393 protein-coding genes, 11 tRNA genes, 1 other RNA gene and 1 riboswitch (1 of these 406 only partly in view) are annotated in these 461,373 nt (G+C 71.8%); of the genes, 223 read left to right on the forward strand and 182 right to left on the reverse strand.

The window, feature by feature from the left end:
* Window positions 1-96: 96 nt before the first annotated feature.
* The 3 genes from DN051_RS23710 to DN051_RS23720 form a co-directional block, all read right to left on the reverse strand.
* Complete coding sequence (locus DN051_RS23710; protein ID WP_053761640.1) at window positions 97-1,014, reverse strand: carbohydrate ABC transporter permease; 918 nt, start codon at window positions 1,012-1,014, stop codon at window positions 97-99.
* Window positions 1,011-2,294: a carbohydrate ABC transporter permease gene (locus tag DN051_RS23715; RefSeq protein ID WP_053761641.1), complete on the reverse strand. Its 1,284-nt coding sequence runs from the start codon at window positions 2,292-2,294 to the stop codon at window positions 1,011-1,013. Before DN051_RS23715 ends, DN051_RS23710 begins: the two co-directional genes overlap by 4 nt.
* Before the next feature lie 81 nt (window positions 2,295-2,375).
* Window positions 2,376-3,761: an ABC transporter substrate-binding protein gene (locus DN051_RS23720; RefSeq protein WP_053761642.1), complete on the reverse strand. Its 1,386-nt coding sequence runs from the start codon at window positions 3,759-3,761 to the stop codon at window positions 2,376-2,378.
* Window positions 3,762-4,235: 474 nt separating this feature from the next.
* Between DN051_RS23720 and DN051_RS45850 the strand changes: the two genes are divergently transcribed.
* Both DN051_RS45850 and DN051_RS45855 read left to right on the forward strand, forming a co-directional pair.
* Window positions 4,236-4,643, forward strand: a complete 408-nt coding sequence (locus tag DN051_RS45850; RefSeq protein WP_246040655.1) for a helix-turn-helix domain-containing protein — start codon at window positions 4,236-4,238, stop codon at window positions 4,641-4,643.
* On the forward strand, window positions 4,640-5,323 hold the full coding sequence (locus DN051_RS45855; protein ID WP_199314655.1) for an IS630 family transposase: 684 nt from the start codon (window positions 4,640-4,642) through the stop codon (window positions 5,321-5,323). Before DN051_RS45850 ends, DN051_RS45855 begins: the two co-directional genes overlap by 4 nt.
* A 179-nt stretch (window positions 5,324-5,502) precedes the next feature.
* Here the strand turns inward: DN051_RS45855 and DN051_RS23730 are convergent, their stop codons facing one another.
* A complete protein-coding gene (locus DN051_RS23730; RefSeq protein WP_053761643.1) occupies window positions 5,503-8,979 on the reverse strand; it encodes an FHA domain-containing protein in 3,477 nt (1,158 codons plus the stop codon).
* Window positions 8,980-9,398: 419 nt separating this feature from the next.
* On the opposite strand from DN051_RS23730, the gene DN051_RS23735 reads away from it, so the two are divergent.
* The 4 genes from DN051_RS23735 to DN051_RS23750 all read left to right on the forward strand — a co-directional run bounded on the left by DN051_RS23735 (window position 9,399) and on the right by DN051_RS23750 (window position 14,567).
* Window positions 9,399-11,123, forward strand: coding sequence for a serine/threonine-protein kinase (locus DN051_RS23735; protein WP_112439458.1), 1,725 nt, complete (start codon window positions 9,399-9,401; stop codon window positions 11,121-11,123).
* A gap of 74 nt (window positions 11,124-11,197) precedes the next feature.
* Window positions 11,198-12,439 carry a serine/threonine-protein kinase gene (locus DN051_RS23740; RefSeq protein ID WP_053761645.1) on the forward strand — a complete coding sequence of 414 codons (1,242 nt, stop codon included), beginning with the start codon at window positions 11,198-11,200 and terminating at the stop codon, window positions 12,437-12,439.
* Between the two features lie 105 nt (window positions 12,440-12,544).
* Window positions 12,545-13,651, forward strand: a complete 1,107-nt coding sequence (gene prfB, locus DN051_RS23745) for a peptide chain release factor 2 (protein ID WP_053761646.1) — start codon at window positions 12,545-12,547, stop codon at window positions 13,649-13,651.
* Window positions 13,652-13,970: 319 nt separating this feature from the next.
* Window positions 13,971-14,567 (forward strand): LPXTG cell wall anchor domain-containing protein, encoded by a 597-nt coding sequence (locus tag DN051_RS23750; RefSeq protein WP_053761647.1) that lies wholly within the window; start codon window positions 13,971-13,973, stop codon window positions 14,565-14,567.
* A gap of 131 nt (window positions 14,568-14,698) precedes the next feature.
* Here DN051_RS23750 and DN051_RS23755 read toward each other — a convergent pair whose 3' ends face one another.
* Entirely contained in the window at window positions 14,699-14,890 is a 192-nt protein-coding gene (locus DN051_RS23755) for a hypothetical protein (RefSeq protein ID WP_053761648.1), read from the reverse strand.
* Window positions 14,891-15,126: 236 nt separating this feature from the next.
* Between DN051_RS23755 and ftsE the strand changes: the two genes are divergently transcribed.
* From ftsE to ssrA, 5 genes are all read left to right on the forward strand, one after another.
* Window positions 15,127-15,816, forward strand: a complete 690-nt coding sequence (gene ftsE, locus DN051_RS23760) for a cell division ATP-binding protein FtsE (RefSeq protein ID WP_053761649.1) — start codon at window positions 15,127-15,129, stop codon at window positions 15,814-15,816.
* Between the two features lie 39 nt (window positions 15,817-15,855).
* Window positions 15,856-16,773, forward strand: coding sequence for a permease-like cell division protein FtsX (ftsX, locus tag DN051_RS23765; protein WP_112439459.1), 918 nt, complete (start codon window positions 15,856-15,858; stop codon window positions 16,771-16,773).
* Between the two features lie 67 nt (window positions 16,774-16,840).
* Entirely contained in the window at window positions 16,841-18,004 is a 1,164-nt protein-coding gene (locus DN051_RS23770) for a S41 family peptidase (RefSeq protein WP_199314657.1), read from the forward strand.
* Window positions 18,005-18,066: 62 nt separating this feature from the next.
* Window positions 18,067-18,546, forward strand: coding sequence for an SsrA-binding protein SmpB (gene smpB, locus DN051_RS23775; protein ID WP_053761652.1), 480 nt, complete (start codon window positions 18,067-18,069; stop codon window positions 18,544-18,546).
* A gap of 98 nt (window positions 18,547-18,644) precedes the next feature.
* Window positions 18,645-19,013: a transfer-messenger RNA gene (ssrA, locus tag DN051_RS23780) on the forward strand.
* A 112-nt stretch (window positions 19,014-19,125) separates the two neighbouring features.
* On the opposite strand, the gene DN051_RS23785 is transcribed toward ssrA, so the two are convergent.
* The 3 genes from DN051_RS23785 to DN051_RS23795 form a co-directional block, all read right to left on the reverse strand.
* A complete protein-coding gene (locus DN051_RS23785; protein WP_112439460.1) occupies window positions 19,126-20,199 on the reverse strand; it encodes a hypothetical protein in 1,074 nt (357 codons plus the stop codon).
* A 128-nt stretch (window positions 20,200-20,327) separates the two neighbouring features.
* Entirely contained in the window at window positions 20,328-20,819 is a 492-nt protein-coding gene (locus tag DN051_RS23790) for a hypothetical protein (RefSeq protein ID WP_053761654.1), read from the reverse strand.
* A gap of 127 nt (window positions 20,820-20,946) precedes the next feature.
* Window positions 20,947-21,459, reverse strand: a complete 513-nt coding sequence (locus DN051_RS23795; protein WP_112439461.1) for a RipA family octameric membrane protein — start codon at window positions 21,457-21,459, stop codon at window positions 20,947-20,949.
* A gap of 188 nt (window positions 21,460-21,647) precedes the next feature.
* Here DN051_RS23795 and DN051_RS23800 point away from each other — a divergent pair, with 188 nt between their 5' ends.
* The gene (locus tag DN051_RS23800) at window positions 21,648-22,628 is read left to right on the forward strand and encodes an extracellular catalytic domain type 1 short-chain-length polyhydroxyalkanoate depolymerase (protein ID WP_053761666.1); all 981 of its coding nucleotides are present in this window, start codon (window positions 21,648-21,650) and stop codon (window positions 22,626-22,628) included.
* Between the two features lie 157 nt (window positions 22,629-22,785).
* Here DN051_RS23800 and DN051_RS23810 read toward each other — a convergent pair whose 3' ends face one another.
* Window positions 22,786-24,081, reverse strand: a complete 1,296-nt coding sequence (locus DN051_RS23810; protein ID WP_112439463.1) for an MFS transporter — start codon at window positions 24,079-24,081, stop codon at window positions 22,786-22,788.
* Between the two features lie 83 nt (window positions 24,082-24,164).
* Here DN051_RS23810 and DN051_RS23815 point away from each other — a divergent pair, with 83 nt between their 5' ends.
* The 19 genes from DN051_RS23815 (at window position 24,165) to DN051_RS23905 (ending at window position 46,323) form a co-directional block, all read left to right on the forward strand.
* A complete protein-coding gene (locus tag DN051_RS23815; protein ID WP_112439464.1) occupies window positions 24,165-25,136 on the forward strand; it encodes a LysR family transcriptional regulator in 972 nt (323 codons plus the stop codon).
* 666 nt (window positions 25,137-25,802) lie between these two features.
* Window positions 25,803-26,549 (forward strand): hypothetical protein, encoded by a 747-nt coding sequence (locus DN051_RS23820; RefSeq protein ID WP_199314659.1) that lies wholly within the window; start codon window positions 25,803-25,805, stop codon window positions 26,547-26,549.
* A 26-nt stretch (window positions 26,550-26,575) separates the two neighbouring features.
* The gene (locus tag DN051_RS23825) at window positions 26,576-28,777 is read left to right on the forward strand and encodes a bifunctional polysaccharide deacetylase/glycosyltransferase family 2 protein (protein WP_112439465.1); all 2,202 of its coding nucleotides are present in this window, start codon (window positions 26,576-26,578) and stop codon (window positions 28,775-28,777) included.
* The gene (locus DN051_RS23830) at window positions 28,774-30,117 is read left to right on the forward strand and encodes an acyltransferase family protein (RefSeq protein ID WP_246040656.1); all 1,344 of its coding nucleotides are present in this window, start codon (window positions 28,774-28,776) and stop codon (window positions 30,115-30,117) included. The genes DN051_RS23825 and DN051_RS23830 overlap by 4 nt, the downstream gene beginning before the upstream one ends.
* A gap of 186 nt (window positions 30,118-30,303) precedes the next feature.
* On the forward strand, window positions 30,304-30,957 hold the full coding sequence (locus DN051_RS23835) for a hypothetical protein (protein ID WP_053761660.1): 654 nt from the start codon (window positions 30,304-30,306) through the stop codon (window positions 30,955-30,957).
* Window positions 30,945-31,994, forward strand: coding sequence for a hypothetical protein (locus DN051_RS23840; RefSeq protein ID WP_079001474.1), 1,050 nt, complete (start codon window positions 30,945-30,947; stop codon window positions 31,992-31,994). The genes DN051_RS23835 and DN051_RS23840 overlap by 13 nt, the downstream gene beginning before the upstream one ends.
* Window positions 31,995-32,109: 115 nt before the next feature.
* On the forward strand, window positions 32,110-32,436 hold the full coding sequence (locus tag DN051_RS23845) for a hypothetical protein (protein WP_234388967.1): 327 nt from the start codon (window positions 32,110-32,112) through the stop codon (window positions 32,434-32,436).
* Window positions 32,433-33,728 carry a putative T7SS-secreted protein gene (locus DN051_RS23850; protein WP_053761661.1) on the forward strand — a complete coding sequence of 432 codons (1,296 nt, stop codon included), beginning with the start codon at window positions 32,433-32,435 and terminating at the stop codon, window positions 33,726-33,728. The genes DN051_RS23845 and DN051_RS23850 overlap by 4 nt, the downstream gene beginning before the upstream one ends.
* 92 nt (window positions 33,729-33,820) lie before the next feature.
* On the forward strand, window positions 33,821-34,420 hold the full coding sequence (locus tag DN051_RS23855) for a hypothetical protein (RefSeq protein WP_053761662.1): 600 nt from the start codon (window positions 33,821-33,823) through the stop codon (window positions 34,418-34,420).
* A gap of 15 nt (window positions 34,421-34,435) precedes the next feature.
* A complete protein-coding gene (locus DN051_RS23860) occupies window positions 34,436-35,176 on the forward strand; it encodes a hypothetical protein (protein WP_199314661.1) in 741 nt (246 codons plus the stop codon).
* Window positions 35,177-35,246: 70 nt separating this feature from the next.
* Window positions 35,247-36,200, forward strand: coding sequence for a hypothetical protein (locus DN051_RS23865; protein ID WP_112439466.1), 954 nt, complete (start codon window positions 35,247-35,249; stop codon window positions 36,198-36,200).
* Between the two features lie 170 nt (window positions 36,201-36,370).
* Window positions 36,371-37,756, forward strand: coding sequence for a nitrate/nitrite transporter (locus tag DN051_RS23870; RefSeq protein WP_053761549.1), 1,386 nt, complete (start codon window positions 36,371-36,373; stop codon window positions 37,754-37,756).
* A 100-nt stretch (window positions 37,757-37,856) separates the two neighbouring features.
* Window positions 37,857-39,053 (forward strand): uroporphyrinogen-III synthase, encoded by a 1,197-nt coding sequence (locus DN051_RS23875; protein WP_053761550.1) that lies wholly within the window; start codon window positions 37,857-37,859, stop codon window positions 39,051-39,053.
* 135 nt (window positions 39,054-39,188) lie between these two features.
* On the forward strand, window positions 39,189-39,785 hold the full coding sequence (locus DN051_RS23880; RefSeq protein ID WP_112439467.1) for a CGNR zinc finger domain-containing protein: 597 nt from the start codon (window positions 39,189-39,191) through the stop codon (window positions 39,783-39,785).
* Between the two features lie 328 nt (window positions 39,786-40,113).
* On the forward strand, window positions 40,114-40,635 hold the full coding sequence (locus DN051_RS23885) for a sigma-70 family RNA polymerase sigma factor (protein WP_010039908.1): 522 nt from the start codon (window positions 40,114-40,116) through the stop codon (window positions 40,633-40,635).
* A 50-nt stretch (window positions 40,636-40,685) separates the two neighbouring features.
* Window positions 40,686-41,450 (forward strand): anti-sigma factor family protein, encoded by a 765-nt coding sequence (locus tag DN051_RS23890; protein ID WP_053761608.1) that lies wholly within the window; start codon window positions 40,686-40,688, stop codon window positions 41,448-41,450.
* A gap of 115 nt (window positions 41,451-41,565) precedes the next feature.
* Window positions 41,566-43,863: a HelD family protein gene (locus DN051_RS23895; protein ID WP_053761552.1), complete on the forward strand. Its 2,298-nt coding sequence runs from the start codon at window positions 41,566-41,568 to the stop codon at window positions 43,861-43,863.
* Between the two features lie 365 nt (window positions 43,864-44,228).
* On the forward strand, window positions 44,229-45,656 hold the full coding sequence (locus DN051_RS23900; RefSeq protein ID WP_112439468.1) for an NAD-dependent malic enzyme: 1,428 nt from the start codon (window positions 44,229-44,231) through the stop codon (window positions 45,654-45,656).
* A gap of 385 nt (window positions 45,657-46,041) precedes the next feature.
* The gene (locus DN051_RS23905) at window positions 46,042-46,323 is read left to right on the forward strand and encodes an HU family DNA-binding protein (RefSeq protein ID WP_004000874.1); all 282 of its coding nucleotides are present in this window, start codon (window positions 46,042-46,044) and stop codon (window positions 46,321-46,323) included.
* Window positions 46,324-46,763: 440 nt separating this feature from the next.
* Here the strand turns inward: DN051_RS23905 and murA are convergent, their stop codons facing one another.
* A complete protein-coding gene (gene murA / locus DN051_RS23910; RefSeq protein WP_053761554.1) occupies window positions 46,764-48,104 on the reverse strand; it encodes a UDP-N-acetylglucosamine 1-carboxyvinyltransferase in 1,341 nt (446 codons plus the stop codon).
* A 251-nt stretch (window positions 48,105-48,355) separates the two neighbouring features.
* Here murA and DN051_RS23915 point away from each other — a divergent pair, with 251 nt between their 5' ends.
* From DN051_RS23915 to DN051_RS23960, 10 genes are all read left to right on the forward strand, one after another.
* Complete coding sequence (locus DN051_RS23915) at window positions 48,356-48,928, forward strand: YqgE/AlgH family protein (protein ID WP_053761555.1); 573 nt, start codon at window positions 48,356-48,358, stop codon at window positions 48,926-48,928.
* A gap of 29 nt (window positions 48,929-48,957) precedes the next feature.
* Window positions 48,958-49,251 (forward strand): DUF3039 domain-containing protein, encoded by a 294-nt coding sequence (locus DN051_RS23920; protein WP_053761556.1) that lies wholly within the window; start codon window positions 48,958-48,960, stop codon window positions 49,249-49,251.
* A gap of 233 nt (window positions 49,252-49,484) precedes the next feature.
* Window positions 49,485-50,777 (forward strand): extracellular solute-binding protein, encoded by a 1,293-nt coding sequence (locus DN051_RS23925; protein ID WP_112439469.1) that lies wholly within the window; start codon window positions 49,485-49,487, stop codon window positions 50,775-50,777.
* Between the two features lie 4 nt (window positions 50,778-50,781).
* Window positions 50,782-51,735 (forward strand): carbohydrate ABC transporter permease, encoded by a 954-nt coding sequence (locus DN051_RS23930; RefSeq protein ID WP_112439470.1) that lies wholly within the window; start codon window positions 50,782-50,784, stop codon window positions 51,733-51,735.
* Between the two features lie 5 nt (window positions 51,736-51,740).
* The gene (locus DN051_RS23935; protein WP_053761609.1) at window positions 51,741-52,601 is read left to right on the forward strand and encodes a carbohydrate ABC transporter permease; all 861 of its coding nucleotides are present in this window, start codon (window positions 51,741-51,743) and stop codon (window positions 52,599-52,601) included.
* A gap of 1 nt (window position 52,602) precedes the next feature.
* Entirely contained in the window at window positions 52,603-54,252 is a 1,650-nt protein-coding gene (locus DN051_RS23940; protein ID WP_112439471.1) for a beta-N-acetylhexosaminidase, read from the forward strand.
* Between the two features lie 224 nt (window positions 54,253-54,476).
* Complete coding sequence (locus DN051_RS23945) at window positions 54,477-55,370, forward strand: FAD binding domain-containing protein (protein ID WP_112439472.1); 894 nt, start codon at window positions 54,477-54,479, stop codon at window positions 55,368-55,370.
* Window positions 55,367-57,019, forward strand: coding sequence for a 2Fe-2S iron-sulfur cluster-binding protein (locus tag DN051_RS23950; protein WP_053761561.1), 1,653 nt, complete (start codon window positions 55,367-55,369; stop codon window positions 57,017-57,019). Before DN051_RS23945 ends, DN051_RS23950 begins: the two co-directional genes overlap by 4 nt.
* The gene (locus DN051_RS23955) at window positions 57,016-59,325 is read left to right on the forward strand and encodes a xanthine dehydrogenase family protein molybdopterin-binding subunit (RefSeq protein WP_112439473.1); all 2,310 of its coding nucleotides are present in this window, start codon (window positions 57,016-57,018) and stop codon (window positions 59,323-59,325) included. The genes DN051_RS23950 and DN051_RS23955 overlap by 4 nt, the downstream gene beginning before the upstream one ends.
* Before the next feature lie 361 nt (window positions 59,326-59,686).
* On the forward strand, window positions 59,687-60,862 hold the full coding sequence (locus DN051_RS23960; protein ID WP_053761563.1) for an SUKH-4 family immunity protein: 1,176 nt from the start codon (window positions 59,687-59,689) through the stop codon (window positions 60,860-60,862).
* A gap of 56 nt (window positions 60,863-60,918) precedes the next feature.
* On the opposite strand, the gene DN051_RS23965 is transcribed toward DN051_RS23960, so the two are convergent.
* Window positions 60,919-60,993: transfer RNA gene (locus DN051_RS23965), tRNA-Cys, on the reverse strand.
* Between the two features lie 183 nt (window positions 60,994-61,176).
* Here DN051_RS23965 and DN051_RS23970 point away from each other — a divergent pair.
* The 4 genes from DN051_RS23970 to DN051_RS23985 all read left to right on the forward strand — a co-directional run bounded on the left by DN051_RS23970 (window position 61,177) and on the right by DN051_RS23985 (window position 66,877).
* Complete coding sequence (locus DN051_RS23970) at window positions 61,177-62,622, forward strand: MFS transporter (protein ID WP_112439474.1); 1,446 nt, start codon at window positions 61,177-61,179, stop codon at window positions 62,620-62,622.
* A 413-nt stretch (window positions 62,623-63,035) separates the two neighbouring features.
* Window positions 63,036-64,820 carry a DEAD/DEAH box helicase gene (locus DN051_RS23975; protein WP_112439475.1) on the forward strand — a complete coding sequence of 595 codons (1,785 nt, stop codon included), beginning with the start codon at window positions 63,036-63,038 and terminating at the stop codon, window positions 64,818-64,820.
* Window positions 64,821-65,384: 564 nt separating this feature from the next.
* The gene (locus DN051_RS23980) at window positions 65,385-66,026 is read left to right on the forward strand and encodes an IclR family transcriptional regulator (RefSeq protein WP_053761566.1); all 642 of its coding nucleotides are present in this window, start codon (window positions 65,385-65,387) and stop codon (window positions 66,024-66,026) included.
* Between the two features lie 59 nt (window positions 66,027-66,085).
* Complete coding sequence (locus tag DN051_RS23985) at window positions 66,086-66,877, forward strand: S16 family serine protease (protein ID WP_053761567.1); 792 nt, start codon at window positions 66,086-66,088, stop codon at window positions 66,875-66,877.
* A 14-nt stretch (window positions 66,878-66,891) separates the two neighbouring features.
* Here the strand turns inward: DN051_RS23985 and DN051_RS45860 are convergent, their stop codons facing one another.
* From DN051_RS45860 to DN051_RS24030, 9 genes are all read right to left on the reverse strand, one after another.
* Window positions 66,892-67,575, reverse strand: a complete 684-nt coding sequence (locus DN051_RS45860) for an IS630 family transposase (RefSeq protein WP_199314655.1) — start codon at window positions 67,573-67,575, stop codon at window positions 66,892-66,894.
* Window positions 67,572-67,979 (reverse strand): helix-turn-helix domain-containing protein, encoded by a 408-nt coding sequence (locus DN051_RS45865; RefSeq protein WP_246040655.1) that lies wholly within the window; start codon window positions 67,977-67,979, stop codon window positions 67,572-67,574. Before DN051_RS45865 ends, DN051_RS45860 begins: the two co-directional genes overlap by 4 nt.
* A gap of 460 nt (window positions 67,980-68,439) precedes the next feature.
* Window positions 68,440-68,634 (reverse strand): hypothetical protein, encoded by a 195-nt coding sequence (locus DN051_RS24000; protein ID WP_053761568.1) that lies wholly within the window; start codon window positions 68,632-68,634, stop codon window positions 68,440-68,442.
* A gap of 13 nt (window positions 68,635-68,647) precedes the next feature.
* Window positions 68,648-69,229 carry an ArsR/SmtB family transcription factor gene (locus DN051_RS24005; protein ID WP_053761569.1) on the reverse strand — a complete coding sequence of 194 codons (582 nt, stop codon included), beginning with the start codon at window positions 69,227-69,229 and terminating at the stop codon, window positions 68,648-68,650.
* A 65-nt stretch (window positions 69,230-69,294) separates the two neighbouring features.
* Window positions 69,295-70,257 (reverse strand): glycine betaine ABC transporter substrate-binding protein, encoded by a 963-nt coding sequence (locus DN051_RS24010; protein ID WP_053761570.1) that lies wholly within the window; start codon window positions 70,255-70,257, stop codon window positions 69,295-69,297.
* On the reverse strand, window positions 70,254-71,114 hold the full coding sequence (locus tag DN051_RS24015) for an ABC transporter permease (RefSeq protein ID WP_053761571.1): 861 nt from the start codon (window positions 71,112-71,114) through the stop codon (window positions 70,254-70,256). The genes DN051_RS24010 and DN051_RS24015 overlap by 4 nt, the downstream gene beginning before the upstream one ends.
* Window positions 71,111-72,349, reverse strand: coding sequence for a betaine/proline/choline family ABC transporter ATP-binding protein (locus tag DN051_RS24020; RefSeq protein WP_053761572.1), 1,239 nt, complete (start codon window positions 72,347-72,349; stop codon window positions 71,111-71,113). The genes DN051_RS24015 and DN051_RS24020 overlap by 4 nt, the downstream gene beginning before the upstream one ends.
* Window positions 72,342-72,989 (reverse strand): ABC transporter permease, encoded by a 648-nt coding sequence (locus tag DN051_RS24025; RefSeq protein WP_112439477.1) that lies wholly within the window; start codon window positions 72,987-72,989, stop codon window positions 72,342-72,344. Before DN051_RS24025 ends, DN051_RS24020 begins: the two co-directional genes overlap by 8 nt.
* Before the next feature lie 23 nt (window positions 72,990-73,012).
* On the reverse strand, window positions 73,013-73,501 hold the full coding sequence (locus DN051_RS24030) for an Lrp/AsnC family transcriptional regulator (RefSeq protein ID WP_053761574.1): 489 nt from the start codon (window positions 73,499-73,501) through the stop codon (window positions 73,013-73,015).
* A 123-nt stretch (window positions 73,502-73,624) separates the two neighbouring features.
* Between DN051_RS24030 and hppD the strand changes: the two genes are divergently transcribed.
* On the forward strand, window positions 73,625-74,770 hold the full coding sequence (gene hppD / locus DN051_RS24035; RefSeq protein WP_053761575.1) for a 4-hydroxyphenylpyruvate dioxygenase: 1,146 nt from the start codon (window positions 73,625-73,627) through the stop codon (window positions 74,768-74,770).
* A 95-nt stretch (window positions 74,771-74,865) separates the two neighbouring features.
* Here the strand turns inward: hppD and DN051_RS24040 are convergent, their stop codons facing one another.
* Window positions 74,866-76,335, reverse strand: coding sequence for a tetratricopeptide repeat protein (locus tag DN051_RS24040; RefSeq protein WP_425471670.1), 1,470 nt, complete (start codon window positions 76,333-76,335; stop codon window positions 74,866-74,868).
* Window positions 76,336-76,427: 92 nt separating this feature from the next.
* On the opposite strand from DN051_RS24040, the gene DN051_RS24045 reads away from it, so the two are divergent.
* The gene (locus DN051_RS24045) at window positions 76,428-77,834 is read left to right on the forward strand and encodes an FAD-binding oxidoreductase (RefSeq protein WP_112439478.1); all 1,407 of its coding nucleotides are present in this window, start codon (window positions 76,428-76,430) and stop codon (window positions 77,832-77,834) included.
* A 10-nt stretch (window positions 77,835-77,844) separates the two neighbouring features.
* Here the strand turns inward: DN051_RS24045 and DN051_RS24050 are convergent, their stop codons facing one another.
* Window positions 77,845-78,255 carry an SsgA family sporulation/cell division regulator gene (locus tag DN051_RS24050; RefSeq protein ID WP_112439479.1) on the reverse strand — a complete coding sequence of 137 codons (411 nt, stop codon included), beginning with the start codon at window positions 78,253-78,255 and terminating at the stop codon, window positions 77,845-77,847.
* Window positions 78,256-78,484: 229 nt separating this feature from the next.
* Here DN051_RS24050 and DN051_RS24055 point away from each other — a divergent pair, with 229 nt between their 5' ends.
* Together DN051_RS24055 and DN051_RS24060 are read left to right on the forward strand one after the other, a co-directional pair.
* A complete protein-coding gene (locus DN051_RS24055) occupies window positions 78,485-80,017 on the forward strand; it encodes an RDD family protein (RefSeq protein ID WP_053761578.1) in 1,533 nt (510 codons plus the stop codon).
* 107 nt (window positions 80,018-80,124) lie between these two features.
* On the forward strand, window positions 80,125-80,805 hold the full coding sequence (locus tag DN051_RS24060) for an RDD family protein (RefSeq protein WP_053761579.1): 681 nt from the start codon (window positions 80,125-80,127) through the stop codon (window positions 80,803-80,805).
* Window positions 80,806-80,912: 107 nt separating this feature from the next.
* Here DN051_RS24060 and DN051_RS24065 read toward each other — a convergent pair whose 3' ends face one another.
* Window positions 80,913-81,185 carry a hypothetical protein gene (locus DN051_RS24065; protein WP_053761580.1) on the reverse strand — a complete coding sequence of 91 codons (273 nt, stop codon included), beginning with the start codon at window positions 81,183-81,185 and terminating at the stop codon, window positions 80,913-80,915.
* 391 nt (window positions 81,186-81,576) lie between these two features.
* Here DN051_RS24065 and DN051_RS24070 point away from each other — a divergent pair, with 391 nt between their 5' ends.
* Window positions 81,577-83,928, forward strand: a complete 2,352-nt coding sequence (locus tag DN051_RS24070; protein WP_053761581.1) for an immune inhibitor A domain-containing protein — start codon at window positions 81,577-81,579, stop codon at window positions 83,926-83,928.
* Window positions 83,929-84,050: 122 nt separating this feature from the next.
* Window positions 84,051-84,380 (forward strand): hypothetical protein, encoded by a 330-nt coding sequence (locus DN051_RS24075; protein WP_053761582.1) that lies wholly within the window; start codon window positions 84,051-84,053, stop codon window positions 84,378-84,380.
* Between the two features lie 48 nt (window positions 84,381-84,428).
* On the opposite strand, the gene DN051_RS24080 is transcribed toward DN051_RS24075, so the two are convergent.
* Window positions 84,429-85,016: a nicotinamidase gene (locus DN051_RS24080; protein WP_053761583.1), complete on the reverse strand. Its 588-nt coding sequence runs from the start codon at window positions 85,014-85,016 to the stop codon at window positions 84,429-84,431.
* 171 nt (window positions 85,017-85,187) lie between these two features.
* Window positions 85,188-86,531, reverse strand: a complete 1,344-nt coding sequence (locus DN051_RS24085; RefSeq protein WP_112439480.1) for a nicotinate phosphoribosyltransferase — start codon at window positions 86,529-86,531, stop codon at window positions 85,188-85,190.
* 109 nt (window positions 86,532-86,640) lie between these two features.
* Here DN051_RS24085 and clpS point away from each other — a divergent pair, with 109 nt between their 5' ends.
* From clpS to DN051_RS24120, 7 genes are all read left to right on the forward strand, one after another.
* Window positions 86,641-86,958, forward strand: coding sequence for an ATP-dependent Clp protease adapter ClpS (clpS, locus tag DN051_RS24090; RefSeq protein ID WP_053761585.1), 318 nt, complete (start codon window positions 86,641-86,643; stop codon window positions 86,956-86,958).
* Window positions 86,959-86,969: 11 nt separating this feature from the next.
* Entirely contained in the window at window positions 86,970-87,566 is a 597-nt protein-coding gene (locus DN051_RS24095) for a DUF2017 domain-containing protein (RefSeq protein ID WP_112439481.1), read from the forward strand.
* Between the two features lie 320 nt (window positions 87,567-87,886).
* Window positions 87,887-89,338, forward strand: coding sequence for an amino acid permease (locus DN051_RS24100; protein ID WP_053761587.1), 1,452 nt, complete (start codon window positions 87,887-87,889; stop codon window positions 89,336-89,338).
* 182 nt (window positions 89,339-89,520) lie between these two features.
* Window positions 89,521-89,943 (forward strand): M67 family metallopeptidase, encoded by a 423-nt coding sequence (locus DN051_RS24105; protein WP_112439482.1) that lies wholly within the window; start codon window positions 89,521-89,523, stop codon window positions 89,941-89,943.
* A 93-nt stretch (window positions 89,944-90,036) separates the two neighbouring features.
* Entirely contained in the window at window positions 90,037-90,132 is a 96-nt protein-coding gene (locus tag DN051_RS47560; RefSeq protein WP_324612360.1) for a putative leader peptide, read from the forward strand.
* A 113-nt stretch (window positions 90,133-90,245) separates the two neighbouring features.
* The gene (locus DN051_RS24115; protein ID WP_112439483.1) at window positions 90,246-90,533 is read left to right on the forward strand and encodes a MoaD/ThiS family protein; all 288 of its coding nucleotides are present in this window, start codon (window positions 90,246-90,248) and stop codon (window positions 90,531-90,533) included.
* Between the two features lie 15 nt (window positions 90,534-90,548).
* Window positions 90,549-91,499 carry a PLP-dependent cysteine synthase family protein gene (locus DN051_RS24120; protein ID WP_053761590.1) on the forward strand — a complete coding sequence of 317 codons (951 nt, stop codon included), beginning with the start codon at window positions 90,549-90,551 and terminating at the stop codon, window positions 91,497-91,499.
* Between the two features lie 4 nt (window positions 91,500-91,503).
* Here DN051_RS24120 and DN051_RS24125 read toward each other — a convergent pair whose 3' ends face one another.
* Window positions 91,504-91,962 carry a type II toxin-antitoxin system PemK/MazF family toxin gene (locus DN051_RS24125; protein ID WP_053761591.1) on the reverse strand — a complete coding sequence of 153 codons (459 nt, stop codon included), beginning with the start codon at window positions 91,960-91,962 and terminating at the stop codon, window positions 91,504-91,506.
* A gap of 203 nt (window positions 91,963-92,165) precedes the next feature.
* Here DN051_RS24125 and DN051_RS24130 point away from each other — a divergent pair, with 203 nt between their 5' ends.
* Window positions 92,166-92,918 carry an MBL fold metallo-hydrolase gene (locus DN051_RS24130; RefSeq protein ID WP_112439484.1) on the forward strand — a complete coding sequence of 251 codons (753 nt, stop codon included), beginning with the start codon at window positions 92,166-92,168 and terminating at the stop codon, window positions 92,916-92,918.
* A gap of 94 nt (window positions 92,919-93,012) precedes the next feature.
* Here the strand turns inward: DN051_RS24130 and DN051_RS24135 are convergent, their stop codons facing one another.
* Both DN051_RS24135 and DN051_RS24140 read right to left on the reverse strand, forming a co-directional pair.
* Window positions 93,013-94,260, reverse strand: a complete 1,248-nt coding sequence (locus tag DN051_RS24135; protein ID WP_112439485.1) for a PTS transporter subunit EIIC — start codon at window positions 94,258-94,260, stop codon at window positions 93,013-93,015.
* Between the two features lie 95 nt (window positions 94,261-94,355).
* Window positions 94,356-95,645, reverse strand: coding sequence for a PTS transporter subunit EIIC (locus tag DN051_RS24140; protein ID WP_053761594.1), 1,290 nt, complete (start codon window positions 95,643-95,645; stop codon window positions 94,356-94,358).
* 175 nt (window positions 95,646-95,820) lie between these two features.
* Between DN051_RS24140 and DN051_RS24145 the strand changes: the two genes are divergently transcribed.
* From DN051_RS24145 to rdgB, 4 genes are all read left to right on the forward strand, one after another.
* Window positions 95,821-96,054, forward strand: coding sequence for a PTS sugar transporter subunit IIB (locus DN051_RS24145; RefSeq protein ID WP_053761595.1), 234 nt, complete (start codon window positions 95,821-95,823; stop codon window positions 96,052-96,054).
* A 74-nt stretch (window positions 96,055-96,128) separates the two neighbouring features.
* Window positions 96,129-96,866 carry a ribonuclease PH gene (rph, locus tag DN051_RS24150; RefSeq protein ID WP_112439486.1) on the forward strand — a complete coding sequence of 246 codons (738 nt, stop codon included), beginning with the start codon at window positions 96,129-96,131 and terminating at the stop codon, window positions 96,864-96,866.
* Between the two features lie 141 nt (window positions 96,867-97,007).
* Window positions 97,008-97,409 carry a hypothetical protein gene (locus DN051_RS24155; RefSeq protein WP_112439487.1) on the forward strand — a complete coding sequence of 134 codons (402 nt, stop codon included), beginning with the start codon at window positions 97,008-97,010 and terminating at the stop codon, window positions 97,407-97,409.
* Between the two features lie 34 nt (window positions 97,410-97,443).
* On the forward strand, window positions 97,444-98,046 hold the full coding sequence (rdgB, locus tag DN051_RS24160; RefSeq protein ID WP_053761598.1) for an RdgB/HAM1 family non-canonical purine NTP pyrophosphatase: 603 nt from the start codon (window positions 97,444-97,446) through the stop codon (window positions 98,044-98,046).
* A gap of 13 nt (window positions 98,047-98,059) precedes the next feature.
* On the opposite strand, the gene DN051_RS24165 is transcribed toward rdgB, so the two are convergent.
* Together DN051_RS24165 and bcp are read right to left on the reverse strand one after the other, a co-directional pair.
* Window positions 98,060-98,146, reverse strand: a tRNA-Leu gene (locus DN051_RS24165).
* A 38-nt stretch (window positions 98,147-98,184) separates the two neighbouring features.
* Complete coding sequence (bcp, locus tag DN051_RS24170; RefSeq protein ID WP_053761599.1) at window positions 98,185-98,652, reverse strand: thioredoxin-dependent thiol peroxidase; 468 nt, start codon at window positions 98,650-98,652, stop codon at window positions 98,185-98,187.
* A 94-nt stretch (window positions 98,653-98,746) separates the two neighbouring features.
* Here bcp and DN051_RS24175 point away from each other — a divergent pair, with 94 nt between their 5' ends.
* From DN051_RS24175 to sugE, 3 genes are all read left to right on the forward strand, one after another.
* On the forward strand, window positions 98,747-99,076 hold the full coding sequence (locus DN051_RS24175) for a DUF3618 domain-containing protein (RefSeq protein WP_053761600.1): 330 nt from the start codon (window positions 98,747-98,749) through the stop codon (window positions 99,074-99,076).
* 44 nt (window positions 99,077-99,120) lie between these two features.
* On the forward strand, window positions 99,121-99,477 hold the full coding sequence (locus DN051_RS24180; protein WP_112439488.1) for a GroES family chaperonin: 357 nt from the start codon (window positions 99,121-99,123) through the stop codon (window positions 99,475-99,477).
* Between the two features lie 77 nt (window positions 99,478-99,554).
* A riboswitch (guanidine-III (ykkC-III) riboswitch) is annotated at window positions 99,555-99,616 on the forward strand.
* Between the two features lie 31 nt (window positions 99,617-99,647).
* A complete protein-coding gene (sugE, locus tag DN051_RS24185; RefSeq protein WP_053761602.1) occupies window positions 99,648-99,968 on the forward strand; it encodes a quaternary ammonium compound efflux SMR transporter SugE in 321 nt (106 codons plus the stop codon).
* 10 nt (window positions 99,969-99,978) lie between these two features.
* On the opposite strand, the gene DN051_RS24190 is transcribed toward sugE, so the two are convergent.
* Window positions 99,979-102,369 (reverse strand): transglycosylase domain-containing protein, encoded by a 2,391-nt coding sequence (locus tag DN051_RS24190; RefSeq protein WP_053761611.1) that lies wholly within the window; start codon window positions 102,367-102,369, stop codon window positions 99,979-99,981.
* Window positions 102,370-102,599: 230 nt separating this feature from the next.
* Here DN051_RS24190 and DN051_RS24195 point away from each other — a divergent pair, with 230 nt between their 5' ends.
* Genes DN051_RS24195 through DN051_RS24210 form a run of 4 tightly spaced genes read left to right on the forward strand, consistent with a single transcriptional unit; the run spans window position 102,600 to window position 106,074 of the window.
* A complete protein-coding gene (locus DN051_RS24195) occupies window positions 102,600-103,400 on the forward strand; it encodes an ABC transporter permease (protein WP_053761603.1) in 801 nt (266 codons plus the stop codon).
* A gap of 22 nt (window positions 103,401-103,422) precedes the next feature.
* A complete protein-coding gene (locus DN051_RS24200) occupies window positions 103,423-104,223 on the forward strand; it encodes an ABC transporter permease (RefSeq protein ID WP_079001459.1) in 801 nt (266 codons plus the stop codon).
* Window positions 104,224-104,226: 3 nt separating this feature from the next.
* Window positions 104,227-105,225 carry an ABC transporter ATP-binding protein gene (locus DN051_RS24205; protein ID WP_112439489.1) on the forward strand — a complete coding sequence of 333 codons (999 nt, stop codon included), beginning with the start codon at window positions 104,227-104,229 and terminating at the stop codon, window positions 105,223-105,225.
* 33 nt (window positions 105,226-105,258) lie between these two features.
* Window positions 105,259-106,074: a DUF1707 SHOCT-like domain-containing protein gene (locus tag DN051_RS24210; RefSeq protein WP_053761613.1), complete on the forward strand. Its 816-nt coding sequence runs from the start codon at window positions 105,259-105,261 to the stop codon at window positions 106,072-106,074.
* 108 nt (window positions 106,075-106,182) lie between these two features.
* Here DN051_RS24210 and DN051_RS24215 read toward each other — a convergent pair whose 3' ends face one another.
* Entirely contained in the window at window positions 106,183-107,517 is a 1,335-nt protein-coding gene (locus DN051_RS24215; RefSeq protein ID WP_112439490.1) for an SGNH/GDSL hydrolase family protein, read from the reverse strand.
* Between the two features lie 225 nt (window positions 107,518-107,742).
* Between DN051_RS24215 and DN051_RS24220 the strand changes: the two genes are divergently transcribed.
* The gene (locus DN051_RS24220) at window positions 107,743-109,134 is read left to right on the forward strand and encodes a DUF445 domain-containing protein (protein ID WP_112442402.1); all 1,392 of its coding nucleotides are present in this window, start codon (window positions 107,743-107,745) and stop codon (window positions 109,132-109,134) included.
* A 64-nt stretch (window positions 109,135-109,198) separates the two neighbouring features.
* Window positions 109,199-110,695, forward strand: coding sequence for an MFS transporter (locus DN051_RS24225; protein ID WP_199314663.1), 1,497 nt, complete (start codon window positions 109,199-109,201; stop codon window positions 110,693-110,695).
* A gap of 227 nt (window positions 110,696-110,922) precedes the next feature.
* Here DN051_RS24225 and DN051_RS24230 read toward each other — a convergent pair whose 3' ends face one another.
* From DN051_RS24230 to DN051_RS24240, 3 genes are all read right to left on the reverse strand, one after another.
* The gene (locus DN051_RS24230) at window positions 110,923-111,225 is read right to left on the reverse strand and encodes a hypothetical protein (protein WP_053762976.1); all 303 of its coding nucleotides are present in this window, start codon (window positions 111,223-111,225) and stop codon (window positions 110,923-110,925) included.
* 180 nt (window positions 111,226-111,405) lie between these two features.
* Window positions 111,406-111,606, reverse strand: coding sequence for a DUF397 domain-containing protein (locus DN051_RS24235; protein WP_112439491.1), 201 nt, complete (start codon window positions 111,604-111,606; stop codon window positions 111,406-111,408).
* 2 nt (window positions 111,607-111,608) lie between these two features.
* Complete coding sequence (locus tag DN051_RS24240) at window positions 111,609-112,454, reverse strand: helix-turn-helix domain-containing protein (protein ID WP_112439492.1); 846 nt, start codon at window positions 112,452-112,454, stop codon at window positions 111,609-111,611.
* Between the two features lie 216 nt (window positions 112,455-112,670).
* Between DN051_RS24240 and DN051_RS24245 the strand changes: the two genes are divergently transcribed.
* The gene (locus tag DN051_RS24245; protein WP_112442406.1) at window positions 112,671-113,306 is read left to right on the forward strand and encodes an ATP-binding protein; all 636 of its coding nucleotides are present in this window, start codon (window positions 112,671-112,673) and stop codon (window positions 113,304-113,306) included.
* Here DN051_RS24245 and DN051_RS24250 read toward each other — a convergent pair.
* Window positions 113,300-114,037, reverse strand: a complete 738-nt coding sequence (locus tag DN051_RS24250) for an HNH endonuclease (RefSeq protein ID WP_112439493.1) — start codon at window positions 114,035-114,037, stop codon at window positions 113,300-113,302. The two genes, DN051_RS24245 and DN051_RS24250, sit on opposite strands and share 7 nt — an antisense overlap.
* Before the next feature lie 159 nt (window positions 114,038-114,196).
* On the opposite strand from DN051_RS24250, the gene DN051_RS24255 reads away from it, so the two are divergent.
* Window positions 114,197-115,270 (forward strand): DNA cytosine methyltransferase, encoded by a 1,074-nt coding sequence (locus DN051_RS24255; RefSeq protein WP_112439494.1) that lies wholly within the window; start codon window positions 114,197-114,199, stop codon window positions 115,268-115,270.
* Here the strand turns inward: DN051_RS24255 and DN051_RS24260 are convergent.
* From DN051_RS24260 to DN051_RS24270, 3 genes are all read right to left on the reverse strand, one after another.
* A complete protein-coding gene (locus tag DN051_RS24260) occupies window positions 115,267-115,653 on the reverse strand; it encodes a very short patch repair endonuclease (RefSeq protein ID WP_246041124.1) in 387 nt (128 codons plus the stop codon). The two genes, DN051_RS24255 and DN051_RS24260, sit on opposite strands and share 4 nt — an antisense overlap.
* Window positions 115,654-115,761: 108 nt before the next feature.
* Window positions 115,762-116,706, reverse strand: a complete 945-nt coding sequence (locus DN051_RS24265; protein WP_112439496.1) for a NaeI family type II restriction endonuclease — start codon at window positions 116,704-116,706, stop codon at window positions 115,762-115,764.
* Window positions 116,707-117,049: 343 nt separating this feature from the next.
* The gene (locus tag DN051_RS24270; protein WP_112439497.1) at window positions 117,050-118,066 is read right to left on the reverse strand and encodes an SEC-C domain-containing protein; all 1,017 of its coding nucleotides are present in this window, start codon (window positions 118,064-118,066) and stop codon (window positions 117,050-117,052) included.
* A gap of 165 nt (window positions 118,067-118,231) precedes the next feature.
* Between DN051_RS24270 and DN051_RS24275 the strand changes: the two genes are divergently transcribed.
* Together DN051_RS24275 and DN051_RS24280 are read left to right on the forward strand one after the other, a co-directional pair.
* A complete protein-coding gene (locus DN051_RS24275) occupies window positions 118,232-118,645 on the forward strand; it encodes a VOC family protein (protein ID WP_234389064.1) in 414 nt (137 codons plus the stop codon).
* A gap of 167 nt (window positions 118,646-118,812) precedes the next feature.
* Complete coding sequence (locus tag DN051_RS24280; protein ID WP_053762980.1) at window positions 118,813-119,619, forward strand: class E sortase; 807 nt, start codon at window positions 118,813-118,815, stop codon at window positions 119,617-119,619.
* Between the two features lie 19 nt (window positions 119,620-119,638).
* Here DN051_RS24280 and DN051_RS24285 read toward each other — a convergent pair whose 3' ends face one another.
* Window positions 119,639-121,036, reverse strand: coding sequence for an MFS transporter (locus DN051_RS24285; RefSeq protein WP_053762981.1), 1,398 nt, complete (start codon window positions 121,034-121,036; stop codon window positions 119,639-119,641).
* 69 nt (window positions 121,037-121,105) lie between these two features.
* On the opposite strand from DN051_RS24285, the gene DN051_RS24290 reads away from it, so the two are divergent.
* From DN051_RS24290 to DN051_RS24305, 4 genes are all read left to right on the forward strand, one after another.
* Window positions 121,106-121,633: a winged helix-turn-helix transcriptional regulator gene (locus DN051_RS24290; RefSeq protein ID WP_112439498.1), complete on the forward strand. Its 528-nt coding sequence runs from the start codon at window positions 121,106-121,108 to the stop codon at window positions 121,631-121,633.
* Between the two features lie 138 nt (window positions 121,634-121,771).
* A complete protein-coding gene (locus tag DN051_RS24295) occupies window positions 121,772-122,080 on the forward strand; it encodes a DUF6412 domain-containing protein (RefSeq protein WP_107094115.1) in 309 nt (102 codons plus the stop codon).
* 100 nt (window positions 122,081-122,180) lie between these two features.
* Window positions 122,181-122,891 carry a YidC/Oxa1 family membrane protein insertase gene (locus DN051_RS24300; RefSeq protein WP_053762984.1) on the forward strand — a complete coding sequence of 237 codons (711 nt, stop codon included), beginning with the start codon at window positions 122,181-122,183 and terminating at the stop codon, window positions 122,889-122,891.
* 182 nt (window positions 122,892-123,073) lie between these two features.
* Window positions 123,074-123,931: a fumarylacetoacetate hydrolase family protein gene (locus tag DN051_RS24305; RefSeq protein WP_112442408.1), complete on the forward strand. Its 858-nt coding sequence runs from the start codon at window positions 123,074-123,076 to the stop codon at window positions 123,929-123,931.
* 1,671 nt (window positions 123,932-125,602) lie between these two features.
* Here the strand turns inward: DN051_RS24305 and DN051_RS24315 are convergent.
* The 3 genes from DN051_RS24315 to DN051_RS24325 all read right to left on the reverse strand — a co-directional run bounded on the left by DN051_RS24315 (window position 125,603) and on the right by DN051_RS24325 (window position 128,168).
* Window positions 125,603-126,475, reverse strand: coding sequence for an LLM class F420-dependent oxidoreductase (locus DN051_RS24315; RefSeq protein WP_053762987.1), 873 nt, complete (start codon window positions 126,473-126,475; stop codon window positions 125,603-125,605).
* 92 nt (window positions 126,476-126,567) lie between these two features.
* Window positions 126,568-127,083 (reverse strand): heme-degrading domain-containing protein, encoded by a 516-nt coding sequence (locus DN051_RS24320; RefSeq protein WP_112439500.1) that lies wholly within the window; start codon window positions 127,081-127,083, stop codon window positions 126,568-126,570.
* Window positions 127,080-128,168, reverse strand: a complete 1,089-nt coding sequence (locus tag DN051_RS24325) for a Gfo/Idh/MocA family protein (protein ID WP_199314665.1) — start codon at window positions 128,166-128,168, stop codon at window positions 127,080-127,082. Before DN051_RS24325 ends, DN051_RS24320 begins: the two co-directional genes overlap by 4 nt.
* 56 nt (window positions 128,169-128,224) lie before the next feature.
* On the opposite strand from DN051_RS24325, the gene DN051_RS24330 reads away from it, so the two are divergent.
* The 6 genes from DN051_RS24330 to DN051_RS24355 all read left to right on the forward strand — a co-directional run bounded on the left by DN051_RS24330 (window position 128,225) and on the right by DN051_RS24355 (window position 133,128).
* The gene (locus tag DN051_RS24330) at window positions 128,225-129,325 is read left to right on the forward strand and encodes an ROK family transcriptional regulator (RefSeq protein WP_112439502.1); all 1,101 of its coding nucleotides are present in this window, start codon (window positions 128,225-128,227) and stop codon (window positions 129,323-129,325) included.
* Between the two features lie 370 nt (window positions 129,326-129,695).
* The gene (locus tag DN051_RS24335; protein WP_112442410.1) at window positions 129,696-130,544 is read left to right on the forward strand and encodes a hypothetical protein; all 849 of its coding nucleotides are present in this window, start codon (window positions 129,696-129,698) and stop codon (window positions 130,542-130,544) included.
* 159 nt (window positions 130,545-130,703) lie between these two features.
* Window positions 130,704-130,907 carry a hypothetical protein gene (locus DN051_RS24340; protein WP_053762991.1) on the forward strand — a complete coding sequence of 68 codons (204 nt, stop codon included), beginning with the start codon at window positions 130,704-130,706 and terminating at the stop codon, window positions 130,905-130,907.
* Window positions 130,908-131,034: 127 nt separating this feature from the next.
* The gene (locus DN051_RS24345; protein ID WP_053762992.1) at window positions 131,035-131,814 is read left to right on the forward strand and encodes an HAD-IIA family hydrolase; all 780 of its coding nucleotides are present in this window, start codon (window positions 131,035-131,037) and stop codon (window positions 131,812-131,814) included.
* Between the two features lie 103 nt (window positions 131,815-131,917).
* Window positions 131,918-132,457, forward strand: a complete 540-nt coding sequence (locus DN051_RS24350; protein ID WP_053762993.1) for a hypothetical protein — start codon at window positions 131,918-131,920, stop codon at window positions 132,455-132,457.
* 5 nt (window positions 132,458-132,462) lie between these two features.
* Window positions 132,463-133,128 (forward strand): class F sortase, encoded by a 666-nt coding sequence (locus DN051_RS24355; RefSeq protein ID WP_053762994.1) that lies wholly within the window; start codon window positions 132,463-132,465, stop codon window positions 133,126-133,128.
* Window positions 133,129-133,335: 207 nt separating this feature from the next.
* Here DN051_RS24355 and DN051_RS24360 read toward each other — a convergent pair whose 3' ends face one another.
* The gene (locus tag DN051_RS24360; protein WP_053762995.1) at window positions 133,336-134,067 is read right to left on the reverse strand and encodes an ANTAR domain-containing protein; all 732 of its coding nucleotides are present in this window, start codon (window positions 134,065-134,067) and stop codon (window positions 133,336-133,338) included.
* A 217-nt stretch (window positions 134,068-134,284) separates the two neighbouring features.
* On the opposite strand from DN051_RS24360, the gene DN051_RS24365 reads away from it, so the two are divergent.
* Window positions 134,285-135,310 carry a glycoside hydrolase family 6 protein gene (locus tag DN051_RS24365; protein WP_053762996.1) on the forward strand — a complete coding sequence of 342 codons (1,026 nt, stop codon included), beginning with the start codon at window positions 134,285-134,287 and terminating at the stop codon, window positions 135,308-135,310.
* A gap of 81 nt (window positions 135,311-135,391) precedes the next feature.
* Here the strand turns inward: DN051_RS24365 and glxA are convergent, their stop codons facing one another.
* The 4 genes from glxA to DN051_RS24385 form a co-directional block, all read right to left on the reverse strand.
* Entirely contained in the window at window positions 135,392-137,329 is a 1,938-nt protein-coding gene (gene glxA, locus DN051_RS24370) for a radical copper oxidase GlxA (RefSeq protein ID WP_112439503.1), read from the reverse strand.
* Window positions 137,326-139,302, reverse strand: coding sequence for a glycosyltransferase family 2 protein (locus DN051_RS24375; protein WP_053762998.1), 1,977 nt, complete (start codon window positions 139,300-139,302; stop codon window positions 137,326-137,328). The genes glxA and DN051_RS24375 overlap by 4 nt, the downstream gene beginning before the upstream one ends.
* A 315-nt stretch (window positions 139,303-139,617) precedes the next feature.
* Entirely contained in the window at window positions 139,618-140,331 is a 714-nt protein-coding gene (locus DN051_RS24380; protein ID WP_053762999.1) for a FadR/GntR family transcriptional regulator, read from the reverse strand.
* Between the two features lie 86 nt (window positions 140,332-140,417).
* Window positions 140,418-140,491 (reverse strand) — tRNA-Lys (locus DN051_RS24385).
* A gap of 185 nt (window positions 140,492-140,676) precedes the next feature.
* Here DN051_RS24385 and DN051_RS24390 point away from each other — a divergent pair.
* The 4 genes from DN051_RS24390 (at window position 140,677) to DN051_RS24405 (ending at window position 145,804) form a co-directional block, all read left to right on the forward strand.
* Window positions 140,677-142,071, forward strand: coding sequence for a peptidoglycan-binding protein (locus DN051_RS24390; RefSeq protein WP_053763000.1), 1,395 nt, complete (start codon window positions 140,677-140,679; stop codon window positions 142,069-142,071).
* A gap of 43 nt (window positions 142,072-142,114) precedes the next feature.
* Window positions 142,115-143,236, forward strand: a complete 1,122-nt coding sequence (locus tag DN051_RS24395) for an SPFH domain-containing protein (RefSeq protein WP_053763001.1) — start codon at window positions 142,115-142,117, stop codon at window positions 143,234-143,236.
* Between the two features lie 136 nt (window positions 143,237-143,372).
* Window positions 143,373-143,978, forward strand: coding sequence for a lytic polysaccharide monooxygenase auxiliary activity family 9 protein (locus DN051_RS24400; RefSeq protein ID WP_053763002.1), 606 nt, complete (start codon window positions 143,373-143,375; stop codon window positions 143,976-143,978).
* A gap of 128 nt (window positions 143,979-144,106) precedes the next feature.
* Window positions 144,107-145,804, forward strand: a complete 1,698-nt coding sequence (locus DN051_RS24405) for a long-chain-fatty-acid--CoA ligase (protein WP_112439504.1) — start codon at window positions 144,107-144,109, stop codon at window positions 145,802-145,804.
* Here DN051_RS24405 and DN051_RS24410 read toward each other — a convergent pair.
* From DN051_RS24410 to ehuB, 6 genes are all read right to left on the reverse strand, one after another.
* Window positions 145,770-145,843 (reverse strand) — tRNA-Lys (locus tag DN051_RS24410). The genes DN051_RS24405 and DN051_RS24410 overlap by 35 nt on opposite strands.
* Before the next feature lie 154 nt (window positions 145,844-145,997).
* The gene (locus DN051_RS24415; protein ID WP_053763003.1) at window positions 145,998-146,750 is read right to left on the reverse strand and encodes an IclR family transcriptional regulator; all 753 of its coding nucleotides are present in this window, start codon (window positions 146,748-146,750) and stop codon (window positions 145,998-146,000) included.
* Between the two features lie 251 nt (window positions 146,751-147,001).
* A complete protein-coding gene (ehuA, locus tag DN051_RS24420) occupies window positions 147,002-147,829 on the reverse strand; it encodes an ectoine/hydroxyectoine ABC transporter ATP-binding protein EhuA (protein WP_053763004.1) in 828 nt (275 codons plus the stop codon).
* The gene (ehuD, locus tag DN051_RS24425) at window positions 147,819-148,463 is read right to left on the reverse strand and encodes an ectoine/hydroxyectoine ABC transporter permease subunit EhuD (RefSeq protein WP_053763005.1); all 645 of its coding nucleotides are present in this window, start codon (window positions 148,461-148,463) and stop codon (window positions 147,819-147,821) included. The genes ehuA and ehuD overlap by 11 nt, the downstream gene beginning before the upstream one ends.
* A complete protein-coding gene (gene ehuC / locus DN051_RS24430) occupies window positions 148,460-149,191 on the reverse strand; it encodes an ectoine/hydroxyectoine ABC transporter permease subunit EhuC (RefSeq protein ID WP_053763006.1) in 732 nt (243 codons plus the stop codon). The genes ehuD and ehuC overlap by 4 nt, the downstream gene beginning before the upstream one ends.
* A 16-nt stretch (window positions 149,192-149,207) precedes the next feature.
* Window positions 149,208-150,110: an ectoine/hydroxyectoine ABC transporter substrate-binding protein EhuB gene (gene ehuB / locus DN051_RS24435; protein WP_053763007.1), complete on the reverse strand. Its 903-nt coding sequence runs from the start codon at window positions 150,108-150,110 to the stop codon at window positions 149,208-149,210.
* Window positions 150,111-150,290: 180 nt separating this feature from the next.
* Between ehuB and DN051_RS24440 the strand changes: the two genes are divergently transcribed.
* On the forward strand, window positions 150,291-150,785 hold the full coding sequence (locus DN051_RS24440; RefSeq protein WP_053763008.1) for a DUF3830 family protein: 495 nt from the start codon (window positions 150,291-150,293) through the stop codon (window positions 150,783-150,785).
* On the opposite strand, the gene DN051_RS24445 is transcribed toward DN051_RS24440, so the two are convergent.
* The gene (locus tag DN051_RS24445; protein ID WP_112439505.1) at window positions 150,766-152,187 is read right to left on the reverse strand and encodes an amidase; all 1,422 of its coding nucleotides are present in this window, start codon (window positions 152,185-152,187) and stop codon (window positions 150,766-150,768) included. The genes DN051_RS24440 and DN051_RS24445 overlap by 20 nt on opposite strands.
* 17 nt (window positions 152,188-152,204) lie before the next feature.
* Window positions 152,205-153,176, reverse strand: coding sequence for a D-2-hydroxyacid dehydrogenase (locus tag DN051_RS24450; RefSeq protein ID WP_112439506.1), 972 nt, complete (start codon window positions 153,174-153,176; stop codon window positions 152,205-152,207).
* Window positions 153,177-153,316: 140 nt separating this feature from the next.
* Here DN051_RS24450 and DN051_RS24455 point away from each other — a divergent pair, with 140 nt between their 5' ends.
* The 3 genes from DN051_RS24455 to DN051_RS24465 all read left to right on the forward strand — a co-directional run bounded on the left by DN051_RS24455 (window position 153,317) and on the right by DN051_RS24465 (window position 156,056).
* Entirely contained in the window at window positions 153,317-154,138 is an 822-nt protein-coding gene (locus DN051_RS24455; RefSeq protein WP_112439507.1) for a maleate cis-trans isomerase family protein, read from the forward strand.
* On the forward strand, window positions 154,135-154,866 hold the full coding sequence (locus DN051_RS24460) for a maleate cis-trans isomerase family protein (RefSeq protein ID WP_053763012.1): 732 nt from the start codon (window positions 154,135-154,137) through the stop codon (window positions 154,864-154,866). Before DN051_RS24455 ends, DN051_RS24460 begins: the two co-directional genes overlap by 4 nt.
* Window positions 154,867-154,931: 65 nt before the next feature.
* Window positions 154,932-156,056, forward strand: coding sequence for an LLM class flavin-dependent oxidoreductase (locus DN051_RS24465; RefSeq protein ID WP_053763013.1), 1,125 nt, complete (start codon window positions 154,932-154,934; stop codon window positions 156,054-156,056).
* Here DN051_RS24465 and DN051_RS24470 read toward each other — a convergent pair.
* Window positions 156,035-157,888: a putative bifunctional diguanylate cyclase/phosphodiesterase gene (locus DN051_RS24470; RefSeq protein ID WP_112439508.1), complete on the reverse strand. Its 1,854-nt coding sequence runs from the start codon at window positions 157,886-157,888 to the stop codon at window positions 156,035-156,037. The two genes, DN051_RS24465 and DN051_RS24470, sit on opposite strands and share 22 nt — an antisense overlap.
* A 352-nt stretch (window positions 157,889-158,240) precedes the next feature.
* On the opposite strand from DN051_RS24470, the gene DN051_RS24475 reads away from it, so the two are divergent.
* On the forward strand, window positions 158,241-159,503 hold the full coding sequence (locus DN051_RS24475) for a M6 family metalloprotease domain-containing protein (protein WP_162624980.1): 1,263 nt from the start codon (window positions 158,241-158,243) through the stop codon (window positions 159,501-159,503).
* 56 nt (window positions 159,504-159,559) lie between these two features.
* On the opposite strand, the gene DN051_RS24480 is transcribed toward DN051_RS24475, so the two are convergent.
* From DN051_RS24480 to DN051_RS24510, 7 genes are all read right to left on the reverse strand, one after another.
* Window positions 159,560-159,633 (reverse strand) — tRNA-Lys (locus DN051_RS24480).
* A complete protein-coding gene (locus tag DN051_RS24485; RefSeq protein WP_112439509.1) occupies window positions 159,624-160,274 on the reverse strand; it encodes a bifunctional DNA primase/polymerase in 651 nt (216 codons plus the stop codon). Before DN051_RS24485 ends, DN051_RS24480 begins: the two co-directional genes overlap by 10 nt.
* A 126-nt stretch (window positions 160,275-160,400) precedes the next feature.
* Complete coding sequence (locus DN051_RS24490; RefSeq protein ID WP_053763017.1) at window positions 160,401-160,763, reverse strand: hypothetical protein; 363 nt, start codon at window positions 160,761-160,763, stop codon at window positions 160,401-160,403.
* A 106-nt stretch (window positions 160,764-160,869) separates the two neighbouring features.
* Complete coding sequence (locus DN051_RS24495) at window positions 160,870-162,210, reverse strand: AAA family ATPase (RefSeq protein WP_053763018.1); 1,341 nt, start codon at window positions 162,208-162,210, stop codon at window positions 160,870-160,872.
* Entirely contained in the window at window positions 162,207-163,871 is a 1,665-nt protein-coding gene (locus tag DN051_RS24500; protein WP_112439510.1) for a hypothetical protein, read from the reverse strand. The genes DN051_RS24495 and DN051_RS24500 overlap by 4 nt, the downstream gene beginning before the upstream one ends.
* On the reverse strand, window positions 163,862-165,046 hold the full coding sequence (locus DN051_RS24505) for a hypothetical protein (protein ID WP_246041126.1): 1,185 nt from the start codon (window positions 165,044-165,046) through the stop codon (window positions 163,862-163,864). Before DN051_RS24505 ends, DN051_RS24500 begins: the two co-directional genes overlap by 10 nt.
* Window positions 164,997-166,133, reverse strand: a complete 1,137-nt coding sequence (locus DN051_RS24510) for a phosphatase PAP2 family protein (protein WP_112439511.1) — start codon at window positions 166,131-166,133, stop codon at window positions 164,997-164,999. The genes DN051_RS24505 and DN051_RS24510 overlap by 50 nt, the downstream gene beginning before the upstream one ends.
* Before the next feature lie 203 nt (window positions 166,134-166,336).
* On the opposite strand from DN051_RS24510, the gene DN051_RS24515 reads away from it, so the two are divergent.
* Window positions 166,337-166,933, forward strand: a complete 597-nt coding sequence (locus DN051_RS24515; RefSeq protein ID WP_053763022.1) for a histidine phosphatase family protein — start codon at window positions 166,337-166,339, stop codon at window positions 166,931-166,933.
* 25 nt (window positions 166,934-166,958) lie between these two features.
* On the opposite strand, the gene DN051_RS24520 is transcribed toward DN051_RS24515, so the two are convergent.
* Complete coding sequence (locus DN051_RS24520) at window positions 166,959-168,398, reverse strand: NsdA family TPR-like regulatory protein (RefSeq protein WP_053763023.1); 1,440 nt, start codon at window positions 168,396-168,398, stop codon at window positions 166,959-166,961.
* Between the two features lie 297 nt (window positions 168,399-168,695).
* Between DN051_RS24520 and DN051_RS24525 the strand changes: the two genes are divergently transcribed.
* Window positions 168,696-169,094 (forward strand): hypothetical protein, encoded by a 399-nt coding sequence (locus tag DN051_RS24525; RefSeq protein ID WP_053763163.1) that lies wholly within the window; start codon window positions 168,696-168,698, stop codon window positions 169,092-169,094.
* Between the two features lie 382 nt (window positions 169,095-169,476).
* Complete coding sequence (locus DN051_RS24530; protein ID WP_112439512.1) at window positions 169,477-170,346, forward strand: spermidine synthase; 870 nt, start codon at window positions 169,477-169,479, stop codon at window positions 170,344-170,346.
* 16 nt (window positions 170,347-170,362) lie between these two features.
* On the opposite strand, the gene DN051_RS24535 is transcribed toward DN051_RS24530, so the two are convergent.
* Complete coding sequence (locus tag DN051_RS24535) at window positions 170,363-170,881, reverse strand: hypothetical protein (RefSeq protein WP_112439513.1); 519 nt, start codon at window positions 170,879-170,881, stop codon at window positions 170,363-170,365.
* Window positions 170,882-171,042: 161 nt separating this feature from the next.
* Between DN051_RS24535 and DN051_RS24540 the strand changes: the two genes are divergently transcribed.
* Both DN051_RS24540 and DN051_RS24545 read left to right on the forward strand, forming a co-directional pair.
* Window positions 171,043-171,747 carry a response regulator transcription factor gene (locus DN051_RS24540; protein ID WP_053763026.1) on the forward strand — a complete coding sequence of 235 codons (705 nt, stop codon included), beginning with the start codon at window positions 171,043-171,045 and terminating at the stop codon, window positions 171,745-171,747.
* Window positions 171,744-173,153 carry a sensor histidine kinase gene (locus tag DN051_RS24545; RefSeq protein ID WP_053763027.1) on the forward strand — a complete coding sequence of 470 codons (1,410 nt, stop codon included), beginning with the start codon at window positions 171,744-171,746 and terminating at the stop codon, window positions 173,151-173,153. The genes DN051_RS24540 and DN051_RS24545 overlap by 4 nt, the downstream gene beginning before the upstream one ends.
* Window positions 173,154-173,303: 150 nt before the next feature.
* Here the strand turns inward: DN051_RS24545 and DN051_RS24550 are convergent, their stop codons facing one another.
* The 4 genes from DN051_RS24550 to DN051_RS24565 all read right to left on the reverse strand — a co-directional run bounded on the left by DN051_RS24550 (window position 173,304) and on the right by DN051_RS24565 (window position 178,220).
* Window positions 173,304-174,749 carry a GH1 family beta-glucosidase gene (locus DN051_RS24550; protein ID WP_112439514.1) on the reverse strand — a complete coding sequence of 482 codons (1,446 nt, stop codon included), beginning with the start codon at window positions 174,747-174,749 and terminating at the stop codon, window positions 173,304-173,306.
* A gap of 238 nt (window positions 174,750-174,987) precedes the next feature.
* The gene (locus tag DN051_RS24555) at window positions 174,988-175,884 is read right to left on the reverse strand and encodes a carbohydrate ABC transporter permease (RefSeq protein WP_112439515.1); all 897 of its coding nucleotides are present in this window, start codon (window positions 175,882-175,884) and stop codon (window positions 174,988-174,990) included.
* Between the two features lie 12 nt (window positions 175,885-175,896).
* The gene (locus tag DN051_RS24560; protein ID WP_053763030.1) at window positions 175,897-176,913 is read right to left on the reverse strand and encodes a carbohydrate ABC transporter permease; all 1,017 of its coding nucleotides are present in this window, start codon (window positions 176,911-176,913) and stop codon (window positions 175,897-175,899) included.
* 5 nt (window positions 176,914-176,918) lie between these two features.
* Window positions 176,919-178,220 (reverse strand): ABC transporter substrate-binding protein, encoded by a 1,302-nt coding sequence (locus DN051_RS24565; RefSeq protein WP_112439516.1) that lies wholly within the window; start codon window positions 178,218-178,220, stop codon window positions 176,919-176,921.
* Between the two features lie 395 nt (window positions 178,221-178,615).
* Here DN051_RS24565 and DN051_RS24570 point away from each other — a divergent pair, with 395 nt between their 5' ends.
* Together DN051_RS24570 and DN051_RS24575 are read left to right on the forward strand one after the other, a co-directional pair.
* Window positions 178,616-179,671: a LacI family DNA-binding transcriptional regulator gene (locus DN051_RS24570; RefSeq protein ID WP_053763032.1), complete on the forward strand. Its 1,056-nt coding sequence runs from the start codon at window positions 178,616-178,618 to the stop codon at window positions 179,669-179,671.
* 126 nt (window positions 179,672-179,797) lie between these two features.
* The gene (locus DN051_RS24575; RefSeq protein ID WP_053763033.1) at window positions 179,798-180,097 is read left to right on the forward strand and encodes a hypothetical protein; all 300 of its coding nucleotides are present in this window, start codon (window positions 179,798-179,800) and stop codon (window positions 180,095-180,097) included.
* A 33-nt stretch (window positions 180,098-180,130) separates the two neighbouring features.
* On the opposite strand, the gene DN051_RS24580 is transcribed toward DN051_RS24575, so the two are convergent.
* The 4 genes from DN051_RS24580 to DN051_RS24595 form a co-directional block, all read right to left on the reverse strand.
* Window positions 180,131-180,203, reverse strand: a tRNA-His gene (locus tag DN051_RS24580).
* 116 nt (window positions 180,204-180,319) lie between these two features.
* Window positions 180,320-180,922, reverse strand: coding sequence for an oligoribonuclease (gene orn, locus DN051_RS24585; RefSeq protein WP_053763034.1), 603 nt, complete (start codon window positions 180,920-180,922; stop codon window positions 180,320-180,322).
* Window positions 180,923-181,093: 171 nt separating this feature from the next.
* Window positions 181,094-182,341 carry a GlxA family transcriptional regulator gene (locus DN051_RS24590; RefSeq protein ID WP_053763035.1) on the reverse strand — a complete coding sequence of 416 codons (1,248 nt, stop codon included), beginning with the start codon at window positions 182,339-182,341 and terminating at the stop codon, window positions 181,094-181,096.
* 377 nt (window positions 182,342-182,718) lie between these two features.
* Entirely contained in the window at window positions 182,719-183,054 is a 336-nt protein-coding gene (locus tag DN051_RS24595; RefSeq protein WP_112439517.1) for a hypothetical protein, read from the reverse strand.
* 314 nt (window positions 183,055-183,368) lie between these two features.
* Here DN051_RS24595 and DN051_RS24600 point away from each other — a divergent pair, with 314 nt between their 5' ends.
* Together DN051_RS24600 and DN051_RS24605 are read left to right on the forward strand one after the other, a co-directional pair.
* Window positions 183,369-183,896 carry a universal stress protein gene (locus tag DN051_RS24600; protein WP_053763037.1) on the forward strand — a complete coding sequence of 176 codons (528 nt, stop codon included), beginning with the start codon at window positions 183,369-183,371 and terminating at the stop codon, window positions 183,894-183,896.
* A 150-nt stretch (window positions 183,897-184,046) separates the two neighbouring features.
* Window positions 184,047-184,613, forward strand: coding sequence for a GPR1/FUN34/YaaH family transporter (locus DN051_RS24605; protein ID WP_053763038.1), 567 nt, complete (start codon window positions 184,047-184,049; stop codon window positions 184,611-184,613).
* 176 nt (window positions 184,614-184,789) lie between these two features.
* Here DN051_RS24605 and glmS read toward each other — a convergent pair whose 3' ends face one another.
* From glmS to DN051_RS24620, 3 genes are all read right to left on the reverse strand, one after another.
* A complete protein-coding gene (glmS, locus tag DN051_RS24610; RefSeq protein WP_053763039.1) occupies window positions 184,790-186,607 on the reverse strand; it encodes a glutamine--fructose-6-phosphate transaminase (isomerizing) in 1,818 nt (605 codons plus the stop codon).
* Window positions 186,608-186,637: 30 nt separating this feature from the next.
* Window positions 186,638-186,895 (reverse strand): hypothetical protein, encoded by a 258-nt coding sequence (locus DN051_RS24615; protein ID WP_053763040.1) that lies wholly within the window; start codon window positions 186,893-186,895, stop codon window positions 186,638-186,640.
* A 166-nt stretch (window positions 186,896-187,061) separates the two neighbouring features.
* Window positions 187,062-187,931 carry a DUF4429 domain-containing protein gene (locus tag DN051_RS24620; RefSeq protein WP_053763041.1) on the reverse strand — a complete coding sequence of 290 codons (870 nt, stop codon included), beginning with the start codon at window positions 187,929-187,931 and terminating at the stop codon, window positions 187,062-187,064.
* A gap of 71 nt (window positions 187,932-188,002) precedes the next feature.
* Here DN051_RS24620 and DN051_RS24625 point away from each other — a divergent pair, with 71 nt between their 5' ends.
* Window positions 188,003-189,589: a beta-N-acetylhexosaminidase gene (locus tag DN051_RS24625; protein WP_053763042.1), complete on the forward strand. Its 1,587-nt coding sequence runs from the start codon at window positions 188,003-188,005 to the stop codon at window positions 189,587-189,589.
* Between the two features lie 56 nt (window positions 189,590-189,645).
* On the opposite strand, the gene DN051_RS24630 is transcribed toward DN051_RS24625, so the two are convergent.
* The 13 genes from DN051_RS24630 to DN051_RS24690 form a co-directional block, all read right to left on the reverse strand.
* Window positions 189,646-191,415 carry an IucA/IucC family protein gene (locus DN051_RS24630; protein WP_112439518.1) on the reverse strand — a complete coding sequence of 590 codons (1,770 nt, stop codon included), beginning with the start codon at window positions 191,413-191,415 and terminating at the stop codon, window positions 189,646-189,648.
* Window positions 191,412-191,963 (reverse strand): GNAT family N-acetyltransferase, encoded by a 552-nt coding sequence (locus tag DN051_RS24635; protein ID WP_112439519.1) that lies wholly within the window; start codon window positions 191,961-191,963, stop codon window positions 191,412-191,414. Before DN051_RS24635 ends, DN051_RS24630 begins: the two co-directional genes overlap by 4 nt.
* The gene (locus tag DN051_RS24640; RefSeq protein ID WP_420709236.1) at window positions 191,960-193,264 is read right to left on the reverse strand and encodes a lysine N(6)-hydroxylase/L-ornithine N(5)-oxygenase family protein; all 1,305 of its coding nucleotides are present in this window, start codon (window positions 193,262-193,264) and stop codon (window positions 191,960-191,962) included. Before DN051_RS24640 ends, DN051_RS24635 begins: the two co-directional genes overlap by 4 nt.
* Window positions 193,221-194,663, reverse strand: a complete 1,443-nt coding sequence (gene desA, locus DN051_RS24645; protein ID WP_112439520.1) for a lysine decarboxylase DesA — start codon at window positions 194,661-194,663, stop codon at window positions 193,221-193,223. Before desA ends, DN051_RS24640 begins: the two co-directional genes overlap by 44 nt.
* 161 nt (window positions 194,664-194,824) lie before the next feature.
* Window positions 194,825-195,682, reverse strand: a complete 858-nt coding sequence (locus tag DN051_RS24650) for a siderophore-interacting protein (RefSeq protein WP_053763047.1) — start codon at window positions 195,680-195,682, stop codon at window positions 194,825-194,827.
* A gap of 28 nt (window positions 195,683-195,710) precedes the next feature.
* The gene (locus DN051_RS24655) at window positions 195,711-196,760 is read right to left on the reverse strand and encodes an ABC transporter substrate-binding protein (protein WP_112439521.1); all 1,050 of its coding nucleotides are present in this window, start codon (window positions 196,758-196,760) and stop codon (window positions 195,711-195,713) included.
* A gap of 247 nt (window positions 196,761-197,007) precedes the next feature.
* Complete coding sequence (locus tag DN051_RS24660) at window positions 197,008-197,697, reverse strand: hypothetical protein (RefSeq protein WP_053763049.1); 690 nt, start codon at window positions 197,695-197,697, stop codon at window positions 197,008-197,010.
* A gap of 28 nt (window positions 197,698-197,725) precedes the next feature.
* Complete coding sequence (locus DN051_RS24665; RefSeq protein WP_112439522.1) at window positions 197,726-198,079, reverse strand: hypothetical protein; 354 nt, start codon at window positions 198,077-198,079, stop codon at window positions 197,726-197,728.
* 7 nt (window positions 198,080-198,086) lie between these two features.
* Window positions 198,087-200,288: a glycoside hydrolase domain-containing protein gene (locus DN051_RS24670; protein WP_053763051.1), complete on the reverse strand. Its 2,202-nt coding sequence runs from the start codon at window positions 200,286-200,288 to the stop codon at window positions 198,087-198,089.
* A 598-nt stretch (window positions 200,289-200,886) separates the two neighbouring features.
* On the reverse strand, window positions 200,887-202,047 hold the full coding sequence (locus DN051_RS24675; protein ID WP_053763052.1) for an acyl-CoA dehydrogenase family protein: 1,161 nt from the start codon (window positions 202,045-202,047) through the stop codon (window positions 200,887-200,889).
* A gap of 6 nt (window positions 202,048-202,053) precedes the next feature.
* A complete protein-coding gene (locus DN051_RS24680; protein WP_053763053.1) occupies window positions 202,054-203,001 on the reverse strand; it encodes a hydroxymethylglutaryl-CoA lyase in 948 nt (315 codons plus the stop codon).
* Complete coding sequence (locus DN051_RS24685) at window positions 202,998-205,013, reverse strand: acetyl/propionyl/methylcrotonyl-CoA carboxylase subunit alpha (RefSeq protein ID WP_053763054.1); 2,016 nt, start codon at window positions 205,011-205,013, stop codon at window positions 202,998-203,000. The genes DN051_RS24680 and DN051_RS24685 overlap by 4 nt, the downstream gene beginning before the upstream one ends.
* A 14-nt stretch (window positions 205,014-205,027) precedes the next feature.
* The gene (locus DN051_RS24690) at window positions 205,028-206,644 is read right to left on the reverse strand and encodes a carboxyl transferase domain-containing protein (RefSeq protein WP_112439523.1); all 1,617 of its coding nucleotides are present in this window, start codon (window positions 206,642-206,644) and stop codon (window positions 205,028-205,030) included.
* An 85-nt stretch (window positions 206,645-206,729) separates the two neighbouring features.
* Here DN051_RS24690 and DN051_RS24695 point away from each other — a divergent pair, with 85 nt between their 5' ends.
* From DN051_RS24695 to DN051_RS24705, 3 genes are all read left to right on the forward strand, one after another.
* Window positions 206,730-207,320, forward strand: coding sequence for an SACE_7040 family transcriptional regulator (locus DN051_RS24695; RefSeq protein WP_053763056.1), 591 nt, complete (start codon window positions 206,730-206,732; stop codon window positions 207,318-207,320).
* A gap of 112 nt (window positions 207,321-207,432) precedes the next feature.
* Window positions 207,433-208,590, forward strand: a complete 1,158-nt coding sequence (locus tag DN051_RS24700) for an acyl-CoA dehydrogenase family protein (protein ID WP_053763057.1) — start codon at window positions 207,433-207,435, stop codon at window positions 208,588-208,590.
* Between the two features lie 35 nt (window positions 208,591-208,625).
* Window positions 208,626-209,498, forward strand: coding sequence for an acyl-CoA thioesterase (locus tag DN051_RS24705; RefSeq protein ID WP_053763058.1), 873 nt, complete (start codon window positions 208,626-208,628; stop codon window positions 209,496-209,498).
* A gap of 49 nt (window positions 209,499-209,547) precedes the next feature.
* Here the strand turns inward: DN051_RS24705 and DN051_RS24710 are convergent, their stop codons facing one another.
* Both DN051_RS24710 and DN051_RS24715 read right to left on the reverse strand, forming a co-directional pair.
* On the reverse strand, window positions 209,548-210,336 hold the full coding sequence (locus tag DN051_RS24710; protein ID WP_112442414.1) for a phosphatase: 789 nt from the start codon (window positions 210,334-210,336) through the stop codon (window positions 209,548-209,550).
* A gap of 66 nt (window positions 210,337-210,402) precedes the next feature.
* On the reverse strand, window positions 210,403-211,962 hold the full coding sequence (locus DN051_RS24715) for a PucR family transcriptional regulator (protein WP_199314669.1): 1,560 nt from the start codon (window positions 211,960-211,962) through the stop codon (window positions 210,403-210,405).
* A gap of 189 nt (window positions 211,963-212,151) precedes the next feature.
* Here DN051_RS24715 and DN051_RS24720 point away from each other — a divergent pair, with 189 nt between their 5' ends.
* The 3 genes from DN051_RS24720 to DN051_RS24730 all read left to right on the forward strand — a co-directional run bounded on the left by DN051_RS24720 (window position 212,152) and on the right by DN051_RS24730 (window position 216,325).
* Window positions 212,152-213,612 (forward strand): sodium:solute symporter family protein, encoded by a 1,461-nt coding sequence (locus DN051_RS24720; RefSeq protein WP_112439524.1) that lies wholly within the window; start codon window positions 212,152-212,154, stop codon window positions 213,610-213,612.
* A 62-nt stretch (window positions 213,613-213,674) separates the two neighbouring features.
* Window positions 213,675-214,643, forward strand: a complete 969-nt coding sequence (gene speB, locus DN051_RS24725; RefSeq protein ID WP_053763060.1) for an agmatinase — start codon at window positions 213,675-213,677, stop codon at window positions 214,641-214,643.
* Window positions 214,640-216,325: a thiamine pyrophosphate-binding protein gene (locus DN051_RS24730; protein WP_112439525.1), complete on the forward strand. Its 1,686-nt coding sequence runs from the start codon at window positions 214,640-214,642 to the stop codon at window positions 216,323-216,325. Before speB ends, DN051_RS24730 begins: the two co-directional genes overlap by 4 nt.
* Window positions 216,326-216,338: 13 nt before the next feature.
* Here DN051_RS24730 and DN051_RS24735 read toward each other — a convergent pair whose 3' ends face one another.
* Window positions 216,339-216,695: a peptidase inhibitor family I36 protein gene (locus tag DN051_RS24735; protein ID WP_112442418.1), complete on the reverse strand. Its 357-nt coding sequence runs from the start codon at window positions 216,693-216,695 to the stop codon at window positions 216,339-216,341.
* 292 nt (window positions 216,696-216,987) lie between these two features.
* On the opposite strand from DN051_RS24735, the gene DN051_RS24740 reads away from it, so the two are divergent.
* The 3 genes from DN051_RS24740 to DN051_RS24750 all read left to right on the forward strand — a co-directional run bounded on the left by DN051_RS24740 (window position 216,988) and on the right by DN051_RS24750 (window position 222,715).
* Entirely contained in the window at window positions 216,988-220,719 is a 3,732-nt protein-coding gene (locus DN051_RS24740; RefSeq protein WP_246040657.1) for an ABC transporter ATP-binding protein, read from the forward strand.
* 79 nt (window positions 220,720-220,798) lie between these two features.
* The gene (locus tag DN051_RS24745; protein WP_053763063.1) at window positions 220,799-221,191 is read left to right on the forward strand and encodes a hypothetical protein; all 393 of its coding nucleotides are present in this window, start codon (window positions 220,799-220,801) and stop codon (window positions 221,189-221,191) included.
* Between the two features lie 96 nt (window positions 221,192-221,287).
* Window positions 221,288-222,715 carry a S28 family serine protease gene (locus DN051_RS24750; RefSeq protein ID WP_112439527.1) on the forward strand — a complete coding sequence of 476 codons (1,428 nt, stop codon included), beginning with the start codon at window positions 221,288-221,290 and terminating at the stop codon, window positions 222,713-222,715.
* Between the two features lie 20 nt (window positions 222,716-222,735).
* On the opposite strand, the gene DN051_RS24755 is transcribed toward DN051_RS24750, so the two are convergent.
* From DN051_RS24755 to DN051_RS24765, 3 genes are all read right to left on the reverse strand, one after another.
* Window positions 222,736-223,371 carry a hypothetical protein gene (locus tag DN051_RS24755; protein ID WP_053763065.1) on the reverse strand — a complete coding sequence of 212 codons (636 nt, stop codon included), beginning with the start codon at window positions 223,369-223,371 and terminating at the stop codon, window positions 222,736-222,738.
* 125 nt (window positions 223,372-223,496) lie between these two features.
* Complete coding sequence (locus tag DN051_RS24760; protein ID WP_112439528.1) at window positions 223,497-225,320, reverse strand: glycoside hydrolase family 3 protein; 1,824 nt, start codon at window positions 225,318-225,320, stop codon at window positions 223,497-223,499.
* A 285-nt stretch (window positions 225,321-225,605) separates the two neighbouring features.
* Complete coding sequence (locus DN051_RS24765; RefSeq protein WP_112439529.1) at window positions 225,606-226,547, reverse strand: LysR family transcriptional regulator; 942 nt, start codon at window positions 226,545-226,547, stop codon at window positions 225,606-225,608.
* Window positions 226,548-226,636: 89 nt separating this feature from the next.
* Here DN051_RS24765 and DN051_RS24770 point away from each other — a divergent pair, with 89 nt between their 5' ends.
* The gene (locus tag DN051_RS24770) at window positions 226,637-227,563 is read left to right on the forward strand and encodes an EamA family transporter (RefSeq protein WP_112442420.1); all 927 of its coding nucleotides are present in this window, start codon (window positions 226,637-226,639) and stop codon (window positions 227,561-227,563) included.
* On the opposite strand, the gene DN051_RS24775 is transcribed toward DN051_RS24770, so the two are convergent.
* The 4 genes from DN051_RS24775 to DN051_RS24790 form a co-directional block, all read right to left on the reverse strand.
* Window positions 227,547-228,347 (reverse strand): sugar phosphate isomerase/epimerase family protein, encoded by an 801-nt coding sequence (locus DN051_RS24775; RefSeq protein WP_112439530.1) that lies wholly within the window; start codon window positions 228,345-228,347, stop codon window positions 227,547-227,549. The two genes, DN051_RS24770 and DN051_RS24775, sit on opposite strands and share 17 nt — an antisense overlap.
* A 57-nt stretch (window positions 228,348-228,404) precedes the next feature.
* Window positions 228,405-229,337 (reverse strand): bifunctional helix-turn-helix transcriptional regulator/GNAT family N-acetyltransferase, encoded by a 933-nt coding sequence (locus tag DN051_RS24780; RefSeq protein ID WP_112439531.1) that lies wholly within the window; start codon window positions 229,335-229,337, stop codon window positions 228,405-228,407.
* A gap of 88 nt (window positions 229,338-229,425) precedes the next feature.
* The gene (locus DN051_RS24785; RefSeq protein WP_112439532.1) at window positions 229,426-230,022 is read right to left on the reverse strand and encodes a dihydrofolate reductase family protein; all 597 of its coding nucleotides are present in this window, start codon (window positions 230,020-230,022) and stop codon (window positions 229,426-229,428) included.
* 122 nt (window positions 230,023-230,144) lie between these two features.
* Window positions 230,145-231,191, reverse strand: coding sequence for a LacI family DNA-binding transcriptional regulator (locus DN051_RS24790; RefSeq protein ID WP_053763168.1), 1,047 nt, complete (start codon window positions 231,189-231,191; stop codon window positions 230,145-230,147).
* Window positions 231,192-231,471: 280 nt separating this feature from the next.
* On the opposite strand from DN051_RS24790, the gene DN051_RS24795 reads away from it, so the two are divergent.
* From DN051_RS24795 to DN051_RS24805, 3 genes are read left to right on the forward strand one after another with little or no spacing between them, the layout of a single operon-like run.
* Window positions 231,472-232,623 (forward strand): Gfo/Idh/MocA family protein, encoded by a 1,152-nt coding sequence (locus tag DN051_RS24795; RefSeq protein WP_112439533.1) that lies wholly within the window; start codon window positions 231,472-231,474, stop codon window positions 232,621-232,623.
* The gene (locus DN051_RS24800; RefSeq protein WP_112439534.1) at window positions 232,620-233,771 is read left to right on the forward strand and encodes a dihydrodipicolinate synthase family protein; all 1,152 of its coding nucleotides are present in this window, start codon (window positions 232,620-232,622) and stop codon (window positions 233,769-233,771) included. Before DN051_RS24795 ends, DN051_RS24800 begins: the two co-directional genes overlap by 4 nt.
* 32 nt (window positions 233,772-233,803) lie before the next feature.
* Window positions 233,804-234,604, forward strand: coding sequence for a sugar phosphate isomerase/epimerase family protein (locus DN051_RS24805; RefSeq protein WP_053763169.1), 801 nt, complete (start codon window positions 233,804-233,806; stop codon window positions 234,602-234,604).
* Between the two features lie 528 nt (window positions 234,605-235,132).
* Here DN051_RS24805 and rbsD read toward each other — a convergent pair.
* The 6 genes from rbsD to DN051_RS46600 all read right to left on the reverse strand — a co-directional run bounded on the left by rbsD (window position 235,133) and on the right by DN051_RS46600 (window position 242,182).
* Complete coding sequence (gene rbsD / locus DN051_RS24810) at window positions 235,133-235,522, reverse strand: D-ribose pyranase (RefSeq protein ID WP_112439535.1); 390 nt, start codon at window positions 235,520-235,522, stop codon at window positions 235,133-235,135.
* The gene (gene rbsK, locus DN051_RS24815; RefSeq protein ID WP_112439536.1) at window positions 235,519-236,481 is read right to left on the reverse strand and encodes a ribokinase; all 963 of its coding nucleotides are present in this window, start codon (window positions 236,479-236,481) and stop codon (window positions 235,519-235,521) included. The genes rbsD and rbsK overlap by 4 nt, the downstream gene beginning before the upstream one ends.
* Before the next feature lie 83 nt (window positions 236,482-236,564).
* Entirely contained in the window at window positions 236,565-238,511 is a 1,947-nt protein-coding gene (locus DN051_RS24820) for an ABC transporter permease/substrate-binding protein (RefSeq protein ID WP_053763075.1), read from the reverse strand.
* Window positions 238,501-240,021 carry a sugar ABC transporter ATP-binding protein gene (locus tag DN051_RS24825; RefSeq protein WP_112439537.1) on the reverse strand — a complete coding sequence of 507 codons (1,521 nt, stop codon included), beginning with the start codon at window positions 240,019-240,021 and terminating at the stop codon, window positions 238,501-238,503. Before DN051_RS24825 ends, DN051_RS24820 begins: the two co-directional genes overlap by 11 nt.
* The gene (locus tag DN051_RS24830) at window positions 240,018-241,073 is read right to left on the reverse strand and encodes a LacI family DNA-binding transcriptional regulator (protein ID WP_053763077.1); all 1,056 of its coding nucleotides are present in this window, start codon (window positions 241,071-241,073) and stop codon (window positions 240,018-240,020) included. Before DN051_RS24830 ends, DN051_RS24825 begins: the two co-directional genes overlap by 4 nt.
* A 569-nt stretch (window positions 241,074-241,642) precedes the next feature.
* Complete coding sequence (locus DN051_RS46600) at window positions 241,643-242,182, reverse strand: helix-hairpin-helix domain-containing protein (protein ID WP_053763078.1); 540 nt, start codon at window positions 242,180-242,182, stop codon at window positions 241,643-241,645.
* 84 nt (window positions 242,183-242,266) lie between these two features.
* Between DN051_RS46600 and recD2 the strand changes: the two genes are divergently transcribed.
* Window positions 242,267-244,528, forward strand: coding sequence for an SF1B family DNA helicase RecD2 (gene recD2, locus DN051_RS24840; protein ID WP_112439538.1), 2,262 nt, complete (start codon window positions 242,267-242,269; stop codon window positions 244,526-244,528).
* 196 nt (window positions 244,529-244,724) lie between these two features.
* Window positions 244,725-246,014 carry a citrate synthase gene (locus DN051_RS24845; protein ID WP_053763080.1) on the forward strand — a complete coding sequence of 430 codons (1,290 nt, stop codon included), beginning with the start codon at window positions 244,725-244,727 and terminating at the stop codon, window positions 246,012-246,014.
* An 877-nt stretch (window positions 246,015-246,891) separates the two neighbouring features.
* Here DN051_RS24845 and DN051_RS24855 read toward each other — a convergent pair.
* Entirely contained in the window at window positions 246,892-247,131 is a 240-nt protein-coding gene (locus tag DN051_RS24855) for a heavy-metal-associated domain-containing protein (RefSeq protein ID WP_053763081.1), read from the reverse strand.
* 186 nt (window positions 247,132-247,317) lie between these two features.
* Complete coding sequence (locus tag DN051_RS24860; protein ID WP_246040658.1) at window positions 247,318-247,971, reverse strand: TetR/AcrR family transcriptional regulator; 654 nt, start codon at window positions 247,969-247,971, stop codon at window positions 247,318-247,320.
* A gap of 163 nt (window positions 247,972-248,134) precedes the next feature.
* On the opposite strand from DN051_RS24860, the gene DN051_RS24865 reads away from it, so the two are divergent.
* Together DN051_RS24865 and DN051_RS24870 are read left to right on the forward strand one after the other, a co-directional pair.
* On the forward strand, window positions 248,135-250,372 hold the full coding sequence (locus DN051_RS24865) for an MMPL family transporter (protein ID WP_112439540.1): 2,238 nt from the start codon (window positions 248,135-248,137) through the stop codon (window positions 250,370-250,372).
* A gap of 136 nt (window positions 250,373-250,508) precedes the next feature.
* Window positions 250,509-251,552 (forward strand): zinc-dependent alcohol dehydrogenase family protein, encoded by a 1,044-nt coding sequence (locus DN051_RS24870; RefSeq protein WP_112439541.1) that lies wholly within the window; start codon window positions 250,509-250,511, stop codon window positions 251,550-251,552.
* Here the strand turns inward: DN051_RS24870 and DN051_RS24875 are convergent.
* Both DN051_RS24875 and DN051_RS24880 read right to left on the reverse strand, forming a co-directional pair.
* Window positions 251,533-252,114, reverse strand: coding sequence for a GNAT family N-acetyltransferase (locus tag DN051_RS24875; protein ID WP_112439542.1), 582 nt, complete (start codon window positions 252,112-252,114; stop codon window positions 251,533-251,535). The genes DN051_RS24870 and DN051_RS24875 overlap by 20 nt on opposite strands.
* 50 nt (window positions 252,115-252,164) lie before the next feature.
* Window positions 252,165-252,365: a helix-turn-helix transcriptional regulator gene (locus tag DN051_RS24880; RefSeq protein ID WP_053763086.1), complete on the reverse strand. Its 201-nt coding sequence runs from the start codon at window positions 252,363-252,365 to the stop codon at window positions 252,165-252,167.
* A 411-nt stretch (window positions 252,366-252,776) separates the two neighbouring features.
* On the opposite strand from DN051_RS24880, the gene iolC reads away from it, so the two are divergent.
* From iolC to mmsA, 5 genes are read left to right on the forward strand one after another with little or no spacing between them, the layout of a single operon-like run.
* Window positions 252,777-253,778, forward strand: coding sequence for a 5-dehydro-2-deoxygluconokinase (iolC, locus tag DN051_RS24885; protein WP_053763087.1), 1,002 nt, complete (start codon window positions 252,777-252,779; stop codon window positions 253,776-253,778).
* A complete protein-coding gene (locus DN051_RS24890) occupies window positions 253,775-254,665 on the forward strand; it encodes a Cgl0159 family (beta/alpha)8-fold protein (RefSeq protein ID WP_112439543.1) in 891 nt (296 codons plus the stop codon). The genes iolC and DN051_RS24890 overlap by 4 nt, the downstream gene beginning before the upstream one ends.
* 7 nt (window positions 254,666-254,672) lie before the next feature.
* Window positions 254,673-255,494, forward strand: coding sequence for a 5-deoxy-glucuronate isomerase (gene iolB / locus DN051_RS24895; RefSeq protein WP_053763089.1), 822 nt, complete (start codon window positions 254,673-254,675; stop codon window positions 255,492-255,494).
* Window positions 255,491-257,377 carry a 3D-(3,5/4)-trihydroxycyclohexane-1,2-dione acylhydrolase (decyclizing) gene (iolD, locus tag DN051_RS24900; RefSeq protein ID WP_053763090.1) on the forward strand — a complete coding sequence of 629 codons (1,887 nt, stop codon included), beginning with the start codon at window positions 255,491-255,493 and terminating at the stop codon, window positions 257,375-257,377. Before iolB ends, iolD begins: the two co-directional genes overlap by 4 nt.
* 14 nt (window positions 257,378-257,391) lie before the next feature.
* Entirely contained in the window at window positions 257,392-258,894 is a 1,503-nt protein-coding gene (gene mmsA, locus DN051_RS24905; RefSeq protein WP_053763091.1) for a CoA-acylating methylmalonate-semialdehyde dehydrogenase, read from the forward strand.
* Window positions 258,895-259,054: 160 nt separating this feature from the next.
* On the opposite strand, the gene DN051_RS24910 is transcribed toward mmsA, so the two are convergent.
* Entirely contained in the window at window positions 259,055-260,440 is a 1,386-nt protein-coding gene (locus DN051_RS24910; protein ID WP_112439544.1) for a condensation domain-containing protein, read from the reverse strand.
* Between the two features lie 255 nt (window positions 260,441-260,695).
* Between DN051_RS24910 and DN051_RS24915 the strand changes: the two genes are divergently transcribed.
* The 3 genes from DN051_RS24915 to DN051_RS24925 all read left to right on the forward strand — a co-directional run bounded on the left by DN051_RS24915 (window position 260,696) and on the right by DN051_RS24925 (window position 265,543).
* Window positions 260,696-263,347: a CocE/NonD family hydrolase gene (locus tag DN051_RS24915; RefSeq protein WP_112439545.1), complete on the forward strand. Its 2,652-nt coding sequence runs from the start codon at window positions 260,696-260,698 to the stop codon at window positions 263,345-263,347.
* Entirely contained in the window at window positions 263,344-264,222 is an 879-nt protein-coding gene (locus DN051_RS24920) for an ABC transporter permease (RefSeq protein WP_112439546.1), read from the forward strand. Before DN051_RS24915 ends, DN051_RS24920 begins: the two co-directional genes overlap by 4 nt.
* Before the next feature lie 538 nt (window positions 264,223-264,760).
* Window positions 264,761-265,543 carry a chaplin gene (locus tag DN051_RS24925; protein ID WP_246040659.1) on the forward strand — a complete coding sequence of 261 codons (783 nt, stop codon included), beginning with the start codon at window positions 264,761-264,763 and terminating at the stop codon, window positions 265,541-265,543.
* 143 nt (window positions 265,544-265,686) lie between these two features.
* Here the strand turns inward: DN051_RS24925 and DN051_RS24930 are convergent, their stop codons facing one another.
* Both DN051_RS24930 and DN051_RS24935 read right to left on the reverse strand, forming a co-directional pair.
* Complete coding sequence (locus DN051_RS24930) at window positions 265,687-266,952, reverse strand: NAD(P)-binding domain-containing protein (RefSeq protein WP_112442423.1); 1,266 nt, start codon at window positions 266,950-266,952, stop codon at window positions 265,687-265,689.
* A gap of 2 nt (window positions 266,953-266,954) precedes the next feature.
* The gene (locus DN051_RS24935; protein ID WP_112439548.1) at window positions 266,955-268,208 is read right to left on the reverse strand and encodes a carboxylate--amine ligase; all 1,254 of its coding nucleotides are present in this window, start codon (window positions 268,206-268,208) and stop codon (window positions 266,955-266,957) included.
* Window positions 268,209-268,375: 167 nt separating this feature from the next.
* Here DN051_RS24935 and DN051_RS24940 point away from each other — a divergent pair, with 167 nt between their 5' ends.
* Window positions 268,376-269,569, forward strand: coding sequence for a glycoside hydrolase family 26 protein (locus DN051_RS24940; protein ID WP_053763097.1), 1,194 nt, complete (start codon window positions 268,376-268,378; stop codon window positions 269,567-269,569).
* A gap of 74 nt (window positions 269,570-269,643) precedes the next feature.
* Here the strand turns inward: DN051_RS24940 and DN051_RS24945 are convergent, their stop codons facing one another.
* Genes DN051_RS24945 through DN051_RS24980 form a run of 8 tightly spaced genes read right to left on the reverse strand, consistent with a single transcriptional unit; the run spans window position 269,644 to window position 279,088 of the window.
* On the reverse strand, window positions 269,644-270,300 hold the full coding sequence (locus DN051_RS24945; RefSeq protein ID WP_053763098.1) for a YveK family protein: 657 nt from the start codon (window positions 270,298-270,300) through the stop codon (window positions 269,644-269,646).
* A complete protein-coding gene (locus DN051_RS24950; RefSeq protein WP_053763099.1) occupies window positions 270,297-271,448 on the reverse strand; it encodes a glycosyltransferase in 1,152 nt (383 codons plus the stop codon). The genes DN051_RS24945 and DN051_RS24950 overlap by 4 nt, the downstream gene beginning before the upstream one ends.
* A 1-nt stretch (window position 271,449) precedes the next feature.
* Window positions 271,450-272,214 (reverse strand): polysaccharide deacetylase family protein, encoded by a 765-nt coding sequence (locus DN051_RS24955; RefSeq protein WP_053763100.1) that lies wholly within the window; start codon window positions 272,212-272,214, stop codon window positions 271,450-271,452.
* Window positions 272,198-273,892, reverse strand: coding sequence for a lipid II flippase MurJ (locus tag DN051_RS24960; RefSeq protein ID WP_053763101.1), 1,695 nt, complete (start codon window positions 273,890-273,892; stop codon window positions 272,198-272,200). The genes DN051_RS24955 and DN051_RS24960 overlap by 17 nt, the downstream gene beginning before the upstream one ends.
* Window positions 273,889-275,229 (reverse strand): O-antigen ligase family protein, encoded by a 1,341-nt coding sequence (locus DN051_RS24965; protein ID WP_053763102.1) that lies wholly within the window; start codon window positions 275,227-275,229, stop codon window positions 273,889-273,891. The genes DN051_RS24960 and DN051_RS24965 overlap by 4 nt, the downstream gene beginning before the upstream one ends.
* Before the next feature lie 6 nt (window positions 275,230-275,235).
* Window positions 275,236-276,663, reverse strand: a complete 1,428-nt coding sequence (locus tag DN051_RS24970; protein ID WP_053763103.1) for an exopolysaccharide biosynthesis polyprenyl glycosylphosphotransferase — start codon at window positions 276,661-276,663, stop codon at window positions 275,236-275,238.
* Window positions 276,660-278,003 (reverse strand): glycosyltransferase, encoded by a 1,344-nt coding sequence (locus tag DN051_RS24975; protein WP_053763104.1) that lies wholly within the window; start codon window positions 278,001-278,003, stop codon window positions 276,660-276,662. Before DN051_RS24975 ends, DN051_RS24970 begins: the two co-directional genes overlap by 4 nt.
* The gene (locus tag DN051_RS24980; protein ID WP_053763105.1) at window positions 278,000-279,088 is read right to left on the reverse strand and encodes a hypothetical protein; all 1,089 of its coding nucleotides are present in this window, start codon (window positions 279,086-279,088) and stop codon (window positions 278,000-278,002) included. Before DN051_RS24980 ends, DN051_RS24975 begins: the two co-directional genes overlap by 4 nt.
* A gap of 463 nt (window positions 279,089-279,551) precedes the next feature.
* Here DN051_RS24980 and DN051_RS24985 point away from each other — a divergent pair, with 463 nt between their 5' ends.
* The 4 genes from DN051_RS24985 to DN051_RS25000 all read left to right on the forward strand — a co-directional run bounded on the left by DN051_RS24985 (window position 279,552) and on the right by DN051_RS25000 (window position 282,388).
* The gene (locus DN051_RS24985; RefSeq protein WP_112439549.1) at window positions 279,552-280,250 is read left to right on the forward strand and encodes a hypothetical protein; all 699 of its coding nucleotides are present in this window, start codon (window positions 279,552-279,554) and stop codon (window positions 280,248-280,250) included.
* A 259-nt stretch (window positions 280,251-280,509) separates the two neighbouring features.
* Entirely contained in the window at window positions 280,510-280,776 is a 267-nt protein-coding gene (locus DN051_RS24990; RefSeq protein ID WP_053763107.1) for a hypothetical protein, read from the forward strand.
* Window positions 280,777-281,034: 258 nt separating this feature from the next.
* Window positions 281,035-281,538 (forward strand): tyrosinase family oxidase copper chaperone, encoded by a 504-nt coding sequence (locus DN051_RS24995; RefSeq protein ID WP_053763108.1) that lies wholly within the window; start codon window positions 281,035-281,037, stop codon window positions 281,536-281,538.
* A complete protein-coding gene (locus DN051_RS25000) occupies window positions 281,522-282,388 on the forward strand; it encodes a tyrosinase family protein (RefSeq protein WP_053763109.1) in 867 nt (288 codons plus the stop codon). The genes DN051_RS24995 and DN051_RS25000 overlap by 17 nt, the downstream gene beginning before the upstream one ends.
* A gap of 105 nt (window positions 282,389-282,493) precedes the next feature.
* On the opposite strand, the gene DN051_RS25005 is transcribed toward DN051_RS25000, so the two are convergent.
* Window positions 282,494-282,736 (reverse strand): chaplin, encoded by a 243-nt coding sequence (locus tag DN051_RS25005; protein ID WP_053763110.1) that lies wholly within the window; start codon window positions 282,734-282,736, stop codon window positions 282,494-282,496.
* 344 nt (window positions 282,737-283,080) lie between these two features.
* Here DN051_RS25005 and DN051_RS25010 point away from each other — a divergent pair, with 344 nt between their 5' ends.
* The 4 genes from DN051_RS25010 (at window position 283,081) to DN051_RS25025 (ending at window position 284,755) form a co-directional block, all read left to right on the forward strand.
* A complete protein-coding gene (locus DN051_RS25010) occupies window positions 283,081-283,350 on the forward strand; it encodes a hypothetical protein (RefSeq protein ID WP_053763111.1) in 270 nt (89 codons plus the stop codon).
* A gap of 143 nt (window positions 283,351-283,493) precedes the next feature.
* Window positions 283,494-283,772, forward strand: a complete 279-nt coding sequence (locus DN051_RS25015; protein WP_053763112.1) for a hypothetical protein — start codon at window positions 283,494-283,496, stop codon at window positions 283,770-283,772.
* A 287-nt stretch (window positions 283,773-284,059) separates the two neighbouring features.
* The gene (locus DN051_RS25020; protein ID WP_053763113.1) at window positions 284,060-284,329 is read left to right on the forward strand and encodes a hypothetical protein; all 270 of its coding nucleotides are present in this window, start codon (window positions 284,060-284,062) and stop codon (window positions 284,327-284,329) included.
* 147 nt (window positions 284,330-284,476) lie between these two features.
* The gene (locus tag DN051_RS25025) at window positions 284,477-284,755 is read left to right on the forward strand and encodes a hypothetical protein (protein WP_053763114.1); all 279 of its coding nucleotides are present in this window, start codon (window positions 284,477-284,479) and stop codon (window positions 284,753-284,755) included.
* 789 nt (window positions 284,756-285,544) lie between these two features.
* On the opposite strand, the gene DN051_RS25030 is transcribed toward DN051_RS25025, so the two are convergent.
* A tRNA-Arg gene (locus tag DN051_RS25030) sits at window positions 285,545-285,620 on the reverse strand.
* Window positions 285,621-285,942: 322 nt separating this feature from the next.
* On the opposite strand from DN051_RS25030, the gene DN051_RS25035 reads away from it, so the two are divergent.
* The 4 genes from DN051_RS25035 to DN051_RS25050 all read left to right on the forward strand — a co-directional run bounded on the left by DN051_RS25035 (window position 285,943) and on the right by DN051_RS25050 (window position 292,770).
* Window positions 285,943-287,550: a dynamin family protein gene (locus DN051_RS25035; protein ID WP_053763115.1), complete on the forward strand. Its 1,608-nt coding sequence runs from the start codon at window positions 285,943-285,945 to the stop codon at window positions 287,548-287,550.
* Window positions 287,551-288,417: 867 nt separating this feature from the next.
* Window positions 288,418-290,232 (forward strand): YfjP family GTPase, encoded by a 1,815-nt coding sequence (locus tag DN051_RS25040; protein WP_107094121.1) that lies wholly within the window; start codon window positions 288,418-288,420, stop codon window positions 290,230-290,232.
* A gap of 319 nt (window positions 290,233-290,551) precedes the next feature.
* Entirely contained in the window at window positions 290,552-291,037 is a 486-nt protein-coding gene (locus tag DN051_RS25045; protein ID WP_112442425.1) for a single-stranded DNA-binding protein, read from the forward strand.
* A gap of 323 nt (window positions 291,038-291,360) precedes the next feature.
* On the forward strand, window positions 291,361-292,770 hold the full coding sequence (locus DN051_RS25050) for a Cys-Gln thioester bond-forming surface protein (RefSeq protein ID WP_053763116.1): 1,410 nt from the start codon (window positions 291,361-291,363) through the stop codon (window positions 292,768-292,770).
* A gap of 176 nt (window positions 292,771-292,946) precedes the next feature.
* Here the strand turns inward: DN051_RS25050 and DN051_RS25055 are convergent, their stop codons facing one another.
* Window positions 292,947-293,489 (reverse strand): DUF4262 domain-containing protein, encoded by a 543-nt coding sequence (locus DN051_RS25055; RefSeq protein ID WP_112439550.1) that lies wholly within the window; start codon window positions 293,487-293,489, stop codon window positions 292,947-292,949.
* Between the two features lie 234 nt (window positions 293,490-293,723).
* On the opposite strand from DN051_RS25055, the gene ettA reads away from it, so the two are divergent.
* The 3 genes from ettA to DN051_RS25070 are packed head-to-tail and all read left to right on the forward strand — an operon-like array spanning window position 293,724 to window position 296,481.
* Window positions 293,724-295,388 carry an energy-dependent translational throttle protein EttA gene (ettA, locus tag DN051_RS25060; RefSeq protein WP_053763118.1) on the forward strand — a complete coding sequence of 555 codons (1,665 nt, stop codon included), beginning with the start codon at window positions 293,724-293,726 and terminating at the stop codon, window positions 295,386-295,388.
* A 2-nt stretch (window positions 295,389-295,390) separates the two neighbouring features.
* Window positions 295,391-295,807 (forward strand): acyl-CoA thioesterase, encoded by a 417-nt coding sequence (locus DN051_RS25065; protein ID WP_112439551.1) that lies wholly within the window; start codon window positions 295,391-295,393, stop codon window positions 295,805-295,807.
* Complete coding sequence (locus tag DN051_RS25070; protein WP_053763120.1) at window positions 295,804-296,481, forward strand: DUF8185 domain-containing protein; 678 nt, start codon at window positions 295,804-295,806, stop codon at window positions 296,479-296,481. Before DN051_RS25065 ends, DN051_RS25070 begins: the two co-directional genes overlap by 4 nt.
* Before the next feature lie 170 nt (window positions 296,482-296,651).
* Here DN051_RS25070 and DN051_RS25075 read toward each other — a convergent pair whose 3' ends face one another.
* The 4 genes from DN051_RS25075 to DN051_RS25090 all read right to left on the reverse strand — a co-directional run bounded on the left by DN051_RS25075 (window position 296,652) and on the right by DN051_RS25090 (window position 304,343).
* Complete coding sequence (locus tag DN051_RS25075) at window positions 296,652-297,614, reverse strand: ABC transporter ATP-binding protein (RefSeq protein WP_053763121.1); 963 nt, start codon at window positions 297,612-297,614, stop codon at window positions 296,652-296,654.
* Window positions 297,615-297,651: 37 nt separating this feature from the next.
* Window positions 297,652-300,384, reverse strand: a complete 2,733-nt coding sequence (locus DN051_RS25080; protein ID WP_112439552.1) for an FtsX-like permease family protein — start codon at window positions 300,382-300,384, stop codon at window positions 297,652-297,654.
* A gap of 2 nt (window positions 300,385-300,386) precedes the next feature.
* Window positions 300,387-303,782 carry an FtsX-like permease family protein gene (locus tag DN051_RS25085; protein WP_112439553.1) on the reverse strand — a complete coding sequence of 1,132 codons (3,396 nt, stop codon included), beginning with the start codon at window positions 303,780-303,782 and terminating at the stop codon, window positions 300,387-300,389.
* Window positions 303,783-303,929: 147 nt separating this feature from the next.
* Entirely contained in the window at window positions 303,930-304,343 is a 414-nt protein-coding gene (locus DN051_RS25090) for a globin (protein WP_053763124.1), read from the reverse strand.
* 118 nt (window positions 304,344-304,461) lie between these two features.
* On the opposite strand from DN051_RS25090, the gene DN051_RS25095 reads away from it, so the two are divergent.
* Window positions 304,462-305,445 (forward strand): methyltransferase domain-containing protein, encoded by a 984-nt coding sequence (locus DN051_RS25095; RefSeq protein ID WP_053763125.1) that lies wholly within the window; start codon window positions 304,462-304,464, stop codon window positions 305,443-305,445.
* A gap of 9 nt (window positions 305,446-305,454) precedes the next feature.
* Here the strand turns inward: DN051_RS25095 and DN051_RS25100 are convergent, their stop codons facing one another.
* From DN051_RS25100 to DN051_RS25165, 14 genes are all read right to left on the reverse strand, one after another.
* Complete coding sequence (locus tag DN051_RS25100; protein WP_053763126.1) at window positions 305,455-306,645, reverse strand: FHA domain-containing protein; 1,191 nt, start codon at window positions 306,643-306,645, stop codon at window positions 305,455-305,457.
* Window positions 306,646-306,749: 104 nt separating this feature from the next.
* Window positions 306,750-308,099, reverse strand: a complete 1,350-nt coding sequence (locus tag DN051_RS25105; protein ID WP_053763127.1) for a vWA domain-containing protein — start codon at window positions 308,097-308,099, stop codon at window positions 306,750-306,752.
* A 100-nt stretch (window positions 308,100-308,199) separates the two neighbouring features.
* Window positions 308,200-309,522: a PP2C family protein-serine/threonine phosphatase gene (locus tag DN051_RS25110; protein ID WP_053763128.1), complete on the reverse strand. Its 1,323-nt coding sequence runs from the start codon at window positions 309,520-309,522 to the stop codon at window positions 308,200-308,202.
* A 3-nt stretch (window positions 309,523-309,525) separates the two neighbouring features.
* Complete coding sequence (locus DN051_RS25115) at window positions 309,526-312,102, reverse strand: serine/threonine-protein kinase (RefSeq protein ID WP_112439554.1); 2,577 nt, start codon at window positions 312,100-312,102, stop codon at window positions 309,526-309,528.
* The gene (locus DN051_RS25120) at window positions 312,099-313,457 is read right to left on the reverse strand and encodes a hypothetical protein (protein WP_053763130.1); all 1,359 of its coding nucleotides are present in this window, start codon (window positions 313,455-313,457) and stop codon (window positions 312,099-312,101) included. The genes DN051_RS25115 and DN051_RS25120 overlap by 4 nt, the downstream gene beginning before the upstream one ends.
* A gap of 79 nt (window positions 313,458-313,536) precedes the next feature.
* A complete protein-coding gene (locus tag DN051_RS25125) occupies window positions 313,537-314,553 on the reverse strand; it encodes a glutamate ABC transporter substrate-binding protein (RefSeq protein ID WP_112442427.1) in 1,017 nt (338 codons plus the stop codon).
* 14 nt (window positions 314,554-314,567) lie between these two features.
* The gene (locus DN051_RS25130; protein WP_053763132.1) at window positions 314,568-316,076 is read right to left on the reverse strand and encodes a hypothetical protein; all 1,509 of its coding nucleotides are present in this window, start codon (window positions 316,074-316,076) and stop codon (window positions 314,568-314,570) included.
* Between the two features lie 223 nt (window positions 316,077-316,299).
* Complete coding sequence (locus DN051_RS25135; RefSeq protein ID WP_053763133.1) at window positions 316,300-317,271, reverse strand: N-acetylglucosamine kinase; 972 nt, start codon at window positions 317,269-317,271, stop codon at window positions 316,300-316,302.
* Window positions 317,262-318,530, reverse strand: coding sequence for a 6-phospho-beta-glucosidase (locus tag DN051_RS25140; protein WP_112439555.1), 1,269 nt, complete (start codon window positions 318,528-318,530; stop codon window positions 317,262-317,264). The genes DN051_RS25135 and DN051_RS25140 overlap by 10 nt, the downstream gene beginning before the upstream one ends.
* 8 nt (window positions 318,531-318,538) lie before the next feature.
* Window positions 318,539-319,420, reverse strand: coding sequence for a carbohydrate ABC transporter permease (locus tag DN051_RS25145; RefSeq protein ID WP_053763135.1), 882 nt, complete (start codon window positions 319,418-319,420; stop codon window positions 318,539-318,541).
* Complete coding sequence (locus DN051_RS25150) at window positions 319,417-320,361, reverse strand: carbohydrate ABC transporter permease (RefSeq protein WP_053763136.1); 945 nt, start codon at window positions 320,359-320,361, stop codon at window positions 319,417-319,419. The genes DN051_RS25145 and DN051_RS25150 overlap by 4 nt, the downstream gene beginning before the upstream one ends.
* A gap of 10 nt (window positions 320,362-320,371) precedes the next feature.
* Window positions 320,372-321,709 carry an ABC transporter substrate-binding protein gene (locus DN051_RS25155; RefSeq protein ID WP_112439556.1) on the reverse strand — a complete coding sequence of 446 codons (1,338 nt, stop codon included), beginning with the start codon at window positions 321,707-321,709 and terminating at the stop codon, window positions 320,372-320,374.
* 137 nt (window positions 321,710-321,846) lie between these two features.
* Window positions 321,847-323,058, reverse strand: coding sequence for an ROK family transcriptional regulator (locus DN051_RS25160; RefSeq protein WP_053763138.1), 1,212 nt, complete (start codon window positions 323,056-323,058; stop codon window positions 321,847-321,849).
* Between the two features lie 190 nt (window positions 323,059-323,248).
* Window positions 323,249-324,340: a mechanosensitive ion channel family protein gene (locus DN051_RS25165; RefSeq protein WP_053763172.1), complete on the reverse strand. Its 1,092-nt coding sequence runs from the start codon at window positions 324,338-324,340 to the stop codon at window positions 323,249-323,251.
* Window positions 324,341-324,699: 359 nt separating this feature from the next.
* On the opposite strand from DN051_RS25165, the gene DN051_RS25170 reads away from it, so the two are divergent.
* A complete protein-coding gene (locus tag DN051_RS25170) occupies window positions 324,700-325,236 on the forward strand; it encodes an HNH endonuclease (protein ID WP_053763139.1) in 537 nt (178 codons plus the stop codon).
* 221 nt (window positions 325,237-325,457) lie between these two features.
* Here the strand turns inward: DN051_RS25170 and DN051_RS25175 are convergent, their stop codons facing one another.
* The 3 genes from DN051_RS25175 to DN051_RS25185 are packed head-to-tail and all read right to left on the reverse strand — an operon-like array spanning window position 325,458 to window position 328,023.
* Window positions 325,458-326,810: an FtsX-like permease family protein gene (locus tag DN051_RS25175; protein ID WP_112439557.1), complete on the reverse strand. Its 1,353-nt coding sequence runs from the start codon at window positions 326,808-326,810 to the stop codon at window positions 325,458-325,460.
* Complete coding sequence (locus DN051_RS25180; protein WP_112439558.1) at window positions 326,807-327,493, reverse strand: ABC transporter ATP-binding protein; 687 nt, start codon at window positions 327,491-327,493, stop codon at window positions 326,807-326,809. Before DN051_RS25180 ends, DN051_RS25175 begins: the two co-directional genes overlap by 4 nt.
* Window positions 327,490-328,023, reverse strand: a complete 534-nt coding sequence (locus tag DN051_RS25185) for a PadR family transcriptional regulator (RefSeq protein WP_053763142.1) — start codon at window positions 328,021-328,023, stop codon at window positions 327,490-327,492. The genes DN051_RS25180 and DN051_RS25185 overlap by 4 nt, the downstream gene beginning before the upstream one ends.
* 306 nt (window positions 328,024-328,329) lie before the next feature.
* Between DN051_RS25185 and DN051_RS25190 the strand changes: the two genes are divergently transcribed.
* The 3 genes from DN051_RS25190 to DN051_RS25200 all read left to right on the forward strand — a co-directional run bounded on the left by DN051_RS25190 (window position 328,330) and on the right by DN051_RS25200 (window position 331,010).
* A complete protein-coding gene (locus DN051_RS25190; protein WP_107094117.1) occupies window positions 328,330-328,587 on the forward strand; it encodes a hypothetical protein in 258 nt (85 codons plus the stop codon).
* On the forward strand, window positions 328,588-330,675 hold the full coding sequence (gene malQ, locus DN051_RS25195) for a 4-alpha-glucanotransferase (protein ID WP_053763143.1): 2,088 nt from the start codon (window positions 328,588-328,590) through the stop codon (window positions 330,673-330,675).
* Between the two features lie 71 nt (window positions 330,676-330,746).
* Window positions 330,747-331,010 (forward strand): hypothetical protein, encoded by a 264-nt coding sequence (locus tag DN051_RS25200; protein WP_053763144.1) that lies wholly within the window; start codon window positions 330,747-330,749, stop codon window positions 331,008-331,010.
* A gap of 204 nt (window positions 331,011-331,214) precedes the next feature.
* On the opposite strand, the gene pepN (DN051_RS25205) is transcribed toward DN051_RS25200, so the two are convergent.
* Entirely contained in the window at window positions 331,215-333,788 is a 2,574-nt protein-coding gene (gene pepN / locus DN051_RS25205) for an aminopeptidase N (protein WP_053763145.1), read from the reverse strand.
* A gap of 112 nt (window positions 333,789-333,900) precedes the next feature.
* Here pepN (DN051_RS25205) and DN051_RS25210 point away from each other — a divergent pair, with 112 nt between their 5' ends.
* Window positions 333,901-334,380: a DUF1203 domain-containing protein gene (locus DN051_RS25210; protein WP_112442429.1), complete on the forward strand. Its 480-nt coding sequence runs from the start codon at window positions 333,901-333,903 to the stop codon at window positions 334,378-334,380.
* A 22-nt stretch (window positions 334,381-334,402) separates the two neighbouring features.
* On the opposite strand, the gene DN051_RS25215 is transcribed toward DN051_RS25210, so the two are convergent.
* Window positions 334,403-335,419, reverse strand: coding sequence for an aspartate-semialdehyde dehydrogenase (locus DN051_RS25215; RefSeq protein WP_112439559.1), 1,017 nt, complete (start codon window positions 335,417-335,419; stop codon window positions 334,403-334,405).
* A gap of 401 nt (window positions 335,420-335,820) precedes the next feature.
* Here DN051_RS25215 and DN051_RS25220 point away from each other — a divergent pair, with 401 nt between their 5' ends.
* Together DN051_RS25220 and DN051_RS25225 are read left to right on the forward strand one after the other, a co-directional pair.
* Complete coding sequence (locus tag DN051_RS25220; protein WP_425471674.1) at window positions 335,821-336,378, forward strand: RNA polymerase sigma factor; 558 nt, start codon at window positions 335,821-335,823, stop codon at window positions 336,376-336,378.
* A 1-nt stretch (window position 336,379) separates the two neighbouring features.
* Window positions 336,380-337,249, forward strand: a complete 870-nt coding sequence (locus DN051_RS25225; RefSeq protein WP_112439561.1) for a hypothetical protein — start codon at window positions 336,380-336,382, stop codon at window positions 337,247-337,249.
* Between the two features lie 51 nt (window positions 337,250-337,300).
* Here the strand turns inward: DN051_RS25225 and DN051_RS25230 are convergent, their stop codons facing one another.
* Window positions 337,301-340,603, reverse strand: coding sequence for a S8 family serine peptidase (locus DN051_RS25230; RefSeq protein ID WP_112439562.1), 3,303 nt, complete (start codon window positions 340,601-340,603; stop codon window positions 337,301-337,303).
* A 213-nt stretch (window positions 340,604-340,816) separates the two neighbouring features.
* Here DN051_RS25230 and DN051_RS25235 point away from each other — a divergent pair, with 213 nt between their 5' ends.
* The 3 genes from DN051_RS25235 to DN051_RS25245 all read left to right on the forward strand — a co-directional run bounded on the left by DN051_RS25235 (window position 340,817) and on the right by DN051_RS25245 (window position 344,624).
* Window positions 340,817-341,272, forward strand: coding sequence for an NUDIX hydrolase (locus DN051_RS25235; protein ID WP_234389065.1), 456 nt, complete (start codon window positions 340,817-340,819; stop codon window positions 341,270-341,272).
* A gap of 317 nt (window positions 341,273-341,589) precedes the next feature.
* The gene (locus DN051_RS25240; protein WP_053763151.1) at window positions 341,590-343,350 is read left to right on the forward strand and encodes a TIGR03767 family metallophosphoesterase; all 1,761 of its coding nucleotides are present in this window, start codon (window positions 341,590-341,592) and stop codon (window positions 343,348-343,350) included.
* Between the two features lie 140 nt (window positions 343,351-343,490).
* Window positions 343,491-344,624, forward strand: a complete 1,134-nt coding sequence (locus tag DN051_RS25245) for a serine hydrolase domain-containing protein (protein ID WP_107094118.1) — start codon at window positions 343,491-343,493, stop codon at window positions 344,622-344,624.
* 95 nt (window positions 344,625-344,719) lie between these two features.
* On the opposite strand, the gene DN051_RS25250 is transcribed toward DN051_RS25245, so the two are convergent.
* Both DN051_RS25250 and pepN (DN051_RS25255) read right to left on the reverse strand, forming a co-directional pair.
* Entirely contained in the window at window positions 344,720-345,766 is a 1,047-nt protein-coding gene (locus DN051_RS25250; protein ID WP_053763152.1) for a hypothetical protein, read from the reverse strand.
* A gap of 266 nt (window positions 345,767-346,032) precedes the next feature.
* Window positions 346,033-348,621, reverse strand: a complete 2,589-nt coding sequence (pepN, locus tag DN051_RS25255; RefSeq protein ID WP_112439563.1) for an aminopeptidase N — start codon at window positions 348,619-348,621, stop codon at window positions 346,033-346,035.
* A 172-nt stretch (window positions 348,622-348,793) separates the two neighbouring features.
* Here pepN (DN051_RS25255) and DN051_RS25260 point away from each other — a divergent pair, with 172 nt between their 5' ends.
* Entirely contained in the window at window positions 348,794-349,456 is a 663-nt protein-coding gene (locus DN051_RS25260) for a DsbA family protein (RefSeq protein ID WP_053763154.1), read from the forward strand.
* A gap of 3 nt (window positions 349,457-349,459) precedes the next feature.
* On the opposite strand, the gene DN051_RS25265 is transcribed toward DN051_RS25260, so the two are convergent.
* The 3 genes from DN051_RS25265 to DN051_RS25275 form a co-directional block, all read right to left on the reverse strand.
* Window positions 349,460-349,699 (reverse strand): hypothetical protein, encoded by a 240-nt coding sequence (locus DN051_RS25265; RefSeq protein WP_159054268.1) that lies wholly within the window; start codon window positions 349,697-349,699, stop codon window positions 349,460-349,462.
* Between the two features lie 188 nt (window positions 349,700-349,887).
* A complete protein-coding gene (locus DN051_RS25270) occupies window positions 349,888-350,529 on the reverse strand; it encodes a superoxide dismutase (protein WP_053763156.1) in 642 nt (213 codons plus the stop codon).
* Window positions 350,530-350,634: 105 nt separating this feature from the next.
* Entirely contained in the window at window positions 350,635-352,011 is a 1,377-nt protein-coding gene (locus DN051_RS25275) for an amino acid permease (protein WP_053763157.1), read from the reverse strand.
* A gap of 368 nt (window positions 352,012-352,379) precedes the next feature.
* Here DN051_RS25275 and DN051_RS25280 point away from each other — a divergent pair, with 368 nt between their 5' ends.
* Complete coding sequence (locus tag DN051_RS25280) at window positions 352,380-352,964, forward strand: biotin transporter BioY (RefSeq protein ID WP_053763158.1); 585 nt, start codon at window positions 352,380-352,382, stop codon at window positions 352,962-352,964.
* 147 nt (window positions 352,965-353,111) lie between these two features.
* Here the strand turns inward: DN051_RS25280 and DN051_RS25285 are convergent, their stop codons facing one another.
* Window positions 353,112-353,834, reverse strand: a complete 723-nt coding sequence (locus tag DN051_RS25285; RefSeq protein WP_053763159.1) for an LPXTG cell wall anchor domain-containing protein — start codon at window positions 353,832-353,834, stop codon at window positions 353,112-353,114.
* 221 nt (window positions 353,835-354,055) lie between these two features.
* Between DN051_RS25285 and DN051_RS25290 the strand changes: the two genes are divergently transcribed.
* On the forward strand, window positions 354,056-356,203 hold the full coding sequence (locus DN051_RS25290) for a serine/threonine-protein kinase (protein WP_246041130.1): 2,148 nt from the start codon (window positions 354,056-354,058) through the stop codon (window positions 356,201-356,203).
* Between the two features lie 59 nt (window positions 356,204-356,262).
* Here the strand turns inward: DN051_RS25290 and DN051_RS25295 are convergent, their stop codons facing one another.
* Complete coding sequence (locus tag DN051_RS25295; RefSeq protein WP_112439564.1) at window positions 356,263-357,720, reverse strand: amino acid permease; 1,458 nt, start codon at window positions 357,718-357,720, stop codon at window positions 356,263-356,265.
* Between the two features lie 219 nt (window positions 357,721-357,939).
* On the opposite strand from DN051_RS25295, the gene DN051_RS25300 reads away from it, so the two are divergent.
* Both DN051_RS25300 and DN051_RS25305 read left to right on the forward strand, forming a co-directional pair.
* On the forward strand, window positions 357,940-358,425 hold the full coding sequence (locus DN051_RS25300) for a ribose-5-phosphate isomerase (protein ID WP_112442433.1): 486 nt from the start codon (window positions 357,940-357,942) through the stop codon (window positions 358,423-358,425).
* A 155-nt stretch (window positions 358,426-358,580) separates the two neighbouring features.
* Entirely contained in the window at window positions 358,581-359,426 is an 846-nt protein-coding gene (locus DN051_RS25305) for an Fpg/Nei family DNA glycosylase (RefSeq protein WP_112439565.1), read from the forward strand.
* A 96-nt stretch (window positions 359,427-359,522) separates the two neighbouring features.
* Here DN051_RS25305 and DN051_RS25310 read toward each other — a convergent pair whose 3' ends face one another.
* Window positions 359,523-360,776 carry a GNAT family N-acetyltransferase gene (locus tag DN051_RS25310; RefSeq protein WP_053761116.1) on the reverse strand — a complete coding sequence of 418 codons (1,254 nt, stop codon included), beginning with the start codon at window positions 360,774-360,776 and terminating at the stop codon, window positions 359,523-359,525.
* Between the two features lie 163 nt (window positions 360,777-360,939).
* Here DN051_RS25310 and DN051_RS25315 point away from each other — a divergent pair, with 163 nt between their 5' ends.
* Together DN051_RS25315 and DN051_RS25320 are read left to right on the forward strand one after the other, a co-directional pair.
* The gene (locus tag DN051_RS25315) at window positions 360,940-362,118 is read left to right on the forward strand and encodes a PP2C family protein-serine/threonine phosphatase (protein WP_053761115.1); all 1,179 of its coding nucleotides are present in this window, start codon (window positions 360,940-360,942) and stop codon (window positions 362,116-362,118) included.
* 12 nt (window positions 362,119-362,130) lie between these two features.
* Window positions 362,131-362,601 carry an HD domain-containing protein gene (locus tag DN051_RS25320; RefSeq protein WP_053761114.1) on the forward strand — a complete coding sequence of 157 codons (471 nt, stop codon included), beginning with the start codon at window positions 362,131-362,133 and terminating at the stop codon, window positions 362,599-362,601.
* Here DN051_RS25320 and DN051_RS25325 read toward each other — a convergent pair.
* Window positions 362,598-363,710 (reverse strand): acyltransferase family protein, encoded by a 1,113-nt coding sequence (locus tag DN051_RS25325; protein ID WP_112439566.1) that lies wholly within the window; start codon window positions 363,708-363,710, stop codon window positions 362,598-362,600. The two genes, DN051_RS25320 and DN051_RS25325, sit on opposite strands and share 4 nt — an antisense overlap.
* A gap of 387 nt (window positions 363,711-364,097) precedes the next feature.
* On the opposite strand from DN051_RS25325, the gene DN051_RS25330 reads away from it, so the two are divergent.
* Entirely contained in the window at window positions 364,098-364,292 is a 195-nt protein-coding gene (locus DN051_RS25330; RefSeq protein WP_053761112.1) for a hypothetical protein, read from the forward strand.
* Between the two features lie 281 nt (window positions 364,293-364,573).
* On the opposite strand, the gene DN051_RS25335 is transcribed toward DN051_RS25330, so the two are convergent.
* Window positions 364,574-364,647, reverse strand: a tRNA-Gly gene (locus tag DN051_RS25335).
* 165 nt (window positions 364,648-364,812) lie between these two features.
* Here DN051_RS25335 and DN051_RS25340 point away from each other — a divergent pair.
* The 5 genes from DN051_RS25340 to clpX all read left to right on the forward strand — a co-directional run bounded on the left by DN051_RS25340 (window position 364,813) and on the right by clpX (window position 369,667).
* Window positions 364,813-364,889 (forward strand) — tRNA-Pro (locus tag DN051_RS25340).
* A 170-nt stretch (window positions 364,890-365,059) separates the two neighbouring features.
* Window positions 365,060-366,448: a trigger factor gene (tig, locus tag DN051_RS25345; RefSeq protein WP_053761099.1), complete on the forward strand. Its 1,389-nt coding sequence runs from the start codon at window positions 365,060-365,062 to the stop codon at window positions 366,446-366,448.
* A 386-nt stretch (window positions 366,449-366,834) separates the two neighbouring features.
* Window positions 366,835-367,446, forward strand: a complete 612-nt coding sequence (locus tag DN051_RS25350) for an ATP-dependent Clp protease proteolytic subunit (RefSeq protein ID WP_053761124.1) — start codon at window positions 366,835-366,837, stop codon at window positions 367,444-367,446.
* A gap of 75 nt (window positions 367,447-367,521) precedes the next feature.
* Window positions 367,522-368,202 (forward strand): ATP-dependent Clp protease proteolytic subunit, encoded by a 681-nt coding sequence (locus DN051_RS25355; RefSeq protein WP_053761098.1) that lies wholly within the window; start codon window positions 367,522-367,524, stop codon window positions 368,200-368,202.
* 178 nt (window positions 368,203-368,380) lie between these two features.
* Complete coding sequence (gene clpX / locus DN051_RS25360) at window positions 368,381-369,667, forward strand: ATP-dependent Clp protease ATP-binding subunit ClpX (RefSeq protein ID WP_053761097.1); 1,287 nt, start codon at window positions 368,381-368,383, stop codon at window positions 369,665-369,667.
* Between the two features lie 130 nt (window positions 369,668-369,797).
* On the opposite strand, the gene DN051_RS25365 is transcribed toward clpX, so the two are convergent.
* Window positions 369,798-370,748: a hypothetical protein gene (locus DN051_RS25365; RefSeq protein WP_053761096.1), complete on the reverse strand. Its 951-nt coding sequence runs from the start codon at window positions 370,746-370,748 to the stop codon at window positions 369,798-369,800.
* Window positions 370,749-370,884: 136 nt separating this feature from the next.
* On the opposite strand from DN051_RS25365, the gene DN051_RS25370 reads away from it, so the two are divergent.
* From DN051_RS25370 to DN051_RS25420, 11 genes are all read left to right on the forward strand, one after another.
* Complete coding sequence (locus tag DN051_RS25370; protein WP_112439567.1) at window positions 370,885-373,536, forward strand: valine--tRNA ligase; 2,652 nt, start codon at window positions 370,885-370,887, stop codon at window positions 373,534-373,536.
* Window positions 373,537-373,715: 179 nt separating this feature from the next.
* Window positions 373,716-375,239 carry a bifunctional tetrahydrofolate synthase/dihydrofolate synthase gene (gene folC, locus DN051_RS25375; protein ID WP_112439568.1) on the forward strand — a complete coding sequence of 508 codons (1,524 nt, stop codon included), beginning with the start codon at window positions 373,716-373,718 and terminating at the stop codon, window positions 375,237-375,239.
* Between the two features lie 5 nt (window positions 375,240-375,244).
* Window positions 375,245-375,598, forward strand: a complete 354-nt coding sequence (locus DN051_RS25380; protein WP_053761093.1) for a DUF4233 domain-containing protein — start codon at window positions 375,245-375,247, stop codon at window positions 375,596-375,598.
* A 69-nt stretch (window positions 375,599-375,667) separates the two neighbouring features.
* A complete protein-coding gene (gene ndk / locus DN051_RS25385) occupies window positions 375,668-376,081 on the forward strand; it encodes a nucleoside-diphosphate kinase (protein ID WP_053761092.1) in 414 nt (137 codons plus the stop codon).
* Between the two features lie 310 nt (window positions 376,082-376,391).
* On the forward strand, window positions 376,392-377,411 hold the full coding sequence (locus DN051_RS25390; RefSeq protein WP_004001297.1) for a rod shape-determining protein: 1,020 nt from the start codon (window positions 376,392-376,394) through the stop codon (window positions 377,409-377,411).
* 164 nt (window positions 377,412-377,575) lie between these two features.
* Entirely contained in the window at window positions 377,576-378,538 is a 963-nt protein-coding gene (gene mreC / locus DN051_RS25395; protein ID WP_053761091.1) for a rod shape-determining protein MreC, read from the forward strand.
* Window positions 378,539-378,552: 14 nt separating this feature from the next.
* Window positions 378,553-379,230: a rod shape-determining protein MreD gene (gene mreD / locus DN051_RS25400; protein WP_053761090.1), complete on the forward strand. Its 678-nt coding sequence runs from the start codon at window positions 378,553-378,555 to the stop codon at window positions 379,228-379,230.
* 139 nt (window positions 379,231-379,369) lie between these two features.
* Window positions 379,370-381,619: a penicillin-binding protein 2 gene (gene mrdA, locus DN051_RS25405; RefSeq protein WP_053761089.1), complete on the forward strand. Its 2,250-nt coding sequence runs from the start codon at window positions 379,370-379,372 to the stop codon at window positions 381,617-381,619.
* Window positions 381,616-382,815, forward strand: a complete 1,200-nt coding sequence (gene rodA / locus DN051_RS25410; protein ID WP_053761088.1) for a rod shape-determining protein RodA — start codon at window positions 381,616-381,618, stop codon at window positions 382,813-382,815. Before mrdA ends, rodA begins: the two co-directional genes overlap by 4 nt.
* Window positions 382,816-382,881: 66 nt before the next feature.
* Window positions 382,882-384,384 (forward strand): CYTH and CHAD domain-containing protein, encoded by a 1,503-nt coding sequence (locus tag DN051_RS25415; RefSeq protein ID WP_112439569.1) that lies wholly within the window; start codon window positions 382,882-382,884, stop codon window positions 384,382-384,384.
* A 71-nt stretch (window positions 384,385-384,455) separates the two neighbouring features.
* The gene (locus tag DN051_RS25420) at window positions 384,456-386,405 is read left to right on the forward strand and encodes a TIGR03960 family B12-binding radical SAM protein (RefSeq protein WP_112439570.1); all 1,950 of its coding nucleotides are present in this window, start codon (window positions 384,456-384,458) and stop codon (window positions 386,403-386,405) included.
* A gap of 212 nt (window positions 386,406-386,617) precedes the next feature.
* On the opposite strand, the gene DN051_RS25425 is transcribed toward DN051_RS25420, so the two are convergent.
* The 12 genes from DN051_RS25425 to DN051_RS25480 form a co-directional block, all read right to left on the reverse strand.
* Window positions 386,618-387,661: a hypothetical protein gene (locus DN051_RS25425; protein WP_112439571.1), complete on the reverse strand. Its 1,044-nt coding sequence runs from the start codon at window positions 387,659-387,661 to the stop codon at window positions 386,618-386,620.
* Window positions 387,662-387,889: 228 nt separating this feature from the next.
* Entirely contained in the window at window positions 387,890-388,273 is a 384-nt protein-coding gene (locus DN051_RS25430; RefSeq protein ID WP_053761084.1) for a hypothetical protein, read from the reverse strand.
* Between the two features lie 425 nt (window positions 388,274-388,698).
* A complete protein-coding gene (locus DN051_RS25435) occupies window positions 388,699-389,109 on the reverse strand; it encodes a gas vesicle protein K (RefSeq protein ID WP_053761083.1) in 411 nt (136 codons plus the stop codon).
* Entirely contained in the window at window positions 389,093-389,335 is a 243-nt protein-coding gene (locus DN051_RS25440; protein WP_234388918.1) for a gas vesicle protein, read from the reverse strand. The genes DN051_RS25435 and DN051_RS25440 overlap by 17 nt, the downstream gene beginning before the upstream one ends.
* Window positions 389,332-390,138: a GvpL/GvpF family gas vesicle protein gene (locus tag DN051_RS25445; protein ID WP_112439572.1), complete on the reverse strand. Its 807-nt coding sequence runs from the start codon at window positions 390,136-390,138 to the stop codon at window positions 389,332-389,334. Before DN051_RS25445 ends, DN051_RS25440 begins: the two co-directional genes overlap by 4 nt.
* Before the next feature lie 4 nt (window positions 390,139-390,142).
* Window positions 390,143-390,703, reverse strand: a complete 561-nt coding sequence (locus DN051_RS25450) for a gas vesicle protein (RefSeq protein WP_112439573.1) — start codon at window positions 390,701-390,703, stop codon at window positions 390,143-390,145.
* A 43-nt stretch (window positions 390,704-390,746) separates the two neighbouring features.
* Entirely contained in the window at window positions 390,747-391,856 is a 1,110-nt protein-coding gene (locus DN051_RS25455; RefSeq protein ID WP_112439574.1) for an SRPBCC family protein, read from the reverse strand.
* Window positions 391,849-392,400, reverse strand: coding sequence for an ABC transporter substrate-binding protein (locus DN051_RS45155; RefSeq protein WP_162624982.1), 552 nt, complete (start codon window positions 392,398-392,400; stop codon window positions 391,849-391,851). The genes DN051_RS25455 and DN051_RS45155 overlap by 8 nt, the downstream gene beginning before the upstream one ends.
* Window positions 392,401-392,431: 31 nt before the next feature.
* Window positions 392,432-392,695, reverse strand: coding sequence for a gas vesicle protein GvpG (locus tag DN051_RS25465; RefSeq protein ID WP_053761079.1), 264 nt, complete (start codon window positions 392,693-392,695; stop codon window positions 392,432-392,434).
* A gap of 93 nt (window positions 392,696-392,788) precedes the next feature.
* Window positions 392,789-393,499 (reverse strand): GvpL/GvpF family gas vesicle protein, encoded by a 711-nt coding sequence (locus DN051_RS25470; RefSeq protein WP_112439576.1) that lies wholly within the window; start codon window positions 393,497-393,499, stop codon window positions 392,789-392,791.
* A gap of 3 nt (window positions 393,500-393,502) precedes the next feature.
* A complete protein-coding gene (locus DN051_RS25475; RefSeq protein WP_053761077.1) occupies window positions 393,503-394,003 on the reverse strand; it encodes a gas vesicle structural protein GvpA in 501 nt (166 codons plus the stop codon).
* Window positions 394,004-394,037: 34 nt separating this feature from the next.
* On the reverse strand, window positions 394,038-394,319 hold the full coding sequence (locus DN051_RS25480; RefSeq protein WP_053761076.1) for a gas vesicle protein GvpO: 282 nt from the start codon (window positions 394,317-394,319) through the stop codon (window positions 394,038-394,040).
* 130 nt (window positions 394,320-394,449) lie between these two features.
* On the opposite strand from DN051_RS25480, the gene DN051_RS25485 reads away from it, so the two are divergent.
* From DN051_RS25485 to DN051_RS25540, 11 genes are all read left to right on the forward strand, one after another.
* On the forward strand, window positions 394,450-395,607 hold the full coding sequence (locus DN051_RS25485; RefSeq protein WP_112439577.1) for a hypothetical protein: 1,158 nt from the start codon (window positions 394,450-394,452) through the stop codon (window positions 395,605-395,607).
* 48 nt (window positions 395,608-395,655) lie between these two features.
* Window positions 395,656-396,447: a TIGR03936 family radical SAM-associated protein gene (locus DN051_RS25490; protein ID WP_112439578.1), complete on the forward strand. Its 792-nt coding sequence runs from the start codon at window positions 395,656-395,658 to the stop codon at window positions 396,445-396,447.
* A 265-nt stretch (window positions 396,448-396,712) separates the two neighbouring features.
* Entirely contained in the window at window positions 396,713-400,801 is a 4,089-nt protein-coding gene (locus DN051_RS25495; RefSeq protein WP_112439579.1) for an Rne/Rng family ribonuclease, read from the forward strand.
* Between the two features lie 228 nt (window positions 400,802-401,029).
* Entirely contained in the window at window positions 401,030-401,350 is a 321-nt protein-coding gene (gene rplU / locus DN051_RS25500) for a 50S ribosomal protein L21 (RefSeq protein WP_004931419.1), read from the forward strand.
* Between the two features lie 14 nt (window positions 401,351-401,364).
* Window positions 401,365-401,619: a 50S ribosomal protein L27 gene (rpmA, locus tag DN051_RS25505; protein WP_053761072.1), complete on the forward strand. Its 255-nt coding sequence runs from the start codon at window positions 401,365-401,367 to the stop codon at window positions 401,617-401,619.
* Window positions 401,620-401,748: 129 nt separating this feature from the next.
* On the forward strand, window positions 401,749-403,185 hold the full coding sequence (obgE, locus tag DN051_RS25510; protein ID WP_053761071.1) for a GTPase ObgE: 1,437 nt from the start codon (window positions 401,749-401,751) through the stop codon (window positions 403,183-403,185).
* 141 nt (window positions 403,186-403,326) lie between these two features.
* Window positions 403,327-404,820, forward strand: a complete 1,494-nt coding sequence (locus DN051_RS25515; RefSeq protein ID WP_246040660.1) for an FG-GAP-like repeat-containing protein — start codon at window positions 403,327-403,329, stop codon at window positions 404,818-404,820.
* 168 nt (window positions 404,821-404,988) lie between these two features.
* The gene (locus DN051_RS25520; RefSeq protein ID WP_053761070.1) at window positions 404,989-406,548 is read left to right on the forward strand and encodes an alkaline phosphatase D family protein; all 1,560 of its coding nucleotides are present in this window, start codon (window positions 404,989-404,991) and stop codon (window positions 406,546-406,548) included.
* Window positions 406,549-407,113: 565 nt separating this feature from the next.
* A complete protein-coding gene (locus DN051_RS25530) occupies window positions 407,114-408,610 on the forward strand; it encodes a bifunctional cytidylyltransferase/SDR family oxidoreductase (RefSeq protein ID WP_053761069.1) in 1,497 nt (498 codons plus the stop codon).
* Window positions 408,611-408,767: 157 nt separating this feature from the next.
* A complete protein-coding gene (locus tag DN051_RS25535; protein WP_234388916.1) occupies window positions 408,768-410,843 on the forward strand; it encodes a CDP-glycerol glycerophosphotransferase family protein in 2,076 nt (691 codons plus the stop codon).
* Between the two features lie 209 nt (window positions 410,844-411,052).
* Window positions 411,053-412,261, forward strand: coding sequence for a glycosyltransferase family 2 protein (locus DN051_RS25540; RefSeq protein WP_053761067.1), 1,209 nt, complete (start codon window positions 411,053-411,055; stop codon window positions 412,259-412,261).
* 155 nt (window positions 412,262-412,416) lie between these two features.
* On the opposite strand, the gene DN051_RS25545 is transcribed toward DN051_RS25540, so the two are convergent.
* Window positions 412,417-413,814: a polysaccharide pyruvyl transferase family protein gene (locus DN051_RS25545; protein ID WP_053761066.1), complete on the reverse strand. Its 1,398-nt coding sequence runs from the start codon at window positions 413,812-413,814 to the stop codon at window positions 412,417-412,419.
* A 226-nt stretch (window positions 413,815-414,040) separates the two neighbouring features.
* Here DN051_RS25545 and proB point away from each other — a divergent pair, with 226 nt between their 5' ends.
* The 3 genes from proB to DN051_RS25560 all read left to right on the forward strand — a co-directional run bounded on the left by proB (window position 414,041) and on the right by DN051_RS25560 (window position 417,219).
* The gene (gene proB / locus DN051_RS25550; protein WP_053761065.1) at window positions 414,041-415,219 is read left to right on the forward strand and encodes a glutamate 5-kinase; all 1,179 of its coding nucleotides are present in this window, start codon (window positions 414,041-414,043) and stop codon (window positions 415,217-415,219) included.
* 159 nt (window positions 415,220-415,378) lie between these two features.
* A complete protein-coding gene (locus tag DN051_RS25555; protein WP_053761064.1) occupies window positions 415,379-415,861 on the forward strand; it encodes a hypothetical protein in 483 nt (160 codons plus the stop codon).
* 71 nt (window positions 415,862-415,932) lie between these two features.
* Window positions 415,933-417,219 (forward strand): glutamate-5-semialdehyde dehydrogenase, encoded by a 1,287-nt coding sequence (locus DN051_RS25560; protein ID WP_053761063.1) that lies wholly within the window; start codon window positions 415,933-415,935, stop codon window positions 417,217-417,219.
* Window positions 417,220-417,279: 60 nt separating this feature from the next.
* Here DN051_RS25560 and DN051_RS25565 read toward each other — a convergent pair whose 3' ends face one another.
* Window positions 417,280-418,860 carry an IS1182 family transposase gene (locus DN051_RS25565; protein WP_112438225.1) on the reverse strand — a complete coding sequence of 527 codons (1,581 nt, stop codon included), beginning with the start codon at window positions 418,858-418,860 and terminating at the stop codon, window positions 417,280-417,282.
* A 281-nt stretch (window positions 418,861-419,141) separates the two neighbouring features.
* On the opposite strand from DN051_RS25565, the gene DN051_RS25570 reads away from it, so the two are divergent.
* A complete protein-coding gene (locus DN051_RS25570; RefSeq protein WP_484419731.1) occupies window positions 419,142-419,714 on the forward strand; it encodes an SCO2584 family spore wall biosynthesis protein in 573 nt (190 codons plus the stop codon).
* A gap of 78 nt (window positions 419,715-419,792) precedes the next feature.
* Window positions 419,793-420,863, forward strand: a complete 1,071-nt coding sequence (locus DN051_RS25575) for an SCO2583 family membrane protein (RefSeq protein WP_053761061.1) — start codon at window positions 419,793-419,795, stop codon at window positions 420,861-420,863.
* Window positions 420,864-420,942: 79 nt separating this feature from the next.
* On the opposite strand, the gene DN051_RS25580 is transcribed toward DN051_RS25575, so the two are convergent.
* Window positions 420,943-422,076: a M48 family metallopeptidase gene (locus DN051_RS25580; RefSeq protein ID WP_112439580.1), complete on the reverse strand. Its 1,134-nt coding sequence runs from the start codon at window positions 422,074-422,076 to the stop codon at window positions 420,943-420,945.
* Window positions 422,077-422,212: 136 nt separating this feature from the next.
* Between DN051_RS25580 and DN051_RS45875 the strand changes: the two genes are divergently transcribed.
* From DN051_RS45875 to DN051_RS25620, 9 genes are all read left to right on the forward strand, one after another.
* Entirely contained in the window at window positions 422,213-422,374 is a 162-nt protein-coding gene (locus DN051_RS45875; RefSeq protein ID WP_199314672.1) for a hypothetical protein, read from the forward strand.
* Window positions 422,375-422,484: 110 nt separating this feature from the next.
* On the forward strand, window positions 422,485-422,649 hold the full coding sequence (locus DN051_RS45880; RefSeq protein WP_199314673.1) for a hypothetical protein: 165 nt from the start codon (window positions 422,485-422,487) through the stop codon (window positions 422,647-422,649).
* 32 nt (window positions 422,650-422,681) lie between these two features.
* Complete coding sequence (nadD, locus tag DN051_RS25590) at window positions 422,682-423,314, forward strand: nicotinate-nucleotide adenylyltransferase (RefSeq protein ID WP_053761058.1); 633 nt, start codon at window positions 422,682-422,684, stop codon at window positions 423,312-423,314.
* Window positions 423,315-423,330: 16 nt separating this feature from the next.
* On the forward strand, window positions 423,331-425,004 hold the full coding sequence (locus tag DN051_RS25595; protein WP_112439582.1) for an LCP family protein: 1,674 nt from the start codon (window positions 423,331-423,333) through the stop codon (window positions 425,002-425,004).
* Between the two features lie 120 nt (window positions 425,005-425,124).
* Window positions 425,125-425,571 (forward strand): ribosome silencing factor, encoded by a 447-nt coding sequence (gene rsfS / locus DN051_RS25600; RefSeq protein ID WP_053761056.1) that lies wholly within the window; start codon window positions 425,125-425,127, stop codon window positions 425,569-425,571.
* Complete coding sequence (locus tag DN051_RS25605) at window positions 425,568-426,239, forward strand: histidine phosphatase family protein (protein WP_053761122.1); 672 nt, start codon at window positions 425,568-425,570, stop codon at window positions 426,237-426,239. The genes rsfS and DN051_RS25605 overlap by 4 nt, the downstream gene beginning before the upstream one ends.
* 118 nt (window positions 426,240-426,357) lie before the next feature.
* Window positions 426,358-426,430, forward strand: a tRNA-Ala gene (locus DN051_RS25610).
* A 205-nt stretch (window positions 426,431-426,635) separates the two neighbouring features.
* On the forward strand, window positions 426,636-426,812 hold the full coding sequence (locus tag DN051_RS25615) for a hypothetical protein (protein ID WP_107094021.1): 177 nt from the start codon (window positions 426,636-426,638) through the stop codon (window positions 426,810-426,812).
* A gap of 3 nt (window positions 426,813-426,815) precedes the next feature.
* Window positions 426,816-427,049, forward strand: a complete 234-nt coding sequence (locus DN051_RS25620; protein WP_003976229.1) for a hypothetical protein — start codon at window positions 426,816-426,818, stop codon at window positions 427,047-427,049.
* On the opposite strand, the gene DN051_RS25625 is transcribed toward DN051_RS25620, so the two are convergent.
* Window positions 427,018-428,238 (reverse strand): glycosyltransferase 87 family protein, encoded by a 1,221-nt coding sequence (locus DN051_RS25625; RefSeq protein WP_420709200.1) that lies wholly within the window; start codon window positions 428,236-428,238, stop codon window positions 427,018-427,020. The two genes, DN051_RS25620 and DN051_RS25625, sit on opposite strands and share 32 nt — an antisense overlap.
* A 112-nt stretch (window positions 428,239-428,350) precedes the next feature.
* On the opposite strand from DN051_RS25625, the gene DN051_RS25630 reads away from it, so the two are divergent.
* Window positions 428,351-428,423 (forward strand) — tRNA-Ala (locus tag DN051_RS25630).
* A 161-nt stretch (window positions 428,424-428,584) separates the two neighbouring features.
* On the opposite strand, the gene DN051_RS25635 is transcribed toward DN051_RS25630, so the two are convergent.
* Window positions 428,585-430,195 carry an NADH-quinone oxidoreductase subunit NuoF family protein gene (locus DN051_RS25635; RefSeq protein ID WP_162624983.1) on the reverse strand — a complete coding sequence of 537 codons (1,611 nt, stop codon included), beginning with the start codon at window positions 430,193-430,195 and terminating at the stop codon, window positions 428,585-428,587.
* Window positions 430,192-431,415, reverse strand: coding sequence for a ferric reductase-like transmembrane domain-containing protein (locus DN051_RS25640; RefSeq protein ID WP_053761053.1), 1,224 nt, complete (start codon window positions 431,413-431,415; stop codon window positions 430,192-430,194). Before DN051_RS25640 ends, DN051_RS25635 begins: the two co-directional genes overlap by 4 nt.
* Before the next feature lie 517 nt (window positions 431,416-431,932).
* On the opposite strand from DN051_RS25640, the gene leuS reads away from it, so the two are divergent.
* From leuS to holA, 8 genes are all read left to right on the forward strand, one after another.
* The gene (leuS, locus tag DN051_RS25650; protein ID WP_112439583.1) at window positions 431,933-434,815 is read left to right on the forward strand and encodes a leucine--tRNA ligase; all 2,883 of its coding nucleotides are present in this window, start codon (window positions 431,933-431,935) and stop codon (window positions 434,813-434,815) included.
* Window positions 434,816-435,005: 190 nt separating this feature from the next.
* Complete coding sequence (locus DN051_RS25655; RefSeq protein WP_079001348.1) at window positions 435,006-435,746, forward strand: hypothetical protein; 741 nt, start codon at window positions 435,006-435,008, stop codon at window positions 435,744-435,746.
* Window positions 435,747-435,803: 57 nt separating this feature from the next.
* On the forward strand, window positions 435,804-436,649 hold the full coding sequence (locus DN051_RS25660) for a DegV family protein (RefSeq protein WP_053761050.1): 846 nt from the start codon (window positions 435,804-435,806) through the stop codon (window positions 436,647-436,649).
* A gap of 348 nt (window positions 436,650-436,997) precedes the next feature.
* Window positions 436,998-438,110, forward strand: a complete 1,113-nt coding sequence (locus tag DN051_RS46610; protein ID WP_425471676.1) for a ComEA family DNA-binding protein — start codon at window positions 436,998-437,000, stop codon at window positions 438,108-438,110.
* A 62-nt stretch (window positions 438,111-438,172) separates the two neighbouring features.
* Window positions 438,173-440,875, forward strand: coding sequence for a ComEC/Rec2 family competence protein (locus DN051_RS25670; RefSeq protein ID WP_425471789.1), 2,703 nt, complete (start codon window positions 438,173-438,175; stop codon window positions 440,873-440,875).
* Window positions 440,876-440,879: 4 nt separating this feature from the next.
* Window positions 440,880-441,728: an arylamine N-acetyltransferase family protein gene (locus DN051_RS25675; protein ID WP_053761047.1), complete on the forward strand. Its 849-nt coding sequence runs from the start codon at window positions 440,880-440,882 to the stop codon at window positions 441,726-441,728.
* A gap of 137 nt (window positions 441,729-441,865) precedes the next feature.
* On the forward strand, window positions 441,866-442,120 hold the full coding sequence (locus DN051_RS25680; RefSeq protein WP_199314674.1) for a hypothetical protein: 255 nt from the start codon (window positions 441,866-441,868) through the stop codon (window positions 442,118-442,120).
* Window positions 442,121-442,174: 54 nt separating this feature from the next.
* On the forward strand, window positions 442,175-443,164 hold the full coding sequence (gene holA, locus DN051_RS25685) for a DNA polymerase III subunit delta (RefSeq protein WP_199314675.1): 990 nt from the start codon (window positions 442,175-442,177) through the stop codon (window positions 443,162-443,164).
* Between the two features lie 677 nt (window positions 443,165-443,841).
* On the opposite strand, the gene rpsT is transcribed toward holA, so the two are convergent.
* Window positions 443,842-444,108: a 30S ribosomal protein S20 gene (gene rpsT / locus DN051_RS25690; protein ID WP_019074070.1), complete on the reverse strand. Its 267-nt coding sequence runs from the start codon at window positions 444,106-444,108 to the stop codon at window positions 443,842-443,844.
* A gap of 221 nt (window positions 444,109-444,329) precedes the next feature.
* On the opposite strand from rpsT, the gene lepA reads away from it, so the two are divergent.
* Together lepA and DN051_RS25705 are read left to right on the forward strand one after the other, a co-directional pair.
* Entirely contained in the window at window positions 444,330-446,198 is a 1,869-nt protein-coding gene (lepA, locus tag DN051_RS25700) for a translation elongation factor 4 (protein ID WP_053758190.1), read from the forward strand.
* Window positions 446,199-446,511: 313 nt separating this feature from the next.
* Window positions 446,512-448,386: an AMP-dependent synthetase/ligase gene (locus DN051_RS25705; RefSeq protein ID WP_053758191.1), complete on the forward strand. Its 1,875-nt coding sequence runs from the start codon at window positions 446,512-446,514 to the stop codon at window positions 448,384-448,386.
* Window positions 448,387-448,390: 4 nt separating this feature from the next.
* Here DN051_RS25705 and DN051_RS25710 read toward each other — a convergent pair whose 3' ends face one another.
* Together DN051_RS25710 and DN051_RS25715 are read right to left on the reverse strand one after the other, a co-directional pair.
* A complete protein-coding gene (locus tag DN051_RS25710; RefSeq protein ID WP_112439586.1) occupies window positions 448,391-448,966 on the reverse strand; it encodes a response regulator in 576 nt (191 codons plus the stop codon).
* A complete protein-coding gene (locus tag DN051_RS25715) occupies window positions 448,963-453,069 on the reverse strand; it encodes a HAMP domain-containing protein (protein ID WP_425471677.1) in 4,107 nt (1,368 codons plus the stop codon). Before DN051_RS25715 ends, DN051_RS25710 begins: the two co-directional genes overlap by 4 nt.
* 102 nt (window positions 453,070-453,171) lie before the next feature.
* Between DN051_RS25715 and DN051_RS25720 the strand changes: the two genes are divergently transcribed.
* The gene (locus DN051_RS25720) at window positions 453,172-455,193 is read left to right on the forward strand and encodes an ATP-binding SpoIIE family protein phosphatase (RefSeq protein ID WP_112439588.1); all 2,022 of its coding nucleotides are present in this window, start codon (window positions 453,172-453,174) and stop codon (window positions 455,191-455,193) included.
* A 31-nt stretch (window positions 455,194-455,224) separates the two neighbouring features.
* Window positions 455,225-456,457: a radical SAM family heme chaperone HemW gene (gene hemW, locus DN051_RS25725; protein ID WP_112439589.1), complete on the forward strand. Its 1,233-nt coding sequence runs from the start codon at window positions 455,225-455,227 to the stop codon at window positions 456,455-456,457.
* A 157-nt stretch (window positions 456,458-456,614) separates the two neighbouring features.
* Here the strand turns inward: hemW and DN051_RS25730 are convergent, their stop codons facing one another.
* Together DN051_RS25730 and DN051_RS25735 are read right to left on the reverse strand one after the other, a co-directional pair.
* Window positions 456,615-457,424, reverse strand: coding sequence for a DUF3097 domain-containing protein (locus DN051_RS25730; RefSeq protein ID WP_112439590.1), 810 nt, complete (start codon window positions 457,422-457,424; stop codon window positions 456,615-456,617).
* A gap of 34 nt (window positions 457,425-457,458) precedes the next feature.
* The gene (locus tag DN051_RS25735; RefSeq protein WP_053758196.1) at window positions 457,459-458,187 is read right to left on the reverse strand and encodes an MBL fold metallo-hydrolase; all 729 of its coding nucleotides are present in this window, start codon (window positions 458,185-458,187) and stop codon (window positions 457,459-457,461) included.
* 158 nt (window positions 458,188-458,345) lie between these two features.
* On the opposite strand from DN051_RS25735, the gene hrcA reads away from it, so the two are divergent.
* The 3 genes from hrcA to DN051_RS25750 all read left to right on the forward strand — a co-directional run.
* Complete coding sequence (gene hrcA, locus DN051_RS25740) at window positions 458,346-459,362, forward strand: heat-inducible transcriptional repressor HrcA (RefSeq protein WP_053758197.1); 1,017 nt, start codon at window positions 458,346-458,348, stop codon at window positions 459,360-459,362.
* On the forward strand, window positions 459,363-460,499 hold the full coding sequence (dnaJ, locus tag DN051_RS25745; protein WP_053758198.1) for a molecular chaperone DnaJ: 1,137 nt from the start codon (window positions 459,363-459,365) through the stop codon (window positions 460,497-460,499).
* A 188-nt stretch (window positions 460,500-460,687) separates the two neighbouring features.
* Window positions 460,688-461,373, forward strand: partial view of a nitronate monooxygenase gene (locus DN051_RS25750; protein ID WP_112439591.1) — the 5' portion only. The gene runs 433 nt beyond the window's last position; only the first 686 of its 1,119 coding nucleotides appear in the window; the start codon lies at window positions 460,688-460,690; its stop codon lies beyond the right edge, outside the window.

Consider the following 461,373-nt stretch of genomic DNA (forward strand, 5'->3'; position numbering starts at 1 on the left):
TGACTTGGTTACGGTGTGTACGGCATGTGGGGGATCGGCCCGGCACATGCGAAGGGGCGGGCCCGCCGGCCCGCCCCAACGCCGATTCCTCGGCGGCTACTTCACCGCACCCGCCATCACGCCGGAGACGAACTGCCGCTGGAAGGCGAAGAACACGGCCAGCGGGATCACCATGGAGATGAACGCGCCGGGCGCCAGGACGTCGATGTTGTTGCCGAACTGCCGTACCTGCGTCTGGAGCGCCACCGTGATCGGCTGGCTGCCGGAGTCGGTGAACACCAGCGCGACCAGCATGTCGTTCCACACCCAGAGGAACTGGAAGATGCCCAGGCTGGCGATCGCGGGCCCGCCCAGTGGCATCACCACCCGGGCGAACAGCCGCAGTTCGCCGGCGCCGTCCAGCCGGGCGGCCTCCAGCAGTTCCCGCGGGATCTCCGCGAAGAAGTTCCGCAGCAGGAACACCGCGAACGGCAGACCGAATCCGACGTGGAACAGGATCACGCCGAGCATCGAGCCGAACAGCCCGACGGCGCCGAAGAGTTCGGCGATCGGGATCAGCGCCACCTGCACGGGCACCACCAGCAGCCCGACCACGGCGAGGAACCACCAGTCGCGGCCGGGGAACTCCATCCACGCGAACGCGTAGCCCGCGAGCGAGCCGATGACCACGACCAGTACGGTCGCCGGGACCGTGATCAGCGCCGTGTTCACCAGGGAGTCGGTGATGTCGCCGTTCTGGAGCAGCTTGTCGTAGCTCTCGAAGGTGAGCTGGGCGGGCTCGGTGAACACCGTCCACCAGCCGCTCTCGTTCATGTCCGCCGGGGTGCGCAGCGAGGACAGCAGCAGCCCGATGGTCGGCACGAGCCAGAACAGGCCGACGACGATCAGGAACACGCGCACCAGCCCGCCGCTGACCCGCTCGGCGAGGCGCGCGCCGAGGGACTGTTTCGCCCTGCCGGACACCGGGGCCGCCCCGGCCGGTGCCGTGGTCGTCTTGACGGACTCCGTGGTCATCGCCGCGCCTCCCGCCTGAGCCTGCGGATGTTGAACCACATCACCGGGATCACCAGCAGCAGCAGGAACACCGCGATCGCGCTGGCGACGCCCGGCTGGTCCTCGGAGAAGCCCTTGCGGTACAGCTCCAGGGCGAGCACGTTCGCGTCGTCCTGGGAGGAGCCCGGGGCGATGATGAAGACCAGGTCGAAGACCTTCAGGACGTTGATCATCAGGGTCACGGCGACCACGGCCAGGACCGGCGCCAGCAGCGGGACCGTGACCCTGCGGAACACCTGCCACTCGTTGGCGCCGTCGACCCGCGCGGCCTCCAGCAGTTCGCGCGGCATCCCGGCCAGCCCGGCGGCGATCAGCACCATCGCGAAGCCGGCCCACATCCAGATGTACGAACCGATCACAGCGGGCGTGACCAGGGACGGGCCCAGCCAGTCCAGGCCGTTGTACGGCTGCTTGAAGTTGTCCCCGGGCAGGCGCAGCAGGGCTCCGTCCGCGGCGGCCGGGAGAGTGAAGGTCCCGTCGTCGGCGGCGGTGGCCGAGGCGACGACCCGGCCGTCCTTGACCGCCTCGATCCGCATACCGGGATAGCCCAGCTCGGACGCGTCCGGAGCGCCCAGGGTGCCGACGCCCTTGCCGCGCGTGAAGTCCTGCCAGGTCGTGCCGGTGACCTTGCCCGGGTCGGCCTGCGCCGTCCCGGCCCGCGCCGCGCTGTCGGGCATCACGTCGGGGGCCACACCCACCAGGGGGAGCGCGACCGGCTCTCCCAGACGGACCGGCTCCTTGGTGACGAAGGCGCCGCCGCCGGCCGGTTCCAGCGGCGACTGGCGGCCGGGGTGCGCCTTCGGGAACGCCGACGCCTCGGCGAACGTGTCGTGCACCCCCACCCACACCGCGTTGGCGATGCCCTTGTCCGGATCCTGGTCGTACACCAGCCGGAAGATGATGCCAGCCGCGAGCATGGAGATCGCCATCGGCATGAAGACGACCAGTTTGAACGCCGTGCCCCAGCGCACCCGTTCGGTCAGTACCGCGAAGATCAGTCCGAGCGCGGTCGCGACCGTCGGCGCGAACACCACCCAGATGATGTTGTTCTTCAGCGCGGCGCGGATGCCGTCGTCGGTGAACAGCGCCTGGTAGTTGTCGAATCCGGCGAAGCCGTCACCGGACTGGTCGTAGAAGCTGCGGATGACCGAGTACCCGATCGGGTAGACCACGAGCGCGCCGAGCAGCACCAGGGCGGGCAGCAGGAACAGGGCCGCCACGGTCCGGCGGGTGCCGGTCACGCTCTTGCGATTCCCGGGAGCGGCAGGGGGTACCGGAGCCTTCGCCGGCACCCCTGCCGGTGATTCGGACGCCATCGTCGGCTAGTTCCCGTAGGCCGCGGCCGCGTCGGCCTCCAGCTGTTCCTGCGTTCCCTCGATGTCCTCGGGGTTCTTCAGGAAGTCCTGGAGTGCCTTCCACTCGCCCTTGCCGGGGGTGCCGCCGAAGGCCTGCGGGGCCTGGTCGGACATGTCGAAGCGGAAGTCGTCGCCGGCCGCGACCAGCGACTTGGCCATCGCCCGCTGGACCTCGTTCGGATACGCCGACGCGTCCACGTTCTTGTTCGGCGACAGGTATCCGCCGAGCTTCGCCTGGATCGCCGCCGCGTCCGGGGAGGCCAGGAAGGTGGCCAGCGCCTGCGCCGCCTCGGAGTCCTCCAGGATGACGGCGGCGTCACCGCCGGAGACCACCGGCGCGGTGTCGCCGACCGCCGGGAACGCGAACACCTTGGCGTCCGTGCCCACCTCCGCGTCCGTCTCCGCGATGTTGACCTGCACGAAGTCGCCCTCGTAGACCATGCCGGCCTTCGGCTGGTCGCCGCCCGTGAAGGTCTGCGTCACCGAGGCCGGGAACTCCGTCTGGAGGGCGCCCGACGCGCCGCCCGCGATGTAGTCCTTCTTGCCCCAGATCTCCGCGAGCGTGGTCAGCGCCTCCGTGACGGAGGGATCCGTCCACTTGATCTCGTGCTTGGCGAGCTGGTCGTACTTCTCCGGGCCCGCCTGCGAGAGGTAGACGTTCTCGAACCAGTCGGTCAGCGTCCAGCCGTCCGCGCCGCCGATCGAGAACGGGGTGACACCGGAGTCGTAGACGGTCTGCGCGGTGCCGAGCAGGTCGTCCCAGGTCTTGGGCTCCTCGGCGCCCGCGTTCTCGAAGACCTGTGCGTTGTACCAGATCAGCGACTTGTTGGCGGCCTTGTAGTAGACGCCGTACTGCTTGCCGTCGACCGTGCCGAGGTCCTGCCAGCCCTGGGAGTAGTTCTTGGTCAGCTGCTCCTGGACCTCGGCTCCGAGCGGCTTGGCCCAGCCCTTGTCGACGGCCTGCTGGATGGCGCCGACCTGGGGGAGCATCGCGATGTCCGGCGGCGCGCCGCCCGCGATCTTCGAGCCGAGGAAGTTGATGATCGGGTCCTGTGCGGGGACGAAGGTGACCTTGGCGCCCGTGCGCTTCTCGAACTCGGCCAGGACCTTCTTGAAGTTGGCCTGCTCCGGGCCGGTCCAGACGGCGGCGACCTCCAGGGTCTCGCCGTCCAGTTCGGGGAGGGTGACGGTCTCGGCGGTCTCGTTCCCGCCGCCGCCTTCGTTTCCGCCGCTGTCGTCGTCGCCTCCGCAGGCGGTGAGCGAGAAGGCGAGCGCTCCCGCGAGTGCCGCGGCGGCGGCCCGAGCGGCCCTGCGTGTCGATGTCCGGCTGGTGGTGTGACTCCTGCTGTGCATGACGGCCCCGTTCTTCGTTCCTCGTCGAACGTGCTGGCGCTGTCCCGTGGGCTCCGGTCTACGCCGGGTGGGTGGGGTCGGCAAGAGCGCGTACGGTGTCAAGAGGGTGATCGTGACCGCGTCGTGACTAGGAGTCGGCCGCGCGAGCGCCTCGGCGCCGGGCGGACCGCCCGGAGACGCGCACACGGTCGCCCGCGGATGCGCCGGTGGCGCACACGAATTCCGCCTCCCGGCTTCCCGCCGCGCCAGGCGCGGACGCAACACCGCCCGAGGCGACCGGCTGTCGGGCGCCGGGCGTCACCTCGGGCGGGCGGCACTAGTAGACTGTCGCGACTAAGTGTCGTTGTGGCGTACGGAGTTGGGGTCGGGCAGGCTTCGCTTGATGCTTCCGTTCGGCCGGGCAGGGGTGCCGTGTCCTCGCAGAAGAAGTATCCGGTTGTCTTGAGTGCCGAAGACCGTCGGGCGTTGGAGCGTGTGACGACGACGGGGGTCCGCAGCGCGTCGATGATCAGGCGGGCGCGGGTGCTGCTCGCGTTGGACACCTCGGCCGGTGAGGTCGCTCCGCGGGCGGTGATCGCGGAGCGGGTCGGGGTCTCGTGCGATTCGGTCCGCCTGATCTCGAAGCGGTACGCGGAGACCGGGGGCGATGTGTGGGCCACGGTCGGCCGGAAGGAACGCGCACTGCCGCCGGTGCCCTCCTCGGTGACCGGCGAGGTCGAGGCAAGGCTGATTGCGCTGGCCTGCTCGAAGCCGCCCGAAGGACACGCCCGCTGGTCGCTGCGCCTGCTGGAGAAGCACGTCGCGCTGGCTGAGGACATCCCGGATCTGGACCACTCCACGATCGGGCGGGTCTTAAAAAAACGGAACTGCGCCCTCACGTGAAGAAGTGCTGGACCATCCCGCCGGCCGCGAACGCGGCCTTCGCCGCGGCGATGGAGGACGTCCTGGCGGTCTACCGCCGACCCTTCGACCCGGCGCGCCCCGTGGTGTGCATGGACGAGAAGCCGTACCAGCTGCTCGGCCACGTCCGCGATCCGCTTCCCGCGAGGCCGGGCCGTGACCGGCGCGAGGACAACGAGTACGTCCGCTCGGGGACCTGCTCGATCTTCTGCTGGGTCGAGCCGCTGCGCGGATGGCGGCGCGTGGACGCGCAGTCCCGCCGGACCAGGGTCGACTGGGCGCACCAGGTCGAACACCTGCTGACCGTGGACTATCCCGACGCCGCCACGGTCGTGCTGGTGATGGACAACCTCAACACCCACACCACCGCCTCGCTCTACGAGGCGTTCGACCCGGCAAAGGCCTTCGCGCTGGCCCAGCGCCTGGAGATCCACCACACCCCCAAACACGGGTCCTGGCTCAACATCGCCGAGATCGAGCTTTCCGCGCTCACCCGCCAGTGCCTGGACCGCCGCATCAACGACCTCACCGTGCTCAACACCGAACTCGCCGCCTGGCAGCAGCACACCAACAGCAACCAGCGCCAAGTCGACTGGCACTTCACCACCGACGACGCACGCGTGAAACTACGCCACCTCTACCCAACCACACAGCGAAATTAAGCCGCGACAGTCCACTAGTGCCGTGGCAGGCAACGTTCGCCCCGTCGCGACGCCCGGCACGTACTCTCGCCGCACCGGCCGAGAGTCCAAGTACGTCCAGTACGAGGACTTTTGGCCGGCACACCGAGAGCACGCACCGGACGCCGCTCCTTGACGGGCGAACGTTGCCTGCCACGGCACTAGAGGAGTGACGGCACCTCGGGTGCGCAGACTTCGCGTGCCGCCCGCTCCAGCGCGCTCGCCAGCAGCGCCAGGTCCGTCGGCCCGTTCCCCAACTCCCGTACCGGACGGCGGGTCGGAGGGTCGCCCATCCGGTGCCACTCCAGGGGGACGACCGTCGGCCGCAGTGTCGCGGTGCGCGGGATGCGCCCCGTGACCCGGCCGCCCTGGAAGGGCGTGGCCCGGCCGTCGGCCCGGGTGAGCCGCCCGCGGCCCGGCGCCGGTTCGTCCGGACCCGGGGCGGGCGCGTCGAGGATCACGCGGAGGGCGGAGAGGCGCGCCGGCTCCGTCTCGGCCGTACGGCCTCCCGGGCCCGCCGCGGTCACCAGGTGCACGCCGAGCCGCTCGCCCTCGCGGGCCACGGCCTCCAGCGCGCGCACCACGGAACCGGCCGCGGGCCGGCCCGGCGCGCCCAGCGGTGGCGACACCAACGCGTCCAGGTCGTCGACCACCACCACGAGCCGGGGCAGCGGCGGCGCCGCCTCGGTGGGCCGGGGCTCCGCCGGCCGCAGCCGCAGGGTGGTGCTGGGCGGGGTGTCCAGGTCCCCGGCACCGGCCGGGCTCGCCGAGCGCTGGGCGACCATCCGGCCCGACACCTCGCGGCCGGTGTGCCAGTCGGCGAAGTCCGACCGGCCGAGCAACTCCGCGCGCCGCTTCAGTTCGGCGGTCAGGGACTGGGCGAACTCCCGCATTCGCACGGGGTCGTTGGCGAGGAGGTAGGTGGTGACGTGCGGGATGTCCAGGCAGACGCGCAGGCCGTCGCCCTGCCCGCGGCCCGCGCTGATGCCGTCGCGGCCGTCCATCAGGACCACGCTCAGCCGGTCCGGCCGCTCGGCCGCGGCGAGCGAGGCGACTACGGCCCGCAGCAGTTCCGTACGCCCGCTGCCGGGCGGTCCCTCGACCAGCAGATGCGGGCCGTCCGCGACGAGGTCCACCCCGACCGGGCCGCGCGGCCCCGCCCCGAGCACGGCGCACGCCCGGCCGCCGAGCGCCTCGGTGTCGTCCGCCGCGTCCGCCCAGCGGGCCATCAGCGACGCCGGGGTGGCGCGGGCCAGCCCCAACTCGTCCAGCAGCCGGGCCGCCTGCGGCAGCGGCGCCGACACGCGTGCGTGCCGCTCGCCGGAGGCGTCCGTCCGCAGCGGTGCGAGCGCCCGCGCGAACCGCTCGGCCCACGCGGGGGAGACGGCGTCCACGGAGGCCACGGTGCCGTGTCCGACCGGTCCCGGTCCCTCGCCGTGCGAGGTCCCCGCCCGGGCGACCCGCAGCAGCCGCAAGGCCGTCGCCACGTCCCCGCTCAGCAGCGCCACGGCCCCGCACTCCCGGAACGCGGGCGCCACCGCGCAGGCCGCTTCGTACGTGTCGGTCACCGGTGACGCGGGTGAGGCCGGTTCCGTCTCGGCCAGGCACACCACATGGATCCCGGCCCGCGGGCCCTCCACGACCAGCCGCGCGACCGCGTCCCGCAGTCCTGCGCCGCCCGGGTCGCCGTCCACCACGAGCACGGTGTACGGGCCGGGGAAGCCGCCGGACCGTTCGTCCCGCGCGCCGTCCTCCACGGCCGCCCACGAAGGGCGGGCGGGATCGGTGCCGCCGGTCCGTGCGGCGTCGGCCCCCTCGGCGCCGCGGCCCTGCGGACGGGTGTCCGCCGGGTGCGCGGAGCCGTGGGCCGGGGCGCCGCCCGACCGGTCGGCGAGGTGGTCCTCCAGACGGCGCAGGAGTTCGTCGGTGCGGGCCGCGGCCTGTTCGCGGTCGTGGGCCAGCAGCAGACGGCAGTCCTGGCCGTGCGCCGGGCGGACATGGGGAAGCCAGCCCAGCCAGGACCACTCCGCGGTGCGATCCTCCAGTGAGCGCGAGCGGTCCGTGCTGATCAGCACGATCTCCAGCGAGTCGGGTGAGTGCAGCGCGGCGAGCTGGGCCAGCACCGCGCGCGCCAGCCCCGCCAGCCGCGGGCGCGGCCCGGCCAGGCCCAGGGACCCGGCCTCCCGGAGGTCGGCGGTGACCGGCACCGCGGGCAGCAGTCCGGAGCCGTCGGGCGCCGTCCGGTCGGCGGTGCCGAGCCGCACGGCGAGTGCTTCCGGATGGCCCGGCCCGCGTTCCCACAGCCGCGGCCCCGGCCCCAGGGCCGTCAGCAGCAGCGTCGCCGGGTCGGGCCAGGTCTCGGGTGCCGCCGGCCGGGCGCTGGGCCCGCCCGCGCCACCCGCCGGTACCGGGGCGAAATTCCCGCGCCCCGACGGCCCCTGCTCGGCGCGCCCGCCGGTCAGCCGCCGCGCCCAGGCGGTGAGACCACGCTTGCGCACGCCCTGCGGTACGTCGACGCCCCGCAGCGGGGTGCCCTCGCGGCGGCCCTCGTCCGGCGGCTCGGCGTCGAGGTGCCCCGGTCCGGGGTGCCCCACATGGGTGTCGCCGGAGGGGCCGTTGCCCGGGTGGGGGCGTGCCCGCGGCCGGGGCGCCGGATCCTGCTCGATCCGCGGCGCACCGGCCTGCTCCGGTACGAGGGGGGTCTCCGCGGGACTGTGCTCCCTGCCGCCGGGCGCAGCCGAGGAGTCGGGGAGCGGACGGCCGTCCGGAGCGGGGGTCGACGGGTCGGTCGCGCGTCCGCCGGGCGCGCCCGGCGCGTACCGGTCGGCGGGCACGGCGCCGCCCGGCGGCTCCGTCCGGCCCGCGGTCGCGGGCCCGCCCGCGTCCGGCGCCCCCGGGTCCGCCGAACCGTACGCGTGCCGGGTCCCGTCCGAGGGGACGTCCGCGCGCGTGTGGGTCTCGTCCGGCGTGGGGGACACGCGTGCGTGCCCCTCGCCGTCCGGTGTCGTCCGTATCCGCGCGCCCGGTCCCCCGGCCGGGGCCAGCCGCAGGGTCGACTCGCCGATCCGCAGCAGGACGCCCGGGGTGAAGCGGACGTCGCGGGTGCCGACGCGGGCGCCGTCCAGTGTGGTGCCGTTGGTGGAGCCGAGGTCGGCGACCGTGACGCGGCCGTCGGCGTCGAGCGTGACCGCGCAGTGCAGCCGGGAGACGTCGGGGTCGTCGAGCGGCACGTCGGCGTCGGCGGAGCGGCCGACGCGGACCTGTCCGCCGTGCAGCAGGTGCACGCCGCCGGCGTCGGGGCCGGCGATCACGTCGAGGCGGGCCGGGGCGCCGTCCGTCTCCGGATGCGGTTCGGGTTCGGCCGGGGCGCCCAGGCAGAGCACGGCGCCGTCGAGCAGCGGGGGCTCGCCCAGGGTGCAGCGCTGGGGGTCGAGGCGCTCCGCGCCCGCGTACAGCACGACGGTCGGCGCGATGGCGCCGCCGTCTCCGGAGACCGCCGAGGCCAGCGCCGAGGCGACCGCCGACAGGGCCGTGCCGGCGGGGGCCGTGACCAGCACGTCGCGGCTCACGGCCCGGCCGCGTGCCTCCGCGGGCGTCGGCGGGCCGATCGGGTCTACGACGGTCAGCCGGATCTGCATCGCCGTCAGCGGTCCCTTCTGCGCGGGCGCCCGCGGACGGAGCCGAGGCCGCCCCGCGGTCCCCCACCGCGGACTTCCCCCACCACCACACGAGCACGTCGGCCAGTACTGGAGGCATCCTCGCACCTGCCGACGACAATGCGCCCGCCACCGGTCAGCAAATGATCTTGATTGGTCGGCTCTGCCCGCAAAAGTGCCTGACCAGTGTCCCGTGCGTGATCGATTGTGCCCCTCTTGAGATCAGTCACGTCCTGGTCCGGCAACCAACGGGACCGAGTCGAGCGTCTTTCCTTCGAACATGTACGGGAACCCGTCCGTGGGCCGCATGCGCGGACGACCACCCGGTACCCCGCGATGCGGCACTACAGTGGTCCGGAAACACGCAAGCAAGCAGCAGCAAGCAGCAGGGAGCGCATGACGTGCGGCCGGTAGGCAGCAAGTACCTGCTCGAGGAGCCGCTCGGACGCGGCGCCACGGGCACCGTCTGGCGAGCCCGCCAGCGGGAGACCGCGGGCGCCGAGGCAGCTGTGCCCGGACAGCCCGGCGAGACCGTCGCGATCAAGGTCCTCAAGGAGGAGCTGGCCGGCGACCCCGACATCGTGATGCGGTTCCTGCGCGAGCGGTCCGTGCTGCTGCGGCTCACGCACCCGAACATCGTGCGGGTCCGCGACCTGGTCGTCGAGGGCGATCTGCTCGCCCTCGTCATGGACCTCGTCGACGGCCCCGACCTGCATCGCTATCTGCGGGAGAACGGCCCCCTCACGCCCGTCGCCGCGGCGCTGCTCACCGCGCAGATCGCCGACGCGCTGGCCGCCAGCCACGCCGACGGCGTGGTCCACCGCGACCTGAAGCCGGCGAACGTCCTGCTCATGCAGGACGGCGGCCAGATGCATCCGATGCTGACCGACTTCGGCATCGCCCGGCTGGCGGATTCGCCCGGCCTCACCCGCACCCAGGAGTTCGTCGGCACGCCCGCGTACGTGGCGCCGGAGTCCGCCGAGGGCCGCCCGCAGACCTCCGCCGTCGACATCTACGGCGCCGGCATCCTGCTGTACGAGCTGGTCACCGGCCGTCCGCCGTTCTCCGGCGGTTCCGCCCTGGAGGTGCTGCACCAGCATCTGAGCGCCGAGCCGCGCCGCCCCTCCACCGTTCCCGAACCGCTGTGGACGGTCATGGAGCGCTGCCTGAGCAAGAGCCCCGAGCGGCGGCCCAGCGCAGTGAACCTCGCGCGCGCCCTGCGGGTCGTCGCCGAGGGCGTCGGCGTGCACGCCAACTCCGCGCAGATCGCCGCGGCCGAGAGCGTCGCCGCCCTCCTCGCGCCCGACCCGGCCCCCGCGCCCGTGCCCGGCACACCCGGTGCGGCCGACCCGACCCAGGTGCTCCCGCACGGATCGGCGTCGTACGACCCGAACGGCGCGACGAGCGTGCTGCCGCACACCGCGGGCCCCGCGGGTGCCGCCGACCCCACCGCCGTCCTGCCGAACACCGGCGCCGCCGACCCGACCGCCGTGATGCCGCCGGTGCCCCCGCACCAGCCGGGCGGCCAGCCCGACCAGCCGCACCCCTGGCAGTCGCAGCTGCGCGCGGCCCGCGACCGCAACGAGCAGACGCAGGTGCAGTACCTCGACCCCGGCGAGGACCCGCTGCGCCGCCGTCCGCAGCGGCAGGCCGCCCGCTCCCAGCAACAGCAACAGCAACAGCAGCCGCCGCGCCCGCCGCAGCGCTCGCAGCAGCGCCAGCCGCAGGGCCCGCCGCCCGGGTACGGCCACCCGCAGCAGCACCAGCCCCAGCAGTACGCCCCGCCGCCGCAGCACCACCAGCCCCAGCGGTACGCGCCCGCGCCCACGCCCGAGCCCCAGCGGCCGGCGCGTGAGCCGCGGCAGCCGAGGCAGCGCAGCGCCAACCCGATGCGGATCCCCGGGCTGGGCTGTCTGAAGGGGTGCCTGTTCACGATCGTCATCCTGTTCGTCGCGGGATGGCTGATCTGGGAACTGAGCCCGCTCCAGGGCTGGATCGGCACGGGCAAGGGCTACTGGGAGCAGCTGACGGACTGGTTCACCACGGTCACGGGCTGGATCGGCGACCTGGGCGGGGAGTCCACCGCGGACAACGGGCCTGGGGATTTGTCGACACCCAGTGGGTGATTTCCGCCTCCGCGGTGAAGGTTGGCTCTCCGGACGCGTAGTTTTGGCGACAACACGCGTCGGTAGGAGCAGTCTTGGCACGGAAGATCGGCAGCCGGTACACCGCGAACCAGATCCTCGGACGGGGCAGCGCCGGCACGGTGTGGCTGGGTGAGGGGCCCGACGGGCCCGTCGCCATCAAGTTGCTGCGCGAGGATCTCTCCTCCGATCAGGAGCTCGTCGGGCGCTTCGTGCAGGAGCGCACGGCGCTGCTCGGCCTGGAGCACCCCAACGTCGTCTCCGTCCGCGACCTGGTCGTGGACGGCAACGACCTCGCACTCGTGATGGACCTGGTCAGGGGCACGGACCTGCGCACCCGGCTGGAGCGCGAGCGGCGCCTGGCGCCGGAGGCGGCGGTCGCGATCGTGGCCGACGTGGCGGAGGGCCTGGCAGCGGCGCACGCGGCGGGCGTCGTGCACCGGGACGTGAAGCCGGAGAACATCCTGCTGGACATGCAGGGACCGCTCGGGCCCGGCGGCTCGCACCGCGCGCTGCTGACGGACTTCGGGGTCGCGAAGCTGATCGATTCGCCGCGGCGCACCCGAGCCACGAAGATCATCGGCACCCCGGACTACCTGGCCCCGGAGATCGTGGAGGGCCTGCCGCCGCGGGCCGCGGTGGACATCTACGCGCTGGCGACCGTCCTGTACGAGCTGCTCGCGGGTTTCACGCCGTTCGGCGGCGGACACCCGGGCGCGGTGCTGCGCCGGCATGTGACGGAGACGGTCGTCCCCCTCCCCGGCATCCCCGACGAGTTGTGGCAGCTGATCGTGCAGTGCCTGGCGAAGGGGCCGGCGTCCCGGCTGCGCGCCTCGGAGCTGGCCGCCCGGCTGCGGGAGCAGCTGCCGGAGCTCGCGGGCATGCCGCCGCTGGACGTGGACGAGCCCGACGCGGAGGCGCCGGACGAGATGTCCGAGGCGGCGTCCGGGGCGGCGCAGCCCGAGACGCCCGTCCGGGCCCGGCGCGGCGCGGTCCCCCTGGTGCCCGGCGCGAAGCCCGACTCCAACCGCGACACGCACACCTCGATGCGGGTCCCGGCGCCGGACGAGCTGGCCGGCGGCGCCCGGGGCACGGCCCGGGCGCCCAGGGCCGCGGGAGCCCCCCGCCCCGGCTCCGCCCGGCACCGGGCGACCGCGCGGCGCCGCAGGGTCGCCCTGGGCGCGGCGGCGGTGGCGCTCGTGGCGGCGGCGGGCATCGGCACCTGGGCGGCCACTTCCGGCGACGGGGCGGGCGCCGAGCCCCCGGACAGCGGGAACTCGGCCCCCTCGGCACCGTGACCCCGGCGACCGCCGCGCGATGACGATCACCGGCCCCGCGCCGGCGCCCCGGCACCGCGTACGCACCCGGCGCTGGTCGCCCGGCGGAGCCGTTACGCTGGGAGCGTGGCAGTTGTCGATGTATCCGAAGAGCTCAAGTCCCTCTCCTCGACCATGGAGTCGATCGAGGCCGTTCTGGACCTGGACAGGTTGAGGGCGGAGATCGCCGTGCTCGAGGAGCAGGCGGCAGCGCCGTCCCTGTGGGACAACCCGGACGAGGCGCAGAAGATCACCAGCAAGCTGTCCCACCTCCAGGCCGAGGTCAGGAAGACGGAGGCGCTGCGCGGGCGGATCGACGACCTCTCCGTGCTGTTCGAGATGGCCGAGGAGGAGGACGACCCGGACACCCGCGCCGAGGCGGAGTCCGAGCTGGCCGCCGTCCGCAAGGCCCTCGACGAGATGGAGGTGCGGACGCTCCTCAGCGGCGAGTACGACTCCCGGGAAGCGCTCGTGAACATCCGCGCCGAGGCGGGCGGCGTGGACGCCGCCGACTTCGCCGAGCGGCTCCAGCGGATGTATCTGCGCTGGGCCGAGCAGCGCGGCTACAAGACCGAGGTGTACGAGACCTCGTACGCGGAGGAGGCGGGCATCAAGTCCACCACCTTCGCCGTGAAGGTGCCGTACGCCTACGGCACCCTCTCCGTCGAGCAGGGCACCCACCGTCTGGTGCGCATCTCGCCCTTCGACAACCAGGGCCGCCGGCAGACGTCCTTCGCCGGTGTCGAGGTGCTCCCCGTCGTCGAGCAGTCCGACCACGTCGACATCGACGAGTCCGAGCTGCGCATCGACGTCTACCGGTCCTCCGGCCCCGGCGGCCAGGGCGTCAACACCACCGACTCCGCGGTGCGCATCACGCACCTGCCGACCGGCATCGTCGTCTCCTGCCAGAACGAGCGCTCGCAGATCCAGAACAAGGCCACGGCGATGAACGTCCTCCAGGCCAAGCTGCTGGAGCGGCGCCGCCAGGAGGAGCAGGCCAAGATGGACGCCCTCAAGGGCGACGGCGGCAACTCCTGGGGCAACCAGATGCGTTCGTACGTGCTGCACCCGTACCAGATGGTCAAGGACCTGCGCACGGAGTTCGAAGTCGGCAACCCCGAGGCCGTGTTCAACGGTGAGATCGACGGCTTCCTGGAGGCCGGGATTCGCTGGCGCAAGCAGCAGGAGAAGTAGCCGGGCAGCGCGGCGACGCGCATACGGCACCGGATCGACCGGGCAACTGCCGCCCTCGGGGCGGCAGTTGCCTTTTGCGTACCTGGATGTCTGGGTTTTACATCACACTCACAGGCTTCGGCCACCGGCAAAGAGCGCGTACCCGGACATCGCGCCCGCAACGGCCTTGACGTTGCTTTGAAAAATGGGAAGGGTGAAGCGTGGCATGCGTATCTCTGGGGCGCATGTGAACCGGGGGGTTTGAAACAGAGCCGTCCCCGTTGATCACGGCCCCCGAGCGCCGCCTCACTGACGATGAGCTACTGGGGGTAGCAACCACATGACCAAGAAGACGCGGATCCGGATCGCGCGCATCGCGGCCGGTGCCGTGATCGCCGCCGGTGCCTCGCTGACGGCCGCGGGCGCGGCCTCCGCCGCCGAGTCCGAGGACTGCCTGCTCGGCGTTCTGTGCGCCGACGAGTCGCCCAGCCCTTCGCCCGACCCCACCGATGACCCGACGGTCATCCCGACCGACCCCGAGGAGCCCACGGAGGAGCCGACCGAGCCCACCGAGGAGCCCACCGAGCCCACGGAGGAGCCGACCGAGCCCACCGAGGAGCCCACGGACGACCCGACCTCCGACCCGACCGACGACCCCGGCAACGGCGGTGAGAACGGCAACGGCGGTGGCAACGGTGGCGGCAACAACACCGACCCCGACGGCGGCTCCGGTGAGTCCGCCCAGAACGAGGGCACCTCGGCCCTCACCGACACCGGCTCGGACACCACCGCCCAGGGCGGTGGCGACGAGCTCGCCGAGACCGGTGCCACGCAGACCACCTTCCTGGTGATCGGTGCCGCCACGATGATCGCCGGCGGTATCGGCTTCCGTGTCCTGCCGCGCCTCGCGGGCGGTCGCGGGGGTGCGGCCGCCTGACGCTCGCCGTCGGTGGCCGCCGCCGTACGGAGCGTACGCACGGCGAAGGGCCCGGAGCGCTTGCTCCGGGCCCTTCGGCCTGTTCGTCCTGAGTGACTGTGCGTGTTCGCCCGACCGGGCCGGCCGAGGGATCAGGCGGTCTGGTGCGCCAGCAGCGCCACCGCCGCGATCAGCACCGCGAGCAGTGCGATCAGCGTCATCGGGTTCAGCGCGGCAAGCGGGTTCTCCTGCTGGAGCCGCTCGCGGTTGGCCCGGCACACCGGGCAGCGCCCCTCGCTCACGGGCGCGGCACAGTTCGCGCACACCAGCCGGTCGTACGTCATGCGCTCGCCCTCCTGGCACCGGTACACATTCATCCCTACAACGCCTGCGGGAACGCGAACGTTCCCCCTCCACTGTGCCAGGTTCCTCCGCAAAGGGCGCGGGCGCCGGAGGAGCGGCGGTCGCAGGGTGCGGACAAAACGCACAACCAGCGCGCAACCCGAACCGGTGCCTGCGCCGGGCCGCCCGCTTCGCGTATGGTCACGCACATCTACCCCCGGCGACGCGTGGTGCATCCGTGATCCGATTCGACAATGTCTCCAAGGTCTACCCCAAGCAGACCCGCCCCGCCCTCAGGGACGTCTCCCTGGAAGTGGAGAAGGGCGAGTTCGTGTTCCTCGTGGGATCCTCCGGCTCCGGAAAGTCGACCTTCCTGCGGCTGGTGCTCCGCGAGGAGCGGTGCAGCCACGGCCAGGTGCACGTTCTGGGCAAGGACCTCGCGCGCCTCTCCAACTGGAAGGTGCCGCAGATGCGACGCCAGTTGGGGACGGTGTTCCAGGACTTCCGGCTGCTGCCGAACAAGACGGTCGGCGAGAACGTCGCGTTCGCGCAGGAGGTCATCGGCAAGTCGCGCGGCGAGATCCGCAAGTCCGTTCCGCAGGTGCTCGACCTGGTCGGGCTCGGCGGGAAGGAGGACCGGATGCCGGGCGAGCTGTCCGGTGGTGAGCAGCAGCGCGTGGCCATCGCGCGGGCCTTCGTCAACCGGCCCAAGCTGCTGATCGCCGACGAGCCCACCGGCAACCTCGACCCGCAGACCTCCGTCGGCATCATGAAGCTGCTCGACCGGATCAACCGGACGGGCACCACCGTGGTGATGGCGACGCACGACCAGAACATCGTGGACCAGATGCGCAAGCGCGTCATCGAGCTGGAGAAGGGCCGCCTCGTGCGCGACCAGGCCCGCGGCGTCTACGGCTACCAGCACTGACCAGCAGCGAGATCCACGGAAAGGCTTGAAGCAGACGCCATGCGCGCCCAGTTCGTTCTGTCGGAGATCGGTGTCGGTCTCCGCCGCAATCTGACGATGACCTTCGCCGTCATCGTCTCGGTCGCCCTGTCCCTGGCCCTGTTCGGCGGCTCGCTGCTGATGAGCGACCAGGTGAACACGATGAAGGGCTACTGGTACGACAAGGTCAACGTCTCGATCTTCCTCTGCAACAAGAGCGACGCCGAGTCCGACCCCAACTGCGCCAAGGGCGCGGTCACCAAGGAGCAGAAGGACCAGATCCTCACCGACCTCCAGAAGATGTCGGTGGTCGACAACGTGACGACCGAGTCGCAGGACCAGGCGTACAAGCACTACAAGGAGCAGTTCGGCGACTCCCCGCTGGCCAGCTCCCTCACGCCCGACCAGATGCAGGAGTCGTACCGGATCAAGCTCAAGGACCCGGAGAAGTACCAGGTCATGGCGACCGCCTTCAACGGGCGGGACGGCGTCCAGTCGGTCCAGGACCAGAAGGGCATCCTGGACAACCTCTTCGGACTGCTGAACGGCATGAACTGGGCGGCGCGCGCGATCATGGCGCTGATGCTGGTGGTCGCCCTGATGCTGATCGTCAACACGGTGCGCGTGTCGGCGTTCAGCCGCCGGCGGGAGACCGGGATCATGCGCCTGGTCGGCGCCTCCGGCTTCTACATCCAGGCCCCGTTCATCATGGAGGCCGCGGTCGCCGGACTCATCGGCGGTGGTGTCGCCTGCGCGTTCCTGGTGATCGCGCGGTACTTCATCATCGATCACGGTCTGGCGCTGTCCGAGAAGCTGAACCTGATCAACTTCATCGGCTGGGACGCCGTTCTGACGAAGCTCCCGCTGATCCTCGCGACCAGCCTGCTGATGCCCGCGTTGGCCGCGTTCTTCGCGCTGCGCAAGTACCTGAAGGTGTGACGCATGCCAAGAGGGCCGTACGGTCAACCGCCCGTACGGCCCTCGGCGTTGTCCTAGACTCACCGGCATGTCAGGCCCCGACCCGTTCTGTCAGCCCCGCCGCGTCCGCCGCGGGGCCGCCCTGACATTGGTGTTCGCCGGCGTGCTCGCGGCCGGTGCCGCGACCGGATCCCTGCCGACGTCGGACCGCGGGCCCGAGCCGGGCGCCACCCGTACCGCCGCCTCCGCCGCCCGCCCCGACGAGGTCGCGGCGGCCGCCGCCGAGGCCGCGGCCGAGGGAAAGTCGCCCATGGAGGCGGCCGAGCGCGCGGTCAGCCGCAGCGGGGACCGCTGGGACGCCGTCTACTCCGAGGGCGAGTACGAGGAGTTCGAGGAGTCGCTCGACGGCGAGTACACCGGCGTCGGCCTGTCGGCCAGGCGCGGGAGGGACGGCCGTATCCAGGTGGCCGAGGTGGCCCCCGGCTCGCCCGCCGCCGCGGCCGGGATCCGCGCGGGCGACCGGCTGCGCAGCGTCGACGGCGAGCGGACCGACGGGCGCCCGGTCACCGAGGTCGTCTCCGTACTGCGCGGCGACGCCACGGACGCGGCGGCCGGCTCCACCGTCCGTCTCGGCCTGGAACGCGGCACACGCGCGTGGACCCGGACCCTGCTCCGGGCGCGCATCGCCACCGACTCCGTGTCGGTCCGGAGGCTCTCCGCGGGTGTCACCGCCATCAAGATCGCCGCTTTCACCAAGGGCACCGGCGACACCGTCCGCACCGCGGTACGGCGGGCCCCGGCGGCCGCCGGGATCATCCTCGACCTGCGCGGCAACTCCGGCGGCCTGGTCACCGAGGCCGTCACCGCCGCCTCCGCCTTCCTCGACGGCGGCCTCGTCGCCACCTACGACATCGACGGCGAGCAGCGGGCCCTGCACGCCGAGGCCGCGGGCGACACCACCCGACCCCTGGTCGCGCTCGTCGACGGCGGCACGATGAGCGCGGCCGAGCTGCTCACCGGCGCCCTTCAGGACCGCGGCCGCGCGGTCGTCGTGGGCTCCCGCACCTTCGGCAAGGGCTCGGTCCAGATGCCGAGCCGGCTGCCCGACGGATCCGTGGCCGAGCTGACCGTCGGGCACTACCGCACCCCCGCCGGGCGCAGCGTCGACGGCCGTGGCATCACCCCCGACCTGGAGGCCGACCGCAACGCGCTGCGGCGGGCGGAGTCCGTCCTGGCCGGCCTCGGGCAGTAGCCCGCGCGTGCGGTAATCGACTTCCCCCGCACCCCCTCCGTAGTGCGAAAATGGTCGGCACTATGGCTAAGGAAAAAGGGCGCAAACTGATCGCGCAGAACAAGAAGGCCCGGCACGACTACCTCATCCTCGACACCTACGAGGCCGGACTCGTCCTCACCGGGACCGAGGTGAAGTCGCTGCGCCAGGGCCGCGCCTCCCTGGTCGACGGCTTCGTTCACCTGGACGCGCACGAGGCGTGGCTGCACAACGTGCACGTGCCGGAGTACAGCCAGGGCACCTGGACCAACCACAGCGCCCGGCGCAAGCGGAAGCTGCTGCTGCACCGCGCGGAGATCGACAAGCTGGAGTCGAAGTCGGGGGAGACGGGGCACACCATCGTGCCGCTCGCCCTCTACTTCAAGGACGGCCGCGCCAAGGTGGAGATCGCGCTGGCCAAGGGCAAGAAGGAGTACGACAAGCGGCAGACGCTCCGGGAGAAGCAGGACCGGCGCGAGGCCGACCGGGCCATGTCGGCGGTACGGCGGCGGCAGCGGGCGTGACCCCGGGGCCACCGGGAATACGCTGGCACGTGGCCCCGTTGCTCACGTACGATGGGTCCTGCACCCCACAGCGGGTGCGGGTTTTGAAAAATCAACATGGGGATGATCGGTTTCGACAGCGGATGTCGAAGCAGGGGAAGCGTGTCGAGGAAGCGGCCATGATCTCGTAAACCACAGGCCGAAAAAAATAATCGCCGAAACCAAGCGCGATTCCTTCGCCCTCGCTGCCTAAGTAGCGACTTGCGAAGTGTCAGCCCGGGGCTGTTCCCGACCCGGATCCTGGCATCAGCTAGGGGACTAAACCTTGATCCCGGTCACGGGGTGAAGAGGGAAACCAAACAGTGACTGGGCCCGTCGGAGACTTGTTCGCGTGATCTCCGGGGCCAAGAAAAGCGCAGCGGACTGCACACGGAGAAGCCCTGATTCCGCACCGTTGGACGCGGGTTCGATTCCCGCCATCTCCACGATCGGGAGGTCCCCGGACCTCCTCACCCATGTGGGCGAAGGCCCCGCCACTTCGGTGGCGGGGCCTTTGTCATGGGGCGTCATGAGGCGTCACAGGGGGACACCGGGCCGCCGTCAGGAACGGTCGGGCAGCGCCGCCAGCCGTTCCATCACGGGCCCGAGCATGCGCCTGACCAGACGGCCCGGCGTCACGACGCTCGGAAGGCGCAGCGACGTCGGATCGAACCGTATGAAGGAAGCGTCCCAGCGCGGCGAGAAGACGATCAGACCCTTCAGCGCGAAGTCCCAGCGCAGCCGCTTCCGGCCGCCGTTCAGCCACACCTCCCAGCGGGGCCGCACGGGCCTGGCCGGCGAAGGGAAGTCCGGCAGCTCGGGCAGCGGCGGCCAGTGACCGGTGTCCGGTGCCCCCGGCTCGCTCCGGGACCGCCGCGCGTATTCCTCCTTGACGGCCGCCCGGAAGCGGTCGTAGGCGGCGGGATCGCAGTAGGTCAGCAACACCAGTCGTTCGGGCGGCAGCAGGCGCACCGCCTCGGTGAACTCCCACACCGTCCCTGGGCCCGGCCCCGCTGACAGCAGCACCACGTACGCCCCGCCGATCAGTCCGCTCACGGTGTCCTTCCAGTCGTCGAGCGGCAGGTAGGCGCGTTCCGCGCCGGGCAGCGGAAGCGGCTCTCCCGGCATGCCGATCGCGATGACCCGGCCCAGCTTCCGGAATCGCCGGACCAGGGCCTCCTCGTGCGTCAGCCCCGAGACCAGGAAGAAGTACTCGTTGCCTCCGCCGCCCGTCACGTCGTCGGGCAGCCGGGCCATGTCCTCGTCCTGGGAGAACGGCCGCAGGTACAGCACGTACCGGGTGCCCGTCAGTTGACCGAAGCCCTCGACGAGGTCCGCGGTGTCCCGCTTGCCGCGCACCACGAGCCCGCGGCCCGCCCCGAAGACGAAGGCCGCCGCGTACAGCAGGGCGAAGCTGCCCAGCAGCGCCAGCCACCACCAGGGCTGGGTGAGCCCGTCCGGCAGCCGGTCGGCGTTGAACACGGCCCGGAAGATCACGAGGGCCGCCACGCCCAGCGCCGACCCCAGCAGCCGCAGGGCCCAGCCGGTGACGAGCAGTGTCCGTCCTCTGGTCCGGCTCTGCGCACCACGCGGGGACAGCTCCCGGTCCCTCAAGAAGTACGGATTCCCGTTCATTCCGGTGCCCCCCGAGGTCTCGCCCGCTGCGCTGTGCGGTCCGAGAGTAGGAGGTCACCGTCCGCCGTGGGCGCGCTCCCGGGACTCTCCTCATTTCCTCCCGGAGAAGCCCTTCGGCGGACGCAGGATCAGGCGCCGGACCTGGACGCACCCGGAGGCCATACGACATCGACGGTCAGGCCGGCCGTACGGGCCGTGGCCACGGTGTCCGCCGTGCCGCCCCCGCGACCGGTGGGCGCACTGCCGTCCCACACGGCCAGCAGCCGGTCCGCGCCCTCGATCAGCCGGAGGTTGGCCTCCTCGTACGCCTCGCGTCCCGCGTGTTCGTACGGCATGACCACCACCTCGTCCGCGGCCTCCCGCAGGGTGTCGAAACGGATGAGGTCCTCGGGGCGGACCACCGCTTCCCGGTAGTCCGCGGAGGGGATGATCGCCGACAGGCGGCCGCCGAGCGACAGGACCACCTCGGCGAAGAGGGTGTCGGCTCCGCGGGCCAGGCACGTGCGGCCCACGAGCGAGTCGTCGCGCAGGTCGGCCAACAGCTCACGCAGGGCCGTGCGCACGGGCTCGGCGGCCTCGGCTGCCAGGTCCATATGACCGGTGACGGCGACCGTGACCACGCTCATTCCCCTCTTCGGCCTCGGGCGTTGTGCCCGTCACTGTAACCGGTGACATGAGCGGGCCGACCGGCCGGTACGGGGCGACGGCGCAGGGCGCAGCCGTGGTCCTCACACTGGTCGGGTCCTCTCAGAGCGCCGTACCGAAGAAGCCCAGCACATAGGCTCCGCCGAACAGGAGCGGGATCCAGCGCTCGACCCGGTTCAGGGGCAGATAGACCCGCCAGTCACGGCCCTCGCCGAGCGCGTGCCACTCGGCGGCCACGAAGGTGCGGGCCGGCAACCGCCTCTCCAGCGCTCCGATCACCGCGAACTTCCCCTTGTCCAGCTGGTGGTAGGAGCGGACGGTGAACCACCAGGTGGCGCACATGCCCAGCAGGACCAGCAGCGCCGCGAGGCCCAGGACGAGGGGCACGCTGCCCCGTGGCCGCTGCGAGAACCAGGCGCCGAGGAAGGCGAGCAGAGCGGTGTGCAGCGTCAGGAAGAAGGTGTTGGCGAGATTGCGCCGGGCGCTGACCCGGTCGGCCATCTCCACGCACAGCTTGTACTGCTCGAAGACCGCGGCGTGATAGGCGGCAGCGGGGTCCCGGTATCCGTCGGCGCCGATGTCCTCGTTCCACAACGCATCGTCGATCTCGGCCATGCGGCAGCCCCCTGTGGTTCTCGCCGTCGTCGGACCTTCCGAGAACATACGCGCGTCGGCGACCGCGGGAGCCCCGGAAGGCTCTTGTGGTCATGGTGCGCCGCATGGTGAGCACCCATGAACGGAGTTCGGGAAGTGGGTTGCGGCTCTATGTCGACGGTTGGTTCACGGTTCTACGGTCCGTCCTCATGACACAGACCGGATCCGTACGTCGCATCACTGTCCTGGCGGCTTTCCTGGTCGCCCTGGTCGCTTCCCTGCTCACCCCGGGCAGAGCCGCTGCCGCTTCCCTTCAGGAGGTCACCGGGTTCGGGACCAATCCCGGGGCGCTGAAGATGTTCCGGTACGTGCCCGACGGGCTTCCCGCCGGGCGGCCCGTGGTCGTGGTGCTGCACGGGTGCACGCAGAACGCCGCGGGGTACGGCGGCGGCAGCGGCTGGCTCCAGCTCGCCGACCGGTGGGGTTTCTCCGTGGTGCTGCCGCAGCAGCAGAGCGCCAACAACGCCACCTCCTGCTTCAACTGGTTCCAGAGCGGCGACACCGCGCGCGGCCAGGGCGAGGCCGCGTCGATCGCGCAGATGACCGACCGGCAGCTCGCCGACGTCTCGGGCGATCCCGCGCGGGTGTACGTGACGGGGTTGTCCGCGGGCGGCGCGATGACCGCCGTGATGATGGCGGCGTACCCGGAGCGGTTCGCCGCCGGCGGGGTGGTCGCCGGGCTGCCCTACGGGTGCGCGCAGGCCGCCGGGTCGCCGTACGTGTGCATGTACGTCGGTGCCACGCAGAGTCCGCAGCAGTGGGGCGACCGGGTGCGCGCCGCACGGCCCGGGTACGCCGGTCCCTGGCCGACCCTCGCCGTCGTCCACGGCACGGCCGACTACACGGTCCGGCCCGTCAACATGACCGATCTGACCGAGCAGTGGACCGATGTGCACGGCGCCGACGGGACGGCCGATGTCAGCGACACGGTCGCCGGCCACCCGCACCAGGTCTTCCGGGATCCGGCCGGGCGCGCGGTGGTGGAGACGTACAGCGTGACGGGGATGGGGCACGGGCAGCCCGTCGATCCCGGCAGCGGGGCCGAACAGTGCGGCACGGCGGGTGCCTACGCCCTCGACGTGAACCTGTGCGCCGCGTACCGGCTCGGGCGGGGGTGGGGTCTCGGCTGAGCCGGTGGCCGGTGGCCGGTGGCCGGTGGCTGGTGGCTGGTGGCCGGTGGCCGGTGGCCGGTGGTCGGTGAGCGTGGGGTGGTGGGTGGTGGTCGTGCCTCTCGGGCGTCGGCGCCGCGTCCGCCTTCCGGCCATCACGCCGTCGTCCCGGCGGCGGTCAGCGGGGCGCTCGGGAGCCCGCGACGCGCCTCGTGCGGTCGAACGGGGCCAGGGTGATCGCCAGGGCCAGCACGGCGGCCGTGACCGGTACCGCGTATCCCGTCGTCGCCGAGACGCGCTCCACCGCCCAGCCGCCGACGGCGCTGCCGCACGCGATGCCGCCGAGCAGGGCGGTCACGGCGAGGGTCATCCCCTCGTTGAGGCGGTCGGCGGAGGTGCGCTGCTGGAGCAGCGTCATGGCGGTGACCATCGTCGGGGCCGTCGCCATGCCGGCGAGCAGCAGGGCGGCGCCCAGGGCGAGCAGCGAGGGTGTCAGGTGCGCGGCCAGCAGGGGCAGGGCCATGAGGACCGCCATCGCGGCCACGCACCACGGCAGCAGACGCCGGGCCGGGACCACCGGCCGCAGCGTGCCGAACAGCAGCCCCGCCGCGCCCGACCCCGCCGCCTGGAGGCCGAGCAGGACGCCCGCCGCCGTACGGCTGCCGTGCGCGTCCGCGAAGGCGATCGTGACGACCTCCATCGAGCCGAACACCGCCCCGGTGGCCAGGAAGGCGGTGAGCAGCCGGGGTATGCCGGGGGCGCGCAGCGGTGAGGGAGCGCGCCGGCGCGGTGCGACCGGCGGCTCCGTGGCGCGCTGGGCGGTGAACAGCAGCATGCCGGTCAGCAGCAGCACCGCGCCGACCAGCGTGCCCGCCTCCGGGAAGAATGTCCCGCACAGGACGGCCGCGAGGACCGGGCCCAGCATGAAGCACAGTTCGTCCGCGGCCTGTTCGAAGGAGTTCGCGGTGTGCAGGGCCGCGGGGTCGCCGCGCAGCAGATGCGCCCAGCGGGCGCGCGACATGCCGCCGGTGTTGGGCGTCGTCGCGGTGGCCGCGTACGCGGCGAACAGCGCCCAGTCGGGGGCGCCGTGGCGCACGCACAGCAGCAGCGCCACGCTGCCGAGCACCGCGAACAGCGCGGCGGGCAGGGCGATCCGGGCCTGGCCGTGCCGGTCGACCAGGCGGGCGATCCACGGGGCGACCACCGCGGTCGCCGCGAGCCCGGTCGCGGTGACGGCACCGGCCAGGGCGTATGAGTCGCGCGTGCCGGCGATCATCACGACCGCGCTCACGCTGAACATGCCCATCGGCAGCCGGGCGACGAGGTTCCCGGCGGTGAAGGCCCGGGTGCCGCGGATCGAGAACAGACGGCCGTACGGGCCGGGCGGGCGGCGGCGGCCCGCACGGGGCGAGAAGTCGGCGGCGACCAGGGTGTCGGCGGTGACCGTGCACAGGGGCTGCGGGGTGTCCGGCATGGATCAACGGTCGCCCGGCGGTGATCACCGGGTCCAACACCTGCTCCGTGCCGATTCACGCGTCCGCGTTGTAAATTCCCGGCATGTCCACCCCGCCTCACCTCGACCCCCGCCTGCTGCGCGCCTTCGTCACCGTCGCCGAGGAACTGCACTTCACCCGCGCGGCGGTCCGCCTCTACGTGGCCCAGCAGGCGCTCAGCAGGGACGTACGGCGGCTGGAGCGGGAGTTGGGCGCCGACCTGTTCGTACGGACCACCCGGCAGGTGACGCTGACGGCGGACGGCGTCCGGCTGCTGCCGTACGCGCGGCGCGTGCTGGACGCGCAGGAGGAACTCCTCGCCGCGTTCGGGCAGGCCCGTCCCCTGCTGGTCGACCTGAACTCCCCGGGCCTCGGAACCCCGCGCCGGGTACTGCACCGGGCCCGTGAACTCGCCCCGCAGCACGAACTGATGGCCCGCTACGAGAGCGGGCTGACCGGCGCCGCGGCGGAACTCCTGGCGGGTCGGCTCGACGCGTCGTTCGGACGGTTCGCCGGACTGGATCCCGCACTGCGGTCGGGGCTGGAGCAGCAGATCGTCCGCTACGAGCCCATGGCGGTCGTCCTGCCGCAGGCGCACCGGCTCGCGGCCCTGGAGGCGGTGCCGCTCGACGCGCTGGCGGGGGAGACCGTGTACGCGGGGGCAGGGAATCCGCGGACGCCGGAGTGGACCGACCTGGCGCGCCGGCTGTTCGCGGGGCGCGGCATCGAGGTCGCTGCGCCCGCTCCACTGGCCGTGGGGGACGAGGAGTTCGAGCGGATCATGGCGCGGACGGGGTGCCCGGTGCTCGCCGTGGTCGACTTCCCGGACATGCCGCGCTCGGTACGGCGGCCCCTGGTCGACCCGGTTCCGCTGTCCCCCGTGTCGCTGGTGTGGCGAAAGGGCCTGGCGCACCCGGCGTTGGCGGCGCTGCGGCGGGCCGCGGCCGGGCTCGCCGCGGAGGAGGGGTGGCTGCGGCGGCCCGCCGGCGGCTGGCTTCCGGCGCTGGACACGAACCTGCCGAGTGTCCATATCTGACACACCTCCCACACGGGAAGAGCACGTGCGCTACATTCGTGGCCCGAGTGCGGTGTGACAAAAGGGGCGCTCGAACCAGGTGGGGGCTTGGTTCGGTCGACGAGTCTCGGGGTCGTAGGCGCACCTTTGAACTGTCCCGTGGGGGGATGTAAGCACGTGAGCAAGTGGCGAGAAGACGCCCGACCGGAAACCGACTGGCCCGAGGCCGCCTCCGCGACGGGGGAAGTGCCGGGGCTGGGAAGCCGGGTCGGCAGAACCCAGTCGTTCCCGGAGACCGGCACGTCGATACGTGAGCGGGCGTCCGAGGCGGGGGCTTCCCCGAGCGACCGCCGGGAGCCCCGGTCGGGGGCTTCCATATCCGAGCGGGCGTCCGAGGCCGGGGCCTTCCTGAGAGACCGCCGGGCTTCCGGAGCCGGGGCGTCCGTACCCGAGCGTGCGTCCGAGGCCGGATCGCCCCTCAGTGACCACCGGGCTTCCGAAGCCCGGGCGTTCGTCCGTGAGCGTCCGTCCGAGGCCAGGGCCTCCCTGTGGGACCGCGGGGAATCCGAGACCGGGGCGCCCCGGCGTGACCGTGCCACCGAGACCGGGGCCTCGCCGCGTGACCGTGCCTCCGAGGCCGGCGCTTCCCCGACCGAGCGCGGACCCGAATCCGGAGTCTCCCCGGCCGTGGTCCGCGATCCGTGGGAGGCGTCCGCCGGCGATCGCCTGCACGACCCCCACGAGGTCACCGTGCAACTGGACGCCATAGGGCACCGGTTGGGGGACCCCGGCGGCGGGGGGCGGGAGACCGCCGACGGCCGGCCGGACGGCGCGCAGGACGGCTCCGACGGACCGGTGTTCGTGGACGAGTCGGGCCGCCGCAGCCGTACGTTCCGGCGGCTCGGCGTGGCCGCGGGCCTCGCCTGCGCGGTCTACGCCGTCGTGATCCTCGCCACGCTCCTGTCCGGCAACTCCAACGCTCCCTGGCTGCCCGTACCGGACCAGAAGGGCGACGCGCCGGCGAGCAAGGTCGACAGCCCCGCCCTGCCCGCGCAGTCCGCGCCGCCCTCGGCGAACGGCACCGGCAGTCCCGGCGACGGCCCGACCGACGCCGCCGGGACCACACCGGAGCCGAGCTCCGAGGCGGACGACCCCGGCGCCTCCGGCACCCCGGACGCCGCGGCCACCTCCTCGGACCCGGAGCCCACCGCCACCCGTACCACCACCCGCCCGCGCGACGAGACGAACGTCCCCAAGCCGCCCGTCCCGTCCGTGCCGCCGGTCACCACCTCGCCCGACCCGAGCCCCACCGGGGGCCCCTCCGCCGATCCGTCCCCGTCCGAGGGCGGCGACGGCGGCACCGGCTCCGACACGGTGGCGGACGGCCCGAACGAACCGGGCCCCGCGACCACTGTCACCGCTGTCTCCCTGTAATCCCGGAGTACGGAGTACCACCTCTGATGGCATCCCGCCCCAGCCGTCACGGGGGCGGCACGACCGGGAGCCGCTCGGCCGCCCGGCGTCGCCGACTGCCCCTGCGCCACCTGCTTCCCCTGCTCGCCCTCGCCGCCCTGATGGCGATGCTGATGCTGCGCGGCTACGTGAACAGCGAGATCCTCGCCGATCACCGTGTCCGCCCGCCGGCCGCCACCGACCGCGTGCCCGAGGAGATCCTGCGCGGCGGCCCCGTCATCGACACCCGCAGCGGGCGCACCACCACCCTGCGCGTGCCCGACCACCGCCTCGTCCTCACCTTCGACGACGGCCCCGACCCCGTCTGGACCCCCAAGGTCCTCGACGTGCTCCGGCAGCACGACGCGCACGCCGTCTTCTTCGTCACCGGCACCATGGCCTCGCGCCACCCCGACCTCGTCGCCCGCATGGTGCGCGAGGGCCACGAGGTCGGCCTGCACACGTTCAACCACCCCGACCTGTCGTACCAGTCGAAACAGCGCATCGACTGGGAGCTGTCCCAGAACCAGCTCGCGATATCCGGCGCGGCCGGCATCCGCACCTCCCTGTTCCGGCCGCCGTACTCCTCCTTCTCCGCCGCCATGGACAACGAGTCCTGGCCGGTGACCGAGTACATCGGCCGGCGCGGCTACATCACCGTCGTCAACGACGCCGACAGCGAGGACTGGCGCAGGCCCGGCACCGCCGAGATCATCCGCCGCGCCACTCCGGCCGACGGCAAGGGCGCGATCGTGCTGATGCACGACTCCGGCGGCGACCGCAGCCAGACCGTGGCGGCACTGGACCGGTTCCTGCCGGACATGAAGGCCCGCGGGTACGAGTTCGACAACCTCACCGAGGCCCTCGACGCCCCCAGCGCCCACACCCCGGTCACCGGACTCGACCTGTGGAAGGGCAAGGCCTGGGTCCTCCTGGTCCAGGCCTCGGCCGGGATCACGGACGGACTCGTGATCGGCCTGGCGGTGATCGGGACCCTGGTCATCGCCCGCTTCGTCCTGATGCTCCTCCTGTCCGCCCTGCACGCGCGCCGGGTGCGCCGCCCCGGCTTCCGCTGGGGACCGCCGGTCACCGAACCCGTGTCGGTGCTGGTACCGGCGTACAACGAGGCCAAGTGCATCGAGAACACCGTCCGTTCCCTGACGGCGAGCGAGCATCCGATCGAGGTGATCGTCGTCGACGACGGCTCCTCCGACGGCACGGCCCGCATCGTCGAGGCGATGGGCCTGCCCGGCGTGCGGGTCGTCCGCCAGCTCAACGCGGGCAAACCGGCCGCGCTCAACCGCGGACTGGCCAACGCCCGGCACGACATCGTCGTGATGATGGACGGCGACACCGTCTTCGAACCCTCCACCGTCCGCGAACTCGTCCAGCCCTTCGGCGACCCGCGCGTCGGCGCGGTCGCGGGCAACGCGAAGGTCGGCAACCGGGACTCGCTGATCGGCGCCTGGCAGCACATCGAGTACGTGATGGGCTTCAACCTGGACCGCCGCATGTACGACGTCCTGCGCTGCATGCCGACGATCCCGGGCGCCGTCGGGGCGTTCCGCCGCTCGGCGCTGGAGCGGGTCGGCGGGATGAGCGACGACACCCTCGCCGAGGACACCGACATCACCATGGCGCTGCACCGCGACGGCTGGCGGGTCGTCTACGCGGAGAACGCCCGCGCCTGGACCGAGGCCCCGGAGTCCGTCCAGCAGCTGTGGTCCCAGCGCTACCGCTGGTCGTACGGCACCATGCAGGCGATGTGGAAGCACCGTCGCGCCCTGCTCGACCGGGGTCCCTCGGGCCGCTTCGGCCGCGTCGGCCTGCCGCTGGTGTCGCTGTTCATGGTCCTCGCGCCGCTGCTGGCCCCGCTGATCGACGTGTTCCTGCTGTACGGCCTGATCTTCGGCCCGACCGGCAAGACGATCGGCGCCTGGCTGGGCGTTCTCGCCATCCAGCTGTTCTGCGCGGCCTACGCCTTCCGGCTGGACCGCGAACGCATGACGCACCTGATCACCCTGCCGCTCCAGCAGCTCCTCTACCGGCAGCTGATGTACGTCGTCCTGCTCCAGTCCTGGATCACCGCCCTCACCGGCGGCCGCCTGCGCTGGCAGAAGCTGCGGCGGACCGGTGTGGTCGGTGCGCCGGTCGGCGCGGAACCGAGCCCGCGCGCGGCACGGAACGAGGAGCGGAGGCCGGTGGGATGAGCCGCACACACCACTCGGGCACCGGGCCGACGTCGTCGTCGTACGGCATTCCGCAGCAACGGGTGACCGACGCGACGGCTGATACGGCGCCGGACATGACTGCCGGTGCGACGGCCGGGGCGGGCACGGGGGCCGATGCGACGGCCGGGGCGGGCGCGGAGTCGGCCTCGGCGTCCTCCGGGGCACGGCCGGCCGCCGCGGCCCGGGGCCGGGACCGCTACCTGGACCTCCTGCGCTCGATCGCCCTCGTCCGCGTCATCGCCTACCACCTGTTCGGCTGGGCGTGGCTGACGGTGCTGTTCCCCTCGATGGGGGTGATGTTCGCGCTGGCGGGTTCGCTGATGGCGCGATCCCTGAAGCGTCCGGCACCGGGCGTCGTCAGGGACAGACTGCGCAGACTGCTCCCGCCGATGTGGGCGTTCGGCGCTGTGGCGCTCGGCATGCTGTTCGCGGCCGGCTGGCGCCCGGACAGCGTCCTCGGACTGATCCACTACGTCGTCCCGATCGGCGCCCCGCCGTTCCCGTGGACCATCGGCTCCGAGTCCGGCCTGCTGGACAAGACCTGGGCCGTGCAGGCGGTGGGCCCGTTGTGGTACCTGCGCGCCTACCTGTGGTTCGTCGTCGCCTCCCCCCTGCTGCTGTGGGCGTTCCGCCGGGCCCCCTGGCCGACGCTCCTCGCCCCGCTCGGCCTGACGGCGGTCGTCGGCACCGGCCTGGTCACCATCCCCGGCGAAACCGGCAACGCCGTGACGGACTTCGCGGTCTACGGCGGCTGCTGGGTGCTGGGCTTCGCCCATCACGAGGGCCTGCTGCGACGGATCCCCCGCTACGTCGCCGTCTCCTGCGCCGCCTTCCTGATGGCGTTCGGCCTGTGGTGGGCCTCGGGCCATCTGGGCCCGGACGGCTGGGACCTGAACGACATCCCCCTGGCCCAGGCGACCTGGTCGTTCGGCTTCGTGGTGATCCTGCTCCAGTACTCGCCGTCGTGGCCCGAACTGCCGCGCCGACTGGCGAAGTGGGACCGGCTGGTGACGCTGTCCAACAACCGCGCGGTCACGATCTACCTCTGGCACAACCTGCTGATCATGGCCACGGTCCCGCTCCTCGACCCGCTCTACAGCCTCCCGTTCCTCCAGAGCGACGGCGCGGTGTCGTTCCTGGACTCGACGTACATGTTCTGGATGTTCTGCCTGGTCTGGCCCCTGCTCGCCCTGACGATCCTGGCAACCGGCTGGATCGAGGACTTCGCGGCCCGGCGGCGGCCCCGGCTGTGGCCGGACGGGGGAGGGAAAGGCCGCGGTCGGCGCGGGGGGAAGCGCGGGGCGCGGCGGGGGAGATGAGAGGGCGCGGCGACGGGATTGTGCGGCGGACGTGCGCAACCCGTGCGCTTCTCATGGCGGTTGGCGAATTCCGGGGGTCCGAGGAGTGGTCGGTCGGCCGGACCGGCTGACTCCGGTGGTGCCCCGTGCGGAAACCGCACTAACGTGGCGCTGCCCTTCAGACCACACCCCGCCCAGGAGCCCCGCGTGACTCGCCGCCCCCGCCTCACCCTCACCGCAGCAGCACTCGTCGCCGCCGTCCTCCTCACGGGGTGCGGCGGCGACGACGGCCACGCGAAGGCGAACGACGAGATCGCGGGGGCGGACAAGGGGACGGAGTCGTCCCCACCACCGAGCACACCGGCCGGGCCGGAGACGGACCGGCCGGAGATCAAGCTGCCGGCGGACCTCACGTACACGTTCGAGTGGCCCAAGACCGGCGACGAGAACAAGGACGCCGTTCTGGCGGACAGCGAGCAGTCCATCAAGGCTGTTGACCTCGCGATCGTCAACCAGGACCCGCTCGACAAGGCCTTCCTCTACTACTACGAGGGTGAAGCGGCCGCGGGCACCGAGAAGTTCGTGCGGAACTACGTGGACCACAAGGCCTCCGTCACCGGCGCCTATCGCTTCTACGATCCCCAGGTGACCGTCGACAAGGACGGAACGGCCTCCTTCAGCTACTGCGAGGACCAGGGCAAGGCGTACGTCCGGTATCTGGAGACCGACAAGGTCAAGAAGACCGAGGTCACCGCGAAGAGTTACGTGAGCTACCACACGTCGCTGAAGAAGAACAGCAAGGGCGTCTGGGTCATCCAGAAGATGGTTTCGCAGAGTGGGAGCGCCGAGTGCCAGCCCTGACCCGCAAGCTGAAGATGATCCCCGCGCTCGTGACGGTGGGGACCCTGGTGCCGCTGCTCGCCTTCCCGGGTGCGGCCCACGCCGACGACACGATAGGTGGGAACACCCAGAACCCGGCTGAACAAGGCCCGAAGGGCGAAACCGACGGCGACGGCACCATCTCCGCGACCGCCGGCGGCGTCGTCTTCGACCGTTCCAAGAACGGGAGCGGCAACGCCGCCGGTCCCGTCGCCTCCGCCACCCCCTGGACCCCGCCGGCCTGCTGGTACGCGCCGAAGTACACCCCCGCACAGCTGGAGGCCCACCTCGAACCGATCTGGGCGGCCGAGTCCACGGGCTACGAGTGGGAGTCGGAGCAGCGCAAGAGATACGTCGAGGGCGAGCCGTACACGGACTTCAACAAGGACAAGGCCGGCGAGGGTTACTGGTGGGACTCGTACGTCAACGAGACCTACCCGCCCGGCTGGGACGACTGCGACGAGGACACCTTCTGGGTGGACCAGGGCGACCCCCCGCCCGCTGACATCGAGAACGCCGTCACCCCCGAGATCCTCGCCCAGCTCGCCTACGCCGAGATCCGCGTCCCCGGCACCGAGGTCACCCTGGCCCCGGAAGCCACCACCAAGGTCAACCTCCCCACCTGGGCCTGGCTGGACGCCGCGGAGTTCAAGCCGGTCTCGGTCACCGCGTCCGTCCCGGTACTCGGCATCCAGGCGACCACCACGGCCGAGCCGGTCTCCCTCAAGATCGAACCCGGCACCGGGGACGCGCAGACGTACCCCGCGTCCGGTGTCTGCCGGATCGAGGACGGCCGTATCGGCGAGCCGTACGCCAAGGGCAAGGCGAAGGAAACACCGCCCTGCGGCGTGAAGTACCTCCGCTCGTCCGGCGACGACTCCTACCGGCTCACCGCCACCATCACCTGGGAGATCTCCTGGACCGGCACGGGTGTTGACGATCCGCAGGATTTGCCGGATGGCGAATTCGGTGCGGGTCAGGACGTCGTCGTTCAGGAAATCCAGGCCGTCAACCGCTGACCCAGGATCCGTTTCCGGCCATTCGCCGACCGCCCCCGCGGGGCGCGGTTGGCGAATGGCCGGCGGTTGTGGTTAATGTCCTTCGTCCCTCTCTGATTATCCAACTGACGGGGCGGTGGACGAGGTGGCGGACCGGCTGGCAGTCGACGGCGATGAACTCGCGCGCTTCATGAGAATGCTCAACAAGTCGACGAACTCGCTCGACGGCGTGCGCAAGGCGTTGTCGGACGCGACGGTCACCGGGCTCGGCACCGACGACCTCGACGCCGCGTGCGAGGACTTCCAGGAGGACTGGAAGTACGGCTCCGAGGAAATCGGCAAACAGACGGAGGACCTCGCCGAGATCATCGGCAAGAGCAAGGACAGCTACCACGAGGTGGACGTCGCCCTGGAGCGGGCGGCTCGGCAGTCCCGGAAGAGCAGGGGCGGAGACGGGAAGTGAGCCTCACCCCGGGCGTGGAGCCCTCCCCCTACGCCGATTCCCAGGCCCGGCGCAACGGCCCCCTTCCCCAGGGCCTGAAGTCCTCCCCGCACATCCCCAACCCCGGCTACCCCCACCTGGGCTTCAACCCCGTCCCGGGCGACACGGAGACGGTGCGGACGCTCCACAAGAAGCTGTCCGGCTGCGCGAAGGTCCTCTCGGACACGCACGGCCTGGTCACCAAGCTCCTGGACGGCAGCTACTGGAAGGGTGACGCCGCCGTCGCCTTCCGCGAGCAGTTGGACGACGGTCCGCTGCCGACGAACCTCAAGAACGCGGCGCACTCCCTCCGCAAGGCGGCCAAGCAGCTGAACCACTGGGAGGGCGAACTCGACGAGTTCCAGCGCCGGGCGAAGAAGCTGGAGGAGGAGGCCAGGGACGCGCAGGACGCGGTGGACCGGGCCGAGGGCCGCGCGAGCAAGCCGGACGACGCGGACGCGGCTGAGGCGGTCGAAGAGGCCGAGGCCGAACTGGAGCGGATCCGCGGCAGGGCGAGGCGACTCGCGGAGGAACACGAGGGCCGGGCCAGGCACCGCGCCGCGAAGATCCGCGACGCGACGGAGAAGCTGGCCCCGCAGGAGCCTGGCTGGTTCGACGAGGCGCTGGACTGGCTGTGGGAGAACCTGCCGGACATCCTCAGCTTCGTGGCCGGGGTCATCGCCGTCGTGGCGATCGTGTTCGCCGGGCCGTTGGGTGTGGCGATGGTGGCGGGCCTGATGCTGGTGGCTTCGGCGGTGAGCGCGACGGCGCTGACGCTGCGGCTGAGCGACGGGGAGACATGGGCGTCGCTGATGGACGGGTTCTCGAAGGGGGAGTTCGATGCGGACTTCTGGAGCAACCTCGTCTCAGTGGGCGCCGACACGATGGGGGCGCTTCCCGGTCTGGGAGCAGTCGCGGGCGGGGCCAAGGGGCTGACGACTGCGATTCGGACCGGGAGTGAGGCCACGACGCTCGGGCAGAAGTTCGCCACTTTCGGCACCCAGACCATGGAAAGCATGCAGGGCATTGCGCGGCTGGACAACCCGATGATCGTCCGGGCCGTACGAGGTCTCGGCAATCCTGAGGCAGCGGCCAGGACCGTCGCGGCGACCTCGGGCATGGTGGGCGTCGGCACCGGCGGTTTCGGCCTCTACAACAAGGTGACCGACGCGGATGACAGCAAGTACAAGGACGGTACCGTTGCCGGGATCGACGGCACGCGACTGGTCATCGACAGCGGCGGAATCCTCAATCTTGTCCGCCATGTTTTCTGACCGCGCTCGTCTGAAGAGGTAGATCGGTGAATCCCGCTGACTGTGCGACCGCATGGGAGCACCCCCCCACTCGCCGGGCCTGGGCAGGTCACATGGCCATGAACGTGCTTGGCCTCATTGGCTGGATCGTCGGATGGTGGGCTTTGCTCTACGTCCTGATCGTGTTCCTTTCCCCGGGTTTCACTTTCCTGTTCGTGTTGCCGCTGGGCTATTGCGCCTACCGCTTCGTCGCACAGCTGGGATACTTCTTCCCGGCGATTCGAATGCGCCGGATTCTGCGCACGTATCCCTGGCGGATTGTGGAGCAGGTCCCGCACGGTCTGACGGAGCACCCCGACGTCCCTGGAAAGAAGAACGGCTGGTTCGAGTTCGCCAACCCTGCCCGCTCCGAACAACGGATCCCGCTTGTCTTCCCGACCCATTTCCGGACGGAGTGGTGGCACCGCCGGATGGCACCGCGAGCGGGGGCCCGGTTGAAACAGGAGATTGAGACCGTCTGGTTCGCAGGCGACCCGCGTCTCGTCGGGCTCATCGCGGCGCCGGCACGAAGCGGTTCTGGGCCACGTCGCCTCCACGTTCTCGAGCAATGGATGCCGGCAGGGAACGGTCGGATCCTCACGGACTGGGGCGTCACTCCGGATGACATCGAGCGCGGTCGACGCGTGGGCGTCTCGCCGGCTCCGGCTCCGTGAGTGGGAGAAAAGCCTGTGACTGCCCCCACCTTCATCCTCGACCCCTCCGTCAACGATCCCCACGCCGAGCTCTGGTTCGCTGAACCCGGGGGGTTCGTTCCCTTACCCCTCGACGCGTTGCTCCCGGAGCCCGGCTCCCCGGCTGCCGAGCGGCTGCGGCGCGCTGCCGCACCCTTCCTGGACGCGGCGCCCGACGAGGCGGCCCGGCAGCAGTTCATCGCGCAGTTCGCCTCGGGGCAGCGGATGCTGAGCGCGTTGCGTGAGGTGGGCACCGTGCACTGTTCCATCGGGCTGCACCGCGACGACGTCGGCGAACCGCGCGACGCCGGCCGCAACCGCCCCCTGCTCTCCCTGTTCACCCTCTCCTGGCGGGACGCCGCCGTCGCCCCGCGCGGTGTCACCGCCGCTCGCGCGGTCACCGGTGCAGAGGGCCACACTCACGTCGAGTACCGCGAACTTCCCTGTGGCCCCGCCACGTTCAGCGAGACGGTACGCACCCCGGCCCCGGCCGGCGGACTCCCACCGCTCCCCCTCCTCCAGGTCCACGCCCGTCTGCCCCACCCCGACTGCCGGCGCCTGGCCGTCCTCACCCTCAGCACCACGGCCGTGGCTCGGCGCGCGGAGTACCGCGCGGTGCTCCGCCGGATCGCGGAGACGGTCAGCTTCGAGAACCCCGGTGTGGACCCGCCCGGCACCGAGGCCTCCCAGGACCCCCGCCCGCCCGCCTCACCCCCCGCGCCCCCCTCACTCTCGTGATCCCGTGTGCCACACTGCCCCGCGTCGCGGATGTGAACGCGGCGGACCGGCGTCGGGGGAGTGGTTGGGGATGAGCAAGCGGCAGGTACAGAAGATGCTGGGCCTGATGGCGAGCGGTGGGCCCGTGGAGCTCACCAGCCCCATGGCCTCCGTGCGGAAACTCGCCCGGCTCGCCTTCGTCGCCCAGCAGTTCGGCTACGAGTACGCCGACGCCCGGCAGGCCGGCTCCCGCAACAACGCGCTGGTCATGCTGATCGTGCCCGACCCCAGCCCGTACGCCCGGACCCGGGCCGCGCAGAACTGGGCGCAGTACTCGAACGCCGGCGACGGCGTCTCGCTGCCGCCGCTCGTGCCGGACGCCCTCGAGTTGCTGAAGGCGCGGATCAACTTCGACCTCACCGGAAAGCACTCCGAGAAGCAGCGGGCGGCGTACGGCGGGCTGGCCGCCACCGTCGGGTGCCTGGTCCTCGGGGTGAGGCTCGGCGGCGACGACGACACCTTCGTGTTGGCCGGTGTCCTGTGGGGCGTCGCCATGGTGCTCCTCGCGCTCATGGTCGTCCTGGGCCGCAGGCGCAACGCCAAGCTCGCGGCCCGGTTGCAGGCCGCCGGGTTCGCGCCGGTCACCGACGGGTCCGGGCGGCTGCGGTACCTGCCGCCGGGAACGCAGCTTCCGGGGCAGGCCGATCCGTTCGGGCAGGCGGGTCCGTACGGCAACCATGCCGCGGGCCCGTACGGCGCCCCCGTGCCGCCGGCCACCCACGGTGTCCACCTCCCGGGCCCCTACGCCCCCGGCGCGTACACCAACCAGCCCCGACCTCCCGCCCACCCCCACCCCCACCCGCACGCTCCCCAGCCCCAGCAGGCTCCTCAGGTACCCCACCCGCCTCAGACCCCCCACCCGCACGCTCCCCAGCCCCAGCAGGCTCCCCAGCCCCAGCAGGCTCCTCAGGCACCTCACCCGCCTCAGACCCCCCACCCCCAAGCACCCCAGCAAAACCCCCATTGGCACCCTCCCCGGCCCTGACGCGCGCCGGGGCGCGGAGCCCGGACCTCTCACCCCGGCCCCGTCCGGGGTGAGAGCAAAGTTCCTTCGCGGTCACCCGGTGCCACAGGGCGGAAACGCGTCCTCCCTACCTTCGGGACTCAGCCACTCAGCGCAGTACCACCTGAGCCCCTGAGCCCCGTGGAGGCGTCATGACAGCCCCGAGCACAGCCCACACACGCCCGAGCAGGGGCGGCCGCTGGATCCAGCGCTGGGACCCGGAGGACGAGGCGTTCTGGGAGGAGACGGGGGAGCGGGTCGCCCGGCGGAACCTCCTCTTCTCCGTGCTCTCCGAGCACATCGGGTTCTCGGTCTGGACCATGTGGTCGGTGATGGTGCTGTTCATGGGCCCGGAATACGGCCTCACCCCGGCCGACAAGTTCTTCATCGTGTCGATGGCGACCCTGGTCGGCGCGGCCGTGCGGGTGCCTTACACCTTCGCCGTCGCGGTCTTCGGCGGCCGGAACTGGACGATCGTGTCCGCCTGCCTGCTGCTGCTCCCGACGGTCGCCGCGTTCGGCGTGATGGAGCCCGGGACTTCCTTCACCGCGTTCCTGCTGTGCGCGATGCTCGCCGGTATCGGCGGCGGCAACTTCGCCTCCTCCATGACCAACATCAACGCCTTCTTCCCGCTCAGGAAGAAGGGGTGGGCGCTCGGCCTCAACGCCGGCGGCGGGAACATCGGGGTGCCGGTCGTCCAGCTCGTCGGCCTGGCGGTCATCGGGGCCGGCGGCGGTCCGCGGGTGCTGCTCGGGATCTATGTGCCGCTCATCGTCGTCGCCGCGGTCCTCGCCGCGCGGTACATGGACAACCTCGCCTCCGTGAAGAACGACACCGGCGCCGCCAGGGAGGCCGTGAAGGACCCGCACACCTGGATCATGTCCTTCCTCTACATCGGCACGTTCGGCTCGTTCATCGGCTACAGCTTCGCGTTCGGGCTGGTGCTCCAGACCCAGTTCGGCCGTACGCCGCTGCAGGCCGCGTACGTCACTTTCGTGGGGCCGCTGCTGGGTTCCCTGATCCGGCCTGTGGGCGGTTCGCTCGCCGACCGGTTCGGCGGGGCGCGGATCACGCTGTGGAACTACGTGGGCATGGCGGCCGCCACCGGTGTCGTCGTCATCGCGTCGATGCGGGAGTCGCTGCCGCTGTTCACGGCCGCCTTCATCGTGCTGTTCGTGCTGAGCGGCCTCGGCAACGGGTCGACGTACAAGATGATCCCGGGCATCTTCCAGAACAAGGCGGTCGCCCTGGGGCTCACCGGGGAGGAGGCGGCGGCCCGCGGCCGGCGGCTGTCGGGGGCGTCGATGGGGCTGATCGGCGCGGTGGGCGCGCTCGGCGGGCTCGGCATCAACCTCGCCTTCCGGCAGTCCTTCCTGAGCGTGGGCTCCGGCACCGCCGCCTTCGTCGCCTTCCTGGCCTTCTACGGTCTGTGCTTCGCGCTCACCTGGGCCGTATACCTTCGCCGCCCGGCGGGCCCGGCAGCCGTCGCCCGGACCGCCACCGAGGCGAAGCCGCGGCTCAGCTATGCCGAGGTGTGACGTAACACCGGTGACATCGAGCCGAACCGAGCCTGTCACGCGGCGTTGACAGGCTCGATCGGCACGCAGGTGCGACGACTCGAGTGCGGAACGAGAGTTTATGTACGAGCAACAGAACGGACCGGATCTGCCGGCGCAGCAGACGGCGGGCCCGGCGGGACGGCGGCCCGAGCACGGGCCGCTCGCCGGGTTCACCGTGGGGGTGACGGCCGCCCGCCGGGCCGACGAGCTGGGCGCCCTGCTGCAACGGCGCGGCGCCGCCGTTCTGCACGCCCCGGCCCTGCGCATCGTGCCGCTCGCCGACGACAGCGAACTGCTCGCCGCCACCAAGGAGCTGATCGACCGGGTGCCGGACGTGGTGGTCGCCACCACCGCGATCGGCTTCCGGGGCTGGATCGAGGCCGCCGACGGGTGGGGGGTAGGGGACGCGCTCGTGGAGCGGCTGCGCGGGGTGGAGCTGCTCGCCCGCGGACCCAAGGTGAAGGGCGCCATCCGGGCCGCCGGACTGACCGAGGAGTGGTCCCCGTCCTCCGAGTCCATGGCGGAGGTGCTGGACCGGCTGCTGGACGAAGGGGTCGAGGGACGGCGGGTCGCCGTGCAACTGCACGGTGAGCCGCTGCCCGGGTTCGTGGAGTCGCTGCGCGCGGGCGGCGCCGAGGTCGTAGGTGTGCCGGTCTACCGCTGGATGCCGCCGGAGGACCTCTCGCCCGTCGACCGGCTGCTGGACGTCGCCGTCGCGCGCGGGGTGGACGCGCTCACCTTCACCAGCGCTCCGGCCGCCGCGTCCCTGCTGTCGCGGGCGGAGGAGCGGGGGCTGCTGTCCGAGCTGCTCGGCGCGCTGCACCACGATGTGCTGCCGGCCTGCGTCGGGCCGGTCACGGCGCTGCCGTTGCAGGCTCTCGGCGTCGACACCGTGCAGCCCGAACGCTTCCGGCTCGGACCGCTCGTGCAGTTGCTGTGCCAGGAGCTGCCGGGGCGGGCGCGGTCGCTGCCGATCGCCGGGCACCGGGTGGAGATCCGCGGGCACGCGGTGCTGGTGGACGGCGAGCTCCGGCCCGTACCGCCCGCCGGTATGTCGCTGCTGCGGGCGCTGTCCCGGCGGCCCGGCTGGGTGGTGGCCCGCGCCGAGCTGCTGCGGGCGCTGCCGGGCGCCGGGCGGGACGAGCACGCGGTGGAGACGGCGATGGCCCGGCTGCGTACGGCACTCGGGGCGCCGAAGCTGATCCAGACCGTCGTCAAGCGTGGCTACCGGCTCGCCCTGGACCCGGCCGCCGACACGAAGTACGCCGACATCTGAGGGCCGCGGGAGGTCCGTCGTCCCGGAGCGGGCGGTGGGAGGGGTTCCGGTCGCCGGAGCGGGCAGGCACTGTGAGAGGGAACGGTTCCTCGGTACGTCAGCCCCTCGCGGAAGACCCTAGGCGGTGACGCGCGCATGGCACTGGGTACGGCCCCGGCCCCGTACGAGCTGCGGTTCGACGCCGGACGGATCTGTCTGGATCTGCTGGCGACCACCCATCCGGTCGAACGGCTCGACACCGTCGCGGTGCTGCGCGCCTGGATCACCGGTTCGGGTCTTGTCCCACCCGGCACTCCGCTCGCGCACGCGGACGGCTCCTGGCTGGTCGCCGTCCGGGAACTGCGGGCCCACGTGGACGAGTTGGTGCGCGGCGCGTCGGCGCCGGCGCCCCGGCCGTACGACCGGGCGCTCGCCGGTGTGAACGAGTTGGCCCGCACCGCGCCGCCGGCGCCCCGTGCCCTGCGCGGTGAGGGCGGCGTGCTCGTACGGGAGTTGGCCGGGCCGCCGGAGTGCGCGGCGCTGCTCGGCGCGATCGCCCGGGACGTGGTGGAACTGCTCACCGATCCCGTCGCGCGGGCGGGCCTGCGGCAGTGCGCGGGTGACAACTGCCCCATCGTCTATCTGGACACCTCCCGCGGCCGTCGGCGCCGCTGGTGTTCGAGTGAGGTGTGCGGGAACCGCGAGCGGGTGGCCCGGCACCGGCGTCGGGCCGCGGCCCTCGCGCGCGGCTGACGGTCCCTTATGTGCGGTCTGTACTGAGGCGGTTGGGACTTTTCCGAAGTGATTTCGGCAACACCGCGTTTAGCGCCGCGTCCGCCGTCCCCGGGCGGCGGCGCCGACGTTGTGGTGGAAATGTGAAGGCCGGACGGGGGGAATGTGCGGTCATGTCCCGCTCGTCACGTCACCGGAGGGAGAACTGTGACGTCGCGTTGAACAGACCCGGGCCCTCGTCCGTACCCGGTGGTGAGCGACCGACTGGGGGATCCCCCGGACACCGGAGGTGGGCGTGCGCAAGGATGCGGCCGTGGCCAATGAACGTGGAGCGAGGGCCCGACATCGCATGTCCCAGCCCTCGGAGCCTGACGAGGAGCTGATGCGTGCGCTGTATCGAGAGCACGCCGGACCGTTGCTCGCATATGTGCTGCGCCTGGTCGCGGGAGACCGGCAGCGCGCCGAGGACGTCGTCCAGGAGACGCTCATCCGTGCCTGGAAGAACGCCGGTCAGCTCAACCGAGCGACCGGATCGGTACGCCCCTGGCTGGTGACGGTCGCACGGCGCATCGTCATCGACGGCCACCGCAGCCGGCAGGCCCGGCCGCAGGAGGTCGACCCGTCGCCGCTGGAGGTCATCCCCGCGGAGGACGAGATCGACAAGGCGCTGTGGCTGATGACGCTGTCGGACGCACTCGACGACCTGACCCCTGCGCACCGGGAGGTGCTCGTCGAGACGTACTTCAAGGGGCGTACCGTCAATGAGGCGGCAGAGACGCTGGGCATACCCAGTGGCACCGTGCGTTCACGCGTGTTCTACGCCCTGCGTTCGATGAAGCTGGCTCTGGAGGAGCGGGGGGTGACGGCGTGATGAACACCTACGGGGGATTCGGAGCAGGGGGTCCGGGTATGTCTGGCTCCATGCAGGGATCAACGGGCCCGAACGAACACGAGACCGTCGGCGCCTACGCCCTCGGCATCCTCGACGACGCCGAAGCAACCGCTTTCGAGGTCCACCTCGCCACCTGCGAATGGTGCGCCCAGCAGCTCGACGAGCTCGCCGGGATGGAGCCCATGCTGGCCGCCCTCGCCGACCTGCCGGGCACCGGCTCGCCGGTCGTCGGGGAGTCCCTGTCCGCGAAGCCCAGCCCGCGGCTGGTGGAGCGGCTGGTCGACGAGGTCGCCGAGCGCCGCGCCCAGAAGCGCCGCCGCAGCATGTACATGATCGCGGCCTCGGCCGCGCTGATCGTCGGCGGCCCGCTGGTCTCGGTGGCGGCCACCGGAGGCGAGGACCCCGCGGGCAACGTCCCGCTCAAGGCGTCCAGCCCCGCCCAGAGCGCGTTCGCGGGCATGCCCGACCGGGTCAGCGCCACCGACGCCAAGACCGAGGTCAGCGCCACCGTGGCCCTCCAGGAGAAGGCCTGGGGCACCGACGCGGTCCTGGAGCTGAAGAACGTCAAGGGCCCCGAGAAGTGCTCCCTGATCGCCGTGGGCAAGAACGGCGAGCGGGAGACGATCAGCAACTGGTCCGTCCCGAACTGGGGCTACGGCCTCCCGGACGCGACCACGGAGCAGGCCAAGAACCCGCTCTACATCCAGGGCGGCGCCGCCTTCGCCCCCAACGAGATCGACCACTTCGAGGTCATGACCTTCGACGGAGACCTCCTGGTCGAGGTCGACGCGTAAGCCGTACGGCGGGTCCCGGGACGTCGGGAACGACGGTCCCGGGGCCGACGCGTAGCCTTCGAGGCCCCCCTTCGCGTACGGTGGACGGCTGCCCAGCACGTCAGAAGGGGGCCCGGTGGCCGCTCAGGCTCAACAGGAAACCGCGCCAGGCTCGGCTCAGGACTCCGCACGCGACCGAGAGGTCGGCGTCGAACAGGAGCACCTGGACCGGGTGTACCGCCGCCTGGAGGAGAAGATCCACGAGGCGGAGTTCCTCATGCACGACGCCGCCCAGCGCGGACAGGTCGGCACGCCCGGAGCGCTCGCGGAGCGCGACGCGCAGGTCTTCCGCGCGGGTGTCCACCTGAACCGGCTGAACAACGAGTTCGAGGACTTTCTGTTCGGCCGTATCGACCTGCTGCTCGGCAAGGACGGCAAGAAGGGCCCGGACGGCGCGTACACCGCGGTCGAGCCCGCCGAGGGCGCGGTCCGCGACGACGGCACGGCCGACATCGCCGAGACCCTGCACATCGGCCGTATCGGCGTCCTGGACCAGGACTACGCCCCGCTCGTCATCGACTGGCGGGCCCCCGCCGCGGCCCCCTTCTACCGCTCCACCCCGGTCGACCCCGGCCGGGTCGTGCGCCGCCGGGTCATCCGCTCCAAGGGCCGCCGGGTGCTCGGCGTCGAGGACGATCTGATGCGCCCCGAGCTGACGGCGTTCCTCGACGGCGCCGAGCTGCCCGTGATCGGCGACGGAGCCCTGATGGCCGCGCTCGGGCAGGCCCGCGGCCACACCATGCGCGACATCGTCGCCTCCATCCAGGCCGAGCAGGACCTGGTCATCCGCGCGCCCGCCGCCTCCGTGACCTACGTCGAGGGCGGCCCCGGCACCGGCAAGACGGCGGTCGCGCTGCACCGGGCGGCGTACCTCCTCTACCAGGACCGGCGGCGCTACGCGGGCGGCATCCTGATCGTCTCGCCCACCCCGCTGCTGGTGGCGTACACCGAGGGCGTGCTGCCCTCGCTGGGCGAGGAGGGCCAGGTCGCCATCCGCGCCATCGGCTCGCTCGTCGACGGCGTCGAGGCCACCCTCTACGACTCCCCGTCCGTGGCCCGCGCCAAGGGCTCGTACCGCATGCTCAAGGTGGTGCGGAAGGCCGCGCGCGGGGCGCTGGAAGGGTCCGACGCGCCGCAGCGGCTGCGGGTCGTGGCCTTCGGCCGGCGGCTCGAACTGGAGGCCGCCGACCTGGAGCGGATCCGGCGCAACGCGCTCGGCGGCACCGCCCCCGTCAACCTGCTGCGTCCGCGCGCCCGCAAGCTGCTCCTGGACGCCCTGTGGGACCTCTCCGGCGCGGCCGGCCGGCACTCCGACCCGGAGCTGGCCGCGGAGCTGCGCTCGTCCTTCGACGAGGACGTGGCCTCGGAGGACTCGTTCATCGCGTTCCTCGACGCGTGGTGGCCGGAGCTGACCCCGCGGGCCGTGCTGGACGCCATGGCCGACGAGCGGCGGCTGGGCCGCTGGGCCCGGCGGATCCTGAACCCCGGAGAGGTGCGCCGGGTGGCCCGCTCGCTGCGGCGGGACGGCCACTCCGTGCACGACATCGCCCTGCTCGACGAGCTCCAGTCCGTCCTCGGCACCCCGGCCCGCCCCCGCAAGCGGCGCGAGCTCGATCCGCTGGACCAGCTCACCGGTCTTGAGGAGCTGATGCCGGTGCGCGAGGAGTCGCAGCGCGAGCGGGCCGAACGGCTCGCGCAGGAGCGCACCGAGTACGCGCACGTCATCGTGGACGAGGCCCAGGACCTCACGCCCATGCAGTGGCGCATGGTCGGCCGCCGCGGCCGGCACGCCACCTGGACGGTCGTCGGCGACCCGGCCCAGTCGTCCTGGTCCGACCCGGACGAGGCGGGCGCGGCCCGGGACGAGGCCCTCGGCACCCGCCCCCGCCGTCGCTTCCGCCTCACGGTCAACTACCGCAACCCGGCCGAGATCGCCGAACTCGCGTCGAAGGTGCTGGCCCTCGCCATGCCCGGCACCGAGTCCCCCTCGGCGGTGCGCTCCACCGGCGTCGAGCCGCGCTTCACCGTCGTACGGGAGTCCCTGGCGCGGACCGTGCGGGAGGAGGCGGCCCGGCTGCTCGACCGGGTCGACGGCACGGTCGGCGTGGTGGTCGCGATGAACCGGCGCGAGGAGGCACGCCGCTGGCTCGCCGGTCTGGGCGACCGGGTGGTGGCGCTGGGCAGCCTGGAGGCGAAGGGCCTGGAGTACGACGCCACGGTGGTCGTCTCGCCGGCGGAGATCGCCGACGAGTCGCCGGCCGGACTGCGGGTGCTGTACGTCGCGCTGACCCGCGCCACCCAGCAGCTGACGGTCGTCTCGGACACGCGGGACGAGCCGGACGAGGCCGGGGTGCCGGACCTGCTCAGGGACTGATCCGAATCGCCGGGGGCGGAACTCCCGGGACGGGAATGGCAGTCCGGGATCGTTTGTTAGATTGGGTGTGGCACCGGCCCGATCCAAGCCCCCGGGCCCAACCTTCGTCGCTACGAGCGACCACTTGCCGCGAGGCGAGCATGGCGGGTCGGTGTCACTGAGCAGGAAGAGGCCCACGTCACGACCGTGACGTGGGTCTCTTTTCATGCCCGAGCAATTCTCGTATCGTGGAATTAGCTTTCCGAAGCCCGCGAGCCCTGTGTGAACAAAACGTCCGCAACCCAGGGCGGCTACCACGTACTCAGGGGTAGGTGCGACGATCGGACGGCAACGCAGCGACTCGGTGAAAGCAGAGGAAGTCCGCCATGGCAACGGCGCCCAGCGTCTCCTACTCCATGACCGTCCGGCTGGAGGTGCCCGCGAGCGGAACCGCCGTCTCGCAGCTCACCACCGCCGTGGAGTCCTCCGGAGGCTCGGTGACCGGCCTCGACGTCACGGCGTCCGGGCACGAGAAGCTCCGTATCGACGTCACCATCGCGGCGACCTCCACCGGGCACGCCGACGAGATCGTCGAGAAGCTGCGCGGCATCGAGGGCGTCACCCTCGGCAAGGTCTCCGACCGTACGTTCCTGATGCACCTCGGCGGCAAGATCGAGATGCAGTCCAAGCACCCCATCCGCAACCGTGACGACCTCTCCATGGTCTACACGCCGGGTGTGGCCCGCGTCTGCATGGCGATCGCCGAGAACCCCGAGGACGCCCGCCGCCTGACCATCAAGCGCAACTCGGTTGCGGTCGTGACCGACGGCTCCGCCGTACTGGGCCTCGGCAACATCGGGCCCAAGGCCGCGCTGCCCGTCATGGAGGGCAAGGCGGCCCTCTTCAAGCGGTTCGCCGGCATCGACGCCTGGCCGATCTGCCTGGACACCCAGGACACCGACGCCATCGTCGAGATCGTCAAGGCGATCGCCCCCGGCTTCGCCGGCATCAATCTGGAGGACATCTCCGCACCCCGCTGCTTCGAGATCGAGGCCCGGCTGCGCGAGGCGCTCGACATCCCCGTCTTCCACGACGACCAGCACGGCACCGCGATCGTCGTACTGGCCGCGCTGACCAACGCACTTCGCGTGGTGGGCAAGGCGGTTGGCGAAGTGCGGGTCGTGATGTCCGGCGCCGGAGCGGCTGGTACGGCGATCCTCAAGCTGCTGCTCGCCGCGGGCGTGAAGCACGCCGTCGTGGCCGACATCCACGGTGTCGTGCACGCCGACCGCGAGGACCTGGTGGACGCCGCGCCCGACTCGCCGCTGCGCTGGATCGCCGACAACACCAACCCCGACGGCATCACCGGCACCCTCAAGGACGCCGTGCGCGGCTCCGACGTCTTCATCGGCGTGTCGGCCCCCAACGTGCTCGACGGCGACGACGTGGCCGCGATGGCCGAGGACGCGATCGTGTTCGCGCTCGCGAATCCCGACCCCGAGGTGGACCCCGCAATCGCCCGCCAGACGGCGGCAGTTGTGGCCACCGGCCGCTCCGACTTCCCCAACCAGATCAACAATGTGCTGGTCTTCCCGGGTGTCTTCCGCGGCCTGCTGGACGCCCAGTCCCGTACGGTCAACACGGAGATGATGCTCGCCGCCGCGAAGGCGCTGGCGGACGTCGTGTCCGAGGACGAGCTGAACCCGAACTACATCGTTCCGAGCGTCTTCAACGACAGGGTCGCCGGAGCGGTCGCGGGAGCGGTGCGGGACGCGGCGAAGGCCGCGGGTGCGTCGGCGACGGCCACGGCGTAGCGTCGTCGGAGGCCACGGTGTGACCGGGCCGGGCGGTCCGGCCCGGTTCGGCCCATGCTGTGCGATGGCTGTGAGGCTTGCCACGACGCGTCTGGAAACCGGCGCGTCGTGGAACCGCGGTCACCGGGACGCCATCTATGGTTGGCGGTCGGTCAGTGGCGCTTTTCGTGTGACTCCCCCGGGTGTTCTCACGACTCCTGCGGGTGCCGGATTGGCTTTCCCGCCGCAGGTGGGGGCAGGATGCGTCCCTGGGCGCGAGCGTCTGACGACGGACCCGGGTCCGCGGTCCGTCCGAGGACCCTGGCAGCATCGGCTTCGCTGTGCCCGATATGCGGCTCTGCCGCGTGGCACGCCCCAATGGCAAGATGAACACGGGAGTAACAACATGAACCGCAGTGAGCTGGTGGCCGCGCTGGCCGACCGCGCCGAGGTGACCCGCAAGGACGCCGACGCCGTTCTGGCGGCGTTCGCCGAGGTCGTTGGCGACATCGTCTCCAAGGGCGACGAGAAGGTCACCATCCCCGGCTTCCTGACCTTCGAGCGCACCCACCGTGCCGCTCGCACCGCGCGCAACCCGCAGACCGGTGACCCGATCCAGATCCCGGCCGGCTACAGCGTGAAGGTCTCCGCGGGCTCCAAGCTCAAGGAAGCCGCCAAGGGCAAGTGACCTTGACGTCCGTGCGCCGCGGGACGGCGTGCGGCCCGCAGTAACGCCCATGGGGCGGCCACCCGGCATCGGGCGGCCGCCCCATCGTCGTCCCCACCGTCAACCGGGCGTACGCCGCGACCCAGGGACCGTCAACCGGGCGTAGGCCCCGACCCCGGGTCGGTCAACCGGGCGTAGGCCCCGATACGGGGGATCGTCAGCGGGGCGCCCGCCCCGAGACCGGGAGCGTCAACCGGGCGCCCGCCCCGGAACGGGCATCGTCGACGAGAGCCCGCCCCGGGACCGTGAACCGGGCCTCCGGCCCGTCCGTCAACCCAGCGCCTTGCCCGGCAGTTCCACCTTCGCGCCGAGTTCCACGAGCTTCTCCATGCCGTGTCCGTCCGGGGGACGACCCCCGGACCCCCGGCCGCGAGGGCGTGGCGGCGCGCGGCGCCAGGAACCTAGCCCAGCGCCTTGCCCGGCAGCTCCACCTTCGCGCCCAGTTCCACGAGCTTCTCCATGAAGTTCTCGTAGCCCCGGTTGATCAGGTCGATGCCGTGGACGCGGGACGTGCCCTGGGCGGCGAGGGCGGCGATGAGGTACGAGAAGCCGCCGCGCAGGTCGGGGATGACCAGGTCGGCGCCCTGGAGGCGGGTGGGGCCGCTCACCACCGCCGAGTGGAGGAAGTTGCGCTGGCCGAAGCGGCAGTTCGAGCCGCCGAGGCACTCGCGGTAGAGCTGGATGTGGGCGCCCATCTGGTTGAGCGCGGAGGTGAAGCCGAGGCGGGACTCGTAGACCGTCTCGTGGATGATCGACAGGCCCGTGGCCTGGGTCAGGGCGACGACCAGCGGCTGCTGCCAGTCCGTCTGGAAACCGGGGTGCACGTCCGTTTCGAGCGCGATGGACTTCAACTGCCCGCCGGGGTGCCAGAAGCGGATGCCCTCGTCGTCGATCTCGAAGGCGCCGCCCACCTTCCGGTAGGTGTTGAGGAACGTCATCATCGACCGCTGCTGCGCGCCGCGGACGTAGATGTTGCCCTCGGTCGCCAGCGCCGCGGACGCCCAGGAGGCGGCTTCCAGGCGGTCGGGGAGCGCGCGGTGGGTGTAGCCGCCGAGCTGGTCCACACCGGTGATGCGGATCGTCCGGTCGGTGTCCATCGCGATGATGGCGCCCATCTTCTGCAGGACGCAGATCAGGTCCTCGATCTCCGGCTCCACGGCCGCGTTCGAGAGTTCCGTGACGCCCTCCGCGAGGACGGCGGTCAGCAGCACCTGCTCGGTCGTGCCGACGGACGGGTACGGCAGCCGGATCTTCGTACCGCGCAGCCGCTGCGGCGCCTCCAGGTACTGCCCGTCCGCCCGCTTCTCGATCCGCGCGCCGAACTGCCGCAGCACGTCGAAGTGGAAGTCGATGGGCCGGCCGCCGATGTCGCAGCCGCCGAGGCCCGGGATGAACGCGTGCCCGAGGCGGTGCAGCAGCGGACCGCAGAAGAGGATCGGGATGCGCGACGAGCCGGCGTGGGCATCGATGTCAGCGACGTTGGCGCTCTCCACCCGGGTCGGGTCGAGCACCAACTCACCCGGCTCCTCACCCGGACGCACCGACACACCGTGCAACTGGAGCAGACCGCGGACCACCCGGACGTCACGGATGTCCGGGACGTTGCGCAGTCGGCTCGGCGCACTGCCCAGCAGGGCGGCGACCATGGCCTTCGGTACGAGGTTCTTCGCACCACGGACACGGATCTCGCCCTCCAGCGGGGTTCCGCCGTGGACAAGCAGGACATCGTCGTTGACGGTCATGTATCTCGCGTTCCGATGAGTTGGGCAGGGGCCGGAGAGACAGAGTAATCGCCGCCGACCCCCCTCCCGTAAGCCCGAGGACCGCCCAGCTCTGTCATAGCTGTGTCACAACACGAACCGTTCCCAAACGGGCACATGGGGTCACTGGCACGGCCGTGCGCCGGGGTCGCTCCCGTCCGCCCCGGGCTGCGTTCACTCCAGGGGTCCCGTTGGCCCCCCACGGGGGGCCAAGATGCGGGATCATGTCTGGCATGACCGAGGTGTCCTCGCTCACAGGGCGGCTGCTCGTGGCCACGCCCGCCCTGGCCGACCCGAACTTCGACCGGGCGGTCGTGCTCCTTCTCGACCACGACGAGGAGGGCTCGCTCGGTGTCGTCCTCAACCGTCCGACGCCCGTCGGTGTGGGCGACATCCTGGAGGACTGGGCGCAGCTGACCGGCGAACCCGGCGTGGTCTTCCAGGGCGGACCGGTCTCCCTGGACTCCGCCCTCGGTGTGGCCGTCGTCCCCGGCGGCTCGGGCGGCGACGCCGCGCCGCTCGGCTGGCGGCGGGTGCACGGCGCGATCGGCCTGGTCGACCTGGAGGCCCCGCCGGAACTGATGGCCGCGGTCCTGGGCTCGTTGAGAATCTTCGCCGGATACGCGGGCTGGGGCCCCGGCCAGCTGGAGGACGAACTGGTCGAGGGCGCCTGGTACGTGGTCGAGTCCGAGCCCGGCGACGTCTCCTCCCCGTCCCCCGAACGGCTCTGGCGCGAGGTGCTGCGCCGCCAGCGCAACGAGCTGGCGATGGTGGCGACGTACCCCGACGACCCGTCGCTCAACTGATGGGTGTGGGCTTCAGTACCCTTGGCCCTATGAGCACTCTCGAGCCCGAGCGCGGGACTGGTACGGGGACACTCGTAGAGCCCACGCCGCAGACTTCCCACGGCGACGGTGACCACGAGCGCTTCGCCCATTACGTCCAGAAGGACAAGATCATGGCGAGCGCCCTGGACGGTACGCCCGTCGTGGCGCTGTGCGGCAAGGTCTGGGTGCCGGGCCGCGACCCGAAGAAGTACCCCGTGTGCCCCATGTGCAAGGAGATCTACGAATCCATGGGCGCCGGCGGTGGCGACGACAAGGGCAAGGGCAAGGGCGGCGACAAGTAGTCGTGCGGTCGGGTGGGGTCCCGACCGGCTTGTTCATCCGTGAAGGCCCCCGGGAAGCGCTTCGGTGCATCCCGGGGGTCTTCATGTCGTTTTGCCGTTGCACGGAATGCTTCAGCCGGTCACAGAGTGGTTGAGACCTCTTGTAAGTCCGTTCACACAGTCCCTAGCCTCCGCAGTGTTGTGCACAGCGAAACCGTCATTGCGCATGTTGCAACGCCCTTCGGAGGCATTCCATGAAGCTGCCCGTCCGGCTGGTCGCCCTCGCGGCCGTCCTCGCCACTGCCGCCTGTGCCCCGCAGACGTCCGGCGATTCCTCCTCCGGCAAGGACGAGAAGACCGGAACGCTGCGCGTGTGGCTGTTCCAGGAGGTCAACAACAAGCCCAAGGAGAAGGTCGTCGACTCCGTCGTCGCCGGCTTCGAGAAGGCGCACGAGGGTACCGAGGTCGACGTCGAGTACATCCCCGTCGAGACCCGCGCCCAGCGGATCAAGGCCGCGTTCAACGACCCGGCGAGCGCACCCGACGTCATCGAGTACGGCAACACCGACACCGCCGGCTATGTGAAGGACGGCGGCCTGGAGGACGTCACCAAGGACTTCACCGACTGGAGCGAGGCCAAGGACACCGACCCCACGGCCCGCCAGTCGGTGACGGTCGACGGGAAGATCTACGGCGCCCCGTACTTCGTCGGCGTCCGCGCCCTCTACTACCGCACGGACGTCTTCGAGGACCTCGGCCTCGAAGTGCCGAAGACGCAGCACGAGTTGATCGAGACGGCACGGGAGATCCGCGCCGCCGAGCCCGACCTGTACGGCCTCGCGGTCGGCGGCGCCTACACCTACGGCGCCATGCCCTTCATCTGGGCGGCCGGCGGTGAACTCGCCACCGGCAAGGGCGGCTCCTACGCGTCCGCGATCGACAGCCCCGCCGCCCGCAAGGGCATCGAGGCGTACACCTCCCTCTTCGGCGACGACAACTGCCCGGCCGCCAAGTGCGCCGGCATGGGCGGCAACGACACGGTGACCGCGTTCGCCTCGGGCAAGGCGGCCATGGCGATCGGCGGCGACTTCAGCCACCAGGCCGTGGAGGCCGGCACGGTCAAGGGCAAGTACGCGGTCGTGCCGCTGCCCGGCACGGAGCCCGGGTCGATCGCCCCGGCCTTCGCGGGCGGCAACAACATCGGCGTCCTCAAGAGCACCTCGCACCGCACCCTCGCCGTCGACCTGATGAAGCGGCTCGCGTCGAAGCGGACGCAGGGCGAGCTGTTCGACGCGATGGGCTTCCTGCCGACCTTCACGGACGCGCGGGACGAGGCCGCGGACCGCGAACCGTTCGTGAAGCCGTTCGTCGAGACCCTCGCCGCCGAGACCAGGTTCGTACCGGCCTCGCCCGCCTGGGCGCAGATCGACTCCTCGCTGGTGCTGCCGACCATGTTCCAGGAGGTCGTCAGCGGCAAGCAGGACGTGGCGGCGGCGGCCGAGGACGCGGCGCGCAAGATGGACGACGCGTTCGCCTCCGCGGGCTGAGCCGATGGCCGTACAGGAGACCGCCGTCGCACGGGTCGCGGCCGCCGGGGCCGCGACACCGCGCACACCGGGGCGGGGGCGGCGCGGCGACCGCTGGACCCCCTGGCTCTACCTCGCACCCGCGCTCGTCGTCCTCGGCGGGCTGCTCGTCTACCCGATCTACCAGCTCGGCCTGATCTCCTTCCTGGAGTACACCCAGGCGCAGGTCAGCGGCGGCGAACCGACGTCGTTCCGGGGCTTCGGCAACTACACGGAGCTCCTCGGCGACGGCCGGTTCTGGCAGGTGCTGCTCGCGACGGTGCTCTTCGCGGCGGCCTGCGTGGTCTCCACACTCGTGGTGGGCTGCGCCCTCGCGGTGCTGCTCACCCGGGTGCGGGCCCTGCCGCGGCTCGCGCTGATGATGGCCGCGCTGGGCGCCTGGGCGACACCGGCCGTCACCGGCTCCACGGTCTGGCTGCTGCTGTTCGACCCGGACTTCGGCCCGGTCAACCGGGTACTCGGCCTCGGCGACCACTCCTGGACCTACGGCCGGCTCAGCGCCTTCTTCCTGGTGCTGCTCGAAGTGGTCTGGTGCTCCTTCCCGTTCGTGATGGTCACGGTCTACGCCGGGATCCGGGCCGTGCCGTCCGAGGTGCTGGAGGCCGCCTCCCTGGACGGCGCCTCGCAGTGGCGGATCTGGCACTCGGTGCTCGCGCCGATGCTCCGCCCGATCCTGGTGATCGTCACCATCCAGTCGGTGATCTGGGACTTCAAGGTGTTCACCCAGATCTACGTCATGACGGGCGGCGGCGGCATCGCCGGGCAGAACCTCGTCCTGAACGTCTACGCCTACCAGGAGGCGTTCGCCTCCTCGCAGTACAGCCTCGGCTCCGCGATCGGGGTCGTGATGCTGCTGATCCTGCTCGCGGTGACGCTGGTGTACCTGAGGCTGCTGCGGCGGCAGGGGGAGGAACTGTGACCGCGGTGAATCTTGTGCGCCGGAATCGGCCGCGCGGTCTCGTCCGGCGGCCCTGGCGGCTGGCGGCCGAGGTGTCGGCCCTGCTGATCGCGGCGGTGGTCGCCTTCCCGCTCTACTGGATGGTGCTGAGCGCCTTCAAACCCGCCGGGGAGATCGAGTCCACGCGGCCCCGGCCGTGGACGCTCGCCCCGTCCCTGGATTCCTTCCGGCGCGTCTTCGGGCAACAGGAATTCGGCCGCTACTTCGTCAACAGCCTGGTCGTCGCATGCACCGTCGTGATCGTCTCGGCACTCATCGCGTTTCTCGCCGCGACCGCCGTCACACGATTCCGCTTCCGCTTCCGGACCACCCTGTTGATCATGTTCCTGGTGGCCCAGATGGTGCCGGTGGAGGCCCTGACGATCCCCTTGTTCTTCCTGATGCGGGACTTCGGCCAGCTGAACACACTGGGTTCGCTGATCCTGCCGCACATCGCCTTCTCGCTGCCCTTCGCGATCTGGATGCTGCGGGGGTTCGTGAAAGCCGTGCCGGAGTCCCTGGAGGAAGCCGCGTACATCGACGGGGCGAGCCGTGCGCGATTCCTCTGGCAGATCCTTTTCCCGCTGGTCTTCCCCGGCCTCGTGGCCACCAGCGTGTTCTCCTTCATCTCCGCCTGGAACGACTTCCTGTTCGCCAAGTCCTTCATCATCAGCGACACTTCCCAGTCGACACTGCCGATGGCCCTGCTGGTCTTCTACAAACCGGACGAGCCGGACTGGGGCGGCGTCATGGCGGCGTCCACGGTGATGACGATTCCGGTGCTCATCTTCTTCGTGCTCGTTCAGCGCCGGCTCGTGTCGGGGCTGGGCGGAGCGGTAAAGGACTGACGTGACTGCACAGACGGATCTGATTCCGGCACCGCGCTCCGTCGCGGACCCCGAGGGCGGCGCGGTCCGCATCGGCCCGGGGACCACCCTGTGGGCGGCCCCCGGCACCGGCACCACCGAGCGCTGGCTGCGCTCCACCCTCGGCCCCGCCCTCGGCCTGCCGCTCCCGCCCGGGCCGCAGGACGGCCCGGACCGCCTGCGGCTGCAGCTGGACGGCACGCTGGCGCCCGAGGCGTACCGGCTCACCGCCGCCATCGGCCGGGGCGTCGAGATCCGGGGCGGCAGTGCGGCGGGCGTGTTCCTCGGCGCGCAGACACTGCGTCAACTGCTCGGCCCGGACTCCTTCCGCCGCGCTCCCGTACGTCCCGGGGCCGGCCTCGAAATCCCGTCGCGGATCATCGAGGACGCGCCCCGATTCCGCTGGCGCGGGCTCATGCTCGACGTCGCCCGGCACTTCATGCCCAAGGACGGAGTGCTGCGCTACCTCGACCTGATGGCGGCGCACAAACTCAACGTCCTCCACTTGCATCTGACGGACGACCAAGGGTGGCGCATCGAGATCAAACGCCATCCGCGGCTGACCGAGGTCGGCTCCTGGCGGGCGCGCTCGAAATTCGGCCACCGTGCCTCGCCCCTGTGGGAGGAGAAGCCGCACGGTGGCCACTACACGCAGGACGACATCAGGGAGATCGTCGCCTACGCGGCCGAGCGGCATATCAGCGTCGTGCCGGAAATCGACGTGCCGGGCCACTCGCAGGCCGCCGTCGCCGCGTATCCGGAACTCGGCAACACCGACGTCGTCGACACCGCAGCGCTCACCGTCTGGGACAACTGGGGGATCTCCCCGAACGTACTCGCCCCGACCGACAACACCCTCCGCTTCTACGAGGGCGTGTTCGAGGAGCTCCTCGAACTCTTTCCCGCGGATGCCGCTCAGTTCTCGGCGTTCGTCCACATCGGTGGCGACGAATGCCCGAAGGGGCAGTGGCGCGAGTCACCCACCGCGCAGTCCCGGATCAAGGAACTCGGACTCGCGGACGAGGACGAGTTGCAGTCCTGGTTCATCGGCCACTTCGACCGGTGGCTCGCCGCGCGCGGGCGCCGGCTGATCGGCTGGGACGAGATCCTGGAGGGCGGTCTCGCACGGGGCGCGGCCGTGTCCTCGTGGCGCGGGTACGAGGGCGGAATCGCCGCGGCGCGGGCCGGCCACGACGTCGTCATGTGCCCCGAGCAGCAGGTCTACCTCGACCACCGGCAGGACGCCGGATCGGACGAACCGGTACCGATCGGCTATGTCAGGACCTTGGAGGATGTCTACCGGTTCGAACCTGTTCCGCCGGAGCTCACCGGTGAGCGGGCGCGGCATGTGCTGGGCACGCAGGCCAACCTCTGGTCCGAGGTGATGGAGGATCAGGGCCGCGTCGACTACCAGGCGTTTCCCCGGCTCGCGGCCCTCGCCGAGGTGGCCTGGAGCGCCCTGCCCGCCCCCGCGGAACGGGACTTCGGGGACTTCGAACGGCGGATGGAGGCGCACTACCGGAGACTTGACGCCCTCGGAGTGGCCTACCGTCCGCCCGCCGGACCGCGGCCCTGGCAGCGGCGTCCCGGCGTGCTCGGCCGGCCGATCGACGGCCCGCCTCCGAACAAGTGATGGAAAAAACATACAAGGGTCACCGAAGAGTGGAAAATCCAGCGCTTCGGCGATGAGCGGCCAAATCGGGCCATCTCCCCAATGAGGTGGGCGAATGCCTCCTAGCGGACCCCCGCGTTCGGGTCCTGCGAAGATGTGCCAGAGTTGCCACGTCCGCCCTGTCAGCACGTACCGTACGGCAGCACAGGCGGGACCAGGTGGGGCAGCGGGAAGGGGCAGCCGGTTTGACCACGCACGCACCGCAGGCGGCGCAGGCCGTCACGCTGCCCGCCACACTGGACGAGGCGGTGGCAGCGCTCACCGCCATGCCCGCCGCCGTACCCGTGGCCGGCGGCACCGATCTGATGACCTCCGTCAACTCCGGACAGCTACGGCCCGCCGGACTGGTCGGCCTCGGCCGGATCAGCGAGATCCGCGGCTGGCAGTACCAGGACGGCCACGCCCTGCTCGGCGCGGGTCTCACGCACGCGCGCATGGGGCGCCCCGACTTCGCCGCGCTGATCCCGGCGCTCGCCGCCGCCGCGCGCGCCGCGGGTCCGCCGCACATCCGCAACGCGGGCACCCTCGGCGGCAACATCGCCACCGCCGCCCCGACCGGTGACGCCCTGCCGGTGCTGGCCGCCCTGGAGGCGACGCTGATCGTCGCCGGCGCGGACGGGGCCCGCCGGGAGCTGCCGGTGTCGCATCTGCTGGCGGGCATGGAGCTGCTGCGCCCCGGCGAGCTCATCGGCTTCGTGCGCGTACCGCTGCTGCACGCGCCGCAGGTGTTCCTGAAGGCCACCGGCCGCACCGGCCCCGGGCGGGCGGTCGCCTCCGTCGCGCTCGTCCTCGACCCCGCGCGCCGCGGAGTCAGGTGCGCGGTCGGCGCCATAGCGCCGATGCCGCTCAGGCCGCTGGACGCCGAGCAGTGGGTCGCGCAGCTCATCGACTGGGACAACAGCCGCACGATCGTGCCCGAGGCGCTGCACGCCTTCGGCGAGTACGTGGCCGCCGCCTGCATCCCCGACCCGGCCCCGGCGGAGGACGGCTCCGCACCATCGCTTCCGCCCGCCGTACTGCACCTGCGGCGCACCGTCGCCGCGCTGGCCCGACGAGCACTGGGGAGGGCGCTGTCGTGACCGACGACCGGCACGAAGGGGGCGCGCCCCAGGGCGGCGGCCGCTGGGACCCGCTGCCCCAGGGCGACTACGACGACGGCGCCACGGCCTTCGTGAAACTCCCCGAGGGCGGCATCGACGCGCTGCTGGCCGCCGCCGAGAGCCCGCTGGCCGCGCCCGGTCACGGCTATGTGCCGCCGCAGATAACGGTCACGTCCGCCACCACCGCCGGTACCGACCCCGCGGCCACCGGCAGCTGGGCGATCCCGGCCGGGGGCGTGCAGTGGCCCGACCCGAACGCGGTGCCGCAGGAGACCGGGCAGGACGGGTTCGGGTACGAGCCCGGAGCCACGGGGCAGTGGACGTACGAGGACGCCAACCGCGAGGCCGGCCAGGACGCCGACTACCCGGGGGTGCCCGCCGCGCCCGGCCACGACGTGACCGGGCAGTGGTCGATCCCCGTCGCGGGCGGCGACCTTCCGGACGAATCGGGCGAGTTCACCACATCGGCCCTCGTGGAGCAGTGGGGCGGCACACCGCCGGCCACGCTGCCGGGCGGCGCCGCCGCACCGTGGGCGAACGAGACGGTGGGGCAGCCGTGGGGGCCGCACAGGCCGGACGGCGGAGCGGCCGGCGGCGCCGAACACGCGCACGGCGAGCCGGGGTCCGGCGCCGCGCGGCCGCCCGCGCCGGACCGGGCCGGTCGACCCGCTTCCGCGCACCCCGCGACCGACTCGGCCGAGCCGCCCGCCCGCACCGCGCAACAGGCCGGTCCCGCACTGCCGTACACGGACGCCGTGCAGCACGCGCACGCGGCCGGCGAGACGGGCGAGGACACCCCGGGTGCCCATGGGGCCGCCGAGGCCGCTGAGAGCCCCGCTGAGCCCCCGGCGCAGTCCGCCGCGACGGACGGCGCGCCGAACGGCCCCGAGGCCGCCGACGGGCCCGCGACGGGCCCCGATGGGACCCCGGACGCGCAGGACTCCCCGGACAGCCGGGACGAACCGGCCGCGACCGCCGCGCACGAGGACCACCCGCTCGCCTCGTACGTGCTGCGCGTCAACGGCGCGGACCGGCCCGTCACCGAGGCGTGGATCGGCGAGTCGCTGCTCTACGTGCTGCGCGAGCGGCTCGGTCTCGCGGGCGCCAAGGACGGCTGCTCGCAGGGCGAGTGCGGGGCCTGCAACGTCCAGGTCGACGGGCGGCTCGTCGCGTCCTGCCTGGTGCCCGCGGTCACCACCGCCGGCAGCGAGGTGCGCACCGTGGAGGGCCTGGCCGTCGACGGACAGCCCTCCGACGTCCAGCGCGCGCTCGCCAAGTGCGGTGCCGTGCAGTGCGGCTTCTGCGTACCGGGCATGGCGATGACGCTGCACGACCTCCTGGAGGGCAACCCGGCACCGACGGAGCTGGAGACCCGCCAGGCGCTGTGCGGCAATCTCTGCCGCTGCTCCGGCTACCGGGCCGTCGTCGACGCCGTCATGGACGTCGTCGCCGAACGCGAGGCGCACTCCGCGGCCGACGCCGCCGAGCACGACGCCGACGAGGCGCGGATCCCCCATCAGGCGGGCCCCGGCGCCGGCGGCGTCAACCCGTCGGCGTTCGATTCCCCCGGGACCCCCGGACCGCATGACCAGCCGTACGGACAGGGACAGGACGGAGGCCAGGCGTGAGCAACGAAGCCGCCACCGCGACCACTGCCGCGGAGGCCGCACCCGCCCCCGAGCCGATCCCGCACGGCCTCGGCGCCTCCCTGCCCGCCGCCGACGCACGCGCGAAGACCGAGGGCACCTTCCCGTACGCGGCCGACCTGTGGGCCGAGGGCCTGCTGTGGGCGGCCGTCCTGCGCTCACCGCACCCGCACGCACGCATCGTGTCCATCGACACCTCCCACGCGCGCGAGATGCCGGGTGTACGCGCCGTCGTCACGCACGAGGACGTGCCCGGCGTCACGCTGCACGGCCGCGGCACGGCCGACCGCCCGGTGTTCGCCTCCGAGGTCGTGCGCCACCACGGCGAGCCCATCGCCGCCGTCGCCGCCGACCACCCGGACACCGCGCGGATGGCCGCGGCCGCCGTCATCGTCGAGTACGAGGTGCTCGACCCGGTCACCGACCCCGAGCAGGCCTTCGAGGCCGAGCCGTTGCACCCCGACGGCAACCTGATCCGGCACATCCCGCTGCGCCACGGCGACCCGGACGTGAACGGCGAGGTCGTCGTGGAGGGCCTGTACCGGATAGGGCGCCAGGACCCGGCACCCATCGGCGCCGAGGCGGGCCTGGCCGTACCGCGCCCCGACGGCGGCGTGGAGCTGTACCTGGCCTCCACGGACCCGCACACCGACCGGGACGCCGCCGCCGCCTGCTACGGGCTGGATCCGGAGCGCGTGAAGATCGTCGTCACCGGCGTGCCCGGTGCCACGGCCGACCGCGAGGACCAGGGCTTCCAGCTGCCGCTCGGCCTGCTGGCGCTGCGGACCGGCTGCCCGGTGAAGCTCACCGCGACGCGCGAGGAGTCCTTCCTCGGCCACGCGCACCGGCATCCCACCCTGCTGCGGTACCGCCACCACGCGGACGCCGACGGCAAGCTGGTGAAGGTCGAGGCGCAGATCCTGCTGGACGCGGGCGCGTACGCGGACACGTCGTCGGACGCGCTGGCCGCCGCGGTGGCCTTCGCCTGCGGGCCGTACATCGTCCCGAACGCCTTCATCGAGGGCTGGGCCGTGCGCACCAACAACCCGCCCTCCGGCCATGTGCGCGGCGAGGGCGCGATGCAGGTCGCGGCCGCCTACGAGGCCCAGATGGACAAGCTGGCCAAGAAGCTCGGCGTCGACCCCGCGGAGCTGCGCCTGCGCAACGTGATGGCGACGGGCGACGTCCTGCCGACCGGCCAGACGGTGACCTGCCCGGCGCCGGTCGCCGAACTCCTCCAGGCCGTACGGGACTTCCCGCTTCCCCCGCTGCCCAAGGACACCCCCGAGGACGAGTGGCTGCTGCCCGGCGGCCCGGAGGGCGCGGGCGAACCCGGCGCCGTGCGCCGGGGCGTCGGCTACGGCCTCGGCATGGTGCACATGCTCGGCGCGGAGGGCGCCGACGAGGTCTCGACGGCCACGGTGAAGGTCCAGGACGGCGTCGCGACGGTGCTGTGCGCGGCCGTCGAGTCGGGCCAGGGCTTCACCACGCTCGCCCGGCAGATCGTGCAGGAGACCCTGGGCATCGACGAGGTGCACGTCGCGCCCGTCGACACCGACCAGCCCCCGGCCGGCGCCGGCTGCCGCGGCCGGCACACGTGGGTGTCGGGCGGAGCGGTGGAACGCGCGGCCAAGATGGTCCGCACGCAGCTCCTCCAGCCGCTGGCGCACAAGTTCGGCATGTCCACTGAGCTGCTCCAGATCACCGACGGCAAGATCACGTCGTACGACGGCGTGCTGTCGACCACCGTCACCGAGGCGATGGACGGCAAGGAACTGTGGGCCACCGCGCAGTGCCGCCCGCACCCGACCGAGCCGCTCGACGCGACCGGCCAGGGCGACGCCTTCGTCGGACTCGCCTTCTGCGCGATCCGCGCGGTGGTGGACGTCGACATCGAACTCGGTTCGGTACGGGTGGTGGAGCTGGCGGTCGCCCAGGACGTGGGCCGGGTGCTCAACCCCGCCCAGCTGGCCGCCCGCATCGAGGCGGGCGTCACCCAGGGCGTCGGCATCGCGCTCACCGAGAACCTGCGCACCCCGCGCGGAGCGATCCGGCACCCCGACCTCACCGGCTACGCCCTGCCCACCGCCCTGGACGCGCCCGACATCCGCATCGTCAAGCTCGTCGAGGAACGCGACGTCGTCGCGCCGTTCGGCGCCAAGGCGGTCAGCGCGGTGCCGGTCGTGACGTCCCCGGCGGCCATCGCGTCGGCGGTGCGCGCGGCGACCGGCCGCCCCGTGAACCGACTGCCCATCCGCCCGCAGGCCGCGGTGGTGACGGGGCAGTAGGTCCCGGGTCGTGGGGCTTGCCGACGCCGCGGTGGGTGCCGGCGCCCGCGCGGCGGTCGGTCGCGGGCGCGGGCGGCTCGCCGATGCGCGGAGATTGCCGAGGCCTGCGGTCGGCGGCCTGTGGTCGGTGGGGCGTCGGGCCTCGTTGTCGGGGGCGTGCGAACCATCTGATGGCCGCCGCGGGGAGCGGTCGGCCGCCGGGACGGATTCCCGCGCTGATTCCCGGTAGGGCGCTGTTCGTTCACTGTTTCCGCAGGTCGGAGGGATTGTCAGTGGTGGCGCGTAGTGTGCTGGGCAGTGTGGAGGGCCGCTCGCCGCACCGGTGACGGGCGGGCGCCGGACAACCATGCGCGGGGGAGCCATGAGCACGACCGATGCCGCTGCCGCGGTGATCACCCTGACCGAGGAGGAACTCGATCCGTACGTCACGCACGCGCCCACGCGCCGCTGGCTGACGGGTCCCGGACTGCCGGGCGACAGCACCCTGCTGACGTTCGAGGCACTGCGCGGCGACGGGCTGCGCACGGTGGCGGACTCGACGGGCGACCCCGACCGCCTCGCGGCCCGCCTGCGGGAGCAGTTGGTGATAGGCGGACTCCTGGCCCCCGACGGCCTGGAGGGCGAGTCCGTCCTGCTCGACGGCGCGACCGGCGAGGTCACGACGACGTACTTCCTCCACGACCGCCCCGATCTCATGGACAGCCGCCCGCTGGCGCCGTCGCTGCGCACACTGGTGCGCTTCGCGTCGGCGACGGAGGAACTGGCCGACGTGCGCGGCCAGTTCGCCTCCTACGCCGGGCGCCACGGACCGAAGGCGGTGGCCGAGGCGACCCGGCAGCTGCTCGCGATCTTCGAGGAGGACGCCGGCGCGGACGGCGAGGTGCCCCCGTTCTGGCGGATGGCCGCGCTGATCCGCCCCCTCGCCCTGGTGGCCGGTCCGGGCACGGTGTCCGGTCTCACGCTCGACCTCCCGGCCCGACTGCTGGACCAGGAGTTCGGCCCGGGCCGGGTCGCCCGCTTCGAGGACGTCGACTTCCCCGCGGCGCTCACCCATGAGCCGACCCGCCGCTTCCTGCGCGAGACGGGCCTGCCCGAGGACGGCTTCCTGTTCCACCTGAACACGGAGGTCCCGCTGCCGACCCTGACCGAGTACCACGCGGACGAGCGCCCCGATGACCCGGCCGCCGCGCTCCCCGTCCGCGCCGACCACCTGATCCGCCTGGGGTACCTGGTCGAGGACAACAGCCTGGTCGTCGACGGAGCGACCGGCGAGGTGCTGAACTGGAGCGAGCGCGACGCGCGCCTGCACCCCCTCAACACCGATGTCTCCACGCTGGCCTTCACCCTCTGGCTGCTGCACCGGGAGAAGGCGCTCGACCGGGAGTCGGGCCACGCGCTGACGACGGACGCCTACGACCAGCTGGCCGCCACCATGATCGACGTCCTGAGAACCGTCGACCCGACGGCCACGACGACCAGCACGCCCTGGCACTACTGGACGGAGGTGTTCCAGGACGAGGCGGGCGGCGTGCTCTGAGGCACCGGGGGAGCCCCGGGACGATCCGGGGGCACCCCGCGGCGTACGGGGAGCTGTGGAGGCCGTGGCGGGATTCGAACCCACGTAACTCGCTTTGCAGGCGAGCCCCTGAACCACTCGGGCACACGGCCGTGTGATTCGAAGGTAGGGAGGGGCCGGGCGGGACTCAAGGGAACCGGGGGTGCCGCAACGCGACTGCCACACGGCGTTCATGAAGCGGGGCGCCCGGGGCTTCGGGACTACGACCATGGGCCGAGACGAGCACCGCCTCCCGACAGGGGCCATATCGGTTTGTGCCCCTTACGCTGGCGTGCATGGCTGCCCTGGAACCCCGCGACACCGAGGTCGCAGACGCCCCGACCGTGCCGACGGAGTCCGAGGGCGACAGTGTGCTGGGCCGGTCGTACCGGGCGCTCAGCGTCGGGATCGTCTCCGTCGTTCTGCTGATCGCCTTCGAGGCGACGGCGGTCGGGACGGCGATGCCGGTGGCGGCGCGGGAACTGGACGGGGTGTCGCTGTACGCGTTCGCGTTCTCCGGATACTTCACGACCAGCCTGTTCGGGATGGTGCTCGCCGGGCAGTGGTCCGACCGGCGCGGTCCGCTCGGCGCGCTGACCACCGGTATCTCCGCCTTCGGCCTGGGGCTGCTGCTGTCGGGCACCGCGAGCGCGATGTGGCCGTTCATCCTCGGGCGGGCGGTGCAGGGCTTCGGCGGCGGTCTGGTGATCGTCGCGCTGTACGTCGTCGTGGGCCGGGCCTATCCGGAGCGGCTGCGACCGGCGATCATGGCCGCGTTCGCGGCGAGCTGGGTCGTCCCCTCCGTGGTGGGGCCGCTGGCCGCCGGTGCGGTGACCGAGCAACTCGGCTGGCGCTGGGTGTTCGTGGGGATCCCGCTGCTCGTCCTGCTGCCGATGGCGCTGGCGCTGCCGCAGATACGCCGGCGCGCGTCCGGCCCGGTGACGCTGCGCAAGGGCGGGAGCTCCGTCGACCGGCGGCGGATCCGGCTCGCCCTCGGCATCTCCGTCGGCGCGGGCCTGCTCCAGTACGCCGCCCAGGACCTGCGCTGGATCTCCCTGCTGCCGGGTGCCGCGGGCGCCGCGCTGATCGTCCCGGCGGTGCTCGGGCTGCTGCCCCGCGGCACGTACCGGGCGGCGCGCGGGCTGCCGTCCGTGGTGCTGCTGCGCGGTGTCTCCGCGGGGTCCTTCATCGCCGCGGAGTCCTTCGTGCCGCTGATGCTGGTCACCCAGCGGGGGCTGTCGCCGACACTGGCCGGGTTCTCGCTGGCGGCGGGCGGGGCGACCTGGGCGCTGGGTTCGTGGGTGCAGTCCCGGCCGCGGGCGGAGCCGTACCGGGAGCGGTTGATGACGTTCGGGATGGTGCTGGTGGCCGCGGCCATCGCCGCCGCGCCGAGCGTGCTGATCGACTCCGTGCCGGTGTGGACCGTCGCCCTCGCCTGGGGCTTCGGCTGCTTCGGAATGGGTCTGGTGATCTCCTCCACCAGCGTGCTGCTGCTCCATCTCTCCGCTCCCGAGGAGGCCGGTACCAACTCCGCCGCCCTCCAGATCTCCGACGGTCTGTCCAACGTCTTGCTCCTTGCCGCGGGCGGCGCGGCCTTCGCCGCGCTGGGCGGCGGCGCCGTGACCCACGGCGCGGCCCAGGCCTCGGGGTCACACCCGGCCGCGTTCGCCGCCGTGTTCCTGCCGATGGCGGGCGTGGCGCTGTTCGGCGCGTGGGTGACGACACGGCTGAGGACTGCGTGAGCCGCGCGGTCGCGGCAGGCGCGGGCCGCGTGGTCGCGGGCCGCCTGAACCCCGTGGTCGCGGGTGGCATGAGCCTCGGCGTCGCGGCGGGGTGAGCGGCGCCGGTTCGGCCCGGCCGGTTCGGCCCGGCCGGTTCCGCCGGCCCCCGGTCCCGGGCTGCTCCGTGTCGGCGGGCGGGGAGTGGCGGGTGGTGCCGGGGTGTCGTTCGGGGGTGGCGTGGGTGATGGTGTGACCTCAGTCCCATCGCCGGGTGATGCGGCGGCGTCCGCGCTCGGGCGCGGTCGGGCCGCCGGTAGGGTGGCCCGGTTGTCATACGTAGCCGAGCCGCCCGACCCACCCCCCCGGAGACCGTGACTACCGCCCGACCGTCGTCCGCCATCCCCCGCAACGGAGGGCCCTCCGGGTCCGCTTCCATGACTGCTGCCACCTCCCATCACCTCTCGCCCGCCTTCCCCGGCCGCGCCCCGTGGGGCACCGCCAGCAAGCTGCGCGCCTGGCAGCAGGGAGCGATGGAGAAGTACGTCCAGGAACAGCCGCGCGACTTCCTCGCGGTCGCCACACCGGGCGCCGGCAAGACGACCTTCGCGCTGACACTGGCGTCCTGGCTGCTGCACCACCACGTGGTGCAGCAGGTGACCGTGGTCGCGCCCACCGAGCACCTGAAGAAGCAGTGGGCGGAGGCCGCCGCGCGCATAGGCATCAAACTCGACCCGGAGTACAGCGCCGGGCCGCTCGGCAAGGAGTACCACGGCGTCGCGGTCACCTACGCGGGCGTCGGTGTCCGGCCCATGCTGCACCGCAACCGGGTCGAGCAGCGCAAGACCCTGGTCATCCTGGACGAGATCCATCACGCCGGTGACAGCAAGTCCTGGGGCGAGGCGTGTCTCGAGGCCTTCGAGCCCGCCACCCGGCGGCTGACGCTGACCGGTACGCCCTTCCGGTCCGACACCAATCCCATCCCCTTCGTCACGTACGAGGAGGGCAACGACGGGATCCGCCGCTCGTCCGCCGACTACACGTACGGGTACGGATCGGCCCTCGCCGACGGGGTCGTGCGGCCCGTCATCTTCCTCTCCTACAGCGGCAACATGCGCTGGCGCACCAAGGCCGGGGACGAGATCGAGGCCCGGCTCGGCGAGCCCATGACCAAGGACGCGATCAGTCAGGCCTGGCGTACCGCGCTCGACGCGCGGGGCGACTGGATGCCGGCCGTGCTGCGCGCCGCCGACCAGCGGCTCACCGAGGTCAGGAAGGCCATCCCGGACGCGGGCGCGCTCGTCATCGCCTCCGACCAGGACTCGGCGCGCTCCTACGCCAAACTCATCCGGGACATCACCGGCCACAAGGCGACCCTCGTACTGTCCGACGACGGCGGCGCGTCCGACCGCATCGACGAGTTCAGCCACAGCACCGACCGCTGGATGGTGGCGGTGCGGATGGTGTCCGAGGGGGTCGACGTGCCGCGGCTCGCGGTCGGGGTGTACGCGACGACCATCTCGACGCCGCTGTTCTTCGCCCAGGCCGTCGGGCGTTTCGTGCGGTCCCGGCGGCGCGGCGAGACGGCCTCCGTGTTCCTGCCCACCGTGCCCGACCTGCTCTCCTTCGCCAACGAGATGGAGCGCGAGCGCGACCACGTCCTCGACAAGCCGAAGAAGGACGGCGAGGAGGACCCGTACGCCGAGGAGGACAAGCTCCTCCAGGACGCCGAGAAGCAGCAGGACGAGGACACCGGCGAGCAGGACATGCTCCCGTTCGAGGCGCTGGAGTCGGACGCCGTCTTCGACCGGGTCATGTACAACGGCGCCGAGTTCGGTATGCAGGCCCACCCGGGCAGCGAGGAGGAGCAGGACTACCTCGGCATCCCCGGGCTGTTGGAGCCCGAGCAGGTCCAGATGCTCCTCCAGAAGCGGCAGGCCCGGCAGATCGCGCACAGCCGCAAGAAACCGGACGCCGAGGCCGACCTGCTCGAACTGCCCGCCGAGCGGCGCCCGGTGGTCTCGCACAAGGAGATGATGGAGCTGCGCAAGCAGCTCAACACCATGGTCGGCGCCTACGTTCACCAGAGCGGCAAACCGCACGGTGTCATCCACACCGAGCTGCGCCGGGTGTGCGGCGGCCCGCCCAGCGCGGAGGCCACGGCGGGGCAGTTGCGGCAGCGGATCGCCAAGGTGCAGGAGTGGGCCACCCGGATGCGGTGACCGGCGGCCCGGCACATGTGCCGCTCGTCCCCGCCGGACCGCACGCGCCGCTCGTCCCCGCCGGACCGCACGCGCCGCTCGTCCCCGCCGGACCGCACGCGCCGCTCGTCCCGCGGCCGCACACGTGCCGCTCGCCCGTCGGCACACGCGCGCTCCCGTCCTGTCGGCACACGCGCGTTACCGCCCCGCTCGCCCGCCGGCACACACGTATCGCTAGCCGCGCACGCCGCGTACGCCGAGAAGACGGCGTGCGCGGCGAGTGTGTGGCGGCGCACTCCACGTGACGCGCCCCCTTCCGTAACAGGACAAACAGGAGTGACGTGGATGTGTCACTGCCCGGATTCTGGACGGAGCCTTCCGCTCAGCGAACTCCCTTCGCTAATGTCCCGCTACGCACACGCCCCGTGGCAGCGCCGCCGCGGAGCGCAGCCGTGAAGCGACTGGGTCCGGACCACCGGCCGGGCCGCCGGCCGATCGGCAGCCTCTGAAGCGCGTCGTTGACGGGACCCGGCGACGAATCCGCCTGCGAGAGCTGCCGACCTCACCGCCAAAGGAGTGGGCGTCGTGACCGCGGAGACCTCTCAGACGCTCGACCGGGGACTGCGTGTCCTCAAACTGCTGGCCGACACCGACCACGGACTGACCGTCACCGAACTGTCCAGCAAGCTGGGGGTGAACCGGACCGTGGTGTACCGGCTGCTCGCCACGCTGGAGCAGCACGCGCTCGTCCGGCGGGACCTCGGCGGACGCGCCCGCGTCGGGCTGGGCGTGCTGGGGCTCGGGCGCCAGGTGCATCCGCTGGTGCGGGAGGCGGCGCTGCCGGCGCTGCGCTCACTGGCCGAGGACATCGGGGCGACGGCGCATCTGACACTGGTGGACGGGGCGGAGGCGCTGGCCGTCGCCGTCGTCGAACCGACCTGGACGGACTACCACGTGGCCTACCGGGCGGGCTTCCGGCATCCGCTGGACCGCGGGGCCGCCGGCAAGGCGATCCTCGCGGCGCGGCAGCGGCCGCCCGGGGACCCCGGTTACGCCCTCACGCAGGGCGAACTGGAGGCGGGGGCCTGCGGTGCCGCCGCTCCGCTGGTCGGGGTGACGGGGGTCGAGGGCAGCGTCGGGGTCGTCATGCTGGCGGACGCGGTGCCGGAGCGGGTGGGGCCGCGGGTGGTGGACGCCGCCCGGGAGGTCGCGGAGGCGCTGCGCTGAGGCGGGCCCCGGTCCGGCCGGCGGGTGGCGCGAAGGGGACGGCGCGTTAGATTGACCTCGTGCTCTCTCGTCTCACACGCCCCCAGGCCCTCGCCGTCTGCGCCCTGCCCGTCGTGGGTGTGGTGGCCGCGGCCGTGTTCGCGCCGCTGCCGTTCACGGTGGCGCAGCCCGGGTTGACGGCGAACGTGCTCGGCGACGACCGGGGCACGCCGGTGATCACGATTTCCGGGGCGCCGACCCGGGAGACGACCGGGCAGTTGCGGATGACCACGATCGAGGCGACCAGCCCGGACGCGCGCGTCTCGCTCGGCCAGGTGATCGACGGCTGGTGGCGCACCGACCAGGCGGTCATGCCGCGCGACGCGGTCTATCCGAGCGGCGGCGACGTCAAGGAGATCGAGCGCTACAACGAGGCCCAGATGCGTCAGTCCCAGGACGCCGCCACCCGGGCGGCGCTGTCCTACCTGGACATCGAGAAGCGGGACGTCGACGTCAAGCTGGAGCTCGCCGACGTCGGCGGCCCGAGCGCCGGACTGCTGTTCTCCCTGGGCATCGTCGACAAGCTGGACGGCGACGGCAGCGGCGGCGACCTCACGGGCGGCCGCACCATCGCCGGTACGGGGACGATCAACGCGGACGGCCGGGTCGGCGCGGTGGGCGGCGTCGCCCTGAAGACCCAGGCCGCGCACCGGGACGGCGCGACGGTGTTCCTGGTGCCGAAGGCGGAGTGCTCCGACGCCGAGTCCGAGCTGCCGAAGGGGCTGCGGCTGATCCCGGTGACCACACTGGAGGGCGCGGTGAACTCCCTGGTGGCACTGGAGAAGGGCCGCGGCTCGGTACCGAGCTGCTAGTGGACTGTCGCGGCTTAATTTCGCTGTGTGGTTGGGTAGAGGTGGCGTAGTTTCACGCGTGCGTCGTCGGTGGTGAAGTGCCAGTCGACTTGGCGCTGGTTGCTGTTGGTGTGCTGCTGCCAGGCGGCGAGTTCGGTGTTGAGCACGGTGAGGTCGTTGATGCGGCGGTCCAGGCACTGGCGGGTGAGCGCGGAAAGCTCGATCTCGGCGATGTTGAGCCAGGACCCGTGTTTGGGGGTGTGGTGGATCTCCAGGCGCTGGGCCAGCGCGAAGGCCTTTGCCGGGTCGAACGCCTCGTAGAGCGAGGCGGTGGTGTGGGTGTTGAGGTTGTCCATCACCAGCACGACCGTGGCGGCGTCGGGATAGTCCACGGTCAGCAGGTGTTCGACCTGGTGCGCCCAGTCGACCCTGGTCCGGCGGGACTGCGCGTCCACGCGCCGCCATCCGCGCAGCGGCTCGACCCAGCAGAAGATCGAGCAGGTCCCCGAGCGGACGTACTCGTTGTCCTCGCGCCGGTCACGGCCCGGCCTCGCGGGAAGCGGATCGCGGACGTGGCCGAGCAGCTGGTACGGCTTCTCGTCCATGCACACCACGGGGCGCGCCGGGTCGAAGGGTCGGCGGTAGACCGCCAGGACGTCCTCCATCGCCGCGGCGAAGGCCGCGTTCGCGGCCGGCGGGATGGTCCAGCACTTCTTCACGTGAGGGCGCAGTTCCGTTTTTTTAAGACCCGCCCGATCGTGGAGTGGTCCAGATCCGGGATGTCCTCAGCCAGCGCGACGTGCTTCTCCAGCAGGCGCAGCGACCAGCGGGCGTGTCCTTCGGGCGGCTTCGAGCAGGCCAGCGCAATCAGCCTTGCCTCGACCTCGCCGGTCACCGAGGAGGGCACCGGCGGCAGTGCGCGTTCCTTCCGGCCGACCGTGGCCCACACATCGCCCCCGGTCTCCGCGTACCGCTTCGAGATCAGGCGGACCGAATCGCACGAGACCCCGACCCGCTCCGCGATCACCGCCCGCGGAGCGACCTCACCGGCCGAGGTGTCCAACGCGAGCAGCACCCGCGCCCGCCTGATCATCGACGCGCTGCGGACCCCCGTCGTCGTCACACGCTCCAACGCCCGACGGTCTTCGGCACTCAAGACAACCGGATACTTCTTCTGCGAGGACACGGCACCCCTGCCCGGCCGAACGGAAGCATCAAGCGAAGCCTGCCCGACCCCAACTCCGTACGCCACAACGACACTTAGTCGCGACAGTCTACTAGTGCCGCGGCAGGCAACGTTCGCCCCGTCGCGACGCCCGGCATGCTCCCCCACTGCCTGCAAGGCGTGGGAGGTGCCCCCACTCGCCGCACCGGCCGAAAGCCCGAGTACGTCCAGTACGAGGACTTCCGGCCGGCACGCCGAGAGCACGCACCGGACGCCGCTCCTTGACGGGCAAACGTTGCCTGCCGCGGCGCTAGTGCCCTGCGGCACCGGAGCCCGGCGGCCCGGGAACGTGCCCGGGCGGCACCTCGGACGTACGGCGGCCAGTCCCGCGGCACCGCAGAAGTGAAGCGGACAGGCCCTAGAGCCCCGGATGGGCGAGTACGGGCCGCGGCGGGGTGGCGAGGCGCAGGCCCACCTCCACCAGGGTCCAGCCGAGGCGGGTGCGCAGTTCGCCGGGACGTGCGGCCTGCTGTGCGAGCCGGTGCGCGTCGGCCTCGGCCCGCAGGTCGGTGGCGTGGGCGCGGTGCAGCGCGAGCAGGGTCTCGGGGTGCATCGGTGGCTGCCTCTCAGTCCGTGACGATGGGGAAGGCGTGCGTGTGGACGCGGACCGTCTCCGCGGTGGGGTCGTCCCGCACGGGCAGGTCGCGGTAGCTCTCGACGAGCGCGTGCATCTTCTCGATGAGTTCGTGGGTCAGCTCCGGCGTCAGCCGCAGCGTCATGCTGCTCATGTCCGTACCGGGGCCCCATGCCGCGGGCCAGTCGTCGCGGGTGCCGAGCCAGGTCGACACCTCTCGCGCGTGGGCGGTCGCGACCTCGTGCAGATACAGGTCGGCGGCGCCGCGTACGGCCGGGTTCGTGTCCTCCAGCAGGGCGTCGTCGAAGTGCAGCCCCTTGACCGCGGCCTTCCACCACCGCTCCCGGCCCTTGCCGCGCTCCCGGTCCTCCTCGACGAAGCCGTGGGCCGCGAGCTGCCGCAGGTGGTAGCTGGTGGAGCCGCTGGACTCGCCGAGTCTGTCCGCGAGCCCGGACGCGGTGGCCGGGCCGCCCAGCCGCAGCGCGTCGAGCAACTGCATGCGCAGGGGATGGGCCAGCCCGCGCAGGGAGCGGGCGTTGAGTTGGTGGACCTGGAGGTCCTGGGGTTCGGGCATGAGTACAAAGGTATGGTTGCAAAGAGTCTTTTGCAAGGGGTTCTTTGCATCCAACTTCCGGTATCTCAGCCCTCTTTGACGAAGCCCTCCTCCACCAGCCAGTCAAGTGCCACCTGGTGCGGGTCCTCGCCGTCCACGTCCACCTTCGCGTTGAGCGTCTGCGCCACCGAGTTGTTCAGCTTCGCGGTGATGGGATCGAGGATCCCGGTGATCGCCGGCCACTCCTCGAGGGTCTTGGTGTTGATCACGGGCGCCGCGTTGTAGTTGGGGAAGAACTTCCGGTCGTCCTCCATCACCACCAGGTTCATGGACTTGATGCGCCCGTCGGTGGTGAACACCTCGCCGTAGGTGCAACTGCCCTTCGCCACCTGCGTGTAGATGATCCCGGTGTCCATCTGGGTGACGTTGCGTTCGGGCAGGTCCATCCCGTACGTCTTCTCCATCCCCGGCAGCCCGTCCGCCCGGTTGGCGAACTCGCCCTCCACGCAGAGCGTCACGGCCGCCGGGTCGGACTTGGACAGCGCGGCCACCTCGGACAGGGTGCGGGTGCCGTACTTCTTGAAGTTCGCCTGGTTCATCGCCAGGGCGTAGGTGTTGTTCAGGGTCGACGGCGGCAGCCAGGTCAGACCGTTCGCCAGGTCCGCGTCGTGCACCGCCTGCCACTGCTGCTGCGGGTCGGGGATGGGCTTGCTGTGTCCCAGGTAGGTGATCCAGGCGGTGCCGGTGTACTCGAAGCCGCCGTCCGCCTCCCCGCTCTTGACGGCCTCGCGCGAGCCCACGGAGCCCTGGATGCCGGTGCGGTCCAGGACGTGCGCACCGGCCGCCTCGAACGCGATGCCCATGATCGCGCCGAGGATGAGCTGCTCGGTGAACTCCTTGGACGTGACGGTCAGATCGGCGCCCTTGAGCGGCTCGCCCCGGCCGATCGAGCCCGGCCGCACGTCGTCGACCATCGGGGAGCCGCTGGTCAGACCGCAGCCGGTGGCGACGGCCAGCATCCCGGCCAGCAGCGGGCACCGGCGCCTCATGTCCCCACCTCCAGCCCGCGCGGGCGCAGCAGCAGCTCCGCCAGCGAGGCCAGCCAGTCCACCAGCAGCGCCAGGGCGACGGTCAGGATCGCGCCGAGCACCAGGACCGGCATCCGCTGGCTGGTGATGCCGGTGGTGATCAGCACACCCAGTCCGCCGCCCCCGCCGAAGGTCGCCAGGGTCGCCGTACCGACGTTCAGGACCAGTGCGGTGCGGACGCCGGCCAGGATCAGCGGGACGGCGAGCGGCAGCTCGATCCGGTTCAGTACGCCCATCGGGGACATGCCGATGCCGCGGGCGGCCTCCAGCAGCGTCGGGTCGTTGGCCTTCAGCCCGGCGATGGTGTTCGCCAGCACCGGCAGCACGGCGTAGGTGATCATGCCGATCAGGGCCGCCCTGCGGCCGATGCCCAGCCAGATGACCAGCAGCGCCAGCAGGCCGATCGCGGGTGTCGCCTGGCCCATGTTGGCGATCGTCATGGCCAGCGGGGTCGCCCTGCGGAACATCCGGCGGGTGAGCAGGATGCCCAGCGGGATCGCGATGATCAGCACGAAGAACGTGGAGATCGCCGTCAGCTGGATGTGCTGCCACAGTGCCTCGGAGACCCGGCCGTCGGACAGGGCGTTCTCGGAGATGGTGTCCAGGTCGGCCTGCGCGTACCACAGCCAGGTCCCGAGCAGCAGCGCCACCAGGAACGACGGCAGCACGGTCAGTTTCCGCCAGCCGATCCGGCGGGCCGCCGGAGCCGGGGGAGCGGGCGGCTCCTGGTCGCCGGGGGCCTCGCCCTCGTCCCGGAAGGCGAGCCCCTTGACGTCGTGCTCGCCCGGGGGCCGCCCCTGCTCCGAAGAGGTGGTCACGCCTTCGCCCCCTCCGCGCCGCCCTCCTGGTCCGCGTGGGTCTGCCCGGCCCTCGACTCCTCCAGTTCGTGCTGGTGCTCCAGCGCCTCCAGCCGGTCGGCCTCCAGCAGTTCGTGCACGGAGTTCATCAGCGTCTCCATGTCGACGACACCGGTGTACTCACCGCGCCGCCCGGTCACCGCGACCCGCCCGGTGTTGTCGATGAGCACCGCCTCCAGCGCGTCCCGCAGGGTGGCGTCGCGGGTCACCGTGTCGTGCACGAGCGTGCCCGCCCGCGCCAGGGAGCCCTTGGCCCGCATCAGGTCGCCGCGGCGCAGCCACTTGTACGGGCGGCCCCGCCGGTCGAGCAGCAGGATCTCGTTGGTGCCGCTGGAGCGGAGCCGGTTGAAGAAGGTCTGGAGCGGGTCGTCGACGCCGACCGTCGGATACTCGGTGATCTCCACGTCCCGTACGCGGGTCAGGTTCAGCCGCTTCAGCGCCGCGCCGGCGCCGACGAAGCCGGAGACGAAGTCGTCCGCCGGGTTGGTGAGGATCGCCTCGGGGGTGTCGAACTGCGCGATCCGCGAACGCTCGCGCAGCACCGCGATCCGGTCGCCCAGCTTGATCGCCTCGTCGAAGTCGTGCGTGACGAAGACGATCGTCTTGTGCAGTTCGTGCTGGAGCCGGATCAGCTCGTCCTGGAGGTGGTCCCGGGTGATCGGGTCCACCGCGCCGAACGGCTCGTCCATCAGCAGGACCGGCGGGTCGGCGGCCAGCGCCCGGGCCACGCCGACGCGCTGCTGCTGGCCGCCGGAGAGCTGGCGCGGATAGCGGCCGTGGAACTCGCCGGGGTCCAGCCCGACCAGGTCGAGCATCTCCTCGACCCGCTCGCGGATCCGCGCCTTGGCCCAGCCGAGCATCCTCGGGACGAGCGCGATGTTCTGCGCCACCGTCATGTGCGGGAAGAGACCGGACGCCTGGATGGCGTAGCCGACGCTGCGGCGCAGCCGGACCGGGTCGATGTCGGTCACGTCCTCGCCGCCGATCCGGATGCGCCCGCCGGTCGGCTCGATCAACCTGTTGATCATCTTGAGGGTCGTCGACTTGCCGCATCCGGACGGGCCGACGAAGACGACCGTCTCGCCGGCCTTGATGTGCATGTTGACGCTGTCGACGGCCGGGGCCGCGCTGTTCGGGTACCGCTTGGTGAGGCTCTCCAGCTCGATCGTGGCCCCGGTGGCGGACGTCTCAGGCACGGATCCCCCTCGGGATGGTCAGCCGTCCGACGAGGACGAGTGCGGCGTCGAACAGCAGCGCCAGGATGATGATCGCGACCGTGCCCGCGAGCACCTGGTTGAGCGCGTTCTTGCTGCCCAGGGAGGCGAGTCCGCGGAAGATCAGATTGCCGAGGCCGGGGCCGGAGGCGTAGGCGGCGATGGCCGCGATGCCCATCAGCATCTGGGTCGCGACCCGGATGCCGGTCAGGATCGGCGGCCAGGCCAGCGGCAGCTCGACCCGGGCCAGCCGCATCGGCCGGGACATTCCGATGCCGGTGGCCGCGTCCACCAGGGCGGGTTCCACCCCGCGCAGCCCCACGATCGAGTTCCGCACGATCGGCAGCAGTCCGTACAGGGTCAGAGCGACCACCGTCGGCGCCACGCCGAGCCCGACGATCGGGATCAGCAGACCGATCATCGCGAGCGACGGGATGGTCAGGATGGTGGAGGTGGTCATGGTGGCGAGGTTGCCCGCCCACTCGGAGCGGTAGGTGACGACACCGATCAGCACACCCAGCGCGGTCGCGACCACCATGCACTGGAAGACGGCGCTGGCGTGCTGGTAGGCATCGGTGAGCAGTTGCTCACGACTGCTGACGAGGTACTGCCAGAAGCTCACCCGACATCACCCCTCGGCCTCGGTCACTCCCGTCGGTCGCCGGTCCCCGGTCCTGCCGCCTGCTCGACCAGCGGGATGATCCGCAGCGGCACGGGGTTCTCCATCACGATCGCCGTGGCGGCCCGGACGATGCCATCAAAACCGACGACCCGGTCGATCACACGTTGAAGATCGGCATTGGAGCGGGCCACCAGCCGGCACAGCATGTCGCCGCTGCCGGTGGTGGTGTGCAGCTCCAGCACCTCGGGGACGGTCGCCAAATGGGCCCGTACATCGGGTCCTTGGCCCTGCCGGATCTGCAGTGTGGCGAACGCGGTGACTGGATATCCCAGGGCCGCCGGGTCCACCTGCGGGCCGAACCCGCGGATGACTCCGTTCGACTGAAGCCGGTCCAGCCGGGCCTGTACGGTGCCCCGCGCGACGCCCAGCCGCCGCGACATCTCCAGGACGCCGATCCGTGGTTCGCGGGCCAGCAGCACGATGATGCGGCCGTCCAGATGATCGATCGCCATGGCGGGCCTCCCGGCTGGTCATCCTGTACACAACGCTCGCCCTCTCGGGCATTCCACTGGTCACATTGTCCAGCGAATACGCAAACTATTGCGCACCTTGCGGCACCGGGAGACGCTGCGGCCATGACGCAGACCACAGACCACGCTCCCGACACCGCACGGCAGGCCGACCCCTTCCCGGTCAAGGGGATGGACGCGGTCGTGTTCGCCGTGGGCAACGCCAAGCAGGCGGCGCACTACTACTCCACCGCCTTCGGCATGCGGCTGGTCGCGTACTCCGGACCGGAGAACGGCAGCCGTGAGACCGCCGCCTACGTCCTGGAGAACGGCTCCGCCCGCTTCGTCTTCACCTCGGTGATCAAGCCCGCCACCGACTGGGGCCACTTCCTCGCCGAGCATGTGGCCGAGCACGGCGACGGCGTCGTCGACCTCGCGATCGAGGTGCCCGACGCGCGCGCCGCCCACGCGTACGCCGTCGAGCAGGGCGCCCGCTCGGTCGCCGAGCCGTACGAGATGAAGGACGAGCACGGCACCGTGGTGCTGGCCGCGATCGCCACCTACGGCAAGACCCGCCACACCCTGGTCGAGCGCTCCGGCTACGACGGCCCCTACCTGCCCGGCTTCGTCGCCGCCTCGCCGATCGTCGAACCGCCCGCCCAGCGCACCTTCCAGGCCATCGACCACTGCGTCGGCAACGTCGAGCTCGGCCGGATGAACGAGTGGGTCGGCTTCTACAACAAGGTCATGGGCTTCACGAACATGAAGGAGTTCGTGGGCGACGACATCGCGACCGAGTACAGCGCGCTGATGTCCAAGGTGGTGGCCGACGGCACGCTGAAGGTCAAGTTCCCGATCAACGAGCCCGCCGTCGCCAAGAAGAAGTCGCAGATCGACGAGTACCTGGAGTTCTACGGCGGCGCGGGCGTGCAGCACATCGCGCTCAACACCAACGACATCGTCCGCACGGTCCGCACCATGCGGGCGGCCGGCGTGCAGTTCCTGGACACCCCCGACTCGTACTACGACACGCTGGGGGAGTGGGTGGGCGAGACCCGCGTGCCCGTGGACACCCTGCGCGAGCTGAAGATCCTCGCGGACCGCGACGAGGACGGCTACCTGCTGCAGATCTTCACCAAGCCGGTCCAGGACCGCCCGACCGTCTTCTTCGAGATCATCGAGCGCCATGGCTCGATGGGCTTCGGCAAGGGCAACTTCAAGGCCCTGTTCGAGGCGATCGAGCGGGAACAGGAACGCCGCGGCAACCTCTAGAACGCCCGGAACCCCCGGCGGGACGCCCGCCGGGGGTTCCCCGCACCCGCCGCGACGCCGTCAGGCCGTCGCGGCGGGCGCGCGCCGTGCCCGGCTCATCCCCATTCCGCGCCCTCCGGCACGCCTTCCTCCGGCGGCTCCCCCAGGTCCCGCAACGCGTCCTCGGCCGCCGGCGCGTGCAGCGGGGAGAACTGCGGATTGATCCGCAGCGCCTCCTGGAGATGCCGGCGGGCCGGCCCGTGCCGCTCCAGCGCCAGCTCGATCATCCCCAGGTGGTAGGCGTACGACGCGCTGCGCACACCGCCGCCGTGGTCCTTGTCCGTCGCCCGCTTCGCGAACTCCAGCGCCTCCTCGTACTCACCCGTCCGGTACAGCGCCCACCCCAGCGCGTCGGCCACCGCGATCCCCGGCTGGTGCCCCCACTCGGCCCGCAGCCGCTCGACGGCAGCCTCCGGGTCCCCGTGGTCGGCCTCGAACCGCCCGAGCAGCAGCGACTCGTCGACCCCGCCCTCCGTGGCGCTGTCCACCTGCGTCCGCAGCAGGTCGTACTGCACCCCCGCGGCCTGCTCCAGCCCCAGCGACTCGTACAGCTCGCCCAACTCCAGGGCGAACTGCGGCGACGGCTGCTTGTCGAGCGCCGTCCGGTACGCGTCCAGCGCCTCCGTGGTGCGCCCCAGCGCCGCCAGCGTCCGGCCCTGCCCGGCCTGCGCGGCCCGCAGATCGGGATCGAGCCGCAGTGCCCGGTCGAAGTAGCGCAGCGCCACCCGGAGGTCCCCGCGTTCCCAGGCGAGCTGCCCCGACCGCTCCAGCCATCCCGCCCGCTCGGCGGGCGTACGGGCGGCGGCCGCCGCGTCCGACAGGCTGGCCGCCGCGTCCTCGCGCCAGCCGCGGTCCCAGTACACGGCGGCGGCGCGGGCCATGACCGCCGGACCGGAGTGCAGCTTCTGGAGCTTCTCCAGCGTCAGTCGTGACGCCTTGTAGTCGCCGACGCCGGTGTACGCGTCGATCAGCAGCGGATACGTCGTCCACCGCCCGGCGTCCACCTTCAGCGCGGCCTCGGCCCACGTGCGCGCCGCGGGGAAGTCGCGGCGCGCGCTCGCCAGCGCCGCCATCCCGCTCAACGCGTCGAGGTTCCCGTTCGGCCGCACCTTCAGCGATGTGCGCAGCGCGTGCTCGGCCTTCGGGTAGTACGCGGTGTCGGCGGTCCGCCGCCCCTGCTCCACGTACGCCGAGCCCAGCACCGCCCACGACCCGGCGTCCTGGGGCCGGGCCCGCACCCGTGCCGTGCGGTCGCCGATCAGCGCCACCAGATCGGGCAGCGCGGCCGGCACACCGTGGGTGACCGTGGTCAGGGCCGGTGCCTGCGGGCGCGGCCCGGGGCGGGGGCGGACCTCCGGCCGCTCGGGAGGCAGCAGCATCAGCGCCGCGCCGACGGCCAGGCATCCCGCGAGCGCGCCGAGCACGACGCCCGCGACGAGCCGGGAACGCCGCCGCGGGGTACGTCCTCCGTCCTCGTTCCCGTCCTTGTCCCGCTCCTGGCTCTCCTCGGTCATGACGGTCTTCATGCCGGACACTGTGCGTCAGCGCGAGGACCACATCCCGGCACGTGAAGGGTGCCGCCGACGGGGTTCACACCGATGGCCCCGGGTGACACGCTGTGATCATGAGCCGTATCCAAGCCCCTCCCGACGAAGCGCAGGGCAACCTCACGGACCGGCTGCTCGCGGGCCTGCCGGCCGAGGCCGTCCTGACCGACCCCGACGTCACCGCCTCCTACGCCAACGACATGGCGAGCTTCTGCCCGGCCGGCGTACCGGCCGTGGTCGTGCTGCCGCGCACCGTGGAACAGGTCCAGCACGTCATGCGCACCGCCTCCGAGCTGCGCGTACCGGTCGTCCCGCAGGGCGCGCGCACCGGCCTGTCGGGCGGGGCCAACGCCTCCGACGGCTGCGTCGTGCTGTCCCTGACCAAGATGGACCGGATCCTGGAGATCAACCCGGTCGACCGCATCGCCGTCGTCGAACCGGGCGTCGTCAACGCCGTCCTGTCCCGCGCGGTCGGCGAGCACGGCCTGTACTACCCTCCCGACCCCTCCAGTTGGGAGATGTGCACCATCGGAGGGAACATCGGCACCGCCTCCGGCGGGCTGTGCTGCGTGAAGTACGGGGTGACCGCCGAGTACGTGCTCGGCCTCGATGTCGTGCTGGCCGACGGCCGGCTGATGTCCACCGGCCGGCGCACCGCCAAGGGTGTCGCCGGCTACGACCTCACCCGGCTGTTCGTGGGCTCCGAGGGCTCGCTCGGCATCGTCGTACGGGCGATCCTCGCCCTCAAGCCGCGGCCGCCGCAGCAACTGGTGCTGGCCGCCGAGTTCGCCTCCGGGGCCGCGGCCTGCGACGCGGTCTGCCGGATCATGGCCGGCGGGCACGTGCCGTCCCTCCTCGAACTGATGGACCGCACCACCGTCCGGGCGGTCAACGACATGGCGCACATGGGGCTGCCGGAGAGCACCGAGGCGCTGCTCCTCGCCGCCTTCGACACCCCGGACCCGGCCGCCGACCTCGCCGCCCTCGGCGAGCTGTGCGAGGCCGCCGGCGCGACCCAGGTCGTGCCGGCCGACGACGCGGCCGAGTCGGAACTCCTCCTCAAGGCGCGGCGGTTGTCGCTCACCGCGCTGGAGGCCGTCAAGGGCACCACGATGATCGACGACGTGTGCGTGCCCCGCTCCCGGCTCGGCGAACTCCTCGAAGGCGTCGAGCGCATCGCCGACAAGCACGGCCTCACCATCGGCGTGGTCGCCCACGCGGGCGACGGCAACACGCACCCGACGGTCTGCTTCGACGCCCAGGACCCCGACGAGTCCCGGCGCGCCCGCGAGTCCTTCGACGAGATCATGGCCCTCGGCCTGGAACTCGGCGGCACCATCACCGGCGAGCACGGTGTGGGTGTGCTGAAGAAGGAATGGCTGGCGCGCGAGATCGGCCCGGTCGGCGTGGAGATGCAGCGGGCGGTCAAGCAGGTCTTCGACCCGCTCGGCATCCTCAACCCGGGCAAGCTGTTCTGACGCCCGCCCCTCACTGGGCGAGCAGCTCGGCCAGACCGTCGTCCAAACCGAGCTGCTCGCCCTCGCTCCCCGGGGGCACCGCCCGCAGCGTGCGCTCCAGCCAGGCCGACAACTGCGCCGCGGGGACCTGGAGCAGGGCCTCCCCGTCGGGTGAGCTCAGCGCCATCAGCACGACGCTGCGCCCGTGCGTCTTCGTCGGCCACACCCGCACGTCCCCGTGGCCGCACGGCCGGAACACCCCCTCCACCAGCAGCTCGCGGGCGAACGTCCACCGGACGGGGTGCTCGGAGTTGATGTGGAAGGTGATGTGCACGGCGTACGGGTCGGCGCTCCGGTAGCCGAGCCGGGCCGGGACCGGGATGCTCCGCTCGGGCGACAGGACGAGCCTGATCTCCAGCTCCCGCTCTACCACGGTGTCCATGGCGTTCTTCCTCTCTGCACGGGCCGGTACGGACCCGGTGGGCGGGCCCGTACGAGTGGAGAGCGGGCGTGGCAGGAAGCATTACGCGGGTTCCCCGGACTTCTTTCGCGGAGATAGCACAACCGTGCTCGAAAGGGGTGGGTCCCGCGGGACGGGCGGTGCGGGCCCAGCGGGTCTGATAGATGTGGAGGCCCCCATCACACCCCCGAGCAGATACGGGACGACGGACATGAGCGCCCCAACCCCGGCACCCGGCGACGACAGGCCCCGCGAGGGCTATTACCCGGACCCCTCCATTCCCGGATATGTCCGGTACTGGAACGGCGCCGCCTGGGTACCGGGCACCAGCCGGCCGGCCCCGGCCGCCGGAGAATCGCTCGCACCGCCGCCCGGTGTGCGCCCCGCGCCGCCGGCCGTCGAGGAGACCGGGCCGCACTTCTTCGACGAGGACCCCGAACCGCGGCCCCGGGCCGCCCCCGCCGACGCCCAGCACGGCAGCCGGCCCGAGCCCGCCTCCGCGTGGGGCGCCGACCGCGCCCGCCAGTCCGGCTTCGGCGGCGAGCAGGACCAGCGCGTGTCCTGGGGCGCTCCGCAGGGCGCCGACCCGCGCGTGGCCGCGGAGGCCCCGGCGCCGCCGGAGGGCCGTTCCGCCCGTACGGACGGCACGGCGACGATCCCGCCCGCCGCCCCGGACGCCGACGCGGGCCCCGGCGCCGCCGCCCCCGACGGCACCTTCGTCTTCCGCCGCCCGGCCCCCAGGTCCCCGGGCCAGGACGCCGGTGCGGGCGCGGCGCGCGGCACCGCCGAGGACGAGGGCACCATGACCTTCCGCGCGCTCACCCCGCGCACACCTCAGCAGGGCGGCGCGCGTCCCGGGACCCCGGGCACGCAGGAGCCGGCGGCGTCCGCCGGGGCCCCGGCCGGCTCGGGAGGCCCCGGATTCGGCGCCGGCAAGGCGGCCGCGGCCCGCGCGGCGGCGGCCCAGGCCGCCCCGGTGGCACAGGCGGCGCAGCCCGGGGGCCAGGCGGCCACCGCGGCCCCGCAGTCCGCGCCCGCCGGTCCGGTCCACCAGCCCGCACCGCAGTGGACCGCGCCTCCCGGCGTGCCCCAGCAGGCCCCCGACCCGGCCGGCGGCACCCCGGTGACCCGCGGTCCCGGCGGCGGGCAGTCGTCCTGGGCGCAGCAGGTCCACCGGCTGGCCGGCCCCGACGACCCGCCGGTCACGCCGTGGAAGCCGCCGAAGGACGACCCGTTCCAGGCCGCCGCCCGGCGACAGGCGGCGGCGCGGCCCGCGGCGCTCGGCAAGCGCCTGGCCGCCCGGCTGGTCGACACCGTGGTCGTCGGCGCCGTCACCGCGCTCGCCGCCGTACCGCTCGGGACGAAGGCCCTGGACCATGTCCAGGCGAAGATCGAGGAGGCCGAGCTCTCCGGCCGCACGGTCACCGTCTGGCTGCTCGACGGCACGACCTCGGTGTATCTGGGCGTCATCCTCGCCGTCCTGCTGCTGTCCGGTGTGCTGTACGAGGCGCTGCCGACGGCCAAGTGGGGCCGCACCGCGGGCAAGCGGCTGTTCGGCCTGGAGGTACGGGACATCGAGGGGCACGAGCCCCCGTCCTTCGGTGCGGCCGTACGCCGCTGGCTCGTCTTCAGCGTTCCCGGTCTGCTCTGCGTCGGAGTCGTCGGTGTGCTGTGGTGCCTGTTCGACAAGCCGTGGCGGCAGTGCTGGCACGACAAGGCCGCACACACGTTCGTCGCGGGCTGACGGTCGATCAGGGTGCCGCCCCGGCAGTTGCGCTGACCTGGTAGTTCCGTACCCCGGACGGCGGCTCGCCGGATGCGCGCGGGGAGTGTTCGGGTTCCACTCGGGCCATGAGCACCGAACCGCCCCCCGGTTCCGGCGGGCAGCCGCCGGAGGACGACCCGTTCAAGAAGCAGCCCCCGCCCGGCGAGGGGGCCGGCTCGCCGTACGACTCGCCCCCGGGCGGTCAGCAACCTCCGCCCGGCGGGCAGCCCCCGTACGGCGGCGGCCAGCCGCCCCCCTACGGAGGCGGCCCCTACGGCGGTGACCCGTACGGGGGAGGCCCCGCCGATCCGCTGGCCGGCATGCCCCCGCTCGCCGACAGCGGCAAGCGCACCCTGGCCCGCATCATCGACATGATCCTGGTCGGCGTCGTCGTCTGGCTGCTCACCCTGGCCTTCAACGTGGACGAGTACGCGGTGGGCGCCGAGGAGATGGAGGTCGGCAGGTCCCTGGGCCAGTCGGTGATCGCCGCCGTCCTCTTCATCGCGTACGACACCTTCATGATCGGCAAGTGGGGTCAGACGCTGGGCAAGAAGTGGCTCGGCATGCGGGTGGCCAACCTCGAGAACGGCGCCACGCCGTCGGTGCAGACCTCGCTGATCCGCGCGGCGGTGCTGTGGATCCCGTTCGCGTTCTGCTGCGCCTGTGTGTGGACGGTGATCTGCGGCGGCTGGAGCTTCTTCGACAAGCCCTACAAGCAGGGCCTGCACGACAAGGCGGCCAAGACGGTGGTGGTCAGCGCCACCTGACGGGCCGGCCGCGGCCGGCCCGGACGACGCCGAGCGGGTCTGCCGCCACCTCGGGTGCGCGGCAGGCCCGCTCGGCGTCTGCGCTGTGTCCGGCCGGTCCCGCCGGGTCAGGAGGCCGTCGCCTCCCGCACCGGTTCGGGCGCGGTGGCCGGGAGCGGGGTCGCCACGCGGTCGGCCGGGGCGGAGCGCCGTACGACGGTCGGCGTGCGCCTCGGCATGGGTACCGTCATGGCGACGAGCAGCCCGAGGGCGAGCGCCGTGACGGCGATGACCGCGATCCCCGCGCCCGACGTCGTCTGTGACAGCAGCAGCATGGCGAACGTGGATGCGATCACGGTCAGTGAACCGTAGGCGAGCTGTGCGGCAGTCGGACGAGGCATGGCAATCGAGTCCTCGAAGATGGGGGTGGTCTCTCCCCGTGTGTCTCTCGCTCCGGGGAGGGTGCGAACAGAATCTATTCGCGTGCATGCCCGACGGGAACGAACAGTAAGCGTGACCTGACCAACAGTGCCGATGCACGGGGGGCGCATCGATTCATGCGGTCCGACGGGCGGACGGTCGCGCGCGCCCGGTGGGCGATCCGCGTCGTTCGCTGAGCGACGCTCCGTCTCCGCATAGTGCACTTGTCCTGCTCAAGTCAAGGTCTGTCTTTTCTCCCGAACCTCTAGTCAAATGTCGTCACTTGACTACACGCGTCGATCACGTGTGTGCGGAAACCAGCACGGCTTCTGACCCCCCATCCGCGCACACGGACGCTGGGGAGGAACTCAAGTGACCAGCAGACCCTGGACGTTCAGAGCCGCGGCCGCGGCCGTCGCACTCGCCGCGGCCACCGCCACGCTCTCCGCCGCCGGCGTTGCGCAGGCGGACGTACCGCTCCGACCGGAGGCCGTGGACCGCCACGACCCGCAGTCGGCGAAGGACAATCACGCGCACGACCTCGAAGGCCCGCTGAGCAGGACCCAGGATGCCCAGCGTGAGGAGGCCCTGGAGCAGGTCATATCCGGCCAGGCCTCGGTCAAGAACCGCGAGGGCTCCAAGGTCGTCCAGCTCAAGAGCAAGAAGGGCGACTCCAAGTACGTCGAGCTCGGCCGGGAGAAGACCGACAAGATCTTCACCATCCTGGTCGAGTTCGGCGACAAGACCGACCCCCGTTACGGCGGGACCGCGGGTCCGCTGCACAACCAGATCGCCAAGCCGGACCGCAAGAAGGACAACTCCACCGCCTGGCAGGCCGACTACGACCAGCAGCACTTCGAGGACCTGTACTTCGGTTCCGGCAAGGGCGTCGACTCGGTCAAGACGTACTACGAGAAGCAGTCCTCCGGCCGCTACTCGGTCGAGGGCGAGGTCTCCGACTGGGTCAAGGTCCCCTACAACGAGGCCCGGTACGGCAACAACGCCTGCGGTGACACCAACTGCCCGAGCGTGTGGAACGTCGTCAGCGACGGTCTGAACGCCTGGGTCGCCCAGCAGAAGGCGGCCGGCCGCACCGACGCCCAGATCAAGGCGGACGCCGCCCGGTTCGACGAGTGGGACCGCTACGACTTCGACGGCGACGGCGACTTCAACGAGCCCGACGGCTACATCGACCACTTCCAGGTCGTGCACGCCGGCGAGGACGAGTCCGCGGGCGGCGGAGCGCAGGGCACCGACGCGATCTGGGCCCACCGCTGGTACGCCTTCGGCAGCGACGCCGGCGCCACCGGCCCCGACCAGAACAAGCTCGGCGGCGCGCAGATCGGCTCCACCGGCATCTGGGTCGGCGACTACACGGTCCAGCCGGAGAACGGCGGACTCGGCGTCTACGCCCACGAGTACGGCCACGACCTCGGTCTGCCGGACCACTACGACACCAACGGCGGCGAGAACTCCACCGGCTTCTGGACGCTGATGTCGTCCGGTTCGTGGCTCGGCACCGGCAAGAACGAGATCGGCAACCTCCCCGGCGACATGACCGCCTGGGACAAGCTCCAGCTCGGGTGGCTGAACTACGACACCGCCAAGGCGGGCGTCAATTCCTGGCACAAGCTGGGTGTGTCCGAGTACAACACCAAGCACAAGCAGGCGCTGGTCGTCACGCTCCCGAAGAAGGCCGTCACCACCGAGATCATCACCCCCGCCGAGGGCCAGACCCAGTGGTGGAGCGGCAGCGGTGACAACCTCAGGAACACGCTGACGCGCTCGGTCGACCTGACCGGCAAGTCGTCCGCCGACCTGACCTTCGACGGCTGGTACGACATCGAGGCCAACTACGACTACCTCTACACCGAGGTGTCCACCGACGGCGGCGCCAACTGGACCGCCCTCGACGGCACCGTGGACGGCCAGGCCATCCCGCGCGACGGCAGCGACAAGCCCGCCCTGCACGGCACGATCGAGGGCTACCAGAAGCTCGCGTACTCGCTCGACGCCTACGCCGGCCAGAAGATCGGCCTGCGCTTCCGCTACCAGACCGACGGCGGCGTGGCCCAGAAGGGCTTCACGGCCGACGCCATCACGGTCACCGCGGACGGCGCCACCGTCTTCGCCGACAACGCCGAGAGCGCGGACGCCGCTTGGACCGCCACCGGCTTCTCCCGCGTCGGCGCGTCCTTCACCAAGGACTACGCGCAGTACTACATCGCCGAGAACCGGCAGTACGTGTCGTACGACGAGACCCTGAAGTCCGGCCCGTACAACTTCGGTTTCACGCAGCGCCCGGACTGGGTGGAGCACTACGCGTACCAGAACGGCCTGCTGATCTGGAAGTGGGACACCTCGCAGGCGGACAACAACACCAGCGAGCACCCGGGCACCGGTCTGGTCCTGCCGATCGACTCGCACCCGACCGCGCTGAAGTGGGCCGACGGCACGCTGATGCGCAACCGGATCCAGAGCTACGACGCCCCGTTCAGCACGTTCCGGACGGACGGCATGACGCTGCACAAGGCGGACGTGGCGAAGTACATCCCGGGCTCGAAGGGTGTCTCGGTCTTCAACGACCGCACGAACACCTACTACGACGAGTCGAACCCGACCGGCGGTGTCAAGATCACTGACACCAACACGAAGATCAAGATTGTCGAGGAGGCCAAGAACGGCTCGACGATCGAGCTGGAGGTCGGCCCCGCGGGTAGGTAATCCGCATCTTCGCAGGTCAAAGCATGATCGGCGGTGACCCCCTGGCGGGTCACCGCCGATCCGTGTTTAGGTGCGTCCTGTGGTTCTCTTATTGACACCGGCTGACACGGGGGTGTGACCGCATGGCCGCAGGAGGTTTCTGCAAGCTGCCGAACGGCACGGTGGTGGTGGCGCTGAATCTGCCCAGCCCCGCCGCCGACGGGCCCGCCGGAGTGCGTGTCCTCGTCCACGCCCAGAACCGGGCGCGGGCGCTGACCAGGCTGCGTAATCTCGGCCTGCGCGCGGTCTACCTGAGGGGCAACGCCGCCCCGCCCTCGCCGGACGAGATCACGGCGGTCCTGCACCACCCCGACGGCCTGATATGGCGCACGGCTCCGGACAGCGACGTCTGGCCCATGGAGCTGTGGCACCCCATCAAGGCCCTGCTCAGACGCCCGGCCGCGCCGGCCTAGACCGGCCGGCCCGATTCGCCGGCCGTGCGGCGGCCGGCCGTCCGACGGCTACTGCACGACGGGCTTGCCCGACAGCTCCACGCCCGCCGCCCGCAGCTCCTCCAGCGCCCGCTCGGTGGTCTCCTGGGACACCCCGGCGGTGAGGTCGAGCAGCACCTGCGTACGGAAGCCCTCGCGTGCGGCGTCCAGCGCGGTGGCCCGTACGCAGTGGTCGGTCGCGATGCCGACCACGTCGACCTCGTCGATCTCCCGCGCCCTGAGCCAGTCGGCCAGCGTGACACCGTTCTCCTCGGCGCCCTCGAAGCCGCTGTAGGCCGCCGAGTACGCCCCCTTGTCGAAGACGGCGTCCACCGATCCGGAGGCGACGGCCGGGGCGAAGTTCGGGTGGAAGCCGACCCCCTCCGTGCCGGCGACGCAGTGCGCGGGCCAGGAGCGGACGAAGTCGGGGTTGTCGGCGAAGTGGCCGCCGGGTGCGATGTGCAGGTCGCGGGTGGCCACGACGTGCCGGTACCCGGCGGGGGCCTGCCCGATCAGCTCGGTGATCGCGGCGGCCACGTCGGCGCCTCCGGCCACCGGGAGGCTGCCTCCCTCGCAGAAGTCGTTCTGCACGTCTACGACGATCAAGGCGCGGCGCATGGTCGGTGTCCTTCGGCTGTGGGGTCTTCGGGTCGGTGCCGAGGAGCGCGGCCGCCCGGGCGTTGTCGAAACCTGAACCTCCGAGCCTAGAGACTTCGGAGGCCGTGCGGGAGGGGGCACGGACCGGCGCGCGCCGCGCGCCCCACCCACCGCCCTTCTGAGCGGCCGGCGCTAGTCGTCTTCGTCGATCACGTACTCGGTCGGAAGCACCGGTTCCCCCCGGGACAGCTGTGTCGCCGAGAGCGGCAGGGCGGCGCGGGCCGCGATGTGCCGGTCGCGGGCGGCGTCCAGCGGTTCCCGGGCGACCACCTCGCCGCCCTTGACCAGCTCGACCAGCAGCTGCCGGTCGACGAGCCCGGCCGGTACCGGCCCGGTGCCGACCACCTCCGCCTCCGTCTCGCCCCGCTCGTCCGGCCGGCGCGCGGCCCACTTGCGGCCCCCGATGGAGGTCTTGCCCCCGGTGGATCGTTTCGCCACCGCCACCAGCGGCGCCGACGGGTCGGTGGACTCGGCACGGGCGACCAGCTTGTAGACCATGGAGCAGGTCGGGTGCCCGGAGCCGGTGACGAGCTGGGTGCCGACGCCGTACGCGTCCACGGGCGCCGCCGCCAGCGAGGCGATGGCGTATTCGTCCAGGTCCGAGGTGACGATGATCCTCGTGCCGGTGGCCCCCAGTTCGTCCAGCTGCTGCCGCACCCGGTGCGCGACCAGCAGCAGATCGCCGGAGTCGATCCGTACCGCGCCCAGCTCGGGCCCGGCGACCTCCACGGCGGCCCGGACCGCCTCGGCGACGTCGTAGGTGTCCACCAGCAGGGTGGTGCCCCGGCCCATCGACTCGACCTGGGCCCGGAAGGCGTCCCGCTCGCGGTCGTGCAGCAGGGTGAAGGCGTGCGCGGACGTGCCGACCGTGGGGATGCCGTAGCGGAAGCCGGCGGCCAGGTCGGAGGTGGAGGTGAAGCCGCCGATGTAGGCGGCGCGCGAGGCGGCGACGGCGGCCAGCTCGTGGGTGCGGCGCGCGCCCATCTCGATCAGCGGCCGGCCGCCCGCCGCCGAGGACATCCGGGAGGCCGCCGCGGCGATGGCGGAGTCGTGGTTGAGGATGGAAAGGATCACCGTCTCCAGCAGCACGCACTCGGCGAAGCTGCCCTCCACCCGCATCACCGGCGAGCCCGGGAAGTACACCTCGCCCTCCGGGTAGCCCCAGATGTCGCCGCGGAAGCGGTACTCGGCGAGCCACCGCAGGGTCTCCTCGCCGACGATGTCCCGCTCGCGCAGGAAGTCGAGGACGTCCGGGTCGAAACGGAAGTTCTCCACCGCGTCCAGGACCCGGCCGGTGCCGGCCAGCACGCCGTACCGGCGCCCCTCGGGCAGCCGCCGGGTGAAGACCTCGAAGACGCTGCGCCGCTCGGCGGTGCCGGCCCGCAGGGCGGCCTGGAGCATCGTCAGCTCGTACTGGTCCGTGAAAAGCGCCGTCGATGGCACGTCCACCGGCAGCCCAAGGTCCGCTGTGTTCATGGCAACCAAGGGTACCCCCATTTCGTCAGTCTGACGATTTAGGTACCGGGGCGGCGCGACCCGGTCCGCGCCCGGCCCGTTTGTGCTTCCGACCCCCCGAGGTGGCAGCATGGGTCGTGTGACGTCAGCCGCTCCCATCGAGATCGAACGCACCGAGTCGGCGGAGGAGGTCTCTGCCGTTCCCGAGCCGGACGTCCCGTGGGTGACGATCGTCCACAACGACCCGGTCAACCTCATGAGCTATGTGACGTACGTCTTCCAGACGTACTTCGGCTACTCCAAGGACAAGGCCACCAAGCTCATGCTCGACGTCCACCACAAGGGCCGGGCGGTCGTCTCCAGCGGCAGTCGCGAGGAGATGGAACGCGACGTGCAGGCCATGCACGGCTACGGTCTGTGGGCCACCCTCCAGCAGGACCGGAAGTAGCGATCGCCTCCATGTCAGGACACTTCGAACCGCTCCCCGGCGGCGGCGCCGCCGTCGCCCTCGACGACGTCGAGATCTCCATCATCCGGTCGCTGGCCGTGCAGCTGCTGGAGCTGATCGGCCCCGGCCCCGGCGAGGAGGCGGGCGGCGACCCGCTCGCCGAGCTGTTCGCCGAGGGGCCCAGCGAGCCCCCGTCCGACCCGGTGCTCAAGCGGCTCTTCCCGGACGCCTACAGCGACCCCGAGCAGCCCGGCCAGGACGAGGAGCGCAAGGCCCACTCCGCCGAGTTCCGCCGCTTCACCGAGAACGATCTGCGCGCCGGCAAGCGGGAGAACGCCCTCGCGGTGGTCCGCTCGCTGGACGAGCTGCCCGCCGCCGGCGACGGCGGCAAAGTGGTGCTGGAGCTGACCGTCCAGCAGTCCCAGCAGTGGCTCGGCGCCCTCAACGACCTCCGCCTGGCCATCGGCTCCCGGCTGGAGATCACCGACGAGGACGACACCGAGCTGCTGTACCGGCTGGCCGACGAGGACCCGCGCAAGCCGATGGTGATGGCCTATCTGTGGCTCGGCGGGCTCCAGGAGACATTGGTCTCCACTCTTTTGCCCTGATATGCCCGGACGAGTGTTCGCTCAGCGGACGCTCAAATCCGAATAACGATCGCATCAAGGGTGCGGTCGTTTTTGCGGCCATTGGGTGCCTTTTGTCCGCTTCTTCCTGTGCGGTGCGCCACAGGGCGTTCCGGCGATCAATGTTGCGGCCGTGATAAATCTTCACGACCGCCCGGCGAACACCACCCTTGTCTCGTCGGGTGCGCCACCGAGCCGGCGGATCGCCGGCCAGGCAGAGCTCCACCTATCCGGGGGGATCGGAACCCGATCCGAGGCCATGTCACTGGCTCGGATCGGATATGGAGAAAGGCGCACCACACATGACCTCAGCGCGGGTCGACAAGCAGTACGACGGCAATGAGGCCGTGGGCGGCGACGCCCCCGAGGAGGGGTACGAGCGCGGGCTCGGCAGCCGCCAGGTCCAGATGATCGCGATCGGCGGCGCCATCGGCGTCGGTCTGTTCCTGGGTGCCGGGGCGAACATCGCCAAGGCCGGACCCAGCCTCATCCTCATGTACGCCCTCGCGGGCGTGATCATCTTCTTCATCATGCGGGCGCTCGGTGAGCTCCTGCTGTACCGCCCCGTCTCGGGTTCGTTCGCGGAGTACTCCCGTGAGTTCCTCGGACCGTTCTTCGGCTACTTCACCGGCTGGACCTACTGGCTGATGTGGGTGGTCACCGGCATGGCCGAGCTGACGGCCGCCGCGATCTACGTCAACTACTGGTTCCCGTCCATCCCGCAATGGGTGACGGCACTGGTCTTCCTGGTGATCCTGTTCGGCGTCAACCTGATCTCCGTCAAGCTCTTCGGCGAGCTGGAGTTCTGGTTCTCGATGGTCAAGGTCACCGCCCTGATCGGCATGATCGTGATCGGCCTGGGTGTGCTCACCTTCGGCTTCAGCAGCGCCGGTGACACGGCCGCGGTCTCCAACCTCTGGGCCTTCGACGGCTTCTTCCCCAAGGGCATCGGCTCGTCCCTGATGACCCTGCAGGGCGTCATGTTCGCCTACCTCGCCGTCGAGCTGGTCGGTGTCACGGCCGGCGAGTCCGAGGACCCGGAGAAGACCCTCCCCAAGGCGATCAACACGCTGCCCTGGCGCATCGCCCTGTTCTACGTCGGTGCCCTCACCGTCATCCTGTGCGTCGTGAAGTGGACCGAGTTCGCGCCGGGCGTCAGCCCGTTCGTCGAGGCCTTCGCGCAGATCGGCATCCCGGCGGGCGCCGCCATCGTCAACTTCGTCGTGCTCACCGCCGCGCTGTCCTCCTGCAACTCCGGCATGTACTCGACGGGCCGCATGCTGCGGAACCTGGCCGAGAGCGGCGAGGCCCCCAAGGCGTTCAAGAAGCTGTCGTCCACCAAGACGCCCGCCTTCGGCATCCTCGTCTCCGTGCTCTTCATGGGCATCGGCGTGATCCTGAACTACGTCGTCCCGGAGAAGGCCTTCGGCTACGTCACCTCCATCGCCACCGCCGCCGGCATCTGGACCTGGCTGATGATCCTGATCAGCCACGTCCTGTACCGCCGCGCGGTCGACGCGGGCCGTCTGCCCGCCTCGTCCTTCCCGGCGCCGGGCGGTGCGAAGTGCTCGTACATCGCCATCGCGTTCCTGCTGTTCGTGACCGGCATCATCGCCTACGACGCCGACGCCCGCGTCTGCCTGTACGTGATGGCCGGCTGGGCCGCCGCCCTGGGCATCGGGTGGAGGGTCCTGAAGTCCCGCAACCCGCAGATCGCCGAGCGCGGCACCTCGCAGTTCCAGAAGGTCGGCTGACCGACGCCCGGGACGTCCCGCGGCGGGGAGCGCCTCCGGCGCCCCCGCCGTCGACGCCCGGGACGTCCCGCGGCGGGGAGCGCCTCCGGCGCCCCCGCCGTCGCCGCTCAGGACGTCCGGCATATGGGCCGTCCCGTACCACCCATCGGTACGGGACGGCCCTTCTGCTTATCCTTGCCCGCATGCTGACCCTCACCCAGGCGCTCCACGACCGGATCGTCGCCCACGCGCGCGCGGACCATCCCGACGAGGCGTGCGGCGTGGTCGCGGGCCCGGCCGGTTCGGACCGCCCCGAACGCTTCATCCCCATGCTGAACGCGGCCCGCTCGCCCACCTTCTACGAGTTCGACTCCGGCGATCTCCTCAAGCTCTACCGCGAGATGGACGACCGCGACGAGGAGCCGGTGATCATCTACCACTCCCACACGGCCACCGAGGCCTACCCGTCGCGCACCGACATCTCCTACGCGAACGAGCCCGGCGCGCACTACGTCCTGGTCTCCACCGCGGACGCCGACGACGCCGGCGATTTCCAGTTCCGCTCGTTCCGCATCGTCGACGGCGAGGTGACCGAGGAGGAGGTCAAGGTCGTGGAGGCCTACTGACCACGGCCCCGTGATCCCGGGATTCGGTCAGAATTCATCCGGTATGTGAGATCACATTCCAGAACCCGGACCAGGAATCGATACGATGAGCCCATGGTTTCCCACGACGTGAGCGAGAAGACGCCGGGCACGCTGCTCGTGGCGCGGCTGCACGTCGACCTGTGCAGGCTCGCCAGCGCCATCTGTTGACGCACCCTGCCGCCGTACGGCCGTGAGCGGCGGCGATCCACCACGCACGACCTGCTGCAGCCGCGCCGCCGCGCGCCCACCGATCCGACCACTCCCGACAGGAGCCCTGAGCCATGGCCATCGAGGTCCGCATCCCGACCATCCTCCGCCAGTACACCGACGGCCAGAAGGCGGTGGAGGGCAGTGGTGAGACCGTTGCCGAGCTGTTCGCCGACCTGGAGACCCGGTACGCCGGCATCCGCGCCCGCCTCGTCGACGCGGCCGACGGCGACCAGCTGCGCCGCTTCGTCAACGTCTACCTGAACGACGAGGACGTCCGTTTCCTCGACGGCATCAACACCAAGCTCGCCGACGGCGACAACGTCACCATCCTGCCGGCCGTGGCCGGCGGCATGGCCTGAAGGCCCTGACCCCCGATGCGTTACGACTCCCCGCTGGCCGCGGTGGGCAACACCCCGCTGGTGCGCCTGCCGCGGCTCTCGCCCTCCGCGGACGTCCGGATCTGGGCCAAGCTGGAGGACCGCAACCCGACCGGCTCGGTCAAGGACCGTCCCGCCCTGCACATGATCGAGCAGGCGGAGAAGGACGGCCGGCTGACCCCGGGCTGCACGATCCTGGAGCCGACCTCCGGCAACACCGGCATCTCGCTCGCGATGGCGGCCAAGCTCAAGGGCTACCGCATGGTGTGCGTGATGCCCGAGAACACCTCGCAGGAGCGCCGGGACCTGCTCGGCATGTGGGGCGCCGAGATCATCTCCTCCCCGGCGGCGGGCGGCTCCAACACCGCCGTGCGCGTCGCGAAGGAGCTGGCGGCCCAGCACCCGGACTGGGTGATGCTCTACCAGTACGGCAACCCGGACAACGCGGGCGCCCACTACGCGACCACCGGCCCGGAGATCCTCGCCGACCTCCCGTCCGTCACGCACTTCGTCGCCGGTCTCGGCACCACCGGCACCCTGATGGGCGTCGGCCGCTACCTGCGCGAGCACAAGCCGGACGTCCGGATCGTCGCCGCCGAGCCGCGCTACGACGACCTGGTCTACGGACTGCGCAACCTCGACGAGGGCTTCGTCCCTGAGCTGTACGACGCCTCCGTCCTGACCAGCCGCTTCTCGGTCGGCTCGGCCGACGCGGTCACCCGCACCAGGGAACTCCTCCAGCAGGAGGGCATCTTCGCGGGCGTCTCCACCGGCGCGGCCCTGCACGCCGCGATCGGTGTCGGGAAGAAGGCCGTCAAGGCCGGGGAGAGCGCCGACATCGTGTTCGTCGTGGCGGACGGCGGCTGGAAGTACCTCTCGACCGGCGTCTACACCGCGGCCACCACCGAAGAGGCCATCGAGACGCTGCACGGTCAGCTCTGGGCCTGACCCCTCACGTGGCGAGGTGACGGACCTGGTCCCACAGGGCCGGGTCCACCACCCCCACCCGGCGCCGGAAGTCCCACACCGCGACCTCACGCAGCTCGTCGGTCTCCAGGAAACTCGCCCGCCCCTGGGTGTCGCCGACCGACCCGGGCGGCAGCGGGATCACCCCGGCCCGCTCGTCGTGGTACTTGCTGGTGATCCCCGCGACCGTGGCCCGCCGCCCGTGCACCGCCAGCACCAGACACGGCCGGTCCTTCGTGCCCGCGTCACCGTCCTGCCGGTCGCCGCCGGGCACGTTCGCCCACCAGATCTCCGCGGCCCGCGGCCGTACGGCGGGCTCCTGCGCGCGTCCCGGCGGGCGGTTCCGGCCGTGCTGCGGGCGCTGCCGCCCCCAGCCGTCGACGAGCGTGGCGACGAGCACGAGCAGCACCAGTGCCGCGAGCGCCAACCACCAGGACGTGTCCATACCCTGACGTTACCGGCGCACGCTCCAGGCCGCGCCCTCTCCCGCGCCCCGTGCGCCCGGCGTCCAGCCGAACCGGTGACAGCACAGGTGAGTTCGCCCACAACAGCCCTTGGTGGAGGAGCGACCGTGGGTTTTGCGCCTTACGCTCGACGCACCGCACGACCCTCGTACTCTCCACATCCGCCAGCGGAGGTTTCTGCTTCATGAAGCTCACCGTCGTCGGCTGCTCGGGGTCGTTCCCGTCCGCGGAATCGGCCTGCTCGAGCTACCTCGTAGAGGCCGACGGCTTCCGGCTGCTACTCGACATGGGCAACGGCGCCCTCGGCGAGTTGCAGCGCCACTGCGGTCTCTACGACCTCGACGCGATCTTCCTCAGCCATCTGCACGCCGACCACTGCATCGACATGCTCGCCTACTTCGTGGCGCGCTACTACCGGCACGACGGCGGCCGCTGCGCGCCCCTCCCGGTCTACGGCCCCGAGGGCACCGAGCACCGTCTGACCACAGCGTACGCCGACACCCCCTCGGCCTCCTCGATGAGCGAGGTCTTCGATTTCCACACGGTCAAGCCGTCCACCCTCGAGATCGGCCCCTTCACGGTGCACACCGAACGGGTGGCGCATCCCGTGGAGGCGTACGGCATCCGGGTCGAGCACGGCGGCCGGACCCTGACGTACTCCGGGGACACCGGGGTCAGCGCCGCGCTGGACGAACTCGCCCGGGACGCCGATCTGTTCCTGTGCGAGGCCGCCTTCACCCACGGCAAGGAGAACATCCCCGACCTGCACCTCAACGGCCGCGAGGCGGGTGAGACGGCCGCGCGGGCGGGAGCCCGCCGCCTGCTCCTGACCCACATCCCCCCGTGGACCGACCCGCAGGTCAACCTCGCCGACGCCCGCTCGGTCTTCGACGGGGCGGTGGAGCTGGCGGTGCCCCGCAAGACGTACGAGATCTAGGGCCGCACCCCCGTCCTCGTACGCCACCGACACGGGAAGGCCCCCGGAGCCGACGGGCTCCGGGGGCCTTCCGTTGTCACCTGCGCCGCAGGACTCACGCCTTGGTGAGGTCCTCCAGCTCCTCCTCGGGCTCGCGGCCCGGGGTGGGGAGGTTCCACTTGGTGATGGCGAAGCGGAACAGCACGTAGTAGATGACCGCGAACACCAGGCCGATCGGGATGATCAGCCAGGGCTTGGTGGAGAGGTTCCAGTTCAGCGCGTAGTCGATGAAGCCCGCGGAGAAGGTGAAGCCCGCGTGGACGCCCAGCGCCCAGGTGATCGCCATGGACAGGGCGGTCAGGATCGCGTGGATCACGTACAGCATCGGGGCGATGAACATGAACGCGAATTCGATCGGCTCGGTCACACCGGTCACGAAGGAGGTCAGCGCCAGCGAGATCATCATGCCCATCACGGCCTTGCGGCGCTCGGGGCGGGCGGCGTGCGCGATGGCGATCGCGGCGGCGGGGAGGCCGAACATCATGATCGGGAAGAAGCCCGACATGAACTGGCCGGCGTCCGGGTCACCGGCGAAGAAGCGGTTCAGGTCGCCGTGCACGACCTCGCCCGCGGCGTTGGTGAAGTCGCCGATCTGGAACCAGGAGACGGTGTTCACGAACTGGTGCATGCCGATCGGGATCAGCGCGCGGTTGATCAGGCCGAACAGGCCGGCACCGAAGGCGCCGAGACCGGTGATCCACTCACCGACGTTGGAGATGCCGTCACCGATCGGCTCCCAGACCAGACCGAAGAAGACGCCCATGAGGGTGCCGACGAAGGCCATGATGATCGGCACCAGACGGCGGCCGTTGAAGAAGCCGAGCCAGTCCACCAGCTTCGTGCGGTGGTAGCGCTGCCACAGCACGGCGGCCAGCAGACCCATCAGGATGCCGCCGAGGACACCGGGGTTGTTGTACGTCGCGGCGATGTCCGCGCCGTTTTGGACCTTGGCCTCGGTGACCGGGAACGCCTTGAGCACATTGCTGTAGACCAGGAAGCCGACCAGGGCGGCCAGGGCGGTGGAACCGTCCGACTTCTTGGCGAAGCCGATCGCGACACCGATGCAGAACAGCATCGGCAGGTTGTCGAAGATCGCGCCACCGGCCGTGGCGAAGACCGCCGTGACCTTGTCGGGCAGGTTCAGCTTGTCCTGGACGTCCTGCTGTCCGAGACGGAGCAGGATGCCTGCCGCCGGCAGGACGGCGATCGGGAGCTGAAGGCTGCGGCCGATCTTCTGCAGGCCCTGGAACAGGCCTGATCCCCGCTTCTTTGCGGGGGCCGCCGACGTGGTGGCGGTGCTCATACTTCCTCCATCGGAGTGGTGGTCTACACCACGCCAGTGGTGTAGACCTGTTTTAGCACGATGAAGGGCGCATAAGGAACCCTCGTTTCCGGGGCTCAAACCCTCGTCACGTCGTCCACTTCCTCCTCGGCTTCGCGACCCGGTGTCCTCAGGTCGAACTTGGTGATCGCGAACCGGAAGACCGCGTAATAGACGACGGCGAAGGCCAGTCCGATCGGGATGATCGCCCACGGTTTCGTGGCCAGGTTCCAGTTGATGACGTAGTCGATCAGGCCGGCGGAGAAGCTGAACCCGTCGTGCACGCCGAGCGCCCAGGTCACCGCCATCGACACTCCGGTCAGCACGGCGTGGATCACGTAGAGGGCCGGCGCGACGAAGAGGAACGAGTACTCGAGCGGCTCGGTGATGCCGGTGACGAACGACGTCAGCGCCACCGACAGCATCAGGCCCCCTACCTCCTTGCGACGGCTCGGCCGCGCGCAGTGCGTGATGGCGAGCGCCGCGGCGGGCAGCGCGAACATCATGATCGGGAAGAAGCCCGAGGTGAACTGGCCGGCGTCCGGATCCCCGGCCAGGAACATGTTGATGTCGCCGTGCACCACCGTGCCGTCCGGCCTGGTGTAGGTGCCGAACTGGAACCAGATGGGCACGTTCAGGAACTGGTGCAGGCCCACCACCAGCAGCGCCCGGTTCGCGATCCCGAAGACACCCGCGCCCCACGCGCCGAGGTCGCTCATCCAGTCGCTGAAGCTCTCCAGCGCGCCACCGATCGGCGGCCAGATCCACAGGCACAGCGCGGCGAAGACGATCGCCACGAACGCCATGATGATCGGCACCAGCCGGCGTCCGTTGAAGAAGCCGAGCCAGTCCACCAGCCGCGTGCGGTGGAAGCGCTGCCAGAAGTACGCGGTGAGCAGGCCCATCACGATCCCGCCGAACACCCCCGGGTTCTGGTAGGTGAAGGCCGTCACCGTCCCGTCGGTCACCTGGCAGCCGACCATCGGCACCGCCGTGGAACCCTCGGGGCAGTCCTGCGGGAACTGGCGCAGCACATTGAAGTAGACGAGGAAGCCCGCCACGGCCGCCAGCGCCGTCGACCCGTCCGACTTCTTCGCCATGCCGATCGCGACACCCACGCAGAACAGCAGCGGCAGTCCCAGCGAGCCGTCGAGCAGGGCCCCGCCCGCTCCGACCATGACCCGCGAGACGTCGGTCCAGCCGAGCCCCTGGTCCCCGAACACGTCCGGCTGCCCCAGCCGGTTGAGGATGCCCGCGGCCGGCAGCACCGCGATCGGGAGCTGAAGGCTGCGGCCCATCTTCTGGAGGGCCTGGAACAATCCGTTCCAGCGTGCGCGGGCGGGGCTGACGGCGCTGTCGGCAGTCATCGGACTCCTCCCGGGAGGACCGGGGTTTGGCGACCGCACCCCAGCTGGTGTAGACCAGTTGAGGAAGGTCCCGCTGTCGTGACGCCATCATTCGGTACGTCCGGCATGACCGCTCGCGAAGCTGGGCCAACTGTGGGTTACTGCGTCAAAGCGGTTCGGATCAGGGAGAAGGAACATGGCCAGCAAGGCTGAGAAGATCGTCGCCGGGCTCGGTGGAATCGACAACATCGAAGAGGTCGAGGGCTGCATCACCCGCCTCCGCGTCGAGGTGTCCGACGCCTCGCTGGTCGACGACGCCGCGCTCAAGGGCGCCGGCGCCCACGGTGTCGTGAAGATGGGCACCGCCATCCAGGTCGTCATCGGCACCGACGCCGACCCGCTCGCGGCCGACATCGAAGACATGATGTGAGACCGAGTTCACCGGCAGGGGCCCCTTCAGCCACCCGAAGGGGCCCCTGCCGCGTGTGCGGCTAGGCTCACCACATGTCTCGAATCGACGGCCGCACCCCCGAACAGCTCCGCCCGGTCACCATCGAACGCGGCTGGAGCAAGCACGCCGAGGGCTCCGTCCTCATCTCCTTCGGCGACACCAAGGTCTTCTGCACCGCCTCCGTCACCGAGGGCGTCCCGCGCTGGCGCAAGGGCAGCGGCGAGGGCTGGGTCACCGCCGAGTACTCCATGCTGCCCCGCTCCACCAACACCCGCGGCGACCGCGAATCGGTCAAGGGCAGGATCGGCGGCCGGACCCACGAGATCTCCCGCCTCATCGGCCGCTCGCTGCGCGCCGTCATCGACTACAAGGCGCTCGGCGAGAACACCATCGTGCTGGACTGCGACGTCCTCCAGGCCGACGGCGGCACCCGCACCGCCGCCATCACCGGCGCGTACGTCGCCCTCGCCGACGCCGTGTCCTGGGCCCGGACCAAGAAGCTGATCAAGGCCGGCCGGCAGCCCCTGACGGGCACCGTCAGCGCGGTCTCGGTCGGCATCGTCGGCCAGGTCCCCCTCCTCGACCTCTGCTACGAGGAGGACGTGCGTGCCGAGACCGACATGAACGTGGTGTGCACCGGCGACGGCCGCTTCGTCGAGGTCCAGGGAACGGCTGAGGCCGAGCCCTTCGCCCGCGAGGAGCTCAACGCCCTCCTCGACCTGGCCGTCGCGGGCTGCGGCGAACTGTCCGCCCTGCAGCGCGCCGCGCTGGAATCAGCCGCCGACAGGTAAAGAAAACCCCAAAACCGGTGGTCGGAGCGGGCAACCGCGCCGACCATCATCGCGTCTGAACAGATACGGGCGCACGGCTCGACACCGTGCGCCCGGCCAGTCACCGGGCCCGCCGGGCCTGATCCGAGGGAGGGACGTTCCATGGCCGCGAGCCGCCGCCGACGCCGTACCGCTGCCGTCGCCGCCACAGTGGCGGCGATCGCGCTGACCGCCGGGCTGACGACCGGCTGCGCCGCCGTCGACAAGGCACTCGACTGTGTGCAGACCGCCGACGCCATCGCGGACAGCGTCACCGACCTCCAGCAGGCCGTGGAGAACGCCGCGAACGACCCGACCCAGCTCGCCGAGTCCCTCGACTCCATCGAGCAGAACCTCGGCGAGATCGGCGACAAGACCGACAACGCCGACGTCGACAAGGCGGTCGGCGACCTCGAGAAGGCCGTCACCAACGTCCGCACGGCCATCGAGAACGGCGACGAGACCCCCGACATCAGCCCCGTCACCGACGCGGCCGGCGAGCTGACAAAGGTCTGCACGCCGTAGGGAACCGCGCCGCGGGGCCGGGATACTGGTCGCCATGACCCGCCTGATCCTCGCCACCCGCAACGCCGGAAAGATCACCGAACTGAAGGCGATCCTCGCCGACGCAGGTCTCCCGCACGACCTCGTCGGCGCGGACGCCTACCCCGACATCCCCGACGTCAAGGAGACCGGCGTCACCTTCGCCGAGAACGCGCTGCTGAAGGCCCACGCCCTCGCCCGCGCCACCGGTCTGCCCGCCGTCGCCGACGACTCGGGCCTGTGCGTCGACGTGCTGAACGGCGCACCCGGCATCTTCTCCGCCCGCTGGTCCGGCCGGCACGGCGACGACCGGGCCAACCTCGACCTGCTGCTGGCCCAGCTCACGGACATCTCCGACGAGCACCGGCAGGCGCACTTCGCGTGCGCGGCGGCGCTGGCGCTGCCCGACGGCACGGAACGCGTCGTCGAGGGGCAGCTGCGAGGGGTGCTGCGCCACGCCCCCGCGGGCACGGGCGGCTTCGGCTACGACCCGATCCTCCAGCCGGAGGGCGAGACGCGCACCTGCGCGGAGCTGACCCCCGCCGAGAAGAACGCGATCAGCCACCGGGGCGAGGCGTTCCGGGCGCTGGTGCCGGTGGTGCGGGAACTGCTCGGCTGACCGAGGGAGTTGCTGGTGCGGCCGGAGGGACTCGAACCCTCACGGGAGTTACCCCACTGGGACCTAAACCCAGCGTGACTGCCAATTCCACCACGGCCGCCCGGTCATGCCCGGCCATGCTACTGGCCGGGCATGCGCTCAGATGCCCAGATCCTTGATGATCTTGGCCACGTGGCCGGTCGCCCGCACGTTGTACAACGCGCGCTCGACCTTGCCCTCCTCGTCGACGATCACCGTGGAGCGGATGACGCCGAGGTAGGTCTTGCCGTAGTTCTTCTTCTCGCCGAAGGCGCCGTACGCCTCGATGACCGACTTCTCCGGGTCCGCGGCCAGCGTGACCCGGAGGTTCTCCTTCTCGCGGAACTTCGCGAGCTTCTCGGGGGCGTCCGGCGAGATGCCGATGACGTCGTAGCCCGCGGTGGCGAGGACGTCGAGGTTGTCGGTGAAGTCGCAGGCCTGCTTGGTGCAGCCGGCGGTCAGCGCGGCCGGGTAGAAGTAGACGATGACCTTGCGGCCCTTGTGGTCCGACAGGGAGACCTCGTTGCCGTCGGCGTCCGGGAGGGTGAAGGCGGGGGCGGTGTCCCCGGGCTGGAGTCGCTCACTCATCGATCCAGGGTAACCGGGGGTCCTGACAGTGCGGTCGGTCCATGAGCTGACAGACTGTCCGAAACAGGTATCAGCAGACTTCGGAGGCCGTACGGTGGCGGACACGTCGGACACCAGGACACCGGCGCAGATCGAGGCGGACATCAAGCGCCGCCGCGCACTGCTGGCCGAGACGCTCGACGAGATCGGGATGCGGGTGCATCCGAGGACCATCGTCGGGGACGCCAAGGCCAAGGTCGTGTCGAACGTCGATCACACCCTCGGGCGGGCGTACGTCCAGGTCAATCGGGTGGTGACCGATGTCGGGGCACGCTTCCTCGGCGACCGGGGCGCGGCGCGGATGGATCGCGTGCTGCCCGTCGCGCTGGTCGCCGTGGGCGTCGCCGGACTGCTCGTGCTGAGCACGCGGCGGCGCAAGGGCTGACCCGTGCGCGGACGGACGAGTCGAAGGCAGGTAGGTTCAAAGGCGTGAGCGCCAAGAGAAACGACCAGAACACCCATCCCGACAAGCTGCCCATCCGGATGCTGCACGACCGTGTGCTCGTGCGGCAGGACGCCAGTGAGGGCGAGCGGCGCTCGGGCGGTGGCATCCTCATCCCCGCCACGGCGGCCGTGGGCCGTCGGCTGGCCTGGGCGGAGGTCGTGGCGGTCGGGCAGAACGTGCGTACCGTCGAGCCCGGCGACCGGGTCCTGTACGACCCGGAGGACCGCGCCGAGGTGGAGGTGCGCGGAGTCGCGTACGTCCTGATGCGCGAGCGCGACCTGCACGCGGTGGCCGCGGATCGTTTCGAGGGGTCCGAGGACTCCACGGGGCTCTATCTCTAGAGACGGGGCTCTGCCCGAGGACCGGGTGTGCGGGAGGCCGGTGACCATCGTCACCGGCCTCTTCTCGTGCCCGCTTGCTAGATTTGAAGGAACCCCGACGAGACGCGCCGTACCGGGTCGAAGGCAAAGACGACGCACCCCGACCGTTCTGTCTCTCGGAGGTGCCTGTCATGGCCTGGGTTCTGCTGATCGTCGCCGGTCTCCTGGAAGTGGGCTGGGCGATCGGGATGAAGTACACCGACGGCTTCACCCGGCTCGTTCCCAGTGTGCTCACCGGCGCCGGCATCGTCGCCAGCATGCTGCTGCTGTCGTACGCGGCGAAGTCCCTGCCCATCGGTACCGCCTACGGCGTCTGGGTGGGGATCGGGGCCGCCGGGTCGGCGGTGCTCGGCATGGTGGTGCTGGGGGAGCCGGCGACCGCCGCCCGGATCTTCTTCGTCTGTCTGCTGCTCGTGGCCGTCGTGGGGCTGAAGGCGACCTCGGGTCACTGACCCGGGCGGGTCACAGTCTGATCGTGTACTGCGGGACCGGGCCCGTCGTGCCCGTGCTCGCACCGCTGCCGGTGGTGCCTCCGGCCGGTCCGCCGGTGGAGCCGCCGCCGGTGGTCGGGTCGCCCGTCCCCCCGCCGTCGGTGCCGCCGCCGGTGGTCGGATCCCCCGTGCCCCCGCCGTCCGCGGCGCCGCCATCGGTCGCGCCACCGTCCGTGGTGCCGCCGTCCGTGGTCCCGGTGGAATCGCCGCCGGTGGTGGTCCCGCCGTCCGTCTGGCCGCCCTGCGTGCCGCCCTGGTCCGCGCCCCCGTTCTCCTGACCGCCGGTGCCCGGAGTGGTCTCGTCCGAGGGCTTGTCCGACGGGTCGCCGGTCGTCGGCGGGACCTCGGGCAGGTCCCACTCCTCGGCGCCCTCCTGGAGCCGGAGGCTGAAGTCGGAGGCCGGGGTGCCCTTGAGAGCGTCCTTGGTGAACTGGGCCCAGATCTCGGCGGGCGGGCCGCCGCCGTTGACGCGCTCCAGGCCGATCGCCCCGTAGAGCGACTTGTGGGCCGCCGTCACCGGGTCCTGGCCCATGACGGCGACGACGGTGGCGAGATCGGGGGTGTAGCCCGCGAACCAGGCCGCCGTGTCCTCCTCCGCGGTGCCGGTCTTGCCGGCCGCGGGCCGTCCGGCGGCCTGCGCCGCGGTGGCGGTGCCGTTCTCGACGACGCTGCGCAGGATCGACGTCGTCGTGTCGGCGGCCTCACGGCTGACGGCCTGGCGGGTCCGGCGCTCGGGCAGCTCGACCACCTCGCTGCCGCCCTTGGTGATCTTGTCGATCATGGTGTACGTGCCGTGCTCGCCGTGGTTGGCGAGCGTCGCGTACGCCTCGGCCATGTCGAGGACGCTGGCCGTGGCCACCCCGAGGGCGACCGACGGGTACGGATTGAGCTCCGGGGTCGCGGACGGCAGGCCCAGGTCGATCGCGGTCTGCTCCACCTTGTCGGGACCGACGTCCACGGCCATCTGCGCGTACACCGAGTTCACGGACTTGTCGGTGGCCTGGCGGACGGTCACGTCGCCGTAGGAGACCTGGTCCTCGTTCTCCGGGGCGTAGGCGCTGTTCCAGCCCTCGACCGGGCGCTTGTTGGTGCCGTCGTAGCGGGTGTTGGGGGTGATGCGGTTGCCGTTGCGGGTGGTGGACTCGTTCTGCACGGCCGCGGTGAAGACGAACGGCTTGAAGGTGGAGCCGACCTGGAAGTCCCGGCGGGTGGCGCCGTTGGTGTACTGCTTCACGTAGTCGACCCCGCCGTACATGGCGACGACCCTGCCGGTCCCGGGATCGACGGCGGCGCCGCCCGCGCGGACGTAGTTGTCGACCTTGTTGTTCTTCTTGTCCAGCTTGGACATCAGCCGGTCGTCCACGGCCTTGACGAAGGCGTCCTGCTTGGGCTTCTCGATCGTGGTGGTGATGCGGTAGCCGCCCGCTTCGAGTTCGTCGGAGCTGATGATCCGGTTCTCGACGAGGTACTGCTCGACGGCCTCCACGAGGTAGCCGCGCTGCCCGGACATGCCGGTGGGCACGGTGGCCTCCTTCGGCATCGGGAACTTCAGGCCGGTCCGCTCCGAAGCGCTCAGCCAGCCCTTCTTCACCATGCCGTCGAGGACGTACCTCCACCGGGCCTCGGCCGCGGGCCGGTTCTCCGGGTGGGCGACGACGTCGTACTCGCTGGGCGCGTTGAGCAGCGCGGCGAGGTAGGCGCCCTTGGCGGGGTCCAGGTCGGCCGCGTCCGTACCGTAGTAGGCGTGGGCGGCGGCCTGCATGCCGTAGGCGTTGCGGCCGAAGTAGCTGGTGTTGAGGTAGCCCTCCAGGATCTCGTCCTTGGTCTTCTCCTGGTCCAGCTTGATCGAGATGAAGAACTCCTTCGCCTTGCGGGTCAGGGTCTGCTCCTGCGCCAGGTAGTAGTTCTTCACGTACTGCTGGGTGATCGTGGACCCGGACTGCTTGCCCTTGCCGGTGACCGTGTTCCAGCCGGCCCGCACCATCGCCTTCGGGTCGATGGCGGACTCGGTGTAGAAGTCGCGGTCCTCGGCGGCCAGCACCGCGTGCTGGGCGTCCTTGGAGATCTGGCCGAGGGAGACGTTCTCCCGGTTGACCTCGCCGTCCCGGGCGATCTGCGAGCCGTCGGCGTAGAGGTAGACGTTGCTCTGCTTGGTCGCCAGCGCGTTCGCCGCCGGGATCTTGACCGTGGAGTAGCCGAGGTAGAACAGGCCGATCAGCAGCAGCACGCCGAGGACGAAGCCGCCCAGCAGCATGCGCCAGGTCGGGATGATCCTGCGCCAGCCGGTGCGCCGTGGGCGCTCCGGTTGCCCTTCGTCGGGCAGGCCCTGATCCGGCTGCTGCGGCTGCGGCTCGTCACTCATCTCGTGCACGGACTCCTGTTGTGTCGTCGTACGCTCCCGTACGACTTTCTCCTCATACGTACCCGTACGTCCACGTACGGCTTCTGCGCCCCTCGTTGAAGACTCTCGCACCGAGCGTTCCGTTCCCGGATTGCGGCGCGTGTCCGGTACGGAAATTGCGTGGCAGGCCCGCACGGCGGAGCACTAGGCTCCTGCGCTTCGGTGCCGGGCGGCCTGGGAAGGTGATTTGCGTGGGTACGGGACGGTTGTACGTGGCCGTCGCGGTGGGAGGTTTCCGACGGTACGCGACGTACCGGGTGGCCACGGCGGCCGGGGTGTTCACCAACACCGTCTTCGGCCTGATCCTCGTCTACACCTACATCGCCCTGTGGGAGGAGAGACCGCACCTCGGCGGGTACGACCAGGCGCAGGCCGTCACCTATGTGTGGCTCGGGCAGGCGCTGTTGTCGACGCTCTCGATCGGGGGCGGTGGTTTCGAGGACGAGTTGATGGAACGCATCCGTACGGGTGATGTCGCCGTCGACCTGTACCGGCCGGCCGACCTGCAGCTGTGGTGGCTCGCCGCGGACTTGGGCCGGGCCCTGTTCCAACTGCTGGGGCGGGGGGTGCTGCCCTTCGCGTTCGGCGCGGTGTTCTTCGAGGTCGCGCTGCCCTCGGACCCGGTGACCTGGGCCGCCTGCCTGTTCGCCGTGCTGCTCGGGATGGTGGTCAGCTTCGGCCTCCGGTACCTGGTGGCGCTGAGCGCGTTCTGGCTGATGGACGGCGCCGGGGTGTCGCAGATGGCGTGGCTCGCCGCGTTCTTCTGCTCCGGCATGCTGCTCCCGCTGAACGTCTTCCCCGGCCTGCTCGGCGAGGTCGTACGGGCCCTGCCGTGGTCGTCGCTGCTCCAGGCACCGGCGGACGTGCTGCTCGGGCAGGCCGACCCGCTGGGCACCTTCGCCTTCCAGGCGGCCTGGGCGGTGGCACTGCTCGCGGCGGGGCGGCTGGTGCAGTCCGCGGCGACCCGGAGGGTGGTGGTCCAGGGTGGATGACGTCCGGCGAACGAACCGGGTCATGGACGGGCTGCGGGCCTACCGGATGATCACCGCGATGTGGATCCGGTCCACGATGGCCTACCGCGCCTCCTTCGTGATGACCACGATCGGCAACTTCGCCGCCACCGCGCTGGACTTCGTCGCGATCCTGCTGATGTTCTCCCGCGTGGACGCCCTCGGCGGCTACACGCTGCCCCAGATCGCCTTCCTGTACGGCGTGTCCGGCGTGGCCTTCGGACTGGCCGACCTGGCCATCGGGTCGATGGACCGGCTCGGGCGCCGGGTGCGGGACGGCACGCTGGACACACTGCTGGTGCGGCCGGCGCCGGTGCTCGCCCAGGTGGCCGCCGACCGCTTCGGGCTGCGCCGCCTCGGCCGGGTCGTCCAGGGGGCGCTGGTGCTCGGCTGGGCGCTGCTGACCGTCGACATCGACTGGACACCGCTGAAGGTCCTGCTGATGCCGATGATGCTGCTCAGCGGCGCGGTGATCTTCTGCGCGGTGTTCGTCGGCGGCGCGGCCTTCCAGTTCGTGGCGCAGGACGCCTCCGAGGTGCAGAACGCGTTCACCTACGGCGGCACGACGCTGCTGCAGTACCCGCCCACCGTCTTCGGCCGGGAACTGGTGCGCGGGGTGACCTTCGTACTGCCGCTGGCCTTCGTCAACTGGGTGCCGGCCAGCCATGTGCTGGGGCAGCCGTATCCGCTGGACCTGCCGGAATGGGCGGCGTTCGCACCGCCGCTGGTCGCCGTGGCGTGCTGTGCGCTCGCGGGGCTGGCCTGGCGGGCAGGTCTCAGGACGTACCGGAGCACAGGGAGTTAGACGATGACGGACGGCTTCATCGAACTCGACCGGGTCGAGAAGGTCTTCGACGTGCGCAGGAAGACCGGTTTCCTCAAACGGGAGCGGCGGCAGGTGCGCGCGGTCGACTCGCTCTCCTTCACCGTGGCGCGCGGCGAGATGGTCGGCTACATCGGCCCCAACGGCGCCGGCAAGTCGACCACGATCAAGATGCTGACCGGCATCCTGACCCCCAGCGGCGGCCGGCTGCGGGTGGCCGGCATCGACCCCTCCCGCGAGCGCACCCGGCTGGCGCACCGGATCGGGGTGGTGTTCGGGCAGCGGACGACGCTGTGGTGGGACCTCCCGCTGATCGACTCGTACCGGCTGATGCACCGCATGTACCGCATCCCGGACGACCGCTACCGGGCGAACCTCGACCGGTGCGTGGAACTGCTGGAGCTGGGCCCCCTGTTGGACGTGCCCGTGCGGCAGCTCTCCCTCGGCCAGCGGATGCGCGGCGACATCGCGGCGGCGCTGCTGCACGACCCCGAGGTGCTCTACCTCGACGAGCCGACCATCGGCCTGGACGTCATCTCCAAGGCGAAGGTCCGCGAGTTCCTGCGCGAGCTGAACGCCGAGCGCGGCACGACCGTGCTGCTGACCACGCACGACCTCCAGGACATCGAGCAGCTCTGCTCCCGGGTGATGGTCATCGACCACGGCCGCCTGATGTACGACGGTCCGCTGGCCGGTCTGCACGAGGCGGGGGAGAGCGAGCGGACCCTGGTGGTGGACCTGGAACGCGAAGTGCCGCCCATCGAGGTGCCGGCGCCCGCCCGGGTCGTCCGGGTGGAGGGGCCGCGGCAGTGGCTTGCCTTCCCGGCCTCGCAGTCCGCGGCGCCGCTGGTCGCGCGGATCGCGGCGGACCACCCGCTGGTCGACCTGTCGGTGCGGGAGCCGGACATCGAGGCCGTGATCGCCCGCATGCTGCGTTCCAGGGAAGACACCCCCAAACCCCCCACGGAGCCGGCTGCCGCGTAGTTTCGGCGGCCGGGAAATCGTAGGCTGATGTGCATGACCGACGAAGCGCCTGAGTTGCGCGCCTCCGACGCCGACCGTGAGCGGGTCGCCGAGGTCCTGCGGGACGCCCTCGCGGAGGGCAGGCTGGACATGGCGGAGTTCGAGGAACGGCTCGACGCGACCTACCAGGCCCGGACCTACGGCGAGCTGGCACCGATCACCCGGGACCTGCCGGTCGCGGGGCAACCCGCCGTCCCGCCGGTCTCCTTGACCAAGGCGCCCGCCGAGAGCGGGAGTTGGCCGGCCCGGGTGGTCGGCGGCGAGGGGTCCTCCAGCTGGGGCGTAGCCGTGATGTCGGGGTTCCAGCGCAAGGGCCGCTGGACCGTGCCGCGGCGGTTCAACTGCGTCGCCTTCTGGGGCGGCGGCGAAATCGACCTGCGCGAGGCGAACTTCGCCGAGCACGAGGTCGTGATCAACTGCGTCACGATCATGGGCGGGGTGAGCGTCGTCGTGCCGCCCGGCGTCGAGGTCGTGGTGCGCGGCGTCGGCGTCATGGGCGGCTTCGACCACCGTGAGGAGGGTGTGCCGGGTGAGCCGGGCGCCCCGCGGGTGATCGTCACCGGCTTCGCCTTCTGGGGCGGGGTCGGCGTGGAGCGCAAGATCACCCGGGCCGAGCGGCGGCGCCTGAAGGAGGAACGGCGGCAGAGCAAGCTGGAGCGCAAGGCCGCGATGCGCGAGCTCCACTCCAGCTCCCAGGAGGACGTCGAGGACGCCCACCGCAGGATGCTGGACGGGCACCGGGACCTGATGCACGACTGGCACGAGGAGCGGCGGGACCGCCGGGAGGAACGGCGCGGGGGAGCGGACTAGGCAGGGGAGCGGACCAGCGGTCCAGCGGAACAGCGGTCCACGGCGCGGCATCGCACCGCCCCGTCGATCGCGCCGCACGGCAGCTCGGCGCCGTGCCGCGCTGTCGCCCTACAGCTTCGCCGGGGCCGACCCCGTCAGGTCCTTCAGGTCGAACTGCTCCGCCATGCGCGCGTACCCCAGGTCGTTGGGGTGCAGATGGTCGCCCGAGTCGTAGGTGGCGCGGAACCCCCGCGGGTCGTACGGATCGCGCAGCGCCTCGTCGAAGTCGACGACCGCGTCGAAGACCCGGCCCGAGCGGATCTCGGCATTGACCTCCTGCCGTACCGCCTCCCGCACGTCGGTGTAGCCGCGGTGCCCCCGGAACGGCATCAGCGTCGCGCCGACCACCTTGATGCCGCGCGCGTGCGCCTGGCGGACCAGGGTGCGCAGCCCGTCGAGGATCTGGTCGGGGTCGGTGACGGGCGGGTTGCGCAGGATGTCGTTGACGCCGAGGCCGATCACGACGACCTTGACGTTGGGCCGGCCGAGGACGTCGCGGGAGAAGCGGTCCAGGCCGCTCGGGTTGTCCGCGGGGCGGCCGTTCCCGCCGGTCAGGATGCGGTTGCCGCCGATGCCCTGGTTGGCGATGCCGTAGCGGGGGAGCTCCTGTCCGGCGTCGGCCGCCCGGCGCAGCCGCTGCGACAGGACGTCGGGCCAGCGCCGGTTGGCGCCCACGGTCGAGGAGTGGCCGTCGGTCAGGGAGTCGCCGAGCGCGACCAGCGTGCCGTGGGACTCCTTGCTGAGCACGTCCAGCGCGGTCAGATAGCGCCAGGCCTCGACCTGCTCGGTGAACGCGGCTCCGGTGACGCTGCCGGCGTGGTCGCCCAGCGCGGCGTAGGAGATCTGGCGGGCGTTCGCGTGCACGGTGACCGGCCCCGGCTCGGCGGGGGAGTACGTGGTGACCAGGACGTCCGTGTCCGGCGGGACGGCGATGCGCACGGGGTCGCTCATCACCTGCTCGCCGGCCGGGACCAGGACGGTGGTGGCGCCGTTGAACGTCAGCCGCCGCATCGTCTCCGCGGCGGCCCATGCGCTGTCGTCCCCGGCGGCGAGGGCGATCGTGGCGTGGGTGACGGGCAGCGGCTGCCGGCCGTAGAGATTGGACAGGGTGATCCGGGCACTCGTACCGCCGACGCTGGTGTGCACGACGTTGCGCACCGAGCGGTCGGTGAGTGCCGCCGTCTCGGTGCCGGGCTCCGCCGCGGCCGGCGACGCCGACCAGGAACCGACCCAGGTGCCGGTGGACGCCGGGGCGGCGGAGTTGTGCGGCGGTCGCGGGTCGGCGACCGTGCGCCGGGCGGTGCCGTCGTCCGCCGCCACGGAGGCGTACAGAGCGGTCGACAGGCCCACGATCAGCGCGACGATCGCGGCGAGCAAGGCATAACCGTGATGACGCCTGGTCATGCGGTGCGTTTCTCCTCGGGCGAAATGGAGCCCGAGGCTCCGAAGTTGATCACCCCATGATGCGACACGGGGCAGGGGGAAGTTGACCAGGTCCCCCCATTGGGTGAGGAGAGTTCACCTGTGAGCTTTCCCCGGCAGGAAGGACGCGGGGAACTCTTCTTTCGTTCCAGTAGTCGGTCAGGAAGGGACAATGTTGCTGTGGGGGATCGGGAACGGGTGGAGCGGATGGACGGTACGAAACCGGAAGAACCGGCCCCTTCAGGGGTGGCCGCGGACGATCGCCCGGTGGCGCCCGGCGCCGCAGGGCCCCAGATCGGCGGCCCTGGCGGCGCCCCCTCGTCGGCGGTCCGGGCGATGACCACGTTCAGCGCCGCCGACGAGGAGAAGCAGCGCGGCGTACGCCGGATGAAACTGACCGCGACCGGACTGCTGCTGTTCGTGGCACTGGTGTACGTCCTGGCCAAATGGGCCACGCACGAGGGCGCGGGCGCCTGGGCGGGCTATGTGGCCGCCGCCGCCGAGGCCGGCATGGTCGGCGCGCTCGCCGACTGGTTCGCCGTCACCGCCCTGTTCCGCCACCCCCTCGGCCTGCCCATCCCGCACACCGCGATCATCCCCACCAAGAAGGACCAGCTGGGTGTCTCGCTGGGCGAATTCGTCGGCGAGAACTTCCTCTCCGAGGACGTCGTGCGTCGGCGGCTGCGCTCCGTCGGCATCGGCAGCCGGCTCGGCGCCTGGCTCGCCGAGCCGCAGAACGCCGACCGGGTCACCGCCGAACTGGCCACCGCCCTGCGCGGCGCCCTGACCGTGCTGCGCGACTCGGACGTCCAGGCGGTCGTCGGCGAGGCGATCACCCGGCGGGCGAACGCCCAGGAGATCGGGCCCGGCATCGGCAAGATGCTGGAGAAGATCGTCGGCGACGGCGGTCACAGGCGGGTGGTGGACCTCGTCGTCGCCCGTGCGCACGACTGGCTGGTGCTCCACGACGAGCAGGTCATGGACGCCGTCCAGGGCGGTGCCCCCGGCTGGACCCCGCGGTTCGTCGACAAGAAGGTCGGCGAGCGGGTCTACAAGGAGCTGCTGCGCTTCGTCACCGAGATGCGCGACATGCCCACCCACCCGGCCCGCGGCGCCCTCGACCGGTTCCTCACCGACTTCGCCACCGACCTCCAGTCCGACACGGACACCCGCGCGCGCGTGGAGCGGCTCAAGGGCGAGGTGCTGGGCCGCGGCGAGGTGCAGGACCTGATCGCCTCGGCCTGGACGGCCGTACGATCCATGATCGTCGCGGCGGCCGAGGACGAGCGCAGCGAACTGCGGCTGCGGGTGCGCGCCTCCCTGCTGTCGCTGGGCGCCCGGATGGCCACCGAACCCAAGATCCAGGGCAAGGTCGACAGCTGGGTCGAGGGCGCCGCGGTGCACGTGGTGACGACCTACCGCAAGGAGATCACCTCCCTGATCACGGACACCGTCGCGAGCTGGGACCCCGAGCACACCACCAAGAAGATCGAGGCCAACATCGGCCGTGACCTGCAGTTCATCCGGATCAACGGCACCGTCGTGGGCTCGCTGGCCGGTCTGCTGATCTACACCGTGTCGCACGCGCTGGGGGCGTGAACGGCCTGATCGAGGGCACTCGGGCGACCGTCCTGCGAGGTTTCCCCGCGAAGAGGAGCCGCCGGTGTCCAGTGCCCAGCCCGCCCCGTCCGGCCGTACCGTGACCACCGCCCTGCCCGCCCGCCTGGACCGTCTGCCCTGGTCACGCTGGCACTGGATGATCGTCATCGGTCTGGGCACCGTCTGGATCCTCGACGGCCTGGAGGTCACGGTCGTCGGCAACATCGCCGGCCGGCTGTCCGAGCCGGGCAGCGGACTGCCGATCACGTCCGCGCAGGTCACCGGTACCGCCGCGGCGCTGTACGTGGCCGGTGCCTGCTCCGGCGCGCTGTTCTGGGGCCGTCTGACCGACCTCTTCGGGCGCAAGAAGCTGTTCATGGTGACCCTCGCCGTCTACCTCGGGGCCACCGCGCTGACCGCCGTCTCCTTCGAGACCTGGTGGTTCTTCCTGTTCCGGTTCCTCACCGGCTTCGGCATCGGCGGCGAGTACGCGGCGATCAACTCCGCGATCGACGAGCTGATCCCCTCGCAGTACCGCGGCCGCGTCGACCTGATCATCAACGGCAGCTTCTGGCTGGGCGCGATCGGCGGTTCACTGCTGTCGATCGTCGCGCTGGACACGGACCTGTTCCCGGCGGACGTCGGCTGGCGCCTGACCTTCGCGCTCGGCGTCGTCCTCGGCCTGGTCATCCTCCTCGTACGCCGCCATGTCCCCGAGAGCCCGCGCTGGCTGCTGATCCACGGCCGGGAGGAGGACGCGGAACGGGTGGTCAGCGCCGTCGAACGGGAGGTCGAGGAGGAAACCGGCCGAGCGCTGCCGCCGCCCGCCCGCGAGATCACCATCCACCAGCGCCGCAGCGTCGGCTTCGGGGAGATCGCCCGCACCGTGTTCGCCACCTACCGCAAACGCTCGGTGCTCGGCTTCTCCCTCTTCATCGGCCAGGCCTTCCTCTACAACGCGATCACCTTCGGCTTCGGCGCCATCCTGACCACGTTCTTCGACGTGCCGTCCGGCAGTACCGGGTACTACTTCGCCGTCATCGCGGCCGGCAACTTCCTCGGCCCGCTGCTGCTCGGCAGGCTTTTCGACACCGTCGGCCGGCGCGTGATGATCTCCTCGACCTATCTGCTCTCCGGCCTGCTGCTGTTCGGCACCGCATGGCTGTTCGACCGCGGCTCGCTGACCGCGACGACCATGACGGCCTGCTGGTGCGTCGTGCTCTTCTTCGCCTCGGCCGGCGCCTCCAGCGCGTATCTGACCGTCTCCGAGATCTTCCCGATGGAGACCCGGGCGATGTCCATCGCCTTCTTCTACGCCATCGGCACCGCCGCCGGCGGCATCAGCGGACCGCTGATCTTCGCCGACCTCACCAGCACGGGCGAGGTCGCGGACACGGTCGTCGCCTTCCAGATCGGCGCGGCGCTGATGTGCGCGGCGGGCCTGGTCGCGGCATTCCTCGCGGTACGAGCGGAACGCCGCTCCCTGGAGGACATCGCACCACCGCTGACGACGAAGGGGGCGGGGGCGGGGTCGGGAGCGGGGGTTGGGTCGGGGACGTAGGGGGTGACGGGAGCCGGTCGGTCGGGGGGCCTGCGGTCGGCCTGGGGCTGGGCCTGGGCCTGGGCTTGTCGGGGTCCGGGTGGGCCGGCCGGGCTGTGTGGCAGTTCGGGGCTGCCGGTCGGGAGGTGGCGCGGCTCGGTGCCGGTGGCCGGTGGCCGGTGGCCGGGATCTGCCGCTCGGGCTGTCCCAGGGCTGTAGTCCGCCGGTCGGACCGCCCGGCGGTTGGTTCAGGCCTGTCGGTCCGCCACGGCCCAGGACGCGAGGGCAACGGCGCCGGCGACGCCGAACACGGCGGGCCAGGCGCCCACCTTCTTCGCGAGCGGGTGGGACCCGGCGAAGGCGGCGACGTACGCGGCCGTCAACGCCCCCGCGGCCTTTCCGCCGGCCCGCTCCTGCCACTGCGCGGCGGCCACGGCCCCCGCGACGGCCAGCACGACCCCACCGAGCGGCCGCTTCCTGGTCCAGCGGGCGACGCCGTACCCGCCGACAAGCCCACCGGCAGCGACGAGCGAACTGGGAACCTTGGGCATGGGGTGCCTCCTGCGTGCAAAGGGGTGCTGGATCCGAGGCTAACGCGCGCACGGCTGGGTCCTCGTCGGAACCCTGGCTCCTCCTCGTCCCACCTGGCGACAGTGCTGAACGCCCTGACGGTTGCCCGAAGAATCAGCCAGGCAGGATGACCAGTAGTCGGCCGGGCGCCGTCTTGCGAGTCACCGAAGCGCGGTAGCCACGAATCTGGACCAGGCTCCGGCCGACACAGCGACCTGGGGACCTTTGGGCACCTTGGAATCGCGTATCAGCACCCCTTTTGGCACAAACGCGGCCTCAACGCACTCAGTGGTGTTGCCGCCGCTGTACGAAGACTTGAACCAGATGCCTTCGGAGGCGGCAGGCTGACGATCGACGGGCATTTTCACAGCTCCTTGCGGACGCGATGGATCATGGCGGACGAAGCTTCCATGTCCAACGCTTGTGCGCGCAGGTACTCGAACGCAAGTCTGTATCGGTCCAGTTCCTCCTCCTTCTCCAGGAAGAGGGAGCCGGCGTGGAAGTCCACGTATACGACGTCGAGGCTTGGTTCCGGTCCGCCAACGATGACGAAGCTTCCGAGCGCAGCAGCGTGGGCTCCCTTGGAGAAGGGCAGTATCTGAAGCGTGATGTGGCTGGATTCGGTTGCCACGAGGAGCCGGTCAAGCTGCTCCTTCATGATCCCGGGTGAACCGACCACGCGACGGATAACTGACTCGTCGAGGATCGCCCAGAGATGAGGCGGGTTGGGGCGAGCCAGGATCTCCTGACGCTTCATACGGATGTCGACGAGCCGCTCAATCGCCTCCGCCTCCAGAGGAACTTCGTTGGCCTTCTGCAGTGCTGTGCTGTAGGCGCGCGTCTGGAGAAGACCGGGGACATAGACACAGGAGAAGTGACTCTCCCGTACCGCGTCGTCCTCAAGCGTGAGCAGGAGATTCATGCTCTCAGGGATGGAGTCCGCGAAGGAGCTCCACCATCCTTGCTGCTTGGCCTCCTTGGCCAGGCGCACAACCGCTGTCCGCTCGGCGTCGGTTGCCCCGTACTCACGGCACAGCGCATCGATGACGATCCACTTGACCGGCCCCGACTGCGTTTCGTACCTGCTGATCGTCGCCTTCGATACCCCGACCAGCCTCCCAGCCTCCTCAAGAGTCAGGGCTTTGCGGGCTCGCAACTTGCGCATCATCGCGCCCAGTTGCCGACGCCGTGTGGTGGTCCGTTCGGGCATGTGACTCCTTCGCGGTGGCCGGGCGGAGGCCCGGAGAACCTCCACAGGCTAGGCAGCCAACGGGTGGCCCGACCATCAGATTCACTCGATGGATTCTCGTGAGAAGTTACACAGTAAGACTTCTCTGTGCGATGCTCGTCTCGCAGACAGCTACGCAGCGCAGTCGTGAGATCACGGACGGCGCAGGGATGCGTGGCGAGGGAGGGAGAGATGGTTATGCACGGACACGAGGTCAGCGAACTGCCGCTCCGCTACGTCCTGCCGTTCTATGCGGTGCCAGCCGAGGTACGTCTACTCCGCCGAGCTGCCTTACGGCAGATGCGCGACTGGGGAGTGCTGGCAGCCGTAGATGACGCGGAGCTCATCGTCACGGAATTGGCGACGAACGTCATGAAGCACGTCGGCGAGGGTGCTTCAGCGACCTTGGTCCTTGAGCGGAGAGGCGACCGGCTCCGAGTCGAAGTCCACGACATGAGCAAGGCAATGCCATCCCCCGGGCCAATGGCCTGTGGCGATGAATGCGGGCGTGGTCTTCATTTGGTGGCGGCACTGGCGGCCGACTGGGGCACGGCGCTAACTGCGACGGGCAAGTCAGTTTGGTGCGAAATCCCTGCTGGTGCGGGACGGGGACGCCTGGGCTTTGAGCGAGCTGCAGCGGCTCTTGACAGCTATCAGAGTGTCGGCAGCAGTGCGGCTCCCGGGGGACCAGCGCCCGATGCGGGGCGCGAGCAGTCGGTGGTTGAGCTGATTGCAGACCTTCTGTACTGGAGCGCTGCACGTGGCGACGAACCAGGCGAGATCCTCGATCGCGCGCAGACGCGTTACGAAGCCGAAGCGGGGGCGGCTCAGTGAGCGGACTTCCGTATCAGCTCCCGAAGAGAGCTGGGTGTGCGCCAGGATTCTCCGGGACGGTTCCTGTGACACATTCGGTGGCAGTTGGCGCACAGGCACGCGAGATCGTCAAGTTTGGTCTCCCGGGTCCCGGAGACGTGCAGGGGAGTGACATGGTGGACTTCGATGTAGCCGTCGCCCAGGTCACCGTAGGTGCGGGCGAAATCGAAGTCGCAGACTTCACAGCGGAGCTGTCGCCCGAGTCGCCTGGCCTGTTGGACCTTCATCGCGCGGAGCTTCGGGTCTCGCTCGCGAGCGAGGGCGCGGCGCACGAGGAGCCGGCCCTCGATGGCTGTGGTGCCAGTCTCGTCGAGTTCGTCAGGCTGCGGTGCAACGCGCTGGAGCTCCCCAGAACCGATGCCTTCCTCGATGGCATGCGCGGCCTGGAGCATCTCGGCTTCCCGCTGGGTGAACGCCGCGATCATGAGCAACGTGGGCTTGCCACACCGAGTGGCTTTCCCTGTGTACAGCCCATGGTTCGTCATGAAGTCCGTGGTCTTACGGCTCACACTGTCCGGAGAGCGGAAGCCCGGCAGGGCGCGTGCGTCCGCGTCGTGGATGGGCAGGGAACGAAGCAGCTCCGAGAGCTCTTGGACCTCCCGGGCGCCGGTCCGCAGCTCGCGCCAGGCGTTCTTCACGACGAGCGCGCCGGCCAGCACCAGCTCGTCCTCGGTCCACGCAGGTATCCGCACAGGCAATATCGTATGAGTGTTCGGCACGCTCGGGGGGTGTGTTCGGTGAAGTACGGGACGTGCTGCACACTTAGGGGTCTCGTTGTCAGTGGGGTCTGTCACCCTCAGTGATGGTGGAACGCATGATGTGTCTGCCGCTGCACGGCTGTAAGGAGGGGCATGACCCGCACGAACAGGCTCAAATACACCTCTGTGGAGATCTGCGCCGGAGCCGGCGGACAGGCCGTGGGCCTGCATAACGCCGGCTTCAAGCACACGGCGCTGATCGAGATCGACAAGGACGCATGCCAGACCCTCAGGACGAACATCGCACGGAACAGCGAGTGGGATGGCTGCAAAGTCATCGAAGCTGATCTGAAGGACTTCGAGGCGGAGGAGTTGGGGCTGAAGCCAGGAGATCTTGATCTTCTGGCGGGTGGCGTGCCCTGCCCTCCGTTTTCGGCAGCCGGAAAACAGCTAGGAGCTGACGACGAGCGCGATCTTTTCCCAACCATGCTCAGCCTCGTGGATGACCTGGAACCCAAGGCCGTCATGATCGAGAACGTGCGTGGTCTGCTCGACCCGAAGTTTGCCGAGTACAGGCAGAGCATTGTGAAAAGGCTCGAAGCCATGGAGTACGAGGTGTGCTATTGGGATCTTCTTGAAGCCAAGAACTACGGGGTTCCGCAACTGAGGCCCAGGGCCATCCTGGTGGCGATGAAGCCGCGGTACGCCAAGCACTTCCAGCACGCCAAGCCAGAGGAACGCGAGCTTGTGAGCGTGGGGCAGGCGCTTCACGACTCCATGCGCGCACGTTATGACGCCGTTGCAGGTGATCACAGGGCCGAGCTGGCTTTCAAGCGATGGTATGAGAAGGCCCTGGAGGGCGTGGCACCCACGGTCGTCGGCGGTTCCAAGAAGCATGGTGGCGCCGACCTCGGTCCCACCAGGGCGAAGCGTGCGTGGGCAGATCTTGGGGTATGCGGGCTCGGGGTGGCGAACGAGCCGCACGAAATGAAGGACGCGGAGCGTGACCTTTTTGCTTCCGCCGGTCCCAAACTCACTGTGACGCAAGCTGCCCTCGTACAGGGGTTCCCCGAGGACTGGAAGTTCCACGGACGCAAGACGGCTGCATATCGCCAAGTTGGGAATGCGTTTCCGCCCCCGGTTGCCCAGGCGGTCGGGGAACAGATCTATGCCGCTCTCGAGGCTGCTGCTGAGACAGAACAGTCCACAGGGGCAGCGCTCCCTTAACCCTGCGCCTTTCTAAGACGGCTCACGGTCGCTGCAATCTTGACGGCGCAGGCGTTGGCTGGGTCGTGCTCCCAGAAGCGGAGCACGGTCCAGCCTGCCGCTCGGAGCTGTTCATTGGTGTCTCGGTCTCGGGCCATATTGCGAGCGACTTTGTCGGACCAGTAGCCCGGGTTCGTACGTGGTGGGACGTAGTGCTCGGGGCAGCCGTGCCAGTAGCAGCCGTCGATGAACACGGCTAGTTTTGTAGAGCGGAAGACGATGTCGGCGGTTCGGCGAAGATCTGGCAGTGGTTTCGCGGCGACGCGGTAGCGCAAGCCCTGAGCGTGCAGCAAGCTGCGGATCTGCCGCTCCGGCTTGGTGTCGCGGCTGCGTATAGCCTGCATGTTGCGGCGTCGTGCTGCAGAAGACGCCCAGGATCCTTCGGGGGCGATCCACGCGTTTCCGGCGGTACTGTCAGTCTCTTTCTGCATTCCTATCTCCGTCCGGACGTCTCAGTCCGCTACCTCGGCATATTTCTTCGTCTCTGGCAGCAAGGGAGCCCGCTCTTCCGGATCATCGGGACCAGCCTCAACCCACCGTCTGCCTTCCAGTACGACACCGGGCTGACCATCGTGGTGCGCTTTGGCCTCGACAACTCGAATGCTAACGTTCTCGCCCTCCTGAGGAACAGGGAGCCCGAGCTGGGCAGCGACAGCCTGGTGATTAGGGTAGTCGCCACAAATCAAGATCCCTTCGGCGCGCAGTTTTTCACGGGCACCGCCGTTGTAACGTACGCGTTTCATATAGTCCTTCTGCTGCGCGACAGTTCGCACTACAGTACGGCTTATGCGGCGCTTTTGTGCGCGGCGGAACAGTTCGTTGACTCTCGCCTGCCCGGGACTTCGTTTCGAGTTGGAACCGGCTACGAAGATCGCTGCTCGGATTTCCGGGCTGATATGTAGAAGAAGATTTTCCTCTAGGGCCTCCTTGTGCCAGAGCCAGCTGACAAGCGAATGATGCGCCTTAGTCAGTTGGAACTTTCCGTCACGGTTTCCCTTCTTTGTGACATTTCCGCTTGTGGTGAGTTTCTCACGGTTGGCACGCAACAGGCCGGCGCTCCACAGGCTCTGGTGATCGTCGGCCCAGACCACGAGGCAAATTTCATCCAAAGCCTCCGGTGGGATCATCCACCCGTACAGCTTCTGTGAGAACTTACAGTCGACCTCAATGCCCTGGATCAGGTAATCCATGTCAGTGCCACTAGCGAATCCGAATTCGCGCAGAAGATTAATTTCTACCAGCGTGCCTGCGTGTGTCTTTTCTGTCTTGTGCAATTCATGCCAGTCGTACCGCCCTGTGTGCTCACCGTCGAGGAGCTGGTCGATGGTCTGCCGCAAAATGCGAGCGAAGCGCTCGCCCTTTGGGTCGAGACTCAGCAAGTGCTCGCGCACGAGCATCAATTCAGGGTCATCATGTCCACTTGGTGTGGGGGCGAAATGTTCGAACAGCGTCACGAGAAGGCTCCGGGTGGCAGGGGCAGTTTCGAATCGCGGCAGACGGTGTGAGCAGAGGCGTTGAAGGATCTCGTTCTTCTGGCCCATGGGCCCTGCGGCCGCCCTTGACCCGGACTCGTCCAACATGGAGAAGAGGAGGGTCCGGGAGGGCGGGTACGGAGGGTGTTGGGCGCCAGCGGCGAATGCCGAGCCTGTGGTGAGACAGGCCCGTCCCGGTGTACGTCGGGTGAGTTCAGCGCCAAGCGTCCGATGGGCCGAGTCAGAGAGCAGGGGTGTCCTGGCGACGTCAGTCCGCCGACCCGTGACACTCCCCATAGACCGCCCCCGACCCGCACCAACACCCCGCCCCCGTCTGCGGGGGCCAAGCTGTGGCCCTGCCGCGGGCTGCCAGCGTCGTCGCGTACTGGGGGAGCAGTGTCGCGTCGTTCGGGGAGGAGCCCTCCGAGGCGGCGAACGCCTCGTACGAAGGGACCGTGCCCGTCACGATGCCCAGGTTCGGCGTGCCGGACGCCGACAGTTCCCGCAAGGACGCCTCTATCGTCGCGAGGTGTTCCTCGTGGGTCGGGTACTCCGCGTCCAGGGACGGGTACGCGGACAGCAGTTCCGTCAGTTCGCCCGCCGGCCAGTGCAGCACCGCCACCGGGAAGGGGCGGGACAACGCCTCGCGGTACGCGCCCAGTTCCGCGCGCAGGCGGGAGATCTCGGCCTCCAGTTCCGCCGGGTTGTCGGAGCCCAGGGACCAGACCCGCTTCGGGTCGTGGAGCTCGTCCAGGGACACCGGCATCGAGTGCAGCGTGTCGGCCAGGGTGTCCCACTCGTCGTGGGCGACGCCCAGCATGCGCCGTACCCGGTGGCGGCCGAAGAGGAGCGGGTGCGTGGCGCGCGGGGGCTCCGCGCCGTCCGTCAGGAGCAGCCGCGCGCCCTCCGTGAACGTCTCCTGCGCCGCTTCCAACTCGTCGTGGGACTCCAGGGCTTCGGCGATGATCACCCAGGGGGCGGGGTCCCGCGGAGCCGACATCCGGACTCCCTCGATGATCGCCCGTGCCTCCGCCTCGTGGCCGTACTCCCACAGGTTCGAGGCCTTCAGGGCTCGGATCAGCTGCGGGTTCTCCAGGCCGTCCGCGGAGGACAGCAGGTGGTCGTAGAGCGCGGACGCGGCGGGGCGGTCGTCGGCCAGTTCCAAATGGGCCGCGGCTCGCAGCAGGAGGGCCTCGGCATCCTCCGGGTACAGGGCGGCGGTTCGCTCCAGGCGGGCCGCTTCGGCGTGGTGGTCGACGTTCTCGGCAGGCGTGTCGGGGCGCATGGGGGACACCGTACTGCCGAGAGGTGACAAAGGGGCGACAAGTGTCCGGGCCGCCCGGGAGGTGGGTGCCGCCGGGCTGCGGCACAGTGAGGAGACGGGCCGGGAGACGGGCCGGGAGACGGGCCGGGAGACGGCGAAGAGACGGGTGAAGAGATGCGCGAGGACATGGGTGATCTTCTCGGGCGGGCCCGCGTCGCGACCCGGCTGCCGGCCGGTGATCTGGCGCGGGCCCGGCGCTTCTACTCGGAGATGCTCGGGCTGGAGCCCGTCGACGAGCGGCCGGGCGGGCTGCTGTACCGGTGCGGGGGAGTCGAGTTCGTCCTGTTCCGGTCCGCCGGGGCCTCCCCCGGGACGTTCACGCAGATGGCCTGGCAGGTCGACGACATCGAGACCGTCGTGTCGGTGCTGGAGCGGCGGGGCGTGGTCTTCGAGGACGTCGACCTGCCCGGGATGCGGACGCGGCACGGTATCGCCGAGATCGAGGGCAACTACCCGAGCAAGGGCGCACGCGGTGAGCGCGGCGCCTGGTTCCGGGACAGCGAGGGGAACCTGCTCGGCGTCGGGCAGCCCGTCGTCTGAGGCGCGGACCGGTCGGTTCCGGCCGCGCCGAAGTCGGGAGCGGGTCCCCTACGCCGTACCGGGGTGGTGAGCGGGCTCTCCGGGGCAGTCACGCGTACGCCCCGGGGCTGGTGAGTTGAGGGTCCGGCGCTTATCGTGCGGGCGGCACCGGCCGAGGAGGCGTCCGTATGCGGCTTCACGTCGTGCACCACGGCACACGGCGCAGGCGCGCTCTGCGGCGGCGCGTGCTGTGGACCGGTGGTGAGGTCCTGCTCAGCGTCGGCGTCGTGCTCCTGCTGCTCGTCGCGCACCAGCTGTGGTGGACCAACCGGCAGGCCAGACAGGGCGCCGAGCGGGAGGTCCAGGCACTGGAGCGGCAGTGGGACGGCGGGGGCGGCCACGCGGGTACGGACCAGCCACCCGCCGCGTCGCCCGTTTCCCCGGCCACGTCCACCCCTTCCACGCCCTCTCCAGCCTCCTCCGCCGAGGGCCGGTCCGCCGGCGGTGGCCGCTCGTCGGCCGGTGGCGACGGACGCCCGCGCTGGTCCCGGGCCTACGCCATCCTCACCGTCCCGCGCCTCGACCTCCGCGTCCCCGTCGCCGAGGGCGTCAGCAAGCCCGACGTCCTGAACAAGGGGTACGTCGGCCACTATCCCGGCACACAGCAGCCCGGCCAGGCCGGGAACTTTGCGCTGGCCGGGCACCGCAACGCCCACGGCGAACCCTTCCGGTACATCAACCGGCTGCGGCCCAGGGACGTCATCGAGGTCGAGACGAGAAGCGCGGTGTACACCTACGCCGTGGACTCCACCCTGCCGCAGACCTCCGCCCGCGACTCGGGCGTCATCGGGCGGGTTCCCCGGTCGGGCGTCAGGCCCGGTCACGGCTACACCGACCCCGGATACTTCATCACCCTCACCACCTGCACCCCCGAGTACACCTCCCGCTACCGCCTGGTGGTGTGGGGCAAGCTCCTCTCCATGCGGCCGCGCTAGAGGCTCGGTCCGCACCGCGTCACGCGCGCTCCCGCAGCACCAGCACGCTCACCGCCGCCAGCAGCGCCAGCCCGGCCGACACCAGGATCGCGATGTTCGCGCCGTGTGCGAGGCCGCCGTTCGACGAGGTCACGAGGGCGATGGTCAGGGCCACGCCCGCGCAGGAGCCGATGTAGCGGAACGTCTGCTGCGCGCCGGAGCCCATCGCGGCCCGGGCGGCGGGCACCGACTCCACCGCGAGCAGCGGCAGCGCCGCGTTGAGCAGACCGCTGCCGACGCCGGCGATCACGAAGCCCGGCAGCAGCCGTACCCAGGATCCGGAGCCGACGGCGCCCAGCAGCGTCAGCGTTCCGGCCGCGTGCAGGACGAAGCCGATCGCGAGCTGGGCGCGCGGCGGTACCCGCCCGGCCAGTCGGCGGGCCTGGAGCGCCACGGCGAACGACAGCCCGGACCACAGCAGGAACAGCAGCGCCGTGGCCATCGGGGAGAGTCCGAGGGACCGCTGGAGCAGTGCCGGCAGGAAGCTGAACAGGCCGATGACCGCGAGGCCGGTGAACAGCCCGCCGGAGGAGGAGGCCAGGAAGCGCGGGCGGCGCAGCAGAGCGAGGTCGATCATCGGGGTCCGTACCCGCCGCTCGACCGCGACGAAGAGGCCGAGCAGGGCCACGGCCGCCAGCAGCAGCAGTCCCACAGGTGCCCGCAGCCAGCCGTCCCGGCCCAGCGTCAGTGCCGCCACCAGGGCGATCAGGGCCAGGCCGAAGGTGAGGGCGCCGCCGAGGTCCGGTCGGCCGCCGCGCGGGGCGCGGCTCTCGGTCAGCATCCGCGCGGACAGGGCGGCCACGACCAGGGCGGCGCCGCCCAGCACCGCGAACGCCGTGCGCCAGCCCGGCAGGGCGCCCGCGACGACCGGGCCGATCGCGATGCCGCCGCTCACGAACGCGCCCCACACACCGGTCGCGTGCAGACGGCCGCGCGCTGTCGGGAACGCGTGGACGATGAGGCCCAGGCTGCTGGCGAGGAGGGCCGCGCTGGCCGCGCCCTGGGCGACCCGGGCCAGGGTGAACGGCCAGGTCGAGGTGGCGAGGGCGCCGAGCGCGGTGGTGATGCCGAGGGCGAGCGTGCCGGCGACGAAGATCCGGCGGCGGCCGTAGTCGTCGGCGAGGCTGCCGGCCACCAGGAGGAGGGCGGCGAGGCCCAGCGGGGTGCCGTTCAGGAGCCAGGCCTGGGCGGAGAGCGGGGTGTGCAGCGAGGCGGCCACTTCGGGGAGCGTCACCAGCGGCGCGGTGTAGGTCATCAGGGCGACGGCGGTGGCGGCGCTGGTCAGGGCGAGGGTGGCGCGGGGGTGGGTGCGCTCCGTCGCGGGCGCCGCGGTGCGGGGGCCGGTCGCGGTGAGAGTTCGTTCATTGAACCTAGGCATGTGTCGTACCGTAGCATCCTGAGTTCATTCATTGAACCAAGACCTCGCAAACTGGCTAAGGTGGGCGTCATGGCACTGGGCAAGGACTACGCGACGCAGGAATGCTCGATCGCCCGCGCGCTGGAGATCGTCGGGGAGCGGTGGACGCTGCTCGTCATCCGCGACGCGCTGTACGGCGTACGGCGCTACAACGACTTCCTCGTCCACCTCGGCATCCCGCGTGCCGTCCTCGCGGCCCGCCTCCAGACGCTCACCGCGGAGGGGATCCTGGAGAAGCGCCGGTACCAGCAGTCGCCGCCGCGCGACGAGTACGTCGTCACGGACCGCGGCGTCGCCCTGTGGCCCACCCTGCGGTCGCTCGGGCTGTGGGGCCGCGAGCACTACGGCGAGCCCGCGCTGCGGATCTTCCGGCACGCGGACTGCGGCACCGAGATCGGTCGGTACGGCGAGTGCCCCGCCTGCGGAACCTTCGTGGCCCTCGGAGACGTCCTCATGGTGCCGGGCCCCGGCGCCGACCGGAACCCGGCCGACCCGGTCAGCCGCGCGCTGCTGAAGCCGAAGCGGATGCTGGAGCCGATCGAGATGGACGCGGCGTAGCGGCGCAACGGCTTGCGGGCGGCGGGGACGGAGGTCCGGTACGGCTCCGAAGCCCCGGTCGACCCGTACCATCCGTACAAGCGAAGGGCCGTACGGCCCGTACAACCGAGTGGCCGTACGAGAGGAGGAGCAGCCGTGATGCGCAGCTGGGCGAATCAGCGTCCCGTCGCCGCGCTGCTGCCGCTTCTCCTCCAGCTCGCGCTGCTGGACACCGGCAGCCTCTCCGCCACCGTGGCGCTCGCCGCGACCGCCGCGGCCGGGTCGGCGCTCGCCGTGTGCGCGCTCGTCTCCGCGCGCTGCGCGCCCACCGTGCCGCCGACCCGTGTGCGCACGGCCATCCGTGACCGGGACCGGCGTACGGCCTTCCTGCCGCAACGCGACCCCGACGCCAGAGGGCGAACCCGCCCCAGGGCGCCCGGGCACGCCCTCCCGACGACCGTCGCGTAGGGCACGGCTCTCTCACCGGACGACGACGTGACCCCGCGCGGGTCGTCATGCCGATCTCCCCATCGATCGCACGACGAGACCCACGACGGAGGGCTCACCCATGTCCGTTTTCGCCAACCTGGTCGAGCAGCTCGCCGAGCTGCTGGAACCGGTCTTCCACGCCTCCGCGGCCGCCGCCGCCATCGTCCTGTTCACCGCGCTCGTACGGCTGCTGGTGCATCCGCTGTCCAGGGCGGCGGCACGGGGGCAGAAGGCGCGTACCGAGCTGCAGCCGAAGATCGCCGAACTGCGGAAGAAGCACGGCAGGAACCCCGAGCGGCTTCAGCAGGCCGTACTGGAACTGCACACGAAGGAGAAGGTGTCACCGCTGGCCGGGTGCCTGCCCGGCCTGCTCCAGCTGCCCGCGTTCTTCGTGCTCTACCACGTGTTCTCGAACCGGACGATCGGCGGCGAGGAGAACTCGCTGCTCGGCCACCGGCTGCTGGACGCTCCCCTCGGGCACCGCTGGGTGGACGCCCTGGACGACGGCGGGGTGTTCGGTGCGGCGGGGCTGGTGTACGTCGGGCTGTTCGCTGTCGTCATCGCCGTGGCCACGTTCAACTACCGCCGCAGCAAGCGGATGACCGCCGCCCAGGCACTGCCGGCGGGCGGCGGTGAGCAGGTGCCCGGGATCGGGGCGGTGGTGAAGGTCATGCCGTTCATCTCGTTCTTCACCGTGGTGACCGTGGCGGTGGTGCCGCTGGCGGCCGCGCTGTACGTGGTGACCAGCACGACGTGGAGCGCGGTCGAGCGGGCCGTCCTCTACCGGTGAGCGCCGGCGGTCCGTCCTGAGGCCCGGGGACCTGCGGCCCGCTCGCGGTCCAGTACGTGAACGGGGTATTGCGGACTGCACCACGACCTTGGAGGATCGACCAGTCCTCCGAGGGCCGGCGGCCCGCCGCACCCGGGCCGTGTGCTTCGGAGGGCGGCCCACGATCGAGGGAGATTGTGATCATGAAGCTGCTGCGAGTCGGGACGGCCGGGGCGGAGCGGCCGGCGCTGCTCGACACCGAGGGCGTGCTGCGGGATCTTTCGGTTCTCGTGCCGGACATCGACGGCGCACTGCTCGCCGACGCCCCCGCGCTCGACCGGATCCGGGCTGCCGCCGAGGCCGGGGAGCTGCCCGCGCTGGACGCGGAGGGGCAGCGCGTCGGGCCCCCGCTGGGACGGATCGGCAAGATCGTGTGCATCGGGCTCAACTACCACGACCACGCGCGCGAGACCGGGGCCGAGCCGCCCGCCGAGCCGGTGATCTTCTTCAAGGCGGCGGACACCGTGGTCGGCCCGAACGACACCGTGCTGGTGCCGCGCGGGTCCACCAAGACCGACTGGGAGGTGGAGCTCGCGGTCGTCATCGGCCGTACGGCGCGCTATCTGGAGTCGGCCGAGGAGGGGCTCGCGCACGTCGCCGGGTACGCGGTGGCCCATGACGTCTCGGAGCGGGAGTTCCAGATCGAGCGGGGCGGCACCTGGGACAAGGGCAAGAACTGCGAGACGTTCAACCCGCTGGGTCCGTGGCTCGTGACGGCGGACGAGGTGCCGGACCCGCAGCGGCTCGCGCTGCGGCTGTGGGTCAACGGCGAGCTCAAGCAGGACGGGACGACCGCCGAGCAGATCTTTCCCGTGGGCGAAGTGGTGCGCTACGTCAGCCAGTTCATGACGCTGTACCCGGGCGACGTGATCAACACGGGTACGCCGGCGGGTGTCGCGCTGGGGAAGCCGGAGCCGAAGCCCTATCTGCGGGCCGGGGACGTGGTGGAGCTGGAGGTCGAGGGGCTCGGGCGGCAGCGGCAGGAGTTCAAGGACGCCTGAGACGGATGCGGCCGGGTCTTGCCGGCCGGGTCCTGCCGGTCAGGTCTCCGGGAGGCGGTCGACGACCTGTACCGGCGGGGGATTCGCCGGAGTGGGCACCTGGACGAGGAAGGGCACGAACGCGATCTGCCCGTCCCTGTGCACGGGGCGCTGCGAAACGCGGTAACAGACGATCCGGTTCGGGTCGTCCGTTGTCGCGTAGCACTTGAGGTTCTGCGGCGGCGCGGCCCGGGAATCGATGCGAGAATGCGCCGCCGTGGTGCCGGAATCAGTCCGCGATGCGCTCTGCCCGGCGAATCCGGCCGCCCCGCCGACGGCCAGGCAGCAGCATATTGTTATTTCGGCTCGGACCATTCGCAAGGTGATTCCCCCTTATGCGATTCCGGCCCTCGGATTCGAATCGAGCCGGTCAACTTTCTGAGGGTTTCCATGATTTGGGGGACTAAACTTCAAGCGTGAACGAAGGCATGATACGGAGTCGCGGTGGTGCGGCGACCCCAGATGCGTCAACAGAGTGACGGAGTTAGCGTGTTGCGGGTCCGGGTTTGTACGTCTCCAGTGCCGAATTGAGGCATGCAAGGCAGAGGAGAATTCCGTGACCAGCAAGCGCGCATTGAGCGCCGCAGCGGTGATGGCCCTGGTCGGAGGAGCGATCGGGGTCAGCGTGGAATCGGCCGCGGCCGCACCGAACCAGTCGTGTCGGGTGACGGGCAGCACGCTTACGGGCGAGCGTTTCGACTCAAATCGAACGTTCAACGTCTTGCCCGGCGGAGAGAGGATAACCACGTCCTCCGAGGGCCGTATCGGCCCGCTCACCGTTTCGGGCTCGGCGCCGTTCCGTGTCGGCTCCGTGCTGTGCGCCGGGGCGTCCGGTGGCGTGACGGCGACCAGTACGGCCAGTGCCGTGGCAGTGGCAACTAGCACGGCGAGAGCGGCGATTGCCAAAGGCGCGACCGCGTCGCAGGCGAGGGCGCAGGCATTCGCGGCGGTGCAAGCCGAGGGTAAGCGTCTCGGTCTGTCGCCGACGGCGATAACGCAGATCATCAATCAGACGACGAACAATGTGAATCAGGTGATCAATACCGGGATCATTTCCGGCGCGATCATCCGACAGGAAGCGGGTCAGACTCCTGGTCAAGCCCCCGGTCAGGCTCCTGGTCAGGCACCCGGGCAGGCTCCTGGACAAGCCCCTGGGCAGGCTCCCGGTCAGGCTCCTGGACAAGCCCCTGGGCAGGCCCCTGGGCAAGCCCCCGGTGAGGCTCCTGGGCAGGCACCCGGGCAGGCTCCTGGACAAGCCCCTGGGCAAGCCCCCGGTGAGGCTCCTGGGCAAGCCCCTGGGCAGGCCCCTGGTGAGGCCCCCGGTCAGGCCCCTGGTGAGGCTCCCGGTCAGGCCCCTGGTGAGGCTCCTGGGCAAGCCCCTGGTGAGGCCCCCGGTCAGGCTCCCGGTGAGGCTCCTGGGCAAGCCCCCGGTCAGGCTCCCCCTCAGATGGTGGAGGAGGCCCCGGCCGAGGCTCCCGCTGAGGTCGCAGAAGAAGTGCCCGATCTTGAGCTGGTCGCCCCTATGGAGGAGCAGGCCGAGTAGTCCGCCCCTTTCCCGCCCCGGCCCGCCGACCGTCACGGTCGGCGGGCCGAGGTACGAGGCGGGCGAACTGCACCAGGTCGGCGAGCGAACTACAGCAGGGTCGCCAGCCTGCGCCATTCCTCCCGCGGCAGCGTGTCCTGCGGCGCGTCCGTCACCACCTGGAGCGCCACATGGTCCGCGCCCGCCTGGCGGAAGGAGGCGATGCGTTCCTGGACGCGGGAGTCGTCGCCCCAGGCGAACACCGCGTCGATCAGGCGGTCGCTGCCGCCGTTCGCGATGTCGGCCTCCGTGAAGCCGTGGCGCAGGAAGTTGTTCGTGTAGTTCGGCAGCGTGAGATACATGGCCAGGTACGCGCGTGCCGTGGCGCGGGCGCGGGTGGGGTCCGTCTCCAGGACGACCTTCAGTTCGGGCGCGAGCAGCGGGGCGTCGCCCAGGATCTCGCGGGCCTGCGCCGTGTGCTCCGCCGTGACGAGGTACGGGATCGCGCCGGCCGCCCGGTCACGGGCCAGTTCCAGGGTCTTCGGGCCGAGGGCCGCCAGCACCCGGCGCCCCGCCGGCACCCCCGCGGTGTCCAGGGCGTCGAGATAGGCGACCAGTGCCGAGTAAGGCCGCCGGTACTGCTCCGTGAGCCTGGCGTGGCTGACGCCGAGGCCCAGCAGGAAGCGGCCGGGGTGGGCGGAGTCCAGCTCGGCGAAGGCCGCCGCGCTGTCCGCGGCCTCCAGCTGCCAGATGCTCTGGATGCTGGTCCCCACCGTGATCGTCGACGTCGCCCCGATCAGCGGGGCCGCGTTGCCGGCGGTGCTGTTGCCGCCCAGCCACAGGGCGCCGTAACCGAGTTCCTCCAGTTCGGCGGCGGCCTCGGCGCGTTCTCCCCGCCGGGCCGGGTCCTCCGAGCGCAGGCCGCCGCTCCAGATGCCGTACCGGCCGACCTGCTGCTTCACCGTGTCTGCGCGTTCGTTCATCGGGGGCGGTCCCTCCGGCTGTGACGGCTGTTACACCACTGCCAACCGGAGGGACCCGCCCGGTAATCCCGCCGCTGCGGTGCCGGATCCGGTCAGCCCTGGTCGGCCAGGTAGTGCTCCAGGGCCTCCACCACGAGCAGGTGGTCCTGGAGCTGCGGCAGACCGGACACCGTGATCGTGCCGATGACGCCGGCGCCCTCCACGATGACGGGGAACGAGCCGCCGTGCGCGGCGTACCGGTCCGGGTCCAGGCGCGAGGACTCCTCGAACGTGGTGCCCTTGGCGCGCAGGCGGGCGCCGACGAGGTAGGAGGCGGAGCCGTAGCGCTCCACGACGCGGCGCTTGCGGTCGATCCAGGCGTCGTTGTCCGGGGTGGAGCCGGGCAGGGCCGCGTGGAACAGCTGCTGGCCGGCCCGGCGGATGTCGATGGCGACCGGGGCCTGCCGCTCCCGGGCCAGCTCCACCAGCAGCGACCCGAGTGCCCAGGCGTCGTCGTGGCCGAACCGGCGGAAGACCAGCCGGCGCTCCTGCGCCTCCAGCTCCGCCACGCCGGGCGCCGGCTCCGGGGCGTCCTTCGGGCTCGTCGTGTTCTCGTGCGTGTGGGTCACAGGGTCACCGTCACTCCGTCGCGGGCCGAACGCCGGGCCGCTTCCAGTACGTCGAGGGCGGCGGCCGCCTCCAGGGCGGACACCGGGTTGGTGGCGCCGTCCCGCAGGGCGGCGGCCACGGCCGCGTAGTAGGCGGGGTAGTCGCCCGGCAGGGACGGCACGGGACGGCCGCCACCGGTCTCCGGGGACTCGCCGGCGCCGACCCGGCCCCACAGCGACTCGGGCTCCTCGCCCCAGCCGGAGCCGGGGAGCTGCCCGTCCTTCAGGGCCGCTTCCTGGGGGTCCAGGCCGTACTTCACGTAGCCGGCGCGTGAGCCCAGGACCCGGAAGCGGGGGCCGAGTTGGGCGGTGGTCGCGGACACGTAGAGGTGGGAGCGGACGCCGCTGGTGTGCGTGATCGCGATGAACGTGTCGTCGTCCGTCTCGGCGTCCGCGCGGCGGATGTCCGACTCGGCGTACACCGAGGCCGCGGGGCCGAAGAGGACCAGCGCCTGGTCGACGACATGGCTGCCGAGGTCGTACAGCAGGCCTCCGACCTCCGCCGGGTCGCCGGACTCGCGCCAGCCGCCCTTGAGCTGCGGCCGCCACCGCTCGAAGCGCGACTCGAAGCGCCACACGTCGCCCAGCTCGCCGTCGGCGATCAGCTTGCGCAGGGTCAGGAAGTCGTTGTCCCAGCGGCGGTTCTGGAAGACGGACAGGAGCAGTCCGCGCTCCTCGGCCAGGGCCGCCAGCTCGCGCGCCTCGGCGGCCGTGCCGGCGATCGGCTTGTCGACGACGACCGGGAGGCCCGCCTTCAGCGCCGTGCCGGCGAGCGGGACGTGCGTCCTGTTCGGGGAGGCGATGACGATCAGGTCCAGCTCGTCGGCGCGGTCGAACAGCTCCTCGGCCGTCCCGGCGAGGCGTACGTCCGGGTGGTCGGCGCGGGCCTGCTGCTGCCGCTCGGGGTTCGAGGTGACCACCGTGTCGAGGGCGAGGCCCTCGGTGGCGGCGATCAGGGGGGCGTGGAACACGGAGCCCGCGAGGCCGTAGCCGATGAGGCCCACACGGAGGGGAGAACCGGGGGGCATACCAGTCGTACCAGTCATGCCTCCCACTTTGGCAACGCTGTTGCCAAAGTGCAAGCGGCAGTGAGAATGGAAGGGTGAACAGCGGGAGCCGGGAAGCGGCGGCGGGAGCGAATCAACTGGCGTTGCGCAGCCACAACACGGCACTGGTGCTCGACCTGCTGCGCAGAGCCGGTTCGGTGGGCATCAGCCGGCTGGAGCTCGCCGAGCGGACCGGCCTCACCCCGCAGGCCGTCAGCAAGATCACCGCACGGCTGCGGGCCGACGGGCTGGCGACGGAGGCCGGCCGGCGGGTGTCGACCGGCGGCAAGCCGCGTACGGTGCTGCGGCTGGTGCCGGAGGCCGGGCACGCGGTGGGGGTGCATCTGGACCGCGACGAGCTGCGGGCGGTGCTGGTGGACCTGGCGGGCACCGTCGTGAGGGAGCGCACCGCCCCGCTCGACCTGGGGGCGGGCGCGAAGGCCGTGCTCGCCCAGGTGGTCGGCGAGGTGACCGGTCTGCTGGCGCAGCGGCCGCCGCGGACGGTCCTCGGGGTCGGCGTCGCGCTGCCGGGCCCGCTCGACCACGCCCACGGCGTGCTGCAACGGGTCACCGGGTTCCCCGAGTGGGACGGGTTCCCGCTGCGGGACGAGCTGGCGGCGCGGCTCGGGCTGCCGGTCGTCGTCGACAAGGACACCAACGCCGCCGCGCTGGGGCTCGCCGTCGGCGGTGAGGGCGGGTCGTTCGCGTATCTGCACTTCGCCGCGGGGCTCGGCGGCGGACTGGTGATCGCGGATGCCGTCCACCGGGGCGCCCGCACGGGTGCGGGCGAGTTCGGGCACCAGGTCGTCCAGCTGGACGGGCCGCCGTGCGGCTGCGGCAACCGCGGCTGTCTGGAGGCGCTGTGCCTGGCCGCCGTGGCGCGGGGCGACATCGACGAGGCGGCACGGGTGCTGGGCACCGGGACCGGCAATCTGGTCGCGCTGCTCGACATCGACCTGATCCTGCTGGGCGGCCGGGTCGTCGCCGCCGAGCCGGAGCGGTTCGTGCGGGGGGTGGCCGCCGTGCTCGACGAGCGGGCCCGGCGCACGGGCGAGGACCCGGTGCCGGTACGGCTCGCACCCGGCGGGGTGCGCGGCGTCGCCGAGGGCGCCGCGCAACTGCTCCTGGGACCGCTGTTCGGACGGGCGGACGCGTAGGGGGCGGGAGCGGGGGCCGGTGCGGGCGCGGCCGGGCGAGCGCGCGGCCCGGCTGCGGCGACCCCGGTGCCGGAGCGGCTGGACGCCGGTCCGACCGCATGTACCGGTCCGACCGCATGTACCGGTCCGACCGCATGTACCGGTCCGGCCGCACGTACCGGTCCGACGGTGCGTGACTGTCCGTGCGCGCCCGTCCGACCGCGCGCGTCCTCCGACCGTACGAGCTGCCGTCCTCGCGTGGGGCACGTCTGCCCTGCGACGGTCCGGGTCTACGCCGCTTCGTCGCTGATTCCGCTGAACGAGCGGAGTTCCTAGCCCGTACGGAGCGCTGGCGCACGGCGGTGAGCCGTACTCGGCATGTCATGTGTTCATGCGACCGTGCACGCCCGCGTCCCTCTGCCTGGCGGCCTCAGCCGCCCTGCTGTCGGCGGCCGGTCCGGCGTACTCCGGACCGGCCGCGGACTGCGCGCCCTCCGCCGGCAGCGAATTCCCGATCACCACCCGCATCCACAGCGCCCCCGGCACCTACGACGCCGGCGGCGGCTACGGCACCTGGTCCATCGACCTCACCAACACCACCGCCCGCTCCTGCGCCGGCATCCATCCGGTCGTCGTCCTGGTCGACGAGCGCCGGGCACTGGCGCCGACGCAGCCGAAGCTGGAGTTCTACGAGGGTGCGCACCCGCACCCGGTCCGGTTCGAGCGCACCGACGAGGACGAGCTGGTCGGCGTCTTCGACGACGGCTTCCCGGGGTTCACCGTGGCCCCCGGGCGCACCCTCACCGTGCGGGTGCGGCTGGCGCTGACCTCCGACGCCGTACCGAACGAGATCACCGCGAACGCCGCCGTCGTCCAGCGCCGCGACAGCGACGGCGACTGGGTCGGCCAGTCGAACGACTACCGCTTCCGGGTCGAGGCCGCCCCGGACCCCGACCCCGGCACGGCGGCGCCACGCGAGACCGAGGCGCCGCCCGGCACCCCCACGTCCCCCGGCACCGACACGGCGCCCGACATCGGTACGACCCCGCACCCGAGCACCGCCCCGCCGCACCTCACCACCCCGAGCCCGGCGGTCACGCCCGCCCCGGACGGCCGGCAGTCGCTCGCCGAGGAACTCGCCGGTACCGGCCGGACCAGCCCGCACCTCGCGCTCACCGCCGTCGCCGCCCTGCTCGTCGCCTGCGGCGGCGCCCTCGTGTTCGTCGGGAGGCGCCGCTGAGGCCGCGCCGCGCATCTGCGAGGCGGTCGAGGCGCGGCTCGACCGCCTCGTCGAAGAGCTGGACGAGGGCGGAGCACTGCCCACCGAACGCGATCGGTCCGAGCGCTACGAGGTCGCCCGCGAGACCGGTCCGACCCGCCGCGAGCGCGTCCGGCACCCATGAGCGTGTGCTGTTGCCGACGCGGCGAACGAGTCGGCTCGGAGAGCACCGGGTGCCGCGCCCCGGACACCGACTTCGTCCGCGACCCCTCCTTCTGCACCCGGCTCCACCGGCCGGGCATCGGCTTCGGCGACGTCGACGAACACATCGAGACGGTGCTCGCCCCCGCCGTGAGGTGCCGGCAGGCGGCCACGGGCGGCTGACCGCGCACCTTCCGGTGATCGGCCGGGTCAGGATCAGCCGGCCCTGACTACTCTGGGGGCGTCGGTACGCCGTGGTTCCGGCGCCCCCGTCCGTCGCCGTACTTACGCCAGGAAGTGATCGACGCACATGTCAGACCGCAGGCCCATCGAGTCATGGCTCACCGACATGGACGGTGTCCTGATCCACGAGGGTGTACCGATCCCCGGCGCAGAAGCCTTCATCAAGAAGCTGCGCGAGTCCGGCAAGCCGTTCCTGGTCCTGACCAACAACTCGATCTACACCCCGCGCGACCTGCACGCCCGGCTGCGCCGCATGGGCCTGGAGGTGCCGGTCGAGTCGATCTGGACCTCGGCCCTGGCCACCGCCCAGTTCCTCGACGACCAGCGGCCCGGCGGCTCGGCCTACGTCATCGGCGAGGCGGGCCTGACCACCGCGCTGCACGACATCGGCTACATCCTCACCGACCACGAACCGGACTACGTCGTCCTCGGCGAGACCCGTACCTACTCCTTCGAGGCCATGACCAAGGCCGTCCGGCTCATCCTCGGCGGCGCCCGCTTCATCTGCACCAACCCCGACGAGACCGGCCCCTCCACCGAGGGCCCGCTCCCCGCGACCGGCGCGGTCGCCGCGCTGATCACGCAGGCGACCGGCCGCAAGCCGTACTTCGCGGGCAAGCCGAACCCGCTGATGATGCGCACCGGGCTCAACGCGATCGGCGCGCACTCCGAGACCAGCGCCATGATCGGCGACCGGATGGACACCGATGTGCTCGCGGGCATGGAGGCCGGGATGCGCACCTTCCTGGTGCTCACCGGCCTGACCCGGCAGGGGCAGATCGAGGACTTCCCGTACCGGCCGTCGGAGGTCGTCGACTCCATCGCGGATCTCGTGGACCGCGTCTAAACCGCCCCGGCGGCAGGAGTCACCCTTACGGAGCAGTCCCGGCCCCGCTGAGGATGCGGGGCCGGGCCGTTCGGGGGAGCCTCCAGATATCTGGAGGTTCACGATGGGTTCACTGCGACGCACTCTCTGTACCGGCGTCCTGGCAGCTTTCACCGCATTCGCCCCGACGGCCGCCTGGCCGGTCGGCGACGGCGTCACGGTCACCCCCTCGTCCCCGGCCCCCGGCGGCGACCTCGCACTGCGGGTGACCGGCTGCGCCGGGAGAACCGGCACCGCGGCCTCGAAGGCGTTCGTCGCCGACGCGGAGCTGACCGGCACCGGCGGCACCCTGGCCGGGCGGGCCCGGGTCCGCTCGATGGTCGGGCCCGGCCGGTACGAGGTCCGGGTCACGTGCGCGGGCAGCCCCGCCGGATCGTTGCGGACGCAGGTCACGGTGGGCGCGGCCACGGCCCCGCCGAAAACCCCCGCGACGCCGGTCGCCCCCGTCAGCGCCGGCGGCGGCGGAAGCATGCGGCTGTCGTCCGCGGACGCCCGCGCGACCGGGCCCGACACGGTGCACGCGGTGATCGGTCTGCTCCTGGCGAGCGCGGCGGCGGTGGTCGTGGTGGTGCGCGGCACCCGCCGCGGCCGCCGGACGGGCTGAGCGCCATGTCCGACCGGGAACGCTCCTTGAGGACCGGACGGCTCGTCACGGGCGTGGCGTGGGCGGTGCTGCTGCTCGGGCTGTGGATGTGGGGCCGCGAGGTGACCGACGTACGGCACGGGATATCCGCGCCCACCACCGGCGACATGGCGGCGGTCGGCCGGCCGCCCACCGCGCAGCTGCCGCCCGCCGCCGCACCCCTGACCGGGGCGCTGCCGCAGCGCCTCGACATCCCCGGCCTCGGTGTGCAGGCGCCCGTCGTGGCCCGCGGCCTCGACGCGCAGGGCGCGATAGAGGCGCCACCGTACGACCAGCCCGGCGTCGTCGGCTGGTACGCGGCCGGGACGAAACCCGGCGCGGCCGGCACCGCGCTGATGGTGGGCCACGTCGACACCGCGACCCGCGCCGCCGTCTTCTACCGGATCAGCGCGCTGCGGCCCGGCGAGACCGTCCGGGTGGTCCGCGACGACGGCCGGATCGCCGAGTTCACCGTCGAGGACGTCCAGGTCCTCTCCCGCGACCGCTTCAACGCCCAGCAGGCCTACGGCGCAAGGGAGTCGGGGCGCGCCGAACTCCGGCTGATCACCTGCGGCGGCACCTTCGACCGGACCAGCGGCAACTACACCGCCAACGTGGTCGTGTCGGCGTACCTCACCGGCACCGGGCCATGAGGCCGCTCTGCGCCCCGGGCACCTGGCCCGGCCGACGGCCCGCTCCCCCCGGGGCCGCCGGCCGGGCTGGTCCTCGACCGCGCCTGCTCGGGCTGCGGGAGTAACCCGGCGGTCCGGCGCGGGAGGCTGGGCAAGCCAACGGCAGGTGGTCCGGCCGGGGACTGGGGCCGTCTCGGTCCGACTCTAGAACGAGCGGGGGCCCGGAGCCTAGAGGTCCACGGCACGCTCCACGACCGCCCGCGCCACCCGGTCCAGCGGCAGCCGGTGCCGCCGGGCGTACTGCCGCAGCGCCGCGAACGCCGCGTCGACATCGGTGTTCCAGCGTTCGGCGAGCATCCCCTTGGCCTGCTCGATACGGACCCGGCTCGACAGCGCCTCCTGCAACTGGCCCGCCCGGGTGCGGCACCGCGCGTACCGGTCGTGGTTGCCCAGCCCCAGCGCCGTGCCGTCCGCGAGCACCTGGGCCACCCGTACGTCCGGCACGGCGTCCGGGCGCGGGTGTCCGGCCGGTCCGCTCCTGAACACGGCGAGCGCGCCGAGGGTTCGCCCGTGTCCGCGCAGCGGCACCGCGAACGCCGAGCCGACACCGTGCCGCAGCGCCCGTTCGGTGAACTCCGGCCAGCGGCCGGCCGCGTGGGCCGCGCCGACCGACACCGGCGCGAGAGCTTGCCCCGACGCGTAGCAGTCCCAGCAGGGACCGCCGTCGGCCTGCGCGCGCAGGAGGTCGAGCGCCGGCTCCTGCTCGGGACCGCTCCCGGTCAGGGTCACCGCGCGGCCGTCGTCGATCACCATGACCCCGGCGGCCCGCGCGGCCAGCAGTTCCACGCAGTGGTCCGCCAGTCGGCGCAGCTGCCGGCCGGTGTCGAAGTCGTCGGCCAGGGTGTCCGAGGCCTCCACCAGTGCGGCAGCCAGCCGGAGTTCCCGGGGCGTCCGATGCATGTCTGTGCCCTCCCCTTGTCCGTCTTCTCCCTCGCCTCTGCTTTTTCCTTTCTCCTTCCCCTCCCGCGCGTCCCGCGCCCCCCTTCCGGCCCGGTACGTGCCCGCCCGTCCCGACGGCCTGTAACAGCTCACGGACAAGGCCGCGGGCGACCTCGTGAGCGCCTGGGACGTATGTCAGGATTGAGACTCGGACCGGGGCACCCGAGGGGGGAGCTGGATGTACGGCAGCAGGGGGGCGGCCGGAGTGCGGGCGACCGCGGTGGCGCTGGGGGCGGCGTTGCTCATCGCGGGATGCTCCTCCGACGACGGCGACGGGGACGGCGGTGACGACGGCGCGAGCGCCGGAATAACCCAGCAGCCCAAGGACGCCGCACCGTTCTGGGTCAACCCGGACGGCACGGCGGCCCAGCAGGTCGCCGGTTACGAGAAGGACGGCAAGAAGACGGAGGCGGACACGATCCGGCGGATCGCCCAGCAGCCGACCGGTGAGTGGATCAGCCCGGACAACGCCGAAGAGCAGGCGCGGGGCTTCACCGAGGCCGCGGCCGAGGCCGACCGCACGGCGCTGCTCGTCCTCTACAACATCCCGCACCGCGACTGCGGCCAGTACTCGGGCGGCGGTGCCGCCGACGGCAACGCCTACCGGGCCTGGATCGACTCCGTCGCGCAGGGCATCGGGGACCGCCCCGCCACCGTCGTCCTCGAACCCGACGCCGTGCTGCACCTGGTGGACGGCTGCACCCCGGGCGAGTTCCACGAGGAGCGGTACGACCTGCTCAACTACGCCGTCGACAAGCTGAAGGCGCAGGCCGGGACCAAGGTCTACCTGGACGCCGGCAACGCGGGCTGGGGCGACCCCGACCAGATATTCGAACCGCTGCAACGGGCCGGCATCGACCGGGCCGACGGCTTCTCCGTCAACGTCTCCAACTTCTACTCCACCGAGGACTCGATCAACTACGGCAAGGAGCTCTCCGCGAAGGTGGGCGGCAAGCACTTCGTCGTCGACACCAGCCGCAACGGCAACGGCCCCTACACCGAGGGCGACCCCGGCGAGCGCTGGTGCAATCCGCCCGGCCGGGCCCTCGGCGAGAGCCCCACGACGAAGACCGCGGACCCCCTCGTCGACGCCTATCTCTGGGTCAAGCGGCCCGGTGAGTCCGACGGCGAGTGCAAGGGCGGCCCCAAGGCGGGCCAGTGGTGGGCCGATTACGCGCTGAAGCTCGCCGGGGCGGCCGGCTGACACCGGCCGCCGTCCGCTGCGCCGACGACGAACGGGGCGCCCTCCGCGAGGGAGGGCGCCCCGTTCGTCCGTCCGGGTCCGTCACGGCACGCGGACCCACTGCGCCTCGGAGGGCGTGCCCTGGTCGTCGTCGACGAACAGCATGTACCACCCCGACTGCACCAGGCTCCGGTTCTCCGGCACCGTCACCGTGATCTTGTTGCCGGACGTCTTGTAGTCCAGCGCGATGGACCGCTGGTCGACGTCGGTGACATGGGTCGACGCGCTCGGCCGGATCAGCCGCACCTTCTTGATCGACGACGCGTGCTGCGAGGTGAACGTCCCCGACTCCCCGCGCTCGATGGTCTGCGGACCCCCGGACAGCGAGGGCCGCGAGTCGCGGAACAGGTACGGCGGGCTGTAGATCTCGATCCGCTGCTCGAACTCGCCGGGCTTGGTGTTCGCCTTGTCGCTGAACAGCGAGTCGGAACCGAAGAACATCACCCGGCCGTCGGGCAGCAGCAGCGACCCGGAGTGGTAGTTGCGGCCCACCAGCGGGTCGGCGACGCTCTTGAACTCGTTGGCCTCCGGGTCGTACAGCCGTGCCTCGAGGATGTTGGAGTCGCCGCGCCCGCGGTAGTCCTGCGAGCCGCCCGCGACCAGGACGCTGTCGTCCGGCAGCACCGAGGCCTGCGGATAGCGGGTGCCCTTCGCCATCGACGGCCCGTCCACGAACCGCGGGTCGTCGTCCTTCAGGTCGATGATCCGGGTCTTCTCACTCGCCAGTTGCGACTCGCCGACGCCGCCGCCGCCGATCACCATGTACCGCTCGTCCTGCGCGGGCGGCAGCAGCACGGTGTTCGCCGTCTCCAGCATGTTGGCGTCGCTCAGGCCGGGCAGCTTGGTGAACTTGTTGGTGTCCACGTCCCAGACGCCCGGGTCCCGGCCGACGTTGTCGGGCCCGTAGCCGGCGTTCGCCCCCGAGTAGAAGATCTTGCCGTTCTGCATCAGGAACAGCGCCGGGTACGTCGGGAACTGGCGGACCTTCTCGGTGTAGGTCCACTTCTTGGTCTTCGGGTCGTAGATCTCGTTCTTGCCCGGCACCAGCTGGCCGATGTCGTCGAGACCGGAGACGCTGAGGATCTTCCCGTCGCTCAGCGTGGTGAGCGTCGGGTACCAGCGGGCCTCCTTCATCGGGTCGACCTTGATGTACTTCTCGGCGACGACGTCGAACTCGAAGGTGTCGCGGATCCCCTGGAAGTCCTTCTTGTCCAGGGCGAGCTTCTGCGCGATGCCGTAGGTGTTGCGCGCGTCGTTCCCGCTCAGACCCTCGACGGTGTAGTTGTCCTGGGTGCCGGTCTCGTAGCGCGCGCCCTCCTTGGCGGCCTCGACGTAGATCCGGCCGACCCCGGGGTCGTTGCGCAGGAAGCGGCCGGTCTCCGGGTCGAAGACCTTCTTCGCGCGCGGCACCAGCACCGGGTCCTTGGAGACGAACGTCTTGCCGTTCTCCTTGCCGGTGAAATCGGTGCCCGCCGGCAGGGTGATCGGCTTGTCCGGGTTCTCGTTGTAGACGATCATCAGGCCGCCGGCCTTCTTCACGTCGCCCTGGAGCTTCTCGTACCGCTTGGTGCCGCCGGCGATCAGCAGGTTGCCGTTGGCGAGCTGGGTGTGGCCGGTGCAGAACAGATCGCTGGGCGTCGGCACCTTTTTGATCGTGTTCTTGACCGGGTCCCAGATCCGGGTGTCGAACTTCTTCGCGTCGAAGTTCTCCTGGTTGTTGCCCGACCCGGCCACCAGCAGGATCTTGCCGGTGCGCAGCAGCGCCGCGTGGATGGTGTTCTGCCGGTACTCCTCCGGGAAATCGATGATCTTCCAGTGGCCGTTGTCCGCTTTGTACTCGGGCCTGTTGATTTGGTACTGGTGGTACTTCTCGGTCCCGAAGCGGTACAGCCACGGCCCGTTCATCCCGGCCAGCGCGAGTACCACCGCCGTGCCTATCGCTAGTCGACGGGCGCGGCGGCGGCCTGCACGGTCGTTCATTCCTTACGTCCCCCAAGTCCACCAAGGGCGATCTGCATGGTCTGGTCGTTGCCCCCGCCGGAGGCGGCCCAGCTGGGCCGCTGCTGGGGGGCGTGCGGCGCGTACTGCGTCGGCACTCCGTGCGCGGGCGTCGGCGCCGGAGCCGCGTCCTGCGGTTCCGGCGCGGCCGGGGCGGGTCGCTTCTTCTCCTGCCGCAGCTGCCAGCGCCAGACGAAGATCGGCGTGGCGGTGATCAGCAGCGCGAAGCACGCCCAGATGATCATCGCGGGGTGGGAGTGTCCGAAGACGAAGCCGGCGGCGATGGACGCACCGAAGATCAGGATGAAGTACCAGTGGTAGCGGAAGGTCGCGAACCACCGGTCCGGGCTCGCCGAGTCCCCCTTGGGCGTGACCACGAACTTGCTCTTGCGGCGCAGCGCGGAGTCCACCAGCGCCTTCGCGTACAGCGGCGCGGACAGCGCGGACATCACCATGCCGGCGACACCGCCGGAGCCCTCCGGTTCGTGCGGGGAGACGTTGTGCCGGCGGTTCCAGATGTACAGGCCGATCTGGAGCGCCGAGGCGTTGCCGTAGAGCATCAGCCACACGGTCGGGTCGATGTTCACACCCGAGGCGCCCAGACCCAGGAACAGCGCGCAGCTCAGGGCGGCGAGGATCCAGTTGAGGGCCGACATCGGGTAGAAGATGATCATCATCGTGTAGTTGAAGAGCTTGCTCGGCGGCAGCGAGTACCAGCCCTTCCAGTACTGCTTGAGGATCGTCTCGTACGTGCCGCGCGACCAGCGCATCTGCTGGGTGAAGAAGTCCGTCCAGGCGCTCGGGCCCTCACCGACGGCGAGCACGTCCGGCGTGTAGACCGAGCGCCACTTGCGGCCGGTGGCCGGGTTCTTGTGGCGGTGGATCTCGAAGCCGGTCGCCATGTCCTCGGTGATCGAGTCGTACAGGCCGCCGATCTGCTGGAGCGCCTTGATCCGCACCGCGTTGGAGGTGCCGACGAACATCGGCGCGCCGTAGGCGTTCCCGGCCCGCTGGATCAGCGCGTGGAAGAGGAACTGCTGCGACTCGGCGGCCTTGGTGACGAACGTGTCGTAGTTGCCGTAGACCTGCGGGCCGATGACGAAGCCGACGTCCGGGTCGCGGAAGAAGCCGAGCATCCGCTCCAGGTAGTTCGGCAGCGGGACGTGGTCGGTGTCGACGGACGCGAAGAAGTCGTAGTCGCCGCCGTGCGCGTCCAGCCAGGCGTTGTAGTTGCCGTGCTTGGTCTTGGCGCGGTGCGGGCCCTTGGACTGGTTCCACTTCGCCACGCCCTTGCGGGAGAAGTGGTGCACGCCGAGCCGTGCGCACACCTGCTTGACCTCGGGGTCGTCGCCCTCGTCGAGCAGCCAGACGTGCAGCAGACCCCGGTGGCGCAGCTTGACCGCCGCCTCCAGGGTCTTCGTCACCATCTCCAGCGGCTCCTTGCCGGGCACGAAGGAGGTGAGGAAGGCGACTCTCGTACCGCTCTCGGGCACCACCGGGATCGGGTCGCGGGCGACCAGTGTGGCGTGCGCGTTGGACAGCACGTTCATGCAGCGGAAGAACTCGATCAGACCGATCGAGACCAGCATCACGATGTCGAGCGCCGGCAGGAAGTCGTAGGCCGGGTAGTCGCGTTCCGTCCAGTGCTCCGGCTGGAGCAGCCAGGCCAGCAGCACCAGCGAGAGCAGCGGTGCCGCGGCCAGCATCAGCGCGACACGTATACGGTGCGGCTCCTGCGAGATGAGCGTGCGGTACTGCACCTTGTACGGCTTGCCGGGATCCGGCTGGGTGAGGGGGCCGGCCAGCCGGCTGTAGTGCTCGTAGTCGTACCTCGGCAGGGTCTTTTTGATCCGGCGGAAGGTCCCCGTGTTGCCGGACCGGTGCGAAGGCACTCTGAGCTGGGTGGTCTGTGACGGGTCGAAGTTCTGCCGGGCGCCCGTCGGCGTCGACGTCATGAGTCATCCCCCCACACGCGGGTCAGCCGCGTGTCTGTCGGTTCCTGCGCCCGCTCGGGTCCCCCTCGACCTTCACAGGCGTACCAGTGGTGCGCCGCAGTCACCACGTCATCCACACTCTATAGACATGGAACTGCGACGTTCCGGTTGCATGATGCCCCCCTCGGCATCGCTTCATGAACGGGGCCCCTCTCCCCGCAACACCGGCAACCGGTTTCCGTGCCCCCCAATTGGCGCGTATCCGCAGCCTCGTGAAAAACCAGGGTTCTACGCCGTTCAGCATGATCGCAAGATGCGATACACGGTATTTACCGGTTAAACGCGCTCATTGGGATGCAAGTTGGCGTCTGCCGGTGCGCTTGAGGCCAGTCGGGCACGAACGTTGCCGAAGTGGTCTCTTATGGCCTCCTCCGCTCGCACCGAGTCACCGGACCGCACCGCGTCCAGGATCTCCCGGTGCTGCCGGCAGGTCACCCGAGGGTCCTGCGGCACCTCCACGAGATCTCTGCTCACCTGGTGGAAGGCGTCCCAGAACGCCTCCAGCACCTCGGACAGCAGCACGTTGTCCAGCCCTCGGTAGAGGGTGGCGTGAAAGGCCCGGTCGGTCTCGGCGAGGCCGGCTCCGTGCGCGGCCCGCTGATCCATACGGTCCACGAGGGCGTCCAGTTCAACGAGGTCCGCCTGCGGCAGCCGTCCGGCCAGCCGGGAGACCAGTCCGGCCTCCATCGCCTCGCGCAGTTCCAGCAGCTGGAGCAGGGAGTCCTCCCCGCGGTGGTGCCCGGCGACCGTGCGGAAGGCCAGGCCCTCGATCATCGGGGCGAACGACATCCGGCCCACATAGGTGCCGAAGCCGTGCCGTATCTCCACGATCCCCATCGCCTGGAGCCCCTTCAGCGCCTCCCGCACGGAGTTCCGGCTCGCGCCGAGGAACTCCATCAGCTCCGGCTCGGTCGGCAGCGGGGACCCGGAGGTCAGCCGGCGGTCGACGATGAGCTTCTTGATCCGCTCCTGGAGGTCACGCGCTGCCATGGCCAGAGGGTAACCGGCCAACGGGGGGAGGTCCCCCTTCCGGCCATGCGAAAGGCCCCCCGCTGCTGCGAGGGGCCTTCCGGTCGTGCGCCGCCAGGGACTCGAACCCCGGACCCGCTGATTAAGAGTCAGCTGCTCTAACCAACTGAGCTAGCGGCGCGTGCTGACGGCGTTAACTCTACATGACCTGGAAGGGTGCTCCGGACCCGTGGCCGGGCGGCCGCCCCGACCCCTGGGTGGCCGTACATCATTCGGACCGTCAACATGCGCGCCCGAGGCACAGTTGTGAAACTGATCAACGTGTACAGGCCTGGACATTTCCATCCGAAGTGTGAGGGGAATCGCATGAAGACTCCGGTGTTCGAGGAATTCGAGCCGGCCGATGACTGCGACTGCCCCGGTTGCGCCCCGCGGCGCCCCGCACTCGCCGTGCCCTCCTCGTTCCGGGACCCCGCGCGGTCGGCGCCCGGCCGGCCCGTGGGGTGCCGACCGGGCGCGACCCGGGTGCTGGCCGTCGCCGCCCTCGCCTCGGCGGCGCTCGCCGCGGGCCACGCGACTCCGGTCGCAGCGGTCCCGCACGCCCCCCACGCTCCTCATCGGCCCGGCGTTCCCGCAGGTGACGAGCCCGACACCCCGCAGGGCGGCACGGCTCCGCTGCACGGTCCCGGGGGGACACCGGCCAAGCCGGCGGGTGCCGCCCCGTTCCCCGCGATCACCCGCGCGGAAATCATCAACCGGGCCAAGAAGTGGGTCGCGGACCGGGTGCCGTACAGCATGACCGACTACTGGAGCGACGGTTACCGGCAGGACTGCTCGGGCTTCGTCTCGATGGCCTGGAAGCTGCCGGCCAACGAATGGACCGGCACCCTCCACCTGTACGGGGTGCGCATCACCAAGGACGAGCTCCAGCCCGGCGACATGCTGCTGTTCCACAACCCGGCCAATCCGCAGAACGGGTCGCACGTCGTGATCTTCGGCGGCTGGACGGACCAGACCCGGACGCACTACACGGCCTACGAGTCCATCCGCCCGCGCGCCCGCAAGCAGACCACCCCCTACGCCTACTCCAAGAACTCCGACCGCTACGTGCCCTACCGCTACCGGGGCGTCGTGTCGGACCCGGGCACGGTGCAGCAGGTCGGCACGCAGCCGGGGCAGGAGGAGGAGCAGGGGGACGTGACGGCGTACCCCGGAACGAAGTACTTCGGCCCCGGGGCCGTCAACGAGCACGTCACCCAGCTCGGCCGCATGCTGATCGGGCGCGGCGCCGGCCGCTTCTACCCCGAGGGTCCCGGCCCGCTCTGGACGGACGCGGACCGTATGGCGACCCAGGCCTTCCAGGTGGCCCAGGGCTGGAAGGACAAGGAGGCGGACGGGCTGCCGGGCGAGCGGACCTGGGACCTGCTGGTCACGGGCAAGGGCAAGGACATCCCGCCCGAGCCGCCCGCCCGGTCCCCCGCCACCGCCCCGCCCGCGGCGCTCGCCCCGCCCGCGGCGAGGGTCCCCGCCTACCCCGGCCGCGGCATGTTCCGGCCCGGGGCGAGCAACGAGCATGTCCTGCGGCTCGGGCAGCAGCTCGTGCGGAAGGGGTTCGGCGGGCACTACGCCACGGGGCCGGGGACGCGCTGGGGCGACGCGGACCGGCGGAGCGTCGAGGCCTTCCAGCGCGCCCAGGGCTGGCGGGGCGGGGCGGCGAACGGCCACCCGGGGCCGGAGACCTGGCGGCGGCTCTTTTCCTGATCACCTGTTCTGAACGCATCTGGCGCGGAGGCTGGAGGCACGCATGACCACGACCACTCCCCAGACGCCCGAGTCCGGCGGAGCCGACGGCGGCCCGGCCCGGCCGGCCCGGCTCATCCACAACGAGGTCACCACCGAGATCCCGGTCCATCTGCTGTTCCGCGACGACCCCGACCCGGTCGACGTGCCGATCAGGCCCGCCGTGGTCAACCGCCGCCAGGGCACGGGGGAGCAGCCCCGGCTGCGCCGTCCGGCCGCCCCGCGGACCCGGCCCGTCGCCCGGGTCGATCCCGACCTGGTGGAACGGCCCGCGCGGGTGCTGCCCGGGGCGGTCGGGGTGCTCGCCGGTGTCGCCGGGGCGGTCGGGTGCGCGGTGACCTCGTGGTGGTCGAGCGGGCTGCCGCCGCAGGTGGTGCAGACGCTGGGGCTGCCGGCGTCCGCGGGGGGCGCGGCGGGTCCGGCGCAGTGGGCGGCGTACGCCGGGGCCGGGGCGCTCGGGCTGCTCGGGTTCGGCGGACTGGCCCGGGGCCGCACGGGGCGGGCCTGGGTGCTCGATCTGTTCGGCCGCTACCGGGGGACCGTGCGGCGCACCGGGCTGATGTGGGTCAACCCGCTGCTGCTGCGCCGCCGGGTCGACGTGCGGCTGCGGCACTGGCGCAGTGAACCGGTGCCCGCCGCGGACCGGGGCGGGATGGCGCTGCGGGTGGTGGTCCTGGTGGTGTGGCGGGTGCGGGACACCGCGCGGGCCGTGCTGACGGTGGAGGACCACGAGAGATATCTGCGCGAGTGCGTGGAGGCGGGGCTCCTGCGGGTGCCGGTGGAGATGCCGGGCGGCACCCGGGCCGGGGTGGAGGCCGCAGCGGAGGCGCTGACCCGGCTGGTGGCGGCGGACGCCGCGCCGGTCGGCCTGGAGGTCTTCTCGGTGCAGCCGGTGCGGATCGAGTACGCCCCCGAGCTGGCCGACGCGATGCACCGGCGCAGGATCGCGGCGCTGGACGCGCAGCACCGGGCGAGCGTGCTGACGTCGGTGGTCGACTCGGTGGAGGACACGGTGTCGCGGCTGACCATGCGAGGTCTGGTGGACCTGGACGCGCACGAGCGCAAGGTGCTGGTCAAGGATCTGACGGTGGCGTTCTGCGCGGGGCGCGGGGAGCGGGAGCCGTGACCGCCCGGCGGAGGTTCTGACGGGTCGTCGAACATGTTCCGCGATTGGTATGGACATGTTCAACCGATGCTCATAATCTGAGGCTTGGTCTAGACCTGCTCACAGAACTTCCCCCACGTTCTCCAGGAGCGGCAGCATGCGCACAAGGACCAAGATGTACGCCGCCGCGGTGGGACTGGCGACCACCGGAGCTCTGGTGCTCTCCTCCGGCGGTGCCACCGGCCACGGCTACACCGACCTCCCCATCAGCAGGCAGAAGCTCTGCCAGAACGGCTCCGTCACCAACTGCGGCGAGATCCAATGGGAGCCGCAGAGCGTCGAGGGCCCCAAGGGCTTCCCGTCCTCGGGTCCGGCCGACGGCCGGATCTGCTCCGGCAACAACACCCGGTTCGCCCAGCTCGACAGCCCGCGCACACCGTCGAACGGGACCTGGCCGACCACCCGGGTGACCGGCGGCCAGAGCTACACGTTCCGCTGGCAGTTCACCGCGATGCACGCCACGACCGACTTCAAGTACTACGTCACCAAGGCGGGCTGGAACCAGAACCACAACCTGGCCCGGTCCGACCTCAACCTCACCCCGTTCCTCACGGTCCCGTACAACGGTCAGCGACCGCCGTCCACCCTCTCCCACAGCGGCACCCTGCCGTCCGGGCTGAGCGGGCGGCACGTGATCGTCGCGGTTTGGACGATCGCCGACACCCCGAACGCGTTCTACGCCTGTTCGGACGTCACCTTCTGATCCCTTCCCGGACGCGATCCGGGTGCGCCGGCACCGCGAGCTGCGGTTCCGGCGCACCCGGAGAGTCCGGGCGATCGGACTGCCCTCACCCTCCACATCTGACGACATGTCAGTTACCGTGCGGCCGCATGGAGACCGTGGCGGAACTGGTCGGGCGGCAGTGGGGCGACGACCGCCCCGGGCTGTGGTTCGAGGAGCGGACGCTCACCCGGCACGAGGTGGCCGCGGGAGCCGCGGCACGGGCGGCGCTTCTGGCCGACCTGCTGCCCCGCCACGCCCACCCGCACGTCGGGGTGCTGCTCGACAACACCCCGGAGTACCCGCTGTGGCTCGGCGCCGCGGCGTTGGCCGGCGCGGCCGTCGCCGGCATCAATCCGACCCGGCGCGGTCCGGAGCTCGCCCGCGACATCCTGCACACCGAGTGCCGGATCGTCGTCACCGAACGGGCCCACCTGCCCCTTCTCGACGGTCTGGAACTGCCCGGGGTGCGCCTGCTGGTCACCGACACCGAGCCCTACGAGCGGCTGCTCGCCCCGTACGCCGACGCGTGTCCGGACCCGACCCGGGCCACCCCCCGCGACCGGCTGCTGCTCTACTTCACCTCGGGCTCCACCGGTGCCCCCAAGGCCGCGATCTGCACCCAGGGCCGGCTGGCCGCCGCCGGGCGTTCCCTCGCCGCGCAGTTCGCGCTCGGCCCGGACGACGTGCACTACATCTGCATGCCGATGTTCCACGGCAACGCGGTGATCGCCGACTGGGCGCCGGCACTGGCCGCCGGGGCGGGCGTCGCGCTGCGGCGGCGGTTCTCAGCGTCGGGCTTCCTGCCGGACGTACGCCGGTACGGGGCGACGTACTTCACCTATGTGGGGCGGGCCGTCCAGTACGTCCTGGCCACCGAGCCGCGCCCCGACGACCGGGACAACCCGCTGCGCGTCGGGTTCGGCACGGAGGCGGGCGCGGTGGACGCGGCGGCGTTCGAGCGGCGCTTCGGGGTACGGCTGGTGGAGGGGTACGGATCGTCGGAGGGCGGCGCGGCGGTGCAGTGGGCGCCGGGCACCCCCGCGGGGGCGGTCGGCCGCGCGGGCCCCGGGCTCGCGGTGCTCGATCCGGACACCCGCGAGGAGTGCCCGCCGGCCGCGTTCGACGAGGCCGGCCGGCTGGTCAACGGGGACCGGGCCATCGGCGAGCTGGTCAACCGGGGGCCGAACCCCTTCGAGGGCTACTGGCGCAACCCCCGGGCGGAGGCGGAACGGCGCCGCGGGGGCTGGTACTGGACCGGCGACCTCTTCTACCGGGACGCCGAGGGGTTCCTGTACTTCGCGGGCCGCGCCGACGACCGGCTGCGCGTCGACAGCGAGAACCTCGCCGCCGCGGTGATCGAGAACATCCTCGCCCGGTACGAGGGCGCCTCGGCCGTCGCCGTGTACGCGGTGCCGGACCCCGTCGCCGGGGACCAGGTGATGGCGACGCTCGCCGGGGACTTCGACCCGCGCGGATTCGCCGAGTTCCTCGCGGCCCAGCCGGATCTGGGGACGAAGATGGCGCCGCGGTTCGTGCGGGTCGCCGAGCGGATGCCGGTCACCGCCACGAACAAGATCCATCGTGCCGGGCTGCGCGCGGAAGGCTTTCGGTGCGCCGATCCGGTGTGGTGGAGGTCACCGGGTTCGTCCGAACCGTACCGGCGGTTGACCGCGGCGGACACGGTGGCGCTGGAGGCGCGGTACCGGGCGCGGGGGCGGGAGCACCTCATACGGAAGGAGCCCCCCGCTTCCACGGAGGGCTCCTCGAACGTGCGCCGCCAGGGACTCGAACCCCGGACCCGCTGATTAAGAGTCAGCTGCTCTAACCAACTGAGCTAGCGGCGCATGACTCCCGCCGTCCGCTGTCCGCGGTCGGCGACGAAGAAAATAATACCCGGTCCGAAAGGGTGCTCCGGACCGGCACGGACACCGCTCCTCGACGCCGGAGGGCACGCACCGGACACCGCTCCTCGCCGGGCGAGCGCTGTCCGCCGCGGGACTAGATCGCCAGCGAGATCAGCACCGGGGTCGCGTTGCGGTTGAGCGTGTCCGCGGCCTGGCGCAGCCGGTGGGTCTGCTCGACGGGCAGGGACAGGGCCAGGCAGCCCACGGCGGAGCCGGCCGTGATCGGGACGGCCGCGCAGACCGTGCCGACCGCGTACTCCTGGAGGTCGAGGACCGGAGCCGTGGGCGGCTGGGCCTCCAGCCGGGACAGCAGCAGCCGGTCGCTGGTGATCGTCCGGGAGGTGAGGCGGGCCATCTTGTGCCGGGCGAGGTGGTCGCGGCGTCCGTTGTGGTCGAGCTGGCCGAGCAGGCTCTTGCCGACCGCCGTGGCGTGGGCGGAGTAGCGGAAGTCGACCCACTCGTTGACCGCGGGGGTGGTGGGCCCGTCCGCGTACTGGGTGACCCTGACCTCGCCGTCGAGGTACCGGCTGATGTAGACGGCGGCGCCGACGGAGTCGCGCAGCCGGCCGAGGGCGCGCTGGAGCTGGTCGCGCAGGGCCTCCTCGCGGTGGTGCGCGGAGCCGAGACGGGCGAGCGCGGCTCCCGCGACGTACGCCCCCTCGGCGATCTGCTCGACGTATCCCTCCCGGCGCAGCATGCGCAGCAGTGACGGCAGCCGGTCCGGGCCGACGCCGGTGTGCCGGGCGAGCTCGGCGTCGGTGACACCGGTGGTCTGCCGCGCCACCGTCTCCAGGACGCGCAGCGCGTCCTGGGCCGAGTGGTAGGGCGCGGTCGGTTCGAGCTTCACGACAGCTCACCTCGCTGTGTCATGTCGGGTGCTCGGACGTGCCTTGCCTGCCGGGGGTCCGGGGGCTGTCCCCCGGGATGACACAGCAGCGCCACGGTGTTTCTCCCTGCGCTTGCTCTCTGGACGGTGGATCCGGTCGGCGGAACCACTCAACGATAGCCGCCAAGAGGCCGGGAGTGACCGGCAGTTGACGAGATTGCGACCCTCCCAACAGGGGCGTAAACATCTGGCATATGCCACGGGCATTGTTGTCAGAGCACCGCTCCGAGGAATTCCCTGGTCCGCTCGTGCTCCGGGTCGCCGAACAGCTTCTCCGGACTGCCGGACTCGATCACCCGGCCCGAGTCGAACATCATGACCCGGTCCGAGATGTCCCGGGCGAAGTTCATCTCGTGGGTCACGCAGAGCAGGGTGATGTCCGTGGTGCGGGCGATGTCCCTGAGCACGTCGAGGACCCCGGCCACCAGCTCCGGGTCCAGTGCCGAGGTGACCTCGTCCAGCAGCAGGATCTCCGGCCGCATCGCCAGCGCGCGGGCGATCGCCACCCGCTGCTGCTGGCCCCCGGACAGCCGGGTCGGATGCGCGTCGGCCTTCTCCCGCAGACCGACCAGGTCCAGCAGGTCCCGGGCGCGTTCCTCGGCCTCGGCGCGCTCCAGGCCGAGCACGTTGACGGGCGCCTCGGTGATGTTCTGGAGCACGTTCATGTTCGGGAACAGGTTGAACTGCTGGAAGACCATGCCGATCTTCTTGCGGATCTCCCGCTGGTGCCTCTCGGTGGCGGGCTTGCGGGCACCGTCCGGTCCGGGCAGATGGGTCAGCGGCCGGCCGTCCACCGTGATCACGCCGCCGCTGACCTTCTCCAGCGTCATCAGCAGCCGCAGGATCGTCGTCTTGCCGGAGCCGCTGGGGCCGATCAGGGTGACGTGCTGCCCCCGGTCGACGGTGAAGTCCAGGTGGTCGAGGACGACATGGTCGCCGTAGCGCTTGACCACCTGGTCGAACTCCACCAGGTGGGCCGGCGCGGCGGCGTCGGCCGCGGACTGCTCGGGACTCGTCTTCTGCAGGGGGTCAGTGGCCAAGGCGCTTCTCCAGCTTTCTCATCAGCAGCGAGGTCGGGTAGCTCGCCGCCAGGAAGATCAGGCCCGCGAGGGTGAAGGTCTCGGCGTAGACGAAGTGGGTCGCGCCGTACTCCCGGGCCTCGGCGACCATCTCCTGGACCGTGATCACGGCCAGGAAGGGGGTCTCCTTGAACATGGCGATCGCGTAGTTGCCCAGCGCGGGCAGGACGTTGCGCACCGCCTGCGGCAGGATCACGGCCCGCCAGGTCCGGCGCGGTGTCATCGACAGCGCCCGGCAGGCCTCCCACTGGCCCTTCGGCACGGCGTCGATGCCGGCCCGGTACACCTCCGACAGATACGAGGCGTAGTGGATGCCGAGCACCGCGATGCCGATGGTCAGCGGGTCGACCGTGTGGAACACCGCGTACGCGCCGGCCAGCTGGACCAGCAGCGGGGTGGACCGGACGAACTCGGTGGCCGCGCGCACCGGCACCGTCACCGCCCGGCCGGGTGCCCGCCCGGCCATCGCGACGAGCAGCCCGAGCACGGCGGCGACCAGGGTGCCGAGCACCGTGGCCAGCACCGTGGTCTTGAAGCCCTCCCACAGCAGCGGCAGCGACTCGCCCAGGGAGGCCCAGTCCCAGTCGTAGTTCACAGGGAGCCTCCCGCGGTCGTGGCGGACGCCTCGACGGGCCGCGGTCCGCGGGCGGCGCCGGTCCGCAGTCCGAGCCGTGCCTTGGCGCGCCGCTCCAGGGCGTTCATGAGCAGGGTCAGCGCGTAGGCGAGGACGAAGTACATCACCAGCAGCGTCAGATACGCCCAGGTCGTCTCACCCGTGCGGTCCCGCATCCGCTGCACCACGGTCGTCAGATCGGCGGCCGAGATCAGCCAGAGCAGCGGCGTGCACTTCAGCAGCTGGATCAGCAGGTTGGTGAAGGAGGGGATCATCTGCACCCAGGCCTGCGGCAGGATCACCCGGCGCATGCGCTGGGCGGGCGTCATGTTCAGCGCGACGGCCGCCTCCCACTGGGCCCTGGGCACGGCGTTCAGCGCGCCGCGCACCACCTCGGAGCCGTACGCCCCGTAGTTCATGCCGAACGCCACGACGCCGCAGAACAGCGGGGACAGCTCGTAGCCGAACAGCAGCGGGAAGGCGTAGTACAGCCAGAACAGCTGGACGTACAGCGAGGTGCCGCGGAAGAACTCCACGACGACCCGGGACGTCCCGCGCAGCAGTACGCCGCCGCCGTGCGCCGTGAAGCCGAACACGAACGCCAGGGCGAGCGCCGCGGCCGAGCCGAGGACCGTCGCCGCCAGCGTCACCCACAGCCCGGACCAGACGTCCGGCAGATGGTCGAAGAAGTACGTGTAGAAGTCACCCATGGGCGGCGGTGTCCCGTCAGCCCTTGCACAGTTCGGCGGTCTTCAGGTCCGCCGGCGGGATGGTGTCCTCGCCGAAGCCGTACTCGCCGATCAGCTGCACATAGCGGGCCGGATCCGAAGTGATCTTCTTCAGTTCCCGGTTGAAGGCGTCCCGCAGGTCCTCGCTGCCCTGGCGGAAGACGGCGCCGCCCGGGCTGTACTGCGCGACGCCGTCGAGCTCCGGCACGAACGAGTCCGTGACCTGGAGGCCCGGGTTGTTCCTGGCGAGCCAGTTCAGCGAGATGCCGGTGAGCAGGAAGGCGTCGATCCGGCCGCCCTTGACGGCGTCGGCGCCGTCCTGCGGCTTCTGCAACGTCTTGATCCGGTCCTCGGATACACCGGCGGCGGTGGCGTAGTTCTTCTCGACCGCGCCCGACATCACGCCCACGGTGACGCCCGCTTCCTTCACGGACGCCAGATCCGTCAGCTTCCGGGGGTTGCCCCGCTTCACCATCAGCGCGGTGGGCGAGATGAACTCGGGCTCCGAGAACAGCGCCCGCTCGCAGCGCTCCGGGACGATCGCCATCCCCGCGCTGATCACGTCGTACTTGCCGGCCTGGAGTCCCGGGATCAGACCGTCCCACTCGGAGAAGGCCGGACGCAGTTCGTCGACCCCGAGGGCCTTGAAGATCTCCCGGTGCAGGGTGGGCGCCTCGCCCTTGAGCTCGCCGCCCTCCTCGTAGCCGTACGGGGCCTCGTTGGCGTACGCCACCCGGACGTACCCCTGCTTCTTCAGCTTGTCCAGGGTCGAGCCCTCGCCGGAGGCGCCGGCGTCCGTCTTGCTGCACGCCGCGAGCAGTCCGGGGACGGTCAGCGCACCGCCCACGGCCGCGGTTCTGGTGAGGAAGCCCCTGCGGGAAAGGTTCGGGAACTCGGTCATGAACGTGCACCCTCCGGAGTCGTGCTGCCATACGGCCGCGGCCAGTGGGGGCGCCTGCCCGATGCGCGAGCGGTATGCAGAAGGCCCTGCCGATGCAACCGAACGGTGACCGCACCGTGACCGGAATGTTTTCCGGACCGCGGGGGTGTGAGACCTTCGGGGCAGGGGAGGGGGAAGGGCATGGCCGATCGCTATGTGGAAGTCTCCCTGGCCGAACGCGACGTCCGCTGCACCGCGAAACTCCTCGACGACCGCGCCCCGATCACCTGCGCGGCCCTCTGGGACGCCCTCCCGCTGGCCGGCGACGTCTACCACGCCAAGTACGCCCGCAACGAGATCTACGCCCTCTTCCCGCCCTTCGCCGCGTCCGAACCCCCGCTGGAGAACCCCACGGTCACCCCGATCCCGGGCGACCTGTGCTACTTCTCCTTCGCCGGCGCCGAGTTGGGCACCAGGGCGTACGGCTACGACCGCGAAGTGCGGCCCGGTACCACGCTGGTGGACCTGGCCCTGTTCTACGAGCGCAACAACCTGCTGCTCAACGGTGACGTCGGCTGGGTGCCGGGCATCGTGTGGGGCCAGGTCGTGGACGGACTGGACGCCATGGCCGACGCCTGCAACGACCTGTGGCGCTCGGGCGCCGCGGGGGAGACGCTCAGGTTCCGCCGGGCGTGAGCCCGCCGGACGGCGCCGGGCGCAGACCGATGCCCGCCTCGTACAGCGCGTGCGCCGCCCGCAGGACGAGGTCGTCGCGGTGGCGGGCGGCCACCAGTTGCAGCCCGACCGGCAGCCCGTCGCCGGCCGTGCCCACCGGGACGGTCGCGGCCGGCTGCTGCGTCATGTTGAACGGATAGGTGAACGGTGTCCACCCCGTCCAGCGCCGCAGCCCCGACCCGTGCGGCACCTCGGCGCCCGCCTCGAACGCCGTGATCGGCACCGTCGGTGTGACGAGCAGGTCGTAGGAGGTGTGGAAGCGGCCCATCCGCCGGCCGAGGTCCATCCGGACGTCCACCGCCGCAAGATAGTCCAGCGCCGACCGGCGTTCGCCGCTCGCGCAGATCTCCCGCAGCCCCGGGTCGAGCAACTCCCGTTGCTGCGGCCCGAGATGCTGCACCACCCGGGCCGCGCCGGTGAACCACAGGGTGTGGAAGGCGTCCACCGGGTCGGTGATGTCGGGGTCCTCCTCCGTCACCCACGCGCCGAGGTCCGCCAGCCGCTCCACCGCCCGCCGCACCGCCGCCGCGACGTCCGGGCGCACCGCGACCTGGCCGCCCAGGCAGGGCGAGTAGGCCACCCGCAGCCCGCGCACCCCGCCCGTCAGCGCCCGGGTGAAGGAGCCGGGCGGCGGGCCCAGCGCCGACCAGTCGCGCTCGTCGGGCACGCCGATGACGTCCAGGAGCAGTGCCGCGTCCGCCGCGTCCAGGGTCATCGGCCCCACGTGCGACAGCGTTCCGAAGGCACTCGCCGGGTACAGCGGGACCCGGCCGTACGTCGGCTTCAGCGCGAAGATGCCGCAGAACGCCGCCGGGATGCGGACACTGCCGCCGCCGTCGGTGCCCAGGGCCAGCGGCCCCGCGCCGAGCGCCACGGCCGCCGCCGCGCCCCCGCTGGAACCGCCCGCGGTGCGGGACGGGTCGTGCGGGTTGCGGGTGACCCCGGTCAGCGGGGAGTCGGTGACGCCCTTCCAGCCGTACTCGGGGGTCGTGGTCTTGCCGAGGAACACCGCGCCCTGTTCGCGCAGCCGGGCGACCGAGGGGGCGTCCTCGTCCCACTTGCCGCGCGGGTCGACCGCCCGCGAACCGCGCAGGGTCGGGCCGCCGCGCAGCAGCAGGATGTCCTTCACGGTGACCGGGACCCCGTCCACCGCTCCGGCCGGCTCGCCGCGCCGCCAGCGCTCCGCCGACTCCCCGGCCCGGGTGAGGGCCTCCTCGGGCGTCAGCCGGACGAAGGCGTTCACCCGCGGCTGGATCCGCTCGGCCCGGTCCAGCGCCGCCCGGGTCACCTCGACGGGACTGAATTCGCCCTTGCGGTAGCCGTCGACGAGTTGTACGGCGGTCAGCTCGGTGAGCTCGGTCATCCACCCTCCCGGGGGCGTCAGTGTCCGGGTACGTATCCGCGCTTCTTGTCCACCACGTTCACCAGCGGTCTGCCCGCCGCCCAGCGCTCGTACAACTCCAGGAACTGGTTGCCCAGCTCGTCGCGCCAGCCGACCGTGTCGCCGCTCATGTGCGGGGAGACGATCAGGCCCGGCACGCCCCACAACGGGCTGTCCGCGGCCAGGGGTTCGTCCGTGAACACGTCCAGGGCCGCGCCCGCGATCCACCGCTTGTCCAGCGCGTCGGCCAGCGCCTCCTCGACGACCAACTGCCCGCGGCCGACGTTGACGAACCGGGCGGAGGGCTGCATCACCCCGAAACGGCGCGCGTCGAACATGCCGTGCGTCCGCTCCGTCAGCGGTGCCGCGGCGATCACCCAGTCCGCGCGGGAGAGCAGCCGGTCCAGGTCGTCCGGGCCGTGGACACCGGTCCGCGGGGTGCGGCCGACCAGCGCGGTGGTGATGTCAAGTGCCTTGAGCGTGCGGGCGATGGCCCGGCCGATCGGCCCCGAGCCGACGACGCAGGCACGGGTCCCGGCGACCTTGCGGGACTCGCGGTGCCGCCAGGTCCGCTCCCGTTGCAGCTCCAGGGTGCGGGGCAGGTCCTTGGCCATCGCCAGCACCAGCGCGGCGACGTACTCGGCGATCGGCTGGTCGAAGATGCCGCGTGCGTTCGTCACCACCGTGTCCGAGGCGGCGAGCTCGGGGCACAGCAGATGGTCCACGCCCGCGCTGGCCGTGTGCACCCAGCCCGGCCGCGGGCCCTCGCCCGGCCAGGCCGAGCGGACCGCGTGCGAGGCGAAGTCCCAGACCAGCAGCACATCGGCGTGCGGCAGCCGCTCGGCGAGCGCCGACTCGTCGGTGTGCTCGATCCTGGCGCGGCCGGTGAGCCGCCCGAGCCGGGGCAGGGGCTCCGCGTCCAGGACGAGAACGGTGGGCGTACCGGTGGACGGACGTGCTGCGACGGTCATGCGGAAGCCGTTTCTCGGGGGGTTGGCGGCCGTCTGACATGCGAGGTTTGACCACGCTCGCACTCGAACCTACCTTCGTCAACACGGGCGCGCGTACGGTCCGTTGCCCGCTCCTTTCTCTGTGTGAGGCGGTGCCTGTCGTGGACATCTCCTTTCTCGGCGGACCGAGTCCACAGCGCGGTGTCGGTGTGGTCGCCCCGTTCGACTTCGCCCTGGACCGCGAGCTGTGGCGCTGGGTGCCCGACGAGGTGTCGCTGCATCTGACGCGGACGCCGTTCGTGCCGGTCGAGGTCAGCCTGGACCTGGCCCGTCTGGTGAGCGAGCACGAGACGCTGGACGACGCGGTGCGCACCCTGACCGCGATCAGCCCCGAGGTCGTCGCGTACGCCTGCACCTCGGGCAGCTTCGTCGGCGGGATCGCCGGCGAGCGGGCGATGTGCGAGGCGATGACCCGGGCGGGCGCGGTGCCCTCGCTGACCACCTCGGGCGCCCTGCTGGAGGCGCTGCGGGAACTGGACGTGCGGCGGGTGGCGCTGGTGACGCCCTACACGGTGTCCGTGACACGGGCGCTCCAGGAGTACGTGGCCGAGGCGGGCGTCACCGTCACCGGATGCGCCTACATGGGTCTGACCCGGGACATCTGGAAGGTCCCGTACCGCGACGTGGCCGCGATGGCGCGGCAGGCGGTGCGCGGGCGGAGCGGCGCGGACGCCCTGTTCATCGCCTGCACCAATCTGCCGACCTACGACGTCATTCCCCAGCTGGAGGCGGAGCTGCGGATGCCGGTCGTTTCGGCCAACCAGGTGACGGTGTGGGCGGCATTGCGCCGGCTGGGTACCTGGGCGGTGGGACCGTATCAGGCGCTGATCGATCCGGCGGCGCGTCCCGGTCCGGTCCTGCCGGCCGCGGACGCCGGTCCCGTACTGCCCGAAGAAGAACAGCAGCAGGAAGGCACGACATGACCGCACTCGGTTTCCTCTACCCGGGCCACTCCGCCGAGGACGACTATCCACGCATCGAGCAGCTCCTGGGCAGTGACATCCGGGTGGAGGTCGTGCACACCGACATCGGCGAGGACGCGCACCGCGTCGACGCGCTGCGCGAGATGGGTTCGCCGCAGCGGCTCGCCCCGGGCGTGGAGGAGTTGCGGCTCGGGGGCGCCGAGGCCGTGGTGTGGGCCTGCACCAGCGGCAGCTTCGTGCTCGGCTGGCAGGGCGCCCACGAGCAGGTCCGCGCCCTGGCCCGCAGCGCCGGGACGCCCGCCTCCTCGACCTCCTTCGCCTTCGTGCACGCGGTTCAGGAGATCGGAGCGCGACGGGTCGCCGTCGGGGCGACCTACCCGGACGACGTGGCGTCGCTGTTCGCGGAGTTCCTGCGGGCGGGCGGCACGGAGGTGACCGGGGTGCGCAGCTCCGGGATCATCACGGCCGCCGAGGTCGGCACCTGGCAGGAGGCCGAGCTGTTCGCCCTGGCCCGCGCGGCCGACGACCCGGACGCGGACGCGGTGCTGCTGCCCGACACGGCCCTGCACACCGCGGCGTACCTCCCGCAGCTGGAGAAGGACCTCGGCAAGCCCGTCCTCACCGCCAACCAGGTCACCGTCTGGGAGGCGCTGCGGCTGACCGACCGGCGGGTGAACGCGCCGCAGCTGGGCTCCCTGTTCACCCGGGAACCGATCGTGCAGGTGTGAGGGCCCCGTACGGCCCGGAATACATGCACAGGAATATTCGGGGCCGCCCGCCCGTTGACGAGGGGATGACTGAGCACGGCGCTACACACAGGAGGCACCCCGTGGCGGCAGACGACATCCGTGGTACCCGCCGGGGCACGGCCCCCACCCCTCTGTCCGTACTGGACCTGGTCACCGTGGGCGCCGGCCGCACCGCGACCGACGCGCTGCGGACCAGTGCCGCGCTGGCCCGCCTCGCGGAGTCCCGCGGCTACCACCGGTACTGGGTCGCCGAGCACCACTCCATGCCGGGTGTGGCCTCCTCCTCGCCGGCGGTGATCCTCGCCCATCTCGCCGCCCACACCGACCGCATCCGGCTCGGTTCGGGCGGGGTGATGCTGCCCAACCACGCGCCGCTGGTGATCGCGGAGCAGTTCGGCACGCTGGAGGCCTTGGCCCCCGGCCGGATCGATCTCGGTCTCGGCCGGGCCCCGGGCACCGACGGCGCCACCGCCGCAGCCCTGCGCCGCACGGACAACCCGCACGAGGCCGCCGACGCCTTCCCCGAGCAGCTCGCCGAGCTGACCCGGTTCCTCGACGACGACTTCCCCGACGGGCACCCCTACCGCGGCATCCACGCCGTGCCGGGCCCGGTGCAGGCCACCTCCCCGGGCGGCGTCCAGTCCCCGCACCGTCCGCCCGTCTGGCTGCTGGGCTCCTCCGGCTTCAGCGCCCGCCTGGCCGGTCTGCTCGGTCTGCCCTTCGCGTTCGCGCACCACTTCTCGGCGCAGAACACCGTCCCGGCCCTCGACCTGTACCGCGAGACCTTCCGCCCCTCCCAGGTGCTCTCCGAGCCGTACGCCCTCATCGGCGTCTCGGCCCTGGCCACCGAGGACGAGCGGGAGGCCCGCCGGCAGGTCCGCGCCGCCGCGCTCGGCATGCTCCGGCTGCGCACCGGCCGCCCCGGTCTCGTCCCCACCCCGGAGGAGGCGGAGGCCCACGGGTTCAGCCCGCTGGAGAGCGAGTTCATCGACTCGTGGAACGCCAACGTCATCCACGGCACCCCCGACGAGGTCCGCACCGGCCTCGACGACCTCCACAAGCGCACCGGCGCCGACGAGCTGATGATCACCGCCAACGCGCACAGCGGCGAAGTACGCCTGCGCTCCTACGAACTCATCGCCGACGCCTACGCGTTGCCGACCGCCTGACCTGTCTGGCCCGCCGGCTCGGACGGGCAGTCCAGCAGCTCGGAGATGCGGCCCGGTGACACCGGCCGGGAGTACAGCCAGCCCTGGCCGGTGTCGCAGCCGATGCGGCGCAGCCGGCCGGCCTGGGCCGAGGTCTCCACGCACTCCGCGGTGACGGTCAGGCCGAGCCGGTGGGCCAGCTCGATCATCGCCTCGACGATCACCTCGTCGGCCGGGTTGGGACGGGCGTCGGCCTCCTCGTACTGGAAGCCCCGGACGAACGAGCCGTCCAGCTTCAGCACGGACACCGGCAGCCGGCTCAGATACGCCAGGTTCGAGTAGCCGGTGCCGAAGTCGTCGATGGCGATGCGCACACCCATCTCGCTGAGCGCCTGGAGGGCCTGCAGCGGGCGGCCCGCCGAGCCCATCACCGCGGACTCCGTGAGCTCCAGCTGGAGCAGATGCGGGGCCAGTCCGGTCTCGGCGAGGACCGCCGCCACGTCCGCCACCAGGTCGGAGTCCCAGACCTGGCGCACGGCCACGTTCACGGACACGAAGATGGGCGCCTCGTCGGGGCGCTCCAGCTGCCAGCGACGGGCCTGGCGGCAGGCGGTGGCGAGCACCCAGCGCCCCAGCGGGACGATCGCGCCGTCCTCCTCCGCCAGTGCGATGAACCGATTCGGCGTCAGCATCCCGAACTGCGGGTGGTTCCAGCGCACCAGCGCCTCCACCCCGCTCAGCCGTCCGTCCGCCATGCCCACCAGCGGCTGGTACTCCAGGGTGAACTCACCGCGGTCGATGGCCGGGCGGAGCGTGGAGGCCAGGGCCTGACGGGTCATGCGGTGGGCGTTGCGCTCGGGGTCGAACAGCGTCCAGCGGGACTTGCCGTCTGCCTTCGCCCAGTACAGCGTGGTGTCCGCGGCCTGCATCAGACCGGTGGCGGTGGTCCCGGCCGCCTGCCGTTCCACCACCCCGATCGACGCCGACAGCGACAGCCGCTGACCGGACAGGTCGAAGGGTTCCTGAAGGGCCGACAGTACGGATTCGGCCAGGTCGGCGAGTTGCTCGGTGCCGGTGGAGTCCTCGACCAGCAGGGCGAACTCGTCCCCGCCGAGCCGGGCCACCAGCGGTGCGCTCGCCCTGCCGTAGCCGGCTTCGTCCGCACAGCGCGACAGCCGTTCGGCCGCCGCCGCCAGCAGCCGGTCGCCGACCCGGTGGCCGAGGGTGTCGTTGACCGCCTTGAAGCCGTCCAGGTCCAGGTAGCACAGGCCGATCCGGCCGGTGCCGCCGCGCTCGTACGACTCCACGTCCAGCGCGGCCGACAGGCGCTCGAAGAACAGGGTGCGGTTGGCGAGCCGGGTCACCGGGTCGTGCATCTGCAAGTGCCGGAGCCTGCCCTGGAGTTCACGCCGGGCGCTGATGTCGGCGGCGGCCAGCAGCACCCCGCCCGCGCCCTCCGGGAGGGGGGAGACGGTGATCTGCACCCAGACGCTGTGCCCGTCGGGGTGCTTCAGACGCCGGGTGCAGCGCAGCCGGGCGTCGCGGCCGCCCAGCACCTCGCGGTAGGCGTGCCAGGTGCGGGCGTCGGAGGCCAGGTCCATCAGATCGGCGGCGACGCGTCCCGCCAGCTGCCCGGCGTCGACGCCCAGTAGTTCGGCCAGCGCGTCGTTCGCGGTGGCGACCAGCCCCTCGCGGTCGACCACGGCCATCGCCAGGGGGGCACGGACGAAGGCGGCCCGGAAGGTGCCGGAGGCCTCGGCGTTCGTACGAGGTGGGCTCTTGCGATCACTGTCTGTGACGGCCGGCCGGATGAGGTCTGCCGCGGGCGTCGACCCTTCGGACGTTCCGCTCACCGCTCGCTCCCGCAGTGCACTCGTTCTGCTCGATCTCTGCTCGTTCTCGGTCCGGGCAGGAAAGGTCAGGAAAGTGTGCCGATCATAGAGGTTCGCCCCGGACCCTTGCAGCCACTGTCCAGTGTCCCGGAACCGTCGCGGAACGGCCCGCTCTCCCGACAGATCGTTTCTGCCCGCCCGAGCACTGGTTCCTTCAGGTGGGGACCGGTTGTGACGGTCCGTGAGCGCTTCGGGAATGTCGTCGGCGTTCCCCCGAACGGGCCTCACCCATCCGATGCAGACAAAGGGGCATAAAACCGGAAATTCACACAGGCTGGGGGCGGTGTCCCGTGAACCGTGCCCGGAGGTCCCTGTGCCGCGTCTGCTCCCGCGTCCCCGACTGCGCAGCACCGCCGCCGTGTTCACCACCCTGACCGCCCTCGCCGCCACCTCCCTGATCACCGGCCCCTCGGTCGCCGAGCCCTTCTCGGCCGTGAGCTGCGCCCTCGCCCGCACCGACGCCCACCACTCGGAGGGCCTGGACACCTGGAACGCCGCCTATCCGCGGCCGACCCGCACGCTGGACGCGGTCATGGTCTTCCTCTCCTTCCCGGACTCGGCGCCGACGACCACCCCCGCCGAACTGACCGCCGACCACTTCCCGGCGACCAGCCGCTACTTCACCCGCGCCTCCTACGGCAAGTTCCGGCTCCGCCCCCACTCGCTGCGGCACTGGATCCGGATGCCGAAGCCGTCCACGACGTACGCCATACAGCGCGACTGGCCCGCCTCCCACCGGGCCGCGTACCTGCGCGACGCCCTCGCCGTCGCCGACAGCCAGGTCGACTTCTCGCGCTACGACGTCGTCTACCTCGTCGCCGATCCGGACGCACCCGGCGTGGACTCGGACGCCACGAAGGTCATCAACCTGGACACGCCGCTGCGGATGGACGGCGGCGACATCCGCCGGGTCGTCACGGTGTTCGAGAACCACCCGCCGGACCGGCTCGTCCTCGCCCACGAGACCGGCCATGTGTTCGACCTGCCCGACCTCTACCACCGCCCGGTGGACGGCAAGGGCGACTGGGACACCCACGTGGGCGACTGGGACCTGATGGGCAGCCAGTTCGGACTCTCCCCGGATCTGTTCGGCTGGCACAAGTGGAAGCTCGGCTGGCTGGAGCCGCGGCAGGTGGTGTGCGTGCGGGGGACCGGTCCGGTGCGGCTCACCTTGGAGTCGCTGGGCGCCGGCCCGGAGACCTCGGCCAGGGCCGCCGCGGGCGCGCAGGCCTTCGGCGTCGGCCGGGGCACCAAGCTGGCGGTCGTGCGCACCGGGTCCGACAGCGTCCTTGCCGTCGAGGCGCGCGGCGCCGTCGGCAACGACCACGGCACCTGCCGGCAGGGCGTCCTCGTCTACCGCGTGCGCAGCGGCGCCGAGTCCGGCGGCGGCCCGGTCCAGGTGATCGACGCCCATCCGCAGACCGAGGCCTGCTGGGAGAACTCGGTCTACCCGCCCCTCGCGGACGCGCCGGTCGGCCTCGGCGAGAGCTTCACGGTGCCCGGCGAGGACGTCCGGGTCGAGGTCGAGGGACGTACCGTGAGCGGGGCGTGGACGGTGAAGATCACCAGCGGCTGACCCGCGGCGGACGGCATACGAAAAGCCCCCCGCTGCTGCGAGGGGCTTCCGGTCGGTGCGCCGCCAGGGACTCGAACCCCGGACCCGCTGATTAAGAGTCAGCTGCTCTAACCAACTGAGCTAGCGGCGCCTGCTGACGTCGTAGACCTTAGCATCCTGGTCGGGGGGAGGAAAAATCGATATCCGCACGGCTGCGCGGGCCGCCCGCACCGCCGCCCAGAGCAGAATCTCCGGGCCCGGCAGCCAGGGGTGACGGGTGTCGGGAGCGACCAGCCAGCGGGAGGCGAACCGGTCCACCGCACCCCCCGAACCGTCCGCGGCGGACCGGCCGGCGGACGGTGCCGCTCCGGCCGGCACCGCCGGGGCGCCGGGCACGGGGACCGTGCCGGGCACGGCGGGCGCGGGTACGGTCACCGCGTCCCCGGTGCCATGACACAGCAGCGGGGGAATGGACGCGGTACGGCCGTGGGACCCCCGCTCCTCCCACTCCAGCAGCGACGGCAGCCGCTGGGCGGTGCCGGGCGCCGCGAACAGCAGCATCCGTCCGCGGAACGCGGCCACCGGACCCGATCCCGGGCCCTCGCCCCACAACCGGTCCAGCATCCGGCGGCCGAAGATCGCCGGGGCGCTCACGATGTCGAAGGCGGAACCGCAGGGCAGTACGACCGGAGCGTCCGGCCGCTCCTCCCAGAGGGCGAGCGTGCTGCGCGGATACGTTCCCGCCGAGGCGAGCCAGGCGGCCCCGTCCGAGGTCAGAGTGCTGCTGCTCATGCACACAGAACTACCGGGGGTGAGCACTCGGTCTCGGTGGGTTGCCGGAAATCGGAACACGCACGGGCGAAGGGGAGTATCTTGCCCGCCCGGCATATGTCAGGGCGAGGATGCGGCTCGGCCCGCCTAGACGGGATCGGGCCCCCGCCCCTCGGCGCCCCGCATCAGGTCCCGCCCGAACTCCACCATCTTCTTGGCGTAGTCCTCGGTCCATTCGGCGCGCTCGGCGATGTCCGCGGGCGTCAGCCGGTCGAACCGGCGCGGGTCGGCGAGCTGCGCCGCGGCAAGCGCCTGGAACTCCGTCGCACGGTCGGCCGCGGCGCGGAACGCCAGCGTCAGCTCCGTGGCCCGGGCCAGCAGCGCGCGGGGGTCGTCGATCGACTCCAGGTCGAAGAAGTGTTCCGGGTCTCCGGCCGCCTCGGCGGGTTCGAACAGCAGGGGCGCGGGGCGTAGCCGCGGTTCGTGCCGACGCGGCGTGGGCTCCGCCATGTCTCGTCTCCTCCTCGTACGGATGTGATGGCACCGCCCTGTCGGCGGGCCACCCCCCATTGTCCCGCGCCCGCGCAAGAGGGCCCGGTCGTCCGCCGCGAGCGGCTCACGGCGTCCAGGGCACGCGGTGTTCGGCCAGGTGAGCGAGGACCGCGTGGTTCGCCTCCCACCCGTCCGGGAACTTCACCACCGTGCCCAGCTGGACCGGCTCCGTCGACGGGTAGTCGTCCAGCAGTTCGCCCACGCCCGCCCGGCACACCACGATGCACGCGTGCCGGTGGCGGGAGGCGAGGACGCACAGCCGGCCGGTCTCCAGATGGAAGGCGGTGGCGTCGGGGCGGCCGGAGAGGGGGTGCAGGACCACCGTCACGTCGTACTCCCGGCCCTGGAGCCGGTTCGCGGTGTCCACCGTGACGCCCGTGACACCCAGCTCGGCCAGGGCCGCCCGCACCGCCGCGGCCTGGTCCCGGTGCGCCGTCCCGACGGCGATCCGGTCCGCGCCCAGCGGTGTGGGAGCGGGCGAGCGCTCCGCCGTCGCCAGCCCGCCCCGGTCGAGCAGCCGCCGTACGACCGTGGCCACCGCCCGCACCGCCTCCGGATCGGTGCGCGGGGTGCAGCCGGCGGGCAGTTCCAGCAGGCCCCAGCCCGACCGGGCCGCCTCGTCGATCACCCGGTCCGGTCCGGAGCCGTCCGAGGCGACGCCGAAGGCCAGCCGCCGGTCGCCGTCGTCCGTACCGCTGCGGAACGGCGTGAACGGATAGAAGGCGTCCGAGACCAGCGGCGCCGCCGAGGCGGGCAGCCGCCAGGACACCGGAAGCCGGTGCTGGGGCAGTTCGGGGTTGTGCGCGAGCAGGGTGCTCACCGCGGACGCCGACGGGTCGTACGACAGGCCCGCCCACTGCTCGCTGCCCACGATCGCGAACGGGTCCAGCTGGCCCGGGTCGCCCACGAACAGTGCCCGTTCGAAGAGGCCGGCCACCGCCAGCAGGGCGTCGGAGCGCATCTGGTACGCCTCGTCGACGATGGCGTGCCGCCACGGCTCGTCCGTCTTGACGTGCGCCCACTTGGCGGCCGTCGAGACGACCACCGGCAGGCCGGCCAGATCCGCCGCCTTCGCCGACTTGCGTACGTTCGACAGGGGGTCGAGCGCCTTGTCGTACGGGTCGGTGTCGCTGCTGTGCAGACGGCCCACCGGCAGCTCGGCGTTCTTCTCGGCGAGCCGCAGCACCAGGTCGTCCACCTGGGCGTTGGTCTGCGCGATCACCATCAGGGGGTGACCGGCGTCGGCGAGTTCGAGTGCCGCGCGCACCACGAGCGTGGACTTGCCGGCGCCGGGCGGGGAGTCCACCACGACACCACGGTGCGGGCCGTGCAGGGTGTCGCGGAGGATCGCGTCGGTGGCCCGCGTCGCGGCCGTACCGGGATCGAGGGCGGTCGGCGTTGTCACAGGACGTCCTCCTCGGTCACCTGGTCGGCGGGCTCCGGGGCGGTCCGCTCGCCGGGCGGCCCGCCGTGCGTCCACGGGGTCTGCTCCGGGTCGGGCAGCTTGGCGCCGCCCCGCTGCTCGTGCTCGAACAGGGTGAAGCACAGCCGGTCGCCCTTCTCCGGCACGGACCCGGCCTCGGGCTCCTTGCCGCGCCCCATCTTGTCGACGATGCGGAGCACCACGAGAACAGCGCCGTCACCGCGGGCGTCCCTGCTGTCACCGCGGTCCTCGCCCTTGTCGTCGTGCGGGTCGCCGTGCACGGCGTCCTCCAGGCCCACGAACTCGGCCGCCTGCGGTTTGCCGCCCAGCGACCGGTACACCTTGACCCCCTCGGACAGGTACGGCCGGTCGTCCGTGCGGACCGTGACCAGTGGGCGCGGGCTCGGCCGCCTGCCCTCCGCGTACGCCATGACGACCTCGGTGACCTCGCCCGAGAACGCCTCACCGGACAGCCGCCGCCCGGCCATCACCAGCGGGTCGTCCAGTGCCTCCTGCGCCTCCAGCCGCGCCTGTTCGCGCTCGCGGGCGGCGAGTTTGTTCGCGGCGGTCACCGCGTCGTCGAGGCGCGGCTGCGGGGGTTCACCGGCCACGACGCGGTCCCGGTGGCCGGTGAACGACCAGCGGTCGCGCGTCCACCTCTCCTCGACGCGCGCCCCCTCCGGCAGCGCCCGCAGCAGGTCGAGCCCCTGCCACACCGAGTCCCAGGTGGGCCGGGTGACCCGCTCGACCAGGGCGCGGATCTCCCGCTCGGCGGCGGTGAGGTCGCCGAGCCGGTCGTCCGCCGCCATGCCGTCCTCGGCGGCGGCGAGTGCGGTGCGCGCGCGGTCGTAGCGCTCGATGGCCGGGGCGAGGAGCTTGTTGTCGAAGGCCGGGTCGGTGGCCGGGCCCGCCGGCGGGCACCGGAGCTGGCCCCGCTCGTCCCGCAGCAGTTCGGCCCGCAGCGCGGCCTCGGCGCCCGAGCTGCCCTCCGGCGGGTCGATCCAGGCGAGCAGCGCGCCGAGGTGCTGGTCCTCCAGGCTGGACTGGCCGGTGGCCCAGTGCCGGCCGAGCACCTCGGTCAGGGCCAGCAGCAGCGAGGAGCCCGGGACCCGGGCCCGCTCCCCGAAATGGGTCAGCCAGCGGCCGAGCAGCGGCACCCGGGGCGGGGCGGGGTGCGGTGTCTCCGGGTCCTGCTCCGCCGTGCGGCGAAAGCGCATCGAACGTCCGAGCAGCCGGACGAGGTCGACGCCCGCACGGCTCGGCACGATCAACTGCGGGGCCTGCGCGCACAGCTCGACCTCGACCTTGACCCGCTTGCCGGTCTCCGGGTCGGTCTCGGTGCGCTCGGCCGGTTCGACCTGCTCGGCGTGGGCCTCGACGTACGGCAGGACGAGATCGGCCAGCTCGGCCAGGAACGCGAACCGCAGGTCGCGGTCGCGGGGCTGCGGGACGACCAGCAGGCGCGGCGCCGTGCGGTCGGTGCCGACCAGCGCGCCGAGCGGGGCGCCGGCCTCACCGGCCGTGGTCAGCGGCACGAGCACCAGCGGGCGCTCCGACAGATACCGGTGGCGGACGGTGGCGGTGGGCTGGGCGAGGCCGGTGTCGACGGCCTCCAGCCGGGCCAGGTAGGAGATCAGCGACACGGGGCGGCCTCCGCGGGCTCGGGGATCGTCCCGAACCCGGGGTGGTCGGCGCCGGGTGGACCGGGACGTCCGGCCAGTGCCTCGGCGCGCAGCCGGGCGGCGCGGCGCAGCGCCGCCACCGCCGGGTCCCGCGGATCCCCGGCCTCGCCGCGGGCCGCCGCGAGGACGTCCCCGACGGTCGCCAGGTCGCCCAGCTCGGCACGGATCGAGCGGCCGAGGGAGGTCACCGCGCCGGCGGCGCGGGAGCGGGCGCGGCAGTGGAACGCCAGCTCGCACGCCGACAGGCATTCGGGCGCGTACGTCGCCGGCACCGACTCGACCGCCGCCGTCAGCTCCGCCGCCGGCAGCTCGGGAGAGAAGCAGGTGCCCTGCGGGAGCGTGTCGGCGATGTCCTGGATACGGGTGAGACGGGTCAGCTGGCGGCGGGTGACCGCGCGCTGCCTGCGCACGTCGACGGCGGACGCGGTGGGCAGGTTGGAGAAGTCCTTCGGGCACACGAGCAGGATCCGGTGCCGCACGGGCGGCGCCGGGTGGAGCCGGGCGGCGACCTCCTCCAGCGCCAGCACGTACACCGCGGCCTGGCGGGCCGCCGCGCCGACCTTCGCCGGGTCCGCCGAACCGTCCAGCATCGGGAACGACTTGATCTCCACGACCGTCCAGCTGCCGTCCGGGTGCACGACCACCGCGTCCGGCTCGAGGAACGCGGGGGAACCGGCGACGTCCAGCGCGAGCATCGGATGGTCCAGCAGGGTCCAGCCGCCGGCCTCGACCGCCTCGCGCAGCGCCAGCGCGGTGCGGGCGGCGCGGCCCTCCGGGCCGACCGCGGACAGCTCCGGCACCCGCGCGTGATCGGGTGACGCGGCGCCGGGGTCCAGCTTCTCGTGGGCCAGCCGCAGCAGCTCCGTGCCGCCGTCCGCCTTGACCCGGCTCTCGAAGGCGTTGCCGCGGGTGAAGGCGAACTGGGACTGTCCGAACACCGACGGCGAGCCCAGGGCACCGGCCAGTGCCGCCTTGTTCACCCCTGCGCCGTCCAGGATGGCGCGGCGCCGGCAGCCGGGGTTGGCGGCCAGGGCCGCGAGGGCGCGTGCGTCGAGTGCCTTGGCCGGTACGTCGGGGCCGCGCAGCTCAGCGAGCTGCTGCCGGAGCGCCGCCCCCCGTGTCCGCGGGGGCGGCACCCGGCTCGGCTCCGGGTCCGAACCGTGACTCGCGCTGCCGTGGAATTCGCTCACCCGCCGAAGTCTGGCATCCGCCACTGACAACTGGGGCGCGTGAGGCACGAGATCCCGCCCCCGCGCCCGGCGCGGGAGACGCGGAATCCCCGGCGGAGGCGGGCACGGGCGGACCGGGATCCGTGACGGAGGCGGGCGCGGGGGAGGCGGAGTCCGTGACGGGGGCGGGCGCGGGGGAGGCGGAGTCCGTGACGGAGGCGGGCGCGGGGGAGGCGGAGTCCGAGGTGGGCGCGGATGCGGCGCCCGCCGGGGCGGGGAGCCGGGTGACCGCCCACGTCCGGGCCCGGTTCGCGGCACGCATCACGTACGGCGTGAGCAGCAGCCCGGCGCCCATGACGACGCCGCCCGCGACGGCGTCGAGGAAGTAGTGGTTCGCGGTGCCCATCACCACGATCGTCGTGATCAGCGGATAGAGCACGGCCGCGACCCGGGCCGTGCGGGTCCCCCCGTACCGCCACAGGATCACTCCGCACCACAGGGCCCAGCCGACGTGCAGGCTCGGCATGGCGGCGTACTGGTTGGTCATGCCGCCGAGGCCCCGCGGCGCGCTCGCCTCCCCGGCCCACCAGCCGTACGAGCTGTACTGCGCCATGGTGTCCACGAAGCCGTGACCGGGCGAGAGCAGCCGGGGCGGGCAGGTCGGCATCAGCGTGAAGCCGACCAGGCCTATGAAGGTCGAGGTCATCAGCCAGGTGCGGGCCGCGCGGTAGCGCACCGTGCGGCTCCGGAACAGCCAGATCAGCAGGGCGGGGGTGACCAGGTAGTGCAGCGACGCGTACCAGAAGTCGGCGGGCACGCCTATCCACGCCTCGCGGGTGAACAGGCGGTTCAGCGGATGCTCGGCGTTGATACGCAGGTACTTCTCGACGCGCAGGATCGCCAGACCGTGATCGACCGCGCTGTTGACGTCGCCCCGGGCGAGGAGCCGGCCCGCCGAGTAGCAGGCGTACACGAGCAGGATCAGGGGAAGCTCGGTCCACCAGCGCAACCGGGGTTCCGGGGCCACCTCGATGCCCGGTTTCTCGGCGTGCATCCGATCGCCCTCCCCCTTCTCGTCGCGTGGCGCTCTCGCCGGGTGGGTCGGTCGCCCCACCCTACGGTGCACGGGCCGACGCCCGGAGGGGCGTCTCCCGGCCCTGATAGACGCCGAGATCGCCCCCCGGGTTGCGCCCGGACGGGGTGCGCGATGATGGAGTGGTTCCGCCGTTGATTTCTCCCGGAAGGTTCCTTCTCGTCATGGCACCGCGCATCCTGCTGGCCCGGCACGGACAGACGGAATGGTCACTGTCCGGCAAGCACACCGGCAGGACCGACGTACCCCTGCTCGACGAGGGGCGGCGCGGCGCGAAGCTGCTCGGCGAGCGGTTGCACCAGGCACCCCACGACGGACTGCCCGGGGTCGAGGTCCGCACCAGCCCGCTGGTACGCGCGCGTGAGACCTGCGAACTCGCCGGGTTCGGCACCCGCGCGCGTGCGTGGGACGCGCTCCTGGAGTGGGACTACGGCGCCTACGAGGGCATGACCCCCGACGAGATCCAGGCCGTCCGCCCCGGCTGGCTGATCTGGCGCGACGGTGTGCCCGAGGGGGAGACCCTCGCCGAGGTGACCGCCCGCGCGGACGAGGTCGTCGCCTGGGCGCGGTCGCAGGACCGCGACGTCCTGGTCTTCGCCCACGGTCACATCCTGCGGTCGATCGGTGCGCGCTGGCTGGGTCTGCCGCTGGACTTCGCCGCCCGGATCCGGCTGAACCCGACCTCGCTGTCGGTGCTGGGCTGGGCCTACGGGGAGCCCGCCGTCGAGAGCTGGAACGATCTGGGGCACCTGGCGGGCTAGCGGCCGGCGTCGCCGGGCCCGCTCGTCACACGGGGCGCGGTGACGAGGCGTGCCGCTCCAGGAACTCCGAGACGCCGGAGGCCCGGCGGTGCGGCAGCAGCACCCGCGCCGTTCCCGCCAGCATCGCCTGAATCCGGGACGACTGGACGACGTCCAGCAGATCCAGCACCTGCGTCCCGGCGGCCGCCGCCTCGTCCGGCCGCCCGCCGCGCGCGAGGTCGTCCGCGAGTTCGGCGGTGTACAGCGCGATGTTCCGGCTGAAGTGCGGATCCTGCAGATGGGCGGCCCGGCGCGCGTGCCGGGCCGCGCGCGGCCAGTCGCCCAGCGTCGACCAGCACTGCGCCTCCAGGCCCTCCAGTTCGGCCTCGCCGTAGAACGACATCCACTCGGGGTCGGCGTCCGAGGGGCCTCGTTCGTAGAGGGCCTTCGCCCGGGTGAGCGCCTGGGCGCAGCCGGTGCGGTCGGCGAGCCCCGCCCAGCCGCCCGCCTCGCGCAGCGCGAGCAGGGACATCAGCCGGGGCGAGCCCAGCGGACGCGCGATGCGCTGCGCCGCCTGCGCGGCCCGCACCGCCTCACGCGGACGGCCGGCGTCCCGCGCGAGGAACGCGGTGTTGCAGAAGGCGTGCGCCTCCAGCGCCGCGTCCGCGGTCATCCGGGCGGTGGCGAGCGCCTCCGCGTAGTGCGAGCGGGCGTCGTCGAACCGGCCCGAGTCGTGCGCCAGCCATCCCACGGAGATCGCCAGTTCACCGGCACCCGTGTGCAGCCGGTCGACCGTGGCCTGCCGGGTCGCACCGGCGTCCAGAAGCGCGTACGCGGCGCGCAGCGGGGCCGCCGCACGCCGGTAGAGGCCGTCCGCGCCGTGCCGGTCGTCGAGCAGCCGGATCCTGCGGACCGCTTCTTCGAGGGCACCCGCCTCGCCCGACCCGACCCGGCGCACGGGGCGCTCCGAGGCGGAGGCGGAGGCGAGCCCGATGGGGCTCAGCGAGGCGGCGGCCACCGTGGCGCCGCCGCTGGTCATGAATGCGCGACGCAGCACGTCGCTCTCCTCGTAGTTGATGTGCGTGTCGTACGGGTCCTGCGTGTCATACGGCTCACAGTCCCCTTGCGTCTCACCGGTGGTGAGGGCCGGGCTCGACGTGGCCTCGGAGGGCGGGGCGTCCGGGGTGCGTGCCCCGCGTCCGCGTACGGACGAACGGGGCGCGAACCCGAGGTCGGTGAGCGTGCGTCCGGGAAACATGTGCAGGAACACCCGCTCGTAGGCGTAGTTGGGGCAGCGGATCTCCCCCGCCTCGACCCGGCCGATGTAGCGCGCGTCACAGCTGACCCGCTCGCCGATCTCACGGGCGGCCCGCCGTACGGCCGCCGCGAATTCGGCAGGCGAACGCCCGCCGCGCAGGCGCCGGAAGGCGAGGTTGGGCCGTGGCGGCCGGTCGGGCTGAGACGAGGTCACCGTTGACGACGTCATGGCCGGGTCCTCTCGTGCGAACCGTCGAACCATGCCGGAGCCGGGGTGAGTTGACTGAGCCGTCAGTCCGGTGCCCCTGATCTCCGGCGGGGAAGAACGTACCTGCTGTGACGGGTCCGCCACGCAGGGTTTAGCTACAAACCGGATATCTCATACGGGATCTGCCATGAACTGCCATCCTTTGCGGCGCACTTCCGCCGTAGCCGTTGACGCCGCCGGACGTTGAATCCGTCGGACCGGGAGGCGCCCGACTCCCGACCCGCTCGTTCAAGGAGGGGTTCCGTGGTGGAGGCCGGGATGGAGACCAGCCAGAGCATCGACCCTCGTACGCCGCTGCCGGCGTGCGACCTCGTGACGGTTCCGGCCCGGCAGGGGCTGGAAGCGGTCGACATCCTCCGGCGCGGCGAGGCCGAAGCGGTCGGACCCGTCCTGCACGACGACGGCGGCGGCACCCTCGGCTTCGTGGTGCCGGCGGGGACGGCGGCCGGGTGGGACGTGCCGGGCAGCACGTGCACCCGCACCGACGGACGAGGACTGCGCCTGGCCCCCGAGCCGCCGGCCGACGCGCCGGAGGCGGTGGGGTCGGAGTGGCTGCTGCCGCCCGGTGAGGCGGAACTGGCCACGGACCCGGCGGTGCTGCGGCGGGCCCTGGGCGAGGCGGCACGGATGATCGAGGCGGCGGACAGCTGCCGCTGACCCCGCCCACGGACCCGTTCCCTCGACTCAGCGCCGACCCCGGCCACGGACCGGCCGCGGGCCCCGCCCACCGACCGAGCGCGGACGACCCGAGCGCGGACCCGAGCACGGACCCCGTCCATCGACCGAGCGCGGGCCGCGCCCCCCGACCGGCCGCTGTTCCGGCCCGCTCGCCCACGCCGCTCGCCCGCTGATCCCGCCCGGTCCCCGGCCCCCCGTCACCCGCCGACCCCGGTCGCCCCGCGACCCCGGTCAGCCACTGACCCCGCCCAGCCCCCCACAGCGTCCGTCCGCCCCCTCCCCGCCCGCCCGTGATCACGTCGCCGGCGGCGTCCGTCGGGCAGGGCGCGCGCGGGAGCGGTGGGCTTGCGAAAATGGCCGGGTGGGAAAGACCAGGAACGCCCGGCGAGCGCAGGCCGCCCTCGAAGCCGTCGTCGAGACCGTCGACGGCGGGCTCGCCCAGCTGATACCCGACCGGGACCGGGCGCGCGCCTGGACGCTGCTGATCGACGGGGCGCCGCAGTCGCACGTCGATCTCGACGACCCGGCGTACCTGTCCTTCGAGTACCAGCGGCGCTTCGGCCATGTCGTCGACCTCGCCGCCCCGCCCGGCAGACCCATCCAGGCGGTGCACCTCGGCGGCGGCGCCCTCACCCTCGCCCGCTACGTCGCGGCCACCCGCCCCCGCTCCACCCAGCAGGTCGTCGAACGGGACGGGCCCCTCGTCCAACTGGTACGCCGTGAGCTGCCCTTGGCCCCGAACGCCCGTATCCGGGTGCGGTCCATCGACGCCCGCGAAGGCATCGGCAAGATCCCGGACGGCTGGGCCGACCTGGTCGTCGTCGACGTGTTCAGCGGCGCCCGCACCCCCGCCCACCTGACCTCGACGGAGTTCCTCGACGAGGTGCGCCGGGCGCTCAGGCCGGGCGGTCTGTACGCCGCCAACCTCGCCGACGGCCCGCCGCTCGCCCACCTGCGCGGCCAGATCGCCACGGCCGCCGCCCGGTTCGCCGAACTCGCGCTGCTCGCCGACCCGGCCGTACTGCGCGGCAAGCGGTTCGGCAACGCGGTCCTCGTCGCCGGCGACCTTCCCCTGCCGCTCGCCGAGCTGACCCGGCGGGCGGCCTCGGACCCGCACCCCGGCCGGGTCGAGCACGGCCGGGCACTCATCGACTTCACCGGGGGAGCGGTACCGGTCTCGGACGCGGACGCGGTCGCCTCACCCGCGCCGCCCGCGTCGGTGTTCCGCTGAGCCGCAGCCGGCCGCCTCAGTACGTGCCGACGTCCACCCGCGGCGGCCCGTCGTGCCAGGTGCAGAACACCGTCACCCGGTCCGCGCCCGAGCCGAACTCCACCCGGATCCAGGTCTCCGTCTTCCACACCTGCATCGACCAGCCGGCGTCCGGGGTGGCCGACACCAGCGTCGCGGACGTCGCGCCGAGGTCGAAGACCACCCGGCCGCCCTCGGTGGCGTAGCTCTTGATCACACCCGAGGCGGACACGGAGGGCGCGGGGCTCGGAGGCGTGGAGCGGGCCGAGGCGGACGGCTTCGGGGGCGGTTCCCGCGTGGCCGACGGGGACGGGGACGGAGAGGACCGCGGCGGGCGGGTGCTCGCCGACGTGGACCGCGGCTCGGGCTCCGGCGGTCCGTCCGCGACGACCGGCAGGGCACGCGGCGGGTCGTACGCCGTGCCCGCCATCACCGAGTGGACACCCCACCACGACAGCGTGGTCGCCGCGCCCGTGGCGAGCGACCAGGCCAGTACGTGCACTACTCCTCTGAGCATCGCGGGCCATACTGCCGCACCCGAGTCACCCGCGTCCCACGGGTCGCACAGGCGTGGGCTTTTCCACACGCGCGGGACGTCCCGCGGCGCCGAGCCGCCCCGCCCGGCGCTTCCGTCGAGCGGCGGCGCCGGCACCGGCCCCATGGCGTACGGTGCGGCGCATGGCAAGTGTGCTCGTGGTCGAGGACGACCAGTTCGTGCGCTCGGCGCTGATCCGGCATCTGACCGACGCCTCGCACACCGTGCGCAGCGTCGGCACGGCACTGGAGGCGCTGCGCGAGGTCGCCCACTTCCGCTTCGACGTGGTCGTCCTGGACCTCGGACTGCCGGACCTGGACGGCTCCGAGGCGCTGAAGATGCTGCGCGGCATCACCGACGTACCGGTCATCATCGCCACCGCCCGGGACGACGAGACGGAGGTCGTCCGGCTGCTGAACGCCGGTGCGGACGACTACCTGACCAAGCCGTTCTCCGTCGAGCACCTGTCCGCGCGGATCGCCGCCGTGCTGCGCCGCTCCCGCGCGGCCGCCGGCGAGGCCCCGCCGGCCCCGGTGCTCCGGGTCGGCGGGCTGACGGTCGATCCGCTGCGCCGCCAGGCCGAACTGGACGGCGTACGGCTCGACCTGACCCGGCGCGAGTTCGACCTGCTGGCCTTCCTCGCCGGCCGGCCCGGCGTCGTCGTAGCGCGCCGGGAACTGCTCGCCGAGGTGTGGCAGCAGTCGTACGGTGACGACCAGACCATCGACGTCCATCTGTCCTGGCTGCGGCGCAAGTTGGGGGAGACGGCGGCCCGGCCGCGCTATCTGCACACCCTGCGGGGCGTCGGCGTGAAACTGGAACCACCGGGAGGGGAGCCGGCGCGATGAGATGGGCACTGGTCAAGGTCTCGCTGGCGGTCACCGCCATGGTCGTGGTCGCCTTCGCGGTGCCGCTCGGGCTGGTCATCAGGGAGATGGCCCGCGACCGTGCCTTCTCCGACGCCGAACGGGACGCGGCGGAGATCGCCCCGGCGCTGTCCATCACCACCGACCGCGCCCAGCTCGAACGGGTCGTCGCCTCCGCGGGCCCGACCGCCGGGATGGCGGTGCACATCCCGGGCGGCGACGGCTCGCGGGCCGTGCAGATCGGCCGGCAGCGCGCCGCCGACGCGGACATCGCCGCCACCCGTGAGGCCGGCCGCGCCGCCACGGCCGAGGTGCCCGACGGCTCCGCCCTGCTCCAGCCGGTCGCGCTGAGCTCCGGCCGGATCGCCGTCGTCGAGGTGTTCATCCCCGACACCGCGGTCGCCAAGGGGGTCGGCACGGCCTGGGCGGTACTGGCCGGCGTCGGCCTCGCGCTGATCGTCGGCTCGGTCGCGGTCGCCGACCGGCTGGGTGCGCGGATGGTGCGCCCGGCGCAGCGCCTGGTCGACGGCGCGCGCGAGCTGGGCGAGGGCAGACTGGGCGCCCGGGTGCCCGAGAACGGGCCGCGGGAACTGCGGCTGGCAGCGGTGGCGTTCAACTCGATGGCCGACCAGGTGGTCCAGCTGCTCGCCAACGAACGCGAACTGGCGGCGGACCTGTCGCACCGGCTCCGCACCCCGCTGACCGTGCTGCGGCTGAACGCCGCGTCACTGGGCGACGGCCCGGCCGCCGAGCAGACCCGTGCCGCGGTGGCCCAGCTGGAGCGGGAGGTCGACACCATCATCCGCACCGCCCGCGACGCCAGGCCGCAGACCGCCGCCGCCGGTCCGGGCGCCGGCTGCGACGCGGCCGAAGTCGTCCGGGAGCGGATGGAGTTCTGGTCGGCGCTGGCCGAGGACGAGGGCCGCAAGGTGCGTACGGCCGGTGTGGACCGGCCGGTGCGTATCCCCGTCGCCCGCGCCGACCTGGCCGCGGCGCTCGACGCGCTGCTCGGCAACGTCTTCCGGCACACCTCGGAGGGCACCGCCTTCGCGGTCGACGTGCACAACGGCGAGGACGCGGTGATCGTGCTCGTGTCCGACGCGGGGCCCGGCATCCCCGACCCCGAGTCGGCGATGGCACGCGGACGCGGCTCCGGCAGCGACGGCTCGACCGGGCTCGGGCTGGACATCGTGCGGCGGCTCGCGGAGTCGACCGGCGGTGACGTGCGCATCGGCTCCTCGGTGCTCGGCGGCACCGAGGTGCGGATCTGGATCCAGCTCGACGGGCGGCGGACGGCACCGCGCGGGCGCGGTCATCGCGGGTCCGTCAGACGCCGCCGGCCCGGCCGGGTGCGCTCCGTCATCAACCGCTCCCGCCCGCTGCGCTGAGCGGACGGCTGCCGCGCCGTCCGGTCCGGACGAACGGCCCCGCGCGAGGACGTTCGCGGATCGTCGGCTGACGCGGACGGGGAAGAGAGGAGCGGGGCGCGGCGCCCCCCTCGGCGTCGCGCCCCGCCCCGGTCCTTGGGCCGGCCGGCCCTATACGTCCGGGACCGGGGGCAGCACCCCGTTCCGGGCCGCCTGCGCGTACCACAGCGCGCTCGACTTGGGCGTCCGTTCGAGGGTCGTGTAGTCGACGTGGACCGCGCCGAAGCGCTTGGCGTAGCCGTACGCCCACTCGAAGTTGTCCATCAGCGACCACAGGTAGTAGCCGCGCACGTCGGCGCCGTCGGTGAGGGCGCGGCGGACGGCGGACAGATGGCCGTGCAGGTAGGCGATGCGCTCCGGGTCGTGGACGCGGCCGTCGGGGTCGGGCTTGTCGTCGTAGGCCGCGCCGTTCTCGGTGACGTACAGCGGCACACCCGGCGCCTCCCGGGAGTAGCGCATGATCAGCTCGTGCAGGCCGGTCGGGTCGATCGTCCAGCCCATCTCGGTGCGCTCGCCCGGCATCCGGTGGAACGCCACGTCGTCGGCGCCGGGCCACGGGGAGTGCTCGCTGGCACCGTGGCCGTCCGCCCGCGGTCCGCTCACCGGGGTGCGGGCGGCCGAGACCAGCGTCGGCGTGTAGTAGTTGAGGCCGAGCGCGTCCAGCCGCCGGCCGATCGCGCCCAGGTCGCCGTCCTCGACGTACGACCAGTCGCTGACCGACGCCGTCGCGGCGAACAGGGTCTCCGGGTAGGCGCCGTGCAGCATCGGTCCGTGGAAGATCCCGTTGGCGAGGTCGTCGATCCTGCGGACCGCCGCCAGATCGGCCGGATCCTGGGAAACGGGCCGCACCACCGCGGAGTTGAGGGACACCCCCACCGTGTTGCGGGCCGGCATCACCGAGCGCAGCGCCGAGACACCGAGGCCGTGCGCCAGATTCAGGTGGTGCGCGGCGCGCAGCGTGGCCGCCGGTTCCGTACGGCCGGGGGCGTGCACCCCGGACCCGTAGCCGAGGAACGCGCTGCACCACGGCTCGTTGAGGGTGATCCACTGATCGACCCGGTCGCCCAGCGCCTCACCGACGAGCCTCGCGTACTCCGCGAAGCGGTACGCCGTCTCCCGCTCCGGCCAGCCGCCCGCGTCCTCCAGTTCCTGCGGCAGGTCCCAGTGGTAGAGCGTGACCGCCGGCCGGATGCCGTGCGCGAGCAGTTCGTCGACCAGCCGCCGGTAGAAGTCCAGGCCGACCTGGACGGCCGGGCCCCGGCCGGTCGGCTGCACCCGCGACCAGGAGACCGAGAAGCGGTAGGCGTTCAGGCCCAGCTCGGCCATCAGCGCCACGTCCTCGCGGTAGCGGTGGAAGTGGTCGACAGCGATGTCACCGGTGTCACCGCCGGCCGTCCTGCCGGGTGTGTGGCTGAACGTGTCCCAGATCGAGGGGGTGCGGCCGCCCTCCCGCACCGCTCCCTCGATCTGGTACGCGGAGGTGGCCGCCCCCCAGAGGAAGGCGGGGGGAAACGTCACGGAGGTCTCCGGGGTCACCGGGGTCATGGGCTCAGGCATGGAAGCGCTCCCAAGGGGGGTCGTCAGGACCGGAGAGGAGGGGAACGGGCAACGGATCGGACAGGTGCAGAAGCGATGGCGACCGGGGCAACCCTGGTGACCAGGGCCGCAGGGCCGACGGTGGCGCCGGAGCGGCCAAGGGCGACCGGGGTACGGGGGAGAAGGGAGCCGAGGCGGCATCGACCCGGCCCCCGTCGTGCGTCTTCCGTCGTGTGTCCCCGGTCGTGCGTCCCCGGCGTCAGCCCTTGACCGCGCCCTGCATGATGCCGCCGACGATCTGCTTGCCGAAGATCGCGAAGACGAGCAGCAGCGGAAGCGTGCCGAGCAGCGCACCGGCCATGATGAGCGACTGGTCGGGGGTGTAGCCGCGGCCCAGACCGGCGACCGCCACCTGCACGGTCGGGTTCCCCGTCTGGGTCAGCACCAGGAACGGCCACAGGAAGTCGTTCCACGTCTGGACGAACATCAGCATGCCCAGGACCGCCATCGCGGGCCGGGCGGCCGGGAACACGATGTGCCACACCACACGCCAGCTGCCCGCGCCGTCCACCCGGGCCGCCTCGATCAGCTCGTCGGGCAGGGCCTGGAGCAGGTACTGGCGCATGAAGAACACACCGAACGCGCTCACGAGCGACGGCAGGATCACCGCCTGCAGCTGGTCGGTCCAGTCGAGTTCGGCGACCATCATGTACAGCGGGATCACGCTCAGCTGCGGTGGCACCATCATCGTGCCGATCACGATCAGCATCAGGGCGTTGCGGCCCTTGAAGCGCAGTTTGGCGAAGGCGAAACCGGCGACCGTCGACAGCACCACGATGGTCAGGGCCGAGATGCCCGCCACGATGGTGGTGTTGAGGAAGGCCTCGCCCAGATTGGCGTCCGACCAGGCGATGTCCAGGTTGTCCATCAGGTTCGAGCCGAACCAGAACGGCGGCGGGGTCTCGGCGAGCCGGTTGTTGTCGCGCGAGGCGGCGATCGCCGTCCACACCAGCGGGAACAGCGAACCGATCGCGAACAGGGCGAGGATGACGTACGCGACGGGTCCCGCGTGCAGGGTGCCGCCCGCCCGTGCCGCCTTCGGCCGCCGGGGCCGCTCGGTCTCCTGGGCCGGGGGTTCGGTCAGTGTCGTCGTCACGGCCGGTTCTCCTTAACCACTGGCGCGCAGCCGGCGCGAGATGACGTAGTTGACGATGCCGATCACGATGAGGATCAGGAACATCGTCCAGGCGATGGCGGAGGCACGGCCCAGATGCTGGTTGACCCAGCCCTGCTCGTAGAGGTAGAGACCGAGCGTCTGGAACTGGTGCTGGCTGCCGCCCGAGGCACCCTTGTTCGCGTCGAACAGCAGCGGCTCACCGAACAGCTGCGAGGCGCCGATGGTCGACACGACGACGGTGAACAGGATCGTCGGCCGCAGCGCGGGCAGCGTCACATGGAAGAACTGCTGCCAGCGGTTGGCCCCGTCCAGCGCCGCGGACTCGTACAGGTCCTGCGGGATCGCCTGCATGGCGGCCAGGTAGATCAGCGCGTTGTAGCCGGTCCAGCGCCAGATGACGATCGTCGACACGGCGATCTGCGAGGGCCACTTGTCGTTCTGCCAGTCGATGTTGTCGATGCCGACGGCGCCCAGCGCCCAGTTGATCATGCCGTAGTCCCGGCCGAACAGCAGCACGAAGACCAGCGAGGCGGCGGCGATCGAGGTCGCGTACGGAGCGAGCATCGCGACCCGGTAGAAGGTGGAGGCGCGCAGCCGGTAGTTGAGGATGTGGGCGAGCCCCAGCGCCATCAGCAGCTGCGGGACGGTGGAGATGACGCCGATGGTGAGGGTGTTGCGCGCCGCGTTCCAGAAGAAGTCGTCGTCGAAGATCCGGGTGTAGTTGCGCAGGCCCACCCAGTTCATGTCGGTGGGCGCGGTCAGCTCCACCTGGTGCAGTGAGGCCCAGCCCGTGTAGACCAGCGGGAACAGGCCGAAAGCGAGGAACAGCAGGAAGAACGGCGAGACGAAGGCGTACGGACTCCATCGCACGTCCCGCTGCCAGCGGCGGGACAGCCGCGCCCGGCGCCGCTGCTCCCGCTCGGTCTCCGGTGCGCCGGCCGGCGGGCGGCCCGGGGCCGCGCCCCCCTTCGCGGGGGACGCGGCGGCGGTGTCGTGCCCAGTGGTCATACGGGTCACTGGTCCAGGTTGTTGTCGATGGTCTTCACGGCCGTCTCCCAGGCCTCCTCGGCCGACTTGCCCTGGGTGACGAGGACCACGCCGTTGTCGGTGAGGCCCTGCTGGATGATCTGGTCCTTCGGGCCGATCACCTGCACGGGGCTGCTCTTGGCCGCCTCGGCGAAGATCTCGCCGATCGGGGCGTCACCGGTCATGTCGTTCTTGGCTCCGGTGACGGCGGGCATCTCGTAGGCGCCCGGGGTGCTGGGGAAGCTGCCCTGCACCTCGAACAGCTTGGCCTGCTGCTCGGGCGCGGTCAGCCAGGCGGCCAGCTTCGCGGCCTCGTCGGTGTTCTTGCCGGACTTGGGCACGGCCAGGAAGGAACCGCCCCAGTTGCCGGACTTGGGGGCGGCGGCCACGTCCCACTTGCCGGCCGACTCCGGCTTCGACTTGCCCTTGATGTAGCCGAGCATCCACGGCGGGCAGGACATCGCGGCGAACTTGCTGTTGGCGATCGTGGTGTCCCAGGCGGGCTGGAACTGGGTCTGGTTGCCGACCAGTCCGTCCTCGGCGGCGGCGGCGGCGGTCAGGTCGAAGGCGGCCTTCACGGCCGGGTTCGTCTTGTAGATGACCTCGCCGGAGGAGTCGTAGAACCGCTCCGTCTCGCTGCTCAGGATCGCCTGGATCAGACCGCCGGGCGAGTCCATGAAGGTGGTGCCCTTAGGGGCGTTCTTCTGGTAGTCGCGGCCGACGTCGACCAGCTTCTCCCAGTCACCGGACCACAGTTCGGCGACCTTTGCGCGGTCCGTGGGCAGACCCGCCGCCTCGAACAGGTCCTTGCGGTAGCAGATGGCCATCGGGCCGACGTCGGTGCCGAGACCGATGGTCTGGCCGTCGGCGGTCGTGGCCTGCTTCCACTTCCACTCCAGGTAGTCGCTCTCCTTGCCGTGCTTCGACAGGTCGAGCAGCTTCGCGGCCTGGGTCTTCGCCACCTCGGCGATGTTGCCGACCTCGACGGCCTGGATGTCCATCAGACCGCTGTCGGTGGTGAGGTGGTTGACGAGCGCCGGGTAGTAGTTCTCGTTGCGCTCGACGACGTTCTCTTTGATCGTGATGTCCGGGTTGAGCTTCATGTACTCGTCGTAGAGGCCGGCCTCCTTGAAGCCCATCGTCCCGAAGAGCCCCAGGGTGATCGTGGTCTTGCCGCTCCCGCCGTCCGACGAGTTCGAGTCGCTGTCGCCGTCGTCGGCACAGCCGGCCAGCAGCCCCGCGCCCAGCGTCGCGACGGCCGCCAGGACCACCGCCTTACGTGCTCGCATTGCGTCCTCCTGTTGCCCTGACGTGCCGACCCCCCGGCCAACTGCATGGTTGGGCCCGTAACTTGCTTTCGCTGCGGCTCGGGCGGGGAACGTGCGGGATGTGTATGTGTCAGGTACTGTGGGAGCGCTCCCACCTGTGATGCGTTGAAGAGTCGTCGGTTCCGGCAGGGGTGTCAAGGGCGCGCACAGGGCGAAATGCCTTCAGTTATCGGGCCGTTAACTGGAATCCGCACCTCCGAAAACCCCGGCGCGGGCGACCGGTTCCGGGCCCCGGAGCGGCCGCGGCGCGGGCCGTCCGGACCCCGGGACGGCGGCTCCCGGACCAGGGTCACCGCACTCCAGGCGACTGTTACATTCCAGGCCAACGTGATGAACGGCAGCGGAAGGCGGAGCCCATGGCAAGCCACGGAGCGCGGAGCCGGAGCGGTGGCCGGCCGACCCTGGAGGAGGTCGCCGCGCGCGCCGGCGTGGGCCGCGGCACGGTCTCCCGGGTGATCAACGGCTCGCCCCGGGTCAGCGACGCCACCCGCGCGGCGGTGGAGGCGGCGGTCGCCGAGCTCGGTTACGTCCCGAACACCGCTGCCCGCGCCCTGGCCGCGAACCGCACGGACGCGATCGCCCTCGTCGTGCCGGAGCCGGAGACGCGGTTCTTCGCGGAGCCGTACTTCTCGGACATGCTGCGCGGTGTCGGCGCCGAGCTGTCCGACACGGAGATGCAGCTGCTGCTGATCTTCGCGGGCAGCGCCCGGGAGCGGCAGCGGCTCGCCCAGTACCTGGCGGCGCACCGGGTGGACGGTGTGCTGCTGGTCTCCGTGCACGCCGACGACCCCCTGCCCGACCTGCTGGCCCAGTTGGAGATCCCGGCGGTGATCAGCGGACCGAGATCGGCGGCCGAGACCCTGACCTCGGTGGACTCCGACAACTACGGCGGCGCCCGGTCGGCGGTCGAGCACCTGCTGGCCAGGGGCCGCCGCCGGATCGCCCACATCACCGGGCGGCTGGACGTCTACGGCGCCCAGCGGCGCATCGACGGCTACCGCGACGCGCTGCGCGGCGCGGGGTACCCCGTGGACGAACAATTGATCGAACCGGGTGACTTCACGGAGGAGGGCGGCCGCCGGGCCATGACCGAGCTGCTGGCCCGCCGCCCCGACCTGGACGCGGTCTTCGCCGCCTCGGACGTCACCGCGGCCGGCGCCCGCCGGATCCTGCGCGAGGCGGGCCGCCGCACCCCCGAGGACGTCGCGCTGGTCGGCTACGACGACTCCGCCATAGCCCGCCACATGGATCCGCAGCTGACCAGCGTCCGCCAGCCGATCGAGGAGATGGGCCGCCGGATGATCGATCTGCTCCTGGCGGAGATCGCCGACCGCCGTCCGGCCGCCTCCCGGAGTCTGCAGCGACGGCACGTGGTCCTCGCGACGGAACTGGTGGAGCGGGAGTCGTCCTAGCGCCGGGCCGGGGCATCGCCTCGCCGTGCGAGAGGGCGGCCCGGGCGTGCGCCGCCTGAGTCAGGCAGCCGGGGCGGACGGCCGGGTCGGGGGGCCGACGCGGCGGGCCGTGCGTAAGATCCGCGCGTGGCACTCACCTTTGAAGAACTTGTGGCGATGCAGCGCGCCGCGGACGAGGCGCATACGAGGGTCCTGGACCTGCGGGAGACCTACGGTCCGCCGACCCACCAGGAGGGCGGCTGGACCGGGACGCAGAAGGGGACGTACGAGACGGCGTGGCGGGCCTGGCGGGACCTGGACCGCGATCTCCAGGCCTCCGTCGCGGAGTACGCGAAGGAGGCGGGGCGGGCCCGGCCGGAGGTCGAGGCGGAGCTGCGGAAGATCCTTCCGGATCCCGAATCGGGCCGGGGAACGACCGAGGGCTGACCCCTTTTCAGGGATCAGCCCTCGGCCCTCAAGGGTGAGTGACGGGACTCGAACCCGCGGCATCCTGGACCACAACCAGGTGCTCTACCAGCTGAGCTACACCCACCATGACCGGTGCTTCTCACAGGGTTTCCCCGACCGGCCGAGAAAAAGTGTACAGGGTCCGAAGGGGTGCTCGCGCCCGGCTTTCCCGGGGCCCCCGCGGCGGGCCCCGGTGGCGCCTCACCCGGCGGGCAGGACGTGCTTGGCGGCGATCGTCCGGGCCGTGTCCGAGTCGGGGCCGGGCTGGGGGACGAAGACGGCCTCGCGGTAGTAGCGCAGTTCCGCGATGGACTCGCGGATGTCGGCGAGCGCGCGATGGTTGCCGTTCTTCTCCGGGCTGTTGAAGTACGCCCGCGGGTACCAGCGCCGGGCCAGCTCCTTGATGCTGGACACGTCGACGATCCGGTAGTGCAGGTAGTCCTCCAGGGTCGGCATGTCGCGCAGCAGGAAGCCGCGGTCGGTGCCGACGGAGTTGCCGCACAGCGGGGCCTTGCCCGGCTCCTTGACATGTTCGCGTACGTACGCCAGGACCTGCTCCTCGGCGTCCGCGAGGGTCGTGCCGCCCGGCAGCTCGTCGAGCAGTCCGGAGGCGGTGTGCATCTGACGCACCACTTCGGGCATCGTCTCCAGCGCGGAGTCCGGCGGACGGATGACGATGTCGACGCCTTCGCCGAGCACGTTGAGTTCGGAGTCGGTGACGAGGGCGGCCACCTCGATGAGCGCGTCGTCGGACAGCGAGAGGCCGGTCATCTCGCAGTCGATCCACACCATGCGATCGTTCATGCGACCACCCTAAAGCCGACGTCCATGTATGAGGTGCCCCGTGACGGCCCCGGGATCATCGGGAACCGGCGCCGCGGGGCCCGTCCGGCCCGGCAGGCCGGGTCCTGAGGCGCCTGAGACATGCGTCGGGGGTCACGGGGCGGCAGCCGCCCCGTGACCCCCGTCACATGATCACATCCCGCCGCGCTGTCCCGGCAGGCCGGCCCGTGCGTAGGCCTCCCTGACGTGGTCCGGCGCCAGGGACGCCGGGGAGCCGAGCGCGCCGGCCGCGGCACGGCGGCTCTGCAGCGGGACCGGGGACTCCGGGTGGAGGGGAGACGGTGGTCCCGACTGGTGCGGCGGTCCGGTCATCGACGCGGGCGGGCTCGTCGGCCCGTCGGCGTCCGACGAGCGGTCCGACTGAGGCCTGCGGGCGCGGTACGCGGCCCGGTAGGCGGCCGGGGACGAGCCCAGCTGCCTGCGGAAATGGCCACGCAGGGCGACCGGCGAGCGGAAGCCGCAGCGGCCGGCCACCTCGTCGACCGAGTAGTCCGACGTCTCCAGCAGGCGCTGGGCCTGAAGGACACGCTGGGTGATCAGCCACTGCAACGGCGCGCTGCCCGTGAGTGAGCGGAACCGGCGGTCGAAGGTGCGCCGGCTCATGTACGCGCGCGCGGCCAGGGTCTCCACGTCGAACTGCTCGTGGAGGTGTTCCAGCGCCCAGGCGACGACCTCGGCGAGCGGGTCGGCGCCGATCTCCTCGGGTAAAGACCGATCGAGATAGCGCTCCTGACCGCCGCTGCGGCGCGGCGGGACCACCAGCCGGCGGGCCAGCGCCCCCGCCGCTTCGTTGCCGTGGTCCGTCCGCACGATGTGCAGACACAGGTCGATCCCGGCGGCCGTGCCCGCGGAGGTCAGCACGTCACCGTCGTCCACGAACAGCTCGCGCGGGTCGACATGGACGGACGGATAGCGCTTGGCCAGGGTCGGCGCGTACATCCAGTGCGTCGTCGCCGGGCGGCCGTCCAGCAGGCCGGCCGCGGCCAGTACGAACGCGCCGGTGCACAGCCCGACGATGCGAGCGCCTTCCTCATGGGCCCGGCGCAGCGCGTCGAGCGCGTCGTCCGGCGGTGGTGAAGTGATCGAACGCCAGGCCGGCACGACGACCGTGCCCGCCCTGGCGATGGCCTCCAGGCCATGCGGCGCGGTGAGTTCCAGGCCCCCTGTGGTCCGCAGCGGGCCGTCCTCGCCGCCGCACACCAGCAGGCGGTAGCGCGGCACGCCGGCGTCCTGGCGGTCGATCCCGAACACCGACAGCGGTATGGAACTCTCGAAGATGGGGCCGCCGCTGAACAGCAGCACCGCGACGATCTCCTTGCGGCGTCGCCCGGAGAGTTTCCGGGCCGCGGCGTCCGGCGCGGCAGTGGAGTCGTGGCTCATACTGCTAAGCCCCCCTCGGTGGTCGCGGCTCCTCGGTTGTGTCGCTCCTGCACGTTTCCCCTCGGTCCTGCACGAGTCCCCCGCCGTAGACAGTCAAGATCGAATCTACTGTGTTCCGCCGTACCGACGTGGCCAGTTCATCACCCGGCACATTGTCGACTTGGCAACTTGGCGTGAAGCATTCGATCACGAAGCGTTGCACTCGTGGGCCGTGCAGGGAAGTGCGCCTTGTCGCAGTGGCCAATCCACGTAGGGTGCGCGAGGCCCCTGAGACCCTTTCCGTGCAGGTCGAACGGGGGTTGGGGGGTACCTCGAACCGGTGATGCACACAGTTGAGAAGTTGGCTGAAAAGATACGGGCGCGTGCGCGGAAACCGGTCAACCGGCCGGAGTATTTCCGCCTGAGTGGCGTCCGCCCCGGCGCGCCGCCGTGCCATGCCGCTGATGCCGTCCCTGCCGGGGCGCGTACTCCTCGTCCGGCGCCGGCCGGGCCGCGCACGCTTCCGACCGCCGCAGCAGGACGCGGCAGACGGCGGTGACGGCGGCGAGGCCGACGGCGGTGCCCAGAGCACCGGCCAGGGAGGCACCGGACCACAGCAGGACCACCGGGACGAGGACACAACTGAAGGCGGCCCAGCGGATCACGTCGGAGACCGGATCCGGGGCGGGCGGGTGCTCCGGGTGGGCCTCGAGGGGCGTGAGGGGTGCGGTCATCGGGCTCCCTGAAGCGGATGGGTCACGCGGTTCAACGCCCGCCGGACCGGTCGGTCACTCCCGGATCCGGGGTCCGTGGCCGGACCGTATCGGTGAAGGGCGTGCGAACCGCCTGTACCGGGCAGCAACCATTGCGTTACCGGCGCACCCTCGTGCATGCTCCGGGGAACCCGTCGAGGACGTGCGCGGGATCTGGGCTAAGGAGGCGTGCCGCCGTACCCTTGGGGGTATGGGGTTGGGAAGATGATTCCCGGACACAGCTCCGCCGCACACTGTCGTCCCACCCATAAAAGGATCACAACGCCGAGACAGCCATGGCCGGTCACGAATTCTTCGAACCCGCGGACCGCAAGCGGCCCGTCGCCGATCCGACGGCGGCCGAGCCCCTGGCGGCGGAAGAGTCACGCCAAGCGTGCGATCCCGCTTTCAAGCACGGCGTCGTCGTCGGCTTCGACGGCTCGACCTCCAGTGAACGCGCCCTCGCGTACGCGATCGGCATGGCCCGTCGCTCCGGCGCGGGCCTGATCATCGTGCATGTGGCCAACCGGCTGCCGACCACGGTGTGGGCCGGCTGCGAGCCGCCCGTCTTCGTCGACGTTCCCGACCACCGCACCGAGGTCCTGGGCCTGGAGCTGGCCTGCGCGGACTATCTGGCCGAGGTGCCCTGGATCCTGGTCGAGCGCGGTGGCGACATCTGCCACGAGCTGGAGGAGGTCGGGCGGGAGTACGAGGCGGACGCGATCGTCGTCGGCTCCACCCACGGCGTCGTCGGGCGCATCTTCGGCTCCGTCGCGGGACGGCTCGCCAAGCGGGCCAAGCGCCCGGTCGTTGTGATTCCGTAACTCGCCGTTGGCCCAGGTGAGATGCCCCGTGGGCAGGGGCGGTCCCCTTTGCGCGCCGGGTAAATCTACTCGTGCGTAGATGTGTTTGTGCCCTTGTGAAGGGCATATACGGGTCACCGTACAACTGCACATGCATGAAGGGAGCCCGCCGTGGACAACGACGTCTCTGCGGGGAGCAGCACCACCACCATCGTCGGCCGACTCGCGCTCGGCATCACCCTGTTGGCGTTCGGCCTCGGGTACACCGAGCTGATCGACGGGGTGACGGCGGCGGACGCCGTGACACTGGCTCAGATCGTCGGCGGCGTGGCGCTGTTCGCCGTCGGCCTCATCGCGTTCCGTGACCGGGACGCCGGGACGGGGACCGCGTTCACGGCCCTCGGCGCGCTCTGGTTCACCTGGGGGGCCTCGGCCGAGGCCCAGGTGTCCGACAACGCGGCGGGACTGTTCCTGCTGCTGTTCGCCCTCGTGGCGCTGTCCCTCACGCTGGCCGGGGGAGATGTGCTGAGTCAGGGCACGTACGGGCTGCTGTTCGTCGCGATGCTGCTGCTCGCCGTGGGCGGCTTCGCGGACAGCGGGTTCCTGGCCAAGGCGGGTGGCTGGTTCGCCGTGGCGGCGGGCGCGGTGGCCTGGTACGCCGCGACGGCGGCGCTGGCGCACTGGCCGACGACGCTGCCTCGCCGCGCCGCCGGCCGGGGGGTGACGGCCACCGGCTAGCTGCGCACGCCGGGGGGTTGGGCGGCTCCCCGGCGATCCAGGCGGGCCCCCCCGGTGAATGGTGTCACCGGGGGGCCCGTCCTGTTTCGGCCGGCTGTGCCGGTGGGTGGGGGCTTGTGGCGCAGTTCCCCGCGCCCCTGAAGGATTGCGCGGTTCCCCGCGCCCCTGAGAATCGTCTATTCGACCGTGACCGACTTCGCGAGGTTGCGCGGCTTGTCGATGTCCCGGCCCAGGGCCAACGCCGTGTGGTAGGCGAGGAGTTGGAGCGGGATGCCCATCAGGATCGGGTCGAGTTCGTCCTCGTTCTTCGGGACGAGGACGGTCTGGTCGGCCTTCTCCTGGGGCTGGTGGGCCACCGCGAGGATCTTGCCGCTGCGGGCCTTGATCTCCTCCATCGCGGCGCGGTTCTTCTCCAGCAGGTCGTCGTCGGGGACGATCGCGACCGTCGGGAGGGCGGGCTCGATGAGGGCGAGCGGGCCGTGCTTCAACTCCGAGGCGGGGTAGGCCTCGGCGTGGATGTAGGAGACCTCCTTGAGCTTCAGGGAGGCCTCGCGGGCCACGGGGTAGCCGCGCACCCGGCCGATGAAGAGCATCGAGCGGGCGTCGGCGTACGTCTTCGCCAGCTTCTCGATCTCCTCCTCCTGCTTCATGATCTCGGAGATCTGCTCGGGGAGCTTGCGCAGGCCCTCGATGATGCGCTTGCCGTCGCGCACCGACAGGTCGCGGGTGCGGCCGAGGTGCAGGGCGAGCAGGGCGAAGGCGACGGTGGTGTTGGTGAAGCACTTGGTGGAGACCACGCAGACCTCGGGGCCCGCGTGCACGTAGATGCCGCCGTCGGCCTCGCGGGCGATCGCGGAGCCCACCACGTTGACGATGCCGAGCACCCGCGCGCCCTTGCGCTTGAGCTCCTGGACGGCCGCCAGCACGTCGTACGTCTCACCGGACTGCGACACGGCGATGTAGAGCGTGTCCGGGTCGACCACCGCGTTGCGGTAGCGGAACTCCGAGGCGGGCTCGGCGTCCGCGGGGATGCGGGCCAGCTCCTCGATCATCTGGGCGCCGATCATGCCCGCGTGGTAGGAGGTGCCGCAGCCGAGGATCTTCACCCGGCGGATCCGGCGCGCCTCGCGGGCGTCCAGGTTGAGGCCGCCGAGGTGCACGGTGGAGAAGCGGTCGTCGATGCGGCCGCGCAGGACGCGGTCCACGGCGTCGGCCTGCTCGTGGATCTCCTTGTGCATGTACGTCTCGTGGCCGCCCATGTCGTACGACGCGGCCTCCCACTCGACGGTGGTCGGCTCGGCGGTGGTGCGGGTGCCCTCGGTGGTGTACGTGCGGAAGTCGTCGGCCTTGAGGGTGGCCATCTCGCCGTCGTCCAGGGTGACTATCTGCCGCGTGTGGGTGACCAGCGCGGCGATGTCCGAGGCGACGAACATCTCCTTCTCGCCGATGCCGAGCACCACGGGCGAGCCGTTGCGGGCGACGACGATGCGGTCGGGGAAGTCGGCGTGCAGGACGGCGATGCCGTAGGTGCCCTCGATGACGCGCAGCGTCTCGCGGACCCTGTCCTCCAGCTTCTCCGCCTGGGACCGGGCGATGAGGTGGACGAGGACCTCGGTGTCGGTCTCGGAGAGGAACTCGACGCCGTCCGCCTGAAGCTTGCGGCGCAGGTCGGCGGCGTTGTCGATGATGCCGTTGTGGACGACGGCCACCTTGCCCGAGGCGTCGAGGTGGGGGTGCGCGTTGACGTCGGACGGGGCGCCGTGGGTGGCCCAGCGGGTGTGGGCGATGCCGGTGGTGCCCTTGAAGCGGGCCGGCACCTTGGCCTCCAGGTCCCGGACCCGGCCCTTGGCCTTGACCATCTTCAGACCGGCCGTCTTCGGGGAGGTGACGACGATGCCCGCCGAGTCGTAGCCGCGGTACTCCAGGCGCTGAAGGCCTTCGAGGAGCAGGGGGGCGACATCACGCTTCCCGATGTATCCGACGATTCCGCACATATGTATACGTATTCCTCAGCCTGTTGGGTCTCAGCCGTAGACGATGCGCCGCAGTTGCCGGAGCGTGAGCTCGGGCGGTGCCACCGCGCGGTACCGCAGATCCGCCTCGATCCGTTCGAAGATCGTCGCGTTCACCAGGCCCTGGGCCTGGAGCTCGCGGTGGCGGCGGCGGACGTACTCCTCGGTCGTCTCGTCGAAATAGGCGAGCACGTCCTGGATCACGCGCAGCGCCTCGCCCCGGCTGAGGGGCGTGGACCGCGACAGATGATCTACGAGTTCGTCGTGCACCCGGTAGATCCTGGGGTACGGGCGAGGGTTTCGCAAGGAAGCTGCCCGATTTCGGGCAGGAAGCACGCCGGAACCTCGCGGTGTGCTGTGATGGGGAGCCGCCGATCGGTGGCGCCGCGTCCCCGTGCGCCCAGGGGCGAGGTGTGCATGACACCACGCGACACCTCTACATCCGCTTCAGGACCGCCTGCTTGGCCAGGGTGAACTCCTCGTCCGTGAGCACGCCCGTGCGGTGCAGATCGCCCAGCTCGCGCAGCCTGCGCAGCAGCGCGTCATGGTCGTCCGCGGCGGCCGGTGCGCCCTGCGCCGGCAGTGCCGCGACCGGCGCGGGCGCGGCGGCGGGATGCGGCAGCCGGGCCTGCACAGCGGCCGCCACCATCGCCATCAGCGGGTCCTTCTTGAAGCCCCACAGCTCCACGGAGTTGGGGTCGTACTTCGGCGGGGCCTTCGTGGGGGCGTTGCGCACGGTGAAGCGGAGATATCCGTTCTCCAGGCCGACCGCCGGATGCCACTCCACCGCCGCGATGTCCGCGAGGGACAGCAGCCGGGTGCCGGCGGCGGACTTGGCGTCCTCCGTCTTCCAGTTCCACTCCAGGCGCACCTGCTCGCCGTCGAAGCTCGCCACGCCGTCGCCGGCGGCGGCCGACAGCGGCACCGCCGGACCGGGCAGCAGATACTCGGAGACCGGGTCGGTGGGCACCTGGTCCAGCAGCAGGGCGTTGCGCACCTCGTCCACGAAGTACTCGGCGACGCCGTAGCGGTCCGACTCGACGACGAGCTGATAGGGGTCGTGGGGCTCGGCCAGCCGCCCCGCCGTGGCGTGCAGCAGCGGGTCGGCGCCGGACCGCAGGCGCAGCCTCAGCCGGCCGCTCCTGCGGCCCTGCTCGAAGGAGACACCCGCCAACGCGCCCAGCGGCACGACCAGTTCACCGAGTGCCTTGCGCAGCAGGCCGACGTTCTTGTCCCGTCCCGGCGTCAGCCGCAGAGCGTCGCCGTCGAAGCTCCAGGTGCCGTCCCTCTGGATGATTTCCGCCATGACGGGGATTGTTCCACCCGACTCGCGAGAGAGTGGTCCATACCTGTCGGAGCTCAAGGAAGGGACCGTTTGTGAGACAGCGCCACAGAACGCTTCGCCTTCTCGCCTCCCTGCTGCTCGTCACCGCGGTGGGGGCCTCCCTCACCGGCGCCACCCCCGCACCCCCGGCCGCGACCCCGCTCGACCGCGTGATCCCCGCCCCCGCCTCCGTCGCCCCCGGCGGCTCCCCCTACCGCATCACCGACCGCACCCGCATCCGCGTCGACGACTCCCGCGAGGCCCGCCGCATCGGCGGCTACCTCGCCGACGTGCTGCGCCCGTCCACCGGCTACCGCCTGCCCGTCACCACCCACGGCGACGGAGGCATCCGGCTGCGCCTGGCCAAGGGCCCCTACGGCGACGAGGGGTACCGCCTGGACAGCGGACGCGGCGGCGTCACCGTCACCGCCGGCCGCCCCGCCGGTCTGTTCCACGGTGTGCAGACCCTGCGCCAGCTCCTGCCCGCCGCCGTCGAGAAGGACAGCGTCCAGCCCGGTCCCTGGCTGATCGCCGGCGGCACCGTCGAGGACACCCCGCGCTACGCCTGGCGCGGCGCCATGCTCGACGTCTCGCGCCACTTCTTCGGCGTCGACGAGGTCAAGCGGTACATCGACCAGCTCGCGCTCTACAAGTTCAACAAGCTGCACCTGCACCTCAGCGACGACCAGGGCTGGCGCATCGCCATCGACTCCTGGCCGCGCCTCGCCACATACGGCGGCTCCACCGAGGTCGGCGGCGGACCCGGCGGGTACTACACGAAGGCCGACTACAAGGAGATCGTCCGGCACGCCGCCGCCCGGCACCTGGAGGTCGTCCCCGAGATAGACATGCCGGGCCACACCAACGCGGCCCTCGCCTCCTACGCCGAACTGAACTGCGACGGCGTCGCGCCCCCGCTGTACACCGGCACCCAGGTCGGCTTCAGCTCGCTGTGCGTGCCGAAGGAGATCACCTACGACTTCGTCGACGACGTGGTGCGCGAGCTGGCCGCCCTCACCCCCGGGCGCTATCTGCACATCGGCGGCGACGAGGCGCACTCCACCCCCCACGCCGACTACGTGACCTTCATGGACCGGGCGCAGGCGACCGTCGCCGAGTACGGCAAGACGGTCGTCGGCTGGCACCAGCTGACCGGCGCGACGCCCGTGCGGGGCGCGGTGGCCCAGTACTGGGGTCTGGACGGCACCGGTGCCGCCGAGAAGGAGCAGGTCGCCCGCGCCGCGCGGAACGGGACCGGGATCGTCCTGTCACCGGCCGACCGGCTCTACCTCGACATGAAGTACGACGCCGGCACCCCGCTCGGGCTGTCCTGGGCCGGATACGTCGAGGTGCGGCGGTCCTACGACTGGGACCCGGGCACCTACCTGCCGGGCGTGCCCGCGTCGGCGATCCGCGGCGTGGAGGCGCCGCTGTGGTCGGAGACCCTCGAGAACTCCGGCCACATCGAGTACATGGCCTTCCCCCGGCTGCCGGGCGTCGCCGAGCTCGGCTGGTCGCCGGCCGCCACCCACGACTGGGACCGCTACAAGGTGCGGCTCGCCGCGCAGGGCCCGCGCTGGGAGGCACTCGGGATCGGGTACTACCGGTCGCCCCAGGTGCCCTGGCCCGCCGCGGGGTAGGAACGGCTGACGGGCACCCCCGAGGACCGTACTCGGGGGTGCCCGTCCGTTCGTGGTCAGCGCCCCGCGAGGGGGTTCTTCAGGGTGCCGATCAGCTGGAGCGCGCCGGCCGGATCCGACAGGTCCACCATCTGCCGGTTGTTGCGCAGCTGGAGCCGGTTCAGACAGGACAGCGCGAACTCCGGGGCGAACATGTCGTACTGCCGGAACTTGTCGGCCAGTTGGGGCGCCGACGCCTGGTACTCCCGCGTCACCTGCGCGACCGTGCCCCAGAAGTCGTCCTCCGTCAGGACGCCCTCGGTGGCGAGGTTCGCGGCGAGGAAGCGGAAGAAGCAGTCGAAGACGTCGGTGAACAGGGACAGGAGCCTGGTGTCCTCGGGGACGTCCACCCGCACCCGCTCCACCGCGGGCGGCAGCACCGCGTGCGGGTCCATCACCGCGATCTCCTCGGCGATGTCCTTGTAGACCGCGCGCTGCACGACGCCGTCCTTCAGTACGAGGATGACGTTCTCGCCGTGCGGCATGTAGACCAGGTCGTAGGCGTAGAAGCTGTGCAGCAGCGGGACGAAGTACGCCCGCAGGTAGCCGCGCAGCCACTCCGTCGGAGCCAGGCCCGACCGCTCGATCAGCGCGCCCGCGAAGGTGTTGCCCTCGTGGTCGACGTGGAGGAGGGCCGCCATGGTGGCGGGCGTCTCGCCCTCGCCGAGCGACGGCACCGGGCTCTCCCGCCACAGCGCGGCCAGCATCTTGCGGTAGGGCGAGGTGCGGTCCGTCGCCTGCTCGTACTCCAGGTGCCGGTAGCCGACCGCGGCCCGCTCCCTGATGATCGACAGGCCGGTCGACTTCAGCACGGGGTCGCTCTCGATGAGCTGCGCGAGCCAGTCGTTGATGGCCGGCGTGGCCTCCATGTAGGCGGCCGACAGGCCCCGCATGAAGCCCATGTTGAGCACCGAGAGGGCCGTTTTGACGTAGTGCTTCTCGGGGTGCGACCGGTTGAAGAAGGTGCGGATCGACTGCTGGGCCAGGTACTCGTCGTCGCCCTCGCCCAGGCAGACCAGGTACCCGCGCGCCACCTCCGCGGCGAAGGTCACGGACAGCTTGTTCCACCACTGCCAGGGGTGGACGGGGATGAGGAGGTAGTCGGCGGGGTCGAGCCCCTGCCCGGTCAGCCGCTCCTCGAACCGGTCGACCGTGTCGTCGCCCAGTTCCTGGCGCAGGAACGTCTCGTACTCGATGCCGACGCCCGCGGTGAACGCGGCCCGGGAGCGGTGCGCGGCCAGCCACACCAGCCGGACGGGGTTCGCCGTCTCGGGCGCGTACGACAGGTACTCGTGGATCCCGAAGCCGAGGCGGCCGTTGTTGGCCACGAAGCAGGGGTGGCCCTCGGTCATGCCCGTCTCGACGGCCTGGAAGCCGCTCGCGGCCAGCTCGGCGACGGGGATCTGCGGTTTGGCGAGCTTGTAGCAGGTGCCGGACAGCGTGGAGGAGATCTCCTCCAGGTAGACCGGCAGGATCTCGTCGCTGAGGCCGAGGGCCGTCCGCAGCTCGATGAAGAAGTCCAGCGCGGCGAGCGGCAGCTGCGCGCCGTCGCGGTGCCGGGTGATGGAGGCCGCGTCGACCTGCCAGTGGTCGAGGGCGTGCCGGGTGGCCGTGAAGCGGTAGCCGGTCAGCCCGTCGTCGCTGCGGACGACGTACTGGTCGCCGTCTGGTTCGGGAGTGATCAGCCGCTCGTGCGTGAACTCGGCGAGCGCCTTGCGGATCAGCGACCGGTCGGCCTCCTCCCAGCGCTCGGGCGAGAGGTGGGCCACGGAGTCGGTGAGGTTCATGCGGCCACCCCCGTCGCGGCGAGGAACCGCTCCCGGGTGCAGAAGCTCAGCAGCGCCTTCTTCTCCGGCTTCTGGATCTCGCGCTCGGGCAGGAACCCGACCGCCTCGTTCAGCGCGTGCACGGCCTTGTTGTCCACGTCCGGCTCGACCACGACCCGGGCGGTCGCCGGGTCCTCGAACAACTGCCGCATGACGGCGGTGATGACGGCCCGGGTGAACCCGCGCACGGGCCGGTCGGTCGGCGCGACCAGGAAGTGCATGCCGACGTCGCCCGGCCGCGGCTCGTACAGCCCGACCAGCTCCCGGTGGGCCGGGTCGTACCACTCCATCAGGAACGCGGGCACCCCGTCGTGCAGGCCCAGGTGGGCGTGGTGGTGCTCGTCGGCGGCTATCTCCATGTAGGCCCGCTCGACGTCCTCCAGCCGTGCCTGCTGCATCATCCAGAACGCGGCTTTGGGATGCGTTACCCAGGTGTGCAGCAGCTCGGCGTCCCGGAGCGGGTCGAGGGGGCGCAGGGTGAGGGCGCCGACGTTGGTGGGGGTGCTCATACGGCGAACTCCTGGAACGCGATCGACTTCTCGACCGGGTAGTACTCGCTGCCGAGCAGCTCTCGGATGATGTACGAGTTGCGGTACGCCCCCATGCCCAGGTCGGGCGAGGTGATGCTGTGGGCGTGGACGCCGCCGTTCTGGAGGAAGACGCCTCGGCCGGTGACGTCGATCGCGTAGTTGCGGCCGACGTCGAAGTTGCCCTGGGAGTCGCGGCGCAGACGGTCGCCGACCGGGGCGAGGAACTCCGGCTCGACGTACTTGTAGCCGGTGGCGAGGATCAGGCCCTGCGAGGTGAGCTCGAAGTCCTTCTCCTGCTCCTCCTGGCGGAAGGCGAGGGTGTAGGTGCCGTTGTCGTACGACGCGCCCTGCAGCGACGTGTTGGTGAGCAGGCGGGTGGGGACCGGGCCGCCGAGGTTCTTCCGGTAGAGCAGGTCGAAGATCTCGTTGATCAGGTCGCCGTCGATGCCCTTGAACAGGCCCTTCTGCTCGGTGGTGAGGCGGTAGCGGGTCCGCTCGGGCAGCGCGCGGAAGTAGTCGATGTACTCCGGGGAGGTCATCTCCAGCGTGAGCTTGGTGTATTCGAGGGGGAAGAAGCGCGGGGAGCGCGTCACCCAGTTCAGCCGGTAGCCGTGGACGTCGATCTCGCTGAGCAGGTCGTAGTAGATCTCGGCGGCGGACTGGCCGCTGCCCACCAGCGTGATCGACTCCTTGCGCTGGAGCTCCGCCTTGTGCCCGAGGTAGCGGGAGTTGTGGAGGAAGTCGCCGCCCAGGTCGCGGCAGGCCTCCGGGAGGTACGGCGGGGTGCCGGTGCCCAGGACCAGGTGGCGGGCGCGGAACGTCTCGCCGGCGGCCGTGGCGACCACGTACAGCTCGTCCTCGTACGTCACCTCGGTGACCGTCGTGCCGAAGCGGATGCTGGACAGCTGAGCGGCGGCCCACCGGCAGTAGTCGTCGTACTCCACCCGCAGGGGGTAGAAGTTCTCGCGGATGTAGAACGAGTAGAGCCGTCCGCGCTCCTTCAGGTAGTTGAGGAAGGAGTACGGGGACGTCGGGTCGGCCAGGGTGACCAGGTCCGACATGAACGGCGTCTGGAGGTGGGCGCCGTCGAGGAACATGCCGGCGTGCCACTCGAAGTCGGGCTTCGACTCCAGGAAGACGCCGTCGAGCTCGTCGATGGGTTCGGTGAGGCAGGCCAGGCCGAGATTGAAGGGCCCGAGCCCGATCCCCACGAAGTCGTAGGTCTTGTTCGTGGTGTCAGGAAGCGCGGTCAAGGGACTCTCCCAGGTACTGCTCGGCATGGCCGGCGATCAGGTCGAGAACGGCGGCGATGTCGCCGATCGTGGTCTCGGGGTTGAGCAGGGTGAACTTCAGGTAGTGGCGGCCGTTCACCTTCGTGCCCGCGACGATGGCCTCGCCGGAGGCGAACAGCGCCTTGCGGGCGTAGAGGTTCGCGCGGTCGATCTCGGTGGGGTCGGTGACGCCGGCCGGGATGTGCCGGAAGACCAGGGTGGACAGGGTCGGCTCGACGACGACGTCGTAGCGCGGGTCGGCGGCGAGCAGCTTCCAGCCCTCGGCGGCCAGGTCGCAGACCTCGTCGAAGAGCTGTCCGACGCCGTCGGCGCCCATCACGCGCAGCGTGACCCAGAGCTTGAGGGCGTCGAACCGGCGGGTGGTCTGGAGGGACTTGTCCACCTGGTTGGGGATACGTTCCTGCACCATCCGGCGCGGGTTGAGGTACTCCGCGTGGTAGGTGGCGTGCCGCAGGGTGCGCGCGTCGCGGACCAGCACGGCGGACGAGCTCACCGGCTGGAAGAAGGACTTGTGGTAGTCGACCGTGACGGAATCGGCGCGCTCGATGCCCGTGAGCCGGTGGCGGTGCTTCAGGGAGGCGAGCAGCCCGCAGCCGTAGGCGGCGTCCACGTGCATCCAGGTGCCGTACCGGTCGCACAGCTCGGCGATCTCGGTCAGCGGGTCGATGGAGCCGAAGTCGGTGGTGCCGGCGGTGGCGACGACAGCCATGGGGACGAGGCCGTCCTGCTCGCAGCGCTCCAGCTCGCGGGCGAGGGCGAGGGTCTGCATCCGCTTGTCCTGGTCGACGGGGACGGAGACCACGGCGTCCTCGCTCAGGCCGAGCAGTTTCGCGGACTTCTTGACGCTGAAGTGGCTGGCCTCGGAGGCGAAGACGCGCAGGTCGGCCAGGACCTCGGTCTTGGCCTCCTCGCGGGCCAGCAGCAGGGCCTGGAGGTTGGACTGGGTGCCGCCGGAGGTGAACACGCCGTCGGCGGCGGGGCCGAGGCCGATGCGCTCGGTGGTCCAGTCGACGAGCTTGCGCTCGATGAGGGTGCCGCCGGCCGACTGGTCCCAGGTGTCGAGGGAGGAGTTGACGGCCGTCAGGATCGCCTCCGCGAGCACGGCCGGGACCACGACCGGGCAGTTGAGGTGGGCGAGGTAGCGGGGGTGGTGGAAGTAGATCGCGTCCCGGAGGTAGACGTCCTCCAGTTCGTCGAGGACCGCGGCGGTGTCGTGCAGCGGTGTGTCGAGGTCGATCCGCTCGATGCGGGGAGCGAGGGCGTCGACCGTGACGCCGGTGAACGGACGGTCGGTGGCTGCCAGTTTGGCCGCCACCCGCTCGACTCCCTCGGTCACGGAGCGGCGGTAGTGCTCCGCGGTCGTGTCATTGAGCAGGTGCGAGCGCATGTAGGGGTCCTCCGGTGGGGACGGTCCGTGCGGACGGAGAGGGCGGAACCGGGGCCGGTGCGGATCGGAACCGCGGCTTCTACTTAAGTTAGCCTAACCTAAGTAACTTTGGCGAAACGCGGCGCCGGCGTAACTTCCGTCACGTCGGCCGGAGTTGTCCGCTACTCGCCCTGCTCGCGCAGTTGTTCTTCGCTCAGTCCCTGCCGCCAGTAGCCCACGAACGTCACGCGGCGGCGGTCGACGCCGCGCTCGGCGACGAAGTGCCGGCGCAGCCGCTTCACGCACGACGACTCGCCGGCGATCCAGACGTAGGGGTGTTCCGCGGCGGGGAGCGGGGTGGCCTCCAGCGCGGCGAGGGCCATGGGGGACCCCTCGCCGCTCGACTCGTCCCGGACGAGCCAGGTGACCTCGGCGTCGGCCGCCGTCACCAGGTCCTGGATGTCCCCCGGGTCGTGCACCTCCAGCCAGGCGCGGACGGGCAGCCCGGCCGGCAGTGACTCCAGGATCGCCGCGACGGCGGGAACGGCGGTGGCGTCCCCCCAGATCACGGCGAGATCGGTGTCCGCGGGCGGCCGGAACCGGATCGCCCGGTTGTCCGCGACGGCCGGCCCGAGCAGCAGGACACGGTCGCCGGCGGCGGCCTTTGCGGCCCAGCGGGAGGCCGGGCCGGCGGGTACGGCGGCGTCCGGCTCGACTCCGTGCAGCACGAAGTCGATGTCGATCTCGTCGGGACGGCGGCGCAGGGCGCGCAGGGTGTACGAGCGCATCACGGCCCGTACGTCGTCCGGGAGTTCCCGCCAGGCCTGCCACCAGCCGTCGCCGAGTTCGACCGGTACGACGGGCGCGTCCTGGCCGGGGAGGGGCAGGAACAGCGACAGGGACTGGTCGCGCCCGTCGGAGTGGAAGTCGCTCAGGTCGGGCCCCGCGAACGTGACCCGCACCAGGGACGGTCCGAGCCGCCTCGCCCGTACGACCTGGAGGGAGAAGAAACGGAACGGGGCGGCCACGGCCGTCGGCATGAAGTGCTCCTGAGGGGTCGTCAGCGGGTCAGCTGACCTTTTCGGCCTTCTCGATGGCCTCGGCGAGGCTGGTCAGCAGCGGGGTGCACTTGGCGTAGGACAGGATCGGCTCGGGGGAGCGCGCGATGACCTGGCCGGCCTTGACCGCCGGCAGCTTCTTCCAGGTCGCCTCGGTGATGTCGGCGGGCTGGATGGTGGAGGAGCGGTCGTCCATGATGATGATGTCGGCCGCGTGCTTGTCGACGTTCTCCCAGCTCAGGCTCTCGAACCAGCCGCCGGTCGGCTCCTTCGCCTTCTCCGAGGGCTCGACGAAGTTCACGCCGAGGGCCTTGAAGTACTCCAGGTCGATGGAGAGGTTGGTGCCGGAGACGTAGAACAGCTCCTCGCTGGCGGAGCCGGCCATCACCTTGATCTCGGGCTTCGCCTTGGCGGCGGCGCGCAGCCGGGCGGCGGCCTCCTCGAACTTCTTCTTCGCCTGGACGACCTTGTCGGCCTTCATGTCCGCGCCCAGCGACTCGGCCAGCTCCCACACGCGCTCCAGCGGCTTCGGCAGCTGGCGGTCGAAGACCGACACGGCGACGCTCGGCGCGAGCTTGGCGATCTTGTCCTTGGAGGCCTCCGGGACGTACCAGAGGGTGCCGGCGTTGTCGAAGGTCGTGGAGATGAGGACGTCGGGGCGGAACGCGGCGTACTGCTCGACGTTGAACTGCTCCCAGACGTTGCCGAAGACGGTCAGCTTGCTGACGTCCATGTCGCCCGCCTGGACGTCGGCCTTGCCGTCCTTGGTCGTGGTCGGGCCGAACACGCCCTTGACCTCGATGCCGTAGTCGTGGAGGGCGGCGGCGACACCGGTGAAGGCCACGATGTTCGCCGGGACCTTGTCGAGCTTGACGGTCGTGCCGCGGTCGTCCTCGAAGGTCCAGGGGCCGGAGGCCTCGGCGGAAGAAGCCGACCCCGAGCCACCGTTCTTCGCCGCGTCGTCGTCGCCGCAGGCCGCGAGCACGGCCCCGAGGCCGAGGGCGCCGCCGACGGCGAGGATCCCGCGGCGGGTGAGGTGGGTGGCTCTGGCGTTGGACATGAGTACGCTGCTTTCGAACAGGGTGGATCACCCGCTGGACTTTTCGTGGGTAGGTTAGCCTAACCTCACCGTGTGTCCAGAGGGTGCCTCCCCCTGTGGTGGGGATCACGGCTCGGTGAGCCGGATCTGATGCCCCTTCACGTGTTCGCGCCGTGCGCCGAACGCACTGCGGCGAGCCGAGTGCGAAGGACGAAGAAAGTGGGCCCCACCGCCCGCCGGCGGTGGGGCCCACTGTCATGACCTGCGGTCAGCTCGCGCGCTGCTGCCGGGCGAGCCGGTCGGCGCGGCCGCGCCGGGACCGGCTGAGGACGTCCACCTGGACACCGGCGCCCCGGCCCGGGGTGGCCGCCCCGGCGCGGAGCCGGTCGGCGAGTTCGCGCACCCGCGCGTCGTCCGGGCCGAGGTCGAGGTAGAACAGCGACTCGTCGACGGGGCTGTCGTCGCCGCCCCAGCGCACCACGCCCTCGCAGTCGGCGAGGATGTCGCGCACCGTCAGCAGCTGGAGCGGGAAGAGGCCGCCGCTCGCCGCCGCGCCGGGACGGATCCGGACCGCGGTGCCGGAGGCGAGGTTGGACTCGGGCCGGCCCTTCTTCAGACCGCCGATCGGCTGCCAGCCCGCGAGGTCGACACCGGGCAGCTGCTCGACCTCGTAGTGGAAGCGCCGGACGACATGGAGGAGGATCGCCTCCGCGTCGCCGATCCGGATGTCGACGTCCAGACCCGTGCCCGCCACGGGGCGCGTCCAGACGGTGGAGACGTGGTTGGCCTCCGTCTCCAGGGGCCAGCCGTTGGCGGACGTCGGGGCCTTCTTCCGGGGGGCGTTCACCGGAGCGCTCGCGGGGGCGGCGACGGCGGCGGCCGGGGCGAGCGAGCCGGCGGCGGCCGCGACGATCACGCCGGCGCCCTTGACCACGGCCCGTCTCGGTATGCCGTTCATGCTGTTGCGCGTGTGGTGAGGCACGTCTTCAGTTCCTTCCCAGGCTGATGAGGATGAGAGTGAGCGTGGGTGTGGCGGTGGCCGCCCCGCTCAGTAGCCAGTAGGCGCGGGGTGACAGATCCGTCCTGCGACGCAGCGGACGGTTGGCCAGCCACCAGACGAGACCGAACAGGGCGAGGATCGGGGTGGCGACCATCACCCAGGGCAGCACCCCGTCGTTCTCGGTGGGCTCACGGTCGGTCCAGCCCAGCGAGGCGAGGGGCCAGTTCGACGCGAGGTACCACAGCAGGAACGCGGGCACCACGGCCGGGAAGCCCAGAACCACGTTGACGGCCAGGGGCAGGCTCAGCCGGAGCCAGGGGCGTGCGGTGCTCGTCTTCATCGGAATCTCACTCGGCGCGTGACAGCATGTTGTAGTTCTCCAGCACGTTGTACAGGCCGATCAGCTCACGGCCGTACTTCTCGGCGTCCTCGCCGGTCCCGTTGTACCGGGCGAGCAACGCCTGCGTCTGGGCGAGGCTGGTGGTCAGGTTCGGGCGGGGGGCGCCGAGCTGGTGGGCGTTGTAGATGGTCAAGTAGGCGACGGAACCGATGTTGTACGTCTCGTCGTCGGTGAGCAGCTCCCACACCGTCGGCGTGTCGGCGTCGGTGAGCGGAGCGCCGTTGATGATGCCCTGCTCCCGGCAGTAGTTGCGGGCATCGATCGTCACCCAGGCGTGGATCTGGCCCCAGCCGGTGCTGCAGTCGTCGTCCAGTCCAGCCCGGACCGCCGCCACGGCGGCCATGTCCAAGGGGTTGAGCTTGCGCAGCTCCCACAGCACCGGTGCCTGGATGAGCGCCTTGCGCAGCTTGAGCTGCCGCGCCAGCGAGGTGAACAGCCAGTCCGCGCTCAGGACCAGGTCGACGGCCTTGGTGGTGGAGATGCCGCCGAGGGTGGCCCAGTCGTCGTCCGGCTCCCAGCCCTCGCCGCCGGTCTCCGGCACACCGATCGAGACGAGGTAGTTCTGGATGTCCGCGAGCATGGCGTCCCGGTAGGCCGCCTTGTCCAGGTCTGTGTCCAGCCCGCCGAGGTCGGCGCCGGCATTGAAGTCGCCCTGACCGGTGTCGCGGCCGGAGGCGATGTTGTTGTCGATCTCGATCGAGCCGGAACCCGAGCCGACGGTGATCGTGGAGATCTGGTCGAACGCCCAGTTGGTGGGCAGCGGGTAGCCGAGGTTGCCGGAGAATCCGCTGGACATGTCGGACACGAAGCTGGCCGCGGCGTACCCGGCGTCGGCCACGCGCTGGCAGACGTTGCGCGGGCCGTAGACGCCCACGCCGTAGGCGGAGTTCTCACCGATCGTGCGCATGATGCCGCGGAAGTGCGGGATGACGTATTCCGTGACCTCGCCGTCCATCGCGTCGTAGTCGACGGCGAAGTAGATGATCGTGCCGGGCTTGAAGCCGTGGTACTCCGCCCACTCGATCGCCCGGAACGCGTCGGCGGTGCCCTGGTTGTGGCTGAAGTAGTCGGCCGACCGGCTCCACGTCTGGAAGATCGGGAAGCAGCGCAGCCCGTACTCCTTGATGGTGGCCAGCTCACCCGGCTGGATCGCCTTCTGCGGCAGGTCCGTGGTGGAGGGGTTGAAGAGGTAGCGGCCGATGTACTGGTAGCCCGCCGACTTCAGCGCCTGGGCCCGGGCGGGCGTGATCATGGTGACGCCGTCGCAGGCCGTGCCCTTGCGGGACTGGTCACCGTAGGAGACCAGCAGGGAGGCCCAGGTCTGGAAGTCGCCCTGGCCGGTGACGGGGAGCTTGCTGAAGGCCTGGAAGGTCTCCACTCCGGACTGCACCGTCGAGGTGAAGTTGCCGAAGGGAACGTTCCGCTTGTTGAGGATCATGGCCGCGGTGAAGAGCTGCGCCCAGACGCCGGTGCTGCCGTTGGACACGGTGTGGCTCCTGAGCCCGGACTGCGTACCGGGGCCGAACACACCGTTGGCGACGCCGTCCGCCATGCCCAGCTCGTACTGGATGGCGAACAGCATCGACTTGGCGACGTCACGGGAGTGGTGGCCGTCGCAGGGAATGATGTAGAAGTCCTTGCGCAGGATGTAACGGCCGTTCAGCCACTGCTGGATGGAGCGGATGCTGTCCGAGCCGTTGCTGACGGTGACGTAGGCGTCCATGTTGAACAGGCCCTTGACCACCTTCGGCCACAGGGAGCTGCCCGGGTAGGTGCCGGAGACGCCCATGTTCTGGTTGAGCTGCACGACCGCGGCCTTGACCCGGTCGTTGTAGGTGCCGTCGATCTCGCCGCCGTCGTAGCCCTTGCAGTACAGCGCGGACTGGATGATGCGGCAGAAGTTCGCGGACGGGACGGTCGACTCGTCGATCTTGCCGTACAGCTCCCCGATCTTGGCCAGGGTGAGCGGGCCGAAGGAGTCGGACAGCGAGGTGATGCCCATCTCGTACTGGAGGGCGCGGGTCAGGGCGTACATCACCGGCCAGCCCGTCTGGCCGTTCTCCGCCAGCTTGGATATGCCGAGCGTCGCACCGTTGTTGTAGGTGGTGTTCACGAATCTCTGCGCGCGAAGCACCATCTCGTCGGCCATTTGCTCCGTCTCCTTATGCGTACAGCGTGGGGCGGGCCCCGATCGGGGCCCGGCTGAGGAAGGCGTCCGCCGCCCGTGTGCGTGCCGCGGACGGGGAAAGGCCGGCGTGGGAAGGGGCGGCGCGGCGGCATGCGGTCGGCCTGGTGGCCGGCTCCGGGGACGTGCGGGCTCTGTGTGCCGATGCGCCGTGTCGCGGTGTGCAGCGCCGCGTCGTGCCGCAGTGTGCGTCCGTGTCGCGGCGGACCGCGCGCCGGGCGTTCAAGCGCCGAACCGGACCGGCCCGCACGGCGGTCGAGGAATGGATGTGACCGGCCCGCGGACATGGCACGGCAACCGAACTGCCCCCCTTGATCCCCCGGGCGCACCGGTCGGGTGACCCCTGCGCCGACTGATCGTGATCTTCCGCCGCGGACCGGAGACGGTCAAGTCCGCTGTGGGGCGGTATGCGTCGGTGTTTGACTGAACACCATCAAATTTGGTCGAACCGTGATCTCCGCGGAAGGGGCATCCCGTACAACCCTGCGCCGGCCCCGGACGACGGGCGGGCCACGGCGTTCAGCCGTGGCCCGCATCCGCTCCCCGCGACCGCCCGCGTCGGTCAGCCCACCAGGCCCAACTCACGGGCGATCAGCATGCGTTGGACCTCGCTGGTGCCCTCGCCGATCTCCAGGATCTTCGAGTCCCGCCACATGCGGGCCACCGGGTACTCGTTCATGAAGCCGTAGCCGCCGTGGATCTGCGTGGCGTCACGGGCGTTGTCGACGGCGACCGTCGACGAGTACAGCTTCGCCAGCGCCGCCTCCTTCTTGAAGGGCTCGCCGCTGACCAGACGGGACGCCGCGTCGCGCCAGGCGAGACGGGCGGTGTGGGCCTTCATCTCCATGTCCGCGATCTTGAACTGGATGGCTTGGTTCGCGCCGATCGGACGGCCGAAGGCGTGACGCTCCTTCGCGTACGTCACCGACTCGTCCACACAGCCCTGCGCCAGCCCGGTGGCGAGCGCCGCGATGGCGATCCGGCCCTCGTCGAGGATGCGCAGGAACTGGGCGTAGCCGCGGCCCGGTTCGCCGAGCAGGTTCGCCGCGGGCACCCGCACGTCGGCGAAGGACAGCTCGCGGGTGTCCGAGGCGTTCCAGCCGACCTTGGAGTACGGCGCGGCGACGGTGAAGCCCGGCGTGCCGGACGGCACGATGACGGACGAGATCAGCGGCCTGCCGTCCGGCTTGCGGCCGGTGACCGCGGTGACCGTCACCAGGCCCGTGATGTCCGTGCCCGAGTTGGTGATGAAGCACTTGGTGCCGTTGATCACCCACTCGTTCGTCGACTCGTCCAGCCGGGCCGTCGTGCGCGTCGCGCCCGCGTCGGACCCGCCGTCCGGCTCGGTCAGACCGAAGGCGCCCAGGATCTCGCCGGAGCACAGCCGGGGCAGCCACTCGCGCTTCTGCTCCTCGGTGCCGAACAGATGGATCGGCATGGCACCGAGCGAGACGCCCGCTTCGAGGGTGATGGCCACCGAGGAGTCCACGCGGGCCAGTTCCTCCAGCGCCACGCCCAGCGCGAGGTAGTCGCCGCCCATGCCGCCGTACTCCTCGGGGAAGGGCAGGCCGAACAGGCCCATGCGGGCCATCTCGCGGACGATCTCGTAGGGGAACTCGTGCCGCTCGTAGTAGTCGCCGATCTTGGGGGCGATCACATCGTGTGCGAACTCCTCGACCGTGCGGCGGAGTTCTTCCAGCTCGGGGGAGAGTCGGTGGTCCATGGTGCGTCACGGCTCCTGGTGGGAGAGGGCTCGAACGGTGCGGGACGGGCTGGGTCGGCCCAGGTGTCCGGCCATCCACACGCTGGTCGCGGTGAGACGGCCGAGGTCGACTCCGGTGTCGATGCCGAGGCCCTGGAGCATCCACACGAGGTCTTCCGTGGCGAGATTGCCGGTGGCGCTCTTCGCGTACGGGCAGCCGCCGAGGCCGCCCGCGGAGGCGTCGACGGTGGTGACGCCGTGTTGCAGGGCGGCGAGGGTGTTGGCCAGGGCCTGGCCGTAGGTGTCGTGGAAGTGGACGCCGATCGCCGAGGTCGGCACGCCCTCCTCGTTCAGCTCGGACAGCAGGTCCTGCACATGTCCCGGGGTGGCCACGCCGATCGTGTCGCCCAGGCTGAGTTCGTCGCAGCCCATGTCCATCAGGGCCTTGCTGATCCGCACGACGCGGTGGATCGGCACCGACCCTTCCCACGGGTCGCCGAAGCACATGGACAGATAGCCCCGCACATGGATCCCCTCGGCCCGCGCCCGTGCGACCACCGGCGCGAACATCGCCAGGGCCTCGTCGACCGTGCGGTTGAGGTTGGCCTTGGCGAACGACTCCGTCACGCTGGCGAAGACCGCGATCCGGCGGACGCCCAGCGCCAGGGCCCGGTCCAGCGCGCGGTTGTTCGGCACGAGGACCGGCAGGGCCACCGGCAGATCGGCGACGAGCGGGTACAGCCGGTCCGCGTCGGCCAGCTGCGGCACCCACTCGGGGCGGACCAGGCTGGTGGCCTCGATCGTGGTCAGACCCGCGTCGGCGAGGCGGCGGATGAACTCCGCCTTCACCTCCGTCGGGACCGCGTCCTTCTCGTTCTGGAGGCCGTCGCGGGCGCCGACCTCGTGGATCCGGACCCGGGCCGGCAGGTCCGGGGCCGGGACGACCATGGGGAGGCCCGGTTCCGGGGTGCTCATGCCGTCTCCTCCTCCGCCGGGGCGATGACCGCGAGCACCTGGTCCATGGCGACCGTCGTGCCGGGGCCGACGTCCAGTTCGGTCACGGTGCCGGCGTGCGGGGCGGAGATGACGTGCTCCATCTTCATCGCCTCCACCACCAGCAGGCTCTGGCCCGCGCTCACCTCGTCGCCGACGGCCACCTTCACCACCGTGACCGTCCCCGGCATGGGAGCGGTGAGCGAGTCGGCGCCCGCATGGCCGGCGCGGGACAGGGACGCGGCGACCGGATCGTGGTCGCGGACCTGCCAGGCGTCGCCGTCGCGGCCGAGCCAGGTGCCCCCCGGCAGAGCGGCGAACGTGTGGCTGACACCGTCCAGCCGGAAGGTGAACCGGGAGTCCGTGCCCACCGTCGCCGTGCCCCCGGATCCGCGGACCGGGGACTCGGCGTCGTCGAACAGCAGCTCGAACCCGCCGTCCGCCGTGCCGCGCAGGCGCACGGTGACCGGGTCGTGCCCCGGCACCCGCAGATGGTGGGCCGTCCACGCCCGTTCGCCGCCCAGGCGCCATCCGTCCGGGACGGAGAACGGATCCACCCAGCCCGAACCCGGCGCGGGGTCGAGGCCCGCCCGGCGCAGCAGCGCCGCCGCCGCGTAGACCTCCGCCGGGACCTCGTCCCGGGTGAGCCCCGCCGCGTCCCGCTCCACCAGCCCGGTGTCCAACTCGCCCGCCACGACCGCGGGATGGGCGAGCAGCCGGCGCAGGAACCCGGCGTTGGTCTGCACGCCCAGCGTGACCGTCTCCGCCAGGGCGGCCCGCAGCCGGCGCAGGGCCGTGGCGCGGTCCGGCCCGTACGCGATCACCTTGGACAGCATCGGGTCGTAGAGGCTGCCGACCTCGGTGCCCTCGCTGAGCCCGGAGTCGGTCCGGACGCCGTCGCCCCGGGGCTCCGACAGCCGCAGCACCGTGCCGCCGGACGGCAGGAAGCCGCGGGCCGGGTCCTCGGCGCAGATCCGGGCCTCCACGGCGTGCCCGGTGAGCGTGACGTCCTGCTGGGCGAGGGCGAGCGGCTCGCCCGCCGCCACCCGCAGCTGCCACTCCACCAGGTCCAGTCCGGTGATCAGCTCGGTGACCGGGTGCTCCACCTGGAGACGGGTGTTCATCTCCATGAAGTAGTACGAGGAGGGGTCCCCGCCCGGCACGATGAACTCCACCGTGCCCGCGCCGACATAGCCGCAGGAGCGGGCCGCCTGCACCGCGGCCTCGCCCATCGCAGCGCGCGTGGCCTCGTCCAGCAGGACGCTCGGCGCCTCCTCGATGACCTTCTGGTGCCGGCGTTGCAGGGAGCACTCGCGCTCCCCGAGGTGGACGACATTGCCGTGGGCGTCGGCCAGGACCTGGATCTCGATGTGCCGGGGCCGCTCGATCCACCGCTCCACCAGCAGGGTGTCGTCGCCGAAGGAGGCGCGGGCCTCCCGGCGGGCCGCGGCGATCTCGTCGGCCAGCCGCTCGGGCTCCCGCACCAGCCGCATGCCCTTGCCGCCGCCGCCCGCCGACGGCTTCAGCAGGACCGGCATCCCCATCTCCCCGGCCGCCTCGGCGAGCCGGTCGTCGGAGAGTCCGGAGCCGCTCGAACCCGGTACGACCGGGACGCCCGCCGCCCGCACCGTCTCCTTGGCGCGGATCTTGTCGCCCATCAGGGCGATGGCCTGCGCGGGCGGTCCGACGAAGACCAGCCCGGCCTCGGCGCAGGCGCGGGCGAAGCCGGCGTTCTCGGCGAGGAAGCCGTAGCCCGGGTGGACGGCGCCGGCGCCCGTGCGGGCGGCGGCCTCCAGGATCCGGTCCACCGACAGATAGCTCTCGGCGGCCGGCGCCGGCCCGATGCGCACGGCCGTGTCGGCCTCGCGCACATGCCGGGCGTCGGCGTCGGCGTCGGAGAAGACGGCCACGGAGCGCACGCCCATCGACCGGAGCGTACGGATCACGCGTACGGCGATCTCGCCCCGGTTGGCCACAAGGACTGTCTCGAACATCGTGATGGGTTCCCTCACATCCGGAAGACGCCGAACTGGGGGTCACCCAGCGGGGCGTTGGCGCACGCGGTCAGGGCCAGGCCCAGCACCTGCCGGGTCTCCAGCGGGTCGATCACACCGTCGTCCCAGAGTCGTGCCGTCGCGTAGTAGGCATTCCCCTGACGCTCGTACTGCGCACGGATCGGGGCCTTGAAGGCCTCCTCCTGCTCGGCCGGCCAGTCCTCGCCCCGCGCCTCCGACTGGTCGCGCTTGACCGTGGCGAGGACGGAGGCGGCCTGCTCGCCGCCCATCACGGAGATCTTGGCGTTCGGCCACATCCACAGGAAGCGGGGGGAGTAGGCCCGGCCGCACATGGAGTAGTTGCCCGCGCCGTAGGAGCCGCCGACCACCACGGTCAGCTTGGGGACGCGGGTGCAGGCGACGGCCGTGACCATCTTGGCGCCGTGCTTGGCGATGCCGCCGGCCTCGTAGTCCCTGCCGACCATGAACCCGGAGATGTTCTGGAGGAACACCAGCGGGATCCCGCGCTGGTCGCACAGCTCGATGAAGTGGGCGCCCTTCTGCGCGGACTCGGAGAAGAGGATGCCGTTGTTGGCGACGACGCCCACCGGGTGGCCGTGGATGCGGGCGAAGCCGGTGACGAGGGTCTGCCCGAACTCCGCCTTGAACTCGGCGAAACGGGAGCCGTCCACCACGCGCGCGATGATCTCGCGGACGTCGTAGGGGGTGCGGGAGTCGACCGGCACCGCTCCGTAGAGCCCGAAGGGGTCGGCCTTGGGTTCGACGGTCGGCCGCACCTCCCAGGGCAGCGGACCGCGCGCGGGGAGGGTGGAGACGATGGTGCGGACGATGCGCAGCGCGTGCGGGTCGTCCTCCGCGAGGTGGTCGGTCACCCCGGACACCCGCGCGTGCACCTCGCCGCCGCCGAGCTCCTCCGCGGTGACGACCTCACCGGTGGCGGCCTTCACCAGCGGGGGACCGCCGAGGAAGATCGTCCCCTGGTTGCGCACGATCACGGCCTCGTCGCTCATCGCCGGGACGTACGCGCCGCCGGCGGTGCACGAGCCGAGCACGGCGGCGATCTGCGGGATCCCGGCGCCCGACATCCGCGCCTGGTTGTAGAAGATCCGCCCGAAGTGCTCGCGGTCGGGGAAGACCTCGTCCTGCATGGGCAGGAAGGCGCCGCCGGAGTCGACCAGGTAGACGCAGGGCAGACGGTTCTCCAGCGCCACCTCCTGCGCCCGCAGGTGCTTTTTCACCGTCATCGGGTAGTACGTGCCGCCCTTGACGGTGGCGTCGTTGGCCACGACCACGCAGTCCCGGCCGGCCACCCGGCCGATCCCGGCGATGACGCCGGCGGCGGGCGCCTGGCCCTCGTACATCCCGTCGGCGGCCAGCGGGGCCAGCTCCAGGAACGGCGAGCCCGGGTCGAGGAGCGTGTCGACGCGGTCCCGCGGCAGCAGCTTGCCGCGGGCGGTGTGCCGGGCGCGGGCCTTCTCGCCGCCGCCCAGCCGGGCCGTGGCGAGCTTGGCACGCAGTTCCTCGACGAGGGCGCGATGCGCCTCCTCGTTGGCGCGCCAGGCCTCCGACGCGGGGTCCGCCGCGCTCGTCAGCTCCGGTGCCTGATCCATCCTGCGGCCCCTCACCTTGTTAATGAGCGTTAACGCATTTCCTTCAGGTTAACGAGCGCTAACCTCCCTGTCTAGAATTGCTTCCATGGCCACCAGAACCGACGCCCCCACCCGTCGTGAGCAGATCCTCAAGGAGGCCGCCCGGCTGTTCGCCGAGCGCGGCTTCCACGGAGTCGGAGTCGACGAGATAGGTGCCGCGGTCGGGATCAGCGGCCCCGGCCTCTACCGGCACTTCGCGGGCAAGGACGCGATGCTCGCCGAGCTGCTCGTCGGCATCAGCGGGCAGCTGCTCACCGGCGGCAGACGCAGGGTCGCGGAGGCGGACGGCGACGCCGGGGCGGTCCTCGACTCGCTCATCGAGGGCCATATCGACTTCGCGCTGGACGACCGCCCGCTCATCACCCTGCACGACCGCGAGCTGGACCGCCTCCGGGACAGCGACCGCAAGCTGGTCCGCCAGCTCCAGCGCCAGTACGTCGAGCTGTGGGTGGAGGTGGTGCGCGAGGTCTACCCGGCGCTCACCGAGCCGACGGCCCGTTCCGCGGTGCACTCGGTCTTCGGTCTGCTGAACTCGACGCCGCACCTCGGCCGTCCGGGTTCGCTCCCCGGCCGCCCGACGACGGCGGCGCTGCTGCACCGGATGGCCCGGGGCGCGTTCGCGGCGGCGGGGGAGTAGCCCGGGGCGGAGCGTGACGAGCGTTACGGAGGCCTCCCTTTACGCGGGTTCGTACTCGCCGGTACGGTTGAGTGAGCAAGCGCTTAGACATGTACCCGGTGGAGGAGGCGGCGTGCGCCGTACGGTGTTCAACGAGGATCACGAGGCGTTCCGGGAGACCTTGCGCGCCTTCATCGAGGCCGAGGTCGTACCGGTCTACGACGAGTGGTTCGCCGCGGGCCAGGCGCCGCGCGAGTTCTACTACAAGCTGGGTGAGCTGGGCATCTTCGGCATCAACGTGCCCGAGGAGTTCGGCGGCGCGGGCATGGACAGCCACAAGTTCGAGGCCGTCCTGTACGAGGAGACCGCTCGCGCGGGCGTTCAGTTCGGCGGTTCCGGCGTGCACGTGCTGCTCGCCCTGCCGTACATCAAGATGCTCGCCGACGACGAGCAGAAGAAGCGCTTCCTGCCCAAGTTCGTCACCGGCGAGGAGATGTGGGCCATCGCCATGACCGAGCCGGGCACCGGGTCCGACCTCGCGGGCATGAAGACCACCGCCAAGCTCTCCGAGGACGGCACCCACTACGTCCTCAACGGCGCCAAGACCTTCATCACCGGCGGTGTGCACGCCGACAAGGTCATCGTCTGCGCCCGGACCTCCGCCGCGACCGCCGAGGACCGCCGCTTCGGCATCTCCCTGTTCGCCGTCGACACCAAGTCCGAGGGCTACTCGGTCGGCCGCAAGCTGGACAAGCTGGGACTGCGCACCTCCGACACGGCCGAGCTGGCCTTCGTCGACGTCAAGGTGCCGGTCGAGGACCTGCTCGGCGAGGAGAACAAGGGCTTCTCCTACCTGGGCCACAACCTCGCGTCCGAGCGCTGGGGCATCGCGTTCGGCGCCTACGCGCAGGCCAAGGCCGCCGTCCGGTTCGCCAAGCAGTACGTCCAGGACCGCACGGTCTTCGGCAAGCCCGTCGCCCACTTCCAGAACACCAAGTTCGAGCTGGCCGCCTGCCAGGCCGAGGTGGACGCCGCCGAGGCCGTCGCCGACCGCGCGACGGAAGCCCTGGACGCCGGTGAGCTGACCGCGGCCGAGGCGGCGAGCGCCAAGCTGTTCTGCACCGAGGTCGCGCACCGCGTCATCGACCGCTGCCTCCAGCTGCACGGCGGCTACGGGTACATGAACGAGTACCCGATCGCCCGCCTGTACGCGGACAACCGCGTGAACCGCATCTACGGCGGGACCAGCGAAATCATGAAGTCGATCATCGCGAAGGACATGGGTCTGTAAGGCCCGCGAAACCACGCGCCAGTAGAAAAGGTGCCATGAACGAGGCACTGCAGGGCCTCCTCGATCTGCTCGACCTGGAGCAGATCGAGGAGAACATCTTCCGCGGCCGGTCCCGGTCGGCCGTCATCCCCCGGGTCTTCGGCGGACAGGTCGCGGCCCAGGCGCTCGTGGCCGCCGGACGCACGGTTCCGGCGGACCGGCCCCCGCACTCCCTGCACGCGTACTTCCTGCGCACCGGCGACCCCGGCGCGCGCATCGTCTACACCGTCGACCGCATGAACGACGGCCGCTCCTTCACCGCGCGCCGGGTCGTCGCGGTCCAGCACGGGCAGCCGATCTTCGCCCTCTCCGCGTCCTTCCAGAAGCACGAGGAGGGCTTCGACCACCAGACGCCGATGCCGCGGGCACCCGACCCGGAGACGCTGCCCACCTCCCGGGAGCGGCTGAGCGGGTACGCGCACCTCGACGCGCGGGTGGTGGAGAAGTTCCTGGAGGCACGCGCCGCGGTCGATCTGCGGTACGTCGACGAGCCGCCCTACGGCCGGTTCGGGGAGCCGCGCGAACCGCACTCGCAGGTGTGGTTCCGCGCCGACGGCAAGCTCGCCGACGACCCGCTGCTGCACGTCGTCCTCGCGACCTATGTCTCCGACATGACGCTCCTCGACTCGGTGCTGCTCGCGCACGGCCGCGGCGGCTGGGCCGTGGGCGACGTCGTCGGCGCGTCCCTGGACCACGCGATGTGGTTCCACCGGCCCTTCCGGGCCGACGAGTGGCTCCTGTACGACCAGGAGTCCCCGTCGGCACACGGCGGCCGGGGCCTCGGCCAGGCCCGTATCTACACCCAGGACGGCCGCCTGGCCGTCTCGGTGATCCAGGAAGGCGTCGTGCGGGCCCCCCGGAAGCCGTAGCGCCCGCCGCCGTCCCGGCCCGGAGCAGTCCCGCCTCCGCCGTCCCCGCCTAGAGCAGTCCCGCCTCCGACAGCAGATACGCCGTCATCGGGTCGTAGTAGCGGGGGCTGACCACGTGGTCGTCGAGGGGGACCGTCACCTGGACGGTGCCTTCGGCCTCCGCGATGAACAGGGCGGGGTCGTTGCAGTCCGCGTAGCCGACGGAGTCGATGCCGTGCCGGCCGGCGTAGCCCGCCCAGCCGTGGTCGGCGACCACCAGGTCGGGCAGCGGGCGGCCCTCGCGCTCCAGGGCCGTGAGGACGGCCTTCATCGGCTCCCCCGAGTGCGTGTGCCACAGGGTCGCCCCGTGCTCCAGCACCGCCACGTCCGCGAACTGCATGACGTAGCCCTCCTCCGTCTGGAGGCCGTCCGGGATCACCACGATCTCGCAGCCGGCGGCGCGCAGCGCGGCGGCCGTCGCACGGTGCACGTCGAGCAGGCCGCCGGGGTGGCCGGTGGCGAACAGGACCCGCTGCCCGCCGTCCGCGGCCTTGCGCAGCCGGGCCGCCAGACGCTCCAGGGCGGCGACCGTCAGCTCGGGGTCGATGGTGTCCTGGCCGTACCGGTACTCGGGATCGTCGTTCACGCCGACCCGCTCGGCCATCACCGCGAGCACGTCCTGCTCGTCGGTCCAGCGGTCGCCGAGCTCCAGGCCGAGCCAGAAGTTGCGGACGCCGTTCGACAGTTGGCGGTAGTGGGAGAGGTTGTTCTCACGCGGGGTGGCGACGTCGCCCGCGATTCGGGTCTTCACGAGGTGCTCGACGAGCTCGGCGCGGCTGGGTGTCCCGGATATCGGCATGGCTCCCATTGTGAGGCACGCGCCGGGGCCGGGCCCCGGCGTCCCGCACGCTGGGACATGGCTCACTCACCCGGTCCACGGCTGCCGCAGCGCGAACCACAGCTCCATCCGGACGTCCGGATCGTCCAGATCCGCCTCCAGCAGCGCGGCGCACCGGGCGATGCGCTGGCGCACGGTGTTGCGGTGCACCGACAGGGCCACCGCCGTACGGTCCCAACTGCCGTGCAGGGACAGCCAGGTGCGCAGCGTTTCCGCCAGGGCGGGCACCGCGGCCACGGGCGCGAGCAGCGCACGGGCGTGGTCGCGCGCCTCGTCGGGCGGGACCAGATCGGTCAGCCCGGTGTGCGCGCCGTGGCGCAGCAGGGGCGCGCGGGTGGCGCGGGCGCGGGCCAGCGCGCGGGCCGCCTGGGTGTCGGCGGCAGGCCAGTCGTGCGGTTCGACGGCGGCGCTGACGCCGAGGGTCCAACCGGGTTGCGGCGCCGGTTCGCGATCGGCGGGCACCAGCACCCGTACGACGTCCTCACCCGGGTCGACCAGGGGCGAACCGAGCGCGGCGCCGAGCGCGGAGGCGGCGACCGGCACCCGGCGGTCCCCCCGGCCGGAGCCGGCCGGCTGCTCGGCGGCCGCGTCGTCCGGCCGGGCGTGCACGACCAGCCACCGCTCGGCGCCCAGCAGCGGCGCCACCTCGTGCGGCGCGGCCCCCAGCAGCAGCCGCACCAGCGCGCGGGAGCGGGCGGCGCCCGTGCCGATGAGGTGCTCCCCGGTCAGCAGGGACAGCAGCACCGCGGCGACCGAGGCGATGGCGTGGTCGCCGGGGTCGCGGTGGGGGGCGGCGACCCCGAGCACGAAGCCCTGCCCGGTGCCCAGGGCGTAGGCGGCCAGATGGGTGCCGGCGACGGTGTCCGTGGCCGAGGCGGGGGAGGGCCGCGCGGGGGGCGGCGGGGCGCCGGCCGGGTCGCCGGGTCCGGCGGACGCGCCGTACGGGCGGACCACCGCCGCCAGCTCCGCCAGGGGTGCGGCGACCTCGCTCACCGGCGCCCGGCCCGCCGCGGCGATCTCCGCGCCGTCCGGCCCGAACAGCACCGCGCGGCAGCCCACCCGCTGCGCCAGCTGCCGCAGCACCGACGGCACCGGGTCCGGGCGCGCGGCGGCGGCGGCCAGGCTCTGCTGGGCCTCGGTGACCCGGCGCAGTTCGGCCAGCCGGGCCTGGGCGATCAGCTGCCACACGGCGCGGGCCACACCGGAGAACGTGGTCTGCGGCGGGACCTCCAGCAGCGGCAGGTCGTACGCGTCGCAGGCGGCGACCAGGGCCCGCGGCACCCGGTCGTGCACGGGCGCCACACCGAAGCCCAGGGCGGCGCCGCCCGCCTGGACGATCCGGGACACGTAGTCCTCGAAGTAGGTCCCCGAGCCGGCCGCCTCCGGGATGTGCACGCCCGCCGTGAGCAGCAGCTCGCCGCCCAGCAGATACGGGTAGGGGTCGGACATCTCCGAGGTGTGCGCGCCGTGGATCACCACGCCGGCCCCGGCGGGCCCGGCGATCTGGCGCAGGGCGAGGTCCTCGCGGTTCAGCAGCGCGGACAGCGGAACCGGGGGGCCGGGCGGGACGGCCGGCGACTCGGACATGGTGTGCGTTTCCTCCAGTCCGTTCGGCTCGAATGGATGAAACGTACACTTCGCAGTCGCTTTCCGGCCACCTAAGGTCGGACCCGACCGGCAACCGCGGGTACGGGCGGATGTCCCCGCGAGGTCACCGGACACCCTCCCACCCCCCTCTGCACGACACGCCACCGACAGTGCGCGAAGGAGAGCCCCATGGCCGTCGACTACACAGTGATCGTCGTCTATCTGGCCGGCATGCTGGCCATGGGCTGGTGGGGCATGCGCCGCGCCAAGTCGAAGAGCGAGTTCCTGGTCGCGGGCCGCCGGCTCGGTCCCGCGATGTACTCCGGAACCATGGCGGCGATCGTCCTCGGCGGCGCGTCCACCATCGGCGGTGTCGGCCTCGGCTACCAGTACGGGCTGTCCGGCGCGTGGATGGTGTTCACCATCGGTCTCGGACTGCTGGCGCTGAGCGTCTTCTTCTCGGCGCGGATCGCCCGGCTGAAGGTCTACACCGTCTCCGAGATGCTGGACCTGCGCTACGGCGGCCGGGCGGGGGTTATCTCCGGACTGGTCATGTGGGCGTACACCCTGATGCTCGCGGTGACCTCGACCATCGCGTACGCCACGATCTTCGACGTCCTCTTCGACATCAACCGCACCCTCGCGATCGTCCTCGGCGGCTCGATCGTCGTCGCGTACTCCACGCTCGGCGGCATGTGGTCGATCACGCTGACCGACATGGTGCAGTTCGTGGTGAAGACCGTCGGCGTGCTGCTCCTGCTGCTGCCCATCGCGGTCGTCAAGGCCGGCGGTTTCAGCGAGATGAAGGCCCAGCTGCCCACCGAGTACTTCGACCCGCTGGGCATCGGCGGCGAGACGATCTTCACCTACGTGCTGATCTACACCTTCGGCATGCTGATCGGCCAGGACATCTGGCAGCGCGTGTTCACCGCGCGCAGCGACCGCACGGCCAAGTGGGGCGGCACCGTCGCCGGCACCTACTGCCTCGTCTACGCCCTCGCCGGCGCCGTCATCGGCACCGCGGCCAAGGTCCTGTACCCGAACCTGGCCAGCGCCGACGACGCCTTCGCCACCATCGTCAAGGACGAGCTGCCGGTCGGTGTGCGCGGGCTGGTGCTGGCCGCCGCGCTCGCCGCCGTGATGTCGACCTCCTCCGGCGCCCTGATCGCCTGTGCCACCGTCGCCAACAACGACATCTGGTCCCGGCTGCGCGGCGCCGTGGGGCCCGCCGGCCAGGAGCACGACGAGGTCAAGGGCAACCGGACCTTCATCCTGCTGATGGGGCTCGCCGTGATCGGCACCGCCATCGCGCTCAACGACGTCGTCCAGGCGCTGACCGTCGCCTACAACCTGCTCGTCGGCGGCCTGCTCGTGCCGATCCTCGGCGGGCTGCTGTGGCGGCGCGGCACCGCGCAGGGCGCGCTCGCCTCGGTCGTCGTCGGCGGCCTGTCGGTGATCGTGCTGATGGCGACGCACGGCATCCTCGCCAACGAGCCCGTGTACTACGGCCTGCTCGCCTCCCTCGCCACCTACGTCGTGGTGTCCCTGGCGACGAAGCCGACCGACGAAGCCGTCCTCGCCGCCTGGCGCGAGCGGCTCGCCGGCCGGTCCCCCGAACCCGTGTCCGAACCGGCCGCGGCGCACCAGTAGAGTCGCAGGCGACGTACATAGCGGCATATACGCGACATGCTTGAGAAAGAAGGCAGTTCCTCATGACCAGCAACGAGACGCCCCGCGGCCCCGTCGACTCGTCCCGCGTCCCGCGGTACGCCGGTCCCGCGACCTTCGCCCGGCTGCCGCGCCTCGACGAGGTCGGCCGCGCCGACGTCGCCGTCGTGGGCGTCCCGTTCGACTCGGGCGTCTCGTACCGGCCGGGCGCCCGCTTCGGCGGCAACGCGATCCGCGAGGCGTCCCGGCTGCTGCGCCCCTACAACCCGGCGCAGGACGCCTCCCCGTTCGCCCTCGCCCAGGTCGCCGACGGCGGTGACATAGCCGTCAACCCGTTCAACATCAACGAGGCCGTGGAGACCGTCGAGGCCGCCGCCGACGAGCTGCTCGGCACCGGCGCCCGGCTGATGACGCTCGGCGGCGACCACACCATCGCGCTGCCGCTGCTGCGCTCGGTCGCCAAGAAGCACGGCCCGGTCGCGCTGCTGCACTTCGACGCCCACCTCGACACCTGGGACACCTACTTCGGCGCCGAGTACACCCACGGCACGCCGTTCCGCCGCGCGGTGGAGGAGGGCATCCTCGACACCGAGGCCCTCTCCCACGTCGGCACCCGCGGCCCGCTCTACGGCAAGCAGGACCTCACCGACGACGCGAAGATGGGCTTCGGCATCGTCACCTCCGCCGACGTCTACCGCCGCGGCGCCGACGAGATCGCCGACCAGCTGCGCCAGCGCATCGGCGACCGCCCGCTGTACATCTCCATCGACATCGACTGCCTGGACCCGGCGCACGCGCCCGGCACCGGCACCCCCGAGGCCGGCGGCATGACCTCCCGCGAGCTGCTGGAGATCCTGCGCGGCCTCGCCTCGTGCAACCTGGTCTCGGCGGACGTCGTCGAGGTCGCCCCCGCCTACGACCACGCGGAGATCACCTCGGTGGCGGCGTCCCACACGGCGTACGAACTGACCACGATCATGTCCCGCCAGATTGCAGAGGCTCGCTCGAAGTGACGCACGACCACGACCTGGTCCTCCGCCCCACCGCGGCGCAGACGGAGGCCGCGCTGAACCCGCCCCCCGGCCGCAACGGCGGCGACCTCGTCGTGGAGACCCTGGCCGGGCTCGGCGCGACGACCGTCTTCGGCCTGCCCGGCCAGCACGCGCTCGGCATGTTCGACGCGCTGCGCCGCTCCGACCTGCGGTACATCGGCCTGCGGGTGGAGAACAACGCCGGGTTCGCGGCCGACGCGTACGGGCGGATCACGGGGGAGGCCGCGCCGCTGCTGCTGTCCACCGGCCCCGGCGCGCTGACCTCCCTGGCCGCGCTCCAGGAGGCGCGGGCCGCCTCCGCCCCGGTCCTCGCGATCAGCAGCCAGATCCCCACGGCCGGCCTGGGCGGCGGCCGCCACGGCTATCTGCACGAACTCCCGGACCAGGCGGCCTCGTTCCGCGGGGTGGTCAAGTCCGTGCACACGGTCCGTACGCAGTCCCAGATCCCGTCGGCGATCGCACAGGCCTGGCAGTCGGCGCTGACGGCGCCGCACGGCCCGGTCTGGGTGGAGATCCCGCAGGACGTGCTGCTCGCCGGGACCGCGATCCCGGTCGTGACCGGGGTCGACGCGACACCGCAGGAACTCGCCCCGCGCCCCGAGCTGACCGCCGTGGCGGCGGAACTGCTGTCGACGGCGTCCCGGCCCGCGATCATCGCGGGCGGCGGAGTGGTCCGCGCGGACGCCTCGGGCAAGCTGCTCCGGCTCGCGGAGAAGCTCGCGGCGCCCGTGGTGACGACCTTCGGCGGCAAGGGCGCCTTCCCCTGGCGGCACCCCCTGTCGTTGCAGTCGTGGCTGGAGGACCGGCACACCACCGACTTCCTGGAGGACGCGGACGTCCTCCTCGTGGTCGGCTCCGGCCTCGGCGAACTCTCCTCGAACTACCACACCTTCAAGCCCCGCGGCCGGGTCGTCCAGATCGAGGCGGACCTCGGCAAGCTGGAGTCCAACCACCCCGCCCTCGGTATCCACGCGGACGCCCGCTCGGCCCTCCAGGCACTGCTGGAGACGGTGCGCGAGCGCACGGACGAGACCGCCCCCGAGCGGGTGCGCACGCTGCTGGAGAAGGTCGCCCGCCGTATCGCGGGCCAGGAGCTCACGCTGGAGCAGGACGTGCTGGCCGCGGTGCGCCGGGCGCTGCCGCCGCGGTCCCCGTCCTTCTGGGACATGACGATCCTGGCCTACTGGGCCTGGTCGGCCTTCGACCCCGGGACCCCCAACACCATGCACTCCGCCCAGGGCGCCGGCGGCCTCGGCTACGGCTTCCCGGCGGCCCTCGGCGCGGCCGCCGCCGACCCCACCCGCCCGGTGCTGGCGGTCTCCGGGGACGGCGGCGCCCTGTACTCGATCGCCGAACTGGCGACGGCCCGCCAGTACGACCTCGACGTCACCTGGCTGATCGTCGACGACGGCGGCTACGGCATCCTGCGCGAGTACATGACCGACGCGTTCGGCCAGGCCACGGCGACGGAGCTGACCCGGCCCGACTATGTGGCGCTGGCCGAGTCCTTCGGCGTCCCCGGCGTCCGTACGACGCCCGCGACGCTCGAGGCGGACCTCAGGACGGCACTGGCCTCACCGGGACCGTCGGTGGTCGTCCTCCCGGCGGTGCTGCGCATGTTCGCGCCCACCCACCTGGACTGAGGCGCGGCAGGCCCTAGCAGGCGCCCGGGCCGACCCCGTCGATCCGGCCGCCGAAGTCGCCGAGGTAGCGCGAGCGCCAGTCGCCGTTGAACACGTCCCGCTTCTCCACCGGGCTCCAGTTGATGAAACAGGCGCGGGTGCTCGCGACGGCCGAGCCGACATGGTCGTGCAGATACGACGGCATGTCGCGATAGCCGCTGCGTGCCGTCCACTCCCAGTAGTTCCCGCTGAAGCCCTCGCCGCTCCAGAAGCACACCGAGCCGTCCGGGCAGGACGGGGGCGCCGCGGCGGACGCGGTGCTCTGGGCGGCCGGCAGGGCGAGGGCGGTCAGCGCGAGGGCGGCGGCGGCGGACCAGCAACGAAGATTCACGTCGGTCTCCAGACCTTTCGGGAACAGGGTTCGCCCCGGCGGAAGTGCCGGGGCGATGCCATCGTCGCGGCACCGCCGCGCGGCCCGCCCGGATCCGTGGTCCACACCACCTCAAGGAAGGAACCAGGAGCTCAGCGGCGTGATCGTCGCGGACACAGGGCTCCGGTGCGCCGGGGCGTACCCGCTGCGTGCACGCCCGTGGCCGGGGCCGCCGAATGTTTCGGCGGGATGAAATCCGCCCCCGCGCGCGTTGGTGACTTGCGGAAGATCAGGTCGAACGGAGGGCACCCGCGTGGCAGTGCAACGGGGAGAAGACAGGGGCTGGGCGCGACGACTCGCCGGGTACGCCTGGCGGCATCGCACGGACGTGATCCTGGCCCTCGGCTCCTCCCTGGCCGGGATGGCCGTGCTGGCCCTGGTCCCGCTGATCACCAAGGTGATCATCGACGATGTGATCGGCGACCGGACCCGGGAGATGGGGCCCTGGGCAGGCGGCCTCGTCGGCGCGGCCGTGCTGGTGTACGTCCTCACCTACGTCCGCCGCTACTACGGCGGCCGTCTCGCCCTCGACGTCCAGCACGACCTGCGCACGGACATGTTCGAGACGATCACCCGGCTCGACGGGCGGCGTCAGGACGAACTGTCCACCGGGCAGGTCGTCGGCCGGGCCACCAGCGATCTCCAGCTGATCCAGAGCCTGCTGTTCATGCTCCCGATGACGATCGGGAACTTCCTGCTCTTCCTGATCTCCCTCGGCATCATGGCGTCGCTGTCCCTGCCGCTCACCTTCGTCGCGCTCGCCGTCGCACCCGCGCTCTGGGTGATCGCCAAACGCAGCCGCAGCCGGCTGCACCCGGCCACCTGGTACGCCCAGGCGCAGGCCGCCGCCGTGGCCGGCGTGGTGGACGGCGCGGTCAGCGGCGTCCGCGTGGTGAAGGGGTTCGGGCAGGAGGACCAGGAGACCGGCAAGCTGCGCGAGGTCGGCCGGAAGCTGTTCGCGGGCCGCCTGCGCACCATCCGGCTGAACTCGGTCTACACCCCCGCCCTCCAGTCGGTGCCCGCCGTCGGGCAGGTCGCGATGCTCGCCCTGGGCGGCTGGCTCGCGGTCCGCGGCCAGATCACGCTGGGCACGTTCGTCGCCTTCTCCACCTATCTCGCCCAGCTCGTCGGGCCGGTCCGGATGCTGGCCGTCGTCCTCACCGTCGCGCAGCAGGCCCGGGCCGGCACCGAGCGCGTCCTGGAGCTGATCGACACCGAGCCCACGCTGCGCGACGGCACCAAGGACCTCCCCGCCGACGCCCCCGCCACCGTCGAGTTCGACGACGTCTCCTTCGGCTACGACGCCGAGCGGCCGGTCCTCGACGGCCTCTCCTTCGAGATACGCCCCGGTGAGACCCTCGCCGTGGTCGGCTCCTCGGGCTCCGGGAAGTCGACCGTCTCCCTGCTCCTGCCGCGCTTCTACGACGTCACGCACGGCGCCGTCCTGGTCGGCGGCCACGATGTGCGCGAGCTGACCCTGGACTCGCTGCGGGCCGCGATCGGGATGGTCCCCGAGGACTCGTTCCTCTTCTCCGACACGGTCCGCAACAACATCGCCTACGGCCGCCCCGACGCCACCCGCGAACAGATCGAGGAGGCGGCGCGGGCGGCCCAGGCCGACGGCTTCATCGCCGCGCTGCCCGACGGCTACGACACCGAGGTCGGCGAGCACGGCCTGACCCTCTCCGGCGGCCAGCGCCAGCGCGTCGCGCTGGCCCGCGCGATCCTCACCGACCCGCGCCTGCTCGTCCTCGACGACGCCACCTCCGCCGTGGACGCCCGGGTCGAGCACGAGATCCACGAAGCGCTCAAGCAGGTGATGCGGGGCCGTACCACCCTGCTGATCGCGCATCGCCGCTCCACCCTGGGCCTCGCGGACCGCATCGCCGTCCTCGACTCCGGGCGCCTCGCCGACCTGGGCACCCACGAGGAGCTCCAGGAGCGCTCCGCCCTCTACCGCCGTCTGCTCACCGACCCGGACGGGCTCGGCGGCGTCTCCCCGGGCCACGCCCAGCCCGTCGCACCGCCCGAGGACACCTCCCTGCGCGACGAACTGGACGCCGAGTTCGACGCCGAGCGCGGGGTGACCCCGCGCCTGTGGACCGGCGACCGGGAGCCGAAGGACACCGGGCTGGCCGGCACGCCCGCCACCCCCGAGCTCCTCGCCCAGGTCGACGCCCTGCCGCCCGCCACCGACGTCCCCGGGGTCGACGAGGCGAGCGCGGTGCGGCCCGAGGACTCGTACGGGCTCAAGCGGCTGCTGCGCGGTTTCGGCGTGCCGCTCCTGATCAGCCTGGGCCTGGTCGCCGTCGACGCCGGGTCGGGACTGCTGCTGCCGGTCCTGATCCGGCACGGCATCGACAGCGGCGTCGGGGAGATGGCCCTCGGCGCGGTCTGGGCCGCTTCCCTGCTCGCCCTGCTCGCCGTCCTCGCGCAGTGGGCGGCGCAGATCGGCGAGATCCGGATGACCGGCCGCACCGGTGAACGCGTCCTGTACTCGCTGCGGCTGAAGATCTTCTCCCAGCTCCAGCGTCTCGGCCTCGACTACTACGAGCGCGAGCTGACCGGGCGGATCATGACCCGGATGACCACCGACGTCGACGCGCTGTCCACCTTCCTCCAGACCGGTCTGGTCACGGCGTTCGTCTCGGTGGTCACCTTCTTCGGCATCATGGGCGCCCTGCTGGTGATCGACGTGCAGCTCGCCCTCGTCGTGTTCGCGACCCTGCCGCCGCTGATCGTCGCCACGTACTTCTTCCGCAGGGCGAGCGTGAAGGCGTACGAGCTGGCCCGTGAGCGGGTGTCGACGGTCAACGCCGACCTCCAGGAGACGGTGTCCGGACTGCGGATCGTGCAGGCGTTCGGGCGTGAGCGGGACGGCGGCCGGCGCTTCACCGAGCGCAGCGACAGTTACCGTCAGGCCCGGATCCGCGGCCAGTGGCTGATCTCGGTCTACTTCCCCTTCGTGCAGCTCCTGGCGTCGGTGGCCGCGGCGGCCGTGCTGATCGCGGGTGCCGGACGGATCGAGGCGGCCACCCTGACGGCGGGTGCGCTGGTGGCGTACCTGCTCTACATCGACCTGTTCTTCGCCCCCGTCCAGCAGCTCTCCCAGGTCTTCGACGGCTACCAGCAGGCGACGGTGTCGCTCGGCCGCATCCAGGAGCTGCTGCGGGAGCCGGCCTCCACCGAGTCCGCCGACGAGGCCCGCGAGGTCCTCTCCCTGCGCGGCGAGATCGCCTTCGAGGACGTGCACTTCGCCTACGGCGGCGAGGAGGAGGCCCTCAGCGCCGTCGACCTGACCATTCCGGCGGGGCAGACGGTCGCCTTCGTCGGCGAGACCGGCGCGGGCAAGTCGACGCTGGTGAAGCTGGTGGCCCGGTTCTACGACCCGACCGGCGGCCGGGTCACCGTCGACGGCGCGGATCTGCGCACCCTCGACCTCACCTCGTACCGGCACCGTCTGGGTGTCGTCCCGCAGGAGGCGTACCTGTTCCCCGGCACCGTCCGGGACGCCATCGCCTACGGCCGCCCGGGAGCCACCGACGCCGAGGTGGAGGCGGCGGCCCGCGCGGTCGGCGCGCACGAGATGATCGCCACGCTGGAGGGCGGCTACCTCCACGAGGTCGCCGAGCGGGGCCGCAACCTGTCCGCCGGGCAGCGGCAGTTGATCGCGCTGGCCCGCGCCGAACTGGTCGATCCGGACGTGCTGCTGCTCGACGAGGCCACGGCCGCGCTCGACCTGGCGACGGAGGCGCAGGTCAACCAGGCGACGGACCGGCTCTCCGGACGCCGCACGACGCTCGTGGTGGCCCACCGGCTGACCACCGCGGCCCGCGCGGACCGGGTGGTCGTCATGGACCACGGCCGGGTCGCGGAGGACGGCACCCACGAGCAGTTGCTGGCGCGCGGCGGGCAGTACGCCGAGCTGTGGCGGACGTTCGTCGGGTCGGCGGAGCCGGAGGAGCCGGTCGGCGCGTCCCGCTGACGGCCGCGCAACCGAACGCCCTACGTCACGCGTCCGTACACCAGTACGCCAGGTGTCGCGGCACGGAGGGACGGGCGAAGTGGACAGGGGAGCGAAGGGCATACGGCGGCGGCTCGCACTCGGCATGGCCCTGCTGACCGCGTCCGGACTGTTCGCGCTGGCGGCACCGGCGGACGCGCACGCGGCCGCCGGCTGCTCCGGACGCAAGGTCAGGACGCTCCCGTTCTCCACCGGCACCCTGCACGTCTACCGGCAGGGCCGCTACGTCTGCGCCGTCACCCTGGCCGAGAACCCCGGCCGCGAGCGGACGATGTCGGCGAGCGTGCAGGCCCGCGGCCACCGCCCGGTCGCCCGCAAGGGCAAGCGCACCCATCGCATCGGCACTCCGCTCGTCTACGCCGGGCACCGGTGCGTGCGGGTCGCGGGGGAGGTCGGCGGGGGTTCGACCAGCTCGGGCTGGATCCTGTGCTGAACGCCTGGTCAGGGGGCGTTCGCCTGAAACCCTCCTGGTGTGAACAGAGTTGCTCCGATAGCTTCTGGCGCACATCTGTTCACATAGGGAGGGTGCATGCGCAAGGCGCTCAGATGGCTGCTCGCGCTCACCGTGCTCATAGGCACTTTGAGCACGGCGGGGGCGGCCACCGCCGCCCAGCCGGAGGCCGACGGCTCCACCGACATCAAGGAGAGGCTGCTCTCCGTACCGGGGATGAAACTGGTCGAGGAGAAGCCGTACACGGGCTACCGCTTCTTCGTCTTCACCTACGCTCAGCCGGTCGACCACCGCAGGCCCTCCAAGGGCACGTTCGAGCAGCGGATCACGGTGCTGCACAAGGACGTCTCCCGCCCGACGGTCTTCTACACGGGCGGCTACAACGTCTCCACGAACCCCAGCCGCCGTGAGCCGACGCAGATCGTCGACGGCAACCAGGTCTCCATGGAGTACCGTTTCTTCACCCCGTCCCGGCCCGCCCCGGCTGACTGGACGAAGCTGGACATCTGGCAGGCGGCCAGCGACCAGCACCGCATCTTCAAGGCGCTCAAGCCGATCTACGGCCAGAAGTGGCTGTCCACCGGCGGCTCCAAGGGCGGTATGACCGCCACGTACTACGAGCGCTTCTACCCGCGCGACATGGACGGCGTCGTCGCCTACGTCGCGCCCAACGACGTGGTCAACGACCAGGACGCCGCCTACGACCGCTTCTTCGCGGGCGTCGGCACCAAGGAGTGCCGCGACCGGCTGAACGGCGTGCAGCGCGAGGCGCTCGTGCGCCGGGAGCCGCTGAAGCAGCGGTACGCGGAGTACGCGGCGGAGAACGGCTACACCTTCGACACCACCGGCAGCCTGGACAAGTCCTACGAGGCCACCGTGCTCGACTACGTGTGGGGCTTCTGGCAGTACAGCCTGCTGTCCGACTGCGAGTCGATCCCCGCGGACGCCGCGAACGCCACCGACGAGGAGATCTGGAACTCGGTCGACGCGATCGCCGGGTTCTCCTTCTACACGGACCAGGGCCTGGCGCCGTACTCGCCGTACTACTACCAGGCGGGCACCCAGCTCGGCGCGCCCACGATCCACTTCCCCCACATCGAGAAGAAGTACCTGCGGTACGGCTACCTGCCGCCGCGTCACTTCCTGCCGCGTGACATCGAGATGAAGTTCCAGCCGCACGCGATGCGCGACGTGGACAACTGGGTCCGGCACAACGCCGAGCGCATGCTGTTCGTGTACGGCGAGAACGACCCGTGGGGCGCGGAGCAGTTCCGCCTCGGCAAGGGCGCGCGCGACTCGTACGTCTTCACCGCCCCCGGCGCCAACCACGGCGCCAACGTGGCCGGACTGAAGGCCGAGCAGAAGGCGCTCGCCACCGCCCGCATCCTGAAGTGGGCGGGCGTCGCCCCCGCCGCGGTCCAGGCGGACCCGGCGAAGGCCCGGCCGCTGGCCGCGTTCGACGCCAAGCTCGACAAGCGCGGCGCGGAGCGCACACTGCGTCCGTGACGTCCCGCTGCGCCCGCCCGCTACACCGGGCGGGCGCAGCCCACCGGGTTGTCGCCACCGAGCTGCACGTACAGCGCGGTCGAGGCCGCGCAGTCGGCGCGGGTGGCGACCGCCTCGGTCACCTCGAACTCCGGTTTCCGCTCGCCCTTTCCGTCGCACGCGGTCTCCCGGACCTGGCCGCCGCCGGAGTCGTAGACGCAGTCGCCGACGATCGTGCGGGGGCCGCCCCCGCCGCCGGGGTCGCCGGGGTGCGGCGGCTGGAGCGTGCGCATACAGGCGTAGCCCTGCGGGATCGCGCCGTCGCCGTCCTCGTCGTGCGAGGGCCGCTGTTCGCTGATGTGCAGCACGAAGTCCGTGGTCCCGGGGCACGGTGGCCCCTCGCCCACCGTGCCGTCGTGCCGTGCCACCACCCGTGCCGCCGCCCGCTCACCGGTGCAGGGCACCTCGGTGAAACTGGTCGCGCCGAACGAGCTGCACTCGTCTACCGCGAGGAACTCCGCCCCGTAGCCCGACGGCCGGGCCGTCGGCGACACCTCCCGGCCGGCGGTCGGATCGTCCTGCGACCCCTCGCCCGCGGCCCCCTGGCAGCCCGTCAGCAGGACTGCCAGCAGGACCGACAGGACCACCCCCGTGGAACGTCCTTCACGCTCGGTCATCTCCCCCACCCCCGTCCAGCGTGACCCGCCGCGGCGGGACCACGCCAGACACGCTGAGCGCTTTGCGTCAGTTGGGGGTGGTGCGCCGGGTGTGGGGCGTACGGTGCCCTACGCCCAATTGACGCCTAGTACGACAGCCCGTGTCCGATGGGATACAGCACCCGGGTCGGATCGTCGGCCCGCTGCACCGGCACCGGCAGCTTCCCGCGCGGCCGCACCCGTCCGGCGATCACCCGCGCGGCGGCCCGCACCTCCACGTCCGTCCAGGAGTACGCCGCCAGGTAGGCGCGCACGCCGGGCAGTTGGGCGACGTCGTACGGGTTGCGGATCGCCAGCGCCACCACCGGCCGGCCGGTCGCCAGCAGCCGCTCGACCAGCGTCCGCTGGGCGCTGCTCGCCGTGACGTTGTACGTCGCGACCACGACGGCGTCCGCTTCGCCGGCCGCCGTCACGGCCTGCTCGACGGCCGCCGCGGTCGGGTTGATGCCGGTCGACAGGGCGGTCGCCGTGAAGCCCAGCTCCGTCAGCGCGCCCGCGAGCACACCGGTGGGCGGGCCCGTGGTGCCGGACGGCGAGGCGGGGTCGGCGCCCACGACGAGCAGCCGGGGGTGCTCGCGCCGGGACAGCGGCAGTGCCCGTCCCTCGTTGACGAGCAGGGTCGTCGTGCGCTCGGCGATCCGGTCGGCCGCCGCCAGGTGCGACCGGGTGCCGACCGTGCGGTCCACGCCGCGCTCGCTGACGTACGGATCGTCGAACAGGCCGAGCTTCGCCTTCAGCCGCAGCACCCGCAGGACCGACTCGTCGAGCCGCTCCTCGGTCAGCTCGCCGTTCAGCACGGCGTCGCGGACCGCGTTCCAGGCGACGTCCAGCTTGGGCGCGTTGAGCAGCACGTCCACGCCCGCCTTCAGCGCCAGGACCGGCACCCGGTCGTCGCCGTACTTCGTGCGCACCCCCGCCATGTCGAGGGCGTCGGTGACCACCACGCCGTCGTAGCCGAGCCGCTCGCGCAGGATGCCCGTGAGGATGGGGCGGGAGAGGGTGGCCGGGTCGCCGGAGTCGTCCAGCGCGGGCACCAGGATGTGCGCGGTCATGATGGAGTCGATGCCGGCCTCGACGGCGGCCCTGAACGGCGGTGCGTCCAGCGACTCCCACTGCTCGCGGGTGTGGGTGATGACGGGGAAGCCGTAGTGGCTGTCGACCTCGGTGTCGCCGTGCCCGGGGAAGTGCTTGGCGGTCGCGGAGACCCCGGAGCGCTGGTAGCCGGCGACCTCGGCGGTGACGAGATCGGCCACCGCGTCGGGATCGGCGCCGAAGGAGCGGACGCCGATGACCGGGTTGGCCGGGTTGACGTTCACATCGGCGACGGGCGTGTAGTCCTGCCGGATGCCCATCGCGCGCAGTTCCGCGCCGGAGATCCGGCCGAGGGTGCGGGCGTCGGAGCGGGAACCGCCGGCCCCCATCGCCATCGCGCCCGGGAACAGCGTGGCCGGCTTGCCGACCCGCGCGACGATGCCGTGTTCCTGGTCGGTGGAGACCAGCATCGGCAGCCCGCGCGGCAGTTCGAGCGAGGCGCGCTGGATGCCGTTGGACAGCCCGGCGATCTGGTGCGGGTCGCGGGTGTTGTGCGCCCAGACGAAGTAGATGACGCCGCCCAGGCGGTACTTGGAGATCAGCTCGGCGGCCGTGCGCACGCCGAACTCCCGCAGGTTGGCATCGATGTCGGCCTGGTCGGGCTCGGTCGCGGAGTGGCCGTACACGCGCGAGGTGAACAGCTGGCCGACCTTCTCCTCCAGCGTCATACGGGAGATGATCCGCCGGATCCGGTCGTCATGGGCGTGTGCGGTCCCTCCCACTGCCAGAGCCGCGGTGACGCCGGCCGTGGCGGCGAGAACAGTGCGTCTGGAGGGGACCGCGGAGTTTCCCGCGCCTCCCGTGCTGGTGTGCTGCACGTGCGCTCCTTCCGGAGGTGGTCCGTTGAAAAAAACTTCCAAAGGGCCACCAATATCCGGGAAGTTTCTGCCGGTCAAGGGGGCGCACACGAAGCGTCGAGGGGCCGCCATCGGCGCTTGGGAGGGGGGCGCGCCGATGGCGGCGGGCGGCCGGCCGCGGTACGGCTGAGAGGGTGATCGGCATGCGCCGCCGGCGGCGGGGCCGACACCGCACCGTGGAGACTCATCCGGCAGCGTGGCCATTGGACGACGGCCGCGCGGACCGGGTTCCCGCTCGGCGCGGTTTCACGGAAGTCGGGACGCGGGAGCCGGAGGTGACGGTTGTGCCGAAACCTCCGCCCAGTTCTCCTGGAGGGTGCGCACCGTCTCGGCGATCGCGGGGCGGCCCGAGGCGCCGGTTCGCCACAGCGCGTAGATCCGTCGTACGGGCGTCGGGTCGAGCGTCACCTCCACCACCGCGCCGGGCAGCGGACCGCGGCCCAGCCGGGGGATGAGGGCGATGCCCAGTCCGGCGGCGACCAGCGCGACGAGGGTCGGGTTCTCGTCGGCCTGGTGCACGATGTCCGGTTCGTGGCCGGCGGTGCGCAGGGTGCGCACCAGCCAGTCGTGGCAGATCCGTCCAGGCGGCTGGCACAGCCACCGCTCCCCGCCGAGATCCTCCCGCCGCACGGTGCTCCGCCCGGCGAACGGATGCTCCCGCGGCACCAGCAGCGTGCACGGGTCGTCACCGATGACGGCCCCCTCGACCCCCGGCGGCACGGGCAGCGGCGCGATGTCCCAGTCGTGTGCGACGGCGAGGTCCAGCGCGCCCTTGGCGACCATCCCGACGGACAGATGCGGGTCGATCTCGCTGAGCCGGACGTCCAGGGCGGGATGCCGGGCGGCGAGCGCGGCGAGCACACCCGGCAGCAGCCCGCGTGCCGCGGACGCGAACGCGCCGAGGGTCAGCCGTCCGGCCGGCACCCCGCGCCGCCGCTCCAGCTCGGTCTCCGCCCGCTCCATGATGGCCAGCAGTTCCTGCGCGGTGGACACGAGTTGATGCGCCTCGGCGGTCAGCCGGACCCCCCGTCCCTCCCGCTCCAGCAGCACCGTCCGGGTCTCCCGTTCCAGCTTGGCGATCTGCTGGGAGACGGCGGACGGGGTGTATCCGAGCGCCGTGGCGGCGGCCCCCACCGTGCCGTGCACGGAGACGGCGTGCAGGGCGCGCAGGCGTTGCAGGTCGAGCATGTGTCTCTCCGATGCTTAGCGCTGCTTCATTCCACCATGCAGCAACCGTCGCTGGTGCTTAATGGTCAGCCGGGGTGACCATCGGTGCCATGCGTCCCGCCCACCTCGCGCTCGCCGTCCTCGTCGCCGCCGTCTGGGGCGTCAACTTCACCGTCATCGAGATCGGCCTCGACCGTTTCCCGCCGCTGCTGTTCTCCGCCCTGCGCTTCCTGGCGGCGGCGGTCCCCGCGGTGTTCCTCGTGGGCCGGCCGAAGGTGGCCTGGCGATGGATCCTGGCGGTCGGGCTGGTGCTCGGCGTGGCCAAGTTCGGCCTGCTGTTCGTGGGGATGGACGCGGGGATGCCGGCCGGCCTGTCCTCGCTGGTGCTCCAGATCCAGGCCGTGTTCACCGCCCTGTTCGCCGCCGCGGCCCTCGGCGAACGCCCGTCCCGGCTCGGGGTGACCGGGATGGCCGTGGCCCTGGCCGGCATCGCCGTCGCGGCGGTCGACGAGGGCACGACCGGTCCGCTGACCGCCTTCGCGCTGGTGGTCGCCGCGGCGGCCTGCTGGGGCGCCTCCAACGTCCTGACCCGCAGGGCGGCGCCCCCGGACGCGCTGAACTTCATGGTGTGGGTGAGCACCGTGCCCGTCCTGCCGCTGCTGCTGCTCTCGCTGTGGACGGAGGGCCCCGCACGCGACCTCGAGGCGCTGCGCGCCCTCGACCGGCAGGGCGCCGGCACGATCCTCTACGTCGCCTGGATCACCACGGTGTTCGGCTTCGGGGCGTGGGGCCTGCTGCTGCGCCGCCACCCGGCCTCCACCGTCGCGCCCTTCTCGCTGCTGGTCCCGGTGTTCGGCATGACCTCCGCGGCGCTGTTCCTGGGCGAGCCGGTGACCCCACTGCGCTGGTGCGCGGCGGTGCTGCTGGTGGGCGGGGTGGCCGTCACGTCACTGGCGCCGCGGCGCGGGGCGCCGGCCCGCCGAGTGGACCCGGACCCGGCGGCCGCGGACCGCGCCGAGGTCACGCCGAGTCGTTGAGCAGGCGTCCGAGGTGCTCGCGCCCCTTGTCGAGCAGACCGGGCAGCGGCTCGGCCGCCTCGTACCACCGCTTCTCGTACTCCCAGCACAGCCAGCCGTCCCAGCCGTGCCGGGAGAGGACCTCGACGCACTCGGCGAGCGGCAGGACCCCCGCGCCGAGCGGCAGCGGCGCGGTGTCGGTGCCGGAGGCGATGTCCTTGACCTGGACGTAGCCGAGGTAGGGCGACAGGGCCGCGAACGACTCCGACGGCTGCTCGCCGCCCAGCCAGGTGTGCATCACGTCCCACAGGGCGCCGACCTGCCGGTGGCCGACCGGTCCGAGGACCCGGATCGCGTCGGCGGCGGTGCGGTGCGAGTCATGGGTCTCCAGCAGGATGCGGACACCCGCGTCGGTGGCGTACTCGGCGGCCGTGCCCAGCCGGCCCGCCGCGACCGCGTCGGCCTCCTCGGGAGCGCCGTCCGCGGGCCCGCCCGGGAAGACCCGGACGTACGGGGCGCCCAGGTCACGGGCGAGATCGAGGAGGGCGCGGAGCTCGGCCAGCACGGGCTCGTCGTCGCCGGGCGCGGCCACCCGCGTGTACCCGGCGAGGCTCAGGATCTCCACGCCGGCCGCCTTGAACTCGGCCGCCGCGGCGGTCCGTTCGTCCCGGCTCAGGCCCGGATGGACCGGCTCCTCCGGGTGTGTGCGCAGTTCGACCCCGTGGTAGCCGTGCGCGGTCGCGAGACGCGCCACGTCGGACAGGGGGAGGCCGGGGACACCGAGGGTGGAGAACGCCAGCTTCATGCACCCAGCTTCGTACACACGGGCCCTTCCCGTCACCCGGATCAAGGGCCGTTCCGTTCACTCCGGTGCCGCGCGCAGCACCAGGCGCCAGTCCTGGCCGACCAGATTCTTCCCGAAGGAACGGTGCGGTTTCTCGGCGAGGAGGACAAAACCGTGGCGCTGGTAGAGACGGCGGGCGCCGGCCAGCACGTCGTTCGTCCACAGCACCAGGTCGCGGTAGCCGACGCCGCGCGCGAAGTCCACCACGGCGGAGACGAGCTTGTCCCCGATGCCCAGACCGCGGGCGTCCGGCTCCACCAGCAGCAGCCGCAGCCGGGCGGTGGCCGGCGCCTCGTCGCGCACGCACATCACGCACCCCACCGGCCGCCCGTCCGCCTCGGCGATCCAGGCCCGCTCCAGGTGCGGGTCGTGGTCCTCGGCGAAGTCGGCGACGATCCGGGCGACCAGCCCCTCGTAGTCGGTGTTCCAGCCGAACTCGGCCGCGTACAGCGCGCCGTTGCGCTGCACGATCCAGCCGAGGTCACCGGGGCCGGGTTCGCGCAGCAGGACGTCCTCGCGCCCCGCCGACGGCCCGCCGCCCAGGACGTCGCGGACCGTCCGGAGCGCCTCCGTGAGCCGTGTGCGGTCGTCCGGCGCCACCCCGGCCAGCAGCGCGCCGACCGACTCGCGCGCCCGTTCGTCGAGCAGACCGGCCGCCTCCCGGCCGCGCCCGGTGAGCGTGATGCGGCGGCGGCGCGGATCCTTCTCCGACGGCCCGCGCTCGATCAGCCCGTCCTGCTCGAACCCGTTCAGGATGCGGCTCAGGTACCCGGCGTCCAGGTGGAGTTCGGCGCGCAGATCGGCGGCGTCGGTGCGGGTGCCGTGCGCGAGCTCGTACAGGATCCGCGCCTCGGTGAGGGTGTACGGCGCGTAGACGTGACGGCCGTGGTCGAGGGCGCCGATGAGGTTCGTGTAGAAGCGGTTGAAGGAGCGGATGTCCTGCACGGTCATGAGAGGCCCCAGTCCCTGATGGTTGACTCAGTCAGAGAAACCGTGGGGCCGAGCCTAGACCGCCGCCCGCTCCCCGTCCACGGCCCGGCTACCCGGCCACGGCCCGCCGGTAGACGCAGATCTGGGCACCCGTGGGCGCGGCGGCCGTGGAGACCAGCTCGAACGCGGCCCTGGTGCCGTCGTCCGGGAAGATCGACTTGCCGCCGCCGAGGATCACCGGCATCAGGATCAGCCGCAGCTCGTCCACCAGGTCCTCGCTCAGCAGGGTGCGGGCCAGCCGCGAGCTGCCCATGACCAGCAGTCCGCCGTCCTCGGACTCGCGCAGCTTGCGCAGCGCGGCGACCGCCTCGCCGGCCGGGATCCGGTTGGTGTTGTCCCAGGTCAGATCGTCGTCCGTGAGGGTGTCCGTCACGACGTACTTGCGGATCGAGTTCATCCGGTCGGCGAACGGATCGCCCGCCCGCTCCGGCCAGGCCCCCGCCATCGTCTGCCAGGTGCGCCGCCCGAACAGCAGCGCGTCGGCCCCGCCCAGCGCCGCGTCGAAGGCGCCGCCGACGACCTCGGGGTCGAAGAAGGCCTGCGACCAGCCACCGTGCGCGAAGCCGCCGTCGGTGTCCTCCTCCGGGCCGCCGGGAGCCTGCACGACGCCGTCGAGGCTGATGAACGAGGTGATGACGATGCGCATGGGAGTGACTCCTGGAGTTGTCCGGACCCGTTGCGGGACGACATCGCTACAGACCGGCGCACCGCCCGGAACTCATCGGTCGCCGCCGCTCGGATCGGGACGCCGCCGCCACGCCGGAGCCCTCACCGCCGGGGTGCCGCGGACGACCCCCGCACCATCAACTCGCCGCGCACGGTGGCGATCCCGCCCGGCGGGGGCTCCTCCCGGCCCATGGCGACGCGGCCGGCCCGGGCACCCGCCTCGGCCAGCGGCAGCCGCACGGTCGTCAGGGACGGCACCGCGTCCATGCTGAACGGCAGGTCGTCGAAGCCGGCCACCGACACGTCCTGCGGGATCCGCAGCCCGGAGTCGCGCAGCGCCGCGCACGCCCCGAGGGCCACGGAGTCGTTCGCCGCGACGACGGCCGTCAGGCTCGGGTCCCGGCGCAGCAGCTCCAGCGTCGCCTCGTAGCCGGACCGGCGGTCGTACCGGCCGTGCACCGTCCAGCGAGGGTCCTCGGTGATGCCCGCCGCCTCCAGCGCCGCCCTGTGCCCCTCCAGCCGGTGCCGGGTGGTGGTGCGTTCCACCGGGCCCGCGATGTAGCCGAGCCGCCGGTGGCCGAGGCCGATCAGGTGCTCGGTGAGGCGGCGGCCGCCGCCCCGGTTGTCGAAGGCCAGCGCGACGGCGGAGGTGTCGGGCGCGGGCGGCCGGCCGCAGAGCACGACACGGGTCCCGGCGTCCGTCAGCTTCCGCAGCTTCGCCGCCACCGCCGCCGCGTGCGGCGCGTCCTCGACGGCACCGCCGGTCAGGACGACGGCCGCGGCGCGCTGTCTCTGCAGCAGCGTGAGGTAGGTCAGCTCGCGTTCCGGTGAGCCCCCGGTGTTGCAGACGACGGCCAGCCGTTCGCCGCCCGCCCGTCCGCCCGGCCCGCCGATCTCCGACTGGATGGCGCTCGCCATGATCCCGAAGAAGGGGTCGGCGATGTCGTTGACGAGGATGCCGACCAGATCCGACGTCGCGGCGGCCAGCGCGCTGGCGGGACCGTTGAGGACGTAGTCCAGCTCGTCGACCGCCTTGAGCACGCGCTCGCGGGTGGAGGCGGCCACCGGGTAGTTCCCGTTCAGCACGCGCGACACCGTCGCGGGCGAGACCTGGGCACGGGCCGCCACGTCCGCCAGGGTCACCGTCATGTCGTCGTCCTCCGGTCGCGCGTCATGTCGTACGTCGCCGTGCACGAACGGTGCACGGGCCGAGGTTTCGTGCCGACCATAAGGCCGCGGACCCCGCCTGTTCGCCCCCTCGAACAACTCAAGACGGTCACGGCCTTGTCCGGGCCGCTGGTCAGAGGCTAGCTTCTCATCGGATAGAAAGCGCTTGCTATCTGGAGGGCCGAGACCACCCGTGACGCAGGTGGACACCGGGCATCCAGACCCACGACGGGGCGCAGCAGACGCCCACGAAGGGAACGACGTGACACGCAAGACGGTGCGTATCGCCATGAACGGCGTGACCGGGCGCATGGGTCACCGCCAGCACCTCGTACGCTCCATCCTCGCGATCCGCGAACAGGGCGGCCTCGACCTGGGCGACGGCACCGTGCTGTGGCCCGAGCCGGTCCTCGTCGGCCGGCGCGAGCACGCCCTGCGGGCGCTCGCCGAGCGGCACGGGCTGGAGCACTTCTCCACGGACCTGGACGCGGTCCTCGCCGACGACGACGTGGACATCTACTTCGACGCCCAGGTCACCTCCGCCCGCGAGGAGGCCCTGAAGAAGGCGATCGCGGCCGGAAAGCACATCTACACGGAGAAGCCCACCTCCACCGGCCTCGACGGCGCGCTGGAACTCGCCCGTCTCGCCGCCGCGCGGGGCATCCGGCACGGCGTCGTCCAGGACAAGCTGTTCCTCCCCGGTCTGCGCAAGCTCAAGCGGCTCGTCGACAGCGGCTTCTTCGGCCGCGTGCTCTCCGTGCGCGGCGAGTTCGGCTACTGGGTCTTCGAGGGCGACCGGCAGCCCGCCCAGCGCCCCTCCTGGAACTACCGCGCCGAGGACGGCGGCGGCATCGTCGTCGACATGTTCCCGCACTGGGAGTACGTCCTGCACGAGCTGTTCGGCCGGGTGAGGTCCGTCCAGGCCCTGACCGCCACGCACGTCCCGCAGCGCTGGGACGAGAACGGCAAGCCCTACGACGCCACCGCCGACGACGCCGCGTACGCCGTCTTCGAACTCGACGGCGGCATCGTGGCCCAGATCAACTCCTCGTGGGCGGTCCGCGTCAACCGCGACGAACTCGTCGAGTTCCAGGTGGACGGCACCGAGGGCTCCGCCGTCGCCGGACTGCGCGACTGCCGTGTCCAGCACCGCTCGACGACCCCCAAGCCGGTCTGGAACCCCGACATCCCCGCGACGTACTCCTTCCGCGACCAGTGGCAGGAGGTGCCGGACAACGAGGAGTTCGACAACGGCTTCAAGGCCCAGTGGGAGCTGTTCCTGCGCCATGTCCACGCCGACGCCCCCTACCACTGGGACCTCCTGGCCGGCGCCCGCGGCGTCCAGCTCGCCGAACTGGGCCTGAGGTCCTCGGCCGAGGGCCGCCGCATCGAGGTCCCGGAGATCGCGCCGTGACCATCCGACTCCCCGACGCGCAGGGCGCACTGAGGTCCTACGAGCCCCGCACCGACCCCCTCGACCTGACCCCGGGCGGCCCCTTCACCTCCCGTACGGTCCTCGCCGCGGCGCACGTCGTCGCCGACCCGTACGCCGACGTCACCCCCGACGCGCCGGCCGCCGTCGACTGGGACGCCACCCTCGCCTTCCGCCGGCACCTGTGGTCCCACGGACTCGGCGTCGCCGAGGCGATGGACACCGCCCAGCGGGGCATGGGCCTGGACTGGGCGGGCGCCGCCGAGCTGATCCGGCGCAGCGCCGCCGAGGCCCGCGCGGTCGGCGGCCGCATCGCCTGCGGTGTCGGCACCGACCAGCTCGCCGCCGGTTCGGTCGCCGAGGTCCGCGCCGCCTACGAGGAGCAGCTCGCCCTGGTCGAGGAGTCGGGCGCGCAGGCAGTCGTCATGGCGTCCCGCGCGCTCGCGGCGGCGGCACGGGGCCCCGAGGACTACGCGGAGGTCTACGGCCACCTCCTGCGCCAGGCCGCCCGGCCGGTGATCCTGCACTGGCTCGGCCCGATGTTCGACCCGGCACTGGACGGCTACTGGGGATCCGCGGACCTCGACACGGCCACCGACACCTTCCTGGAGATCGTCGCCGCCCACCCCGACAAGGTCGACGGCGTGAAGATCTCCCTGCTGGACGCCGGACGGGAGGTCGCCCTGCGCCGCCGCCTGCCGCACGGCGTGCGCTGCTACACCGGTGACGACTTCAACTATCCCGAGCTGATCGCCGGCGACGAGCGGGGCTTCAGCCACGCCCTGCTGGGGATCTTCGATCCGCTGGGCCCGCCGGCCGCGCGCGCGGTACGGGTGCTCGACACGGGGGACGTCAAGGCCTTCCGCGAACTGCTCGACCCGACCGTCGAGTTGTCCCGCCACCTCTTCCGGGCCCCGACGCGGTTCTACAAGACGGGTGTCGTGCTCCTGGCCTGGCTGGCCGGCCACCAGTCCCACTTCGCGATGGTCGGCGGCCTCCAGTCGGCCCGCTCCCTGCCGCACCTCGCCCGCGCCTACGAACTCGCCGACGGTCTCGGCCTGTTCCCCGACCCGCGACTCGCCGAGGACCGGATGAAGAACCTGCTCGCACTGTACGGGGTGACCCGGTGAACACCGACATCTCCCGCTTCTCCGTCAACCAGATGACGGTGAAGCAGCTGTCGCTGCCGGAACTGGTCGACGCGTGCGCCGAGTCCGCGATCCCCGGCGTGGGCCTGTGGCGCGAACCGGTCCGGTCCCACGGCCTGGCGGCGACCGCGAAACTGGTCCGCGACGCCGGCCTGACCGTGACGACGCTCTGCCGGGGCGGCTTCCTCACCGCGGCCGACCCGGCCGGGCGCGCCGAGGCCCTGGCCGACAACCGCCGCGCCGTCGACGAGGCCGCCGCCCTCGGCACCGACACCCTCGTGCTGGTGTCGGGCGGCCTGCCGCCCGGCTCCAAGGACCTGCGCGGCGCCCGCGAGCGCATCGCGGACGCGCTGGCGGAGCTGGGCCCCTACGCCGAGTCGCACGGCGTACGCCTGGCCGTCGAACCGCTGCACCCGATGTTCGCCGCCGACCGCTGCGTGGTCTCCACCCTCGCGCAGGCCCTGGACCTCGCGGAACGCTTCCCCGCACACCAGGTCGGCGTCACGGTGGACACCTACCACCTCTGGTGGGACGACACCGCGCCGGAGCAGATCGCCCGGGCGGGCGCCGGCGGCCGGCTGCACATCTTCCAGCTCGCCGACTGGATCACCCCGCTGCCCGAGGGCGTCCTCAACGGCCGCGGGCAGATCGGCGACGGCGCGATCGACATGCGGGAGTGGACGGGGTACGTCGAGGCGGCCGGCTACACCGGGCCCATCGAGGTCGAACTCTTCAACGAGGAGCTGTGGGCCCGGGACGGACGGGAGGTGCTGGCGCAGACGGCGCGGCGGTTCGTCGAGCACGTGATCCGCTGACCGGGCCCGGGGCACGCGGCCCGGCGTGCGGTGCCGCTCGTCGACGCCGACGACGACAGCGGTACCGCACGCCGGTCCCCCCGACACCGCGCACGGGCTCGCCCGCGCGCACGCGCACGGGTGCCAGGCACGAACCGGCGCGGTCATGGCCGCGTCTGCACGGATCTTGTCGTTTCCCGCACGGCGTCACGGGTGCCGTCGGTGGGGCCTCGGTCCGGAACTCCTGCACCGGCATGCCGACAGGGTAGGAAATCCGGCCGGAAAAAACCCGGTGAGAAATTCCGTCGGACCGTGCAACCCTTGCGGCCACCCGCGGGTCGTACATGGCATCAGAACTTCTGGGGGATTCCGGGGGGGGATCCAGGGGGATCGCGGGGGTTCTGACGGGAGGGGAAAGCCGAGGGGGCCGACCGGTGGTCGGCCCCCTCGAAGCGTTTCCGGGCCCGGGAGCCGGGCCCGCGGGCGGCGAGTTCCCGGACGGCGCGCTTCACGCGGCGCCGGGAGCGGCGTCTGGTGCCGCGTCAGGCACTAGAAGAACACCCCGCACCGCAGCAGCACATTGGCGTACGGCCGGGCCTCCCCGGTCCGGACCACCAGCCGGGCACCCGCCGACAGTTCCTTGAGCCGCTCGTGCGGCACGAGGCGCAGCTCGGGGAAGTGCCCGTCCAGCAGTGCGGCCGCCGCCGGATTGGCGTCGCGCACCTCGGCCGCAGCGGTCGCGCCCTCCACCACGAGTTCGGCCAGCAGCCCGTCGAGCACCTCGGCGAACGACGGGGTGCCCGCCCGGAACGCCAGGTCGACGACCCGCGGCCCGTCCGGTATCGGCATGCCGGCGTCGCACACCAGCACGCCGTCGCCGTGGCCCAGCTCGGCGAGCGCCCCGGCGAGATGGCGATTGAGTATCCCTGCCTTCTTCACCGCGCGCCGCCCTGCTCCGCGGCGGCGGCCTCGCCGCCCGGTCCCTCGGTGCCGGACCCGGGCGCGGCGACCTCCGCCGCCGTCGGGTACGAGTCCTGCGCGCCCGCCCGGGTCACCGCCACCGCGCCGACCCGCGCCGCGAACGCGGCCGCGTCCGCCAGCTCGTCGCCCTGGCCGAGCCGCCACGCCAGCGCCGCCGTGAACGCGTCACCGGCGCCGGTGGTGTCCACGGCGTCCACCGGCACCGCCGGCACATGGGTCACACCCTGCGCCGAGGCCACCAGCGCGCCCTCGGCGCCCAGGGTCACGACCACCGAGCGCGGCCCTCGGGCCAGCAGCAGCCGCGCCCAGTGGGCGGGATCGTCGCCGACGGTCGTGTCGCCGAGGAGCACCTTCGCCTCGTGCTCGTTCACGATCAGCGGGTCGCAGGCGGCCAGCAGGCTCGTCGGCAGCGGCCGCGGCGGGGACGGGTTCAGCACGAACCGGCTGCCGGGCGCCAGCGACCGCACGGTCTCCTCCACCGTCTCCAGCGGGATCTCCAGCTGGGCCGAGACCACCCGCGAGGCCTGGAAGAGGCTCGCCGCCGTCCGCACGTCCTGCGGGGTGAGCCGGCCGTTCGCCCCCGGCGACACCACGATGCTGTTGTCCCCGGACGGGTCCACGGTGATCAGCGCGACACCGGTCGGCGCACCGCCGACGAGCACGCCGACCGTGTCGACGCCGGCCGCCCGCTGCGAGTCGAGCAGCAGCCGTCCGTACGCGTCGTCGCCGACCCGGGCGAGCAGCGCCGTGCGGGCCCCGAGCCGGGCGGCGGCCACCGCCTGGTTCGCGCCCTTGCCGCCCGGGTGGACGGCCAGGTCCGAGCCCAGCACCGTCTCCCCGGCCGCGGGCCGCCGCTCGACCCCGATCACCAGGTCGGCGTTGGCCGACCCGACGACCAGCAGGTCGTAGTCGTACATCACTTGTCTCCCCTGTTAGGTGAGTTGGGCGGGCGGCCGACCGGGCCGGATGTCCCGGTCGGCCGCCCGCCCGCTGCCCGACGTCAGCCGCCGAAGCCGGCCACGTTCTCCTTGGTGACCACCTTCACCGGCACCTTCACCAGCTGGCTGAGCTTCTCGCCGTCGGCGGCCCGCAGCGCGTTGTCCACCGCGATCCGGCCGAGTTCCTTCGGCTGCTGCGCCACGGACGCGAACAGCGTGCCGTTCTCGACCGCCGTCAGCCCGTCCGGGGTGCCGTCGAAACCGACGACCTGCACGGACTTGCCCGCCTTGGAGCCGAGCGCCTTGATCGCGCCGAGCGCCATCTCGTCGTTCTCCGCGAAGACACCGTCCACGTCCGGGTGGGCCTGGAGGAGGTTGGTCATCACGTCGAGGCCCTTGGTGCGGTCGAAGTCGGCGGGCTGCTTGGCGACCACCTTGATGCCCGGGTAGTCCTTCAGGCCCTCGGCGAAGCCCGCGCCGCGCTCCCGGCTGGCGGAGGTGCCGGCCTGGCCCTGGAGGATCACGATGGTGCCCTGCCCGCCGAGCTTCTCGGCCAGCGCCTTGGCGCCCAGCTCACCGCCCTCGACGTTGTCGGAGGCCACCAGGGCCGCCGTCTGCGCCTTGTTCACACCGCGGTCGACGCCGATCACCGGGATGTCGGCCTTGTTCGCGGACCGCACCGCCGGACCGGCGGCGTCGGAGTCCACCGGGTTCACGATGATCGAGGACACGCCCTCGCTGGTGAAGTTCTGCAACTGGTTGGCCTGCTGGGAGGCGTCGTTCTGCGCGTCGGTGACGGTGAGGTCCACCCCGAGCTTCTTGGCCTCCGCCTCGGCACCCGACCGGATCTGCACGAAGAACGGGTTGTTGAGCGTGGACAGCGACAGCCCGACCTTCTTGGTCGTCGACGAGGACCCGCTGTGCAGCAGCGAGGTCGCCCCGACTATCGCCGCCGCGACCACGGCCGCCAGCAGATACGTCACTGCCTGCTTGCCCCGGTTGCCGCCACCGGTCCCGGCCGCGACGGGAGTCGCCCCGGCCTTGCGCCGCACCGTGTCGAGCAGCACCGCCAGCGCGATGACGACACCGATGACGACCTGCTGCCAGAAGGCGGACACGGACAGCAGGTTCAGGCCGTTGCGCAGGACCGCGAGGATCAGCGCGCCGATCAGCGTGCCCGACGCCTTGCCGGTGCCGCCCGCGAGCGAGGCGCCGCCGATGACGACCGCGGCGATCGCGTCCAGCTCGTAGCCCTGCGCGGCCTGCGGCTGCGCGGAGGACAGCCGGGAGGCGAGCACGATGCCCGCGATCGCGGCGAACAGGCCGGAGAAGGCGTAGATGGCGAGCTTCTGCTTCTTCACCCGCAGACCCGAAAGACGGGCCGCTTCCTCGTTGCCGCCGATCGCGTACATCGAACGCCCGATGTACGTCCGGCGCAGCACGAAGGCCGTGAGCAGCCAGATGGCGATCATCACGAGCACCGGCACCGGCAGCCATCCGCCGAGCGTGTCGCCGAGGTGCGAGACCGAGTCGGGGAACGGGATGGGCGAGCCCTGCGAGATGACCAGGGACAGACCGCGCGCCACGGACAGCATGGCCAGGGTCGCGATGAACGACGGCAGCTTGCCGTACGAGACCAGGAAACCGTTGACGAGTCCGCAGGCGATACCGGTCGCGATGGCGAGGAGGACCGCGAGCACCACCGGGACGCCGTCCTGGGTGGCGCTCCAGGCGAGCACCGTCGCGGAGAGGGCGGCCACCGAACCGACCGACAGGTCGATGCCCGCCGAGACGATCACGAAGGTGACACCGAAGGCGAGGATCGCGGTGACCGCGGCCTGGACTCCGATGTTGAGGAGGTTGTCGGTGGTCAGGAAGTCCCCGGACAGCGCCGACAGCGCGATGACCAGGACGATGAGTGCGGTGAGCGCGCCGTTGTCGAGCAGCAGCCGGCGCAGGCCGGAGGCGCTGCCCGCGCCGGCCGAACCCTTGAGTGTGTCAGTGGCCACTGGAGGCCTCCGTTCCGTTGGTGGGGGTGCTGACGGCGAGCGCCATCACCGTGTCCTGAGTCGCCTGGTCGGCGGGGAGTTCGCCGGCGATCCGGCCCTGGGCCATCACCAGCACCCGGTCGCTCATGCCGAGCACCTCGGGCAGATCGCTGGAGATCATCAGGACGGCGGCTCCGGCGGCCGTCAGCCGGTTGATGAGCTGGTAGATCTCGACCTTGGCGCCCACGTCGATACCGCGGGTCGGCTCGTCGAGGATCAGGACCTTCGTGTCGGCGAGCAGCCACTTGCCGATGACGACCTTCTGCTGGTTGCCGCCGGACAGGGTGCGCACATGCTGGCCGAGTCCGGCCATGCGCACCCCGAGCTGCTTCGCGATCCGCTCGGCGGCCTCGTGCTGGCCCTTGAGGTCGACCAGTCCGCCGCGGCTGGTCGACCGCAGCGTGACCAGGCCGAGGTTCTCCTCGACGGAGGCGTCCAGCACCAGTCCCTGTCCCTTGCGGTCCTCGGGCACGAGCCCGATCCCGGCGGACATGGCGGCGTTGACGTCGTGCCCCCTGAGGGGCGCGCCCGCGACCTTCACGGCGCCCTTGTCGTAGGGGTCGGCACCGAACACGGCCCGTACGACCTCCGTGCGGCCGGCTCCGACGAGCCCGGCGATGCCGACGACCTCACCGGCCCGCACCTCGAAGCTCACGTCGTGGAAGACGCCGTCCCGGGTGAGCCCCTCCACCTTGAGGAGGGAGTCACCGGTCTCGGTCCGCTCCCGCGGGTACTGCTGCTCGATCGACCGGCCCACCATGAGGCGCACGAGTTCGTCCTCGGGAGTGCTCGCCGGAACCTGTCCGACGCTCTTGCCGTCCCGGATGACCGTGACCCGGTCCCCGAGCGCGGCGATCTCCTCCAGGTGGTGCGTGATGAAGACGATCCCGACGCCGTCCTCACGCAGGCTGCGCACGATGGAGAACAGCTTGTCGACCTCCTCCGTGGTGAGCACGGCGGTCGGCTCGTCCATGATCAGCACCCGCGCGTTCAGGCTGAGCGCCTTGGCGATCTCCACCATCTGGAGGCGGGCGATGCCGAGTTCACGCACGCGTGCGCGGGGCGAGACGCTGACACCGACCCGCTTCAGCAGGACCTCGGCGTCGGCCTCCATCCGTTTGCGGTCGATCATCCCGAAGCGGCGCGGCTGCCGGCCCAGGAAGATGTTCTCGGCGACGGTCAGGTCGGGGACGAGGTTGAACTCCTGGTAGATGGTGGCGATGCCGAGCCGCTCGGAGTCCTGTGCGCCGTGGATGCGCACCTCCTGCCCGCCGGCCAGGATCCGCCCGGCGTCGGGGGTGTAGGCACCGGACAGCATCTTGATCAGCGTGCTCTTGCCGGCGCCGTTCTCGCCGAGCAGCACATGCACCTCGCCGCGCCGCAGGTCGAAGTCGACTCCGTCGAGAGCCACCACGCCGGGGAAGGTCTTCCGTATGCCTTCGATGCGCAGCAACTCGTCCTGGTTGCTCACGGCTTGCTCCTTTGTACGGGGGACTGCGCAGGCACCGGGGACTGCGCGGGAGTACCCTCCCCGGGCTCGCCGCACGAGCGGCGAACGACGAGACGGGCGGGGAGGGCGACGGACTGCGGGGGCCGCCCCTCGATCCGGTCGACCAGTGCCCGGACGGCGGCCCGCCCCAGCTCACCGGTCGGCTGGGCGATCGCCGTGATCGGCGGATCCGTGTGCACGAACCAGGGGATGTCGTCGAACGCGGCGAGCGCGATGTCGTCGGGGATCCGCAGCCCGCGCGCGCGGACCGCGTCCAGCGCGCCGAGCGCCATCAGGTTGTCCGCGGCGAACACGACCTCGGGGGGCTCGGGCAGGTCGAGGAAGCGCTCGGTCACCCGGCGCCCGCTCTCGGCCTGGAAGTCGCCCTGGCCTATGCAGACGTCGGGGAGGGGGAGCCCGAACTCGGCCAGCGCCTCCCGGAAGGCCTCGACACGCTCGCTGCCGGTGGTGGTGGCCGCCGGTCCCGCGATGATGGCGAGCCTGCGGTGCCCCAGCCGGTGCAGATGCGCGACGAGGTCCCGTACGGCGGCGCGTCCGTCCGCCCGGACCACCGGCACGTCGACGCCCGGGATCCACCGGTCCACGAACACCATCGGGGTCCCGGCCCGCGCGGCGTCGAGCATGAGCGGCGATCCGCCGTCGGTGGGGGAGACCAGCAGCCCGTCGATCCGCCGGTCCAGCAGCGTCCGTACGTGGTGGTCCTGCAACTCGGGCCGCTCGTCGGCGTTGCCGATCACGACGCTGTACCCGAGGGCGCGGGCCTCCTCCTCCACGGAGCGGGCCAGCTCGGTGAAGTACGGGTTCATCACGTCGCTGATGACCAGACCCAGGGTCCGGGTCTCGTCGGTGCGCAGCGACCGGGCGACCGCGTTGGGCCGGTACCCCAGGGCCTCGACGGCGGCCAGCACCCGCGCGCGGGCGTCGGCGCTCACCGACGGGTGACCGTTCAGGACGCGTGACACCGTGGCGACGGAGACCCCGGCCTCGGCCGCGACGTCCTTGATGCTCGCCATTACCGTCCCCACCTCCTCGTGGAATCGTTTACATCGACGACACGAAGGATTGGAAACGATTACACGGGGGTAAATCAACCCCTTGCCGGTAGCCCGAGACCGGATCGTGATAATCCGCATACTGTGAGCGGGGGCCGAGGGCAGGGTCCTCCGGGGTTCGCGGAGGGGGTACGGGTGTCCGGGAGCGGCGACGGCGTGGGCACGCGCGCGGGTGGGGGCGGGGCCGGACCGGGGCAGGGGGAAGTGCGGACGGGATGCGTCGCGAGGCGGCGTGGCGCGGCGGCGGGTCGTACGTGCGGGGGGTCCGTGTTGTGACAGGACAGACATCGGTCCGCGGGCGGGGCGGAGGTGCGCCGGGGAGTCACCGCGGCGGCGAGCCCGCGTCGCCGGCCGGATCGGCGTCATCCGCACGGCGTGAGCGCGCGGGCGCGCCGGGGCGGCGTGCGCGCGGGGCCGGAGGCGTCCATACGCGGGGCCCGCACCCGGGCAGGGGGCGTACGCGCGCGGTGGGCCGGTTGTGCGCCGGAATCATCCGTGCAGGTGGAGCCCGCCGGGCTTCCGGGCCGTCGTCATCCCCGCAGCGTGAGCCCGCGCCGTTCCAGCTCCTCCGACAGCACGCGCACGGCCTTCGGGCCGACACCGTGCAGGGCCAGCAGCTCCGGCGCGGAGTGCCGCGCCACCTGCTCCAGCGTCCGCACCCCCACGCCGTACAGGGCCTGGGTGGCCGGCCTGCCGATGCCCGCGGGCAGGTCGCCGCCCGGCCGGTCGGCAGCCGCCTCCGCCTCGGCGACCGTCGCCGCGAGCCGTTTCGGGGCGCGGCTGAACCACGACGCCCTGACCAGGGCGTTCAGGTCCTTCCCGTTGATGTCCGCGAGCGCCACGCGCAGGCCGACCGGCGCACCCGCGTGCAGGAGCGGCTCACTGCCCGGGTGCGCGGCCAGCGCGGCCTCGGTCTCCGCGCGCGGCAGGCGCAACTGCACCCGGCCGTCCTTCGTCGCGGCGGCGAAGCGGTGGCCGCGCACGGTGAAGGCGACCGTACCGAGGTGCGCGCTCTCCGCCACCTCGGGAAGGGCGAGCGCGGCCTTGCGCAACTGGGCCAGGCTGGTCATGCGCCGAGTCTTCCACGCCGCACCCGCACGGGGGACCGGTGGCCACCCGAGGGCGCTGTCAGCGGCACCCGGTAGCGTCGCACCATGTCCAACCAGGCAGGCACCGGCGACCGACGACCGGCCGTGCTCGAAGGCGTCCTGGAGCGCATCACGTACGCCAACGAGGAGAACGGCTACACGGTCGCCCGGGTCGACACCGGCCGCGGCGCGGGTGACCTCCTCACGGTCGTGGGCGCGTTGCTCGGCGCCCAGGTGGGGGAGTCGCTGCGGATGGAGGGCCGCTGGGGCAGCCACCCCCAGTACGGCAAGCAGTTCACCGTGGAGAACTACACGACGGTGCTCCCCGCCACCGTCCAGGGCATCCGCCGCTATCTGGGCTCCGGCCTGGTCAAGGGCATCGGCCCGGTCTTCGCCGACCGCATCACGCAGCACTTCGGCGTGGACACCCTCACGATCATCGAGGAGGAGCCCAAGCGGCTCGTCGAGGTCCCCGGCCTCGGCCCGAAGCGCACCAAGAAGATCGCCGACGCCTGGGAGGAGCAGAAGGCGATCAAGGAGGTCATGCTCTTCCTCCAGAGCGTCGAGGTGTCCACGTCCATCGCCGTGCGCATCTACAAGAAGTACGGCGACGCCTCGATCTCCGTCGTCAAGAACCAGCCGTACCGCCTGGCCGCCGACGTCTGGGGCATCGGCTTCCTGACCGCCGACCGGATCGCGCAGTCCGTCGGCATCCCGCACGACAGCCCGGAGCGGGTCAAGGCCGGCCTTCAGTACGCGCTGTCCCAGTCCGCCGACCAGGGCCACTGCTTCCTGCCCGAGGAGCGCCTGATCGCCGACGCGGTCAAGCTGCTCCAGGTCGACACCGGCCTGGTCATCGAGTGCCTGGCCGAGCTCGCGGCGCCCCCGCCGGACGATGGCGAGGACCCCGGCGTCGTCCGGGAGACGGTCCCGGGACCGGACGGCGGCGAGCCCGTCACCGCCGTCTATCTGGTCCCCTTCCACCGCGCCGAGCTGTCCCTCTCCGCCCAGCTGAAGCGCCTGCTGCGCACCGGCGACGACCGGCTGCCGTCCTTCCGGCAGGTCGCCTGGGACAAGGCGCTGACCTGGCTGAAGGCCCGTACGGGCGCCGATCTCGCCCCCGAGCAGGAGGCCGCCGTCCGGCTGGCGCTGACCGAGAAGGTCGCGGTCCTCACCGGCGGCCCCGGCTGCGGCAAGTCCTTCACCGTGCGCTCGATCGTGGAGCTGGCCCGCGCGAAGAAGGCCAAGGTGCTGCTCGCCGCGCCCACCGGCCGAGCGGCCAAGCGCCTGGCCGAGCTCACCGGCGCCGAGGCCTCCACCGTGCACCGCCTGCTGGAGCTCAAGCCGGGCGGCGACGCGGCCTACGACCGGGACCGCCCGCTGGACGCCGACCTGGTGGTCGTCGACGAGGCCTCCATGCTGGACCTGCTCCTCGCCAACAAGCTGGTCAAGGCCGTGCCGCCCGGTGCCCATCTGCTGTTCGTCGGGGACGTCGACCAGCTGCCGAGCGTCGGTGCGGGCGAGGTGCTCCGGGACCTGCTGGCGGACGGCAGCCCGATTCCCGCCGTCCGCCTCACCCGGGTCTTCCGGCAGGCCCAGCAGTCCGGGGTGGTGACGAACGCGCACCGGATCAACGCCGGACAGCACCCCGTCACCGACGGCATGAAGGACTTCTTCCTCTTCGTCGAGGACGACACGGAGGAGACCGGCAGGCTCACGGTGGACGTGGCGGCCCGCCGCCTTCCCGCCCGGTTCGGCCTGGACCCGCGGCGGGACGTGCAGGTGCTCGCCCCCATGCACCGCGGCCCGGCGGGCGCCGGCACCCTCAACGGGCTGCTCCAGCAGGCGATCACCCCCGGCCGCCCCGATCTGCCGGAGAAGCGGTTCGGCGGCCGGGTCTTCCGCGTCGGCGACAAGGTGACCCAGATTCGCAACAATTACGAGAAGGGTGCGAACGGCGTCTTCAACGGCACCGTGGGCGTGGTCACCTCGCTCGACCCCGTCGACCAGCGCCTGACGGTCCTGACGGACGAGGACGAGGAGGTTCCGTACGAATTCGACGAACTGGATGAATTGGCACATGCATACGCGGTGACCATCCACCGCTCGCAGGGCAGTGAGTACCCGGCAGTGGTCATTCCGGTCACCACGGGTGCCTGGATGATGCTCCAGCGCAATCTGCTGTACACCGCGGTCACCCGGGCCAAGAAGCTGGTCGTCCTGGTCGGTTCGCGCAAGGCGATCGGTCAGGCGGTGCGCACGGTGTCGGCGGGGCGGCGCTGTACAGCCCTCGATTTCCGGCTCGCGGATCCCCTCCGGAATAAATGATCGATCAAACGAGTCGCAAAGGTCACACAGCCCTTCCGGATGGGGAACAGAGGGGGCAGGATGGCACGTTGGCGGCACTCAGTGCCGCCAATAAGCCCAATGGTCGACCCCGAGTGCACTCTCCTGAGCCAAATGGGGGATGGTAGAGACAGTCAGGGCACCTCGAAGATGAGGCACTACGTCGGTGAGGGAAGACGTGAGCGACAACTCTGTAGTACTGCGGTACGACGGCAGCGAATACACCTACCCGGTGATCGACAGCACCGTCGGGGACAAGGGCTTCGACATCGGAAAGCTCCGCGCCCAGACCGGTCTCGTGACCCTGGACAGCGGTTACGGCAACACCGCCGCGTACAAATCGGCCATCACCTACCTGGACGGCGAAGCCGGCATCCTCCGTTACCGGGGCTACCCGATCGAGCAGCTGGCCGAGCGCTCCACCTTCCTGGAGGTGGCCTACCTGCTGATCAACGGTGAGCTGCCGACGGTCGACCAGCTGAGCGGGTTCAAGGACGAGGTCACGCGGCACACCCTGCTGCACGAGGACGTCAAGAACTTCTACAAGGGCTTCCCGCGCGACGCCCACCCGATGGCCATGCTGTCCTCGGTCGTCTCGGCGCTGTCCACGTTCTACCAGGACAGCCACAACCCGTTCGACGAGACGCAGCGCAACCTCTCCACCATCCGCCTGCTCGCCAAGCTCCCGACGATCGCCGCGTACGCGTACAAGAAGTCGATCGGTCACCCGTTCGTCTACCCGCGCAACGACCTCGGTTACGTCGAGAACTTCCTCCGCATGACCTTCTCGGTCCCCGCGCAGGAGTACGAGCTGGACCCGATCGTGGTCGCCGCCCTCGACAAGCTGCTGATCCTGCACGCGGACCACGAGCAGAACTGCTCGACCTCCACGGTCCGCCTGGTGGGCTCCTCGCAGGCGAACATGTTCGCCTCGATCTCCGCCGGCATCAACGCCCTGTGGGGCCCGCTGCACGGCGGCGCCAACCAGTCCGTCCTGGAGATGCTGGAAGGCATCCGCGACGCCGGCGGCGATGTCGACTCCTTCATCCGCAAGGTGAAGAACAAGGAGGACGGCGTCCGCCTGATGGGCTTCGGCCACCGGGTCTACAAGAACTTCGACCCGCGCGCCAAGATCATCAAGGCTGCCGCGCACGACGTCCTGTCCGCTCTCGGCAAGTCCGACGAGCTGCTCGACATCGCGCTGAAGCTGGAGGAGCACGCGCTCTCCGACGACTACTTCGTCTCGCGCAGCCTCTACCCGAACGTCGACTTCTACACCGGCCTGATCTACCGCGCCATGGGCTTCCCGACCGAGATGTTCACGGTCCTGTTCGCCCTCGGCCGGCTGCCCGGCTGGATCGCCCAGTGGCACGAGATGATCAAGGAGCCGGGTTCCCGTATCGGCCGCCCGCGCCAGATCTACACGGGCGTGGTCGAGCGCGACTTCGTGCCCGTAGAGGAGCGCTGAGCCGCACCGGCTCAGGACCTGTCCGGCGGATCGGGTCGCAGACGGACGACTGCACCCGATCGGCCGGAACGGCGATGACTGTCCGAACGGTCGGAAGGGCCTGAACGGCCAGGACGGTCTCGACGACCGGAGCGGCCGCGGTCTCGACGACCGGAGCGGCCAGAACGACTGGAACGGTCTCAACGGCCGGAGCGGCCTCGACGGCCGGAACGCGCGGACTCGAGGCCGAAGCCGGTCGGGTTCACGGATCGAAGAAGAAGGCGCCCTGGTGCGTCAGTCCCCCCACGGGCCGACGACCAGGGCGCCTTCCCATGTCCCGGTGCGGATTCCCCCCACGGGATCCGGCCGGGCGTCTGTGAGGACCAGCGCCTGAATCGCTGTCTGAGCACAATGAGCAGAACTCGTCGTACTCGGGTGGTGCATGCTGCATACCGTCCGGCGGCTGCGGCCTGCCGGGACAGCGCACGCTGGGAGGGCCGCTCAAAGCTCCCCGGTGTACGTGTCCCGGCAACGCATCTCTGAGGAAGTCCCCCAAGACATCCCCAGATGCCAGCTGACGCCCCCCAAGACGCCCTCTGACATCGCCAACTTAGACCTTCGAACCCCTTCGATGGTTACGTTCACATCACTGTGATCTGCGTCTCTTGCATATGTCCTGTTAGATGCGCAAGAGGCCCCATATCGCGAACGGAGCTCAAGCGTAAGGAAGATGCGCGAGCCTTGTGAAGAGCTTATGTGAGGCTCGCCTCTGACTCCAGGGGGCTCCTGCTTCGGTTTGGTCTCCTTCGGCGCGGCCGCCCGGAACGACGAACCGGGCCGCACGGCGCCGACTCGGGGTCGGTGCGCCGGTACGGCCCGGTGCGCGGGTTGTGGAGGTTCAGGCGCGCCCGACCAGCTCGAAGCCGGCCTCGTCGACGGCGGCACGCACGGCCTCCTCGTCCAGCGCGGACAGGGAGACGACGGTGACCTCCCCGCTGGCGGCGACGGCCTGCACGGAGCTGACGCCCGGGATCTCGGAGATCTCGCCGGAGACGGCGCCCTCGCAGTGTCCGCAGCTCATCCCGCTCACCTTGTAGACGGCGGTGACGGAACCCGTGGTGTCGGTCTGCGCGGTCATGTCGTTGCTCCTCGTCGAGGCGTGTGGGGTTGACGGGGCCCGCGGTGGACCCCCGCACCTGCCCCACTATACCCCTAGGGGGTATCGCTTCCAATGAGGAACGGCAACGACCCGCCGACAGGAAAACGGTGCGGGAAGGTGAAGTTGTTCCGCCTGTGACACGCGTCCGGCCGACGCGCGCGGCGCTCAGGCGGGCGGCGCGGCCAGCGGCGCGAGGTAGCGGACCAGGACGTTCTTGAGTTCCCGGACATAGGCCTCGCGCTCGGCGCCCTCGTGGGTGAGGACCAGCTCCAGGCCCGCCATGTAGAGACCCAGGCAGACCTCCGTGATGCGGGCGAGGTCGGCCGCGGGTACGTCGGGCAGCACCGAGGCGAGCCGGGTCTGGATGCGCTCCAGCAGCGTCGTGTGCAGTGCCTCGTGCGCCTCGGCCATCCGGCCCGGGATGTCGGGGCCGTGCATCAGCGCGAAGAAGACCGGGTGCCGGCAGTTGAAGTCGATGAAGCGGTCGACGGCCGCCTCCACGGCCTCCTCCAGCGGCGTCGCGGGATCCACGGGGCCGAGCGCCTCGCCGTAGGTCTCCCGCATCTCGTGCATGAGGCGGTCGCCCAGCTCGATCGCGATCGCTTCCTTGTTCGGGAAGAACTGGTACAGCGTGCCGGGCGACACGCCCGCCTCGCGTGCGATGGCGTTGGTGCTGGCGGCCGTGTACCCGGAGGAGCAGAACACGGAAGCGGCGGCTTCGAGCAGCTGGGCGATCCGGCGTTCGCCGCGCGCCTGGCGGCGGCGGGGTCTGGTGTCCGCCTTCGGCTCCGACTCGGCCTTCTCGGTGTTCTCGGGCACTCGTGATCCCCAGGTCTCGGAACGCGATTGACAAACGCGAGCGCCCGCTCGCATTCTGGTGGAACGCGAGCGCTCTCTCGTGTTTGCCAGTCTATGGCTACGGCTGACCCATGCCCCCGCGTCAGGCGGACGGCACGGGTCACGGTGAAGGGGACACCGCACGATGACCGAAGTCAACACACCGCCGCCAACACCACACCCGGGCGGCTGGACGCGCTTCGTGACGGCCCGGCCGCGCCTGTCGCTGCTCGCGGCCCTGGTGCTGACCGTCCTCGCCGTGCTGGCCGGCGGTTCGGTGGGCGACCGGCTGGGCAGCGGCGGCTGGGAGGACCCCGGCGCCGAGTCCACGTACGCGACCCGGGCCCTGGAGCGGGAGTTCCCCGACTCCCAGCCGAATCTGCTGCTGCTCGTCGACGCGGGCCGCGCCTCGGTGGACGACCCGGCCGTCGCCGGCGAGGCGCGTCGGCTCACCGAGCGGCTGGCCGGCGAGGAGGGCGTCGTGGGCGTGGGGTCCTACTGGCGGTCCGGGTCGCCCGCCCTGCGCTCCGAGGACGGCCGCCGAGCGCTGATCGCCGCCCGCATCACGGGTGACGAGAAGACCGCGGGAGAGACCCTGGAGCGCATCGCGCCCTCCCTGCGCGGCACACAGGGTCCGGTGGAGGTCGAGATCGGCGGCCTGGTCGCGGTGCGGCACGAGATGCAGAAGATCATCCAGGAGGACCTGACCCGGGCCGAGCTGATCGCCCTGCCGGTCACGCTGGTGCTGCTGGTGACGGTCTTCGGCAGCGCGGTGGCCGCCCTGCTGCCGCTGGGCATCGGCATCGTCGCGATCCTGGGCACCAACGCGGTGCTGCGCGGCCTCACGGAGTTCACCGACGTCTCGGTCTTCGCGCTGAACCTCACCACGGCCCTGGGCCTCGGCCTCGCCATCGACTACGCCCTGTTCATCGTCCGCCGCTTCCGCGAGGAGCTGTCCGCCGGCGCCGAACCGGTCGCCGCCGTGGGCATCACCCTGCGCACGGCCGGCCGCACCGTCCTGTTCTCCGCCCTGACGGTCGCGGTCTCGCTCGCCGCGATGCTGGTCTTCCCGCAGTACTTCCTGCGGTCCTTCGCCTACGCGGGCATCGCCGTGGTCCTGCTCGCCGCGGCGGCGGCGCTTATCCTGCTCCCCGCGGCCCTCGTGCTGCTCGGCCACCGGGTCAATTCCCTCGATCTGCGGCGGCTGTTCCGCCGCGGCCGCGTGCCGGAGCCGACGACCGGCGCGGACGGCCGGAACTGGGGCCGGGCGGCGGTGCTCGTGATGCGCAGGGCCCCGTTCTTCGCCGGGGGCACGACGGCGGTTCTGCTGCTGCTCGGACTGCCCTTCCTGGGAGTGCGGTTCGGCACGGCGGACGACCGCCAGCTCCCCGTGAGCGCCGAGTCCCATGTGGTGCAGCAGCAGATCCGGGACGGCTTCCCGGGCAGCCCCGGCGGCGGCCTGGAGATCCTGGCCGAGGGCCGCGCCACCGAGGCGCAGTACGCGGACTACAAGGAGCGGATCGCCGGGCTGCCGGACGTGCTGCGCGTGGAGGGTCCGCTGGTGCACGGCGACACGGCGTACTTCACCGTCCTGCCCGAGGGCGAGGCGGTCGACCGACCGGCCCAGCGCCTGGTGGACGAACTGCGGGCGGCGCAGGCACCGTTCGACACCCATGTGACCGGCACGGCGGCCGCGCTGGTCGACTCCAAGGACGCGATGGCCGAACGCCTGCCGTGGGCACTGGCGTTCATCGCGGTCGTCACCCTGATCCTGGTCTTCCTGCTCACCGGAAGCGTGCTGATCCCGCTGCAGGCGGTGATCCTCAACGCCCTCAGCCTGACCGCCATGTTCGGCGCGGTCGTCTGGGTCTTCCAGGACGGCCACCTCTCCGGCCTGCTCGACTTCACCAGCACCGGCTCGATCGAGACGACCCTGCCCGTCCTGATGTTCTGCGTCGCCTTCGGCCTGTCCATGGACTACGGCGTGTTCCTGCTCTCCCGCATCAAGGAGGAGTACGACCGCACCGGCGTCCACGAGCAGTCGGTCCGCCACGGTCTGGAGCGCACCGGCGGTCTGATCACGGCGGCGGCGGTCATCCTCGCGGTCGTGATGATCGCGATCGGCACGTCCCGGGTGACCAATACCAAGATGCTCGGTCTGGGGATCGCGCTGGCCGTGCTGATGGACGCCATGGTCGTGCGCAGCCTGCTGGTCCCCGCGGTGATGCGTCTGACCGGCCGCGCCACCTGGTGGGCCCCGGCGCCGCTGCGCCGCCTGCACACACGGTTCGGACTCGGTGAGGGCGAGCCTTCCTCGACGAACGCGGGAGCGGCCGGGCAGGAGGAGCGGGCGCGGCAGGACAAGGTGGCGGCCGGGCGTTAGCGTTCCGCCGGAGCGGGTGATCGCGGGGTGGCCTCGGCGGGCCGGCCGGACGGCCGGTGCGGACGCCGGGTCCCGCCCGCGGCCGCGGGCGCGGCGCCACCCCGACACGTTCACGGCGGAAGGCGAGGGACGACGGATGCGGGCTGTGGTGTTCGAGCGGTTCGGGGAGCCGGCCGAGGTGCGGGAGGTGGCCGACCCGCGGCCCGCGGAGCACGGCGTGGTGGTGCGGGTCGAGGCCACCGGGTTGTGCCGCAGCGACTGGCACGCCTGGCAGGGGCACGATCCGGACATCACGCTGCCGCACGTCCCCGGTCATGAACTCGCCGGTGTGGTGGAGGCGGTCGGCGCCCGGGTGGCCGACTGGCGGCCCGGCGACCGGGTCACCGTGCCGTTCGTCTGCGCCTGCGGCACCTGCCCGGCGTGTGCGGCCGGCGACCAGCAGGTGTGCGAGCGGCAGACGCAGCCCGGCTTCACGCACTGGGGCTCGTTCGCCGAGTACGTGGCGCTGGACCACGCCGATGTGAACCTGGTCGCCGTCCCGGACGGCATGACCTCCGCGACGGCGGCCTCGCTCGGATGCCGGTTCGCCACGGCGTTCCGCGCGGTCGTGCGGCAGGGCCGGGTGGCGGCCGGAGAGTGGGTCGCCGTGCACGGCTGCGGGGGAGTCGGTCTGTCGGCGGTGATGATCGCCGCGGCGGCGGGTGCGCGCGTCGTCGCCGTGGACGTGTCACCGCGGGCACTGGAGCTGGCCCGGAAGTTCGGCGCGGCGGAGTGTTTCGACGCGGGCCGGGCGCAGGACACCGCGGCGGCGGTCCGGGAGCTGACCGGCGGCGGCGCGCATCTGTCGCTGGACGCCCTGGGTTCCCCGGCCACCTGCGCCGCGTCCGTGGACGGCCTGCGCCGCCGCGGACGCCACGTCCAGGTCGGCCTGCTGCCCTCGGCCACGGGCACCACGCCCGTCCCCATGGCCCGTGTCATCGCGCTGGAACTCGAAGTCCTCGGCAGCCACGGCATGGCCGCCCACACCTACCCGCCGATGCTGGAGCTGGTGCGGGCGGGCACCCTCCGCCCCGACCTCCTGGTGACCTCCACCCTCCCTTTGGCGGCGGCCCCGGACGCGCTGGCGGCGCTGGGTGACGCGCCCGGCGCGGGCGTGACGGTCATCGAGCCGTGGGGCTGACTCGGACGGAGCCCCGGTGGCCGGCCCACTCCCGGTCGAGCACGGCCATCAGCACCTCGTCGACCCACTCCCCGTCCCGCCACGCGGCCTCCCGCCGTACGCCCTCGCGCACGAAGCCGACCTTCTCGTAGACGCGCAGGGCGCGGTGGTTGGTGCCGTAGGCGGCCAACTCGATCCGGTGGAGGCCGAGTTGCTCGAAGCCGTGGCCGACGATGAGCCGGGTCGCCTCCGTGCCCAGGCCCCGGCCGCGGCCCCGCGGCCCGATCAGCGTGCGGAAGTTGCAGGAGCGGGCCTCGGGATTCCACTCGTTGAGGACGACCTCCCCGACCGGTTCGCCGGTGTGCCGGTCGGTCACGGCGAGGTCGAGCCGGTCGGACTGACCGGCCCGGGAGCCGTACCAGGCACGCAGTCCCTCCCGGGTGATCTCGGTGGACGGTTCGAAGGTGAAGCGGACGACCTCGGGGTCGTGGAGGATCTCCCACACGGCCTCCGCGTCGTCCTCGGTGAACGGCCGCAGCACCACTTTCTCGCCGGTCAGTACGGGCTTGACGGAGAAGTCCATGCGAGGACTGTGCCGCACACGGCGGCGGGGCACGGAACCGGGGTGGTGCGTCACTCCGTTCTGCGGCCCCGGTTGCCCGGCCGGGAGGCCACCCAGGCGCGGACCGTGTCGGCGTACCAGTAGGGCTTCCCGCCCTCCACGTGATCCGGTGGCGGCAGCAGTCCGTGCTTGCGGTACGACCGCACGGTGTCCGGCTGGACCCGGATGTGTGCCGCGATCTCCTTGTACGACCAGAGCCTTCGGTCGGTCATGAGGTGCACCTCCCTGCGCGTGCCACGGCGTCGGCCGGGAGCGGCCGTCGGGGGAGCCGGGCTGTCTTGCTGGTGATCAACAAGCCTGTGCCCGGTCAACGACGGAGAGTGAGCACCGGACAGCGTCTGTGGTCCGCGCGTGACGCAGGGCGCGCGTACACGCGACATGTGTGACACGGAGGTGGTGTTTGTGACACAGATGCAGCAATGGCGCACGCGGGTCGGCAGGGCGGGGCGCGTTGACATTTCGGTTCGGGTCAGGGCCCGTGGCCGATTCCCGACCCCTGGTCCGAATGTCTGGACAAACTATTGACAGGGCTCCTCGGCGGAGACTAGAAAATCGGAGAGAACCGCCGACGACGGCCCGCAGCGGCCGTCCCGAAGGCGCGACGGGAACGCGAAGGGATCTCGATGGCGTACGACCTCATCACGATGGGGCGGATCGGAGTGGACCTGTATCCGCTCCAGACCGGCGTCCCGCTCCCACAGGTGTCGTCCTTCGGGAAGTTCCTCGGCGGCTCGGCGACCAATGTCGCGGTCGCGGCGGCCCGTCTGGGCCGGCGCACGGCGGTGATCACCCGCACCGGCGACGACCCGTTCGGCACCTATCTGCACGAGGCGCTGCGCGACTTCGGCGTCGACGACCGCTGGGTCACGCCCGTGCCCGGGCTGCCCACCCCGGTCACCTTCTGCGAGGTGTTCCCGCCGGACGACTTCCCGCTGTACTTCTACCGGCAGCCCAAGGCCCCCGACCTGGAGATCGACGCCCACGAGCTCGACCTCGACGCCATCGGGGAGACCGGCATCTTCTGGGTGACGGGCACCGGCCTGAGCGAGGAGCCCAGCCGTACGGCGACCCTCGCCGCCCTCGCCCACCGGGCGAAGTCCGGTACGACGGTCTTCGACCTGGACTGGCGCCCCATGTTCTGGTCCGACCCCGACGCGGCCCGGCCCTTCTACGCCGAGGCCCTGCGGCACACCACCGTGGCCGTCGGCAACCTCGACGAGGTGGAGGTCGCCACCGGCGTCCGCGAACCGCACGCCGCCGCCCGCGCCCTGCTCGACGCCGGAGTCGAACTGGCCGTGGTCAAGCAGGGCCCGAAGGGCGTCCTCGCGGTGTCCGCGAGCGGCGAGTCCGCCGAGGTCCCCCCGCTCCCGGTCACCGTCCTCAACGGCCTGGGCGCCGGTGACGCGTTCGGCGGCTCCCTCTGCCACGGACTGCTCGCCGGCTGGGACCTGGAGAGGATCATGCGGCACGCCAACGCCGCCGGCGCCATCGTCGCCTCCCGGCTGGAGTGCTCCTCCGCGATGCCGACCCCGCAGGAGGTCGCGCAGGCCCTCGCCGCCGGCGCCGTGACCGCCTCGACGGCCGCCGCGCCCACCCCGGTCCGGCCCACGGGAGACGACCGATGACCGTCGACGTCGCGGACCTCGTCCGCACCCGTACCCGGCACCCCGAGGCGATCGCCGAGGCTGCCGCCCGCCGTGTCCGCCGGTCCCTGCTCGGTGAGAGCGGACGGCTGATGATCATCGCCGCCGATCACCCGGCGCGCGGCGCCCTCGGCGTCGGCGACCGCAAACTGGCCATGGCCAACCGGGCCGAACTGCTGGAACGCCTCTGCATCGCCCTCGGCAGACCCGGCGTCGACGGCGTCCTCGCCACCGCCGACATCCTCGACGACCTGCTGCTGCTCGGTGTCCTCGACCACAAGATCGTCATGGGCTCGATGAACCGCGGCGGGCTCCAGGGCGCCAGTTTCGAACTCGACGACCGCTTCACCGGCCACCGCGCCGAGGACATCCGGCGCCTCGGCTTCGACGCGGGCAAGCTGCTGCTGCGCATCGACTACGACGACGCGGGCTCACTGAACACGCTGGAGTCCACCGCCCGCGCCATCGACGACATGGCGGAGCGCCGGCTGCCCGTCTTCGTCGAGCCGTTCATCTCCCGCCGCGACGCCGGCGGGCGGCTGCGCAACGACCTGTCCGCGGAGGCGGTCACGAAGTCCATCGCCATCGCGTCGGGCCTCGGCGGGAGTTCGGCGTACACCTGGCTGAAGGTGCCCGTCACCGAGAACCCAGACGACATGGCGCGGGTCATGGAGACGACGACCCTGCCCGCCGTGCTCCTCGGCGGCGACGTCGGCGGCTCCGCCGCGGCGCAGGCCGGCGCGTACGAGAAGTGGCGCGGCGCGCTGCAACTGCCCACCGTGCGCGGACTGGTGGTCGGGCGTTCGCTGCTCTACCCGGCGGACGGCGACGTGGCCGCCGCCGTGGACACCGCCGTAGGACTGCTGTGAGGGCCGCATGAGCAACGAGTTGCACGTTCCGAGGGGCTCCACCGCCGGCGCCGGCCATGTGCTCGACATCGACCCGAAGCGGGCCGGCTGGACGTACAGCAGCCTGCGCGTCGTCGAGCTCGCGGCGGGCGGTACGCATACCTTCACCACGGGGGACAGCGAGTGGATCGTGCTGCCCCTGCAAGGTGGTTGCACCGTGCACGTGACGGGTGAGGTGTTCACCCTCCTGGGCCGGGAGGGCGTGTTCGCGGGGACGACCGACTTTGCGTACCTGCCCCGTGACGCCCGGGCACAGATCTCCTCCGGCGCGGGAGGCCGCTTCGCCCTGGCAGGAGCGAAGTGCGAGCGACGACTCCCCGCCCGCTACGGCCCCGCGCCGGAGGTCCCCGTGGAAGAACGCGGCAGCGGCAACTGCGCCCGCAAGGTGCGCAACTTCGCCTCCGCCGACGCCTTCGTCTGCGACCGGCTCATCGCCGTCGAGGTCATCACCCCCGGCGGCAACTGGTCCTCCTACCCGCCGCACAAGCACGACGAGCACCGGCCGGGCGAGGAGGCCGAGCTGGAGGAGATCTACTACTTCGAGATCGACGGCCCGAACGGCTTCGGCTACCAGCGCGTGTCGCCCTCCCGGGACGGCGGGGCGGATCTGCTGGCCGAGGTCCGCTCCGGCGACGCCGTCCTCGTCCCGGACGGATGGCACGGCCCGTCCGTCGCCCAGCCCGGCCACGACATGTACTACCTGAACGTCATGGCGGGACCCGGCGAGACACGGGAGTGGCGGATCTGTTTCCACCCCGACCACGTAGAAAGCACAGGGGTTTACCGATGACGACCTCGACCACGCGGCTGACGGTCGCGCAGGCGCTGGTGCGCTTCCTGGCCGCGCAGTACACCGAACGGGACGGCGAACGGCACCGGCTCATCGACGCCACCTGGGGCATCTTCGGCCACGGCAACGTCGCCGGGATCGGCCAGGCGCTCGTCGAGTACGCGGACGTCATGCCGTTCCACCAGGGCCGCAACGAACAGGCCATGGTGCACGCGGCGGTCGGCTACGCCCGCCAGTCCAACCGCCTGTCCGCGCACGCCGTGACCACCTCCATCGGCCCCGGCGCGACCAACCTCGTCACCGGCGCCGCCCTTGCCACCATCAACCACCTGCCGGTGCTCCTGCTGCCCGGCGACATCTTCGCCACCCGCCCGGCCGACCCGGTCCTCCAGCAGCTGGAGGTGCCGTACGCGGGCGACGTGTCGGTCAACGACACCCTGCGCCCGGTGTCGAGGTACTTCGACCGGATCAGCCGCCCCGAGGCCCTGATCCCGGCGGCGCTCCAGGCCATGCGGGTGCTCACCGACCCGGTCGAGACCGGCGCGGTGACGCTGGCGCTGCCCCAGGACGTGCAGGCCGAGGCGTACGACTGGCCGGAGGACTTCTTCGCGGAGCGGACCTGGTCCGTGCGCCGGCCGGGCGCCGACCCGATCGAGCTGACCGAGGCCGTACGGGCGATCAGGCAGGCCGAGCGGCCGCTGCTGATCGCCGGCGGCGGTGTCCACCACAGCCGCGCCGAGGCCGCCCTCGCCGAGTTCGCCGAGGCCACCGGCATCCCCGTCGCCTCCACCCAGGCCGGCAAGGGCTCCCTGCCCCACGACCACCCCCAGGACGTCGGCGGCGTCGGCCACACGGGCACCGCCACCGCCGACGAACTGGCCCGTGCCGCGGACCTGGTCATCGGCGTCGGCACCCGCTACACCGACTTCACCACCGCCTCCGGCACCCTCTTCGAGGACCCCGGGGTCCGCTTCCTCAACCTCAACATCGCGCCGTACGACGGCCACAAGCTGGCCGGCCGGGCCCTGATCGCGGACGCCCGCAGCGGCCTGTCGGAGCTGACCGAGGCGCTGCGGATGCACGACCACCGGGTGCCGCCCGCGTACGTCGCCCGGTACACCGAGGGCAAGGAGCGCTGGGAGCGGCGCGTCGACGCCTGCTGGGCGGCCGACGATCCGGAGGCACGGCCGACCCAGCTCCAGGTGCTCGGCGCGCTGGACGCGCTGGTCGACGGATCGGACATCGTCATCAACGCGGCCGGCTCCCTCCCCGGTGACCTGCACAAGCTGTGGCGGGCCCGGTCGCGGGACCAGTACCACCTGGAGTACGGCTACTCGTGCATGGGCTACGAGATCCCGGCCGCCATCGGGGTGAGGCTGGCCGCGCCCGACCGTCCGGTGTGGGCGCTGGTCGGCGACGGCACGTACCTGATGATGCCGACGGAGATCGTGACGGCCGTGCAGGAGGGTGTCGCGATCAAGATGCTGCTGGTGCAGAACCACGGATACGCCTCCATCGGAGGCCTGTCGGAGGAAACGGGCGGTGAGCGCTTCGGCACCGCCTACCGCTACCGCAACGACGACGGAGCCTTCGCCGGCGCCCCGCTCCCCGTCGACCTGGCCGCCAACGCCGAGAGCCTCGGCATGCGGGTGCTGCGCGCACGGACCGTAGCGGACCTGCGCGCCGCGCTCGCCGAGGCACGGGCGGCCGACACTCCCACATGTGTCTACGTCGAGACCGAAACGGCAGACACAGTGTCGGGCGCGCCCGCCGCCCAGGCCTGGTGGGATGTACCTGTGGCCCAGACCGCGACCCGGGCGTCCGCGGTCAAGGCCCGTGAGCTGTACGAACGGCACGTCTCGAGCCGGCGCCGCCATCTGTGAAGGAGTAACTGGTCATGACGAAGATCGTCAACCACTGGATCGGCGGCAAGTCCGTCGACGGCGCGTCGGGCACCTACGGTCCGGTCACGGATCCGGCGACCGGCGCGGTCACCACGAAGGTCGCGTTCGCGACGGTCGAGGAGGTCGACACGGCGGTCGCGGTCGCGAAGGACGCGTTCACGACCTGGGGTCAGTCCTCGCTCGCCCAGCGCACCACGATCCTGTTCAAGTTCCGGGCGCTGCTGGACGCGCACCGCGACGAGATCGCCGAGCTGATCACCGCCGAGCACGGCAAGGTGCACTCCGACGCGCTCGGCGAGGTGGCGCGCGGCCTGGAGATCGTCGACCTGGCCTGCGGCATCAGCGTTCAGCTCAAGGGCGAGCTGTCCACCCAGGTGGCGAGCCGGGTCGATGTGGCCTCGATCCGCCAGCCGCTCGGTGTGGTGGCCGGCATCACGCCGTTCAACTTCCCGGCCATGGTGCCGATGTGGATGTTCCCGATCGCGATCGCGTGCGGCAACACCTTTGTGCTGAAGCCGTCCGAGAAGGACCCCTCCGTCTCCCTGAAGATCGCCGAGCTGCTGGCCGAGGCCGGCCTGCCGGACGGTGTCTTCAACGTCGTCCACGGCGACAAGGTGGCCGTCGACCGCCTGCTGGAGCACCCGGACGTCAAGGCGGTCTCCTTCGTCGGCTCCACCCCGATCGCCCGCTACATCCACACCACCGCCTCCGCCAACGGCAAGCGGGTGCAGGCGCTCGGCGGCGCGAAGAACCACATGCTGGTGCTGCCCGACGCCGACCTCGACGCGGCGGCCGACGCGGCGGTGTCCGCGGCCTACGGCTCGGCGGGCGAGCGCTGCATGGCGATCTCCGCGGTCGTCGCGGTCGGCGCGATCGGCGACACGCTGGTGGAGAAGATCCGTGAGCGCGCCGAGAAGATCAAGATCGGCCCCGGCGACGACCCGGCCTCCGAGATGGGCCCGCTGATCACCAAGGCGCACCGCGACAAGGTGGCGTCCTACGTCACGGGCGCGTCCGCCGAGGGCGCCGAGGTCGTGCTGGACGGCACCGGCCACACCGTCGAGGGCTTCGAGGACGGCCACTGGATCGGCATCTCGCTGCTGGACAAGGTGCCCACCTCCGCCAAGGCGTACCAGGACGAGATCTTCGGTCCGGTGCTGTGCGTGCTGCGCGTGGACACCTACGAGGAGGGCGTGGCCCTCATCAACCGCTCGCCGTTCGGCAACGGCACCGCGATCTTCACCCGGGACGGCGGCGCCGCCCGCCGCTTCCAACTGGAGATCGAGGCGGGCATGGTCGGCGTGAACGTGCCGATCCCGGTCCCCGTCGGGTACCACTCCTTCGGCGGCTGGAAGGACTCGCTCTTCGGCGACCACCACATCTACGGCAACGACGGCACGCACTTCTACACCCGCGGCAAGGTCGTCACCACCCGCTGGCCCGACCCGGCGGACGGCCCGGCCGGCGTCGACCTGGGCTTCCCGCGCAACCACTGAGGCGGAGCCGGCGACCGGTACGGCGGTCACTGCGCACGCAGTGGCCGCCGAGTGCTGCGCACCGGCGGGCGCGGCCTGCGCGGTGATCGTCACGCGGGGTCGGCTGCGCCGCGAAAGCGCTCGGGCACTCGGCCCGGACGGGGGGGAGAGGGGCGGCGGTTCAGCCGCGGGCCACCATCACGATGAGGTCCCGCAGCCGCTCCAGGTACAACCGCATGTTCTTGTACGCGACGTCGGTGTCCGGGTAGCGGCAGGCGTACCACAGGCCTTCGTGCAGCCGGCTGATCCACACGCAGACCTGGTCGCCGTACGAGACCCTCATCAGCCCGTACGCCGCCTGCTCGGACCAGTGTCCGGAGCCGGGGATGGAGCGGGCGTCGGTGAAGGAGACGATCGAGTACAGGTCGGGGGAGGTCGGGCGGAAGTCCGAGCCGAGCAGGTTGAGCACCCGGGCGAGCGGCATCCGGGCCAGCCGCCGGTTGGCCTGGAGCTGGGCGCGCACGGTTCGCAGCACGGCCGGGAAGTCGTCCGACGGCTCCATCGAGACCTCGATCGGGGCGCCACCGACGTACCAGCCCACGGAGTCGGACCACTGGGACTTGACCCTGGTGTGGAACGGCACGACCGTGCGGTAGACGGACTGCTTGCCGATCTCGCGGACGATCAGGCCGGTGGCCGCCAGGACACCCACCGCGCTGCCGCCGAAGGGGCGGCAGTAGGCCTCGAAGGCCGCGGCGTCGTCCGCGTCGACGAGCTTCTCGGTCATGAGCCGCTGGACGGGCAGTCCGCCGCCCGGTTCCAGGCCGAGATCGACGGGGAAGCTCGGCAGCCGGTCGTCGCACCGGGCGATGAACTCCCGCCAGCGGTCGACGATCTCGTGGGTCTCGTCGATGCGGTCCGCGTCCGCCCGCTCGATCTCGCAGAAGTCGACGTAGCTGCTCACCGGCGCCTGCTCCACGGCCCGGCCCGCGACGCCCGCCGCGTACAGCTCGTGGACCTCGGCGGGGATGCGCTGGAGCGAGTAGGAGTCGACGTTGCTGTGGTCGAAGGCCATGTACACGCTGGTGCAGTCGTCCCGGACCACCGCGGTGTAGATGAGGTTCGGCCAGCCGAGCGCGTCCGCCGCGACGTCGAAGCGGTCCTGGAGGTGCCGGACCAGGGGGCCCGCCTCGGTGAAGTCCCCGACGACCTCGCGGTGCAGCGACACGGCCCCCGAGCCGAGGGTGAACCGGCGCATCTCGTCACCGACCAGGCGGAAACCGCTGCGCAGCGTCTCGTGCCGCAGGGTCCAGCTGCGCAGCGCCCGCTCCAGTGCGTCGAGGTCGATCCGGCCCGGGATGTCGAACGCCGTACCGATCCAGGTCGGGACGAACAGACCGTCCTCGCGTACGGAGCGGGCCGTCCTGATGTGCGACTCCTGAACGTACGCCGGCGGCCTGGAGTCGTCCGGCAGGCCCGCGGCCGCCTCGACGGTCGCCGGACTGAGCGTCCACTCGACGAGCCGTCCGGGCCGGACCTCGCAGCGCTGGATGTCGGTGATGCGCACAGACGTCTCCGTTCACAGTGGGGCAGATCTTCAAGGATCTGACGCGCGGGCGCCCTACACGTACCGTTTCGCGGCTTTTCAGCGGATCGAGCGGTGACTCGAACAACGGTGCTTCGCCCGACGGGGGGACGCGCCGCCGGGCCGCGCCGTACCACCGTCGCAGTACACGCGAGCGGCCCGTACGCCTGTGGGAGGGGCGGTGGTTCGGTCTCCGGTCGATGCCGTGCTGACGGTTTCGCCCCGTACCGTTGACGCATGGATCTTCGACTGCCCGGATGGCGAGCGCTGCTGCGGCGGCCGCGGCGGACCGCCGCGGCCGCGGCCGCGGTCGTGGTGTTCGCCGGTGCCGGTACGTGGACGGCCGTCGCCGACGACGACTCGCCCGCGGTGCGCCGCGCCGACCGGGTCATGACCATGGACGACGGGGTGCGCATCGACACCTCGTACTTCACCTCGGGTCCGTCCGGCCGCCGCCCCGCCGTCCTGCTCGCGCACGGCTTCGGCGGCAGCAAGGACGACGTCCGGCAACAGGCCGAGGAGCTGGCCGGGGACGGGTACGCGGTGCTGACCTGGTCGGCGCGCGGGTTCGGCGACTCGACCGGCAGGATCGGGCTGAACGACCCGGACACCGAGGTCGCCGACGTCTCCCGGCTGATCGACTGGCTCGCGCTCCAGCCGCAGGTCCGGCTCGACCGCGACGGCGACCCGCGCGTGGGCATGGCGGGCGCGTCGTACGGCGGCGCGGTCTCCCTGCTCGCCGCCGGGCACGACCGGCGCGTGGACGCCGTCGCGCCAGCGATCACCTACTGGAACCTCGCGGACGCCCTCTTCCCGAACGGCGTGTTCAAGAAGCTGTGGGCGGGGATCTTCGTCAACTCCGGCGGCGGCTGCGCCAGGTTCGAGCCGAAGCTGTGCGCGATGTACGAGCGCGTCGCCGAGTCCGGCGTCCCGGACGCCGAGGCGCGTGAACTGCTCCAGGCCCGCTCCCCGTCGGCGGTCGCCGACCGCGTCGAGGTGCCGACACTCCTGGTGCAGGGGCAGTCCGACTCCCTCTTCCCGCTCGACCACGCCGACGCGGCGGCCAGGGCCGTCCGCGCCAACGGCGCCCCCGTGGACGTCGACTGGATCGCCGGCGGCCATGACGGCGGCGACCTGGAGGCGGCCCGTGTCCGGGCGCGCGTGACGGCGTGGTTCGACCGCCACCTCAAGGACGAGCGGGCCGCCGACACCGGCCCGGCCTTCCGCGTCACCCGCACCGGAGGCGTCGACTCCTCCGACGGCGAGGCCCAGCTGCGCGGCGCGAGCGCCGACGCCTACCCCGGCCTGGAGAACGGACCGCGTCCGATCGGGCTGGCCGGACGCGAGCAGACCTTCGACAACCCGCCCGGCGCCGGCCCGCCCGCCGTCTCCGCCCTCCCCGGCCTCGCCGGCGCGGGCGGCCTGTCCCAGCTGTCCTCGCTGGGCGTCGGGGTGTCCCTGGACTTCCCGGGCCAGCACGCCCGCTTCGAGTCGGCGCCGGTCGCCGACGACCTGCACATCACCGGAACCCCGAAGGTGACCGTCCGCGTCGGGTCGACCGCCGACGACGCCGTCCTGTTCGCCAAGCTGTACGACGTCGGCGCCGACGGCCGCGGGCAGGTGCTCCCCTCGCAGCTGGTCACCCCCGTCAGGGTCGAGGGCGCCAGGTCCGGCAAGGACGTGACGATCACCCTCCCGGCGATCGACCACGAGGTCGACAAGGGCCACCGGCTGCGCCTGGTCCTCGCCTCCACCGACCTCGCCTACGCCTCCCCGGCCGCCCCGGCGAAGTACACCGTCTCCCTGAAGGGCGACCTGTCGGTCCCCACGGCCCCGGCCGTCACGACCGCCGCCGCACCGCTGCCGGCCTGGGTCTGGTGGCTGCCGCCGATGGGCGCCGCCGTCGCGCTGGCGCTGCTGCTGTCCGCCCGCCGCCGCACCGCGACGCCCGCCCCGGACCCCGAACTGGCCGACGTACCGCTCCAGATCACCGGCCTGGGCAAGCGGTACGCGAAGTCGTCGGACCGGTACGCGGTCAAGGACCTGTCGTTCCGCGTCGAGAAGGGCCAGGTGCTGGGCCTGCTCGGCCCCAACGGCGCGGGCAAGACGACGACCCTGCGCATGCTGATGGGCCTGATCACACCGGACGGCGGCGATATCCGCGTCTTCGGCCACGCGATCCGGCCCGGCGCGCCCGTACTGTCCCGGGTGGGCGCCTTCGTCGAGGGCGCGGGGTTCCTGCCGCACCTGTCCGGCCGCGAGAACCTGGAGCTGTACTGGCGGGCGACCGGCCGCCCCGCCGAGGACGCCCACCTGGACGAGGCCCTGGAGATCGCCGGGCTCGGCGACGCGCTCGCCCGCGCCGTGCGCACCTACTCGCAGGGCATGCGCCAGCGCCTGGCCATCGCCCAGGCCATGCTCGGCCTGCCGGACCTGCTCATCCTCGACGAACCCACCAACGGCCTCGACCCGCCGCAGATCCGCGAGATGCGCCAGGTGATGATCCGGTACGCGGCCGCCGGCCGCACGGTGATCGTCTCCAGCCACCTCCTGGCGGAGGTCGAGCAGTCCTGCACGCATCTCGTGGTGATGGACCGGGGCAAGCTCGTACAGGCGGGCCCGGTCGGCGAGATCGTCGGCTCCGGTGACACCCTCCTCGTCGGTACCGCCGCGCCCGTGGAGGAACCGGTCGTCGAGAAGGTCGCCGCGCTCGCGGGCGTCGCCTCGGCCGTGCTCACCGACGACGGGCTCCTCGTCCGCCTCGACGCGGACGGCAGCGCGGCCCGCCTGATCCCGGAACTGGTACGGCTCGAAGTACCCGTCGCCTCGGTCGGCCCGCACCGCCGCCTGGAGGACGCCTTCCTCACCCTGATCGGAGGCTCCGCATGAGCGGCAGCACGCTCGCCGAGCGCACCGGCACCGAAGAGGTCGCGTCCGGCTACCGGGCCGGCCGTACCCTCCCGCTGCGCGTCGAGCTGGTCCGCCAGCTCAAACGGCGCCGCACGCTGGTGATGTTCGGCATCCTCGCCGCCCTGCCGTTCGTGCTGGTGGCCGCCTTCGCGATCGGCGGCGAGCCCGACGCGGGCGGCGACCGGATCACGCTGATGGACACGGCGACCGCCTCCGGCGCCAACTTCGCCGCGGTCAACCTCTTCGTCTCCGCGGGCTTCCTGCTCGTCGTCCCGGTGGCACTGTTCTGCGGGGACACCGTCGCCTCGGAGGCCAACTGGTCCTCCCTGCGCTACCTGTTGGCGGCGCCGGTGCCGCGGGCCCGGCTGCTGTGGTCCAAACTCGCCGTCGGACTCGCCCTGAGCCTGGCCGCGATGGTGCTGCTGCCCGTCGTGGCGCTGGGCGTGGGCGCCGCCGCGTACGGCTGGGGCCCGCTGCGCATCCCCACCGGAGGCGCGCTCGACGCGGGCACCGCCGCCCAGCGGCTGGTGGTCGTGGTGGCGTTCATCTTCGTGTCCCAACTGGTCACGGCCGGGCTCGCGTTCTGGCTCTCGACCAGGACGGACGCCCCCCTGGGAGCGGTCGGCGGCGCGGTCGGCCTGACCATCGTCGGCAACGTCCTCGACGCGGTGACGGCGCTCGGCGACTGGCGGCACTTCCTGCCCGCGCACTGGCAGTTCGCCTGGGCCGACGCCGTCCAGCCCGACCCCGAGTGGTCCGGCATGATCCAGGGCACGGCTATTTCCGTAACATACGCAGTCGTGCTTTTCGCTCTGGCCTTCCGGGGATTTGCCCGAAAGGACGTGGTGTCCTAGGGCCTTTCGTCAAATTGCCGTCGTTGCCCGAAGGGCGGCGCGGCGCAGGCGGGAATTTGACGACAGTCCCTGGTCGGAAGCGCGGCGGCCTGCTCCGCCGCGCGGGGAACGGTTGAAACGCGCGCCGTGCCGGGCCCGGTGCTGTCCGGGCATTGCCGGAATGCGGCGCGCGGCAACCGGGTGAACCTGCGAAACCAATTCCCGGGCGTCGGGTTGATGAAGCCGTAGGGCTTGCGACGCCACGAGAAGGGAACGCGCAGTGCTCAGTTGAGGCAATGGTCGCCGCAGAGGCCGCCGCTTCTGCCACGGGTGTTCCGCCCGCGAACGGGAGCCGCACACCTGATGGTGTTCGGCGGACGGGCCGGCGGCAACCCGGTCCATCTCACCATCGCGCCGACCCCGGCGATCGCAGCAAGTGCGAGAACGACTGAGCGCGCCCTGCACACCAGCCTTTTGGCGGTGGCCCGGCCGGTCCCGGACGCCGACCGCCGTTCCAGGGCCGGCTTTCCCCATTCTTTTCGAGCAGGAGACAACCACATTGCGACAGACCCTGAGCAGGGGAGTGTTCGCGGCGGCCGCCGCCACGGGCATCCTGTCCCTGTACGGCAGTGCCGCCCTCGCCGACACCAACGCGACCGGTGTCGCCGAGGACTCCCCCGGTGTGCTGTCCGGGACCAGCGTCCAGGTGCCGGTCAAGGTGCCGCTGAACGTGTGCGGCAACACCGTCAACGCGCTGGCGGCGCTCAATGACTCGTTCGGCAACGCCTGCGGCAACGTCGCGTCGGCGGCGCCGACCGCTTCGTCCAGCGGGACCTCGTCCACCGGGACCTCGTCCGGCAGCACGTCCGGGACCTCGACCGGGACCTCGTCCACCTCCGGTGACACCTCCGGCACGCGTGCGGTCGGTGTCACCGAGGGCTCGCCCGGTCTGCTGTCCGGCAACAACGTGCAGGTCCCGGTCGACCTGGGCGCGAACGTCTGCGGCAACAGCGTCGACGTGGGCGCGGTGTTCAACGAGGCGAACTCCAACGGCTGCGTCAACGAGGAGGGCTACGGCACCGACGAACCGGCGCCGGTCCCGAGCCTCCCGCCGGTGGTCAGCACGCCCACCCCGGCCCCCGTGCCGAGCACCGTGCCGCCGAGCCCGGTCGCTCCGCCCAAGGTCGAGACGCCCGCTCCGGTCGTCGAGGAGCCCGGCACGCCGCCGGTGCTGGCCGAGACCGGCAGCGGCCCCGTGATGGCCGCCTCGGCCGCCGGTGCCGCGCTGCTCGCGGGCGGCGTCATGCTGTACCGCCGCGGTCGCGCCACCGCCCAGCGGTAGCCACCGCACCCGGGTGCCGGACGCCAGTCCGCCCGGCACCCGAAACCCCGCCGCCGCACCTCTCCCCGGCCGGCGGCGCAACGAACGGGCCGCTGACGACTCCCAAGCCGTCAGCGGCCCGAGCGGTGTGCGCGGCCCGTCGCTCAGTGGCGCACCGGCGACGGCGACGTGGCACGGCGGCTGCCGCTCGGCACCGGAACGGTCCCGGCCGACGGCGTCGTCCGCAGCCGGCGGCGCACCCCGCGGACCAGGGTCGCGGCGGTGAAGGTCGCGCCGTGCACGAAGCGCATCGCCGGGCCGAACCCGGAGGCCGTCACCAGGCCCGCCAGGAACAGGCCGGGGTGGGAGGACTCGAAGTCCCGCCCGACCATCGGGGAGCCGTCGGGCAGCGCCGCCAGCGAGCCGCGCAGTTCCGCCGCCAGCAGCCCGAGCCGGTCGCACCGCCCCTTGAAGCCCGTGGCGGCGATGACGTGGTGGGTCTCCAGAGTGCGCAGACCGCCCTCACGGCTCACCGTCTCCAGCCGCAGGCCGCCCGGCACCGGGCAGGCCGCGGCGACCTCGTGACCGGGCAGCACCTCCACGACGCCCTCCACGCGGTCCCGCACCCACCACGCGCCGGCCGGACCCAGCGCCGTCGTCGCGATGCGGGACCGGGTGGCCTCCGGCAGACGCCGGAAGAGACCGGGGCGCTCGGCGTAGAACCAGTTCCGCCAGCCGGGGCCCAGACCGCTGTGCGGGGAGCGGGCCGACTGCCACCAGGGGCGTTCCCAGGCCGGCGGCACATCGTTCCAGCGCAGCCCGTCCGCGCGCGCCAGCACCCGCACCCGGGTGCCCTGCTCGGCGAGCAGGGCCGCCGTCTCCAGGGCGGCCTGGCCGCCGCCGATCACCGTGACGTCCTTGCCGCGGAACCGGGCCAGGTCGCTGTGGTGGCTGCTGTGCGTCACCAGCGACATGTGCAGTCCGCGCAGCGCGGCCGGCACCTCCACGAACGGCATCACACCGACCGCGAGCGCCACCGCCCGGGTGTGCAGCTCCTCGCCGTCGTCGGTGACCGCCGTGAAGCCGCCCGGTCCGGCCGTCACCCGGGTCACCATGCGCTCGTCCACGTCCGGCACGGCGTGCCGGGCGAACCACAGGCCGTACGCCGCGAACGCCTCGACCGGGATCGGCTGGGCATGGCGAGCGGACAGGCCCTGCTCGGAGCAGTAGGCGTCCAGGCGCCACCGTCCGGACGGATCGGAGAGGTTCGACGCCCACGGTTCGGACTTCAGGAACATGCCGCGGGGCATGTTGTCCCGCCAGGACGCCATGGGGCGGCCGAACACACGCATCTTCAGCCCGGCTTCCGCGGCGTGGGACGCGATCGACAGACCGTAGGGGCCTGCGCCCACCACCAGAAGGTCGTACATCATCAACTGCTCGCTTTCTCGTTGTCGGTCAGGGAGGGCGAGGCCGCCCGGGGGATGAACCGCGGCCCCGGTGCCGCCGCCGTCGGGACCAGCCGCTCACGCAGCCGACGGGAGACATGGCGGCACCACAGGGCCCACATGGCCCGTCCGGGTTCGCGGTCGTCGTGGGCGTACCAGGCCAGTTCGCGGCCGCCCGGCGCCGTGCGCAGCGCGGCGAGCGGCGCGTAGTTCTCGACCACGAACGCCCGCCCCACGACCGGGGCCGGGTCCGGCAGCGGACGGCCGGTCAGGTCGAGGTGCTGGGCGCGTACGACGTCCAGGCCCGTGCTGTCCGTGAACAGCCGGAACTGGGCGCCGGGGCGCGGGTTGAAGTCGAGCAGGTGGTAGCGGCCCGTCGCGCCGCAGCGGCGGAAGTCGAGGTCGAAGACGCCGCGGTAGCCCAGCTCGCCGGTGAGCCGCTCGGCCAGCGCCCGCACCTCGGGGTTGGCCGTCCAGCGGCCCACCGCGGTCAGCCCCGCGGCCCGCGGCCAGGAGGCCTGCTTGCGGCCCGGACCGCCGGCGCGCAGGACACCCGCGCGGTCGGTGTAGCCGTGGCAGAACCAGTCCCGGTCCGGTCCCGGCGCCAGATACGCCTGGAGGAGCAGCGGACTGCCCGCCTCCGCCGTGCGGCGGTGCAGCTCCTGCGCCTGCTGCGCGGTGTGGACCAGCGAGGTGCTGCGCAGACCGCCGGCGGCGGGCAGCAGCCAGGGCCGGCTCCACTTCGCCACCAGCGGCAGCCCCAGCCGCCGCACGGCGTCGTCGACCGCCGCCGGGCTGTCCGGGACGAGCGTCACCGGGTGCGGGACGTCCGCCGCCGCGCACAGGGAGGCCAGTTCCCCCTTGTCGGCGACGCGTTCGGGCAGCGCGTGGGGCATCGCCGGCAGCAGGTAGGACGGGGCGAGTTCGTCCCGGGCTCGGGCCACCGCGACGGCGCTCGCGTCGTCCAGGGCGATCAGGACGGCGGGCCGCCCGATCCGCTCGGCGACGTCGCGCAGCACGGCGACGATGTCGTCCGCGGACGCGCCGGGGGGCGGCGGGGGATGCATCTGGCGGACGTACCGCGACGCGTGGACGGGACTTCTCGCCGAATCGGCGACGACATGCACCTCCACTCCCGCCCTGCCGAGCGAGCGCGCGGCCCCCAGCGTTCCGTGGTGAAAGGGATTCCGGTCGATCCGCAGCAGGACGGCTGGGAAGCGGGTGTCGAGCAGCGACACGAATTCTCACTTTCTCTCTGGTCGATTAACCCGCACGGGCGGGCGCGGCACTCGAAAGCCGCAACGGCGGTAGCGGCCCCGGTTTTCATGTGCCTGACTTCATATGACGGTTGATCAACGAGGGAGCAGCGGTGGAAGGCCGGACAAGAGCGAGGAAAGGAGCGGACATGGCTCCACACGACAAGCGGGTCCGGATCCGCCGGCTGGCCGCGGGGGCGGTGGTGGTCGCCGCGGGCGCCGCCCTGATCTCCGGTCCACCGGGCGATTCCGGAGTGGTGCCGGGCGACGACGCCCGCGCCCCGGCGCCGACCCCGGCGACGACCCCGGGCCGGGACAAGGAGGAACCGGCCTTCGGCGCGTTCCTCAGCTCCGACGCCCGCGGCGTGGCGCGCATGGCGCGGCTGAGCCACTGGCTGGGCGGAGCCGAGATCCGCGTCGGCCACACCTATCTGCCGGGGCACCGCTGGCGTGACATCGAGGGCGCCGCCGGCTTCCTCGAGGCGTGGGCGCACTGGCGCAAGCAGCGTGACGACCGGATGTTCGTCCTGAACGTCCCGCTCCAGGAGCGCAACGAGGAGGGCGTCCCCGACGACGAGGTGCGGGAACTGCTGCGGCGGGGCGCGGCCGGGGAGTTCGACCACCACTTCCGTACGCTCGCCGAGCGGCTGGTCGCCCTGGACGTGCCGGACACGGTGCTCGTCCTCGGCTGGGAGATGAACGGCACCACGTACACCCATCGCTGCGGGCCGGACCCGCAGGCCTGGAAGACGTACTGGAACAGAATCGTCACCACGATGCGTTCGGTGCCGGGCCAGCGGTTCCGGTTCGATTTCACGCCGAGCCGCGGCCGGGACGCCGTTCCCTGGACGGAGTGCTACCCGGGCGACGACACCGTCGACATCATCGGGCTCGACGCCTACGACCAGCCGGCCGGAATGTCCTTCGACGAGCAGATGACGGAGCCGTACGGACTTCAGGACCACGTGGATTTCGCGAAGGCCCACGGCAAACCCGTCTCGTTCCCCGAGTGGGGCCTGTTCCGCAACGGGGACAACCCCGAATACATGCGGCGCATGCTCGCGTGGATCGACAAGAACGCACCGCTCTACAACACGGTGACCGACTACTGCCCGCACGGCGTCTGGCAGTGCGAGGACAACCCGAGGTCGTCCCGCCTCTACCGGTCCACGCTGTTCGGCCGCGACGGAGTGAACCCGCCCCGGCCGCCCCGCCCCACACCCACACCCACCCCGACCGCGCCCCCCGCCGAGCCGCCCGGCTCCGAGTGCACGCCGATCGACCTGGGCAGCTGGGTGGAGGACTGGACGGGCGAGAAGTTCTGCGTACGCCTCCCCTGGTGACCGCGCACCCACCGGTCCGGCCGGAACCGGTCCGGCGGGTCCGTGTCTGACGGTGCCGGCCGGGTCCACCGCCGTCACCGCTGCCCGCGCACATCGGCGGCGGCGGCCGGGCCGGGCACCGAGGCGGCGGGAACGGGCTCGTCGTCCTGGCCGGGCCTGCGCGGCCGCGCCAGCAGGGCCAGGCCGCTGAGCAGTCCGCCCGCGCTGGTGCCCACCAGAGTCGTCACCGTCGTCGACGCGGACGTCGGCTCGGTCGGCTTCACCGCGCGCGAGAACTGCACCAGCCGCACCCGGGTGCTGTCCCGGGTGTCCTCCGCGTGCCGGGTCAGCGCGCGGGAGACCGCGTTGGCCATGTCGACGGCCAGGTCGCGGCGCGAGGAGGTGGCCGAGACCGCCACCATCGGCGCGTCCGGCGAGGTCGCGGTGCGCACGCTGTGCTGGAGCGTGCGCACCGGCACGCCCGCCCACACCTGCGCGTCGCCGAGCACCGCGAGCTGTGTGGCGGCCCGCCCGTACGCCTGGGCGAAGCCGAGCGCGGACTCCGGGCCGGAGTTCTCGGCCGGTACCGCGATGACGTAGCTGGTGGCCGTGTACTTCGGAGGGGTGAGCAGGCCGTACGCGCCGCCGAGCAGGCCCCCGAGGAGGGTGCCGGCCGCGAGCACGGACCAGGACGGCAGCCTGCCGGCACGCTCCAGGGACAGACGGCGCTGACGGGTCGGGGTGTCGCTCATGACGGGCTTGCTCCAAGAGGTGAGGGAGAGGACGAGCCGGCGACCGCCGCCGCGTACACGTCCATCAGGCGGGCTGCGCTGCGGGTGATGCTGTAGCGGTGCGCGCCCTCCGGCGCCGTACGGGGCCGGAGGCCGGACGCGCGGACCTCGGTGATCGCGCGGGCGTAGGCCTCGGCGCCGCCGGTGACGCGCCGGGCGCCCGCGGTGGCCTGCGGCGGCAGGTCCTCGATCGCGGGGCAGGAGGCGTAGAGCACGGGCAGGCCGGACGCCAGCGCCTCCACGGCCGCCAGACCGAACGCCTCCTCCTCGGACGGGGACGCGAGCACGTCCATCGCCGAGGTGAGGGAGGGCATGTCCGGTCCCGGCGATCCGTCGGGCACATAGGGGCGTTCGCCGGTGAACAGGACGCGGTCGGCGACGCCGACCTCGTGGGCGGTGCGGCGCAGCACCTGCTCCTCGGGTCCGCCGCCCACCAGCAGCAGCCAGTGGTCGTCGGGGAGCCGGGTCAGCGCGTGGATGAGGACGTCGAACCGCTTGCCCCGGGTGAGCCGGCCGATACCGCCCACGACCCGGGCGCCCTCGGGCAGGCCCAGACGCCGGCGGGTGCGCTCGCGCCGCTCCGCGTCGAAGCGGAAACGGTCCAGGTCGATGCCGTTGGGCACGACCTCGATGCGGGGTGCGGGCACGCCCAGCCGCTTCAGCCGGTCGGCCACCGTGGGGGAGACGGCGACGGTCGCGGAGCCGAGCCGTTCGCTGGCGAGGTACAGCGCGCGCACTCCCGCCGTCAGCCGTCGGCCCTCCATCTGCGAGTCGCCCAGCGAGTGTTCGGTGGCGACGACCGCGCGGACGCCGGCGATGCGCGCGGCGAGCCGGCCGTAGACACAGGCCCGGTACAGATGTGTGTGCACCAGGTCGTAGTCGCCGGCGCGGATCAACCGGACCAGGCGCGGCAGCGCGGCCAGATCGCGGTTGCCGCTCATGCCGAGGTGCACGACGCGCACCCCGTCCGCGGTGAGCCCTTCGCTGACCGCACCGGGGTTGGTGAGCGTGACGACGTCGCACCGCACGGGCAGATGGCGCAGCAGCAGGCGCAACTGCTGCTCGGCGCCGCCGACTCCGAGGCCGGTGATGATGTGCAGGGCCTTCATGTCACAGGCCCTCCACCGGGCGCCGGCGCAGCCGGTGCAGCCGGTGCTTGAGGTGCAGGCGCCAGGTCGTGTCGTTCTGGCCGACGTGCACCCGCGGCAGGGCGTGCGGCCCGGTGAGCGGGCCGGGGTCGATGGCGCAGCCGTAGGCGTATCCCGCGTCCCGTACGGCCGCCACGGCGCGCGCGTCGATCGTGCCGTACGGGTAGCAGAACCCGTCGACCGGTGTGCCGGTGAGCTCCGCGAGCAGCGCTCGGCTCTCCACCACCTCCGTCTTCAGGGTGAGGTCGTCGGCCCCGGTGAGGTCGACATGGGTCAGCCCGTGCGAGCCGATCTCCACGCCCTCGGCCGCCGCGTGCCGCACGCCGTCGGCGGTCAGCAGCGGCTTGCGCGGTCCCAGCGGGTCCCAGGCGTTGTCGCCGCCGAAGCGCCCGGGCAGTACGAACAGGGTGGCGCCGCAGTTCCAGCGGCGCAGCAGCGGCAGGGCGGCGGTGACGAAGTCGGCGTACCCGTCGTCGAAGGTGAGGCCGACCAGGTCCCGGCCCTGGCCCCGGGCGCGGGCGGCGAGCAGGTCGGCCACGGACACGCCGCGCAGTCCGCGCCGGCGCAGCCAGGCCAGCTGCCGGTCGAGCCGTTCGGGGGTGACGGTGATGCGGTAGGGGTCGTCCGAGCAGTCGCCCACCGAGTGGTACATCGCCACCCACGGGATCGGGCCCGGTCGGGGGACGGAGGGTCTGCCGGTGTCGACGGAATCAATGGATGCGGCCATGTGTGAGCCTTCGTGTGACGGTGCGTACGGAGCGCAGTGCGGATGCGGGGCCCTGGGCGCCCAGGGCCCAGGCGAGCGGGACGAAGACGGCGGTCACGGTCAGCACGCCGGCCGCGAGGCCCGCCACCGGCGACTGGAGCCGGCTCGCGACGAACGCGCCGGCGACGGTGGCGACGGCCGCCGCGCACACCGGGGCGGCCAGCTCGGCCAGCACCTGCGGGAGGCGGATCGAGACGCCGTAGGGGGTGTTCCGCCGCGTCGTGCGCAGTCCGGCCAGCAGCAGGGCGGCCGTGACGGTGATGCCGACGGCGTTGGCGGCGGCGATGCCCGCGACGCCCCAGACCTGCACGGTCGCGGCGCCGATCAGGGACGTCACCGCGATGCCCGCGGCCATCACGCCGGCCGGGTACCAGCTGGGGCGGCCCGCCGAGAAGTAGGACCGCAGCAGGGCGCCCACCAGGGTCTGACCCAGCAGTCCGAGCGCGTACACGCGCATGACGTCCGCAGTCGCCGCCGTGTCGGCGGCGGTGAACGCGCCCCGCTGGAAGAGCACTTCGATCATCTGCGGGGCGCAGGCGATCACCGCGCACATGCCCAGCAGCACCACGCAGGAGGCCAGTGCCAGATCCCGCTCGACGCGCTTGCGGGCCCGTTCGGTGTCACCGTCCGCGAGGGCCCGCGCCACCACCGGGAAGGTGACGGTGCACACCATCAGCGACAGCGTCATCGGGATCTGGGCGACCTTCTGGGCGTAGTTCAGATGCGAGATCGCCCCGGAGGGCAGGGACGAGGCGAGGAACCGTTCGACGAGGACCTGCGACTGACGGCACAGCGCGAACACGAGGACGGCCGCGACCAGGGCGAGCTGCATCGGCCGCTGCGCGGCGGCGGACCCGGTGCGGGCGGGGGACGGCGTGCGCGACGTCATCTCCCGCCACAGCGACGGCAGCTGCACCGCCACCATCAGACAGCCGCCCGCCGCGACGCCGACCGCCGCCGAGCGCACTCCCCAGTGCCCGCCGAGCAGGAACATCGCGGCGACGATGCCGATGTTGTAGACGACGTAGATCGCGGCCGGCGCGAGGAAGCGGCCGTGCGCCCGCAGGGCGGCGCTGCAGTACCCGGCGAGCCCGAAGGCCAGTACGCAGGTCGCGGTCAGCCGGGTGCAGTCGGCGGCGAGGCCGGGGTCGGGCAGACCGGGCGCGAGGGCCCGGACCAGATGCGGAGCGGTGGCGACGACCAGCGCCGCCACCGCCGCGAACGCCAGGCACAGCCGGGGCAGGGTCGCGGCGACCAGGGCGCGGACCGGATCGCCCGCCTCCCCGCGGGCGCGGCGGGCCAGCGCCATGCTGAACGCCGGGACCATCACCAGCGCCAGCCCGTCCTCGATGAGGAGCGTGGCGGCGAACTCCGGCACGGTCCACGCGACGAGGAAGGCGTCCGTGTCGCTCCCGGCGCCGAACAGCCGCGCCAGCGACTGGTCCCGCACCAGGCCGAGCAGGGAACCGGCGATCGACAGGGCCGCCGTGACCAGCGCGGCCCGGGCGAGGAAGCGCCCCGAGCCGGTGGCCGACGCCGGGTCGGCGCCGTCCCCGGTCGGGCCGCCGTTGCGCGCCGCGGGCACGGCCGCCGCGCCGTCCTTCTCGGAGCCGGGGGGTTGCGAGGGCACCACCGTCATCGCGCCAGGGCCTCCTCGACGCGCACCCGCGTCTCGCTGCGGGGCGCGTCCACCCGCTCGTCACCGGTCAGCGCCCACCAGGCGACCAGGCCCAGACCCACCGCGGTCAGCACGGTCGAGGGGCCGCCGATGTCGCCGTACACGAAGTCGGTCAGCAGCCACAGCAGCAGCCCGCAGGCGACCAGGCCGCAGTCGGCGCCCGGTCCCCGGTCGCGGACCCGCAGCAGCCGGCGCAGCCCGCACACCAGCAGCGCCAGCCAGCTCCCGGCGAGCGCGAGCAGGCCGACCAGGCCCTGCTCGCTCAGCAGCAGCAGGTACATGTTGTGCGGCGACAGCAAGGGCTGCCGCTGGTACGCCGATCCCGCGCCGCCGATGTCGCTGCCCGAGGACAGCGCCAGGGTGGCGTGCCGGTCCCGGTGGTCGGGAAAGCCCTTGATGCCGACGCCGGTCAGCGGCTCCTGACGCCAGATGCCGGTGGCGGACGCCCACAGGGCGTACCGGTCGACGACGGACTGGTCGGGCGCGTCGGTGACCTGCGTGATGCTGTCGATCCGCTGCTGGAGCGCCGCCGTACCGATGCCGAGGCCGCCGACCAGGACGACGCCCGCGGCGGTCACCGCGGCCGCCACCTTCAGCGCCCGCCGCAGACCGGTCAGCCCCAGCTGCACACCGCACGTCAGGGCGGTGGCGATCCACGCGCCCCGGCTGAAGGAGAGCGCGAGCGGGGCGAGCAGCACCAGGGCGCAGCCCGTGGCGAGGGCCCGCTGCCGGACGGGCCCCCGGCCCAGCGCGATCCCGACCGCGCACACCACGCCGAGCGAGACCGTCGTGGCCATGCCCATCACGTCGTGCGCGCCGAAGGTGCCGACCGCGCGCATGTCCTGGCCCTGGTAGGAGGCGCCGGTGCGGGTGACGTACTGGTGCACGCCGACCGCCCCCTGGCACAGCGCGAGCCCCACGAACGACCAGGCCAGCAGCCGGAAGTCGAAGCGGTCCCGGATCAGCAGCAGCACGGCCGCCGGGACCAGGACGAAGATCTGGAGATAGCGGCCGAGGCCGGTCAGCCCGGCCTCCGGCGAGGACGCCCCCATGGCGGCGAGCGCCAGCCCCACGACGGGCAGGCCCAGCACCACCACCGCGGTCGGCGACAGCGGGCGCCGCCTCTCGCGCAGCAGGCGGATCACGCAGTAGACCACCGCCAGCCCCGATGCCAGGTCGGCCGGCCCCGCGCCGTCCGGTGTCAGCGGCAGGGCCAGCAGGGCGGGCACGGCCAGCACGGGCAGGATCGGCGACACCGCCGCGACCCGGCGCGGAAGCGATGTCAGGGCGTGGCTCACGTCCGGTCAGCCCCCCGTCGGGCGGACCAGCGTGGCCGCGGTGCGCAGCAGGATGCAGATGTCCTGCCACAGCGACCAGTCGTCGATGTAGGCGTTGTCGAACCGGCAGCGGTCCTCGATGGAGGTGTCCCCGCGCAGCCCGTGCACCTGGGCGAGGCCGGTGATACCGGTCCGCATGCGGTGGCGGGTCGCGTAGCCGGGGTAGCTCTGGCTGAACTGGGAGACGAAGTAGGGTCGTTCGGGCCGCGGTCCGACCAGGCTCATGTCGCCGCGGAGCACGTTCCACAGCTGGAGCAGCTCGTCGAGCGAGGTGCGCCGCAGCATCCGGCAGAACCAGCGCATCTCGCTCTCGTTCGCCACGCTCCAGCGGGTCGCCGACTCGTGCTCGTCGACCGGGCGGTGCGTACGGAACTTCAGCAGCGTGAACGGCTTGCCGTTCTTCCCGATGCGTTCCTGCCGGAACACCACGCCCGGCCCGTCGATGATCCGCAGCGCCACCGCGAACGCCAGCAGCAGCGGACCGACCAGCAGCAGTCCCGCCCCCGAGGCGAGGATGTCGAGCAGCCGCTTGCCCGCGCTGCCGTGGCGCGCGGGCGACGGGTCCAGACGACGGCAGGAGAACCCGGCCAGCCGCTCCTTCGCCGGGTACGACGGGGTGTCGGCGTCGACCTCCCAGACCATGCAGCCGGACTCGGCCAGCGCCCGCAGCAGCGGTGCCCGGTCGGCACGGACGCAGGGGTGCACGGCCAGTACCGCCCGCACCCCGTTCTGGATGACGGCGCGCTCGACCTCCTGATCGGTGGTCAGCACCGGCAGGCCCTCGGCGGGGTCCGGCTGGTCGGCGACCACACCCACCGGCCGGATGCCGCACCGCGGGTGGCGCAGTACGGCGCCGGCCACGCGCTGCGCGGTGGCCGCCGGGCCGACGACCAGGGCGGTGTGCGGATGACGCAGCAGCGCGGCGCGCCGCCGGGCGTGCACCGCCCCGCGCAGCACACCGGCCGCACCCGCCTGAAGGGCGAGTCCGGCCAGTACGGTGCCGACGGACAGCGCGTGGTCGGGCCGGTACGCCGCCAGCAGCGCGGCCACCGCCAGCCAGGCGACCGCGATCCGGCCGCACACGGCGGGCAGTTCCTCCAGCAGCCCCGGCACGGGCGCCGGTTCGCGGCGCGGGCGGGCCAGCAGTGACACGGCGAGCAGCAGGCCGGCGAGCGGACCGCGGTCCTCGGCTCCGGCGAGCGCCAGTGTGCCCGTCACGGCGGCCAGGCCGTCCGCGACGAGCAGGGGGAGGGGTGAGGCCGACCGGGCGGGGGGCCGCGGGGCGGGGATCCGCCGGCCGGTGGCCGTGCCGCGTGGCGGCATGACCGAGACTGGTGAGAATCCGTGGTCCCGCGGCGGTACGCCGGGGGACGCCACGGTACGTTCGGCGGTCACGAGTGGATCGACTCCCTGTGCTGAGTGGGCTCGACGCGCCGTGTCGTCGGGTTCGCCTCGGTACCGCGGCCCGCGTCGAGCGGCTTTCCGCGCTCAGCGCCGAGGACCTGTGCGGGCTCGGCCGTTCGGGACGGGCGCGTCCATTGCGTGGCGGCCCACGTACCGAGCAGGTCGCGGTAGACGTCCGCGACCTGCTCGGCGGTGTGCCGTACGTCATGGGTGGACAGCACGTGCCGGCGGCCACGGTTGCCGAGCGACTCGCGCAGCGAAGGGTCGAGCAGCAGCTCGGTGACGGCGCAGGCCAGCGCTGCCGGCTTCTCCGGCGGGACCAGGCACCGGGCGGCGAAGCTGGACGGCAGGCTCTCGCGGGCCCCGTCGACGTCGGTGAGCACCACGGGCCGCCCGCAGGCCATCGCCTCCAGCGGGGCCAGCGCCATGCCCTCCCAGCGGGACGGCAGGACGACGAGGTCGGCGGCCTGGTACCAGGGGGAGGCGTCGGCGACGGCCCCGGTGAACAGCACGGAATCCGGGGCGTCCTGACGCAGGCGGTCGTGGTCGGGTCCGTCGCCGACCAGCACGAGGCGGGCGTCGGGCACCCGCTGCGCGACGGCGTCCCATGCCCGCAGCAGCACGTCCTGGCCCTTCTGCCGGCACAGACGCCCCACGCACACGGCGAGCGGCGTCGCGGGGGAGATGCCCGCGAGCGCCGCCAGCCCTGCCCGCACGGTGCCGGCGGCGGCGGGGCGGAAGCGCTCGGGATCGATGCCGTTCGGGACGACGGTCCAGCGGCCGGTGATGCCGGCCCGTTCTCCCGTCGCCCGTTCCGCCTCGCTCACGCACACCATCCGCGCGGCCCAGCGCGCCGCCCAGCGCTCCCATCTGAGCGCCAGGGCGGCGGTGCCTCCGGCGACCGCCTCGAACGACCAGGCGTGCGGCTGGAAGACGGTGGGAATCCGTCCGCGCACCGCGAGCCGTCCGGCGAGCCCGGCCTTGGCGCTGTGCGCGTGCACCAGATCGGGCCGCAACTCGGCGATCACCCCGGCCAGGTGCCGTACCTCGCGCACGATCGTCGGACCCGGCGACCGCGTCGCCGGCCAGTGCGCCACCTTCGCGCCGAGCGCCCGCAGGTCCTCGGTGAGCCGGCTGTTGGGGCAGGCGACGCTGACGTCCAGGCCGTCCGCCAGCTGTGCCCGGACCAGGTCCGTCACAACGCGTGCGACCCCGCCGTCCACCGGCTGGGTCAGGTGCAGTACCCGCCGCCGGGCCTTGGCCGGCGGCAGGTGCAGGTGCGCGGTTTCCTCGGTCACGAACGCGCCCGGGGCGGACGGCGACGAACTCATCGCTGGGCGTCTACGGCGGCGAACAGCACCCCGGCCCACGCCGCGTCCCGCTGGGACTGGAGCCGGACGGTCAGCTGGTCACCGGCGGGCTGGAGGCCTCTGAGGTCGAAGACGTCGGAGTCGTAGCCGAGGGTGTTGGCGTACGCGGGCACTCTCCCCGGGCCGTCCCCGGGGTCGCTGATGGTGGAGTTCAGGACGTCGTCGCCGGGATTGGCCGCGTCGCCGAGTGTGATGGGGGCGGACCGGCCGGTCGAGACGGTGAGCGAGTCACCGCCGACCCCGCGGTCGCCGTTGTAGGCGACCAGGCCCACCCGGCCGCCCGCGCCCGCCGGGTGACGCATGTCCTGCAGCCGGATCTCCTGCGCCCCGCCCGCTCTCAGCGGTGCGAACCCGTCCCACAGGGCGAGGTGCCGCAGTGGTTCCGAGGCGTTCTCGTACATCACCACCAGCGTCCAGCCGCCCCACGCGCCGGCCTCCGACCGGCCCATGGCGACGTTGACCTGGGCCACGGTGTACTGGCCCGGTCCGCCGTCCCGGACCAGCTGGGTGACGTCCGCCGAGGCCTGGAAGGCGTCCGCGCCGTCCGCCACACGGTGTCCGACGACCGAGTCCGCGAGGAGTTCCTTGTACTCGCCGCCCGGTTCGGCGACCAGCACCCGCCCGTTGTCCTGCGGCGGCTTCTGCTCGCCCACCCGCAGGTTGCCGCCCCAGTAGAGGCGTGCGTAGGTCACCCGGGAGCCGGAGGGCAGACGGATCTCCGACCGGGAGGAGTTGTAGGTGTTCGGGTCGTTGTCGATGTCGACGTAGAACATGTCGAAGTCGTTGTTCGCCCCGGGCCGGCCGCCTCGCACCTCGGAACACGAGGGCGCGGCGCTCGGCACGCAGCTGATGGAGGAGTTGGCGGCACGCACGATGCCGCCGTGCTGATGCACGCGGTACCGCTGGGCGAAGGCGAGGCTTTCCGCCTCCGGTGCCGGCGCGGCGGCCGGCACGGCGGCCGGGGAGCCGCCGGTAGTCCACATCGCGGCCAGGGCGAGAACGCCCACGGTGGCACGGCGAAGCAGCGGACCCAGGGATTGGCGCATGACCGTCGGTGCCCTTTCGGAACAAGTGGCGGCGGCAGCAGCGGCACGAGTGCGGTGTGTCCGCCCAGAGGGGTGTGTCGGGAGGTTCGCAACTCTAATCACCGAATGGACAAATATGGTGAAACCAGACAAGTGTGTCGGAATGGTGAAGCCGTTCACCTGTGCGCGACCGTGCGGCCCGCGCGCGCGGTGTCGGGCGGCCGCTCCCCAACGATGGATCGGCGAGGGCCTGTTCCTTGTCTCGGCCGCAACGGGCGGCGACGCGAGCGATGGGCCGGGGCGGGACGTGCGCTTCCCCCGAACGGGCGCGCGGACGCTGTCGGCTTGACACACCGTCTGATCAGTGACGACTCGGCGACCGGGGGAAGACACGCCGTCACTAAAAGCCTATGAACGGTTGCGCAATGTGACGATATCTTTCACGGTTGGGCTCAAGATCCCGAGCCCGTCGAAAGGAATCCCCATGCGTGCCCTGCCCGCACGGCGCCTGGCGTCAGGTGCACTGTGCGCCGCCCTCCTGGTCGGCATCACCGGCCCCGCCGCCGCGGCGGCCGACTCGGCCGACGAGCGCAGCCGTACGACGTCGGCCGATGCGCCGCTGCCCGGCGCGGACGCGCTGCGCACCCAGATCGGGCGGCTCCGCGCCCTCGGAGTGGAACTCGCCCCGGTCACCGACCTGCTGAACGCCGCCCTCGGCGCGGACGGCACCCGGATGTCCGACGCCGAGGCGAAACGACTGGGCCGCGCCGCGAAGGACGCCCTGGCCGAGGCGGCCGCCAAGGCTCCCGCGATCCCGCTGACGCCGCCGGCGTCGGTGCTCGGCACGGGTGTGCTGCTGGTGCCCCTTCCCGCCCCGGCCGCCACCGAGCCCGAAGCCGAGGCCGCACTGCGTGCCGACCTCGTGGGCGACCTGCTGGACGCCCTGGGCAAGGCGGTCGACGGTCTGCTGGCGGCGGTCACCGCGGGGGACGTCGACGCGGCCCTGGTGTCGCTCGACGATCTGCTGAAGGAACTGAAGGCCCTGCTCGACGCGCTGCTCGGCGGACTGACCCCGGCCCAGACCCTGCCCAGCCCCGCCCCGGCCGCGTCCGAGCCCCCGGCGCCAGCCGTCACGCTCCCCGGTGTCACGATGACGCAGACGATGCTGCTGTCGACCTCGTGAACCCGGCGTGAGCGCCGTACGCCACGGCTCTCGCCCCTTCGGTCGTGGTGCCCTCCCTCGGGACGGGCACCACGACCGTTTTCGTGCCCCCGTCACTCGCGGCACCGGGGCCGGTCACGCGCGGACGCGCGGTCCGTCAGAGATCTCATATGAGGACTTGCAATCTTCGCCACCTCCGGTTTCCGCCCCGAGCACGGCTCGTTAGGCACGGCGACAGAACCCCCCTCCGGCGACCCGCGTTGCCGAAGAAAGGAACACGATGAAGTCCCTGAAGGCTGCCGCCGTCGTTTTCGGATCCCTGATCGCTGCCGGTGCGGCCACTCCCGCGTCCGCCCTCGAGGTGCAGAGTGCCCCCGAGCAGAGCGCGCCCGACGTGGCGCAGACCGGTCTCAGCGGCGGGGTGAACACCAGGGTCCCGCTGTCCATCTTCGGCACGGGGAGCAACGCGTCGCTGGTCCACCAGGCGAAGGAGGCCGCGACGGTGGTCAACGACGCCAAGCCGGTGCACGGCAACCTGTGGCTGTAAGCCTCGCACGCGTCGTACGGAGGGACGGCCCCCTGGCGGAGTACGGGGGCCGTCCCTCCGCGTGTACGGCCACGCGAGACGCGACGCCAACTTCCGGGCGAGGGGAATGATCTGACGGATAGTCAGATCATAGGTCTCGCGCAGGGGGCCGCCGGTGACTCACCGGTGGCCCCCACCCGCCCGGCCGCGCGGCGGTGACCGCACGCAAGGTTCCTCGGTTACGGCTACCGACACAACGGACCGGACGAGGAGCGAACCATGGTCGGCGGCACCGGCGGAGAACCGATGGACGCCGAGGCCGGAGCCTCGGCCCCGGCCCGGCCGCGGGGCAGAACACGGCGAGGGCTGGCCCGCGGCCTGCGCCGCTGGGTCCTCGCCGCCGCCCTCGCCGTCCCGCCGGCCGCCGCGCCGGGGCCGTCGCACCCCGCCTCCGGCTCGCGGGACCGCACGGGGGACATCGCCTTCGACCTCACGTATCGCGGCCGCCGCGTCCGCGGGATGCGGATCGGCGCGCACGGCGCCGACGGGGCGGATCCGGCGGGCGAGGACGAACGGTGGCACGTCACCGTGGACGGCCGCCCGCTGCACCTGATGCGCCGCGCGGACGGCACCTGGCTCAGCATGGTCGACCACTACTGCTCGTCCCGCACACCGCTCGACGCCGCCCGCGCCGCCGTCGACGAACTCGGCCCCGGCCGGCGGCTGCGCACCCCGGCCGCCGGCCACCCGCACCCGGGGGAGCGGCATGGCGTACGTGCGTAAGGACGCGAGCACACTCACCACGACCGAGCGGCGCCGCTTCGTCAAAGCGCTGCTGGAGGTCAAACGGAGCGGAGAGTACGAGGAGTTCGTGCGGATGCACATCGCGTACTTCCGTGCCGACGGCGAACACCGACTCCGCGCCGCGCACATGGCGCCCTCCTTCCTGCCGTGGCACCGCCGGTTCCTGCTGGAACTGGAGGAGGCGCTGCGCCGGGTGGACGCGTCGGTGACGCTGCCGTACTGGGACTGGACGCGTGAGCGCACCACCACCTCGTCGCCCTGGACGGCCGACCTCCTCGGCGGCACCGGGCGCCGCTCGGACCGGCAGGTGACGACCGGCCCCTTCGCCCACCGGGAGGGCGACTGGACCCTCAAGGAAGGCGTGACCGACGGCGCGTTCCTGACCCGCGACCTCGGCCGTCCCGGCAACCCGATCGACCTGCCCGCCGGGCGCGATCTGGAGTGGGCGCTGAAGGAGCCCGTCTACGACGTGGCGCCCTGGGACTCGACGGTCACCCGCGGGTTCCGCAACAGGATGGAGGGCTGGGGCACCGGACGGGGCAGCGCGTCCTGGCTCAACCACAACCGGGTGCACCGCTGGGTGGGCGGCACGATGCTCGGCGGGGCCTCCGTCAACGACCCGGTCTTCTGGTTGCATCACGCCTTCGTGGACCTCCAGTGGGACCGCTGGCAGCGCCGGCACCGCGGCGCCCGCTATCTCCCCGCGACACCGCCGGGCCCCGAAGACGCCCAGCACAACCGGGTCGTGGCGCGGCATCAGAAACTGCCGCCGTGGGACGTGACGCCCGACGAGCTGGAGGACGTCTCCGGGGTCTACCGGTACGCATGAGACCCGCGGGCATGGAAAAGCCCCGGCGCTCCAGGGTGCCGGGGCTCCAGGGGCGGCACGGCCGACGGCGGGTGACGCCGGTGGCCGTGCCGTGCGCTTCTTGTGTCAGCCCCGGTTCTCGCAGGCGTTGGCGAGAGCCGAGTTGAGCCCGCCGATCGCGGTGACGGTGTTGCCGCACACGTTGAGCGGCACGTGGACCGGGGCCTGGATCGAATTGCCGGACACGAAGCCGGGCGAGCCCGCCGCCGCGCCCTCGGCGACGGAGTTCGCCGCGGCGACACCGGCTCCGCCGAGCGCCACGACGCCCGTGCCGAGAGCGACAACGCCAACCTTCGCGATGCGAGACATCACGTTCTCCTTAGTGACTCGGTAAGTACGGCAGCAGAACGCGCGACCGCACTGCCCCTTCAACGCGGCGGCCCCCGACCGGTCACGGCGATCTGCCCCGGATCACCCCTTTTGAAGAGGGGTTTCGCCGTGCGGGCGGGAGATTTCCGATCCCGGTCGCCCCCGCTCGCCCGAACGGGTTGGGTCCACCCGGTTCCGGCTCTCCTCTCCCACCGCCCCGCCCCCTCAAGAAACTTACGGGATTGGGCGTTTTGTCTGCCAAAAGCCGGAAACCGTCCCTTACAGTTGGCGACTGTCAGTGACAAGTCCAACACGGACTGTGTCAACTCGAGAACGGAGAGGTAATGCGCAAGTACCAGAAGGCCGCAGTTGTCGTGGCCATGCTCGGCAGCGTCGGCTTCCTCGGCGCGGGCGTGAGCCACGCGGGCGGGGACGACAAGTTCAAGCTCAGCAACGACCAGAACCAGTCGTGCTCGGCCAACGACACGACCCAGGGTCTCGTGAACGTCGACGACGTCAACGTCTCGGTCGGTGCCCTGCTTGGCCTGTCGAACCAGGACAACAGCGAGCGCGAGGCCGTGACCTGCGCTCAGAGCTTCACCCTCGGCAAGTGATCGCTGATCTCTGATCAGGTGATCCAGGCAGGTCACGGGACTCTTCATGGAGTCCCGGGGCCTGCCGCCTGGTTTTTGTCGCCCGAGCGTTCGGAACGACCGTGCCGCCAGGCGGCGTTGGTCGACCGCAAAGGAACAGGTAGATGCTCAGTTCGAAGAAGATGGCAGCGGTGGCGGGCTTTCTCGGCGGTCTGGCCCTCATCGGAGCCGGTGCCGTGCAGGCCTACGGCATCGACGGGGCCGGCACCTGCGTGGAGGACGGCGCGGGGCACATCCGCTGCGTGCAGGTGAGCCAGCACGAGGTCACCACCGACAAGGACGGGAACGTCACTGTCGTCAACCAGTCGACGCAGAACTGCCCCACCTCGCACAGCCAGGCCACGTGCGTCGACAACGCCGTGGTCGGCGGCGCGAAGAGCTGACGCACCGCCGGCCGGCGACCGTCCGCTCGCTTCGCGAAGGTGCGGCTGCCGGCTCGTGAAGCACGCCTCAACGGCGGTTGCCCGAGCGGCGGTTGAGCCCGTCGAGGTGTCCGGCGCAGGGCACGGCCCGCGCCCGCTTCGCACCCGGAAGTGTCACAACTCGCCTTTCTTCAAGAAATTTATGCGAACGGGGCGTTTCGCCCGCCAAAGCCCTAAAAAGTCAACTACAGTTGGCGACTGTCAGTGACCGGTCCATCACGGACTGTGTACTTGAGAACGGAGAGGTAATGCGCAAGTACCAGAAGGCTGCGGTCGTCGCGGCCATGCTCGGCAGCGTCAGCTTCCTCGGCGCCGGCGTCGTCAACGCGTCGGACGGTGACGAGAAGGTCAAGATCACCAACGACCAGACTCAGGCGTGCGAGCAGAACGACTCGGCGCAGGGCCTGATCAACCTTGACGACGTCAACGTCTCGGTCGCCATCCTCGGCCTCTCGAACCAGGACAACAGCGAGCGCGAGTCGGTGACCTGCTCGCAGAACTTCACCCTCGGCAAGTGATCGCTGATCACTGATCAGGTGATCCAGGCAGGCCGCGGGACTCCCTCCGGAGTCCCGAGGCCTGCCGCCTGGCTTTTCGGGCCGGCCAAGAATTCGGAACGACTTCGCCGACCAGCCGCGGGGAGTCGACCGTAAAGGAAAAGGTAAATGTTCAATTCGAAGAAGATCGCAGCGGTGGCGGGATTCCTGGGAAGCGTTGCCCTGGTCGGTGTCGGTGCCGTTCAGGCGCACGCCGTCGAGGGTCCCGGCAATTGCGTCAGTGACGGTGCCGGCAAAATGCGCTGCGTGGAGGTGAAGCACTACGAGTTCACCACCGAGAGTGGCCAGAAGGTCGAACTCGTTCACAAGTCGACGCAGAACTGCCCCACTTCGCACAGCCAGGTCAGCTGCGTCAGCAACCTCGACGTCAGCAACAAGAAGTCCTGACGCCCCGTCGAGTGCGGCCGGGACGCTTCTGCTCTCCTCGGCCCCCTTCGCGTGGATCCGCCCGCACGGCGGACGACGGCCGGGACCCGGTGCCGGGTCCCGGCCGTTTTGCGTGCGTGGGTGCGTGGGTGCGTGGGTGCGTGGGTGCGTGGGTGCGTGGGTGCGTGGGTGCGTGGGGTGTGGCGCTTGGCGCCCGGTGCGTGATGGGCCTGGAGCGCCGGGCCCGGCTCTGGTGCCGGGTGGGTCCGGGGAGGGGCCCGGGGTGAAGGCTCGGGTGTCCGGGCTGAGGCGCCATGGGGATGGGGGCCTGCGCTGCGGGGCTGGGGCTGATCCCTGCCTCGGGGTGTGAGTACCTACCCGTGGGGCGGGTCCGTGCCCATGGGCGGTCCTGGGCGGTCATGTGCCCCACAGGCCGGTCCCTGGCTCGGGGGGTGAGCCGTGTCCCACGGGCGGATCCGTGGCCGGAGCGGCCCGATCGTCGGCCGGGGCGGCGACTGATCAGGGGTCTGTGCGCGATTTTCGGCCGTAGATGGTGGGGCGGCGGGCGGCCGGTTGGTTCGTAGGACGGTCCCGTGCGGGCTTCGGGTCGGCTCGCGCGCGGGGGTGCCGTCCCGCGCGGCGGGTCCGATCGGGTGGCGCATCGGGGTGACTGTCGGGGTCCGCGCCCTGCGCGTACTGCCGCCCGGCTGGGCTGGAGGGGAGGGAGCGGCGGTCACGGTCCCGATGTCGGGCGGCCAGCGCCAGGCCCTGTCGGGAGCATGCGGACGCCCTCCTGGGGAGGGCTGGGGATGGCGCCCCCGGCAGGACTCGAACCTGCGGCCAAGCGCTTAGAAGGCGCCTGCTCTATCCACTGAGCTACGGGGGCCGGGTGTGGTGGCCTCTGTCGTGGTGTCCCGGGTGCGGGCTGTTCCGTGACGTTGCCGGGGACAAGGATAGGGCTCCCGGATCCTTGACCCTGTTGCTTCACCTCCGTGGCTCGATGTGGAGGTTCGGTGAAGCGGTCCTGATAATCGCAGGCAGGTACGAATCGTGCATCGCTTTTGGCGCCACGCGCACCGGGTGTTGTGCACTCGTTATGCCTGGACTGTGTCCCTGTCCCAGTCGTCCCTTCCATCCCTTGTGTTCTGTCGGCGCGCAGACATGCTCATATGCTTCAGATATCCAATAAAATTGGGCATTCTTCGCATGTGGTGACCTTGGACGTACGGCCTCAGCTGCTCGACGCACTTTCCGCGCTGCGCGACCGCGTTGCCGCCGCACGCTTTCCGCTGCCCCTCCCGGGGGCGCCACGAGCGCGCGCCAACCGCGACGAACTGCTCGCCCAGCTCGACGACTACTTGGTGCCCCGGCTGCGGGAACCCGAAGCGCCGTTGCTGGCCGTCGTGGGGGGCTCGACCGGGGCCGGCAAGTCGACGCTCGTCAATTCCCTGGTGGGCCGACGGGTCAGCGAGGCGGGCGTGCTGCGGCCGACGACACGGACCCCGGTGCTCGTGTGCCATCCGGAGGACCATCACTGGTTCAGCGGCATGCGGGTGCTCCCCGACCTCACGCGCGTGTGGGTGCCGGAACGGGCGGCGGAGGAGGACCTGCCGCTCCCGGAGGAGAACCCCGCACGCGCCCTGCGTGTGGAGACCGCCGAGAGCCTGTCTCCCGGCCTCGCCCTCCTCGACGCGCCCGACGTGGACTCGCTCGCCGCCGACAACCGCGCCCTCGCCGCCGAGCTGATCTGCGCGGCCGACATCTGGATCATGGTGACCACGGCCGCCCGGTACGCCGACGCCGTGCCCTGGCACCTGCTGCGCACCGCCAAGGAGTACGACGCCACCCTGGTGACCGTGCTCGACCGGGTGCCCCACCAGGTGGTCTCCGAGGTGTCCCGGCAGTACGGTGCCCTGCTCACCAAGGCCGGGCTCGGCGACGTACCGCGCTTCACCGTGCCCGAGCTGCCCGAGTCGGCGTGGGGCAGCGGCCTGTTGCCCGCCACCGCCGTGGCCGCGCTGCGCTCCTGGCTCGCGCATCAGGCCCAGGACCCGGGAGCCCGGCAGCAGGCCATGGCGCGTACGGCGCACGGCGTCCTCACCTCGCTGAAGACGCGGCTGCCCGAGCTGGCGGGCGCGGCGGCGGCCCAGTACGCGGCCGCCCTGCGTCTGACCTCCGCCGTCGAATCCGCGTACGACAGCGAGCACGCACGCGTACGGGGGCGGTTGCAGGCCGGTGCCGTGCTCGCCGGCGACGCGCTCAAGCGCTGGCGGGCCTTTCCGCTCGACTGCACCGCGGGCGAGCTCCTGGACGCCCTGGTGGAGAGCCTCGGCTCGCTGCTGCTGTGCGCCGTGACCGCCGCCGACGAGCGCGTCGACGAGGCCTGGCGGCGCGAGCCGGCGTCGGACGTCGCGGGGCTCCTGGACCGCGACGCCTCGCCGGCGAGCGCCGAACACCGGATCGGGATGGCCGTACGGCGGTGGCGACGCGAGGTGGAGGAGCACGCGGAGGACGAGGCGCGCTTCGTCGACCGCAGCGTCGCGCCCGACCCCGAGGTGATCGCCGCGCTGCTGGCCACCGTGCTGCTGGGCGGGCGCCGCGCCCGTTCCGCGGGGGAGCGGCTCGCCGAGCGGATGGGTGTCCACGCCGCGCAGCGGCTGCGTGAGCGGGGCGGACGGCTGCTCGGCGAGTACGCGGACCGGGTCATGCATGTCGAACGCGAACGCCGGCTCGCCCCGCTCGACGCCCTCGACGTCCAAGCCGAACCCCAGGCCGAACTCATCGCCGCGCTGTCCGTACTGCTGAGGGAGAGGTGACCGGTGACTGCCGTCACTGACCAGAACCACACGGAGCACGCCGATCCGGACCACCGGGAGGCCGCGCCCCGCGAGAGCAGGCGCGCGCTCGACCGTGCCCCGGTGGGGGGAAGCGCCGAAATCGGACCCCCCAAGCAGGAGGCCCCCCGGGAAAACGTCATCGAGGAGGTCGCTTTCGGAATGACCGAAGAGGGCGATTCCGTAATGAGTGTCTCCAAGGTGCACGCCGTCGAAAGCGGTGTTCACGGGGAGGGCGATTCCGGAAAGAACGAGAACGCGGTCGAGGCTTCCGAAAGGGGCCTCTCCGACGGCCTCTCCGGGGTGGGTGATTCCGCGGAGTACGTTCCCGAGGCGGACGCTCCCGGAAACGCCGTCCCGGAGGCGGAGGATTCCGCGGGGAGCGCCGTGCGGCGGGGCGCGTCCGCCCCTTCCGAAGGGCGTGCTTCCGAAGGGCGTGCTGCCGACGGGGACGCTCCCGCGGGGGGCGCCCCGCACCGGGACGCCTCCGAAGGCGGTGCCCCGGAGCGGGGCGCTTCGCAGCGGGGCGCTTCTGAAGGGCGCGCCTCGGAGCGGGGCGTACCCGAGAAGGGGCTTCCGACCGGCGAGGTCTCCGAAAAGGGTGCTGCGCGGGACGCTGCTTCCGCGAAGGGGTCCGGCGCGGAGCACGAACCCGGGACGCGCGCGGGGACCGGTTCCCGTGGCGGGGCGGACGCGGAGGACGGTTCCTCCGGGCAGAGCGGTCGCGGTTCCCGTGCGCGTACGGACGCCGAGTCCGCCGAGCGGCACTCCAGGTGGGCCGGGGGCAGGCCCGACGAGCCGGATCCGCGCGAGCGGGCCGCGACACGCGCCGACCAGGACCACACGCGCGTGCGGCCCGACGCCGTCCGTCGCGGGGCGGACGGCCGCGGCGACTCCCGCGCGCAGTCCGGGACCCGCGCGGACTCCCGTACCCAGCCGGGCGCCCGTACGGAACCCGACGACGCCTGGGACGACGGACTGATCGCACGGCGGGTGAACGAGACGACCGCCCCCGAGCAGCCTGCCGTCGTGGAGACCAGGCCGTCCGCCCCGCAGACCGTGCCCCCGCTCGCCTACGACGGCCCGCTCCGCTCCCGCCTCGACGCGCTGCGCGAACTGGTGGGCCTGTCCCGCGCCCGGCTCGACAACAAGACGCTCGCCGAGGCGGGCCGGGTCCTCGACGAGGCGGCGGCCCGGCGCAAGCTGTCCGGGCAGCACACCGTCGTCGCCGTCGCGGGCGCGACCGGCAGCGGCAAGTCGCAGCTGTTCAACGCGCTGGCGGGGGTGGCCATCTCGGAGACGGGGGTGCGCCGTCCGACGACCGCCGCGCCCATCGCGTGCAGCTGGAGCGACGGTGCCGCCGGCCTCATCGACCGGCTCGGCATCCCGGGGCGCCTGCGCCGCCGCCCGCTCCAGAGCCCCGAGGCGGAGGCGCAGTTGCGCGGGCTGGTCCTGGTCGACCTGCCCGACCTCGACTCGGCGGCCGTACAGCACCGTGAGCAGGCCGAGAAGGTCCTGGAACTGGTCGACGCGATCATCTGGGTACTGGATCCCGAGAAGTACGCCGACGCCGTCCTCCACGAGCGCTATCTGCGGCCCATGGCCGGGCACGCCGAGGTCATGTTCGTCGTCCTCAACCAGGTCGACCGGCTCCCCGGTGAGGCCGCCCACCAAGTGCTCGACGACCTCCGGCGGTTGCTGGACGAGGACGGCATCCCCCTCGGGGAGTACGGCGAACCGGGCGCGACCGTGCTCGCGCTGTCCGCGCTCACCGGCGACGGTGTCGGTGAACTGCGTGAGGCACTCGGCCAGTTCGTGACCGAGCGGGGCGCCGCGGCGCGCCGGATCTCGGCCGACCTCGACGCCGCCGCGGTACGCCTGTGGCCCGTGTACGCCACCACGCGGCGCGCCGGACTCAGCGAGCAGGCGCGGGACGAGTTCTCGGCGCGACTGGCCGACGCCGTGGGCGCCACCGCCGCCGGTGAGGCGGCCGAGCGGGCGTGGCTGCGCAGCGCCAACCGCGCGTGCGGGACGCCCTGGCTGCGGCTGTGGCGCTGGTTCCACGTCCGGCGCGAACCGCAGACCGGCCGGGTGCAGCTCCGCGCGCAACAGGCGGACGAGCAGGCCACCGCCCGGCAACGGGTCGAACAGGCGGTGCGCACGGTGGCCGACCGGGCGTCGACGGGTCTGCCGACGCCCTGGGCGCAGGCGGTGCGGGAGGCCGCGGTACGCGGTGCCCAGGGGTTGCCCGAGGCGCTGGACGAGCTGGCCGAGCGGACCGGGCTGCCGGCGGGACGGCCGCCGACACCGGGCTGGTGGCCGGTGGCGGTGCTGGCGCAGGCGTCCATGACGATCCTGCAAGTCGTCGGCGGGCTGTGGCTGGTGGGCCAGATCGTCGGGGTGATCCCGCCGAATCTGGGGGTGCCGGTGATGCTGATGGTGGCCGGGATCATCGGCGGCCCGATCGTCGAGTGGAGCTGCCGGATGGCCGCACGGGGCCCGGCCAGGAGGTACGGCCTGGACGCGGAACGCCGGCTGAGGGAGGCCGCGGCGGGCTGCGGCCGGGCCAGAGTCCTCGACCCGGTGGCCTCGGAACTCCTGCGGTACCGGGAAGTGCGGGAGCAGTACGGGAAGGTGACGGGGGCGGGGGTCGGGGTGCGCTGAGTGGTCGGGGCGGACGGCGGTTGCCGGGTCCGTCCCGGGAGGCGGACGGCCGGCGGTCGTCCGGCCGGGGCGAGCCGCGTGACGGTCGTCCCCCGGACGGGTGGCGGAGTTTTCCACAGGCTGGGGGCGGTCCACAGCGCTCTGCGGGCCCGGCTCGGCGGATGCAGTCTGGATTCGCGGCGATCGCGAGGAAGCGCTCGCCACGACCGCGGTGGCACGCACGGCAACGGCGGCCACCGCGTCGGACGCAGCCGTACGGGACGGGCCCGTCGGCGTGTCCGCCCGGCGCGCCCCGCCGGGCGGGGGAGGGGAGCAGGAGATGAACGAGACGATGGTCTGCGCGGTGGGCAACGTGGCGACCCAGCCCGTCTACCGGGAGCCGGCGTCGGGACCGTCCGCGCGGTTCCGGCTGGCGGTGACCTCCCGGTACTGGGACCGAGAGAAGAACGCCTGGGCGGACGGGCACACCAACTTCTTCACGGTCTGGGCCAATCGGCAGCTCGCTTCGAACGCGGCGGCGTCCCTGTCGGTGGGCGATCCCGTCGTCGTCCAGGGCCGCTTGAAGGTGCGGACGGACGTGCGGGAGGGACAGAGCCGGACCTCGGCGGACATCGACGCCGTGGCGATCGGCCACGATCTGGCGCGGGGTACCGCCGCGTTCCGGCGAGCCAATGCCAATGCCAATGCCGGCGAGGCGGAGGCGCCCGTGACACCGCCCCGGCCCGAACCCGCGTGGGAGACACCCGAGGCGGACACCGAGATCGCTGCGTCCCGGCCACGGCCGGAGCACGCGGCGGTGACATGACGTCACGGGGCCGGACGGCCGCCGTGCGGAGCCCGAAACGGTCGGGCGGAGCGCGCTGACACGGCTGTCCGGCGAACCGGCCCGACCGAACCGCGGCTTATCGGCGTTTAGGCCCCCGAAGGGTGACGGTGATCGGTCGACGGGCCCTGTTCGGGCCGGTCTCGGTGGTAACGATTACGAGTCGGATTGTCGGACCGGCGGGACGACCGGGAAAGGTGGTGCGCCCGTTTCCCTAGGATGCCGGACATGACTCTCGGGGCTTGAGATTCTGCTGGTGGGACCGTACCCCCCATGTCAACGGGTCCTGCTCGAAGGGGAATTCTGTGTTTTCTTCGTTCTCCGCACCGTCCGCGTGCGGGCGAGGGGCGGCCCGGCTCGCCGCCGTGACGCTGGTCTCGGGGCTGGCCGTCACGGCCGCGACGGTGATGGCCGTGCCCGCCGCGGCCGGGACCGGCACCGTGCAGTCCGGCGGTGGCGCGGCGGCCACGATCAGCGGCCTGAAGACCTACGGCGCGGCCGTCGTGCACGCCGACGAGGGCGACCTGGAGATCTCCGCGGGTCTCTTCGAGATGTCCGTCGAGGGCGGCGGCACCCTGCAGACGTACTGCGTCGACATCCACAACCCCACGCAGCGGGACGCGAAGTACCACGAGACGGCGTGGAGCGGCACCTCGCTCGGCGCCAACGACGACTCGGGCCGCATCCGCTGGATCCTCCAGCACTCCTACCCGCAGGTGAACGACCTCGCGGCGCTGGCACGCCAGGCGGGCATCCGCGGCGGTCTCAGCGAGCAGGACGCCGCGGCCGGCACCCAGGTCGCCATCTGGCGCTACTCGGACGGGGTGGACGTCGAAGCCGTCGACCCCGAGGCCGAGAAGCTCGCCGACCATCTGGAGCACAGCGCCCGCGGCGTGGCGGAGCCCGAGGCGTCGCTGACCCTCGACCCGCCCGTGCTCTCCGGCCGCCCCGGTGAGCGGCTCGGACCGGTCACGGTGCGCACCAACGCGGGCAGCGTCACGGTGGCCCCGCCGGCGGAGGCCGCGGCCGCCGGGGTGCGGATCGTCGACAAGGACGGCAAGGACGTCACCACCGCGAAGGACGGCAGCCGGCTGTTCATCGACGTGCCCGAGGACACCCCGGACGGTTCGGCCGAACTCACCGTGCAGGCGTCGACCACCGTGCCGGTGGGCCGCGCCTTCGCCTCCGAGACCAGGAGCCAGACCCAGATCCTGGCCGGCTCCAGCGAGTCCACGGTCTCGGCGGCGGTGAGCGCGTCATGGGCGGAGAAGGGCGCGATACCCGCCCTGTCCGCGCAGGAGAACTGCGCCGAGGGCGGCGTCGACATCACGGCGGTCAACCAGGGCGACGAGGACTTCGTGTTCGAGCTCATGGGCGCCGAGCACACCATCCGGGCCGGCGAGACCCGCACGGTGACCGTCCCGCTCCAGGAGGACCAGGCCTACGACTTCACGATCACCGGTCCCGGCGGCTACGAGAAGCGCTTCACCGGCGTCCTCGACTGCCACACCCAGGCCGGTGAGGCGGACGAGGCGGGCACCTCCACCCAGACCCTGAGCGAACCGAGCCCGGCCACCGCGGGCAGCACCACCGCCGACGCGAACCTCGCCGCGACGGGCGGCTCCGACGCCACCCCGCTGATCGCGGGAGCGGCCATCGGCCTGGTCGTACTCGGCGGCGCGGCGCTGATCGTGGTCCGCAGAAAGAAGCCGTGACAAGGGGGAATCCGTAGCCCCGGCGGCCGGCCCGGAACGGCACCGGCCGCAACCAGGGTGCGACGGCGGGCCTCACTCCGCAGGAGCCAGGAGCCAGGAGCCAGGAGCCCGGAGCCAGGAGCCAGGAGCCCGGAGCCCGGAGCCAGGAGCCCGGAGCCCGGGCCGAGCCCTCGGTCTCAGTCGAGGGCGGCCCATGGGCCGCTGGTCTCCTCCTTCGGGATCCACAGCTGCGGCTGACTCGCGCGGCAGTACTCCTCTGCCCGGTCGTCCCAGGGGAACCGCCCCTCCCTGTCCGGCCAGAACAACTGCATGATCGGAAACGACGGTGCCTGGTAGAAGTCGATCCCGGCACCGAAGAAGTCCCGGTACCAGCTCGTGTGAACCGGCCGCACGATCACCGGACAGCCGTTCAGGATGTCGTCCCGTACCTGATCGGCTTCCAGGGTGTGTCCATTGCGGATCTCTCGTCCTGCCACGTTCACGACGGTCGTCATCGTCTCGATCCGCAGACCGAAGACGCAGACCTCCGGGCTGCGCAGGGTGTGCCACATGCCGATCGAGTAGGCCCAGTCCGCCGGTGCCTCGCAGCCGGCACCGACGCCCATCACGTGCCAGCCGTGCTCGGACACGTTCGCGGCTGTGCGGCCGTCGCGTTCCTTCCAGGCGGGGCCGTCCGCGGGAGGCGAGCACAGGAGGCAGAAGCAGGGGGAGCGATCCATCCGAGGAGGTTACGACGCCCTCGATCATGGTCGGCGTGGGGCCGTCCCTGGGCGGTGCGAGGGTGGCCGCGGTCGGCCGACGGGTATCGACAGTGACAGTGAATCTCGGCTGCCCGAGCGTGAACCCCCAGGTCAGCGCACCGGGCGGGAACGCGTTTCCTCCCAGGGGTGGCGGTACGGCAAGATGGGGTGTATCTGCCCACTGCCAGATTTCAAGCTGCCGGACGGTTTCTCTTGGCTGAGTTCATTTACACCATGCGCAAGGCGCGCAAGGCGCACGGCGACAAGGTGATTCTCGACGACGTCACCCTGAACTTCCTTCCGGGTGCCAAGATCGGCGTCGTCGGTCCGAACGGTGCCGGTAAGTCGACCGTGCTGAAGATCATGGCCGGGCTGGAGCAGCCGTCCAACGGTGACGCCTTCATCTCTCCCGGCTACAGCGTCGGCATCCTCATGCAGGAGCCCACGCTCACCGACGAGAAGACGGTCCTGGAGAACGTCCAGGAGGGCGTCGCAGAGATCAAGGGCAAGCTCGACCGGTTCAACGAGATCGCCGAGCAGATGGCCACCGACTACTCGGACGCGCTGCTCGACGAGATGGGCAAGCTCCAGGAGGAGCTCGACCACGCCAACGCGTGGGACCTCGACGCCCAGCTCGAGCAGGCCATGGACGCGCTGGGCTGCCCGCCCGGCGACTGGCCCGTCACCAACCTCTCCGGTGGTGAGAAGCGCCGCGTCGCGCTCTGCAAGCTGCTGCTGGAGCAGCCCGACCTGCTGCTCCTCGACGAGCCCACCAACCACCTCGACGCCGAGTCGGTGAACTGGCTGGAGCAGCACCTGGCCAAGTACGAGGGCACCGTCGTGGCCATCACCCACGACCGGTACTTCCTGGACAACGTGGCCGAGTGGATCCTGGAGCTGGACCGCGGGCGCGCCTACCCCTACGAGGGCAACTACTCCACGTACCTGGAGACCAAGCAGACCCGTCTGAAGGTCGAGGGGCAGAAGGACGCCAAGCGCGCCAAGCGCCTCAAGGAGGAGCTGGAGTGGGTCCGCTCCAACGCCAAGGGGCGGCAGGCCAAGTCCAAGGCGCGTCTGGCCCGCTACGAGGAGATGGCCGCCGAGGCCGAGAAGATGCGGAAGCTGGACTTCGAGGAGATCCAGATCCCGCCGGGCCCGCGGCTCGGCAGCATCGTCGTCGAGGTCAACAACCTCAACAAGGCCTTCGGGGACAAGGTCCTCATCGACGACCTCAGCTTCACGCTGCCGCGTAACGGCATCGTCGGCGTCATCGGCCCCAACGGCGCCGGCAAGACCACGCTCTTCAAGATGATCCAGGGCCTGGAGACCCCCGACTCCGGCACGATCAAGGTCGGCGAGACCGTCAAGATCTCGTACGTCGACCAGAGCCGCGAGAACATCGACCCCAAGAAGACGCTGTGGGCCGTCGTCTCCGACGAGCTGGACTACATCAACGTCGGCCAGGTCGAGATGCCGTCGCGGGCCTACGTCTCCGCCTTCGGCTTCAAGGGCCCGGACCAGCAGAAGCCGGCCGGTGTGCTCTCCGGCGGTGAGCGCAACCGCCTCAACCTGGCGCTCACCCTCAAGCAGGGCGGCAACCTGCTGCTCCTCGACGAGCCGACCAACGACCTCGACGTCGAGACGCTGTCGTCGCTGGAGAACGCGCTGCTGGAGTTCCCGGGCTGCGCCGTGGTCGTCTCCCACGACCGGTGGTTCCTCGACCGCGTCGCCACGCACATCCTCGCCTACGAGGGCGAGTCCAAGTGGTTCTGGTTCGAGGGCAACTTCGAGTCGTACGAGAAGAACAAGATCGAGCGGCTGGGTCCGGACGCCGCCCGTCCGCACCGCGCCACCTACAAGAAGCTGACCCGGGGCTGATCTTGCGGCACATCTACCGCTGCCCGCTGCGCTGGGCGGACATGGACGCGTACGGCCACGTCAACAACGTGGTGTTCCTCCGCTACCTGGAGGAAGCCCGTATCGACTTCCTGTTCCGCCCGGACAAGGACTTCCAGCAGGGTTCCGTGGTGGCGCGCCATGAGATCGACTACAAGCGGCAGCTCGTCCACCGGCACGCGCCCGTGGACATCGAGCTGTGGGTCACGGAGGTCCGGGCGGCCTCCTTCACCCTCACCTACGAGGTCAAGGACGGCGAGCAGGTCTACGTCCGCGCCTCGACGGTGATCGTGCCGTTCGACTTCGAGGCGCAGCGCCCGCGCCGGATCACCGTGCAGGAACGGGAGTTCCTCCAGGAATACATGGACGACGTGGAAGAGGGGGAGGCCGTCGCCGCATGACGGTGCTCCACCTCGCCGACGAGGGGGAGGCGGCGGATCTCGCGGCCTTCCTCTCGCGGCTGCTCCACTACGACCGTGGGGCGGCGGTGCGCCTTCAGGCGGCCGGTACCGCACTGGCCGTCTTCGGGCGCCCGCCCTCCTTCGAGGTGCTGGCGATCCGGGCGGTACGGCTGGCGAAGCCGTTCGAGGACGGGCTGGACGTCACCCTGGACGTGACCGTGTCCGCCGGTGAGCTGCTGGAGTCCGTGGACGAGGCGGCGGCGACCGCCGCCGTGCCGGCCGCGGTGACCGGCCCGCCGTGGGCGGGCGTGATGCCGCCGCGCGGCGGCTGGCGGCCGGAGCCCGGCCTGCCGGGCGCGGACGCGCTGCGGGGGATGGTCACCGCCGCGGTGGCCGAATTCCGGTCCCGTACGGGGGAGTTGGCGCCCGAGGGGCGTACCCGGGCCGAACTCGACCGGATCGGGCGGGAGATATGGTCCCGCGAGGTCGGCGGGACGCGGCTGCCGGTGCGTGCGGTGCACGCGGCGCAGTCCCTGGGGTTCCTGCGGCCGTTCGTGCGTGCGGAGGATCTCGGACTGTTCTCGTCGGGTACGTGGCTGCGGCTGCGGACGCCCTACGGGTCGGTCGCGGTGCGGCGGGCGGGACTCCCGACGCTGGGCGTCAGCGTGCGCTGACCCATGACGCGGCGGTCACGCCGACGTTCTCACCGGGCTGCCGGGCTGCCGGGCTGCCGGGCTGCCGGGCTGCCGGGCTGCCGGGCTGCCGGGCTGCCGGGCTGCCGTCGCGCCGAAGCCCTCCCGACCTTCCCACCTTCCCACCCCTGGGTCCCGCTGCTCGCGACGACTCAGTCCCGCTGCTCGCTGTCGTCCGGCCATACGCCGATGTGGTCGGCCTCCAGTTCCAGGGCCACGCGGTCGTGCATGCCGAGGGCGCGGGTGTACTCGGCGGGGAGTTGCAGCCGGCCGGCCCGGTCGAGCATGGCGTACTCCCGGGCCACCACCGTCTCGTGGCCGGTCGCCGCGTCCCGTTGGCTGCGGCGCAGCACCTCGGTGGAGGTGCGGCCGTCGCGGATGGCGACGGTGCGGCGCACCTCGCCGGCCACCGCCTGGTCGTGGGTGACGATGACGATGGTGGTGCCCAGACGCTCGTTCGCCGTACGGAAGGCGGCGAAGACCTGTTCCGCGGTGTGGGAGTCGAGTTCGCCGGTGGGTTCGTCGGCGAGCAGGACCGCGGGCTTGTTGGCGAGCGCGACCGCGATGGCGACACGTTGCTGCTGCCCGCCGGACATCTGGTGCGGGCGCCGGTCGCGGCAGTCGGCGACCTCCAGCAACTCCAGGAGTTCCAGGGTGCGTTCCGACCGGTCGCGGCGGCGGATCCGGCGGCCGCCGGCGAGCTGCATGGGCAGGGCGACGTTCTGCGCGGCGCTCAGATGGGGCAGGAGGTTGCGCGAGGTCTGCTGCCAGACGAATCCGACCACTTCGCGGCGGTAGGCGAGCCGGTCCCCGGCGGTCATCGCAAGCAGGTCGCGGCCGGCCACCCGGGCGGCCCCGGCGGTGGGGGTGTCGAGGCCGGCGAGGATGTTCATCAGCGTCGACTTGCCGCTGCCCGAGGCCCCGACCAGGGCCATGAGCTCGCCCTCGCGGACGAGCAGGTCGAGGCCCTGGAGGGCCTGGACCTCCACGCCGTCGGTGCTGAAGACACGTACCAGGCGGTCGCAGCTGATCAGGGCGTCGTGGCCGTATGCGGGGCGTTCACGGCGGGCGTTCGCGCGGTCGGCCAGGTCGGCGAGGGTGGGGTTCGTCGTCATGAGGACTCCAGGACGTGTCCGTGCGGCTGCTCGGGTCTCATCGGCCGTCGCCCGCCCGCAGTTCGGTGACCGACCCCCGCCGTCCGGACCACCATGCCTGCGCCGCCGCGACCCCGACGGTCAGCAGCAGGACGGACACCGCCGGCACGGCCAGGGAGACGGGGTCCGTGCGCAGTTCGGCGGTGACGGGCCGGGACGCGGCGATGGCCGTGAGGTCGACGCCGGGGGAGAGCAGGCGGATGGTGGCCCAGGCGGTCAGGGTGCCGCCGGCGGCGGCCAGGGCGGACTGCGGGAGCGACTCCAGCACCAGGAGTCGGCGGCCCTGGGCGCGGGTCAGTCCCATGGTGCGCAGCCGGGCGAGCAGGGCGGTGCGTTCGGGTGCGGCACGCAGCAGGGACAGGAGCAGGGCCAGGACGGCGTAACCGGCACCGGCGGCCACCGCGGCGACGTAGAGGCGTTCGGCGCCGGTCTGCATCGGGGAGTCCACGAACCGGGCCCGTTCCTCCGCCCGGAGCCGCACGTCCGCCGCCTCGCCCGCCGCCCGGCGCAGCGCCTTGCCGTCCAGGTGCCCGCCGGTCACCAGCAGCGCGGACGGCCGGGCCGCCTCGGCGCTCAGTCCGGCGCGGTCCACGACCAGGAACTCGGTGCCGGACACGGCCGGGGTCAGGTCCCGGACCAGGGTGATGCGGACGGTGATCGTGCTGCTGTCCTCCAGACGCACCGGGAACGGCCGGGTGCCGTAGGTCTCGGCGACGGTGGGGGAGGCCAGCGCGGGCAGGGGGGACTTCGCGGTCCCGCGGCGGGTCAACTCGTCCGCGGTGAACGTGCCGAGGCCGGTCCACCGGGCGAGCGCCGCGTAGTCGCCGGGGTCGACGCCCACCAGCGGGACGGTCGGGGGCCCGTCGTGGGGTTTCGCCTGGTACGCGATGCTCGCCTCGGCGAGCGCGCTCACACCGGGTTCGCGGCGGATCCGCTCGGGCAGGGCGGACGGCAGCGGTCCCATGGTCTCCACGCGGGCGTCCGCACCGAGGGCGAGGAGCGCCGCGTGGTCGCGGGCCTCGCGCACTCCCGCCAGCACGGAACCGCCGAAGGCGGCCGTGGTGAGCGCGGTGGACAGGGCCAGCAGGGGCAGGACCGCGGAGACGGACGTCCGGGCGGCGCGGGCCAGCGACAGCGGGCCCACCGCGCCGCGCAGCCGGGCGGCCGGCCGGGCGAGCCCGCGCAGCGGGAGCGGGTAGAGCCGGATCAGCACCAGGGCCGCGATCACCGCCACCAGCACCGGTGCCGCCGACACCAGCTGATCACCGGTCGTGCCCCGTCTGCGCAGCGTCTCGACCGCGCCCGCCGCCAGTACCACCAGGGTGAGTTCCGCGACCGTGCGCCGCCGGGACGGACGGACCGAGGCGGCGTCCTCGCGGTCGCCGTGGACGCGGACCAGCCGGTGCCCTCCCGCGGCCCGCAGCGGGAGGGCCAGACAGGCGACGCCGGTCACCGCGAGGGCGGCGGCGAGCGCGGGGGCGAGGCGGCCCTCGGGGACGAGCAGCAGCGCGGCGGCGACGCCGGCGGCGGCCGCGGGCACGGACAGCACCGAGGTCTCGCCGAGCAGCCGGGCCACGAGTCCGGGTACGGAGGCGCCGCGGGCGCGCAGCAGGGCGAGTTCGCCGCGCCGGCGGTCGGCGGCCAGGCCGCCCGCCATCACCAGGACGACCACGGCGACCGTGCCGGTGCCGAACGCGGCCACCGCGACGAGCGGGCCGATGCCGGCGCGCTGCTCCTCGTAGGAGGTGAGCACGTCGTCGAGGTAGGTCGTCGCCTCGGTGCGCTGGTCGGTGAAGGTGCGTACGTCGCGCAGCCCCGGTCCCGTTTCCAGGGAGGCCACCGAGGACTTCAGCGCGGCCAGGTCGTGGCCGCGCAGGGTGTCGAGGGCGGGGGCCACCTGCCAGTAGGTCGCGGGGGCTCCGGTGGTGCCCAGCAGCGCGGGGGCCGCTTCGGGGGCGAGCAGCAGGGCGCCGAGCCAGTACCGGCTGCCGTCGGGGTCGCCCGGCACCCGGACCAGGGTGGGGGTGCGCAGCAGCGGCTCGGCCGACCAGTAGGCGCCCCCGGGTTCGCGGGGAGTGACGATGCCGGTGATCCGTACGGCGAGCGGGGGCCGTCCCACACCCGGCACGTGCACCACGGAATCGACCTTGATCCGCAGGTTTTTGGCCGTCTCCGCGGTGACGGCCGCCTCCACCTCGGCGGTGTTCGTGGTCACCGGCGGCGAGGACCCGCGCGGCAGGCGCCCGGCGCGCAGCCGGGAATGGTCGGCGATCCCGTGCTGGGCGACCAGCGCCACCCGCGCGGGCAGTCCGCTCGGCCGGGCCAGCCAGCGTTCGGGGACCTCCTGGTTGACGGTGGTGCGCACGCCGTACGACGACTGGTCGCGGTCGGCGACCAGGGGGGCGCGGACGGCGTCCAGGACGTGGGTGTACTGCTCGGCGAGGGTGTCGGGGCGCACGGTCCGCTCCCGCTGGCCCCGGGGCAGGCCGAGACCCGGCAGCGGGGTGTAGAGCTGGACGGTGGTGCGGTCGGGTCGGGCCCGTTCGACGGCCTCGCGCAGACCGGCGTCCGCGTACCGGTCGAGCGCGCGCGGGAACGCGGCGGCCAGGCAGGCGGTGGCCGCCACCAGCAGCGCCAGCGCCCAGGTGGCACCGGGCGCGGCACGCAGCCGGGTGCGGATCCAGGGCGCGGCGATGCGGCCGGGCGGTGCCGTGCGGGTCTGCCGCGGCATGTCTACTCTCCCCCTGTTTCGCGCAGCGCCCGCGCCGGGTCGGTGCGGCGCAGCGCGAGTGCCGCCGTGACCAGGAGCGGGACCAGGGCGACGGCCGTCAGCAGCACGGCCACCCGTGGCACCGGCAGCTCGACCAGCACCTCGGGCATCGGACGGGTGGCCTGCGAGGTCAGCACGATCAACGGGACCACCGCGCGGGTCAGTACGGCTCCCAGCGCGGCGCCCACCAGCAGCGCGAGCCCCACCAGGACGGCCAGTTCGGCGGCGACCGTGCGGGCGATCCGGCGGCGCGGGGCGCCCAGGGCGCGCAGCACGGCGAACTCGGCGTCCCGCGCCCGCAGCGACCCGGCCGCGCTCACCGCGAACCCGACCGCGGCCAGCGCCGCCGCCACCGCGGCCGCGGCGGTGAACGCGGCCTCCGGGCCGGCGCCGAACGGATCGTCGCGCAGTTCCCCGGCGATCTCGTCGCGCACCAGCACCTGCGCCGGATCCAGTTCGGGGCGGGCCCGCAGTGCGGCGGCCACCTCCGCGGCCCGGCCCGGTGCGGTGCCCAGCCACCACTCGGTGGGCGGGACGCCGGCGCCGTACCGGTCCTGCAACACCCGGTTCACGGACCGCAGATCGAGGAGGAGCGCGCCGCCGTCGCTGTCGTCGGGTGTGGTCGGCAGGGCGCGCACGGTACCGGTGATCCGCACCGGCAGGGTCCGGCCGTCGAACGGGACGTCCACGCGCTGCCCGGGGCGTGCGCCCGCCGATTCCAGGAAACGGTCGGTCGCCAGGGCCGTGATCTTCGCCGGTGCGGGCTGGACGACGTGCAACCGGTAGGTCACCGCGGAGGCGAACCAGGGCATGTCGCCCGGGACGTAGCCGGTGCGGTACGTGAAGGTGAGCGGCTCGGCGGAGGCCCGGACGGGGCGGCTGGGGAGGATGTCGTCGGCGGGCGACCCCGCGATGATGTCGCTCTCGGCCACGGCCCGCCAGGCCGTGGGCAGCGGCAGCCGGGTGACACCGGCGCCGGCGGCGGTGGCGGTCAGTGAGCGGAGGGTCAGCCGGTGGTCCTGGCCGCGGCCGGTCGGCTGAGTCAGATTCAGGTGCAGGCCGGTCAGGACGGTCGGGCCGAGCGGGGCGCCGAGGTCGGCGGTCAGGGTGTGCCGGCGGCCGTCGGCGGGGAGTTCACCGGCCGGGATCCGGTGGGACGTGCCGTAACGGTCCTCCAGGACGAGCGTCACGTCCGGTGTCGCACCGGGCGCGCCGGCGCGCAGCGTGGCGGTCAGGTGCAGCCGGGCGGTGCGCGCGGGCACCCGGGTGCCCGCCGTCGCCTCCTCGGGACCCAGGGCGGTCAGCAGCGGCCGCACCGGTTCGGCCGTCAGGTCCGGGCGCATCAGCACGGTGTCCGCCGCGCGCGCCGTGTCCAGCGCGAGGACGGTAGCCGTCCGGTCGCCGGACAGCGGCATGGCCGTACGGACGGCGGGTGCGGCCCGCTCGACGTCCGGGACGGCCGCGTACCGGTCGGTGAGGCCGAGGCCGTTCTCCCCGGCGGCGAGCACCCGCACGGGCGCCCCCGCGCGGAAGTCGGCCTGGTCGTCCTGCGAGCGGTTCCAGGAGGCGCCCTGACCGATCGTCAGCATGCCCAGCGCGACGGCCAGCACGAGCAGCAGCACCGGGCCCGCCCCGCGCATCGGGCGGCGGCTGAGCTGCCAGCCCGCGAGCGCGGCGGTCAGCCCGCGTCCGCCGGCCGCCCGGCGTTCGGCGAGCCGCGCCACCGGCGGCAGCAGTCGCAGCGTCAGCACCGTCCCGGCGAGCAGTGCGAGGGCGGGCGCCGCCACCAGCAGCGGGTCGATGCCGAGGGTGCCGGTGCGGTCGTCGCTGACGGCGCCCGAGGTGTGCCGGTCCAGCTGCCAGTACGCGACCGCCGCCACGACCAGCAGGCCCACGTCGGCGCCCGCGCGCAGCGGGGCGGGCACGGCGGCGCGCGGGCGGACGGCGCCGGCGCCCGAACCTGAGCCGGGCAGGAGGCGGAGGCGCTCGGCCGCGGACCGGGCGGCGGAGCGTGAGCTTCCGGCGGCGATCCGGGCCGCCGAGCGCGCGCCCTTGCCGCCGCCCCCGCCGCCGACCCGTGCGGCCCCGGACTCCGCCGCCGACAGCGCGGGCGCCGTCACCGCCAGCGCGCATCCCAGCGCCACGGCCACCGCCACCAGCCACACCTCGGGGCGGCCCCCGGCGGACACCTCCAGGCGCAGGCCGATCCGGGCCAGCGGCCCCTGCCCGGCCAGGAGCCGGGTCAGCGGCGCGGCCAGCAGCGGCGCACAGACCACGGCGGGCGCGGCGAGCAGCAGCGCCTCCAGGGCGGCGTGGCCGGCGATCCGCCCGCCGGAGGCGCCGCGCGCCCGCAGCAGACGGGTCTCGCCCGCGCGTTCCGCGCTCAGCAGGCGGGCCACCAGCAGCAGCGCGCAGCCCGCGAGCAGCACCAGTTGCAGGGTGATGATCAGCAGGGTGGAGCGGGAGACGAGCAGCGAGCGGTCGAGCCGGTCGAGGACGGCGGGCAACTGGGTGGTCGTGGCGGTCGAGCCGCTGAGCGCGGGCTGTGCGCGCAGGGCCGCGCTGCCGGCTGCGGCCGCCTCGCGCAGCGCGTCGGTCCGGTCGGTGGACATGGCGGAGAAGTCGGCCGAGGCGAGCCAGCCGGACTGGCCGGCGCTGACCTTCCCGCCGGTCAGGGTCTCGGGAGCGGCGAGCAGCGGACCGTAGGTGGTGAAGCCGCCCTCGGTGATGCCGCGGCCGTCGAGGTCGTCGAGCTGCCAGTACGGCGCGCCGGTGTCCGCGGGACGGTAGACGCCGGTGATCACGACGCGGGCGTCCGGGCCGCCGAGGCGGTCGACGAGGGTGAGGCGGTCCCCGGGGGCCAGGCCGAGACTCCGGGCGACGGTGGCGGGTACGGCCGCCTCCACGGTGCCGGCGGTGGCGCGCGGCGCCCGGCCCTCGGTGATCCGCACCTGGCCGCTCTCCAGCGCGGCGAGGTAGGTCAGGTCCGGGTCCGCGTCCGGCGCCGACCGCTCGTCCTCGGGCCGCAGCGCGCCCGGCAGGGCGTACGGCCCCGACCGCAGATAGGTCCGTACGGTCACCGGCAGCCCGTCGAAGACCTTCCGGGCCCCGTCCCGTACGACCGAGTCGGCCTTCGCGCGGCCGTCGGCGGGGACGTCGGCCTTGACGATCAGCGCGGTGTCGGCGGCGTTGCGGGTGTCCTGGAGGGAGTGGCGCAGCGCCGCGTCACCGATCGCGCCCGAGTACGCGGTGAGCGTGGTGAGGACGGCGGTGGTGAGCAGGACCGTCAGCAGGGCCGCCGTGAGGAGCAGGCGGTGTGCCCGCGCACGCAGTACGACGAATCCCGCGACCCCCGCCATCCGGCCCCCCGACCGTTGTCCAGACCTCTTGGCGATGTTGGCAGAGGCGACGCCCACGGGTAAGCGCTTGTGGATCGAGCTTGACCGGATTGTGACCGGAAATCGGTGTCAGGCGACCGGAATGTGAGACTCGGCGGTCGCCGCGGGTCAGCCCGCGGTGTTCACCATCGAGGCCGCCGCGTACGTCAGGTAGTTCCACAGCGTCCGGTCGTGCTCCTCGGACAGCTCCAGCTCGTCGACGGCCACCCGCATGTGCTTCAGCCACGCGTCGTGCGCGGCACGGTCCACCGCGAACGGGGCGTGCCGCATCCGCAGCCGCGGGTGGCCGCGGTTCTCGCCGTAGGTGGAGGGACCGCCCCAGTACTGGATCAGGAACAGCCGGAAGCGCTCCTCGGCGGGGCCCAGGTCCTCCTCGGGGTACATCTCCCGCAGCAGCGGGTCCTCCGCGACCCCCTGGTAGAAACGGTGGACCAGGCGGCGGAAGGTCTCCTCCCCGCCGACCTGCTCGTAGAAGGTCTGCTCCTGAAGCGTGCCGCGCCGAATCTCATTCACACCGTCCATGCTCTCAGACGGGGCGACCGAGGACTCGAGACTTAGGACCGCTCCGATCGGGCCACCGCCGCGCCGCGTCGCGGCCGGGGCGCTCGCCTCCCGCTGTGAAGCGCAGCACAGTGGACCCATGGGCGGGCACGCGCTGGGCAAGGACCTGGAAGCCGTCGCCGCCGAGGCACGGGCGGCGCTGGCGCGCGAGATCGACGCGAGCGGCGCCTGGGCCGAGGACCCGGTGTGGCGGGAGGCGTTCGAGACGGTGCCGCGCCATGTGTTCGTCCCCTACTACTACGTCGGGATCGTCGGCGGCCACGAACGCCTCTGGGGCGAGAGCGCCGACGCGGGCGCCCGCGAGCGCTGGCTGCGCGGCGCCTACGCCGACACCCCGCTGGCCACCCGGCTGCGCGACGGGGAACTGGTGTCCTCCAGCAGCCAGCCGTCGCTGATGGCGCTGATGCTGACCGAGCTGCGGGTGGCGGACGGGCACCGGGTCCTGGAGATCGGCACCGGCACCGGCTACAACGCGGCGCTGCTCGCCCACCGCCTCGGTGACGACTCCCTGGTCACCTCCGTCGACCTGGACCCCGAGATCACCGAGTCCGCCCGCCGGCATCTGTCCGCCGCCGGCCACCGCCCGGTCGTGGTCACCGGCGACGGCGCCCGCGGCGTACCCGCGCGGGCCCCCTTCGAGCGGATCATCGCCACCTGCGGTCTGCCGTCGATCCCGCCCGCCTGGCTGGTCCAGTGCCGACCCGAGGGCCGGATCCTGAGCCCGCTGGCGACCGGACTGGTCGTGCTGACGGTGCGCGACGCCACTCACGCCGAGGGGCGCTTCCTGCACACGCCGGCCTACTTCGTGCCGCTGCGCGGCGGTGCCCGGCACCGGCCCGAGCGGGCGTCCCTGGGCGCGGTGCCGCGCCGGGGCCGCGAGCACGAACTGTTCCGGTTCCTGCTCGCGCTGACCGGGGGCACCCTCGATCCGCTGGAGGCGTACGCGCTGTGGGAGGGCGAGGGGCGCCCGCAGCGCGAGCGGTACGGCGTCACCGTGGCCGACGGGCGCGGCTGGGCGTGGCTGGACGAGCCGGAGGGGCCGTACCTGTGGCCCCTCCCGTGATCCGCCGGTTCAGCCCCGGCGGATGGTGATCGTCGTCCAGGCGCCGACGTGCACCCGGTCGCCGTCCTGGAGCGGCACCGGCACGAACGGCTGGATCGGGTCCTCGGAGCCGTTGACCGTGGTGCCGTTGGTGGAGTTCTGGTCGACGACCGCCCAGCTGCCGTCCGGCTGCTGCACCAGCACCGCGTGCTGGTGCGAGACACCCGGGTCCTCCGGCGGCACCGCGAGATCGATGTCGGGGGTGTCACCGGTGGAGTGCCGGCGACGGCCGATCGTGATCTGGTTGCCGGAGAGCGTGCGCTGCTGCTCGGGGGAGTACGCGGGCAGGTTCAGGCCCGCGGCCTCGGGACCGGAGCGGTGCATCATCGCCATGAAGTAATCGCGGTCCGGGCCGATGGTCGCCGTCCAGGTCGAGGGACGCTGCGGCGCACCGGGACGGGGCGGCTGGGCGCCGCCGGGCTGCGGGTAGCCGTAACCACCACCGGGGCCACCCTGGCCGCCGGGGCCGGAGGTGGGCGGGGAGATCACCCAGTCGTCGTCACCGCCGCCGAAGGGACGGCCGCCGGGCTGCTGGCGGTTGGTCTCCTGCGGGAACCCGGGCGGTGCGGGCGGACCCGGCTGGAAAGCCTGCGGGGCACCGGGGTGCGTACCCGGGCCTCCCGGGGCGCCGGGACCGGGCGGCGGCGGAACCGGACGCGACGGGTCGCCGCCGTATCCGGGAGGGCCGGGCGGGCCCGGCCGCTCACCGCCGTACGGAGCGCCCGGATCGCCGCCGAACGGCGGGATCGGCTCGGCCGGCCGGTTCATCTGCGAGGGCCGTGAGCCCTGGTACTCGTACGGCTCGCCGCCGCCGTAGGACGGGCCCGGCGGACGCTGGAAGCGAGGGTCCCCGCCGCCGGCCGACGGGCGCGGGGCGGCCGGGGTGTACGACGTCGCGGTGTTCGTCAGGAAGTTCCACCGGCACTCCTCGCAGAACGGCGCACCGCCCTCACGGGGCGTACGGCACTGCGGGCAGAGCTCGGGGGCCGCATGCGGACGTCCGCCGGGCGGCCCGGCGTTCGGGCCGGGCGGAAAGCCGTATCCGCCGCCCGCCGGGGGCGGCGGCGGAGGGGGTGGTGGCACGGCTCCGGCCATGCGGTGACCGCAGACCTCGCACCAGTCGTCGGAACCCGACTGGTGTCCGTTCGGGCAGGTCGGCATGTCGGCGCTTCCCCCTCTCCTTCCCGGCCGGTCGGGCCGGATTTCTCCCACCCCGAGGGGCCGGGCTCGCTGCGTGGCGCGGTCTCCGGCGGAGACCCCGTGGATCACTTCTTCACACGAACAGTCTTTGTGGACCGGGTTTCGAGAGTCATCTCGTCGGCCTCCTCGACCTTCGCCTTCAGTCGCACAGTACCTGTCGCGGCGTCGACCACGTCCACCACCTTCGCAAGCAGTTTCGCAGTATCCGCGTTGCCCGAGGCACTGGCGAGCTGAACGGCACGGCCCAATTTGGCCGTTGCTCCATCCATGTCTCCCGATTTGCGCAGATCCAACCCTTGTTGAATGGCTTGCGCCAGTTCGGCCTGGCCGGTGTAGTGCGCGACCTGAGGGTTGATCGACGTCGACGCGGCCATGTCGTCGGTCCACACGGCGCGCACCAGACCCTGGGCGCCGAGGTTCTGCGCGGCCCCGGAACCGGCCTGCGGGATCACCAGGGAGACCCGGGCGGCCAGCATCTCCTGGCCGACGTTCGCGGGCGGGACCTCCACGCAGACGTGGTAATCACGGGACTCGTCCCCCCAGGAACCGGTGGGATAGTCGCCCGCGCGCGGCCCCGCCTCGGTGCGCCGGCCGGTCAGTTCCTCGACGGTGGGCGCCACTTGCTTGACGAACTTGATGGTGGTGCCGACCGGGGTCCACAGCCGCAGGGCGACGTCCGCGACCTCCTTGCCCATCGCCGTCTCCATCATCTGCGTGAAGTCGGCGGAGAGTCCGGCCGGGTCGGCGACGATGTCGGCGCTGCCGAGCAGCGCGGAGGCGATCGCTGTGACTTCTTTCACTTCCCAATCGGTGCCCACGCCGCGGGCGTCACAGGTGAAACGCCCCGCGCACGCGTCCAACGAGGCCTTGAGGTCCTCGGCCGACTCGTGCTCGTTGCGGCCGTCGGTGAGCAGGATGCCGTGCCGGATGGCGACGTCCGCCGACGACAGCAGCCGGTCGGCGAGCCGCAGCCAGGTCCCGATGGCCGTGCCGCCGCCGGCGCTGAGCTTGCGCAGGGCCTGCTTGGCCTGGTCCCGGGTGGCGGCGTCGGCGACGGCGAGGCGGTCGCCGCCCGGGTAGACCTGCTTGGCGAAGTGCGTGCCGCCGATCACCGCGAAGTGCACACCGTCGCGCAGGGTGTCGATGGCGGCGGCCGTCGCGTCCCGCGCGTTGCGCATCTTGGTGGGCGGGTAGTCCATCGAGCCCGAGCAGTCGACCATGATCGCGACGGCCGCGGACGGCCCCTGCCCCGGTGAGTAGAGGTGGGGCGCCGACACCGCGGTGCCGATCGTGCCGCCACCGGTCGCGGTCACCGTGACGATCGCGTTGACCTCCCGGCCCTCCTCCGGCAGGTACTCGTTCTGGTACACCTCCACCGAGAACTGCGGCACGTTCGACTTCGAGAAATTCGCCATGCCTTATCGGCTCCCCCTTGAACGCCCCACGCGGCGTGAGGCGACGACGGTGGGCGGACCGGTCCCCTCCGGTCCGTCGAGGCCCTCCCCGTGTGCGGCCTCAGGCCGATCCTGCCCCCTGCGGCGGTGCGGGGAACGGCACGAGAGCCACTGTTACGTTGTCGTGGCCCCCACCGTCCAGGGCGTGACCGACCAGGACCCGGGCGGCGTGCAGCGGACGGACGGCGGCGTCGAGCGGCAGGACACCCGCCATCTCCTGGGCCGCTTCCGCGTAGTTCCACAGGCCGTCCGTGCACACCAGCACCACGCCCGGCCGGTCCGGCTTGAAGGAAGCCGTGTGCGGTTCCAGCTCGTAGGCGTCCGCGCCGAGCCAGCCGGTGATCGCGTGGGCGCGCTCGTCGGCGTAGGCCTCCGCCTCGTTCATCAGGCCCGCGGCGACCATCTGCGCGGCCCACGAGTCGTCCTCGGTGAGCCGGGCCGGGGGCGAACTGCGGTCCACCGGCACCCAGTAGGCACGGCTGTCGCCGACCCAGCCGACCACCAGCAGGCCGGCGGTGATGACGGCGCCGACCAGGGTGCAGGCCGGGGCGTTCTGGTGCGGGGCTTGTTCGCGGGCGGTGGCGGGCTCCCGCGCCAGCGCGTTGACCGCCTCGGCGGCGGCGACGATCGCCTCGTGCATCGCCTGCTGCGGATGCGTGCCCAGCGGCAGGGCGGTCAGCAGCGAGTCGCAGGCCGTGCGCGAGGCGGCCAGCGAGGCGTCGTCGGGACGGGTCGCCGAGGACACGCCGTCGCAGACGATCGCCACGAGCGCGCCCGAGCCGTCGGGCAGCGTGGCGCGGCCGATGCCGAACGCGTCCTCGTTGCGGTGGTGGCGCAGACCGCGGTCGCTGACCGCGGCGACCGGACCGGACTCCTGCTCCAGGTGGTCGCGTTCGCGCGGCTGGGCGTGCCCGCAGTTCTCGCAGTAGCCGTCGTCGTCGACACGGCCCGCGCGGCACGCCACGCACAGCGTGACGGGGTCGGCCGGCGCGGGAGGCTCCGGCACCCGCGGATCCGGGGCCTGGAGCGGGTACTCCTCGGGCTCCCGGGGGCGGTCGAAGCGCACGCCGGCGGGGGACGGTGACTGCGGCGCCGGGGAGGGCGGGGACAGGGGCGTGTCGCCCGAGTCCGTGCCCTGGATGTCGGCGGGCACGTGCAGCGCCGGGGGCGCGTCGGAGCCGCCCGGTTCGGCGGCGACCGGCCAGCCGGCCGCGGCACCGGGCGACGCCGCGCCGTTCGGCGCGGGCGCGGGACCGTCGTGCGGCCGCGGCGGCACGGCGGACAGGTCGTATCCGCACGCGCCGCAGAAACGGTCACCCGACTCAAGCGGCTCCTCGCAGCTCGGACACCTCGACAAGGCGGCCTGCTGGGACATCTGCGACATCAACTACACCCATGTCCGGGGGCGGTAACGGTTGGCACGTTCCACCAGGTCGATCCTCTCCTCGCCGCCCCGCGCCAGCCGGGCCAGCGTGCGGTACGAACGCTCCAGGCCGAAGCGCAGGCCCCGTTCGTCCAGGTCACTGCCGAGCAGTGTCCGTCCCCCGGCGGCACGGGGCTCCCCTTGCCCGGCCGGGGCCGAGAGCGGGGAGGCGACGGATCCCTGGCCACCGGAGAGTATCCAGTCCAGGGCGCAGCCGAGCACTTCCGTGGCCAACTGCTCCCGCCGCGTCGGATCCAGACCGTACGCGTCCAGCGCCTCCACCTGAACCGCGGCGGCGCTCAGATCCTGCTGGAAGGGTACGTCGGAGCCGATCGCCGTGCGCTGCCGGAGCCGGGCGCGGACCGCCGCGACCCGGGCCGCCGTGTAGTGGATCGACGACTCCGGCACCGATTCCAGGGTCAGTACGGCGCCGCGCCGGTCGCCGGTCGCGAGCTGCACCCGGGCCAGGCCGAACGCGGCGCTCACAAAGCTCGGGTCGGTCGTCCACACCAGGCGGTAGTACTCCGCCGCGTTGTCCAGCTGGCCCAGCACCTCCGCGCACAGGCCGAGCGCCAGCTTGGGCGCCGTCTCCCCGGGGAAGGCGTCGTAGATCGCGTCGAAGGCCAGGGCGGCGCCCTCGTGGTCGCCGGTCGCGAGCGCGGCCACGCCCCGGTACCAGACCACCCGCCAGTCGTCCGGCCGCTCGCCCTCCAGCGCGGTCAGCGCATCGAGGGCGGCGGCGCTGTCGTCGTGCTCCAGCCACGCCCGGATCTGCCGCAGCCGGGTCTCGACCGACCGGGCGGGCGCCGCGGCGAGGGCGCTGAGCAGCTCGGTCGGCGCGGTGGCCATCAGGCCCGCGAGGAAACCGGCGTTGGGGTCGGTCGGGTCGACGCGGGGCACCGGCAGCGCGAGGGCCGCCGCGCCGGTGCCGACGGGTTTGACCAGGCCGCCCTCGGAGATCGCGGGCGCGCCGCCCGGCGCCGCGGTCCCCGCGGGGTCGGCGGCCCGCGGCCGGGTCCGCTCCGCCCGCGCTCCCAGCCGTGACACCTCACCCTCCAGCGGCGGGAACAACTCCGTGTCCGTCACCCGCAGTTCCGGGCCGAACAGTGTCGACAGCGACGGCCGGGCCCGCCCCGACTGGAGGGACACGACCTCCCGCAGCACCCCGGTCAGCTGCTCCGACATCTCCTGCGCGGAGGCGAACCGGCGTGCCGGGTCGGGGTCGGTGGCGCGCACCAGCAGCCGGTAGAAGGACTCGTAGCGGCGGAAGACCTCGATGTTGTCCGGGTCGGGCAGCGAGTCGACGTAGACGTTCGTGTAGCCCTGGAAGTCGAAGGTGAGGACGGCCAGGGTGCGGCCCACGGTGTAGAGGTCCGACGCCAGCGACGGGCCGACGTCGGCGACCTCCGGGGCCTGGTAGCCGACCGTGCCGTAGATCGCCGACTCGTCGTCGTCCATGCGGCGCACCGCGCCCATGTCGATCAGCTTGAGCTGGTCCTCGGTCTGGATGGCGTTGTCGACCTTGAAGTCGCAGTAGAGGAGGTTGCGGCTGTGCAGGTGGTCGAGGGCCTCCAGCGCCTCGATGCCGTAGGCGCAGGCCTGCTCCACCGGCAGCGGGTCGCGCCGGCCCTGCGGGGTGCGGCGGGCGTTGGCGATCTCCTTGAGGGACTTGCCGCCGACGTACTCCATGACTATGTAGCCGTCGAGGGAGCCGGTGCGCTGGTCGAGGTGCTCGACGAAGTTGTAGATCCGCACGATGTTGGCGTGCTCGATCTCGGCGAGGAACCGCCGCTCGGAGATCGCCGCGGCCATCGCGTCCTGGTCGCCGGTGTCGAGCAGGCCCTTGAGCACCACCCAGCGGTCCGACACCGCGCGGTCGACGGCGAGGTAGATCCAGCCCAGGCCGCCGTGCGCCAGACACCCCGCCACCTCGTACTGGCCGTGCACGACGTCGCCCGACCTCAGCTTGGGGACGAACGAGTACGGATGCCCGCACTTGGTGCAGAAGCCCTCGGTGCGCCCCGGGCGCTCGCCGCGCGCGCGGCCCACCGGCGCCCCGCAGTCCGAACGTGAACAGAACCGCTTGCGCTCCGGCACCTCCGGGTTCTCCAGCACCATCGCGCGCGGGTCCGGCCGCGGCACCTGCGGCACCTGCACCAGCCCCGCCCCGAGCCGGCCGCGGCCCGAGGAACCGGCGGTGGAGCCCGAGCTGCGCACCGACACCGAGCGGCCCGTGGACCGGCCGGAGAGGGAGCGCGAGAGCCGCCCGGACACGGAGCGGCGCGACTTCGACGACTGCGACGACTGCGACGACGTACGGGAACTGCGCGAACCGGAGCGGGAGCTGCCGCTGCCCGCCGATCCGCGCGAACCCCTGTTGCCGGTGACTCCGGTGGGGGGCGAACCCACCATGCCGTTCGAGGCCACGACCGGGGCGAGGCCGCAGGTGTCGCAGTAGAACTCGCCGCCGCCCACGTCCTCGTACGACCCCTCGCAGCCGGGCCGCTGGCAGGACCGCTGCTCCGCGCTCGTCTCGGTCATCTCGCTGCATCCCCCTTGTCGCTCACCGCGCCCGGCCCCCTGCGGTCCTGCGGTCCGGCCTGCCCCGGGACGCGCGGGGCGGTGCCGAGCAGCTCGGCCGCCGCGTACTGGTAGCGCAGCACGGCCTGCTCGGCGACCCGCAGATCGCAGGGCGCGCTCCACAGCATGCGCCGCGCCGCGTCGTACCGCTCGATCAGCAGCGCGTCCTCGGCGAGACCGTGCCGGGCGACCTTCGCCCGGTACGCGTCGAGACGGCCGCGCAGCTCCGCGCGGACCGCCAGTGGCGCGGTCACGGCGGTCAGCGACTCACGGGCGCGCAGCAGTTCGTCCTCGGCCTTCTGCTCCAGGGACTCCAGGAGCGGCGACAGGCGGTGCCACTGGGCCTGCCGGCGGTACTCGGCGGCCGCGGCCAGCTGCTCCTGGAGCACGGTGGGCGGTCCGCTGACGACCGGCACCTCCGTGGCCGCGATCTTCGCGAGGACCTCGCCGCGCGCGGTGCGCGCCTCGGCGAGCGTGCGGTCGGCCCGGGACAGCACGTCCCGGAGCTTGATCAGCCGCTGCTCGGCGTCCTGGCGGACGGTCAGCACGGCGTCGATCTCCCGCCGCACCTCCTCCAGGGCCCGCGCCTCCCGGTCGTACACCGTGGTGTCGGGCCGGCCGCCGCCCGGCGCCGAACTGCCCTCCGTGCGCCGCCAGTACGCCAGCGGGTCGGACACCACCTCCTCGCGCAGCCGGGTCAGCGTGCGCGTGATGCGCTCCAGGTCGTCGCCCGCCGGGTGCTCCCCGGGCCGCACACCGACCGAGTGGGCGAGCTTGCGGGTGCGCTGGAGCTCGGCGGCCAGTAGATCGATCCGGGCGGGCAGCGCGGACCACACCGCGTCGGCGGCCACGACCATGTCCAGCGAGGTCGCGTACAGCTCGTTCATCCGGTCCACGAGCCCGGCCAGCGAGAACCGTTCGCTGAGTTTGCCCGCGCCGTGCAGGGTGGGCGCGTTCGCGGTGGCCGCGGCGCTGCCGGCGACCGTGACGGACTCGCCGCGCAGCAGCTCGGTCAGCTCCAGCAGATCCTCCCGGCTGGACCAGCGGCGACGGGAGCGGATCTCACGGGCGGAGCGCATCGCGGCGGTGTACGCGTCGAAGTACGCCCACAGCAGGGTGATCGACGCCTCCGCGGCGGTCCAGCGCTCCCTGGTCGTGCCGGTCAGCTCGGCGCCTTCGAGGAGTCTGCGGCCCGCGTGGTCCTGAAGGGCCAGGAGCGAGGTCTCGATCGCCTCGTGCTCCGCGCCGAGCCGCGCCAGCGCACGGTCCACCTCGTCCCGGTCCAGTACCGGACCGGAGGCTCCCGCGACGCCCATCGATCACCTCTCGTTGCTGGTGTGTTGCCGTGTTGTGAGTCGCCGGCCGTCCCTCAGCCGCCGGCCGGCCGGCGGCCGCTCATGCGTACGTCGGCCGGGGCGGGGTCGCCGACTCCGACTCGTCGCCCATCGTGGGGGACAGCCACTTGTCGTACGACGCCTGCCAGCCGCCGTCCTCGCGGTAGTCCTCCAGTATCCGGTTGACCCGGCGCACCAGGTCCTCGGCGTCCCTCTTCATCGCCACGCCGTAGTACTCGGTGGTGAAGCGGTCGCCCTTCAGCTCCACCGACGGGTCCTGCGCCGCCTGGCTCGCCGCGAGCGCGCCGTCCGTGACCACCGCGTCGACCTCGCCGAGCTGGAGCCGGACCAGGCAGTCGAGCTGGTTCGGGACGGTGGTGGAGATGTCGGTGGAGGCGGGCAGCCGGCCGGCCTTCCTGTCCGCGTCCAGCTTGTCGTACGCCGTGGAGCCGGCCGCCGAGCAGACCCGCCGGTCGGCCAGCGTCTCGTCGTAGCCCTCGACGGTGGAGGAGGTGGGCGCGAGGACCTGCTGGCCGGTGAGGAAGTACGGCGCGGAGAAGGCGACCTGCTCCAGCCGGTCGCAGTTGATCGTCATGGTGCGCACCACCATGTCCACCTGCCCGTTCTGGATCGCCGGGATGCGCTGGTTGGTGGGGATCGCCCTGAAGCGGATCTTGTCGGGGTCGCCGAGCAGGTCCTCGGCGATCCGGTGGGCGAGGTCGATGTCGAAGCCCTCCAGCTCGACCTTCTCCGCCGTGCTGTTGGGGTTGCGGTAGCCCCAGCGGTAGCTGTTCTGGTCGACGCCGACCGAGAGGTAGCCGCGCTTCTCGATGGCCTCCACGGCGCGGCCCTTCGCGGTGCCCGGGGGCAGGCTCCGGTCCTCGGGGTTCTCGCACTCCTCCGCCTTGATGTGGGTCCCCTCGGCCACGCCCGCGCCACCGGTGCCGGTGCTGCCGTCGCCGCGCGGCTGGGTGTGCGGCAGCAGCAGCGCGAACGCCACGGCGAGGGCACAGACGACGGCCATCGCGCCCACGCCGCCCCAGCCCCTCAGGCTGGCCCGAAGACGTCGTGCATGCATCGTCACGCCCCCTTTCACCGGTACTCCGAAAGCCTGCGGCCGATGCCGAGCACCGCGCCGGCCGCGCCCAGCACCGCGAGGACGGCGGCACCGAGGGGCAGTCCGGTCATCGCGCCCCGGCCGTCACGCGCGGCCTGCTGGAACTCGCGCTGTTCGTGCTGGAGGGCGGTGTCGAGATTCGCGTCGACGTTGTCGAAGCACTCGCCCGTCGGTTCGTCGCTCCGGGTGCCGATGACCTTGTCGAGCGCCGCCTGGTAGTCGCCCGCGTCGTCGGCGGCGCGGGCCTGCTGGTGGCGCTCCTGCCATACGTCCATGTTGCCCATCGCGGCCCGCACCGGCTGTTCGCCGCTGCGGTCGTCGGCGAGGCCGCGCGCCCGGGTGAGGCCGTCGGACAGGTCCCGCATGGACTCCTCGTAGGCGACGTCGAACTTGTCCTGGAACTCGCCCGGCTCGACCTCGACCGTCTCCGCGCCGCGGCTGACCAGCGTGAGGTTCTCGTTGCCCCGGGCTTTCAGGGAGGCGATACGCGCGTCGTGCAGGACGTTCAGGGAGCGGACGCCGTGGTCGTAGGAGTCGTTGAGACCGGCGCGGGCGACCGCGTGGCCGACGACGAGCCAGAGCAGCACCACGGTGGTGGCGGCCGTGGCGGCGACCAGGCCGTGGTTCAGCAGGCGGTTCGTGCGCCGGTAGTTGCGGTGCTGGGCCCAGGCGAGGGCGGCGAGGACGACGACGCCGAGGGCGATGGCCGCCCACGGGTAGGGCGTCGCGTTCGCGTAGTCGCCGCGCAGGCGCGCGTTCTCCGACGTGTAGAGCTCCTCGGCCGCCGGGAGCATCTCGGTCTGCATCGTGTCGTTGGCGTAGCGCAGATACGCGCCGCCGAGCGGATAGCCCTGGCGGTTGTTGGCGCGGGCGCGCTCGATCAGGCCCTTGTACTCCGGCAGCAGCCGGTTCAGCTCGGCGATCGTCTCGGCGGACGGTGAGCCCGGCTCGGAGTTGTTGGCGGCCGTGACGAGTTTGGCGGCGGCGGTGCGGATGTCCTTCTCGTAGCGGTCGCGGGACGCCTTCGTCTCCTGGCCGCCGGCCAGGAAGCCGCTGGAGGCCGCGGTGTTGGCGTCGGCCAGGGACCGGTAGATGTCGGCCGCGGCCGAACTGAGCGGCTGGCTGTTGTGCAGGACGTCGTCGGCGGCGGAGGCCCGCTCGGTGGCCTGCCAGGCGGTCACCGCGCCGAAGGAGACGACGAGCAGGGCCAGTACCGCGCCGATGATGCGCAGCCGGCCCGGCTCGGTGGTCGCCGCGGCGCGCACCCGGTCGACGCCCTCCGCGAACGCTGTGCGGCGGGGCGGGGCGACGGCGGGGCCGGGCGACACGGGGGCCGTAGCGGAGTGCCCGGCGTGCGTGGGGGGCGACGCGAGCAGCGCGGGCTGTCCGGGCTGCGGCGGGACGGACGGCATCGTGGGCAGGCCGCGGCCCGGTTCGGGTTCCGGCCCCGGTGGTGCCGTGCTGTTCCTCGGCGGTTGTGTCACTCCTGACCTCCCCCATGGTCACCCGTCGCCGCAAGTATCGCTGCCGGGGCCGACATCCGCACCGGCCTTGCCTCGATCTTGATCGGATTCGCGGTGCGGCACGCGCTCCGGAACAACGCGAGACGTCCCGCACCACCCCCTGCCCATGAATACGCCGGTGGAATCGGTTCGGTTCCCCCCGATTCGGCTCCGGTCGGCCCGCCCCCCGACCGGAGCGGACCGCTCACCTCTCGAAGTGCGCCCGCACGCGCGCCTGCACCCGCGGCCCCGCGCCGATCCGGTCCAGTCCCAGCAGCGCCGCCCCCAGCACCGGACCGGCCGTCACCACCCGGGCGACGGCCTTGGGCGCCCGGGTGGCCAGCAGTTCCCGGATGCGGTCGTCGAGCCGGGCGTGCCGCGCGGCGAGGACACTGCCGCCGAGCAGCACCGGCGTCTCCTCCGCCAGCAGGTCCAGCCGGGACAGGGCGACCGTCGCCATGGTCACCACCTCGTCGGCGAGGCGGTCGACGACGGCCAGGGCGACCGGGTCGCCGGCGGCCGCCGTGGCGAACAGGACCGGCGCCAGTTCGTGCCGCCGGTGCGGCGGCACGTGTTCCAGGTGCAGGGCCTCGATGAGGGCGTACATGGAGTCCAGGCCGAAGTGCGCGGGCAAGGTCCGCGCCAGTTCGGTGGGGCCGCCCCGGCCGTCCTCCGCGCGCGCCGCGTGGAAGAGGGCCTCCTCGGCCAGCCCCCAGCCGCCGCCCCAGTCACCCGACATGCGCCCGACGGCCGGGAAACGGGCGGTGCGCCCGTCGGGGCGCATGCCGACGCAGTTGATGCCGGCCCCGCACACGACGGCGACCCCGCGCGGTTCGGACACCCCGGCCCGCAGGATCGCGAACGTGTCGTTGCGCACCTCGACGGTCGTGCCCCACGCGCGTGCCCGCACGGCGGCCGTCAACTGCTCCTCCTCCACGGGGAAGTCGGCGTTGGCCAGACACGCCGCCACATGCCCGACGCCGGTCACCCCGGCGGTCGCGAAGGCCCTGGACACGGCCTCCGCCAGGGTGTTCGTCGCCGCCTCGACGCCCACCGACGGCGGCCGGAAACCCCCGCCGCGGGCCTCGGCGAGCACGGTCCCGTCGGCGGCCACGACCGCGACGTCGGTTTTGCTGTTGCCGGCGTCGACGGCGAGGACTGCTGCGGTCAGGCCCACGCGAGGTGCTCCCGGTTGTGTGCGATCAGCTGGTCGGTGAGGGTGTCGGCGTACTCGTACTGGCCGATGAGGGGATGGGCGAGCAGCGCCCGTAGGACGCGGTCGCGGCCACCGCGCAGGGCCGCCTCCAGGGCGAGATCCTCGTAGGCGGTCACAGCGGCCATCAGGCCCGCGTACAGGGGGTCGACCGGGGCGACCGGCAGGGGTGCGGGGCCGCCCCCGGCGCCGACGGCCGCCTGCACCTCGATCACCGCGTCGTCCGGCAGGAAGGGCAGCGTGCCCCGGTTGAGGGTGTTCACCACCTGGTACGGGCTCCCGGTGCCGCTGAGCAGCGCCGCCGCCAGGTCCACCGCCGCCTCGGAGTAGAACGCGCCGCCCCGCTTGCCCAGCAGTTCCGGTTTCTCGTCGAGCGCGGGATCGCCGTACATCCTCAGCAGTTCCCGTTCCATGGCGGCCACTTCGGCGGCCCGGGAGGGCTTGGTGCGCTGTTCGCGCACCACCTCGTCGTGCGCGTAGAAGTAGCGCAGGTAGTACGAGGGGACGACGCCCAGGCGGTCCAGGAGCGGACGGGGCAGGCGGACGTCCGCGGCGATGGCGTCGCCGTGCTCCGCGAGCAGACCGGGCAGCAGGTCCTCGCCGTCGGGGCCGCCCAGACGCACGCCCGTCTCCCACGTGAGGTGGTTGAGTCCCACGTGGTCCAGGTGGACGTCGGCCGGCGCCACGTCCAGCAGCGCGGCGAACTTCCGCTGGAAGCCGATCGCCACGTTGCACAGCCCGACCGCCTTGTGCCCGGCGCCCAGCAGCGCGCGCGTCACGATGCCGACCGGGTTGGTGAAGTCGATGATCCAGGCGTCGGGGTTGGCGCGCCGGACACGTTCGGCGATGTCGAGGACGACCGGGACGGTGCGCAGCGCCTTGGCGAGGCCGCCGGCGCCGGTCGTCTCCTGGCCGATGCAGCCGCACTCCAGGGGCCAGGTCTCGTCCTGTTCGCGGGCCGCCTGGCCGCCCACGCGGAGCTGGAGCAGGACCGCGTCGGCGCCCTCGACGCCCGCGTCCAGGTCGGAGGTGGTGACGACCTTCCCGTCGTGCCCCTGGCGGGCGAAGATACGGCGGGCCAGGCCGCCCACCAGGTCCAGCCGGTCGGTCGCCGGGTCGACGAGGACCAGCTCCTCGACGGGGAGGGTGTCCCTGAGGCGGGCGAAGCCGTCGACGAGCTCCGGTGTGTAGGTGGAGCCGCCGCCTACGACGGTGAGTTTCATACGGTGTGTCAGCCCTTCACTCCGGTGAGCGTGACGCCCTCGACGAACGCCTTCTGGGCGAAGAAGAACACGAGGATCACGGGTGCCATGACGAGTACGGTCGCCGCCATGGTGAGGTTCCAGTCTGTGTGGTGCGCGCCCTTGAACGACTCCAGTCCGTAGGACAGGGTCCAGGCGCCGGGGTTCTCCGAGGCGTAGATCTGCGGTCCGAAGTAGTCGTTCCAGGCGTAGAAGAACTGGAACAGGGCCACGGCCGCGATGCCCGGTTTCGCCATCGGCAGGACGACCCTCAGCAGGGTCCGCAGTTCGCCGCAGCCGTCCACTCTGGCCGCGTCCAGGTACTCGTCGGGCACGGTGGTCAGGAACTGGCGCAGCAGGAAGACGGAGAACGCGTCGCCGAACGCCATCGGTATCAGCAGCGGCCACAGGCTGCCGGACAGGTCCAGCTGCTTCGCCCAGAACAGGTACATCGGGATGACGACGACCTGCGGCGGCAGCATCATCATCGAGATCACCAGCATGAGTGACAGGTTGCGGCCGCGGAAGCGGAACTTGGCCAGCGCGTAGGCCACCGGGATCGACGACACGACGGTCAGCACGGTGCCCAGCCCCGCGTACAGCAGGGTGTTGCGCCACCAGGTCGGGAAGCCCGGGGTGTCGAAGACCCTGCGGTAGTTGTCCCACTCCCACGTGTCGGGTATCAGGTCCCGGCTGAGGGCCTGGCTGTCGCTCATCAGCGAGGTCAGCAGGACGAACACGAAGGGGAGCGTGAAGAACAGGGCGGCGGCGATGCCCAGCGAGTGGACCGCGATCCATTCGAGCGCGGCCCGGCGCCGGGCGGCGCGCCCGCTCACCGCCGGGGCGGCCGGTACGACGGGTGTCCGGGTCATCGGTCACCTGCCTGGACGAGGCCGCCGCGGCGCCGCATCAGCAGTGCGGTGAACGCCATCGACAGGGCGAACAGCACCAGGGCGACCACGCAGGCCGCGCCGTAGTCGAAGCGCTGGAAGCCGAGGTTGTAGACGAGCTGGGGGAGGGTGAGGGTCGACTTCTCCGGGTAGCCGGGTTCGAACTGCGTGCCCGCGCCCTGGATGACGCCCGAGGCGACCTTCCCGGCGACCAGCGGCTGCGTGTAGTACTGCATCGCCTGGATCACTCCCGTGACCACCGCGAACATCACGATCGGCGAGATGTTCGGCAGCGTGACGTACCGAAAGCGCTGCCAGGGCGAGGTGCCGTCCAGTTCGGCGGCCTCGTACTGCTCCTTCGGCACGTCGAGCAGGGCGGCCATGAAGATGACCATCAGGTCGCCGATGCCCCACAGCGCGAGCAGGGTGAGGGCCGGTTTCGACCAGGCCGGGTCGTTGAACCAGGCCGGGGCCGGCACGCCCGCGTTCTCCAGGATCGAGTTGACCGGGCCGGTGCCGGGGTTGAGGAGGAAGGCGAACGCCATCGTCGCGGCGACCGGCGGGGCGAGGTAGGGGAGGTAGAAGAGGGTGCGGAAGACACCCGTGCCCGTCCTGATCTTCGTGATCAGGATGCCGACGCCGAGGCCGAAGACCACCCGCAGGCCGACCATGACCAGGACCAGCCACAGGGTGTTGCGCAGCGCGGGCCAGAACAGGGGGTAGTGCTGGAAGACGTACGTCCAGTTCTGCGTTCCGCTCCAGGTCGGCGGCCGGAACCCGTCGTAGCGCATGAAGGAGAAGTAGACGGTCGACAGCAGCGGATAGGCGAAGAAGACCGAGAAGCCGATCAGCCACGGGGACAGGAAGGCGAGGGTGCGAAGCGCCGACCTGCGGCGCTTCGACGCGAGGGTGACGGTGCTCATCGACGCGGCGTCACTTCGCCTGGGCGATGTCCGTGTCGATCTGCCGGGCCGTCTTCGCCAGCCCCGCCTTCAGATCGGTCTCCTTGCCGCTCTCGTAGTCGTAGCCGAACTGCTGGATCGTCGAGAGGTACACACCGCCGTTGACCGAGGCGGGGGTGGTCGTGGAGTCCGGGTGCGCGGCGATGTCCAGGAACGTCTTGAAGCGCGGGTCGTACTTCAGCTTCGGGGACTTCAGGGCCGCGAGGGTGGAGGGCACGTTGTGGATGGCGTTGGAGAAGCCGACCACCGCGTCCGTGTCCGTGGTCATGTACTTCACGAGTTCCCAGGCGGCGTTCTGCTTGCGGCTGGTGGCCGCGATCCCGGCGATGGTGCCGGTGATGTAGCCCTTGCCGTACTCGTCGGCCCGGTCGTCGGGGACGGGCAGCGGGGCGACGCCGATCTCGAAGCCGGGGTCGGTCTCCAGGGCCATGCCGAGCCGCCACTCGCCGTCGAGCTGCATGGCGACCTGGCCGGTGTGGAAGGGGTGCTCGGGGCCCCATTCGTCGCCGAGCGTGGCGCGGTAGGTCTCCAGCTTCCGGTAGCCGCCGAGTTCGTCGACGAGCCGCTTCTGGAGGGTGAACGCGGCCTCGAACGCGGGGTCCTCGGCGACCTGGGACTTTCCGTTGTCGTCGAAGTACGTCGGGGAGAACTGGCCGAGGTAGTGCTCGGTGGTCGTCTCCCAGCCGTGGTAGTTCGGCATGAACCCGAGCTGCTTGTAGGAGTTCCCCCGGGGGACGGTCAGCTTCTTCGCCACCGACTCGAACTCCGACCAGGTCTTCGGCGGGCTCTGCACACCGGCACGCTCGAACGCCGTCTTGTTGTAGTAGAGGCCGTAGGCGTCGCCCAGCAGCGGTACCGAGCAGCGGTTCCCCTCGAACCGGGTGTACTCGTTCATCGCCTTCGGGAAGGTCTTCTCCGGGTCGACGCCGGACTTCTCGAAGAACGGGTCCAGGTCGACGAGCGCGCCGGACGAGCAGAACTTCCCGACGTTGTTCGTGGTGAACGAGGAGATCACGTCGGGGGAGTTGGAGCCGCCCGCGCGCAGCGCCTGGTTGATCTTGTCGTCGGTCATGTTGCCGACGGCCTTCACATCGATGTTGGGGTGCTTCTTCCGGAATCCGGCGATCAGTTCCTTCACCGCCTCGACCTCGCCGGGTGCGCTCCAGGCGTGCCAGAAGGTGAGGGTGGTCTGCTTCGAGGGATCGTCGTCGGCGGCGGAGCCGGACTGGCCGGTGCAGGCCGTGGCGAGAAGGGCGATGGAGGCGGAGGTGGCGAGCGCGACGGCAGTCTTTCGGGACGTTCCGGGCATGGCGAAGCCTCCCAGGGAAGGGAAAGGGAAAGGGAAAGGGAAAGGGAACCGGAAAAGGGAAGGGGGACGGAGAGGGGAGAGGGGAAGGGAAGGGACGGGCGGGACCGGAGGGCGGGGTCGGTGTGGCGGACGGCCGGTCAGCGCGAGGTGTCGAAGACCTCGTCGCGTGCGGTGGCCAGCGCGCTCTCCAACGCGCCGCGCAGAACGGGCTGTTCGTGTACGTCGCCGACGACCAGCCGCGGCCGGGCCGCGGCAAGTTCCGCCAGCTCGGCCTGGACGAGCAGGCGCAGCGCCTCACCGCCGGAGGTGAGGGAGGTGCCGCTGAGGACGACCAGTTCGGGGTCGAGGACGGAGACGAGGGAGGCGAGACCGGTGGCGAGGTGCGTGGCGTAGGTGCGCAGCAGACGGCGGTGCGGTTCGTCGTCGGTCCGCGCGGCACGGGCCAGCAGCGTGGCGGCGGCCTCGGTGTACGGGCCCGCGGGGATGTCGGGGACGCCGAGTTCGCGGGCGAGCCGGGGGATCGCCTGGGAGCCGGCGAGTTCCTGGTAGCCGCCGCTGTTGGCCTTGGTGACCTGGCGGACCAGGGGAGTGCCCGGCACCGGCAGGAAGCCGACCTCGCCCGCGCCGCCGGTCCAGCCGCGGTGCAGCCGGCCGCCCAGCACCAGGGCGGCGCCGAGGCCGCCCTCGTTCCACAGCAGTACGAAGTCGCCGTGGCCGCGGGCGGCGCCGAGCCGCTGCTCGGCCACGGCGACGAGGTTGACGTCGTTCTCGTACTCGACCGGCATCGGCAGCGCCGCGGCGAGCTCGTCGAGGAGAGTGGGGGAGTGCCAGCCCGGCAGGTGCGAGGCGTAGCGCAGCCGGCCCGTGTTGGGGTCGAAGGCGCCCGGGGTGCCGATCACGAGGCGGCGGACGTCGTCCCGGGCGAGCCCGGCCGCCTTCACCGCGCCGTCCAGGGCGTCGGTGACCTGCTGGACGACCGGCCGGGCGGCGCGCCGGCCGGGGGTTCGGACCTCATGGGCGCCGACCGTGCGGCCGGTGACGTCGGCGACGGCGGCGAGGACCCGTTCCGGGGTGACGTCGACCCCGGCGGCGTACGCCGCGGCCGGGTTCACCGCGTACAGCTGGGCGCCGGGTCCCGGCCGGCCCTCGCTGGTGCCGGTCACCAGCACCAGCCCGGCGGCCTCCAGCCGGGCCAGCAACTGCGAGGCGGTCGGCTTGGACAGGCCGGTCAGTTTGCCGATCCGGGTGCGGGACAGCGGGCCGTGCTCCAGGAGCAGATCGAGGGCGGCGCGGTCGTTCATGGCGCGCAGGACGCGGGGGGTGCCCGGCGTACCGGCGGTTCCTGCCATGGGGGTCGACACCTGCCTTTCGGGCGCTCGGCTCGGCAGTGAGCGGACGGTCCGGTCCGTCCGATCACTGTTAGGAAAGTTTCCTATCCGGCGTTGGCGGAAACGTAAGCCCGCCGCGAACGGAGCGTCAAGAGCGAACGCCCCCGGGGCGACGGAGTCGTTACCCGCGGGGGCGTTCGTGGTGCGCGGTCTACTTCGTCGTGCTCGGTGGACTGAGCGGTGAGGCCGCGGCCGACTGCGGGGAGGTCGTGTTCGCGTACACCGACGGGGCCGCCATCGCCGCCGTCGGGTCGGCGTCCGGTCCGGCCTCGTGCTGGAGGGGCAGGCCGCCCACGATGCGGATGCCCTCGCGGTCGAAGGCGCGCTTGATGCGCCAGCGCAGTTCCCGCTCGATGGTGAGGGCCTTGCCCGGCATGGTCTTGGCGGAGACGCGGACGACCATCGAGTCGAGCAGGACGCTGTCCAGGCCCAGGATCTCCACGGGCCCCCACAGCATCTCGTTCCAGGGGTCCTCCTTGCTCAGGGCGTCGCCGACCTCGCCGAGCACGGCCTTGACGTGGTCCAGGTCCTCCGAGGGGCGCACCGTGACGTCGACGCCCGCCGTGGCCCAGCCCTGGGAGAGGTTGCCGACGCGCTTGACCTCGCCGTTGCGGACGTACCAGATCTCGCCGTTGTCGCCGCGCAGCTTGGTCACCCGCAGGCCCACCTCGATGACCTCGCCGGACGCGACACCCGCGTCGATCGAGTCGCCGACGCCGTACTGGTCCTCGAGGATCATGAACACGCCGGACAGGAAGTCCGTGACGAGGTTGCGGGCTCCGAAGCCGATCGCGACACCGGCGACACCCGCGGACGCCAGCAGGGGCGCCAGGTCGATCTGGAAGGTCGACAGGATCATCAGGCCCGCGGTGCCCATGATCAGGAAGCTCGCCACGGAGCGCAGTACGGAGCCGATCGCCTGCGAGCGCTGGCGGCGGCGCTCCACGTTCACCAGCAGGCCGCCGATCGCCGTGCCGTCGACCGCCTGCGCGGTGCGGTTCATGCGCTCTATCAGCTTGGTGATCGCCCGCCGGACCGCCACTCTCAGTACGGCCGCGATCACCAGGATCAGCAGCACCCTGAGGCCGATCGCGAGCCATGTCGACCAGTTCTGTTCGATCCAGCTCGCCGCGTTCGTCGCGCTCTCCTGGGCGTCCTGGAGCGAGGGAACCGACGGAGCCGTCCCCGAGGGGGACGGCGACGGCGACGGATCGGCGGCCGGCAGGACGGACAAGGGCGACACGATGGGTACCTCCAGGTGCAGCGGTCCGCCCCCGGTGCGGGCGGTCAAGGTCACGGGAAGGTCACCGGGCGGGCGGATTCACCACACTATCGGGGCATCGTGTGCGGTTCGTTGCGAAGCCCAGGATGCGGGCGGCACCCCCCTGGGGCGGAACGCAGCGGACGAATCGCAGGTGGGGCGAGCCCTGGCGGGAGACGGGGGAATGAAGTGGGTGTGATCCTGGGGAGGAATCGCATGTGGTCGAAAACACTCCCAGCCCGTTACCGGGACATGGTGGCGCATTCACCAGGCATGAGGGGAGACTGACTGCAGATCGTCCCGGCGCGAGCCACGCGCCGCCGGCGTACAAGGAGGCATCCGTGCCGCATGTCCTGGTCCTCAACGCGTCGTACGAGCCGCTCGGCGTCGTACCGCTCCGCCGCGCGCTCGTCCTCGTCCTCGAGAACAAGGCCGTATGCCTCGAGGAGTCCGGCGCCTATCTGCACAGCGCAACCGTCACAGTCCCCGCACCCAGCGTGGTCCGGCTCAAGCGATTCGTCCGGGTTCCCTATCGGGGGCCCGTTCCTCTGACCCGCCGGGCGCTTTTCGCGCGCGACGGGGGCCGGTGCATGTACTGCGGTGGCGTCGCAACCAGCGTCGACCACGTCATCCCGCGCAGCCGCGGGGGCAAGCACGTCTGGGACAACGTGGTGGCGTCCTGCCGCCGCTGCAACCACGTCAAGGCCGACCGTCACCTCGGTGAGATCGGCTGGCGGCTGCGCCACAAACCCGCCCCACCCACCGGCCTGGCCTGGCGCATCATCGGGACCGGCCACAGGGACCCACGCTGGTTGCCGTACTTGCAGCCGTACGGCGCCGACGACGCCTTGGCCCGGATCGACGGCATTTCAGCCTGACGGTCCGGGCTTTCGCATGTCCTCGGACCTGCCGGCCCGCGGGTCCGGGGAGACCCCCGTCCACCCCGGTCCCGCGGGCAGGCCCCGGCCTGTCCGGGGCCCTGCCCGCCGCAGGACCTCGGCACGAGGTGCGCGCGGGAGCCCTGCCGTGCCCGCCGACGGCCGGAACGGCAGGTCGCAGGGGTCGGTCGGGCCGGAACGGCAGGTCGAAGCGGCAGGTCCTAGGCGTACCGCAGCTCACCCGGCCGGACGGACCGCCCCAGCAGCGGCAGCGCGGTGGCCGCCGCCAGAAGGCACACGGCGTACACCGCCACCGGCACCAGCAGCGCCGGCCACGGCACTGACGTGCCGGCGACCCCCGCGTACCACGTGCCGATCGCCATGCCCCCGGCGCCGGCCAGCAGGATCGCGGGTGCCAGCGGCAACGCGGACTCCAGCAGCAGCGCGCGGCCGAGCACCGGCCGCGGCACTCCGGCGGCGGCCTGCGCGGCCAGGGCGAGGCGGCGGGTGGCCAGGGACTCGGCGGTGCCGACCGCCAGGGCCGAGAGCGCGATCACGAGGGCGACCCCGATGGCGGCGGCGGTCAGGTCGATGCCGGTGGTGTAGAAGGCGAGGCCCTCCTCGTCCAGGTGGCGGTGCCGGTCCGAGCGCAGGATCTCCAGCAGCGCCCGCCGGATGCCCACGAACGCGGTGCCGACCATGGTCACCAGCAGGAGGGCCGCGTGTGTACGGGCGGCCGCCCACGGGTCGTCGCGCAGCCGTTCCGCCGCGATCAGCAGCGCCGGTCGGTCGGTGCGGGCGGCCAGCAGCCGGCCGGTGACCCGGGCCGTGGCACCCACCAGCCACAGCGCGCACGTCCCCGTGACGATCAGCACGACGAACATCAGCAGGGGCACCGACACGCGGGCCCCGCGCTGCGGCTGCTGGTCCGACAGCAGCAGCCACGACGCGACGGCCACCGCCACGACCGCCAGGGCCGTCGACAGCAGCAGCACTCCCGGACGGGACCGCGGCCGGATCCGGCGCACACGGCCGAGCGGAGAGGCGACCACCCGGCGCAGCGCCAGCACGCTCACCAGGGCCCCGACCGCCGGTACCGCGAGAGCCACCACCGCGATCCCGGCCACGGCCAGCGCCGTCGGCCGCCCCCACGCCACCAGCAGCCACAGCACCGAGGAGAGCGTGGCGAGCGCCGAGCCCACCAGACAGGCCGGACCCGTCTCGGCCGCCGCGATCCGCCGTACCTGCCACGGGGTGGCACCCGCCAGCCGCAGCGCCGCCAGCCGCCGGTCGCGGTGGACCGCGCCGATCCGGGCGCACTGGCCGAGGAACCCGAACACCGGGATCAGCAGGAGCAGCAGCGCCACGATCACGCCCGCGCGCTGGCCGGGCTGGTTCAGCAGGCCGTGGGCGAAGGGGATGCCGTACTGCCCGCGCAGGGAGGCGAGGGTGACGGCGGCCAGCGCGAGGCCGGTCGCGACGGCGGCACCGAGCGCCGTGAGCGTGATCCGCCACCACTCCCCGCGCCCGGAACCGCGGACCAGCAGCCAGGCCAGCCGGAGGTCGGCGCTCATGCCGACACCTCCGAGGGGGCGAGGGTCCCGTCGGTCAGCCGCACCTCGCGGTCCGCGTACGCCGCGACCTGGGCGTCGTGCGTGATCAGCAGCACCGACGTGCCGGTCTCGCGGGCCGTGTGCACCAGGGCCGTCATCACCTGCTCGCTCGCCAGCGAGTCCAGCGCGCCGGTCGGCTCGTCCGCGAAGACCACCTTCGGCCCGGTGGCCAGGGCCCGGGCCAGCGCCACGCGCTGCGCCTGTCCGCCGCTCAGCTCGCCCGGCCGCAGATCGCCCTGACCGCGCACCCCGAACCGCTCCAGCCACTCGCCGGCCCGCTGCTGCGCGTCCTTCCGGCCGGCGCCGCCCAGCATCAGCGGCAGCGCCGCGTTGTCGAGGGCCGTCAGCTCGGGGATCAGCTGCCCGAACTGGAACACCACCCCGAAGTCGGTGCGCCTGAGCTCGCTCAGCCGCGGCTCGGGGAGGGTGTCGAGGCGTTCCTCGCCGTAGGTCACCGAGCCCGCGTCCGGCCGGACGATGCCGGCCAGGCAGTGCAGCAGCGTCGACTTCCCGCTGCCGCTGGCCCCGGTGACGGCGAGGATCTCACCGGCCCGCAGTTCGACCGAGGCCCCGCGCAGGGCCTCGGTCCTGCCGTGCGCCTTGGTGAGGTCACGGGCCGCGAGCAGCGGCACTGGTTTGCTCATGCTGAGTCGACCTCCGCGGTCAGGGTGGTGAGCCGGGCCGCCGTGGTGTTCATCCAACGGAGGTCGGCGTCGAGGTGGTTGAGGGCGTAGTCCGCCGAGAGCACGGTCGTCAGATCGGCGCCCCGGCCGGTCTTGACCGCGGTGAGCTGCCGCATGCGCTCCATGTGGGCGTCGCGCTGGGTGCTCAGGTAGGCGGCGGCGTCGCCGCCGGACAGGATCGACACGACGACCTTGGCGAAGATCTCGTTCGTCACGAACGGCGCGGGCGGGGTGATCTCCCCGGCCCAGTGCGCCAGTTCGCCCCGGCCCTCGGCCGTGGAGCGGTACACGGTGCGTTCCGGGCCGCCGTCCGAGTCGGTGCCGTCGATCTCCGCGAGACCGTCGCGGACCAGGCGCTGCAAGGTCGTGTACACCTGCCCGTAGGCGAGGGGCCGGGCTTGCGGGAAGCGTTCGTCGTGGCGTCGCTTGAGGTCGTATCCATGGCTGGGACCCGCGGCGAGCAGGCCGAGCAGGATGTGACGGGTGCTCATGGAGTCAGTATGTACTGAGTACATGTACTGAGTGAATAGTCTGCGGTGAAAAAGTGGCGCGGAGATTCCGGACGCCGCGCCGCCGCGGCTCGGCCCGGGGCCGTGCGGGCCTCATCGGCACATCCGGCCGGGCGTGGGGCCGTTATGTCCCGATTGATGGAAACTGGGTGTGAGTGCACGGGCGTGGAATGTGACGAGACGGGCGATGTACGTCGCACCCACGTCTGCCGCCGTGTTCGCTGGGTAGGGCTGCGGTGAACCCCGGGCCGCTCGACCCCGGCCCGCCCCGCCGACAAGGAGGCCACCGTGGCCGCATCCGCACACCTTCTGCTGACCGCCCTGTCCGATCAGGCCGATCCCTCGCCCTGGCCCGAACTGTCCGAGCACTCCAAACGCCCGGCGGCCCCGTCCGCCCACTCCGACGAACTCCACCTGTGCGTGTTCAGCGCCGAGGGAGCGTGCGCCCAGGCCCCGCTGACCAGCGAGCCCCCGCTGCCCGACGCCGAACCCCTCACCAGCGAGCCGCCGCTCGCCGCCCCGGACGCCGACTCCACGAGGCCGTAGATGACCGCACCCCGCCCCGCGGAACCCCCCGGCGAGGATCTGCGCCGGCTCGCCGAACTGCACGGTGTCGCCGCCTCCTACCACCCCTCGCCCGACCGCGCGGTGACCGCCTCGGCCACCGCGCTCACCCGCACCCTGGCCGCGCTCGGCGTCGACGCCGGCAACCCGGAGGCCACCCGCGCCGCGCTCGCCGACCGGCGCCGCGCGCTGAGCGAGCGGTTACTGCCGCCCACCGTGGTGTCCTGGGACGGCACCACGCCGCGCGCCCTCGCCGGGCTGCCCGCCGGCACCCGGCTGCGGATCGAGACCGAGCAGGGTGAGACCCGCTCCACCGCCGGACAACTCCCGCCGGGCGTGCACCGCCTGACCGCCACCGCCCCCGACGGCCGCACCGCGCAGGCCCACCTCGTCGCCGCGCCGCCCCGGCTGCCCGCGCCCGCCGGCCGCTCGTACGGACTCCTCGTCCAGCTCTACTCCCTGCTGTCCCACCGCTCCTGGGGCATGGGCGACGCCGGCGACCTGACCGAACTCGCCGCCTGGGCCGGCCGCTCGCTGGGCGCCGGATTCGTCCAGGTCAACCCCCTGCACGCGGGTGTGCCCGGCGCCCCCACCGACCCCTCTCCCTACCGCCCCTCCTCCCGCCGCTTCCCCGACCCCGTCCACCTGCGCGTCGAGGACGTCCCCGAGTTCGCGTACGTCCAGGACCGCGCCCGCGTGCGGGCCCTGGCCGAACAGGCGGCGCGGCTGCGCGAAGCGGTCCTCGACAAGGGCGCGCTCATCGACCGGGACGCGGTGTGGGACCTGAAACGCCGGGCACTGGAACTCGTCCACGAGGTGCCCCTCGGGCCCGGCAGACGCGCCGCCTACCGCGACTACCTCGCCGAACAGGGCCGGGACCTGGAGGACCACGCCACCTGGTGCGCCCTGGCCGAGGCGCACGGCCCGGACTGGCAGCGGTGGCCCGCCGGCCTGCGCGACCCCCGCTCCCCGCAGACCGCACGCGCCCGCGACGAGTTGACGGACCGGATCGACTTCCACTCGCGCCTCGCCTGGCTCACCGACTCCCAACTGGCCGCCGCCCAGCGCACCGCCCGCGAGGCGGGCATGCCGCTCGGGATCGTGCACGACCTGGCGGTCGGCGTGCACCCCGGCGGCGCCGACGCCTGGGCGCAGCAGCGGTACTTCGCCGCCGGGATGTCCGTGGGCGCCCCGCCCGACGCCTTCAACGCCCGCGGCCAGGACTGGGGTCTGCCGCCGTGGCGCCCGGACCGCCTCGCCGAATCGGGCTACGCGCCCTTCCGCGGCCTGCTGCGCGGACTGTTCCGCTACGCCGGCGCGCTGCGCATCGACCATGTGATGGGCCTGTTCCGGCTGTGGTGGGTGCCGCGCGGCCTGCCGCCCACCGAGGGCGCGTACGTCCGCCACGACGCCGAGGCCATGCTCGCCGTACTGGTGCTGGAGGCCGCCCGCGCCGGCGCCGTCGTCATCGGCGAGGACCTGGGGACCGTCGAGCCCGGCGTACGGGAGCAACTGCGCGAGCGCGGGGTGCTCGGCACCTCGGTGCTGTGGTTCGAGCGCGACTGGGACGGCGACGGCCGGCCCCTGCCCCCCGAGCGGTGGCGCGCCGACTGCCTGGCCACCGCCACCACCCACGACCTGCCGCCCACCGCGGCCCGCCTCACCGGCGAACACGTCGAACTGCGCGACCGCCTGGGCCTGTCGACCCGGGACGTCGGCCAGGAGCGGGCCGAGGCGGCGGCGGACACCGGGGAGTGGCTGGCCCTGCTCACCCGCCTCGGCCTGCTGCGCGGCACGGGCGGCGGCCCCGGCACGTCGCAGGAGGAGGCGGAGGTCCAGGCCGTCCACCGCTTCCTGCTGCGCACCCCGGCCCGGATGATCGGCGTGTGGCTGCCGGACGCCGTCGGCGACCGGCGCCCGCAGAACCTGCCCGGGACCTGGGACCAGTACCCGAACTGGCGGCTGCCGATCGCCGACGCGACGGGCCGGGCGGTGCCGCTGGAGGAACTGGCGGACTCGGCGCGGCTGCGGGCGCTGATGGAGGTGCTGCGCGAGGGCCGGACCCGGTGAGCGGCCACCGGGCGGGCCCCGTACGGCACCCCGGACGCGCGCCCGTCACGGGCGTTAGATACTTTGGCACCGTGGACAAGAAGAACGCCCTGCGCGCCGGCGCCCTGGCTGCCGGTACGACGCTGATGATGCTGCTCATGTCGTCCCCCGCGCTCGCGCTCACCCGCGACGACGGTGACGACCCCGGCACGGGCCTGAGCGTCATCGAGACGCTGGGCCTGTTCGTCATTGCCCCGATCGGGATCTTCGCGATCATCGCCGGTCTGGTGATGGTCCTGGACCGGTCGTCCGACCGCGAGCCGAAGGTGAAGGCCAAGGCCGGCGCCAGGGCCTGACCGCAGCCGGACAACCGCACGTTTCACCGAGGGCGCCGTCCCCGCCGTACGCACGAGCCGTCGAGGCCGTCCGTGGGCGAGGCCGGCGCCCTGGCGTGTTCTCGGGGACGGAGCGGGGGACACGGGGGCCGGTGGCCCCGGTCCGAACGGCGGCACGTGGCGCGGGCGGCCCCCCGAGGGAGGGGCCGCCCGCGCCGTGGTGCGTCAGGCGTCCGCCGCCTGCGCCTTCAGAGCGCGTTCGATGCCCGAGCGGGACTCCGAGACGAGGCGGCGCAGGGCCGCGTTCGGCTCGGCGGAGGAGAACCAGGCGTCGGTCTTGCGGAGGGTCTCCTCCGACACCTGGATCGCCGGGTACAGGCCGATCGCGATCTGCTGCGCCATCTCGTGCGAGCGGGAGTCCCACACGCCCTTGACCGACTCGAAGTACTTGTCGGTGTACTCGGCGAGCAGCTCACGCTGGTCCGTCTGGACGAAACCGGCGATGACCGCCTCCTGCACGGCGTTCGGCAGCTTGTCGGAGTCCACCACCGACGCCCAGGCCTCCGCCTTCGCCTCCGAGGTGGGCCGGGCGGCGCGGGCGGTCGCGGCGTGCCGCTCACCGGCCGCCGTCCGGTCCCGCTCGTACTCGGCGGCGATCTCCGCCTCGTCGAAGCGGCCGACGGCCGCGAGCCGCTGCACGAGCGCCCACCGCAGCTCCGTGTCGACGACCAGGCCCTCGACGGTCTGCGAGCCGTCCAGCAGCGCCTCCAGCAGGTCCAGCTGCTCGGGGGTGCGCGCGGTCGCCGCGAACGCCCGCGCCCAGGCCAGCTGGTGGTCGCTGCCCGCCTCGGCGGACCGCAGGTGCGCGAGCGTGGCGTCGGTCCAGCGGGTCAGCAGCGCCTCGCGGGCGGCCGGGGCGGCGTACAGGTCCAGCGCCAGCTTCACCTGCCGCTGGAGCGACTGCACCACACCGATGTCGGACTCCTTGGCGATGCCGGACAGCACCAGGGAGAGGTAGTCGCGGGTGGGCAGCTCGGCGTCGCGCGTCATGTCCCACGCCGACGCCCAGCACAGCGCGCGCGGCAGCGACGAGGCGAAGTCGCCCAGGTGCTCGGTGACGAACGCCAGCGACTGCTCGTCCAGGCGGACCTTGGCGTACGACAGGTCGTCGTCGTTGAGCAGGACCACCGCCGGGCGCCGGCGGCCGACCAGCTGCGCCACGGCGGTCAGCTCACCGTCGACGTCCAGCTCGATCCGCCCGTCGTGGTCGGCCCGCACCAGCTTGCCGGTGGCCGCGTCGACGTCGTACAGGCCGACCGCGATGCGGTGCGGGCGGAGCGTGGGCTCGCCCTTGGCACCGGCGGGCAGGGCGGGCGCCTCCTGGCGGATCGCGAAGGACGTGATCACCCCGTCGGCGTCCGTCTCGATCTCCGGGCGCAGGATGTTGATGCCGGCGGTCTCCAGCCACTTCTTCGACCAGGTGCTCAGGTCGCGGCCGGAGGTCTCCTCCAGCGCGCCCAGCAGGTCGGCCAGACGCGTGTTGCCGTACGCGTGGCGCTTGAAGTAGGCCTGCACGCCGCGGAAGAACTCGTCCATGCCGACGTAGGCGACCAGCTGCTTCAGGACCGAGGCGCCCTTGGCGTAGGTGATGCCGTCGAAGTTGACCAGGACGTCGTCCAGGTCGCGGATCTCGGCCATGATCGGGTGGGTGGACGGCAGCTGGTCCTGCCGGTAGGCCCAGGTCTTCATGGAGTTGGCGAACGTGGTCCACGCGTGCGGCCAGCGCGACCCGGGCGCGTACGCCTGGCAGGCGATCGACGTGTAGGTGGCGAACGACTCGTTCAGCCACAGGTCGTTCCACCACTCCATGGTGACCAGGTCGCCGAACCACATGTGGGCCAGCTCGTGCAGGATGGTCTCGGCGCGCATCTCGTACGCCGCGTCCGTCACCTTCGAGCGGAAGACGTACTGGTCGCGGATGGTCACCGCGCCCGCGTTCTCCATCGCGCCCGCGTTGAACTCCGGTACGAACAGCTGGTCGTACTTCTCGAACGGGTAGGCGTAGTCGAACTTCTGCTGGAACCACTCGAAGCCCTGCCGCGTGACCTCGAAGATGGCGTCCGAGTCGAGGTACTCGGCGAGCGAGGGACGGCAGTAGATGCCGAGCGGCACGCTCTGGCCGTCCTTCTCGTACACGCTGTGCACGGAGTGGTACGGGCCGACGATCAGCGCGGTGATGTACGTCGAGATCCGCGGCGTCGGCTCGAAGACCCAGACGTTGTCCTGGGCCTCCGGGGTCGGCGAGTTGGAGATGACGGTCCAGCCCTCCGGCGCCCGGACGGTGAACTGGAAGGTCGCCTTCAGGTCCGGCTGCTCGAAGGACGCGAAGACCCGGCGGGCGTCCGGCACCTCGAACTGGGTGTACAGGTACGCCTGTTCGTCGACGGGGTCGACGAACCGGTGCAGTCCCTCGCCGGTGTTGGTGTAGGCGCAGTCGGCGACCACGCGCAGGACGTTGCGTCCCTCCAGCAGGCCGGGCAGCGCGATCCGGGAGTCCTTGAAGACCGCGTCGGGGTCGAGCGTGTCGCCGTTCAGGGTGACCTCGTGGACGGTCGGGGCCACCAGGTCGATGAAGGACTCCGCGCCGGTCTCCGCGACGTCGAAGCGCACCGTGGTGGCGGACCGGTAGGTGCCGCCCTCCTGCGCGCCGGAGAGGTCGAGATCGATCTCGTACGAGTCAACGGTGAGCAGCGTTGCCCGCTGCTGCGCCTCTTCGCGAGTCAGGTTTGTGCCAGGCACGCGGTCATCTCCTCGTTATGTGTGGGTTGCGCCATCCTTCCACGGGACCTGCACGGAACGCGATGTCCAGAACCCGCCGGTGGGCGGGGCGGACGGGCGGCAGTCCGGGCGCATGACGACGTACATCGCGCACCCGGTCCCCGCACAGGTCCTGACGGAGTTGCGCACCGCCGACGACGCGGGACGCGGGACGGTTCCGAGGACGGACGACGAGGGCGGCGCGCCCCTGCGGTGCTGTCTGCGGCGCAGCGCGCCGGGCGAGCGGATCGCCCTGGTCGCGTACGCGCCGCTGCGGCGGTGGGCGGCCGCGACGGGAGCGGATCCGGGGGCGTACGACGAGGTGGGGCCGGTCTTCATCCACGCGGACGACTGCCCGGTGCCGACCGGGGAGGGGCTGCCGTTCAGCAACAGCCACCGCACGGTCCGCCGGTACTCGGCCGAGGGCCGCATCCTGGGCGGCCGGCTCGTGACGGGGTCGCCCGAGGAGTTCGAGGGGGCCTTCCGGAACGCGTTCGACGACCCGGAGGTGGCCTTCGTCCACGTCCGGGCCGTCGAGCACGGCTGTTTCCTCTACGAGGTGCGCAGGGGCTGAGGACCGGCGCTCAGGCGCCGCCTCAGGCGGTGAGCTCCGCCGCCACCAGCTCCGCGATCTGCACCGCGTTCAGGGCCGCGCCCTTGCGCAGGTTGTCGTTGGAGACGAACAGGGCGAGGCCGTTGTCCACCGTCTCGTCGCTGCGGATGCGGCCGACGTAGGACGGGTCCTGGCCGGCGGCCAGCAGCGGCGTGGGGACCTCGGTGAGGGCGACACCCGGGGCGCCGGCCAGCAGCTCCTTGGCCCGCTCGACGCTGATCGGACGGGCGAAACGGGCGTTGATCTGGAGCGAGTGGCCGGTGAACACCGGGACCCGGACGCAGGTGCCGGAGACCTTCAGCCCCGGGATCTCCAGGATCTTGCGGGACTCGTGGCGGAGCTTCTGCTCCTCGTCGGTCTCGTTCAGGCCGTCGTCGACGATCGAGCCGGCCATCGGCAGCACGTTGTACGCGATCGGCGCGACGTACTTGTTCGGCGCCGGGAACTCGGCGGCCGCACCGTCGTGGGTCAGCTTGGGCGCGTCCTCTCCGACCTTCTCGACCTGCTCGAACAGCTCGTCGACACCGGCGAGACCGGAGCCGGACACGGCCTGGTAGGTGGCGACGACCAGGGCCTCGAGCCCGGCCTCCTCGTGCAGCGGCCTCAGCACCGGCATCGCGGCCATCGTCGTGCAGTTCGGGTTGGCGATGATGCCCTTGGGGCGGCTCGCGACGGCGTGCGGGTTCACCTCGGACACCACCAGGGGCACGTCCGGGTCCTTGCGCCAGGCGGACGAGTTGTCGATCACGACGGGGCCCTGCGCGGCCACCTTCTCGGCCAGCGCCTTGGAGGTGGCGCCGCCGGCGGAGAACAGGACGATGTCGAGACCCGTGAAGTCGGCCGTCGACGCGTCCTCGACCGTCACGCCGTCCAGGACCGTCCCCGCGGAGCGGGCCGAGGCGAACAGGCGCAGCTCGTCCAGCGGGAAGTTCCGCTCGGCGAGGATCCTGCGCATGACCGTGCCGACCTGACCGGTGGCTCCGACGATTCCGACCCTCACGGCGACTCCCTCACCTGATCTGCGTGACGTGCTGTGCGCCCGCCTGGACGGCCGGCGCTTTTCCATCATGCGTCTCACCCCGGCCCGTGTGTCCAATCCTTTGCCCGAGTGCTGGAACGATTCCGTGACCCGGCCGCGGGACCCGGCGGCCGGCGCCGCGGACGCCGGTTCCGGAGATATCCGCCCGGAGAGCGCCGCGGACCGCAAGCCGTGCTGAGGCGGTGCGCCGGTGCCTGCGTTCGTCCAGTTCCCGCGGCACCGGCGGGCCGGGCCCGTACCTGGTCGGGGCCCGGCCCAGGGCGCTGATGTGACGTACGACTCCCCGCCTCCGGCACCCCGGAAAAAGAGGCGAACGTTTCGGCCCGCACCGGCGTCATAGGGGTAACGCGGCGAGGGGAGGGGTGACTGTGCTGCGCAGAAAGGCCCGCCGCGGCCGAGAACACCCGGGTGACGGGGGACTGGACGACCCGCTGGACGACCCGCTTGACGCGGCACAGGAGCGCCGGGTGCGCGCGGTGCTCGCGCTCGGCGGGGTACCGCAGGCGGACCTGCCGGACGGGGTACAGCAGGTCCGCCTGCGGCTGCTGGAGCGGGCGGCGAGCGGACGCGAGGCGCCGCGGGACGTGTCCGCGTGGGCGGCGGTGGTCGCCTCGAACCTGGCCATGGACTGGCACCGGGCCAAGCGCCGCCAGGAGCGGCTCGGCGAGCGGCTGGCCGCCCTGCGCCAGCTGGAGCATCCCTCCGGCGAGGAGACCAGCGTGCTGTCGCTGGCCGTCGCCCGGGGCCTGGACGAACTGCCCGACGCTCAGCGCCAGGTCCTTGTGCTGCGCTTCTTCGCCGATCTGCCCGTGCGCGGGATCGCCGAGGAGCTGGGCATCCCCGAAGGCACGGTCAAGAGCAGGCTGCACACGGCGGTACGGGCCCTGCGCGCCCGCCTGCACGAGGACGAGGTGGTGTGACGTGACCGCCGAGAACGACACCCGCGGCGGACCCGGCGTTCCGGACGCGCTGCTGGCCGCGATCACCGGCGAACCACTGCCCGACGAGGCCCGCGCCGACGCCGCCTTCATGGCCGAGCACGGGGCCGCGGCGGCGGACGTGGCGCTGCTGCGGGAACAGCTCGGGATCATCGGACGGGCGCTGGCCGAACCGGCTGAACCGGCCGAGCGGACCGAACCGGCCGAACGGGCGAAGCGGGCTGAGCGGACCGGACCGGCCGAACGGGCTGAGCGGACCGGACCGGCCGAACGGGCTGAACGGACCGGACCGGCCGAACGTGAACCGGCCGGGACGCCCCTCCCGGCCCCCGTCCCCGTGCGCCCGCTCCGGCGCGGACGCCGGCCCCTCGCCCTGGCCCTCGGTGCCGTCGGTGTGGCGGCGGCCGGTGCGATGGTGGTGGGCCTGGGCTGGCTGCTGGCGCAGGGCGGTGGCGGCGACGCGGGTTCCTCCGCCGACGCGGCGTCCTCGGCCGGGGGCGGCGGCCGGTCCGACGCCAAGTCCGTCGGCCCGCTGGGTGCCCCGGCCTACCTCGCCTGCGCCCGTCTGGTCGCCGAGGGCGAGGTGACGGACGTCCGGCCGGGCCCCGGCGGACGCGAGGAGCGGATCACCCTGGACGTGACCCGCTCCTACAAGCCCGCCGGGAGCGAGGACGAGGTCACGTTCCTGATCCGGACGACCGCCGGTCTCGCCGAGGGGGACCAGGTCCTGGTCGCGATCCGCCGCGGGGCCGGGTCCCCGGACTTCTGGGTCATCGGCGAGCGCGACATCCTGCCCCAGCGGCAGGCACTGGACCGCGCCCTGCCCGCGGCGGAGGGCCTGGCCTGCGAATGAGGAAGGGGCGGGCGCCCGTACGGACGCCCGCCCCCCTTCGGTCCTCACCGGTTACGGCGTGACCTTCCCGATCTTCACGTTGCCCACGCCCGCGACCGTCCCGCGCGCGTTGAGCAGCTGGACCTGCCCGAAGAACTCGCGTCCCTCGGGTGCCGCCGCGGCGGCGGTGACACTGGCGGAGACCGTGGCCGAGTCACCCGTGCCGAGCTTCACCGAGGGCGAGCCCTCGATGCTCACACTGCCGAGCACGGACGAGTAGAACGCGTCCAGGTAGTCGTAAGCCGTGGAACCGGCCGGGGTCGAGTAACCGACGACCTCGATCGTGTACGTACCGGCGGCGGGGGAGGCGACGGAGACGGACTCCTCCGAGTCGCCGTCGGCGGCGGAGCCCACCTCGGTGCCCGACGCGTCGTACACGTACAGGTCGAGGTCGGCGGCCGTGTCCGAGACGTTGCCGATCGCGACGTCGAGCGACGTGGTGCCCGCGGGCACCTCGACCGTGGTGGTCTGGACGTCGTTCTGCGCGATGGTCGGCCGGGTCTTCTTCGACGAGCCGAGCGGACCGCCGACCACCTTGCCGTCGAGCGCGGCGTACCGGTTGGTCGTCTTCCAGGAGACGGCGGCCGGGGTGCCGACCTTGACCTCGGGCACGGTCACGGTCTCCGGGGCGAAGGGCGAGCCGAGGACGGCGAAGTCCACCTTGTACGGGTTGTCGAGCAGCGGCGACGTACGGCGCGACTCGACCTCGATCTCCCAGACGCCGGGCTGCGGGTCGGCGTACGAGCGCACGTCGGGGCGGCAGCCGTTGCCGTCGAGGTAGTTGTTGTAGCAGAACGGCGTGGAGGTGTTGTCGACCGGGACGCCGTACGGGTGCAGGGCGATGAACCGGGTCTGGCTCTTGTCCTTCAGACCGCCGATCGCCACCTCCAGGGACTTGGCGCCCTCGGGCACGGTCACGAAGTAGGAGGTGCTGCTGTTGCGCTGCACCGAGCCCGACACGGAGTGGGTGAACTTCAGCGGCGCCGAGACGACGACCGTGCTGAGGATCTGCTTGTCGACACCCTCGGTACGCGGGTCGTCGACCTCCAGGATCGCGCTCTTGAGACCGGCCGACTTCGGCGCGGCCTGGACCTTGACGGTGACCGGCCGGTTCAGCGGCAGCCGCACCTCGTCGGAGCCGAGGATCCGGAAGGTGTCACCGGCGTTGTTCTCGAAGTCCAGCTCGTGCCGGACCGCCGAGGCGGCGCCGGACGTACGGGTGATCGTGACGTCGTACGTCTTCTTCTGGCCGGCCTTCAGGCCGCCCTCACGGTCGTACAGACCGGTGCCGGAGCCCGGGGTCTTCAGGAACTGGTCGATCGCGGTGTCGACCGGCGCCTCGACCGTGTAGTCGTGGGCGGTCGCGCCGTCGCGGATCGCGTCCCAGGCGTCCTCGATGTCGATCAGGCCCGCGCCCTCTTCATAGGCCTGAACGCCCTTGATGTGGTCGGCGGTCGAGGAGAGCGCCGTGCGCAGGGTGGCCGGGGTGAGGTCGATGCCGCGCTGCTTCGCGGCGGACAGCAGCAGCGCCGAGGCGCCGGCCGCCTGCGGGGAGGCCATCGAGGTGCCCTGGAGCATCGAGTAGCCGGGCGGCAGGGTGTAGCCGGCCTCGGCGACCGGGCCGCCGGCGGACCAGGTCTGCGTGGTGTTGATCGCGGCGCCGGGCGCGGACAGCGTCGGCGTGAAGCCGCCGTCCTCCCGCGGGCCGCGCGAGGAGAACGGCATCATCGCGTACCGCTTCTCCACCCTGGAGCCGTAGTTGGCGGCCCAGGTCTCGTTGGAGATGGTCGCGCCGACCGAGATCACCTTGTCCGCCAGGGACGGGTCGCCGATGGTGTTGGCGCCGGGACCGGAGTTGCCGGCGGAGATCACCAGCTGGACGCCGTACTCGTCGATCAGGCGGGTGTACAGCTCGGCGCGCGCGTTGTCGCCGTCGTTCAGGGCCGGCAGACCGCCGATCGACATGTTGACGATGTCGACGCCGCGGTTGACGACGAGGTCGATCATGCCCTCGGTGAGCGCCACGTTGGTGCAGCCGCCGGACCAGGTGCAGGCGCGCGAGGAGACCAGCTTGGCCCCGGGCGCGGCACCGTTCATCTTGCCGCCGAACAGGCTGTTCGCGGCGGTGATGCCGGCGACGTGGGTGCCGTGGGAGCCCTCGATGACGCCGATGCTGACGTAGTCGGCCTTCGCGCCCGCGGCGTTGTAGACGACGTCCTTGCGGATCTCCACGACGAACGGGATGCGCTCGACGACGTCGGTGGCCGGGTTGTCGGTGCCGAAGTAGCCGATCTGGAAGCCGTTCTTGTACGGCTTCATCGCGGTCTCGTCGGTGAAGTCGAGGTCGTCGTCCAGGTCGACACGCGCGGTGCCCGAGGCCGCGTCGTACAGCACGCCCCACACGTCGGTGGTGTCGCCGTCGCGGTTGAGGTCACCGGCCATGTCGCCGCCGGTGGTGGCGGACTCGGAGAAGTAGTTGAACTTGTAGGTGCCCTGCGGCGCCTTGAACGTCTCGGTGCCCAGGGACGTGGTGACGGAGAACGTCGGGCCGCTGACCGAGGTGAGCATCCGCCGCCACGTGCCGTCGCCGTCCTCGACCGGGTCGGTGGCCGTCACCCAGTCGACGATCTTGCGCTCGCCGGTCGTGGTCTTCTGCAGCGCCGGGTGGCCGAGGTCGACGCCCGAGTCGAGGATGCCGATGGTGATGCCGCGGCCGTCCGCCTTCGGGTTGTCCTCGACGAAGTCGACGGCACCGGTCTCGAAGGACGGGTTGTACGGGTTCTTCGCCGGGGTCTTGCGGCCGGGGGCCGGGTAGCTGCCGGTGGCGGCGGACTTCGCGCCCTTCGCCCGGTCCGCGCCCGGCGTCGGGTCGTCGAGGGGTATCTCCTCGCGCAGGTCGATGCCGTGCACGGAGGACAGCTTCACGGCGGCGGCGATGGCCGCGTCCGCCTTGCCGGTCGGGACGGTCGCGCGGACGTAGCCCAGCTTGTCGTACGTGCGGCCCACCATGCCGCCGTCGACCGAGGCGAGCTGCTCGGCGACCTGCTCGGTACGGCCCGGCGCGGTCGCCACCATCATGGTGACGGTCTTGGCGCCGTCGGCCTTCGCCTCGGCGAGCAGTTCGGCGTCGGCGGAACCGAGTTTGTCGTGGGCGGACTTCACGACCGGATCGGCCGCAGCCGGGGCCTGCTCCGCGGCGAAGGCCGCGGGTATCGGCCCGACCGCGGAGAGCGCGGCCACAAGACCGGCGGCCACGGCTGTGCGGGCCACCCGTCTCGCGCCCGATATCGGTTCGCTCTGTGGGCTGAGGGTCATCGGCATCCCTTGTCGGTGAAGGAACGAGACAGTCCGGAATCCGGTCCCGGACGACCGCTCAGCCTTACGCAAGTGGCGGATGTTTGGGAAGTCTTGACCGCATCGCGATGGATGAATGGGGAAAACCCGCGATTGCCATCGGGGACACATGGGGTGAGCAGAACTTTTCGGGTGCCGGTCGGCATTTCCGGTCCGAGGGGTTAACGTCCCTGCGTGCGAAAGAAGCTGAGGGTGGCGGCCTACGCCGTGTGCGTGAGTGACGGCCGGGTCCTGCTGGCCCGTTCCCCGGCACCCGACGGCACCCCGGAGTGGGTGCTGCCCGGCGGCGGCATGGAGCACGGGGAGGACCCGTACGACACCGTCGTCCGTGAGGTGCGGGAGGAGACCGGCTACCGCATCGAGGTGACCGGCATCCTCGGTGTGCACTCCCTGCACCGCACGTTCCCCGGCAGCCGTCTGCGCCGCTCCACCGACCACCACGGCGTACGCCTCGTCTACGAGGGGAGCGTCGTCGGCGGTGAGCTGCGCCACGAGATCGGGGGCTCCACCGACATGGCCGCGTGGCACGCGCTGGACGCGGTGCCGGCGCTGCGCCGGATCGGGCTGGTCGACCTGGGGCTTCACCTGTGGCGCGAACGCCCCGCCGCGGGCCGGGTCGACCTGGCCTAGCCGCCGGACCGAACCGTCGCGCGGACGGAGCCCGGACGGAGCCCGGACGGAGCCCGGACGGAGCCCGGACGGAGCCCGGACGCAGGTGTGCTACCCCGTCAGATGAACACCGAGTGACCGTCCCCGGGCCGTTCGACGAGCGGCGGCGGACGCGCAGGGTGGCCCAAGATCCACGTAGCGTGATCGGTTCTGCCCGTTGGGGCCGCATTAACGCGCAGGTCATTCCCGCTGCCAACGATCCGGAGTGAGCGGAGGGCCGCCCACGGCGACCGTCCGCGACCACTGCCGACGCGTTCCGCACTCGGGGAGACCGCGCCATGTCGCGCACACGCTCTGTCGCCAGCTCCGCAGCCTCCGCACTCGCGGTCGACCGCCGCACGGTCCTCGCCGCCGCCGGAGCGGTGTCCCTCGCCGCCGGGGTCGGCTACGCCCTGCGGCCCACCGCCAGCCAGGCCGCGCCCGCCGCCGAGGGCGAGGCGCCCGTCGCGGCCTCCCGCAGGGCGCCGGCCGCGCCGCTCGCCCCCTACGAGCGCGGCACCACCCTCGCCGGCGTCGCCGCGCCGCGCACCGCGTCGGGCTACCGCAGGCTCGGCGACGGTCCCGGCTGGCGGCGCGTCGTGCGCGACGACCTCGCCGCCCCCCGGGCCGGTCGGGCCGACCGCCGCACCGCCCTCGCCGCGTTCGTGCAGCTCACCGATCTGCACATCATCGACGCCCAGCACCCGCTGCGCCTGGAGTTCCTGCGCTCCACCGACGTCCACGCCTGGCGGCCCCAGGAACTGCTCACGGTGCAGGGGGCGGTGTCGCTCGTCGAGCGGGTCAACGCGCTGCGGGGCGGTCCCGTCACCGGCGCCCCGCTGCACTTCGCGATGACGACCGGCGACAACACCGACAACAACGCCCGTACCGAGCTGGAGTGGTACCTCACGGTCCTCAGCGGCGGCCGCGTCACCCCCGACTCAGGGGACATGCGCCGCTACGAAGGTGTGCAGAACAGCGGTCTGCGGCAGTTCTGGCAGCCCGACTCCGCCGTCCGCGACGACGACAAGCGGCGCGGCTTCCCGCAGCTCGACGGCTTCCTGGCCGCCGCCGTCCGCCAGGTCCAGAGCCCCGGCCTCAACCTGCCCTGGTACTCCACCGTCGGCAACCACGACTCGCTGCCCCTCGGCTGCTACGGGCACGGCGACCCCTACCTCGCCGACTTCGCCGTCGGCGGCCGGAAGCTGATGGCCCTGCCCGCGGCCGAGGCGAAGAAGCTGCAGGACAGCATCAAGAAGGCGACCGACCCGATGGGCACCGGGTTCCGTGACCTGCTCGAGGCGCACACCCGCGACCTGCGGGCCGTCACCCCGGACGAGCGCCGTGCGCCCTTCACGCCGGCCGAGTACGTCAACGCCCACCTCGACCCCGCGTACACCGGTCCGGGCCCGGTCGGCCACGGCTACTCGACGGCCAACGTGGAGGCGGGCACCCAGTACTACAGCTTCCGGATCGCCGACGACGTCATCGGCATCAGCCTGGACACCACCGACCCCGGCGGGCACTACGAGGGCTCCATCGGCACCGGCCAGCTGAGGTGGCTGGAGAAGACCCTGCGCACCAACAGGGACTCGTACGCCGTCGTCTTCAGCCACCACACCAGCCGGACGATGGACAACCCGCGCCGCGACCCGGCCCGTCCCGCCGAGGGCAGGCACGACGGCGCCGCCGTACTGGAGGTGCTGGGCCGGCACCGCAACACCCTCGCGTGGGTGAACGGCCACATCCACCGCAACGAGATCACCGCGCACCGGAGCGCCGCGGGCCACTCCTTCTGGGAGATCTCCACCGCCTCGCACGTCGACTTCCCGCAGCTCGCCCGGGTGATCGAACTGGTCGACAACAAGGACGGCACCCTGTCGGTCTTCACCACGCTGGTCGAGTCGGCGGCCCCGCACCGCACCGATTTCGCCGATCTCTCCCAGACCGGCCTCGCCTCGCTCTACCGGGAACTCTCCTTCAACGCCCCCGGAGCCCGCACCGACCTGGCCGGCGGCAGCCGCGACCGCAATACCGAACTGGTGCTCAAGAAGGGCTGAAATCCACTCAACTCGGGCTGCCTCACGCAACTTTCACACCGTCGACCCGGTTCTTTCCTCCGACCGTGTTGTGATCTGCTCGACGGTGATCGGGCGAGGAGGGGGCTGACGTGACGGCACGAGGACGAGCGCGGACGCCGATGCGTACGACGCTGGTGACGGCGACCGCCGTGGCGCTGTGCGCCGTGCTGACCGGTCCGTCGCTCGGGGCGCATTCCGGCGGCCACGTCGCGACGCGCGCGGCGATGCGGGCCGCGGTCGCGGACGGCGTGCCCGGTGTCACGGCGACGGCGAGGGACACGCACGGCACCTGGCAGGCCACCGCGGGCGTGGGCGACCTGCGGACGGACCGGCCGCGTTCCACCGCCGACCGCTACCGGGTGGGCAGCATCACCAAGACCTTCGTGGCCACGGTGCTCCTCCAGTTGGAGGCCGAGGGCCGGCTGGCGCTGGACGACACGGTGGACGAGTGGCTGCCCGGGGCGGTGCGCGGCAACGGTCACGACGGCCGCGCCGTCAGCGTCCGCCGGCTCCTCAACCACACCAGCGGAATCTCCGACTACACCTACGACGAGGACTTCGTCCGCACGTACCTCCTCAAGGACGGCTTCCTCGAGCACCGCTACGACACCGTGACCCCGTCCGAGCTCGTCGCCGTCGCGATGACGCACCGGCCGGACTTCGAGCCGGGCACCGGCTGGAAGTACTCCAACACCAACTACGTCCTCGCCGGCATGGTGATCGAGGCGGTCACGGGACGCCCGTACGGCGACGAGATCCGGGACCGCGTCATCGAACCGCTGCACCTGCGGGCCACATCGGTCCCCGGCACCCGGGCCGCCCTTCCGCGGCCGAGCAGCCGTGCCTACAGCAAGCTCGCGCGGACGCCGACCGGTCCGACGTACGACGTCACGACGCTGAACCCGTCGCTCGCCTCGGCGGCCGGTGAGATGATCTCCGACTCGGCCGACCTGAACCGCTTCTACCGGGCGCTGCTCGGCGGCCGGCTGCTGCCGCCGCGGCAGCTGGAGGCGATGAAGACCACCGTCGAGACGCGGGAGTTCGCCGGTGCCGGCTACGGCCTCGGCCTCATCGCGCGTGAACTGAGCTGCGGGGTCCGGGTCTGGGGCCACGGCGGCGGCATCCATGGTTCCTCGTCCGAGGCGGTCACCACGGCGGACGGCCGGCACTCGCTGGCGTTCAACTTCAACGGCGACTGGTCCGGCGACAGCGAGGCGGTCGTCGAGGCGGAGTTCTGCGGCGATCCGCGCTAGGGCCTTTTCCGGCCGGTGCCGGTCCGCACAAGGAGGGGCCGCCGGTCCGCCGGCGGCCCCTCCTTTCCCCTCCTGATACCGCTGCCGGTCCGTCACTACCGGGGCAGCACCACGACATAGGCCGCGGGATCCCGGTCGGCCGCGGCCATCAGAGCCGTCCGGACGATCGCCGCCTGCTGTTCGAGCGACTCCCGCAGCTTCTTCGGTGTGATGTGGACGACCGTGATGCCGAGCCGCTCCAGGTGTTCGCGCTTGCGGGCGTACTCGGACCACAGGGCGTCCTCGTCCTGGCGGGGCGCGCGGGTGTCCAGCTCCACCGCCACCGCCTGCTCCGGCCAGTACGCGTCCAGGCCGCCGAGGTGGGGGCCGCCGGGGAGACGGAGGTCCACGTTCCACACCGGGTCCGGCAGACCGTGTTCGCGGACCATCCGGTACAGGCGGTTCTCCGCGATCGCGCGGCCCTCGGCGAGCAGCGAGTCCACGGCGTCCACGACATGCGGCCGGCTCAGCAGCTTCGCCTGGTTCAACGCCCGCACGACCGCCGACGGTTCGCAGTGGCCGCCGCGCACCGCCTCGGTGAGCAGCCGGCGCACCACCCCGGCGTCCAGCAGACCCGCCACCGCGTCGGCCAGCGCGCGCGGCACCGGCGCCACCGGCATGCCCGCGGCCGCCTGGGGAGCGGGCAGGGCGGACGTCCGGACGATCCGCGCGCAGCCCGTGGAGCGCAGCCGCCGCAGCCGGGGGACCAGGACGTCGATGCGGTCCAGGGACGGCAGCGGGGGAGCCGACGCGAAGCCGTGCAGGTTCAGCGCCGCGAGGCCGGTGATCATCGCCTCCGCGTACACCGGGCGGTGCCCGCCGCCCGCGCCGGGCTGGGAGGGCACCCCCGGCACCCCCGGCGCCGTCTCGCGGGCCGCGTACATCAGCACCGCGTGCAGCCGCTCCTCGCTGGTCGGGGGGCCGGGGTGGAGCAGGAACACGCCGGGGAGGATCTGCTGCCAGGCGCCGCCGGGGCGGCACTGCTCCGCGGTGTCCGCGGCGGGGACGCCGTGCGAGCGGAGCCGGGCCGCCGTCATGACCCGGCAGTGGACCTCGGACAGGTGGCGGAGGGGGCGGGGGGAGAGCGGGGTGTTGTGGTTCATGAACCCGGGATTCCCGGGTCGGATCCGTCCCTTAACCGCTGTTACACGCCCGTCGACAAATGCAGACAAGGCGGAACTAAAGTACGCGTGTTCGGATGCCGAAAGCCCCTGGTCCGTTCGGGTGCGGACCAGGGTTACGGCTGCTATTGCCTGAATTCCGTAACGGTTACGGATGGCCAAAGCTCGGGCCAAAGCTCAGGCCGAAGCTGAGGTCCGAGCCGAGGCCGAAGGCCACGCCCGAGCTCGGACCGGAGCTCAGTCCGGGATCACGGCCGCTCGTCCGCCGCGGCGTCGCACGCCTGACCGCGCAGCGCCCGCGCCAGGTCGTCCCGGGCCTCCAGCACCAGCCTGCGCAGGGCCGGGGCCGCGTCCTCGTGCGCCGTGAGCCACGCGTCCGTCGCCGCCACGGTGGCCGGCGAGTCCTCGTACGCCGGGAACAGACCCCGCACCACGTCCATGCCGATCTGGATCGACCGCTGCGTCCACACCCGCTCGATCGCGGCGAAGTACTTCTCGGCGTACGGCGCGAGCAGATCCCGCTGCGACGACTGCGCGAAGCCCGAGATCGTCGCCTCGACCAGCGCGTTGGACAGCGCCTCCGACTCCACGACCTGCGCCCAGGCCTGCGCCTTGACCGCCGCCGAGGGCCGCGCGGCGAGGCAGCGGACCTGGTGGCGCTTGCCGGACGCCGTGTCGTCCCGGGCCAGCTCGGCCGCCAGCGACTTCTCGTCGGCCGCCCCGTGCGCGGCCAGCGGCTCCAGGAACGCCCAGCGCAGCTCCTGGTCCATCTCCAGCCCGTCGATCTTCTCCGTGCCGTCCAGCAGGCCCTTCAGCAGCCGCAGGTCCGCCTCGCGCGACGCCACCGCCGCGAAGAAGCGCGCCCACGCCAGCTGGTGCTCGCTGCCCGGTCCGGCGAGCCCGAGCTCGCTCAGCGCGCCCTCGGCGAGCAGGCGTTCGCCGGTCGGCCGCCAGGCGGGCGCCACGTAGTGCACGAGGGCCGAGTTCGCCCAGGCGTGCAGCATCTGGAGCACGCCGATGTCGGACTCGCGGCCCCCGAAGCGCAGCACCAGGTCGATGAAGTCCCGGGCGGGCAGCAGCGCGTCCCGGGTCAGGTTCCACAGCGCCGACCAGCACAGCGCGCGGGCCAGCGGGTCGCTGATGTCGCCGAGCGCGTCCCGGAGCGTGGCGAGCGATCCCTCGTCGAAGCGGATCTTGCAGTACGTGAGGTCGTCGTCGTTGACCAGGACCAGCTCGGGCGCCTCGGCGCCGGCCAGCTCCGCGACGACGGTGCGCGGGCCGTCGACGTCCAGCTCGGCGCGCGCGTACCGCTCCAGGGCGCCCCCGGCGGTCCGCCGGTACAGCCCGACCGCCACACGGTGCGGACGCAGCTCCGGGTGGGACTCCGGCGCCTCCTGCACCACGGCCAGCTCGTCGATCGTCCCCTGCGGGGTCAGCAGGACCTGCGGGGTCAGCGAGTTGACGCCGGCGGTCTGGAGCCAGGACCGCGCCCAGGTCCCCATGTCCCGGCCGCTGGTCTCCTCCAGGACCGAGAGCAGGTCGCCGAGCCGGGTGTTGCCGTACGCGTGCCGCTTGAAGTAGCGCCGGGCGCCCTCGAGGAACGCGTCCCGGCCCACGTAGGCCACCAGCTGCTTGAGCACCGAGGCGCCCTTGGCGTAGGTGATGCCGTCGAAGTTGAGCTTGGCGTCCTGGAGGTCGCGGATGTCGGCCGTGACGGGGTGGGTGGAGGGGAGCTGGTCGGCACGGTAGGCCCAGGCCTTGCGCCGGTTGGCGAAGGTGATCCAGCCGTCGGTGAAGCGGGTCGCGCCGACCAGGGAGAAGGCGCCCATGAAGTCCGCGAAGGACTCCTTCAGCCACAGGTCGTCCCACCACTCCATGGTGACCAGGTCGCCGAACCACATGTGTGCCATCTCGTGCAGGATGACGTTCGCCCGCGCCTCGTAGGACGCCCGTGTCACCTTGCCCCGGAAGATGTACTCCTCCCGGAAGGTCACCAGGCCGGGGTTCTCCATCGCGCCGAGGTTGTACTCGGGCACGAACGCCTGGTCGTACTTCCCGAACGGGTACGGGTAGTCGAAGTGGTCGTGGAAGAAGTCCAGGCCCTGCTTGGTGACCAGGAAGACGTCCTCGGCGTCGAAGTGCGGCGCGAGGCCCTTGCGGCACAGGGCGCCGAGGGGGATCTCCAGCGTCGTGCCGTCGTCGAACGTGCGCGTGTAGCTGTCGGTGACGTAGTGGTACGGGCCCGCGACGACGCAGGTGATGTACGTCGAGATCGGCTTGGTCTCCGCGAAGCGCCACACCCCGTCGGCGAGCTGCCCGACGCCGTTGCTCCACACCGTCCATTCCTCGGGTGCCCGCACCTCGAAGCGGAAGGGCGCCTTCAGGTCCGGCTGCTCGAAGTTCGCGAAGACCCGCCGCGAGTCGGCCGGCTCGTACTGGGTGTAGAGGTAGACCTCGCCGTCCTCCGGGTCGACGAAGCGGTGCAGGCCCTCGCCGGTGCGGGAGTAGGCGCACCGGGCGTCGACGATCAGCTCGTTGTCCGCGGCGAGGTCCTCCAGCAGGATCCGGGAGCCGTCGAACACCTCGCTGGGGTCGAGGTCGCGGCCGTTGAGGCAGACCGAGGTGACGCTCGGCGCGATCAGGTCCGCGAAGCTCGCCGCGCCCGGCTCGGCGCAGCGGAACCGGATCGTGGTCACGGACCGGAAGGTCCGCGGCCCGCCGTCCCCGGCGTCGGCGCCCACGGCGGAGCGCACGTCGAGGGACACCTCGTACCCGTCGACGGACAGCAGGGCGGCCCGTTCCCGGGCCTCGTCGCGGGACAGATTCTCACCGGGCACGGGCGGTACTCCCTCAGGGTGATGGTTCCCCCGCCCGGACGGAGCCGAGAGCGGCGGAGGTGTCGGCTGGACAGCACCGATCCTGCCATGTGCACCTGACGCCGGGCAGCCGGGAATGCGCCGGGGGACGGGCGACGTTGCGCCGTTCAAAGACCGCACACCGAGGAGAGCCATGCCCGAGACCGCGACGACCGCCGGCAAGACCCGCGTCGACTTCTGGTTCGACCCCCTGTGCCCCTGGGCGTGGATGACCTCCCGCTGGGTGCTGGAGGTGGAGAAGGTCCGTGACATCGAGATCCACTGGCACCTGATGAGCCTCGCCGTACTCAACGAGGACAAGCTGGACGAGCTGCCCGAGGAATACCGCGAGATGCTCTCCACCAAGGCCTGGCAGCCGGTCCGGGTGGTGGCCGCCGCCTGGCAGAAGCACGGCGACCAGGTCCTCGGCCCGCTGTACACCGCGCTGGGCACGCGTATCCACAACGGCGGCGAGGGCCCGACCAGGGAGGCCGTGGTCGGCGCCCTGGCCGAGACCGGTCTGCCCGCGGACCTGATCGACTACTTCGACCAGCAGGACTTCGAGTTCGACGCCGAGCTGCGCGCCTCCCACAAGGAGGGCATCACCAAGGTCGGCCAGGAGGTCGGCACCCCCGTCATCTCCGTCCCCGGCCCGGACGGCGAGGAGGTCGCCTTCTTCGGCCCGGTCGTCACCCCCGCCCCGCAGGGCGAGGAGGCCGCCCGGCTGTGGGACGGCACCCTGGCGGTGGCGTCGGTCCCCGGCTTCTACGAGATCAAGCGCACCCGCACCAAGGGCCCGGACTTCAGCAACCTGTGAGCCTCACTCCTCGGGCTCGGGCATCTTGTGGGGCGCCTCGAAGGGCTTGGTGCTCCACGCGTAGCGGATGTTGCGGCAGTCCCGTTCGGCGCTGACGCAGATCCAGTAGTCGTCGACGAACGCGTTCGGCTTCTGCTTCTGCGCCAGCTCGCGAATGACGTCCCGTTCGCGGTCGTCCCGCGGCTGGCGGTGGGGTTGGTCGGATCCGCAGGTGTGGCAGTAGTACGTCATCTCCCTCGGCATCCGGCCACCATCACCCGGAATACGCCCCACCGGCACCCCCCGGTCGGGCGACACGGAGGCGACCCGGCGCGCCGGGCGCACAACGGGGGCGGCCCCGCGAGTCACGTCCTCGCGGGGCCGCCCCTTTTCTCCGCCTGCCCGGTGAAGGTTGAGAAGACGATCACGAGGCAGGACGACTCGCCGCGCCGCTACGGCGCCAGCAGCAGCACATCGGCACGGGACCGGGCGGCCGTCAGGCGCCGCGCCACGTCCTGCCAGTTGACGACCTGCCACATGGCCTCGATGAAGTCCACCTTCTGGTTCCGGTACTGAAGGTAGAAGGCGTGCTCCCAGGCGTCGAAGACGAGGATCGGCGTCGCGCCCTGCCCGACGTTGCCCTGGTGGTCGTAGACCTGCTCGACGATCAGCCGGCCGCTCAGCGGCTCGTGGGCCAGTACGCCCCAGCCCGATCCCTGGGTCGTGGCGGAAGCCTTGGACAGCTGGGCCTTGAAGTTGGCGAACGAACCGAAGGACTCGGCGATCGCGTCCGCCAGCTCGCCCACGCCGTCGGCGGCCAGCGGCTCACCGCCGCCGTCGCCGGCCATGTTCTGCCAGTAGACGGAGTGCAGGATGTGGCCGGAGAGGTGGAAGGCCAGGTTCTTCTCCAGGCCGTTGATCGTGCCCCACTGCTCCTTGTCACGCGCCTCGGCCAGCTGCTCCAGCGTGTCGTTGGCCCCCTTCACGTACGCGGCGTGGTGCTTGTCGTGATGCAGCTCGATGATCTCCGGGCTGATCACGGGGGCGAGCGCGGAGTAGTCGTAGGGCAGTTCAGGCAGCGTGTAGACGGGCATCGGTTCCCCTCCGAACCTCTTATTGCAAAGAGCTTGCAACTACACGCTAGCAACAAAAAGGCCCTCACGTGCGGAACGTGAGGGCCTTCGGGTGAGGTGCGACGGTCAGCCGCGGGCCCGCGCCCGCTGCCAGGCGTAGCCGATCGCGGCCAGGACGAGCGTCATGGCACCGGTGGAGTACAGCTGCACGCGGGTGTCGGGCTCCCTGGCCATCAGCACGAAGATCGCCACCATGCCGGCCAGCGCGACCCACGTCAGCACCGGGAACGCCCACATGCGCACGACCAGCTTGTGCGGCGACTCGCGCTCCAGTCGGCGCCGCAGCCGCAGCTGCGAGACGGCGATGAAGAACCAGACGACCAGGATGACCGCGCCGATCATGTTCAGCAGCCAGGGGAAGATGTCGTCCGGACGCCAGTAGCTGAGCACCACGCAGCCGAAGCCGAAGACGCTGGAGGCCAGCACCGCGGTCCGCGGGACGCCGCCCGAGACCCGGCCAAGCGCCTTCGGGCCCTGGCCGCGCTCGACCAGCGAGTAGGCGATGCGCGAGGCGCCGTAGATGTTGGCGTTCATCGCGCTCAGCAGCGCGACCAGCACGACCACGTTCATCAGCTGGCCGGCCCCGGGGATGTCCAGATGGTCGAGGGTGGCCACGTACGGGCCCTTCTCCACGACTTCCGGCGAGTCCCACGGGACGAGGGTGACGACGACGGCCATCGAGCCGATGTAGAACACCGCGATGCGCCACATCGCGGTGCGCACCGCGGTCGCCACGCCCTTGACCGGGTTCTCGGACTCGGCCGCCGCGATGGTCACGGTCTCCAGGCCGCCGTAGGCGAACACCGAGGCGAGCAGGCCGATGACCAGGCCCTCACCGCCACCGGGCAGGAACTCGCCGAGGTTGCTCGCGCCGGGGGAGTCGGTGCCGGGCAGGACGCCCGCGATCGCGAGCCCGCCGAGCACCAGGAACAGCGAGATCGCGCCGACCTTCAGGGCGGCGAACCAGAACTCGAACTCGCCGAAGTTCTTCACGGCGGCCAGGTTCGTGCCGCAGAACACCACCATGAACAGCGCCACCCACGCCCACTCCGGCGTGCCCGGCAGCCAGCCGGAGACGATCTTCGCGGCGCCGATGCCCTCCAGGCCGACGGCCGTGCAGAGCAGGACCCAGAACGCCCAGCCCGCGGTGAAGCCGGCCCAGGGGCCGATCGCCCGCTCGGCGTGCGCGGAGAAGGAGCCCGAGGAGGGATGCGCGGCGGACATCTCGCCGAGCATCCGCATCACGAGCATCACGAGGACGCCGGAGAGGATGTAGGCGACGACGATCGAGGGGCCGGCGGCGGCGATGCCGGCGCCGGAGCCTACGAACAGGCCGGCCCCGATGACACCGCCGAGGGCGATCATCGACAGGTGGCGCTGTTTCAGGCCGTGGGAGAGAGACGTCTCCTGCTTCGGTGGCGTCTCGACAGGGGTGCTGGTCATGGGCGCGGTTCGTCCATTACATGTACGGGAGAGCGGAAAAAACGCCCACAGTCTGGGCATCTGTCTCGCTCGCGGGTGCTCGGTGTTCACTATGCGGACACCGAAGATACGGACTGTGCGATTCCGTTTACAGAACAGCGGAGATCGCGGTTGGGGGAAACCTACAGTCTGCCGTCCGGCCGCCTCCCGTGACGCATACGTCCCCACCTCAGTGACCAGCATCACGTCAACGAGGGTGTAGCGACCACTCTTTGTACGGAGCCCACCACAGTGCGGCTCCCGCCTTTGTCGAGCGGTGACGGTGTTGGGCTCAGTCGCCCTGGGTTAGCGTCACGGTGTCCCGAACCGCCCTCACTCGCGGAGTCCCCATGAGCACCGCTGCCGCCGCCCCCGCCCGCCCGGGGCAGGTCCTCGCCGACCTGATCCCCTCCTCCCGTGTCCGGGACGTCGCCCTGGTGGCCGGCGGTGCCGTACTCACCGGCCTGGCGGCCCAGCTCGCCGTGCCCGTACCGGGCTCCCCGGTGCCGGTCACCGGCCAGACCTTCGCCGCGCTGCTGGTCGGCACGGCCCTGGGCGCCCGCCGCGGCTTCCTCTCCCTCGCGCTGTACGCGCTCGCCGGCGTCGTCGGCGTGCCGTGGTTCGCGGAGGGCGGCTCAGGCGCCGCCGCGCCGTCCTTCGGCTACGTCATCGGCCTGCTGCTCGCCGCCACCGCCGTCGGCGCTCTGGCCCGCCGCGGCGCCGACCGCACCCCGCTGCGGATGGCCGGCGCGATGCTGCTGGGCGAGGCGATCATCTACGCCGTCGGCGTCCCCTACCTGGCCCTCGCCACCGGTATGTCCGCCTCCGCCGCCATCGCGGCCGGCCTCACCCCGTTCCTGATCGGCGACGCCCTCAAGGCCGCCCTGGCGATGGGCGCGCTGCCGGCCGTGTGGAAGCTGGTCGACAAGCGCTGACCCCGCACACGACGGGAAAGGGGTCCGCCGGACCGAGGTCGCCCTCGGTCCGGCGGACCCTTTTTCGTGCCCCGGGCGCCGGTCCGCACCCGGGGGCACCCCGGCCGGGGCGCGGCGTCCCGCACCCCGGCCGGTCACCCGGTCCTGTCACCCCTCCCGTCGCGGCCGCGGACGCCGCGACCACCACAGTCCGGCCGCCCCGGCGGCGAGCAGCGTCGCGCCCGCCGCGCCGAGCGGCACGACGTTCCGGCCGGGACCGGTGCGGGGCAGCTCGTCGCCGCCCGGCGCCGCGGGCTTGTTGTCGGTACCGAGCAGCAAGGGGGTGGCCGGAGCGTTCGGCGACGGGTTCGTCGTGCCGAACGGAACCGGGCCCTGCTGCCAGAACGTCTTGCTCCCGTCACTGTTCTGGACGGGCAGACAGATCTTTCCGGTGCTGCCGAGGTCGTAGCCGGCGTCGACGTCGAACGACTTCGACGCGCCGGCGGCCAGATCGTCGAGGGCACAGCTGAATCCGCTGTTGGAACCTTCGGGCAGGTCCTTCTCGGCGATCGGGGAGCAGCCTTGGACATTCTTGACCGTCAAGCCGTCGAAACCGACGACCAGAAGCCTGATCGGCCCGCTGTCCGCGCTGCCCTCGTTCTTCACCGTGGCGGTGATGGCCGTTTCTTCCGATCCGTTGTCGACCGAGATCTTCTCGGGGAGCAGCGTGGTCAGCTCCACCCCCGCCGGTGCCTCGTCGACGGCCTTTCCCCCCTTGCTGCTTCCGGGTCCCTGATCATCCGCGCCGGCGGTGCCGGAAAGGATCAGCACTGCCGAGAAAGATGCCGCGACCAGTGATCCGGTGATGGTCGTCGTACGACGAGAACTCATGTTCGTCCCCCTTGGCTGCGCCTGAATTCGCAGTACTTGAAGAGGTACCACAAGATTTCTCCGCACTATGCTGGTACGGCCTGAAGTGTGGCCATTGTGTTTCAATCAAGGCGTTGTTGAGGGGGTGCAGCGAATTGCCGGGGAATACGCGAAGCGGCGGTGTTCCAGGGTTACTGGTGACCGGGCGCTATCGGTTGGTCGAAAGCATCGGCCAGGGGGGAATGGGGCGGGTGTGGCGAGCCGCCGACGAAATGCTCGACCGGCCGGTCGCCGTCAAGGAAATGCGCATAGACGGTCTGGACGCGGAGGACGCCCGCACCCGCCGCGAACGCACTCTGCGCGAAGCCAGGGCCACCGCCCGGATCGACCACCCCAACGTCGTGCGCGTGTACGACGTCGTGGACGAGGGGGAACGGCTGTGGATCGTCATGGAGTTGGTCGCCGGGCGTTCCCTGGAACGGGTCACGGCCGAGGACGGCCCGCTCGGACCGCGGGAGACGGCCATGATCGGGCTGGGCCTGGTGGAGGCGCTGAGCCAGGTGCACGCGCGCGGGGTGCTGCACCGGGACATCAAGCCCGGCAACGTGCTCGTGGAGCACGGCGCCCGGCGGATCGTGCTCACCGACTTCGGCATCGCCGCGATCCAGGACACCAAGGCGCTCACCATGGTCGGCATGCTGGTCGGTTCGCCCGACTACATGGCCCCCGAGCGGGTCTCCGGCCGACCGCAGGGACCGCCGTCGGACGTGTGGTCCCTCGGCGCGACCCTCTGCGCGTCGCTGGCCGGGCGGTCCCCGTTCTCCCGCGACACGACGCTGGCCACGTTGCACGCCGTGCTGTACGAGCAGCCCGAACTCCCGTCCGAGGCAGGCCCGTTGAGTGATGTGCTGGCCGCCCTGCTCGACAAGGAGCCGGCCGCGCGGCCGGGTCTGGAGGAACTGCGCACGGCCCTGCACGCGGTCGCCTTCCCGGCCCCGGCGCCGGAACCCGACGCGCTCCCGGTCCCCGCGCCCCGCCCTCCCGAACCGCACACGGTCACCCCGATCCCGATCCCGATCCCGCCCCCGACGGCGGACCCGTCACGCCGGCCGGCGGATGCACCGACCCCACCCGTGGACCCGTCGCGCGTGCCTCCGGCTGCGGATTCGACGATCCGGCCCCCGGCCCCGGCGACCGCGCCCCCGGCCCCGTCGGCGTCAGCACCGCACTCGTCGGCGGCGATACCCGAGTCGTCGGCCACGGCACCGCCGTCGTCGGCCCCGGCACCCGAGTCTCCGGGCCCTGCCCGGCACCCGTGGGTCCCGTCCCCGGGCGCACCGGCCGCGGCGTCGGACCCGTCCGTCGCGACTCCGGACCCGTCGGCAACGGCATCGGGCCCGGCCGCACCGCCGCGCGATCCGTCGGCCCCGTCCGTCCCGACACCGGCCCCACCGACCCAGACTCCACCAGTCCCGACCCAGAACCCACCGGCCCCGCCCCCCGACGCCTCGGTCCCGACCCAGGCCCCACCGGTCCCATCCCCCGACCGCTCGGTCCCGCCTCCCGACACCGTCACCCGGGCCCTCCCGAGGCCGGTCGGCGGAGGGCCGCCCGAGGAACCCACCGCGACCGCCGTACCGCCCGCGCGCGGGACCCGCCGGGCCGGTGTCTCGCTCGGCCGGGCCGACGCGGTCACCGAGCAACGGCCCGCTCCGGACCCGGCCGGGGTCCCTCCGGGCGGCGAACCGCCCGGCCCCGCCCGCCCGTCCACCCCTCGGCGGACCCGGCGGACCCGGCGCCGCGTCGCGCTGATCGCCGCCGCGGGCGTGGTCACGGCCGGCACGGTGGCCGGCGTCGTCCTCGCCTCGGCCCTGGGCTCACCGGACGGCAGCCGGGCGGGCGGCGAACCCGGGACGCCGTCCGCCACCGCGTCGTCCACCGTCGAGGGCACCTCCAGGCCCCCGAGCCTGCCGCCCGGCGTACGGGAGGAGGCCGGCGGGTTCGCGTGGCGGACGCCCGAGGGCTGGCGGCGGGACGTGAAGACGGGAGCGGAGGTGCACTACACCTCGCCCGACGGCACGCAGGAACTCGTGGCGAAGTCCTCCCTCGCCCGCGGCGACCTGATGGACTCCTGGCGCACCTCGGAACGCAACGCCCGCCAGGGGCGGGACTACCGCAAGATCCGGCTGGAGGAGACGACCTTCCGCGGCCATCCCGCGGTGATCTGGGAGTACACCTTCACCCTGGAGGGCGTCCCCTGGCACGCCAGGCTGCTCGGCTTCGACGCGAAGGGGAAGTCGTACCAGATCAACACCTGGTACCAGCCGGCCGCCGAGTCCCGCGCGCTCGCCGTCTACGACGACGTGAAGAGGAGCTTCGTCGTGCTGTGACGCCGAAGGGCCCCGCGGCGGCTGCCACGGGGCCCTTCGGGTCTGGGACGAGCGGTACGTCAGTCGCGTGCCGCCGGGACCTGGTCCCGGTCCGTCACCGCGCGGCGGCCGCGCTGCCGCACCACGGCGATCACCAGCACCACGCCGGCGACCAGCAGCGACAGCAGCACGGTCTTGCGCCCGTCGTGCTCGGTGTCGGTCAGCATGTAGCCGAGCACGAAGACGATCAGCGCGGCCGTCGCCCAGGTCAGGTACGGGTACAGCCACATCCGCACGACCAGCTTCTCCGGCGCCTCGCGCTGGATGATCTTCCGCATCCGCAGCTGGGAGAAGCAGATGACGAGCCAGACGAACAGCGCCACGGCACCCGAGGAGTTCACCAGGAAGAGGAAGACCGAGTCCGGGAACTTGTAGTTGAAGAACACGGCCACGAAGCCGAAGACCACGGAGACGAGGATCGCCGTCCGGGGCACGCCGCGGCCGGTCGTCCGGGCGAAGGACTTCGGGGCGTCACCGCGCCGGCCGAGCGAGAAGGCCATGCGGGAGGCGGTGTAGAGGCCGGAGTTGAGGCAGGACAGCACCGACGTCAGCACGATGAAGTTCATGATCTGGCCGGCGTGCGCGATACCGAGGGAGTCCAGGGCGGCGACGTACGAGCCGTCCTCGGCGATCGACTTGCTGTCCCACGGGAGCAGGGCCACCACGACGAAGATCGAGCCGAGGTAGAAGACGGCGACACGCCAGATGATGCTGTTGGTGGCCTTGGTGACGGCGCGCTGCGGGTTCTCGGACTCGCCGGCGGCCAGCGTGGCGATCTCGCTGCCCATGAAGGAGAAGACGACGAGCAGCACACCCGTGAGGATCGCGCCGGGCCCGTTGGGCAGGAAGCCGCCGTGTTCGGTCAGGTTCGCCAGTCCGGCCTGTTCGCTGTCCACGCCCGGGAGCAGGCCGAAGACGGCCAGACCGCCGATGACGATGAACGCGGCGATCGCGACGACCTTGATGCCGGCGAACCAGAACTCGAACTCGCCGTAGGAGCCGACGGAGACGAGGTTGGTGGCGGTCAGCACCACCATCACGATGAGGGCCCAGCCCCACTGGGGCACGGCCGGGATCCAGCTTTCGAGGATCGCGGCTCCGGCGGTCGCCTCGACCGCGAGGACGACCACCCAGAAGAACCAGTAGAGCCAGCCGATCGAGAACCCGGCCCAGGGCCCGAGCGCGCGGTCGGCGTGTGCGGAGAAGGAACCCGATGTCGGGTTGGCCGCGGACATCTCGCCGAGCATCCGCATCACGAGGACGACGAGCGTGCCGACGAGTGCGTACGACAGGAGGATGCCGGGGCCGGCGGTGGCGATGCCGGAACTGGAGCCGACGAAAAGGCCGGCGCCGATGACGCCGCCGATGGCGATCATCGACAGATGACGGTTCTTGAGCCCTGCTTGGAGGCCGTTGCCGGGATCGCCGGTGGCTCCGGGGCTGTTTCCGGGCTTCGTCAGGGTCGGCTGCGAAGTCATGGGACGAATTTCCTTTGCGCCGGTCGAGCTGTTTCCCCGTGCGAATGAAGAACGGGGGCTGTACGAATCGGTCCAGTGAATCGGAGGTGAACAGATAGGGGAACCTCTGAATCCGTATTGTTACTTGAGGTTTCCTTGAGGATCTGTAGCCCAGCTCACAATTCCCGGTTCGCATACCCCGCGCGGTCACGGAGAGAGGCCCATGACACACTCGTGGCCATGCGCGTGTACCTCGGCTCCGACCATGCCGGCTTCGAACTCAAGAACCACCTCGTCGAGTGGCTCGGGGCGGCCGGCCACGACCCCGTCGACTGCGGTCCCCACATCTACGACGCCCAGGACGACTACCCGCCGTTCTGCCTGCGCGCCGCGGAGCGCACGGCCGCGGACCCCGGGTCCCTCGGCATCGTGATCGGCGGCTCCGGCAACGGCGAGCAGATCGCCGCGAACAAGGTGAAGGGCGTGCGCGCCGTACTGGCCTGGAGCGAGCAGACGGCGACGCTGGGCCGCGAGCACAACAACGCCAACGTGATCGCCGTCGGCGCGCGGATGCACACGCAGGACGAGGCGACCAAGTTCGTCGAGACGTTCCTGAACACCCCCTTCACGGGTGAGGAACGTCACCAGCGCCGTATCGACATGCTCACGACGTACGAGAGCACCGGCGACCTCCCGCCGATCCCGCCGCACCACCCGCAGCAGTAACCCCCGCGGCGGGCCGCGTGGGGCACCCCCACCCGCCCGGGTGAGCCGGGCGGGTGGGCGAGCACGCCCCGGGGAGCGCCCGACACGAGCGCGGACCGGGGCGCCCCGCTGCCCGCCCACCCGCAGGCGCGACGGTGACAGAAAGGACCCGCACGGTGCCCGAGGGCCACACCATCCACCGCCTGGCCCAGGACTACGCCGCCCGCTTCGCCGACCGCGGCCCCGTCCGCGTCACCAGCCCGCAGGGCAAGTTCACCGGTGCCGCCGCGCTCCTGGACGGCTCACCCCTGCACACCGCCGACGCCCACGGCAAACACCTCTTCCTGGGCTTCCGCGATCCCGCCCCCGAGCACACCGACTGGATCCACATCCACCTCGGCCTGTTCGGCAAGGTCACCCTCGGCGACATCGGCCCGCGCACCCCCGCGCCGCCGCCCACGGACACCGTGCGCCTGCGCCTGGCCGGACCCACCGCCTACGTCGACCTGCGCGGCCCCACGACCTGCGCCCTGATCACGGACACCGAGAAGCAGGCGGTCCACGCCCGCCTCGGCCCGGACCCGCTGCGGACCGACCACCACGCCGACCCGGCCGCCGCGTACCGCCGCATATCCCGCAGCCGTACGACGATCGCCGCCCTCCTCATGGACCAGAAGGTCGTCGCCGGCGTCGGCAACGTCTACCGCGCGGAGGTCCTCTTCCGGCACGGCATCGACCCGTACCGCCCCGGCCGGGACATCACGTCCGCCGAGTGGGACGCGATCTGGACCGACCTCGTCGCCCTCATGCGGGAGGGCGTGCGCACCAACCGCATCGACACCGTCCGCCCGGAACACACCCCCGAGGCCATGGGCCGCCCGCCGCGCGTCGACGACCACGGCGGCGAGGTGTACGTGTACCGCAGGGCCGACCGGCCCTGCCACATCTGTGGCGGCGAGATCCGCACCGCCGATCTCGCCGCCCGCAACCTCTTCTGGTGCCCGACCTGCCAGCGGAACTGACCCCGCCGGCCGGCGGCGCGGCCGGCCACCGGTCAGCCGCGCCCTCGACGCCGCGGACCGAGGCACCCGAACACACCTGAACGCAGCTGAATACGGCTAGAACCCGTGCGGCAGCCACGGCGCCACCGCGCTCCCGAACGCCACCGCCGCCTCCGACAGCGCCCCGCCGCGCAGTTCGCGCACCCGCCCCGCCGCCGCCAGTGAGGCCAGGCTCACCCCGCCCAGATAGGCCGCCCCCAACTCCCGCACCGACAGGGCCAGTTCGGGCGCGTCCTCGGTACGGGTGCACGAGGCGCCCTTCGCGTCCCCGGTCAGCCGCCAACGCCCGGCGTTCCAGGGGCAGAAGTCGTCCGTCACCTCGAACACCACGTCCACCGGCGCCTGGTAGGTACGTGCCTCCAGCGCGGCCCCCACGTCCACCAGCCGTACGAACAGCGAGTCGCGCAGCCGCGGCCGGCAGCGCCGCAGGTCCGACACCAGGTACTGCCAGTCGTCGTCGACCGGCCTGCCGCGCACGGACAGCGTCGTCGTCAGGTCGATCCCGAACAGGAACCGCCACAGCGCCGCCCGCGTCCGCGGATCGAGCCCGGCCAGCTCCGTCAGCACCACCGTGCCGTTGTGCCCGCTCACGTCCCAGCCCGGCTTGACGCGGAAGCGCGCGTACCCCGTGACCTCGCCGTCCCGCTCGGCTACGACGCACTGCAGCGGCGACGCGCCGTCCCGCTCGCTCTCCGGGTCCAGCAGCCCGACCCGCTCCCAGCCCGGCTGCCGCGCGAGCATCCCGGGCCGCCCGGGCACGAGCCGCGCGTGGACCGCCTCGCACCCGTCGAGCACATCGGCGGGAGCGGCGTACCGCAGCCGTACGTCATCGGTGCCGGACGGCACCGACAGCCGCACCCGGCCGGTGTCGATCTCGGCGCTGAGCCCGAACGTCGCGGCGGCGTAGCCGAACCGGCCGTAGATCGCCGGCTCGGAGGCGGTGAGCGCCGCCAGCGGCTCGCCCCAGGAGCGGATGTCGTCCAACTGCCGCCGCATCATGGCCGTCAGCACTCCGCGCCGCCGGTGGGTGGCGGAGACACCGACCATCGTCACACCCGCCACGGGCAGCACGGCCCCGCCGGGCACGCTGAGCCGGAAGCTGAACGCCCCGGCCGTCCCCACGCAGCTGTCGCCGTCCCACGCGCCCAGCGACCGGTCGGCCTCGGTGAGCGCGTTCCACAGCTCCCGCTCCTCGGTCGATTCCGGCACCCCGCCGAAAGCGCGGATCAAGGTGTCGTACCAAGGGTCCCAGTCGTCCTGCCGCAGCACCCGCAACTCCGTCACCGGGCCTGTCGCCGAGTCGTTCGCCATGCCCTCATGCCTACCAGGGCATTGCGGGACGAGCGAGGGAATTTCTCCCTGACGGGGGCGCGGCGGCTTTCCGTGAAGTTCACTGTGGAGTCGAACCCCGGACGGGGGACAAGTGGGACCTCCCGTGCCGAGCGGCTGGTCCGATGGATAGGGTCCCGAACTAATGGCAGCAGTACAGGAGCGGCGCGCGGCGGCCGACACGATCGCGGCCCGGTTGAGGATGAGGTGGCACCGGGCCCGCGTCGGCGTGCGCAGAAGCGCCGTCGACTACTTCCGCGGCGACGGTTCGGACTGGATCGCGCTGGCCGGACTGCTGCTGACCGTCCCGCTGATCACCGTCACCACGCTCGCCAACTCGGTGTGGTGCTCCCCGGCCGCGCTGGTCCTGCCGATCGTCGCCGGCGGTCTGCTGCTGCGCCCGGCGAGCCTGCTCGGGCTGTACGCGGCTGCGGCCACGGCGCTGATCGTGGAGTCGATACAGCTCGGCCCCTACACCGAGGGCCCCTCGCGGGTGACCCCGGGCGTGGTGCTGGTCGTGGCGGCGTGCGGATTCTTCGGACTGCTGATCGCCCAGTTCCGCAGCCGGGTCGGTGTGCCGTGGCGGCGCGGCGGCACCATGCTGTTCGACCTGCGCGAACGGATCCGCGTGCAGAGCGAGCTGCCGAACCTGCCCCAGGGCTGGCACCGGGAGATGGCGCTGCGGCCGGCCGGCGGCCAGTCGTTCTCCGGCGACTTCGTCGTCGCGGCCCGGACGAACGGCGGCCGCACCCTGGAGGCCGTGCTCACCGACGTCTCCGGCAAGGGCATGGACGCCGGTTCGCGCGCCCTGCTGCTGTCGGGGGCCTTCGGGGGTCTGCTCGGCTCCCTGCCGCCGCACGCCTTCCTGCCCGCGGCGAACGGCTATCTGCTCCGCCAGGACTGGGACGAGGGCTTCGCCACCTCCATCCACCTGGTGCTCGACCTGGACTCCGGCGACTACGAGCTGTACTCCGCGGGCCATCCGCCGGGGCTCCAGCTCAGCGCGGGCAGCGGCCGCTGGGAGGAGAAGGCCGCCGAGGGCCCGCTGCTCGGTGTGTACGAGGGCGCCCAGTTCGACCCGGTGAAGGGCTCGCTGCGCCCCGGTGACGTGCTGATGCTGTTCACGGACGGACTGGTGGAGACCTCGGACCGGGACATCGTCGAGGGCATCGACCGCCTCACCGGTGAGGCGGACCGCTATGTCGCCGGGGGTTTCCACGGCGCCGCCTGGCACCTCATCGAAGCGGTCGCCAAGGACGTCAACGACGACCGCGCCCTGCTGCTGATCTGCCGGGACGGCCCCACGGCGCTGGCCGCGCGCTGAGACACTCCACGCGTGACCGACGACCAGCATCTGACGCTGCCCGAAGTAGAGGCCCTCGCCCGCACCGCGCACCAGGGCCAGACCGACAAGGCCGGCCGCCCCTACGCCGAACATCTGCGGGCCGTGGCCGACGGCGTCCGCGCGCGCGGCGGTGACGACGAGCAGATCGCGGCGGCCTGGCTGCACGACGCCGTCGAGGACGAGGCGCTGTCCGAGCGGTGGTTGCACGAGGCGGCCCTGAGCCGCCGCACCAAGGACATCGTGCTCGCGGTCACCAAGCGGGCCGGGGAGGCCCCGCAGGAGTACGCGGCCCGTATCCTCGCCACCCCCGGTGCCCTCCTGGTCAAGGAGGCGGACCTCGCCCACAACGCGGACCCGGCCCGCCTCGCCGTCCTCGACGAGGCCACCCGCACCCGGCTGGCCGGGAAGTACGCCCGGATGCGCGCCCTCCTCGGCCTGCCGGGCGCCCGGAACGCCGGCTAGGCGCCCGCCCGCTCCCGCGCCCGCTCGCTCTCCCGTTCCCGATCGCGCGCCACTTCGGCCGCGTCCCGCTTGAAGGCCCACGCCATCCTCGGCTCCATCGCGAACCGGAAGACCCGCCGGACGGGCCCGGTGCACAGCAGCGTGACGGCCGCCGCGGCAAGGACGCTCACCAGGAGTGCGCCGTACGGCTCGCGCAGCCAGGCGGCCTCGAACCAGCCGCCGTAGTCGCCGGCCTTGACCAGGAAGCCGTGCAGCAGATAGCCGTACAGCGTGCCCGCGCCCAGTGCCGTGAAGCACTGCTGACGGCCCGGCACCCAGGCGAAGAAGCACGCGGTCAGCAGCAGCGAGCAGCCGAACAGCGCGAGCAGCATGACCGGCCCGCTCCACCAGGGACCGCCCAGTTCCTGCGCGGAGTCCCGGTGGTAGAACCACCCGGTGTTCATCCGCGGCACCGCCCACCAGCCGACGAGTCCCGCCGTCGCGAACACCGGCACGGCCAGGATCCGCACCGAACGCCGGCGGACCGTCCGGAAGTGCTCCGGCTTCATGCACAGGCCCAGCACGAAGAACGGCAGGAACTGGAGCACCCGCTGGAGGTCGAGGTCGTCGCCGATGCCCGGGGTGAGGGAGGCCAGCACGGCGACACCGAGGGCGACCGGCAGTGGCCGGCGCACCAGTTTCCAGATCGGGGTGGTGAGCCGCCAGACGAACAGCGCGACCAGGAACCAGGTCAGATACCAGGGGTCCAGCAGGCTGATCTCCTGGCCCGGATCGTCCCCGGCGAACCGCTCGAAGAGGGAATAGGCGGTCTCGAAGAGGACGTACGGCACGGCGACACCGGTGACCAGCCGTGTGAGCCGGTCCGGGCGCATGTCGAAACTGCGCGAGAAGTAACCGGAGACGATGATGAACGCCGGCATGTGGAAGGCGTACACGACCATGTACGCGGCCTCCAGCGTCCGGCTGTCGTCCATCAGCGGTTCCCAGGCATGGGCCACGGCCACCAGGACGATCGCCAGATATTTGGCGTTGTCGAAGAAGGCGTCGCGCTGCTCGGTCTCCCGGCCCCGCGTCGTCCGCGGGCTCGGCACTCCCGGGGGGTGGGACATCTGAGGCACCCTAAAGTCGTCCGCGAGCCCGCTCGGAACTCGCCGTGTCATTCCTGGTTCAGGGCGCGGCTACCCCCGCTTTGCGCGAAGTAGCGACACCGCCGAGTGACGGTCGACACATCCCCATGAGGGCGCCCGGGCATGGATACCGGGCAATTCGCGATATCTACGACCGCGTTGGCTTCATGGGGAAATTACCGCGATGAATTCCCCGGCGGGGTACGGCGGGTGGGCGCGCCCGGCGCCGGGGCCGTGGCCGGTCCGCGCCCGGCGTTACGTCACGTGCCGCATACGGGGGGCGTGTTGGTGGCACGATGGTTCTGGCGGGGGTGCGCGGGCTCGCATCCCCCGGCCGGGAGAGCGGACCGACCGAGGGTGTGATCAGTTGTGGCCATTTCACTGTCAGTGGTGCTGCTGTTGGCGATCATCCTGGTGGTGATGATGCGAGGGGGCTCGATCAAGGCGGGTCCCGCCATCGTGGCGATCCTCTTCGGTTTCTTCCTCGCCTCGACCGGCATGGCCCCGTCGATCAACCGCTTCCTCGACTCGATAGCGGAGACGATCAACTCGATCAACTTCTGACGCCGTGCGGGGAACGGCGCGGGGGTGCTGCCCGGAACCGCCGGTGCGGTGAACCGGCGCCGCGCGATGCCCCCGGCCACCCGTGCGGCGAGCCGGCGCGCCGGACCCCGAGGACGGCCCGGCCCGGCTCGGCGGCCCGGCACGGCCGCGACACCGGCGGCGGTGGCACGCGGGCGCGGGCACGTGCGGGCACGACCATTTCGCCCGACCCCGGAGACGCCCGGGGACGACTGAGGCCCAGGCAGTGGGGAAAACCCCTCTGACCTGGGCCTGAGTCCTGCTGGAGCGGGCGACGGGAATCGAACCCGCGTAGCCAGTTTGGAAGACTGGGGCTCTACCATTGAGCTACGCCCGCATACGGCGCGCCGCAGGTCAGGTGACCGCGGCACAGGAGGCATCCTAGCGGGTCGGCCCCCCTGGCCGCACACCCCCTTCCGCCGACCGTGGACACCGGGTGCGGCGGTCGGTAAATGCGGCAGTCCCGCTGCGTGCGGGCATGTACCCTACGTGTCGCACCAGACGGGGTGTGGCGCAGCTTGGTAGCGCGTCCGCTTTGGGAGCGGAAGGCCGTGGGTTCAAATCCCGCCACCCCGACCAGTCACCCGGTCACCCCACGTGATCGCCTTTTGGGGCGTGTACCTGCTGCCGTTACTATGCAAGCTGCACGCCCGTGTGTCTCATTCACTGAAGTCCTCCGGGCGGCCACATCCGTCGGGCCCGTCGGGTCCCGGCAGAACCCGAGAAGTCAGCCACAAGGAGACCGAACCGTGAAGAGCGCCGTGGAGAACCTGAACCCGACCCGGGTTCGGCTCACTGTCGAGGTGCCCTTCGAGGAGCTCAAGGACAGCCTCGACGCGGCGTACAAGAAGATCAACCAGCAGGTCACGGTGAAGGGCTTCCGCAAGGGCAAGATCCCCGCCCGGGTCATCGACCAGCGGTTCGGCCGTGGCGCCGTGCTGGAGGAGGCCGTCAACGACGCGCTTCCGAAGTTCTACACGGAGGCGGTCAACGAGGCCGAGCTCAGTGTGCTGGGCCAGCCCGAGGTCGACATCACCGAGCTGAAGGACGGCGAGACGCTGAACTTCACCGCCGAGGTCGACATCCGCCCGGTCATCGAGATCCCGGACTACTCCGGCATCGAGGTCGAGGTCGACGCCGTCGAGGTGACCGACGAGGACATCGACAAGTCCGTCGAGCAGCTGCGCGAGCGCTTCGCCTCGACCACGCCGGTCGAGCGCGCCGCCGAGGACGGCGACGTCGTGACGGTCGACCTGGAGGCCAAGGTCGACGGCGAGGTCCTGGAGGACGGCGTCGCCGAGGGCGTCTCCTACACCATCGGCTCCGGCGAGCTGCTGGAAGGCATCGACGACGCCGTGAAGGGCCTGGAGGCCGGTGGCGAGGCCACCTTCACCTCCGAGCTCAAGGGCGGCTCCGCGGCCGGCCGTGAGGCCGAGGTCACCGTCAAGGTCGGCCAGGTCGCCGCGCGCGAACTGCCCGAGCTGGACGACGAGTTCGCGCAGCTCGCGTCCGAGTTCGACACCCTCGAGGAGCTCCGTGCCGACAGCCGCAAGCGGCTGGAGAACATGAAGCAGTTCGACCAGGCCACGCAGGCCCAGGAGCGCGTGCTGGAGAAGCTGCTCGAGCTGGTCGAGGTCCCGGTCCCCGAGAAGCTGCTCGAGGACGAGATCAACACCCGCAAGCACAACCTCGAGCACCACCAGCTCGGCCAGATGGGCCTGACCCTCGACAAGTACCTGGAGCTCCAGGGCAAGACCGCCGAGGAGTTCGAGACCGAGACCCACGAGGCCGCGGTCAAGGGCATCAAGACCCAGTTCGTCCTCGACGAGCTGGTCAAGCAGGAGAAGCTCAACGTCAACCAGGAGGAGCTCACCGAGCACCTCATGCGGCGTGCGGCCTCCTCCGGCATGTCCCCCGACCAGTTCGCCCAGGCCGTCGTCGAGCAGGGCCAGGTCCCGCTGCTGGTCGGCGAGGTCGCCCGCGGCAAGGCGCTGGCCGTCGTCGTCGAGTCCGCCACGGTGAAGGACACCAACGGCGAGATCGTCGACCTGGACGACGAGGACGAGACCGAGACGGCCGCCGAGGTCGCCGCCGAGGTCACGGAGGGTGACGCCGCCGCGGAGAAGTCCGAGGACTGACGCCACCGGCGGTACAGGACGTAGTGCAGGCCCCGGGGACGGATCGCGTCCCCGGGGCCTGTTCGTCTGGCGGCGGGCGCCCGCCGCCAGGGGGCGTGGGCAGCCGTGTGACGAGCCGTGCCGCGCCGCCGCGGAGCCCGCGGCCGGCGACCCGCGCACGGCCCCTCACGAGGCCGTGGCGGCCTCCTGTGGCGTTCGCCGGCGCTACGCCCCCGGCGAACACGTCCCTCCGCGGGATTCCCCGAAGGGAGCCGCGCGTTAGGGTCCATGAGTACGAGGGCAGGGGAGTCCCCGAAGCCGACCCGGCCAGGGTCCCGGCCCCGGCAGAACACGTGAGACGGCCCGGCGCCGTCGTAAGACGAGCAGGTGGATACGTGACGAATCTGATGCCCTCCGCCGCCGGCGAGCCTTCCATCGGTGGTGGCCTCGGCGACCAGGTCTACAACCGGCTGCTCAACGAGCGGATCATCTTCCTCGGCCAGCCGGTCGACGACGACATCGCGAACAAGATCACCGCACAGCTGCTGCTCCTTGCCGCCGACCCGGACAAGGACATCTACCTGTACATCAACAGCCCCGGCGGTTCGATCACGGCGGGCATGGCGATCTACGACACCATGCAGTTCATCAAGAACGACGTGGTGACCATCGCCATGGGTCTCGCGGCCTCGATGGGCCAGTTCCTGCTCAGCGCCGGCACCCCCGGCAAGCGCTTCGCCCTGCCGAACGCGGAGATCCTGATCCACCAGCCGTCCGCCGGCCTGGCCGGTTCGGCCTCGGACATCAAGATCCACGCCGAGCGGCTGCTGCACACCAAGAAGCGCATGGCCGAGCTGACCTCCCTGCACACCGGCCAGTCGGTCGAGCAGATCACCCGCGACTCGGACCGCGACCGCTGGTTCGACGCCCAGGAGGCCAAGGACTACGGCCTCATCGACGACGTGATCCCCACGGCCGCCGGCATGCCGGGCGGTGGCGGTACCGGAGCAGGCTCCTGACAGCCCGCACGGGTCCCCGAGGTCCCGCGCGCCCCTGAGCCCCCAGCCACCGCCACACCCTTTTCAGGAGACACCGTGAACGACTTCCCCGGCAGCGGCCTCTACGACCGCGCGAGTGCCGAGTACACCGGCCCCGTCGCCGAGTCCCGCTACGTCATCCCGCGCTTCGTCGAGCGCACCTCCCAGGGCATCCGCGAGTACGACCCGTACGCGAAGCTCTTCGAGGAGCGCGTGATCTTCCTGGGCGTCCAGATCGACGACGCCTCCGCCAACGACGTCATGGCCCAGCTGCTGTGCCTGGAGTCGATGGACCCCGACCGGGACATCTCGGTCTACATCAACAGCCCCGGCGGCTCCTTCACGGCGCTGACGGCGATCTACGACACGATGCAGTTCGTGAAGCCGGACATCCAGACGGTGTGCATGGGCCAGGCGGCCTCCGCCGCCGCCGTCCTGCTGGCCGCCGGCACCCCGGGCAAGCGCATGGCGCTGCCCAACGCGCGTGTGCTGATCCACCAGCCGTACAGCGAGACGGGTCGCGGACAGGTGTCCGACCTGGAGATCGCCGCCAACGAGATCCTGCGGATGCGCTCGCAGCTGGAGGAGATGCTGTCCAAGCACTCCACCCAGTCGATCGAGAAGATCCGCGAGGACATCGAGCGTGACAAGATCCTCACCGCCGAGGACGCGCTGGAGTACGGCCTGATCGACCAGATCATCTCCACCCGCAAGATGAACAACAGCTCTGTCCGCTGACGCGGATCCTGTATCGTCTGCCGCCCCTTGGCACGGTATGACACCGTGCACGTCAAAGTGAACCGTGCCAAGGGGGGCCCGAACGGGGGGCCAGGCAAGGTACCGTCGGACATAAGGCAGCACCAGGAGACGCTGGACCAGGTGTCCAGTCGTCTCCCAGGCGAAGGGGAAGCACACCGTGGCACGCATCGGTGACGGCGGCGATCTGCTCAAGTGCTCGTTCTGCGGCAAGAGCCAGAAGCAGGTCAAGAAGCTCATCGCAGGCCCCGGTGTGTACATCTGCGACGAGTGCATCGATCTCTGCAACGAGATCATCGAGGAAGAACTCGCGGAGACCAGCGAGGTGCGCTGGGAGGAACTCCCCAAGCCCCGCGAGATCTACGAGTTCCTCGAGGGGTACGTGGTGGGCCAGGAGGCGGCCAAGAAGGCGCTCTCCGTCGCGGTCTACAACCACTACAAGCGCGTCCAGGCCGGTGAGAACGGCGGCGCCCAAGGACGCGACGACGCCATCGAGTTGGCGAAGTCCAACATCCTGCTGCTGGGCCCGACCGGCTCCGGCAAGACGCTGCTCGCCCAGACGCTGGCGCGCATGCTGAACGTCCCGTTCGCCATCGCCGACGCCACCGCGCTGACGGAGGCCGGCTACGTGGGCGAGGACGTCGAGAACATCCTGCTGAAGCTGATCCAGGCGGCCGACTACGACGTCAAGAAGGCCGAGACCGGGATCATCTACATCGACGAGATCGACAAGGTCGCGCGGAAGAGTGAAAACCCTTCCATCACCCGGGACGTGTCGGGTGAGGGCGTCCAGCAGGCCCTGCTGAAGATCCTGGAGGGCACCACCGCCTCCGTGCCGCCGCAGGGCGGACGCAAGCACCCGCATCAGGAGTTCATCCAGATCGACACGACGAACGTCCTGTTCATCGTGGGCGGTGCCTTCGCGGGCCTGGAGAAGATCATCGAGTCCCGGGCCGGCGCCAAGGGCATCGGCTTCGGCGCGACGATCCGCTCCAAGCGGGAGCTGGAGGCCAAGGACCAGTTCGAGGACGTCATGCCGGAGGACCTGGTCAAGTTCGGCATGATCCCCGAGTTCATCGGCCGCCTCCCCGTCATCACGTCGGTGCACAACCTCGACCGCGAGGCGCTGCTCAAGATTCTGGTCGAGCCGCGCAACGCGCTCATGAAGCAGTACCAACGCCTCTTCGAACTCGACGGTGTGGAGCTGGACTTCGAGCGCGAGGCCCTGGAGGCCATCGCGGACCAGGCGATCCTGCGGCAGACCGGCGCCCGCGGCCTGCGCGCCATCATGGAGGAAGTCCTCATGTCGGTGATGTACGAGGTGCCGTCCCGCAAGGACGTGGCCCGTGTCGTCATCACCGCGGACGTCGTCCACTCCAACGTCAACCCGACCCTGATCCCGCGCGACGCGCGCGGACGGGGATCCGGCGAGCAGAAGTCGGCGTAAGCACCGCGGACACACGAAAGGCGCCCGGCGAACTTCCGCCGGGCGCCCTTTTGTTGCCCTGTCCCCGCCCCGCCCCGCAGGCACTGCCCCATGGGCACTGCCCCGCGGGCCTTGCCTCACGGGCGCGGCGTCACGCCTTCTCGCGGACTTCCGCGCGGATCTTGGACGTCATGTCGACCGTGGTGGCCTTGTCGACGCCGGTGCCGGTGTTGTCGCCGGGGGAGACCATCGCCACCGTGCTGTAGTCGGCCCAGGCGCAGAACCAGTCGGTCGACTCCTTCTTGGTGAGCGCGTTGGTGGCCTTCGTCGACTGGCACTTGGCGACCGCGCCGTCGATCTCGACCTCCTCGGGCTCGCCGACCAGCTGGGCGTTCTGCATACCGCCGGAATCGCTCGACGAGCTGTCCTTGACCTCCTTCTGGATGGAGGCGAAGAACTTGTCCAGGGTGGCCTGGGGGTCGGCGATCTCGCCGTAACCGCCGACCATGGTGACGCCCTTGGCCTTCAGCAGCTCGGCCTGGTCGGGAAGCGTGGAGGGGTCCTGCGGGTCGTAGCTGCTGAAGTCGGCGGTCGACCACTGCCCGACGACGGCCGTACCGTCCTTGACGCCGCTCTTCTCCATGTCCTTCGCGGTGTCGGAGTCGCTGACCGCGTTGCCCTCGCCGACCCGCTTGTACTCGGTGAGCACCGACGCCGGCGTGCTGAGCTTGTGCGGGCCGTCGTCCTCCAGCCCGCTCGCCCCGCCGCCCGAGCCGAGCACGAAGTACGCGCCGACGCCGATCGCCGCGACGACGGCCACCGCGCCGATGATGAGGCCGGTCTTCTTCTTGCCGCCGCCCGGGGGCGGGGGGACGGGAGCGCCGTAGGGAGCCTGCGGGGGGTAACCGTAGCCGGGCTGGGGCTGGCCGGGCTGCTGCGGGTAGCCGTAGCCGGGCTGCGGCTGCTGCGGCTGGCCCGGCTGCTGGGGGTGGCCGTAGCCGGGCTGCGGAGCCTGCGGCTGCTGGCCGTACGGGCCCGGCTGGCCGTACGGTCCGGGCTGCTGGGGCTGCCCGCCGTACGGGCCCGGCTGGTTGTAGCTCATTACTGGGTTCCCCTCCAGATGCTTATGTGTTCCTGACATCCTGGCCCAGTCACAGGGAACTCATGGCATCGGGGTGCGCACCGTTACAAAGCAATCGAGTTTCGGGACCACGCCGTGACACCTCTAAACTGACCCCGTGACCGAGAACACTCAGCAGCAGCCACCAGCGCCCACCACCGAACTGCCGACCCAGTACACGCCGGCCGAGGTAGAGGAGACGCTGTACGAGCGCTGGGTGGAGCGGGGTTACTTCGAGGCGGACGCGAACAGCGACAAGCCGCCGTTCACCGTCGTCATCCCGCCGCCGAACGTCACGGGCAGCCTGCACCTCGGGCACGCCTTCGAGCACACCCTCATCGACGCCCTGACCCGCCGCAAGCGGATGCAGGGGTACGAGACGCTGTGGCAGCCGGGCATGGACCACGCCGGCATCGCCACGCAGAACGTCGTCGAGCGCGAGCTCGCGAAGGAGGGCAAGTCCCGGCACGACCTGGGGCGGGAAGCCTTCGTCGAGCGGGTCTGGCAGTGGAAGGCCGAGTCCGGCGGGCAGATCTCCGGGCAGATGCGGCGACTGGGTGACGGCGTCGCCTGGTCGCGTGAGCGCTTCACGATGGACGAGGGCCTGTCCAAGGCCGTCCAGACCATCTTCAAGCGGCTCTACGACGACGAGCTGATCTACCGCGCCGAGCGCATCATCAACTGGTGCCCCCGCTGCCTGACGGCCATCTCCGACATCGAGGTCGAGTACCAGGACGACGACGGTGAGCTCGTCTCCATGAAGTACGGGGACGGGGACGACACCATCGTCGTCGCCACCACCCGCGCCGAGACGATGCTCGGTGACACGGCCGTCGCCGTCCACCCCGAGGACGAGCGGTACAAGCACCTCGTCGGCAAGCTCATCAAGCTGCCGCTGACCGACCGCTCCATCCCGGTCGTCGCGGACGAGCACGTCGACCCCGAGTTCGGCACGGGTGCCGTCAAGGTCACCCCGGCGCACGACCCGAACGACTTCGAGATCGGCCAGCGGCACGACCTGCCGGCCATCACGGTCATGGACGAGCACGCCGTCATCACCGCCCACGGCCCCTTCCTGGGCCTGGACCGGCTGGAGGCGCGTTCCGCCATCGTCGCCGCGCTGCGCGCCGAGGGCCGGATCGTCGCGGAGAAGCGGCCCTACGTCCACTCCGTCGGCCACTGCTCGCGCTGCAAGACCACCATCGAGCCGCGGCTGTCCATGCAGTGGTGGGTCAAGGTCGGCCCGCTCGCCAAGGCCGCCGGTGACGCGGTCCGCGACGGCAAGGTCGCCATCCACCCGCAGGAGATGGAGAAGCGGTACTTCGACTGGGTCGACAACCTGCACGACTGGTGCATCTCGCGGCAGTTGTGGTGGGGCCACCGGATCCCCGTCTGGTACGGGCCGCAGGGCGAGGTCGTCTGCGTCGGTCCCGACGAGGAGCCGCCGAGCGGCGAGGGCTGGCGGCAGGACTCCGACGTCCTGGACACCTGGTTCTCGTCCGGCCTGTGGCCGTTCTCCACGCTGGGCTGGCCCGAGCAGACCGACTCGCTCGCGAAGTTCTACCCGAACTCCGTCCTGGTCACCGGCTACGACATCCTCTTCTTCTGGGTCGCCCGGATGATGATGTTCGGCCTCTACGCGATGGACGGGACCCCGCCGTTCCACACCATCGCCCTGCACGGCATGGTCCGTGACCAGAACGGCAAGAAGATGTCGAAGTCCTTCGGGAACGTCGTCAACCCGCTGGACTGGATGGACAAGTACGGCAGCGACGCGCTCCGGTTCACCCTGGCCCGGGGCGCCAACCCCGGCGTCGACGTCCCGATCGGCGAGGACTGGGTCCAGGGCTCCCGGAACTTCGCCAACAAGATCTGGAACGCGACCCGCTTCGCGCTGATGAACGGCGCGACGGTGGACGGCCCGCTGCCGGACGCGTCGAGGATGTCCTCGACCGACCGGTGGATCCTGTCCCGGCTGAACTCCGTGGTCGCCGAGGTCGACGCGTACTACGAGGACTACCAGTTCGCGAAGCTGTCCGACGCGCTGTTCCACTTCGCGTGGGACGAGGTCTTCGACTGGTACGTCGAACTGTCCAAGACGACGTTCGCCGCGGGCGGTGAGGCGGCCGAGGTCAGCAAGCGGGTCCTCGGTGAGGTCCTGGACGTCACGCTGCGGCTGCTGCACCCGGTGGTCCCCTTCGTCACGGAGACCCTGTGGACGACGCTGACCGGCGGCGAGTCGGTCGTCGTCGCCGCGTGGCCGAAGGCCGTCTTCGTTCCCGGTGCCGACGCACCGGGCGGGTTCCGGGACGCGGACGCGGAGCGGGAGATCGCGACGCTTCAGTCCGTCATCACCGAGGTGCGGCGCTTCCGGGCGGACCAGGGCCTCCAGCCGGGGCAGCGGGTTCCGGCCCGGCTGAGCCTCGACGGCTCGGCGCTCGCCCCGCACGAGGCGGCGATCCGCTCGCTGCTGCGCCTCCAGCCGGAGGGTGAGGCATTCTCGGCCACCGCGACGCTGCCGGTGGCGGGCGTCGAGGTCGCGCTGGACCTGTCCGGGGTGATCGACGTCGCCGCGGAGCGCAAGCGGCTCGCGAAGGACCTCGCCGCCGCGGAGAAGGAGAAGGCGCAGGCCACGGGCAAGCTGGGGAACGAGGCGTTCCTGTCCAAGGCCCCGGACCACGTCGTGGAGAAGATCCGTACCCGCCTCGCCAAGGCGGACGAGGACATCGCCCGGATCCAGACGCAGCTGGCCAACCTGCCGCAGGCCTGACGGACCGGACGCGGGTGCGGGCCCCCGGTCGCCCTCGGGGCGGCGGGGGGCCCGCACGTGCGTCCGCCCGCCCCTCCAGGGGTGCGGGGCGAACGCCGGGCGGCCCCGGGCGACCTGTGGCCCGGCGACCGGACGAGCCACCCGCGACCTTTGTCGGTGCCGCTCCGTAGACTGGCCTCGTGAGTGAGCTCCCCCCGCACGACGACAGCGAGCAGCCCGACCCCGTCGACAGCGACTTCGACGAGATCATCGCGGCCGAGACCGAGCGTGACCCGGATCTGGCCGTGATCGAGGCCGGCAGCCGGACCCTGCGCACCCAGGGCGGGCCGCCCGAGGCCGACGTGCCGGCGCGGCCGGAGGACCCCGAGGTCGACAAGGCGCTGCGGGAGGTCGAGGCGGAGCTCGCGACCCGCTGGGGCGAGACCAAGCTGGAGCCGTCCGTGTCGCGGATCGCCGCGCTGATGGACGTGCTCGGCGAGCCGCAGCGCTCGTATCCGTCGATCCACATCACCGGGACCAACGGCAAGACGTCCACCGCCCGCATGATCGAGGTCCTGCTCGGCTCGTTCGAGCTGCGCACCGGGCGGTACACGTCGCCCCACGTGCAGTCGATCACCGAGCGGATCAGCCTCGACGGGGCGCCGATCTCCGCGGAGCGGTTCGTCGAGACGTACCGGGACATCAAGCCCTACGTCGAGATGGTCGACGCCCAGCAGGAGTTCCGGCTGTCCTTCTTCGAGGTGCTGACCGGCATGGCCTACGCCGCCTTCGCCGACGCGCCGGCCGATGTCGCCGTCGTGGAGGTGGGCATGGGCGGCAGCTGGGACGCGACCAATGTGATCGACGGGGACGTCGCCGTGGTGACCCCGATCGACCTCGACCACACCGACCGGCTCGGCGCCACGCCCGGGGAGATCGCCACCGAGAAGGCCGGCATCATCAAGCCGGACTCGACCGTGATCATGGCGCAGCAGCCGGTGGACGCGGCGCAGGTGCTGCTGAAGAAGGCCGTCGAGGTCGACGCGACCGTGGCCCGGGAGGGCCTGGAGTTCGGGGTCGTGGACCGGCAGGTGGCCGTCGGCGGACAGCTCGTCACGCTGCGCGGACTCGGCGGTGAGTACCCCGAGGTGTACCTGCCGCTGCACGGCGCCCACCAGGCGCACAACGCCGCGGTGGCGCTCGCCGCCGTCGAGGCCTTCTTCGGAGTGGGCGCCCAGCGGGCCGAGCCCCTCGACGTCGACACCGTGCGCAAGGCGTTCGCCGCCGTCTCCTCGCCCGGCCGGATGGAGGTCGTGCGGCGGTCGCCGACCGTCGTCCTGGACGCCGCGCACAACCCGGCGGGCGCCCGTGCCGCGGCGGCGTCGATCGGGGAGGCCTTCCAGTTCAACCGGCTCATCGGGGTCGTCGGCGCGAGCGCCGACAAGAACGTCCGGGGGCTGCTCGAGGCCTTCGAGCCGGTCTTCGCCGAGGTCGTCGTCACCCGCAACTCCAGCCATCGCGCGATGGACGCCGACGAACTGGCGGCGATCGCCGTCGAGGTGTTCGGCGAGGAGCGCGTCCAGGTCGAGCCGAGGCTGCCGGACGCGCTGGAGGCGGCGATCACCCTGGCCGAGGAGGAGGGCGGGTTCGCCGGTGCCGGCGTGCTCGTGACCGGCTCCGTCATCACCGTCGGCGAGGCCCGACTGCTCCTTGGGAGGGGCTGACTCTCGTGCGTACGCTCTGTGCTTCGACCCTGATCGGCGAGTTCTTCATCATCGGATTCGCCGGCCTGGTCGCGATGAAGGACCCGGACCTGTCGACGTCGACGGTCTGGACGGTCAGCGGCATCGCGATGTTCCTGTGCCTGGTGCTGTGCGGCGTGGTCACCCGGCCCGGCGGCATCGGCCTCGGCTGGGCCCTCCAGATCGGCCTGCTCGCCTCCGGTTTCGTCGTCCCGACGATGTTCTTCATGGGGGCGATGTTCACTGCGCTGTGGTGGGCATCGGTGCACTACGGCAGGAAGATCGACGAGGCCAAGGCCAGATTCGCGGCGCAGGCCGGGGCGCCGGCTGACGCTGCGTGACAGGGGCCTTGATCCGCCCTGTAGCCTCATCTCCACTTCGCACACCCTTTCCTCAGAAGGAGCTCTCTCGTGACCCAGCGGACCCTCGTCCTGCTCAAGCCCGACGCCGTCCGTCGTGGCCTGACCGGCGAGATCATCAGCCGTATCGAGCGCAAGGCCGGCTGGCGGATCACCGCGCTCGAACTGCGCACCCTGGAGCAGGAGACGCTGGAGCAGCACTACGGCGAGCACAAGGGCAAGCCCTTCTACGAGCCGCTGGTGGAGTTCATGGCCTCGGGCCCGGTCGTGGCGATGATCGTCGAGGGCGAGCGGGTCATCGAGGGTCTGCGCGCGCTGGCCGGTCCGACCGACCCGATCGCCGCCGCCCCCGGTTCCATCCGCGGTGACTACGGCGTCATCGTCCGCGAGAACCTGATCCACGCCTCCGACTCCGAGGAGTCCGCCGAGCGCGAGGTGAAGATCTTCTTTCCCGGCCGGGGCTGAAAAGCGGAACGAGTTCACCGAGGGCCCTTCTGAGGGACCGTCACCTCATTCACCCGCCTGACCTGGGACGGCCACGCATTTCGGGCCGTCCCCCGGCATATCCGTGCCGATCGGGGGAACGAGTGCCCCCGATGGCCCGTCTCTGCAAGCGAGGCGGCGCGCCATCTGATGACAATGGCGAAGACCCTCGCGCGATGTGCGGGAAGGCGCGTCTACGATGGAAGCCTTCACGTCACAGCACCCACTTCGCCGACCTGAAAAGCCCTCAAAAGCTCCCAGGAAGGCCAGACGAATCCTGATGGGGAACTCAATGTCGTTCATCGGCCGTGACATGGCTGTCGACCTCGGGACCGCCAACACGCTGGTGTACGTCAGGGGTCGCGGGATCGTACTCAACGAACCGTCCGTCGTCGCGATCAACACGAACACCGGTGGCATCCTCGCGGTCGGCGCGGAAGCGAAGAAGATGATCGGGCGGACCCCCGGCAACATCGTCGCGGTGCGTCCGCTGAAGGACGGCGTGATCGCCGACTTCGAGATCACCGAGCGGATGCTCCGCTACTTCATTCTGAAGATCCACAAGCGGCGGTATCTGGCTCGTCCGCGGGTCGTCGTCTGTGTGCCCTCGGGCATCACGGGCGTCGAGCGTCGTGCCGTCATCGAGGCGTCGTCCCAGGCCGGCGCCCGCCAGGTGCACATCATCGAGGAGCCGATGGCGGCCGCCATCGGCTCCGGTCTGCCGGTCCACGAGGCCACCGGCAACATGGTGGTGGACATCGGCGGCGGCACGACCGAGGTCGCGGTCATCTCGCTGGGCGGCATCGTCACCGCCCAGTCCATCCGCGTCGCGGGCGACGAGCTGGACAACGCGATCATCCAGCACATCAAGAAGGAGTACAGCCTTCTGCTGGGTGAGCGGACGGCCGAGCAGATCAAGATCACGATCGGTTCGGCGTACGACCTCGACTCCGACGAGCACACCGAAATCCGCGGCCGGGACCTCGTCTCCGGGCTGCCCAAGACCGTCGTCATCTCGGCCGCCGAGGTCCGCAAGGCGATCGAGGAGCCCGTCAACGCGATCGTGGACGCGGTGAAGACGACCCTGGACAAGTGCCCGCCGGAGCTGTCCGGCGACATCATGGACCGCGGCATCGTGCTGACCGGCGGCGGCGCACTGCTGCGCGGCCTCGACGAGCGGCTGCGCCGCGAGACCGGCATGCCCATCCATATCGCCGAGGACCCGCTGGACAGCGTGGCGCTCGGTTCCGGAAAATGCGTCGAGGAGTTCGAGGCGCTCCAGCAGGTCCTGGACGCCCAGCCGCGCAGATGACGTAACTCTTCGATTCCGCCGTACGAGACGCCCCCCTCTCGTACGGCGGATCGTTGATATCGAGGCATAAGCTGCCACAAAACAGCCCGCTGGTTTCCCTTGGGAATCCTGTCGGGCTCACCCGATTTCCCGGATTCCTACGAGGAAGGGCACGGCCGCCGCACGTGAGGGACACACGAGAGAGCCGGCTGCTCCTGGTTCTGCTGATCGCCATCGCGTTCGCACTGATCACGGTGGACATCCGCGGCGGGGAGGACTCACCGGTCGACGGTGCCCGGCAGGCCGCGGCCACGGTCTTCGGCCCGATCGAGAACGGGGTGTCCCACGCGGTCGACCCCGTCGGCAACGCGATCGCGGCGATCCGCGATTCCGGCGAGCGGCACGACCGGATCGCCGAGTTGGAGCGGCAGAACGCGACCCTGAAGGCGAAGCTCGGCAGCGACGACCGCAACCGCAGCCGGCTCAGGCAACTCGACAAGATGCTGAAGGTGGCCGGCGCCGGCCAGTACGGCATCAAGGGCGCCGAGGTCATCGCCATAGGCGCCGCCCAGGGCTTCTCCTGGACCATCACCATCGACGTCGGCGCCGACGACGGCATCCGGCGCGACATGACCGTCCTCAACGGCGACGGACTCGTCGGCCGCGTGACCACCGTCGGCCCGAACACCGCGACCGTACTGCTCGCCAACGACCCCGACTTCACCGTCGGTACCCGGATGGAGGGCGGCGACGAACTCGGCTTCGCCTCCGGGCAGGGCGACCGTCCGCTGCGCGTCGAACTCCTCAACGGCAAGGCCCAGATCAAGAAGGGCGACCGGCTGGTGACCTTCGGCTCGCAGGCCGACAAACCGTTCGTGCCCGGAGTGCCGGTGGGTGTCGTCGCCCGAGTCGACCCCTCCGGCGGGGACCTGACCCGCACCCTGTACGTCACGCCGTACGTCAGCTTCACCAAGCTCGACGTGGTCGGCGTCGTCGTCCAGGCGCCCGCGAAGGATCCGCGTGACATGGTGCTGCCGGCCAAGCCCAGGCCGACGCCGACGCCGACCGTGACGGTGACGGTGACTCCGGGCGCGGAGGACTCCCAGGCCCCGGCCGACGGGCAGTTCCAGCAAGAGGAAGAACAGTAGGGGGAGCCGAACTCATGCGTTTCAACAGGATCCTGCTGTCCTCCACCCTGGTCGTCGTCGCCCTGGTGCTCCAGGTGAGCGTCCTCGCCCGGCTGCACCTGCCGGGCGCCGTCCCCGACGTGCTGCTGCTGACCGTGCTGGGCCTCGCCCTGGTCTACGGCCATGTCGGCGGCGCCCTCATCGGCTTCGGCGCCGGACTCCTCGCCGACCTCGCCCCGCCCGCCGACCACGCCGCCGGCCGCTACGCGCTGGTGCTGTGCGTCATCGGTTACCTCGCGGGTCTGGTCAAGCCGGAGAACGGCCAGCTGAAGTCGGCGACCGGCCCGATGGCCGTGGTGGTCGCCGCCGCCGTCGGCAGCACCATGCTGTACGCCGGTGTCGGCGCCCTCGTCGGCGACACCGCCGCCCGCCATGTCGGCCTGCCCGGACTGCTGTTCACGGCCGCCGTCTACGACCTGCTGCTCGCCCCCTTCGTGGTCCCCGGGATCATGGCGCTGGCCCGGCGCGCGGAGAACGATCCGCTGGAGTCGAGCTCGGTGTCGAAGGCGACCGACATCTCCTCCGGCTGGCTCTCCTCCGGCACCGGTCTGCGCATCGGCGGACAGCGCGGCGGACTGGGCGGCCTCAAGGTGAAGGCGGCCAGAGCGCGGGTGGCCCGCGCCGGCCGCATCAAGGGGGTCAAGCGGCTGTGACGGCAGGGGAGTCGGTGACCACCGGGGCTCACAGCTTCGTCGCATATCACTGGTACACGTACTGAGAGGGGGAGGCAGCCGCAGTGACCGATGCCCACCCGTCTCCCACCACCACACTTCCGAGGAATGGGCTTCGCCCATGACCAATATTCCGGAGACCGGCCGGACCCCTCGGGTCCAGACCCGGCTCGTCATCATCCAAGTCCTCGTGCTCTCCCTGCTCGCCACCCTCGGCGGCCGGCTCTGGTACCTCCAGATCCGCGAAGGCGAGGCCTACGCCAAGGAAGCCTCCGGCAACCACGTCCAGCAGGTCGTCCAGCCCGCCGTGCGCGGCTCGATCCTGGACGCGCGCGGTGTGCCGCTCGCCGACAACGAGACCCGGCTGGTGGTGTCGGCCTCCCGCACCGAGCTGCTGAAGATGAAGGACGACGGCGAGGCCGTCCTGACCAAGCTCGCCGCGGTGCTGCGGATGGAGCCCGAGGAGGTCAGGGCGAAGGTACGGCTGTGCGACGCCGAGACGCCGCAGCCCTGCTGGAACGGCTCGCCCTACCAGCCGATCCCCATCACCGACGAGGCCACCGCGCGGCAGGCCCTGCAGATCCGCGAGCGCGCCGAGGACTTCCCCGGCATCACCGCCGAGCCGCAGGCCGTCCGCCGCTATCCGGGTCCGGGCGTGGCCAACACCGCGCAGGTGCTCGGCTATCTCTCCCCGGTCACCGACGTCGAGATCCAGAAGGCCCAGAACAGCGAGTCGCCCTACCTGCGCTCCGACCAGGTCGGCCGCAGCGGACTGGAGCGGCAGTACGACCAGGAACTGCGCGGCAAGGCCGGTGTCACCCGCTACGAGGTCGACAACCTCGGCCGGGTCATCGGACAGGCCGAGTCCGACGCGGCCCAGCCCGGATCCAACCTGGTCACCAGCATCGACGCCCGGGTGCAGCGGGTCGCCGAGTTCGAGCTGAACGAGGCGATGAAGGCCGCCCGCAAGGAGTGGGACCGCAACACGAACGAGCGCTACAAGGCCGACGCGGGCGCGGTCGTGGTGATGGAGGCCAGGACCGGCCGGGTGGTCGCCATGGCGTCCAACCCGACGTACGACCCGAACGCCTGGGTCGGCGGCATCTCCGCCAAGGACTACCAGCGGCTCACCGGCAAGTCCTCCAACTATCCGCTGCTCAACCGGGCCATACAGGGTCAGGCCGCACCCGGCTCGATCTTCAAGGTGGTCTCCACGGCCGCCGCGGTCCAGGCGGGTTACGACTTCAACGGCGGCTACGAGTGCTCCAGCTCGTACTCCGTCGGCGGTCAGGTCTTCAAGAACTTCGAGTCCCAGAACCACGGCGCGATCGACCTCGGCCGCGCCCTGGAGGTCTCCTGCGACACCGTCTACTACCGGCTCGCGCACAGCGAATGGCAGCGGGACGGCGGCATCAACCCCAAGGGCAAGCCGAAGGACCACTTCTTCAAGGCCGCCCACCAGTTCGGCCTCGGCAAGGAGACCGGCATCGACCTGCCCAACGAGGTCACCGGCCGGGTCCCCGACCGCGAGTGGAAGCAGCGGTACTGGAAGGCCAACAAGGACGCCTGGTGCAAGACCGGCAAGAAGAACGGCGACTACGTCGAGCGGATCGCGTACGAGAACTGCCTCGAAGGCAACAAGATGCGCGCCGGTGACGAGATCAACTACTCCATCGGCCAGGGCGACACCCTGGTGACCCCGATCCAGATGGCGACGATCTACGCGGCCATCGCCAACGGCGGCACCCTGTACGCCCCGACCGTCGGCAAGGCGATCGTCAGCGCCGACGGCCGGCAGGTCTCGGAGATCAAGCCCGAGTCGCACGGCAAGCTGCCGGTCAACCGGCAGACGCTGTCGCAGATGGACAAGGCGCTGGAGGGCGTCGCCACCCGCGGTACGGCCGCGTGGCGGTTCGGCGGCTGGCCGCAGGACAAGATCCCGATGCACGCCAAGACCGGTACCGCCGAGGTCTACGGCAAGCAGACCACCTCGTGGTTCGCCACCTACACCGACGACTACGCGATCGTCATGACGATCTCCCAGGGCGGTACCGGCTCCGGCGCCTCGGGCCCGGCCGTGCGCAACCTCTACGACGCCCTGTACGGCATCTCCGACGACGGCACGATCACCAAGAAGAACGCCCTGCTGCCCACCCCGCAGAAGGCCCTGCCGAAGATCCGCCCCGACGGTTCGATCGTCGCGCCGAAGATCTCCAAGGATCCGGCGAAGGAGCAGCAGGCCAGCCAGAAGGCACCGCAGGAGTCCCAGGGTCCGGTGGACCCGGCGGCGACCGCCTCGACGCCGACCACGGGCAATCGGAACACGCGCAGGCGGCAGCGCCGCGGGGGACGCCGGAGGATGCACACATGACGGGCGCGAACAGCTTCCAGGTCTCCGGGTACGGGCCCGAGCGCGCCGGCTGGACGCGGCTGTTCGCCCGTGACGCGCTGTCCAGGCGGCTCGACTGGCCGATACTGCTGGCCGCCCTGGCACTGTCGCTGATGGGCGCGATCCTGGTGTTCTCCGCGACCCGCAACCGCACCGAGATCAACCAGGGCGACCCGTACTTCTTCCTGGTCCGGCACCTGCTGAACACCGGCATCGGCTTCGCGCTGATGATCGGCACGGTCTGGCTCGGCCACCGGACCCTGCGCACCGCGGTGCCGCTGCTGTACGGCGCCTCGGTCTTCCTGGTGCTGATGGTGCTCACCCCGCTGGGGACCACGGTCAACGGAGCCCACTCGTGGATCGTGCTGGGCGCCGGCTTCTCCTTGCAGCCGTCGGAGTTCGTGAAGGTCACGATCATCCTCGGCATGGCGATGCTGCTGGCCGCTCGGGTGGACGCGGGCGACAAGCCGTACCCGGACCACCGCACGGTCCTCCAGGCGCTGGGCCTGGCCGTCGTACCGATGCTGATCGTGATGCTGATGCCGGACCTCGGTTCGGTCATGGTCATGGCGGTGATCGTGCTGGGCGTGCTGCTCGCGTCCGGCGCCTCGAACCGGTGGGTCTTCGGACTGCTGGGCGCCGGCACCCTCGGCGCGATCGCCGTCTGGCAGCTGCACATCCTGGACGACTACCAGATCAACCGCTTCGCGGCCTTCGCCAACCCCGAACTCGACCCCGCGGGCGTCGGCTACAACACCAACCAGGCGCGCATCGCCATCGGCTCGGGCGGACTGACCGGGTCGGGCCTCTTCCAGGGCTCCCAGACCACCGGGCAGTTCGTGCCGGAGCAGCAGACCGACTTCGTCTTCACGGTGGCCGGCGAGGAGCTCGGCTTCCTCGGCGGCGGGCTGATCATCCTGCTGACCGGCGTGGTGCTGTGGCGGGCCTGCCGGATCGCGCTCGACTCCACCGAGCTGTACGGCACCGTCGTCGCGGCCGGGATCGTGGCCTGGTTCGCCTTCCAGGCTTTCGAGAACATCGGTATGACGCTCGGCATCATGCCGGTCACCGGACTGCCGCTGCCGTTCGTCTCCTACGGCGGCTCATCGATGTTCGCGGTATGGGTCGCGGTCGGCCTGTTGCAGTCCATCCGGGTGCAGCGCCCCTTGTCCGCGTGAGGTTTCTGCCGAATCAACCCGAGATTCACCCTGCCGTCGTGCCCAGGTCGCCAGTAGATTCAGTTCATGGCGGATACGAAGCGTGAGATCGAGCGCAAGTACGAGTCGGACGACGGCGGGCTGCCCGACCTGACCGGCGTCGCCGGGGTGGCGTCGGTCGTCGACAAGGGCGTCGTCGAACTGGACGCCACCTACTACGACACCCCCGACGAACGCCTGACCGCGGCCTCGATCACCCTGCGCCGCCGCACCGGCGGCGCCGACGCCGGCTGGCATCTGAAGTTCCCGGTCGCCACCGGGGTGCGCGACGAGATCCAGGTGCCGCTGTCCGACAAGGTGCCCGGCGCCCTGGCCGCGCTCGTCCGCTCCCGGATCCGCGAGGTCGCACTGCAGCCCGTGGTGCGCCTGCGCACCAACCGGAGCGTGCACGACCTCCTCGACGCCGAGGGGCTGCCGCTCGCCGAGGTCGCCGTCGACGCCGTACGGGCCGAGCGGCTGACCGCGGGCGACGGCAAGGCGGAGTGGACCGAGATCGAGGTGGAGCTCGCCGACGGCCGCGAACCCGCGCTCCTCGACAAGATCGACAAGCGGCTCCGCAAGGCCGGCGTGCGGGCCTCCGCCTCGCCGTCCAAGCTGGCCCGTGCCCTGGAGGAGACGGGCGGCGGGAAGCGGCGCCGCACGAAGGACCGGGCCGCGCCCGTCACCGCCGGTGATCATGTGCTGGCCTATGTGCGCGCCCAGCGGGACACGATCGTCGAGCTCGACCCGGCCGTGCGCCGGGACGTGGAGGACTCCGTGCACCGCATGCGGGTCGCCACCCGGCGGATGCGCAGCACCTTCAAGTCGTACCGCCAGGTCCTCGACCGGTCCGTCACCGACCCGATCGGCGAGGAACTGAAGTGGCTGGCCGGGGAGCTGGGCGTCGGCCGGGACCAGGAGGTGCTCGCCGAGCGGATCACCGGCATCGTCGGGGAACTGCCGCGCGACCTGGTCGTCGGACCCGTCCGGGGCAGGCTGCGCAACTGGTCGCAGTCCCGGCACGGCGACTCCCGGCGCCGGATCATCGAGGTCCTGGACGGCCCGCGCCACCTGGCCCTGCTCGCCTCGCTGGACGCCCTGCTCGCCGACCCGCCGCTGCGCGCGGCCGCCGCCGGGAAGCCCGAGAAGGTGCTCGCCAAGGCCGTGACCAAGAGCTTCGACGTGGTCTCCGGCCTGGTCGAGGAGGGACTGCGCGCGGCACCGGGGCACGAGCGCGACGTGGCGCTGCACGAGGCCCGCAAGAAGACCAAGCGGGCCCGCTACGCGGCCGAGGCGGCCACTCCCGCCCTCGGCGGGCCGGCGTCCGCCATGGTCGGCTCGATGAAGCAGCTCCAGAATCTGCTGGGCGAGCACCAGGACAGTGTGATGAGCCGACAGGCCCTCAAGGAGCTGGCCGAGCAGGCGCACGCGGCCGGGGAGAGCTCGTTCACCTACGGCGTGCTGCACGGCCGCGAGGAGCGGCGGGCCGCCACGGCCGAGGAGGAACTGCCGGGTGCGTGGAACGGGATGAAGGGCGGTACGGGGATCTGAGCGTACGAAGGGGCTCCCGGACCGCGTTAGGCTTGATGGTCACCCCTGTCGGCACACGCGAAAGTCCCAGAATGTCTGTCGAGTCAGCTGAGTCGGTGTTTCCGCAGCTCGAAGCCCTGCTCCCGCATGTGCAGAAGCCGATCCAGTACGTCGGTGGAGAGCTCAATTCCACCGTCAAGGACTGGGACGCCAGCGATGTCCGCTGGGCGCTCATGTACCCCGACGCCTACGAGGTGGGCCTGCCCAACCAGGGCGTCATGATCCTCTACGAGGTGCTCAACGAGCGTGAGGGAGTCCTGGCCGAGCGGACCTACAGCGTGTGGCCGGACCTGGAGGCGCTGATGCGGGAGCACGGCGTCCCGCAGTTCACCGTGGACAGCCACCGCCCGGTGAAGGCCTTCGACGTGTTCGGCCTCAGCTTCTCCACGGAGCTGGGCTACACCAACATGCTGACGGCGCTGGACCTCGCCGGCATTCCGCTGCGGGCCGCGGACCGGACCGTCGACGACCCGATCGTCATGGCCGGCGGCCACGCGGCCTTCAACCCCGAGCCGATCGCCGACTTCATCGACTGCGCGGTGATCGGCGACGGCGAGCAGGCCGTGCTGGAGGTCACCGACATCGTCCGCGCCTGGAAGGCCGAGGGCCGGCCGGGCGGCCGCGAGGAACTGCTGTTCCGGCTGGCGCGGACCGGCGGGGTGTACGTGCCGGGCTTCTACGACGTCGAGTACCTCCCCGACGGCCGGATCGGCCGGGTCGTACCCAACCGGTCGGGCGTGCCGTGGCGGGTGTCCAAGCACACCGTGATGGACCTCGACGAGTGGCCGTACCCCAAGCAGCCCCTGGTGCCGCTGGCCGAGACCGTCCACGAGCGCATGTCGGTGGAGATCTTCCGCGGCTGCACCCGCGGCTGCCGCTTCTGCCAGGCCGGCATGATCACCCGCCCGGTGCGTGAGCGTTCCATCACCGGCATCGGCGAGATGGTCGACAAGGGGCTGAAGGCGACCGGCTTCGAGGAGGTCGGCCTGCTGTCGCTGTCCTCGGCGGACCACAGCGAGATCGGCGACGTCGCCAAGGGCCTCGCGGACCGCTACACGGAGGACAAGATCGGTCTGTCCCTCCCGTCGACCCGTGTGGACGCCTTCAACATCGACCTCGCCAACGAGCTGACCCGCAACGGCCGCCGCTCCGGTCTGACCTTCGCCCCCGAGGGCGGCAGCGAGCGCATCCGCAAGGTCATCAACAAGATGGTCTCGGAGGACGACCTGATCCGGACCGTCGCCACGGCGTACGGCAACGGCTGGCGGCAGGTGAAGCTGTACTTCATGTGCGGTCTGCCGACGGAGACCGACGACGACGTCCTCCAGATCGCCGACATGGCGACCCGCGTCATCCAGAAGGGCCGGGAGGTCTCCGGCGCCAACGACATCCGGTGCACGGTGTCGATCGGCGGCTTCGTGCCCAAGCCCCACACCCCGTTCCAGTGGGCCCCGCAGCTGTCCGCGCAGGAGACCGACGCCCGGCTGGAGAAGCTCCGCGACAAGATCCGCGGCGACAAGAAGTACGGCCGCTCCATCGGCTTCCGCTACCACGACGGCAAGCCGGGCATCGTCGAGGGCCTGCTCTCCCGCGGCGACCGCAGGATCGGCGCGGTCATCCGCGCGGTCTACGAGGACGGCGGCCGTTTCGACGGCTGGCGCGAGCACTTCTCCTACGACCGCTGGATGAACTGCGCGGAGAAGGCGCTGGCCCCCTTCGGCGTCGACGTCGACTGGTACACGACGCGCGAGCGGACGTACGAGGAGGTCCTGCCCTGGGACCACCTGGACTCGGGCCTGGACAAGGACTGGCTCTGGGAGGACTGGCAGGACGCCCTCGACGAGACCGAGGTCGAGGACTGCCGGTGGACGCCGTGCTTCGACTGCGGGGTGTGCCCGGCCATGGATACGCAGATCCAGGTTGGCCCGACCGGAAAGAAGCTGCTGCCGCTGACGGTCAAGAAGCCCGCTCCGACCGGCTGAGACGGGGACGGGGGTGGGTGCGTCCAGAACGTCGCCGGCACCCCCCGTGGGCCCGCCGAGGGGCCTCTCCGAGCTGGAGGGGTCCTGACCCCGTCGGCTGCCTGAGAGAGGCTCCATGAACTTCTGAGCCCCCTCCTCGACCGGGAGGGGGCTCGGTCGTGTCCGGATCGGCCCGTCGGCCGCAGCGGGATGCCGGCCGGGCCGTGCGGGGGTCAGCGTTTCCAGTCGTCGGCGAGGGCGATGGCAGCCAGTTGTCCGGTGGTGAGCGCGGGGGCCGGGCGGTTTACCGGCAGACCGAAAGCGGCGGTGTTGAGGGTGCCGACGTGAATGCGGAGCCCGTCGGGGTGGAGGATGTCGGCTTCCCATTGGAATTCGCCCTTGTTGCCGCTCGGCGAGGGCGTCTTCCGGGTGACGAAGCGGGATCCGTCCGGACGGGTGGCGGCGTTCGCGAAGGCCTTCCGCATTTCGACGCTGTCAGGTTTCCAGCGCTGCACGGTGACCTCGATCAGGGACTCTCCCTTTCCGTCGTCGACGGTGAGCGAGGCGTAGCCCTTCGGGGAGCCGGATTCCCTCGCGGTCCGCAACGAAGTGGGCAGCAGATTCTTCAAGGTCGACTGGATCCGGGCTTTTTCCAGTACGGGGGTGACCCGGCCGTTCGCGGGTTCTCGGGCCGGTGGCGGTGAACCGGGCAGCACCTCGATGACGGCTTTCCATGCCTGCGCGGTCACGATGTCGGTGAGCTGACCGACAGAGAGCGGCGGGTCGATCCGAGTGCCGTCGGCGGCCGTGCCCTTTTCCGGGCTCCAGGCCACCGCGTGTACCTGTTCCCCGTCGCGGGTGGTCATTTCGGCGTACCAGCGTCGGGGGCTGGTCGGGTCCGTGGCTACCTCGTAGCCTTTGGACATCACCAGCCGTGAGCCGTCCGCCAGTGTCGTGTCCGTGCACTGCTCGTAGGGATAGTGGGCGAGAACCAGGCATCCCACTTCCGACACCGGGCCGGGCAGTCGGCCGACGGACAGAGCCACCCTGCCGAATCCTCGGCCTTCGTCGTACTGGATTTCCGCTGACGCCCCCGTCTCGGAGCGGGTTCCGGTACCTCGCGCCTGCCGGGTGGCGCCGGGAGGCAGCGTGTCCTTCAACAGTTCGGCCATGCGGTCCCCCGGCACCTGCGTCGCCTGCGCCGGCTGACGGTCCACCAGGGCCACGGCGCCGATGCCCGCCGCGGCCAGGCCCAGGATCGTCAGGGTCACCGTCACGGGACGGCGGCGTGGTCTCCCCGGGCCTGTGGGCCGCGGGCCGGACGGGGAAAGCCTTCCGGCTCCCCGGTGACGGGTCGGGGGCGTTGTCTGCTCGGTCACAACTCGTTCGCCGTTCTCTGTGGACAGAAGGCTTTGCCGGCAAGGGTGGGGGCCGGGGGGCCGGCCGCGTGGCCGGCCCCCCGCCCGCGCCGTGTCAGCCGCGCCGGCTACGCGGCCGACAGGTGACTAGCAACCCGCCTTGGCCTTGGTGAGGCCGAGCTGCGGGGTGAAGGGATTGCCCACGTAGCCCCACGAGTTGTTGCCCCAGAAGCAGTAGGAACGACTGCCGTCACTGCTGGCGCCGCGGAAGGCCGTGCTGGTGTAGTTGGACACCGAGTTGTGCGCGTAGCCGCGGTAGAGGGTCTTGTAGTTGGTCTCCCACGTGTAGACCCGCGAACCCGTGCCGCTGTAATTGACGCCCGTCCAGAACTGGATGTAGTCGATGGCGGCGGTCCCAGGACGGTGGGCGTCATCGCTTCCCGAAGCGTTGGCGGTGGCCGTCGTGCTCATGGAGATGCTCAGTGCGGCCGCTGTGACGCCGAGGGCGGTGAGCGTCTTCTTGAAGTTCATCTTTTCTCCTTCGGTGGCGACGTGCGGTGGCGGGCTTTTCGCGGAGTCACCCGTCCATCGACGTCCCAATTATTGGATGGCGTATACAACTATTACGCCGTGTCAGGTTCCGACAGATCCGCGATCCGCGTCGCGGTCAGATCCGTTGCGGGCTCCGATGCGGGGATGTGTCCGGGGGTGCGTGAACTCTGCGCATCGCCAGACCGTCCTCTCCGTCAAATCCCTGAAACGGTGACCGTGTTGGTCACTCGCCATGAAGACACCCACCGCCGGTCCCTTGTGACAGCCCACAGATGAGACGTGACGCACACCGAATGCGGCGGCGCGTCGGCTTTTGCCCACGCGGCCGTATGTGTAAGGGCGTTCAGAAAATCCCTGGAGAACGGCCGCCGCCCGTGATTCCGACGCCCCGTCAGAAGCCGGAGTCAGGGCGGTGGCAGGAGGGTGCCCAGCGGGCCCAGGTCGAGGTTGAGGTCCTCCATGGAGAGGCCGTAACGGCGGCACAGCTCCGTCATCCGGTCATGGAGGACCATCAGCGTCAGGCCCAGCCGCTCCTCCTGCTCCTCGGTGAGGCCGCCCTGGTCGACGCGGTGCAGCGCCTGGCGCTCCATCAACTGGCGCAGCAGCTCCACGACGGTCAGCACCAGCTTGAGCAGATCGCGCTCCACCGTCTCCGGATCGGTGCGCAGACGGCGGGCGGCGCCGCTCCCGCCGTCCGGCCCCAGGGGCGGGGGCATCTCGTCCGGGCGGGCCGGCAGCAGCGCGAACGCGCGCCGCGCGGCATCGGCCACCTCGTCCAGGCGGCCGGCGGGCGGGCGGTCAGCGGGACCGGTCATGACGGACGTCGTCCTCGATCAGTGTCGGAACGGGCGGCAGCGCGTCGAACTGCTGCTCCTGCACGGCGACGATCACCGCGCGCAGCGAGACCCTCACCAGGTCGATGTCCGCGACGGACAGGACGATGTCGCCGGTCAGCACCACACCGCCGCTCAGCAGCCGGTCGAGCAGGTCGATCAGCGCGATCTGGCGCTGGGCGAGCGGCGGGTCGTCGTACACGGTCACCGCTGCCGCGCTCCTTCCGGCGCCCCGGGTGCCGGTGCCTCGGCGAACGAGTACGGCACCCACGGACCGGTCACCTCCACCCGCACTCCGTCGAGCCCGTCCGCGGCGTGCAGCGCCCGGTCCTGGAACTCCTCGGCGCGCCGGCGGGGGACGAGATAGGCGTCGTTGGCGACGTTCTCGCCGGAGCCGGCCGCCAGCGGGCCCTGCTGGGGCCGGTGCCGGGCGTGCGCCACGGCGATGCCGGCCACCTGGTCCTCGACGCGGCGCACCGCCTCGGCGGCCGACGACCAGGCGTCCTCCCGGGCCCGGCGCTGGTGGCGGCGACGGCGCAGGTACGCGCGGCCGGGGTCGGGCTCCTCGGCCGGGGGGTCGGGCGACGGCGGCGCGGTCCCGGTGGTGTCGGCGTAGACCTTCACGCCCCATTCGACGTGGTCCGCGAGCCGGTCGAGGAGCGCGCCGAGGGACGGCTCCCGCTCGCCGAGCATGTCACCGACCCGGTCGTCGTCCAGATACACCGTGGCCAGTCGCAGCGGAAGCACCGTGGTGTACGCGCCCAGGGTCTCCACGATGAGGTGGTGGGCGCGGGCCACGGACTCCAGCCAGTCCAGGTCCTCCAGATGCGCCTTGAGGGCGTCCTCGGAGAAGTCCGATCCGGACACCGGGCTGACCGCCGCCGCGACCTCGCCGCGGTGGACCAGGGCGACGGGCGCGTCCGCGACACCCCGGAGGCCGTGGAGGGCGTCGCGTTCCAGCGACGGCACGGGCCGTACGACGGCGTACGCATAACTGAGCTGGTCGTCCATGGGTTCACCTCCGGCGGTCGTCGTCGCGGTCGTCGTCCTCTGCCTCGGTGTCCTCGTGCCTGTCGTCGTGTCCGTCGTCGTGTCGGTCGGCGGACCTTGCGGCGGACCTCCCGGCGGACCTGTCCTCCGGCCGGCGCTTCCTGCGGCGTGGCTCGGCGGCCGGCTCCCGCTCCGGTTCACGACGGCTGCGGCGACCGCCGGAGGAGGCGGTCGGCAGTTCGGCCTCGGGCTCCGGCACCCGCCTGCGCAGTTCTTCGACCTCGGCGCGCAGCCGGGCGTTCTGCTCCGCCAGGTCGTGCGACCCGTCGGCCCGGGACGACAGGGAGGGGTCGCGCTCCCACCAGTCGATGCCGATCTCCCTGGCCTTGTCCACGGACGCGACCAGCAGGCGGATCCTGATGGTGAGCAGCTCGATGTCGAGCAGGTCGATCTTGATGTCGCCGACGATGACGATGCCCTTGTCCAGGACGCGTTCGAGTATGTCGGCGAGGTTCGCGCTCGACGACTGGCCGTACGGCTGCAGCGTCCGCGCCGGCGGGGGGCCGGCGGATCGGGGCTGGTTCACGGCATCCTCGACCTCGTTCCTGGGGGCGGCTGAGCGCCGTCACCTACCGGCGGCGGCGACGGGGCCGGTCGTCGGCGGGTTCGTCCCCGCGGCGCTCCTCGGGCGTCCCGTCCTCTTCGTCTTCGTCCTCTTCGTCTTCGTCCTCGGTTTCCTCGTCCTCGTCCTCGAACTCGTCCTCCGCGTCGTCGTCCCGGTCGTCGTAGCCGTCCTCGGGCCGCTCGTCGCGCTCGTCGTCCGCGTCCTCCGCGCGGGTCTCGCGGTCCTCGTCCTCGGCGTCCTCGTCCGGTTCGCTGACCACCTCGCCCTCGCGGATCTCCCCGCGCCAGCCGCCGGTGGCCTCGCCGCGCATCATCACGAACTTGCGGAAGAGTTTGAGATCGAGACGGGTACGGCGGCCCTGCGCCCTGACCAGGCCTCCGGTCTTCTCGATGATCCCCTTGGGGTAGTACTCGAGGACGAGCAGCACCTTGGTGAGGTTCTCGCCCAAGGGGTGGAAGGTGACCACACCCTTGGTGGTCCCCTTGGCCCCCTCGGAGGTCCAGGCGATCCGCTCGTCGGGCACCTGCTCGATGATGGTCCCGGTGAACGCCCGGCTCGCTTTGGCGATCTTGACCTGCCACTGGGTCCTGGTCTCGTCCTGCTGCTCGACGTCGACCACGCCCTTGGTCATGCTGCTGAACTCCGTGAACTGCGTCCACTGGTCGTACGCGTCGCGCACCGGAACGCCCACGTCGATGTCCTCGATGATGGTGAGGCTCTTGGCCCCGCTGCCGGACGAGGGCCCGTGCCTCATCCCGGTGACGTCCTTGACCTTCTCCGTCACGGCGTCCTTGGCGTGCACGGCGGTGTCCTTGGCGTGCGTGGCGGTGTCCCTCGCGTGCGTGGCGGTCGCCTTGACGCTCTCCTTGGCGTGGGACGCGGTCTGCCCGCCCAGCTTGCCGCCCTTGCCGACAGCGTGGACGAGTCGGCCGGGCCCGAGGTGGGCGGAGCCGAGCCGGTGCGCCGCGTCGCCCATCTTGTGGCCGACACCCGTCAGCATGTGTTCGAGCCGGGCCTCGGCGTACGTGCCCAGTTCCTCGACCAGCCGGTTGGTGGGGGCCTTCTTCGCGTCGCCGGCCGTCGACTTGCGATCCTTGGTTCCGGTGTCAGCCATCGTCCGACCTCCTCGCCGGCTCGCTCCTGTGCGACCTCGACGTGCCGGCGGCGGCGCGGGCCGATCCGGCCGGCCTGCGGGCCCCGGCCGAAGGCTTGCTCTGCGACCTGGAGCCGTGTGCCGTCTTCCTGGCCGTCTCGCGCGGCTCCTCCTCGCGGTCCTCCTCCTCGCGGTCCTCGCTCCGGGCGTCGTCGCGTTCCTCGTCGCCGCGTTCCTCGTCCTCGCGCTCCGCGCGCGGTTCCTTCTTGCCGGGCTTGTCGGGCCCCGCCTGCAGACCGAGCGTGCGCTCGTGCAGGGAGTCGGCCAGGTGCTCGGCCTTGGCGCTCAGCAGGGAGGTCGCCGCGGCCTTGCTCGCACCCGTCAGCTCGGTGCCGACCTGACGGCCGAGGTTGCCGAGCACGGGCGAGAGGGACTTGGCGAGATCGCCGGTGTTGATCCGCCGGGCGGCCAGCCCCAGGGCCAGGCCCAGGGCGACCTTCGCCTTCTTCCTGCGGCCCAGTACGTAGCCGCCGATGACGGCACATCCGATCTTGGCGTTGTTCATGATGCCGTTCTCCTCGCCCGCATGCCGCCGTTCACAGCCGACCCGACCGGGCCCGCCCGAGCTGATAGACCCTGATCTCCTCCAACCGCTCCAGCAGTTCCTGCTCGCGCAGCGCGAACTGCTCCTCGTCGACCCGGCCCTCGTTCCGCGCCCGTTCCAGGTCGGACAGCGCCGCCCGGACGGGAGCCGGGTCGTAGGCCTCCTGCTCGGCCGCCTCTATGAGCTTGTCGAGCACCCAGCCCACGCCCCGTACGGGCGCGAGGGGCAGCGCGATCACTTCGAAGACCAGTCCCACGATTCCTCCTCGTACCGTTCGTCGTGTCCTTCGTTCGTGCCGTTGGTCGTGCTGTTCGTCTGTGCCGTTGGCCGTGCCGTTCGTCCCTGTCCGTCAGGCGAAGCTGTACGGCGGCAGCGGGCCGCCCACCCGCACTTCGACCCCCTCGGGCAGCCCGTCGGACAGCTCCCGGCAGGCCCGGGTGAACTCCTCGGCCCGCTCGCGGTCCACGAGGTACGAGGCGTTGACGAAGTACTGCTGGGAAGCCGGCGACAGGCTCTCCGCGACGGCGAGCGGACGCAGCGCCGCGACCACCTGCCCGGCGAGCAGGTCCTGGCGGTTCTGCACCTCCTGCGCGAGGAGCTGACCGAGTTCGAGCCGCTCCTCGTAGGTGCCGCCGCCCGTGCGGGTCGCCTCGTTCAGCTCACGCACCCGCTCGGACTCCTCGACGATGTCCCGCAGGACCGTGTCCTCGTCCTGCACACCCTTGACGTTGAACTCCTCGCGGTCGGTCAGTTCGGCCAGCCGCTGCGCGAACTGATCGGCACCCTGGTCCAGCACGGCGCGTACGGCGTCCTCGTCCCCGGCGACGAATCCGAAGCTCAGCGGCAGCGAGGCACCGTCGCCCCACAGCCGCTCCTGCACCGCCTGGTGCGCCTCCAGATCCCGGCGGGCGACCGACACCTCGTCCGGGGCGTCGCTGACGACGGCGCACAACGAGCCGCTGCGCACCGCCCGCACGTCGGACCGCAACCCGACCCCCTTGAGGTCGTCGAGTCGCAAGGGGTGCGAGGTGCCGGTGATGGCATACACGTAAAGCGACATCGTTCACTCCTCGCGGTCCCTCGACGAACGGCGTTCCGAGCGGCGCTCACCGCGCTCCCGCCTGCCGCGCCCGGTGCGCTCGGCGCTTTCGGGCTCCTCCAGCTCCTCCGGCTCCTCCAGTTCCTCGGGCTCCTCCGGCTCCTCGTCCCGGCCCTTCTGGAGGGAGTCCGTGAAGGCCTCGACGGCGCCGGACAGAGCGCCCTTGGTCTTGCCCTTGGCGCCCCCTTCGGTGACCCGCTCCATCACGTCCGGGAGCTGCGCCGGAGCCTTGCGGCCCGATTCCAGGTCCAGCCGGTTGCACGCCTCGGCGAAGCGCAGATACGTGTCGACGCTCGCCACGACGATCCGTGCGTCCACCTTGAGCAGTTCGATGCCGACGAGGGACACCCGGACGAAGGCGTCGATCACCAGACCACGGTCCAGGATCAGCTCCAGCACGTCGTAGAGGTTCCCGGAACCCTGGCTGGGGGCGGGTGCGGCTCCACCGCCCGGTGTCACAGTCACGATGTCTTCCCTTCACGAGGAAGTTCGGGCCACGTCAGCGGCCGCGGTCCGTCTGGGCGCGGGTGTAGCGCCGCCCGCGTTCGTAGGCCAGCAGGTGGCCGTCCGCGTCGAGGACGACTTCGTAGCTGGCCATCACACTCGTGGTCTCGGGGATGCGCTCCAGCTCCACCACCTCGACCTGGGCCTCCCAGCCCTCGTCCGTCGGCTTCAGCGCGGAAACGGATTCCGGAGGCCGTCCCAGGAGTTCGGTGAGCTGTTCGGAGGCCTGACGCATGGCCTCGGTGGCCGACACGCGCTTCCGGTCGCCGTTCGTGATCGTTCACCTTCTCGGACGTACTGTCATCAAATTCTCAAATCACCGAGTCACCCAAAAAGTCGGGATTTATCTTCAAGACGCAGGGGATTTCGAACGGATCCGGATCGGGCCTCCCGGCGTCTCTCCAGGTATGAATCCGCAAAAGCCGACCGCGGGACCGCAGCCCGTGCCGCAGTCGACCGAGGGGTGCCTCGCCGTGGCGATCCGCGTTCCGGTGCGGATCGTCGTGCTCGTGCTCGTCCTTCCCGTCCGCCTGGCGTGGGACGGCCTCGTCGTCGCCGGGCGCTTCCTGAACGACACGGTGCTCAGGCCGGCCGGGCGGGCGCTGCTGTGGCTGGGCCGGGCGGTGTTCGTCCGGCCGTTCGTGGGGCTGTGGCGGTACGTCGCCGTGCCCGTCGGCCACGGTCTCGGCCGGCTCGGGCATGTGCTCCTCGTGGTGCCGTGGGGCCTGCTGTACCGGCACGCGCTGACACCGATCGGGCACGCGATCGGCTGGGCGGCACGCGGAATCGGAGCCGGCCTCGCCCGGTTCGCGCACGGGACCGGCGCCGCGCTGGCCTGGGTCCACGCGCGTGTGCTGACGCCGATCGGGCACGGGACCGCGTGGCTGCTGACGGGCGTCGCAGCCGTGCTCGCCGTCATCGGGACCGGGGTGTGCGCCGCCGGTGCCCGGCTGGCGCGCCACCTGGTCGTCGTCCCCGCCGTGTGGCTGTACGCGTGGGTCCTCGCCCCGGCCGGACGGGGGATCGCCCGGTGCGCGAAGGGACTGGTGCGGGTGCTGGCCGCGATCGGCACCGGGATCGGCGCGGTCCTGTACTGGACCGCCCGGATCCTGCTCGTCCTGCCCGCGCAGGCGCTGTGGCGCTTCGTCCTGGTGCCGCTCGGGCGCGGGCTCGCCGTCGTCGGGCGCGAGACCGGTGCGGCCCTCGGACACGCCTGGCGGGTCGCGGGGCACATCTCCCGCACCGTCGGGCGCTTCCTCGCGACCCTCTTCCGGTGGATCTTCGTGGACCCCGCCCGATGGACCTACCGCACCGTGCTGACGCCCGTCGGACACGTCGTACGGGACACGGTCCTGCGGCCCGCCGCCGAGGCCGCGCGCGGGGTGGGACGGGCGACCCGGCAGGCGCTGGCCTCGGCCCGGGAATCCGTACGGCAGGCGCGCGCCGACTTCCGGCGGATGATCCTCGGCGATCCACGGCAGCCGTCGCCGGTGGCCCGGCGGGAACCGGCGGGCGCCGACACACGTACTCTTGGTAGCAGCAGAACCGCTCTCACGAAGGACTGAACGACACTGGGCAAGCGACAGCCCGAAGGCCCGCCGCCGGCACCCGCGGTGCAGCGCGTCCGACTGCGCTACACCAAGCGCGGCCGCCTCCGGTTCACCAGCCACCGTGACTTCCAGCGCGCTTTCGAGCGTGCGCTGCGCCGTGCCGAGGTGCCCATGGCATACTCGGCGGGGTTCACCCCGCACCCGAAGGTGTCGTACGCCAATGCCGCACCCACCGGCACGGGCAGTGAGGCGGAGTACCTGGAGATCGCGCTCACCGAGCAGCGCGATCCGCAGACGCTGCGCGCGCTCCTCGACGAGTCGCTGCCCACCGGGCTCGACATCGTCGATGCGGTCGAGGCCCGGACCTCGGGACTCGCCGACCGGCTGACGGCCTCCGTCTGGGAGCTGCGCCTGGACGGCGTGGACCCGGCCGACGCGGCACGCGCGGTGGCCGCGTTCTCGGCGGCCGAGACCGTCGAGGTGCAGCGGCTGACCAAGAACGGCGTCCGTACCTTCGACGCCCGCGCGGCCGTCGCGAGCCTCACGAGCGAGCCCGGCTCGGAAACGCAAGGTGCGCAGGCTGATAGGCCGACGGACCAGCCCTGTGCGATACTGCGGCTGGTTGTTCGGCACGTGACGCCTGCCGTACGACCCGACGACGTCCTGTCCGGTCTCCGCGCCGTGGCCGACCTGGCGCCGCCGGTCCCCGCAGCGGTGACCAGGCTGGCGCAGGGGCTGTTCGATGAAGAGACCGGCACGGTGACCGACCCGCTCGCGCCCGACCGCGAGGCAGTCACGGCCGCCCCGGCCACAACGGGAGCCGCCGATCCTGCCGCCGCGAAGGCGCCGGCGTAGGGAAGGTTCCGCGTCAGGACGGACGTCGTAGCGCCGCCCTCGTACTCGGGAGCCACCTGGGTCGGGCAGCGCACCGACCACAAGACTTTCGCCAGGCCGTACGCAACACGGCATACGGAACCGGCGAGACAGGACTACAGAGAGCTCCCGTGCGGCGCCCGCGCCCCGGACGGCGGTAGTCGCGCATCGCGCGAGCCGCGGACGTCACCGGCATACCCGCCGGACCAGGTGCGGCGCCCGGGAGCCTGACGGGAGAAACGCCCGCATGCTCGAGCCGATCGAATCCACCGGGCCCACCACGGGCTCCGAACCGAACACCCCCAGCGACACCCTGCCGCCGCGTCGTCGGCGCCGTGCCGCTTCCCGCCCGGCGGGACCCCCCGTCGCCGCCTCCGGCACCGAGGCGGAGACCGTCTCGCCGGCCATACCGGCCGCCGAGACCACCGACCTCGCCTCCGGGGAGCTGTCCCAGGCGCAGGCCGGGGACGCGCCGGAGGCCGAAGAGACCGCCGCGGCCCTGACGACGGACGAAACCGCGGAGATCGAAGAGACCGAGGACACCGAGGTGGCCGCGGAGGCCGAGGAGACGGCGCCCGCCCGTCCGCGCCGGCGCGCCACCCGCCGGGCCTCCGCGCCCGCGGGAGCCGCCGCCGCGGAGGCCGCCGAGAGCGTCGTGCCGGTGACCGCACCGGCCGCGGCCCCGGCCCTGTCCGCCGAGGACGCCGCGCCCGCGGAGGCCGCCGAGGAGGCCGCCCCGCCGCGTCAGCGCCGTCGTGCCACGCGCCGGGTGTCGGCCCCGACCGCCACCGTGGAGACCGGCGGGACCGCCGCCGAGACCGTCGTGCCCGCCGCCGCCCCGTCCGCCGGGAGCGACAGCGAGCCCGAGGCCGCCGAGCCCGCCGCCGAGGAGGCCGCGCCCGTTCGTACGCGCCGTCGTGCGACGCGTCGGGTGTCCGCGCCGGTCGCGGCCCCCGCCGCCGAGACCGTTGAGGAGTCCGCGCCGCAGGCCGAGACCCCGGCGCCCGCGGAGGACACCGAGGCCGCCGAGGACACCGCCCCGCGCCGTACCCGCCGCCGGGCCGTGCGCCGGGCGACCGCGCCGGCCGGTGAGCCCGAGGCCGGTGAGCCCGCCGCCGAGGTCCCCGCCGGGCCCGAGACGCCCGCGGCCGTAGAGGTGCCGGTGACCGCCGCACCCGCCGCCGAGGCCCCCGAGACCACCGACGACCTGGGCGGCGAGGGCGCCGCTCCGCGTCGTGCCCGGCGCCGGGCGGTCCGCAAGGCCGCCACCGGGTTCGCCGCGCCCGCGCAGTCGCAGCGCGCCGCCGGGACCGAGGACGAGGGCGACGGGCCGCGCCGGCCCGCGCGGCCCGCGGTCGCCGTGTTCCAGGCCCCCGTGTTCACCGAGCCGAAGTTCCAGACGCCCGAGCGGGCCGCCGCCGAAGCGGCCGCCGAGGCCTTGGAGGAGACCCCCGAGGCCGAGGAGACGACCGAGGAGCAGGCCGGGGCGCGCCGTCGCCGCCGCCGTCGCTCCGCCGACGAGCCCGCGACGCAGGCCGCCGCCGTCGCCGCCGAGGACGAGTCGGAGGACGCAGAGGACGCCGCGGACGACTCCGCCGAGACCGAGGAGGGCGAGGAGACGGGATCCCGTCGCCGTCGCCGTCGGGGCGGCCGTCGCCGCCGTCGCGGTGAGTCCGGTGACGGCGAGTCCGCCGAGACCGAGGACGGCGAGACCGAGGACCTGGCCGGCGAGCAGGCCGCCCAGGACGCCGAGGACACCGCCGAGCAGGACGCGGAGGACGCCGAGGACGCCGAGGAGGACGACCGCGGCGGCGAGTCCGCGGGCTCGTCCTCCAGCAGCCGTCGCCGCCGTCGCCGTCGCCGTCGCGCCGGTGACTCCGGCACCGACGGCGAGCCGTCCGACGACGACCCCGAGCGCACCGTCGTCAAGGTCCGCGAGCCGCGCAAGCAGTCCGAGCCGTCCGACGAGGTGCAGTCCATCAAGGGCTCGACCCGTCTGGAGGCGAAGAAGCAGCGCCGCCGCGAGGGCCGCGAGCAGGGCCGCCGCCGCGTTCCGATCATCACCGAGGCGGAGTTCCTCGCCCGGCGCGAGGCCGTCGAGCGCGTGATGGTCGTCCGCCAGTACGGCGACCGGACGCAGATCGGCGTCATGGAGGACGGGGTGCTCGTCGAGCACTACGTCAACAAGGAGCAGTCGACCTCGTACGTCGGCAACGTCTACCTCGGCAAGGTGCAGAACGTCCTGCCGTCGATGGAGGCCGCCTTCATCGACATCGGCAAGGGCCGCAACGCCGTCCTGTACGCGGGCGAGGTCAACTTCGAGGCGCTGGGCATGGCCAACGGGCCGCGTCGCATCGAGTCCGCGCTGAAGTCCGGGCAGTCCGTGCTCGTGCAGGTCACCAAGGACCCGATCGGCCACAAGGGCGCCCGCCTGACCAGCCAGGTCTCCCTCCCCGGGCGCTACCTCGTGTACGTCCCCGAGGGCTCGATGACCGGCATCAGCCGCAAGCTGCCCGACACCGAGCGGGCCCGGCTGAAGACGATCCTCAAGAAGATCGTCCCCGAGGACGCGGGCGTCATCGTGCGCACCGCCGCCGAGGGCGCGAGCGAGGACGAGCTGCGCCGCGACGTCGAGCGGCTCCAGGCGCAGTGGGAGGACATCCGGAAGAAGTCCAAGAGCGGCAACGCGCCGACTCTGCTGTACGGCGAGCCGGACATGACCGTCCGCGTCGTGCGCGACATCTTCAACGAGGACTTCACCAAGGTCATCGTCAGCGGTGACGAGGCCTGGAAGACCGTGCACGGCTATGTGTCGCACGTGGCCCCCGACCTCGCCGACCGCCTCCAGCGGTGGACCTCCGAGGTCGACGTGTTCGCCACGTACCGGATCGACGAGCAGCTCGCCAAGGCGCTGGACCGCAAGGTCTGGCTGCCCAGCGGCGGTTCGCTGGTGATCGACCGGACCGAGGCGATGGTCGTCATCGACGTCAACACCGGCAAGTTCACCGGTCAGGGCGGCAACCTCGAGGAGACCGTCACCAGGAACAACCTGGAGGCGGCCGAGGAGATCGTCCGGCAGCTGCGGCTGCGCGACCTCGGCGGCATCATCGTCATCGACTTCATCGACATGGTGCTGGAGTCCAACCGCGACCTGGTGCTGCGCCGGCTGCTGGAGTGCCTGGGCCGGGACCGGACCAAGCACCAGGTGGCGGAGGTGACCTCGCTCGGGCTCGTGCAGATGACCCGCAAGCGGGTCGGCCAGGGTCTGCTGGAGTCGTTCTCCGAGACCTGCGTCCACTGCAACGGCCGCGGCGTCATCGTGCACCTCGACCACGCCGCCGTCTCCGGTGGCGGCGGCAAGCGCAAGAAGCGCGCGCGGGCCGGTGCCGAGCAGCCGGAGCACACGCACGAGGCGGTCGCCGTCGAGACGGCCGAGCAGGAGGCGGAGACCGAGGCCGAGGTGGCCGCCGGGGCCGCCGAGCCGATCGCGCTGCCGGCGCCCGAGTTCGCACCGGACGAGGAGCTGTACAGCAGCGTCGCCGAGGCGGAGGCGGCGGCTTCCCGGGGCCGTTCGCGGCGCCGGTCCGGCCGTCGGGTGTCGGCTCCGGCCGGTGCGCCCCGCGGCGAGACGGACGGCGTGGTCGTCCAGACGCCCGCGGCTCGGACGGTGACGGCCGAGGAGGAGAGCGCGCGTCCGCCGCGAGTGGAGTCCGCCGCCGAGGCGCACGCCGAGCCCGTGGCCGTCGAGGACCCCGTCGTCCAGGCCGCTCCGGCCGCCGAGGAGGCCGCGCCCCAGGGCCGTACCCGTCGCCGGGCCACCCGCAAGGTGTCCGCGCCGGCCGGTGCGCCGTCGTCGTCGGCCGAGTCGGCCGTGGTGACGGTCGCCGGGACCGCGCCGGAGGCGGAGCAGACGCCGGCCGAGGCGCCCGTCGCGCCGGCCGGGGCAGCGACCGAGCCGGCCGCCGCCGCACCGCCGCGTGCGCGGCGCCGCGCGGTGCGCAAGGCCACCGCGCCGACCGCGTCCGAGGAGACGGCCGTCGTGGTCGTCCCCGCGGCGGCGGAGCTCGCGGAGGCCGGTACCGGGTCGGACGGGGCGGAGGCCGAGGCCGTCGAGGCGGCGCCGGCCAAGAAGACGGCCCGCAAGACGGCCAAGAAGGCGACCGCGAAGAAGGCCGCCACCAAGAAGACCGCGGCCAAGAAGACGGTCGCCAAGAAGACGACGGCCAAGAAGGCGGCGAAGACCACCGCCAAGACGGCCGCCAAGTCGGTGTCGAAGAAGACGGCGGCGGCGCAGCAGACGCTGTCGTCCGTCACCGCGACCGCCGACGAGGGCTGACGGCGCGGGGGCGGTGTGCGGCCGGGTGACCGACCGCACACCGCCCCGGCCCGGCCCGGTTTGACCCCTTCGGTCGAGGCCCCGTAACCTTGGCCGTCGGCGTGTCCACAGATGCGTCACATCCCCGTAAACCTCATCCTCCCGGGCACGTCGTGCCGGGAGAGGCGGCCCGCTCGTGGGCTGCTGGACTGCGGGGGTGCCGTTCCCGAGCGAGAGAGTGAGATCCGCGTGTACGCCATCGTGCGCAGCGGTGGTCGCCAGCACAAGGTTGCTGTCGGCGACATCGTTGAGGTTGACAAGATTTCCACTGCCAAGGTTGGCGACACGGTCGAGCTCTCGACCCTGCTCGTTGTCGACGGCGACGCTGTGACCAGCGACCCGTGGGTGCTGGCCGGCATCAAGGTCCAGGCCGAGGTCGTGGACCACCACAAGGGCCAGAAGATCGACATTCTGCGCTACAAGAACAAGACCGGTTACCGCCGGCGCCAGGGCCACCGCCAGCAGTACACGGCGATCAAGGTCACTGAGATCCCCGCGGCTGCGAAGTAAGGGACTGAGGAGAAATGGCACACAAGAAGGGCGCATCGTCCACCCGGAACGGTCGCGACTCCAATGCCCAGCGGCTCGGCGTGAAGCGCTTCGGCGGTCAGGTCGTCAACGCGGGTGAGATCCTGGTCCGTCAGCGCGGCACGCACTTCCACCCGGGCGCCGGTGTCGGCCGTGGCGGCGACGACACGCTGTTCGCGCTCGAGGCCGGTGCGGTGCAGTTCGGCACCCACCGCGGCCGCAAGGTCGTGAACATCGTCCCGGTCGCCTGACCGGAACCTTTCGCGAGGCGGACCTCACTTCCCTCCGGGGAAGCGGGTCCGCCTTTCGCGTGTTGTCCAAGAGAGAATTCCGTAACCCCCCAGCCCCCGGCCGGGGGTAACCCCAGGAGGCACCACACCATGACCACCTTCGTGGACCGCGTCGAACTGCATGTCGCCGCGGGTAACGGAGGCCACGGCTGTGCCTCCGTGCACCGGGAGAAGTTCAAGCCTCTCGGCGGGCCCGACGGCGGAAACGGCGGTCGGGGCGGCGATGTCGTCCTGACGGTCGACCAGTCGGTGACCACACTGCTGGAATACCACCACTCCCCGCACCGCAAGGCCACCAACGGCAAGCCCGGCGAGGGCGGCAACCGTTCCGGCAAGGACGGCCAGGACCTGGTCCTGACGGTGCCGGACGGGACGGTCGTGCTCGACAAGGCCGGCAACGTCCTCGCCGACCTGGTCGGCCACGGCACGACGTACGTGGCCGCGCAGGGCGGCCGGGGCGGGCTCGGCAACGCGGCGCTGGCCTCGGCCCGCCGCAAGGCGCCCGGGTTCGCGCTGCTGGGAGTGCCCGGCGACCTGCAGGACGTCGTACTCGAACTGAAGACGGTCGCCGATGTCGCGCTCGTCGGGTACCCGAGCGCCGGGAAGTCGTCGCTGATCTCCGTGCTGAGCGCCGCCAAGCCGAAGATCGCGGACTATCCGTTCACCACGCTGGTGCCCAACCTCGGTGTCGTGACCGCCGGTTCGACGGTGTACACGGTCGCCGACGTGCCCGGTCTGATCCCCGGCGCCAGCCAGGGCAGGGGGCTCGGTCTGGAGTTCCTGCGGCACGTGGAGCGGTGCAGTGTGCTGGTGCACGTACTGGACACCGCGACCCTGGAGTCCGACCGCGACCCCGTCTCCGACCTGGACGTCATCGAGGCGGAGCTGCGGGAGTACGGCGGGCTCGACAACCGGCCGCGGCTGGTCGTGCTGAACAAGATCGACGTACCGGACGGCAAGGACCTCGCCGAGCTGGTGCGCCCGGACCTGGAGGCCCGCGGCTACCGCGTCTTCGAGGTGTCGGCGGTGGCGCACAAGGGGCTCAAGGAGCTGTCGTTCGCGCTGGCCGAGCTGGTCGCCGCGGCTCGGGCCGCCCGCCCGCAGGAAGAGGCGACGCGGATCGTCATCCGGCCGAAGGCCGTGGACGACGCGGGCTTCACCGTGGTGCGCGAGGACGACGGGATGTTCCGGGTGCGGGGCGAGAAGCCGGAACGCTGGGTGCGGCAGACCGACTTCAACAACGACGAGGCGGTCGGCTACCTCGCCGACCGGCTCAACCGGCTCGGTGTGGAGGAGCAGCTGCTCAAGGCGGGTGCCCGGTCCGGCGACGGCGTGGCGATCGGACCCGAGGAGAACGCGGTCGTCTTCGACTGGGAGCCGAGCGTCATGGCCGGTGCCGAGATGCTGGGCCGGCGCGGTGAGGACCACCGTCTGGACGAGCAGCGGCCCGCGGCCCAGCGGCGCCGGGACCGGCAGGCCGAACGCGACGACGCGGACAGCGAGTTCGACGACTTCGAGCCGTTCTGACAGACCGGCGCGGGTGAACGCCGGGGAAAGCCGCGGCACACGGCGGGACAACCAACCCCGGGGCCGGTGAGTCGTACTGAGCGCGGATGAGGACGGCGGTCCTCTCCGCGCTCAGCCGCCTTTCCGACACCGGGAGCCGACGTGTCCGAATCCGTCCTGCCGAGAACGCGCCGCGCTGTCGTGGTCGCCCTCACCCTGCTCGCGGCGAGCGCCACCGCGCTGCCGCTGTCCCACGTGCAGCCCGCCGCGGCGGCCGCCGCCACGACGAGTGTGCGGCAGGACTTCAACGGCGACGGCTACGCCGACCTGGCGGTGGGCGCGCCCGACGCGACCGTGGCCGGCCGCGCCAAGGCGGGATACGTCGCCGTGCTGTACGGCTCGGCGAACGGGCTGCGGACGGCGACGAAGCAGGTGTTCAGCCAGAACAGTGCCGGGGTGCCGGGCGGCGCGGAGGCCGGGGACCGGTTCGGCGCCGCGCTGGCCTCGGCCGACCTCGACGGTGACGGGCACCAGGACCTGATCGTCGGAGTCCCCGGTGAGGACACCGTCTCCGGAGGCTCGAACTCCGGCTACACACAGGTGATCCGGGGCGGTGCGAAACGGCTCGCGGGCGCGTACTCGCTGGCCACCGGACGCTTCGCCGGCGACGGGCTGGGGGAGCGGGGCCGGCTGATGACCGCCGACATCGACGGGGACGGCGCGGCGGACGTGGTGACCGTGGAGCGGCAGAAGAACCTGCGGGTCGTGAAGGGCCCCTTCGACGGCACCGCGAACGGCGGCGAGCAGCTGGTGACGGACCGGTACGACACCCGGATCCTGGACCTGGCGGCGGGCGACCTCGACGGCGACGGCATCACGGACATCGCGGCGACCGCGAACAGCGGCGACGAGTACGACTCCCGCCGTGTGCCGTACTGGATGGGCACCCCGAACGGGCTCACCCCGTTCACCCTGGTCTACGACATCGACGGCGCGGGGCTCCAGGGCGGTGAGAGCCTCGACATCGGAGACGTGAACCGGGACGGGTTCGACGACATCGTGGTCGGCCGCGCCGTCGACGGGTACGACAGCGACCTCGACACCTACCGCGCCAAGGGCGGCCGTGTCACCTGGATCCCGGGCACGGCGCAGGGCCCGGACGGGGTGGCGGCGACGTTCTTCAACCAGGACGCCCCGGACGTCCCCGGTACCGCGGAGAAGGGCGACGGCTTCGGCACGGACGTCCAGGTGGCCGACGTGAACGGTGACGGCTACCCGGACGTGGCGACCGGTGTGCCGGGCGAGGACCTGGGGCGGGCGGCCGACGCTGGCGCGGTGGTCGTGCTGCGCGGCGGGGCCGGCGGGCTGACCGGCGCGGGCGCCCGGGCGGTCACGCAGAACACGGCCGATGTGCCCGGGGCCGCGGAGAAGGGCGACGCCTTCGGGCGGGCGGTCCACCTCGGCGACGCCGACGGCGACGGGAGGGCCGACCTGGCGGCGGGAGCGCCGGGCGAGAACACCGGTGCCGGGTTCGTGTGGTACTTCCGCTCCACTGCGGGCGGCGTCGTGTCGCCGAACACCACCACGGCCTTCGGCGCGTCCGTCCTCGGCACCACTTCGGCGAACGGCCGGCTCGGCTCGGGGTTCGCCTACTGATCACCCGGCAGACCCGTCGCGGCCAAGGGGAGTTCCCCGGCCGCGGCGGGTCTCGTGTTGTCCTCCTGTTTGTCATGGACGCGCATCCTCGTGTTCAGCGGGCGGACCGACCTGCCGTGGGAGCTTCCCGAGTGTCCAAGAGGCCGCCGTGGCAGGGGAGTTCCGCCGATGACCGGACTGACCGGACCCGTACCGCCGGACCGGCGCCGCTTCCTGACCGCGGGAGCCGGGGTGCTCGGCGCCGCCGCCTCCGCCCAGCTCTGGCTGCCGTCCGCCGCCCGGGCCGCGGAGACGCCGCTGCCCGCGAACGTGTTCAGCCTCGGTGTGGCCTCCGGCGACCCGCTGCCCGACGGCATCGTGCTGTGGACCCGGCTCGCCCCCGACCCGCTGAACGGCGGCGGCATGCCGCAGCGGGTGGTGACGGTGGAGTGGGAGATCGCGGAGGACGAGCGGTTCACCCGGGGCGTACGGCGCGGGGTGGCCCAGGCGCGGCCCGAGTACGGGCACAGCGTCCACGTCGATGTACGGGGGCTGCGCCCGGGACGCGACCACTGGTACCGGTTCCGCGCCGGCGGCCGGCTCTCCCGTACCGGCCGCACCCGCACCGCCGCGGCCTGGAGCAGCTCCCGTGGCAGCCTGCGCCTCGCGCTGGCCTCCTGCCAGAACTGGCAGCACGGCTACTTCACGCCGTACGCCGACATGCGGGCCCAGGACCCCGACGTGGTGGTGTTCGTCGGCGACTACATCTACGAGTCCGCGCCCTCGGCGACCGCCGTGCGCCGGCACGAGGGGACCGGTGAGCCGTACGGCCTCACCGAGTACCGCAACCGGTACGCCCAGTACCGCAGCGACCCGGACCTCGTGGCGATGCACGCGAGTGCCGCGTTCGTGGTGACCTTCGACGACCACGAGGTCGACAACGACTTCGCCGGCGAGATCCCGCAGGACCCCGACAAGCAGCCGCACGGCGCTTTCGTCTCCCGGCTGACCGCCGCCTACCAGGCGTTCTACGAGCACATGCCGGTGCGCGCGAGCGCCGTGCCGAACGGCCCGCACATCCGGATGCACCGGCGCCTGGACTTCGGCCGCCTCGCCCGGCTCAACGTGCTCGACACCCGGCAGTACCGCAGCGACCAGGCGACGAGCCGGGCGGGCGCGGAGGACCCGTCGCGGACCATGCTCGGCGCCGGCCAGAAGCAGTGGCTGCTCGACGGACTGCGCGGCTCGTGGGCGCACTGGAACCTGATCGCCTCGCAGATCATGATGGCCGAGACCGATCTGCTGGTCGGCGCCGGGAAGCAGTGGTTCTACGACGCCTGGGACGGCTACCAGGCCGAGCGCAACCGGTTCCTGGCCGAGTTCAAGAACGTCCGCAACCCGGTCGTGCTCAGCGGCGACCGGCACCTGACCATGGTCAGCGACCTGAAGGCGGACTTCGCCGACCCGCGGTCCGCCGTGGTGGGCGCCGAGTTCGTCGGCACCTCCGTCTCCAGCAACGGGGACCAGGACCAGGCCGCCTTCCGCAAGGAGTGGGACCCGCGCAGGCCGGACAACCCGCACTGGAAGCTGCTCGACGCCCACCGCGGCTACCATCTGTTCGACGTCCGCCGCGACGGCATCGACGCCCGGGTCCGGGTGGTCGACACGGTGCGGCAGCCGAAGGCGAAGGCGCGCACCCTGGCCCGGCTGCGGGTCGAATCGGGGCGGCCCGGCGTGCGTCGGGTCTGACGCCGGGGGGCTTCGAGGCGCGGCCCGGACCGCCGGCGCGTCTTCGGAAGGCGGTGCCGGACGCCGCGATTCGCTCACTTACCCGCGCCGAGACCGAAATGCTGCGGAATCTTAATAAGGAATTCCGCGGCAATGGACTGCCCGACGAACCGTATTCACGGCTGGTGCGCAATGGAACGGTGATGCACATGAAGAACGTGTGCGGTCCCGCGCCGCGGCCGGCCGGCCCGTTCCCGGACCCCGTTCGGCACACCGCGCCCGCCCTGTCGCGTACCGTTCACCAGACGTCCGTACCGGAACTCGTGAAAGTCCCCGGGCACCGTCGCGTCGAGCGGCCGCGACGTCGCTGAGCCGTCATGGTGTCACGCACGGCAATCGCCGGGCACCTGTGGAGTTACTCACAGCATTTCCACGGGTGGCCGTGGAAGGCCTTGCCGGTTCACCAGCGACGCAAGGTGAATGAAAGGTTGCGCGCACATATGCGGTGGCGGTCGCTCACCTTGCATCGCGGTAACCAGGAGTGGGACCATTTGCGCGTTCCCAGTCGCCCCAAGGTAGGTCACCTGTGTCACAGCGCATAGCCAAGCCCCGTACCACCGCAGTGATCCTGGCCGGCGGTACCGGTCAGCGGGTGGGTCTGTCGATCCCCAAGCAGCTGCTGAAGATCGCCGGCAAGGCAGTCATCGAGCACACCCTGACCACCTTCGAGAAGGCCGACTCGATCGACGACATCATCGTGCTGATGGCGCCGGGCTACGTGCCCGACGTCGAGAAGATCGTGGCCAAGGCCGGGTTCAAGAAGGTCTCGCGGGTCATCGAGGGCGGCTCCACGCGCAACGAGACCACCGAGCGCGCCATCTCCGCGCTGCGCGAGGGACTGGCGGAGGGCGAGGACCTCAACGTCCTGTTCCACGACGCCGTGCGCCCGCTGCTGTCGCAGCGCGTCATCGACGACTGCGTCAGCGCGCTGGAGCGCTACCAGGCGGTCGACGTCGCCATCCCGTCCGCGGACACCATCATCGTCACCCGCACGCACGGCGGCGACGGCGAGTTCATCACCGAGATCCCGGACCGCTCGCGGCTGCGCCGCGGCCAGACGCCGCAGGCCTTCAAGCTGTCCACCATCCGCCGGGCCTACGAGGTCGCCGCCGGCGACCCCAACTTCCAGGCCACGGACGACTGTTCCGTCGTGCTCAAGTACCTGCCGGACGTGCCGATCCACGTCGTGGCGGGCGACGAGTACAACATGAAGGTCACCCAGCCCGTCGACGTCTTCATCGCCGACAAGCTGTTCCAGCTCGCCTCCACGGCGGCCCCGGAGCAGAAGGGCGAGGAGACCTACCGCGAACTGCTCACCGACAAGACGGTCGTCGTCTTCGGCGGTTCGTACGGCATCGGCAAGGACATCTGCGACCTCGCCGAGTCCTACGGCGCCAAGGTCTACGCGCTGGGCCGCTCCACCACCGGCACGCACGTGGAGAACCCGGAGGAGGTCGACGACGCGCTGTCCAAGGCGTACGCCGAGACCGGGCGCATCGACTACGTCGTCAACACCGCGGGCGTGCTGCGCATCGGCAAGCTCGCCGAGACCGACAACGCCACCATCGAGGAAGCGCTGAAGGTCAACTACCTGGCACCGGTGCAGATCGCCCGTTCCGCGTACAAGTACCTCGCCGAGACCAAGGGCCAGCTGCTGCTGTACACCTCCAGCAGCTACACCCGCGGCCGCGCCGAGTACAGCCTCTACTCCTCGACCAAGGCCGCGATGGTGAACCTCACCCAGGCCCTGTCCGACGAGTGGGCCGGCGACGGCATCCGCGTCAACTGCGTCAACCCGGAGCGCACCGCCACCCCGATGCGCACCAAGGCCTTCGGCCAGGAGCCGTCCGGCTCGCTGCTCTCCTCGGAGGCCGTGGCGCGCACGTCGCTGGACGTGCTGCTGTCGGAGCTGACCGGGCACGTCATCGACGTCCGCCAGCAGGACCCGACGGCCGCCGCGGGCCAGGCCTCCGGATTCGAGCAGGCGCTCGCCAGCGTCCTGGACCGGCAGGACGGCGTGTAATAATTGACGCCAATTAGCTTTCGGTAATTCAGGCCTCTGTGGGCGCCCGTTAACGGGGTGTTCGCAGAGGCCTGAATCCGTAACTCTCCCGAATTACGCCCACAACAGCTGTACTTCCCGAACAAAACCGGCATCCTCTCTCAGAGCAGGTTCATTCGTGATTTCCACCGCTATACGCGTCGCCCGGGTGGGCAGCGCGGCCGAGCTGGCCGCGGCGGCCCTCATGATGCTGGGCTTCCCCTGCCTCATGGTGGCCGCGCTCGTCCCGAGCGTTCCCGCCTTCGCGGCCGCGGCCGCCGTGACGTACCTGGCGGACCACTATCTGCACCGCAAGGGCAGCTACCTGATCAACCGGCTCAGCAAGGTCCGGGCCGGTCTGTCGATCCGCTTCCTGATCCGGCAGCTCCTGCTGGTGCTGCTGCTGGCCCGGCTGGCCCTCTCGGACGACCTGGTCTTCTACGGCGCGATCGCCTGCTTCATCGCCTTCTACGGGCTCCAGGCCCCGCACGGCGCGCTGGTCACCCTGATCCGCAACCGCCGCCGGATGCCGGTCGCCACCCGCAACATCGACCTGGCCTCCCGGATCCGCATCCCGGACGCGCCCCCGCGGGTCCTGCTGGACCGCTCGGCCGAGAAGATGCTCCACCTCGACCTCGCCGCGGTGGTCGGTGTGCTGGTCTCCGCGACGATCGACGCGCCCGTGCCCGGCTTCGTCGGCATCGGTGTCACGGTCCTCCTCGGCTGCCTGTACGTCCTCGCGCTGATGCCGTACGTGCGCGGCCGGAAGATACCGCCGAACGCGGAGAAGGTACTGGCCGCGCTCGACGGCTGGCTGCGCGACCACCGCCCGGAGACCGTGCTGTACTTCTCCGGCTCCAAGGACTCGGCGTACCAGGTCAACATGTGGCTGGAGACGATGGAGCAGCTCGACTCCAAGCCGCTGGTCATCCTGCGTGAGCGCGCCATCCTGGAGCGCATGGCGCCCACCACGGTCCCGGTGGTCTGCGTCCCCGGCGGTGTGCACCTGATGAACATGGACCTGTCGACGGTGCGCGTCGCGCTGTACGCGGCGAACGTCGGCAAGAACATCCACCTGCTGCGCGTCCCCACGATGAAGCACGTCTTCATCGGCCACGGCGACAGCGACAAGCTGGCCAGCGTCAACCCGTTCAGCAAGGTGTACGACGAGGTGTGGACCGCCGGCCGCGCGGGCCGCGACCGGTACGCCATCGCCGACGTCGGTGTGCGCGACGACGACATCGTGGAGGTCGGCCGCCCGCAGCTGGCGCCGATCCGCACCTGGCAGGGTGTGCCGGAGGGCCGCATCCCGACGATCCTGTACGCCCCGACCTGGGAGGGCTGGGACGACAACCCGGGCAACACCTCGATCCTGCTGGCCGGCGAGAACATCGTCCGCGGTCTGATCAAGGCCGACCCGCCGGTGCGCGTCCTGTACAAGCCGCACCCCTTCACCGGCACCCGCAGCTCCGCCGCCAAGGCCGCCCACACGCGCATCACGGCCCTGGTGGAGAAGGCCGCCGCGGCGCGCGGCACCGACGGGCGCTTCACCGCCGACGCGTCCGCCCAGGCCGCCGCCAAGGCCGAGCTGGCCCGGATCGAGGCCCGCCTCGCCGAGCTGTCCGGCGGCGGCGGGGAGAAGGGCGACGAGGCGGAGGCCACCCGCGACGGGCTGGCCGACACCGCCCGGCACGAGGAGGTCGCCCGGCTGCGGTCCGAGTGGAACGACGCCTACTGGCGTTCCTTCGGCACCTTCGAGCACCGGGTGATCACGGACGCCGAGCCGCGGCTGTACGACTGCTTCAACGTCTCCGACGCGATGGTCTCCGACATCTCCAGCGTGGTGTCCGACTTCATCGCGAGCGGCAAGCCGTACGCGGTGACGGACTCCGCGGAGCTGGGCGTCGAGGAGTTCAAGCGGCAGAACACCGCCGTGCGCGCGGCCGTGGTACTCGGCAACGGCGCCGCCGAACTCGGCGAGCTGCTGGCGGCGGTGCGCGACCCCGCGTCCGACCCGCTGGCCGAGGACCGCGAGGAGCTGAAGCGCTACCTGCTCGGCCCGGACGAGCCCACCTCCATCGACCAGTTCAACACCGCCGTGGCGGACCTCGCGGCGAAGGCGGAGACCCGCAACCGCGGCCAGGAGGCGCGGGCCGCCGCGGGCGGTGCCGTGGAGGAGGTGGAGCCGGAGGACGCCGAGCAGGCGGCGCGCTGACCGGACCACCCCCCGTCCACCCCTTCGGGTGACAGTTCGGCCCCCGAGGAGCACAGGCTCCTCGGGGGCCGAACAATTTCCCCACCCCCTCACGGTGTGACTTGAGTCACCAGAGTGAGGGAAAGGGGCAACCCTGTGCCCCCGCTACCCGTCTATTAAGTAGCGATACAGGAGATACGGGAGGAATCTCCCGTTAACTAGGGGGAAACGTGTCCGTTGCGCAGCCTGATGTCAGCGTGATCATCGGGGCGTACGAAGCGATGCCGTACTTGATCGACTGCCTTGCGTCTCTCGAGGCACAGACCATCGACCCGGGGCGCATCGAGGTCATCGCGATCGACGACGGGTCGACCGACGGTTCGGGGGAGTGCCTGGAGGAGTTCGCCGCCCGCGCGCCGATGCCGGTCACCGTGATCCGGCAGGAGAACTCCGGTGGCCCGAGCGGCCCGCGCAACGTCGGCCTGGGCAAGGCGGCCGGGCGGTACGTCTTCTTCCTCGACGCCGACGACCGGCTCGGCAACGAGGCGCTGGAGCGGATGGTCGCGATGGCCGACCGGTGCGGCACCGATGTGGTCCTCGGGCGCGTGGAAGGCATCAACCGCAGCGCTCCCAAGTCGATGTGGGGCAGCACGCTGGAGCGCACGGACGTCTTCTCGTCGAAGATCAAGTTCACGCTCAGCGCGCAGAAGCTGTTCCGCCACGAGCTGCTCAGGCGGCACGGGATGCGCTTCGACGAGTCCCTGTGGACCGGCGAGGACGCGCTGTTCACGATGGAGGCGTACCTGCGGGCGAACGGCGTCTCCGTGATCGCCGACTACACCTGCTATTACCTGGTGGGCCGCGAGGACGGCAAGCACGTCACCAAGAGCGGCAGCTACACGCTGCGCTTCGACTCGGCCCGCGCCCTGATGGAGCTGATCGCCCGGATGGTGCCCGCGGGGGAGCGGCGCGACGTGCTGATGGTCCGGCCCTTCCTGGTCACGCTGCTGCCGCAGTTCGGGCCGAAGTTCCTCAAGGACGGTGACGAGGTGCGCCGGCGAAAGCTCGAACTCGCCGGGCCGCTGATGGAGGCGTACTGGCGCGACGGGGTGGCCCGCCGGATCAAGGTCCACGAGCGCCTGCGGCTGCACCTGGTCGCCGCGGGGCGGCCCGAATTACTCGTGGACGTCCTGAAGTTCCTCAGGGCGCACAAGGAGCCGGAGGCCGTCCTGGAGAGCCGGGGCCACGACCTCTACCTGGCCTACCCCCACTTCCGCGACGACACCGGCGTGCCGGACTCCGTCTACCTCGCCGAGCCGTACGAGGCCCGCGGGTACCCGGGGTACCGCGAGGGCGGCCCCGCCGCGCTGATGCGGCGGGCGGCGCGCGGGGCGCGACGGGCGCTGACGGTCCTGGGCACGAGAGCCTCGGCGGCCTGACGGACGAGGGCTTTCGGCGGCCCGACGGAGCGGGCCGCCGGAGAACCCGGACACGGCGGCCGGAGAACGAAGAAGGCGGGCCGGACCGGAGGATCTCCTCCGGTCCGGCCCGCCTTCCTCGGTTCGGATCCTGTCCGCTCCCCGCGGGGCCGGAGTTACTGGCGTCCGGACTGCAGGGCCCGCCGCAGCGGACCGCCGACCACCTTGCGGGCCCGCCGGTAGACGGAGGTGGACCGCTGCGCGGGAATGGCGACCGTCTTGGCCTTGGCCTTGGAGTTCGCCAGCTCCTTCTTCAGCTTCGCGTTGTCCGCCGCCAGCGCGCCGATACGGCCGTGCAGCCAGCCGACGCGCGAGGCGAGGGAGGCGGGGTCGCTGTCGATCCAGGGGCGGACGCCCGCCGGGAAGGACAGTGCCCTCAGCCGCTCCTCGAAGGCCGCGCCGCCGTCGCCGTGCGTGAACGTGTTGTCCAGCCCGTTCCTGCTCAGGAACTCCGTGAACCGCTCGAACCGCGCCTGGTGGCCGCCCGTGAAGGCGCTGAGGTCGGCCTCCTCGTACAGCTTCGCCGGGTCCAGCTCCTCGGACACGTCGACGATCCGGCGGTGCGGGATGTCGAAGTAGCGGCACAGCTCCAGCGTGCGCGAGTCGGAGCACAGCACGGTCGCGGGCGTGCCCGCGAGCAGCGCGGCGATGTTGCCGTGGATGCGGGAGCCGAAGGAGTAGTCGAAATCGCGCAGGTCGTCGATCCAGGTGACCGGGTCGATGTAGACGCGCGCCTTGTCCTCCCGGTACATCGGGTGCTCCGGGTGCGTGGGCATCTCGGTGACCAGGCCGTTGGGCCCCGCCACCTCGCGCCAGTGCAGCTGCCGCGCGTCCGTGAGGTTCTGGCCGATGAAGCGCAGGTTCGGGTAGCGGGCGTGGGCCCGCATGATGATCTTGTCCAGGCCCTGCGACTGCACCGCGCTGTGCGAGCCGTTGACCGCGATGCGCGAGTCGCCGGTCAGCTCGGGCAGCCGCTTGTGCACGGCGAGGTCCTTGCCGTACATGAACAGCGAGGGACAGCCGATGACCTCGACGTCCTTGAACCCCATGTCCTTGAGGTACTTCTCGGTGAACTCGCCGCGCACCCCGATGGAGGCGCTGCGGTCCAGCACCGCGGAGACGAAGTCCCGCACGCTGCGTTCCATGGGCTTGAGCCGGTCCGGGTTGTAGTCCAGTCCGGACTGCGCGCCCACGCCCAGCACGACCACGGGGATCCGCAGCTGGGTGATGAGCCGGGTCAGCCGCTTGAGCTGGGGCTCGAAGGAGGGGCGGAAGGCGTTCGCGAGAGGCACCACGAAGACGTCGTACTTCTCGTTGATCCGTCCCGCCGCGGCCACATCGGTCTTGATCCCGTTGGAGACCACCTCGGTGTGCGGTGTCTGGAGGATCTTGTGCGACGCGTCGCTGAAGATCAGGTTGCCGGAGTTGGTGGCGATCACGTCCCGGTGGAGGGCTTCTTCGACGGGGACCACGTCGAAGGGGCTCTTCCCCGATCTGAGGAGTATGCGCTGCACGCGACGATCTGGAGATGACACGACGTTCACAATATGTTTGCTCTGACTTCTATTGCTATAGACAACGTGTACAACCATTTTGCCGTATTCGAAGCGTAAGCGGATCGCTACCTCTCATTCACCGTTCGCGGGCTGTCCGGGGGCTGGACCGATGCGCGGCTCCCGTGCCCTTTCACGTAGATTGCGGGCGGGGCAGCCGGACCTAGGCGAGGGGACAGACAGCAAGGTGGCAGGGGTGAGGCAGGCCGTACGCGAGGCCCGCAGGATCGTCGTCAAGGTGGGTTCGTCCTCACTGACCACCGCGTCCGGCGGTCTGGACGCGGACCGGGTGGACGCGCTCGTCGACGTCCTCGCCAAGGTGCGCACCACGGACCCGGCGCCCGCGCCGCCCTCGGCCGAGGCCGCCGCGCCGCGCTCCGGCGGCGAACGCGAGATCGTGCTGGTCTCCTCCGGCGCCATCGCCGCGGGCCTCGCCCCCCTGGGCCTGCGCCGCCGGCCCCGCGACCTGGCCCGCCAGCAGGCCGCCGCCAGCGTCGGCCAGGGTTTGCTGGTCGCCCGCTACACGGCCTCCTTCGCGCGCTACGGCATCCGCGTCGGCCAGGTGCTGCTCACCTCCGACGACATGAGCCGCCGCGCCCACCACCGCAACGCCTCCCGCACCCTCGACAAACTGCTGGCCATGGGCGCCCTCCCGGTCGTCAACGAGAACGACACGGTCGCCACCGACGAGATCCGCTTCGGCGACAACGACCGGCTCGCCGCGCTCGTCGCCCACCTCGTCCGGGCCGACCTGCTGGTGCTGCTGTCCGACGTGGACGGTGTGTACGACGGCGACCCCAGCAGGCCCGGCACCTCCCGGGTCGCGGAGGTCAGGGGGCCCGCCGACCTCGCCCAGGTCGAGATCGGCAGCGCCGGAAAGGCCGGCGTCGGCACCGGCGGCATGGCGACCAAGGTCGAGGCGGCCCGGATCGCCGCCGCCGCGGGCATCCCGGTGGTGCTGACCAGCGCGGTCCACGCGGCCGACGCGCTGACCGGCCAGGACACCGGCACCTACTTCCACCCGACCGGCAAGCGCTCCGCCGACCGGCTGCTGTGGCTCCAGCACGCCTCCGCGCCGCAGGGCTCGCTCACCCTGGACGACGGCGCCGTGCGCGCGGTCGTGGACCGCCGTACGTCGCTGCTGCCGGCCGGAATCGCCGCCGTCGAGGGCGAGTTCAGCGCGGGCGACCCGGTCGAACTGCGCGACGGCGCCGGACGGGCGGTGGCCCGCGGGCTCGTCAACTTCGACGCCAAGGAGATCCCCCGGCTGATCGGCCGCTCGACCCGGGAACTGGCGCGCGACCTCGGCCCGGCCTACGAGCGCGAGGTCGTCCACCGGGACGATCTGGTGATCCTCAACGGGTGAACTCCCCGTCCCCCGGCCGAAAACGGGGGGAACGCCCCGCAAAACGACCCGCCCTGAGGTGGACGTTCCGCAAAACCGCCCCGCGGTCCCTTGCGGCCTGCTCAACTTTGACTCGGAGGCACATTCCGCACGAGCACGGCTCGAGCAAAGGAGGTCGTCGTGAGACGAGTACGCCCTGGGGCAGTGGGGCCCCGCGGCGGTTCCCCCTCCCGAGACACCGGCCGGCGCACGGCCGGTGAGGAAAGGGCGCTCACGAGCGTCGCCGCCGGTGCGCGCTACCAGGGCGAGGAGCCCGACGACGCCCCCCGCCTGTGGCACGTCACGCTGAGCGTGTCCGGCGAGGCCGCCCCGCTGAAAGAGGTGCGGCGCGCCCTGGAACAGCTCGCCCATGACCACCCCTTCCTGCTGACCAGCAGATACGCCGACGACCACGCGGAGATCCGGTACTGGGAGGAGGCCCGCGACCTGCACGACGCGGCCGCCGTCGCGCTGCGCCTGTGGGGCGAGCACCGCCAGACCGCCGGGCTCCCGCCCTGGGAGATCGTCGGCCTGGAGGTCATCGACCGCGTCACCTACCACCAGCGGGTCTCCGAGGGCTACGGTCCGCCACCGGCCAGCCCGGTCGGCATCCACCCTTTTTGAGGGCATTCGCTCGTGTCTCGCGGTGTGGGACGAACGATGAACGGGCCTGTCCCGCGCACTACCCTTCCCCCATGACCACGCTCTCGCCGTACGACTCCATGACCCCGGTCGTCCGCGCCGCCTACCGCGCCAAGGCCGCCGCCGCCGACCTCGCGCCGATGCCGCGGGCCGTGAAGGACGACGCGCTGCTCGCCATCGCGGACGCGCTGGAGGTCCGTACGAGTGAGATCGTCGAGGCCAACGCCAAGGACGTGGCCAAGGCCCGTGAGGCCGGTACCGGCGAGTCCGTCGTCGACCGGCTGACCCTCACCCCGGAGCGGGTGCGGGCCATCGCCTCCGACGTGCGGGACGTCGTCGCGCTGCCCGACCCGGTCGGCGAGGTGGTCCGCGGCTCCACGCTCCCCAACGGCATCGACCTGCGCCAGGTCCGGGTGCCGCTCGGCGTGGTCGGGATCATCTACGAGGCCCGCCCGAACGTCACCGTCGACGCCGCCGCCCTGTGCCTGAAGTCGGGCAACGCGGTGCTGCTGCGCGGCTCGGCCTCCGCGTACGAGTCGAACACCGCCCTCGTCCGGGTGATCCGCGACGCCGTCGGCGGGGCCGGGCTGCCCGCGGACGCGGTCCAGCTGGTGCCCGGCGAGGGCCGGGAGAGCGTGCACGAGCTGATGCGCGCCCGCGGCCTGGTCGACGTGCTGATCCCGCGCGGCGGCGCGTCCCTGATCCGGACGGTGGTCACGGAGTCGACGGTCCCCGTCATCGAGACCGGCACCGGCAACTGCCACGTCTACGTCGACGCCCACGCCGACCTCGACATGGCCGTCGACATCCTGATCAACTCCAAGGCGCAGCGGGTCAGCGTCTGCAACGCCGCCGAGACGCTGCTGGTCCACCAGGCGGTCGCCGCACAGTTCCTGCCGCGCGCGCTTGCCGCCCTCGCCGAGGCCGGGGTCACCGTGCACGGTGACGAGCGGGTGCTGGAGTACGCGAAGGACTCCCGGGCGACGGTCGTCGAGGCCACCCCGGAGGACTGGGAGACCGAGTACCTCTCCCACGACATCGCCGCCGCCGTCGTCGACTCCCTGGACAAGGCGGTCGAGCACATCCGGCTGTGGACCTCCGGCCACACCGAGGCCATCGTGACGACCTCGCAGCAGGCCGCCCGCCGCTTCACCCAACTGGTCGATTCGACCACGGTCGCCGTCAACGCCTCCACCCGGTTCACCGACGGCGGCCAGTTCGGCTTCGGCGCCGAGATCGGCATCTCCACGCAGAAGCTGCACGCCCGCGGCCCCATGGGTCTGCCGGAGCTGACCAGCACCAAGTACATCGTCACCGGCGACGGGCACATCAGGCCCTAGAAGGTCGATGAAGATCTTGGTGAGGGGCTGTCCGGCCGTGAGGCCGGACAGCCCCTGTGGTCATGTACCGGCCGGTGCGAGGTGCCAGGTGCCTCTGGTGTGGGTGAGTCCGAGGTTGGTCAGTCGGCGGAGGTTGAGGGCGGCGGCTCGGGTGTGGAGCCAGGTGTTGTTGCTGATGGTGCCGCAGTAGCGCAGGCGCCGGTTGCCGGCCTGGACGAGCCAGGCGACGGCGCGTTCGACCGGTGGTCTCCAGCGGCGGTAGTCGGCCTGCCAGCCGGAGTCGGTGGCGGCCTGGTGGCGGGCGGCTGTCTGGAGGTCGTGGTGGGGTCGGATGGTCAGGATGCGTCCGGCCCTGGCTTTGGTGCACCGCTCGCGCAGAGGGCATCCGGTGCATAAGTTGCCGAAGGAGGCTTTGCGTTGGTGGTGCTGCCCGCCGGGGTCGGACAGGGGCACGGTGTGTCCGGCCGGGCAGGTCACGATGGCGGCGGTGGTGTCGATGGTGAAGTCGTCGAGGGTGAAGCCGCCGGGGACGGCGGGCCGCAGCGGTGCGGGTTTGAGGAACAACCGGTGTCCGGCCTCGTGGAGGGTCTGGCGGACATCGCCGGTGGAGTAGGCGGTGTCGCCGAAGACATCCAGCGGCTTGTCCTCGTCGGCAAGCAGGTCCAGGCCGACGGTGGCCTCGTGGTGTTCGGCTCCGGCGCCGGGCCGCAGAGCGACGGCGGTGTACAAACCGGTCTCTGGCTCGATGGCCAGGTGGGCCTTGAAGCCGTCCTGCTGGTGGCTGCGGGTCTTGTGGACGTGCCGGGCTTCGGGATCGATGGTGGAGACCATCCGGTTGGCAGCGGTGCCCCGGGTGATGCGCCAGCGGCCGTCGCGGCCGTCGGAGTCCTCGGCGGGCTCGACGTCCTGGCCGGCGACCAGGGCCAGGATGCCCACCGCGTTCGCGGCTTTCTCGCCGAGTTGCTGTTCGGGCAGATGACCCAGCAGCCGCAGCGCATCCGTGACCAGTGCATCGACCAGCCCGGCACGGGCCTGCTCGTCGTTCCAGGCGATGCGGGGCTTGCCCGGGTCGGTGTAGTCATGCGCGCTGCACCGCGCAGCGGCGACCGCGTCGGCGCCGGGGACCTCGCGGATCACCGCGCGGACGGCGGCGATGAGCTGGGTGACGGTGTCCTGGGTGGCGACCGCGTCGTCCAGCACGGTGGAATCCAGCGCCCGCCGGTGCTTGCCCTTGAGGACACCGGTGGCCTTCACCACCTCGCGCACCGCCTCGAAGACACGGTCGGGCCGGGTGGAGCGGGCCAGCCGGCGCCGGAAGTAGGCCAGCAGCGACGGATCGAACGCCATATCGTGCAAACCCAGGCCGCACGCGGCCTTCCACCGCAGATCGCACCTCAGTTCCTGCACCGTCTCGAAGTCCGACAGCCCGTTAAGGGCCTGCAGCGTGACCGCGGCGGCAAGGATCTGCGGCGGCATACTCGGCCGCCCGTTCGCCGACGGATACATGTCCGCGAACATCTCAGCCGGGAACAGCGCACCGCGGTGCTCGGCCAGAAACGCGAACACACTGCCCGCCGGGATCAACTCCCGACAGGTCTCCCACACATCCGGCCCGACCGTCTCCCCGGCCCATTCCCCCATCACCACGAAAACGAGTCTGGCCCCACCGCTCACGCGGCGGGGCCAGAACCCCAAGATCTTCATGAGTCTTCTAGGGCCTGCCACGGCACCAGGTGCGGTGATCCGCCGAGGCGCCGCCGCGGCCGGATCCACCGGGCGCGAACCGGGGGGCGCGCGCCCCCGGCATATGCAGGAGGCATGCGCCCCCGGCCCGCGCCCACACATCGGTGGAACCGTCTCCGCAAGCGGATGAATTTCCATACCGTCTGCCCAAATTGACCCCCCAGGTCTACTCTGGATTCGTGCCGGAGGACGTGGGGGGCACGCCGTTCCCTGACGGCTGGGAGCCCGACGACGACCACGACCGCGGGGTGTCGGACGAAGAGTTCGCCTCCGTGGTCTTCGACGAGGCCTTCGTACGGGCGGCGGCGGTGCACGAGCCGACCGCCGTCGAACGCCTCCTGGCCGCCGCCCAGGCCAGGGCGGAGGCCTCCGAGGAGGCCCGCCGGGCCCACGCCAGAGGCGAGCGCTACGACGACGGGTATGCCTCCGACGACCCCGCCGGGTTCGGCCGCGACCCCGACTTCGACGATCTGGACGACCCCGACGTCCTCGACAGCCGCGACGGCTCTCCGGGGCCGTACGGCCGGCAGGTCCGCTGGCACCGTCCGGTCGCCTGGCTGCTGGCCGTGGTGATGGGCGTCGGCATGGTCGCGCTGGCCTTCGCCGCCGTCTACCGCGGCGCCTCCTCCGGCCGCCAGGACCCCGTCCCGACCCCCGCGTCCACCGGCCTGGAGCAGGGCGCCTCCGCCGCACCCTCCGCCTCCGCCGACTACTCACGGCCGGCCGTCTCCGCGGTCCCCCGCACCCCCTGACGGACCTGGTGAGGACCTGTCAGAAGTTGTCGTACAACTGGGCGTTTACCGGAGCTTCAGGAGACCTACTCTGAAGATATGGGCGGGCCTGGAGACCCACCTGAGGGGACACCCGACGGCGCCCCCAACGGTGCGGACGACGAATACCGATCCGTCGTCTTCGACGAGTCGTTCGTCCGCGCTGCCCGCCTCCAGGAATCCTCCGCCCAGGAGCGCATAGGCGACCACGCGCCCGCCGTGCGCCGCCTTCCGCCCCTGCGCCGGGGCCTGTCCCGGCAGGCGCTGATCCTGGTCGTGCTGATCGCCGTCGCCTTCGGCACCGCGATCTACATGGGCGTACGGCATCCGTACCAGAGCTCGCAGGCCCGCCCGCCGGTCGCGCCCCTGCGGATGACCGTGATCCCGCTCGCCCCGCAGGGCAGGGTCCCCGGCGCCACCGATCCCGAACAGTTGTACGCGAACAGTCCCGCCGCGCAGTTCCGCACCGGCGCCGAGGGCATACCGCTGCCCGCCGCCCGGCGCACCGCGAACTTCTCCGACGGCCAGGTCATCACCGCCCTGACCACAGCGAAGGACTACATCGTCCGCTCCTCGCTCTACCCCGAGGTGCTCACCGGCGGGGAGATCCGGGCCGTGCGGGTGCTGCTCGATCCCGATCAACTCGACCAGTTCGACCGCAGCTTCCGGATGCCCACCGGCGACGGCCGGCACGCCCCCACCGGCTGGCTGGTCCGCTTCGACCCCGGCCACGCGGTGCTCGCCGACCGCGAGATCCGTGTGCAGGGCACCATGAGCGTGATCGAGGCCGACTCGGCCACCCTGGAGGTCACGGCCGACCACACCTTCGTGTACGCGCTGCGACCGGCCGGCGCCGGGGCGCGGGCAGAGGCGTCGCTGTTCACCGTCCGGCGCGAGCTGCTCTTCCGGTTCGACCGAGACGACCTGCGGCTGCACCAGGCCCAGCTGGTCAGCTCGCAGGTCCAGGCCGGACCGCTGTCGTGCGCCGAGGACCACGCCGACCGGCTGCGCCCTCTGCTGGCCGGCCAGACCCCCAAGGCGGGCGGCCCGGCCGGCACGGATCCCTATGCGTCGTACGGCGCGACAGCCCTGTGCGGGACGCTCGCGGACAGCGCCCAGCCCAAGATGTGAGGGCCGCCGGGCCCCGGAGGCATGAAGCCGGGCCCGGAGGCACGTCTCCGGGCCCGGAGGGGTCGGTCCCCCCGAGGGGTCAGTCCCGGTCGCGCGAAGGCGCGTCCCCCGGCTCGTCGCCGGACCCGTTCGCCGGTCCGGGCTTCGGGCCGTCGGAAGAGCCGCCGGCGCCGCCCGTGAAGCCGCCGAAGCCGCGCCGCACCCGGCTCCCCAGGTCGCCGGCGCCGCCCGCGATGTCGGTGACCAGCTTCATCAGCGGGTCCTTCGAACTGCGCACATGACCTGCGTAGTGTGCCGCCGACTCGCGGAAGGAGTCGGTGACGGAGGTGTCCGTGTCCTCGTCGCGCCGGGGGTAGTGACCGTCCATGATCCGCTGGTGGTCGCGGGAGGCCGCCCACTTCTTCAGCTCGGCGGCGCGCACGGTCGTGAAGGGGTGGGTGCGGGGCAGCGTGTTGAGGATCTTCAGCACGGAGTCGCGCAGGTCACCGCCCGCCTCGTACTCCTCGGCCTGCTCCAGGAACGCGTCCACGTTCATCTCGTGCAGGTGGTTGCCGCCCGCCAGCTTCATCAGGCCGCGCATCGAGGCCTGGAGGTCCTGGCCGACCAGCAGGCCCGCACGGTCGGCGGACAGCTCCGACTTGCGGAACCACTCGCGCAGCGCGGTCACGATCGCCATGACCGCGACGCCGCCCAGCGGGATCCACGCCACCCTCAGCGCGAGGTTCGTCAGGAACAGCAGGATCGTGCGGTAGACGGCGTGCCCGGACAGGGCGTGACCCACCTCGTGGCCGACGACCGCCCGCATCTCCTCCTCGTCGAGCAGTTCGACCAGCCCGGTCGTGACCACGATGATCGGCTCGTCCAGGCCGATGCACATCGCGTTCGGCTGCGGGTCCTGGTTCACGTACATCGGAGGGACCTTCTCCAGGTCCAGGATGTAACAGGCGTCCCTGAGCATGTCGTTGAGATGGGAGAACTGCCGGTCCGAGACCCGCACCGAGTCGGACAGGAACAGCAGCCTCAGGCTCCGCTCGGGCAGCAGACCGCTGAGCGCCTTGAAGACCGTGTCGAAGCCGCTCAGCTTGCGCAGCGCGACCAGGGCGGAGCGGTCGGCCGGGTGTTCGTACGCACGCGAGGAGATCCCCGGGAAGCGCCTGCGCTGCCTGCTCGGCACGTGCTCGTGCCCGTCCTTCTGGTGGCCGTCGTCGGACATCTCTTCCCCTAGGTGCGTCGATGTGTCCTGTGGTCGGTGCGCGGCCGTTCCCGCGCTGCCTCGTACGCCCCCGAAGCAAGCCCCAGCCTAGGCGGAGATACCGTGGACGGGCAGTGAAGCGAAGGAGTCCCGCACCATGGAGCACCGTCCGGAAACCCACTGGCTCACCGAGGCCGCGAACGTCGCCCAGCAGCAGGGGGCGGGGAACCTTCTGCGGGTCGTGCTGATCGTGATGGTGGTGGGCTGTGTGCTCGCCGCCTGGCTCCTGCTCCGGGGTTACAGGCAGAAGGACGACTGAAGCGCCCGCGAGGTTGCCCGACGGCGGAGTCGGGGTGATCGCGGCCGGGGTGCCCGATTACGATGGGCACACGTCTTTATCCCGCCCACACGCGATTGGTCCTGTCGAAGATGAGCTTCCACAGCACAGCAGCCCAGTTGGTCACCCTCGCCGCCGAGGGCGGGGAGCACGGCGGCAGCCACGCGAGCCTCAGCCCCTGGGTCACCGGTGGTGGCGCGTTCCTCGCCCTGATGCTCCTGCTGTGGATCACCACGCGCTTCAACCGCGACCGCTGACCACACAGGCCGGGCCGGTAGGGTCTGCACGCATGGGAGAGCAGGACATGCCTACCGGTCCGGCACACGGCGCCGGCGGCAAGCGCCGCCTCGGCGTCATGGGCGGGACGTTCGACCCGATCCACCACGGCCACCTGGTCGCGGCCAGTGAGGTCGCCGCGCGGTTCCACCTCGACGAGGTGGTGTTCGTGCCCACCGGTCAGCCGTGGCAGAAGAGTCACCGCAAGGTCGCCCCGGCCGAGGACCGCTACCTGATGACGGTGATCGCGACCGCCGAGAACCCCCAGTTCTCGGTCAGCCGCATCGACATCGACCGGGGCGGCCCCACGTACACCGCGGACACCCTGCGCGACCTGCGCGCGATCAATCCCGCCGCGGACCTGTTCTTCATCACCGGCGCCGACGCCCTGGCCCAGATCCTGACCTGGCGCAACAGCGAAGAACTCTTCTCCCTCGCGCACTTCGTCGGGGTGACCCGGCCCGGCCACCACCTGACGGACGCCGGACTCCCCAAGGGCGGCGTCTCGCTCGTGGAGGTTCCCGCCCTGGCCATCTCGTCGACGGACTGCCGTGCGAGAGTCGCCAAGGGAGACCCCGTCTGGTATCTGGTGCCGGACGGAGTCGTGCGCTACATCGCGAAACGAGAGCTGTACCGCGGCGAGTGAGCCGAGAGGGGCACCGGTGAACGACCGATACGACGCGGGGTACGGCGGCGACGCGTACGAACTCGTCGGGTACGACGAGTACGGCCAACCTGTGTACCGGCAGGTCCCGCCGCAGCAGCCGGCCCAGCAGCCGTACGACCCTTACGGACAGCAGGGATACGGCTACGACCCGTACGCCACGGGCACGCAGCCCGTCCAGCAGCCGTACGACCCGTACGGCACGGGCCAGCAGCCCTCCGTACCCGCCCACGAGTCCTACGAGGGCTACGACCCCTACGGCCGGACCGCCACCAGCGGCCAGCAGCCCCGGGTGGCCGAGCAGACCGCGTACATCCCGCAGCAGGCGGGACCGGTCGAGGAACCCCCGCGGGAGGGCCGGCAGGACCGGGACGGCCGGGAGCACGGCGACGACCGGGACTACCGCACCGAGCAGTTCGCCTTCGTCGAGGAACCCGACGTCGAGTCCGAGGACGTCATCGACTGGCTGAAGTTCACCGAGAACCGCACCGAGCGCCGCGAGGAGGCCCGCCGCCGCGCCCGCACCCGCCTGATCGGACTGGTCGTCGTACTGGCCCTGGTCGCGGCCGGCGGGGTCGGCTACCTGTGGTACGCCGGAAAGCTCCCCGGTCTGTCCTCGGCCGACCAGGGGACCGGCGGCGCGACCACCGCGGCCGCCCAGAAACGCGATGTCGTCGTCGTCCACCTGCACGACACCAAGAAGGGCGGCACCTCCACGGCGCTGCTCGTCGACAACGCCACCACCAAGCAGGGCACCACCGTCCTGCTGCCCAACGCCCTCGCCCTGACCGGGGACGACGGGACGACGACCCTGGCCAAGTCCGTCGACGACGACGGCTCCTCCGGCACCCGCGAAGCGCTCGACACCGTGCTGGGCACCTCGATCCAGGGCACCTGGCGCCTGGACACCCCCTACCTGCAGAACCTCGTCGACCTGGTCGGCAACATCGAGGTCGACACCAACACCGACGTGCCCGACCCGAAGGCCGAGAAGAAGGGCGAGGCACCCCTGGTCAACAAGGGCGAGGGCCAGACCCTCAGCGGCAAGACGGCCGTCGCCTACGCCACCTACCGTGCCCCCGGCGAGGCCCAGAGCGCCCAGCTGGAACGGTTCGGGCAGGTCATGCAGGGCGTCCTGCGCAAGATGTCGTCCGATGCGCAGGCCGCCACGACCACCGTGCAGACCCTGGCGCAGATCCTCGACCCGTCGCTCACCGACAAGGACCTCGGCACCTTCCTCGCCGGGCTCTCCGACCTCGCCAAGAGCGGCGACTACAAGACGGCCGCACTGCCCGTCCAGGAGGACGGCACGCTGAGCGAGCAGGCCGGCGACAGCGTGGTCAAGGACGTCCTCGGCGGCACCGCCAAGAGCCCCGACCAGGACGCGGCCCTCAGGGTCTCGGTGCGGAACGCCACCGGTGTGAAGGACAACACGGAAAAGGCCCGTGTGGTGCTCCTCAACGGCGGCTTCACCTTCCTGGACGGCGGCACGGCGAGCAGCGCCGCGGCCACCTCCCAGGTCCTGTACGCCGAGGCCGCCGACAAGGAGAACGCCGTCGAGGTCGCCAAGACCCTGGGGCTCGCCGAGGAGGCGGTGGCCAAGGGCGAGACGACCTCCAACGCCGGAGTGTCGGTCGTGCTCGGCCAGGACTACGAGCCCTCGGCGGGCTGACGCCCGTCCCCGGGGGGCGCGGGGTGACCCGGGCCCCCGGGGATCGAACAATCACGTGGGGTGGCGTCGGCGGTCCGTGAGACCCTTGATGGCAAGTGACCGCCGACGGAAAGCCTCGCAGTGACCGCAACCGACCGCTCGCTCCAGCTCATCAACACCGCTGCCCAGGCCGCAGCCGACAAACTCGCACACGACGTCATCGCCTACGACGTCAGCGACGTCCTGTCGATCACGGACGCATTCCTGCTGGCCTCCGCACCCAACGACCGCCAGGTCAAGTCGATCGTCGACGAGATCGAGGAGCGGCTCCAGAAGGAGCTCGGCGCCAAGCCGGTGCGCCGCGAGGGCGACCGTGAGGCCCGCTGGGTGCTTCTCGACTACGTCGACATCGTCGTGCACGTCCAGCACAGCGAGGAGCGGGTCTTCTACGCCCTGGAGCGGCTGTGGAAGGACTGCCCGGAGATCCAGCTGCCCGACGACGCCCGCGCCACCCGCGGCAAGGCCGAGGAGCACGCCAAGCTCCAGGCAGCCGAGGAGGCGGCCGAGACGGGCGGTGAGTGGCGGTGAGCGCCACCGGTGAGGTGACCGGTGGCAAGCCGGGGGGCGGCCGCCGCCTCATCCTGTGGCGGCACGGCCAGACCGCGTGGAACGTGGAGCGCCGCTTCCAGGGCAGCACCGACGTCGAACTGACGTCGACCGGCGTGGCCCAGGCCCGCCGGGCCGCCCGGCTGCTCGCCTCGCTCAGGCCCGACGCGATCATCGCCTCGGACCTCCAGCGGGCCGCGGACACCGCCGCCGAGCTGGCCGCGCTCACCGGCCTGGAGGTCAACCGCGACGAAGCCCTGCGCGAGACCTACGCGGGCGTGTGGCAGGGGCTGACCCACGAGGAGATCATCGACCGGTACGGCGACCAGTACGCCGCCTGGAAACGCGGTGAGCCGGTGCGCCGCGGCGGCGGTGAACTGGAGACCGAGGTCGCCGACCGCGCCGCCCCGGTCGTGCTGCGGCACGCCGACAAGCTCCCCGAGGACGGCACGCTCGTCGTGGTCAGCCACGGGGGCACGATCCGTACCACCATCGGGCGCCTCCTCGGTCTGGATCCCCACCACTGGGAGAGCCTCGGCGGCCTGTCCAACTGCTGCTGGTCCGTCCTCGGCGAGGGCGCCCGCGGCTGGCGGCTGCTCGAGCACAACGCCGGCACGCTGCCGGAGCCGGTGCTCGGCGACGACGACTGACCCGCACCCGCGGGCCACCTCCCCGGATTTCACTTTCCGGCAGGTCGCAGGCTAAAGTTCTTCTTGTTCGCCCCGCCGAGCGGGGCGAAACACCATGTGGCCCAGCCACGTGGGACCTGGGGCTATAGCTCAGTTGGTAGAGCGCCTGCATGGCATGCAGGAGGTCAGGAGTTCAATTCTCCTTAGCTCCACGGACGAATCCCGTCCCCTTCGGGGGGCGGGATTTTTCGTTCTTCCCACTTGAGCAGCCGGGGCCCGGAAGGCGTATACCTCTTCGGGAGGCGCACCAGGGCTGCCGTGTCCGGACTGGTACCAAGGCGTCGCTGACCGTATTGGTCCGGCCGTGGCAGAATCAAACGGCCGGAAGGGGCCGCGACCCGACGGGAGGGAGTAGCGATGCCTGCGAGCATCCTCGAGGAGGTCGGCCACCTCCTCGGCGAAGCGGCGTTGATACGGGACACGATCACCCGCCTCAGCTGCCCTTCCTGCGGTTCCGCGCATGTCGCCCAGGTGCTCGGCGACAACGGCGGCGTCTCGTACGTGTGCACGGCCTGCGGCCACAGCTGGAGCTGATCGATGGGTGCACACAGGCGAAAGTGCGACTGGTGTGGCAGCGGCACACCGATCGTCCGCGACATGGAACCGGTCAACCCCGACTACCAGTACTGGTGCGAGGAATGCGCACGGGCGCTGATCATAAAGGGCGACCCGATCGAGACGTACCGCGAACTGGAGGGTGAGCCGATCTACGGCCGGCTCCTGGAGGAGCACTGCACCCTCAAGCGGTTCTACTCGTTCGTGACCGCCTGACCTCCTTCCCGACCGCCGGTCCCGCGCTCACCGCCGCCCCGGCGAGGCCGAGGAAGAGACAGCCGGCGGCCGCGTAGAGCGCCGACAGCGTCAACTCCGCCGCACCCTGGTGCAGTTCGGGCCTGCCGGGGCCGTGCGGCACCCACCACAGGGCGTACGAGCAGAACACCAGCAGCGTCGCGCCCGCGGCCACCCGGTGCCCGTGCGCCGCCAGCAGGAGCACCACCGGGACGCACCACACCCAGTGGTGCGACCAGGACACCGGACTGACGAGCAGTGCCGTCACGGCGCAGCAGGCCGCCGCCCACGCCCGTTCGCCGCGCAACTCGGCCCGTACCGCCACCGCCAGCCCGCCCGCGGCCACGACCAGCGCGACGGCCGCCCAGAGGGCTCCCGGCTCCGGTGTGTGCAGCAGTCGCGCCACCACGCCGCGCAGCGCCTGGTTCGCGGTCTCCTCGGCCTTGCCGACCCGGCTCGCCCGGAACACCGCGTCGGTCCAGAACCGCCAGGAGTCGTACGGCAGGACGGCCGCCCCGAGCAGGGTCGCGCCGGCGAACGCGCCGGCCGCCCCGAGCGCGTGCCGCAGCCAGGGGCCGTCGCGGCGCCGGGCGCGGGCCACGAGGCCGGTGACGAACAGGAGGACGGCGAACAGCGCCGGCGTCAGCTTCACGGCCGCCGCCAGCCCGATGCCCAGCCCCGCCAGGCGGTCGCCCGGACGCCGTGACAGATCCCACAGCACCAGCACCGCGAGCAGCAGGTTGATCTGTCCGTACCGCAGCGTCGTCCACACCGGTTCGCACCACACGGCCGCCGCCGACACCCACCAGACCGTCTCCACGCGCGTGTGCCCCATGAGCCGCAGCGACAGCCGCACCAGCGCGACCAGGAGGGCGAGGTTCCCGGCCGTCGCGAGCGCGCGCAGGGCTCCGGTGTCGAGGAGGGTCAGCGGGGTGAACAGCAGGGCCGCGAACGGCGGGTAGGTGGCGGGCAGTTGTGCCGATGTCGCGCGCAGGGCGTAGAGGTCGCCGCCCGCCCGTACCGTCGCGCCCTCGGCCCGGTACACCATCAGGTCGAGCATCGTCACGTGCGCGACCCGCTGAGCGATCCAGAACGCCGTGAAGGAGACCAGACACACGGTCAGGGCGACCGGCAGGCGGCGGGAGACGGCGGAGGGCGCGATCACGGTCACAGGGACCGACATTAGTGCCCTTACCGGTGCAGAACGGAAACGATTTGGTGGTCCAGCGGGTCGACCGTGTAATGTTGGCGTCGCCGCCAGGGAAACCGGCGGAACACCGCAAGGGGCTATAGCTCAGTTGGTAGAGCGCCTGCATGGCATGCAGGAGGTCAGGAGTTCAATTCTCCTTAGCTCCACAGATCGAAGAGCGGCCCGGGTCCACGGAAACGTGGACCCGGGCCGCTCTCGTCTTTGTGCATGCGACTCGACCGCCGCACGGCGAGCCGGAGTTGAAAGGGTTGAGAGAGGGGGGCCACCCGGATCGGGTGGCCCCCCTCTTCCTGGCTCAGGACCGGGCTCAGCGGCCCAGGGCGCGGCGGCCGCGGCCCTGCGAGAGGACCGGGAGGTTGCTGCGGGACGCGGGCCGCTCCGCCTGCTCCTCGACGCGCAGGGCCAGGGCCGGGCAGCGGCGGACCGCTCGGAGCGCCTTGGCCTCGGCGTAGCGCGGCACCTGCGCCTGGGCGACCGTCGGGAAGCCGTCGGCGCCGAGTTCGAAGACCTCCGGGAGGATGTCGGCGCACAGTCCGTGCCCCCGGCACAGCGTCCAGTCGACGTAGATCTTCTGGCGGCTGGGGCCGTTCTGCTCGGGATCGCCGCCGCCGGGGATGCCGGTCGGGGCCCTGCCGCCCTCGAAGAGCGGCAGGACGCCCGTCACGGGCCGTCCGCAGCCGTTTCCGAGGACATGGGCCGCCAGGTCGTCGGTGAACGCCTTGACGGTCGACTCCAGGAACATCGCCGAACCGTCCGGGTGCGAGCACGCGCCGCGCCGCTTCACGTTCTTGGCGACCTGCTTGAGCGCCTCCAGGGCGGCGGGGCCGCCGCCGTTGAGGATGTCCTCCAGACCGCGTGCGGCGGCCGGCAGGCCGAGGTAGCAGGGGCCGCACTGGCCCGCGCTCTCCTCCGCCAGCCACTGCGCCACGCGCAGCGACTCGCCCAGCGGACAGGTGTCCTGGCTGAGCGGCAGGATGGCGCCGGCGCCCAGCGAACCGCCCACCGCGTCCAGGGAGTTGCGGGAGACGATCGCCTCGTTGACCGTGGCCGCGTCGATCCACTTGCCGTGGTAGCCGCCGGTCAGCACGCCCTGCGGGACCGGCGGGGCGCCGGCCAGCTGGAGGACGTAGCGCAGCGGCACGCCGGTCGGGACCTCGATCACCATGGGGCGGGCGACCGCACCCGACACCGTCAGCATCACGGTGCCCGGTTCGTCGTACAGACCGGTGTTGCCGTAGCGCTCCGGGCCGATGCGGGCGGCGATCGCCAGTTGCGCGAACGTCTCGGCGTTGGACAGCAGGGTGGGAGCGCCGCCGACGCCGCTCTGCGAGGCGCTGACCTTGCGGCCGGACGGGATCGCCGGGCCGCCGTCGATGGAGCGGACCAGCGAGGCGGCGGCCCCGGTGACCATCCGGACCGGATTGCGCTGCACGCGTGCGCGCAGTGCCGACCGGCGCCCGTTGCTCAGGCCGCGCTCGGCGAGGGCGGCCTCCATGGAGCGCTGGGTGGACTCGCGGGTGACCCCCACCACGAGCGTGCGGGCACCCAGTGCCTCCGCGCACAGCAGGGCACCGTCGAGGATGAGATGCGGGGCACGGTTGATCAGCACCGTGTCCTTGCGGCAGGCCGGTTCGTCCTCACTGCCGTTGACGACGACGACCGGCCGGACGCCCCGCTTGATCGCCGATTCGGCGACCGAGCGCAGCTTCTTGTGGAAGGGGAAGCCCGCGCCTCCGCGGCCCCTGAGGTTGATGCGTTCGGCGAGCTGGGCGAGCTGTTCGCCGCCCAGGGGGTCGAGCGGCCCGTGCACCTTGAGGTGCATGGGCAGATCGAGTCTTTCGACAAGGTCGAAGCCCGACGTGAGCTGGGGAAGTCCGACCACGCGGACTTCTGGGACGTCGGGCAGGGCCTCGTTCACTTGTAGCCTCCGGAGGGCGTGTTCCAAGGTTCGCCCGAACCCGGTGCGTCGAAGTCGTAGGACGCACCGGGCAGTGTTTCAGTGGCGGGACCGCTGTTGTACGTGTCACCCGGGTTGTACGTGCCGTGGACCGTGTTCGACTCACCGGTGTCGTACACATCACTTCCGCCGTACCCGCCGGTGCCCGGATTGCCATAGGCCGGGATGTTGTAACCGGTGTCCTGGAGGGGGTCGTAGGCCGAGGGCGGCGCCTCGCCGACCGGGGGCGGGGACGGTATGGGCCACGAGCCGGACGTGCTGCCGCTTCCCTCGATCCGGTGGAAGGCCTCCGTCGGCTGCGCCTCGAAGGGCAGCTCCACACGGGGCATCTGGCCGGTGGCGTAGGTCTCCTGGGGGCGCGGGGGCGACGAGACCGCGCGGTAGGCGGCCGCGAAGCCGGTGGCGGGCTCCTGCGCGGCTGCCCGCTCGGCGCTCTCGTAGAGCGGACCTCTGGGCGAGGCCGCGGGCGCGCGGGAGCCCCACTGCTGGTCCTGGCCCGCCGACGCGGACTCCTCCGCCATCCGGGCGCGGCTGGCATCCAGTTCCTCGCGGCCCGCCGCCCGGTCGCCCGACATCAGCGCGGTGATCCGGTCGGCGACACGCCGCTTGACCGGCCGGGGAGCCGCGCGCAGCGCGAGCGCCGCCGCCACGCCGAGCAGCGACAGCGCGTACAGGAAGACGAACAGCGGCGCCGCCGTGCGACCCGCGTAGAGGCCGTGGACCAGCGCCGCGCACCACGCCGGGTAGGCCAGCATGTGCACCGCCCGCCAGCGCGCGGCGACGAGGGCCGGCGACGCGAAGCGGTTGCGCAGGATGCCGGTGATGGCCACGAAGATCATCATGAGGCCGGCCAGGGTGCCCAGGCCGATCAGGAAGCCCCTGTCCATGACATCCCCGTCCCCCGACAGCAGGAGCCCGAAGGGGATCACCGCGGCGATCCACGAGGTGTGGTCCAGCGCCAGCTTGACCACCACGTGGATCAGCAGGAAGACGAGAGCGGCGACGGCGGTGGTCCGGTGCACGGCCTGCGCCAGGATCCGGCGGCGGGCGTCCAGGAGGATCCGGTCCTGGGCGACGAGCCCCCAGATCACCGAGCAGCTGAGGCACACGAGTGCCAGGACGCCCGCGCCGAAGTCGAGGAAATACGCGAACGAGTCGTCCGCCGTGCTGTCCGTGGTCACGGCATGCCTCCCGACATCACGACGAAGGGCGGGTACAGCGAAAGGGCAGCCGTCGCCGCGACCGGGGCCGGTCGGCCCGGTCGGGGAAGCGAGCTGCTACGAGGACAAGGGTCCATGGGGGTGACTCCGAGCGGTATGGGATGCGGTCCCGTTGCCGCACTCTAGGCGTCGCCATACCGAGGAGTACGAGGTTTGAGTTATTGCGCTGTTATCAAAGGACAATGAGCTTGTTGTGATGCCCCTTAGCGGCTGTTACGCGAAGTAACCTTTGAACGTCGTTCAGGTTCCTGGTGGTGGCACGCCGTGCCGGACGCGCCCGGAACGTCGTCGCGGCGCGGTCGACGGCTGCGGTACCCTGACGCCATGCGTGCCGTACGCCTTCTGCTTAGCGGGCCGCGCTGATCAGTCCCGGCCACCGGATTCGACCGAGTGGGCCGGAATCGGCGCGGCGTCCCCTCCTGTGCGAGGGGATTTTTCATTTCCGCCGGCAGAGACGATCGATGGAGCTTTGAGGATCATGAGCGAGACGAACCCCGCTGCCGCCGCCGCGCCGGCGGAGGCAGCGCCGCACCGCTACACGGCCGCGATGGCAGCCGACATCGAGGCACGCTGGCAGGACTTCTGGGACGCGGACGGCACCTACGCGGCGGCCAACCCCAAGGGTGACCTGGAGGGCGACCCCGAGACGGTCGCCAGGCCCCGCAAGTTCTTCATGGACATGTTCCCGTACCCCTCCGGCGCGGGCCTGCACGTCGGCCACCCGCTGGGCTACATCGCCACCGACGTGTACGCCCGGTTCCACCGCATGACCGGCCACAACGTGCTGCACACCCTGGGCTTCGACGCCTTCGGCCTGCCCGCCGAGCAGTACGCCGTGCAGACCGGCACGCACCCGCGCGTGTCCACCGAGGCCAACATCGAGAACATGAAGGTCCAGCTGCGCCGGCTGGGCCTGGGCCACGACAAGCGCCGGTCGTTCGCCACGATCGACCCGGACTACTACAAGTGGACCCAGTGGATCTTCCTGCAGATCTTCAATTCCTGGTACGACGACGAGGCGAAGAAGGCCCGCCCCGTCTCCGAGCTGATCGCCCAGTTCGAGAGCGGCGAGCGCGCCGTACCCGGTGACCACGGACGCACCTGGAACCAGCTGACCGCCGCCGAGCGCGCCGACGTCCTGAGCGAGTACCGCCTGGCCTACGCCTCCGAGTCGCCGGTCAACTGGTGCCCCGGTCTGGGCACCGTGCTGGCCAACGAGGAGGTCACCGCCGACGGCCGCTCCGAGCGCGGCAACTTCCCCGTCTTCAAGTCCAAGCTGCGCCAGTGGAACATGCGCATCACGGCCTACGCCGACCGGCTGCTGGACGACCTGGACGCGCTGGACTGGCCCGAGGCCATCAAGCTGCAGCAGCGCAACTGGATCGGCCGCTCCGAGGGCGCCCGCGTCGACTTCCCGATCGACGGCGAGGCCATCACGGTCTTCACCACACGCCAGGACACCCTGTTCGGCGCGACCTACATGGTGCTGGCGCCCGAGCACCCGCTGGTCGAGAAGTTCACCCCGGCCGCCTGGCCGGAGGGCACCCACGAGGTGTGGACCGGCGGCCACGCCACCCCGGCCGAGGCCGTCGCCGCCTACCGCGCGCAGGCCGCCGCCAAGTCCGACGTGGAGCGGCAGGCCGAGGCCAAGGACAAGACCGGCGTCTTCACCGGCGCGTTCGCGACGAACCCCGTCAACGGCGAGCGGATCCCGGTCTTCATCGCCGACTACGTCCTGATGGGCTACGGCACCGGCGCGATCATGGCCGTCCCGGCGCACGACAGCCGCGACTTCGCCTTCGCGCGCGCCTTCGAGCTGCCGGTGCGGTGCGTCGTGGAGCCGAGCGACGACCGCGGCACCGACGCTTCCACGTGGGACGACGCCTTCTCCTCCTACGACGCGAAGATCGTGAACTCGGCCGGTGCGGACGTCTCCCTGGACGGCCTGGTCGTCACCGAGGCCAAGGCCCGCATCACCGAGTGGCTGGAGCGCAAGGGCATCGGCCGGGGCACCGTCAACTTCCGCCTGCGCGACTGGCTGTTCAGCCGCCAGCGCTACTGGGGCGAGCCCTTCCCGATCGTCTACGACGAGGACGGCGTCGCCCACGCGCTGCCCGAGTCGATGCTGCCGCTGGAGCTGCCCGAGGTCGAGGACTACTCGCCGCGCACCTTCGATCCCGACGACGCCGACACCCGGCCCGAGACGCCGCTGTCGCGCAACGAGGAATGGGTCCACGTCACCCTGGACCTGGGCGACGGGCCGAAGAAGTACCGCCGCGAGACCAACACCATGCCCAACTGGGCCGGCTCCTGCTGGTACGAGCTGCGGTACCTGGACCCGCACAACTCCGAGCAGCTGGTCGACCCGGAGATCGAGCAGTACTGGATGGGCCCGGAGGAGGGCCGCCCGCACGGCGGCGTCGACCTGTACGTCGGCGGCGCCGAACACGCCGTGCTGCACCTGCTGTACGCGCGCTTCTGGTCCAAGGTCCTGCACGACCTGGGGCACACCGCCTCCGCGGAGCCGTTCCACCGGCTGTTCAACCAGGGCATGATCCAGGCCTACGTGTACCGCGACAGCCGCGGTATCGCGGTGCCCGCCGCCGAGGTGGAGGAGCGCGACGGCACCTACCACTACCAGGGCGAGCAGGTCAGCCGTCTGCTGGGCAAGATGGGCAAGTCCCTGAAGAACGCGGTCACTCCGGACGAGATCTGCGCCGAGTACGGAGCGGACACGCTGCGCCTGTACGAGATGGCGATGGGCCCGCTGGACGTCTCGCGGCCCTGGGACACGCGCGCGGTGGTGGGCCAGTTCCGGCTGCTGCAGCGGATGTGGCGCAACATCGTCGACGAGGCGACCGGCGAGGCCACCGTCGTCGACGCGGAGCCCGACGAGGAGACGCTGCGTGCCCTGCACAAGGCGATCGACGGGGTGCGCCAGGACCTGGAGGGGCTGCGGTTCAACACCGCCATCGCCAAGGTCACCGAGCTGAACAACCACCTGACCAAGGCGGGCGGCGCGGTGCCGCGCCCGGTCGCGGAGTCGCTGGTGCTGCTGATCGCGCCGCTGGCCCCGCACATCGCCGAGGAGCTGTGGCGCAGGCTGGGCCGCACCGACTCGGTGGTCCACGCGGACTTCCCGGTCGCCGATCCGGCGTACGTCGTGGACGAGACCGTGACCTGCGTCGTGCAGATCAAGGGCAAGGTCAAGGCGCGGCTGGAGGTGTCGCCGGCCGTCTCCGAGGAGGAGCTGGAGAAGGTGGCACTGGCCGACGAGAAGGTCGTCGCGGCGCTGGCCGGGGCCGGGATCCGCAAGGTGATCGTCCGGGCGCCGAAGCTGGTGAACATCGTTCCGGAGTAGGCGCTGCGTCCCTCGGAGGGGCGCGGCTCCGGCCCCGCCCGCCCGGGCGTGGGCCGGGGTGCCCCTAAGGGGTCGTCTCGGGGTCGTGTGCGGGCAGGTTCGGGGTTCATCTGGAACTTCGGGCCTGCCCGTTGCGTTTACCGTTGAGAGCGACGCGGTGCGTGCCGCGGCCGGCTGGAGGAGGAGCGTCGTGGAAGCAGTGTTCGCAGTGTTCGCCCTGCTTTTCGTCCTCTTCGTGGTGGTCGGGGCGTACGCCACGGTCAAAGTCGTCGGCGCCGCCAAGCGCGGCGTGGACCGCACCATCACCCAGGCCCGCCGCACGGTCGAGGACCACACGCTGCGCGCCAAGTCCTTCGCCCAGCCCGGTCCGGCGGGCGAGATGGCCCAGCTGCGGCTGTCGCTGCGCACGTCGATGCGGGCCACCCAGGACGCACTCCAGGCGGGCATGGCCGAGGACGAGTCCCTGAAGGAGGCCCACGGCCTCTTCCAGCGCCTCAGCGCGCACGGGCACGAACTCGACGCCGAGCTCCGGCGCCTGGAGTCGGAACCGGACCGTTCGGCGCTCACCGGGCGGCTGCCCGAGCTGCGGGAGCGCACCGAGCGCATCACGGCCTCGGCCGACTCGCTGCGGTGGGCCGCCCGCGACCGGGCCCGGCGCTTCGCCGACGACGACCTGGACTCGCTGAGCACACAGATCGACCTGGAGGCCGGCGCCCTGCGGCACTGGACCACCACGGACACCTCCGACACCGCGCCGCCGCCCCCGTGGCCGCAGGCGCCGGAGTCCGACGCCGCGGCGGCCCGCCAGACCTGGCCGGACGGCTCGCAGTCGCGCACCGCCGAGGAGCCGGCCCGCCCCGCCATCACCCCGCCCGGCCCGCGCCCCGCCTACCCGTGGCAGAAGAAGCCCCGCCCGGAGAGCACGACCTGAGTCCCACTGACAGGGCCGGGCTGCCGCCCGCCCGCTACGGCAGGTAACCTCCAGCTCATGTCCCGGCATGTCGCGATCGTCACCGATTCAACGGCCTACCTGCCGTCACGGACGATGGAGCGGCACGGCATCACCGCCGTGCCCCTGACCGTGGTCCTCGGTGACCGTGCCCTCGAAGAGGGCACGGAGATCTCGACCCGCTCCCTCGCCCAGGCGCTCCAGAAACGACGCCCCGTCACCACATCGCGCCCGAGCCCCGAAGTCTTCGCCGAGACCTACCGCAAGGTCGCCGAGTCCGGCGCGGAAGGCATCGTCTCCCTGCACCTGTCCGCCGAACTCTCGGGCACCTACGACGCGGCGGTGCTTGCGGCGCGCGAGGCTCCGGTGCCGGTGCGGGTGGTGGACACCGGGATGATCGCGATGGCGCTCGGCTTCTGCGCGCTGGCCGCGGCCGAGGCCGCGGAGACGGGCGGCACGGTGGACGAGGCGGTCGCGGCGGCGGAGAAGCGGGCCTCGGCGATGTCCGCCTACTTCTACGTCGACACGCTCGACTATCTGCGCCGCGGCGGCCGGATCGGCACCGCGCAGGCGCTCCTCGGCTCCGCGCTCTCCGTGAAGCCGCTGCTCCAGTTGAACGACGGCCGGATCGAACCCCTGGAGAAGGTGCGGACGGCGTCGAAGGCCATCGCCCGGCTGGAGGAGATCGCGGCCGACCGGGCGGGCGGAGCGCAGGTCGACATCGCCGTCCACCATCTCGCCGCGACGGACCGCGCGACAGCACTGGCGGACCGGCTGCGGGCGCGGGTACCAGGCCTGGTCGACCTGCATGTGAGCGAGGTGGGCGCGGTGATCGGGGCGCACACGGGGCCGGGGCTGCTGGGTGTGGTTGTGTCGTTGCGGTGAGGGGTGCGGCGCTGTGCGGTCGGGTCGGGGGCACAGGTGCCTGCGGGGTGTGAGTCGGGTGCTGTGCGCGGCCGAGGGTGCGGCTTCACCCGTATGAGTGGCGGGGTTTTCCACAACTGGGTAGCGTTCCCCGGGAATTGAGCAAGATCATCGCGAGGGTGCGGAGTACCGGATCCTCGTCGCATGGCACTTCGATCACGTACACGCGCAGCTCTTGTCACGAGTGGGCCGGGCCGTGGGCCGGCCTCCGACGGCCGTGCTCCCCGCCGTCGTAGCTCACCGGCCCGTGGCCGACTCCGACTCCGGCACCGTCAGACATCGGCGGAGGAACTACGCCGCCGCGCGGAGGTGCTGTTCGCCGAACGCGCCGGGGCCTGGCGGGAGTCGGGCGCGGGGCCGCCGGGGGAGGAGCGGGGGCGTTTCGGTGAGCGGGGTGCTGGGTTTCCGGAGTCCCGTACGGAGCCTTGTGGGCGGGGTGGTGAGGCAGAGGGTTCGTGTACGGGGCCTTGTGGGCGGGGTGGTGAGGCTCGGGATTCACGTACGGCGCCGGGTGAGCAGAGTGGGAAGGCTCAGGATTCGCGTACGGCGCCGGGTGAGCAGAGTCGGAAGGCTCGGGACTCGTGTACGGAGCCGTGTGAGCGGAGAGGTGAGGTTCGGGGTTCGGGTGGGGAGCCGGGGGAGCGGGGTGGTCGGTCCTCGGAGTCCGGTGCGGCGGGGGTGGTGACGGCGTCCGCCGGTGCGGGCACCCTGCGGGAGAGGGCCGGGCTCGCCCTGCGCGAGCGGATGCCGATGTGGTTGCAGGCCCGCTGCGGTCTGGAACGGCGGAGCGTCTTCGCGCTCACCGGGCTCCTCGTCGTCGTCGCGGGCTTCGCCGTGCAGCACTTCTGGACCGGGCGGCCCGAGCCCGTGCGGGCGCCCGAGGTGGTCGAGGCGGCGGCTCCGTACGGAGGCCAGGAGGACGAGCCGGGACCGGTGTCCGGATCGCCGCTCCGCCCGGCCGACGGCACCGCGACACCCGGCGCGGAGATCGTGGTGGACGTGACCGGAAAGGTCAGGAAGCCCGGCATTCACCGCCTCCCGGCCGGATCGCGCGTCGCCGACGCTCTGCACGCGGCCGGTGGCGTACGCCCCGGCACCACCGTCGACGGCCTGAACCGCGCGCGCTTCCTGGTGGACGGCGAGCAGGTGGTCGTCGGTGTTCCCGCCCCGGTCGCGGGACCCGGCGCAGGGACCTCGACCGGCACGTCGGCCGGGGCGGCGCCGCCCGCGGCACCGGTCTCGCTCAACACCGCCACGGTGGAGCAGTTGGACACCCTGCCCGGCGTCGGTCCCGTGCTGGCGGGGCACATCATCGACTACCGCGCGGAGCACGGCGGCTTTCGCTCCGTGGACGAGTTGCGCGAGGTCAACGGCATCGGCGAGCGCCGGTTCGCCGACCTGCGCGACCTGGTGCGACCGTGAGCCGGCGACTCGACCACGCCTCGACCGCCCGCCGAGCCGTACACACCGTCTCCGGCAACCGGCTGGGCTCCGCTCACCCGAGGCAGGAAGGCCCCGCGGACCTGCGCCTCGTACCGCCCGCCTTGGCGGCCTGGGCGACGGCGGCGTACGCCCTGGACACCGCGCCGGGCGTGCTCACCGGGGTCGTGGTGGTGTGCCTGGTCGCGGCGGGCGGGTTGTTGCTGCCGCTGAGGTGGCGACAGAGGTGGCGACGGCGACGGCGTAGGCCGTTCGGGACGGTGGGGCGTCCGACGGCCGGGCCGTCGGTCACGGTGGAGAGGCCACTGACGTCCAGGCCGCCGGGCACGGCCGGGCGGGGTCCGGGCGCCGGGGATGTGGATGCGAGGGACGGACGTTCGGCCGCTTCGCGTGCGCCCGCGCGGGGCGAGCCGGGCGAGCCGCCGGTGACCGAGCCGGACGCCGAACCGCCGCCCACCGCGGGCCGGGGCCCGGTCGTCGCGCTCCTGAAGCCCCCGGCGGTGCGTGCGGCCGTCGCCCTCGCCCTGCTCTGTGCCGCCGCGGCCGCCACCTCGGCCGGACTGCACGGCGCGGATCTGCGCAGCGGACCGGTACCGGGGCTGGCGCGGCAGTTCGCCGGTGTGACCGCAGAGGTCGAGGTCACCTCCGATCCCCGCCTCACCCGGCCCCGCGTCACCGGCACTCGCCTCGCCCCGCCCTCGGTGGTGCTGAACGCGCGGGTGCGAGGCGTGCAGACGGCGAACGGGTCCGTGACGGCGACACGGACGCCGGTGCTGGTGATCGTCGACACGGGCCGGCACGGCGGGCGGGAGTGGCTGAAGCTGCTGCCCTCGACGCGGCTCAGGATCACCGGGCGGCTGGCGCCCCCCGCGGTCAGCGGCGACCGGATCGCGGCCGTGCTGCGGGTCCGGGACCGGGCGGTGCCGGAGGTGGTGGCGGAGCCGTCGGAGGCGCAACGGTTCGCGGGCCGGCTGCGCGCGGGGCTGCGGCAGGCCACCGACGGGCTTCCGGCGGACCCGCGGGCGCTGCTGCCGGGGTTGGTCGTGGGGGACACCTCGCGGATCACGCCGGAGTTGGACGAGGCCTTCAAGGAGACCGACCTCGCGCACACGCTCGCCGTGTCGGGCAGCAACCTCACGATCATCCTCGCCCTGCTCCTGGGCCCGCCCGGCCTGGCGCAGCGCAGTGAACGCCGTGGCCTCGCACCCCGCCTCGGGATCCCCCTGCGGGCCACCGCGGTGCTCGGCGGTGTGCTCACGCTGGGGTTCGTGGTGGTGTGCAGACCCGACCCGAGCGTGCTGCGGGCCGCGGCCTGCGGGGCCGTCGTGCTGCTCGCCCTCGCGACCGGGCGCCGCAGGTCACTGATCCCGGCACTGGCCACGGCGGTACTGCTGCTGGTGCTGTACGACCCGTGGCTGGCCCGCAGTTACGGCTTCCTGCTCTCGGTGCTGGCCACCGGCGCCCTGCTCACCCTGGCGCCGCGCTGGAGTGCCGCGCTGCGCAGGCGCCGGGTGCCGCCCCGGCTCGCCGAGGCCCTGGCCGCGGCGGCAGCGGCGCAGGCCGTGTGCGCACCGGTCGTCGTGGTGCTGTCGGCACGGGTCAGCCTGGTGGCGGTGCCGTGCAATCTGCTCGCGGAGTTCGCCATCGCGCCGGCCACGGTGCTGGGCTTCGCCGCCCTGGCGACGGCGCCGGTGGCGATGCCGGTGGCCGAGGCGCTGGCCCGGGGTGCGAGTTGGCCCGCCGGATGGCTCGCGGACGTCGCCCGGACCGGGGCCGCGCTGCCCGGCGCCGGAGTGGACTGGCCGGGCGGCTGGGCCGGGGCCGCCACGCTCGCGCTGGTCACGCCCGTCGTCGTGGCGGTCGGCCGGAGACTGCTGCGGCACCCGTGGCTGTGCGCGGCCTGCGGGGTGCTGCTGGTGCTGGCAGTGGTGCAGCCGCCGCCGCTGACCCGAGTGGTCACGGGCTGGCCGCCGCCGGGCTGGCGACTGGCGATGTGCGACGTGGGGCAGGGCGACGCGACGGTGCTCGCGGCGGGTGAGGGCACCGGTGTCGTCGTCGACGCCGGGCCGGACCCCGGGCTGGTCGACCGCTGTCTGCGCGACCTCGGCATCACCAGGATCCCCCTGGTGGTCCTCACCCACTTCCACGCCGACCATGTGGCCGGTCTGCCCGGAGTGCTGCGCGGTCGCTCGGTGGGGGCGATCGAGACGACGGGGCTGGAAGAACCCGCGGACCAGGCGCGGTTCGTCAGAAGGCATGCGGCCGCCCGGGGGATCGCGGTCCGCGGTGCCCGCGCCGGTGAGCGGCGGCGCACCGGGGACCTGTCCTGGCAGGTGCTGTGGCCGCCTCCGGGGCAGTCCCCTCAGGGCGCGGTCGCGGACGCGGCGAACGACGCCAGCGTCACCCTGCTGGTCCGGTCGGCGGGGCTGCGGATGCTGCTCCTCGGGGACCTCGAACCGCCCGCCCAGCAGGCGTTGTTGCGCGGACCGGAGGCGGCGTCGCTCGGCGGTGTGGACGTGCTCAAGGTGGCCCATCACGGCTCCGCCTACCAGGACCCGGAGCTGATACGCCGGGCCGCCCCGCGCCTCGCGCTGATCTCGTGCGGCGCGGACAACCCGTACGGGCACCCCGCTCCCGGCACCGTCGCGGCGCTGCGGGCAGGTGGCGCCGGAGTGCTGCGGACGGATCTGGACGGGGCAATGGCGGTCGTCGGTGCGGGCGCGGAGCTGTGGGTGGCGCGAGACTGATGACATGAACTCCGCTCAGGTCGATGCCTACCTCCGCCGCCTCGGCGTCGCGCAGCCCGCGTGGCCCACCGTCGACGTCCTGCGGGAGCTGCACCTGCGGCATCTCCAGACCGTGCCCTTCGAGAACCTGTCGATCCACCTCGGCGAGGAGATCGTGCTGGAGGAGAAGCGACTGCTGGACAAGGTGGTGGGCGCGCGGCGGGGCGGCTTCTGCTACGAACTGAACGGGGCCTTCGCCGCCCTCCTCGTCAAGCTCGGGTACGACGTGACCCTGTTGGCGGGACGCACGTACGGGGAGGGGGAGCGGCCCGGGATCCCCTACGACCACCTCGCCCTGCGGGTGCGGACGGTGGACGCGGGCGAATGGCTGGTCGACGTCGGATTCGGGGCGCACAGCCACTATCCGCTGGCGTTCGAGGAGCGGCGCGAGCAGATCGATCCCGGTGGGGTGTTCAGGATCGTCGAGTCGGCGCCGGACGCGGCGGGTGTACGGGGCGGTCCGGACACGCAGGGCGGAGCCGGGGCGACCGATCTCGACGTCATCAAGGACGACCGCCCCGAGTACCGGCTGGACCTGCGGCCGCGGGCGCTCGCCGACTTCGTGACCGGGGCCTGGTGGCACACCACGTCGCCGGAGTCGCACTTCGGGAAGTCACTGGTCTGCTCCCGGGTGATGGACGACGGCGGGCGGATCACGCTCAGCGGGCGGCGGCTGAAGGTGACCGCGGCCGACGGTACGCACGAGGAACGGGAGCTCGTCGAGGACGCGGAGGTGCTCGCGGCGTACCGGGAGCGGTTCGGTATCGAGCTGGACCGGGTGCCGGAGGTGCGCTCCCCCGACCGGACGCGCTGACCCGGCGGCCGGGTCGCTCGCCTGCCCGCGCCGGGGCGCCGCCCGCCCGCTCGCTCGACGTCGCGCGGTGGGCATCGCCCGGCCGCCGTTGCCCGGAATCGAACCCGCGCGTTCGATTCCGGGACCGGTGTCGGAAAATGGGCGCCGTGAGTGATGTGAGACATGTGCTCGTGCTGCCCGACCGTGATGCCGCGGAAGAGGCGGCGGAGGCGCTCGGGGAGCGGTTCGGGCTGGACGAGGAGCCGCGGCTGGTGCGGGACGCGCTGGCCGGGGAGGACGACGCGGAGGACGCGCAGTGGCTGGTAGTGCTGCTGGACGAGGCGGGACGTCTGGACCCCGCTGAACTGGACGAGTTCGTGGGTGAGTGGGACGGCTGGCGGGAGGAGCCGTAGCGCTCACCGGCGCCGCGGGCCGCGTTGTCAGTGGCCCGTGGGATGCTTGACGCGATGGCCAGGAAGACTGCGAACGACGACCCTCTCGCCCCGGTGACGCTCGCCGTGGGCCAGGAGGACCTTCTGCTGGACCGTGCCGTGCGGGAGGTGGTGAGCGCCGCCAGGGCCGCCGACGCCGACACGGATGTGCGCGACCTGACGCCGGACCAGTTGCAGCCCGGCACGCTCGCGGAGCTGACCAGCCCGTCCCTGTTCGCCGAGCGCAAGGTCGTCGTGGTGCGCAACGCGCAGGACCTGTCCGCCGACACGATCAAGGACGTGAAGGCGTATCTCGGGGCGCCCGCGGAGGAGATCACCCTCGTGCTGCTGCACGCGGGCGGCGCCAAGGGCAAGGGCCTGCTGGACGCGGCGCGCAAGGCGGGCGCGCGCGAGGTGGCGTGCCCGAAGATGACGAAGCCGGCGGACCGGCTGGCCTTCGTCCGGGGTGAGTTCCGCGGGCTCGGGCGGTCGGCCACACCCGAGGCCTGCCAGGCACTGGTCGACGCCGTAGGGAGCGATCTGCGGGAGCTGGCGTCGGCCGCGGCCCAACTGGTCGCGGATGTCGAGGGGACCATCGACGAGGCGGTCGTCGGGCGGTACTACACCGGACGGGCCGAGGCGTCGAGCTTCACGGTCGCCGACCGGGCGGTCGAGGGGCGGACGGCGGAGGCCCTGGAGGCGCTGCGCTGGTCCCTGGCGACCGGGGTGGCGCCGGTGCTGATCACCAGCGCGCTCGCGCAGGGTGTGCGGGCGATCGGCAAACTGTCCTCGGCGCGGGGCGGCCGGCCGGCCGATCTGGCGCGTGAGCTGGGCATGCCGCCGTGGAAGATCGACCGGGTGCGGCAGCAGATGCGCGGCTGGACCCCCGACGGGGTGGCCGTCGCCCTGCGGGCGGTCGCCGAAGCGGACGCGGGCGTGAAGGGCGGCGGTGACGACCCGGAGTACGCCCTGGAGAAGGCGGTCGTGACGATCGCACGCGCGGCCCGCTCCCGGGGACGCGGCTAAGGGCTGTCCCGTAATCCCCGGCGGGCGCACGACGACAGCTACGGCACCTCGCCGCGTTGTCGGATCGCCCGAATACACCCGGTATGAGGACGACCCTCCGCCTTGCGATGCACCGCATCTGACGCCGCGCGCTGATCCACCGGGGATTACGGGACAGCCCTTAGGCCCGACCCGAGCGGCGTTCGGGCAGGGACCCCGCGACAGTCCTGCCCCGAGCGCGCCGCGGTAGCGCCTGAGCTGCCCGCGCCAGCCTTGCCGAGCCGCCGCGTGGACCAGCCGTGCCCCCCGGCCTTCCCGCCTTCCCGGAAGCCGCTGAGCGCGCGAGCCGCGCAGCCCGCCCTGCGCGGAGCCGAGCCGCGCGCACCCCCTCGGCGAGCCGCCGCTGCCAAGCCCTCGGACCCCGGCCCCGCGAAGTCACGGAGCACCCGTGCCCTCATGGCACCCACGGCACCCATGCCACCCGGGCCCGCACACGCCGATGGCCCCGGCGTATCGCTCGGGGAAGAGCGATGTGCCGGGGCCATCGGTTCAAGACGGTGAGTCCATACCCGCGTGGCGAACGCAGGCCGCGTACGGACTCGGGGTGCCGGTCGGGAGCGGATGAGAGAGGGCCCGCTCGGGGTCCTTCCGGCGGTCGGATCACAAACCGGATCCGGTCAGATCAACTGAAGCGTGCTTCAGCCCTTGAGCGCGGTGACCTTGGAAGCCAGCGCCGACTTCTTGTTGGCGGCCTGGTTCTTGTGGATGACGCCCTTGGAGACGGCCTTGTCGAGCTGACGCGCGGCAGCGCGCTGGTACTCGGTGGCCTTCTCGACGTCACCCGCGGCAGCGGCCTCGCGGGCCTTGCGGATCGCGGTCTTCAGGGAGGACTTGACGGCCTTGTTGCGCAGCCGAGCCTTCTCGTTGGTCTTGATCCGCTTGATCTGGGACTTGATGTTCGCCACGAATGAGCCTTTTCAGGTTCTGGTACGAGGCCGCGCGGGACCCGTACCGATGATTTTCTTGGGGTGCGCCTCGCGCTGAGAGGGCATGAGGCACAGCCACCCAGGCTAGCAGTGGCTCTCCTGATGGCCCAAACCGGACGCCGGTCGCCGCCCGTGGGACCATGGAGGCTACGTATCGATCCGACCCGAGGCATAAGGCGCCTCAAGAGACAGGACCCTGCGTGCCCGCGACCCCTAACAATGTGCCCGAGCCGAGCCGTACCGACCCGGCTCTGATTCGCAATTTCTGCATCATCGCGCACATCGACCACGGCAAGTCCACGCTAGCCGACCGGATGCTCCAGCTGACCGGCGTGGTCGAGCAGCGGCAGATGCGTGCTCAGTACCTCGACCGGATGGACATCGAGCGTGAGCGCGGCATCACGATCAAGTCCCAGGCAGTGAGGCTGCCCTGGGCGCCCTCTCAGGACCCGGGCAACACGCACATCCTCAACATGATCGACACCCCCGGGCACGTCGACTTCACCTACGAGGTCTCACGGTCGCTCGCCGCCTGCGAGGGGACCGTCCTCCTCGTCGACGCCGCCCAGGGCATCGAGGCGCAGACCCTCGCCAACCTGTACCTGGCGATGGAGAACGACCTCACGATCATCCCCGTGCTCAACAAGATCGATCTGCCGGCCGCGCAGCCGGAGAAGTTCGCCGAGGAGCTGGCGAACCTGGTCGGCTGCGAGCCCGACGACGTGCTGCGGGTCTCCGCCAAGACCGGGCTCGGTGTCGATGCGCTGCTCGACAGGGTGGTTCGGGAGGTCCCGGCGCCGGTCGGCGTCAAGGACGCCCCCGCGCGCGCCATGATCTTCGACTCGGTCTACGACTCCTACCGCGGCGTCGTCACCTACGTCAGGGTCATCGACGGCCAGCTCAACAAGCGCGAGCGCATCCGGATGATGTCCACGGGCGCCACCCACGAGCTGCTGGAGATCGGCACCAACTCGCCCGAGATGCTGGGCGCCGACGGCCTCGGTGTCGGCGAGGTGGGCTATCTCATCACCGGTGTGAAGGACGTCCGCCAGTCCAAGGTCGGTGACACGGTCACCAGCCAGGTCAAGGGCGCGACCGATGCCCTCGGCGGGTACAAGGACCCCAAGCCGATGGTCTTCTCCGGCCTGTATCCGCTGGACGGCTCGGACTATCCGGAGCTGCGCGAGGCGCTGGACAAGCTCCAGCTCAACGATGCCGCGCTGGTCTACGAGCCGGAGACCTCCGCGGCCCTCGGCTTCGGTTTCCGGGTCGGCTTCCTCGGCCTGCTGCACCTCGACGTGATCCGTGAGCGGCTGGAGCGCGAGTTCGGTCTGGACCTCATCGCCACCGCGCCGAACGTGGTCTACCGCGTGGTGATGGAGGACCGCAGCGAGCACGTCGTCACCAACCCGAGCGAGTTCCCCGAAGGCAAGATCAGCGACGTCTACGAGCCGGTGGTCCGCGCGACCGTCCTGGCGCCGACCGAGTTCATCGGTTCGATCATGGAGCTGTGCCAGACCCGGCGCGGCACCCTGCTCGGCATGGACTACCTCTCCGAGGACCGCGTCGAGATCCGCTACACGCTGCCGCTCGCGGAGATCGTCTTCGACTTCTTCGACCAGCTGAAGTCCAAGACCCGCGGCTACGCCTCCCTCGACTACGAGCCCACCGGCGAGCAGACTTCCAGCCTGGTCAAGGTCGACATCCTGCTGCACGGCGACAAGGTCGACGCCTTCTCGGCGATCACCCACAAGGACGCCGCGTACGCGTACGGGGTGCGGCTCGTCGCCAAGCTGCGCGAGCTGATTCCGCGGCAGGCCTTCGAGGTGCCCATCCAGGCCGCCATCGGCTCCCGGGTGATCGCCCGCGAGACCATCCGCGCCATCCGCAAGGACGTCCTCGCCAAGTGCTACGGCGGTGACATCTCCCGTAAGCGGAAGCTGCTGGAGAAGCAGAAGGAAGGCAAGAAGCGGATGAAGATGGTGGGTTCCGTGGAGGTTCCTCAGGAGGCCTTCATTGCGGTGCTGTCCAGCGATGACGGTGCGGGATCGGCCAAGAGCAAGAAGTAACCAAGGGTAACGCGACAAAACGCGCGAAACAGGGGCCCGCCGTCCGTGACGGCGGGCCCTCTCGCATGCGTACGGCCGTCCTTCTGGAGGAAGTGACAAGGCGCGGAGACTTACGCGGTGGCCGGTCGGGCTCTACCCTGATGCCTGCTCGATAGTTACTCGCGAGTTAAACAACGGCGCGCAAGTGAAACCTGTCGCGCCTGAAGTCGCACCGAAGTTGACCGAAGCCGTACCGAAGACTTACTGAAGCCTTACCGAAGCTGACTGAAGCCGCACCGAGCCAGCCGCACCGTCGCGGGCCCCGGAGGATGTCGTGAGCGACACACAGACTTTGATCGAGAACCGTCCGCCGTCCGTAGCGGGCCTCTTCCTGGAGCGCGTCGCGGCGACACCGGACGCCGAGGCATACCGCTACCCGGTGCCGTCGGCAGCCGGGCAGGGCCCGGACGACTGGAGGTCGCTGAGCTGGGGGCAGGCCGCTTCGCGGGTGTACGCGATCGCGGCGGGTCTCGTCGAGCTGGGTGTCCAGCCGGAGCAGCGGGTCGCGCTGGCCTCCGCCACCCGGATCGAGTGGATCCTCGCCGACCTCGGCATCATGTGCGCCGGCGCGGCGACGACGACGATCTACCCGCAGACCAACGCCGAGGAGTCCGCCTACATCCTCGCCGACTCCGGCAGCCGGGTGCTTTTCGCGGAGAACGCGGAGCAGCTGGCCAAGGCCGTCGAGAAGCGCGGCGAGCTGTCCGACCTCACCCATGTCGTGGTCCTCGACGCCGAGGGCGTGGAGACCGGCGACTGGGTGCTCAGCCTCGCCGACCTGGAGGCCAAGGGCGCCGCCCGGCTGGAGAAGGACCCCGAGCTGATCAAGAAGCGGGTCGCCGCGATCACCCGGGAGCAGCTGGCGACCCTCATCTACACCTCGGGGACGACCGGCCGGCCCAAGGGCGTCCGCCTCCCGCACGACAACTGGGCGTACATGGCGAAGGCCATCGCGGCGACCGGGCTGGTCGGCGCGGACGACGTGCAGTACCTCTGGCTGCCGCTCGCGCACGTCTTCGGCAAGGTGCTCACCTCCGGTCAGATCGAGGTCGGGCACGTCACCGCCGTCGACGGCCGGGTCGACAAGATCATCGAGAATCTGCCGGTGGTCCAGCCGACGTACATGGCGGGCGTGCCGCGGATCTTCGAGAAGGTCTACAACGGCGTCGCCGCCAAGGCCCGGGCCGGCGGTCCCGCCAAGTACAAGATCTTCCAGTGGGCGGCCGGGGTCGCCCGTGAGTACGCCAAGGTCACGCAGGACAACTTCCGGCGCACCGGTACCGCGTCCGCGCCCTTCGGGCTCTCCGCGAAGCACAAGGTGGCCGACGCGCTCGTCTACTCCAAGCTGCGGGAGGCCTTCGGCGGACGGCTGCGCGCGTGCGTGTCGGGGTCGGTCGCGCTCGCTCCGGAGATCGGCTACTTCTTCGCCGGCGCCGGGATCCACATCCTGGAGGGCTACGGCCTGACGGAGTCCTCCGCGGCCTCCTTCGTGAACCCCGGCGAGGCCTACCGCACCGGCACGGTCGGCAAGCCGCTGCCCGGCACCGAGGTGCGGATCGCCGAGGACGGCGAGATCCTGCTGCGCGGCCCCGGCATCATGGAGGGCTACCACGGGCTGCCCGAGAAGACCGCCGAGGTGCTGGAGGCGGACGGCTGGTTCCACACCGGCGACATCGGCGAGCTGTCGCCCGACGGCTACCTGCGGATCACCGACCGCAAGAAGGACCTGTTCAAGACCTCCGGCGGCAAGTACATCGCGCCGACGGAGATCGAGGGCGCCTTCAAGGCGGTGTGCCCGTACGTCTCCAACATCCTGGTGCACGGGGCCGACCGGAACTTCTGCACGGCGCTGATCGCGCTGGACGAGCCGTCGATCCTCCAGTGGGCGAAGGAGAACGGACTGGACGGCAAGCCGTACGCCGACGTCGTGGCGGCGCCCGCCACGGTGGAGATGGTCGACGGCTACGTCCAGCAGCTCAACGCCGGGCTCCAGCGCTGGCAGACGATCAAGAAGTTCCGGCTGCTGCCGCGCGACCTGGACATCGAGCACGGGGAGATCACCCCCAGCCTGAAGCTGAAGCGACCGGTCGTCGAGCGGGAGTACCAGCACCTGCTGGAGGAGATGTACGCCGGCACGCGCGAGGCGTGAGAGGTCAGCGGGCGCGCCCTGCGCCCGCCAGCCGGCGCAGCTCCCGGACCTGTGCGCGCAGTGCCGCCAGGTCCGGGAGCGTGTCCCCGGACAACTGCTCCTCCAGCGCGCTCAGCCGTGACCTCAGCCGGTCGCAGTCGGCCTGCTCCCGCTCCAACTGGCGTGTCTTGCGGTGCAGTTCGAGGAAGACGTTGACCTTCGCGCGCAGCACCCAGGGGTCGAAGGGCTTGGTCAGATAGTCCGCGGCTCCCGTGGCGTAGCCGCGGAACGCGTAGCCGGAGTCGTCGTCCGCACCGGTCAGGAAGATGATCGGGACGTCCTTGGTCTGGTCGAGACGCTTGATGTTCGCGGCGGTCTCGAAACCGTCCATGCCGGGCATCCGGACGTCGAGCAGGACGACGGCGAAGCGGCGCCGCAGCAGCGCCTTCATCGCCTCCTCGCCCGAACGGGCCCGCACGAGCGGCTCGTTGAGGGAGCCCAGTACGGCCTCCAGGGCTATCAGGTTGTCCTCCAAGTCGTCGACCAGAAGGATGCCGGCGCGCTCGTCGGCCGTTTCCTCGGTGCTCGGTGCGGTGGTCATTGCGGGGTTTCCTCCGGCCCGCCCGTTTTCTCCGGGTCGAGCAGTGTGCAGACGACGGTCAGGAGCCGGTCGACGTCCACCGGCTTGGGCACGTACGCGTTGGCGCCGCGGGCGATGGACTTCTCCCGGTCGCCGGGCATCGCCTTCGCGGTGAGCGCGACGATGGGCAGGCCCGTCCAGCGGGGGGTGCGGCGGACGGCGGCGATCGTCTCGTAGCCGTCCATCTCCGGCATCATGATGTCCATCAGGACGAGTTCGACGTCCGGATTGCGTTCCAGCGTCTCGATGCCCTCGCGGCCGTTCTCCGCGTAGAGCACCGGCATGCCGACGCGGCCGAGGACATGGGTGAGCGCGAAGACGTTGCGGATGTCGTCGTCGACGATCAGCACCCGCCGGCCGGGCAGCACCTGTCCGGCCCGGCCGGTCTGCCACTCCTCCAGCTTGGCCGGCACCGGCCAGGAGTCGTCCGGCTCGGCGGGCCCGGCCGGCAGGGTCCCGGCGGACGTCTCCTCCGGCGCCGGTACGGCCCGCGCGGTGTCGGACGCCAGATGGCCGGGGCTGACCACCGGCACGTACAGGGTGAAGGTGGAGCCCTGGCCCGGTTCGCTCTCGGCGACGATCCGGCCGCCGAGCAGGCCCGCGATCTCCCGGCTGATGGACAGGCCGAGGCCGGTGCCGCCGTACTTGCGGTTGGTGGTGCCGTCGGCCTGCTGGAACGCCTCGAAGATCACCGGGAGTTTCTCCGCGGCGATGCCGATGCCGGTGTCGGACACCGCGAACGCGATCACCTCGTCGCCCTCCCGGCCGGGCAGGCCCTCCGGAGCGCGCACCCGCTCCACCCGCAGTTCGACCCGGCCCGTCGCGGTGAACTTGATCGCGTTGGACAGGAGGTTGCGCAGGATCTGCTGCAACCGCTGCTCGTCCGAGTACATCTCGCGCGGTACGTCCTCACCGACCGACACCTCGAAGGCGAGACCCCGGTCGAGGGTGAGCGGGCGGAAGGTGGCGTGCACGTAGTCCAGCAGCTTGATCAGCGGCAGCCGCTTCGGCCGGACGTCCATCCGGCCCGCCTCGATCTTCGACAGGTCCAGGATGTCGTTGATCAGCTGGAGGAGGTCCGAGCCGGAGCGGTGGATGGTGGTCGCGAACTGCACCTCCTGGTCGGAGAGGCGGCCGTCCGGGTTGTCGGAGAGCAGCCGGGCCAGGATGAGCAGGGAGTTCAGCGGTGTGCGCAGCTCGTGCGACATGTTCGCCAGGAACTCCGACTTGTACTGGGAGCTGGTGGCGAGCAGGGCCGCCTTCTCCTCCAGTTCGGCGTTGGAGTGCTGGAGCTCCGCCTGCTGCTTCTGGAGTTCGTCGGAGCGTTCCTGGAGCTGCATGGCCAGCCGCTGGGACTCGCCGAGCAGGGACTCCGTACGGGAGTTCGCGATGATCGTGTTGATCGCGACGCCGATGGTGTTCACGAACTGGTCGAAGAAGGCCAGGTGCACATCGGAGAAGCGGGAGAAGGAGGCCAGTTCGATCACGCCGAGGAGCTTGTCCTCGAAGAGGATCGGGATGATGACGATGGTGCTGGGCGCCGCCTCGCCCAGACCGCTGTTGATCTTGATGTAGTCCGGCGGGGCCTCCTCCACCAGGATCCGCTTCTTCTCCCGGGCCGCCTGCCGCACCAGCCCGTGCACCGGCAGACCGCCGGTCTCCACGGTCGCGCCCTGCGCCGCGCCGTACCCGGCTATGAAGGCCAGTCCCTTCGCCGGTACGGCGGTGTGCAGCGAGGTGCCGTCCTCGTCCGGGTCGGCCAGGTAGAAGGCGCCGTACTGCGCGTTCACCAGCGGCGTCAGCTCGCGCAGGATCAGGTCGGCGACCTCCATCAGATCCCGGTGGCCCTGCATCAGCGCGGCGAGGCGGGCCAGGTTCGACTCCAGCCAGTCCTTCGCCCGGGTGGTCTCACGGAGGTTGGCCACCATCAGGTTGATGTTGTCCTTCAGCTCGGCGACCTCGCCCTGGGTCTCCACCGTGATCGAGCGGGACATGTCGCCCTGCGCCACCGCGGACGCCACCTCGGCGATCGCGCGGACCTGGGTGGTGAGGTTGGACGCCAGCTCGTTCACGTTCGTGGTGAGCCGCTTCCAGGTGCCGTACACGCCCTCCACCCGTGCCTGGCCGCCGAGCCGGCCCTCGCTGCCGACCTCCCGGGCCACCCGGGTGACCTCGGAGGAGAACGAGGAGAGCGTGTCGACCATCGTGTTGATGGTGGTCTTCAGCTCCAGGATCTCGCCGCGGGCGTCCACGTCGATCTTCTTGGACAGGTCGCCCTGGGCGACCGCGGTCGCGACCTGGGCGATGTTGCGGACCTGCGAGGTGAGGTTGTCGGCCATGTAGTTGACGTTGTCCGTCAGGTCCCGCCACACCCCGGAGACCCCCAGCACCTGGGCCCGCCCGCCGAGCCGGCCGTCGGTGCCGACCTCGCGCGCCACCCGGGTCACCTCGTCGGCGAAGGCGCGCAGCTGCTCCACCATCGTGTTGACGGTGTCCTTCAGTTCGAGGATCTCGCCGCGGGCGTCGACCGTGATCTTCTTGGACAGGTCGCCGTTGGCGACGGCGGTGGTGACCTGGGCGATGTTGCGGACCTGCGAGGTCAGGTTCAGCGCCATGAAGTTGACGTTGTCGGTGAGGTCCTTCCAGACGCCGGAGACGCCCCGCACCTGGGCCTGGCCGCCGAGGTTGCCCTCGGTGCCGACCTCGCGGGCGACGCGGGTGACCTCGTCGGCGAAGGCGGAGAGCTGGTCGACCATCGTGTTGATGGTCGACTTCAGCTCCAGGATCTCGCCCTTCGCCTCCACCGTGATCTTCTTGCCGAGGTCGCCCTGGGCGACGGCGGTCGACACCGCGGCGATGTTGCGGACCTGCGAGGTGAGGTTGTCCGCCATGAAGTTGACGTTGTCGGTGAGGTCCTTCCAGACGCCGGAGACGCCCCGCACCTGGGCCCGGCCGCCGAGGTTGCCCTCGGTGCCGACCTCGCGGGCGACGCGGGTGACCTCGTCGGCGAAGGCGGAGAGCTGGTCGACCATCGTGTTGATGGTCGACTTGAGTTCGAGGATCTCGCCCTGCGCGTCGACGGTGATCTTCTGACTGAGGTCGCCGTTGGCGACGGCGGTGGTGACCTGGGCGATGTTGCGGACCTGCGAGGTCAGGTTCGACGCCATGAAGTTGACGTTGTCGGTGAGGTCCTTCCACACACCGGACACGCCCCGCACCTGGGCCCGGCCGCCCAGCTGGCCCTCGGTGCCGACCTCGCGGGCGACCCGGGTGACCTCGTCGGCGAAGGCGGAGAGCTGGTCGACCATCGTGTTCACGGTGAGCTTGAGTTCCAGCAGCTCACCGGTCGCCTCCACGGTGACCGTACGCGTCAGGTCGCCGCGGGCCACCGCCGTGGTGACCACGGCGATGTCCCGGACCTGGGCGGTCAGCCGGGCCGCCATCGTGTTGACGGCCTCGGTCACGTCCCGCCAACTGCCCGACAGCCCCTGCACCTTGGCCCGCCCGCCGAGCCGGCCCTCGGTGCCGACCTCGCGGGCGACCCGCGTCACCTCACCGGTGAACAGCGACAACTGGTCCACCATCTTGTTCACGGCCCGGCCGAGCCGGCGCAGATCGCCGCGCAGCTGCCGGCTGCCGTCGTGCAGATCGACCCGCTGGGTCAGATCGCCGCCCGCGACCGCGTCCAGGACACGGGTCGCGTTCGCTGCCGGGGCCACCAGGGCGTCGAGGATCTGGTTCACGTCGTCGACCCGCGACGTCCAGGCGCCCTGGCCGGGACTCGCCGACAGCCGCTCGTCGAGCCGGCCGTGCCGCACCAGCTCCCGCTTCACACGCTGCACCTCGCCGTTGAAGTGCACGCTGCGGTCCATGATCTGGTTGAACAGGGCGGTGAGTTCGGCCACGAGTCCGTGGCCGGTCTCGGGGACCTTCGAGAAGTCGCCGTCCCGGGCGGCGGTCATCGCCGCGAGCAGGGGGCGCAGTTCCGCGGGGCATATCCCATCGTCGGCGAGTGGTCGAATCCGTCCGTCTTCGAGCACACGCGTAGCACGGTTCTCACTCATGGCGGCCCACTTCGATAACTCGGCGCTTATGGGCGGGGCCAGTCTGTCACCCTGTCGGCATCGATCGAGGCGTATTCGTCCGAACTGTTCGGGGAGCTGTAGATGGGGGCCATTCCGGCGCAACGGGAGACCATTTCCCTTGCCTCCGATGTGCCTGCGCACGCCCTTGACCCACCGGCGCACGGCGGCGGGCAGCCGCCCGGCGCGCAGATGCGCGCCACCCTGCACGGCGGCCCCCTGGCACCGGGCGCGGCCCGCGGGCTGCTGCGGGCGGCGCTCCAGCAGTGGGCCGGGCTCGGCCTGCCCGGCGCGGAGCGGCTGACCGAGCGCCTGGCGCACGACGCCATGCTCGTCGTCAGCGAACTGGTCACCAACGCCGTGGTGCACGCCGGCACCGACGTCGAACTGGTCTGCGGCCTCCAGCCCGAGTCGGGCGCCGTGATCGTGGAGGTCTGCGACCACCACCCCTCGCGGGCGCCCCGCGACGACGACGGCGAAACCGTGCACGAGACGGCGGAGTACGGCCGCGGACTGCGTCTCGTCTCCGCGATGTCCGAGGCCTGGGGCGTCACCTACCGGCGGGGCGCGAAGACCGTGTGGGCCCGCGTCCCGGCCGAGCGGAGCGCCGATACCGAGGGCGCGTACGCCCCGGAGCGCGCCGGATTCCCCGGCGCGGAACTCCTCGCGCCCGAGCCCCTGCCCCTCTCGTCCTCGTCGGCGCTGTCGGCGGTGTCGGCGTTCGAGCGCGGCCGCCCCCACCGCACCGATCGTGACTGGCTGGGCCGGGGCGCGCTGTCCTTCCTCGCGGAGGCCTCCGACCTGCTCGCCGGGCAGCTCGACGAGGACCTGGTCGCCGCGCTCACCGGCCAGCTGATCGTGCCGCGGCTGGCCGACTGGTGCGCCGTGTGGCTGGAGGACGAGGCGACGGGCGGCCGTACCGGCTGGGGCGACGGCGCCGGGGCCCCCGGCCCGCGGCTGGCCCGGGTCTGGCACAGCAGCGAGGAACGGATCGAGGATCTGCGCCGGTGCCTGGAGAAGGAGCCGCCACGCCCCGCCCAGGGGCCGTCGGGCGGCCCCTGGGCGTGGCCCTGGCCGTGGCCCGAGGAAGCGCCGGGCGGGGCCGGCCCGGCGGCCGGGAGCCGGGACGCCGCCGACGCGGGGACCGAGGCGCGGGGCGGCGCGGCGCTCGCCTACCGGCTCGTCGCGGGCGGCCGCCCGCTCGGCACCCTGGTGATCGGCCGCGCCGGTGTGGAGGGCTTCCCGGACGAGATCACCGGCCTCGTCGAGGACCTCAGCCGCCGGGTGGCGCTGGCCATCGGAGCGGCCCGCCAGTACGCCCGGCAGGCCACCATCAGCGCCGTGCTCCAGCGCGGGCTGCTGCCCGGCGCCGTCGCCGAGATCCCCGGTGTGCGCAGCGCCCTGGTCTACGAGCCCTGCGACAAGGGCGGACCCAGCGGCGACTTCTACGACGTGTTCCCGGCCGGCGACGGCCGCTGGTGCTTCGCGGTCGGCGACGTCCAGGGCAAGGGACCCGAGGCCGCCGTCGTGATCGGCCTGGCCCGCCCCTGGCTCCGGCTGCTGGCCCGCGAGGGCTACGGCGTCGCCGACGTCCTGGACCGCCTGAACCAGCTCCTGCTCGACGACGCCACGGAGGCCGCCGACGCGGCGGCCCGCGCCCTCGTCGGCCCCGTCCGGCCCGCCGACGGGCCCCAGACCCGCTTCCTGTCCCTCCTGTACGGCGAACTGGCCCCGTTCGACGGCGGTGTCCGCTGCACCCTCGCCTCCGCCGGACACCCCCTGCCGCTGCTGCTGGGCCCGGACGGCGACGTCCGTACGGCGGCGCACCCGCAGACCCTGCTCGGCGTCGTCGAGGACGAGACGTACACCAGTGAGACCTTCGAGCTGCGTCCCGGCGACACACTGCTGTGCGTGACCGACGGTGTCACCGAGCGCCGCAGCGGATCGCGCCAGTTCGACGACGGCGACGGGCTCGCCGCCGCGCTCACCGGCTGCGCGGGGCTGAGCGCCGAGCTGATCGCGGAGCGCATCAGACGGCTGGTGCACGAGTTCGGCGGCCGCCCGCCGGAGGACGACCTGGCGCTGCTGGTGCTCCAGGCGGATTAGCGCACCGCCCGGGTGCTGGACAATGGGGGACATGCCTTCCGCACTCCCCGACGGTGAGCCCGTCCCCGACGACGGCGCGCTGCCCGCGCCCGCGCTCGCCGGGGCGGCGGACCGTCCGCTCGGTTTCTACCTGCACGTCCCGTACTGCGCGACCCGCTGCGGCTACTGCGACTTCAACACCTACACCGCGACCGAACTGCGCGGCACCGGCGGCGTCCTCGCCTCCCGCGACAACTACGCCGACACCCTGATCGACGAGATCCGCCTGGCCCGCAAGGTCCTCGGCGACGATCCGCGCGAGGTCCGCACCGTGTTCGTCGGCGGCGGCACACCCACGCTGCTCGCCGCGAACGACCTGGTCCGGATGCTGGGCGCGATCCGCGACGAGTTCGGCCTGGCCGAGGACGCGGAGGTCACCACCGAGGCGAACCCGGAGTCGGTCGACCCCGCCTATCTGACGGCGCTGCGGGAGGGCGGCTTCAACCGGATCTCCTTCGGCATGCAGAGCGCGCGCCGGCACGTGCTGAAGGTGCTGGACCGCACGCACACGCCGGGCCGCCCCGAGGCCTGTGTGGCGGAGGCCCACGCGGCCGGCTTCGAGCACGTCAACCTGGATCTGATCTACGGCACGCCGGGCGAGTCGGACGACGACTGGCGGGCTTCCCTGGACGCCGCGCTGGGCGCGGGCCCGGACCACGTCAGCGCCTACGCGCTGATCGTGGAGGAGGGCACGCAGCTGGCGCGCCGGATCCGCCGCGGCGAGATCCCGATGACCGACGACGACGTGCACGCCGACCGCTACCTGATCGCGGAGGAGCGGCTGTCCGCGGCCGGCTTCGACTGGTACGAGGTGTCCAACTGGTCCACCTCGAACGCCGCCCGCTGCCTGCACAACGAGTTGTACTGGCGGGGCGCCGACTGGTGGGGCGCGGGACCCGGCGCCCACAGCCACGTCGGCGGGGTGCGCTGGTGGAACATGAAGCATCCGGGCGCGTACGCGGCGGCGCTGGCCGCCGGGCGCTCCCCGGGCGCCGGGCGCGAACTGCTCTCCGACGAGGACCGCCGGGTGGAGCGGATCCTCCTGGAGCTGCGGCTGCGGGAGGGCGTGCCGCTGCCCCTGCTGCGCGCCGAGGGCCTCGCGGCCTCCCGCCGCGCCCTGACCGACGGGCTGCTCCAGCAGGCGGCCTACGACGCCGGGCACGCGGTGCTGACACTGCGCGGACGCCTGCTGGCGGACGCGGTGGTGCGCGACCTGGTCGACTGAGCGATCCGGGGGAGTCGGGGCACCGTCGGACGCGGCCGGGCGTCAGGTGTGGCCCGGCGTCAGGCGCGCCCCGGAGTCACGCACGGCCCGGCACACGCACCGCCCGGCACGAGCGCCGCCGGGCATGACGCGCCGTCCGGCACGAGCGCCGCCCGGCTCACGTGTCGCCCGCCGTGACGAAGTCGATCAGTTCCTCGACCCTGCCCAGCAGCTCCGGCTCCAGGTCCTTGTACGACGTCACCTGGCCCAGGATCTGCTGCCAGGCCGCCCCGGTGTGCTCCGGCCAGCCCAGCGCCCGGCACACCCCCGTCTTCCAGTCCTGCCCGCGCGGCACCCGCGGCCACGCCGCGATCCCCAGGGCCGACGGCTTCACCGCCTCCCAGACGTCGATGTACGGGTGACCGACCACCAGGGCGTGCTCACCGGTCACCGACTCGGCGATCCGCCATTCCTTGGTGCCCGGCACCAGGTGGTCCACCAGGACGCCGAGCCGCGCGTCGGGGCCCGGCGCGAAGTCCGACACGATCGACGGCAGGTCGTCCACACCGTTCAGGTACTCCACGACCACGCCCTCGACGCGCAGGTCGTCGCCCCACACCTTCTCGACCAGCTCGGCGTCGTGCCGGCCCTCCACGTAGATGCGGCCCGCACGGGCCACACGCGCGCGTGCGCCGGGCACGGCGACCGATCCCGACGCCGTACGGGTCGGGCGTACCGGAGCGGCGGCGGACGGCCGCACCAGCGTCACCACCCGGCCCTCCAGCAGAAAGCCCCGGGGCTCCAGCGGGAACACCCGGTGCTTGCCGAAGCGGTCCTCCAGGGTGACCGTGCCCGCCTCGCAGCGGATCACCGCGCCGCAGAACCCGCTGCCGGGCTCCTCGACCACCAGGCCGGGCTCCGCCGCGACCTCGGGGACGGGCCGGGACCTCTTCCACGGCGGAGTCAGGTCCGGAGAGTACTGGCGCATTCGAACGACGATAGGAGAAGCCGGCGCGCGGCACCTACGACACGCCGAAACGCGTGGCCAGCGCGTCCCGCTGCGCACGGACGAACGCCGCGTCCACCACCGCTCCGTGACCGGGCACGTACACCGCGTCCTCGCCGGCGAGGTCGAGCAGCCGGTCCAGGGCGGCCGGCCAGTGCGACGGCACGGCGTCGGGGCCGGCCTGCGGTTCGCCGGACTCCTCGACCAGGTCGCCGCAGAAGACCACCTCCGGGTCGCCCGGGACCAGCACCACCAGATCGTGCGCGGTGTGCGCCGGGCCCACGTTGGCCAGCAGGACCTGGCGGCCGGGGCCCAGGTCCAGCGTCCACTCGCCGCTGACGTGGTGCCGGGGCGGCACCAGCGTGTCGGCCGCCTCCTGCGCCGTACCGGCGTCGAGGCCGTTGCGGACGGCGTCCACGCGCAGTTCCTCACGTCCGCGCCGCCCGCCGAGCACGGCGTCCACGCCGACCGCGCCGAACACCTCGGCGCCCGCGAACGCGGCGGCGCCGAAGACGTGGTCGAAGTGGGGGTGGGTGAGCGCGAGATGGGTCACACGGTGCCGGGCGAGCCCTTCCGCCTCCGCCCTCAGCCGGGCTCCTTCCGCGAGGCTCGAGCCGGCGTCGATCAGCAGGGCGGCGCCGCGGCCGACGACGAGCCCCACCGTGCAGTCCCAGCCCGGCAGCCGCCGGCGGCCGACTCCGGCGGCCAGCCGTTCCCACCCCAGCTCTTCCCAAGTCACCGTCATACGGCGACGCTAGCTCCAGGCGCCCGCATGCCACGACCTCGCAGGACCGGCCTTGCCCGGGCCGTACCCGACGGCCGTACACTGGGCCGGGTAGGGCTGGCACTCGCATGCGCCGAGTGCCAGGGACGCTCAGGGGACGACAGCTGGAGGTGTGCGCGATGCTCAGTGAACGACGGCTCCAGGTGCTGCGCGCCATCGTCCAGGACTACGTCGGCACCGAGGAGCCGGTCGGCTCCAAGGCGCTCACCGAGCGGCACAGCCTCGGCGTCTCACCGGCGACCGTCCGCAACGACATGGCGGCGCTGGAGGACGAGGGGTACATCGCCCAGCCGCACACCAGCGCCGGGCGCATCCCGACGGACAAGGGCTACCGGCTGTTCGTCGACAAGCTGGCCGAGGTCAAGCCGCTCACGGCGCCGGAGCGGCGCGCGATCCAGAACTTCCTCGACGGGGCCGTCGACCTCGACGACGTCGTGGCCCGGACGGTGCGGCTGCTCGCGCAGCTCACCCGGCAGGTCGCCGTCGTGCAGTACCCGTCGCTGACCCGTTCCACGGTGCGCCACGTGGAACTGCTGTCGCTGGCGCCCGCCCGCCTGATGCTGGTGCTGATCACCGACACCGGCCGGGTGGAGCAGCGCCTGGTCGACTGCCCCGCGCCGTTCGGCGAGACGTCCCTGGCGGATCTGCGGGCCCGGCTGAACAGCCGGATCGCGGGCCGGCGGTTTCCCGACGTGCCGCAACTGGTGCAGGATCTGCCCGAGGCCTTCGAGATCGAGGACCGGGCGGCGGTGCACACGGTGCTCTCCACCCTCCTGGAGACGCTGGTCGAACAGACCGAGGAGCGGCTGGTGATCGGTGGTACCGCCAATCTCACCCGCTTCGGACATGACTTCCCTCTCGTCATCCGGCCGGTGCTGGAGGCGCTGGAGGAGCAGGTCGTTCTGCTCAAGTTGCTTGGCGAGGCGAAGGATTCGGGCATGACCGTGCGCATCGGGCACGAGAACGCCCATGAGGGACTCAACTCCACGTCCGTGGTCTCGGTCGGCTACGGTTCGGGCGGCGAGGCAGTCGCCAAGCTCGGCGTGGTCGGACCGACCCGCATGGATTACCCGGGAACGATGGGAGCGGTACGCGCAGTGGCACGGTACGTCGGACAGATCCTGGCGGAGTCGTAAGTGGCCACGGACTACTACGCCGTTCTCGGCGTGCGTCGCGACGCGTCGCAGGAAGAGATCAAGAAGGCCTTCCGGCGGCTCGCTCGCGAGCTGCACCCGGATGTCAACCCCGATCCGAAGACGCAGGAGCGGTTCAAGGAGATCAACGCCGCTTACGAGGTGCTGTCGGACCCGCAGAAGAAGCAGGTCTACGACCTCGGCGGCGACCCCCTCTCGCAGAGCGGCGGCGCGGGCGCCGGCGGCTTCGGCGCGGGCGGCTTCGGGAACTTCTCCGACATCATGGACGCGTTCTTCGGCACGGCGTCGCAGCGCGGACCGCGCTCGCGCACCCGCCGCGGCCAGGACGCCATGATCCGCATCGATGTCGAACTGGACGAGGCGGCCTTCGGCACGACCAAGGACATCCAGGTCGACACGGCGATCGTGTGCTCCACGTGCAGTGGAGAGGGCGCGGCGCCGGGCACCTCGGCCCAGACATGTGACATGTGCCGCGGCCGCGGCGAGGTGTCGCAGGTGACGCGGTCGTTCCTGGGCCAGGTCATGACCTCGCGGCCGTGTCCGCAGTGCCAGGGCTTCGGCACCGTGGTGCCCAACCCGTGCCCAGAGTGCGCGGGCGACGGCCGGGTGCGGTCCCGCCGGACCCTGACGGTCAAGATCCCGGCCGGTGTGGACAACGGCACGCGCATCCAGCTCGCCGGCGAGGGCGAGGTCGGCCCCGGCGGCGGTCCGGCCGGTGATCTCTACGTCGAGATCCACGAGCTGCCGCACACGACCTTCCAGCGCCGCGGCGACGACCTGCACTGCACGGTCACGATCCCGATGACGGCGGCGGCCCTCGGCACCAAGGTGCCGCTGGAGACGCTCGACGGCATGGAGGAGGTCGACATCCGCCCGGGCACCCAGTCGGGCCAGTCGATCCCGCTGCACGGCCGGGGCGTCACCCACCTGCGCGGCGGCGGCCGGGGCGACCTGATCGTCCACGTCGAGGTCCAGACCCCGTCCAAGCTCGACCCGGAGCAGGAGAACCTGCTGCGCGAGCTGGCCAAGCTGCGCGGCGAGGAACGGCCGCAGGGCCAGTTCCAGCCCGGGCAGCAGGGCCTGTTCTCACGCCTGAAGGACGCCTTCAACGGCCGTTGAGCCGCGGGACCGGCCCCCGGGCCGGTCCTCCGGTGGTGACGCGGTGCGGTGAGCGCGGCCGGGTCGCCAGGTCGGCGGCTCGCCGCGGGCGCCGGGCGTCTCGGGCTCCCCGGGGCGCCCCGCGGCCGGCTCGTACCGGGTGGACGGCCGGATTCGGACTTGTTCGTAGGACGTGACAACATGCCGTCATGTCCTCCGCACTGACCGATCTCTTCCCGCTTCCGATCGTGCAGGCCCCCATGGCGGGCGGCGTCTCCGTGCCGCAGCTCGCCGCGGCCGTGGCCGAGGCCGGCGGGCTCGGGTTCCTGGCCGCCGGCTACAAGACGGCCGACGGCATGTACCAGGAGATCAAGCAGCTGCGGAGCCTCACGAGCCGCCCCTTCGGCGTGAACCTGTTCATGCCGCAGCCCGAGCACCCCGGAGCGGGTGCCGCCTCCACCGGAGCGGCCGGCACCGCCCCCGCGAACTCCGCCGCGGTCGATGTCTACGCCCACCAGCTGGCCGGCGAGGCCGCCTGGTACGAGGTGGAGCTGGGCGACCCGGACAGCGGACGCGACGACGGCTACGAGGCCAAGCTCGCGGTGCTGCTCGACAACCCGGTGCCGGTGGTCTCCTTCCACTTCGGCTGCCCGAGCCGCGAGGTCCTGGACTCCCTGCGCCGGGCCGGAACGCTCACCCTGGCCACCGCCACCACGCCCGACGAGGCCCGTGCCGTCGAGCGGGCCGGCGCCGACGTCGTGATCGTGCAGGGCGTCGAGGCCGGCGGCCACCAGGGCACCCACCGGGACATCCCGGAGAACGACGGCTCCGCGATCGGGCTGCTCTCCCTGATCGCCCAGGTCCGCGAGGCCGTGGGCCTGCCGCTCGTCGCCGC

Origin of the sequence: Streptomyces cadmiisoli (assembly GCF_003261055.1) — a bacterium.
In the GTDB taxonomy this organism is placed as follows: domain Bacteria; phylum Actinomycetota; class Actinomycetes; order Streptomycetales; family Streptomycetaceae; genus Streptomyces; species Streptomyces cadmiisoli.

Coding starts and splice junctions, on each gene's coding strand:
- DN051_RS23710 (WP_053761640.1), bottom strand. CDS start 1,014: ATGACCACGGAGTCCGTCAAGACGACCACGGCACCGGCCGGGGCGGCC.
- DN051_RS24960 (WP_053763101.1), bottom strand. CDS start 273,892: ATGACGGTGGTGCCCTCGCAACCCCCCGGCTCCGAGAAGGACGGCGCG.
- rpmA (WP_053761072.1), top strand. CDS start 401,365: ATGGCACACAAGAAGGGCGCATCGTCCACCCGGAACGGTCGCGACTCC.
- DN051_RS24275 (WP_234389064.1), top strand. CDS start 118,232: ATGGGTGATCTTCTCGGGCGGGCCCGCGTCGCGACCCGGCTGCCGGCC.
- DN051_RS24440 (WP_053763008.1), top strand. CDS start 150,291: ATGGCCGATCGCTATGTGGAAGTCTCCCTGGCCGAACGCGACGTCCGC.
- DN051_RS23915 (WP_053761555.1), top strand. CDS start 48,356: ATGACCGAGGTGTCCTCGCTCACAGGGCGGCTGCTCGTGGCCACGCCC.
- recD2 (WP_112439538.1), top strand. CDS start 242,267: ATGTCCAACCAGGCAGGCACCGGCGACCGACGACCGGCCGTGCTCGAA.
- DN051_RS23930 (WP_112439470.1), top strand. CDS start 50,782: ATGGCCGTACAGGAGACCGCCGTCGCACGGGTCGCGGCCGCCGGGGCC.
- DN051_RS25285 (WP_053763159.1), bottom strand. CDS start 353,834: ATGAGTTCTCGTCGTACGACGACCATCACCGGATCACTGGTCGCGGCA.
- DN051_RS25045 (WP_112442425.1), top strand. CDS start 290,552: ATGAACGAGACGATGGTCTGCGCGGTGGGCAACGTGGCGACCCAGCCC.
- holA (WP_199314675.1), top strand. CDS start 442,175: ATGGCCAGGAAGACTGCGAACGACGACCCTCTCGCCCCGGTGACGCTC.
- DN051_RS24805 (WP_053763169.1), top strand. CDS start 233,804: ATGACGGTGAAGCAGCTGTCGCTGCCGGAACTGGTCGACGCGTGCGCC.
- DN051_RS25025 (WP_053763114.1), top strand. CDS start 284,477: ATGTTCAATTCGAAGAAGATCGCAGCGGTGGCGGGATTCCTGGGAAGC.
- DN051_RS25720 (WP_112439588.1), top strand. CDS start 453,172: ATGGGGGCCATTCCGGCGCAACGGGAGACCATTTCCCTTGCCTCCGAT.
- DN051_RS24655 (WP_112439521.1), bottom strand. CDS start 196,760: ATGTCCAACGCCAGAGCCACCCACCTCACCCGCCGCGGGATCCTCGCC.
- DN051_RS25415 (WP_112439569.1), top strand. CDS start 382,882: ATGGCGGATACGAAGCGTGAGATCGAGCGCAAGTACGAGTCGGACGAC.
- DN051_RS24130 (WP_112439484.1), top strand. CDS start 92,166: ATGAAGCTCACCGTCGTCGGCTGCTCGGGGTCGTTCCCGTCCGCGGAA.
- DN051_RS25565 (WP_112438225.1), bottom strand. CDS start 418,860: ATGGGGGAATGGGCCGGGGAGACGGTCGGGCCGGATGTGTGGGAGACC.
- iolD (WP_053763090.1), top strand. CDS start 255,491: ATGACGACCTCGACCACGCGGCTGACGGTCGCGCAGGCGCTGGTGCGC.
- DN051_RS24875 (WP_112439542.1), bottom strand. CDS start 252,114: ATGGACTTCTCCGTCAAGCCCGTACTGACCGGCGAGAAAGTGGTGCTG.
- DN051_RS24065 (WP_053761580.1), bottom strand. CDS start 81,185: ATGCCTCGTCCGACTGCCGCACAGCTCGCCTACGGTTCACTGACCGTG.
- DN051_RS24490 (WP_053763017.1), bottom strand. CDS start 160,763: ATGGCGGAGCCCACGCCGCGTCGGCACGAACCGCGGCTACGCCCCGCG.
- DN051_RS25390 (WP_004001297.1), top strand. CDS start 376,392: ATGTCGTTCATCGGCCGTGACATGGCTGTCGACCTCGGGACCGCCAAC.
- DN051_RS24125 (WP_053761591.1), bottom strand. CDS start 91,962: ATGGACACGTCCTGGTGGTTGGCGCTCGCGGCACTGGTGCTGCTCGTG.
- DN051_RS24675 (WP_053763052.1), bottom strand. CDS start 202,047: ATGGACCACCGACTCTCCCCCGAGCTGGAAGAACTCCGCCGCACGGTC.
- DN051_RS25175 (WP_112439557.1), bottom strand. CDS start 326,810: ATGAGCGCCGACCTCCGGCTGGCCTGGCTGCTGGTCCGCGGTTCCGGG.
- DN051_RS25420 (WP_112439570.1), top strand. CDS start 384,456: ATGTCTGTCGAGTCAGCTGAGTCGGTGTTTCCGCAGCTCGAAGCCCTG.
- DN051_RS24085 (WP_112439480.1), bottom strand. CDS start 86,531: ATGAACACAGCGGACCTTGGGCTGCCGGTGGACGTGCCATCGACGGCG.
- DN051_RS23720 (WP_053761642.1), bottom strand. CDS start 3,761: ATGCACAGCAGGAGTCACACCACCAGCCGGACATCGACACGCAGGGCC.
- DN051_RS24630 (WP_112439518.1), bottom strand. CDS start 191,415: ATGAACCTCACCGACTCCGTGGCCCACCTCTCGCCCGAGCGCTGGGAG.
- DN051_RS23855 (WP_053761662.1), top strand. CDS start 33,821: ATGGCCATGAACGTGCTTGGCCTCATTGGCTGGATCGTCGGATGGTGG.
- DN051_RS24200 (WP_079001459.1), top strand. CDS start 103,423: ATGGACGGGCTGCGGGCCTACCGGATGATCACCGCGATGTGGATCCGG.
- DN051_RS25495 (WP_112439579.1), top strand. CDS start 396,713: ATGCTCGAGCCGATCGAATCCACCGGGCCCACCACGGGCTCCGAACCG.
- DN051_RS24155 (WP_112439487.1), top strand. CDS start 97,008: ATGGCCGCGAGCCGCCGCCGACGCCGTACCGCTGCCGTCGCCGCCACA.
- DN051_RS24485 (WP_112439509.1), bottom strand. CDS start 160,274: ATGAGCAGCAGCACTCTGACCTCGGACGGGGCCGCCTGGCTCGCCTCG.
- DN051_RS25300 (WP_112442433.1), top strand. CDS start 357,940: ATGCGCGTGTACCTCGGCTCCGACCATGCCGGCTTCGAACTCAAGAAC.
- DN051_RS24115 (WP_112439483.1), top strand. CDS start 90,246: ATGGCCATCGAGGTCCGCATCCCGACCATCCTCCGCCAGTACACCGAC.
- DN051_RS24590 (WP_053763035.1), bottom strand. CDS start 182,341: ATGAGCCACGACTCCACTGCCGCGCCGGACGCCGCGGCCCGGAAACTC.
- DN051_RS25020 (WP_053763113.1), top strand. CDS start 284,060: ATGCGCAAGTACCAGAAGGCTGCGGTCGTCGCGGCCATGCTCGGCAGC.
- DN051_RS24205 (WP_112439489.1), top strand. CDS start 104,227: ATGACGGACGGCTTCATCGAACTCGACCGGGTCGAGAAGGTCTTCGAC.
- DN051_RS25365 (WP_053761096.1), bottom strand. CDS start 370,748: ATGAGCTACAACCAGCCGGGCCCGTACGGCGGGCAGCCCCAGCAGCCC.
- DN051_RS24005 (WP_053761569.1), bottom strand. CDS start 69,229: ATGCCCGAACCCCAGGACCTCCAGGTCCACCAACTCAACGCCCGCTCC.
- DN051_RS24380 (WP_053762999.1), bottom strand. CDS start 140,331: ATGGCAGCGCGTGACCTCCAGGAGCGGATCAAGAAGCTCATCGTCGAC.
- DN051_RS24520 (WP_053763023.1), bottom strand. CDS start 168,398: ATGACGTCGTCAACGGTGACCTCGTCTCAGCCCGACCGGCCGCCACGG.
- DN051_RS25100 (WP_053763126.1), bottom strand. CDS start 306,645: ATGCCGACCTGCCCGAACGGACACCAGTCGGGTTCCGACGACTGGTGC.
- DN051_RS24930 (WP_112442423.1), bottom strand. CDS start 266,952: ATGTACGACCTTCTGGTGGTGGGCGCAGGCCCCTACGGTCTGTCGATC.
- DN051_RS23755 (WP_053761648.1), bottom strand. CDS start 14,890: ATGACGTACGACCGGCTGGTGTGCGCGAACTGTGCCGCGCCCGTGAGC.
- DN051_RS23785 (WP_112439460.1), bottom strand. CDS start 20,199: ATGAACGGGAATCCGTACTTCTTGAGGGACCGGGAGCTGTCCCCGCGT.
- DN051_RS24635 (WP_112439519.1), bottom strand. CDS start 191,963: ATGAGCACCCCCACCAACGTCGGCGCCCTCACCCTGCGCCCCCTCGAC.
- DN051_RS24305 (WP_112442408.1), top strand. CDS start 123,074: ATGAAGCTGCTGCGAGTCGGGACGGCCGGGGCGGAGCGGCCGGCGCTG.
- DN051_RS24975 (WP_053763104.1), bottom strand. CDS start 278,003: ATGAGTTCGTCGCCGTCCGCCCCGGGCGCGTTCGTGACCGAGGAAACC.
- iolB (WP_053763089.1), top strand. CDS start 254,673: ATGAGCAACGAGTTGCACGTTCCGAGGGGCTCCACCGCCGGCGCCGGC.
- DN051_RS24510 (WP_112439511.1), bottom strand. CDS start 166,133: ATGCACGCCGAGAAACCGGGCATCGAGGTGGCCCCGGAACCCCGGTTG.
- DN051_RS24595 (WP_112439517.1), bottom strand. CDS start 183,054: ATGACCGCACCCCTCACGCCCCTCGAGGCCCACCCGGAGCACCCGCCC.
- DN051_RS25310 (WP_053761116.1), bottom strand. CDS start 360,776: ATGGCGAACGACTCGGCGACAGGCCCGGTGACGGAGTTGCGGGTGCTG.
- DN051_RS23730 (WP_053761643.1), bottom strand. CDS start 8,979: ATGCAGATCCGGCTGACCGTCGTAGACCCGATCGGCCCGCCGACGCCC.
- DN051_RS24780 (WP_112439531.1), bottom strand. CDS start 229,337: ATGACCGTGCAGGACATCCGCTCCTTCAACCGCTTCTACACGAACCTC.
- DN051_RS24245 (WP_112442406.1), top strand. CDS start 112,671: ATGCACGGACACGAGGTCAGCGAACTGCCGCTCCGCTACGTCCTGCCG.
- DN051_RS24830 (WP_053763077.1), bottom strand. CDS start 241,073: ATGGCGAGCATCAAGGACGTCGCGGCCGAGGCCGGGGTCTCCGTCGCC.
- DN051_RS24540 (WP_053763026.1), top strand. CDS start 171,043: ATGGCAAGTGTGCTCGTGGTCGAGGACGACCAGTTCGTGCGCTCGGCG.
- DN051_RS25000 (WP_053763109.1), top strand. CDS start 281,522: ATGGCGTACGTGCGTAAGGACGCGAGCACACTCACCACGACCGAGCGG.
- orn (WP_053763034.1), bottom strand. CDS start 180,922: ATGAACGATCGCATGGTGTGGATCGACTGCGAGATGACCGGCCTCTCG.
- DN051_RS24365 (WP_053762996.1), top strand. CDS start 134,285: ATGTACGGCAGCAGGGGGGCGGCCGGAGTGCGGGCGACCGCGGTGGCG.
- DN051_RS25150 (WP_053763136.1), bottom strand. CDS start 320,361: ATGAGCACCGTCACCCTCGCGTCGAAGCGCCGCAGGTCGGCGCTTCGC.
- rodA (WP_053761088.1), top strand. CDS start 381,616: ATGACGGGCGCGAACAGCTTCCAGGTCTCCGGGTACGGGCCCGAGCGC.
- DN051_RS24865 (WP_112439540.1), top strand. CDS start 248,135: ATGACCGAAGTCAACACACCGCCGCCAACACCACACCCGGGCGGCTGG.
- DN051_RS25290 (WP_246041130.1), top strand. CDS start 354,056: ATGGGGCGGGTGTGGCGAGCCGCCGACGAAATGCTCGACCGGCCGGTC.
- DN051_RS23830 (WP_246040656.1), top strand. CDS start 28,774: ATGAGCCGCACACACCACTCGGGCACCGGGCCGACGTCGTCGTCGTAC.
- leuS (WP_112439583.1), top strand. CDS start 431,933: ATGAGCGAGACGAACCCCGCTGCCGCCGCCGCGCCGGCGGAGGCAGCG.
- smpB (WP_053761652.1), top strand. CDS start 18,067: ATGGCTAAGGAAAAAGGGCGCAAACTGATCGCGCAGAACAAGAAGGCC.
- DN051_RS23885 (WP_010039908.1), top strand. CDS start 40,114: ATGTCCCAGCCCTCGGAGCCTGACGAGGAGCTGATGCGTGCGCTGTAT.
- DN051_RS24980 (WP_053763105.1), bottom strand. CDS start 279,088: ATGCGCCAATCCCTGGGTCCGCTGCTTCGCCGTGCCACCGTGGGCGTT.
- DN051_RS24870 (WP_112439541.1), top strand. CDS start 250,509: ATGCGGGCTGTGGTGTTCGAGCGGTTCGGGGAGCCGGCCGAGGTGCGG.
- DN051_RS24360 (WP_053762995.1), bottom strand. CDS start 134,067: ATGCATCGGACGCCCCGGGAACTCCGGCTGGCTGCCGCACTGGTGGAG.
- DN051_RS24345 (WP_053762992.1), top strand. CDS start 131,035: ATGTCAGACCGCAGGCCCATCGAGTCATGGCTCACCGACATGGACGGT.
- DN051_RS24080 (WP_053761583.1), bottom strand. CDS start 85,016: ATGCGCCGCGCCTTGATCGTCGTAGACGTGCAGAACGACTTCTGCGAG.
- DN051_RS24190 (WP_053761611.1), bottom strand. CDS start 102,369: ATGAGTGACGAGCCGCAGCCGCAGCAGCCGGATCAGGGCCTGCCCGAC.
- DN051_RS25105 (WP_053763127.1), bottom strand. CDS start 308,099: ATGGCGAATTTCTCGAAGTCGAACGTGCCGCAGTTCTCGGTGGAGGTG.
- DN051_RS25580 (WP_112439580.1), bottom strand. CDS start 422,076: ATGTCCGACGACGGCCACCAGAAGGACGGGCACGAGCACGTGCCGAGC.
- DN051_RS24460 (WP_053763012.1), top strand. CDS start 154,135: ATGACCGCACTCGGTTTCCTCTACCCGGGCCACTCCGCCGAGGACGAC.
- DN051_RS25125 (WP_112442427.1), bottom strand. CDS start 314,553: ATGCATGCACGACGTCTTCGGGCCAGCCTGAGGGGCTGGGGCGGCGTG.
- DN051_RS25730 (WP_112439590.1), bottom strand. CDS start 457,424: ATGCGCCAGTACTCTCCGGACCTGACTCCGCCGTGGAAGAGGTCCCGG.
- DN051_RS25675 (WP_053761047.1), top strand. CDS start 440,880: ATGAACTCCGCTCAGGTCGATGCCTACCTCCGCCGCCTCGGCGTCGCG.
- DN051_RS25080 (WP_112439552.1), bottom strand. CDS start 300,384: ATGCCGCGGCAGACCCGCACGGCACCGCCCGGCCGCATCGCCGCGCCC.
- DN051_RS25325 (WP_112439566.1), bottom strand. CDS start 363,710: ATGTCCCACCCCCCGGGAGTGCCGAGCCCGCGGACGACGCGGGGCCGG.
- DN051_RS24075 (WP_053761582.1), top strand. CDS start 84,051: ATGGCCGCAGGAGGTTTCTGCAAGCTGCCGAACGGCACGGTGGTGGTG.
- DN051_RS25110 (WP_053763128.1), bottom strand. CDS start 309,522: ATGTCGCAGATGTCCCAGCAGGCCGCCTTGTCGAGGTGTCCGAGCTGC.
- hrcA (WP_053758197.1), top strand. CDS start 458,346: ATGCTCAGTGAACGACGGCTCCAGGTGCTGCGCGCCATCGTCCAGGAC.
- DN051_RS24750 (WP_112439527.1), top strand. CDS start 221,288: ATGCGCAAGGCGCTCAGATGGCTGCTCGCGCTCACCGTGCTCATAGGC.
- DN051_RS23900 (WP_112439468.1), top strand. CDS start 44,229: ATGGCAACGGCGCCCAGCGTCTCCTACTCCATGACCGTCCGGCTGGAG.
- DN051_RS24145 (WP_053761595.1), top strand. CDS start 95,821: ATGGCCAGCAAGGCTGAGAAGATCGTCGCCGGGCTCGGTGGAATCGAC.
- DN051_RS24450 (WP_112439506.1), bottom strand. CDS start 153,176: ATGACCGTCGCAGCACGTCCGTCCACCGGTACGCCCACCGTTCTCGTC.
- DN051_RS24055 (WP_053761578.1), top strand. CDS start 78,485: ATGAGCGCCCCAACCCCGGCACCCGGCGACGACAGGCCCCGCGAGGGC.
- DN051_RS24120 (WP_053761590.1), top strand. CDS start 90,549: ATGCGTTACGACTCCCCGCTGGCCGCGGTGGGCAACACCCCGCTGGTG.
- DN051_RS25445 (WP_112439572.1), bottom strand. CDS start 390,138: ATGGACGACCAGCTCAGTTATGCGTACGCCGTCGTACGGCCCGTGCCG.
- clpS (WP_053761585.1), top strand. CDS start 86,641: ATGGGTCGTGTGACGTCAGCCGCTCCCATCGAGATCGAACGCACCGAG.
- DN051_RS25010 (WP_053763111.1), top strand. CDS start 283,081: ATGCGCAAGTACCAGAAGGCCGCAGTTGTCGTGGCCATGCTCGGCAGC.
- DN051_RS23975 (WP_112439475.1), top strand. CDS start 63,036: ATGACTGCTGCCACCTCCCATCACCTCTCGCCCGCCTTCCCCGGCCGC.
- DN051_RS24265 (WP_112439496.1), bottom strand. CDS start 116,706: ATGCTCGTGCGCGAGCACTTGCTGAGTCTCGACCCAAAGGGCGAGCGC.
- DN051_RS24030 (WP_053761574.1), bottom strand. CDS start 73,501: ATGGCGATCGATCATCTGGACGGCCGCATCATCGTGCTGCTGGCCCGC.
- DN051_RS23870 (WP_053761549.1), top strand. CDS start 36,371: ATGACAGCCCCGAGCACAGCCCACACACGCCCGAGCAGGGGCGGCCGC.
- DN051_RS24995 (WP_053763108.1), top strand. CDS start 281,035: ATGGTCGGCGGCACCGGCGGAGAACCGATGGACGCCGAGGCCGGAGCC.
- DN051_RS25710 (WP_112439586.1), bottom strand. CDS start 448,966: ATGACCACCGCACCGAGCACCGAGGAAACGGCCGACGAGCGCGCCGGC.
- rbsK (WP_112439536.1), bottom strand. CDS start 236,481: ATGTACGACTACGACCTGCTGGTCGTCGGGTCGGCCAACGCCGACCTG.
- DN051_RS25210 (WP_112442429.1), top strand. CDS start 333,901: ATGACGACGTACATCGCGCACCCGGTCCCCGCACAGGTCCTGACGGAG.
- DN051_RS24295 (WP_107094115.1), top strand. CDS start 121,772: ATGCGCAGCTGGGCGAATCAGCGTCCCGTCGCCGCGCTGCTGCCGCTT.
- DN051_RS24285 (WP_053762981.1), bottom strand. CDS start 121,036: ATGCCTAGGTTCAATGAACGAACTCTCACCGCGACCGGCCCCCGCACC.
- DN051_RS24770 (WP_112442420.1), top strand. CDS start 226,637: ATGCGTCCCGCCCACCTCGCGCTCGCCGTCCTCGTCGCCGCCGTCTGG.
- DN051_RS24535 (WP_112439513.1), bottom strand. CDS start 170,881: ATGCTCAGAGGAGTAGTGCACGTACTGGCCTGGTCGCTCGCCACGGGC.
- DN051_RS25115 (WP_112439554.1), bottom strand. CDS start 312,102: ATGACCGAGACGAGCGCGGAGCAGCGGTCCTGCCAGCGGCCCGGCTGC.
- desA (WP_112439520.1), bottom strand. CDS start 194,663: ATGCGCTCGCACCTGCTCAATGACACGACCGCGGAGCACTACCGCCGC.
- DN051_RS23770 (WP_199314657.1), top strand. CDS start 16,841: ATGTCAGGCCCCGACCCGTTCTGTCAGCCCCGCCGCGTCCGCCGCGGG.
- DN051_RS24260 (WP_246041124.1), bottom strand. CDS start 115,653: ATGCAGGCTATACGCAGCCGCGACACCAAGCCGGAGCGGCAGATCCGC.
- DN051_RS24940 (WP_053763097.1), top strand. CDS start 268,376: ATGGCTCCACACGACAAGCGGGTCCGGATCCGCCGGCTGGCCGCGGGG.
- DN051_RS25660 (WP_053761050.1), top strand. CDS start 435,804: ATGTCCCGGCATGTCGCGATCGTCACCGATTCAACGGCCTACCTGCCG.
- DN051_RS24255 (WP_112439494.1), top strand. CDS start 114,197: ATGACCCGCACGAACAGGCTCAAATACACCTCTGTGGAGATCTGCGCC.
- DN051_RS24950 (WP_053763099.1), bottom strand. CDS start 271,448: ATGAAGGCCCTGCACATCATCACCGGCCTCGGAGTCGGCGGCGCCGAG.
- DN051_RS25070 (WP_053763120.1), top strand. CDS start 295,804: ATGACGGTGCTCCACCTCGCCGACGAGGGGGAGGCGGCGGATCTCGCG.
- DN051_RS24620 (WP_053763041.1), bottom strand. CDS start 187,931: ATGGCGGAAATCATCCAGAGGGACGGCACCTGGAGCTTCGACGGCGAC.
- bcp (WP_053761599.1), bottom strand. CDS start 98,652: ATGAGTGAGCGACTCCAGCCCGGGGACACCGCCCCCGCCTTCACCCTC.
- DN051_RS25245 (WP_107094118.1), top strand. CDS start 343,491: ATGCGTACGACGCTGGTGACGGCGACCGCCGTGGCGCTGTGCGCCGTG.
- ehuB (WP_053763007.1), bottom strand. CDS start 150,110: ATGACCGAGTTCCCGAACCTTTCCCGCAGGGGCTTCCTCACCAGAACC.
- DN051_RS23905 (WP_004000874.1), top strand. CDS start 46,042: ATGAACCGCAGTGAGCTGGTGGCCGCGCTGGCCGACCGCGCCGAGGTG.
- DN051_RS24715 (WP_199314669.1), bottom strand. CDS start 211,962: ATGTCCGAGTCGCCGGCCGTCCCGCCCGGCCCCCCGGTTCCGCTGTCC.
- murA (WP_053761554.1), bottom strand. CDS start 48,104: ATGACCGTCAACGACGATGTCCTGCTTGTCCACGGCGGAACCCCGCTG.
- malQ (WP_053763143.1), top strand. CDS start 328,588: ATGACCGCACCCCGCCCCGCGGAACCCCCCGGCGAGGATCTGCGCCGG.
- DN051_RS23880 (WP_112439467.1), top strand. CDS start 39,189: ATGGCACTGGGTACGGCCCCGGCCCCGTACGAGCTGCGGTTCGACGCC.
- DN051_RS24775 (WP_112439530.1), bottom strand. CDS start 228,347: ATGAAGCTGGCGTTCTCCACCCTCGGTGTCCCCGGCCTCCCCCTGTCC.
- DN051_RS25075 (WP_053763121.1), bottom strand. CDS start 297,614: ATGACGACGAACCCCACCCTCGCCGACCTGGCCGACCGCGCGAACGCC.
- DN051_RS23960 (WP_053761563.1), top strand. CDS start 59,687: ATGAGCACGACCGATGCCGCTGCCGCGGTGATCACCCTGACCGAGGAG.
- DN051_RS24785 (WP_112439532.1), bottom strand. CDS start 230,022: ATGCGCATCGTCATCACCTCGTTCATCAGCCTCGACGGCGTCGTGCAG.
- DN051_RS24525 (WP_053763163.1), top strand. CDS start 168,696: ATGGAGACCAGCCAGAGCATCGACCCTCGTACGCCGCTGCCGGCGTGC.
- DN051_RS24565 (WP_112439516.1), bottom strand. CDS start 178,220: ATGCGAGCACGTAAGGCGGTGGTCCTGGCGGCCGTCGCGACGCTGGGC.
- DN051_RS24405 (WP_112439504.1), top strand. CDS start 144,107: ATGGAGACCGTGGCGGAACTGGTCGGGCGGCAGTGGGGCGACGACCGC.
- DN051_RS25265 (WP_159054268.1), bottom strand. CDS start 349,699: ATGCCGAGGGAGATGACGTACTACTGCCACACCTGCGGATCCGACCAA.
- DN051_RS24215 (WP_112439490.1), bottom strand. CDS start 107,517: ATGACCAGGCGTCATCACGGTTATGCCTTGCTCGCCGCGATCGTCGCG.
- DN051_RS24000 (WP_053761568.1), bottom strand. CDS start 68,634: ATGCACCCCGAGACCCTGCTCGCGCTGCACCGCGCCCACGCCACCGAC.
- DN051_RS24390 (WP_053763000.1), top strand. CDS start 140,677: ATGAAGACTCCGGTGTTCGAGGAATTCGAGCCGGCCGATGACTGCGAC.
- DN051_RS23750 (WP_053761647.1), top strand. CDS start 13,971: ATGACCAAGAAGACGCGGATCCGGATCGCGCGCATCGCGGCCGGTGCC.
- DN051_RS23810 (WP_112439463.1), bottom strand. CDS start 24,081: ATGCCGGACACCCCGCAGCCCCTGTGCACGGTCACCGCCGACACCCTG.
- DN051_RS24710 (WP_112442414.1), bottom strand. CDS start 210,336: ATGCCGATATCCGGGACACCCAGCCGCGCCGAGCTCGTCGAGCACCTC.
- DN051_RS25085 (WP_112439553.1), bottom strand. CDS start 303,782: ATGGCGGGGGTCGCGGGATTCGTCGTACTGCGTGCGCGGGCACACCGC.
- speB (WP_053763060.1), top strand. CDS start 213,675: ATGACCAGCAACGAGACGCCCCGCGGCCCCGTCGACTCGTCCCGCGTC.
- DN051_RS24400 (WP_053763002.1), top strand. CDS start 143,373: ATGCGCACAAGGACCAAGATGTACGCCGCCGCGGTGGGACTGGCGACC.
- DN051_RS25140 (WP_112439555.1), bottom strand. CDS start 318,530: ATGAAACTCACCGTCGTAGGCGGCGGCTCCACCTACACACCGGAGCTC.
- DN051_RS25470 (WP_112439576.1), bottom strand. CDS start 393,499: ATGTCGCTTTACGTGTATGCCATCACCGGCACCTCGCACCCCTTGCGA.
- DN051_RS24660 (WP_053763049.1), bottom strand. CDS start 197,697: ATGAACGGCATACCGAGACGGGCCGTGGTCAAGGGCGCCGGCGTGATC.
- DN051_RS24230 (WP_053762976.1), bottom strand. CDS start 111,225: ATGCCCAAGGTTCCCAGTTCGCTCGTCGCTGCCGGTGGGCTTGTCGGC.
- DN051_RS24315 (WP_053762987.1), bottom strand. CDS start 126,475: ATGAACGAACGCGCAGACACGGTGAAGCAGCAGGTCGGCCGGTACGGC.
- DN051_RS24550 (WP_112439514.1), bottom strand. CDS start 174,749: ATGCCTGAGCCCATGACCCCGGTGACCCCGGAGACCTCCGTGACGTTT.
- DN051_RS24680 (WP_053763053.1), bottom strand. CDS start 203,001: ATGAGCACCCCGGAACCGGGCCTCCCCATGGTCGTCCCGGCCCCGGAC.
- DN051_RS24280 (WP_053762980.1), top strand. CDS start 118,813: ATGCGGCTTCACGTCGTGCACCACGGCACACGGCGCAGGCGCGCTCTG.
- DN051_RS24670 (WP_053763051.1), bottom strand. CDS start 200,288: ATGGCCGACGAGATGGTGCTTCGCGCGCAGAGATTCGTGAACACCACC.
- DN051_RS24790 (WP_053763168.1), bottom strand. CDS start 231,191: ATGACGGTGACCCTGGCGGACGTGGCGGCCCGTGCCCAGGTCTCGCCC.
- DN051_RS24355 (WP_053762994.1), top strand. CDS start 132,463: ATGTCCGACCGGGAACGCTCCTTGAGGACCGGACGGCTCGTCACGGGC.
- DN051_RS25350 (WP_053761124.1), top strand. CDS start 366,835: ATGCCCTCCGCCGCCGGCGAGCCTTCCATCGGTGGTGGCCTCGGCGAC.
- DN051_RS25485 (WP_112439577.1), top strand. CDS start 394,450: ATGAATCCGCAAAAGCCGACCGCGGGACCGCAGCCCGTGCCGCAGTCG.
- DN051_RS23865 (WP_112439466.1), top strand. CDS start 35,247: ATGAGCAAGCGGCAGGTACAGAAGATGCTGGGCCTGATGGCGAGCGGT.
- DN051_RS25160 (WP_053763138.1), bottom strand. CDS start 323,058: ATGGCAGGAACCGCCGGTACGCCGGGCACCCCCCGCGTCCTGCGCGCC.
- DN051_RS23890 (WP_053761608.1), top strand. CDS start 40,686: ATGCAGGGATCAACGGGCCCGAACGAACACGAGACCGTCGGCGCCTAC.
- DN051_RS25275 (WP_053763157.1), bottom strand. CDS start 352,011: ATGACCAGCACCCCTGTCGAGACGCCACCGAAGCAGGAGACGTCTCTC.
- DN051_RS25155 (WP_112439556.1), bottom strand. CDS start 321,709: ATGCCCGGAACGTCCCGAAAGACTGCCGTCGCGCTCGCCACCTCCGCC.
- DN051_RS24445 (WP_112439505.1), bottom strand. CDS start 152,187: ATGACCGAGCTCACCGAGCTGACCGCCGTACAACTCGTCGACGGCTAC.
- DN051_RS24235 (WP_112439491.1), bottom strand. CDS start 111,606: ATGCCCGTCGATCGTCAGCCTGCCGCCTCCGAAGGCATCTGGTTCAAG.
- DN051_RS24650 (WP_053763047.1), bottom strand. CDS start 195,682: ATGCCGACGGCCGTGGCCGCCCCGTTCCGTTTCTTCTCCCTCCAGGTC.
- DN051_RS24915 (WP_112439545.1), top strand. CDS start 260,696: ATGGATCTTCGACTGCCCGGATGGCGAGCGCTGCTGCGGCGGCCGCGG.
- DN051_RS24220 (WP_112442402.1), top strand. CDS start 107,743: ATGGACGGTACGAAACCGGAAGAACCGGCCCCTTCAGGGGTGGCCGCG.
- DN051_RS23815 (WP_112439464.1), top strand. CDS start 24,165: ATGTCCACCCCGCCTCACCTCGACCCCCGCCTGCTGCGCGCCTTCGTC.
- DN051_RS24100 (WP_053761587.1), top strand. CDS start 87,887: ATGACCTCAGCGCGGGTCGACAAGCAGTACGACGGCAATGAGGCCGTG.
- DN051_RS24095 (WP_112439481.1), top strand. CDS start 86,970: ATGTCAGGACACTTCGAACCGCTCCCCGGCGGCGGCGCCGCCGTCGCC.
- DN051_RS23825 (WP_112439465.1), top strand. CDS start 26,576: ATGGCATCCCGCCCCAGCCGTCACGGGGGCGGCACGACCGGGAGCCGC.
- DN051_RS24920 (WP_112439546.1), top strand. CDS start 263,344: ATGAGCGGCAGCACGCTCGCCGAGCGCACCGGCACCGAAGAGGTCGCG.
- DN051_RS25455 (WP_112439574.1), bottom strand. CDS start 391,856: ATGGCTGACACCGGAACCAAGGATCGCAAGTCGACGGCCGGCGACGCG.
- DN051_RS24570 (WP_053763032.1), top strand. CDS start 178,616: ATGGCAAGCCACGGAGCGCGGAGCCGGAGCGGTGGCCGGCCGACCCTG.
- DN051_RS45875 (WP_199314672.1), top strand. CDS start 422,213: ATGGAGCACCGTCCGGAAACCCACTGGCTCACCGAGGCCGCGAACGTC.
- DN051_RS23875 (WP_053761550.1), top strand. CDS start 37,857: ATGTACGAGCAACAGAACGGACCGGATCTGCCGGCGCAGCAGACGGCG.
- DN051_RS25280 (WP_053763158.1), top strand. CDS start 352,380: ATGAGCACCGCTGCCGCCGCCCCCGCCCGCCCGGGGCAGGTCCTCGCC.
- DN051_RS24210 (WP_053761613.1), top strand. CDS start 105,259: ATGACCGACGAAGCGCCTGAGTTGCGCGCCTCCGACGCCGACCGTGAG.
- DN051_RS24765 (WP_112439529.1), bottom strand. CDS start 226,547: ATGCTCGACCTGCAACGCCTGCGCGCCCTGCACGCCGTCTCCGTGCAC.
- DN051_RS24600 (WP_053763037.1), top strand. CDS start 183,369: ATGGCCGGTCACGAATTCTTCGAACCCGCGGACCGCAAGCGGCCCGTC.
- DN051_RS25715 (WP_425471677.1), bottom strand. CDS start 453,069: ATGAGTGAGAACCGTGCTACGCGTGTGCTCGAAGACGGACGGATTCGA.
- DN051_RS24990 (WP_053763107.1), top strand. CDS start 280,510: ATGAAGTCCCTGAAGGCTGCCGCCGTCGTTTTCGGATCCCTGATCGCT.
- DN051_RS23925 (WP_112439469.1), top strand. CDS start 49,485: ATGAAGCTGCCCGTCCGGCTGGTCGCCCTCGCGGCCGTCCTCGCCACT.
- DN051_RS45155 (WP_162624982.1), bottom strand. CDS start 392,400: ATGAACAACGCCAAGATCGGATGTGCCGTCATCGGCGGCTACGTACTG.
- DN051_RS24395 (WP_053763001.1), top strand. CDS start 142,115: ATGACCACGACCACTCCCCAGACGCCCGAGTCCGGCGGAGCCGACGGC.
- DN051_RS25315 (WP_053761115.1), top strand. CDS start 360,940: ATGGCAGCAGTACAGGAGCGGCGCGCGGCGGCCGACACGATCGCGGCC.
- hemW (WP_112439589.1), top strand. CDS start 455,225: ATGCCTTCCGCACTCCCCGACGGTGAGCCCGTCCCCGACGACGGCGCG.
- DN051_RS24300 (WP_053762984.1), top strand. CDS start 122,181: ATGTCCGTTTTCGCCAACCTGGTCGAGCAGCTCGCCGAGCTGCTGGAA.
- DN051_RS24105 (WP_112439482.1), top strand. CDS start 89,521: ATGCTGACCCTCACCCAGGCGCTCCACGACCGGATCGTCGCCCACGCG.
- DN051_RS24855 (WP_053763081.1), bottom strand. CDS start 247,131: ATGACCGCGCAGACCGACACCACGGGTTCCGTCACCGCCGTCTACAAG.
- ftsX (WP_112439459.1), top strand. CDS start 15,856: ATGCGCGCCCAGTTCGTTCTGTCGGAGATCGGTGTCGGTCTCCGCCGC.
- nadD (WP_053761058.1), top strand. CDS start 422,682: ATGGGAGAGCAGGACATGCCTACCGGTCCGGCACACGGCGCCGGCGGC.
- DN051_RS24240 (WP_112439492.1), bottom strand. CDS start 112,454: ATGCCCGAACGGACCACCACACGGCGTCGGCAACTGGGCGCGATGATG.
- DN051_RS25620 (WP_003976229.1), top strand. CDS start 426,816: ATGGGTGCACACAGGCGAAAGTGCGACTGGTGTGGCAGCGGCACACCG.
- mrdA (WP_053761089.1), top strand. CDS start 379,370: ATGACCAATATTCCGGAGACCGGCCGGACCCCTCGGGTCCAGACCCGG.
- DN051_RS25270 (WP_053763156.1), bottom strand. CDS start 350,529: ATGCCCGTCTACACGCTGCCTGAACTGCCCTACGACTACTCCGCGCTC.
- DN051_RS24290 (WP_112439498.1), top strand. CDS start 121,106: ATGGCACTGGGCAAGGACTACGCGACGCAGGAATGCTCGATCGCCCGC.
- DN051_RS24270 (WP_112439497.1), bottom strand. CDS start 118,066: ATGCGCCCCGACACGCCTGCCGAGAACGTCGACCACCACGCCGAAGCG.
- DN051_RS24640 (WP_420709236.1), bottom strand. CDS start 193,264: ATGCCGAGCAGTACCTGGGAGAGTCCCTTGACCGCGCTTCCTGACACC.
- DN051_RS25250 (WP_053763152.1), bottom strand. CDS start 345,766: ATGAACCACAACACCCCGCTCTCCCCCCGCCCCCTCCGCCACCTGTCC.
- DN051_RS24665 (WP_112439522.1), bottom strand. CDS start 198,079: ATGAAGACGAGCACCGCACGCCCCTGGCTCCGGCTGAGCCTGCCCCTG.
- DN051_RS24325 (WP_199314665.1), bottom strand. CDS start 128,168: ATGACTGGTACGACTGGTATGCCCCCCGGTTCTCCCCTCCGTGTGGGC.
- DN051_RS25090 (WP_053763124.1), bottom strand. CDS start 304,343: ATGGACGGTGTGAATGAGATTCGGCGCGGCACGCTTCAGGAGCAGACC.
- mreD (WP_053761090.1), top strand. CDS start 378,553: ATGCGTTTCAACAGGATCCTGCTGTCCTCCACCCTGGTCGTCGTCGCC.
- DN051_RS24040 (WP_425471670.1), bottom strand. CDS start 76,335: ATGAAGACCGTCATGACCGAGGAGAGCCAGGAGCGGGACAAGGACGGG.
- DN051_RS25560 (WP_053761063.1), top strand. CDS start 415,933: ATGACCACGCTCTCGCCGTACGACTCCATGACCCCGGTCGTCCGCGCC.
- glxA (WP_112439503.1), bottom strand. CDS start 137,329: ATGAACGACCGTGCAGGCCGCCGCCGCGCCCGTCGACTAGCGATAGGC.
- DN051_RS25120 (WP_053763130.1), bottom strand. CDS start 313,457: ATGGGCGTCGCGGGAGCCTCCGGTCCGGTACTGGACCGGGACGAGGTG.
- DN051_RS24560 (WP_053763030.1), bottom strand. CDS start 176,913: ATGACCACTGGGCACGACACCGCCGCCGCGTCCCCCGCGAAGGGGGGC.
- rdgB (WP_053761598.1), top strand. CDS start 97,444: ATGACCCGCCTGATCCTCGCCACCCGCAACGCCGGAAAGATCACCGAA.
- DN051_RS24890 (WP_112439543.1), top strand. CDS start 253,775: ATGACCGTCGACGTCGCGGACCTCGTCCGCACCCGTACCCGGCACCCC.
- DN051_RS24350 (WP_053762993.1), top strand. CDS start 131,918: ATGGGTTCACTGCGACGCACTCTCTGTACCGGCGTCCTGGCAGCTTTC.
- DN051_RS23800 (WP_053761666.1), top strand. CDS start 21,648: ATGACACAGACCGGATCCGTACGTCGCATCACTGTCCTGGCGGCTTTC.
- DN051_RS24515 (WP_053763022.1), top strand. CDS start 166,337: ATGGCACCGCGCATCCTGCTGGCCCGGCACGGACAGACGGAATGGTCA.
- DN051_RS25615 (WP_107094021.1), top strand. CDS start 426,636: ATGCCTGCGAGCATCCTCGAGGAGGTCGGCCACCTCCTCGGCGAAGCG.
- DN051_RS24340 (WP_053762991.1), top strand. CDS start 130,704: ATGAGCGTGTGCTGTTGCCGACGCGGCGAACGAGTCGGCTCGGAGAGC.
- DN051_RS24685 (WP_053763054.1), bottom strand. CDS start 205,013: ATGTTCGAGACAGTCCTTGTGGCCAACCGGGGCGAGATCGCCGTACGC.
- ehuC (WP_053763006.1), bottom strand. CDS start 149,191: ATGGGTGACTTCTACACGTACTTCTTCGACCATCTGCCGGACGTCTGG.
- DN051_RS25240 (WP_053763151.1), top strand. CDS start 341,590: ATGTCGCGCACACGCTCTGTCGCCAGCTCCGCAGCCTCCGCACTCGCG.
- DN051_RS25185 (WP_053763142.1), bottom strand. CDS start 328,023: ATGAGCACCCGTCACATCCTGCTCGGCCTGCTCGCCGCGGGTCCCAGC.
- DN051_RS25055 (WP_112439550.1), bottom strand. CDS start 293,489: ATGGATCGCTCCCCCTGCTTCTGCCTCCTGTGCTCGCCTCCCGCGGAC.
- DN051_RS24720 (WP_112439524.1), top strand. CDS start 212,152: ATGGCCGTCGACTACACAGTGATCGTCGTCTATCTGGCCGGCATGCTG.
- DN051_RS45880 (WP_199314673.1), top strand. CDS start 422,485: ATGAGCTTCCACAGCACAGCAGCCCAGTTGGTCACCCTCGCCGCCGAG.
- DN051_RS24335 (WP_112442410.1), top strand. CDS start 129,696: ATGCGACCGTGCACGCCCGCGTCCCTCTGCCTGGCGGCCTCAGCCGCC.
- DN051_RS25260 (WP_053763154.1), top strand. CDS start 348,794: ATGCCCGAGACCGCGACGACCGCCGGCAAGACCCGCGTCGACTTCTGG.
- rph (WP_112439486.1), top strand. CDS start 96,129: ATGTCTCGAATCGACGGCCGCACCCCCGAACAGCTCCGCCCGGTCACC.
- DN051_RS25435 (WP_053761083.1), bottom strand. CDS start 389,109: ATGACCGGTCCCGCTGACCGCCCGCCCGCCGGCCGCCTGGACGAGGTG.
- glmS (WP_053763039.1), bottom strand. CDS start 186,607: ATGTGCGGAATCGTCGGATACATCGGGAAGCGTGATGTCGCCCCCCTG.
- DN051_RS24945 (WP_053763098.1), bottom strand. CDS start 270,300: ATGAGCGACACCCCGACCCGTCAGCGCCGTCTGTCCCTGGAGCGTGCC.
- DN051_RS25575 (WP_053761061.1), top strand. CDS start 419,793: ATGGGCGGGCCTGGAGACCCACCTGAGGGGACACCCGACGGCGCCCCC.
- DN051_RS24695 (WP_053763056.1), top strand. CDS start 206,730: ATGGCCACCAGAACCGACGCCCCCACCCGTCGTGAGCAGATCCTCAAG.
- DN051_RS24375 (WP_053762998.1), bottom strand. CDS start 139,302: ATGACGTCGACGCCGACGGGCGCCCGGCAGAACTTCGACCCGTCACAG.
- DN051_RS24050 (WP_112439479.1), bottom strand. CDS start 78,255: ATGGACACCGTGGTAGAGCGGGAGCTGGAGATCAGGCTCGTCCTGTCG.
- DN051_RS25735 (WP_053758196.1), bottom strand. CDS start 458,187: ATGACGGTGACTTGGGAAGAGCTGGGGTGGGAACGGCTGGCCGCCGGA.
- DN051_RS25520 (WP_053761070.1), top strand. CDS start 404,989: ATGACCGGACTGACCGGACCCGTACCGCCGGACCGGCGCCGCTTCCTG.
- DN051_RS24690 (WP_112439523.1), bottom strand. CDS start 206,644: ATGGATCAGGCACCGGAGCTGACGAGCGCGGCGGACCCCGCGTCGGAG.
- DN051_RS24955 (WP_053763100.1), bottom strand. CDS start 272,214: ATGGCCGCATCCATTGATTCCGTCGACACCGGCAGACCCTCCGTCCCC.
- hppD (WP_053761575.1), top strand. CDS start 73,625: ATGACGCAGACCACAGACCACGCTCCCGACACCGCACGGCAGGCCGAC.
- DN051_RS25430 (WP_053761084.1), bottom strand. CDS start 388,273: ATGAACTTCAAGAAGACGCTCACCGCCCTCGGCGTCACAGCGGCCGCA.
- DN051_RS24545 (WP_053763027.1), top strand. CDS start 171,744: ATGAGATGGGCACTGGTCAAGGTCTCGCTGGCGGTCACCGCCATGGTC.
- DN051_RS24010 (WP_053761570.1), bottom strand. CDS start 70,257: ATGAGGCGCCGGTGCCCGCTGCTGGCCGGGATGCTGGCCGTCGCCACC.
- DN051_RS23970 (WP_112439474.1), top strand. CDS start 61,177: ATGGCTGCCCTGGAACCCCGCGACACCGAGGTCGCAGACGCCCCGACC.
- DN051_RS47560 (WP_324612360.1), top strand. CDS start 90,037: ATGGTTTCCCACGACGTGAGCGAGAAGACGCCGGGCACGCTGCTCGTG.
- DN051_RS24880 (WP_053763086.1), bottom strand. CDS start 252,365: ATGACCGACCGAAGGCTCTGGTCGTACAAGGAGATCGCGGCACACATC.
- DN051_RS25230 (WP_112439562.1), bottom strand. CDS start 340,603: ATGACCCTCAGCCCACAGAGCGAACCGATATCGGGCGCGAGACGGGTG.
- DN051_RS24985 (WP_112439549.1), top strand. CDS start 279,552: ATGCGTGCCCTGCCCGCACGGCGCCTGGCGTCAGGTGCACTGTGCGCC.
- DN051_RS24705 (WP_053763058.1), top strand. CDS start 208,626: ATGAACGAGGCACTGCAGGGCCTCCTCGATCTGCTCGACCTGGAGCAG.
- mmsA (WP_053763091.1), top strand. CDS start 257,392: ATGACGAAGATCGTCAACCACTGGATCGGCGGCAAGTCCGTCGACGGC.
- DN051_RS25180 (WP_112439558.1), bottom strand. CDS start 327,493: ATGAGCAAACCAGTGCCGCTGCTCGCGGCCCGTGACCTCACCAAGGCG.
- DN051_RS23920 (WP_053761556.1), top strand. CDS start 48,958: ATGAGCACTCTCGAGCCCGAGCGCGGGACTGGTACGGGGACACTCGTA.
- iolC (WP_053763087.1), top strand. CDS start 252,777: ATGGCGTACGACCTCATCACGATGGGGCGGATCGGAGTGGACCTGTAT.
- DN051_RS24135 (WP_112439485.1), bottom strand. CDS start 94,260: ATGAGCACCGCCACCACGTCGGCGGCCCCCGCAAAGAAGCGGGGATCA.
- DN051_RS24060 (WP_053761579.1), top strand. CDS start 80,125: ATGAGCACCGAACCGCCCCCCGGTTCCGGCGGGCAGCCGCCGGAGGAC.
- DN051_RS25095 (WP_053763125.1), top strand. CDS start 304,462: ATGGGCGGGCACGCGCTGGGCAAGGACCTGGAAGCCGTCGCCGCCGAG.
- DN051_RS23795 (WP_112439461.1), bottom strand. CDS start 21,459: ATGGCCGAGATCGACGATGCGTTGTGGAACGAGGACATCGGCGCCGAC.
- DN051_RS24140 (WP_053761594.1), bottom strand. CDS start 95,645: ATGACTGCCGACAGCGCCGTCAGCCCCGCCCGCGCACGCTGGAACGGA.
- DN051_RS25005 (WP_053763110.1), bottom strand. CDS start 282,736: ATGTCTCGCATCGCGAAGGTTGGCGTTGTCGCTCTCGGCACGGGCGTC.
- DN051_RS24755 (WP_053763065.1), bottom strand. CDS start 223,371: ATGACCGAGCGTGAAGGACGTTCCACGGGGGTGGTCCTGTCGGTCCTG.
- obgE (WP_053761071.1), top strand. CDS start 401,749: ATGACCACCTTCGTGGACCGCGTCGAACTGCATGTCGCCGCGGGTAAC.
- DN051_RS25680 (WP_199314674.1), top strand. CDS start 441,866: ATGGGCGCCGTGAGTGATGTGAGACATGTGCTCGTGCTGCCCGACCGT.
- DN051_RS25015 (WP_053763112.1), top strand. CDS start 283,494: ATGCTCAGTTCGAAGAAGATGGCAGCGGTGGCGGGCTTTCTCGGCGGT.
- DN051_RS25295 (WP_112439564.1), bottom strand. CDS start 357,720: ATGACTTCGCAGCCGACCCTGACGAAGCCCGGAAACAGCCCCGGAGCC.
- DN051_RS25145 (WP_053763135.1), bottom strand. CDS start 319,420: ATGACCCGGACACCCGTCGTACCGGCCGCCCCGGCGGTGAGCGGGCGC.
- DN051_RS46600 (WP_053763078.1), bottom strand. CDS start 242,182: ATGACCAGCCTGGCCCAGTTGCGCAAGGCCGCGCTCGCCCTTCCCGAG.
- DN051_RS24465 (WP_053763013.1), top strand. CDS start 154,932: ATGACTGAGCACGGCGCTACACACAGGAGGCACCCCGTGGCGGCAGAC.
- sugE (WP_053761602.1), top strand. CDS start 99,648: ATGGCCTGGGTTCTGCTGATCGTCGCCGGTCTCCTGGAAGTGGGCTGG.